Below are 349,558 nucleotides of genomic sequence, written 5' to 3'. Positions count from 1 at the left end.
CCGACTTTGCGCGGTGCTACGCTGCCGGTTTCCTCATCGAGCTTCACCCACTCGATCGCAGCGCTGTAGCTGACCCCGAAACGCTTCGCAGCTGCGCGCCGCGACATTCCCTCTGTCTTCACCGCCGCCACGACGCGCTCTCGCAGATCCATGATAGTGCCATCCATGCTGGCCTCCTTCCCAGCATGAATGGTGAATCATAAACCCGCTGATTTGGGAATCCTCAACGACTCCCAACAATTTCAGCCCGCTCTAGGCGCCGGTGACATCGCTTGAAAAGCAAGGCTTTGCGTTAAGTCTCGCGCAACCAATGCGGCCTACAATCGAGCATCGGATGTCGAGGGGGATGACATGACGCGCAAGCCGACACTGCTCTTTGCCTTCCCGGCTCTCATGCTGTTCCTGCTGGCGGCGGAACGGACGGCGACGTTTCTGCTCGGAAGCTATTCGGCCAGCCCGACCATGTGGCGCATCTGGCTCGAGCTGCGCCCCTTCTCGACGATGTTCTGGCAGCAGGTGGACTTCTATCTCGGCGGCTCGATGGCCATCGATGCCGCCATCATCGTCGTTGCGTCAGGCGTCTGCTGGATGGCTTGCCATGCCAAGAGATCCGCCGGCTTTTTCCTCGCCAACCATGCCGCGCTGATGTTCGCCGGTCTGATGATAGCGGCCGGCAGCCGTTCGGAAACGGCGAGCACGATCGCCAACTTCACGGCGCCGCGCGGCTTTCAATTCTCGCTGGCGATCGACTTCAGCTTGAAAAACTGCATGGTGCTGTGCCTTGGCCTTGCGGCCTGCGCCTATTGCCACGTCGCCTTCCTGCGCGAGGCGAGGCTGCGCGCCGAAGCCCGCGCCGTCCGCATCCTGGCGCTGCAGCGTGATCTGTAGACCGTGCTGATCGGAATCTCTTCCGCTATCGCCCGATGCCGGGTCAGTTGATCTTCTTGTAGTAGACCTTACCGTCGGCCTGCTGGATGCGCTGATAGGACGGATTGGGTCCGGGCGGCGCGGCCTTGCCCTTGAATGCCGGCGCGCCGACGGAGGGGTTTTCACCTGCCGAGGTCTCGGCCACGGTTGTGTTGGCGAAACTGGGCTCTGGCGCCCGCGGCGTTTCGGCATCGGCGGCGACGGGCTGGCCCTGCTCCAGCCGGGCAATATTGCCGTTGATCTGGCCGAAGCTCGCCTGCAGCTGCCGGTCCAGCGTCTCGAACCGGCTCTGGAAGCCGTTGTTGACGGTATCGATGCGGGCGCCGATCCGCTGCTCGAACTGGCCGAGCTGGTCCAGCCGCGCCTCCAATGCCCGAAGGTCGTTGACGCCGCGATAGAGATAGAAGGCGGCGGTGACGTTGATGGCGGTGACGAGGACCGCGCCGGCCGCGACCACGCCGATGGTTCTCGCCCGGCTCGGCCTGCCCGGCGCCTTTTCTTGTTCGCTGAGTTCGATTGCCGGAATATCCGGCTCGCTGATCATCGTCATTCAACCATCACCTTTGCGCCCACCGCGACGCGCTTGAAGAGATCTATCACATCCGTGTTCGTCAGCCGAAAACATCCGGACGTGCCGTCGAAGCCGACACCCTTGGGATCGTTGGTGCCATGGATGCGATAGAGCGTGTCGCGCCCGTCGCGCGACAGATAGAGCGCCCTGGCGCCAAGCGGATTGTAGGGACCGGCGGGCACCATCGCCGGCAGATCCGGCTGGCGGACGCGCATTTCTTTGGGCGGGCGCCATTCCGGCCATTCGGTCTTGGCGGCGACCTTGACGGTCCCGGTCCAGCCGAAGCCGTCGCGGCCGACGCTGATCTGGTAGCGCAGCGCCTGGCGCTTGTTCGTCACCAGATAGAGCGCCTTCTCGTTTTTGCGGATGATGATCGTTCCCGGCTGCTCGCCGGTCTGGAAGGCGACCGTCTTGCGAAGGCTTGGGCCCATGGCGGGAAGCGGGGGCAGCCCCGATCCGGCTTCCGCGAGATCGCAAGGCACCGCCAGCGCGATGCCGATCAGGCAGGCGCCGGCAAGGTGTGTCGCTATCCGCCGCATTCGCTTTGTCGCAAATCCTGATGGAAAACCGCTGCGCGGATCTCCTGGAGTCGCTCTAGCGCTGGGCATTGTCCAGCCGCTCCTTGAACATGCGCTTCAGGTCCTTGTTGAAGCGGGCCCGCCCGTCCACCTCGGAGGGTAGGATGGCGCGGTTCAGCGCATCGGCCAGCAACGCGTTGTCGAGCACCAGCGACTTGATGTGCGGCGCCTTGAAGATCTTCTCCAGCTCGCTGCGCGAGAAGTGGTTGCCGAACCATTTGCGCTTGTGCTTGTTGGCGACGAGCGTGATCGAGACGCCGTTGCCGCGCAATTCGCGGATCTTCTTGTAGAGCCGCTTGCCCTGCCTGAGCGAGGCGACGTTGAGCTCGAAGACGATGAAGATCTCGTCGCTGGTGCGCAGCACCGACTCGTGCCACGGCGTCTCGATGTTGGGCAAGTCGATGACGATGTCGTCGAAGCGATATGCGACGAGGTCGAGCAGCCGGAAGACGAAATCCGCGCCGCGCGGCTCGAACGGCAGTTGCGGCCGCTCGAAGGAATAGAGCGTGAGGCCGGACGGCCGCGACAGCTTGATGACGTCCATCAGCTCGACATCGAGCCGCTCCGGCTGGCCGATGATGCCGGCAAGGTCGAACTGGTTGAACTGGTTGAGATAGGCGCCGCAATTGGCGCTCTGGAAGTCGAGGTCGACAAGGCAGGTCGAGGCCGCCCGCTCGGCCGATTTCGAGGCGAGATGCTCGGCCGCCGAAATCGCCAGCGTGGTCGCGCCGGCGCCGCCGCTGGCGGCGATGAAGGTGACGATCCGGCTCTTCGTGCCCTGGTTGCCGGTGTCGTGGAAGGTGACGGCGTTGAGCAGTTCCTTGGGGTCGAGCGGCTTGTGCAGCCAGTCCGACGCATTCATGCGCACCAGCACCCGCGTCTGCTCGGACGTCAGCTCGCCCGAGACCGCGATCAGCGGCACCGAAGCCCATGCCGAACGCGCCTCGACAAGCGCAATGTTGCCGAGCAGCTCGCCATCGCCGAGATCGAGGATGATGATGCCCGGCCGCGCATCGACCGGCGGCCCTTTCAGGAACTCGACCGCCTCGGAAACTCTGACGTCATAGATCGCCAGCGCGTCGAGCCGCGTGGTCACGTCGTGCCTGAAATTCGCATCCGACGAAAACAGCGCGACCTGCTTGCGTTTCGTCGGCAGCACTCTGGTGTCGATGGCGTTCATGGCGATGTACTCTTTAAATCTTCACCCGTTACTGTACTGAGCATGGAAGGCACATTGATGTTTGAGAACCCGAGCAGCCCGCCCAGGAAGAAGAACTGGAAATTGATGTTCTGCAGGCTGACGGTGATCGTCGGCACTGGGCCACCCAGCCGTGTCTGGTAGCCAAGGCCGGTAGCCATGTAAGTGACGACGACGTTCTTGCGCAGCAAGCCCGGGAAGAAATGGCACATGCCGGGCCGCTGCCCGTTCGCCGGGTTAGGACAGGCATCGTCATTGGTATTTGCGGTGTCGCCGCGGAAGATGCGGCTGAAAGCAGGGGCACTGAAAGCGCCGCTGTTGCTACAGGACCCGTTGCCGGCATTGTCATAGGTGCACACGAACGGCCCGTAGGCGCCGGCGACCACTGGCGCGCCTGGATTCGAGATCGGCGCGGCGTTTGTCAGAGCGCCGGCAACCGGGTCGGAGACGGATGCAAGCCTGGCGCCAAACTGCACTGCCTTGGTCGCTGCATTCCACTGATAGAATGCAAAACCGAAATCGACGAAGCCGAGCGTCAACGTCAAAAGCAGCGCCATGGCGATGGCCATCTCGACCATCGTTGCCCCGTCCTCCGATCGTATGAAGCGCTGAATCATCATCAGAACCGGATCAACCGCTCCTGATGGCTCGCCCCAAGCGTTACCGTCGTCATGTTGAACAGCGACAGCAGTCCGACGCTGTCGAGGCTGCTGTAGGCATAGGTGCCGGTCGCCGTGACGATACAGACTTTGGACGTCGTCGAGAGGTAGAGCACAGTGCCGGTGCTGGGATCGATCGCGTCTTTGCACGTGGCGGAATCTGCAATGTTGATCGTCACATTGGACTTCGTCCAGCCGACGATACGCGCAGCCCCTGTTCCCGCTACATTACCGAACACGGCAATGTTCTTGGCCAGATCGGCGCAGTCGATCGCGGCAAGCCCGGCATCGGTGTAGAGCTGGCTGTTGCAGCGCGCGGCAAACCTCGCTCCGTCCGACAGGCCGGCCTCCATCAGTAGCTTGTCATGGATGAGATTGCCGAATTCGAAAACGCCCGCCGATAGAAACAATGTCAGGGGCACGACAAGCGCCATTTCGACCAGTGCAGTGCCGCGCTGGTCTGAACGGAAACGTCCAAGGGTGCGGGACAGCAGCTTTGCCATGGCTGTCACCGATAGAGCTGCGCTTCATCGCGCAGGAACTTGTCAAGCGTGCCTTGGCCCTCGCGACCCGTGACGTCGACCAACTCGACCCGAATCGTCTGGTCCGGACCGCTTTCGACGGTCTGAGTAATGAAGAAACTGCCGAAAGCCTCCACCGGTAAAGGCGGCGAGGAACTGCCGCCGCCCATCAAACCTGCCGCTGCCAGCGCCTGGCAATTCAGGATGGCACCATAGATGATCCGTCGATCGGGATTGGAAACGCTGTTCGACGAGCAGGCCGGCGTGCCCACCTCGCCGCCGTTCGAGGGATGGCCGACGATGCCCTGCGCGATCTCATAGCGATAGACGCTGTATCGCGTCGGCTGGTTCGAGTTGCTGGCCGGTGTCGCGCCGTCCGCCCCGAGAGGTTTCGGCACCGTTACCGGGTTTGCCGTGGTGGCGAAGTTGGTGTTCCAGTATGTGTTGAAGTCCCACCAGCCGTTACCGATGCGATTGTCGTCGGTGCAGCCGCCGAGGGAGCAATCATCATTGGGGAAGGCCTCGAATTGGCTCGGGTCGGGCGGGCTGGCGAGATCGGCGTTGCATGCGCTGCCGCCGCCTTTGCCTGATGTCTGATAACCCTTCCGGACGTTGACACCGGGCGCATAGTCGGGGTCGTTCTTGTTGCCGTTCATCGCTCCATTGTAGACGTCGAACCGGACGTTCAGCGCATCCCGCACCGTCGCGAGGAAGCCTGGCCTTAGCGATACCCCGCGCGAATTGTAGCAGGCTGCGGATTTGGTCTTGGCGATCATGTCCCTGATCACGTTCGCGCCGGAGGAGCCGTCGGGCGGCTGCAGGAACCCGTAGTTCCCCGGCGAGTTCTGCGCGGTGTTGCCGCCCTGCTGGCGCAGCTCGATCAGGCGGCGGCGCTTCACCGGATTGGCCGCGACCGAATAGATGGTGTCGGCAGTTCCCTCATAGGGATTGCAGATATAGACCGGGGTGAAGTCGCAAACGCCGCGTGTGAAGCCGGCAACCGAGATGGCGCTTATGCTCATGGAATCGTTCGTGGTGTTCCCGGTGTTGTACGACACCGGAAACATCGTGAAGAAGCCGACCGGCTTGACGGTGACCTCGACAAATCGCGCCTCAAGAGCGCCTGTCAGCTCATCGGTGATGACGTTTGCCGCTGTGATTGGCATGTTATCGGATGCCGGGATCGACCGCAGGTAGCGCCTCGTCACGCCGGCGGCCTGCAGCGTCTGCTGGGCGCCGTTCATGCCGGCGAAGAAATAATTGTTCGCGACCAGGTTGGCCAATGCGCGGTCCGCCCTGGTGATTGAGTCGGCTCTGCCGTCGAGCTCAGCGGCAGCGGCCAGCGCCATCGCATCTGCGCCCTTCTGCAGATCATTGTGCAGGTTGTTCATCCGGCTCATGTCGATCGCGAGGACCGACAGGCCGATGATAGCCGGCAACATGATGCTGACAAGGATCAACGCTATTCCCCGTTGATCGTGCCAGAACGCACGAATGGTCCGCAGCATGGCCCCTACTCTCTACCCCCTTGTGCCAGGCTCCTCGAACACCGGCCGCACCGCATCTTCCGATCAGTTCGTTGCACCGCTCCCGCTTGAGCCATTGGTCGTCATGGTCGTAGCCGTAGATATTGGCGGGAGCTTGTACTTCTGCACCGCCGCCACGGATCGCGCACCGTCGCCTTCGATCTTCGTGTTGTTCGAAGCCGGGTTGTACGGATCGACCGTCTGCAGCAACTGGTTGGCCTTCTGCGAGTCGCCAGATGCCAATGTCATCGTATCGTAGTTGTTCAGATAGTCGGCGGCGCAGCCCACAAGCAGGCTGGAGCTGAGAAGAACGAGCAGGAGCTTATTTCTTGACATAGACCAGCTTGTCCTTCGATTTGACATCCAGCATGTGGCCGTAGGGCCCGGTGACGCCGTCGCCATGCTCATATTTGCGGATCATATCCTTGCTGACTTCGAGCTGGCCAAGCAGGAAAAGTTCCGGATCGTTGGAGGGCTTCGTCTTGTCGAATGGCGTTGTCAGCTGCTCGCCGGGCTTCACCGGCCGCACGAGATGCGGCGTGACGATGACGACCAGCTCGGTCTCTTCCTTCTGCGTGCTCGAATTCTTGAACAGCGCCCCAACAATCGGCACTTGCCCGAGCCACGGCACCTGGTTCTGCAACCTGGTGTTCTTGCTGGACAACAAGCCGCCCACCGCGAAACTCTGGCCGTCGCGCAGCTCGACAACCGTCTCCAGCTTGCGGTTGGTAAAGATCGGGTCGCCGGCTGCGGTGAAGCCGGTCAGGTCGCTGACTTCCGGCGCCAGCTTGATATGGATCTTGCCGTCGTCGAGCACGACCGGCGTGAACAGGAGATTGACGCCGAATTGCTTGAATTCGATTCTAACCGCATCATTGAGGACGCTGCGGATCGGCACCTCGCCACCGGCATTGAAGCTGGCGGTCTCGCCGGAAAGCGTGGTCAGGTTGGGCTCCGCCAGCGTACGCACCACGCCCTTGGCCTCGAGCGCCTCAATGATCAAGTCGACCTTGATGTTGTTGTCGATGATACGGGTAATCAATGCAGCGAACGGATTGGTATTGGACAGAAGCCCGGTCAAGATATCCCCGGTCCCAGCCACCACGTCGTCTTTGTCGACCGCTGCGATGCCGGTGCCGGTTCGCGTCGTGCCGCTCCCGTTCGTGCTCCTGAAAGATACACCGAGATCACGTCCGGCGTTGCGCTTGGCCTCCAGGATGCGCACCTCGAGATTGACCTGTTGGCTATCATCGACAGTCACGGAATTGATAACGGCGTCAGGACCATATTGCTGAACGACTTCCACGATGGATGCCAGCGTCGCGGCGTCCTTGACGTGGCCGGAAAGCCTGATCTTGCCGTTGATCGAACCGATCTCGATGCGGGCTTTCGGCGCCACCTGGCGGATCGCGGCCGCCATGTCGCTGACATCCTGACCAACTTCGATCTGAATGGCGCCCAGCGAGCGCTTGTCCTCGGAGAAAAGATTGACGGTTGTCGTGCCGATGCCCTTACCGATGACATAAAGCGTCTTGTCGGTCATAGGCTGGGCGTCGGCGATCTTCTCGTCGCCGACGACAATGTCGCCCAGCGTCGAATTCACCTGGATCGTGACGGACTGCGAGACGGGTACGAACACACGGTGAATGGACGGGTTCGAGACGTCGATAAAACGGTCAGCTGCATGGGCCGGACTGTCAGAAAACACTGACAACGCCAGGAGGAATAGCGCGGCCGCCGCTACCCTCGTGCACAACACCTGCATCCCCGTCTCCCCGATTGCTGCGACTGCAGTCTTCCTCTCTACTTCTGCCGCGGCACGTCGTAGGTCTCAAGCTTCACGCCACGGAACACGCCGATTGTTGCACGCGCCGGCGGTTCCGGCTGCACAAATTTAACGACTTCCTTTACAACTTCCTGCGCTTGTGGTCCGGGAGCAACAGCCGGCTCCGGCTTCACCTTGCTGAGCTCATCGATTTGGCTTCCTACTCGTTCCACAGCTTGAGCGAGCCCATCGATCTTAGCGTCTGCCCGCTTGCGCTCTTCGGCGGCCGCAGCCTCGGCAGCCTTCTGTCTGTCGAGTTCCGCTTGCCGTTTGGCGACATCTTCCGGTGTGTCGCCCGTGAGATCTGAAAGCGTAACCCGTTCGGTCGTCTCGCCGCTGTTGGCCGCAGCCTGGCGAAGCGCCAGCGACAGTTGCCCCGCGCCGGCGGCAAGCGTCAGCTTCTGAGCATCCTTGGTGTTGACCTCGACCGTGACCGCCTTGACGACTGTCGGGCTGTCTTTGCTCTCGTCCGCTACTTGGTCGACGGCGAGAACCTTGACGCTTTGCAGCAATACATCGACAAAACTCTTCTGCGCGCCAGCGTCCTGTGTCGTGCGGGTCAGCAGGATGTCGACCCGGTCGCCGGGAAAGACAAAGCCGGCAACGCCCAGCACGTCATTGACTCTGATGGAAACGGCCTTCATGCCTTCGCCGAGCACCGCCGAAAGTGTTGCGCGTTGGCCCGGGCCGGTGATCTTGCCGGCGAGAACAGGCTCATTGACACCAATCGTTTGCAGGGCTTGCTTGCTGCCTTGGCCGGCCAGCAGATCCTTGGTCGTCTTGAAAGCGCCGGCGGGAACAGCACCTGCGGGCCAGGCAATTTCCTGAAGCTTGTCGGCAGTCAGCGTGTCACCGAACTTCAGCGCCACCGCTGCCACCACCACCGTATCGCGTTTGACATTGTCGGTCTGGGCCATCGCGTTTCGTTGGTTGGCGAGCCAGATGTTGGCGAGCACAACCGCGAGGACGCCAAATACACAGGCGAGGACGATCATAATGACAGTATTAGCGCGCATGAGCCCAACCCCAAAGAAGGCCTGTTGCAATCGGCCGCGTTAGCCCATCGCGGCTCCGTACCAGGCCCGGGCCTGAGGACCCGGGCCTGGGGAATAACGTCAGGTGCCGACGCCAGTACCCTTGACGCAGGTACCGAAAGTACCGGCGGTGCCAGTTGAGCCCTTGCCGTCGAGAATGTCGCACAAGCCACCAAAGCGCCCGCTGACCCAGAGACCGATGGCGACGATCGCCAGGATCGCCGCGCCGGCGATGATGCCGACCAGGATCGAATATTCGACCATAGCAGCGCCGTTTTGGTCATCGCGGAACCGCTTGGCTATACTGATAAGCTTTTCCATTGAATTCTCCTTGGTCAGTCAGGCCCGGACCTGAGGGCCCGGGCCCGAATTGACCATCAGGTGCCGACGCCAGTGCCCTTGACGCAGGTGCCGAAAGTACCAGCGGTGCCAGTGGAGCCCTTGCCGTTCAGAATGTCGCAGAGGCCACCGAAGCGTCCGCTGACCCAGAGGCCGATGGCGACGATCGCCAGGATCGCCGCGCCGGCGATGATGCCGACCAGGATAGAATATTCGACCATGGCAGCGCCGTTTTCGTCGTCGCGGAACTGCCGGGCCATCGTCATGAGCTTCTTCATGCCAATTTCTCCCTTTGGAGGTTTGAACCCGACGAGACGAGCCTAAGGATGAACCCCATACCCAAGCATCCCCCGTCGAATTCAATCCTAGGTCCCGCAAAAAAGCCGAGTCAAACGGATTAACAGTCTCTTAACCCTCCAATACTCGATTTAAGACTTTCTCAATTTTCACAACAGCTTGATTCGCTTCGATTTTCAAGCGATCTTAACCATTCGTTCACAATTCGGCCACGCCCGTGCCTCCGCAGCAACACATTAGAGGTATGTCATATATATTTATATGCGATGGGTTAGATCGCGCTCGACCGCATATGTGGCGACAAAGGTCTTAGGACTTTGGTCGATGGCGTCGAGCGGGGCAAAATAAAACGATTTCTAGAATCTCAATTTCTTAACTATGTCGCAAGTATTGTGTCCTTCAGGCGCTTGTGCCGCTCGTGGTTAACGCTTAGTTTCGACCTCGGGGTAACTAGCAGGGTTCGGTGACATGTTGGGGCGCTTCATCAAAGGACCGGGTGAGCAGCGCGGACCGCAATCGGCGTCCGCGCCTGTGACAGCCAATGGCGCGGCAGTCATACAGCCGATCCAGGCGGAGCCAGCTTCCGACGATTTCCTGTCGCTCAAGGTCGATCTGCATAGGCATCTCATAGACAGGTTCAATCTGACTGCCCTTGAAAATGCATCCAAGGACGAAATCCTGAACGAGATACGGCCTATCGTGCGCGAATTCGTACGCGGTCGAAATGTTCCGCTCAACGCGCGCGAACTGGATCAGTTGACCAGCGACACGGCTGACGAGATGCTGGGGCTCGGACCGATCGAGCCCCTGCTCAAGGACGATTCGATCGCCGACATCCTGATCAATACCCACAACCATGTCTTCATCGAACGCCGCGGCGTGCTCGAGGAGACTTCGATCCGCTTCCGCGACGAGGCGCATCTATTGCGTGTCGTCAACAAGATCGTCTCCAACATCGGCCGCCGTGTCGATGAATCGGCTCCGATGGTGGATGCGCGCCTCGATGACGGGTCACGCGTCAATATTGCTGTGCGGCCGATCTCGGTGGACGGCCCGCTGGTTTCGATCCGCAAATTCTCCAGGAATCCCTACTCGCTTGAACGTCTGATGGCCTTCAATTCCATTCGTCAGCCAATGATCGACTTGCTGCGCATCGCTGTGCAGTCGCGCAAGTCGATCCTGGTTTCGGGTGGCACGGGCAGCGGCAAGACGACTTTGCTCAACGCGCTGTCGAGCTACATCCCGGCCAAAGAGCGTCTGATCACCATCGAAGATGCGGCGGAACTGCAATTGCAGCAGCCGCATGTCGGCCGACTTGAGACCCGCCCGCCCAATGTCGAGGGCAAGGGTGAGGTGCGCCAGCGTGAGCTGGTCAAGAATGCGCTGCGAATGCGGCCCGATCGCATCATCGTCGGCGAGGTGCGCGGCGAGGAAGCTTTCGACATGCTTCAGGCTATGAACACCGGCCACGAAGGCTCCATGACCACCATCCACGCCAACACCCCGCGCGACGCGCTATCCCGTCTCGAACAGATGGTCGGCATGGCCGGCATGCCGATGACACACGAATCTATTCGGGCTCAGATCGCTTCGGCCATCGACATTATCGTGCAGACGCAGCGCTTGTCCGACGGCGGCCGACGGGTGATCTCTATATCGGAACTGACCGGCATGGAGGGGAATGTCGTTCAGTTGCAGGAACTTTATCATTTCGTTCGCCGCGACGTTGCAGCGGACGGCCAGATCATCGGAGAGTTTCGCGCCACCGGCATCCGTCCGCGCTTCGCCCAGGAGGCCGCGACCCTTGGCCTTCATTTCGGCAAGGATGCATTCAATCCGCAGGTTCCGCTCTGATGCTCACCGGACAGACCCTACTCTACTTTGTCTATGTGTTGGCAGCGGCTTCTGTAATCCTCGCCGCCGAAGCGCTATTTGTTTCCTATGCCAGAGGCCGCACGCGAGCCGGGACCATCAATCGGCGGCTGAAACGCCTGGCCGATGAAGCGCCTGCCGAGCAGACCTTGAAAAGTCTGCTGCGCGAACGTGGGCTGACAGACTCCGGTGATTACATCTTTGGCGCCGTTGCACTGAATAGGCTCTACACACAGTCGGGCGTCACTGGAAATCCATTGACATTTGCCGCCATCTTTATCTTGGCAGGACTGGTTGTGGCGTTGCTTCTGAAACTGCTGGCGGGGTTTTCGGCAATCCCAGCTTTGATCGCTTTCATTGTTGTGGGCTTCATTCTGCCACTGCTCTTCCTTCGCCGGGCCCGCAACAAGCGGATCATGAAATTCGCCAAGCAATTGCCCAACGCGCTCGATATGATCGTGCGTTCGCTGCGTGCCGGCCATCCGGTCTCGGTAGCCGTCGGGCTCGTGGCACGCGAAATGCCGGATCCGCTCGGAACCGAGTTTGGCATCGTCTCGGACGAGATCACATTTGGGCTGAGCATCGAGCAAGCGGCTCGCAAACTGTCCGAACGGGTCGGCTTCGAAGGCCTTCATTTGCTTTCGGTATCGCTATCCATTCAGTCCAAGACTGGTGGCAACCTCACCGAAATTCTTGCAAATCTGTCGGCCGTGCTGCGCGAACGGCAAAAGCTCCGAATGAAGATCAGGGCGCTCTCCGCCGAGGGCCGTTTCTCGGCTTGGTTCATCTCGCTCTTCCCGCTGGTCATGTTCGCTATTCTTTGGCTCTCTGCCCCGAGCTACTATGGAGCGGTTTGGGGTAATCCGCTCATCTTCCCGGTTTTCACCATCTTCGGCGTATGGGCCCTGCTTGGTGACTTCATCATGTATCGCATGATTAACTTCGATTTCTGATGGGAGCCGGTCATTAACGTCCTTTCGAACATCCTGAGCTCCGGGCTTCTCATTTCGCTTACCGTTTTTCTTGCCGCGACCGCGCTGTTTCTGTTCGGCGCGCTTGTCTTCCGGCCCGCCTTTCAGACCCGCAAGCTCGTCGGTGAGAGCCTGCTGTCGGAAGGAGGACTGAATCGGCGTTCGCTGGACGCGCAACATCAACTCGTCAGGATTGCGGCCCAGCGACCAGTGGACGCTTATTTCCGCGCGCTTGCGAAAGAACGCGGCGAGCCAAATGCGCTCGAAGCCCGGCTTTTTAGAGCGGGATTTTATCATTCCAGCGCACCAGTCTTCTACACCTTGTCGCGAATCGCCGCAGTCGCCATCGGTTTTCTCGGGTGCTACGCCGGATTGGTGGCTGCTGTTCCGCCGGAAATCCCTGGCTTCATAACGTTCGGTGGCGCCGCCCTGTTCGGCCTCGCTTGTCTAGTCATTCCTAGCATTGCTCTTGATCGTTTCGAGAACGCACAGAGGCAGACCTATCGTCGCGGCTTTCCCGACTTCATGGATATGATGATCACCTGCGCCGATGCCGGCATGAGCCTGGAAGCGGCGGTCGAGCGCGTGAGCCAAGAAATGGCTGGGACGCACAAATGGTTGGGTATTCAGCTTTCGATCATGACTCTGCAACTGCGTGCCGGCAAGACGCTGCGCGAGGCGTTGCGCGAGCTCGCCGACCGCATCGGCCTCGAGGAGGCGCGCTCGCTTGCCGTGCTGTTTCGGCAATCGGAAGAACTTGGCACCAGCCTCACTGAGGCTCTTCGCGTATACAGTGACGAAATGCGAACACAGAGAATCCTTTATGCGGAAGAACGTGCTAATGCACTGCCGGTCAAGATGATGATTCCGCTGGGCATCTGCATCTTTCCGGTGGTGCTCATGATCGTGCTTCTGCCAGTGATCATTCGCATGAGAGGCATTTTCTTCTGAGCAATCGTATGCTTTGGTTCTAAATGGAGTCGGGGGACCCCTGGGGGACAGAATGACAGGGAAAATACGCCTCGCCGCTGCTGCTGGTGTGCTGATCATGTTGCTGGCCGGTTGCCAAACCGATCCCAGCGATGGTGTGGTTCGCACCAATGAGCCCGCCAAAGGTGATTACACCGCCTTTGGCGATACGTTCGATGGGCTCAAGACGATCAGCGACGTCGACTATTATTCTTCGGACCAGGCCGTCACCGAGGCCAAGACCCAATTCCGCTCCGAAAACTACGGCAACGCCGGCGCCCTATTCTACAAGGCGACGCGGCTGGCGCCCAATGATGGTGTCGCCTGGCTGGGCCTCGCCGCCTCTTGCGACCGCATCCGGCGCTTTGATCTCGCCGATATGGCCTATGCCAGGGCCTACCGGCTGCTTGGCGCGACGCCGGAATATTACAACAACCTCGGCTACTCCTATCTTCTGCGCGGCAAGCTGCAGGAGGCGCGTCGCAATTTCCTCAAAGCCTATGAGCTGGCCCCCAAGGATCCGACTGTGGCCAACAATTTGAAGCTCCTGTCGTCCAGCGTTGAGAACATCGAACGGTAGCCGAAATGTTGCTGGCCGCATCGCTTTTGTTCAAGGCATTGGCTATCCTCCTGCTGGCAAGGATCGCCTGGACCGATTTCAGTACGCAGAAGATATCGAATCGTGATGTGCTACTGTTGCTCTGCCTGGGTCTCGCAACATTGCATTTCCATTCGCTGCAGACCGGCTCGTGGCTGGACATGGGTATCAGTGCAATTGGTGGCCTCATCCTTTTCGTCGCGCTCTTTCCATTCTGGCTTTTGCGCAAGGTTGGCGCCGGCGACGTCAAGCTGATGAGCGTAGTGCCATTTCTCATCGGTGGAAGCGACCTGGTTGTATTTTCATTGCTGCTGCTGGTTTTCGCCATTGCTACTGCAATGGTGGTCAAGAATCCCTTCCTGCTGCCGGCAGGCATGTTCCGCCATTATGTGCAGCACTTGGACCGCAAAGGCGTCGTGCCATTCGGCGTGCCGATTTCTGCAGCTTCCATCTGTGCAATAGCATTGCAGATGTATTACTCGCTGATGGTCGCAACCAGCTCCGGAATTTTGCAGCAGCTTAACTAGCCAGCCTTTCAAAACCCCGACGTCGACTTCTCCACCAGCTTCAGTCTACCCTTTTCCACCTTGAAGAACGGCATCGATCTTTGGCTCGAGCCGTCGGCGCGGAAGCGGAACAGGCCGGTCGAGCCGCGGAAGCCGCTGGTGTTTTCCAGCACCTGCTTGGAGAAACCGTTCGGGCCGACCGAGCTTGCTATGCCGGCCGACAGCGCCACCATGTCGTATGCGTAGGCGACGTTGACGTCGGGCTGGTAGTTGTAGGTCGCTTTGAAACGGTCGGCGATCGGTCCGGTCTCGCTCTGGTCGAGCGTCGCGATATAGGCGCCCTCATAGAGCGGATCGATCGGGCGCTCGAGCCAGCGCTCGGTGCCGATCAGGTTCACGGCCTTGCCCGGTATACCCTTCGCCTTAAGCGCCGCCAGCACGGCGACAGGGCTGCCGTCGCCGCTGGCGACGACGACGGCGTCGGGCGCCTCGACCAGCGAGCCCATGTCCGACACCACCTTGGCGGCGTCCGACGCCGAATACGGAAGCGTCACGGCAAGCGTCGCGCCATAGATGCTGAGCGCGTTGGCGACCCGCGCCTCGACAGCGCCGGCGTTCGCGCCCGCCGGCACCAGGAGCACGAATTTCTTGGCGCCCTTGCTGGCGACCGCTGCCGCGCCCGCCGCCGCGCTGTCGGCTTCGCTCAGCCGCACCGCATAGACGCCGGGGCCGCCGGCGAAATTGTCGGCCAGCGCCAGCACCGGCGGCCGCTGCGTGCCGGAGAGCTTGGCAAGGTGCTGTGCCGCTGCAAGCTCGGCCGGCCCGATGACGATTTTCACGCCGCCCGAAGTGATCGCCTTCACCGCCAGGTCCTTGGCATAGCCGCTGTCGCCGCGCGTGTCCTCGATGGTCAGCGTCACCAGCTTGTCGCCGAGATCGGCCATTGCCAGGCGTGCGGCATCATACATCTTCCTGCCGTTCTCGCCCGCGCTGCCGGGGGCGGAGAGCGGCAAAAGCATGGCGATCTTGGTCGAGCCCGTGCCGAGCGTCAGATTGCCCTTGGAAGCGGTCGCTGCGGAACTGGCGGTCAGCTGCGCGGGCGCGGCGGTGTTGGCACCGGCCTGGCTTGCCGGAGCGGCGATCGCCGCGGGATCCAGCACCTCCGATGCGCCGTTCTTCGACTGGCAGCCGGAGATCGCCGCGACAACGGCAAGGGCAAGCGCCGGGGCCATTCCAGGAAAAGTGCGCAGCGGTTTCCCGTCCGCGATTGCGCAAAAACGCATAGCCGGAGCAGTTCCGCGTTTCCCCGAACGGATGAACCGCTCCAACGCTCGCGAAAACCCGCGTCGGAAAAGCCGCGGCACGCCGGCATGCGTGGCAACCCACGCCGGCACGCAAGCGTCGGCCTCGGCGCAGGCTCTCTTGGCCATCATCGCAGCTGGTCGGCGCGCCCGTCAGCTCAGTGCATGTACTCGACCATGCGGTCGTGGAAGCATTCGCACTTGTTGAGGTAGTCCTCGTCCTTGTAGTTGGTCTTGAGATAGCCATAGGCCTTGCCGCAGGCGACCTTGGCTTCCGAGGCCCAGACGAAGGCGGGGCGCGACGAGTTGATCCATTCCGGGCTGTTGGCGACGGCGACCGATTCGTCCATCAGCTTCACCACATGGTCCTTGAGCTCGACCATGTTGTCGGTCAGCACCAGGTCCGAGGTGCCGACGGTGCGGCAATAATTCACCGCCGGCTCGCCGATGATATCTGCGGCAAAGCCGGTCGATCCGGCGAGCAGCACCGCCACGGCCGAGGCCAGCAGTCTTACGGAATGTTTCATGTAAGCCCCTCTCCAAATTGCGAATTCACGGTTCGCTAACGCATAGCATAGCAGCACCGCCGCGCATAAGCACTAAATCGTGGCCGTGTGCTGTTGATGGTTCGAGTCATCATAGAGGATGTTGATCGTTCCGGCCGCAGGCGCGTTCTGAAGAACGGCGACATCGACGAAGTTGGCGCCGCCGGTCGTGCCGTTGGTGTCCACGCTCAGCGTCTTTGTGCCGGCGTCGTAGTGCACGTAGTCGGCGAGATTGCCTCCCACCGGCGTGTCGAACAGCGCTGTCAGGTCGATCTTGTCGCCCTCGCCACCAGGACCCGCACCATGGTAGTCGGTGATGAGATCCTTGATGTCGAGATGCTCGAGCTTGAACGTGTCGGCGCCCGTGCCGCCGGTCAGCGTGTCCTGGCCGGAACCGCCGACCAGCAGGTCGTTGCCGGCGCCGCCGACGAGCGTGTCGTTGCCGGATCCGCCGTAGAGAATGTCATTTCCGTCCATGCCGGTCAGCGTGTCGTTGCCTTGCCCACCAGCCAGGATCGTGTCGTGCCCGTTGATGCCGGTCAGCGTATCGTTGCCGTCCTGCCCCATGACTGTGGTCTTGGTGGCCGTCGCGGCCAGCGAGTCGATGCCGCTTGTGCCTTCGAGCGAGGAGCTCGTCGGATAGAGATGCGCGGTCAGGCTGCCGGAAGCCGTGTCGCCGTCACCATCGGTCCCAGTCACCGGGATCTTGATGTCGAAAGGGGTCTCGGCGTTGGCCGTCGTGAACAGCGGCGACGTGAGCTTGAACGTGTTCGTGCCCGGGAGGCCCGAAATCTCCATTGCGCTGAAAGCGTCGCTGCTCGCGGTCACCGTAAAGGTGTCGCCATTTCCCAGGTTCGTCAGCGTGACGGTGCCGTCGCCGTTGTAGTGTACGACTGGTGCCGTACCTCCGGAGTTGTTCGCAACGGTGACCGTCAGGAACTGGGCGGTGCCTTCGTCTCCGTCGCCGACATATACGTGGTCAATGTCCGCGTTTACGCCCCGTATCATGAGGGTGGCGGCGCCACCGCCACCGGTGTCGACAGTGCTCGTGAAGCTGCTGACCTCATAGTGGTTCGTGAAGTTGCTTCCGGCGACGGTACCATCTGTGGTTGCATTCTGAACGAAATCGAACCGGATGGTCTCTCCACTGCCGATGCTGTTGCCGCCGTCGACACCGAATTCGGAATTGTTTGTATTCACGGTATTGCCGCTATTAGCGGTGACCAAAAGGTCGTTCTGGGTGGCATCGGGTCCATTCAGCACGATCGCCGGGCTGTTGCTACCGCCTGGGTTTGAGAAGCCACCGCTGTTGAACTGATTGCCAGCGAACAGCGACCCGTTTTGCGTGTAGGTCCAGGTATCCGTTACCGGGTCGAGCGTCGCAGTGAACGCTAGGTCACTGCCGTTTGCGACGGAGGTCCGAGCTTCAATCGTATGCGAGTCAACCAGATGGAAGAAGACCTGTTCGCCATTGAGGAAGACGTTCAAACCGTTCGTAGCGGTAACGGCGCCGCCCTCGGTGACGTTGAACACGACATTGCCGACGCCGTCCGCGCCGGCCCCCGACGCGAAGTTCAGATGCTCCGTCAATGTCGAGTGCAACGAGTCCGGCAGATTGATGCCGTCGCCGACGAACGGCATTGGGGCATCGTCCAGGACGGTCAGGTTGACCGCGCCGGAGACATGATCGCCGCTCGTGTCGGTTGCCACCACCTGCAGGCCGTTGACGGTGATGTTGCCGGAGCCGGCCGCATGCTGCAGCTGGTCGGTCAGCGTCGCGGTGACCACCGGGGTCAACGTGCTGTTCGGGCCGGCGCTGGTGTTCGACAGCGCCAGATAGATGGATGGCCCAAGATTGGTGACGCCATGCATGAGCGTGCCGACCAGTTGGCCGCCGACGAGAGCCCAGCTGATCGAATACCCAGCCGCCATGCCGGAAACCGTCGGAGCCACCCAGTTCGGATCTCCTGTCGGGTTGGCGAATGCGACGCTGATCGCTTCGCCCGTGGCGTTGAACGTAATGCCGCTGCTGGCCTGTGCGGTCTCGCCGCGGCTGCTCGGGTTGGTGCCGGTCACGACGCCCGGCTGCAGGTCGGCCGGAGCCGTGGCATCTAGCGTGGTGTCAAGCGCCGCTTCGTTGACGGTCAGCGACACGGTGCCGCCGCCCGTCGGAACGGTGTTGGTGTTGACGTTCACCGTGACTGTCGCCGTAGAGGTGTCGCCGTCTCCGTCCTTGATGGTGTAGGTGAAGGTATCGGATCCTACATAAACGCCGGTCGGCGTGTAGGTGAAGGTTCCGTCGTTGTTGTAGACGACGGTTCCGTGAGCCCCATTGGTGGTCATTATCACGCCGGGCGTTGTTGTCGCCACGCCATCGGCACCAAAAACGTCGTTGCTCAACAGGCCGGTGAGGGCCGTGGGCCCGGTGATGGGCGAACCCCAGGTATCGGCATGCGCCGTCGGCACGTCGTCGACGATGTTGATGACCAGGTTGCCGGCCGGCGCGCTGTCGCCGTCGGCGTCCGTCACCCCGACCGCGAAGCTGACGCTGGTATTGTCGCCCGAGGTGTTGGTGGCGAGCGTGTAGGAGTAGCTGATGGTGCCGGCGCCGGTGGCCGCGTCATAGACATAGCTTGCCGTCAGCGAGCCGGTGGCGTCGGTGAAGGTCTGCGGCACGCCGCTCAGCACGTGGCCGCCGAGCGAGACGGTCTGGATGCCGTCGGGCGAGGTGAAGCCGATGCTGCCGGACGTGGTCTCGGAGGTGTTGGAGTTGTTGTTGGGATTGCCGTCGGCGATCTCGCCGGAGCCGGCCGGCAGTCCGCCATGCGGCGGCAGGCCCGCTTCATAGACGGTGGTCGAGGCAAGGCCCGGCGCCGGGATGCTGTCGCTCGGCGTGGAGTCGCCGATCGTAATCGTCAGCGTGGTGTGCGACAGGTCGCCGTCGCCGTCCTTGATGGTGTAGGTGAAGACGTCGTTGACGCCGCCGGGCGTGCCGGCATTGCGGACGTAGCTGTAGTCGCCATTGGCGCCGAGCGTCAGGTCGCCATAGGTGCCGTGGATGACCGTGCCGACGGTCGCGGCATTGTCGAGGTTGGCATTGGTGTTGCCGGCGGCAACGCCGGCCACGCTGGCGCCGTCGGCGCCGAGCACGTCGACGCCGGCGACCGGCGAGGTGGTGCCGACCGCCGTCAGCACGTTGCCGCCCTCGGCGCTGAACTGGTTGGCGGCGACGCTGTCGGTATCGGCATGCGCCGTCGGCACGTCGTCGACGATGTTGATGACCAGGTTGCCGGCCGGCGCGCTGTCGCCGTCGGCGTCCGTCACCCCGACCGCGAAGCTGACGCTGGTATTGTCGCCCGAGGTGTTGGTGGCGAGCGTGTAGGAGTAGCTGATGGTGCCGGCGCCGGTGGCCGCGTCATAGACATAGCTTGCCGTCAGCGAGCCGGTGGCGTCGGTGAAGGTCTGCGGCACGCCGCTCAGCACGTGGCCGCCGAGCGAGACGGTCTGGATGCCGTCGGGCGAGGTGAAGCCGATGCTGCCGGACGTGGTCTCGGAGGTGTTGGAGTTGTTGTTGGGATTGCCGTCGGCGATCTCGCCGGAGCCGGCCGGCAGTCCGCCATGCGGCGGCAGGCCCGCTTCATAGACGGTGGTCGAGGCAAGGCCCGGCGCCGGGATGCTGTCGCTCGGCGTGGAGTCGCCGATCGTAATCGTCAGCGTGGTGTGCGACAGGTCGCCGTCGCCGTCCTTGATGGTGTAGGTGAAGACGTCGTTGACGCCGCCGGGCGTGCCGGCATTGCGGACGTAGCTGTAGTCGCCATTGGCGCCGAGCGTCAGGTCGCCATAGGTGCCGTGGATGACCGTGCCGACGGTCGTCGTGTTGTCCAGTGATGCGCCGGTGTTGCCGACCGCGACACCAACCACAGTCACATCGTCAGCACCCTTGACGTCGGCACCTGCCGGGTTGCCGTCGCTTCCCGCGCCGGTGATGACGTTGCCGTCGATCTCGGTATGCGAGCCCGACGGCACCACGTCCGTATCGGCCACCGCCGTTGGGACATCATCTATGATGTCAATGGTGAGTGTGCCGGGAGGTGCGGCATCGCCGTCGGAGTCGACGACGCCAACCCCAAAGCTGACGCTGGTGTTGTCGCCCGAGGTGTTGTCGAGCAGGGTGTAGGAATAGCTGATGGCGCCGGTGCCCGTGCCCGCGTCGAAGGAATAGCTTGCCGTTAGCGAGCCGGTGGCGTCGGTGAAGGTCTGCGCCGCGGTGGTCAGCACATGGCCGCCCAGCGTGACCTGCGATACGCCGTCCGGCGACGTGAAGCCGATGGCACCCGAAGTGGTTTCGGAGTTGGAGGCGGAATCCGAGCCAGCCGGTTCACCGTTGCGCGCCGGCAGGCCGGCTTCGTTGACGCTCGCTTCGCCAATGGTCCCGATCGACGGCGTGGAGTCCGGCTTAAGCAGGGACGGGAACAGGTCACGGTTCTCCGGCTGTCCGAACGCCAATGCCGTTGGCGGCAAAAGTGCCGACAGACCGAAGCCGTCGCCGATCCCGCCAGGCGGCACCGAGAAGTCTCCGCCGGCGCTGCTTGGCGAGCCATTTCCGCCGGCCGAGATCGAGCCGTCGGCGCCGAAGGCGACATCGACATGGCTGGCTTCGAGCGCGGCGATCAGGGCAACGCGCGGCACCTCGACATCGCCGATGATGAAGGTCGGTACGTTGAGCGCGCCGTCCTTGATGACGATCTCGGCGCCGTCCGGCTGCACCAGCACCAGATTGTGCCCGTCGACCTTGATGTCGTCGATCGAGACATTGGCCGGAAGCTTCACGACATTGCCGGCCTCGACGTGATATTCATGCGCAACGTTCGAGGCTGCCGTGTTCGGTGCTGGCGCGTTTCCGGCAGGGGCGTTGGCGGCAGGAGCGTTGCCGTCCGCCGCCGGCCTGGCTGTGCTTTGTGCGTTCTGGGCGTTGCCGTCGCCCTTTGCCGGCGCGCCGCTTCCCGCATCGACCGGCACAGGTTCGCCTGCCGCTGGTGCCGTCTGGCCGCCGGAGGCCTGGGCGACTTGGACGCCCGAAATGACACCCGAAATCGGCTGTTCGCCGACAGTCGCGTGCTCGTCCGAGAAATTTGAAACGGCGTCGAATTCGATACTGGTCGTCATAGCTCAAGCCCCCTTCGGCATTTCCCGGCAAGAGACATGCGGGGCTCGAACTTTGCAACACACCTCCAATCTTTTTGATATACTTGAATATGTAGGGATTTGCATTTTTTACACTTGGTAAATCGCAACGATATATCCAATTATATATCTTCAGGGGCGCCGCCGAACCGGCTGGGGAGCGCGGCGGCAGTTCGACAAATTCAAGTATAAATTTGAATAAAATTTGAGACAAAGCAGAATAGATTGATTCGCGGAAACTTACCCACCTTCCTTTCCGATAATTTGAGACAAGATCGCTAGCGTCCACAGTCAAAGGTGGGCGTCATGAAAATACAAAAAGCTGCCTCGTCGGCGTCGAGGGTCAAGGTTCTGCTGCTGGCAATCGGCCTGGCCGGTCTGCCGAATGCGTCGTCGGCCAGCGCGATCTCCGTCGCAAGTCCCGCCTCTCAAACGCTACCTGCGCCGGCCGATCTCGGCGGCGTTTCGCTGGCCAGATTGCAGCCATGGCAGCCTGTTGCCGCCTACCGGGTCGGCGGTGCCGCCAGTGCCTATGCGCCTCTCGAAGTCCGCCCGGCGTCAGGTTCTGCGAGTGGAGAGGCTACCCTCGGCGTCGATCCGATCCGGATCGACCCGATCCAGGTTGACCCGATCCAGACTGGGGCGATTATTCCCGGCGTGTTCGGGTCGATCGCCTTGTCCATGCGCAACTTCCCGGTCGCCGCGCGCTGGGCCCCCGTCTACAAGGCGATCATCGACTGCACGGCCGGAAGTGCCTGCGATCGTGAGAACGCTGCGTTTGGCGAGATCGTCGGCATTGCAGCCAACAAGACTTTTCGCGACAAGCTGGACTTCGTCAACAGCAGCATCAACCGGCTGATCGCCTATCGCAAGGACAGCGTCGTCTACGGCAAGCTCGACTACTGGGCGAAGCCGTCGGAGATCCTCGAGCATCGCGCCGGCGATTGCGAGGATTTCGCGATCCTGAAGATGGCGGCGCTGTTGCGCGCCGGGATCCCGGCGCAGAGCATGTCGCTCGTCGTGCTGCAGGATCGCCGCCGGAAATTTTTCCACGCGGTGCTGTCGGTGAGCACCGGAAGCGGCACCTTCATCCTGGACAGCCTCAGCAACGTTGTGGCGATGGACCGCGATCTTCCCGATTATGTCCCGCTCTATTCATTCAGCACCGACCGAGCCTGGATCCACGGCACGAAAGCCGGCGCACAGATCGCCGACATCGCCGGTGGTTTCGCGACAGTGGCGCCCGGCGAAGGCGCTTCGCCCGATGTGACGGTCACGTCGGCAGGCTCCGGTTTCGGAGCGAAGTAGGCGGCTTGCCTCTTCAACCGTTGAAGACGAACGCCATCAACAGCTCCGGCTCTGTGACCGGCGCGCGCACCGCGCTGAGCTGGCCCCTGTAGCGGCGCTCGCCGGCGCCGATGACGAAGCCGGTGGTGACGGGTGTCTCGCCATTGGCGTCGAGCCGGGCAAAAACGTCGACGACGTTGAGGTCCAGCGCCAGCTTGAGGTCCTGCCTGCCATCGTCGCCCGGCGCGTTCGGCAGCTGGCGCCTGACCAATTGCTGGAACGGGGCATTGAAGGTCAGGATCTTCTTCGACGAAGACAGCGCGAAGGCGGGCGAGGGGCAGGCGACCAGGATCGCGTTGATGGTCCGGATCGAGGCGAGCTTGCGCAGTTCCATGCTTTCCTCGGCAAGGCCGCGCATGCATGCGACCCGGATCGCCGATGTGAGATTGCCCTGGTCGGGATGATTTTCGGCGATCTCCTCGACCAGCATGCCGATCGTGCATTTGCGGTTTTCGGCCATCTGCTTCAGCGACACCCAGAAGGCTCGCTCCAGCCGGATGCCGCGGCGCACGCCGCCACGCGCCACGACGCGGAACTCCGGGCCGAAATCCTCGGCTGCGAGCGGCGGCAGCAGCCGGTCGCGCGGAGTGTCGGGGCGTGCGGCGCTATCGTTCACTCATCGCCTCCTGGCGCGCCTTGTTGATGGGCTTCAAAAGATAGTTGAGGATCGTCTTGCGCCCGGTCTTGATATCGACCGAGCAGATCATGCCGGGGATAATCGAATAAGTCTTGCCGTTCCTTTGCAGCGTGGATTTCTCGGTCGCGACGCGCACTTGATAGTAGGGCTCGCCCGTCTTCTGGTCGACCAGGCTGTCGGCGGTGATGTTGGAGACCTTGCCTTCGATGCCGCCGAAGATCGAGAAGTCGTAGGCCGTGACCTTGATCAGCGCGTCCTGGTCCGGCTGGATGAAGGCGACGTCGCGCGGCGAGACCCGCGCCTCGACCAGCAGCGTCTCCGAGGTCGGCACGATGCCGGCCACGACCGCGCCCGGCTGGACGAAAGCGCCGAGCGTGTTGACATCGAGCGTGTTGACGATGCCGTCGACAGGCGAACGGATATCGGTCCGCGCCACCTTGTCGGTGGCGCCGCGAATGGTTTCGTCCACCACAGAGAGGTCCGCCAGCGCCTGCGTCAAGTCGCTCAATGCTTCCTGCTGCAATTGCAGGCCGAGCTCGTCGACTTGAAGCTGCGCCTCGGTGATGGCCGCCTTGCTCTTCTTGATGGTCTCTCCGGCAAGGTTGAGCTGACCGCGGAGATCGGTCTGCTCCCGCTCGACGCGTATCTGTTCGGTCCTGGCCATCAGGCCTTTCTTGACCATCGATTCGACCAGCGCCGTTTCCTGGTCGCTGACGGCGAGGCTCTTGGAAAGGCGGTCTGAATTGGCGGTTGCCTCGTCCAGTTCCTTCTCGCGCTGATCGAGACGCGACTTCAGCACGGAAAGCTTGACTTGGAAGTTGTCCCGGCGCGCAACGAGCAGCTTCTGCTCGTTGTCGCAGATCTCCGGGGCAGTCTTCTGGATGTCGGACGGACAGGGGAACGCGCCCTCGAGATTGCCGCTCTGCTCGAATTTGAGCCTGGCAATGCGCGCCTGCAACGCCCGCGCCTTGGCCTGCTCTTCACCCAGGCTCGAGGTGTTGCCTGTGTTGTCGAGGCGGATGATCAGATCGTTCTTCCTGACGGTCTGGCCGATCTTGACAGCGATTTCCTGGACGACGCCGGCTTCGCTCGCCTGGATGATCTGCGTCTTGGAAGCGGGAATGACCTTGCCGTCGCCGCGCGCGATCTCATCGACCTCGGCAAAGGATGCCCAGGCGGTGAAGGCCACGAACAGTGCCCCTATGATGTATACGGACGCCGAAGCGAAAAGCGGCGGCCGGTCGTCTTTTGCTAACATTCCCCAACGTCCCGGTCAGGCATTCGCCTTTTGCAATGCCTGGATGACTTGTTCCTTTGCTCCGTCCGCGACCACGCGCCCCTGCTCGATGACTATGAGGCGGTCGACCAACTCCAGCATGCTGTAGCGATGGGTCGATACGATCAGCGTCGTGTTGCGGTCGAACGCCACCTTGAGCTGCCTGATCAACTGCCGTTCCGAGGCCAGGTCCATCGAACCCGACGGCTCGTCCAGGAACACGATTTTCGGCTTGGTCAGCAGCAGCCGCGCGATCGCCACGGCCTGCCTCTGGCCTCCCGACAGATTGGTGCCACGCTCGCCGACATTCATGTCGTAGCCGCGCGGATGGCGAGAGACGAAGTCGTCGACGCCCGCGGCCTTCGCCGCATCGATGATCTCCTCGTCGGTCGCGTCCGGCGCGGCCATCAGAAGGTTTTCCTTGATCGTGCCCGAAAACAGGTCGCCGGCCTGCGCGACGATACCGACCGCGGCACGAACTTCGGACGGGTGGTATTGGCGGATGTCGATGCCGTCGAGCAGCAGTTCTCCGGACGTCGGCAGGAACAGCCGGCCGATCAGGCGGCCCATCGTGGTCTTGCCGGAGCCGATGCGGCCGATGATGCCTATGCGCTCGCCGGGGCGGATTGCAATGTTGAGCCCGTTCAGAACCTCGTTTTCGGTGCCTGGATAGGCGAAGCCGACATTCTTGAACAGCATCGCGCCGCTGCGGATCGGCCGGTTGACGAAGCCGACCGTGTCGGGCCGGTCCTCCGGCTGCGACATGATCGTATTGACGATCCTGAGCGACAGCACGGCTTGCCGGAAGCGGGAGAGCGTGATGGCGATCTGGCCGAGCGGCGCGACCGCGCGGCCCGCCAGCATGACCGTGCCGATAATCGCGCCCGTCGAGACCTGGCCTTCCGAGAAGGCATAGGCGCCGGCAACCACCAGGGCGACGGTGACGAATTGCTGGATGGCGCCGGTGATGTTGCCGGCAGCGGCGGAAAGCTCCTTGATCTTCTCCGAGGTGTTGGCGGCGTTCTTCGAGTGCTCGCCCCATTTGCGCAGCAGATAGGCCTCGGCGCGCAGCGACTTGATCGTCTCCAGCGTGGAAATGGACTCGACCAGGAGCGCCTGGCGCTGGGCAGATTCGTTCATCGAGGCGGCGACCCGCCTGCCGATGCGCCTCTGTGTCACCAGACCGACAATGACGGCGATGACGAAGGCGAGCGCCGGTATGCTCACCAGCCAGCCGCCAATAGCGTAGATGACCAGCAGGAAGACGAAGACGAAAACCGTGTCGATGAAGACGCTTATGGTATTCGAGGTGAAGAACTCGCGCACGAACTCATATTGTGTGACACGATTCGCGTATTCGCCGGTCGATCCCGGCCGCGCCGAAAGCGACGAGTTGAGCACTTTCTCGAACAGCAGATAGGAAATCCTGAGATCCGCCTTGCGCCCGGCATAGTCGATAAGCGAGGCACGGGCCGTCTTCAGCAACAGGTCGAACAGGATGGCCGCGCCGATCCCGAGCGCCAGCACCCAGAGCGTCGAGATCGCCTTGTTCGGCAGGATGCGGTCGTAGACGTTCATGGTGAAGATCGGCGAGGCGATCGCCAAGAGGTTGATGAAGACCGCCGACAGCACGACCTTCGAGTAGGTGCGCCAGAACGTCCCCATCGTTCCGGTCAGCCAATGACGTCTTTCGATCCTCGGCGCCGTGCCGACCGTCATCTCCTCGGCGGTGTTGGCATAGGTGATCGAGAATGAGGCGCCACCGCTGATGTAGCTCTCGGCAAGCTCCGATTTGCCGATCGTGGTGCGGCCGTTTTCCTGCGGCGCCGTTAGAAATTGCCCGGTTTCCGTTTCGGCGAGCAACGCAACCGGGAGTTGGCTGGCGCGAAAGACGATGGCCGGAAGATCGATCCGGCCGCGCACGAAATCGCGATGGTTGAAGGCCTGGACCTCGAGACCGATCCGTTCGGCCAGATGCCTGATGTCGTCCGGCTCGATGCGCGTGTCCGAAATCGGCACCCCGGCAAACAGCACGGTCTCGGCGCTCGGTCGGCCGAGATAGGCTGCAATCGCCGAGAAGCAGGCTTTGAAAGCCTCCTTGGGCGAGATGATATTAGGTTGCTGGTTCACGATCCGCCCGAAGGACCAGAGATCGATGCTTACATCGGCTACTTCTTCCTGACCGGCGCGAGGATGTCGAACGGCAGATCGTTCTTCTGCTCCGATGGTGTGCGCGCATAGGTTTCGGTATCGGCTGTCGCCGGCGTGCCGAATTCGCTACGCGCGTAGGCGGCTGCCTGCTTGGCCGGCTGGATGTTCAGTGTCTTCAGCAACTCCCCGGTCGCGGCCAGCAGCCGGTATTGGGCAAACAGCGACGCGTAGGACGAGGTGTCGGCCAGCGTCGCGGTGTTGAAGCGCGTGTTCTGCGCATCCAGCACGTCGAGCAGCGAGCGCTGTCCGACCTTGAACTGCTCGCGGTAGGAGGCAACCAGCCTTTCGTTGGTTGCTGCCTGCAGCCGCAGCGTCTGCGCAAGTTCCGCCTGGCGGAAGCGGCGGTCCCAAGATGTGCGGACGGCTTCCTCGATCTCGCGCAGCACCTGATGCAGCGCGAGGCGCTGCTCGCTGGTGCGGCGGATCTGCTCCTGCTCGTTGGCTTTGTCGATGCCGCCGCGATAGAGATTCCAGCGCAGCACCACCCGAGCCTGCAGGTCGCTGGTGTCGCCGTCGTCGCCGTCGATGTCATAGCCGCCCCGTGCGACACCCTCGGCGGTAATGGTGGGGCCGTATTTCGCCCGCGCGGCGTCGACGAGCGACGCGGCCGCATCGATGTCGCTGTTGGCCATGTGGACGCGCGGATTGTTCTGTCTGGCAAGCCCGATCGCGTCATCGAGCGAGCGCGGCAGCGCGCCGGCCACATCGGCCGGCCGCGACGGATTGGTCAGCGGCTTGCCGACATTCTTGAAGAAGCGGATCTTGGCCGCTTCCAGTTCCTCGGTCGCCTCCTGCATCCGCGCCTTGGCGGCGTAAAGCCGCTCCTCGGCTTGCTGCCGGTCGGCATCGTTGAGCGCGCCGCCCGCGATGCCTTGCTTGATGTCGCCGAGTATAGACTGATGGAAGCCGAGGTTCTTCTTCGCTTCGGCGACGATCGACGCCTGCAGCATGTATTCGAGATAGTCCTGGACGACGGCAAGCCCGATGAATTCGGACCGTTCCAGCACCCTGAAGGAAGCTCCGTCGACGCGCGAGGCCTGGCGGTTCAATTCGGCCCGTCTCGCGCCACTGTCATAGAGCGTCTGTGAGACGGTGAGGTCCGCTTCGTTTGGATAAAGCGCGTCATGGTCCTCGTCGAGCGCTCGCCGGGAGTCGTTATCCAGACGGCGGACGCCGGTCGACGCTTCGAGATCGACGCTGGGAAGATAGAGCCCTTTCGCCTGGCGCAGCTCGAATTCGATGGCTTCGCGGTTTTCGATCGCCTGCCCAATCTCCGGATTGGATTCGACCGCGACTGCTACAGCTTCCTTGAGCGTGAGTGCGCTGGCGCTTCCGCAAGCCAGCATCGACACCGTCATGGCAAGCGCAAGGCGCCAGCCGACGGTCACTTTACCCGTCCTGGTCATTTCTACCCCGTGACTATCCCCGCGCCTTTTTGTTTTTGTCAGCGCTTATTTCGCCCAAGCCTGCCACCGGAGCTTGCAACGAGTATCTAGCAGATTTTTCGCGGATGGGAGGACTTATTGATTTAGAGCGCTCCAAAAGCACGGATTCCAGCCATTAGTCCCGGCGGATGTAGCAAAAATGGCACAGAAAACGATCCTCGCCGAGGGCGCCGTTCAGTTGAAACCGACCGCGAACACTATTTTCCCTAAATAGACAGTAAGTCCGCACAAAGGAATCGACCGAGGCGTCGCTCACCGTGCCAACTTTGGCGGTCAGATCGGCACTTGGCATGAACCGCGGCATCTGCCCTTCCTCCGGACATGGCCAAGGCTTTGAAACACCTGAAGGTTGCGGATTGCTGCGGGAAATCTGCGCCGGTCCTGCAAGACGTGCGCACGAAATTGCCATGGGTGGCTGGTTTTGTTGGCAAACGGGGATCGTTCCCTGTATTGCGGGCTGAAGCAAAGCATGGACGTTCTTGTATGACAAATGTCGCCCTGACCGGGCTTGCCCGCGATCTCGCCCGGCGCGCCGCCGACGGCCGCCCCGTGCGCATCGGCGTCATCGGTTCCGGCGAGATGGGCACCGATCTGGTGACGCAGGGCATGCTGATGCCGGGCATTTCTATTGCGGCCATTTCCACGCGCCGCCCGCACACGGCTCGCGACGCGATCCGCATCGCCTATGGCGACGATGCAATGGCTGCAGAAGCCGAGACCGCCTCCAAGATAAGCCGGGCGATAGAAAGCGGCAGGATCGCCATCACCTCGAACGAGATGCTGGTCACCAATCCGCTGATCGACGTCGTCATTGATGCCACTGGCAAACCCGGCGTCGCCGCCGATTTCGACCTGATGGCGATGCAGCATGGCAAGCATCTGGTGATGATGAATGTCGAGGCCGACGTGACCATCGGCTGCTACCTCAAGCAGCAGGCGGATCGGCTCGGCGTCGTCTATTCGGTCGGCGCCGGCGATGAGCCGTCGAGCTGCATGGAGCTGATCGAGTTCGCCTCGGCGCTCGGTTATACCATCGTCTCGGCCGGCAAGGGCAAGAACAACCCGCTCAACCACGACGCCGTTCCCGACGATTATCGGGATGAAGCGCTGCGCCGGAACATGAACCCGCGCATGTTGGTCGAGTTCGTCGACGGCTCCAAGACCATGGTCGAGATGTGCGCCATCGCCAACGCCACCGGCCTGGTGCCCGATGTTCCGGGCATGCACGGCCCGAAAGCCGACCGTGATCAGCTGGCCAAGGTGCTGATCCCGCGCGAGGACGGCGGCATCCTGTCGAAGAAGGGTATCGTCGACTACACGATCGGCAAAGGCGTGGCGCCTGGCGTCTTCGTCATCGTCGAGGCGACGCATCCCCGCGTCGTCGAGCGCATGGATGATCTCCATGTCGGCCACGGCCCCTATTACAGCTTCTTCAGGCCGTACCACCTGACCTCGCTGGAGGTGCCGCTGACCGCAGCCCGCATCATGCTCTACGGCAAGCCCGACATGGTGCCGCTGCCTACACCGGTGGCCGAGGTCTGCGCGGTCGCCAAGCGCGACCTCGCCGCAGGCGAGATCTTCGACGCCATCGGCGAGACCTGCTACCGCTCCTGGACCATGACGGTCGCCGAGGCGCGCGCCAGCCGTGCCGTGCCGGTCGGACTGCTCGAAGGCGGCAAGGTGCTGAAGCCGGTCAGGAAGGGCGAACTCCTGACCGCCGACAACGCCGCGCCCGACCAGACGACCGAGCTATTTGCCCTGCGTCAACTGCAGGACGAGATGCTGTATGGCGTGAGGTCTACTTCCCCAGCTCTATCGATCTGAGCCGCGCCGCTTCCACCGCGTCGGTCAAAAGCTTCGTCAGCCGGTCTTCGCCCATCAGCACGGCAAGCGCGGCGGCGGTCGTGCCGTTGGGGCTGGTGACCTGCTGGCGCAGCACGCCCGGCTCCTCATCGCTTTCGGCGGCAAGCGAGGCCGCACCATAGACGGTCTGCAGGGCGAGCAGCTTGGCTGTCTCGGCCGGCAGGCCAGCCTTCCCGGCGGCGACCGTCAGCGCCTCGATGAAATGGAAAATATAGGCCGGGCCGGAACCGGAGACCGCGGTCACGGCGTCCATCAGGCTCTCGTCGTCGATCGTCGTCACGACACCGCTCGCCGAGAGCAGCTCAGCGACGAACCGCCTGACGTTGTCGGGAACGAGCGGGTTGGAAAACACCACCATCATGCCCTTGCCGATCGCCGCCGGCGTGTTCGGCATGCAGCGCACGATCGGCGCGAGCCGGCCCAGGATCTCCTCGAACGTCGCGACCGGCGTGCCCGCGGCGATGCTGACGAAGGTGGTCCTGCCGTCGCCGAAGCGCTTGTAGCTTGCCGTCACATCGCGGATGACCTGCGGCTTCACGGCGATGACGACAAGATCGGGCATGGCCTCGGCGGGAATGGCGGACGCGTCGGCCGCGGCGCCGCAACCAAGATGCTCGGCTCGCCTGCGCAACTCGGCATTTGGCTCGACCACGAACACCGCCGACGGCTCGAGCTTGCCGGATTTCAGCCAGCCCGAGAGCATCGCGTAGCCCATATTGCCGCAACCGGCGAGAACAAGCCTGATGGTCATCGAAACCTCCGCAAAGAGGGCTCTCCTTAGCCGCTCGCGCGGTTGCGGAAAAGTCCAGTCTCCAAGGTCGGTGCATGGCTTGGAGACGCCGTCCGCTCAAAGCCGTACCTATTTCATAGTTCGGACCACCCGCAGCGTCCGGAACTACCCGACGACACATACGCTCCGTCGGCGCCTTCCCATTCGCAATCGCCGACAGCCGAGGCGCGCCAGTCGCCAGACGATCGGCAGGACCAGGTCGACGAGATCAGGGCCCGCCTGCGAGAATTCCGCGAGGCGGTGCGCGTTCTGACCGAAAGCCGCTCGCGCCGTCGCTATTTCTAAAACACCCCGTCTTCGCTAAAAGCGGCCTTCGATAAAAGCAGCCGGTTTCGGGTTTACGGCATCCGACGACGTTTTGACGGGATTGCCCGGTCGAATTTTCGTGAAAATGCCGCGCGGCATTTGACCGCTTGCGCGCCGCGTTCGCGTGCCGACTGCTGGATTGAGGATCAGGGCTGCGTGCGAGGCGTGGCCGCGCAACAGTGTTGAAGGTGAATGATGGCCGAAGTGATCGACGGGAAGAGTGTCGCCGCAGACGTGGTATCGAAGGTCAAGGCGCTGACCGCCGAGCTTTCGGCCAAGGGCGCGACCAGGCCCGGTCTGGCGGTGGTGATCGTGGGCGAGGATCCGGCAAGCCAGGTCTACGTCGCCTCGAAGTCGCGCACGGCCAAGGAGTGCGGCTTCCATTCGCTCCAGCACACGCTGCCGGCTGAGACGACCGAAGAGCAGCTGTTGAAGACCATCGGCGATCTCAACGCCGACCCGTCGATCCACGGCATCCTCGTGCAACTGCCGCTGCCCGGCCATATCGATGCCGGCAAGGTCATCCAGACGATCGCGCCGGAAAAGGATGTCGACGGCTTCCACTTCATCAATGTCGGCAAGCTCGGTACCGGCGAGCTCGAGACGGCGTTCGTGCCCTGCACGCCCGCCGGCTCGATGCTGTTGATCCAGCGCGTGCGCGGCAAGGACCTTTCCGGCCTCAATGCCGTCGTCGTCGGCCGCTCCAACATCGTCGGAAAGCCGATGGCCAATCTGCTGCTCGCCGCCAACTGTACCGTCACCATTGCCCATAGCCGTACCAAGGACCTGCCGGCGCTGGCGCGCACCGCCGATATCCTGGTCGCCGCCGTCGGCCGTCCCGAAATGATCAAGGGTGATTGGGTGAAGCCCGGCGCCACCGTTATCGATGTCGGCATCAACCGCATCCCGGCGCCAGAGAAGGGCGAAGGCAAGTCGCGGCTGGTCGGCGACGTCGTCTATGCCGAAGCGGCCGCGGTCGCCGGCGCCATCACGCCGGTCCCCGGCGGCGTCGGACCGATGACCATTGCCATGCTGATGGCCAACACTGTAGCTTCCGCCTACCTCGCGGCCGGATTGAAGCGGCCGTCCTTCTGATCGGGAAGCAGCATCCTTGCCGAATCTTACTGCTCCTGTTGAACGGCCGGTCATGGGCGATCCCGTTCAGGGCGGTCGGCAGTTCGGCTTCCTGCTGGTCGACAAGTTTTCGATGTTCTCGCTGGCGGCGGCGATCGATTGCTTCCGCTCGGCCAACCGTCTGCTCGGCCGCGATTATTACGGCTGGACGACGATATCGGCAGATGGCGACGCGGTCATGGCTTCCAACGGCCTTCCGCTCAAGATCGACTATTCAGTCGCCGACATGCCGCCGGTCGATATCCTGTTCGTCTCGGTCGGGCTCACCACCGAGTTCCCCGGCAAGAGCAAGGTGCTGGCGGCGCTGCGCAGCTGGGGCCGCCGCGGCAACGCGCTCGGCGCGCTCTCGGTCGGCTCCTATCTGCTCGCCGAGGCCGGCCAGCTCGACGGCTACCGCTGCACTATCCACTGGGAAAACCGCGCCGGCTTCATGGAGCGTTTTCCGGACATCAACTGCACCGGCAACGTTTTCGAGATCGATCGCAAGCGCTACACCTGCGCCGGCGGCACCACCTCGATCGATCTGATGCTGGAGATCGTGCGCGGCGATTTCGGCTCCAATCTCGCCAATGGCGTCGCCAACCAGTTCCAGCACGAGCGCATCCGCTCGGCCGGTGACCGCCAGCGCGTCGGACCTGAGCGCGACCTCACCGGCAAGTCGGAGAAGCTGAGACGTATCGTCGAGCTGATGGCCGACCATCTCGATGAGCCTTTGTCGGCGGTGCAGCTTGCCAAGTCGGCGGGCCTGTCGGTGCGCCAGGTCGAGCGCCTGTTCCTGCGCCATCTCAACGTGACGCCGGGCCGCTACTACATGCGGCTCAGGCTCGAGCGGGCGCGCGAATTGCTGCGCCAGACCAACATGCCGATCCTCGACGTCGCGATCGCCACCGGCTTCACCTCCCACTCCTATTTCGCGCAAAGCTACCGGCTGCAGTTCGGCCGTCCGCCGTCGGAAGAGCGCCGAACCACCTATTGAGCGACTTGCCGGCCATCGGACTTGTCTGCAAAGCCCGGCTCAAATAGCTTTCCCGGCGCGGACGGGGGTTCACTCAGGAGATTTTCATGGCGGGACTGGCACGGAGCGTCGCTGCGGCGATCCTCCTTTTGTCGATGACCACCTTTGGCTTTGCCGCCAACAAGGTCATCATCATTCTCGATGCATCCGGCTCCATGTGGGCCCAGATAGACGGCAAGCCGAAGCTCGAGATCGCGCGCGAATCGCTGCGCACGGTGCTGCAGTCGATGCCGGGCGACGACGAGATCGGCTTCATGGCCTACGGGCATCGCCAGAAAGGCAGCTGCGCGGACATCGAGCTGATCGTGCCGCCGCAGGCGGGTTCGGCGAGCGCGATCTCGGCGGCCGCCGACAGCATGAAATTCCTTGGCAAGACGCCGCTGACGGCGGCCGTCAAGCAGGCCGCCGAAGCGCTGAAATACACCGAGGACAAGGCCACGGTCGTTCTCATCACCGACGGTCTTGAGACCTGCGGTGGCGATCCGTGCGCGCTCGGCAAGGAGCTGAAGGAGACCGGCGTCGACTTCACCGCCGACGTGGTCGGCTTCGGCCTGACCGCCGACGAAGGCAGGCAGATCGCCTGCCTCGCCGAGAACACCGGCGGAAAATACATCCAGGCCTCCGACGAGAAGGCATTGCAGCAAGCGCTGGTCGAGACCGTCGCGGCGCCGCCCGCGCCAGAGCCTGCTCCGGCCCCGGCGCCGGCGCCTGCACCCGAACCCGCCAAACCTGAATTCAACTTCACGCCGAGCGTCGTCATGGCTGAAGGCGGCGATCCCATCACCGACGGCAATGCCTGGGAGATCTACAAGGCCAAGTCCGACGGCTCGCGCGGCGATCAGGTCATGACCGAGTATGGCGAGCTCAAGACCAAACTCGAGCCGGGCGATTACATTGTCGTCGGTCGCGCCGACGAGGCAAGGAGCGAGCAGAAGATCAAGATCGAAGCCGGCCAGACCTACAGCCCGTTGTTCACGCTGAACGCCGGAACCTTGGTTATCCACCCGCATGCGAGCCAGGGCTCGGAGATCAGCGGCGAGGCGCGTGTCGACTTCGCCTATCCGGGCGGCAGCACGACCCACTATGGCGACACCAAGGCCACCGTGCCCGTCGGCGAGCAGAAGGTGACGGTGCAGATCGGCGCCGGCACGGTGACCGAAACCATCCAGCTTGCCGCCGGACAGACGGTCGAGAAGGATATCGTGATCGGCGTCGGCCATGCCGTGCTCAACGCCTACTACACGGCCGGCGGCGAAAAGGCCGACAATTCCGGCATCGGCTTCGAGATCGTCAAGGCGAAGAAGAAGATCGACGGTTCGCGTGAAAGCGTGGAGCACTCCTACGGTCCGGACAGCAAATTCTGGCTGCCGCCGGACGACTATGTCGCGCTAACCACGCTCGATCTCGCCGTTGTCGAACAGCCCTTCAGCATCAAGGCCGGCGACAACCAGGATGTGAAGGTGGCTCTCGGCGCCGGCGTGCTGGCAATGTCGGCGCCCGGCGCCTATTCGATCGAGGTGTTCTCGTCAAAGAAGGATATTGAGGGTAAACGCAAATCGCTCGGCCTGACCTATGGCGACAGCTGGCAACAGACGATCCCCGCCGGCGACTATGTCGTCGTGCGGCACATGTCCGATCAGGGCCAGGACAAGGAAATGCCGGTGACGATCAAGGCCGGTGAGCGGAGCGAGATCACCGTTCAGTAGGCATCGCCGTCCGCAAACGAACGAAAAAGGGTAACCGCTGTTTTGCCCCCAACGTTGTCCGCTGACGCCTGATCTGCGATCAAGGTTCCATGGATGAGCGAGAAGCAGTTTCTCCATGGAAACGACATTGGAGGTTCTCACGACACGGCGGGGCCGACGTGAGGCGCATCGCCAATGGCCGGATGAGGTCAAGGCACAGATCGTTTCGGAGGGCTTGCGTCCGGGCGTGACGGTGAACGAAGTAGCGGAGCGCCACGGGCTGGAGGCCAACCATCTGTCGTCCTGGCGAACGCTGGCCCGGCAGGGCAAGCTAGTTTTGCCTGCGCCAGAGGAGATCTGCGAACTCAATGCTGTTGATCCGCAGGTCTACTTGACCACCACGCTTGCCGCCGTCGTCAACGGCCACAAGCGGAGGCGGATCGATGAGCTGCTGCCTTGGAACGATCCGCTTGAGTAACGCGTGCACAAAAAATAGCAGTCTGGCCGAAGCGGACAAACCCTCGTTAGAGCATCATAGCTTGACCAGTTGCTTGCCGAAGTTCTCTCCCTTCAACATCCGAACGAAAGCGTGGGGCACGGTCTCGATCCCTTCCGCAACATCTTCCCGTGTCTGAAGCAGTCCCTGTTTGTACCATGACAGCAGATCGGCAATCGCGGTCTCGTATTCTCCTTCGTGGTCGTCGAGCAAGAACCCTTCTATCCGCGCACGGGTGATTAGTGTCCTTCTGAGATGCCTGAGACCGACATCAGGCTGGTCAAACCGGTCGGCCAAGGCAATAGTGCCGACAACCACCACTCTGCCAAAGATGTTGAGATTTAGCATGGCTGCATCGTGAATCGGCCCGGCGGTGTTGTCGATAAAGACATCGACGCCGCTAGGGCATGCGGTCGCGACATCTGCCACGAGATCAGCGGAGCGTCGATGATTGACGCCAGTCCGATATCCAAGCTCCCTGCACCATTCCAGCTTCTCATCCGAGCCCGCAACAGCGACTGGGTCGAACCCTTTGATCCGCGCGATCTGTCCCGCAATCTGCCCCACAGCTCCTGAAGCGGCAGAGATCAACACCGTTTCCCCCACCTTCGGAGTTGCGGTTTTGAGGAGGGCAAAGTAGGCGGTGAGACCGGGCATGCCGAGATAGCTCAGTACGGCCTGAATCGGAGCGTCGGTTGTCGTCACTGGCTTGGCTGACGCGGCCGGGATCACGCTGAACGGCTGCCAACCAAAATGATCGCTCATCACGAGGTCGCCTGGCTTGAAGTCCGGAGACTCAGACGTAATTACCTCGCCAATTCCGCCGCCACACATCAGGTCGCCAATTCTAAAACCAGCAGCATAATTCTTCGCGGGGCTGATCCGACCGCGCATATAGGGATCGACGGAGAGCCACAGAGTTTTCACCAGCAGCTCACCATCCGCGGCATCGGGAATTGAACGCTCCTCCAGGCTCCAGTTCTCGACGGAGGGCATTGCGGAAGGGTAGCTGCGAAGTATCCAGCTAGGATTTTTGGACATGTCCATCTCCTCAATTTGAGCGTTCGCCCCATTGATGCATGATTTCGGCTTCCGTGTTAAAGAGCGCACGGTGAGAGACATTATTTTGAATTTCGGAAGAATGGCGGATGGATATGATCGAGGCCATGAAGGTGGCCGTGGCAGTCGCCAGGCATAACAGCTTCTCTTCTGCGAGCCGGGATTTGCGCCTTTCCGCTGCCTCGGTAAGCCGCATTGTGGCGGACTTGGAGACCGATCTCGGCGTACGTCTCTTTAACCGCACCACCAGGCAGATCAATCTGACGGATGCCGGGATGGAGTTCGTGCAAAAGAGCACCGGCCTCCTGGAGGAGCTTGATCAGATGCGGAGCGCAGTACGCGAACGCCACGAAACTCCTCGCGGCCAACTCCACGTCTCCTGCGTAACGGCCTTTGGTAATGAGTGCCTGGCACCAGTGGTTCCTGAGTTCGTGCGACGGTTCCCGCAGCTCGATGTCTCAATCGACCTTGGCAATCGTTTGGTTGATCTCATTGGCGAGCACTTCGATGTCGCCATCCGGATAGGACCGTTGAACGATTCATCCCTGATTGCGCAGAGGATTTTCACGCAGAGGATCGTGTTCGTCGCGACACCCCAGTTTTGCCAGCAATATGGGACACCCAGGACCTTGGACGAGATCAGGGCTCGCCCATCCGTTACTCAGGTCAGCGGGGAATGGGGGCGCGTTCATAAGTTTTCGCATCAAGGAAAGGTCATTGACTTCGAAGTGCCGCAGCAACTGACAATGAACTCAGCGCGAGCGGTGAGAAACGCCTGCCTAGCGGGAGGGGGGTACTCCCTCTTGGGCGATTTCATGGTCGCCCAGGATATAGCGGAGAACCGCCTCGTGCGGCTGCTGCCGGATCATGAACCCATGGAGCAACCGATCTTCGCCTTCTACGCTCAGCGACGTCACACCCCACGTAAAGTCAGGGTGTTTATTGACTATTTGGCGGAGGTCTTCAGTGGCAAGAATACCTCGTGAGACCTCTTGTCTAGGTGCCGATGGCACACCGCTTACGACAAAGGGCGGCTCCGAGCGGCGGCTCCGAGCCGCTCTTTTTTAGCAGATTGACGTTAGGCATTTGCGAAGGCGGCGGCGCCGTGGTCGGCGCGGCCAACCAGTTGGCGAAAGCCGGCGAACAGCTCGCGGCCGAAGCCGAACTCGTTGCCGATCAGGTCGGCATCCGCCGTGCGGCGCAGCGCGAACTCCGTTCCCGGCACCAGCACCTCCAGCGTGCCGGCATCGGCGTCGAGGCGAATGATGTCGCCGTCATGGATCCTGGCGATCGGCCCGTCCTCGACCGCTTCCGGCGTCACATGGATCGCCGCCGGCACCTTGCCGGAAGCACCCGACATGCGCCCGTCGGTCACCAGCGCGACGCGCTGGCCGCGATCCTGCAGCACGCCGAGCACGGTGGTCAGCTTGTGCAGTTCCGGCATGCCGTTGGCCTTCGGCCCCTGGAAGCGGATCACGGCGACGAAGTCGCCGGTCAGCGTGCCCGACTTGAAAGCTTCGTTCAGCCCCTGCTGGCTGTCGAACACCTTGGCCGGCGCCTCGATGACGCGCCGTTCGGGCTTGACCGCAGAGGTCTTGATCACGGCATGGCCGAGGTTGCCGGCAAGCACCTTCAGTCCGCCGGTCGGCTGGAACGCCTTCTTGAACGGGGCCAGCACCTTCTCGTCGCCGCTCTCGAGCGGCGCCGCTTCACGCACGACGCTGCCGTCGGCGCCGAGCTTTGCCTCGACAGCATAGGGCCGCAGGCCTTCGCCCCAGACCGTCTGCACGTCCTCGTGCAGCAAGCCTTCGTCGAGCAACTCGCGGATCAGGAAGCCGAGCCCGCCGGCGGCGTGGAAATGGTTCACGTCGGCGAGTCCGTTCGGGTAGACGCGGGCGAGCAGCGGCACGGCCTCCGACAGGTCGGAGATGTCCTGCCAGGTAAGCGAAATTCCGGCTGCCGCGGCCATGGCGATGAGGTGGATGGTGTGGTTGGTCGAGCCGCCGGTCGCGTGCAGGCCGACCACGCCGTTGACGATCGAGCGCTCGTCGATCATGCGCCCGACCGGCGTATAGGCATTGCCGAGCGTGGTGATCGCCAGCGCGCGCTTCGCCGCCTCCCTGGTCAGCGCGTTGCGCAGCGGCGTACCCGGGTTGACGAAGGAGGCGCCGGGCGTGTGCAGGCCCATGATCTCCATCAGCATCTGGTTGGAATTGGCGGTGCCGTAGAAGGTGCAGGTGCCCGGCCCGTGATAGGATTTGGACTCCGCCTCGAGCAGCTCGGCGCGGCCCGCCTTGCCCTCGGCATAGAGCTGCCGGACCTTGGCCTTCTCGTCGTTCGGCAGGCCCGACGTCATCGGCCCGGCGGGGATGAAGACAGCCGGCAGGTGCCCGAAGGTGAGCGCCGCGATCACCAGCCCTGGCACGATCTTGTCGCAGACGCCGAGGAAGACGGCGGCGTCGAACATGTTGTGCGAAAGGCCGATCGCCGCTGCCATGGCGATCACGTCGCGCGAGAACAGCGACAGTTCCATGCCTGGCTGGCCTTGCGTCACGCCGTCGCACATCGCCGGCACGCCGCCGGCGACCTGGGCGATGCCGCCCGCCTCGCGTGCCGCGTCCTTGATAAGCGCCGGAAAGGTCTCGAACGGCTGATGCGCCGACAGCATGTCGTTGTAGGAGGTGATGATGCCGAGGTTGGGCACGCGATCGCCGCCGAGTGCCACCTTCTCCGATGGGCTGCAGACGGCAAAGCCGTGGGCGAGGTTGCCGCAGGAGAGCACCGCGCGGTTGGCGGCGCGTCCCGACGCCTCCGCGATGCGGCCGAGATAGGCTTCGCGGTCGGCTTTCGAACGTTGGCGGATGCGTTCCGTGATGGCTTCGATGTCGCGTCTGGCTGTCATGGCTGGTCCTTTCGGGCCCCGGAAACGTCCTCCCACAGCCTCCGGGGCTGTTCCTTTGGTGAAATCAGGGTGCCCAGAACACCTCTACCGGTATCGGCGCCGCCTCGAGCACGTTGCGGATGGGCTTTTTCATGCCCGCTCCCATCGCGCCGTCGAAGGCGATGCGCTTATCCTCTCCCTCGATGTGGAGCGCGATGAAACCGGCGGCAACGATCCGCGCCATCGATAGTGTCAGCCGCGGCTCGCCGGCGCTTTGCGCATGCACGGGCAGCACGATGCGCGGTGAGGACGGGTCGATGAGCTCGGCGAGATTGCCGGCATCGGGAAAGAAGGAGGCCGTGTGCCCGTCGGCACCCATGCCAAGCACCACCACATCCAGCGGCCAGGGCAATGATTGCAGGGCCTCGCTGTCCGACGTCGCTGCGTCCTCGATGGTCGCCGCCTCATGGTAGAGCGGCACGAAGCGCGCTGCCGCTGCCTTGTTCTGGAGCAGGTTGGCCGCCACCAGCCCGGCATTCGAGCGCGGCGAGGAGGGCGGCACGAAACGTTCGTCGACCAGCGTCACGGTGACCTTGTCCCAGGCGATCGGGATTAAAGAGAGCGCGGCGAAGGATTTTGCCGGCGTCGTGCCGCCGGATACGGCGAGCAGCGCCGTGCCGCGGTCGGTGATCGCCTTGGTCAGGCGGGCGGCGACGTGGCCGGCAAGGGCCGCCGCCAGCTGCTGGCGGTCGGCAAAGCCGTTCCAGGCGTAAGCGGCCCCGCTCAATTGCTCTCGTGCCATGTCCGTCCGTCACGTTCGATGAGCGCGATGGAGGCCGACGGACCCCAGGTGCCGGCCGTATAGCCCTGCGCTTCCTGCCTGGCGCTTTCCCAGGCGTTCTGGATCGGATCGATCCACTTCCAGGCCGCCTCGACCTCGTCGCGACGCATGAACAGCGTCTGGTTGCCGCGCACCACATCCATGATCAGCCGCTCATAAGCGTCCGGCGCGCGGCTGTGGAAGGATTGCGCGAAGCTCATGTCGAGCGAGATCTGGCGCAGCCGCATCCCGCCCGGCCCCGGATCCTTGATCATGATGTACTGCTTGACGCCTTCGTCCGGCTGCAGCCTGATCACCAGCTGGTTGGCGAAGATCGGCCCGGCGCTGTCGCCGAAGATGGAATAGGGGATCGGCTTGAATTCGATGACGATTTCCGAAACGCGGGTCGCCAGCCGCTTGCCGGTCCTGAGATAGAAAGGAACGCCGGCCCAGCGCCAGTTGCCGATCTCGGCTTTGAGGGCGACGAAGGTCTCGGTGTTGCTGTCCTTGCCGAGTTCCTCCACATAACCCTTGACCGGCCCGCCGGCGGAGGCGCCGGCGCGATACTGGCCGCGCACCGTGTGTTTCGGCGCCTCGTTGCCGTTGATGCGCTTCAGCGCCCGCAGCACCTTCAGCTTCTCGTCGCGCACGGCGTCCGCGTCCATCGAGGACGGTGTTTCCATGGCAACCAGGCAAAGCAGCTGCAGGATGTGGTTCTGCACCATGTCTCGCAGCGCGCCGGCTTTGTCGTAGTAGGTGACGCGGTCCTCGAGACCCACGGTCTCGGCCACGGTGATCTGCACATGATCGATATGGGCGGAGTTCCACAGCGGCTCATAAAGCGCGTTGGCAAAGCGCAGCGCCATCAGGTTCTGCACCGTTTCCTTGCCGAGATAGTGATCGATGCGGAAGATCTGGCTTTCGTGGAAATCGTCACCCACGGCGTCGTTGAGCGTCCGCGCCGAGGCGAGGTCACGGCCGATCGGCTTCTCCAGCACGATGCGCGAATTCGGGGTGATCAGCTTGTGTTCCTTGAGCTGATGCGAGATGTCGCCGAACAGCGCCGGCGCCACCGCGAGGTAGAAGGCGCGGATGCGGTCGCTGTCGCCGATCGCCTTCTTGAGCTTGTCGAAGCCGACGCCCGAAGTGGCGTCCGCCGAGACATAGGAAAGCCGAGCAAGAAATGTGTCCAGTTCCTTCGGCTCGATGTCGGCCGGATTCACATGGTCCGATATCGCTTTCTTGGCGAAGCTCTGGAACTCGGCATCGCTCATCTTCGCGCGTGACGTGCCGATGATGCGCGTCGGCTCCGAAAATTGGTGGCCGCGCTGGCGGTGGTAGAGCGAGGGCAGAAGCTTGCGCTCCGACAGGTCGCCGGTCCCGCCGAAAATGATGAAGTCGAAAGGTTCGACAGGGATGATCTGGCTGGTCATGGTCAGTCCGGTTTGATGCCGCTAGCCGGTAGCGGGGCTGATATATTCTAATCGATTTAAATCGTCCAGTGTCATGGTGTCACATCCAGGACCAATCGCTGGACAATCGATTGGGCCCATATGTGGCCTTGACACTGGCGCCACCGGGAGGCTTGTCGGCAAGCAACAGCTTTCCGGAAGCGTTCGCGCCTGCAACATAGAACCTGAATGTGACGAAAGCTAAGGGAGAATGGCGACCGCCGGCCCTTCAATGATGGGGAAAACCATGCGTCTGCAAAACAAGGTTGCCATCATCACCGGCGCGGCGTCGGGCTTCGGCGAGGGCATGGCGAAGCGCTTCGCCGAGGAAGGCGCGCGCGTCGTGGTTGCCGACCTCAATGCCAAGGGCGCAGCGCGCGTGGCGAAGGAAATCGGCGACAACGCGATCTGGACCCAGACCGACGTCTCGCAACGCTCCGAATTCGACGAGATGGTTTATGCCGCCAAAAGCGCCTTCGGCCGCGTCGACATCATGGTCAATAATGCCGGCTACACCCATCGCAACGGCGACATGCTCGGCGTCGACGAGCAAACCTTCGACCTGATCACCGCTGTCAACATGAAGGCGATCTATCATGCCGCGCTTGCCGTGGTGCCGATCATGGACCGGCAGGGCGGCGGCGTCATACTGACCACGGCTTCGACAGCCGGCATCAGGCCGCGGCCAGGCCTCACCTGGTACAACGCCTCCAAGGGATGGGCGATCACCGCCACCAAGTCGATGGCGGTCGAACTCGCCCCGAAGAACATCCGCGTCAATTGCCTCTGCCCGGTCGCCGGCGAGACCGGCATGTTGGAGAAGTTCATGGGCGCCGACACGCCGGAGATCCGTGAAAAATTCCGCGCCTCTATCCCGCTCGGCCGGCTGTCGACGCCGCTCGACATCGCCAACGCGGCCCTCTGGCTGGCTTCGGACGAGGCGGCCTTGATCACCGGCGTGGCGCTGGAGGTCGACGGCGGGCGCTGCATCTGAACCGACGTCGCGGCGGCGTCAGGCCGCCAAGAGGGTCCAGATCAGGCGCCGGTCTTGACGAAGCTCTTGTAGATCCAGCCGCGTTTGCCGTTATAGACGATCTCGCACCATTTTTTGCAGCTCATCACCTGCACGGCTGACTTGGCAGGCACAGTGACGATCGCGGCGGCGCCGTTCTTCGGGCCGGAACGCATGGTAACAGCCCTCAGGACGCGTCCATTGGTGCCAGTGCCGGCGTTTTCGGGCTTCGGCTCGTCCTGGGCCGCATCGTCGGGTGCCGTCGGCTGAGCCTCGGCAACCAGGGGCTTCGCGTCCGGGATGGCGGCGGTCTGGGCCGCATCCATTTTGTCGTCAGGCTTTTTTGCGTCTGCCGCTTGGGCAGCCGCCGGCGCAGGCGCCGCGACCTCAGCCAGAGCGGCCGAAGCATCGTTTCCGGACGCGGATTCGGCGAAGGCGGCAACGGCCGGTTTGTCGTTCTGCGTCGCCGGCTTCTCTGCGGCCTGAGCGGATGAGGCCGGCGGAGCATCCGCCGCGGGCGCAGGCTCACCAACCGTGCCGTTCCAGCGGGGATTGTTGGAAGCCAGTGCCGGGATGGCGGCTTCCCGGGATCCAGTCATGGGCGAAACCGCATCGGCCTTGCGCGCGGCTTGCGGCGCGGCGGCGACACTGACAGCGCTCGATACGGCCGGAGCGATTTTCTTCGTCTTGACCGCGATCGCGGGGACGGTCTGCTCCGTTTTCGCGATCGCCTGCCGCTCATTGGCCGGCAAGGCCAGCCAAAGCGCCACCGCCGCCACGCCAAGCAGCGCCGCGGTGCCGACGGCCGCGATCACCAGATGCGCGTTCGACTGCAGGCCCTGCCAGAACGAGGGCCGCATGTCATAGCCGAACCGCACGGCAAAGTGCCGTCGTTCCGGCGCACCGAAACTGAAGGGCTCGTTCACCTAAACCACCTCCAACAACCGGGCCGACGTTCTTTCGATCTTGCCGCAAACCGTTCGCGGCTGATCGGCATCGGTCCCGAAATTTCCAGCGGGCAGGCCCGCGCAAATCCCCGTCTTATCGCCCAGAACCGGCATCTTTTACCGCCGATTATGGCATCACTGCGCCTTTTTGCGAAATTCTGCGCGTTTGTTAAGGATTTCGCAACGTGCCGTTGGGGAAGCGGACTTGTCGAATTAACAGCTTCTGCACATGTTCCGGCTTCAGATCCTGTCGCGCAGTGCGAACCAGTGGAGCGCCAGAAACAGCAGCGGTGCGCGTAAACAACAGCTGTCCGGGAAGGCGGGAATCTTCAGATACTCGATCAGCTTCAGACGGTCGCGATTGCCCGCGACCGTCTCGGCATAGAGCTTGCCGAAGAAGTTGGACAGCATGATGCCGTGGCCGGAATACCCGCCCGTCGAGGCATGCGGAAACGCAGGTGAATGGTGAATGGTGAATAGTGAATGCTTTGCTAGAGCGCTCTGGCTGCGTTCACTCATCCAATATGAAACTACTCACCATTGATTATTCACTCGTTCACTCGAAGTGGCCGCTCACACATTCAGCAACAGATACTCCCGCTCCCAAGGGCTGATCACTTCCATGAATGTCTCGAACTCGGCTCGCTTGATGGCCGCATACGTGGCTGCGAAGGATTTGCCGACGATGGCGCCAAGCTCCTCGTCGGCTTCGAAGAGGTCCACGGCCTCGAGCAAGCTGCGCGGCAGGTCGATCTCGTCCTCGTTGGCGGTCGTCAGCACCGGCGGCTCGGCCTGGACCTTGTTGTTCATGCCGATCAACCCGCAGGCAAGCGAGGCGGCAAGCGCCAGATAGGGATTGGCGTCCGAGGACGGAATCCGGTTTTCGACGCGCCGCGCCGCGGGATCGGAACGCGGCACGCGGAAAGCCGTCGTGCGGTTGTCGTAGCCCCACTTGTTGTTGACCGGCGCCGACGCTGCCTGCGTGAGCCGCCGATAGGAATTGACGTAAGGCGCAAGCATCACCAGCGCGTTCGGCACGTGTTTCTGCATGCCGCCGATGAAATGGAAGAACGCATCCGTCTCGGCGCCGTCTTCGGCCGAGAAGATGTTTTTTCCGGTCTTCTTGTCGACCACCGACTGGTGGATATGCATGGCCGAGCCAGGTTGCCCCTGGATCGGCTTGGCCATGAAGGTGGCGTAGATTTCGTGCTTCAGCGCCGCCTCGCGGATCGTGCGCTTGAACATGAAGACCTGGTCGGCAAGCTCGATCGGATTGCCGTGACGCAGGTTGATCTCAAGCTGACCGGCGCCCTCCTCGTGGATCAGCGTATCGATCTCCAGGCCTTGCCGCTCCGAGAAATGGTAGATGTCGTCTATCAGTTCGTCGAACTCGTTGACGCCCGCGATCGAATAGCCGGCGCCGCCGCCGATCGGCCGCCCTGAGCGCCCGACGGGCGGCGTCAGCGGGTAGTCCGGATCGGGGTTCTTGCGTACCAGATAGAATTCGATCTCGGGCGCCACCACCGGCTTCAGCCCACGGTCGTCATAGGCGGCCAGCACGCGCTTCAGAACGTTGCGCGGCGTGAATTCGACGGAGCGGCCATCCTGGTGGACGAGGTCGCAGATCACCGCGGCGGTCGGATCTTCCTCCCAGGGCACGACGGTCAGTGTCGAGAGATCGGGCAAGAGCTTCAGGTCGCCGTCGTCCTCCGGATAGTGGAAGCCATTGCCGTCTTCCGGATAGCCGCCGGATATCGTCGTCATGAAGACGGCCGAAGGTAAGGCCAGCGATGTGTTGGAGGTGAATTTCTTCGACGGCATCATCTTGCCGCGGGCGACGCCGGCCTGGTCCGGCGTGATGCACTCGATGTCCTCGATACCGCGCCATTCCAGCCAGGCGCTGGCTTCCTTCCAGTTCTTCACACCGCGTTCGTTTTTCAAGAAGGCAGGCGTGCGGGCGCGTCCCCCCCGGCTCGACGGACGGACTTCCTTTTTTTCAGGCGGCATCATTCACCAGATTGTGTTGCGGATTTCAAAGTATAGACGGGCGCCGTGGCGGAAGGAAAGGGGAGGCGCCCGCGTCGCCACAGGCAAGCCGAGCCGCAGCCCAAAGGAACCGGCGTGCCTGTCTTCTTGCTGGCGGCGCAGCGCCACAGGGTCTAGATGAGCCTGTAAGCAAAGGGTCGCACATGTCCGCTCCACGTTTGACCACCATCGGCTTCGATGCCGACGACACGCTGTGGCAGAACGAGCAGTTCTTCCGCCTGACCGAGAAGCGTTTTGCCGCCTTGCTGGCCGAGCACGGCGATCATGAGCACATCGCGGCACGGCTGCTCGAAGCGGAAAGGCGCAACCTCGCCCTCTATGGCTTCGGCATTAAGGGCTTTACGCTGTCGATGATCGAGACGGCCGTCGCAATCACAAACGGCGAGGTGCCCGGTTCGGTCATCGGCGAAATCCTGGCTGCCGGCCGCGAGATGCTCAGCCATCCGATCGAGCCGCTGCCGCATGCCCGCGAGACGGTCGAAAAGCTGGCGGGCTCCTACCATCTGGTGCTGATCACCAAGGGCGACCTCTTCGATCAAGAGCGCAAGCTCGCGCAGTCGGGAATGGGTGATCTCTTCGATGCCGTCGAGATCGTCAGCGACAAGAGCGCAGCCACCTATGCCAGCATCTTCAGCCGCCATGGCGACGGTCCGCAGAACAGCATGATGGTTGGCAACTCGCTCAAGTCCGACGTTGTTCCCGCCATCGAGGCCGGGGGCTGGGGCATCCATGTGCCGCACGAATTGACCTGGGCGATCGAACACGCCGAGGCGCCTGTCGCGGCGCCGCGTTTTCGCGAGATCGCAGACCTCGGCGAGTTGCCGGCACTGGTCGAGGCGCTAGCGAAGCCCGGCTGAGCGTCGCCTCTGCTCAGCCGCGGCCGACCAGGCGATCGATTACTGGTTGCAGCCTTTCGGGCGTGATCGGCTTGGCGACCACAGCGTCGACCACGCTCGACAGGCCGAGGCTGTCCGGCGTGCCATTCCTGGTTGAAAGCAGGATCACGGCGGGCCGCGTCTTGCCGGAAGCGCGCCGCAGCGCGTCGATGCCGGACAGCAACCTGTCGCAATCCCTGTCGTCGGGTCCGCCGTCGAGTATGATTGCGCCGGGAACCAGGCCGGCCAAAGCTTTCTCGGCCGCCTCCGGTGGCTCCGAAATCGGCTTCAGCCCGGACTTTTCCACGATTTTCGATACGACGACCCGGTTGATCGACGATTTGCCGACCACCAGCACCTTGGAGAAATCCGCCGGCAGCCGGGCCGCCGCGCCACGGTCCGCCGGTTTCATTGGTTTTTCAGAGTCGTCACGATTGGCGGGACACATGTCTGGCGGAGCTCTGGCTCAATGCAGGGTTGAAACCTTAAGCGCGCAATTGGCGCGAGATCGCCAGCGGTGTCAAGCAAAAATAGTGGAAAATGATAATATAGCAAGAATTGCTAAAATCCGGCGCAAGTTCTCCCCGGCGCTCCGGCCGCAATCTGAAAAAACGAAAGTCTCCCGGCACGTATAGCGCACGGGAGACACTCGCGAGTGACTGTTGACGCTACGTCAGCCCTGGTTCTGATGGGTGACGATCACTGGAATCAAAAGATCACCCCAGTTGCCGTCTCCGCCATGGTGCCTGGCCGAGCGCACCAGCTCGACGGACACACCTGCTTCGACCGCCTTCATCACAGACTGGTTGAGCCTGTGCAGGTCGTTGGCAAGCATGCGGATCGTCGCCTGCTGATCGACGCTCATCGCGCTCGACTGTTCTTCGGCCCGTTCCTTGACCCGGCTTATCGATGCCATTGCTGTTCTCCTCGACGTAAGTGCCCTTCGGGCGTTTCCTCTGGTGTTGTCATTACTCGGCTGCCGGCCTGAACTGGGCGTGCTCGGTCGACTCATGCATGGCGGTGGTCGAAGACTGGCCGCCGGAGATCGCCATCGAAACGGCATCGAAATAGCCGGTGCCGACTTCGCGCTGATGCTTGGTCGCGGTATAGCCATGGACCTCCGCCGCGAATTCCGCCTCCTGCAGTTCCGAATAGGCCGCCATCTGGCGCTCCTTGTAGCCGCGGGCCAGTTCGAACATGCCGAAGTTCAGCTGGTGGAACCCGGCCAGTGTGATGAACTGGAATTTGTAGCCCATTGCGCCGAGTTCCTTCTGGAACTTCGCGATGGTCGCGTCGTCCAGGTTCTTCTTCCAATTGAACGACGGCGAGCAATTATAGGCGAGCAGCTTGCCCGGGTGGTGCTTGTGCACCCCTTCAGCGAACTTCCTTGCCTGCTGAAGATCCGGCTTCGAGGTTTCGCACCAGATCAGGTCCGCATGCGGCGCGTAGGCGACGGCGCGCGCGATGCAGGGCTCGATGCCGTTCCTGACGTGATAGAAGCCCTCGACCGTGCGGCCGGCGTCATAGTCGACGAAAGGCCGGTCGCGCTCGTCGATGTCGGAGGTGAGCAGCTTGGCGGCTTCCGCGTCGGTGCGCGCCACCACCAGCGTCGGCGTGCCCATCACGTCCGCTGCAAGCCGGGCCGCATTGAGGTTGCGGATATGCGCTGCGGTCGGGATCAGCACCTTGCCGCCGAGATGGCCGCACTTCTTCTCCGACGCCAACTGGTCCTCATAGTGGACGCCAGCGGCACCGGCCTCGATGAAAGCCTTCATGATCTCGAACGCGTTGAGCGGCCCGCCAAAGCCGGCTTCGGCGTCCGCGACGATGGGCGCGAACCAGGTCTCGACCGAAAGACCCTTGCCTTCGGATGTCTCGATCTGGTCGGCGCGCTGCAGCGTGCGGTTGATGCGCTTGACCAGCTCCGGCGCCGCATTGGCCGGATAAAGCGACTGGTCCGGATACATGGCCGACGCGGTATTGGCGTCGGCCGCGACCTGCCAGCCCGACAAATAGATCGCCTTCAACCCCGCCCTGACCTGCTGCATGGCCTGGTTGCCCGACATGGCGCCGAGCGCATTGACGAAATCTTCCTCGTGGATCAGCTTCCACAGCCTGCTCGCGCCCATCTCGGCAAGCGTATGGCGAATCTGGACCGAGCCGCGCAGCCGCTTCACGTCCTCCGGCGAGTAGGGCCGTTCGATGCCGTCGAAACGGCCTTCCGGCGCGGACGGGACGAGGTTGTAAAAATCAGTCATCGATTGCTCCAGGACAGTCTTGCTTGTTTAGATGGCCCGTTTGAGGGACGTATCTGTGCGCCGTTCACGTGTTACATTGTTTACATTGCGCCGCAAAATTCGCCAGAAAAACCGGAGCTTGCCCGCTAAAATACGAGAAAACTGGTGTTGCGTTTGACAGGTCGGGGCTGTAAATCTGTCATGACTGTAAAAAGTTGGATGAGCCCGCGACGGCGCGCCGTTATGTAAAACTCTTGTCAAGGTAGCCGATTGGCCGAGCAGAAGATTTTCGCCGGGCCGCGCATCCGCCGGCTTCGCAACGCCAAGGGCCTGACCCAGACGGCGATGGCCGAAGGCCTGGGCATCTCGCCGTCCTACCTCAATCTAATCGAGCGCAACCAGCGGCCGCTGACGGTGCAGCTGATCCTCAAGCTGGCGTCAGTCTACAAGATCGACCCGCACGAATTGCAGGGCGAGACCAAAGGATCGATCGCGGCGCTGAAGGAAGTGTTCGGCGATCCGCTGCTGGCCGGCGAACTGCCGGGCGACCAGGAACTGATCGACCTCGCCGAGATCGCGCCGAACGCTTCCGCCGCGATGGTGAAATTGTTTCGCGCCTATCGCGAGCAGGCCGATCGGCTGTCGGATCTCAATGAACTCCTGGCGCGGGAGGGCAGGGCGACCGCATTGTCCGGCAAGCGCCTGCCTGTCGACGAAGTGCACGAGACTTTCGAGCGCAGGCCGAACCATTTCGCCGCGCTGGAGGAGGAAGCCGAGGCCTTCATTTCGCTGCTCGATCCGGGCGACGACCTGTTCGGCACGCTGAAGGCGTGGCTCAGGCGCGAGCACGGCATCGTGGTCAAGGTGCTGCCGGTGGCCACCATGCCGAACTGGCGCAGGCGCTACGATCGCCATTCGCAACGCCTGTTCCTGTCAGAGCGGCTCTCCCCCTTCGATCAGCTGCGCGAGGTCGCCATGGAGGCGAGCCTGATGCGCATGACGGTGGCGGTGGCGAGCGAGATCCAGACGTTGAAGCTCGGCACGGACGAAGCGCGTCGCTTAGCCCGTTTCGAGCTCGGCCGCTATGCGGCGCACGCGCTGATGATGCCCTATCACGCCTTTTATGCAGCGGCCGTCCGCGCCCGCTACGACATCGACGTCTTGCGTTCGCGCTTCGGCGTCTCCTTCGAGCAGGCGGCAAACCGCCTGACCATGCTGCAGCGGCCAAGCGCCTCAGGCGTACCGTTCTTCATGCTGGAGGTCGACAATGCCGGCAACCGCTTCCGCAAGGCGGGCAGCCTTGGCTATCCGCAAAGCCGCTTCGGCGGCGCCTGTCCGAAGCTTCCTGTCCATGCGGCCTTTTCGCAGCCGGGCCGGATCCTGGTCGAGGCTGTGGAAATGCCGGACGGCGCGGAGTTCCTCTGCATCGCCCGCACGCTCGAAGGGCCGCAAGGCGCCTTCTCCGAGCGGCCGCGGCGCACGGCGCTTCTGCTGGGCTGCGACATTGGCTTTCGCGACGAGATCGTCTACAGCGCGGCGCTGCCCGGACCGTCCGCCGCCAAGGTCGCGCAGAGCACGGCATATGCAACGCCGGTCGGCCCGGCCTGCAGGCTCTGCGAGCGCGTCGGCTGCCTGGCGCGCGCCGAGCCGCCGGTGACCCGGCCGCTTGGCCTCGACGAGATGGTGACGGGTCTCAGCGCCTTCGATTTCCAGGGGTAGCACCCCCGCCAGCCGCAGCGGTTCGGCGGCCCGCAAGCCGGCTTTGTCCTACATTTCAGCGGATGCTGGATCACGCCTGGCTCCAGCATTTGCGCTACGCGAATGGGATATGGTGTGGTCGTCCGTGGTGGATCGTGCCGCCGGCAATTAGCTGACAGTCTCGCCTATGACCGATACCGCCTCGTCTCGCGTTGCCTTGGCTGCCGTCTCGCCGCGCGAGGAGCGGATCGGCATGCTGCTGGTCTTCCTGTCGGCGCTGATGTGGAGCTTTGGCGGCACCATAGCTCGCTTCATCCATGTCGGCGACAGCTGGACCGTGGTGTTCTGGCGCTCGATCTGGGCGGTGGGCTTCCTCGTCGCCTTCATGCTCTGGCGCGACGGCTGGCGCGGCACCTGGAGATTGTTCCGCGACATGGGCCTGCCTGGGCTGGGCGTCGCCCTCTGCTTCGCCACCGCCTCCACGAGCTTCATCGTCGCGCTCGCCTACACGACGGTCGCCAACATCTTGTTGATGCAGGCCGGTGTCCCGCTTCTGGCGGCCATGCTCGCCTGGGTGCTGCTTCGCGAACGCGTGACCCCAGTAACCTGGATCGCCATTGCTGCCGTCATCACCGGCGTGGCCATCATGGTCTCGGAATCGCTTGACGGCGCCGCCTCGCCGATCGGCGACGGCCTGGCATTGCTGATCGCGGTGATGTTGTCGTTCGCGACCGTGATCACCCGGCGCTTTGCCCATGTGCGCATGGTGCCGGCCACATGCCTCGGCGCATTGCTCGCCGGTGCTTTTGCTGCCTCGCAAGCCACGGAATTCACCGTCTCCGGGCGCGACATGGGCTTTCTCTTCGCCTTCGGCGTCATCAATCTCGGCGTCGGTCTTGCTTTTTTCGCCATGGGCGCCCGCCTGGTGCCCGCGGCCGTCGCGGCGCTGCTCGGCACTTTCGAGCCGATCCTCGGTCCGATCTGGGTGTGGCTCGTCCATTCCGAGGTGCCGTCGGGGCGCACCATCATCGGCGGCGCGGTCGTCATCGCCGCGCTGCTTGTTCATATTGCGTCTGAGTTCAAGCGGCAGACCCGGCCCGAGCGGCCGGGCATCACCGGGCTGCCGTCTCCCAATTGATGCTTGCGTGTCTTCCCCATTGACAACTCCGCTGCGGGGCGGGCAGGCTGCAATTACGGCAACAACAAGACAGGCGTATCTTGCCAAGTGACTCCGCCGGCCTCATCGAGGCCGGACCGCATCGGTACATCTCTGCTTACGCCGCGGCCAACGCCGCTGAGGCCGTCCGAACAGCTTCCTGGAAAGGAGGCAAGGGCGGCACCCGTCACTCAACGATCCGGCGCACTGCCAGGCGCGCGCGCTTGTCGCTCCCCGGAAAGCTCCATAGTCTGAAACAAACGCCAACAAACGCCGTCCCGCGCCATCATCGCGACGAGCCGGCACGGGAACACTCACCAAAGGAGAATATCATGATCCGCAAAGCGCTTTTCCTTTCGGCGACCTCGGCCTTTCTGACGCTCTTCGCCGCGAGCGGCCATGCCGACGACCGCGTCGTCAACGTCTATAACTGGTCGGACTATATCGACAGCTCGATCATCGAGGACTTCACCAAGAAGACCGGCATCAAGGTCGTCTACGACACCTTCGACTCCAACGAGATCCTGGAGACGAAGCTGCTGGCCGGGGGCAGCGGCTATGATGTGGTGGTGCCCAGCGCCAATTTCCTGGCGCGCCAGATCCAGGCCGGCGTCTTCCAGAAGCTCGACAAGTCGAAGCTGCCGAACATCTCCAACATGTGGGATGTCATTTCGGAGCGCACCGCCAAGTATGATCCGAACAATGAGTATTCGGTCAACTACATGTGGGGCACCGTCGGCCTCGGCTACAACGTCAAGAAGGTGCAGGCGGCACTCGGCACCGACAAGATCGACAGCTGGGATGTGTTCTTCAATCCGGAGAGCCTCGCCAAGCTCAAGGATTGCGGCGTCTATGTGCTGGATTCCCCCTCCGACATCATTCCGGCCACGTTGAAATATCTCGGCCTCGATCCAAACAGCACCTCGCCCGAGGATATCGCCAAGGCCGAGGCAGCCCTGCTCAAGGTCCGGCCGTATATTCGCAAGTTCCATTCCTCGGAATACATCAACGCGCTGGCAAACGGCGACATCTGCCTGGCGATCGGCTGGTCGGGAGATGTGTTCCAGGCGCGCAACCGCGCCGAGGAGGCCAAGCAGGGCGTCGAGATCGGCTATTCGGTGCCCAAGGAAGGCGCCCAGATGTGGTTCGATCAGATGGCGATCCCCGCCGACGCGCCGCATGTCGCGGAAGCGCATGAGTTCATCAACTACATGATGACGCCGGAAGTCATCGCCAAATCCTCGAATTATGTGCTCTACGCCAACGGCAACAAGGCCTCGCAGCAGTTCGTCGACAAGGCCCTCCTGGAGGACACCTCGGTCTATCCGGACGAGGAGACGACCAAGAAGCTTTACACCGTGCAGCCCTACGATCCCAAGACACAGCGCATCATCACGCGCACCTGGACCAAGATCGTCACCGGCCAATAAGCATCGAGACGCGACCCCGGCAGAAACTGCCGGGGTCGCTTTCTTTAGAAGCAATTCCAGCAACAGTGTGGGACGGTTTTCCGCCCGGAATTGCGTCAAAAACAAAAAGCTGGAGCGGTTCGGCGTTTTCTCGAAACCATGAACCGTTCCAGCGGAACGAAACAGACCCGGAGTGGGACATGAAATCGCTTGGCAGCATTCGCAGGGATTTCGCGCCATGGAATGATCCGAGCGCCAAGCCGTATATCCAGTTCGACAAGGTGACCAAGAAGTTTGGCGACTTCACCGCTGTCAGCAATCTGTCGCTGACCATCTTCGAACGTGAGTTCTTCGCCCTGCTCGGCGCCTCGGGCTGCGGCAAGTCGACCCTGCTCAGGATGCTCGCCGGCTTCGAGGAGCCGACCGCGGGGCGCATTCTGCTCGACGGCCAGGACCTGCGCGGCATTCCGCCCTATAAGCGGCCGGTGAACATGATGTTCCAGTCCTACGCGCTGTTTCCGCATATGACGGTGGAAAAGAACATCGCTTTCGGCCTCAAGCAGGAAGGCATGCCCGCTCCCGATATCGAAAAGCGTGTCGCCGAGATGCTGAGGCTGGTCAAGCTCGAGCAGTTCGCCAAGCGCAAGCCGCACCAGCTTTCCGGCGGTCAGCGCCAGCGTGTGGCGCTTGCCCGCTCGGTCGCCAAGCGGCCGAAGGTGCTTTTGCTGGACGAGCCGCTCGGCGCGCTCGACAAGAAGCTGCGCGAGGAGACGCAGTTCGAACTGATGGACCTGCAGCAGGAGCTTGGCCTTACCTTTGTCGTCGTGACCCACGACCAGGAGGAAGCCATGACCATGGCCGACCGCATCGCCATCATGGACAGGGGCGAGGTGATGCAGGTGGCGACGCCGGCGGAAATCTACGAGGCCCCGACATCGCGCTTCGTCGCGCACTTCGTCGGCAATGTGAACATGTTCGAGGGTAAGGTTGCCGAGCGGGCAGCGAATACGACGCGCATCACCGGCGCGACCGGTGCGCAGATCGTCGTCGAGAACGCCGCCGACACCACCAAGGGCGCCGACATCGTCTTCGCGATCCGGCCGGAGAAGATCAAGGTGTCGTCGAGGAAGCCGGCCGATGCCGTCAATGCGCTGGAAGGCGAAGTCTATGACGTTGCGTATCTTGGCGACATGACCGTCTACCACATCAAGCTCGACGACGGACAGATGGTGCGAGCAAGCGCGTTGAACGCTGCCCGCGTCAGCGAGGACCCGCTGACCTGGAACGATCGCGCCTGGGTCTCCTTCCGGCCAGACGCCGGCGTCGTGCTGACAAGGTAATAGGGCGGCCATGACCAATATCGCCGCCGCCCCTTCCTCGGCCGAAACCGCCGCTCAGTTGCCGACCAAGCTGGCGAAGGGCTTCGTCGACCGTCTCGTTATCATCATTCCCTATCTCTGGCTGCTGTTCTTCTTCCTTGTCCCGTTCATCATCGTCTTCAAGATCTCGCTGTCGCAGACGGCGATCTCGATGCCGCCTTACACCCCGGTGCTCGATTTCGGCGACGGTATTTCCGGATTCTTCGCCGGCTTTCGCGAGCTCAACTTCGACAATTACACGTGGCTGACCCAGGACGCGCTTTACTTCAACGCCTATGTGACCAGCCTGATCATCGCGGGCATCTCGACGGTGCTGACGCTGATCGTCGGCTATCCGATCGCCTATGGCATGGCGCGCGCGCCGGCGACGATCCGGCCGACCTTGCTGATGCTCGTGATCCTGCCGTTCTGGACCTCGTTCCTGATCCGCGTCTATGCCTGGATCGGCATCCTGAAACCCGAAGGGCTGCTCAACCAGGTGCTGCTCGCCACTGGCCTGATCAGCCAGCCGCTGGTCATCCTCAACACCTACACCGCGATCTTCATCGGCATCGTCTATTCCTATCTGCCCTTCATGGTGCTGCCGCTCTACTCGTCGCTGGAGAAGATGGACTATTCGCTGATCGAGGCGGCGCAGGATCTCGGCTGCCCGCCGATCGGCGCCTTTTGGAAGATCACCTTCCCGCTGTCGCTGCCGGGCGTGATTGCCGGCTGCCTGCTGGTCTTCATCCCGGCGGTCGGCGAGTTCGTCATACCGGACCTTCTCGGCGGCTCGCAGACGCTGATGATCGGCAAGACGCTGTGGAACGAATTCTTCGCCAACCGCGATTGGCCGGTCTCGTCGGCGGTGGCGGTCATTCTACTCTTGGTGCTGACCGTCCCGATCATGTTCTTCCAGCAGGCTCAAGCGAAAGCCCAGGAGCAAGGCAAATGAACGCCACCTGGAGCCGCTTCAACATCACCTCGATCGTGCTCGGCTTTGCCTTTCTCTATTTGCCGATCGTGCTTCTCATCGTCTTTTCCTTCAACGAATCGAAGCTCGTCACCGTCTGGGGCGGCTTCTCGACCAAATGGTACGTGTCGCTGTTCCACAACCAGGGCCTGATGGACGCCACCTGGGTGACGGCCCGCGTCGGCGTCATCTCGGCGACCGTTGCGACCGTGCTCGGCACGCTGGCGGCGATCACCTTGACCCGCTACACACGCTTCAAGGGGCGGGTGCTGTTTTCCGGCATGGTCTTTGCGCCGCTGGTGATGCCGGAAGTCATCACCGGCCTGTCGTTGCTCTTGCTCTTCGTGGCCGTCGGACTTGACCGAGGCTTCTTCACCGTCACGCTCGCCCACATCACCTTCACCATGTGCTTCGTGGCCGTCGTTGTGCAGTCGCGCCTCGTCTCCTTCGACCGCTCGCTGGAAGAAGCCGCGATGGACCTCGGCGCGCCGCCGGTGAAGACCTTTTTCCAGATCACCTTGCCCGTCATCTTGCCGGCGATCGTCTCCGGCTGGATGCTGGCCTTCACGCTCTCGCTCGACGATCTGGTCATCGCCTCCTTCACCTCGGGCCCCGGCGCCACGACGCTGCCGATGAAGATCTACAGCCAGGTGCGCCTCGGCGTGACGCCGGAGATCAATGCCGCCTGCACCATCCTGATCGCCGTCGTCGCGATCGGCGTCATCATTGCCTCGATCGCCAACAAGCGCCGCGAGGTCCAGCGCCAGCGCGATGAGCAGGCGGCGCAACGCGGATAGGGAACAAAGACGGGCGCGACCTGCGCCTTGTTCTATTGGCCTGAAACGCCGCGGCTGATCGGCGAGATGAACGGAGTGCTCCAGTTGCCGCCGACGAAGAACAACGATTGCTTTGGGGGCTGCGGCGCCTGCACCGCTGTCTGACCGGCGGTAGCCGGTTGTTGGGCCGGCTGTTGCTGCGCAGGTTGTCCGTTCGGGATGATGCCGCCCGAGAGCGCCAGCCCGCGCCCGGTATAGGATGCGATGCCCGAAAGCCAGACCTTGTACTTCTGTGCATTGACCTCGGCCTTGTCCAGCCGCGCCACACCTTTCGAGATGCTCGCCTTGATCTCGGCACCGTCGATGGGCAGCGAGCCGTCGGCGACGTCGTCGAGGGCGAAGAATCCGCCCTGTTCGTTGCGCTTGAGAAAGGCAGGCAGATTGAGGCCGTTGAGCGAGCCCGGCCCGAACGTCGCCGAGAAAGACCCGTCGGCGTTCTCGAAGATCGAGTCCCAGGCCTTGCCCGGCCCCTTCAGAATGACCGAGACGGTTCCGGTTCCGGCCGGCACCAGCCGCGTCATCCCCGCCGCGGTGGCGAAGGCGCCGGTGTCGACGTCCGATGCCAAAAGCCGCAATTCGACCTGCGTGCCGTCCGGCTTGCGGTCGAAGCGCAGGCTGCTCTGGATGTTGCCGTTGAAGGCCGACGCGTCGGAGATGTCGAAGACGGCAAGCCCGTTCTTGACCTGCGCGGTCGCGGCGACATCGGCAAGCTGTATCGGGCCGGCGGTGGCGTGCGCTGCCGACAGCCTGAGATCGAGGTTCATCTTGTCGGCGAAGCCGGTGTCGAACTCGCCGGGGGCTGCCTGGCCGGCCGGAGCGATCGGCGTGAAAGCGGAAAGCACCGATCGAAGATCGAGCGTATCGAACGCAAGCGTGCCGGAAATGACGGGCAGGGGCTCGCTGAACGAAAAGTCCAGCGCTCCCATGCCGGGGTTGTTGTCCAGCGCCACCGTCGTGTTCTCGAACTTCGCGCGTCCCGCCGAGGCCGCCACCTTGCTCGCGACCGAGACGGAGCCGATCGCAGCACCAGGCGCCATGCCGGCCTGCGACCATTCAAGCAGGCGTCGCAGCGAAGGGGCGGTGAATTTCGCCTGGCCGTCCAGATAGCCGTTCTCCGACATCGAGGCGACGCCGTCGAAAGAAAGCGTGGCGGGCGCCGCCTTGAAGGCGAGCGTGACGGGGGCGACCCCTCCGGCAAACAGCACCAGCGGCTTCGCCGAGGAAAAATCGATCTGGACGCTTTCGCCGCGCCATATGCCGGTCGCCGTGAGCGCGGCGTCGCTGTTCATCGCCGCCCAGTTCACCTGGCCGCTGAGGCTGCTCAGGATCTCGGTATCCTTGCCGCCAACCGAGGTCACGACGCGGCCGTCGCGGAACTCGACGATGCCGAACGGATCGGAAGGGAGTCTGCCGAGGTCGGGCTTCTGCGGGTTCGCGGTGACCACGCCGCGCGCAGTGTCGATCGAGCGCGTGATGCGGCCGCCGGTCGGCAGCGGCGGCAGATAGAGGCCGCTCGCCTTGCGCTCCACCCTGATCGTCGGCCGCACCAGCCGTGCCGTCGAGAATTGGACCTCGCCCTGCACGGCGGCCATGGCCGAGAGATCGACTTCGACGCGCTCGGCTTCGATCACCGGCGGCGCGTCGGTCTCCGTCCATTGCGACAGCGTCACATCGCTGAGGATGGCTCGGAACTTAGGCCACACCTCGATGCGCGGCGAGCCGTCGATCGTCACGCGAAAACCGCTCCAGGCGCTCAATTCCCAAGCGATGCGGTCGCGTACGATGCGCGTCGAGGCAATCAGCGGCAAGGCGGCGACGGCGAGCGCGATGACCAGCACCGCAACGCCGATTACCCATACCCCGCGCCGGATCAAAGATGATCTCATCTCGCCCCGTGAGTTTCCATTGCCGACAAATCGCCCGACGGGTGTAGCCGAGCGCCGACGCTTTTCAAGTCTTTATGGCCCTCCGATGGCGTTTGCGCCGTGTCCTTGCCGGCCATTTCAACAAAATCTTGCTCTGCTGCGCTGCGGTATGCATAAGCGATAAGCCCGTCCGGTCCGCCAACGCCACGCCGGTTTTGGGACAACGACGCAGGCGACATCAGGCTTAATTGCCGCAATCGCGACGCGCTTTGGGAGGAACGATATGGCTGCCGACACCCCCTTGTGGACGCCGACGCAGGACCGGATCGCCTCCGCGCCCATGACCGCCTTCATGAAAGCTGCGGTTGCGAAGTCTGGCCAGGCTTTCTCCAGCTATGCCGAGCTCCACCGCTGGTCGATCGACGACCGCGAGGCGTTCTGGGACCTCGTCTGGGACTTTTGCGGACTTGTCGGCGACAAGGGCGAGCGGGCTCTGGTCGATGGCGAGAAGATGCCTGGTGCCGCCTTCTTTCCCGATGCGAAACTCAATTTCGCCGAGAACCTTCTGAAAAAAAACGGCGGCAGCCTCGCTATCGTCTTCCGCGGCGAGGACAAGGTCGAGCGCCGGCTGTCCTGGAACGAGCTCCATGCGCTCACTTCGCGCCTGCAGCAGCTCTTCCTGTCGATCGGCGTCAGAGAGGGCGATCGCATCGCCGCCATGATGCCGAACATGCCGGAGACGGTCGCTGCCATGCTGGCTGCCGCCTCGATCGGCGCGGTCTGGTCTTCCTGCTCACCGGATTTCGGCGAACAGGGCGTGCTCGACCGTTTCGGCCAGATCGAGCCGGTCGTCTTCATCGCGCCTGACGGCTATTGGTACAACGGCAAAGCCATTGAGGTCGCCGACAAGATCCGCGCGGTGGCCGAGAAACTCGCGACCGTGCGCAAGGTGCTGATCGTCGACTATCTCGGCACGTCGGCCGATGTCGCCGCCACTATCGGCAAGGCCGAGGCGCTGGAAGGAGCGCTCTCGCCCTTTGCCGCCAGGCCGCTCGCCTTCGAGCGGCTGCCTTTTTCGCACCCGCTCTACATTCTGTTCTCCTCCGGCACGACCGGAATCCCGAAATGCATCGTGCACTCGGTCGGCGGCACGCTGATCCAGCATGTCAAGGAACAGCGGCTGCATGCCGGCCTGCTCGACGGCGATCGCTTTTTCTACTTCACCACCTGCGGCTGGATGATGTGGAACTGGCTGGTCTCAGGCCTCGCCTCGGGGGCGACGTTGCTGCTCTATGACGGTTCGCCCTTCTACCCCGACGGCAATGCGCTGTTCGATTTCGCCGATGCCGAGAAGATGACCTATTTCGGTACTTCGGCGAAATTCATCGATTCCGTACGCAAGGCAGGGCTGAAGCCGATCGACAGCCACGACCTTGCAAGCGTGCGGACCATCTCATCCACCGGCTCGCCGCTGTCGCCGGAGGATTTCCGCTTCGTCTATGACGGCATCAAGAAGGACGTGCATCTCGCCTCGATATCCGGCGGCACCGACATCGTTTCCTGCTTCGTGCTGGGTGTCCCGACCGAGCCGGTCTGGACCGGCGAGATCCAGGGGCCGGGCCTCGGACTGGCGGTGGACGTGTGGGACGACGACGGCAAGCCGGTCCGGCAGGAGAAGGGCGAACTCGTCTGCACCAAGGCATTCCCGTCGATGCCGATCGGCTTCTGGAACGATCCGGATGGCAAGAAGTACCACGCGGCCTATTTCGAGCGCTTCGACAACATCTGGTGCCATGGCGACTTCGCCGAATGGACCGCGCATGGCGGCATGATCATCCATGGCCGCTCCGACGCCACGCTCAATCCCGGTGGGGTCAGGATAGGCACGGCTGAGATCTACAACCAGGTCGAGCAGATGCCGGAAATCCTGGAGGCGCTCTGCATCGGCCAGGATTTCGACAACGACGTGCGCGTCGTGCTGTTCGTGCGGCTGGCCGCCGGCGTGAGCCTAGATGAGGATCTGGAAAAGCGCATCCGCGCCAGAATCCGCTCGGGCGCCAGCCCCCGCCATGTGCCGGCGAAGATCGTTGCCGTCACCGAGATCCCGCGCACCAAGTCGGGCAAGATCACCGAGCTTGCCGTGCGCGACGTGGTGCATGGTCGCGCCATCAAGAACAAGGAAGCGCTCGCCAATCCCGAGGCGCTGGAGCTGTTCAGGAACCTGCCGCAGCTTGCTGATTAGGCCTCCCCGGCATGGTTAAGAAATAGTGTCGGTCCAATTTACCTAGATTTCACGAGTGGTACACATTCGTAAATTTTTTTGGCTCCCGGTAAGGACTTGTTAAGGGACGGCGCCGATAGTCGCGTGTAACTTGAGGGAGAAATCCCGTTCCTCGTCCCCTGAGGTTCAGCTCAAGCCCCGTTGTGACAGCATCCCATTTTCCAAGGCGTCCTCCAGGGCGCCTTTTTCTTTGGCCGAAGCTCGGTCTTGCGGATCGTTATTCGGCCAGCACGCGCGTCGATGGGAAGACGACCTCGACCAGCGTGCCTTCGCCAGGTGTCGATGTGATAGTGAAGCGGGCTCGGTTGGCCTCCACCATCGCCTTGGTCAGAGGCAGCCCGAGGCCGGTGCCGTCGCCGCGGCCGCGTTTGAGCGCATTGATCTGCTTGAAGGGCTTCAATGCCTGCTCGATCTCGGCCGGCGTCATGCCGATGCCGGTATCGCGCACGCGCATGACGACGTCGCCGGAGGTCTCGTAGGCGGTGGACACGATAACCTGGCCGCCGGCCTGGGTATAGCGGATGGCGTTCGACAGTATGTTTAACGCAATCTGGCGCACACTCCTCAAATCCGCCACCACTTCCGGCAGCCGCGAGGCGAAGCTCGAGCGGATGATGACGCGCTCGCGGTTGGCCTGCGGCTGCATCATCGCTACCGTTTCGGCCAGCGTGTCGTTGAGCGACACCGCCTCATAGGCCATCTCCTGCTGGCCGGCCTCGATCTTGGAGATGTCGAGCAGGTCGTTGACGAGGTCGAGCACATGGTTGCCCGAACGGTTTATGTCGCGCAGATAGTCTCGGTAGCGGTCGTTGGCCACCGGTCCGAACTTCTCGTCCACCATCAGTTCGGAAAAGCCGATGATGGCGTTGAGCGGCGTGCGGATCTCATGGCTGATGCGGGCCAGGAAATCCGTCTTCTGCGAGGAGGCGCGCTCGGCCACGGCGCGCGCCTGGGTGAGGTCTTCCTCGGCCCGCTTCCACTGCGTGATATCGCGTACGACGGCGCAGAAGCCGCTGTCGTTGGGCAGTCTGCCGATGGTCATGAACAGCGGGATGAAGCGCCCTTGCGCCTCGCGGCCGATCACCTCGCGCCCGTCGTTCAGCAAGCTCGCCACGCCAGGTTCGGAGAGGCCGACGAGATAGTCGCGCGCCGCGCGCTGGCTCTCGATGGCGAACAGCGAGGCAAAGGGCTTGCCGGCGATCTCGTCGCTGTCGAAGCCGAACAGGGCTTCAGCCGGGCGGCTGATCGAGCGGATGTTGCCGTCGCGGCCGATCAGCACCACGCCGTCGGTGGCGGTGTCGATGATGGTGCGCATTTCGGCGATGCGCGACTTCAGTTCGGACACGTCCGGCTGCTGGTTCGGCTCGTCATTGGCCGCGCTGAGATGCGAGGAGGGCGCCTCGTCCTCGCCCGAGCGACGCACCACCAGCATCAGCGCCTTGCCGCCGCGCCACGGCACCGAGCGCAGGAGCGCATTGATCGGGAATTCCTGGCCCTGGCGGGTTGTGAGCTTCAGCGAACGGTCACTTTCGTCGGTCTCGCCATCATCGGCGTAATGGTCGGCGAACAGCGCGCCGAGCCCGCCGGCATCGGCAAGGTCTTCCAGCGCGTCGTAGCCGGTGAGTTCGAGGAACGCCTCATTGGCATAGTGCAGCACGTCGCCGGAATGGATGAGCAGCGGCACAGGCAGCCTGGCGAGGATGGACGTATCAGGAGCCCTGCCTCCTTCCCCGGTTGAGAAAGCCGAGGGCACGAAGCCCTCGAGCTTGAGCGGCGGCACCCTGAGGCGCGGCCTTTCCGGCCGCGCTTTCGCTTCGCCAGGCTGTTCAGGCGCGGGCAGGGCGCCGTCCCGGTTGGAACCGGCCCAGTCCTCGCTGTCTTCCGCGTCGCGAAAATCGTCGGCGGTCATACCGTCGTCGTCGCCAGCGCCTGCCTCTGGGGCAGGGGCTTCGGCTGCCGGCCGCTCGGCCGTCGGTTCGGCTGCCCTGTCCGCCGCTGCGGTTTGGCGGGTGTCGGAACCCGCCGCTTCCTGCGCTTCGTCGGCAGCGTTCTCGCGCCCGGCATAGTTGAGCAACGAGCCGGAGACAGCGGGCGTTTCGTCTTTTCCAGCGGGAGCCTCGGGAACATCGAGGCCGTCGAGCCGAGCCAGATCCTTCTGATCTTCCGCCTCGGTCTCCGCTTCGGCCGTATCAATGGCCTCGTTGCCTTCCGGCATGGCCGGCTCAGGCGAGGTCGCGTCAGTCGCGTTCAGATCGGAGTGGTCGGTCTTCCTCTCACCGGTCGGCTGTTCGGCCGTGGGAGCATTGTCGGCGGTTGCAGCCGCATCTGGTTGCTTTTGAGCACCCGCGGTTACGCCGCTTGGCGGCTCGGCCGGGCCGGAACTGTCCTTCCGCAGCCGCTCGCCGATTTCGCGAAAGGCGCTGCGCTCGAGGATCGACAGCCCTTTCTCACTCGCCGGCCTGTCATTTCCCGGCTGCTTGTCGTTGGCCGGCTGCCGGTGCTCGGCCAGCCGGATCACCTTGTCGGCATAGCGGCGCTCCGGCTTGGGCACGATGGTCAGCGCCGGCACTTCGCCCAGGAACGGGTCGGCAGGTTTCGCCGGCTCGGCCGCGGGTTGCCCGGCGGCAGGTTCGGGTTCGGTCGGAGCGGCGCCATTGGGCACCAGCGCCATGCCGAGCGCTTCCGGGTCGACAACGGCGTCGGCGCTGCGCGCGACGCCGAAGCCGCGGAAACCTTCGAAGGCGCGGCTGCGGCCATAGACCGGCAGCGCCGCAAGATCGACGGGGATCTTCAGGTCCGTGCCCGCCACCGGCCACAGCACCGAGCGTCCCGACCAGGTATCGCGCCGCTCGAGCAGAGTGGCGATCTCGCCCGATGCGTCGAGGCCGAACGTCGTGGCGACATCCCTGAAGCGGCGACCGATCACATCGGCGGCGGGTTTGCCGACGATGTCGGCGAATTCCGGCGACAGTGCGCTGAACTTGCCTTCGGCGTCGGTCCGCCAGACGAAACGCAGCGGCGGCGCCGAACGGTCGATGTTGCGCGCCGCGCTCGGCTCGGCCGCCGCCGTTCCGGCGGTGTGCTGCCGGCTTGCGGCCGCGACCTCCGCCGGTCCGATCTGTGGCGGCCTCTCCGGCCCCTTCACGTCGTCGCCGCCGGCATTGAAATACCAATGGTCATGCTGCGCCGGGCCGGCACCGCCTGCCAGCGCAGCATCCGGCGCGTGGTCGGCCGTGGCCGCGGTCCCTTGCGTTGGCTGGGCGTCATCGGTGGCCGCTGCCGGGACCGCGTCTGCCTTTTCGCCCGTTGCCGCGGCCGGAGACTGGGTATTGTTCTCTCGGCTCGGCTCGGCGCTGACTGTGGTGTTTTTGTCTTCGGAGACGGCGGGCGCGCTTTCCGGCACTGCCGACTTACCGGCGTCGGGCTGGTCGTTCCGCTCGCCGTCGAGCTGGTCTTCGTCGATCACCACCAGGAGATGGCGCGTGTCGGTCAAGCGCGCAAAGCCGGCCGGGTAGGAGGTGCTTGCGCCGGGAACAAGCCGCTTGACGATGCGGTCTCCAACGCTTGCCACGTCCGCGACCAGGGCAGCGAGCGTCTCCGGCCTGATGCCGAGCGCGGCAAATCCCTCCGAAGCCGCCTCGACATGGCCTTGGGCATCGACGAAGGCGATGAAATGTCCGGCCTCGGTGAAGCCGCCAATGGCGCGGCTGGCTATTTCGGCGGCGCCGCGCGAGCCGGTCTGCGCCGCGGGCATCGCCAGCATGATCGCCTTTTCGCCGTCCGGCATCGTTACCGCGCTGGCGAGCAAGCCGACGGCGCGGCTGACCATGCCGGTCGCCAGCCGCACGGTGACGGCGCGGTCGCTGCCGATATCCGGAAAGCCGCTGGTCGCCATGATCTGCCGCCTGGCAATTAGCGGCAGCCGCGCGGAAGCGCCGATGATTGCTTCGATTTCCGGATAGCCGAATACCGCGGCACCTGGCCCGTTGGCCCAGATCACCTGCTCGAGATCGGCCGACAGTATGACAAGCGCGTCGCCGGCGGCGAAGCGCTGGCGCACCGCGTCGAGCACGGCGACGTCGAGGAAGGAGTAGTTTTCAGGCGGCATGCGCTGGCAGACCTTCCAGGCGGGCTTTTTGAGTTAACGCTTTGTTAATAAAAGCGTACGGGACCAAGGTCCACAAGCCATGCCGTGTATCGGCCGAAATCTCTGGGCTCTTGGTTAATGGCGGGGCGATTTTTTTATGGTGCAGTGCAACAAAGATATTGCAATGCACAAAATTTGCTTTTATATTGCCATCATACATGAACGAGACGGCTTTCCGTCAAAGCCGCTGCCCTTGAAAGGTTGGAAAATGTCCAAGACTGCCAAGACCGAGACCATCGAGAACGTTGAATTCCCGAGCTTTGACGCTTCCAAGGCCACCGACCAGATCCGCGCCTTCGCCGAGAAGGGCGTCGAGCAGTCGAAAGAGGCCTACACCAAACTGAAGAACGGCGCCGAGGAGACCCAGAAGGTTCTGGAGTCGACCTACGAGACCGCCAAGACCGTTTCCGGCGATGTCTCGCTCAAGACCATCGCCATCCTTCGCGCCAATGCCGAGGCCAGCTTCTCGCACCTTGAAGCCCTGGTCGGCGCCAAGACGCTGTCGGAAGTCGTCGAGCTGCAGACTGCCTTCCTGCGCAAGCGCGCCGAGATGGCCGTCGAGCAGGCCAAGGACTTTCAGGCCGTCGCCTCCAAAGCTGTCGAGGACGTCTCGAAGCCGGTGAAGACCGCTTTCGAGAAGGCGTTCAAGGACATCAAGGCGGCCTGATTTCAGGCGCAACTCAACGATGCATCAAAACGTCGCATTTCGTCAGACAAATAGATGTGCGATGAATTGATGAGATGAATACCCGGAGTGTGAAACCTCCTCCCTTTGCTCTCCGGGGTGACCAGCCAGCTCCTCCTCCCGCTGGCTCGTAACAGGAAAAGGCCGGCACCTCCTCCCGCCGGCCTTTTCTTTTGCCCAATCAGGACTGTGCGGGTTCGTTCATCGGATCTTTGCCTCATCAAAGGCCTTGAATTAGACTCCGATAATCCGTATTGGACGCATCGCCGACGACGGAGCGGACGCGGGGAATGATTTCTCCTCGGATTGCGCTCAGGCGGATGTGCCGTTGTAGCTCAGTTGGTTAGAGCACCAGATTGTGGATCTGGGGGTCGCTGGTTCGAGCCCAGCCAACGGTACCATCGATTTCCTGGCGGTCACGTTGCTTTTCCGGCCGCCGCGTCCATTCCTCAACTGGGTGACGAGCATCGCCGGGCGACGAAGGGCACGAAGCTCAGGCTGAGCAGCCCGCGCACCTGTCGTAGAACGCCACGCGCAGCTCATAGCCTGGCCGACGGCTCGTTCTGCCCCATCGTGAAAAGACCGCGCAGGACGCTGACGACCAGCAGTGTCAGGGCCGTGGTCTACAGCGCCTGCTCGGCAGCCGTCCCGCCGCCCGCAACCATCACGCCCTGCGCCTGGTCTACGGCGCGCCGCAGCAAATGTGGAATGAGAAGCTGCAGCGTCGCGGCAACGAACGGCGAGACGATGGTGATCGCCACCTCCCAAGGATGGCGCAGCGTCATGCGCAGATGCGCAGCAGGGGTGCCGAAACGCTTTCCCCAGGAGGCTTCCGCCACCTGCCTGACGCGGCGGAAAGAAGCAGGCACGACGATCAGAGTCGACATTGTATGGGGATATCACTATATAGCGGCGGCTTTCGGTTTCTCGCCCCTTGGCTGCGCCTGCGAGATCGCCGTAAATGCGTGGTGTTGTGACGGAAATCGGTCTGAAAAACCGGAAGAAAACAAGCAAAAACAACAGAGCGGATCTTTGACGATCCTGGCCAAAGCATCATCCTCAACAATCTGAACGTGTCCCTCGAACCTTTCCAGTCCTTCGGCTCCGCGGACCCTGAGCAAGACATCTTGTCCCATGGGCAAGGCATCTTGTCCCATTGGCAAGAAGTCTTGCCGGCAGAGGCCGACTCGGCTCGAATGGGCCTGCGTCCCGTGGCGGGACGCGAGCGTTCATGACTACCAACCGGCATTGCCGCTAGGGAAAAGCAGTATGAGTGAACATGCGATCGAGTTCTTGCGCGGATGGATTGGCGAAAAGGTCCAATGCCAGCATTCGCCGGTGAAGATCGACGAGCAGGCCGAAACTCTCGCCAAGGAGTGCTGCGCCAAGGCCGCCGAGGAAGGCATTCTCCTTGAGGATATCCAGGAAGAGGTCGGCGACATCCAGGAACTGATCGCTTCGCGCCTCGAGGAAGTCGCCGAAGAGAGCGAGCAACAGACGACGTCGGACAAGCCGTCCTATTAAGATACCGTGCGCGCGGTTTGTCTGACCTCAGCCGAGCGTCCGGCTTAGCCGAAATTGTCCTTCAGCCACGCCTTTGGCAGCGCCGGCACGAAATTGCCGTCGCGCCCGGTCATGTCCTCATTGGCGACGAGCGCGTTGAGGATCGCCTCCTCCACCCCTTGCACCACAGCATCGAAGAACGGATCGATATCGACATCGGGAATGAACTCCGCGCGGCCGACGCGGCCTGAAGCCGCCAGCGCGACCTCGGGATTGGCGGTCGAGAAGGCAAGAAAGATATCGCCCGAGCTGTGGTAGCCGTAGCCGCCGGTCAGGGCGATGCCGAGCGGCACGCGCCTGGCGAGGCGCTTCATCTGGTGCGGTAGGAATGGCGCATCGGTGGCGACGACGGCGATGATCGAGCCCTTTTCGGCGCGCGGCGTGCCTTCGCGGATCGCCGGCTCGGCGAGTTCCGGCCCGACATGCCGGCCGCGAATGGTGAAGTTGCGCCGCTTGCCGAAATTCGCCTGCACGAACACGCCGAGCGTGTAGCTTCTGTCCTGCCATTCGACGATGCGCGAGGCGGTGCCTGACCCGGCCTTGAAGCCGAACGAGATCATGCCGGTGCCGCCGCCGACGCTGCCTTCCTCAATCGCGCCGTCCTTCGCGCCGTCGAGCGCCGAGGCGACATGCTCGAAGCTCACATGATGGCCGTTGATGTCGTTGAGGAAGCCGTCATAGGTCTCCGCCGCCACCGGCAGGCCCCAGGCGCTGTCGAGCGCCGCCGGCAGCACCCGGCTCATCCAGCGCAGCGTTCCGTCGCGGGTAAGGCCGCAGGAATGGGTGTTGGTGATGGTGACCGGCAGGTTGAAGGCGCCGGTCTCCTCGATGATATGCGTGCCGGTCAGTTCGCCATTGCCGTTCTGGCTGAACACACCGGCAAACACCGGCGTCGCCAGTTCGCCGACAGGTCTCGGCAGGATCGCAGTCACGCCGGTGCGCACCGGTCCTATCCCGACTTGCAGCGGGCCCCCGCCGGCAATCAGCGTCGTATAGCCGACCGCGACGCCCGGCACGTCGGTGATGGCGTTGAAGCGGCCGGGCGTGCCGTCGAGTGCGATGTTGAACGAGCGCAGGCGCGGCTTGCCCGACGGCGTGCGCAGATGCGGGTCGCTCCTGCTCATCTCAGAACAACGAACCCTGGTTGCCCGGCTCCTTGGCCTTGCCCGAAGGCTTGGCGGCCAGCTTCGGTCGCGCGCCGCCGCTGGTGGCGATGGCCTCGGCACTGCCGTCGGCGAACTCCAGCTGCAGCGCCGCACCCGGCGCCAGCTCCGCGACGCGCTTGACGACGGTCCCATCGGCGTCCTTGACCAGCGCGAAGCCGCGCGCCAGCACGGCCTTGTGCGACAGCGTGGTGAGCAGCCGGTCGGCCTGGGTAAGAGCGGCACGCAGGCGGTCCAGCCGCCGCGCCATCGCCTGCTCCTGGCGGCGGGTCAGTCCGGCCAGCGTGTCGGCCTGCAGCTTCTGGCGCCTGACGATCGGCGCCGGCGACAGCCTTGCCGAGTTGCGCTGAAAGCGCGCCCGGCCTTGCCGCACGATTGCGAAGAACGCGGCCCGGGCGCGGGCGATGTCCCTGCCTGTCAGCCTGCGCGTCTCATTGAGGCGGCGCGACAAGGTGGCCGGCGTCAGCCGCTGCCGCTCCAGCCTTGCGCGCTTGCGTTCGATGCTCACCGTCAGCCCGCGGCCGAGCCGGCTCGTTGCCTCGTCGAAGCGCCTGCGCGGCAACGCCAGCAGCTGGTCGGGTGAGGGGAGCGCCCGCGCCGCGGCGCGCACCGCCTGGCGCTTGCGATCCAGGTGCCGCGAGGTGCAGGCACTAAGCCGCGCGCCGAGATTTGCCAGTGTCGCTTCGAGCTCCGCCTTGACCGGCACTGCCATCTCGGCGGCGCCCGTCGGCGTCGGCGCCCGCATGTCGGCGACGAAATCTACCAACGTCCAATCGGTCTCGTGTCCGACGGCCGAGATGATCGGAATGCGTGAGGCGGCGACGGCGCGCGCCAGCCCTTCGTCGTTGAAACCCCAAAGGTCCTCGAGGCTGCCGCCGCCGCGCGCCGCGATCAGGAGATCGGGCTGGCGGATTGCGCCGTCCCAGGTCAGTGCGTTGAAGCCGTTGACGGCTGCGGTCACTTCCTTTGCGGTCGTGTCGCCCTGGACCCGGACCGGCCACACCAGCACAGTGAGCGGAAAACGGTCCTTGATGCGATGGATGATGTCGCGGATCACCGAGCCCGTGGGCGAGGTGATGACGCCGATGACGCGCGGCATGAATGGCAGCCGCCGCTTGCGGCCGGCATCGAACAGGCCTTCGGCCTGCAGCCGCCGCTTGCGCTCTTCCAGCAGGGCCATCAGCGCGCCGGCGCCGGCCGGCTCCAGATTGTCGATGACGATCTGGTAGTTGGATTTTCCGGGATAGGTCGTCAGCCTGCCGCTGGCGATCACTTCCATCCCTTCCTCGGGGCGGAATTTCAGCCGCGCCATCGTGGTCTTCCAGACCACGGCCTCGATCCGCGCACGGTCGTCCTTCAGCGCGAAATAGGCGTGCCCGGAGGAATGCGGGCCGCGGTAGCCGGAAATCTCGCCGCGCACCCGCACATTGCCGAAAGCATCCTCGACCGTGCGCTTCAACGCGCCGGAAATCTCGCTCACCGTATATTCGGTGGCATTGCTGCGTGATTCGGTTGCTGCTTCGCTCATGCTCTGATTGGGGAACGCTTATCGGGCGGCGTCAAGGCAGAGCTGAAATCTCGCTAATATTATAACGCGATCTTAAGCCCGATTTGCTTTGACTGGCGGTAGCAAGAGCCAGCCGGAAACACATGAGCGCAACCGCCAACACCAGACCTTTGACGCATCAGGTGACACTGACCGTCCTGACGTTGGCGGTCTTCGCGCTGGCCATGGTCGTCGGCTTCGGCTTCTACGCGGCAGCCCAGGCTGACAACGCCTCGCTCGAACGGCAGAAAATATTCATCGACGAGGGTTTGAAGGACCAGATTGCGTCTGTTCAGCGTGAACAGGAAAGCGTTACGGTCTGGGATGACGCGGTCGCCAATGTCAGGGCCGGCAATTGGACCTGGATCGAGGAGAACCTCAGCGTCTGGATGTATACCTATTACGGTCACAACCGGGTCTACATTCTCGATGCCGCCAATCGTCCGGTCCATGCCATGCAGGAAGGTAAGGTGGTCGATGCGTCCGCCTATGGCGATGACGAGCCTGCCTTGCAGCCATCCATCGAGAAGCTGCGCCGCATGCTGGCTGAGCCACAGAAGGCGGACGCTTCCGGCCAGCCGGCCAAGATGGTCGCGGAGGACCTTGTGTCGCTCCAGGGAAAACCGGCGATCCTGAGCGTCATGGCGCTGGTGCCGAGTACGGACCGGGTCACGCAGGCGCCCGGCACCGAATATCTGCATGTTTCGGTGGAGTTCATCAACGACGCGGTCATCGGCAAGATCGCCAAAAAATATCTGCTCGACGGCGCGCGTCTCGTGCCGCTGTCGCAATCGGTCGGAGCCGCTGCGGTGCCTCTGGTCGATTCCCGCGGTATCATCCTCGGTTATGTCGGCTGGGACCAGGAACGGCCAGGTCTCACGCTGGTGCGCAAGATGGTCCCGGCGCTGGCCTTGGCGCTGCTTGTCGCGGCCGGCGTTCTGGCGTTTCTGCTGCGCAGGCTCCGCCGCGCCTCGTCCGCGCTGCAGACAAGCCAGGACGAGGCGCAATATCTCGCTTTCCACGACACGCTCACCGGCCTGCCCAACCGGGCTTTGTTCGAGGACCGCTTGCGTCGGGCCCTGCTCAGGGCCAGCCAGGATATGGCGGTTCACGAGATGGGAAGGGTGGCGTTGCTTTATCTCGATCTCGACCGCTTCAAGCACATCAATGACACGCTCGGCCATCCGGCGGGCGATGAGCTTGTGCGTCAGACAGCGGCCAGGCTCCAGCACACCGTTCGCGAGGTGGACACCGTGGCGCGGCTGGGCGGCGACGAGTTCGCGCTGATCCTCGTCGACATCCGCGATATCCGTGCCGCCGAGGATATCGCCGAGCGGCTGCTGCAGAAGTTGCAGGAACCGTTCAAGCTCATGGAAGATCAGGTCTTCGTCAGCGCCTCGATCGGCATCGCGCTATCGGACGGCGGCGAAACGGATGCCGACGATCTGCTGCGCAAGGCCGACATCGCGCTTTACGAAGCCAAGAAGAACGGCCGGGGCCGGCACCAGGTCTTCGCCGGCGACATGGACGACCTGCTCTTGCGCAAGCGCACAGTCGAGACCGAGCTTCGCAAGGCTCTCGACGGCGGCTCCGGCATCGGGCTCGCCTACCAGCCGGTGTTCGCGGCGAACGGCAAGACGATCCTCGGCGCGGAGGCGCTGATCCGCTGGGGGCATGACGTGCATGGCGCATTGCCGGCGGCGCAATTCATCGCCATCGCCGAAGAGCGCGGCATGATCGGCCAACTCGGCGCGTGGGTGCTGCAGGAGGCCTGCCGTTTCGCCGTGCGAACCGACCTGCCGTGGCTCGCCGTCAACGTATCACCGCTGCAGTTGCGCGACGCCGGCTTTCCCGAACAGGTCGCGTCGATCCTTGCCGACACCGGGCTGGCGCCGCAGCGCCTGCAGTTCGAGATCACCGAAAGCGTGCTTCTGGACAACAGCGATGCTTCGAGGGCGGCTCTGACCACCTTGCGGCAGTTGGGCGTCGGCATCGTTCTGGACGATTTCGGGACCGGCTATTCATCGCTCAGCTACTTGCGTCGCCACGCCATCGATAAGCTCAAGATAGACCGCTCCTTCGTGCGGCTTCTCGATGGCGACGGCAACTCGGCCGCGATCGTCAAGGCCCTGATCGATCTTGCCATGGCGCTCGGGGTCGACGTCACCGCCGAGGGCGTGGAGACCGAGGCGCAGAAGATGCTGCTGGTCGCAATGGGCTGCCGGCAACTCCAGGGCTATTTCTTGTCGCCGCCGCTTGAGCCGGTCCAACTGCTCGGCCTTTCTGGTCTAGCTTCGCCGGACGAGATTCAGCCCGCCGCCGCTCGCGCCTGAACCCCTACCATCCAGGCAGGATCTGGTTTGCCTTGGTCCGCTTCATCTTGGCGAAGGCGAGTGCCGCGAAGTCGAAGCTTCCCGTCTCTTCGCTGACCGGCACGGAAATATTGTCCAGGCTTTCCGCGATATGGCGGGCCAGAGCATCGACGATCTCCGGCTGCGAGGTCTGGCCGCGCATGATGCCGATGCGGCAATCCGGCAGCGCGTCGAACCCGTCGGCCTCGCCGAGCACGCGCATGCCGGGCCTGAGCGCGCATTCCGGCAAAACCGAGATGGCGAGGCCGGAAAGCACGGCGGCGGTGATCACGGTCGCCGAGAAGCTGGAGAAGAGCACGCGGTATTCGCGGTTCTGCCGGTCGAGCACGTCGACCGCCGCGCGCCGCCAGATGCAGTTCGGACGGCCGAACGCCATCGGCAGGATTTCCTGCTCATGCGTGGCATGATTGGCCGAGGTGACCCACAGAAGCGGCTCGCGCCGCACCACCTCCGACTGTCCGCGCGTGTCGTTGTGCGTCACCAGCGCGAGATCGAGATTGCCGCGCTTGATGTGCTCGACCAGGCCCGGCGTCGGCTCGCAGATGACGGTGAGCTCCACGCGCGGGTTGGAGCGCGAGAAGCGCGCCATGATCTCGGGCAGGAAGCGGTCCGCATAGTCATCCGGCGTGCCGATCCGTATCGTGCCTTCGAGCCGCTGGTCGTCGAAGGCCGCCAAAGTCTCGCGGTTGAGGTAGATCAGCCGCCTTGCATAGGAAAGCAGCCTGTCGCCTTCCTCGGTCAGCTTGTTGGTGCGGCCATCCTTTTCGAACAGCGGCTTGCCGATCCGCTCCTCCAGCCGGCGCATCTGCATCGACACCGCAGACTGTGTCCGGTGCACCTCCTCGGCAGCCCGCGTGAAGCTGCCGGTGTCGGCAATCGAGATGAAGGTCTGCAACTGATCGAGATCGAGCGGCGCTTTCATCGGTCCAATCCATCATTCGTGTTGATGCTAAAGATTAGAAACATTCGTTGGATTAATCAATCGCGGCGTGGCAAATTGCCATTGTTCACATGAAGGCACTGCATGTCGCCGAAAAGTGGCCCCCGGTTTTGGGGCAACGACATGCGTCATTTTAAGTGTATCGAGACCGCAACGGCGCTCCTCCCAGGCGCCGATTGTATGGTTTCGTCCGCTCGACTCCGAAGGAGAGACTGACATGACCACGATCGAATTCGCCTCCGAGACCCCGCGCATCACCACGCGTCCGGCCGTTGCGACCCGCGTGCTCAATGCGGTCGCCGATGCCTTCCGCGCCTGGAAAAACCGCCGCGCCTTTTATCGCCTTGGCGAGATGTCCGATGCCGAGCTTGCCGATATCGGCTTGACCCGCGCCGACCTCCAAGTCGCCGTCAGCGTGCCTTTCGGCCGCGATCCGACGGTGAAGCTGCGCGCAATCGCAGAAGAGCGCGCCGATATGATCGAGGATCTTGCCCGCAAGGTCGCCTGAGCGGCTTCGCCGGCTGCGGTTGCGCTCGCGCTGAACCTTTCGAGGGCTCGGCGCGACCAAGTTTCATGCAGGCTCCCACACTCCCTGCCGGTTCCCCGCCGGCCTGCCTGCACATTGCCCGGTTCCCCTCCAGGACCGGGCATTTTTCTTTTGAGTTGAGCGCCCTACCGTCGGTCCATCCCGCGCTTGAACTGGTCGAAGATCGTCTCCATGCCCTTCTGATATTCCTCGCGCTGCTGCGCGCCGGTCTCGAACATCCTGCCGAAGATGTCGTCGAATGGATTTCTCGGCCGGCCGCTCGGATTGGTTTGCGACTGCGGCTGGGACTGCTGCGGCGCCTGCTGTCCTTCTGGCGTGCCGAAACCGCCGCCTTGCCGCAGCATTTCCTCGAACATCTTGCCCAGCGGATTGTCGCCGTAAGGGTTCGGCGCCTGCTGCGGTTGGCTTTGCGGCTGTTGGGCGCCGCCGCCGAACATGTCTTGCAGCACCTTGCCGAGCGGATTGTCGCCATAGGGATTTGGCGCCGGCTGCGGGGCCTGTGCGCCGCCTCCCGCCTGCCGCATCATCTCCTCGATGATCTCGCCGAAAGGATTGCCGCCGCCACCGAAGCCGCCGGCGGCCTGCATCTGGCTGTTGGTCTGCTTGAACAATCCGCCCATCATCATCGACGCCATCGCCGGCAGCATCTGCTGCAGCACCTGCTGGCTCAGGCCGGTCGCCTGAGCGGCCTGGGCTGCAACAGCGCGTGACAGGTCCTTCGAGCCGAACAGATGGCCGAGAATGCCGTTGCCTTCATCGATGCCTTGCGGCGTGAAGGCCCGGGTTGCGTCCTCGAAATACTTGGCGTGCTGGCCGCTCGCCATCGCCGTCATGAAAGCACCCATTCCATAGGGATCGGCGGTGTTGCGCTGAAGCCCCTGTGAGAAGGCCGGCAGCAGCGCCTGCACCGCGGCCTGCGCCTGCTGCATCGAAAGGCCAAACTGCTGGGCCAGCGCCTGCATACCGGCGCCGTTCTGGGCTTGCAAAAAAATATCGAACAGGGAAGGCATGAGATCTCCTCCGCAATATCCTCACGGGGGAGCCTAGTTCGTTTCCATCACCGAATGAAGCAGCTTTTGCCGAGCCACGGCTCAGGTGGCCGGCGAACGGTCAGTAGGCATATTCCATGAACACCGGCTCGATCGAGCCGCCCCAGCGCGTGTGATATGCCGAAAGCATCTCCTCGGCGCTGGTGGTGCCGCGCGCCACGACCTCGTCGAGCGTGTTGAGGAACGAGGTCTCGTCATAGCCGTCGCGGTTCTTCTTGGCGCGGTTCTTCAGACCCGTGCGGGCGATGGCCAGCACGTCGCGGGCAATCTCGCGCAAGGTGGCGTTGCGGAACGGCGCCGAGATGCCGTGCTCCGGCACGGCGTTGCGCATCGCCAGCGCTTCTTCGTAAGTCCAGCTCGAGGTCAGCGTCTCTGCGGCGTCCAGCGCCTGTTCGTCATAGAGCAGGCCGACCCAGAAAGCCGGCAGCGCGCAGATGCGCCGCCACGGTCCGCCGTCGGCGCCGCGCATCTCGAGGAAGCGCTTCAGCCGCACATCGGGGAAGAGGGTGGAGAGGTGGTTCGCCCAGTCGCCCATCGTCGGCAGGCCATCGGGCACTTGCGAACGCGCGGTGCCCGCCATGAACTGGCGGAAGGTGTAGCGCGTCATGTCGTGATACTGTCCGTCGCGGATGACGAAATACATCGGCACGTCGAGCGCCCATTCGACATAGTCGGCAAAGCCGAAATCCGGCGCGAAGCAGAATTCGAGCATGCCGGAGCGCTGGTTGTCGGTGTCGCGCCAGATGTCGCCGCGCCAGCTCTGCAGCCCGTTCGGCCGGCTCTCGGTGAAGGGCGAATTGGCGAACAGCGCCGTCGACAGCGGCTGCAGCTTCAGCGACACCTGCATCTTGCGGCGCATGTCGACCTCGCTTTCGAAGTCGAGATTCACCTGGATCGTGCAGGTGCGATACATCATGTCGAGGCCCTTGGAGCCGACCTTCGGCATGTAGCGAGTCATGATCTCGTAGCGCGACTTCGGCATTTTCGGCGTTTCGGCAAGCGACCATTTTGGGCTGCCGCCGAGGCCGAGGAAGCGGATGCCGAGCGGCTCGGCGATCTCGCGCACCTGCGCCAGATGCGCGTTGCCCTCCCGGCAGGTCTGGTGGATCGTCTCCAGCGGCGCGCCGGAGAGCTCGAACTGCCCGCCCGGCTCCAGGGAGATCGCGCCCTGGCCGGTCGGCTCGACCAGGCCGATGATGCGGCCGGCATCCATGATCGGATCCCAGCCGAGCTTTTCCTGCATGCCTTCCAGGATGGCGCGGATGCCGCGCTCGCCGCCATAGGGCACCGGCGCGTTGCCATCGACATAGAAGGGGAACTTCTCGTGCTCGGTGCCGATCCGCCATTTGTCGCGCGGCTTGTTGCCAGCCGCCAGATAGCCGACGAGTTCTTCGATGCCTTCGATGGGCCGGATATCGGTTGTGTCGCGCGCCATAAGAAAGCCCTCCGCAGCCGTCAGCTAGCCGCCGGGCGCTAGATGGACGAAATGCCAGTAGCCGATCAAGCGAAAAATCCTGAGCCACGCCTCAACTGGATTTGATCACCAATCGCCGATCGTCGCCTGGATCACCGCGAGCGCCGCGACCGCCGCGGTGTCGGCGCGCAGGATGCGCGGCCCGAGCGGAATGGCGCTGACGAAGGGCAGCGCCCGCAGCATCCTGCGCTCGTCATCGGAAAAGCCGCCCTCCGGCCCCACCAGCAGCGCGAGTTTCTTCTCGCTTACCTTCTGCAAGGCTGGCAGTGGATTGTTGGTCGAGGCATCCTCGTCGCAGAAGATCAGCCGCCGTTCCTTGTCCCAGCCGCCGAGCAGCCGCTCCAGCTTCTCTGCTTCGCACACCTTTGGCACCGCCAGGATGCCGCATTGCTCGGCCGCTTCGACGACATTGGCGCGCAGCCGATCAATGCCAGGCTTGGCCACTTGTGTGTGCTGAGTGATGACCGGTTGCAGGGTGCCGGCGCCCATTTCGACCGCTTTCTGCACCAGATAGTCGAGCCGGCCCTGCTTCAGCGGGGCGAAGCAATAGACAAGATCGGGCAGCGGCGGCTGCGGCCGCTGCAGGGTAAGCACCTTGAGCCGCACGGCTTTCTTGGTCTTGGCGGCGATCGAAGCCGACCACTCGCCGTCGCGGCCGTTGAAGAGCAGGACCTCCGCGCCTTCGCCGAGCCGCATCACATGCGCGAGATAGTGGCTCTGCTGCTGTCCAGCATCGAATTCGAAGCCCGGTCCGAGATCGTCCGGCACGAACAGCCGCTGCATTTTGTAGTTGGCGCGCATGGCCGAGCAATGGGCGAGGCGCGGGTTGTCGTCAAGTATCGGCGGACGGATGCCAGCCCGGCGCGTAACCATGTCTCAGCACCGAAACACTTGTGGCAGGCGTGAGCAGTCGCAGCGATCGCCCGGCGAGGCGATTGAACGGAAGAGGCGCGGCATAGCCTGCGAAGGACCATTCGAGCGCCTTGCCGGCGCGGAGCGCATAGGCGGTCTCCCCCTCGGCCACGACTGCTCCATCCGGCAAACCGGCGAGTTCGTCCGATGAGACGGCCGGCGGACGCCCGCCGGAGGCCAGCCGCTCCTTGTGCAGCCGCTTGTCGACCATCGGCGCGCGCGGTTCGGCAATGCCGAAGACCTTTCCGAAGCGCCGCACGAAATCTCTCGCTTGGTCGCGCCGGCAGTAGAAGCAGGGCCGGTGACCGGCCGCGAGCGCCGTCACCTCGTCGAGAAAGAACAGCTCGGTCCAGCCGGCCTTTCCTCCAGGCCGATTGCGGCCCATCGGCTCGCGTCGCACGCCGCGGAATTGGCAGACGCAGATGATCCAGGCCGGCAGCGCCCAACGCTTCCTCAGAAGCGTTTTAGTCTCGGGGTCATGGATGATACCGCGATTACCGGTGAAGAGGCCGCGCTCGGGCACGGCATGGATGACGCCGAACGGATCGACCCGGTTCTGCAGTGGCATAGCTTTCTCTCCGGCGCGCGGCTTGGCTGAAACCGAGGCGGCATGATATCGCTCCCACCGTCATTTTCATGTCAGCAGGGATTCGCGGATGCGGGTGCTGGTGGTCCAGAACTACGACAATACCGGCCTCGGCCAAGTCGGCGCCGCTCTCGCGGAGGCTGGCGCCGAGCTTGACTTGCGCCGCCCCTACCAAGGCGATCCGCTGCCCCGGGACGCGAACGGTCACGATGCCATGGTGGTTCTGGGCGGGGGGCAGAATGCGCTGGCCGACGACGACTATCCCTATTTTCCCGCCTTGCTCGAATTGACGCGCGATTTCGCCGGCAAGGACCGATCGGTGCTTGGCATCTGCCTCGGCGGCCAGCTCGTCGCCCGCGCCTTTGGCGCCGACAACCACATCGGCGGTGCGGTTGAATTCGGCTGGTGCGGGGTGTCGCTGACGGCCGAAGCCAAGCACGACCATGTTCTCGGCGCCTTGCCGGAAAAGTTCCCGACTTTCCAATGGCACGACGATACGTTCGACCTGCCCGAGAAGGCCGTGCGGCTTGCGGGCAATGATGTCGCGGCGAACCAGGCTTTTCGTATTGGCCGCGCCGTCTATGGCTTCCAGTTCCATTTCGAGGCGGATCGCCCGCTGGTGCGCGACTGGAGCACCTCCTTCGCGGCGCTGATCGCCGAGCGCCATCCCGACTGGACCGGCAGGCTCGACTACGAGATGGCTAGCAACGGACCGCACGCCGACGCCGCAGGGCTCGCGATCGCGCGTGCCTGGGTGGCGACGATCTGACCGTCGCACCGCCGCGGAGCGTGACATAATTGGCACGCGGCGGCAGTTCCGCCTGGGGAAAACGCACTTCATTCTTGGTTTGTGTCCGGCCGCCCGCCTAAGAGGGCGCCCTCTGTATCGTCCGTGCAACCGCGATGAACCTGTTGTGTGATCCAAGCGACACACCGGAGATACAGAATCTGCTTAGAAGCGCGAAATCGTCGAAACATTGAGACGCATTTTATCGTTTCAACGCATTGGTAACCGCCTCGTGCACAGATGCAGAAAGCTCAACCAGAGATGACGTCCGTGAAAGCAGCGCTTTTGTCCTTTGTAATGCTGTCTGCCATCGTCGTGTGCGGCCTCGGCATTTATTCTGCCGACGCTGCAAACAATCACCAGGCCGTCGACGGCTACGGCGTCACCGCCGCGCTTCGCTAGAGCCTGATCCTTCCCGACAAACGGAAAGCTGATCCCACATTTGGGGTCATGGCCAGAACGCCATTCCCTCGACCGTCAGAATGCGCTTTTCAGCGCCGTCGACGGCAAGTGCGCTGAGCGTTCCCGCCTGCCAGGCGAGCGTGTCGAGATTGACGCGGTTGGCCATCACCTCGACGTCCGGCACCGGCGTATGCCCGTGCACGATCACTTTGGGATACAGCCCCGGGTAATCGTGGAAGACGTCGCGGATCCAGATCAGGTCCTGCTCGTTCTGGCTTTCGAGCGGCACCCCCGGCCGGATGCCGGCATGGCAGAAGAAGAAGTCGCCGAAGGACGCTGAAAAAGACAGCGAGCGCAGGAAGTCGACATGGGCTTGCGGCACTGCTTCGACCAGGGCCGCGTGTCCGTGCGCCAGCGCCTCGTCCGACCTGCCGAACCAGCTGCTGCCGGTCGAGAGCTTCACCCCGTATGACGCCGCGGTCTGGACGCCGCCATAGCGCATGAACAGACCCTCCGGATCGGGTTTGGCAAGGAATTCGAGCATGCCGATGTCATGGTTGCCGGCAAGCATGATGTTGCGGGGATCACGGCTCCGCGCCTCGATTAGGAATTCGATGACGTTCCTCGAGTCCGGTCCGCGGTCGACATAATCGCCGAGATGGATGATGCGCCAATCGGACTTTGGTCCGTACCCCAGATCGCTTGCTATCCGGCTGTGCATGGCGGCGAGCAGGTCGTGACGGCCATGCACGTCGCCGATGGCATAGATGCGTATGCCTTTCGGCCCGCGCGCGTCGAGATAGTGGATGCCGGCTTCAGTCAAGGCGACGTCTTCCCGTGTCTGTCATCACGGGAAACTAGGGCGGATCGGTGAATAAGCCCCTAGCGCCGCAGCTGGTCCTTGCCCATGTCGGTTACCAGACGCTTACCGCACAGCGCCAGCGTGATGTCCATCTCCTTGCGGATGATCTCCAGCGCCTTGGTGACGCCCGCCTTGCCCATCGCGCCGAGTCCGTAAAGGAACGGCCGGCCGATATAGGTGCCCTTGGCGCCGAGACAGAGCGCCTTGAGCACGTCCTGACCCGAGCGAATGCCGCCATCCATATGCACCTCGATCCGATCGCCGACAGCGTCGGCGATCTCTTCCAGCACCGAGATCGAGGAGGCGGCGCCGTCGAGCTGCCGCCCGCCATGATTGGACACGATGATCGCGTCGGCTCCCGTCTCGGCCGCCATCAACGCATCCTCCTTGTCGAGGATGCCCTTCAGGATCAGCTTGCCGCCCCAGCGCTCCTTGATCCAGGCGACATCCTTCCAGGACAGCTGCGGGTCGAACTGCTCCGTCGTCCAGGACGACAGCGAAGAAACGTCGCCGACACCCTTGGCGTGGCCGACGATGTTGCGGAAGGTGCGGCGCGGCGTGCCGGCGATCCCCAGGCACCAGCGCGGCTTGAGGGCGAGATCGATAATGTTGGCGAGCGTCATCTTGGGCGGTGCCGACAGCCCGTTGCGCACGTCCTTGTGACGCTGACCGAGGATCTGCAGGTCAAGCGTCAGCACCAGCGCCGAGCATTTCGCCGCCTTAGCGCGGTCGATGAGATTGACGACGAAATCCTTGTCGCGCAGCACGTAGAGTTGGAACCAGAACGGCTTCTTGGTCACCGAGGCGACATCCTCGATCGAACAGATGCTCATGGTCGAGAGCGTGAACGGCACGCCGAATTCCTCAGCCGCCTGCGCCGCGAGCATCTCGCCGTCGGCATGCTGCATGCCGGTCAGCCCGGTCGGTGCCAACGCCACCGGCATCGCCACCTTCTCACCGATCATGGTCGATTCCAGCGAGCGGTTGCTCATGTCGACCAGCACGCGCTGGCGGAATTTTATCTTGCCGAAGTCCTCTTCGTTGGCCCGATAGGTGCTCTCCGTCCAGGCGCCGGAATCGGCGTAGTCGAAGAACATCTTCGGCACCTTGCGGCGCGCCATGTCCTTGAGGTCGGCGATGGTGAGGATGTCGCTCATGGTAGTCCCCGCGTGATCAGTGCTTAGGAGCGTTTGCGTGTCGGTTCGATGTTGCCGGCTTCCGAGCGCTGCCTGAGCCTCAGCCGTGACACGCGCTGCCAGTCGCCGCTGCGCTCGGCCTCAGCCATGGAGCGCTCGACATAGGTAATGTGGTCCATCGCCGCCTTGCGGGCGGCGGCAGGATCCGCCGCCTTGATCGCGGCGTGGATCGCCCGGTGCTGCTCAAGCAACGCCTCGCGCGCGCCGGGCACGGTGAAGACCAGCAACCGGTTCTGGAACACGCCTTCGGAGAGCAGCCGGTAGCAGGAGCGCAGCGTGTGCAGGAGGATGATGTTGTGCGCGCATTCGCAGACCGCGTGGTGGAATTCGACGTCGATTTCCGCCTCGTCGTCGAAGTCGCCGGTACGGTGCGCCTCGTCCATGCGCGCCATGATGCGGTCGAGCAGCGCCAGATCCTCGGGCGTCGCTCGCCGCGCCGCGTATTCGGCCGCGATTGCCTCGACCTCGCGCCGGTATTCCAGATAGTCGGTCACCGCCTTGCGGCGCATCGAGATCAGATCCGTCACCGGCTTGGTGAAAAGCTGGCCGATGACGTCGGCGACATGCGTGCCGCCGCCCGGTCTGGTGGTCAGCAGCCCGCGTCCTTCCAGCGCCTTCAGCGCGTCGCGCAGGATCGGCCGCGACACGTCGAACTGACGCGCCAGCTCGCGCTCGCCCGGCAGCCGGTCGCCGGTGCGCAGCACGCCCTCGAGGATCAGGCTCTCGATCTGCTGCACCACCTCGTCGGCGGTTCGCGAATGCTCGATCCTGGAGAAGATATCGCTCAATGGAACCGCGCCTGGGAACGGAATGGATGTCGCGCAGATCTAAGCCTCAGTCGCCAACTGGTCAAATTATTTATCCAATTCGCCGGATCGGGTCGACTCCGCGGCGGCTCTGTGCAATCGGCTGCAGGCTGAAATTTGCTGTTTACGGCCCCTGTCGATTGCCGCAAGACAACGCGATTGCACGAAGGGTCGAAACCAGGGGGACCAGCCGTGTCGGACGCCAATCTCGAATTCCAGCCGCGCGCCCAGGGCAGCGTCATGGGCTTTCCGGCCCATGAGGGTCGCCCCGGCGCGCTGGGCGAGGTCCATGCTCGTCCGCATCCGCTGGTCGAGAAGCCGCGCGTGCTCCTCCAGCTCTCCTTCATGACCGAGGGCGGCTCGGCCGTCGACCTTGCCGTGCTGTCGGACCTGTCGCGGCGCTTGGGCATCGCAGCGCCCGAACGCCATGCCCGCCACCATGCCATGAAATGGGGCAAGGGCACCTTGCGCTGGGAACGGCATACGGAGTTCTCGACCTATCTCTGGGAAGGGCCGCTGGCCGAAAGCAGCCGGGGCCAGGAGGATTCGCCCTTCGGCAACGGCTTCTCGCCGCCGGGAACGGTGATTTCCGGCATCCGGCTCGAAATCCGCAAATGGACGCAGGCGAGCGAGAAGCTGATCGCCGGCTTCGATCCGACCAGCCTCTGCTATTCGCTGGTCGAGCGCGGTGCGGCGGCCATCGTCACGGACTTTCGCCAGGATGGCGACGGGCTGACCCGCATGCTGGTGCTCGACCGCGGCCTGACGCCGGCGAGCACCGGCGCCTTGTCGCAACGGCTGATCGACATTGAGACCTACCGGACGCTTGCCATGCTTGGCCTGCCGCTGGCGCTGACGCTGTCTGGCCGCGCCCGCCGCATCGAGGACCGGCTGGCGCAGACGACGCTTGAAATGAAGGCGGCCGAGACCCGCGACAGCCAGACCTTGCTCGCCGACCTCACCGAACTTGCCGCCGAATTGGAGGCCGATGCGGCATCCAGCCTCTACCGTTTCGGCGCCAGCCGCGCCTATGACGGCATCGTCAGCGAGCGGTTGGAGGCGCTGGATGAGGAGTCGGTACAGGGCTACGACACCTGGGCAGGCTTCCTGCAGCGGCGCATGGCGCCGGCGATGCGAACCTGCCGCTCGGTGGAGGAGCGCCAGGCGAACCTCTCGCGAAAACTCACCCGCGCCACCACGTTGCTGCGCACCTGGGTCGATGTCGACGTCGAGAAGCAGAACCGCGACCTGCTGGCCTCGATGAACAATCGCGCCAGGCTGCAGTTGCGCCTGCAGCAGACGGTCGAAGGTCTCTCCGTCGCTGCCGTCTCTTATTATGTCGTCGGCCTCATCGGCTATGTCGCCAAAGGCGCATCGAGCTTCGGCCATGCCTTCCCGCCGGAAGTCGTCACCGCGGCTTCGGTGCCGGTCGCCATCCTGCTCGTCTGGTGGGGCGTGCGCCGCGTGCGCAAGATGCACTCCGAGCCGGCCAAGCATCCGGGCGAGTAAACCTCCCCTCGACCGGGAGATTTCCCGAAGACAACAGAGGGCCGCGGCGCGAGAAGCTCCAGGATCTTCCTCGGCGCCGGACGAGCCGGCGGTTACGTGAGGCGAACCCCTGACCGCTTCGCGGCCATCTCCCCTCGAGGGTCCCTCAAGCGGGCAGAAGCCAGCGGCAGATTGCCGCTGCGAAAGCTCGGCCGTCGTTCGCCATCCGATTTCGACCAAAGCAGCGTTTGCAAGGAATGCTCCCGGCTGGTAAAAGATTTTGACCAGTCGAGTGGAGGAGGCTTCGATGTCCGGCCTTGCCATGCCCAAGCCAGATGCCGGGACGCTGCGCAAGCGCGCCGAGATCGTCGCCGACATGCGCATCATCGTGCCGGGCGAGGGCGTTGTCGATACGGCCACCGAGATGCGCGCCTTCGAGAGCGACGGCCTGACCGCCTACCGCCAACTGCCGCTCGTCGTCGTGCTGCCCGAGACGGTGGCGCAGGTCTCCGGCGTGCTGAAATATTGCAACGAGCGCAACATCCGCGTCGTGCCGCGCGGTTCCGGCACGTCGCTGTCGGGCGGCGCGCTGCCGCTCGAAGATGCCGTGCTTCTGGTGATGAGCCGCTTCAACCGCATCCTCGCGATCGACTATCCGAACCGTGTCGTCGTCGCCCAGCCGGGCGTCACCAATCTCGGCATCACCACCGCCGTCGAGCACGAGGGCTTTTACTACGCCCCCGATCCATCCTCCCAGATCGCCTGCTCGATCGGCGGCAATGTCGCGGAGAATTCCGGCGGCGTGCATTGCCTGAAATACGGGCTTACCGCCAACAATGTGCTGGGCATCCAGATGGTGCTGATGAATGGCGAGGTGGTGCGGCTCGGCGGCAGCCATCTCGATCAGGAAGGCTATGACCTGCTCGGCGTCATGACCGGTTCGGAAGGCCTGCTCGGCGTCGTCACCGAGGTGACGGTGCGCATCCTGAAGAAGCCGGATACGGCACGCGCGCTGTTGATCGGCTTTCCGACCAGCGAGCAGGGCGGCCAGTGCGTCGCCGACATCATCGGCGCCGGCATCATCCCGGGCGGCATGGAGATGATGGATCGCCCGGCGATCCACGCGGCCGAGGATTTCGTCCATGCCGGCTATCCGCTCGATGTCGAGGCGCTGCTGATCGTCGAGCTCGACGGGCCGAGCGTCGAGGTCGATCACCTGATCGGTCTCGTAGAGGCGATCGCCTACCGCAACGGCTCGACCACCTGCCGCATCTCGCAGTCGGAGCAGGAGCGGCTGAGCTTCTGGGCCGGACGCAAGGCGGCCTTCCCGGCCGTCGGCCGCATCTCGCCCGACTATTACTGCATGGACGGCACCATCCCGCGCAAGGAGCTGCCGCGCGTGCTCGCCGGCATGCGCGATCTCTCCGAAAAATACGGGTTGGGCGTCGCCAATGTCTTCCATGCCGGCGACGGCAACCTGCACCCGCTGATCCTCTATGACGCCAACGTGCCGGGGGAGCTCGACAAGGCCGAGAGTTTCGGCGCCGACATATTGCGGCTGTGTGTCGAGGTCGGCGGCGTGCTCACCGGCGAGCATGGCGTCGGCGTCGAGAAGCGCGATCTGATGCCCGACATGTTCAACCAGACCGATCTCGACCAGCAAATGCGCGTCAAATGCGCCTTCGATCCCAGCCATCTGCTCAACCCCGGCAAGGTCTTCCCGCAGCTCCGCCGCTGCGCCGAGCTCGGCCGCATGCACGTGCATCGGGGCCAGGTGGCGTTTCCGGACATTCCGAGGTTTTGATGGGAACGTCTCAGAACTTGGGTTCCTCGCCCCCGCTTCGCGGGGGGAGGAACCGGAGATTGCAATGACCACCTTCACCCCATCCAGCCCCGCCGAAGTCCTCTCCGCAATCCAATGGGCCGCCGCGGAGGAAAACCCGCTCGAAATCCTCGGCCATGTCTCCAAGCGCGGCATTGGCCGGCCGCTGCAGACCGAGCATACGCTCGACCTGTCGACGCTCACCGGCGTCACGCTCTACGAGCCGGCCGAGCTGGTGCTTTCGGCACGCGCCGGCACGCCACTCGCCGAAGTCGAAAAACTGCTTGCCGAGAACGGCCAGCAATTCGCCTTCGAGCCGATGGATTACGGGCCGCTGCTCGGCGGCGAGCCGGGCAAGGGAACGCTGGGCGGCGTGCTGGCTTCGAACCTATCCGGTCCGCGCCGGCTCAAGGCGGGTGCGGCACGCGACCACATTCTCGGCATATCGGCGGTTTCCGGCCGCGGCGAAGCCTTCAAGTCGGGCGGCCGCGTCGTCAAGAACGTCACCGGCTACGACCTTTCCAAGCTGATGGCGGGGAGCTGGGGCACGCTCGCCGTGCTGACCGACGTCACCTTCAAGGTTCTGCCGGCGGCGGAAACCGAGGTGACTCTGGCCATCCGCGGCCTGCTCGACGATGCCGCCGCTGCGGCCATGGCGCTGGCGCTGGGCTCCAGCGCCGAGGTCTCGAGCGCCGCGCACCTGCCCGAGCGGATCGCCGCGCGCGTCGCCGCCGGCCATCTCGGCAGCGATGCCGCGACGCTGCTGCGCGTCGAAGGCTTTGGCCCCTCGGTCGTCTACCGTACCGAGGCATTGCGAAACCTGCTCAGCAAGGCCGGCCCGCTGCAGGAAATTGCCGGCGAAGCGTCGAAGGCGATCTGGCGCGACATCCGCGACTGTGTGCCCTTCGCCGATGGCGGCGCAGGGCCGGTCTGGCGCGTCTCGATGCCGCCGTCTGAGGCCCATCACATGGTGATGGCGCTGCGCATGCAGGCGGCGGCCGACGCCTTCTACGACTGGCAGGGCGGGCTGGTGTGGCTTTCGATGCGCGAGGACGACCCGGAGGCGGAACTGCTGCGCGGTCTTATTCGCAAATATGGCGGCGGCCACGCCACGCTGGCGCGCGCGTCTGCCTCGCATCGCGCGGCGCTCCCCGTTTTCGAACCGCAACCGCCGCATCTGGCGGCGCTTTCCGCGCGGGTCAAGGCCGAGTTTGACCCGAAGCACATTCTCAACCCCGGCCGCATGGCGCCTACTTCCAGCTCTGCTACTCTTCCTCAGTCAACGGAGGGAGCAGCACCATGAGCAATGCCAATCCAGGCCCGGGCAGCAGCGCGCGCCAGACCGATCGCTGGCTTGAGCCGGGCCAGACCAACGCGCTGGTCATCTACATTCTCTATCTCGCCAGCCTTGTCGTCGGCGTCACCGGCATTATCGGAATCGTCCTCGCCTACATCAATCGCGGCAAGGCGGGCGGCTATGTCGAAAGCCACTACACATTCCTGATCAGGACGTTCTGGATCGGCCTTCTCTACGCGCTGATCTCGGTGGTCCTGATGATGCTCGCGATCGGCTTCCTGCTGATGTTTGCGGTTGCCGTCTGGTTCATCGTCCGCTGCATTCTCGGCCTGCAGGCGCTGCAGCGTGGCGAGCCGATCAGGGACCCGCAAAGCTGGCTTCTCGGTCAATGAGAGCATGATCCAGCAAAGTGGAAACCGGTTTGCGGAAAAGATCATGCTTAGACGATAAGGACATTTTTCGTGCAGACCAATTTTTCAGCCGCGCAGCTCGCTGACCCGCATGTCGCGGAATCGGAGAAGATCCTGCGCAAATGCGTGCATTGCGGCTTCTGCACCGCGACTTGCCCGACCTATGTAACGCTCGGCAACGAGTTGGATTCGCCGCGCGGCCGCATCTATCTCATCAAGGATATGCTGGAGAACGGCCGGCCGGCGGACAAGGAGATCGTCACCCATATCGACCGCTGCCTCTCCTGCCTTGCCTGCATGACGACATGTCCGTCAGGCGTGAATTACATGCATCTGGTCGATCATGCCCGCGCCCACATCGAGCAGACCTACAGACGGCCGCTGCTCGACCGGCTGACCCGCGCCATGCTGGCTTTCGTGCTGCCCTATCCGGGCCGCTTCCGCGCCGCGCTGAAGCTCGCCGGACTCGGCCGGCCATTGATCGGCCTGTTGGAAAAGCTGCCGACCCTGAAGCCGGTCGCCGCCATGCTGAAGCTTGCGCCGTCGTCGATCCCGCCGGCATCGCCGATCGCCTCGCCCGCCGTGCATGGCGGGCAGGGCACGAAACGCGGCCGCGTCGCCATCCTCACCGGCTGCGCCCAGTCGGTGCTCGATCCCGCCATCAACGAGGCGGCCGTCTCTTTGCTGACGCGGCTCGGCGTCGAGGTCGTGGTGCCGGAAGGCGAGGGCTGCTGCGGCGCGCTGGTGCATCACATGGGCCGCGAGGATCAGGCATTGGCTTCGGCCAGGCAAAATGTCGACGCCTGGATGCGCGCAATCGACCAGGGCGGGCTCGACGCCATCATCATCACCGCATCGGGCTGTGGCACTACGATCAAGGATTACGGCTTCATGCTGCGTCTCGATCCGGCCTATGCGGAAAAGGCGGCTCGTGTCTCGGCGCTGGCTAAGGACATCACCGAATATCTCGCTGCCCTCGACCTGCCCGAGCCGGTGCGCAAGCCGGGCACGATCGTCGCCTATCATTCCGCCTGCTCGATGCAGCACGGCCAGAAGATCACCCGTCAGCCGAAGGAGCTTTTGGCCAAGGCGGGCTTCATGGTGCGCGAGCCGCGCGAGGGGCATCTCTGCTGCGGCTCGGCCGGCACCTACAACATCCTGCAGCCCGACATTTCGGCCAAGCTGCGCAACCGCAAGGTGAAAAATATCGAGGCGACCGGCGCCGAAATCGTTGCCACCGGCAATATAGGCTGCATCACACAGATCGCGTCCGCGGCGAAGCTGCCGGTGGTGCACACGATAAAATTGCTCGACTGGGCCTATGGTGGTCCGAAGCCGGAAGGCGTTTCCGAGAAAAGCCTGGTCGCCCCCGAATAGCTACTCAGCCGCCAGCTGGTCCGCCACACCGTAGGTCGCGCGGTAGAGCGCGCGCTGACGGTTGAGCGCCACCATGGTGTTGCGCAGCAGGATCGCCACCGTCAGCGGGCCGACGCCGCCCGGCACCGGCGTGATCCAGGAAGCGACCTCCTTGACGCTCTCGGTGTCGACATCGCCGACGATGCGGCTCTCGCCGTCCGGGCCGATCTCGGAATTGATGCCGATGTCGATGACGCAGGCGCCGGGCTTCACCATCTCGGCCTTGATCAGTCGCGGCCTGCCGGCGGCGACGAGCAGCGCATCCGCGCGCCGCGCATGCGCCGCCACCGAGCGCGTCATGTGATGGCACACCGTCACCGTCGCACCCTCGCTCATCAGCAGGAAGGCGATCGGCTTGCCGACGATCTCGGAATGGCCGACCACCACCACCTCGAGGCCTTTCAGGTCGAGGCCGGTTTCCTTGAGAAGCTCGACCGATGCGGCCGCCGTGCAGGGCGCGAGATCGAGCTGATTGTAGACGATGTTGCCGATCGAGGCCGGATGCATGCCCTCGACGTCCTTCAGCGGGTGCACCGCCGACTGCAGCGTCTTGATTGGGATATGCGCCGGCACCGGCCGCTGGATGATGATACCGGTGACCCGCGGATCGGCGTTGAGGCCGTGAATGGCGGCTTCCAGCTCGCCCGCGGTGATGTCGGCGGCAAAGCGCCGTTCCTCGAAGCCGATGCCGGCAAGCCCGGCCTTGGCGCGCTGGTTGCGCACATAGACGTCGACCGCGTCGGTGTCGCCGACGGTGATCGAGACCAGCTTCGGCGGGAAGCCTTCCGCTGTGGCGATGGCCGCTTCCTCGCGTACCGAAGCGATGATGCGCTGGGCGACCGGACCGCCCCTGAGATTGCGGCTGTCGTCGGACCGGGTCATAGGTGGAACCTCTGCCTTCTGGAGCAACTCCAGAAGGGCGGTTTTCCGTCCGGAATTGCGTAAAACCAAGATTGTGCGCTGCAATAGCAGAGGTGCGCCGGGAAATCAGCCCCGAATGCGAAACATGCTGCTTCCGGGGCGACCCGTTGACGTGCTTGAAACGAAAAGGGCAGCGCGGTCTCCCGTGCTGCCCTTTCGTGACTGACCGTATCCCCACACGGCCCGTCCCCCGTTAACTCGATGCCAGTCTAAGCATGTCTCGCCAAACCGCGCTATGGCTTGAGGGCAACAGCAAGCGCCAAAACTGCTCAGCGCCGCCTAACCGGCTGATTCGCAGTTACTATATCACCTCGACGGTTGTTCCGACATTGACGCGCTCGTAAAGGTCGACCACATCCTCGTTGCGCATGCGGATGCAGCCGGAGGACACCGCGCCCCCGATCGTCCAGGGCTGGTTGGTGCCGTGGATACGGTATTCCGTGGTGCCGAGATAGAGTGCGCGCGCGCCGAGCGGGTTCTCGATGCCGCCGGCCAGATAGGTCGGCAGGTAGCGGCCCTTGGCCGCCTCGCGGGCGATCATTGTCGCCGGCGGGCGCCAGTCCGGCCACACTTTTTTGTCGGTGATCTTGTGCGTGCCCGACCATTCGAAACCGGGCTTGCCGGTACCGACGCCGTAACGGCGCGCCTTGCCGTCCTTCTCGACCAGATAAAGGAAGTTCTGGTGGGTATCGATGACGATCGTGCCCGGCTTCTGCGGCCCGTCATAGGCGACTTCCTGAGGCAGGTAGATCGGGTTGATCTGTGGCCGCATCACCATGCGCTTGGCAGGCTGCCGCACGGCTGCGGTGCGCCGCTGGTCGGGCTGCGCCTGGAAAAGCCGCCGCAGCGGCTGCTGGGTCGCCTGGCGGCTCGGGCGCACGATCCCTGGCGCATGGCCGAGCTGCAGCACCCAAGGCGCTGAAAGGTCGGGACTCACCATCACGGGCGGCCTGTCGGCATAACGGTCATTGGCGAAAGAGGTCGTCGCGCCGGCGGCAAGCACCGCGGCTGCGCCGAGCACGAAAGTGAACGCTGTCTTCATCGGAACGCACCTTGATCGTCGAACTCGTCCGAGGGCAGGGAAGAGGCCTCGGCGTGGCGATCCTTGGCGCTGAGCGGCAAGCAAAACATGAATCGAAATGCGTAAAATGCCGACTTGTCAGTAAACTTTGCGGTGTGGTTACCGGCCGGTTCAGGAATCTGGTAAAGCCACGGTAAAACCGACGCTTTGGCGCATTAACGGACGGATTTCCGACAATGGAACAAGAACATGCCGGCCTGCTCGACGGCCCCGACGGTATCATGCGCTGCTTCTGGCACGGCAATCTGCCGGACTATCTGCACTATCACGACCATGAATGGGGCCGGCCCGTAGCGGACGATCGCCGGCTCTTCGAAAAGATCTGCCTCGAAGGCTTCCAGTCCGGTCTCTCCTGGCTGACCATCCTGCGCAAGCGCGAGAATTTCCGCGAGGCTTTCGCCAATTTCGACTTCGACAGGGTGGCGGCGTTCACCGACAAGGATGTCGAGCGTCTGCTCGGCAATGTCGGCATCATCCGCCATCGCGGCAAGATCGTCTCGACCATCAACAACGCCGGGCGCGCCCGTGAAATGGCAGATGAATTCGGCTCGCTGGCCGCCTGGTTCTGGAAGTTCGAGCCGGGGCCTGACGAGCGGCCGACGGTTGTCGACCTTGCGCATCTGCGCGCCAATCCGACGACGGCGGTCTCGGTCCGGATCTCGAAGGAACTGAAGAAGCGCGGCTGGAGCTTCGTCGGCCCGACGACCGTCTACGCCTTTATGCAAGCGATGGGCTTGGTCAACGACCATCTCGAAGGCTGTGTCTGCCGGGCAGAGGTGGAGGCCGAGCGGCAGAGGTTCAGGAGACCGAAATAGCGTCACCTCTACCCGCCCCTTATGGCCCCTTGTGGGCAGGTCGCGCCGAAGGCGCGGGTCGGGTCGCAAAACCGAGCTCATCGCCTCCGACGCTACGCGTCCGCACATTGTGAGGTGGGGGAAGATCAGAGGCTGCCGGCGCTTGTCAGAAACAGCCCGGCGATGATGGCCGCCACGGCCGCAAAGGCCGGGTAGATCACCAGCAGTCCGGTCACCAGCGCGTCGCGCACCGTCGGCTTGTGGGCTTCCGCCACGACCTCGAACGGCCCTGCAGGCTGCTGCGCCGGCTTGGGGGTGGCGCTGCCGGCCGGCCGGAGCTTGGCAACCGGCTTGCTCTCGATGATGTCTTCCGTGGTCGTCATGGCCCGAACCCTTTGTTTCGGCGCGCTTATATGGTCCTCGATTGTGTCGGCAGCATGCCGCGCCGGTGACGCGATTGTTTCGTTCTTGGCGCCGTTTTGTTTCGAAGGCGCGGCCTTTCCTTGTCGGCACAAGGAGAAGGGAAAGGCGCCAACCCTTGCCGCCCAAGGCGGTATCGTCTAGGACACGCCCGCTCGAAATAAGTCAGCGTTCAGACAGCGAAAAGACCCATCCATGGCCGACAAATCGGAAAAGACGAAAGCGCGCCTGCCGCGCGGTTTTGCCGACCGCAGCGCCGAAGACATCCGCGCCGTCGAGAAGATGATGGCGACCATACGCTCGGTCTATGAGCTTTACGGTTTCGAGCCGGTCGACCAGCCGATGATCGAATACACCGACGCGCTGGGCAAATTCCTGCCCGACCAGGACCGGCCGAACGAAGGCGTCTTCTCGTTCCAAGACGATGACGACCAGTGGCTGTCGCTGCGCTACGACCTGACGGCGCCGACGGCGCGCTTCGTCGCCGAGAATTACGACCGCCTGCCGAAACCCTATCGCAGCTACCGGTCCGGCTGGGTGTTCCGCAACGAGAAGCCGGGCCCCGGCCGCTTCCGCCAGTTCATGCAGTTCGACGCCGATACGATCGGCACGCCGGGCGTCGCCGCCGACGCCGAGATGGCGATGATGATGGCCGACGTGATGGAGGCGCTTGGCATCAAGCGCGGCGACTACGTCATTCGCGTCAACAACCGCAAGGTGCTGGACGGGGTGCTGGAGGCGATTGGGCTTGGCGGTGAGGAGAATGCCGGGCGCAGGCTGACGGTGCTGCGCGCCATCGACAAGCTGGACAAGCTCGGGCCGGAAGGCGTGAGGCTGCTGCTTGGCCCGGGACGATGGGATGGCGGCAAGGAAGGCGAAGGCGATTTCGCAAAGGGCGCGGGGCTGAGTGACGCGCAGGCCGAAGCGGTTCTTCTCGCAACGGCAAGGAACGGACAGGCTGGCCAGGATTCCACCGTCGGTGCCAACGCCGTGTATCAGGAAGGCGTCGGCGAACTTGCAACGATTGAAGCTCTGGTCAGGGCTGCAGGATATGGGGAGGACCGCGTTGCGATGGACCGCTCCGTCGTGCGCGGCCTCGAATATTACACCGGCCCGGTCTTCGAGGCCGAGCTGCTGGCCGAGATCCCCAACGACGAAGGTCAGATCGTGCGCTTCGGCTCGGTCGGCGGCGGCGGCCGCTATGACGGGCTGGTCTCGCGTTTCCGCGGCGAGCCGGTACCGGCGACCGGCTTCTCGATCGGCGTCTCGCGGCTGATGACGGCGCTGAAGAACCTCGGCAAGCTCGACACTTCCGACGTCATTGCTCCGGTCGTCGTTCTGGTCATGGACAAGGATACGGAAAGCCTCGTCCGCTACCAGAAGATGGTCGCCGATCTGCGCGCCGCCGGCATTCGCTCGGAGATGTATCTCGGCGGCGCCGGCATGAAGGCGCAGCTGAAATATGCCGACCGCCGCGGCAGCCCGATCGCCGTCATCCAGGGCGGCGACGAGCGCGTCAAGGGAGAGGTGCAGATCAAGGACCTCATCGAAGGCGCGCGCCTGTCGGCCGAGATCACCGATAACGCCGAATGGCGCGCCGCGCGCCCGGCGCAGGTGACGGTGGCGGAGAGCGAGCTGGTCGCCGAGGTGAAGAAGATCCTGGCAGCGCAGGCCGAGGAGCGGGCACGTGGCAAGTAGGGCGCCAACCTCTCCTTCTCCCCTTGTGGGAGAAGGTGGCCGAGCGAAGCTCGGTCGGATGAGGGGTGTTCCAGGGAGCGCCAGCGTCTCATTCCGCCCAGCACCCCTCATCCGTCTCGGCGCTGCGCGCCAATCCACCTTCTCCCACAAGGGGAGAAGGGGAGGTGGCGCTTTATGACTTCCCGCTATCCCGCCATCGCCGCCGACGTCGCAAAACTCTTCGCCGCGCGCGACACCCACGCGGTCGAGGTGGCGGTGCTGCAGCCGGCCGATCCGTTCCTCGATATGGCGGGCGAGGATCTGCGCCGCCGCATCTTTCTGACCGAGAGCGAGACCGGCAAGACGCTGTGCCTCAGGCCCGAATTCACCATCCCGGTCTGCCTCGACCACATCGCCAGCCAGGCGGGCACGCCGCGGCGCTATTCCTATCTCGGCGAAGTGTTCCGACAGCGCCGCGAGGGCGGCAACGAGTTCTTCCAGGCCGGTATCGAGGATCTCGGCGATCGTGATACCGCCGCCGCTGACGCGCGCTCGCTGGCCGACGCGCACGCGCTGCTCTCGCTGGTGCTGCCCAGCGTGCCGCTCGCCATCACGCTCGGCGACCAGACCTTGTTCGAGGCGGTGCTGGCCGCGCTCGGCCTGCCGCGTGGCTGGCGCATGCGCCTCGCCCGCGCCTTCGGCTCGGCGTCGATGCTGGAAGCGGCCCTTGCCGACCTCGCCAATCCGCCGCGCAACAGCCAGCTGTCGGGTCCGGTGGCCTTGCTGGTGCTCGACAGCGATACCGACGGCCTCGCCGCTTATATCGCCGCCGGCATGGAAGAGGCCGGGCTGTCGGCCTCCTCGGGCCGCGCCCCGGCCGACATCGCGCGGCGGTTGATCGAGAAGGCGCAACTGCGCAGCGTGCGGCTGTCCGACGAGGCGTTCTCGGCGTTGAAAGGATTTCTCGAGATCGACGTCGCGCTGGGCGGAGCAACTGAGGCGCTGGAAAAATTCGCCGCCGCTGCGGGCCTGTCCCTTGGCGCGGCGCTCGAAAATTTCGCCGCCCGCGCCGAGGCGATCGCGGCACATGGCCTGCCGGTCGAAAAGATCCGCTATGACGCCGCCTTCGGCCGTCCGCTCGATTACTATACCGGTCTCGTCTTCGAGATTGCTGCCCAGGGTGGCGACCGTCCGCTGGTGGGCGGCGGTCGTTACGACCGGCTGCTGACGCTGCTCGGCGCGAAGAAGCCTATCCCCGGCGTCGGCTTCTCGGTGTGGCTCGACCGCATCGAAGCACTACGGGAGCCCACGCGATGATCACGCTGGCGATCCCATCCAAGGGCCGTCTCAAGGAGCAGTCGCTTGAAGTCCTGGCCAAGGCCGGACTGGCGGTCACTCTGCCCGAGGACGACCGCAAATACCGTGCCCGGATCGAGGGCCTCGACAATGTCGAAGTGGCCTTCCTCTCGGCGTCCGAGATCGCCGGCGAGATCGGCCAGGGCGCGGTCGATCTCGGCATCACCGGCGAGGATCTGCTGCGCGAAAACCTCGCCGACTGGGAAGCGCGCGCCGAGATCGTCGCCCGTCTCGGCTTCGGTCATGCCGATGTCGTGGTGGCGGTGCCGGATATCTGGCTCGACGTCGATACCATGGCCGATCTCGATGATGTCGCCGCCGATTTCCGCCAGCGTCATGGCCGGCGGCTCAGGATTGCCACCAAATACTGGCGGCTGACCCAGCAGTTCTTTTCGCTGAAGCACGGCATCCAGGTCTACCGCATCGTCGAAAGCCTCGGCGCCACTGAAGGCGCACCGGCGGCCGGCCTTGCCGACGTCATCGTCGACATCACCACCACCGGCTCGACGCTGCGCGCCAACCATCTCAAGGTGCTGGGCGATGGAATAATCCTGAAGTCGCAAGCCTGTCTCGTTGCTTCCAGGAAGGTCCGCGACGCGGCCGATGAGGCACAGTTGCGTGGCATCGCAGCGAAGATGGCTGCGCTGGTCGCTTAACCGGTACCTTCGGCGGGTTTCCACCGTCCCGGCAGGCTGATAGGCTGGCTCATCCCGGGAGGAGACGGCGATGGCGATCAAACTCGACGAGCTCATGAACGCCACCAATCTGCGCGGGCGCGGAACGCATGGCACCTTCATTGCTCCGATGGACGGCAGGGCGCATGTCTCGGGCGACCGTTCGGCGCCGTTGCTCGACAAAACCATTCCGGAACTCTTTTCCGATACGGTGAGCAGATACGCCACACTCGATGCCGCCGTCTTCGTCGGCCAAGACAAGCGCTTCACCTGGAGCGAGCTGTCGGATGCGGTCGACGCGCTGGCCGCCGGCTTCCTGGCGCTCGGCCTGGAGAAGGGCGATCGCGTCGGCATCTGGTCGCCCAACCGCTGGGAATGGCTGGTGACGCAGTTCGCCACCGCGCGCATCGGCCTGATCCTGGTCAACATCAACCCGGCCTACCGGCTCAGCGAGCTGGAATATGCGCTCAACACGGTCGGCTGCAAGGCGCTGGTCACGGCGGCCAGCTTCAAGACCTCCGACTATCTCGGCATAATCGAGACGCTGGCGCCGGAGATCGCCAAGGCCGAGCCCGGCAAGCTCGAGGCAAAGAAGCTGCCATCGCTGAAGATCGTCATCCGCATGGGCGAGGACAACTCGCCCGGCATGTTCAATTTCGGCGATGTGCTGGCAATGGCCGGCGCGACGAGCATGACAGCCTCGATCGCATCTCCGAAAGCCTGAAGCCCGGCGACGCCATCAACATTCAGTTCACCAGCGGAACGACGGGCGCGCCGAAGGGCGCGACACTCACCCATTCGAACATCGTCAACAACGGCAGCTTCGTCACCTCGGCGATCAAGCTCACCGTCGACGACCGGCTCTGCATCCCTGTGCCGCTCTATCATTGTTTCGGCATGTCGATGGGCACGATGGGCTGCGTCACCAAAGGCGCCACGATGGTCTTCCCTGGCGAAGGTTTTGATGCGGGCGCGACGCTCAGGGCCGTCGCGCAGGAACGTTGCACCGGCCTTTATGGCGTGCCGACCATGTTCGTCGCCATGCTCGATCATGCCGATTTCCCTAGCTTCGACCTCTCCAGCCTGCGCACCGGCATCATGGCCGGCTCGCCATGCCCGATAGAGGTGATGAAGAAGGTGGTGTCGCTGATGCATATGGCGCAAGTGACCATTGCCTATGGCATGACCGAGACCAGTCCGGTTTCTTTCCAGAGCAGCGTCGACGACCCGCTGGAAAAACGCGTCTCCACGGTCGGCCGCATCCATCCGCATGTCGAGGTCAAGGCGATCGGCGCCGATGGCGCCACCGTCCCGGTCGGCGAGCCGGGCGAGCTCTGCACACGCGGCTATTCGGTGATGAAGGGCTATTGGGACGACGCGGAAAAGACCCGCGAGGCGATCGACGCGGACGGCTGGATGCACACCGGCGACCTCGCGACGATCGACGCGGAGGGCTATTGCAACATTGTCGGCCGGGTGAAGGACATGGTCATCCGCGGCGGCGAGAACGTCTATCCGCGCGAGGTCGAGGAATTCCTCTACCGCCACCCCAAGATCAAGGAAGTGCAGGTCTTCGGCATTCCCGATGACAAATATGGCGAGGAGATCTGCGCCTGGATCGTGCTGAAGCCCGGCCAGATCGCCACCGCTGAGGAGATCAAGGCCTTCTGCAGCGGCCAGATCGCGCATTACAAGGTGCCGCGCTTCATCCGCTTCCGCACCGAGCTGCCGATGACGGTGACCGGCAAGCCGCAGAAATTCCTGATGCGCGAGGCAATGGTCGAGGAACTGGGGCTGGTGGCGCAGAAGACGGCGTGAGGCAGGATTGATCCGGAGATATTCAGCCCTCGCAAAACGCGCTCGAAGCGCGAACTGCCGACCACGCGTTTGGATGGGATTATGGACAACGAGTTCCCAAATTTTGCGGCGCTGAAGGCCGCCAAAATCGAAAACGTGGACTATCGCATCGTCGTGCGGCGTGGCGCTCGAACCGGCAATGCGATCGTCCTCGCCCCGCACGGTGGGAAGATCGAGCCCCGCACCTCCCTGATTGCCGAGACGGTGGCAGGGAGCGATCTGGATCTGTATTGCTTTGAAGGACTGATGCCGCACAACAATCGCGAGTTGCACATAACGTCAAATAACTTTGACGAGGAATCCGCGCTCGACTTGGTGCGGGCGAAGTCGATTGTCGTTGCTATCCATGGTCGCCAAGATCGGGACGATCCCTCGACAATCTATATGGGCGGCAAGGATGCCGCGCTGATTACAGAGATAGTTCGGCGCCTCCAGGAAGCCGGCTTCAACACCAAAAGGGACAACCATATTTTCCCAGGCATCGGCGATTTGAACATCGTCAATCGTGGATTGACCGGCAAAGGAGCGCAGCTGGAGATACCCTTCTCCCTGCGCCAGCGGCTGGGGAACGAACCGGAACTTTTGCGAAAATTCTGCACGGCGGTTCGCAAGGCGATTTGACACCGTCGATGCCAGAAGCCGTTCGATCGTTTCCTAAAGCCGCCTCACCCTAGACCGGCAAGGGGGAGCACGTCACGCACGCGTAAAGTCCTGGCGCGGATGCTTTGAGGTTGGTCATTGCCGGGGCGGGAAACGGCGTAGACCACGGCATCTCGAGGTTTCGGTGCGCTGGAACAGCCGGCGCCGCAACTCCTCGAGCATCCTCGGCAGCAGCGGATCGGCTTCCCGGAAGAAGTCGAACGCCGGGCGATCGGTCCGTCCACTTCGCAATGATGTCGGCTGGGGTGCTTCCCACAGGCTTTTCCGCTAAATTCGCGGAAACGCAGGGGCTTCAATGACTGGTTTCGCGCGGTCGGTGACTTCCTACACGATGCCATTGGCCGCCCTGGTGATGGCTGTCGCGGTCAGAGCCAGCGGCCTTTCGGTGGACGAAGGTTCGCTGAACATCAGGATTGTCGTTGGAGCGTTTTCGAGTGCGATCATGTTCATCACCATTTTCGTGGTGCTCGACCACGCCGAGGCAGTGGCCCGGCGCGTGGGGGAGCCGTACGGGACGTTGGTGCTGACCTTTGCCGTGACGGCAATCGAAGTGTCGATCATCGTTTCCATGATGCTGCATGGAGAGAACAACCCGACATTGGCGCGCGAGTCCGTTTTCTCGACGGTGATGATTATCTCTACCGGCGTCGTCGGTACGTGTCTCACGCTTGGCGGCTGGCGACATCGCAAGCAGGCAATCGTTCGGCAAGGGACCAGCGCGTATCTCGCGGTTCTGATCGCGCTGACTGTCATGACGCTTGTCCTGCCGACCTACACCCAGACGACGGATCCTGGCACGTTTTCGGCAGGCCAGCTTGGTTTTGTGAGCGTCCTTTCAGTGCTGCTCTATGCAAGCTTCGTGTTCGCCCAGACCGTTCGGCACCGGGACGACTTCGTCCAGGAACAGGCGCACGAGGTTTCGATGCGAACTGCCCTTCACGAAAGCCTTTCTGTCGGCGTTCTGCTGCTGGTGAGCGGGCTGATCGGCATCGTCATGCTGGCCGAGCAGGTCGCCGCCGGTGTCGAGGATACGCTCGTTGCCTACCAGGTGACCCAGGCCGACAGTATCGTGGGAGCGATGATCGCCGGGCTGGTTTTGATGCCGGAGGCCATTTCGGCGGTTCGCGCCTCGCTCAACAATGAGCTGCAGCGCGGCCTCAACGTTGCGATGGGTTCGGCCTGCGCCACCATCGGTCTGACGATACCGGCGGTCGCGGCCGCCAGCCTGCTGACAGGCCGAGGGTTAACCCTTGGGCTTCCGGCGGCTGATGCGGTACTTTTGGCCCTGGCTCTTTTCATTTGCAGCGTAAGCTTTAGCACCGAAAGAACGACATTCCTGACCGGAATGGTTCATATTGTGGTGTTCTTTACCTACGTATTTCTCATATTTGTGCCGTAAAGGCTGGCAATCGAACGCAGGGTAGAGAACACGAGGTTGGGAACCGCACTATCGGATTTTCGAAGCGGGCAGCGTTAGCTCCGGTAAGCAGCAGAAGCTTCCGATACGGGGCGTTGGCTGAGAACTGGGATTGGGGCAAAGCTCAGAATCCAGGGTCAGCTCGCCAGCACCGCCTGATCCAATCCCCGTATGATCTTTGCCAGTTCCACGCATTCGTCCTGGCGCACCTTGTTGCGCCGCCATGCGAGGCAGATCATGCGCTGCGGCATCGGCTCCTGGAACGGCACGATCTTGAGGTCCGGCATGACGCCGGCGGCGTTTGCCGCCATTTCCGGAACCAGCGTCACGCCCAGCCCATGCGCCACCATCTGCAAGAGCGTGGTGAGACTGGTGGCGCCATAGCTTGACATCGCCACCGGCCGAACATTGCCGCAGACGGCCAGAGCCTGTTCGCGCAGGCAATGGCCTTCCTCGAGCAGCATCAGCCGTTCCAGCGCCGGGCTTTCCGGCGGCACGGGCGGCGAGGCGAAGGCCGGATCGCCGGCGGGCACCGCAAGGAAGAAGCGGTCCGGGAAGAGCTCTTCCGTGACGAGCCCCGGATGGTCGAGCGGCAGCGCGGCGATGAAAGCGTCGAGCTTGCCCGAGACATTGTCCTCGACCAACGATGCCGTCAGCGCCTCGCGCAGTTCGAGCTGCAGGCCCGGGAAATGCTTCTTCAATTCCGGCAGGACCCGCGGCAGGAGATAGGGCGCTACGGTCGGGATGATGCCCAGCCGGAAGCGGCCTTCCATCGCGGGGCGGCCGCGCCGGGCGGTCGTCTCGACGTCACGTATATCGGCAAGAATGCGCTCGATGCGCGGCTGCAGCACAAGCGCTTCGTCCGTCATCCGCACCGTCTTGCCGCCGCGCTCGAACAAAAGACAGTTCAGCCGCTCTTCCATTTCGGCGATCTGGCCGGAGAGCGCCGGCTGGCTGACGCCGGCAAGCTTCGCGGCGCGGCCGAAATGCAGCGTCTGCGCCAGCGCGTCGAAATAAAGCATCTGTCGCACGGTGAGGCCGATCATAAGGAAAGCTTATCAAAACGAACGGGAAAGGCAATTTGTCTTTATCGCCAAGCCGGCCTAGGCTGGAATCATTCCAGATTGGCGCGGCCGCTGGTCGGCCCCGAAATCTGCGCAGAATCAATCTCGGAAAAATCAAAACCTGGAGAGTAAGATGGACGCGAAAACCGACGACAACAGCGCTGGCAAATGTCCCGTGGCGCATGGATCCGCCGGCAGGACCAATCGGGATTGGTGGCCGAATCTACTCGACCTCGGCGTTCTTCATCAGCAGTCGAGCCTCTCGGACCCGATGGGCGAGGATTTCGACTATGCCACGGAATTCCGGAGCCTCGATCTCGATGCCGTGATCAAGGACCTGCACCATGTGATGACCGACTCGCAGGACTGGTGGCCGGCCGACTTCGGCCATTACGGACCGCTCTTCATCCGCATGGCCTGGCACAGTGCCGGCACCTATCGCATCGGCGACGGGCGTGGCGGCGCCGGTGCCGGCCAGCAGCGGTTCGCGCCGCTGAACAGCTGGCCGGACAATGCCAATCTCGACAAGGCACGCCGGCTGCTGTGGCCGGTCAAACAGAAATACGGCCGCAAGATCTCCTGGGCCGACCTGATGATCCTTGCCGGCAACGTCGCGCTGGAATCGATGGGCTTCAAGACCTTCGGCTTCGCCGGCGGCCGCGCCGACGTGTGGGAGCCGGAGCAGGACGTGGATTGGGGCTCCGAAACGAAGTGGCTGGACGACCAGCGCTATTCCGGCGACCGTGAACTGCAGGGCCATCTCGGCGCCGTTCAGATGGGCCTGATCTACGTGAACCCGGAAGGCCCGAACGGCAAGCCGGATCCGGTCGCCGCGGCCCGCGACATCCGCGAGACCTTCCGCCGTATGGCCATGAACGACGAAGAGACCGTGGCGCTGATCGCCGGCGGCCACACCTTCGGCAAGACCCATGGCGCCGGCGATGCCTCGCTGGTGGGCGTGGAGCCGGAAGGTGCCGGCATCGAAGCGCAGGGCCTCGGCTGGTCGAGCAAACATGCCACCGGCATTGCCGGCGACGCCATCACCTCGGGCCTGGAAGTCACCTGGACCACGACGCCGACCAGATGGAGCAACAATTTCTTCGACAACCTGTTCAACTTCGAATGGGAGCTGACGAAGAGCCCGGCCGGTGCCAATCAGTGGACGCCCAAGGGCGGCGCCGGCGCCGGCACGGTTCCGGACGCGCACAATCCCTCCAGGCGTCATGCTCCGGCCATGCTCACCACCGATCTCGCGCTGCGCTTCGATCCGGCCTATGAGAAGATCTCGCGTCGCTTCCACCAGAACCCGGACCAGTTCGCCGACGCTTTCGCCCGCGCCTGGTTCAAGCTCACCCATCGCGACATGGGCCCGGTGGTTCGTTATCTCGGCCCGCTCGTGCCGAAGGAAGAACTGATCTGGCAGGACCCGATCCCGGCGATCGACCACGAGCTGGTCAGCGAAGAGGATATCGCCGCGCTGAAGGCGAAGATCCTGGCCTCCGGCCTTGCGGTTCCTGAACTGGTCTCAACCGCCTGGGCCTCGGCCTCGACCTTCCGCGGCTCGGACAAGCGCGGCGGCGCCAATGGCGGCCGCATCCGTCTCAGCCCGCAGAAGGACTGGGAAGTCAACCAGCCGGCCCAGCTTTCGAAGGTGCTGGTGAAGCTCGAAGCCATCCAGCAGGAGTTCAACTCGGTGCAGGCTGGCGAGAAGAAGATATCGCTCGCCGACCTGATCGTGCTCGGCGGCGCCGCCGCGATCGAGAAGGCCGCGAAGGACGGCGGCAATGAGGTGAACGTGCCCTTCACGCCAGGCCGCATGGACGCTTCGCAGGAGCAGACCGATGTCGAATCCTTCGCGGCACTCGAGCCGAGGGCCGACGGCTTCCGCAACTATGTCCGCAGCAGGCTGCCCATGTCGGTCGAAGCGATGCTGGTCGACCGTGCGCAGCTCCTCACGCTGACGGCGCCGGAAATGACGGTGCTGGTCGGCGGCCTGCGCGTGCTCGGCGCCAATCATGGCCGCTCAAAGCACGGCGTGTTCACCGACAGGCCGGGCACGCTGACCAATGACTTCTTCATCAACCTGCTCAGCATGGCGACCATCTGGGATCCGGCGGCCGGCTCTGAGCCAGACTCGGATGAGGTCTATGAGGCGCGCGACCGCAAGACCAAGCAAGTCAAGTGGACCGGCACCCGCGCCGACCTGATCTTCGGCTCGCACTCGCAATTGCGTGCGCTGGCCGAGGTCTACGGCTCGGCGGATGCCAAGCAGAAGTTCGTCAAGGACTTCGTGAAGGCGTGGACGAAGGTGATGAATCTCGACCGGTTCGAACTGGTCGCGAAGTAAAGCAGGTCTCCCGAGAGTGGGAACCGGTTTCGGGACAAAGACATGCGCAAATAAAAAAACTAAAGCGCACGGAGCGAAACTGAAAGATCGCGATACGCTTTAGGTCTCATCCTCCCAAAAAAAGGCGCGGGTTCATGCCCGCGCCTTTTGCATTGGGTAAAGTAGCTATCAGTCTTTTTCGAAGATGCCCGCCTTGGCGACGATGCCGGCGATCGCCCCGCCGATCAGTGGCGCGACGATGAACAGCCAGAGCTGGCCGAGCGCCGCCCCGCCCGAAAACAGCGCCGGGCCGATCGAGCGCGCCGGATTGACCGAAGTGCCCGTCACCGGGATCATGGCAAAGTGGAGCCCTGCCAGCGTCAGGCCTATCACCAGGCCGGCAAAGGCCGTCATGTGCTTGGCGTTGGTGACGCCGAGAATGACGGTGACGAAGGTGAAGGTGCCGATCAGCTCCCACAGGAAGGCCGAGCTCATGCCCCATTTCGCCTCGTCCCAGCCATTGGCGCCGAAGCCCCCGGTGTGGCCGCCGGCCTGACCGGTGACGATGATCCACAGCGCCAGCGAAGCGATGATGGCGCCGATGATCTGCGCGATCCAGTAAGGCACGACTTCCCTCGCCGGCATCCGCCCCGCAAGGAACACGCCGAGCGTCACCGCCGGATTGAGATGCGCGCCCGAGATCGGGCCGATCGCATAGGCCGCGGCGATCAAGCCGATGCCGAACGCCAGGCCGATACCTTCCTGTCCGAGCGGCAGCGCGCCGCCGAAGCCGCCCGTGACCACGGAGGCCGTGCCGATGAACACCAACAGAAACGTGCCTAGAACTTCTGCCAGATAAGTCTTCATTGCCCTCTCCTCATAGGGATCCGCCAGACCGCGTTTTCCGCGTCGCGAATCACAGACGAAAGAGTATTCCTGCCGGCAAAACTTGGAAAGCTGAGTGTTAAGCCAGCGGTCTTGCTTTGCATCCGTCAGTCAAGACATTAGAGAAGTTTGATGTGCGAGGCGTTTTTCTTGTTATCCGCTGACCGCCGACTGCCGCGAAAGAACCTTCCGCCTGTTGCATGGACGATGGCATGGGACAGGTCGTTTTGGCTTCACCGCAAGAGAAGTGTTTCAATCGGAGCCGGAAAGGCTCTAAGAGCAGGGCTGGAAGCAACGATAGACGGAAGCAGGAATGAGACTGGGCGGAAGGCTGGCGGCGGCCATCGAAGTGCTTGAAGACATCGGCCGGCGGCATCGGCCAGTGGCCGACGCCTTGCGCGACTGGGGCTTGTCGCACCGCTTTGCCGGTGGCGGCGACCGCGCGGCTATCGGCAACATCGTCTACGACGCGCTGCGCCGCAAGCGCTCGGCCGGCTGGCTCTTCGGCGAGGAGACGCCGCGCGCCATCGGCTTCGGCGCGTTGCTGCTGGAATGGGGCCAGACGGCGCGGTCGCTGAATGACGCTCTCGACGGCGACAAATTCGCGCCGCCGCTGCTCAGCGCCGCCGAACTGAAAGCGGCAGCCTCCGGCAGGCTCGCCGATGCGCCGGCTGCCGTGCGGGCCGATGTTCCGGACTGGTGCGCGCCGCTTCTCGAGCACGCCTATGGCGATGCCTGGGTCGAAGAGGGCGCGGCTCTCGCGATGCGCCCGCCGCTGGACCTCAGGGTCAATGCGCTGCAGGCAGACCGCGGCAAGGTGCTGGCGGAACTCCGGGGCACCGGTGCAGCAGCTGCCGCAATCGCGCCGCACGGCATTCGCATCCCGCCGATCAATGGCGACGGCAGGCATCCGAACGTCCAGGCCGAGCCCGCCTTCCAGAAAGGCTGGTTCGAGGTGCAGGACGAGGGCTCGCAGCTTGCAGCAGCGCTCGCCGGCGCCGAGCCAGGCATGCAGGTGCTCGACTATTGCGCGGGCGCCGGGGGCAAGACCCTGGCGCTTTCGGCAGAGATGGACAATCGCGGCCAGGTCTTCGCCCATGATGCGGAAAAGGTGCGGCTGGCGCCGATCTTCGAGCGCATCCGCCGCGCGCACAGCCGCAACATCCAGGTCGTCAGCAAGCCCGCGGAACTCGCGCCGCTCACCGGTCATATGGACCTCGTGCTGATCGATGCGCCCTGCACCGGCAGCGGCACCTGGCGGCGGCGCCCGGACGCCAAGTGGCGGCTGACGGACAGACAGCTCGATGCCCGCAAAGGTGAGCAGCAGGCGATCCTCGACATGGCGCAGGCTTTCGTGAAGCCCGGCGGGCTGCTCGTCTACATCACCTGCTCGGTGTTCGATGCCGAAAACGGCGAGCAGGTCGCCGCCTTCCGCGAGCGCCACGGCGATTTTGCGCCGGTCGACCACCGCCAACTCTGGGACGGCCGTTTCCCCGGCCACGAGGGCGCTGCGCGTATTGGCGAAGCCGGTGGCATCTCGCTGTCGCCGGCGCTCAGTGGCACTGACGGGTTCTATTTCCACGCCCTGCGCAGGGCCGCATGAGGGCAGCCGGCATTTGCTGCGCTGCAACATAAGCGATTGCCTGTCCTGCCTGCCTCTGCAATAAGCTTCGCCAGCAAAAATGAGGCGAAGGCCATGGCAGCCAAAATCGTACCCGCTCCCGATTATGAGGATCGCGTCAGGACTTCCTTTGCCCGCCAGAAGGCCATGGCCACCATCGGTGCGGAGCTGACGCTGGTCACGCCCGGCATCATCGAGATCGAGATGCCCTATGCCCCTTCGCTCACCCAGCAGCACGGCTTCCTGCATGCCGGCGTCATCTCGACCGCGCTGGACTCGGCCTGCGGCTATGCCGCCTTCTCGTTGATGCCGCAGAATTCCAGCGTGCTGACCATCGAATTCAAGGTCAACCTCTTGGCACCGGGGAAGGGCGAGCGCTTCCTGTTCCGCGGCTCGGTGACCAAGCCGGGCCGCACCATCATTGTTGCCGACGGCCAGGCCTATGCTTTCGCCGCTGATGGCGAGGCCAAGCTGATCGCCACCATGACCGGCACAATGATGACGGTGGTCGGCCGCGACGGCATCGAGGGGTGATCCATGGCGAGCGTTGCGCGGATAGGGGAAAAATCCGTCCTCTTCGTCATGGCGGCCGAGGCCGAATACGGTCCGCATCTCAAAAAGCTGTTCACGCCGCTGATGACCGGCGTCGGCCCGGTCGAGGCCGGTGTGCGCCTCGGCGCCGAGCTCGCCACGTTGAAGGCCGAGGATGCGCTGCCGGATCTCGTCGTATCGCTGGGCTCCGCGGGAAGCCGAACGCTCGAACAGACCGAAATCTACCAGGCCGTGTCGGTGAGCTACCGCGACATCGACGCTTCGCCGCTCGGCTTCGCGAAGGGCGCGACGCCGTTCCTCGACCTGCCGGTGACGGTGCCGCTGCCCTTCGTCATTCCCGGCATCAGGACCGCGACGCTGTCGACCGGAGGCGCCATCGTCACCGGGACCGCCTATGACGCGATCGACGCCGACATGGTCGACATGGAGACCTTCGCCTGCCTGCGCGCCTGCCAGCTGTTCGGCGTGCCGCTGATCGGCCTGCGCGGTATTTCCGACGGCGCGGCCGATCTCAGGCATGTCGGCGACTGGACCGAGTATCTGCACGTCATCGACGAGAAGCTGGCGGAGGCGATAGGTCTGCTAGAGCAGGCGATTGCGTCCGGCGCGATCGGCCTTACTTAATGCATGTCGCCCAAAAGTGCGCAGCGGTTTTGGGAGAACGACATGCATCAGATGAAACTTGAAGCTCGTCGCCTGGGCCCGTTCGACGCGACGCGCTTTAGGCGTTTTGGCAAGACCGAACGTCGCAACGCGCACCATTGCGCCGAATCGGTTCTTTCTTTAAAGGCTCGCCATGACGACACATCCCGACACCGTTCTCATCATCGACTTCGGCAGCCAGGTCACGCAGCTGATCGCGCGGCGCGTGCGCGAGGCCGGGGTCTACTGCGAGATCGTTCCGTTCCAGTCAGCCGCGGAGGGCTTCCGCCGCATCCGGCCGAAGGCCGTCATCCTATCGGGCAGTCCGCACTCGACCGTCGACATCGGCTCGCCCCGCGCGCCCGACGAGGTCTTTTCGTCCGGCATTCCGGTGCTCGGCATCTGCTATGGCGAGCAGACGATGTGCGCTCAGCTCGGCGGCAAGGTCGAAGCCGGCCATCACCGTGAGTTCGGCCGGGCCTTCCTGGAGATCGAGGATGACTGCGCGCTGTTCGACGGTGTCTGGGCCAGGGGCACGCGTCATCAGGTCTGGATGAGCCACGGCGACCGCGTCACCGCCATTCCGGAAGGATTCAAGATCGTCGGCACCTCCACCGGCGCGCCCTTCGCAGCGATTGCCGACGAGGCACGGAAGTTTTACGCGGTGCAGTTCCATCCCGAGGTCGTCCATACCCCGGACGGCGCCAAGCTGCTGAGCAACTTCGTCCACCATATCGCCGGCCTCAGCACGGGCTGGACCATGGCTGCCTATCGCGAGCAGGCGGTCGAGGCGATCCGCAAGCAGGTCGGCAAGGGCAAGGTGATCTGCGCGCTGTCGGGCGGCGTCGATTCCTCGGTCGCTGCGCTCCTGATCCACGACGCGGTCGGCGATCAGTTGACCTGCATCCTCGTCGACCACGGCCTGATGCGGAAGGACGAGGCGAAAAGCGTGGTGGAGATGTTCCGCCAGCATTACAACCTGCCGCTGATCCTGGTCGACGCTTCCGACCGCTTCATTTCGGCGCTGGAAGGCGAGAGCGATCCGGAAAAGAAGCGCAAGACCATCGGCCGCCTGTTCATCGAGGTGTTCGAGGAAGAGGCGAAGAAACTCGGCGGCGCCGACTTCCTGGCGCAGGGCACGCTCTATCCCGACGTCATCGAAAGCGTCTCCTTCTCCGGCGGCCCGTCGGTGACGATCAAGTCGCATCACAATGTCGGCGGCCTGCCCGAGCGCATGAACATGAAGCTGGTCGAGCCGCTGCGCGAGTTGTTCAAGGACGAGGTGAGGGCGCTTGGCCGAGAGCTCGGCCTGCCCGAAAGCTTCATCGGCCGTCATCCGTTCCCGGGTCCTGGCCTTGCCATACGCTGCCCGGGCGGCATCACCCGCGAGAAGCTGGAGATCCTGCGCGAGGCCGACGCCATCTACCTCGACGAGATCCGCAAGGCCGGCCTTTACGATGCCATCTGGCAGGCCTTCGCCGTGCTCTTGCCGGTGCAGACCGTCGGCGTAATGGGCGACGGCCGCACTTACGAATTCGTCTGCGCGCTGCGCGCTGTGACCTCGGTCGACGGCATGACGGCCGATTTCTACCACTACGACATGAACTTCCTGGGCGCCGCCGCCACCCGCATCATCAACGAGGTGAAAGGCATCAATCGCGTCGTTTACGACGTTACGTCGAAGCCCCCGGGCACCATCGAGTGGGAATGATTCAGGCCCATCCGAAGCCACGGGGCCAGAAAAACAAGGCGTGCGATCCGCAGACTGACGCGAACTGCTAGGCGGCCGCGAAGGAAAGTCGATTGCACAGCCGCCGGAGTTGCCCGGGGCGAGTCAGCGACACTCGTCTTTGCAGTCCGAGTCCCTGCGATTCTCCCCGACGTTCCTCGGCTCCGATAGCGTCGGATCCTTGGCGGCGGATGGGCCCAGTGCCGGGACGTTGTTCTGGACCGTCATGACCAATGTTCGGCGGCCGGCGCGCGCATGTCGGTGGGCGGGCCACTGAACGCAGCAAGGGCGAAGCAGTCGTGGCGCTCGAGGAGAAATTCACGCTCTATCGCCAACACGCTGACGGCTGGTCTGCGCTGCCGAAGCGAAGGGCATGTGAAATCGGGCAGGGCGATGTTGGAACCATTGCCATTTGCCACAGAAGCCGGGCTAGGCCGCGCGTGAGCCTTCGGAGGTAGTGGGGTGCAGAAAACGCGTCAGGGGGGCCTATTTCGTTCACCTATCGCGCGCCTGTCGAGCGGCGGCACTCGACAAAAGCCGCCGGTGAACAACTCCTGGGACCTTCGCCCCTTGTCGAAGTTCGGTCGCTGGGCGGCGCTGTTGCGTCGGGATGGCATATCGGCCCCATTGGAAAGGGCTGACTGATCAGAGGAGACCCGACAAAAGAGCCCGTCCCTTACCGTTGAAACGATGTCGGGGACGGATGCAGTATTGCCTACGCGAGGACCGCCTCAGCTAAAGAAGCCGCTGAATGGGTGACCGGCCGCCACGTACAGGACCGGCGAGTCGAGACCCAATGGGTTCGCGTCACCGACGACACCAATCGAGCGGTCTACAAATTTGCTCCAGATAGGAAAAGCCCGCCGCCGAGAGGGACCAGGCCCCTCACTTCTTAGCCGTCCGCGGCGCAAAGATTTCAATTCCCAACATCTCTCGCCGTGCGACTACGGGGGCCGGCAGAAGGCAAACGGCGATGTAAAAACACGCAATAGAAAATTGCGATGAAAATAGAGGCAGAAGCCCAAAATTTGACAACGCCTTGAAGCGGAAGCGGCCGTTGAAAACTTGAGTTGAAATTATAACCAACTGTAACTGATCGATTTTTTGCCCGGCACTTTGGACTGTCAGGTTTGGCACGTCGCTTGCACCGCAATGTTGCAATGCAAAACAACCAGCTTGGGAGTGTGCAATATGAGGGGCAATTTCTCGACAATAACAAAAATGTTTTCGGCCGGCGTGATCGCTGCCGGCCTGTCGATATCGGCTCCCGCCAGAGCGGCCGACGACACGATCAAGGTCGGCATCCTCCATTCGCTCTCGGGGACCATGGCGATTTCGGAGACGACGCTGAAGGACGTCATGCTGATGCTGATCGAGGAGCAGAACGCCAAGCGCGGCCTGCTCGGCAAGAAGCTCGAGGCCGTGGTGGTCGATCCGGCGTCCAACTGGCCGCTGTTTGCCGAAAAGGCGCGCGAGCTGATCTCCAAGGACAAGGTCGCGGCGGTGTTCGGCTGCTGGACTTCGGTCTCGCGCAAATCGGTGCTGCCGGTGTTCTCGGAGCTCGACAACATCCTGTTCTACCCCGTCCAGTATGAGGGCGAGGAAAGCGAGCGCAACGTCTTTTACACGGGTGCTGCCCCCAACCAGCAGGCCATTCCGGCCGTCGACTACCTGATGAGCGCCGATGGCGGCTCGGTGAAGCGCTGGGTGCTCGAAGGCACCGACTATGTCTACCCGCGCACCACCAACAAGATCCTCGAAGCCTATCTGAAGTCGAAGGGCGTGCCGGCCGAGGACATCATGGTCAACTACACGCCGTTCGGCTTCTCCGACTGGCAGACCGAAGTCTCGGCGATCAAGAAGTTCGGCTCGGCCGGCAAGAAGACGGCCGTGATCTCGACTGTCAACGGCGACGCCAACGTGCCGTTCTACAAGGAACTGGGCAACCAGGGCATCAAGGCCGAGGACATTCCAGTCATGGCCTTCTCAGTCGGCGAGGAAGAACTGGCCGGTCTCGACACCGGACCGCTGGTCGGCCACCTCGCCGCCTGGAACTATTTCGAGAGCGTCGACACGCCCGAGAACAAGAAGTTCATCGACGACTGGCACAAGTTCATAAAGAACGACAAGCGCACGACCAACGACCCGATGGAAGCCCACTATATCGGCTTCAACATGTGGGTGAAGGCAGTCGAGAAGGCCGGCACTACCGATCCGGACAAGGTCATCGACGCCATGGTCGGCGTCTCGGTGCCGAACCTGACCGGCGGCTATTCGACGATGATGCCGAACCATCATATCACGAAGCCGGTGCTCATCGGCGAGATCCAGGCCGACGGCCAGTTCGAGACCGTCTCGCAAACGCCCGGCCTTGTGATGGGCGACGAATGGTCCGACTACCTGCCCGATTCCAAGAACCTGATCTCCGATTGGCGCGCGCCGCTCAGTTGCGGCAACTTCAACGTCGCCACCGGCAAGTGCGGCGGCAAGGGCACCAACTGATCCTCCCAGGTCTGTCGGGTCGCCGCGTGGCCCCGCGATCCGAGACCGCGGCCCGGGCGGGCCTTCGCGTCCCGCCCGGGCAGAAACCTCAAACGTTCGAGATCCGCTGAAGCTGATGATCCTGTTGCGCGCGATTGGCTTGACGCTGCTGCTGACGATGGCAAGCCTGCTGCCGTCGAAGGCAGGCGAGGCCGATCTTCGCGCGGCAATAGCCAAGTTCGCTACAGCGACTAATTTCTCGGCCACGGAAGCCATCGTGCGCGAGCTCGCGACCAGCGGCGATCCGGCCGTCGAAAGGCCGCTGTCGGCGCTCGCCGACGGCAACCTCTATATTCGCAAAGCCGATTCGCAGGTCTTCATCGGCAAGGACGCGGCGAGCGGTGTCGAACTGCTCGATCCTTTCAGCGGCGACAAGTCCGCCGATGCCGCCAAGGCCGATCTCACCAAGATCAAGGTCAACAACGGTCTTCGCCGCGCTATACGCGACGCGCTGGGGACGCTGACGCTGCGCGCCAAGGACGCGAGCGTGCGCCTTGCCGCCGCCGCGACCATGTTCAAGACGCCCGACGCGGCGAATATCGAACCGCTCGATGCCGCGATCGCTGCTGAGACCGACCCAGCCGTCAAGACGATGTTCGTGCAGGCGCGCGCGGCGTCGGTTCTGGTTTCCGACAAGCCGGAAGCCGACAAGCTCGCCGCCATCTCGGCCATCGCGGCGCGCGGCGACCGCGATGCGCTTTCCCTGCTGACCTCCGTTGAGGCTGGCGCGCAGGGAGCGGTCAAGAACTTGGCAACCGCCGCGATCGGCCATATCAATTCGACGCTGGCGTTGTGGGATGCCGGCCAGAACATCTGGTACGGCATATCACTCGGATCGGTGCTGCTGCTCGGCGCTATCGGTCTCGCCATCACCTTTGGTGTCATGGGCGTCATCAACATGGCGCATGGCGAGATGGTGATGCTCGGCGCCTACACCACCTTCGTCGTCCAGCAGGTGATCCGCACGTCGTTTCCGAGCCTCTTCGACTGGTCGCTGGTCATCGCGCTGCCGCTCGCCTTCCTGGTCTCGGCGCTGGTCGGCCTCGTCATCGAGCGCGGCGTCATCCGCTTCCTCTACGGCCGGCCGCTGGAGACGCTTCTTGCCACATGGGGCGTCTCGCTGATCCTGCAGCAGGCGGTGCGCACCGTCTTCGGCCCGACGAACCAGGAGGTCGGCAATCCGTCCTGGATGTCGGGATCGTTCGACATCGGTCAATTGGCCATCACCTGGAACCGGCTGTGGATACTGGTGTTCGCGCTGCTGGTGTTCGGTGTGCTGCTCTACGTCATGAAGCGAACGCCCTGGGGCCTGCAGATGCGTGCCGTCACCGCCAATCGGCGCATGGCCGCATCCATGGGCATCAGGACGCCTTGGGTCGACGCGCTGACTTTCGCGCTCGGCTCCGGTATCGCCGGGATCGCCGGCGTGGCGCTCAGCCAGATCGACAACGTCTCGCCCAATCTCGGCCGCGGCTACATTATCGACAGTTTCATGGTCGTGGTCTTCGGTGGCGTCGGCAATCTCTGGGGCACGATGGTCGGCGCCTTCTCGCTCGGCATCGTCAACAAGTTCCTCGAGCCGTACGCCGGCGCGGTGCTTGGCAAGATCGTCGTGCTGGTACTGATCATCCTGTTCATCCAGAAGCGGCCGCGCGGCCTGTTCGCGCTGAAGGGCAGGGCGGTGGAAGCATGATCACGCAGCGCTTCTTCGGCACCGACCGGCGCATCGCGATCGCCATCCTCGTCCTGCTGGCGGCGGCCGTCATCGTGCCGCTGCTAAACCTCGCGGTGTCGCCTCAAAGCGCCTTCTACATTCCGCCTTACATCGTCACTTTGGTCGGGAAATATCTCTGCTACGCGCTGCTGGCGCTCGCGCTCGATCTGGTCTGGGGCTATTGCGGCATCCTTTCGCTCGGCCACGGCGCCTTCTTCGGGCTCGGCGGCTATGCGATGGGCATGTATCTGATGCGTCAGATCGGCTCGCGCGGCGTCTATGGCAATCCCATCCTGCCGGACTTCATGGTGTTCCTGAACTACAAGGAACTGCCCTGGTTCTGGCACGGCTTCGACCATTTCTGGTTCGCCGTGCTGATGGTGCTGGCCGTGCCGGGCCTACTTGCCTTCGTATTCGGCTGGTTCGCCTTCCGCAGCCGCGTCACCGGCGTTTATCTCTCGATCATCACCCAGGCGATGACCTATGCGCTGCTGCTTGCCTTCTTCCGCAACGACATGGGTTTCGGAGGCAATAACGGCCTGACCGATTTCAAGGACATCCTCGGCTTCAACATCCAGGCCGACGCGACGCGCGCGGCGCTGTTTTCAGCAAGCGCCGTGACGCTGGCGTTCGCCGTCTTTGTCACCGCGGCGATCGTGCGCTCCAAATACGGCAAGCTGCTGATGGCGGTGCGCGACGCCGAAAGCCGCACCCGCTTCCTCGGCTGGCGGGCCGAGAATGTAAAACTCTTCGCCTTCAGCGTCTCGGCCGTCATGGCCGGCATCGCCGGCGCGCTCTACGTGCCGCAGGTCGGCATCATTAATCCCGGCGAGTTCGAGCCCGCCAATTCGATCGAAGTGGTGATCTGGACCGCCGTCGGCGGGCGCGGCACCATCGTCGGCCCGATTATCGGCGCGCTCCTGGTCAATGCCGGCAAATCCTGGTTCACCGGCGTGCTGCCTGAATTCTGGCTATTCGCGCTTGGCGGGTTGTTCGTCGCCGTAACGCTGTTCCTGCCCAAGGGCGTGGTCGGCATGTGGGATAGCTGGCGCGGCAAGGCCAGGGCGCTGCGCGCGGCCTCGCTCGCCGCGAAAGCCGGCATCGACCCGCCGGAAGCGCAGCCGAAGATCGAGCGCTCGGCGGCGAGAACGCCGGGCGCGTGGTCGGCCAACGGCCCCGAACCGCAGCCGGCGGAGTAAGCGACCATGAGCAAGTCGAACACCATCCTCTATCTGGACGGCGTCTCGGTCTCCTTCGACGGCTTTCGCGCCATCAACAACCTGTCGCTGGTGCTCGACAAGGGCGAGATGCGCGCCATCATCGGACCCAACGGCGCCGGCAAGACGACGATGATGGATATTGTCACCGGCAAGACGCGGCCGGACGAGGGCGAGGTATTCTTCGACGGTCAGGTCGATCTCACCCGGCATGACGAAGCCGAGATCGCCATGATGGGCATCGGCCGCAAGTTCCAGAAGCCGACCGTCTTCGAGAGCCACAGCGTCGAGGACAATCTGATGCTGGCGCTGAAGGGGCCGCGCTCGATCTTCCCGGCGTTGTTCCATCGCCGCTCGGCGGCCGAGACGTGGCGCATCGACGACATACTCGGCATCATCCGCCTCGGCGACAAGCGCGACGAGATCGCCGCCAATTTGAGCCACGGCCAGAAGCAGTGGCTGGAGATCGGCATGCTGCTGGCACAAGACCCGAAGCTGCTCCTCGTCGACGAGCCGGTCGCCGGCATGACCGACGCGGAGACCGAGGAGACGGCGCGCCTGCTCAAGGACATCGCCCGCGACCATTCGGTGGTCGTCGTCGAGCACGACATGCATTTCGTGCGCGAGCTCGGCGTCAAGGTCACCTGCCTGCACGAGGGCTCGGTGCTGTCGGAAGGCACGCTCGATTTCGTTTCGGCCGACGAACGCGTCGTCGAAGTTTATCTGGGGCGCTGAGCATGATCTGGCGGGTCTCGTTGCATCGTTTCGACCTTTCCTTCCTCAGGTACTGGAGAAGGGGCTGACCATGCTCGAAGTCTCCAACGCCACCCTCCATTACGGTGCCGCCCAGGCGCTGCGCGGCGTTTCGCTGAAAGCGGGCGCGGGCAAGATCACCTGCGTACTCGGCCGCAACGGCGTCGGCAAGACCAGTCTGATGAGATCCATCGTCGGCCATCATAGGCTGACGAGCGGAAGTGTTGCCTTCGAGGGGAAAGCGCTCGAGCGGAGCGCGGCGTATGACCGCGCCCGGTCGGGCATCGCATTCGTGCCGCAGGGCAGGGAAATCTTTCCCCTGCTCACGGTGCGCGAAAATCTGGAATCGGGGTTCGCACCGCTGAAGCGCGCCGACCGCAACGTTCCAGCTCATGTCTTCCAGCTGTTTCCAGGGTTGAAGCAGACGCTCGGCCGCCGCGCCGGCGACTTGTCCGGCGGCCAGCAGCAGCAGCTCGCCATAGGCCGCGCGCTGGTGATGCGGCCGAAGCTGCTCGTGCTCGACGAGCCGACCGAAGGCATCCAGCCATCAATCATCAAAGACATCGGCCGCGCCATCCGCTATCTGCGCGACCAGGCGGGGATCGCGGTGCTTCTGGTCGAGCAGTATCTGGATTTCTGCCGCGAGCTTGCCGACGAGGTCAACATCATGGACCGCGGCCGGATCGTGCATACCGGCCCCGCCGAGGATCTGGACGGGCCCGATGTACGCAAGCTCCTTACTGTCTAGGTTCAGTCGTCATCCTTTGGCCGAAGCGCCGCAAAACAATGTCGTTTCGATGGAAAGTCCGTAGAAGCGCGCCATGTTCTGCGCGGCATGCTGCGTTCGACATTAAGCCGATAGGGCTGAGCAAAGCATGAAATAAGAATCGCCGATCGGGGAATGCTCGTACAACGACACTTATAAATCGCTTGTCGCGCAGCGCCCACGCGCTCCAATCCGCGGCCGCCGTTTGCTGGGGGCGAACTTCAGTCTGAGCCATCCGAAAGCGACCTTCTGCTCACCCAACACGCCGTCATTCGAACAGATGGAAGCTCCCTTCTTGCGCGTCAAAGGACGCCTGGCGTCCAGGTGATCGACTCGCCTCGTCAGGCTCCGTGATTGAAGCGATCTATCTTAAAATCGTCGAGGGGCGTTTCGCAGTCACCAGTCGTGATAAGCTCGGCCATGGCGTCGCCGACACCCGGACCGAGCTGGAAGCCGTGCCCGCTGAAGCCGAAGGCGTGGAACAGGCCCGGCGTTGTCGCCGAGCGTCCCATGACCGGCAGCATGTCGCGGACATAGCCTTCGCAGCCGGACCAGGTGCGGATGACCGCGACCTGGGCGATCGCCGGCAACAGCCGCGCGACGGCCCGCAATTGCGTCGGCAGGCGCATGGGGTCGGCGGTCGCATGGCCCGGATCGAGGTCGACCGGCACCCTTTCGGCGGCGCCGCCGAAGACGATGTTGCCGCGCTCGACCTGACGCAGATAGGCGCCATAGTCCTTGTCGCGCGTCCAGATGCCGACCACCGGCAGGATCCGGTGCGGCAGTGGCTCGGTCACGCCCATTTGCGGGCCGCGGGCATCGAGCGGGACCTCTTCGCCGAACAGCGCAGCGACGCGCGCGCCCCAGGCGCCGGCGGTGTTGAGCAGGCATTCTGCGGCGAAAGCGCCTTTTGAACTGGCGACAAGGAAACCGGAGTCGGTCCGCTCGATCTTTTCGACCCGAGCTTCGTCGATGATTTTCGCGCTCAGCTTGCGGGCGGCCTCGACGAAGGCCGGCGCGATCAGCCGCGGATTGCCGCTGCCGTCATGCGGAGAGAACGACGCCGCGATCGCGTCCGGACCGAGGCCGGGAAAACGCGCGCGGATCTCGCGCGGGCTGAGCTCCTCCAGCTCGAGTCCCCAGGGACGCGCCGCCTCGGCATAGCTGCGCATGTCGGCGAGACCGCCTTCGTCGAAGATCAGCCGCACGTGACCGGTGGCGCGGAATTCCACATCGCGCCCCAGCATTTTTTCGGCCTCGCCCCACAGCCGGAGCGAGCGGTGGGCCAGCGGAAGCTGCGGCAGATGACGCCCCGTGCGCCGGATGTTGCCGAAGGAGGCGACGGTTGCTCCACCGCCGATCCGGTTGCGCTCGACCAGCGTCACGCGGGCGCCGCGCCTGGCCAGGAAATAGGCGCAAGCCGTCCCCATCAGGCCGCCGCCCAGCACGATCACATCCATTGTCGTTCCTTAGCGCAGAGGGCTGATCCTGGATCCATCTTGTCGGCGCCGCGGCAATGCGTCAAAGATGGCTTTGGATAAAACCCATAAGTTTGACCTATGGAGTAGGAATGCGGGCCCGGCAGCTCGAAGTGTTCATCGCCGTCATGCGCGCGGGCACCGTGACCGCCGCGGCGCGAATGCTGAACATCTCCCAGCCCGCGCTCAGCCAAATACTGCTCCACACTGAGGACGAGCTCGGCTTCACGCTGTTCGAGCGGGTCAAGGGCAGGCTGCGGCCGACCCCTGAGGCGCTCGAGATCTTTCCCGATGCCGAGAGGCTGTCGGCGGGGCTCGACGGCCTGCGCCGCAAGACCACCGATCTGCGTCTCGGTCGGACCGGACTGGTGCGGGTCGCCGCCTCGCCGCCGCCGGCCATGGCGATATTGCCGCGCGCCTTCACCGCATTTCGGGCCCAGCATCCCGACATGCTGCTGCGTTCCCATAGCGCGCCGATCGCCGCGATTGTAGACATGCTGCGCGCCGGCGATGCCAGCCTCGGCGTGGCCATGGATGACCGCCTGCCTCCCGATATCGAGGCCGAGGTGATCGGCAGCGTCGGCTTCGCCTGCCTGCTGCCGCGCGGACACGCGCTGCAGAAGAAGCCCGAGCTGACGCTCGCTGATCTCGTGGGGCAGGAACTGATATCCTATCGCGGCAACACGCGTCCCGCCGACGAGCTGGCCCACGCGGCCCGCGCGCAAGGCGTGGCGCTTTCGCCGTCGCTGGAGATCGACATTTCGATCTCTGCGGTCGGCTTCGTCCAGGCCGGCCTGGGCGTCGCTCTCGTCGACGCGCTGCTGCCGTGGCGCCAGTTTTCCGGCCTCGCTGTCAGGCCGCTGGCGGGCGGCCCGGAATTCCCGATTGCGCTGCTCGCGTCGCGCGCACGAGCCCTTTCGAGGGCCGACGAAACGATGCGCGATGACATCCGTGCGGCCTGCTCCGCCGTTCTCGGCGAGCATAGCGTCAAGGTATAAGTAGGACTTATATTCTTGCCCATCATCCATCTTGGACCGTGATTGTCCGCTCGTGCGAGTTTCCGAGCAGAGAGAAAGGGACGCATCATGGATGGAGCCATTGCGGCGGATGAGGCACGCAAGGAGGCCGACTGGAAGGTCGGCGTCGATATCGGCGGGACATTCATCGATTTCTGCGCGCTCGAAGCAAAATCCGGACGCGTCGCTTCGCTGAAGGTGCTGACGACGCCGGAAGATCCGGGCGCCGAGCTGATGACGGGGCTCACCTTGCTGGCCGAACGCGAGGGCTTCGACCCGACCCATATGACGCGCTTCGTGCATGGCACGACCGTCGGTATCAACACGATCATCCAGCGCAAGGGCGCGCCGCTGGCGCTGTTCACCAATGCCGGCTTCGAGGACGTGATCGAGCTCGCGCGGCTTCGCATGCCGGACATGTATTCGCTGTTCTGCGCGCGGCCGGATCCGCTGATCTCGCGCGACATGGTGTTCGGCATTCCGGCCCGCATGCGCGCCGATGGCAATGAATCCCAGGCGCCCGACACGGCGGCTGTGGAGAGCGCGGTCGCGGCCGCGAAAGCGAACGGGGCGCAGGGGATCGTCGTGTCTTTCCTGCATTCCTGGCGCAACGCCGCGCAGGAAACCTCGGTAAAGGCGGCGATCGCGCGCCTGGCGCCCGACCTTTTCGTCTTCACCTCCGCCGAGGTGTGGCCGGTCATCCGCGAATACGAGCGCAGCTCGACCGCCATTCTCAACGGCTATGTCCATCCGCGCGTCTCCGGCTATCTGACCGCGCTGGAAGAGCGGCTGAAGCATCGCGGCGTGCCGGCCCGGCCGATGCTGACGAAGTCGAACGGCGGGCTGATGAACGCCGCCGAAGGCAAGCGCGCCTGCGTGAACATGCTGCTGTCGGGAACGGCCTCGGGCGTCATCGGCGCCTCGTGGCTGGCGCGTCAGGCCGGCGAGGATAAGGTTCTCACCCTCGACATCGGCGGAACCTCGGCCGATTTCGCGCTCATCATAAACGGCGAGCCGCAGTTCGGCACCGGCGAGCTGATCGGCGAATTTCCGCTCCATATCCCTTCCGTGTCGGTGAGCTCCATCGGTGTCGGCGGCGGCTCGATCGCCAGCGTCGACGCGCAAGGAGTGCTGCGGGTCGGGCCGGAATCGGCCGGTTCGACGCCGGGACCTGCATGCTACGGCCGTGGCGGCGAGCGGGCGACGGTGACCGACGCCATGGTGGTGTGCGGATGGCTCGGCCATAGCGAGATGGCCTATGGCCAGCTCAGGATCGAGACCCAACTGGCGCATCGCGCGGTCGGCGAACTTGCGATGCGGCTCGGCCGCCCGGTTGAGCAGACCGCGCAGGCGATCCTCGACATCGCGGTGTCGGAAATGTTCGTCGAGGTTGAGAAGCTCGCCTCGCGCGCCGGCGTCGATCTGCGCGATTTCACCCTGATGCCATTCGGCGGCGGCGGCCCGATGCTCGGCGCCTTCCTGGCCCGCGAGCTCGGCATCAAGCGCGTCATGGCGCCCCGCCGCCCCGGCGTGGTATCGGCGCTGGGTGGGCTGGTGGCTGATCTGCGCGGGGACTTCATCCGCACCATCTTCAGCCCGCTATCCGGCGCGTCGCTTCCCGGAATCCGCGAGGCCTTTGAGGCGCTGGCGCAGGAGGGCCGCGACTGGCTTGCGGCGCAGGGGCACGATGCGGCCGCGCAACTCACACTCTCCTGCGACATGCGCTACTTCGGGCAGAGCTATGAGATCGAGGTTGTCCTTTCGCCCCAATGGCTGGCGGACGGCGACGCGGCCGCGATCGAGCAGGCATTCCACCGCACCCATGAGCAGCTCTACGACTTCCACGATCCGGACGGCGCGATCGAGCTTGTGAATGTACGGCTGTCCGCGATAGGCGCAGGTCCGGCGCTCTCCTTCCCCGAGACCGAGGAGATCGACGTCCCGACCCATCCGGCGCGCCGGGTGCCGATCTATACCGGTCTGACCGTCGAGACCGTCGACCTCCATGACCGCCAGACCCTGGTGCCGGGCAGCGCGTTTCACGGGCCTGCGGTGGTAGTGCAGGAAGATACCACCTTCGCCCTCCCCGCCGGAACGCAGGCGCGGGTCGATCGCCACCTCAATCTCGTACTGACTTTCGCGGAGTGACGCCTTGTTCGACCGCACAAATCTTCAGGTTCTGGCGAACCATGCCCGCGCGGCGGCCGAGAACATGGCCCACACGCTGCACCGCACCGCGCACTCCGCCTTCGTCAAGGAGACGCAGGATTTTACGGTGATGCTGATGGATCGCTCGGGAGCGACCTTCGCCGTCCCGATGGAACTCGGCGCCACATGGTATCCGGGGCTTTCTTATCACCGTGCGATCGCCATGGTGAACGACTACCGGCCGGGAGACGTCGCCTTCACCAACGATCCCTATTCCGGCCACGTCGCCACGCACGCGCCCGATACGCATTTGTGGAAGCCGGTCTTCGTCGACGGCGAGATCGTCGCCTGGACGGGAGGGCACATCCACAACACCGACATGGGCGGGGCTGTGCCGGCTTCGCTCAGCCGTGCGCTCACCGAAATCCATCAGGAAGGCATCCGCTTTCCGCCGATGAAGCTGGTGAGGGAAGGCGTCTTCGACGACACGATCCTCAGGATCATGAGCACCAATGTGCGCAAGCCGGACCTCAACATCGGCGACATCAAGGCGCTGGTCGGCGCACTCAACACCGGCGAGCGCAAGATCCAGGCGATGGTGAAGAAGTTCGGCAAGGCCGGCTTCGTCGAAGGCGTTGCCGCTCTTCTCGACCATGCCGAGGCGCAGGCGCGGGACGTGCTGCGCACCATGCCCGACGGCACCTGGCAATTCGCCGACTATGCCGATGAGGATTCGGTCGAGGCCAATCCCTGCCGGCTGAAGCTGACGCTGACGATCAAAGGCGATGAGGCCGTGCTCGACTTCACCGGCTCCGATCCGCAGCTCGGCTCCTCGCTCAACGTGCCTTCGGGCGGCGACCCGCGCCACACGATGCTGCTCGTCGGCGTCTATTACGTGCTCTACACGCTCAACCCGAAAATCCTGCTCAACGCGGGCCTCACCCGGGCGTTCACCTGCATCACGCCGCAAGGTTCGGTGCTGAACCCCGTCCATCCCGCCGCCGTCGGCATGCGCTCGCTCACCTGCGCCCGGCTGCGCTCGGTCATCTTCGGGGCCTTCTCACAGGTGCTGCCGGAGCGCTTGCCGGCGGCGCCGGCCGGCAACAACTGCATCGTCAACGTCATGACTATCGATGAGCGCGCCAGCCGGAGCGTCATCGCGGCGGTGAACCCGGTGGTGGGCGGCGGCGGCGCGATGCCGCATCGCGATGGCACCAATGGATCGGGCGCCGATGCTGCCTATCTCAAGAACACGCCGATCGAGATCACCGAGACCGAGACGCCGGTCGAGTTCGTGAAATATGGGCTCGCCCAGGACAGCGGCGGTGCGGGCCGTTGGCGCGGCGGGCTGGCGACCGAGATGGCTTTTCGTGTCTTTGCCCCAGACTCCCGGATTACGGCGCGCAATCGCGACCGCAGCTTCTTCCGCCCGTGGGGCGTGCTGGGCGGCAAGGCGGCCGGCTTGTCGGACATGGTCGTCAATCCGGGCACCGACCGCGAGCGGCGGCTTGGCAACATCGACACGGCGGTGCTGCAGCCGGGCGACGTGCTCGAGATCCGCTCCGCCGGCGGCGGCGGGCGCGGCGATCCGTTTCAGCGCGAGTCCTGGCGGGTCGCTGAGGATGTGCGGCGCGGCTATCTCTCGCCGGCCGCAGCCGAAAGCGACTACGGGGTCGTTATCCGCGACGGCGAAGTCGACGAGCACGCGACGGAGCGGCTGCGCGCGAGGCACACGCCGTCCGTCGGCCATTTCCATTTCGGGCCGGAGCGCGACAGCTACGAAGCGCAGTGGACGCCGGCCGCCTATGACCGGCTCCACGCTCTGCTGGACGCCTTGCCGATCCACTGGCGGTTCTTCGCCAAGACGGAGATTTTTCGCCGCATGAAAGGTCGCTCCGGGCCGGAAGGCGTCCAAGCGGCCTTGGAGGCGGTCTGCGAACGCTTCCCCGAACTGCCTCGTCCGGGGCCGGTACGAGAGGCCGCGGAATGATGACGGCCGGCCGCATCGTCCGGCTGGCTGAGCGCGATCGCGATGAGGTGCAATTCCTTCTCGACGGTGAGACGCGCAACGCGCTGGACGGCGACACCGTGCTGACCGCAATGCTGGCTACAGCACATGCGCTCCGGAGTTCTGAGTTCGGTCCCGAGCCGCGCGCGGGGTTCTGTCTGATGGGAGCCTGCCAGGACTGCTGGGTGTGGCAAGAAGAGGGACCGCGCCTGCGTGCGTGCACAACTCTTGTCGTCGAAGGCATGCGGCTGCGAACGACACCGCCGGAGAACTGGCCGTGAGCGAGCCGTCATCGCCGCGCATCGTGATCGTAGGTGCGGGCCCCGCCGGCATAAGGGCCGCGGCGACACTGGTCGAGGCCGGCCTCCATCCGGTGGTGATCGATGAAGGGCACCGCGCGGGTGGGCAGATCTATCGCCGCCCGCCTGCCGGGTTCGTCCGAACTCCGGAGCAGCTGTACGGCTCTGAGGCGGACAAGGCTCGCGCGTTGCATTTGCTCTTCGACCGGATGGCCGATGAAGGGCGGCTCACTTATTGCGCGCGCAGCTCCGTCATCGCCGTGCATGAGGGGCGGCTGCATGTGCTGGGGGAGGGCGGCGCGGAGGTCGTCTTCTACGACCGCCTGATCCTCGCCACCGGCGCATCCGACCGCGTCGCCCCGATCCCTGGCTGGCAGAACGCCGGCGTCTTCAGCCTTGGCGCGGCGCAGATCGCGCTCAAGGCGCAGGGCGTCGCGCTCGGACGGCGCATCGTGCTGATCGGGTCGGGCCCTTTGCTGACGCTGGTCGGCACGCAACTCCTCAAGGCCGGAGCGGATGTGGCGGCGGTGCTCGACACCTCCTCCTGGCGCCAGCAGATGCGCGGGTTCTGGGGACTTGCCGCCCGACCAATCGTGGCGTTGCCTGGGCTAACCCTGCGGGCGCGGCTTGGTCGCCGCTACCACGCTGGCGTGACGCCTGAGCGAATCGATGCCGACGGACAGGGTGTCACCGGGATGCGCTGGCGCGACGCCGGCGGCCGGGAGCGCGTCACCCCATGCGACATGATCGGGATCGGCTGGCACCTGCGGGCGGAGACGCATCTGACTGACCTTGCGGGCTGCGCCTTCACCTATGACGAGCTGTGGCGGCAATGGCTGCCGAAGGCCGACGAGATGGGGCGAGCCCGCAATGGCATCTACCTGGCCGGTGATGGGGCCCGTCTCCTAGGGGCCGACGGCGCGGAGATCGCCGGGCGCGTTGCCGCGGCGGCGTGCCTTGCCGATCTTGGACGCCCGGTCCCCTCCGTCGGCGCCGACCTGCGCAGGCTCGCACGGCTCGAGCGCTTTGCCCGCGGTCTGGCCCAGGCCTTTCCTTGGCCAGGCGCGATGGTGAGGGCGCTTCCCGACGATACGATCGTCTGCCGCTGCGAGAACGTCACTGCCGGGGCCGTGCGCGAGGGCACGACTCTCGGCGGCGGCGAGGCCAACAGGGTGAAATCGCTCTCGCGCGTCGGCATGGGGCGCTGCCAGGGGCGTTATTGCCAGTTGGCAGCCGCCGAACTCATCGCAGCCCACGCCGGCTTTAGGCCCGAGGATGTCGGCCGGTTTCGCGGGCAGGCCCCCATCCGGCCTGCCCCCATCGGCGCCTTTCTTCGGGAGAGCTGATGCAATCCGGAGGGTTCACCTGCCAAGCGATGTCGGAATGTCGAGTTTGAAACTAGAAGTCGGCGACCTTGCCCCACGCCGAGGCATCGAAGCGCCGCGGATCGTAGGATTTCGGATCGACGATCGGCTCCAACCCGGTGACAAGATCAGCGACGAGGTGCCCGGCACCGGGTCCGATGCCGAAGCCGTGACCCGAAAATCCGGCAGCCAGGAAAAAGCCTGGAACGGCGTGGATCTCGCCGATGGCGGGCACGCCGTCCGGCGTGCTGTCGATGTAGCCCGCCCAGGCCGCGCTGATCTTCGTCTGCCGCAGCGCAGGCAGCAGCTCGAGCGCGCGGGCGTGGGTCAGGCGGATGGTCGCCTGATCCGGCACCGGATCGAGGATGCGCATCCGCTCCATCGGCGTCGGTCGGTCGAGCCGCCAGCGTTGAAGCGTTTCGTGGCGTGAGCGCACCCCCTGCAACCCGCCGGGCGCGAGGCTGCGCCAGCGCTTCAGGAACATGGGGACGAACTGCGAAGCGAAGCGCAGCTGCTGCGGCGTCACGTCGACGCGTCCGCGGCCGCTTATGGCGAGCGTGTAGCCGCCGTCACCGCGCCGCGTCGCCGAGATCTTTGCCGTGTGCAGCGCATCCGGCAAGCCCTCCGTCCCGGGCGAGACCGACAGGATGGAGGAGCGGATCGAGGCCTGCGGGAAGCGGAAGCCGAACTGACGGCAAAAGGAGGACGCCCAGGCGCCACCGGCCAAAACCGCCGCTTTCGTGCGGATCGTACCGTTTTCCGTGACGACGCCGCACAGGCGACCGCCCTCGGTCTCGATACCGCGCGCGGCGCAATTCTGATGCACCGTGCCGCCAAGCTGGAGGATGGCGCGGGCGACCGCTGGCGCGGCTTGCGACGGATCGGCGGTGCCGTCGGTCGGCGAGAAGACGCCGCCTTTCCAGGTCCGGCCGGTGGCGCGGCCCCGCTCGCTGGCCTCGGCGCTGTCGAGCATGTGCGTGGTGACGCCCGCCGTTCTGGCGAAGTCACGCCAGCGCGTCCAGCCGGCCAGTTCCGCCTCGTCATTGCTGAGATAGAGCAGGCCGCAGCGGCGAAAGCCGGTGTCCTGGCCGCTTTCGGCCGCAAAGCGCTCCCAGAGATCGAGGCTGCGCGTCGCCATCGGCAGCTCGCGGGCGTCGCGGTTCTGCTGGCGGCACCATCCCCAGTTCCTGCTGGATTGCTCGGCGCCGATGCGTCCTTTTTCGACAAGCGCGACCTTCAAGCCGCGCCTAGCCAGGTAGTAGGCCGCGAAGACGCCGACAATGCCGCCGCCGATCACCACCGCATCCGCGGATTGCGGCAGTTCACCGGATGTCTCGATCTGTTGCAGCGGCGCGCGCATGGTCCTCTCTCTGCTTCGAGGCTCGAATCTAGCGCGTTGCGCAGGCAGCCGCTGCCGCAGTTATGCTTCAGGCAGAATTTTATTCCGTAGCGCGCAATGAAATCGAGAGTCCCTGCGTGGCAGAGCAGGCCCATCGGATGGACAGGCCTTCGGGCTGTGGTAGTGTCACGGCTAGAGAAGTGGCGGCATTTTGTGCTGTGGCTCGTTCTTCGGAGATGGACGTGAAACTGGATCGGATCGACATCAAGATTCTGCATGAATTGCAGAAGAACGGCCGCATCACCAATGTGGAATTGGCCGAACTGGTGCACCTGTCGCCGAGCCCGTGCCTGATGCGGGTCAAGAAGCTCCAGTCGGAAGGTTATATCGAAGGCTATTCCGCGCAGGTCAACATCGGCAAGCTCGGCCAGACACTGACCGTGTTCACCGAAATCACCCTGAAGAACCACCGCCAGGTGGACTTCGCCCGCTTTCTCGCCGTCGTCGAGAAGATCGATCAGGTCATCGAATGCCACCTCGTGTCGGGCGGTTACGACTATCTGATGAAATTCGTGACCGCCGGGATTGGCGAGTACCAGACGATCATGGAGCGGCTGACCGATATGGATATCGGCATCGACAAGTATTTCAGCTTCGTGGTGCTGAAGTCGCCGATCGTCAAATCGCACATGCCGCTGCCCAGCCTGTTTCCGATGTAGTCAGCGGGTAGGCTGTGCCGGGCGCTGCAGTCTGTCTGCTGCGGTCCGGGCTACAGGACGCCGGGCTGCAATAGTGGGTGCAACGCTTTCAACTCGGCTTGCATCTCGGCGATCATCCAGGCGCGGATATCGCAGACGATCGGCCGCACCGGCCGTGAGCGAGGTGCAATCAATTCATGGATCCGTCCGGTGTTGATCTGCCTGTCCGAGGCCGGAACGAGCGTTGCCTGAAGCAGTGCCCTTGAGACATTGCTGAGCCAGCCGAGCGCCACGCCTTCTCCGTTCATCGCGGCCTGAAGCACGACCGCGTAATCCGAGAATTCGAGCCACTTTGCCCTGCTGGTCTTGCGGCGGGCTACGCGGCCCCAGGCATCCAGCCACTGCTCCTTGGCGTCGGTGAGATGAAGCAGGATATGACCTTCGCCGTCCGAGTCATGGTTCAAGCGGCCGTGGTGCGACAGATAGGATGGGCTGCACACCGGAACGATGATTTCCGGCGAGAAGGCCCAGCGGTGATAGTGGGTGTCGTCGTCGGCCAGGATTCTGGTGGCAAGGTCGACATTCTCGGCGGGTCCTCGCAGAACGCCGGCGATGAGTTCGAACCTCAGGTCCACGTCGGGAAATCGCGTGTTGAACGCCGTTAACCTCGGAACGAACCAGTGCGTAGCGAGAGAGCTCGAGAGCGAAAGGGTAACCACCGGCTTTGCGGCACTGTTCCGCTTGATCGTGCCGATCGCCTCCTCGATGCCGTCAAATCCTTGCCGTACAGCCGAATAGAGGGCGCGCCCCTCCGAGGTCGGGGACAATCCTGTTGGACCGCGCGTGAACAGAGCCACGCCGAGATCGGCCTCCAACTGAGCGATGCCGCGGCTGATCGACGGTTGCGTGACGTTGAACTCGCGCGCCGCGGCGGTGAAACTTCCTGAACGGAGAGCGGCCTCGAAAACGAGGAGTCCGCGTGCGGACGGGACGAGTTTAGCGAAACCGGCCATACGCCAAGCGTATAGCCGCCCCAACAATTTTCAAGCTTTCTGCAGTCCTGCAAATCACGAACTATAACCCTCATGAATGGTTCGGAGCAGCATGTGCCGGCAGCGGCATTCCAAGCGGGGAGCACATCCGGCGATCCACTGCTTCAGCCGTTTCGGCTCAAGGGTCTGACGCTGCGCAATCGCGTCGTCAGCACCAGCCATGCCTCGATGCTGGACGAGGGCGGCCTGCCGCTCGAGCGCTATCAGCGCTATCATGAAGAGAAAGCGCGCGGCGGCCTGGCGATGACCATGGTCGGCGGCTCGGCGATGACGTCGCCCGATTCGAGCTGGGGCGGCGGTCAGCTGGATCTTTCCAGCGATCGCATCATCCCTCATCTCCAATCGCTGTCGCAGCGAATTCATCGCCACGGCGCGACGGTCATGTGTCAGGCCTCGCATCTCGGCCGGCGCGCTACTGCCTATGCCGGTCACTGGCTGCCGCCAGTTGCGCCGTCACGCGTCCGCGAGACGCGAAACCGGAATTTCCCCAAGGAAATGGACGCCGCGGATATCGACAGGATCGTCAAGGACTACGCCAGTGCCGCCAGGCGCTGCGTTGACGGCGGTCTGGACGGCGTCGAGACCGTCACCGGCGGCCATCTGATTGGCCAATTCCTGTCGCGCAGAACCAACAGGCGCACGGACGCTTTCGGCGGCTCGCTGGAAAACCGCGCGCGCTTCGGGCTGATGGTTCACGAAGCGATCCGCCGCGCGGTGGGCGACGACTTCGCCGTCGGCATCCGCTTCGTGATCGACGAGGCGGTCGACGACGGATCGGATTTCGAGGAATGCCTTGCCTTCGCCCGGCTGTTCGAGCGCGAAGGCCATGTCGATTTCTTCAACTGCATCTTCGGCCGCATGGACACCGACTTGTCGCTGGCCGAGCAGAATATGCCCGGCATGTTTATCAGGAGCGCGCCGTTTCTGCCGTTGGTTGGGCAGTTCAAACGGGAAACCAGGCTGCCGGTCATCCATGCCGCCGCCATCAGGGACGTAGCCACGGCGCGGCACGCGATCCGCGCAAATCTTGTCGATCTGGTCGGCATGACGCGAGCGCATATTGCCGACCCGCATATCGTCAACAAGGTGATGCGGGGCGAAGAAGACCGCATCCGCCCGTGCGTCGGCGCGTCCTACTGCCTGTACAAGAAGGTCCATTGCATTCACAACCCCGCCAGCGGCCATGAAACGACCGTCAGCCACATCATTGACCGGACCGAAACGCCGAAACGAGTGGTCGTCGTCGGCGGTGGTCCGGGGGGGATGGAGGCGGCCCGGGTCGCTTCCGAGCGCGGGCACAGCGTGACCTTGCTGGAAGCCGGGGCCCGGCTCGGCGGGCAGGTGCTCGTTGCGGCCTCGGCGTCCGACCGCAAGGATCTGATCAGTATCGTCGACTGGCGCATCGACGAACTCGCGCGCCTTGGCGTGGATGTCCGTTTCAACACCTATGCGGACGCAGATGGAGTGCTTGCCGAGAAACCGGATGCCGTTATCGTCGCCACAGGCGGCATCCCCGACATAGAGTGGCTGTCCGAACATTGCGACAGCGTCTGGGATATCTTGACCGGGGTCGTGCCCGCGAAGGCCGATGTGCTCATCTACGATGAGACCGGGCGTCAGGCCGCCATATCCTGTGCCCTGCATCTTGCCCGCCTGGGACATGCGGTCAGCCTGGCCATGGCGGACGACACCCTGGCGATCGAGACACCCTATCCGGACCGGGTCAGTTTCCGCAAACTCGCGTCCGAACTCGGCATCCGGGTCGTCGGCGATCTGCGGCTCATCAAGGCAGCGCGCCACGGCAACGGCATCGCCGCCCGGTTCCGGCATGAGCTCACCGGTGCAGAAACGGAAATGACCGCGGCCCAACTCATTGTCGAGCGCGGCACGGCACCTGTGGAAGATACCTACCAGGAATTGCGTGCCCGCTCCGCCAATAAGGGCGTCACCGACATCGCGCTCATGACGGGAGTGGCGACAAAGGGGGTGCAAGGGCTCCAAGCTCCAGGATCCTTCGTCCTGCACCGCATTGGAGACGCGGTCGCCAGCAGGGACATCTACTCGTCAATCTATGAGGCCTACCGGCTCTGCTCGCAACTGTAGTCCGGCGAATCCCCTCCGGTCAGTTTGGTCAGCGGTGGCCGTACTGGCTGACCAGCTCGGGGTCGCGGACGAGGCCGTCGAGCCAGGTCGGATCGAGCTTCGGCACCGAAGAGAACAGTAGCTTGGAATAGGGGTGCGTGGGCGACTTGACCTTGTCGGGCGTGATCTGCTCCACCCGCTCACCATTATACATGACCATGATCTCGTCGCAGATGGCCTCGACGACGGAGAGGTCGTGGCTGATGAAGATATAGGAGAGCCCCAGCTCGCGCTGCAGCTCCTTGAGCAGCTCGATCACGGCGGACGCTACAACCGTGTCGAGCGCTGAGGTGATTTCGTCGCAGATGATGAGCTTCGGACCGGCCGCCAGCGCGCGCGCGAAGTTCACGCGCTGCTTCTGGCCGCCCGAGAGCTCCGAGGGATGACGGTAGCGCAGCGACCTCGGCAGGCGCACCATGTCGAGCAACTCGTCGACACGCTTCGAGCGCGCCTGCCTGTCGAGCCCGTGATAGAAGGCCAGCGGTCGCGAGATGATGTCCTCAATGGGCTTGGCGGGATTGAGCGCGGTATCGGCATACTGGAACACGATCTGCATCTCGCGCAGTTGGTCGCGAGTGCGTTTCCGGGCGGCGCGCTCCAGTGCCTTGCCGTCGAAGACGATATCGCCGGTCGCCGCCGGATGAATGCCTGCGATGGCGCGCGCCAGCGTCGATTTTCCGCAACCGGACTCGCCGATGACACCGAGATTGCGGCCCTTCTCCACGATCAGGCTGACGGAATCGACCGCGCGGATAACCGGCTGCCCGTCACGTTTCACCGGGCCGTATCCGGCTATCAGATTGTCGATGCGAAGCAGCGGTTTTGGTCCGGAATCTTCATCGGCCCGTATCTGCCTCGACTTCGGCTCGAAAGCGGCCAGCAATTCCCGTGTATAGGGATGCTGGGCAGCCGAAAGGATTCCGGCCGTCGTACCGGTCTCCTGCACCTCGCCGCCCTTCAGCACCACGATGCGATCTGCGATCTGGGCGACGACCGCGAGGTCGTGGGAAACGTAGACACCCGCTATGCCGCCCGCCTTCATCACCGACTTGAATGCTTTGAGCACGTCGATCTGGGTCGTCACGTCGAGTGCGGTCGTCGGTTCGTCGAAAATGACCAGTTTGGGATCGCCGATCAGCGCCATGGCGGCCGCCAGTCGCTGCAATTGCCCGCCTGAAACCTGGTGCGGATAACGGGCGCCGATCCCGTCCGGATCAGGCAGCGACAAGGCCCGGAACAGCTCGACCGCGCGCTTTCGCGCCTGCTCGGGTGGCATCAGGCCGTGGATGCGCGTGACTTCGATCACCTGCTCCATAATGGTCGACGCGGGGTTGAAGGCGGCGGCGGCACTTTGCGGAACATAGGCGATGTCGGTGCCGCGCAACCTGGCGCGTCCCCGCTCGGTAAGCGCTGCCATGTTCTTGCCGTTGACATTGATCTCGCCGCCGGTAATCCGGCAGCCGGGCCGCGCATAGCCCATGAGCGAGAGCGCCACCGTCGTCTTGCCGGAGCCGCTCTCGCCGATCAGGGCGACGATCTCGCCATCGGCGATGTCGAGGCTGACGCCCTTGATGATTTCGACCAGACGTCCGGCGTCGGTCTTTGCCTCGATCCTAAGGTTTCTGACCTCGACGAGATTGGTCATGCGTCCCGGTCCCTGATCTTCTGCGGCAGGTTGTCGATTAAGAGGTTGACGCTAATGGTCAGGCTGGCGATCGCCAGCGACGGCACGATGACGGCCGGGGCCGCGAAGGGCAGGCCGCCGATGTTCTCGCGCACCAGCGCGCCCCAGTCGGCTAAAGGCGGCTGCAGACCGAGCCCGAGGAAGGACAGGCCGGAGAGCAACAGCACGATGAAGACGAAGCGCAGGCCGAAATCGGCAAGCACCGGCCGGATGATGTTCGGCAGGATCTCGGAGCCGATGAGATAAATAGTGCTCTCGCCGCGGACGCGGGCGACGGTCATGAAATCCATGGTGTTGATGTTGACGGCAAGCGCCCGCGCGAAGCGGTAGGCGCCCGGGATATAGATGACGGCGAGCGTCAGGATCAGCACCGGGATCGATGAGCCGACCGCGGCGACGACAACAAGGCCGAACAGCTTGCTGGGGATGGAGTTCATGGCGTCGAGGAAGCGGCTGAGGCAGGTATCGAACCAGCCGCCGGTGACGGCCGCGATCATCCCCAGAACGACCCCCGAAAAGCAGGCGATCGAGACGGCGGCAAGCGATATGCCGACGGTGTAGCGTGCGCCCATGAGAACCCTGGAGAGCATGTCACGCCCCAGATAGTCCGAGCCGAGCCACAGCCCCTGGCGCATCGGGCCGAAATAATCGTCGTCGACGATGTCGCCGATCGGATGGGGAATGATGTAGGGCGCGAAGATCGCGACCAGCGTCCATGCCAGAATGACCAGCGAGGCCACGACGCCCACGAGGTTGTAGCTGTGGCCCAGGAAGGACCGTCGGGAGGATGCCGCGCGCGCCACTGTCATCTGAGCCTCGGGTTGGACATGATGGCGACGATGTCGGCGGCCGTGATGAGCAGGAGATAGCCAAGGCAGAAGATCATCGCGCAGCTCTGGATCAGCGGCAGGTCGCGGGTCGCGACCGCATCGACCATCAGCTTGGCGATGCCGGGATAGTTGAAGATCGTCTCGACGATGATGACGCCGCCGACCAGATAGGACAACGAGAGCGCGACCGCGTTGACGATCGGCCCAAGCGCGTTCGGAAGGGCGTGCTTGAGCACCATGCGGCTGCGAGAGGCGCCTTTGAGAAGCGCCATCTCGACATAAGGCGTTGAGAGCGTTTCGATCACCGCGGCGCGCGTCATGCGGATCATTTGGGCCGAGATGACGAAGGTGAGGGTGATCACCGGCATCGAATAGATGCGCACGAGGTCGGCAAGCGAGTGCGCCTCGTTGACCGAAGACAACGCCGGCAGCCATTTCAAATAAACGGCAAAGAGCAAGACGGCGAGGGTCGCGACCATGAATTCCGGCACGGAGATCACGCCGATCGAAAGCACGGTGACGGTGCGGTCGTAGACGGAGCCGCGCAACATGGCGGCGGTGATGCCGAGCGTCAGCGCCAGCGGCACCGAGATCAGCGTGGTGATGCCGGCGAGCTTCATGGTGTTGACGAAGCGCCCGCCGATCAGGGCCGCGACCGGCATTTCGTTGGCGTAGGAGGTACCGAGATCGCCGTGGAGCAGACCGACAAGCCAACGCAGGAAGCGCAGGATCGCCGGATCGTTGAGATGCATGGCCTCGCGCAGGCCGGCGACCGCCTCGGGCGTCGCCGCCTGGCCAAGCAGGATCGACGCCGTGTCGCCCGGCAGCATGCTGGTGGCGAAGAACACGGCGAACAGGACGATCAGAAGGGTGACGATCGCGATCGCCAGCCGCTTCAGCACGAGGTTTAGAACCCCAGACTTCATGGAAGCTCCCTGCGGTTGCGTTCGGCCAAACAATCTTGCGCAATGCAGTGCAGGGGACCGGCTGACCGGTCCCCTGCAGGCGCCTCTTAGGCTTCGAGCCAGAGGTATTCCGCCATTGCGTACCCCATCATGCCACCAAGCGGGTTCGCCTCCAAACCCTTCACCTTGCTGGAGAGGGCATCGACGTTGGAGATGTAGGCCGGGATGATGGTGCCTGCTTCCTCGGAGATCATGGTCTGCATCTGCCCGTAGATCTCCTTGCGCTTGGCCTGGTCGAGCAGGCCGCGCGCCTCGACGAGCAGCTTGTCGAACTTCTCGGACCTGTACTGGCTTTCGTTCCAGGGCGCGTTGGAGGCGTAAAGCAGCGAGAACAGGATGTCCGGCGTCGGGCGCGGATTGATGTTGCCGAAATGGACAGGCGCCTTGAGCCAGTAATTGTCCCAGTAGCCGTCGGATGGGACCCGCTGAACGTCGAGCTTCATGCCGATTTCCGCGCCGGCGGCCTGGATGATGACCGCCATGTCGATCGACGAGGTCGCGGCGTCCGAGGCGACCACCGGAATGGACTGGCCGAGCAGGCCGGCCTTCTTGAAGTGGAACTTCGCCTTGTCCGGGTCGAAAGCCTTCGGCTTGAGGTCCGCATTGTGGAAGATATTCGCCGGCGAGACGGGCTGGTCGTTGCCGATTTCGCCGAGGCCGCGCAAGGCCGATTTCACGATCTGCTCGCGGTTGACGAGGTATTTCATGCCGGTCACGAAATCGGCCTTGCTGCCCGGATCCATGTCGAGCCGGATGTTGAGGTCCGTATAGTTCCCCGAGGTCGTCTTCGACAGTTCGAAACCCTGCTGGCTCTGCAGCAGCTTCATTGCGCGCGGATTGATCGCGGCAGCAAAATTGATATCGCCGGAAAGCAGGGCGTTGACCCGGGCGCTGTCGTCGCTGATGGCGATGAATTCGAAGGAGTCGAGATAGGGCTTGCCCGACTTCCAGTAGTTCTTGTTCTTGGTGACGACCGAACGGACGCCCGGTTCGAACGTCTGCAGCACGAAGGCGCCTGTGCCGTTGCCCTTGGAGAAGTCGGTGGTGCCGTCGGCCACGATCATGAAGTGGTGCAGCGCCAGGATGGTCGGAAGGTCGGCATTCGGATCGGCCAGGGTGATTTCGACCGTCGATTTGTCGACCGCCTTGAAGCCGGTCATCTGTGCGGCGATCTTGGCGACCTTGGAGCCGACCGACTTGTCGAGATGGCGCTTGAGCGAAAAGACGACGTCGTCAGCCGTCAGGTCCTTGCCGTCGTGGAAGGTGACGCCCTTGCGCAGCTTCACCGTCCAGGTCTTTGCGTCCTTGCTGTCGATGCTTTCGGCCAGTTCCATCTGCGTCTTGCCATCCTTGTCGAGGAAGGTCAGACGGTTATAGAGCGAGCAACACCGGACATAGTCGGTGGAGAGCGATGCCTTTGCCGGATCGAGCGTGTCGGCCGTCGATGACGACCAGCCGGCCGCCTTGAAGTTTCCGCCGGAGACCGGCGTGGCGGCGACGGCCTGCGTGGCACGGCCAAGCACAACGCCGCCCGCGGCAACCGCGGCGCCGCCCGCCAGCAGCATCTTGAGGAGTTCGCGGCGGCTCGCGCCTCGCCGGATGGCGTTTTCGACCATCGCATCGTCTGCTCCGGTCCAGTTGGTGATCTTGTCGGTCATGTCATTCCCCTTTCGTTGGTTGGTCAGGACGCGCGTCTTGCTGCGGCTTTTCCGGGCTCGGGTTCAGGTTCGTTCTTTCATGCTCTCCCGCACGGCCGCCGCAAACGCGGCCATCGAGGTGAAGTGGTAGTCCGGCACGGTGAAGCGCTCGGGCTCGATCGTGCCGCCATAGCCCTTCTGGGCATGACGGCGCTCGATCCAGCAGTTGGTCATGCCGAGCGCCCGGGATATGCCGATGTCGTGATGCTGGCTTTGCGCGACGTGCAGGATGTCGTCCTTGCTGTCGCCGCGCGACGCCACGAAATCGAAGACCTTCTGGAAAAAGGCGGGATCCGGTTTTTCCGTGCCGGTATCGTCGGCAGTGAAGGTGGCAAAAAAGGGCGATCCGAGCTGCTTCTCGAAATGGTCGAGAGCCCAGCGCCGGGCATTGGTCATGGCAATCAGCTTATGAGACGTCGCAAGGTCGGCCAGCGCCGCCCTGCTGTCGGAGAAGCCCTGCCAGACGCTGGCCGAATCCCGCAGGCGGGCGCCGTATTTCTCCTCGGCCGGCAGGCCGAGCCGCGGTGCGATGACCGTGTAGACACGCGCGAGATCGTCGGGGAACAGATTCGCATCGGGCATGTAGCGGGCCTGCCGGTAAAGGGCCAGCGCTTCTTCGCCGTCGATTGAGACACCGGCCTCCGCAGCGATCCCGGCCAGGCAGGTCGTTATGCCGCCTTCGAAGTCGATCAGCGTGCCGACCACATCGAAGGTCATGTATTTGAATTCGCTAAAGCCCCTGGGCAAGACTGGCTCTCCTCTGCGCGCGGCCGAATTACTGATGCTGAACAGAACAAAATTCCGTGCTGTCCGGGGCGTCGGCCTTTTTTAAAAGCCCGGAAATCCGGGCTTTCTGGCCTTGTCTTAAAAAGCAGTCTGGCACTTCCCCCGCGCTGGATTCGCCGAAAAGGCGCGAGGTAGCGGCACAAAATTGCGAAATCGTCTGCCGCGGCGATATTTCGAGATGCGAAAAATGCGTCGCCCTTCATTCAAGCGCCCGGCGGACATCGGCGTCGTCCAGCGTCTGGTCCAGCGTCCGGCGCGTGCGCTCGATGATCGCATCGATGTCGCCGTCGGTGCAGCAGAGCGGCGGAGCATAGCCGAGAACCCCATGCGCGAAGGCGCGGATGATCAGGCCATTGTCCCACGCCCTGTCGAAGACGCGCCGCGCCGGCATGGCCGAGGCTGGAAGCGGCGTTTTCTTCTTTTTGTCGACCACCAACTCGATGGCGGCGAGCATGCCGCGACCCCGCACATCGCCGACCAGTGGGTGATCGCTCAAGGCAGACAAGCCCGCCATCAAGCGCGCGCCGGCCCTGGCGCCGTTCTCCAGAAGGCCTTCCTCATAGAGCTTCAGCACCTCGAGCGCGACGGCGGCGCTGACCGGATGGGCGGAATAGGTGTAGCCGTGGCCGACCGCCGAGGCGCCTGCGCCATCGGCGATGACGTTATAGACATGATCGGCCATGAAGACGGCGCCCATTGGCACATAGCCCGAGGTCAGGCCCTTCGCGGTGGTCATGAAGTCGGGAACGATATCCTCCTCCGTGCAGGCAAACAGGGGGCCGGTGCGGCCGAAACCGGTGATCACCTCGTCGGCGATGAACAGGATGCCGTATTCACGGCAAAGTTCGCGCATCGCCTTGATCCAGCCTTTCGGCGGGACGATAACGCCACCCGAGCCCTGGATCGGCTCGGCGTAGAAGGCGGCGACCCGCTCCGGCCCGATCTCCTCGATCTTCGCCTTCAGCGCGGCGAGCGATGCGGCGATGATCGCGTTCGGGTCATCGCCAACCGGATTGCGATAGGGATAGGGCGAGGGGATCTTGTGCTGCCATTCGAACGGAATGCCGAAACCGGCATGAAAGGCGGGCAGGGCGGTCAGGCCCGCGCCGACCACCGACGATCCGTGATAACCCTGCTCAATGGAAATGAACTGGTCGCGTTCAGGCTCGCCTCTGGCATTCCAGTAGTAGCGGACGAACCGGATCGTGCTGTCGACCGCGTCCGATCCCCCCAGCGTGAAATAGACGTGATTGAGATCCCCCGGCGCCCGGTCGGCCAGCTCCGAGGCGAGCCGGATGGCGGGCTCCGAGCCGAGATCGAAATAGGCGGTGGCGTAGGGCAACTCGCGCATCTGCCGGGCCGCCGCCTCAACGATGCTGTCGTGACCGTAGCCGGCATTAACGCACCACAGTCCGGCGAAACCGTCGAGAAGTTGCCGGCCGGACGCATCGGTCACGGTAGCGCCCTTCGCCGATTTCAGCACCCGCACGCCGAGCGCCTCATGGCCGCGATATGAGGCGACCGGATGGATGAGATGGGCGCGGTCGAGTTCGATCAGGGAATTGGCGAGCATTGTTGTCCTCCGGACTATCCGAGCGCCTGGTTGGCGAGGGCGTAAACTTTTGGCCTGGCCTGTTCGGCCCCATTCTTGGCCGGACGGTCCATTGCGACGCCGCCACCGACATGGGCTAGGCCGATTTCTCCGAGCCAGCCGGCGATGCCGTTTCTGCTTTCGGTATCAACGCGCAGGAAGGCGCCAGGGCGAGACGCGGCGAAGAAGCTGATCAGGGCCTTGGCGTCGTCGGCATTTTCCGCGATGACGGGGCCGATCACCTCGCCGCGTCCGAACGGGCGAATTGCGGCATAGGCCGCGATGACGCCACTGCGGCGGATGACTGCGAATTCACCCCGCTCGGCCAGCGCATCGATCAAAGCTTCACGGTCGGCGCCGTAGGCGTCACGATCCAGGGCCTTGATTTCCGGCAGATCGTGCGCGCCCGCGGATTCCACAGCGCCGGGAGCCTCAAGCGCTGCCACCTGGCCCTGATGCTGAAGAATCGTGCCCGAGGGCACGAAGCCAAGCTTCTCATAAAGAGGCATGCCGTCGGTCGTGGCGACGAGCCGCAGCGGACGATCGCCGGCAAGGGCGAAGGCCTGTTCCATGAGCCGGCGCCCGAGCCCTTTGCCTCGCGCGTTCCTGTCGACGATCACCATGTTGATCATGGCGCAATCGGCGCCGTAAGGCGTTACCAGGATTGTCCCAGCGACCCGGCCCTGGTCGTCGAGCGCAACCGCGCCGCTCGAAAGCTGCAGCGCCATCTGCCAATCCTGCGGGCGATGCGGCCAATTCTCCTGCCGAGATAGCGCGACTGCACCCTCGATATGATCCGGCCCGAAGTCCTGGAGTTCGATCTCGCCTTGCTGCATGACGCACCTTTCAGTCTGACCCCAAGTCTCGATCATCGGTGCGCCGCAGATCGTCTGAAGGTCTCGACTTCGGCGGTATCATGCGCCGTTGCTGAGGGGGTGCGCCGCATCTTGTGCTGGCCCCTATGGAACTGGATGCGTTTTAGCGCCTCGACCAGCGGCATCCTTCGACGCTCAAGATGCTACAGCGTGCCAAACGGAACCGCGGATACGGAACTTTCTGCTTTCGGCAGCCGCTTTTCGGTCAGGTGGGTCGCTTCCTGCCGGCTTATGATGAAAGACGTCCCAACACGGATGTGCTTCCACCGGAGATCGACGGATATGGCTTCTTTCAGGCCCAAATACATCACCTTCGACTGCTACGGCACGTTGACCAATTTCCAGATGGCGGAGGCGGCGCGTGACCTCTATGGCAGCCGACTCGACGAGCCGCGCATGCAGGCGTTCATCAAGAACTTCGCGGCTTACCGGCTCGACGAGATCCTGGGCGACTGGAAGCCCTATGCCGACGTCGTCCACAACGCGCTCGAGCGCGCCTGCAAGCGCAACGGCGTCTCCTTCAGCCCGGACGACGCGACGATGGTCTATGAGCGTGTCCCGACCTGGGGGCCACACGCGGACGTTCCAGCCGGGCTGGCGAAGGTTGCCAAGGAGATTCCGCTGGTCATCCTCTCCAACGCCATGAACGCGCAGATCATGTCCAATGTCGAGAAGCTCGGCGCGCCATTCCATGCCGTCTACACGGCCGAACAGGCGCAGGCCTACAAGCCACGCTTCAAGGCTTTCGAATATATGTTCGATAGGCTGGGCTGTGGCCCGGAGGATGTTCTTCACTGCTCGTCCTCGTTCCGCTACGACCTGATGTCGGCGCATGATCTCGGGATCAAGAACAAGGTCTGGGTCAATCGCGGCCACGAGCCGGCCAACCCCTATTACGGCTATGTCGAGATCGCCGACATTTCCGGTCTTCCGGGCGTGGTCGGGCTTTGAAACTGACGGATTGCAAATGAAGCTGGTCTCCTACTGGCACGACACCGCTCCAGTTTTTTCCGGCGGGGCGCACGGCCCGGTCGAGGGACACTACGACGCCGCCATCATCGGCGGCGGCTTCACCGGCCTCGCCGCCGCCCGCCAACTGGCGAAGGCCGGCGCCAAGGTGGCGGTGCTGGAGGCGGAGCGGGTCGGCTGGGGCGCGTCCGGACGCAATGGCGGGCACCTGAACAACGGCCTCGCCCACAGCTACCTTTCGGCCAAGGCGGAACTCGGCAAGGAGCGCGCGATCGCGCTCTACCGGGCGCTGGACGATTCCGTCGACACCATCGAGGCGCTGGTCGCCGAGGAGGGCATCGACTGCAACTTCCGCCGCGCCGGCAAGCTGAAGCTCGCCTCCAAGCCGCAGCATTTCGAAGCGATCGCCCGTAACTTCGAGGCCGTCCATGCCGAGGTGGATCCGGATACGGCGCTGCTGTCGCCGAACGATCTCAAATCCGAGATCGGCTCGCCCTTCCATGGCGCGATGCTGTCGAAGAAGAGCGCCATGATGCATATGGGCCGCTACGTGGCCGGGCTGGCGACGGCCGCGGTTCGCCATGGCACCGTCATCCACGAGAATGCGGCGGTGACGGATCATAGGCAGTCGGGCACGCGCCATCAGCTGACCACCTCCCGCGGCCGCATCAGCGCCGACAATGTGCTGGTGGCGACCGGCGCCTACACCACGCCGAATTTCGGCTATTTTCGCCGCAGGATCATTTCCGTCGGCAGCTTCATCATCGCCACGCGACCGCTGAGCGACGCCGAGATCGCCGCGACCATGCCCGGCAACCGGACATGCGTGACCTCGATGAACATCGGCAACTACTTCCGGCTTGCGCCGGACAAGCGCCTGATCTTCGGCGGCCGCGCACGCTTTTCGGCGACATCGGACCAGCGCTCCGATGCCAAGAGCGGACAGATATTGCGGGCGAGCCTCGCGGCGATCTTCCCGCAGCTCGCCAGGGTCGAGATCGATTATTGTTGGGGCGGGCTGGTCGACATGACCAAGGACCGCTTCCCGCGGGCCGGCTACCATGACGGGGTCTGGTACGCGATGGGCTATTCCGGCCACGGCGCGCAGCTTTCCACCCATCTCGGCATGATCATGGCCGATGCCATGCTTGGTCGTGCGGACCGCAATCCGATGAAGGGGCTCGAGTGGCCTGCCATTCCCGGCTATTCCGGCAAGCCCTGGTTCCTGCCGATGGTCGGTCTCTACTACAAGGCGCTCGACCGGATCCAGTGATCGGGGCTGGGGTTTAACCCAGCCCGCCCATGTGGAAGCTCTTCAGTTCCAGATATTCCTCGATGCCGGCCTGCGCGCCCTCGCGCCCGAGGCCGGACTGCTTGACGCCGCCAAAGGGGGCTATCTCCATCGAAACCGAGCCGGTGTTCAGACCCACCATGCCGAACTCCAGCGCCTCGCCGACGCGCCAGGCGCGCTTCAGGTTCTCGGTGTAAAAGTAGGAGGCAAGCCCGTAAGGTGTGCCGTTGGCAAGCGCGACCGCTTCCTCTTCCGTCTCGAAACGGAAAAGCGGTGCGACCGGACCGAAAGTCTCCTCGCTGGCGAGTTCCATTTCGTTTGTCGCACCGGCCAGCACCAGCGGCGCGACATATTGAGGACCCTCCGGCAGCACCGGCTTCTCGGTGACGATCGTCGCGCCTTTGGCAAGTGCATCCTCGACGTGCCGATTGATTTTCTCGACCGCCGCCATGTTGATCATCGGCCCGATGGCGACGCCGGGCTGCGTGCCCGGTCCCACCGTCAACGCATTGACGCGGGCGCTGAGCTTGGCGGAGAAGGCGTCATAAACTCCGGCCTGGACGAGAATGCGGTTGGCGCACACGCAGGTCTGGCCGCCATTGCGGAACTTCGACGCCAGCGCCCCCTCGACCGCGAGATCGAGGTCGGCGTCGTCGAAGACGATGAAGGGCGCGTTGCCGCCGAGCTCGAGGCTGAGCCTTTTCACGCTGTCGGCCGCTCCGCGCATCAGCAGCGAGCCGACCCTGGTCGAACCGGTGAAGGAGATCTTGCGCACGGTCTCATTCGCCATGATCTCGTTGCCGATCTCGGCCGGCATGCCGGTGACGATGTTGATGACGCCGGCGGGAATACCCGCGCGTTCGGCGAGCACGCCGAGCGCCAACGCCGAATAGGGCGTGAACTCGGAGGGCTTGATCACCACCGTGCAGCCGGCGGCCAGCGCCGGCGCGACCTTGCGGGTGATCATCGCATTGGGAAAGTTCCAAGGCGTGATGATGCCGCACACGCCGACGGGTTCCTTCAGGACGATGATGCGGCGGTCTGATGTAGGCGAGGGGATGGTGTGGCCATTGATCCGGCGCGCCTCCTCGGCGAACCATTTGACGAAGGATGCGCCGTAGCGGATCTCGCCTTTGGCCTCGTCCAGCGGCTTGCCCTGTTCCGTGGTCAGGATCAGTGCGAGATCGTCCAGATGCTTAAGCATCAGACCATGCCAGGCCTCCAGCAGGGCGGCGCGTTCGGCATGGGTCTTCTTTTTCCAATCCCGATAGGCGGAAGCCGCGGCCTCTATGGCCGCGCGGGCCTCCGGGCCGGCCATGTCGGGCACCGTGCCGATCGATATCTGTGTTGCCGGATCGATCACATCGACCGTTCTGCCGGAACCTGCCGCGACCCATCTGCCGCCGATCAGGCCGGCCTCGCGGAAGAGAGTTTTGTCTTTCAGGCTTTTCATCGAAAACGACCTCGCAAATCAGGTGAGCGCCGCGACAACGGCGGATGTGATGGCGTCCGTGCGATCTTTGCCGGCCGTGGTTCCCACCCCTCGCGCCGTTGTCGCTTCGATCGCGTTCATGACGCGGCCGGCTGCGTCCTTTTCGCCCAGATGATCGAGCATCATTGCGCCCGACCATATGGCGGCGATCGGGTTGGCGATGCCGAGGTGGGCGATGTCGGGCGCGGAGCCGTGCACCGGCTCGAACATGGACGGCGCCGAGCGGTCGGGGTTGATGTTGGCGGAAGCCGCGTAGCCGAGCCCGCCCTGGATCGCCGCGCCGATATCCGTCAGTATGTCGCCGAAGAGATTGGAAGCGACGACCACGTCGAGGCTCTGCGGATCCATGATCACGCGCGCAGCGAGCGCGTCGACGTGATAGCTGGTCACGTCGACGTCCGGATAGTCGGCGGCCAGCTTGCGCGTGATCTCGTCCCAGAACACCATTGAATATTTCTGCGCGTTGGACTTGGTGACGGAAGCCAGCCTGCCACGCCGCGCCCGTGCCTGCTCGAAGCCGAAGCGCAGGATGCGCTCGACCCCGGCCCGGGTGAAGATCGAGGTTTCCACCGCGACCTCGTCCAGCGTGCCTTGATGCACACGCCCGCCGGCGCCGGAATATTCGCCTTCGGTGTTTTCGCGGATGCACAGAATATCGAAGCTCTCGGCCCGCAGCGGCCCCCTCACACCCGGCAGCAGCCGGTGCGGCCGGATATTGGCGTATTGCACGAATGCCTTGCGGATCGGCAGCAGCAGCCCGTGGAGAGAAACGGAATCAGGCACCTGCGTCGGCCAGCCGACGGCCCCGAGCAGGATGGCGTCGAAGCGGCGCAATGTCTCGATGCCGTCCTCGGGCATCATGCGGCCGGTTTCCTTGAAGAAACGACAGGACCATGGAAACTCGGTCCCAGTCAGGGCAAAGCCGGAGTGCTTGGCCACGGTTTCCAGCACCGTCCAGGCGGCGGCGGTCACATCGCGACCGATGCCATCACCGGGGATCAGGGCGATCGAGTGGGTTTTCATTGGCATCTCTTCACAGGCTGATCAGGACGCTCTTGGTCCTGCGGTTGGCGAGATAGGCCTCGCGGCCAAGGTCCTTGCCGATGCCGGAGCGCTTGTAGCCACCGGTCGGCAGGATGTGGTCGCGCGAGCGGCTGTAGCGGTTGACCCACACGGTGCCCGCTTCCAGCTTGCGCGCGAGACGGATTGTGCGAGACAGATCGGCGGTGAACAGGCCGGAAGCCAGTCCGTAGGTCGGATGGCTGGACAGCGCCAGCGCCTCGTCTTCGGTCTCGAAGGTCTGGACCGTCAGGACCGGGCCGAAGATTTCCTCGACGATCGCCGGATTGACCTGGTCGACATTGGCGATCAGCGTCGGTTCGTAGAAATAGCCGGGGCTGTCCATAAAAGAGCCACCCGTCAGGCATTCGCCGCCGGCCTCGAGCGCGGCCCGCACGATGGCGTCGACACGTCCCCGCTGCCGTTCCGAGATGATCGGCGAATACTGCGTGGTCTCGTCCCAGGTCGGGCCGGGCCTCACCGCCTTCATCTTTTCCAGGATCGAGGCCGTCAGCCTGCCGGCCACACTCTTCTCGACGATCAGGCGCGTGCCGGCCACGCAGGCCTGGCCGGCATTGAAGGTGACGCTGCCGGCGATTGCTGCCGCCGCCTTGTCGAGATCGGCATCGGCAAAGACGAGCTGCGGGCTCTTGCCTCCGAGCTCCAGCGTCATCGGCTTGACGCCGGTGCGGGCGACGTTCTCCATGATCGCCGAGCCGGCGCGGGTTGAACCGGTGAAGCTGACCTTGGCGATCTCGGGATGGCCGGTCAACGCCGTGCCGGTCGTGGGGCCGTCGCCGAGCACCACGTTGATAAGTCCTGCCGGCAGGCCGGCTCTGACGGCGAGCTGCGCCAAATAGACGGTCGAGAACGGCGTCATTTCGGACGGCTTCAGCACGACTGCATTGCCCGCGGCCAACGCCGGACCGAGCTTCCAGCCGGCCATCGAGATCGGAAAATTCCAGGGCGTGATCGCGGCCACGACGCCATAGGGTTCGCTCATGATCATGCCGAAACTGGCGTCGTCGGTCGGCGCCAGTTCGCTGCCTTCCTTATCGGCGAACTCGGCAAAGAAGCGGATCTGCTCGGCGGTCACGGCGATGTCGCCGGCGGCGAGCTGGCCCACGGGCCGGGTCGAGGACAGCGCCTCGATCCTGGCGAGCGTTTCGGCTTCCGCTTCCATCAGATCGGCCCAGGCGTGGAGCGCCCTGGTGCGCTCGCGCGGCCGGACGCCGCCCCAGTTGCTGGCTTTCAGCGCCGCTTTGGCACTTTCCACCGCCCGGTCCACCAAGTCCGCACCGGCCACGGGGCAGGCGGCATAGGACTTGCCGTCGGACGGACGGCGCATCTCGATCGCACCCTCGGCCGAAATCAGCTCCCCATCGATGAAGTGGCCGACGGGAAGCGAGATTGTATCGGGATCGAAGCTCAGGCTCATGGGCAACCACTCGGCAGCATCGGCCTCAGCCTAGCCCGTGCCGACACGCAGCATGCGCTGTTCGGCGATCCGCCACCGACGAATGTTGCGTGCTGGGGACAAGAGACGGCAAAATCTTCCGCGGCGGTCAGGGCCTGCGCGGGCGCTCGCTAGCCCACTGTGACGTAGATCTTGCGCACGGTCTCGATGGTCTTCCAAACACCCGTGAAGCCCGGCTTCATGACGAAGCTGTCGCCGGCCCGGTAGGTCACCGTTTCGCCGGCGTCGGGCCTGATTTCGACCACGCCGGCGAGGATATGGCAGAACTCGAAGGTTTCCCCCTTGATCGAGCGCGTTTCGCCGGGCGTGGCCTCCCAGACGCCGGTATGGACAAGGTCGTCCTTGGCCACGTCCTGCGCCCAGGTTTTGAAGGCGGGATTGCCGGCAATGAGCCGCTCCGGCAGCGCGGTCGATTCGCGGGGCGAAAAGCTCGGGTTGATATCGATGGACTTGAGCAGGGACAAAGGATGGCCTTTCCAGTTGAGTTTCAATAACCGCGCGACCGGTCGACGAGCCCGATGGGATCGAGCCCGGCGCGGTGGCGCTTGATGTTGTCGATGACGGCCTGGGCGGCGGTCGCGGGTTGGGTCACGCTGGCTATGTGCGGAGTGAGGATGATCTTCGGATGCGACCAGAACGGATGTCCCGCGGGCAGCGGTTCGGGATCGGTCACGTCGATCATCGCCGACGACAAATGGCCGCTGTCGAGCGCGGCGACAAGCGCTTCGTGATCGAGCTGCGGGCCTCGACCCGTATGAACGAGAGCCGCCCCGTCAGGCAGTTTCGCGAACAGGCCGGCGTTCAGAAATCCGCGCGTCTCCTCGGTCAGTGGCAGCAGGCAGATCAGTATGTCACTGGCCGCCAGCATCTGCTCCAGCCCAAGCTCGCCATGATAACAGGTCACCCCTTCGAGCCGCCGCGGGGAGCGGCTCCATCCGGAGAGCTGGAAGCCGAAAGGTTTCAGCCGGTCGAGGACGGCTTGGCCAAGCTGTCCGAGGCCGAGCACGCCGATCCGGCGCGACGCGGCCTGAGGCTGAGGGATGTCGCACCATTCTCCGGCGCGCTGCTGCGCCAGATAGGCCGGCAGGTTGCGGTGGAGCGCGAGCACGGCGAGCGTCACATACTCCTGCATCATGCGCACGATGCCTTCCTCGACCATGCGCACGATCTTCACCGGCGCGGGCACCGCGTCGAAGCGGAACTGATCGACGCCGGCGCCGATGGAGAACAGGATTTCGAGGTTGGTGTAGCGGTCGAGGTTCTCCGGCACCGTCCAGGTGATCAGGTAGCGCACTGCGTCGGGATTGACAGTAGCGGCATCGATCGTGAAGGGGAGGTCCGGCAACTCCTTCGCGAAGGCCTCGGCGAAGATCGCGCCACGCCGCGCGTCGGAATTGAAGAGGAATGTCATTCCGGCTGCTCCTTCAGGCCGCGCATCGCGCGCCAAGCGCCTCGATCATCTGCTGGCAGGCGGCGAGCTCGCTGGCGAGAATATATTCGTCCGGCTTGTGGGCGCGACCGATATCGCCGGGGCCGCAGATGATCGCATCGAGCCCGGAGCCTTGGTAAAGGCCGGCCTCCGTCCCGTAGCTGACGGCGGCTAAAGGTGCTTCGCCGGTCAATTCGCGCAGCAGCCCCGCCAGAGCCGAGTCTTGCGGCAGCGACAGCGCCGGATAGGCGCTGATCGGCTTCCATTCAACAACATAGCCTCGAGCGGCAAGGGCTTCAGCCCGCGTCTTGACCGGCGTGAGCAAGCCGGCCGGGTCGATGTCCGGTATTGCGCGCGCCTCCAAGTCGAGCGTGCAGCTGTCGGGGATGATGTTGACCGACTGGCCGCCTGCGATCACACCGGCCTGCAGCGAGGAATAGGCCGGCTCGAAGGTTGGGTCGGACGGGCCATGCATCAGCCGCTCCGCTTCACTCACGGCGGCGCTCAGCACACCGGACATCGCATGGATGGCGTTAAGCCCAAGATCCGGTCGCGAGGAGTGGCCGGAGCGGCCGCTGATGATCACGCGGGCGGCCGCCTTGCCCTTGTGGCCGCGCACGGCGCGCATGCCGCTCGGCTCGCCGACGATGACGCCGAGCGGCTTGGCGCAAAGCTCGGGCAGCCCGGCGATCAAATGCGGCACGCCCCGGCACCCGATCTCCTCGTCATAGGAGAAGGCGAGGTGGATCGGTCTGGCGAGGCGCAGCCGCACAAGCGCAGGCACAGCGGCGAGCGCGGCGGCGAGAAACCCCTTCATGTCGGTGGTGCCGCGTCCGTAGAGCCGTTCGCTCTCGCGGCGCAGCGAAAAAGGGGCCGAACTCCATTGCGGCTCGCCGGCGGGGACGACGTCCATATGACCGGATAGGATGTAGCCCGGAACCTCGGCGGGGCCGATGGTGGCGAAAAGATTGAAACGGTCGCCCTCTGGCCCTGGGAGCAGGCTGACCTTCGCGCCTTGTTCGGTGAGATGAGCCTCGATCCAGCCGGCAATGTCGCCGTTCGGCTTGCCGGCGACCGACGGAAAGGCGACGAGACGGTCGAGGATGTCGAAGACGGCCATTCCAGCCCTCAAGGCGTTAGGGTTCGCCGGCATCGATGCCGCATGCTGGCGAATTTCCGCAGAGGATGGGTGCGTTCCCACGCGATTGCATGCCGAAAGCGGAAGTGTTTCAGTTGAATCTTGCGTTGGTGCACGGCTTTCGAGCAAATCCTGTGGGGTTTGCTTGTCTAGCGTTGGCGGGCACGGGGCAGCGCTGCTCGCCCGTTGATTTTTGAGGGTTCTTTATTTTTGAGGGTTCTTTCAGGGCCATGGAAGTGAAGCCGTCCGAGAGCTTGAAAATCGATGCCTTCTCCATGCGTATCGGCGACGTCCAAGATGTCGACCTGGAGAGGTTGCACGCGCTCTCCCTGTCGGTGGGATGGCCGCATCGCGCCGAGGATTGGCAATTCCTGCGTGAATCGGGCCAAGGCTTCGTGGCGCTCGATGAGATCGGCCGGGTTCTCGGTTCGGCCATGTGGTTCCCGCACGGCGCCAATTTCGCCACCTTGGGGATGGTCATCACCTCGCCGCGGCTTCAGACGCAGGGGGCGGCGCAATGGCTGATGAAGCGGATCTTCGACAGGATCCCCGGGCGCGATCTGCGCCTCAATGCAACCCGTGCTGCGCGGCGGCTTTATCTCTCCCTCGATTTCCAGCCGGAGAAGACCGTCTATCAATGCCAGGGCATCGCCCGCGTGCCGACAGCGGGCCGGCCGACGGAGGCGCACGGTAGCGTCCGGACGTTGGACGCGGGCGATATTGCGGCAGCGATCGAGCTGGACGCGGCGGGATTTGGCGTGAGGCGCACAGCGCTCGTTGAAAAGCTCTTCGGGCAATCGGCCGGCTATGGGCTTTTCGACGGGAACAAGCTGACCGCTTTTGCCCTCTGCCGACCGTTCGGACGGGGCCATGTCATAGGGCCGGTGGTGGCGGGAAGCGACCCCGACGCCCTGGTGGTCGTCAGGCCGCACGTGGCCGACCATTCGGGATATTTCCTCAGGATCGACACGCACATGGACAATGGCGAGTTCGCCGCCTTCCTGTCGCACAGCGGAATGCCGGTCTTCGACACGGTGCTGACCATGTCGAAGGGCAAATGCCTCGCCGATTTTTCCGACGGCGGCTCGGCTAGGCCGAAGACCTATGCCTTAGCAAGTCAGACCCTCGGATAGTTGTCTTCGGATTGCTTCCTTCCCCCGGACGGATGGCTGCCGAGCCGTCAGCCTAAACGGTTTCTACATGGGCGTTGGCTCGTTCCATGATCCACCCTCTGACGGTCCTCACCACGCTGCCTTTCGAAAGCTGGCTCTCCGAAAGATAATAGGTCCATGGACTGGCGGCTCGCACGGGGAAAGGCTCCACCAGAAGCCCGCGGCTGATATAGGTTCTCGCCAGCGAATATTGCGTGGCGACGCAGCCCGCGCCCATTGCCGCCAGTTCCAGCGCAATGTTCGAGGCGTTCGTGGTGATGCCTTTCTCATAATCCGAAATGTCGATCTGCAGCGCGTCGCCCATGCATTGCCAATATTCTTGGCGGCCATGGACGAAGATCCAGTCGACGTTGAGGATATCGCGCGGCGAGCGCAGCCCTTTCGGGCCGGACAGCAGGCCGGGTGCGCAGAGGATGGCGAGCTGGTCGTTCCACAGCGGAACGCCACTCGGCGGGCGGTCGTCGAAGCGGCGGGTCGAGATGGTGATGTCGGCGATCTGCTCGCTGAGGTCTTCCCAGATCGTGCCGTGCAGAACGACCTCGATCTCCGGATGGATTTGCCGGAACGCCGCCATGCAGCCGGCCAGCCAGTTTTCGGCCAGGCTCATCGGGCAGGAGATGACGACCGTCCTGTTGCGCGAGGAGGCGACGATCGCCTCCGTGGCGTGATCGATCTGGTCGAGCGCCTGCCGCAGCGTAGGCAGGAAGGCCTCGCCCATTTCGGTCAGCTTCAGGCTGCGCGGATAGCGCACGAAGAGCTGCCGGCCAAGATAATGTTCCAGCCCCCGCACATGATTGCTGACCGCCGCCTGGGTGTAGCCGAGCTCGCTGGCAGCGAGGGTGAAGCTGAGATGCCGCGCCGAACACTCGAACGAGCGGATATAGTTCAGTGGGGGTGGCGGCTTCATGCGATCGCTCCTTGGCGAAGCGAAAACTAGACCGGCTTCGTTGGCCTCCGCAATCGCCTTGACCCCGATTTTTTTGTGCGATGGCGCCAAACTAATTACGTGCCTGGCCCATGAGACCAAATTATTCGTAGTTATCTTGGAGCGATCGGGACGCGAAAGGTGGCGCCATGGACCAGCGGACGGCGGAAGGTGAGTCTGCTTCCACCGCATTTGCCCGTGTTGCCGACTTCGTGCTGCGCAGGTTGGCCGGCGCGTTCCCGCGCGACGTTCTGAAATCGGCAGCCCTCCAGTTCCTCGACACGATGGGCATTGCCATCGCCGCCGGCCCGATGCAGGCGGGGCAAATCGCGCGCGACGCCGCGGTTATGCTCTACGGTTCCGGCGCCGACCGGCACGCAGCGAGGATGATCTTCGACGGCAGGCGCGCCAGCATGGCCGGCGCCGCCTTCGCGGCAGCGACCCAGACCGACAATCTCGACGGCCATGATGGTTACCCGCCGACCAAGGGGCACATCGGCGTGGCGGTTATCCCGGCGCTGCTTGCGCTCGCAGAAGAAAAGCCGGAGTTGACCGGCCCCGAGGCGCTTGCCGCGATCGTCGTCGGCTATGAGATCGCGGGGCGGGCCGGCATTGCGCTGCACGCAACCGTCTCCGATTATCACACCTCCGGCGCGTGGAATTCTCTTGGCGTGGCGGCGGTCGCGGCCCGCCTGCTTTCGCTTGACGACGATCAACTGCGCCATGCTTTCGGCATCGCCGAGTATCACGGGCCGCGCAGCCAGATGATGCGCGAGATCGCAACGCCGACCATGCTTCACGACGGCTCAGGCATGGGGGCGCTGGTCGGGCTGTCGGCCGCCGTGCTTGCCGAAGCGGGTTTCGCCGGCGCGCCGGCCATCACGGTCGAGGCGCCGGAGGTCGCGGCACATTGGGATGACCTCGGCCTGTTCTGGCAGATGACCCGTCAATACATAAAACCCTATCCGGTCTGCCGCTGGGCCCATGCCGCGATCGACGCGACGCGCGCGCTTTGCCTGCAGCATGGGCTTCGGCCGGAAGACATACGCAAAGTCCATGTCAACAGCTTCCACTATGCGGCGACGCTGTTTGCCGGCATGCCGGACACGACATCAAAGGCGCAGTACAGCCTGCCCTTCGCCGTGGCCACGATGATCCTCCATGGTCGGATCGGCGTGGAGCACATTTCGGGCTCGGGTCTGCGCGATGCCGCCGTCGCGGACATGCTGAAGCGCATCGAGGTGAACGAGGCGGCGAAGCACAGCGATCGTTTCCCCGCCGGGCGCTGGGCCGACGTGCAGATCGAGACGGTTGACGGCCGGCGGCTGGAGTCCGGAGATGTCCACGCACGCGGCGGCCCCGAAGCCCCGTTCAGCGAAGCCGATATCGTCGCCAAGTACATGGAGTTTGCCTCGCCCGTTCTCGGCTCGACCAGGGCCGCCGCGATCCGGGACGGTATTCTCGGCCTGACCGAAGCCGACAGCCGGTTTTCCGAGCTGACCGCTCTCGTCTACGATCCTCCTGGCGGCCAGGGCAGCCATGCCGCTTAGGCTGCTCAAATACGGGCTTAGCCGCGACTATCCGGTGACGGGCGACATTCCCGCGACGCCTGAGCTGAAGCCGTCCTATGACGTGGTCATCGTCGGTGGCGGCGGGCATGGTTTGGCCTGCGCGCATTATCTGTCGAAATACCATGGTATCGCCAGCATCGCGGTGCTCGAAAAAGGCTATCTGGCGGGAGGCAATACGGCACGCAACACCACGACGATCCGCTCCAATTACATCACCCAGGAAGGCGTCGCCTTCTACAAGGAAGGCGTTTCGCTCTTCGAAGCGCTGTCGCAGGAACTCGACTTCAACGTCATGTTCTCGCAGCGCGGCCAGCTGACGCTCGCACACACGGAAGCGACGCTGCGCGCCTTCCATCTGCGCGCCGAGATGGGCAAGCATATGGGCACGCGCACCGAGGTGATCGACGCAAAAGAGATCGAGAAGCTGGTGCCCGAACTCAACATGGATCGCGGCGGTGCGCTCGAGATCCTCGGCGGCCTCTGGCATGCCGACGGCGGCACGGCCCGCCACGATGCGGTTGCCTGGGGCTTCGCCGCGCAGGCCTCGCGCCGCGGCGCCGAAATCCACCAGCGCACCGAAGTTCAAGGTTTTGAGGTCGAGAACGGTCAGGTGCGCGCTGTGGTGACGAACCGCGGACGGGTCGCCTGCGGCTCCGTGCTCATCGCCGCCGGCGGCATGAACTACGATGTTGCCATGATGGCCGGCGTGGAACTGCCGATCCGCTGCTACCCCTTGCAGGCAATGGTGACGCAGCCGCTGAAGCCCTGGCTCCACACGCTGGTCTCGTCCGTGTCGCTGCACACCTATCTGGTGCAGTCTTCGCGCGGCGAGATCGTCATCGGTGGCGGCTCGGATCCGTACCAGCTCTATTCGACCCGCTCGACGCTGGACATGAAGGAGCATCTGGCGGAAGGCGCCGTGCATCTCTTTCCCTTCCTGCAAGGCGTTCGGCTGCTGCGGCAATGGGCCGGCATCACCGACATGACGCCGGACTACAGCCCGATCATGGGCGCCAGCCCGCTCGCCAATCTGTGGCTCGATTGCGGCTGGGGCACCTGGGGCTTCAAGGCGACTGCGGTCGCCGGCAAGCGCCTGGCGGAAACCATCGCCAGGGGCCGGGTTCCCGACCTGCTGAAGCCGTTTGCGCTGGAGCGCTTCGAGAAGTTCCGACTGCTCAACGAAATGGGCGCCACGGCGGCGAGCCACTGACCATGAAGCTGCTTGACTGCCCCATGAACGGCCCGCGCAACATCGACGAATTCCAGTCCTTCGGTCCGCTGCGGCAGGCGCCCGATGCGGACGCTGCCGCCGACGCAGAGTGGGCAAGGCATCTCTTCCGCGCGGACAATCGAAAAGGTGTGGTGGTCGAGTGGTGGCGGCACGTGCCGAGCAACTTCTTCTTCCTCGCCGAGCGCGACGTCGTCACCAACGAGATCATCCGCACCTACGCCCCTGGGAGCCGGCCATGACGCGGCTTGGCACGCCATACGGCTCGCGCCTCGACCGGACGCGGCCTGTCCGCTTCACCTTCGAAGGCAAGGCTTATCATGGCTTTGCCGGCGACTGCATCGCCAGCGCGCTGGCGGCCTCGGACCAGTGGGTCCTGTCGCGCTCGTTCAAATACCACCGGCCGCGCGGCATCATGACCATGGCCGGCGCGGAAGCGAACACGCTGGTGCAATTGCCGTCGGAGCCGAATGTTCCCGCCGACCTGACGCCGCTCCAGGACGGCATGATGGTGATGGCGCAGAACGTCAACGGCTCGCTGGAAAACGACCGCGATGCGGTGATCGACCGCTTTGGACGTTTCCTGCCGGTCGGCTTCTACTACCGCACCTTCATGGGTCCGAGACAGGACAGCTGGCTCCGCTTCTGGGAGCCGATGATCCGTCGCAAGGCGGGGCTCGGGATCGTCGACGTCAAGGCGCCGCATCTGAGTTTCGACAAGGCGCATCTTCACTGCGACCTGCTGGTCGTCGGCGCGGGGCCGGCGGGTCTATCGGCTGCGATCTCGGCCGCACAAGCCGGCGCCGACGTGCTGTTGTGCGACGACAATCCCGAAATTGGCGGTTCGCTGACCTATCGCCGCTGCGATCCGGGCATATTGTTCAGTCTGGCAGCCAAGGCAGCCAAGCTCCCCAATCTGCGCATCATGACCGGCACCATCTGCAACGGCTGGTATGAGGACAATTGGCTGCCGCTGATCCAGGGCAACCGGCTCTACCGAACCCGCGCCCGCGGGGTTGTCCTGGCGACAGGCGCCATCGAGCAGCCGGCGGTGTTCCGCAACAACGATCTGCCTGGCATCATGGCCGGCGGCGCCGTGCAACGATTGCTCCGCCATTACGCGGTGCAGCCTGGCCGGCGGGCAGTCGTGCTGGCCGCCAATGACGATGGCTACGACTGCGCGCTGGATCTGGTCGAGGCTGGCGTCGAACTGGCCGCGATCGTCGATCCTCGGCCAAATGCCGGCGACCGCGCCGGTGAGCTTCGGGCCAGAGGGATAGGGATCCTCGCAGGCGCCCCGATCGAGGAAGCTTCCGGGACGCGCGGCAACAAGCACGTCGCGCGAGTCCGCATTGGCAGCCGCTGGATCGACTGCGATCTCGTGGCGGTCTCCGTCGGCTCGGTGCCTGCCTGGCAGTTGCCCTGCCATGCGGGAGCGAGGGTCGGCTATGACGATGCGACGGCGCGAATGACGCTCAGTCTGCCGGAGGGCGCGGCCGTCCGGCTGGCAGGCGCCGTTGCCGGCAAATCGCGGTTGCAGTCTGCGATGGCCGACGGCCGCCGCGCCGCGCGCGAGGCTCTGGAGCGGCTCGGCCACTGCGATCCTCCTGACGTGCAGAACGAATACGAGCCCGAGCCAGCTGCCTGGGCACAACCGCTCGCCGGCAACGCAAAAGGTCGCGACTTCGTCGATTTCGATGAGGATCTGCAGGTCAAGGACCTGCGGAATGCGGTCAAGGAAGGCTATCGCGAACTCGAACTGGTGAAGCGCTTTTCCACCGTCGGCATGGGGCCTAGCCAGGGCCGCCATTCGGCGCTCGCCACGGCGCGGATCGTCGCCGAAGCGACGGAGCGTGGGGTTGGCGAGGTGGGCGTCACCACGGCGCGGCCGCCGACCGGACCGGAGAAGCTCGGCGTGCTCGCCGGCCATCACGAGCCGTTGGAGCGGCGCACCGCGCTGCATGTGCGCCATCTCGCACTCAACGCTCGCATGAAGCCGATCGGTGCCTGGTGGCGGCCGTATTTTTACGGGCCGGAAGACCGGATAGACCGTCTGGTCCGCGAAGAGATCGCCGCGGTCCGCAACGGCGTCGGCATGCTCGACGTGTCGACTTTGGGCAAGCTGGAGATCCGCGGTCCTGACGCCGGCGCCTTCCTCGATCGGATGTACACGATGGCGCATGCCAACCAGCGCGTCGGCCGCGTCCGCTACTGCCTGATGCTCAACGAGATGGGCACGGTTATCGATGACGGCGTCGCCTATCGTCTCGCCGATGACCTGTTCTACGTCACCGCGACGACCGGCGCCGTCGCCCGCGTGCAGGCCGACATGCTGTTCTGGAATGCGCAGTGGCGGCTGAAGGTCGACGTGCTCAACGTCACGGCAGCATTTTCCGGCATGAACGTCACCGGCCCGAAGGCGCGTGAGGTCTTGCAGGCGCTAGATGGCGACATCGATTTCTCGCGCGACGCTTTCCCCTATCTCCACGGGCGCGAAGGCATGCTGGCCGGCCTGCCGGTGCGTGTGATGCGGATCGGCTTCACGGGCGAGGTGAGCTACGAGCTCCACTGTCCTTCCAGCTACGCGGTCGCGCTGTGGGACGCTTTGTCTGAGGCCGGCAAGCCGCATGGCTTGCGCCCCTATGGACTCGAGGCCTCGCGCATGCTGCGGCTTGAAAAGGGGCATATCCTGATCGGCCAGGATACCGACGCGCTGACCACGCCCGACGAGCTCGGTTTCGGCTGGGCGGTTTCGAAGAAGAAGCCCTTCTTCGTCGGCAAGCGGTCGATCGAGATGCGGACGAGGCTTGGCGAAACGCGCCGGCTCGTCGGCCTCTCTTTCGAGGGTGCAAACAATATCCCCGGCGAGTCCTGCCTGGTGCTGCGCGGCGGCAACCCGGTTGGGCAGATCACTTCGATTGGCTTCTCGCCAACGCTTGGCCACACAATCGCGCTGGCCTATGTCCATATTGACGACGCTGCCCCCGGCAGCAAGGTCACGGTGAAGTGTCGCAGCGGCGAATTGGTGCAGGTGCCGGTGGTCGGTCACGCCTTCTTCGATCCGCACAACGTCCGGCAGGAGATGTAACGATGGCCCGTCTTGCCATGCGGACATTTCCCCTGTCGCCGAACGGCTCGGCCGCCGAGGCAGTTCTGCCAAACGGGCAGCTGATAGTGACCGATCTGACGGCCCGATCGCGCTTCGGCGTCAAAGGCCCCGGCAGTTCAGCCTGGCTCGAAGCGCAAGGTCTCGCCTTGCCGCCCATCAATCGCATCGCCAGGCAGGGCGGCGTCAGGCTGCTGCGTCTAGGCGGCGAAGATTTCCTGGCGATTGACGATATCGCCGGTGGCGCCGTCGCAAAGCTCGTCGCTGCCTGGCAGGCCGAGAAGGGCCCGCGCGGCTATTGGTCCTGGCGCGAGGAAGGCTGGAGCTGGATGCGGCTCTCCGGCCGGCCGGCAGAAGCGGTGATGGCGAGGCTTTGCGCACTGGACCTCAGGCCTGGCCGTTTTGCCGATGACGCGATCGCGCAGACGCGCGTCGCGAATCTCGAAGCCGTGCTGGTGCGCAGCGAGGGAGGCTTCGACGTCTTCTTCGACATCGCCTCGACAGCATTATTCATCAAAATAGTCAGTACGGCGGCGCAGCTCGCCGACGGCGACACGACGACCCGGGAGAACCATCGATGAACAGCGTGCAAGGCGTCATTGCGCCCATCCTGACGCCCTTCGACAAAGACGGCAGCGTCGCCCGCGATCTGTGGGTCAACCATGCGAAATGGGTGCTTGCCCAGGGCGCGCATTACCTTTCGCCCTTTGGCACGACCGGCGAGGCGCTCTCGCTGTCGCCGCGTGAACGCATGCAAGCCCTGGAGTGGCTGGCCGAGGCCGGCATCCCGGCCGATAAGATGATGCCGGGCACAGGCGTTACCGCGCTGCCCGAGACGCTCGAACTCAGCCGGCATGCCCTGGAAATCGGCTGCGCCGGCGTCATGGTGCTGCCCTCGTTCTTCTACACGGCGGCGGGCGATAACGGGCAGGCACGCTATTATTCGGAACTGGTCGAGAAAGTCGCCAGCCCGAAGCTCAAGCTGATCCTCTATCACATCCCGCAGAATTCCGGGGTGCCGGTGTCGCCGGCGCTGACGGCGCGGCTCAACGCGGCATTTCCCGAAACCGTTGTCGCCTACAAGGACAGTGCCGGGAACTGGGACAACACCGCGGCCGTGATCGCCGCGGCGCCCAACGTCTCCGTCTTCCCGAGTTCCGAAGGCCAGCTCACCCAAGGCCTGGCCGCCGGCGCGGCGGGTTGCATTTCCGCTTCCGTCAACCTCAACGCCAAGGCTATCCGCGCCGTCTATGACGGCGCGCGCGCCGGCCGCGACGTCTCGGCCGCCGATGCCGCCATAAAGGAATTTCGAAAGGCGGTTCAGACCGCGGGGCTGATCGGCGGCATGAAAGCGGCACTTGCCGTGCGCTCCGGCGACCAGCGCTGGCTCAACCTGCGCGCGCCGCATGAGAACACCAGCCCGCAGGCAGGCAAGGCTTTGCTCGAGGCACTGGGTCCTCTTGCCGATCACATTCCTGGTCCGAGGCGGGGCTGAAATGTCCGCGCGGCCAACAATCATCGTCAGCAGCGACGCGCCGGACGGGCCGATTGCGGCGCTGGCGGAAACCCATCCCGATCTCAGGGTGCTCGGCTGCGACAGCTACGAGGTGCTTCCCGACCTGATTGCGGACACCGGCGCCGAGGTGGTGTTCACCATCAAATTCGACCGGGGATCGCGCTATCCGCGCGCGGCGCTGGTCGAGAGCCCGACCGTGCGCTGGGTTTCGGTCGGCGGCTCCGGCACGGATCACCTGCGCCCCTGGAATCCGACCAAGGTGACGATAACCAACTCAGCCGGCGTCGCCGCCGACATGATGGCCGAATATGTCTTCGGCGCGATGCTTTCCTTCTCGCTTGGCCTGCGCGCCTTCGCGCGCGAGCAGGCTGGCCGGAGTTGGACGGCCGGCAAGGTCGAGCCGATCCAGGGCAAGACGCTGCTGATCCTTGGGCTCGGCAAGACGGGGCAGGCGGTCGCCGCCCGGGCCCGGGCCTTCGGCATGACGACCCTGGGTGTGCGCGCCAGGCCGAAACCGACCGACCACATCGATGAGGTGCACGGCATGGCAGACCTGCCCGGGCTGTGGGGCCGTGCTGATTTCATCTTGTGCGCCGTGCCGCTGCTCGAAAGCACACGTGGCATTGTGGGCAGCGAAGCCTTCTCGGCGATGAAGCCTTCGGCGGTGCTGATCGACGTTTCCCGCGGCGGCGTCGTCGACGAGGCGGCGCTCCTTGCGGCGCTCGACGGTGGCCGGATCAAGGGCGCGGCGCTCGACGTCTTCGCCGTCGAGCCGCTGCCGCCGGCGCATCCGCTGTGGGACTACGAGAACGTGATCGTCACGCCGCATTGCTCGTCCGTCTACGACGGCTGGGACGTGAAGTCGGCACGCATGTTTGCCGAGAATCTCACCCGCTACCGGCGCGGCGAGCCTTTGGCGAATGTCGTCGATCCGGGACGCGGCTATTAAGGAGGACAAGCCGATGACAGCGCATGACAGGCGAAGCGGCGGACGGCGCACCAGAGCGGCCGGGCGCAGTGGCGGCGGCATTGCGCAACTGCCCTGGCAGCGCGTCACAAACCCTTACGCGCCGATGCAGATCCTCGACGAGGAGCAGATGGACAAGCTCCACCGCACCTCGATGCGCATCCTGTCCGAACTCGGCATCCGCGTCATGGGCGAGAAGGTGCTGGGCATCTTCGAGGCCGCGGGCGCCATCGTTGATCGGGCCGAGAACACGGTGCGGATCGACGAGAGTATCGTCAGAGAAGCGCTTAGGAACGCGCCATCGTCCTTCTCGCTAAGCTCGCGCAATCCGGACAAGCAGATCCGCATCGGCGGCAATTCGCTGGTGTTCGGGCTGGTCGCCGGGCCGCCCAATGTGCATGACCGCATCAACGGCCGCCGACAGGGCAATCTGGCTGACTATGAGAACTTCATCCGCCTCGCGCATCATTTCAACGCCATCCATATCATCGGCAACCAGGTGGTGGCGCCTATGGAGCTGCCGGCGAATTCGCGCCATCTCGACACCTATCGCGCCAATCTCACGCTGTCGGATCTGAGCTTCCATTGCTCGGCGATCGGCCGCGGCCGCGCCATGGATAGCATCGCCATGACGGCGATCGCACGCGGCACGACCATCGAGGCACTGCGCAATTCGCCGGGGGTCACGACGATTATTTCCGTCAACTCGCCGCGCCTGTTCGACGAGGCGATGGCCGAAGGCCTGATCGCCATGGCCGAGCACGGCCAGCCGGTGACGATTACGCCCTTCACCCTGATGGGCGCCATGACCCCCGTGACGCTGGCCGCGGCTCTTGCGCAGCAGAATGCCGAGGCCCTGTTCGGCGTGACGCTGACGCAGCTGGTCAATCCCGGCACGCCGGTGATGTATGGCGCCTTCACGTCCAATGTCGACATGCGCTCCGGCGCGCCCGCCTTCGGCACGCCGGAGAACGCCAAGGCCAACATCGTCGCCGGACAGCTGGCGCGGCGCTACAACCTTCCTTACCGCACCTCCAACGCCAATGCCTCCAATGTGGTCGACCTGCAGGCGGCCTATGAGACCGAGATGGCGACCTGGGGCGCGGTGCTCGGCGGCGCGAACCTGATCTATCACGCCGCCGGATGGCTGGAGGGCGGACTGACAGCCTCCTACGAGAAGCTGGTCCTCGACGTCGAGATCCTGCAGAACATGATGGAGTTCCTGCGGCCGATGCCGTTCGAGGAGGACGACCTCGGCTTCGAGGCGATCAAGGCCGTGCCGACCGGCGGACATTTCTTCGGGTCGGAGCACACCATGGCGCGCTACGAGACCGCCTTCTACCGGCCGATGCTGTCCAATTGGCAAAATTACGGCAGCTGGCAGGAAGCGGGCGGCCACGATGCGCTGGAGCGGGCGACGCAGCTCTGGCAGCAGGCACTCAGCGACTACGAGGAACCGGTTATGGATCCAGCCATCCGCGAGGAGCTGGACGCCTATGTGGCGCGCCGCAAGGAGGAGATCGGCGCCGACGAGCCCTAAGCGCCTGGAGTTCAACGAAAGAAAGGGGAAGCGCATGACAAGACAGCATTTGCTGGGCACAGTGTTAGCCCTCGCTCTTACCGCATCGGCACACGCCGCGAACGTCAAGGTGATCAATGACGACGCTTGGTTCGCCGAGGGCCCGATCTGGTACCAGGACAAGCTCTTCTACGTCGAATACGGCCGCGGCACTGTGGACGTTTGGGACGGCAAGAAGAACGCGATTTTCTGGAAGATGGATGGCTGCGGCCCTTCGGCCGTGCTGCCGACCGCGACGGGCGAATTCGTCGTCACCTGCTACGACAACAACACGATCGGCCGCATCTCGGCCGACGGCAAGACGCTGCCGGCCTACGACAAGGACACCGACGGCAAGCCGTTCAGCGGCCCCAATGATTTCGCGCCGGACAAGGAGGGCGGCATCTACTTCACCGGCTCCGGCAAGGGCGGTCCGCTGATCGACGCGTCGGCCTACTACATCGGCAAGGACGGCAGCGTGAAGAAGGTGGCTGGCGACCTGCACAATGCCAATGGGCTGGTCATGTCGAACGACGGCAAGATGCTCTACCTGGTCGAAACCGAGGACAACCGCATCATCGAGTTCGACGTCGGGGCCGATCACAGCTTGAGCAACCGTCGCGTCTTCCTTCGGCTCGACGATCTGTTCCCGAACCAGCCGCATATCTGGCCGGACGGCATCAAGATGGACAAGGCTGGCGAGATGTATATCGGCCAGAGCCCTCGCTCGCTCGACGCTCCGGGCAAGATCATAGTGGTGGACAAGGACGCCAAGCTCTTGCGCACGCTTTCGGTGCCGTCGCCGTCCATGCCGAACTTCGCCTTCGGGCCCGATGAAAAGGAGCTTTACGTGATGGCCCTCGACCAGATCGATGCAGCACCTTGGCACGGCAAGGTCTACGAAGTGCCGAATAAGTAGCTGCGATCGTCGTGATCGTCGGATAGGAAGGAGGCCGGCCGCTTTGCAGCCGGCCTTTGCTTTCGCGGGATGACCGCTCAGCCGGCCATCCAGCCGCCGTCCACCATCAGGTTGATCCCGGTGACGTATGTCGCAAGGTCGCTGGCCAGGAAAAGCGCCGCGCCGGCGACATCGTTCGGCTCGCCAAGCCGCGGCCATGGCGTGCGGCGGCGCGAATAGTCGAGCGCATCGGGGTCGTTGGCGATGCCAGGCTTGCCGGTGATGATCTTGCCGGGAGCTATCGCATTGCAGACGATCAGGTCGTCGGCCTGATCGACCGCGATCTGGCGCGTCATCTGCACGATCGCGCCCTTGCTGACCGGATAGGGGAAATCGCCCGGGCAGGCGACCATACCGTGCTGCGAGGCGATATTGATGATGCGCCCGCGTACGCCGTTGACCGGCTCCTGCTTGAGCATTTGCAGCACCGCCTGTTGCGAGCAGTAGAAGAAGCCGGTGACGTTGACGTTGATCACCTTCGCCCATTGCTCCGGCGTGGTCTCGAGCAGATTGGTCGAGGTGTAGATCGCGGCGTTGTTGACCAGGATATCCAGCCGCCCGAACCGGTCCACCGCCTGCCGCATCATGGTTATGACGGCCTCCTGATCGGCGATGTCCGTGGAGATGAAGATCGCCTCACCGCCAGCCGCTTCGATCAGCCGGACCGTTGTTTCGCCGCCTTCGATAGCTTCCTCGCGCGTATCGGCGACCACCACCTTCGCGCCGTCCTGCGCGTAGCGTTGCGCGATGGCGCGGCCGATGCCGGAGCTCGCGCCGGTGACAATGGCAACCTTGCCGTCCAGAAGACCCATCTTGCCTGCCTCAGCTTCCCACCGCACCACTTGGCCTTGTCCCGGGTTGACCAGCGCGCCGTCACGCGTGATTTCCTCGCCGCGCAGGAACACCTGCCGCAAGGTGGCTGAAACGCTCCAGCCGTCGAAGGGCGTGTAGCCGGCCTTTGATTTCTGGTCGGCATCGCGGATGGCAAAGGTTCGCGTCGGGTCGATGATGAGGATGTCGGCATCGTGGCCGACGGCCAGCCTGCCCTTGCGCCGGCCAAGCCCGAACCGGTCGGCCGGATTGGCCGCGCACAGGCGCGCGATGTCGCGCAGCCCAATCAGGCCTTCGTCGACGAGCTTGAGCATGACGGAGAGCAGCGTCTGCAGTCCGGGCATACCGCCCGGGATGTGCGCGAAAGCCGGATAGTCGGCGGCCTTCTCGGCAGGGCTGTGTGGCGCGTGATCGGTGGCGATGATGTCGATCAGCCCGGCCGCTACAGCCTCGCGAAGCCGCTGCACATCTTGCCTCGGCCGGAACGGCGGTGATCCCTTCAGTCGCGCGCCTTGCTTTTCGTAGTCGTCCGCGCAGAAGAACAGGTTCTGGGGTGTCGTCTCGACGCTGGCATCGGCGAGATCGCGCAGGCGCCGCCAGGTCTCGACGCCGAGCGCCGAGTTGATCTGGCGGACATGAACGCGCGCGTCGGTCTCGGCCGCCGCCAGCAGCGCCCGCGCGATGCCGTTGGCCTCGGCCAGTGGTGGCCGGCTTTCGCGGAACGCTGCGATGTCGCCAGAATGAAGCCGCGCGGCGCTGCCCATGAGCAGCGATTGATCGCCGGGCGAGATGCCGACGATCGTCTTGAGCGAGCTCATCCGCTTCAGCGCGTGAAGAACGGTGTCCGCCGTCGGAAAAAGAAACGGCTCTGGGACATCCGCCGTGAAAAGCTCGAACGACATCGGGGCAAGCGCCGCGAGCCTTTCGAGACTGTCCAGCCTCTCGCTGACAACAGCCTGGAAGCCGACATCGACGTTGAGCTTGCCTTCGGCCATCGACATCTTCTCGGCGAGCTGGTCCGCCGTCGCCGTCCAGGGCTCGTCGGTCGGCATGTCGAGCACCGTCGTCACGCCGCCGAGCGCAGCCGCATGCGTGCCCGACAAGAAGTCTTCCTTGTGGGTCAGTCCCGGTTCGCGCAGATGCGCGTGCGCATCGACGAGACCGGGCAGCAGCAGACAGCCGCTGGCGTCGATCACCTTCCGCGCTTCGGCCGCGTCTCCTGGCTGGATCAGGGCCGCGATCCTGCCGGCGTTGATGGCAATGTCGCGGCGGGCTTCGCCCTCCGCGTTGACGATCGTCGCGCCGGTGATGAGGGCTTCGAACATTCCGCTGTTCAGCCGGCACGCTTGCCGGCAAACGTCCGGTGATTGTCCAGCCAGTACCGCGCGATGTCGGCGCGCCGCATGAAGATCGCCCCCGGCGTCTTTTGCACGTGCTCGATCACCTCGCGCAGGCCGGACGCCCGGTTCGGCTGGCCCATCCAGCGCGCGTGCACGCAGATGTTGAGCATCCGTCCGCCCGTCTCTTCCGCCTCCCAAAGCATGTAATCGATGGCCGAGCGGCAATCCTCGGCAAAGTCGCGTGGATTGCTGTAACCCGGCGCGATGAGGAAGCGGCTGTCGTTGAGCGTCTTGGAATAGGGCACGACCAGGATTTTCTCCGCGCCATGGTCGACGAAATAGGGCAGCTCGTCGTTGCAGGGATCGGAGTGGTAGAGAAAGCCGCCCTCGCGCACCAGCAGATCGCGGGTGTTGACGCTTGGAAACGAGCGGCAGTTCCAGCCGAGCGGGCGCCGGCCAAGCACCTTCTCGTAAAGCGCGATCGCTTCGTGCAACTGCCGCTCCTCTTCCTCGCGCGGCATGCCGGGATAATCGGTCCAGCGCAGCCCGTGACCGAGCAGGTCGTGGCCGCGCGCATTCATCCATTCGGCGACGGCGGGATTCTTTTCCAGCGCCACCGCGCAAGCGGAGACCGTGATCGGCACATCGTAGCGGTCGAACAGCCGAGCCAGCCGCCAGACGCCGGCGCGGCTGCCATATTCGAAATGCGTTTCGGTGCCGAGGTCGCGATGCGGTGAAAGGCCGGGGTTGTTGTACTCGCCCCAATTGTCGTTGCGGCCGTCATCCAGCCAGTTGTACTCCGACCCTTCCTCGTAGTTCAGCACGAGATTGATCGCGACTTTCGCGCCGTCCGGCCAGGTGACATAGGGCGGGTTCGGTCCATAGCCGACGAAGTCGCGCGGCTGGACCGGTTGTGAGGCAGCGCTTGTCATGGCAATCCCTCTCACTTCGTCTCGTTGGCCGAAATCCAGTCCATATAGGCGTGAAACGCCTGCTTGCCCGGGCGCGGCCGCCATGCCGTATCACGCATGATCCTCGCGATGTCGTAGGCGCCCCACATGCCGCCTTTCAGCGACACGTCCTGTACGATATTGGCGTCTTCTCCGGGCGTCACCTCAACCTTCAGCGCCGGAACGCGCTCCTTTGCCCAGGCGATGATCTCGCCGATGGTCTGGCTGGAGCCGGAGCCGATATTGTAGTGGCGGTAATTGAGGCGCGGCGCATCGAGCAGCGCGAGGATCGCGGCAGCGACATCGGTCGAGGCAAGATAGTCGCCCACCGGCTCCAGACTGTTCGGCCGGATCGTTTCGCCGGCCAGGGCCATGTGCGCAACACGGTTGGGGACATGGCGGAAGTTGCGGCTCTCGGTCGCGCGATCCATCGGGCCGTAGACGGAAGCAAGCCGGACCGAAACCGCCGACAGGCCGAACAGGTCGGCATAGCGGTTGGTCACCATCTCGGAGGCGAATTTGGAGATGCCGTAAAGCGTCAACGGCGCGACGTAGCCGTCCTCCGGCAGCGGCTCGCCGCTCCAGTCGGGGCCATTGTGTCGATAGATGGCTCCCGAGCTGACATAGATGAAGCGCTTCACGTTGGCCCGAGCGCGTGCCCATTCGAGCATGCGCACTGTGCCCATGAGATTGACATCGACGATGCGAGCCGGGTCCTCGGCCTCCGGCTGGCGCTTGGCCTCCGAGGCGCTGCCGCGCGAAATCGGTGTGATCGTCGCGCCATGTACGATCGCAGTGATGTGCTCGTTGTCGAGTGCGGCGGACCACCCCGCCGGGTCGAGGATATCCGCGCTGATCACTTTGAGCCGGTCGCGCACCGGAGCGAAATGCCTTTCGGCCGCGGCGTCGAGGCCGGCGCGATCCAGGATGACGGCGCGCGCGGCAGGGTCGCGGTCCAGCCAAGCACGCGCCACCACACTCATGACGAAGCCGGTGCCGCCTGTGACGAGAAGGGTCATGTCTTGAAGCCTCCTATGCTGGAAATGGATTCAACGCACCGCATAGCCGCCATCCACCAGGAGGTCGGTGCCGGTGACGAAGGAAGCGTCGGACGAAAGCAGAAAGGCGCAGGCGGCTGCGATCTCTTCGGGCTCGGCAATTCGTCCGAGCAGATGCGCAGGCCGTAGACCCTTGTTGGCCGCCTCCAGACTGGGCCAGCGCTGCAGCAGGCGCGCGGTCGCGACCGCTCCCGGTGACAGGCTGTTCACCCGGATGTTCTGATCCGCATGGTCGACGGCCATGGCCTTCGCCAGATGCACAAGCCCCGCCTTCGCCGCGCAATAGGCCACCGCCTTGCCGACGGCGACGCGCGCGAATTGCGAGCCGATGAAGACGATCGACCCGCCGCCGCTCGATGCCATCAGCGGCACGGCGAATTTGGAGATCAGGAACGCGCCGGTCAGGCTGACGTCGAGTTCCAGCCGCCACTTGTCCACTCCAAGGTCGGCGACGGTGCCGTCGGTCGAGGGAGCCGCGGCGTTGTGGACCAGACCGTCCAGCCGGCCGAATGCTTGAGCTGTCGCGTCGACAGCATCTTGGACCGAGTCCGGATCGGTGACATCACAGTCGACAGCCAGAGCATTCGGCCCAAGGCTGGCGGCAAGCGCCTTCGTCGATGCCGTGTCCCGATCCGAGCAGGCGACACGGGCTCCCTCGTCGGCGCAGCGGCGCGCGATCGCCGCGCCGATGCCGCTCGCGGCGCCCGTGATCAGAACGAACTTGCCATCCAGACGGTGGGGAAGGGCGCTGTTCACGGCTCGCCTCCGCACGGCTGCGCAACCGCTACACTGGCCGGGCGCCGCCGCAGATTGATGCAAGCCGCAACCGCCACCAGAATGCCGCCTGTGCCGAGCACGAACAGCATGGCCTGCGGCGCGGTACGCTCCATCAGTCCGGCGGCGAGACCCGGCGTCAGGATGTTGCCGACCGAATAGAGCAGAAGCAGCGTCCCCGAAGCGGCCACCATGTGCCGGCTGTGCATGCGCGAATTGGCGAAGGCTATGGCCACAGGATAGACCGTGAGCGCGGTTGCTCCATAGAGGAAGAACAGCAGGAAGAGCAGCGGCAGCGGCCCGCTGCCCAGCCAGGCGATAGAGGCGCATAGCGACACGGAAAGCAGTCCCTGGACAAGCAGCATGATGCGCCTGTCGAACCGGTCGGACAGCCATCCGATAGGCGTCTGCGCCAGCATGCCGGCAATGCTGACGGTCGTCACCAGGCCGACAGTGGCGGCGGCGGACAGTCCGATCTTGGCGCCGTAGATTGGCGTCAGCACGAAGATGTTCATGTTGGTGATGCCTGCCTGGAAGATGCTGACCACCGTTACCGGAGCGAGACGCAGCAACTGGATGACGCCGTAGCGTTCGTCATGCGCCGGGATATCGGCCAGGGACGGCTCGGTTTGCTCGGCGGGCAGGGCAGGCCAAGGCCTGGAGACAAACCGTGCAAGCGCCGACAAGAGCACCGTCGCCGCGCTGACGGCGAACAAATGCGGGGAATGCGCGCCGACGATCTCCAGCAGCAGCTGTCCGAACAGCACCGCGACCGCCGTCGTCAGCATGTAGATGGAAAACAGCCTGCCGCGATTGTGCTGGTCGGCATAGAGGTTGATCCAGCTTTCGCAGACAACGAACATCGCCGCCATGGCAAGGCCGCCGAGCAGTCGGAAGCAGAGCCATGCCGGCATGAAATCGGTGAGCGCGAACCCCGCGGCGGCGAGGCTTGCAAGCACGGTTATGGCGAAGAAGGCGCGCTCATGGCCGACGCGCGACACCAGCGGACGCGCGACGAGGCAGCCGATGAGAAATCCGACCGGGTAAGCGGTCAGCACCAATTGCGCTTCGGAGGGGTCGATTCCCGGCGCGCTCAATGCCAGCGAGACCGCGGTGGTCAGCATGGCGCTGCCGGTGCCGGCCAGGCAGATGCGCGCCATGATCGACAGGATGGCGCGCGACCGTTCGGCCTGACGCCAGAGGCGGCCCAGTGAAGCTGGCCTCGTCATGAACGGTCGCTCGCCTCGTCCGGATGCCTGGGACTCTCCAGCGCTTCCGCCGGAATGTGGCAGGCGATCTCGTGCGTGGCGGACATCCTGCGGATCGGTGGCGGTTCCCTGTCGCAGATCGAACCCAGCTTGCGATGGCAGCGGCTGGCAAAGCGGCAGCCGCGCGGGACATCGACGGGGCTCGGCGTGTCGCCGGTCAGCGTGATGCGGTTGCGCTCTGCCCCTTCCGGTTTGGTGCTGCGGATCGCCGAGATCAGCGCCTCGGTGTACGGATGGGTCGCGCCGCCGAAGATCTCCTCGACGGTGCCTTTTTCCATCACCTTGCCGAGATACATCACCACGACCTTGTCGGCGACGTGGCGCACCAGCGCCAGGTCATGGCTGATGAACAGCATCGTCGCATGCCGGGTCTTCTGGATGTCGAGCAGCAGCGTCACCACGGCCGCCTGCACGGAGACATCCAGCGCCGACACAGGCTCGTCGGCGACGATCAGCGACGGATCGGAGGCGAAGGCGCGGGCGATGGCGATGCGCTGCTTCTGCCCGCCGGACAACTGGCTCGGCCGGCGGGCGGCGAAGTCCGGCGAAAGCCGGACCATCTCCAGCAGCTCGCGCATGCGCTGGTCGATGGCCGCCTTGCCCTTGCGGATGCCGAACTTCTTCAGCGAGCGACGGATCGAGAAGCCGGCGCTGTGCGACGGATTGAGCGTCGAATCCGGATTCTGGAACACCATCTGGATCGATTGCAGCAGGGGCTTCGGCCGCGCGCTCGCTTCGATCGCGGCGATGTTTTCGCCAGCCATGCGGATTTCGCCCGAAGTGGCGCGGTCGAGGCCGGTGACGATACGCGCCAGGGTCGACTTGCCGCAGCCGGATTCGCCGACCAGCGCGACGATCTCGGCCTTGCCGGCCTCGAAGGATACGGCCTCATTGGCCTTCAGCGTCTTGTGGTAACCGAGGTGATAGAACTTGGTGATGTCGGAGAAAGTGATCTCGGCTGCCGGTGCCGCACTCTCGCCGGATAGCGGCGGAAGCTCGCGATGAGCCACCTCGAGTTCGGGCCAGCGCACGCAGCGCACAACGTGCCGCTCGCCGACTGGTTCCAGCGTCATGCCGGGCCGGTCGCACAGGCCGGCGCGGAAACCGGCGCAGCGCGGACCAAACAGGCAGCCGCGCGGCCGCTCCGACGGCAGCGGGATATGGCCCGGAATGGCGGCAAGCGTGCGGCTGTGCTTGCCGTCCCCGATATCGGGAATGCATTCGATCAGCCCTTGCGTGTAGGGATGGCGTGGCCGGCCGAACAGCTCGCGCGTCGGCGCCTCCTCTACCAGCTCGCCGGAATACATGATGCCGACCCGGTCGCAGCTTTCGGCGATCAGACCGAGATTGTGCGAGATGAACAGCAGGCTGGTTCCGTAGCGACGGCGCAGCTCGCCGATCAGATCGATCACCGCCGACTCCACCGTCACGTCGAGACCGGTGGTCGGCTCGTCGAGCAGGAGCAGCGACGGCCGCCCGAGCAGCGCCATGGCGATGACGACGCGCTGCTGCTGGCCGCCCGAAAGCTGGTGTGGATAGCGCTTCAGCATGTCGCCGGCATCGGGCAGGCGCACGTCTTTCAGCATGGCAGCTGCCATGTCGAGCGCGTCGACGCGACTTGCGCCGAGATGGAGCATCGGCACCTCGGCAAGCTGCGCGCCGATCGTCTTGACCGGATTGAGCGCGCTCATCGGGTCCTGGTAGACCATGGCGATGCGCCGTCCGCGTATGGCGCGCAACTTATGCGCCGGTGCGTTGACCAGTTCCTCGCCTTCAAAGCGGATACTGCCGCCGGCGACGACGCCTGTCGCACCGAGATAGCCCATGATCGCCATCGCCGTGGTGCTCTTGCCGCAGCCGGATTCGCCGACCAGCCCGAAGCTTTCGCCGGGCTTCACCTCGAAAGACAGCTTCGGCACCGCAACGATCGTCTCGGCCTTCCCGCGAAACTCGATGCGCAGATCTCGGACAGCGAGGAGCGGCGTCTCGGACGCACGCTCGCCTTGCGTCGAAATCGGCTCGGCGACCATCGTCATGGCTTCCAGGCCTCCCGCAGGCCGTCGGCCAACAGGTTGAAACCCAGAACCAGGCTGACGATGGCGATTGAGGGCAGCACCGACATCAACGGCCAGACGTTGAGCACCGTCGTGCTTTCCTTGACCATGCCGCCCCAGTCCGGGTTGGGCGGCGGCAGGCCAAGGCCAAGGAAGCCGAGAATGCCGATGGTGATGATGGTGTAGCCGATGCGCAGACAGGCATCGACGATCAGCATGCCGCGGCAGTTGGGCAACAGCTCGACAAGCATGATGTATAAAGTACTTTCGGCGCGCAGCCTTGCGGCGGCGATGTATTCCTGCTCCTTCAGGCCGAGTACCAGCCCGCGCGTTATTCGCCCGATTCCTGGCGCCGAGGCGATCGTCGTGGCGATGACGATGTTGATTATCGATGGCCCGATATTGGCGATCAGGATGACGTAGAGGACCAGCACCGGGAAGGCGAGGATGATGTCGGAAAGGCGGCTGATCACGGCATCGATCCAGCCGCCGTAATAGCCGGCGATCATGCCGAGCGTGATGCCGACGATCATGGCGACCGCGACCGAAAGCGGCGCGACGACCAGCACGGTGCGGGCGCCGAAGATCAGGCGAGACAGCTCATCGCGGCCGAGAATGTCGACGCCGAGCCAATGCGCCGCCGATGGCGTCGGGTCGGCTAGCGCCATCACATCCTGCTCGGTCGGAGAATAGAGCGGCAGCACCGGTGCGAGGATCGCCGCAAGCACCCAGAAGCCGACCAGGAACAGCCCGACCAGTGCGGTAGGCGAGCGCAGGATGCGCGCCCATTTGAGGCGTGCCCTGCCCGTTGCCTTGACGGCTGTCGCCTCCATCGCTCTCTGCTCGACCAGTGCGCTCATCGCAATCTTATGCGTGGATCGAGCAGCATGTAACCGAGATCGCCGACGAATTGCGTCGTGACCGCGATGGCGACGGTGATCAGCGTGGCCGCCTCGATGGTCGCGATGTCGCCGAATAGGCTGGCATCGAGCAGCAGCCGACCGAAGCCGGGATAGGCGAAGACGAGTTCGGTCACCACCACGCCGCTGATCAGGAAGTTGATCTGCAGGAGCAGCACCGTGAACGGGGCGATCATCGCGTTTCGCAGGGCATGGCCGATGACGACCTGGCGTGTGCTCATTCCCTTCAGCACCGCGGTGCGGATGAAGGGCTTTTCCATCACCCCGATCATGGACACGCGGATCATGCGCGCGACATAGCCGAAATCATAGATGACGAGCACCGCCACCGGCAGTACGAGCTGCGAGGGAACGGACCAGCCGCCCTCTGTATCGAGCGGGCTGGTGCCCGGCAGCACCGGCCAGAGAATGACGAATAGGGTGACCAGAAACACGCCCGACGCGAATTCCGGGATCGAGGTGAAGGTGATGCAGATCACCGACAGGAGCCGGTCGAGCACGCCGCCTTCCTTCAGGCCGGACAGGATGCCGAAGACGATCGACAGCGGCACGATCAGCAGGAAGGCCAGCCCGGCCAGGATCGCCGTATTGCCGAGCCGGTTCCAGATGACGTCGTTGACGGGCAGCTTGTTCAGTGTCGAATAGCCGAAATTGCCGAAATACTGCGCGCCGCGCGGGTCCTTGAAATTGAGCCCGGTGCTCGGGTCCTGGAGCGGATCCGGAATGATGCCGAGCAGCACGCCCGCCCAGCGCCCGTAGCGCACCAGCAGCGGATCGTCGGCCCTCAGCTTCTTGGTCAGGAAATCGACCTGCTCTTGCGTCGCGAACGGCCCGAGCGATTTGCGCGCGACGCTGCCCGGGGTGAACTCGCAGACGGCGAATACCAGAAACGACGCCGCGACCATGGTGAGCAGCATCATCGCCAGCCGTTTCGCCACGAATATTGCCATCAGCCGGACGTTTCCGTTCTGGGTGCGAGTGGAAAGGAACGCCCGGCCGTCTCGTCGCCGGCCGGGCGCAGCGTGGTCAGGCGGAGGCGACCGCATAATCCTTGGCGAAGATGTACTGTGATGGATGCAGTTCGAAGCCCTGCACCTTCTTGTCCATGACGGTCGAGAAGATGCGCCAGAACGGCTGCACGATCGGGCCCTCGTCCTGCATGATCAGCTCGATCTTCTCCATCACCTTGCTGCGCTCCTTCGGGTCGAGGATGCCCTCGGCTTGGGTCAGCAGCTTGTCGAATTCGGCGTTCGAGAAATGCGATTCATTCCAGGCGGCATTGGAGCGGTAGGCGAGGCCGAGCGTCATGATGGCGAGCGGGCGGTGGCCCCAGGCGGTCAGGCTGAAGGGCGCGCTGGTCCACACTTCCCAGTACTGCGCGCTCGGCAGCGACTTGATGTTGGCCTTGATGCCGATGTCCTTCAGCTGTTCGGCCATCGCCTGTGTCGTGTTGAGCTCCCAGATCGGGTCGGGTCGTGTCACCAAATCCAATTCGAAACCGTCGGCATGGCCGGCGTCGGCCATCAGCTTCTTCGCCTTCTCGACGTCGCGCGGCCATTTGGGCAGCGCGGCATATTCGGGGTGCGACGGCGCCACATGGTGGTCCTCGGCCGGAGTGCCGGCGCCGAGCAGGACGGTCTGGATGATCTTGTCGCGGTCGAGCGCATGGCGCATGGCCTGGCGCACGCGCTTGTCCTTGAACTGCTCGACATCGGGATGCATGCGCATGACGATGGTTTGCGTCGTCTCGACCTTGTGGACCGAGACATGCGGGAAGGCCTTCATCGAATTGATCTGCACCGCGTCGGCTTCCGACAGGCCATCGACCTGCTTGGACGCCATCGCCGCGATGCCGGCGCCGGGATTGTCGCCGAGGTCGACGAATTCGAACGTGTCGAGATGCGCAGCACCGCCCCAATAATCGGCCCGCGCCTTGTACTTCGCGCCCTTGCCGACCGTGTATTCGACCATCTCGAACGGACCGGTGCCGTTGGCGCTCGGGCCGAAGGCGCCGTTGTCCTTCGGATCGAGGATGAACATCGGATAGTGGAAGAGATGTTCGGCGACCGCGATCTGCGGCGAGAACAGGTTCAGCCGCACCGTGCTGTCGTCGACCTTCTCGATCGCCTTGTCGGACCAGAGCCGGCTCGACTTCTTCGGATTGCCCTTGTCGTCCTTCTCGCCGGTATCGTACTCCTCGACGAGATAGCCGGTGAACAGGCCGAGCACCGAGGAGCCGACTTTGGGATCGCTGACACGTTTCAGGTTCCAGACCACGTCGTCGGCATTAAGCGCCCTGCCGTCACGCCATTTCACATCCTTGCGGATGTGCAGCGTCCAGGTCTTCAGGTCATCGCTGACGTCCCACTTCTCCAAGAGATAGGGGTGGGTGATGTTGTTGCGGTCGGTAAAGGTCAAATATTCGCAGACCTGGCGGATGACGTTGGATTTTTCGGCGAAGTCGGCCAGGTGCGGATCCTTGATCTCCATGCAGCGCATGCCGATGCGCAAATTGCCGCCTTTCGGCAGGTCGCCGGCACGCGCTTGCGTCGCCGGGTCGATGATGCCGGCCATGGCATAGGCCGCGCCGGCCGAAAGCCCGAGCAGCGTCGACTTGCGCAAGAAGTCCCTGCGGCTGATCTCGCCCTCGTTAAGCTGATCGAGCAGTGTCGGAATATAGGGATGCGATGTCTTGTCCAAGGTCTTAACCTCCGAGTTGTCGCGATGCGCGTGCCGGACAGGGCGCTTCGGCGCTGTCTTTTCGACTGGTGCGGAAGCGGTTTTGAAGGCCGCGGCGCGACCGCGCCGCCGGACCGTCAAGACGCATGGACGACGAGAGGCATGCCGGTCTGACCGGTCTGTCTCCGCGCTCGGAATGCAGGTCCATGGCGGGTGGCTCCCATTGGTGGCGCCGCTGGTCGCGGCTGCTCAATTCCCCGCCAAAAGCTACACCCGGCCTCTATGCCTACAAACGAAGATTGATGTGGCTATGACCTCGTTTTTTTTGCTCTTAACTGCCCCAAAAAGCAGCAGCCAGCCCCAATAGCAGGCTTTACAGTCGTTTCCCGAGCTTTCTACATTGCCGGCGTTCGAAAAAGTGGGGTCATGTTGTCGGCACAAGAGCCAGCACGAACCCCTGTTGTTATCCGGCCCGTCGCCCGGCCGTCCGGCTCCGGCACACAGCCACAAGGAACACGTAAATGCGGACCCATGCCCAGGCTGTTGTGATCGGCGGCGGCCTGATCGGATGCTCGATCCTCTATCATCTGACCAAGCACGGCTGGAGCGATGTCGTGCTGTTCGAGCGCGACGAGCTCACCTCGGGCTCGACCTGGCATGCTGCGGCCAACATTCACGGCTTGCACGACTCGACCAATATCAGCCGCCTGCAGCATTACACCATGGCGCTCTACAAGGAGCTCGAGAAGGAGACTGGTCAGGGCTGCGGCATCTTCCAGCCGGGATCGCTTTATCTCGCCCAGACCGAGGCGCGTGAACATCAGCTCCGGCTGCAGGAAGCCAAAGCGCACCGCTACAAGATGAACTTCTACGAGGTCGACCGGGCGGAGGCCGAGCGGCTGCACCCGCTCGTCGACTTCGACGGCATACGCTGCATCATGTACGAACCCGAAGGCGGCAATGTCGATCCTTCGGGCGTGACGGCCGCCTACGCGGCCGGCGCGCGCCAGCGCGGCGCCGAGATCCACCGCTTCACCGCGGTGACCGGAACGGAGCAGCAGCCGGACGGCAGCTGGATCGTGCGCACCACCAAGGGCGACGTCCGCACGCAATGGGTGGTGAACGCCGCCGGTCTGTGGGCGCGTGAGGTCGGCGCCATGGCCGGGTTGGCCCTGCCCCTCATCCCGACCGAGCACCAGTATTTCGTCACCGAGACCATCCCAGAGATCGCCTCGATGGGCCGGCGCCTGCCTTCGGTCGCCGACCGTGATGGCGAATATTACCTGCGCCAGGAGGGCCTCGGCCTGTTGATCGGCGCCTATGAGCGGGCGATGAAATTCTGGGCCGAGGACGGCACGCCCCAGGATTTCGGCCACGAGCTGTTCCCGGACGATCTGGAACGCATCGAGGAGAACATGATGCGCGCCATCGCCCGCGTGCCGGCGGTCGGCGCTGCCGGCGTCAAGAGGGTGATCAACGGACCGATGATCTGGTCGCCGGACAGCGCCGCACTGTTCGGCCCGGTGCCGGAGCTGCGCAACTATTTCTGCTGCGCCGGCATCATTCCGGGCTTTTCGCAATCCGGCGGCCTCGGGCGCCTGGCGGCCGAGTGGATGATCGAGGGCGAGCCGACGCTCGACATGTTCGGCTGGGATCTCGCCCGCTTCGGCCACTGGGCGGGCAAGGCATTCGTCAAGGCGCGCGTGCAGGACCAGTACAGCCATCGCTTCAAGATCCATTTCCCGAACGAGGAGCGCGCTGCGGGCCGGCCTGTGCGCACACGGCCGGCCTATTCCATGCAGAAGGAAAACGGCGCGGTGTTCGGCCTGAACTTCGGCTGGGAGCATCCGCTGTGGTTCTCGATCGACGGTGAGCCGCGCGAGGAGACGATCGGCTTCACCAGGCAGAACTGGTGGCACCCTGTCGGCCGCGAGGCGCGCATGCTGCGCGACCATGTCGGCATCATCGACATCTCCAACTTCGCCAAATACGAGGTGAAGGGGCCGGGCGCCGAGGCCTGGCTGAACGCGCTTTTCGCCAACAAGATTCCCTCGCGCGTCGGACGATCCTGCCTGACGCCGCTGATCGGCAAGCGCGGCGGCATCGCCGGCGACTTCACCGTCACCAAGCTGGCGGAGGACGAGTATCGCGTCTTCGGCTCCGGCATGGCCGAGCGCTATCATCAGCGTTTCTTCAAGATGCTGCCCTTGCCGGAGGGCACGACGTTCCGTTCGCTCACCGAGAACATGTGCGGCTTCAACGTCGCCGGGCCGAAGTCGCGCGCGGTGCTGCAGCGCTTGACCAATGACGATTTGACGACGGCGTCGTTCCCCTTCATGGCCTCGCGCCGCATCACCGCTGCCGGCCTCGATGTCATTGCGCTGCGCGTCTCCTTCACCGGCGATCTCGGCTGGGAGCTCTATTGCGAGGAGAAGGACCAGACCGCTCTTTACAACGCCCTGCTCGACGCGGCGCGTCAGGAAGGCGGCGGGCCGGTCGGCTCGCGCGCGCTGATGTCGCTCAGGGTGGAGAAGGGCTATGGCAGCTGGGGCCGCGAATACTCGCCCGAATACTGGCCGCAGGAAGTGAAGTTCGACCGCCTGATCAAGATGGATAAGGGCGACTTCCTCAACCGCGACGCCTACGCCGCGCTGGCATCGAAGCCGGCCCGCGACGAGCTGATCATGATCTCGATCGAGGCGAAGGATGCCGACGCCACGGGCGGCGAGCCGATCTTCCTTCCCGATGGCACGCCGGTCGGCCAGGTCACGTCTGGCGCCTACGGCTATCATGTCGGGATGTCGCTGGCGCTCGGCTATGTGAAGGCCGGCTCGGTGAAATCGGGCGATGCCGTCACCGTCGCGATCCTCGGCCGGCCGCACAATGCCGTGTTGCTCGAGAGGCCGCCCTTCGATCCCGATGGCAAGCGGCTGAGGGCCTGACCGGTGCTTGCCTGCCCGGTGACCCGCAACAGCACAGCGGCGTGAGCGGCACGAATGGCGCGGCGCTCGCATCAGCTGGTCGTAAAAGGCGGTAGGGTCGCTTTGGATGACGGTTGGCGGGATTGCGACGTCGGCATCGATGACGGCCGCATTGCGGCGATCGATTCAGGCCTGCAAGGTGGGCAAACCATTGACGCCGCGGGCCTGTGGGTGATGCCTGGCGGCATCGATGCCCACTGCCATCTCGACCAGCCTGTTTGGGGCGGGGCCGGCAACGCCGACGATTTTGAATCGGGCTCCATCTCGGCCGCATTCGGCGGTACGACCTGCATCGTGCCCTTCGGCATGCCGGGTCCGAATATGACCACGGTGGATGCGCTCGAACGGGCGATGGGCTGCGCGGCCGGCCGTTCCATCATCGACTACGGCCTCCATGCGGTGGTGACGATGGGGACCGGCGCCAACGTCGAGGCACAACTTAGCCAATTGGCCGGGCAAGGCATTGCTTCGGTCAAGCTTTTCATGACCTACCAGGGCTTCGCGGTCGACGACGACCTGTTCTTCACCGTGCTCGATACGGCGAGGAAGCTCGGCTGGATCGTCATGGTTCATGCCGAGAACGATGCCGCCATTCGGCGCACGCGGCAGCGGTTGATCGAGCTTGGCCGCACCGAGATGCGCTATCACACCGTGGCGCACAGCGAGATCATCGAGCGTGAGGCGACCCATCGGGCTCTGGCGCTGGCGGAGATGACCGGCGCCCGTATGACCATCGTCCATGTGTCGTCGCGGCAGTCCGCCGAGGAGGTCGCGCGGGCGCGTCAGCGCGGCGTCGACGTCGCGGCCGAAACCTGCCCGCAATACCTCTTCCTCGGTGCCGCGGACCTCGACCGCCCAGGCAGGGACGCTGCCCGCTTCGTCTTTTCGCCGCCGCCGCGCACGCCGCATAGCCGCGAGCATCTCTGGCGGCTGCTGGCGGACGGCGGCATCGACCTCTGGTCGTCCGATCATTCGCCCTATTATTTCGCCGACAAGATCGGCAAGGCGCCGGAGCCAGGTTTCACCACGACATTGAGCGGTATTCCGGGCCTGGAAACCAGGCTGCCGCTGCTGTTTTCCGAAGGGCTGCTGACGGGGCGCCTTTCGCTGCAGCGATATCTGGATCTGACCTCGCGCAATGCCGCCGCGATCTACGGTCTCGACCACCGCAAGGGTCGCATCGCCCCCGGCCTGGACGCTGATCTCGCGCTCTGGGACCCGGCACGCAAGTGGACCATCGGCCACGAAATGCTGCACTCGCGCGTCGACTTTTCGCCTTACGAAGGCAAGGCGGTGACGGGCAAGCCGATCACCGTGCTGCTGCGTGGTGAGCCGCTGATCGCGGGCGAAAAGCTGCAGGCGCAAGCTGGTTTCGGCGGCTTCGTCGCGCGCCGTCCCTCCGATCCGGCAAAGGCCGGCACGGCTGTGGAGGACACCACGCCATGGCTCGACCCCTGATTAGGCGACTTGGAATATCGGGCCTGGCAGAACGTCGGACTTACAGCGTGGGTCGCAAGGTTCGAAATGTGACCGAGTAGCGGTGTTCTGCGAGCGGCGGAATGCTGTGCTCCCATTCGTTGCGCGCCGGACCGGCCATGAGATAGGCGGATCTCGGCTCGACCTCGATCGTCTGCCGGTCCCATGTCGCGCCGTTCCTGCGGCGCAGCCGGAAACTGCAGGATGCCAGCAGGGAGACGCCTGCGACGAGCTCGAAATGGGGCTTGTCGCGATGCCAGCCGATGCCCGCGCCAGGCCGGTATTCGTTGATCAGCACCTGCGAGAATTCCGACGCGGGCCGACCGGCGAAGACGGCGACCTTGTCGCGAAGCGGCAGCAGGAAGTCGGGTATGGCCGGTGCTTCCACGACCTCGCGGCGATCGTAGTCGTAACGCAGCCCGAAGCCGACAACCTGCCTGTTGGCAAGATGGCCGTGGAAATCGAAGGGCTTGAACGGCAGGCCTTCGATGCAGCGGACCAACGCGCTTTCTTCGTTACGCGTGATCAGCTCCGGCCGGTAGCGGAATCCTTCCGGCAGGCTGTTCGGGATACCGAAAAGATCTCCTTGGCGGACTTGCGCCGTGGCGCTCGATTTCGTTGACGGCATGAACCTCAGATAGGCAATTCGGCGGGTCTCGCAAGGCCCTGATCCGTCGGCAGCCGGTGCGACGGAACCCATTGACAGCTACGGGAATTACGCATTGGCCAACGGGGCGCTCGTCATGCCTTCCACCGCCATCCGGAACATCTATTACGACCCGGCGACGAAGATCCTTTCGGTATGGTTCGTCCCGAGCGGCGACCGCTATGACTATGAGCAGGTTGAGGCCGAGACCTACGCGGCATTCAAGGCTGCTCGGTCCAAGGGCCGGTTCTTCAACGAGTTCCTGCGCGACCGATACAGCTTCCATCTGGTCGCGCACGGACCGCGGCATTGAACCAAAGCCCGCTCCCATGCCCTGCTCGAAACCACCCCTCCTGTCGTTGGGCAGGGCCTGTTAGCCTTATTGCTGAGCTACGGTTCGAACTGGAGAATTGGTATCTACCGGTGTGACTTTCGATCGGTTGGTGCGAGCTTGCGCAGCGCCGGTGCGCACCGCCGAGTGGCAGTCAACCTCACTTGCGCGGAACGTTCCTCTGCTGTCCCGGCGTGCTCTGCCTCCGACTTCGGTTCGATGCTGTCACAGTCTCGTGAGCTTCCGGGCCTTCGCCTGCAAAATTCGGAACAATGCCCCCGTTGAGAGGTTAGCGCCCCATAGCCAGCCCCGATGACAGCCAGCCTGGGAGCGAGCCATGTCCCGAATTTCCGCGCCAAGCACGACCGGCCTCAGCCGGCGAAGCTTCATGACAGCTACTGTCTCAGCCGCCGCGGCGGCGCCCTTGCTCAGCTCCCCAACGAGAGCGGAAAAACCGGCCGCGACCCGTTCCGGCTTGAGGGAAACGGTCGCGGTATCGTTGCGCATCAACAAGCAGCCTTACGAGCTTTCGCTGGATGCCAGGACCAGCCTGCTTGACGCCCTGCGGGACCATGTCGGCCTTACCGGCACGAAAAAAGGTTGCGACCACGGGCAGTGCGGCGCCTGCACCGTTCTGGTGGACGGAAAGCGCGTGCTCTCCTGCTTGAGCTTCGCCGTGATGAACGACGGCAAGGAGGTGACGACCGTCGAAGGGCTTGCCTCGAGCGACGGCAAGCTGCATCCGATGCAGCAGGCCTTCATCGACCACGACGCGTTCCAGTGCGGCTACTGCACGCCGGGTCAGATCATGTCGGCCATCGGCTGCGTCAACGAAGGCCACGCCAACTCCGAGGACGACATCCGCGAATATATGAGCGGCAATATCTGCCGCTGTGCGGCCTATCCGAACATCGTCGCCGCGCTCGTCCAGGCGCGCGATCAGGCGAGAGGAACCTGACGATGCGCCCCTTCATCTATGAACGTCCGACGGACGTCTCCGCCGCGGTCGCCATCGCGTCCCGCTTTACGGCCGAGGACGACCAGCCGACGCGGGCGAACGCGCAGTTCATCGCCGGCGGCACCAATCTTGCCGACTATATGAAACTTGGGGTGGCGGCGCCCAACCGGTTGCTGGACCTCAACCGGCTCGAAGAGCCAGGGCTGAGGCAGATCAGGGTTACCGACGACGGCGTGCGCTTCGGCGCCCTGGTGCGGATGGGCGAGGCTGCCGACCATGGCGAAGTCAAACGCCGCTATCCCGTCATTGCCGATAGTTTGCGGCTGGCGGCAAGCGGCCAGATCCGCAACATGGCGAGCCTGGCCGGCAACGTGCTGCAGCGAACGCGCTGCGAATATTTCCGCGAGCCCTCCTGGGCCTGCAACAAGCGGGTGCCGGGTTCGGGCTGCGCGGCGATGGAAGGCTTCAACCGCCAGCACGCGGTGCTGGGCGCCAGCGATGCCTGCATTGCCACCTATCACGGCGACTTTGCCCAGGCTCTGATTGCGCTCGATGCCGTTATTCGAGCCGAGGGGTCTCGCGGGGCGCGCGAAATTCCCTTTGCCAGGCTGCATCGGCTGCCCCGCGACACGCCGCATATCGAGACGGATCTGGCGGCGGACGAGATCATCACCGCCATCGAGGTGCCTGCATTACCGTGGGCCCGGCGCTCGCGCTACCTGAAGATCCGCGACCGCGAGTCTTATGCCTTTGCGCTGGCCTCGGCGGCCGTTGCGCTCGACCTCGACGGCGACAGCGTCCGCGAGGCAAGGATTGCGCTCGGCGGGCTGGCGACGGTGCCGTGGCGCGCCGGCGAGGCCGAAGCGGCCCTGCAGGGCAAGAAGCTCGACGAGGCATCGGCAGGTGCGGCGGCGGACGCTGCCTTTGCCGGTGCCGAACCGCGCCAGCACAATGCGTTCAAGGTCGAGCTCGGCAAGCGGACGCTGGTGCGCGCGCTGCTCGAAACGCGAGACATGAAGGTGTGACCATGGACCCAGCCGCTCCGAAGCCCAAGGAGAACATGGGCGAGCCGCTGCCTCGCGTCGATGCGCGGCTGAAAGTCACCGGGCAAGCCCACTATCCGGCAGACTTGCCGACTGCAAACCTGGCCTATGGCGCGCTGGCCACCAGCAGCATCGCCAAGGGCAGGGTGACGAAGCTTCACCTGGACGATGCCCGTGCCGTGCCGGGCCTTCTCGACATCGTCACTTATGGCGACATGGACAAGGTCGAGAAGCCGAAATTCGGCAACGCCGGCGCGACCTCGATCGGACCGCTGCATGACAGGACGATTTTCCACGACGGCCAGATCATCGCCTTGGCCGTTGCCGAGACATTCGAGGCGGCGGAGGAGGCGGCCCAGTTGATCCGCGCCGATTACGAGGAAGAGAAGCCGACCGCGAGTTTCGATAGTCCCGGCACCAAAACCATTCCCGCCGCCGGCAAGAGTCCGCTGTTCAAGGAGGATGTGAAAGCAGGCGATTTCGACGCCGCCTACGCAGCCGCCGCGGTCAGGATCGACGCCCGTTATTCAACGCCCACCCAGCACCACAACCCGATCGAGCTGTTCTCCACGACGGCATTTTGGCAGGGCGATCAGCTCATCGTCCACGAGCCGTCTCAGAACGTCACCGGCTGGAAGGCCGAACTTGCGAGAGAATTGAAAATCGATCCGGCCAATGTGCGCATCGTCAGTCCCTTCATCGGCGGCGCCTTCGGCTCCAAAGGACCGATGACGCCGCGCACCGCCATCGTCGCAGTAGCCGCAAAACGTCTCGGGCGTCCCGTGCGCTGCGTGACGAGCCGCATGCAGGCGTTCGGCACACAGACTTACCGGGCCGAAACCCGCCACCGCATCCGGATCGGCGCCGGCAAGGACGGCCGCATCACCGCTTTCGCGCATGAAGGATGGGAGGTGACATCGCGCCCTGATCCCTATGTTGTCGGCGGCACCTCGGCGACCGGCCGCATGTATGACTACGGCTCGGTGCTGACGCATGTGTCGCTGGTCCAGGCAGATCGCAGCACGCCGGGCTACATGCGTTCGCCGCCCGAGACACCTTACGTCTACGCGCTGGAAAACGCGATGGACGAGATGGCGGTGGCGCTTGGCATGGACCCGGTCGAGTTCCGCCGCATCAATGAGCCGAAGGCGGAACCGATCGGCAAGAAGCCCTTCTCCAGCCGCTCGCTGATCCAATGCTATGAACAGGCGGCCAATGCCTTCGGCTGGGCGAAGCGAGACCCCAAGGTCGGCGCGATGCGCGACGGCGACTGGCTGATCGGCATGGGCTGCGCCACCGCCATCTACCCCACCGCGGTGGCACCATGCGCGGCGCGCGTGCGCCTGACGTCGGATGGCGATGTGCGGGTGCAATGCGGCTCGCATGAGATCGGCACCGGCGTCCGGACAGTGGCCGCCCAGATGGCCTCGGAACGTCTTGGCGTTCCGATCGACAAGGTGACCGTCGAAATGGGCGACAGCAGCCTGCCTCCGGCCCCGGTCTCAGGTGGTTCGATTTCCACCGCAAGCGTCTGCTCGGCGGTTCTGAAGGCTTGCGATGCCATCCGGGCGAAGCTCTCCGCCGGAGCCACGGCCGAAGGCGGCCCGCTTGCCGGCTCACATAACGAGGAACTGGACCTTGACGGCGGCAAGCTTGCGGCCAGGGGCGGAGCGTCCGCGAAGATCGAGGACGTCTTCAAGGCGATGCAAATTGGCGCGATCGAGGAATATGCCGAGTTTGCCCCGAAAGGTGCGACGCCTGAGGCAGTGAAGAAACTCTATGCCGGTCAGTCGGAATTCCATGGCGGCGATCAGGACGAGGACTCGGTGAAATACGCCTTCGGCGCGGAGTTCGTCGAAGTTCGCATCAACAGCTATACTCGGGAAATCCGTGTGCCGCGCATCGTCGGCGCTTTCGCGGCCGGCCGCATCATGAACACGCGCACCGCGCGCAGCCAGCTGATGGGCGGCATGATCTGGGGCATCGGCCAGGCGCTGCATGAAGCGACCGAGGTCGACAGGCGCTATGCCCGCTACGTCAACCGCGACCTGCAGGATTACCTCGTGCCGGTCAACGCCGACATCAGGGACCTGCAGGTGATCTTGGTCCCGGAGGTAGACCACGCCGTCAATCCGGCCGGCGTCAAAGGCTTGGGCGAACTCGGCAATGTCGGCACCGCCGCCGCCGTTGCCAGCGCGGTCTACCACGCGACGGGCAAGCGCATCCGCGATCTGCCGATCAGGATCGACCAGCTTATCGCTTGACGATGCGGCGAGCGGCAGCGCGCCGCGATCTGCTCATCAATCCGCTGATTGCCGAGCCGCCGGTGCAATGCGAGCACCCCCACCCGCATTGCACCGGCGGATAGCTTCCGTTCACAACCCGTCGAATTTTCCCTGCCCGCTTGCCAGCGAGCGCCCCGCTTCGGTTTCGGCGAAGCAAAGGACAGAAAAAGACTTCTTTTTGCGATCCGGCCGGATGTTCTCTTGCCGACCTAGAACACGCGAAGGCTCGCCTGGGAGGCGACGCATAACAAGAGCGGCTCGAAATGTCCGCCCTTCCGCCGTTCGATCGCGCATCTGCGCCGTTTTGGCGAGGTGCAAGGTTGCGGGCGCCGGGTCCGGCAGCTATGTCGGGCCGGACATTCCCGGCGAGAAGGCAGAACCGATGAACGTCCTTTCCACGTCCAAATCGCACGGCGGCATCCAGGGCGTCTATTCGCACGCGTCTGAAGTCTGTGCTTGCGACATGACCTTTGCCGTCTTCGTGCCGCCCCAGGCGAAGGACGGGCCTTTGCCGGTTTTGTGGTTTCTATCGGGGCTCACCTGCACCCATGCCAACGTCATGGACAAGGGCGAATACCGGCGCCTGGCGGCCGAGCTTGGACTCGTCGTCGTCTGCCCCGACACCAGCCCGCGCGGTCCGGACGTTCCCGATGAGAAGGACAATTGGCAGTTCGGTTGCGGCGCCGGCTTCTATGTCGATGCCACGCAAGCGCCCTACGCGAAGAACTATCGCATGTACTCCTACGTCACCGAGGAGTTGCCGGCGCTTATTGAGGCCAAATTCCCGGTCGACATTTCGCGCCAGTCGATCTTCGGCCATTCGATGGGCGGGCACGGCGCGCTGACCATCGCACTGAAGAACCCGGGGCGCTTCCGCAGCTGCTCGGCCTTCGCGCCGATCGTGCAGCCGACGACGGCGGGCTGGTCGCGGCCGGCACTGGAAAAATATCTGGGATCAGACGAAAAGAGCTGGCGCGCCCATGACGCCACGCTGCTCATCGGGGACGGCCATCGTTACGGCGAACTGCTCGTCGACCAGGGCAGCGCCGACGGCTTCCTCCAGGATGGTCTTCGTCCCTGGCTGCTCGAAGAGGCGTGCAAAAAGGCCGGCATCGCGCTGAAGTTGCGCATGCAGGAGGGCTACGATCATTCCTACAATTTCATCTCGACCTTCATGGACGATCATTTGAAGTGGCACGCCGCGCGGATGGCATAGGCAGCGCAAACGCCCGGCAGCCCTGAACCTGAAGTTGGATAGCCGCGACGCAATCCGACGATCCAACGCGTCTTCTCATTGCGGTGAATAGGTCTCTGGAGTAATTTAGTACTTGGTTGGATGAGACGCATGCCCGCTGTCGTTATGCATGCGGTCTGCTCTGGTCCCGGCAGATTGTGAACTCTTTAACAGACCTCGGCGCCGCAAGCTGCGTTCCTGTGGCCGACAGGTCATAGCAGTTAAGGATTTGCCATGCTGCGATGCTGCGCGTTCCTTGCAGCCCTGGTTCTCGTGAGCTTCACGGCCTTCGAAGCTCATGCGGAGCGCAGGGTCGCCTTTGTGATCGGCAATTCCGAATACCGCGACATCCCGGCTCTCAAGAACCCGGACAAGGATGCCGAGGATGTGTCGAACACATTCCGCCTGGCCGGCTTCGACGTGTTCGTCGCCAAGGATCTCACCAAGCTTCGGTTCGAGGAGCAGTTCCGCAACTATCTCGCCGCGGCGGACGGTGCCGATCTCGCCGTCGTCTACTATTCGGGCCACGGTTTTCAGATCGGCGGCGAGAATTTCCTCATCCCGGTCGATGCCTCGCTCAAGGCCGCGGCCGACATCGAGGTCCAGGCGATCAAGCTCGACGACGTGCTGGAGCAGCTGCGGGCGAAATCGAAAATCCAGGTGATCATCCTCGATGCCTGCCGCAACAATCCGTTCCCGCGCAAGGACTATTGGTTGCGCGACCAGCTGATTGCCGCGGGCGGCACCGGACTTGCGCAGGTGAAGAGCTCGCTGAACACGCTGATTGCCTTCGCCACCGAGCCGGGAGCCGTCGCCTATGACGGAGCGGATGATCTCAGCCCGTTCTCGTCCGCCTTCTCGCGCCGGGCGCTGGCGCCCAACCAGGAAATCCGCACGGTGATGGCGGCGGTTCGCCGCGACGTGGTCAAAGCCACCGATGGCAAGCAGGTTCCTTGGGAGAATTCGTCGCTGATCGACGAGGTGGTGCTGATGCGCCGCGCCAGTCGACCGGCACTGCCGCCGGTGCTGGAAAAGGTCGTGCCGTCGGGCGTCGGACCGGTGGCGCTTGACCTGCCGGAGCCGGTCGATGTCGACGGCGGCGCGGTCACCGTCAGCATCGAAAGGCCGCCGGCGCTTGGACGCCTGACGCTGGACGGCAAGCCTGTCGCTGTCGGCCAGCCGATTGCGGGCAAGGATCTGCCGCGTCTTAAGATGGACGTGCCGAAAGGATCCGGCGCGCAGGAAGAGGTCGACATGCTGGCCTATGCCACGCATGACAATTGGGGCGGTCAATCCCAGGGTATCCTGGTGTTTCGGGTCAAGAACGGGAACGCCGCCGAAGGGCAGCAGCTCATGGCTTCGCTCGAGGCCGAGCAGGAGCAGCAGGTGCTGGAGCGCGGCATTCACATCACCGGCGCCGCCGAGGCGATCGAGAACCGTGACGTAAGCGTCCCGGTCGGTGTCGGCCCTGTGCCGCTGAAGCTCGTTTTCCCGACAAAGGATCCCACCGTCAGCGTGAAGCTTGCAAGCTATCCGGCAACGGGAACGCTGTCGCTGCCGGACCGGACCTTGTCTCCGGATTCAAGCCTGATGGCCGATGAAGTCGACCACTTGCGCTACGAACCCCAGATCGGCGCCGTCAAGCCGCTGAGCGTCGGCTTCGAAATAAGAGCCGACAACACGCCGTCGAAGCCGGCGACGATGAAGCTGTCGCCAAGCGTCGACGCCTGTGACAGGGAGGCCGGCGAGCCTCTCGACCTGCAGGGCGTCGTCCCCGGCCTGCTGCCGAACGAAATCAGCAGCAACGCCGTGGATGTCTGCCGGGCGGCGGTGAAAGCCTATCCCGACGTCGCCCGCTTCCGCTACCAGCTCGGGCGTGCGCTGCTTGTTGTCGGCAAGGTCGAGGAGGCCAAGAAGGCCATCCAGGAAGCTGCCGACAGGGGGCATGTCCGGGCGGTGTTCGAGCTCGGCTATATGTATTTTACAGGGACTGGTTCGCCTGTCGACCGCATACAGGCCAACACCTTCTACAAAGCCGCGTCCGAAAAGGGCGATCCCTACGGGATGACGGCGTGGGGCCGTATCTTGTTTACTGGCAACGGCGTTAGGCGCGATACCGGCAAGGGTCTGGACCTAATGCTAAAGGCGGCGGCGATGGGCCACACCTACGCCATGAATGCGCTTGCAGTGATCTTCACGGAGGGCAGTAATGGCATACCCGCCGATCCGGACCGCGCTGTTGCATTTATGAAGGCGGGCGTTGAGCGGCAGGACATGTATTCGATGAATCTACTCGGCCGGAATTACCTTAACGGGCAGGGTGTGGAGAAAGACCTGAAGCAGGCACAGGCACTTTTCCAGAAGGCTATGGATCTCGGCCAGCCCTACGCTCCGAGTAACCTCGCACGAATGTACCGGGACGGCATTGGCGTGAATCGAGACCTCATCGAAGCTCAAAGGCTGTTCGAACTGGCGACCGCGCGGGGCGACCAGTCCGGTGCCTATGATCGCGCCGCTCTGGAGATGCAGAAGGGCGACAAGGCCGATCAGGCCGTTGCTGTGCGCTTTCTCGCATTCGCGGCCGCGTTGGATTTTCGTAAGGAACTGCCGGACGTCCAAAAGACAATCGCAAAATTTGGCGCAAAGGCAAAAACGACGGCTTTGAGAGAGCTTCGTCAGCAGCTCAAGTCGAAGGTCCCCGCGACCGGTTCTGTTGACACGCAACTGGTCGACGTCGCCAGAGCGGTCTGGGAACAGGCCAATCCACGTCGGGATGTTTTTTGAGGAACGAGGAGGAAATGGTGGGAAGGACATTGAAGCAAGCAATTATCGCGACAGTTCTATCCGGCTTCTGGGTGGCGGTCACGGGCTGCACGTCCATGATGCCTAACGTCGAACCGACACCGGTGGCGACGAAGCCTCAGCCCACGGTCGTGCGAGCGGCGACCGCGCCAAAGATCGTCAAACAGAAAAAGGTGGCTAGTAAGAAAGTCATCTTGCCGGTTGAGGAAGAACCTGAAGCACCGCCCCCTGTCATCCCCGCCGCAGGTGGTGGTGGTGGTGCCGGAGGCAGCGGCGGTGGAAGCACCGGAGGCGGCGGAGGCAACTGGGGAGGAGGCTGAAACGATAGAGCCGGTGAGGTTTCGCTCCACACGTACACCATTGCGGCTCAATCGTGGCGCTATGGCAGACTTACTCCAGTTTGCCCTTGCCGCCGTGGCTTGACCCGCTTGCGAAGCAAGGATGAGTCTCGGTCTCCTGCCGGTATCAATAGGTTTTTCCTTGCGCGAGGCATTCCGTGGTCGGAGACGTTGCGTCTGGCAATCCTCATGGTCGCCACGCTCAGCTCCAGCCGTAGCGGTTCATCGTTTCCCGGAAACGTGAAGTCGGTCTTTCTGTTGCTTTGACACAATTCCCGATGACCGCTGCGTACCCTCCTGACATGCTTTAAAAAGCATCGGCCGATTGCTGCTGCGCCTCCATCTCCGCCATCTCGATGCCCATCTCGACGAAGGCTGAAAGCACGGTAAACCGGTCCGCGAGCGATACCCGCGCAAGGCCTGCCAGTATCCCCGCGCCGACGGCATGGGCGGTCGGAAATTCGGCTGTCGCCTGATCGATGCCCGAGTCGCCGTCGCGCCAGCCTGCTGCCAAAGCGATCCAGGAAACCGGCGTCGCGGGCGGCACCTCAACGGCCTGGGCCACCGCCTCGCGATGGTCGGGATTGCCGGGTTCGCCGACCCAGTCGCCGACGAGCGCAAGCAATTCGAGGTCCGTGTCGCCGAGGAGCTCGGCAAGGTTGCTTAGGCACTCATGCGCCCACCAGATCGCGGGCCGCTCGGGCAGCAGATAGGCGCAGAAGGTGATTGCTTCCTCCGGCACGCGCCCGGCGAGCAGCGCCCGGCAAAACTCGATCGAGGGCTGGTCTGTCGGGACCGCTTTCATGTCCCGGGCAATGGCCGGGCAAGCGTTGAAGAGATCCCGCGCCGTCCTGAACCGGAGCCCCCTCGCCATGGCTGCCACGCCCTTATTAGGAATAGAGATACTGAAGCCCCGGCGGAGGCGCTGGTCAAGCATTAGCTTAGCAAATGACGAGCGCTCGCAGCGTGTGTTTGTTCACAGACAACCGGCGCGAGATTTGCTATCGTCCGCCGCAGCGAGATCCGCTCAAACAGGGAGTAACGATCATGCGGTGGGCCAGTTCAGCCTTTGCATTGGCGGCCGTGCTTTTTTCGACGCACGTTTCCGCTGATCCGCTTCAGAAATCCGAAGACATCGTGAAGTTCTTCACCGGCGCGAGCAATCTCGGCGCGACGCGCGGGATTTGCGTCGGCACTGAAGAAGAGTGCAAGAGCAAGAACGAACAGACCGCGGCCCCGACCAAAACCGGGCTCGACATGATGATCAATTTCGCGCTGGATTCGGCCCAGCTCGACCAGACCGCGCGCACCGAGCTCGACGAGTTCGCCAAGGCGCTGAAAGACAACCGGTTGAGTTCGTTCAGCTTCGTTGTCGAAGGCCACACCGATGCTTCGGGTTCGGATCGCTACAATCAGGAGCTGTCGCAGCGCAGGGCGAAATCGGTTGCCGCATTCCTGACCGCGAACGGCGTACAGGCCACCCGGCTCGAAGCTATTGGTCTCGGCAAGTCGCACCCGCGCGTCGCCAATCCCTACGATCCGGTGAACCGCCGGGTCGAGATGCGGATCAGGACGGAATAAGCCGCACGAATCACTCGCGCTGCGAACAGCGATCGACGGTAGCGCGACAGAGCCTCAGAGGGTCGCCTGGATCGAGCTTATCAGGGCCGTGACGGCCTGCTTGTATTTCTCGAACTCCGGCGATGTCTGTCGGACCTGGGTTCTGGTCGTCTGCTGGTTCTGATCGGACGACGCCAAGCGGGTCACCTTCTGACCCATTTTCCGCTCGGCCCAGTCGACGACGTAGCTGGTGGTCTTGCCGGTAAGGAAAGGGTTGGCCTGGATCACGGCGGAGCCGAGCACTGCGCTCAATTGCGCCGAGCCGGGCGCCGCCAGCACCTGGGCAGCACCCTCCATGCCCAGGAAATGGCAGAGATAGAGCCGCCCGGCGGTGATCTGGTGGCCGCGGGCGCGAAGATAAGCTTCGCCCTCGCGCGCCAGATTGCGCACCATCTCGCGCGACAGCGTGGCATCGTAGCGGAGCGCGAGCAGGTCGGCGGTCGACAGCGAGCGGGCGAGATCGGGCCGATAGGTGTTCATCATCCGGATCCAGGTCTTGGTGATGAACTGACCGGCACCGGTCGCCGAGGAGAGCGGGTTCTTGGCTCGCGCTTTGCCGCCGCTTTCGACATGGACGATGCGGTCGGTCAGCGTCTCGACGGCAGCATCGCCGTAGCCGCCGCCGGCGCCGCCGGACGCATAGGTGGCGACCGTGGTGACCGTACCCAGCGGATCGATCGCCTGGCCGCCCTGGTAGAGCTCGAAATGCAGGTGCGGGCCGGTCGAAAGTCCGGTGGTGCCGATATAGCCGATGACGTCGCCGGCCTTCACCTTGGTGCCGACGCCGCTCGCGATGGCGAATTTCTGCATATGCGCGTAGCGCGTCTCGCGCCCGTTGGCATGCGTAATCTTCACCAGATTGCCATAGCTGCCGCCATCGCCCTGGAAGGTGATTTCGCCGTCGAAGGCGGCCATGATCGGCGTGCCGACCGGAGCGGCCCAGTCGACGCCTTTGTGAATGCGAACGGTGCCCAGGATCGGGTGCTTGCGCGGGCCGAACGTCGAGGTCATCACCCCGCTCACCGGCGTGACCATGCCGTTGGTGACGTTGAGCGAGCGAACCTCGTCATTGCCCGTCACGCACGCATACTGGCCATCGCTCTGCTGGAAGACGAAACAGTCGAGCGTCTTCTCCGTGCCCTGAACGCCGACATAGAGGACCCGTCCTGAGATTTCGCCCTGGCCGCGCGGCGTCTGCGAGTAGATCAGCACCAGCCGCTGGTCCTCGCTGGCGAAGGCGTCGAGATCCTGTCCTCGCGACAGATACATGATGGCCTCTCCGATCACGCTGGTCGGAACCTTGTTGCGCGCGGCCGTCGAATATATCGCATCGAGCAGGCGATATTGGCGCTTGGGCCCGCCTTCGTCGGATGCGCCTGAATAGTTGAAAAGGTCCTCCCGCACCCACGGGTCGACGCCCGACACGAACGCGCCCGCTCCATTGCGCGTCAGCGTGCCGACATAGACATTCCTGGCGTAGATCGAGACCTGCATAAGCGACATGGTGGTGGTCTCGCGGTTCGGCCTGAATCCGCGCATCGCCACGACAAAGCCCGCCCCCAGCCCGTCACGGTTGAACAGCGTCTTCAGCGCTTCGCCCGCCAGCTTCGCGTCGTCGGCGGAGAAATGCGCATCGGCAACGACGCTGTCCAGGCTGCGGTCGTTGAGGATTTTTACGAATGTGTCCTCGGTCGCCTCGAAGCGCTGGTATTCGCTGCTGACGGTCGCAACGGTCGTGTTGTTCTCGATCTGGGTCTTCTTGAAAGCGGGAAGGGCGGCCTCGCCCTGGTCGACGGTCTCGCCCCAGCCCGCTTCCGGATCATCGGCATCCGCCTTGGGCGCTGAACTGGCAGGAGCTTCGCTCTCGTCGGGTGCGGCCTGAAGGTCGTTCTCAAGATCGCCTTGCTGGTCGTCGGCTGCGCCCGGAGCGAGGGGGGCCGCTTGCCGATCCTGCGGCGCCGTTGCAGGAGATTTCGGCGCGGTCTGCCGCTGCGCCTGGAAGAAGGCGAAATCCTCCTGCGTCGAGGGGATCGTCGTCATGAATTTTTCGCTGGCGCTCAACATTGCATCGGACAGGATTTCGATCTGCGGCGAGGCGCCGGAACTGTCGAGCTCGGCCGGGCTCGCGACGGTCTTGCCCTTGGCCGTGTCGGCATCGGGCGCGAGCGTGATCCACATCGGATCGCCGGCGAGGTCGATGATGGCCGGCACATAAACCGAAGCGTCGGGCGGCACGTCATCCATCCCCTCGACCGGATGCAGTTCCTCGTCCTCGTCGCCGAAGGACCAGTAATCGCGTGTGAGGTAGAAACCCGTGGCTACCGAGACGAGGACGAGTGCCGCAACGCCGGAAAGAATCCAGCGCCACAGCTTGCGCCGCCGCTCGGCAAGGCGCGCCTGCTTCTTCAGTTTGAAGCTCGTGTCGATGCTGTGCGTCACGGGCCGTTCCCGCTCAGGAAATAGGTCCAGCGCACCTGCTCCTGCGTGTCGACCTCGACAAAGCGCGCCGCGATATGGCCGCGCTGCCAGCATTCGTCGATGCCGCGGATCGAGAAGCGGCGCCGGTCGATGCACATCTCGATCGATCCGGTGAGGATCGCATGGCCGAAGACGTCCGTGGCGTAGATGTAGATGTAGCGGTTGGTCAGCTCCTCGCGAATGACATTGACGCACTGGTTGGCGCCGATCGTCCACCAACCGTCGGTCTGGTCGGCATCGTCGACCTTCTGTCCGACGGCGAGGTTGACGACGTCGAGCGTCTGGTTGCAGACGGTGAATTCGGCATGTGCCTTGTTGACGGATAGCACGGAGAGCAAAGCCGTGCCGGCAAGCGCAGCAAGCTTCATGCGGCCGATGCGATCAGCAACAGGCCGGATCGGTCCGCGCTCCTTGCGTGACTGGGACAGGGTGGAAGAGAGCAGGCGGCAGAGAACCATCGGCGTCCGCGCTATCCGCCAAGCCGGAAATACTTGGCGGTGGCCGAAAATCCGGAATCGTCCGCCTGGATCTCCCTAAGGATCCGGGGCAGCACTTCCGAGGCGGGGGTCGGGCCCGCGAACATCGCGGCCTGGACGTCCCGTGGCCCGGTGATCACCAGGATGACCTGAGGCAAAGCCTTGCCGGCCGCCTTGTCGTCAGCGGCGAGATCGATGGCGATCTTGAAGGTCGCCCTGTCCGGCTGCGCGACCATGCGGCTGTCGAGGTTGAAGGCGGTGCCATTGTGGTTGATCAGCAAGACGCTGGAGATGAGCCCCCCGCGCGTCACCAGCGTGCCGCTGATCGGTGATCCGTCGGGCACCGATGTCCGGTCGAGCATGAGCTGCGGTCGTTCAGCCTCGCTTCGGTCGAGAAGGTGCAGGAAGGTGGGTACGCCGCATTGTGATGGGGTAATCAGGCGCACGCTGATGTCCGGCTCGACGTTGAACCTGGACTGGAACGCGCCGAGCAGTTGCTCGAAAGGCTGCACGGCCGTTCCGAATCCCTCGATCGCCGCGGATGTGCCCGTTGCCGATGTCAGGGTCGCGTAGAAGCAATTGCCGCCGCTGAAGTCACGCACCCAAGAGGCGCGCTGAGCCAACGCGTCGGTTTTGTTTGCCGGCGGCGGAACCTGGGGCTTTGGCAGATTGATTGCGACGTCGGTATTTTGAGATGGCTTGTTGGCCGGCGGTGGCTGCGGCAGTGGTGCCGGTTGTGTGGTCGAGACTTTCGGCCTTGCCGGCTGAGTAGCCGCTTCGGGCGCTGCCGGCTGGCGCGCAGTCGAAGCCGGCGCCTGATTTTGGTTTTCCGTAACTTGCGGCGCCGGCGTCTTCGATTTCGACAATTTGGACAGAGCGTCGACGAGGTCAGATGCGCTGGGTTTCGTCGCAGGCGGTTTTGCTTCGGGCGCCGGAGTGGCTTCCGCTGTCGGGCTCGACGGCTTTTGGTTTTCCGCTGCCTTTGGCAGGGGTGCCGGCAGGTTCTCGACCGACGGCTGTGCCGGTTCGGCCTCCGCCGGCTGCGAGGCTTTCGCCTGGTTGTTTTTGGCCAGGCTCTCTGAAGGGGCAGGCGGTGTCGGCTCGGATTTCTGTCCGGTCTCTACTTGCGCCTGTTTCTGGGCGGTCTTGTCCTGCGGTTGCGGCGCAGCCGATAGGGCAGGCTGTGTCGGCTTCTGCTCAGTCTCGGCCTGCTTCTGGACGGGTTGTGTCGTGTCTTGCGGTTGCGGCAGAGCCGGAGCGGCAGGTTTTGCCGGCTCAACGGTGGCTGAGCTGTCCGCCTTCCGTGTTTCCGGCTGCGGTTCGGCCGGCGCTTGCGGCCGAGGTTGCGGTGCCTCTGGCTGAGGCGTCGATGCCTCCGATACCGGCTTGGGTGCTTCCGCGACGGGTTTTGCCGCCGGCTTCGGCGTTAGGGGCCCAGGCTTTTCGACGGCGGGCGGAGTGACCAACGCGCCGCTGAAATAGACGCCGGCCGCCGCCAGGACTGCCAGAACCGCGACGCCGCCCGCTATAGCCGGGATCCGCGAGGGCTTTCGCTCCGCAGGTCGGCTTGAGGCACTGGCCGGAGCCGCCGCCGGCGCCGGCCTCGGTTGCGACAGGTGCGCAGGCCGGACATGCGGAACGAAACGCGGTTCGTCGGAGGCAGCAGAAGCCGGGGGACTGGAGTTTGGCAACGCCGTCCAGCCGGCGCGTGGCAAGCCGGATCGTTCGCGCGGAGCAAACGATCCGGGCGGCGGCAAGGTCGCGTCGAGGTCGTCGTCGCGCGTTGCCCTGGCGATCTCGGCCATGCTGGCGGGCCGGTCTTGAGGATCCGGCTGCAACATCGCTTCGATGAGCTCGCGGAAATCGGGATCGATGTCCGACAAGTCCGGCACGGTGCGGCGCTTCTCGATGACCTCATATTGCGAGCCGCTCATGTCGAGCGGCTTCCCGCGCAGCGCGGCGGCCAGCACCAGGCCGAGGCTGTAGATATCGGATTGCTCGCTGACCTCCCCGCCATAAAGGCCGAGCTGTTCGGGAGAGACGTAATTGTATTTGCCGGCGAATTTCCCGCCGATCAGCGTCTCGCCGCCGACATTCGCCGAGCGCGCGATGCCGAAGTCGATGATCTTGGCGCGCTCGACCCGGCCGCCCGGCAGGATGATGTTGTCGGGCGAAAGGTCGCGGTGGACCGCGCCGGCCTGATGGACGGCGCTCAGGCCCGAGGCGAGGCGATGGCAAAGCCGACGCACGTCCGGCGGTGCCATCGGGCCGCGCCGCATGACATCGAACAGCGACTGGCCGTCGACGAATTCCATAGCCAGGTAGGGGCGGCCGATCCCCGGATCGATGGTGAAGACGTGGTATCGCACCACCGCGTCATGCGACAAATGGTTGAGGATCGAGGCTTCCTTGCGGAACAGCGATAGGATGGTTTGGTCGCGCGCGAACTCGGGCAGCACGATCTTGATCGCGACATGGTCGCCGGTCTGGATATTGTGGCCGCGATAGACTTCGCCCATGCCGCCGGATGCGATGCGCTCGTCAAGCTCGTAAATGCCGCTGAGCTGCGTGCCGACGCCGGTATTTGCGAGGTTCGGCGAAATCCGCGTCCTGTCGTCGTCGCTCATCTGTCAGCCCCTGGACCGATCCGCATCGAGCGGTCCGTTGCGTCCGTCGCCGATCCTGACCAGCACGATGGTGACATTGTCCGTTCCGCCGCGCGCCAGCACCGTCTCCAGCAGCTTCTCGCACGCGGCTTGCGGCGGCGCGGACTTCACCGCCGCTTCGATCTCCGCGTCGCTGACATGCGCGGTGAGCCCGTCGGTGCTCAATACGAAGATATCCCCCGGCATCAGCTCGCCTTGCTGAAAATCGATCTCGAGTTCGTCGCTGACCCCGACGGCGTGGGTGATCACATTGCGGCGCGGCCAGGTGAGCGCTTCCTCCGCGCTGATCATGCCCCGGTCTAGCAGCTCCTGGACTTCGGTATGATCTCTGGAAATCTGCGAGATAGCGCCGCCGCGTACCAGATAGATGCGGCTGTCGCCGGCCCACAGGCCCGCGAACCGCCCCTCCATGGCGAGCAGGGCGGCGAAGGTGGAGCCGATGGTGATGCCGCGCGAACGCGATATGTTGCGGATCTCGGCATTGGCGCGGCTCAGCCGGTCCTCGAAACGGGCGCGAAGGTCCGGCGCCGAGCTCGCAATGCCGATCGTCGCCAGGTGGTCGACGATGCTGGCCGAAGCGACCTCGCCGGCCTCATGGCCGCCCATTCCGTCGGCCACCACCCAAAGGCCGGCTTGTTGCTCGACCAGATAGTTGTCTTCGTTGTGGTCGCGCACACAGCCTTTGTGGCTGACGCCGAAACTCTCAATGGAAAGGGCGACAGTGCTCAATTTGCCACCAAGCGCTTCGCGAGCGTCCTCTGTGACGAACGATGGGCCGCGTGCCCAGGCCAGTTTGCCACAAGCGCATACTTTAGAGTATCGAAATGAAGGCGAGAGACGGTGGTGCTCGGGAACGATCCGATCGACCATGACGGCGCCATCTCAGAATGCCTTCGGACAGCTGAACCCGGACAGCGCCGGGAGCAGGAAGGGATTGGGGCCAGAGCCGCTCTCCATCTTGTAGGCGACGTCGCGTCCGCCGATCACGAAGCGCGCCTCGGCGCCGGCGCCGTTGCTGCTGACGCTCGCCTTGTCCAGCAGGCGCTTCAGAGCCCATGGCCCTTCGAATTTGAGAGCGGACTCGCGGCCGGGCATCTCCGGCGTCAGGCTGAGGCTCGCGGATCCGGAAGCGCCGCCGCCCGGCCATTTCACCGTGCTCGGCGCATTGCCGGCCTGCGTGCTTTGCACCGTCTGCCCATCTACGTTGAGCACCGCGCTATCGACCTCGCTGTTCAGAGAGGAGGGCGTGAAGGTGATCGAGACCGACGGCGCCGAACCGCCGGAGGGGAAGAAGACGCTGCGGATTTCCGCCGCCGCCTGGAACGCCTTCAAGGTCGATTTGGCGAGGTCGCGGCTGGAGCGGGCCTCCTGCTTCCAGGTCCAGTCCTGGCCTGTCATGTCGATCAGCGGCGCCAGGTTCTGCGCAAAGAACCGGTCCATCAGGCCGCCCGGTGCGAACAGCTTGGCGAAATCGGCAAGAGAGATTTCCTCGCTGCCGTCGCCGGCAAAGGGATAGTGGCCGTTGACGGCTTCCTCGCAGGGGCGCGTGACCGTCTCGTCGAGCATCTGGTTGAGGTTGGCTACCGAAGTCTCGGCGACATTGCCTTCGAACTCGTCCGCCGCCGCGTCGACCATGCGCGCGAGCTGCTTGGGCAGGCGCGAGGCATTGGCGCGCATCGTCGAAATCTGCAGCTTCAGGTTCGCGTTGACGCGCTCCGTCTGCGCGGGGACATCCGCTGCCAGCTTCACGCTCTGGTAGATGTCGTGGAAGTTTTGCGTCAGCGCATCGAGCGGGCGGCGACCGCTGGAGCCGCTCACCAGCGCTTGGAACGGCCTGAACTGCGCCTCGACGGTGGCGCCGGCATTCTGCGTGGCGGACGAGCTTGCCCCGGCGCGGCTCTGCGACTTGCCGCCGGCGATCTGCAGACCGATGCGGGCGAGACCCTTGGCCATAACGACCGGGTCCTGCTGCGCCGTTCCGGTGTCGCCTGCGAAGGCGGCGCCGTCTTTTGTCAGGGCGGTTTCATCGGCAATGGCCGTGAACAGCCGGTCCAGCGGCGAGCCCGGCGAGGCGGCGGCCGAGAGCGTGATATATTGCGGCTTGTCCTTCAGCATCGCCTTGAATTTCAATTGGTCGAGCGCGCCGTTCCAGGCGGAGGCGAACTCCTTGCCGTAGCGATCGATGAGTTCGGGGCCGAGCCTGGGCAGGTCCTGATCGATGCCGCCCTGCTCGCCGCCGCCGCCGAGAACCCACTGGTCATCGACCAGCATTTGCGCGATGCGCGAGAGCTGCGGCAGGTAGAAACCGTTGAACCCCGCCTTGGTGTAGAGGCCGGGAACGCCAAGGTCGGCGAGCTCTGCGCCGTCCATGCGTTCGAACAGCAGCTGCGCCTCCGGACCGGCTTTGGCGGCAACGGAAAAATCCTGGAGCCTTGCCGCATAGACCGCCGATCTGATCAGCGCCGACGCGCGGTCGGCAAGGCTCATGCGTCCGAGCGAGCGTTGCGCGGCCTCGACCAGCGGCTGGTTGAGCTCGAACACCGGGTCGTAGGCATCGTCGAGCGCCAGCATGGCGCGCAGATGCTTTTCGAGCTGCGCGCGGCCTTCGCGGTTGTTCTCGCCGGGGTAGCGGTTTTCCTCCCAATCCTGCTTCATCCAGGAGACGATCAACTCGTCGTCGACCTTGGGCGCCTTGCCGCCCAGCATCAGATAGATCTTCAACGGTTCGTAGAGCGCGATCGGGTCGGCCATCTTGGCCTGGATCGTGCGCTCCGCCTGAACCAGCAGACGCGAGCGGAAGCTACGCTCCAGCGCCTGCCGATAGGCGGATTTGGACGCCGACAGAAGCCTCTCCCGCTGGCTGAGCCCGAAACTCTCCTCGATCGGCTTCGTTTGGCCGGCGGTCTCATATCCCGCCGGCAGGTTGCGCAGTTGATCGAGCGGGCCGATGACGTTCTCGAGATCGACATCGGTGACGGTCGTGCTCCTGAGCAGCGAATCCGCGCTGTCGCGATACTGAGCCATCGCCTGTCTCGTGGAGCCGATCAGCGACTTGTTGGCAAAGTAGCTGAGGCCCAGCACACCGAGCGCCGCAAAAGCCGCCAATGCGATTGCGGCGAGGCTGCCAAACCTGGCGAGCCTGGCGCGCCGCTCTGCTGTCCTGTCGAACGAGACCCAGCCGGCCTCGGGGAAGATCACCTTCGCCAGAAGATCATGCAGGAAAAAGCTCTTGCCGGTACCGGAAAGATGCGCCTGCGAAGCGCTGCCGAAATTGCGGCCGATCGCGCCCAGCACCTGGTCGATCGGTGTTCCTTCCTGCGTGCCCGATGAGAAATAGAGGCCACGCAGGCTGACATTGACCTGCGCTCTCGAGGCATCGAACAGGCTGGTGACGAACCGCACGACGCGGGTTCGCAGCGCGGCGAACTGGGCCGGGAAGCCGAAGATCGCGATGCGCGCCACCGGATCGGCCTCGTCCTGCAGGCGGTCGGCGATCTCGTCCGCAAGCTGCTTGGCCAGCGCGTCGAACTCGGCCGAGGTTTCGCCGACCATGTTCCTGTTGCGGTCGGTGGTCTGGAACGTCGCGCCCCAGACCTTGCGTCGGCGGACTTCATCGAAATCGCCGAAATAGTCCATGAAGCCGGCAACGAGGTCCGCCTTGGTGAAGAGCAGGTAGACCGGGAACTGGATCTTCAGCGTCTCGTGCAGCTCCCGCAGCCGGCTTCGTATCTCGGTGACATGCGCATCGAGCTGCTGGTCGTCGAAGCCGATCAGATCGGCGACGCTGATGGCGAGGATCACGCCGTTGATCGGCTGCCGGGTGCGGTACTTCTTGAGCAGTCCAAGGAAGCCGAGCCAGCTCGCCTTGTCGCGCTCGGCATCCGAATCCTGCGTCGTGTAGCGGCCGGCCGTATCGATCAGCACGGCATCCTCGGTGAACCACCAGTCGCAGGACCGCGTGCCGCCGACTCCGGCCAGCGGCTGGGCATTGCCGGAGCCGGCAAGCGGAAATTTCAGCCCCGAATTGACCAGCGCCGTCGTTTTGCCGGCGCCCGGCGGGCCGATGATGATGTACCAGGGGATCTCATAGAGGAAGTTGCGCCTGCCGCTCGACTGCTTCAGGGTCGCGATGGCCTCGCTCATACGCGCTTCGAGCACCCCTGAATCGTCGTTGCGGTCGCCGCTGCGAACGATGCCCGTCTCAATCGCCTTCTGCGCCTTGCGCGCTTGCCAGAAGCGGATGCCGTAGAAGAGCGCGAGCAGCGCGACGGCCACGCCGATGATCGTTGTCCGGAGCCAGACCGGTCCGAGCGGACGTGTATCGGCATACCGGATCAGCGGCCCGGCATACCAGACCGCAGCCGAGAAGCCGGCAAGCGCGAGCAGGCTGAACAGCCGCAGCACCCAGCGCATCAGTGCCGCTCCACGCCGCGCGCGCTCACAACGTCTCCTCCTTCGGGATCATCACGTCGATGCGGCGGTTTCTGGCGCGGCCATCAGCCGTCGCATTGTCGGCGATCGGTTCGTCCTCGCCCTTGCCGTCGACCGCGACCCGCGACGGGTCCTTGAGCTCGTTCGCCACCATCGCCTGGACGGCTTTGGCGCGCGCGACGGAAAGATCGAAGTTCGATTTGAACTGGCTCGACTTTTTCGGCTTCACATTGTCGGTGTGGCCGACGATCCATATCGGTCCGGGCTCGGCATTGAGAGCCGTGGCGATGTCCGCGGCGATGGGCTGGAACTCCGGCTTCAGCTCGGCTTGCCCGGGCGTGAACAAGAGCTGGTTGCTGATTTCGACCACGATGAAGTTGCCCTTCGTGCCGACCGTCAGCCCGCCGCCGGCGATTTCGCTGGCGAGCGCGGCGCGTATGCGGTCGATCTGGGTGACGGTGGGAACGGCAGGAGGCGGCGGGGTGGCTTCCGGCGGAGCGGCTACAGCCGGCTCGGCAACCGGAGCGACGCTCGCGCGCTCGATGGTGACCGGCGTCGAGGGATTGAGCGCCAGCAATTCGCCGGCTGTTGCGTCGCCCTCGTCGGTGATCAGGATCCGTAGCCCGAAGAAGGCCGCCGTGACCAGGGTCGCGGCGGCGGCCGCGACCGCCCATAGCGGCAACCGCGCCCGGGGCTTTGACAGCGCCGCCGCCATGCCTTGCCAATGGGGCGAGATGTCGTCCTCGGCGCGCGGTTGAAAATAGCGGATCGTGTCGTAGACGTCGCGCCGGACGCGTTCGAGCGCGTCCCGTTCGCCGACCCTCCCACGATACTGGCCCTCGAACCCGAGCGACAGGCACGCATGCATCAGTTCGAGCAGGTCGTGATGACCCTCCGGCCGGCCCAGGATATTGTTCAGCGCCTCGTAGAAACCGGCTCCCCCGGTGGGCTTTGTGTGGAAGAACCGCGCCACCAGGCTGTGCCCGATCCAGCCGTCGTCCTTCGGCCAGGGCAGGTTGCCGACCAGATCGTCGGCGGTCTCGCATAGAGCAAATTTAGCAATCCGCGAGTCTTCCTCGGCGATGCCGGCTTTCGCCATCTCCCGCTCGAATGTCTCGATCGCTTCGGCGACGTGCTCTGCCAAAGGGGCCGCCTGCCGCTCGACCGGCATCAGCCGCAACTGGCCGAAGAGCACCAGCAGGGGCGCCGCGGCCGCGAGGATTGGATTTGCCGCGGCGTATTTCACGCCATCCGCGGCGTTGAGCAGGATTTCCTGTTGCAACGCGGGCGCCGCCGCTGCAGCGGCAGCCCCTGGAACCGCGTTTTGAACGACCACGGTTCCGGAGGACCAGCCTGTCGGCATCCGCCGGCCGACGCCGGGGTCGAAAACCGTCGATTCCCTGGCGGGTGTCGCAGCGGGCTCAGCGCCAGTCGACGAGGAACTCGCGGGAGCCGCGGGCGAGCGTTGTCTAGGCCGTGGCGCTCGGATGACGGTCTTGTCCGCCGGCCGGGAGGGATCGTCCTTCGAACTCATCGGCGATCCACCGTCGCGGCGCGGCGAAGATTTCCTTGCCGGGAAATGAGGTCGGCTTCCGGCTTTTCATGCCGAGCTTTGGGGGCGGGCCGGATGGAAAGGCTCATCTCGCCGAAACATGACATTGCTGCACACGCCCCAAGCCACGCCGCCTTGCCCGCCAGGCAAGCTTCCGTACGTTATCCTAACCGTACATGCAGCTGATTGAAATCGGAAAGCAGGATGCTCGAAGCAGCGCTTTCTTCTGTGAGACCCGTCACATAGCCCCCGGGTCCACTACTTCTGCTTGCTGGCCTTGGCATAGGCTTCGCTGAAATAGGCCAGGAAGATGTCGAGCATGCCGTTTTCATGCTTCTCCTCCATCGTCCGCCAGGTGGCGACGAGGGCATCCCACGCCTGGCTCTTCTTGGATGAGAAGGAGGCCGGCGGCAGCTTCCTGGCGATGGCCTCCGGCGACAGGTCGTCAAGCAGCCTGGAAAGCGCTGCCTGCATGGCGGCGTAAGTTGCCAATTCATGCGTCTTGAGGTCCCGGAAGGCGTCCTCGACGCTGTGCGCGGCGTCGAGATAGCCGGTCCGGCGTTTGGCGAACATGATCTCCAGTATGTCGTCGGTGCCGGGAACGAATTTCAGCGGGTTGTTGTTTTCGGCGCCGATCATCGTGCGGTTGGCGCTCTTGGCCAGCACCTTGGCCGCCGCGCGCGCCTTGAGCAGCAGCGACAGTTGCTCGACCGTGATTCTGAGCACGCTGCCGATCTCGGCGGCCACCTCATGCGGATCGCGCGATTGAAGCAGGTCGGGCGAAATGCCGGCCGCCTTCGCGATATCCTGCAGCAGCATATCGGTTCCCGCGGGCTGGCTACCCGGCTTCGCCGGCGCGGGGGGCGGCCGCAGCGCCGAAGATGTCGATGCCGCTCCCGTCCCGGGCCGCTGTTCCGTCCGACTGAAGAAGGGCTCTTTGCCGAGCTCCAGCGGTCTGCCCGTCGATGGCGGCAGCTCGCGTTGCGTCGACGCTGGCCGGGTTCGCGGGTGGCCAGCGGCGGCGCCTTCCTCGTCAATTGATACCGCAACGACATAGCGGCCGATCAGCATCCGATCGCCATGCGCCAGCCGGTGCGGACCGGCCATGCGCTGGCTGGAGCCGTTGACGAAAGTGCCGTTGCGCGAGATGTCGTAGAGCCAGAAGCCGCCCGCCTGGAAGCGGACTTCGCAATGCCGGCCCGAGATGATCTTGTCCGGATCGGAAAGCGTCCAGTCGCAATTCTCGCGCCCGATCTCGAAACTGCGGTCGCGGGCGGCGTAGCTCGCGGCGGCGCCGGATGGCAGCCTGTCGACATTGCTGATCTGGAGCGAGATGAACATCCGGAAGCGTCGCCGAACTTGGTCAACAAATGCTTATTCTTCACGCAACTCCGAACGGAAAATCGCTATGCGGTGTTCCGGGAATTGCCCTGGCATTCTAGCAGCTTGCGAGCGCGGCGGGAGAGGAGCGTTTCACACCGGCGCTTGGCGGGTTTAGCCACAGCTGTTGTTTGGCCGCCACCAAACATGTGCTAGGCTGAAAAAGGTCCAGTGCGGTGGGTGCGAAAAGTTCCCGAACGTGATGCGGTTAACATAGCGGGGGCTTCAATCCATCATACTGGCGGCCGCGTCCAGGAGGGGCACGACCCATGCCGAACGAACGCGCCACGGTTGTGCAGACACCCGTCGGCGGCGATGTGCTGACCTTCACCCATCTCGTCGGGCGCGACGAGATCAGCCGTTGTTTCGCCTATACGGTCGGTTTCGTCTCCAAGAGCCAGGACGTCGATCCGCTGAAGATGCTGGGCGGCGTCGTTTCGGTCGAGGGCGAATCCGATCCGAAACGCTGGTTCAGCGGCCTTGTGTCGGAATTCAAGCTCATCCGCATCGAGGACAGGCTCGCCTTTTACGAGGCGATGGTCAGGCCATGGCTCTGGTTCCTCGGCAACACCACCGATTGCCGCATCTTTCAGAATATGACGGCGGTCGAGATCGTCGAGAAAATCTTCTCGAAATACGGCATCGCGAAATTCGAGAAGCGGCTGCAAGGGTCTTATCCGCAGCGCGAATATTGCGTCCAGTATGACGAGAGCGATCTGGATTTCGTGCAGCGGCTGCTCGAGCACGAGGGCATCTTCTATTTCTTCGAGCATGACGAGGGCAAGCATACCCTGGTGCTCTGCGACGCGATGAGCAAGCTGAAGCCGGCACCCGGCTACGAGAAGGTGCTCTACAATTTCGAGGGCCAGGGCTCGCGGCGCGACGTCGAGTACATTACCGAATGGATTCCAGGCAGCGCGGTGCGGCCGGGGGCCTATGCCCACACCGACTTTGATTTCGAGAAGCCCGGCGCGGATTTGATGGCGAAGTCCGCCCAGCCGTTCAGCCACAAGGAGGCCGCGGGCGAGAACTATCGCCAGCCCGGCGCGCATCTCGATGTCGGGCGAGGCGACACGATTGCGGGAATTCGCCGCGAGGAGCTTCAGGCCGTGCACCAGCGCAGCACGGCGGTGGGCACCGTGCGCGGCCTCTTCTCTGGCTGCAAGTTCAAGCTGGAAAGCTTTCCGCGCGACGACCAGAACCAGGACTATCTGGTGATCAGCGCCGAGTACCGGCTGTTCGATCCGGGCTACCGGACCCAGAACGAGGCCCATAGCGAGAATTTCAAGGTGGTGCTCGGCGTTGCGCCCACCAAGTTGCCCTACCGGCCGCCGCGCATCACCCCGCGGCCGATCATGCGCGGCCCACAGACAGCGACGGTGGTGGGCCCCTCGGGCGAGGAAATCTTCACCGACAAATATGCGCGCGTGAAGGTGCAGTTCCACTGGGACCGCCTCGGCAAGAAGGACCAGAACTCTTCCTGCTTCGTGCGGGTGTCGCAAACCTGGGCCGGCAGCGGCTGGGGTTTTATTCAGATCCCGCGCATCGGCCAGGAGGTGATCGTCGACTTCATCGAAGGCGACCCGGACCTGCCGATCATCACCGGCCGGGTCTACAACGCGTCGCAGATGCCGCCCTACGGGTTGCCGGGCAATGCGACGCAATCGGGCTGGAAGTCCAATTCCTCAAAGGGCGGCGGCGGTTACAACGAGCTGATGTTCGAGGACAAGGCGGGCTCCGAACTGGTCAATTTCCAGGCGCAGAAAGACCACCACCTGCTGATCAAGCACGACCGCAACAAGCTGGTGCAGCACGACCAGTCCGACCGCATCGACCACGACGCCAAGCACTCCGTCGGCCACAACCTCGACGAGGACGTCGGCAACAACAAGACGGTCAAGATCGGCGTCGACCAGACGACGAATATCGGGTCGAACGACACCGAAACGGTGGGGGCGAACCGCTCGCTGACGGTCCATGCGAATGAGACCATCCACATTGTTGCGAATTCGACGGAGAATATCGACGCCAACCACTCGCAGACGGTGGGGCTGGTGCAGACGGTGACGGTGGGAGCCGCGCGTGTGGATACAGTTGGGGCGGCTGAGGCGAGGACGGTAGGCGCGGCGCAAATGAACACGATCGGGGCGACACGCTCGGTCAGCGTCGGCATTAGCCAGAGCCACAGCATCGGCGCTAGCGACTCCTGGACCATCGGCGCGGGACAAGACATTAGCATCGGTGCCGGACAGACAGTTGCCATCGCGGCGTCCCAGGTGACCGACGTAGGCGCCTCACGCGCTGCCAACATCAAGTCGAACGACAGCACCGACGTCGGCGGCGGTTACATCCTGAAGGTAGCGAAGGGCAGCCTTACCGACGTGAAGGAGAATACCGGCATCAAGGTCGGTAAAAGCCTGTCAGTGGAAGCAGCCGACGACATTACCCTCAAGTGCGGCAGCTCCAAGATCGTGATGAAGAAGGACGGTACCATCATCATCGACGGCAAGGACATCACGGTGAAGGGTTCAGGGAAAATCAACGTCAAGGCATCGAGCGATGTCATCATCAAAGGCTCGAAGATCAACGAGAATTGAGGGACGTGATGGGCAGAGTCAAGAGCACGATCGATGGCGTTGTGATCGGAGTCTTCATGGGGTTCGGCGAAGAAGGCGTACCTCTCGTGGTCTTTGCCGGCAATCCTGAGGAAACGGCGCAGCCTGCGCGTAGCCTCAGTGAATTGTCTTCCGATATGGTCGGCAAGGCAGTGGCTTTGCTTTTCCAGGAGGGCGATCCGCGCAAGCCGCTGATCGTCGGCCGCATCGTCGAGCCAGTGCGCAGGCCTGGCGTCGAGGTTATCAGCGACGGCAAGCGTGTACGCATCCGAGCCAATGACCGGCTCGAACTGCGTTGCGGCAAGGCATCTATCGTGATGGATAGTGATGGGCAGATCGTCATCCGCGGTTCATACTTGGTCAGCCACTCCAGCGGGCCGAATCATATCCGTGGCGGCTCGATCAATCTGAACTGATGTCGCCGGTCGAAAGCTTCCATCGCCCCCGCATCGCTGGCCTTGTGGTCAGACAGCACGCGGAACAGGTAGCCTTTCTTTGGGTGCAGCGCGAGAGCCTTCTTGCGCAAGAGCCGCCCGTGGCGGTGGCAGCTAAGGATATCGGCGACCGTATCGAAGCCAACATGGACGGACTGCGTATCGCAGGCCAGGCCGCGTGGCCGAGCCTGCACCAGCAACTGCAAGACTATCCTGACAGTGGGGAACTGTTTGCCTTTGCTTGGACCGCGATCGAGTTCAACGATCCATTCAGGCTTTCAGAAGCGGTGGGGCATGCCCGCGAGCTGACACCGAGCCCGTCCGGGTTCATCGGCGCGCTGCGGTGGCATGCGGCCGACCGAATCGGACCGCATGTGAGGGACTGGATCACCGATGCCGACGCCTTCAAGCGCTTTCTCGGCGTTTCTGCATGTCTGGCGCATTCGGTCGATCCAAAGAACCTGCTGCCGCGGTTAGCCCGCGATCCCGATCCCCGCGTTCGTGCGGCGGGCTTACGGCTGGTGGGCGTCCTCAAACGAGCCGATCTCGCCGGCGCGGCGAACGCTGCGCTCAACGATTCCGACGAAGGTGCGCGATTCTGGTCGGCATGGTCGCTGGTTGAACTGGGTCATGCCCGGTTGGCGCAAAACGCATTGAGGGCAGCGGTTGAAACGCCGGGAAAGGACAGGCTGATAGCGCTCCGCGCCGCGATCAAGGGCGGGCCTGAAACGGAAGTTCGGGCATGGCTCGGCGGATTAATGCAGTCGCCGCAGACCGCCTCAATCGCGGTTCGCAGCATCGGCATGTTGGGCGATCGCGGCCGGCTTGCCTGGCTTGTCGAGAGGATGCGCGAGCCGCCGGTATCGATCGCAGCGGGCGCATCATTTGCGGAGTTATTTCCAGAAGCTCCTTGGGATGAGCTGTCCTCCGCCGACATGGAAGAGGTTGGCCCGGACTTCATCGACTACTTCAGCGACAGCATCGTACGGGTGCCGCTCGCCGATAAGGTTGCTGAATGGGGCAGAGCGGCCGGCGCCCTACGGAACTGAAACGACGTTACAGCTCTCAATTTCCAGTCGGATCAGGCGCCGATGGGATGGCCAAAAAAATACCTTTGTCCCGGGACAAATCTTCTGACGTCATCGCTATCGAGGAATGTCTCCAGTATTGCCGTCGCCTGAAGCGAATTGAGTTTGACCGGGCTGTCAAAGAAGGCGGCACAGTTCACGCCGGTGGCGGCCTCGAAGATGAGACGGTGCCGATGAACGCGGCCTATTTCCGGCGCCGCGCCGCCCACCCGTTCAAGCAGCTGCCTTGCGAGCTTGACCACGTCGAAAATCTTGCCACCGAGGACGGGGGTATTGGGACCCGGAAGCTGGCCCCGCATCAGCGACAACGCGTCCCCTACCTTGGGAAAGTACTTCTGCCGATTGACGATGTGAACGGTATCTTCATCCTCGGATTCGATGGACTCGTCGGCGCCCCTGCTTATGGGTCCGTTGGTGTCCTCGAGCAGATACGACAATTCTCTCTCGATCTGATAGCGGGTTTCTTCGTCCGCTGCGTCATTGTGCAGGGTCAGCAGCAGCCCGATCGCGTCAGGGTCTAGCGTCAGGCCCAACGCCGTTGCCATGAAGTACTCCGATCCGGAGCCATCCTTCTCGAACGGCTTGAAGACGTTCTTCACAAAGCCAAGGGTGCTGGCCAAGCCAGCCAAATTGGTGACCGCTCGCCAGACGAGATAGGCATCGCTGCCCTTCATGATTGCGGGAATGCGGCGCAACGCGGAAGAATCGCCCAACTCACAGGCCAGAAAGAGGCCTGCTATCTGTTCCCAGGTTTCATCGCTTCCAAGCAACCGGAATGGATCATAAGAACGCAAATCGACTCCAGGAACATGGAATCCTATCGAAAGGGTCTTGAGAGTGGATTCTGGAACTTGAATGTATTTCGACATTGTAAAGCCTATGGAATGCAATCGTTTACGTTCTCAAGAATAGTCTGTGCGTCCTCAATCTCCTGGCATTCACCCGTATCCATCACATCCTGTGGACATACGTTTGATGGCTCGTTGCATCCGCCGGCCATGTGAGGTGTTAAGTGGTTCAAGGAATGGTAGGACTTCTTCCCGGCGACAGCATTCGGCCCTCTTCTAATGGGTGAGCCTTTCCCCGTTTCCCAGGCAAGAATGCAGCCATCCTTCACTCCGGTCGCTTCAAAGGCAATCTTGGCTTCCTGCGCCGGTGTATTGACCCCCCCAGAGGTTCTCGCGCCCTTCGGAATGTCGAAATACATGGCGCAGCCCTGATTGTCATTGTTGTGGACATTCGGACAAGCCGGTTTGCCGGCTTTCCGCAGCCGGCGATGCTTTGCTTTAAGTTGCAACATCCTCTTTAGCGAGGCTTCGTAGAGAGCCTTATTAGCAATCTGCGCGGCGTTCCCAGTCCTCATCTTCTTGATCTTGTTCGTCCAGAACGTCTTTTCCTTAACCACGGGATAGGCCTTGCCGGTGGAAGGGTCCTTCTGCCATTCGTGCAGCGGGCCACCGCAGCACGGGCAGTTCCCGGCCTTCGCGGCCGCCTTGGCATCCTTTGCATTGAGGGACTCGAGCGGCGGCGCCGGCGGCGTCGCGCCAACATAGGACGCATGGTTGCTCGTCGTGATGTCAAAATGGCGGCAGACGTTCTTGCCTTCGAACTTCACCGACATGCACCAAGCCTGAAAGTAGGTTTTGCCGGTGATCTGGTGGGTCACGACCGAAGATCCGAACGTGCGGGTTGCGGCCTCGTTTCCGAGCATCGGCTCCTTGTAGTAGGATTTCTGCGCCAGCGCGGCGGGCTTACCGCCGATCAGCACGGTCTCGGAGCCTTCCTTCAGATTGTTAGAGAACGACGTGTCCGGGTAGGGAATTGGGATGGGCCCAGCCGGTGGGGATGGCGGCGACAGGCAGACATCCGGAAACCGCGCGATCGACTTGTTCATGCCGTTCTTTCCGGCAATCTCCCATTTTTCCGCGAAGACGTTCTTGGTCATCTCTCTCAACCCTATGCGGTAACGATCGCCGCTGCGCGGCTACCAAACGTCGAACTGCCGTAGAGCACCGCGGAAGGCCCGGGTGCATAGCCGCGCCGGAAGGCTTGCTCGGCCCATGCGAACTGGATGGAACCCGCAGCCGCTCCGCAGTCGCCGATGCAACTCGCCGCCAGCCAGACCAGTTGTTGCGGCCTGACTGTGCGCATCACCCGCATTTGCGCCACCACCAATTCCTCGAAAGCGTAGGATTCTCCGGCGACGTCGGACAGGCGGAAGGCAACATCGTGAATCTCCACCCTGGCTTCCGCCAGGGCCGTCCGCAGCGCAGAGGCTAGGCCGTCCGCGCGTAACGGCTCCTCGTTGACCACTGTCGCGGTCTCGCGCGCCAAGCCGAGGCCATGCACCGTCACATGTGATTCGAGCAGCGGACGAGCGCTGACGACGGAGATGCTCGCCGCCTCGCCAGGAATGAGGCCATCCGTGACGATGCTCGTTTTGAGACGGCCCGCCTTGTCGAGCCAGCCGAGGGTGCGCGAATCGATGAGCGTATCCACGGCCAGGATGATACAGGCGGGAACTTTGCGTTCGGCGAGCAGCTTGCGCGCGTGCCAGACGCCGACAAAGGTGGACACGGCCCCTTCCGTCACATGCACGGAATGCGGTCCGACAAGAGATGCGCCATTGGGCAGCGCCAGCCCGCCCGCAATACCGTTGAGGCGCGGGCCTGGAACCTGCGGTTCACGCGTGCACAAGATGATCGGCATCTCGCCCCAAGGCAGCCGGTCCGCCTGTTTTGGGTCGACCTGATCGACGGCCAGACGCGTCAGGGCAGCAACGCGATCGCGGCCGCGCATCGTCGCCGGCAGGGCATCCACTGACGCGCCACGTATTGGCTCGCCGTCGGCATCGCGATAGGAAAGTTCGGCGAACGCTGCTATGTTTGCCCGCATAGCGGCCGCCGTACTCCCCGCCGAATAGCCGACCGGCGACACGAGGCTAAGGCAGGAAATGACCGTCATTTTAGGCGCCTTATCTCCTTCAGAGCGGCAACTGCGACTCCCAGCCCCGCATAGTGCGGTTTCTCGCCCTCGCGGGGGATGAGGTCGTTGCCGACTTGAACCTCCTCAAGTCTCACGAACTTGCGCGGCAGCTTCGTGCCTAACCGGCCCACCAGTACGATTCTGCTTTCGTGCGGAACGATGATGAGCGTATCAGGCACCATCGTCTTCCGTTCCAAATGGTCGTCGAACACGAAGCGCACCGGCACTGACAGTCTCGGCAGTTTTACCCCGAACCGACCTCTCTCGTTCATCCCGATGCAGCCGAAGACCATTCCCTCGCCCAATCTGTCGAGCCACTGGTCTTCCGGCGCCGCCTGAAAATAGCGGTCATCGAAATCCTGCGGCAGGAATGGCAGCACGTTCTCCATCCAGTTTTTGTCGTAGGTGCCGGCATAGCGAGCGCGTTCCTTCGCAAAGCGCGGTACAGGGCCGAACCCGACGGGATGCGGCCGATCGTTCCAGATGCGCATCCGCGATTGCGGGTGCTCGACACATGGCAGCGGGGTGCCGTCGATATTGCCCTGACCGGCAAGGTAGCCGCTGCCGATCGGGTTGACGGCGTCGCTGCGATGCTTCGCTGGGTCGGAATCCGTGCGATCGGTGCCGCCGAAGGCAAGGTGCCATGCCAACGGCATTGAGGTGAAAGGGGTCGGCCGCGAAGCCTGGATACCCAGCCCGCCTCTGAACCAGCGCCGTTGGCCGGTAACCACCGCGCGCTTGTCTAATCCGGGGCCGACCAGGCGTACTTCGACCGATTCGGCCTGCCGCCCCTGTGGGGCCATCGCCACCGCGTCGAGTAGGACCTCGCATTTGGGTTTGACGGGAGCGAAATCGGTTTCGACGCGGATCGAGGTGAATTCCGGATCGCCGTAATGGGTATCAGCGTAGACGAAGGGCGACTGCTGCTTGCTCGGTGTGCAGTTGCCTTGCTCGTCGACGTCGTATGTCGCTCGCACGACGAGAACGCAGAACTTCGCGCAATGCTTGTCCTGATAGGGAAAAGTCTCCGCGAGAAACGGCGTCGTGTTTTGACTGACGAACATCAGACTTGTCCCTGCATCAGCTGGTCTCCCAGCTAGCGGCGAAGATCCTCTCCACCGTCTTTTGCGGCGCCTTCGGATCGACGTCGAAGATATCCGTGCGCGCGGTCCACATGACGAGGTCGTCAATGACATCGCCATCCTCATCGACCGCCGGGGCAGGCAGGGCGCCCAGCGCGGCATCCAGTTCGTCGGGCGTCAGATCGCCCCGTTGCGCGGCGAAGGCCGCTTCCTCGATGCGGTCGAACCAGGCATCCGAATAGGCCAGCTTGAGCGGCGCCTCAGCAAGCCGTGCGACGACGCTGAGCGGGAACTGTCGGCCGACCTTGTCGGCGCTCTGCACGATGACGCCGGCCGAGGCGCCGAACGAGGCGGGGCCGGCGAGGAAGCGCAAGGCAGTGTCCGTCTGCCAGGCATCGTGGCCAAACAGCGGGACGATCTGCTGCGCCAGCCAGCGATCCCAGCCGCGCACGAAATCTCCCGGCAGCCGCCGCGTCACGAAATCGCCGGTGGCGGGTATCTTGCCGTAGAAGCCGGTGCTCATATCTGCGGCGGACATGTGAACTTCTTGAACATCTCGAGTGTGTAGGGGTTCTCGACGCTGGCCGCCTTGAGCTCGAAATCGGCATACATGCCTTTCGTGCCGAGGCGCAGGCTATAGACGTCGGATAGGTTGGTTCCGGCGAACTTGCCGCCGCGCAGCATCCTCAGCCACGCCCAGCTGCCGGTCTCGTTGAGCATCACCTCGGGCGAGCCGTCGACCGGTTGGAACGCAAGCGAGATCACGCCGGTGCCGTCCTTGCCGGGCCACGTCATCGGCTGCGGCCGGGTCGCGTTGTTGTAGTAGACGAGGTTCTGGCCATCGAGGTTGAGCGTCACCCGCGCCACGTTGGGCGACAGGTCCTTTGGCTCCAGCGTGAAGTTCATCACCGGGCCGGTGCCGCCGGGAAACAGGTCGTCGCGGATGTGCCGCGCCTGCTCGAACGCCGCCAGCGCGGCCGCGTCGAGGCCGAAATCGGCGCGCCATTTCCACGGCTGGCTGGCGGTGTCGACATAGTTGATCAGATGGTCGTTGATGAAGGCGTCGATCAGGCCGGCGGGGCCGAAGAGGCGCTGGAAGTCGCGCACATTGACGTCGACCGCGCTCTCAGGGCTGAACGGATAGCGGTTGTTGAGCGCCGCCTGGCAGAAGGGCAGGATATCGGCGCGCCAGATGGCATTGAGCTCGTTGGTGACCGCCTTCTGCGACAGGCCGCTGGTGTCGCCGGCAATCCCGGCCAGCCAGTCGTTGATCGGCGAAGGCAGGATCTGCGCCTGTCTTGCGACCGCCCCCGTCAGCTCGGCCAGGCCGCCCTGCTTCTTGATGGCGTCTTGCGGGTCGGGGTTGGCCGACACCGTCTGCAGCACATTGGACAGCGCCGTCAGCGCCACCACAGCTGCGTCGAGCGCTGGCGGCTGGCCGTCCACCTCGGCGATCGTGCCCTTGAGCGGCTTGAAATGTTCGGCCACCAGGCTGCCGGTCATGTCGACCTGCTCGGCCGAGCCCGCGCGTGGCAGTAATTTCGCTCCCGTCTTCACGACCTTGCCGAGTTTGCCGAGCTTGGAGAGCAGCTTCGAGCCGCTCTTGGCGGCGGCGCCGTTCTTGTCATCAGCCGGCGCCTCGTCGGAACGGGTGAGATCGAGTTCCTGCACGACCGCGGTGAGGAGGCGTTTCAACGCGGAATCGGCGCTCGAAAGGTCCTTGAGATTTTCGCTGGCGACGTTGAGGTCGGTCAGCGGCGCCAGCCGCATGTCGCGCAGGAAGCTGTCCCACTGCGAAATGTAGTCGTCGTAGTAGAGCTTCAGAATGTCTTCGGACAGCGCCGACACCGAGGTCTCGGCATTCTCCGAGCAGCCGCCGGCAAATACCGCGCGATCGAGCGCCGCCTGCGCCGCCACATCCTCGACGCGATCGAGAACGGCGTCGTGGAAGCCGGCATATGTGTAGGCGCCGGGAACGCCGACGCGCAGCGTCTTGGCGGAGCGGCGCGCGAACACTTTGGCGCCGTTCGGGCCGGCGAAATTGGCCGGCACCCATTCCTTGACGGCTGCTACTTCCGGATCCGCAAGCAACTGCTTGTAGGCGCGCTCCGGCAGCGAGATGGTACACACCGTCTTCAGCGCCTCGGCCACCAGCTCCTTGTCCGGGGCGATGTAGCTGTCGTCAACCGCCATGCGGCGGATCGCGGCGAGCTGGTGCTGTTCGGCGTCGGCGGTCGGGAAGGGCGGCGCGGGCGCGAATTCCGGCAGACTGTTCACCCACCAGTTCTGCACGAAGTCGGTGTCCATCTGCGACAGGCCGGTCATCATGCGATAGGTCTTCAGCGCGCCGAGCATGAAATCCGGATCGCGGATCTGCCGCCACATCGTGGCTTCGAGCAGCGCCACCATATGCGGCTCGAGCACGTTGCGCAGCGCGTGGTCGTAAGTGTCGGTCTGGGCGCGCACGAGCTCGGCCGAAGCGGTCGGGCCGAGCAAATTGTGGACAGCATCCGGCGGTGCGGTGCGCGCCGTCGCCACCGCGTCCATCGCGGCCAGCGCCCCGTCCATCGTCGGCTGCTCCACCGAAGCCGGCGTGGCGGAGACGTCGGTCAGCGGCGCCTGCAGCGCCTCGAACTGGCCGGCCTGCTCGGTGATCGCATTGCGGTTGTCGAGATAGGACCAGGTGAACAGCCCGCCCGCCAGCAGGGCGGCAAGCGCGCAAGCCGCGGCCGCGCCGCGCCAAATCCAGGCGCGGCGGCGCTGCGCCAGCGGATCGAACGTGCCGAGACCCGCTTCCTTGAAGATGACCTCGGTCAGGAGATTGCGCAGGAAGAAGCTGCGCTTCTCGACGCGCGGCGTCAGCATCGCGCGACGCGGCGGCAGCCCGAAGGAGGAGGACAGCGCCGCCGTCAGCCGGTCGATCGGCGCGCCTTCCTGTGTCGCCGAGGTCAGATAGAGGCCGCGCAGCCAGGCGGCTTCCTCGTAGCGGCTTTCGCCGAACATCGCCTCGATCAGCACCTGGATCGGCTCGGAGAGGCTGGCGAGCTGGGCCGGGAAACGGAAGATTTCCGCGCGCGATCCGAACTTGTCCTCGTCCTCCAGACGCGGCACCAGCCGCCGCTCCAGCTCCGTGGCAAGCGCGGCAAGCTCTCTTTCGACGGTCTTGGCGTCGATGCGGGCATCGAGCGGAAAGGTCGTCCCCCATACCTGCTCGCGGGCGGCGGTCGAGAGACCGCCGAAGAAGGCCTCGAAGCCCTTGATCAGGTCGGCCTTGGTCAGCATCAGATAGACGGGAAGGCGGATTTCGAGGCGGTCGTTCAGCTCCGCCAGCCGGCGGCGGATCTTGCGGCCATGCGCCTTGATGGCTTCGTCGCCTTCCGAAAGCGCATCGATCGACAGCGCGACGATGACGCCGTTGAGTGCGCGGCGGCCGCGATGCTTCTTGAGAAGATCGAGGAAACCCAGCCATTCCGTCGCGTCGACATCCGGCTGGCTTTCCTGCTGGACGTAACGGCCGGCGGTGTCGATCAGCACCGCGTTCTCCGAGAAGAACCAGTCGCAATTGCGCGTGCCGCCGACGCCCTGCAGATCGTCGGTGAGATCGATCGGGAAGTTGAGGCCTGACTGTCGCAGCGCCGTGGTCTTGCCCGTGGCCGGCGGTCCGACGATGACATACCAAGGCATCTCGCGCAGGAATTTGCGGCCGCCGAGCTTGCGTCGCTTGAGCTCCGCCATCACCTCGCCGAATTTGGCGCCGACCGCGGCAACGCTTTCCTCGCCAGGAGTGAGCTGCTTTTCCGCCACGGGCGCGGCGATCTCGGCGACGAACATGCGGTTGGCGCGGATCGCGCGGCGCTGCGCGATGATCAGCCAGATCAGCCACAGGATGATAAGCCCGGCGATGATGGCGATGCGCACATTGTCGGAATCGAACGGCGCATACGGGCCGACCTGGACGATCGGGCCGAACACCCAGATCAGCAGGGAAAGCAGCGCGATGCCGATCAGCGTCCAAAGGAAGCGCGAAGTGAGAACCGCCCAGAGGAAGCGCAGGATGAACATCAGAGCCTCTTCTCGACCAGGACCTCAACGCGGCGGTTGAGCGCGCGGCCCTCGCGCGTCGAGTTGTCGGCCACCGGATCGGTCTCGGCGCGGCCTTCCGAATGAATGCGCTCCTGCGGCACGCCGGCCTGCACCAGAAGGTTGGCTATGGTCTCGGCGCGCGCTTCCGACAGCCGCTGGTTCGACGAAAGCGGGTTGGATTTCTGCAGGCGCACATTGTCGGTGTGGCCGACAACCGTGACGTTCCCGATCAGTTCCTGATTGGCGAGGATCACCTTGGCGATCGATTCGATCAGCGGCTCATAGCCCCGTGTGAGTGTCGGCCGCGCCGACTGGAACAGTTCGGGATTGGAAGACTGGATGACGAGCTTGGCCAGCGACACGCTCTCGGTCCCGCTCAGCGCCGGCTTGAGACCATCCGGTGCCTCGGCCTTGAATTCAGGCAGCAGCGCAAAATCGACCGGTTCCGGTTGCGGCGCCTCGGGTTCGGGCGCGTCGACCTTGGGCGCGGCGCGGGTGACCTCGCCCCGCGAGGGCGGCGGCAAAGCACGGACCAGGGCGGAGAGCTCGACCGCCTGGCTGCTCAGCCCCATCGACAGGCCGACATAAGCGGCGGCGGCGATGACCACGGCCGCCAGCGCCATGACCCAGATCGGCACGATGAAGCGCTGCGGCTCGTCCGAGGCGATCACGCCCTTCCAGTTCGGCGACAGCGGCGCATCTTCGGCATCGGCATTGCGCAGGAAGCGCGCCGCCGCCACGCGAACGGCATTGAGCGAGCGGTCGCCGGCGCGGCCAGGCACGCGATATTTGCCGCGGAAGCCGAGCGCCAGGCAATAATATTGCAGCTCCAGCATTTCGCGGTCGCGGTTCGGATGCCGCTCCAGTTCGTCGAGCCGCGAGAAGAACTGCGTGCCGGCATCGACGTCGCCGCGCAGCATCACTACCAGCGGCTGGCGTGGCCAGGCGCTGGCGCCGCCCCAGGGCGTGTTGAGCGCGAGGTCGTCGAGCAGGGCCGCCACCGCCCAGGCGGCCTGATCGGCCCGCTCCAGCGACGAGCCCGCGGCCATCGCGGCATCGCGTGCGCGCACGAGCTCCTCGAGCAGGCGCGTGCGCAGCACTTCCGGGTTCTCCGGCGCCAGCGCGCTTTCCAGCTCCGGCGCGAATTCGAGCAGCGGCGCGAAGCTATTGATCAGCACATTGGGATGGGCGCGCGCGCGCTTCACCGGCGCGCCCGGCGCCAGCGGCGCCATCGGCCGGGGCGAAGCGCCCGTCAGCCTGATGCGCGTGCGTTCGCGATCCTCCGACAGTCCGAAAGGATCATCCCGGCTCATGGCCTCACCTGTTCACCGAATAGCAGTCGACCTGCGGCTCGCTTGGCAGCACACCGGAAACGCCGATGACGAAACCGGGGGCGTCGAGCAGCGAGGCCCAATGCTCGCTCTTCTGGTCCAACTCCAGGCACAGCCGGTCGCCGTCATAAGGGATCTCGCGCGGCTGCGAATGCAGCGGCTTCAGCGGAATGCCGGGCAGGCGCGACTTCCACAGCCCCTCGAACTGGTCGGCGGACCCGACGGTCGCCTGGTTGACGAAGATCTTGCGCAGCGCGTCTTCCGACAGTTCGGAGCCGACGCGGATGACGATGCGGCTGGCCACCAGAAGCTTCGGGTTGTCGATGCGCACCTTCCAGACATTGGTGGCATGCCGCATGACCGGCAGCGCGCGCGATTTCGGCTCGATATACCGCAGGCTGAGGATCAGCGAGCGCAAGGCGTCCGCCAGGGCCATATAGGCAGGGCCGGGCGCCATGTGGTCATAGGCCGGCAGCTCGCCGAGCCGGCGCGAGCTGGAGCCATAAGTCGCCATTTCGCCGGCGAGGCCGGCGAGCTCGAGATAGAGCTCGGCCGGATGGAAGACATCTTGCGCCAGCATGTGGGCGAGCCGCGGCTTGGCCGCATTGGCAAGGTGGAGCATCAGCAGGTCCTCGACGCTGCGGCCGGGCCCGCCCATCACCATCTTGCCATGCGCTTCGGCGATCTGGTCGAGACCGGTGACGACCTCCTGCAGCAATTGCCGGTACCAGGCGACCGCGCCCGTGATCAGCGTCGGCGGCAGGAAGCTCTCGTCGAGCGAGACGCCCCCGTCGGCCCGCACGCCCTTGATGTCGGCGACCGGCAGCGCGGTGTAGCCGCCGACCGATTTGCCGGGCGCAAGCAGCATCGCCTGCGGGCGGGCGATCTCGATCTCTTCCGGGTCGGCGCCGCCCTGCACGGAATCGCGCACCGACACGATCCTGCCGTGATAGCGCGCTCCGGTCGACGCGGCATGCGCCGGGTCGAAACCGACGCCGCCGGGCGGCTCGAGCGGCAGCGCGACCAGCACCGGCCCGGCGCCGGTATCGGCCGTGACCGGCAGCGGTTTCGGCGCGTCCATCATTTCCGGGATGGAGAAGGGCGTGCCGTCGGGGAAAATACCCCGGGCGGACACGATAGAAACCTGGCCTGCATCGAGCAGCGATTGATCGAGCGTCAGCTGCTGGAAGCCGAACGTATGGAGCTGACCGGCCTGCAGCGCGCCCCGCACCATCGCCTCGAAGAACCGGTCCTGCTGCTGGAAATGCTGGGTTCTCAGGAAGAGCCCCTCGGACCATAGCACCCTGTTTGCGTCGCTCATGCCGCTGCTCTCTGCACTGCCAACTTCTGTCTCGCCGTCAGGCGGAAATACCGCCGCCGCCTAGCGTGACGTTGATGGTGAATTTCGATCCCGCCGACACCGACTTGGTCGTGCGCCAGTTGCGTCCGCCGGGTTCGCGGATCAGCGCGACGAAGCCGAGCGCCGTCGCGTTCGGTTCGACCGTGATGGTCTTGGCCGCCGTCTTGCCCGGTGCGACGGAGATCGAATCGGATCCGATAAGGTCGGCTCCAAGTGCGGACCCCGCATCGCCCTGCAGCGCAAAATAATCGGCCGAATTGAACTTGCCGGTGCTGGCAAGCCGCATCACCAGCACAGTCACCGGTCGATCGCCGCCGCCGGGCCCCGGATTCATGCCGGCGCCACCGGTCACGTTGACCGAGATAACCGATGGTTTCGGCGGGCCGCTCTGGCAAGCCGCAAGCAGCCCCGTCGCGCCGAGGGCAACGATGAATTCGCGTCGATCGATCATGTCCTACTCCTCTTCGTATGCATCCCTGAAGTCTGCGCCGATCTCGCCCAGGAAACTCGATTCCGCGCTTTGGGCGATGTCGCGATGGCGTTTCTGGTAAAGCTCCCACAGCTTGGCGTTGCGGCCGCCCGCAAGCAGGTTGCCGATCGCGGAATTGGATTTCAGCTCTTCCTCGATCGTCGCCGGATCGAACCGGTCGATCATGCGCCGCAGCGCTGCCTGAACGCCGCGCCAAGCGCGCACGTGGTGCTGCGCGAGATCCTTCACCGCATCGCCGATCGCCGCCTCGCCGGAGAGGAAGCCGGGGCTGCGCTCCGAGATTATGGTGACGATGACATCCTCGACCGTCGGCAGGAATTTGAGCGGGTTGACCTCGGAGGCGCCGACCACCGTCTGGGCAACGCGCGCGCTGCCCTTTTCCTCGGCGCGCTTGCGCAGAAGCTGCATCAGGCCGTCCAGCATCAGCCGGTACTCGCGCCCGAATTTTTCCATCTCGGCGATCGCGTCGCGCCCGAGAAAATCGGCCTCCTCGACCCCCATGCCGCGCAGGAAGGCGGCGCGCAGCGCCATATCGCCGGGCACAGGCTGAGCTGCACGGGACAGCCTGGGCGCGGGAGCCGGGCGCGGCGGAGGAGGCGGCTCGGGCGTGCGCGCCGGCAAGTCCCGCGGAGGAGCGACCTGCGGCTTTTCGGCCGGCTGCTCGCTGCGACGGGCCGTATGCGCGCCGTTGGCGGAGGCAGGCGTCGCGGCTGGGCCGAAGCCGAAGTCGTCGAAGCCGGTCGGTTTCGGCGCCGGCTGCGCCGTATCGCCGCGCGCGGGCATGTCGCCGAAGCCGAACGGATCGGACCGGCCAGTTGCCGAGTCGTCGTCCGAGGCCGGTGTCGCCACCGGGTCGAGGCTGAATGGGTCGTCGAAGGCGGGCGAACTGCGCTGGTTCGAGGCGCGGTCATACGCGCCGGGCACAGGCTGCTCGAACGGGTCCGGCAGATCGGCCGGCCGCGGCCGCCGCGGCTCCTCCTCGACCTTGGCCGAAAAGAAATCGTCGCCGCCGATGCTGGGCGAAGATCGCGGCTGAGGCGCCGACCAGGCGGCGGCGGAATGGTTGGCGACCTCACCGACCGAAGTCTGGCTCGCGCTTGGCTGGACCTCGACATAGAGCACGTAGTCGCCCAGTCTCAAACGCATGCCGCTTTGCAGCCGTGCCGACCTGCCGGTGCCGAGCGGGCTGTCGGAATCGTCGATGAACAGCCCGCTGCTCGACGTGTCGGTGACGAAGTAGCCGTCGCGGCCGCCGCTGATCTTGCAATGGGCGCGCGACACGAACATGTCCGGATCATCGATCTGCCAGCCGGCATCGGCGCTGCGCCCGATCACCAGTTCGCCTTCGTCCAGCCGGGTCTGCCTGACCACCTGGGAGCGCGGGCCTTGTTCCAGCGTCAGCAGCAGGCTCATGCGGCCGCCTCCGCCATTTCCGGCCGCCAGCCGACGATCGTGCGCAGCTTGAGATCGTCGGCGTCTCCCTTCTCGGCGGGGCGCGCAAGCCAGGAGGTTCGGCCGAGCTGGACGGTTCCGATCTTCGGCGGCGGCACGGCGTCGCGCGCAAGCACGATGCGCAAATCGATGTCCAGCGCTTCGCCGATCATGTCGCGCACCGCTTTCTTGAAGAGGGCGAGGCGCCGCTCTCCGGGCAGGAACGACTTGAAGGCGTCGAGATCGAGCGGGCCGACGCGCAACTCGATCCGGCTCTGGCGGCTGAAGACGCGCGGGCCGATCGTCGCCCCGCGCCCGAGCGCCGCATAGGCCTTGCCGACGCGGCTCTGCAGTGCCGCCGGTATGGTGATCCAGGAAGCGACGAATTCCTTGATCTCGACCGGCACCTTGAAGGCCGTGGCAAGAAACAAGGTCAGCCGTTCCGGACCGTCGACCTGGCGGGCCAGCGAGCCGGCCTGGCGCAGCCGCACCGCGTCGAGTTCGGCATCCTGGGTGCCGGGAAGGCCGATCCCCGACATTGCTTCCAGCATGGCGCGGACGCGCCCGCCGACCGAGCGCTCGACCTGCACCGCCGGATGAGCGTCGGCCCAGGCGCGGTAGTAAAGCGCGATCATCCGATGCTGCAGGATGTTGACGAAGTCGACGAAGGTTGTGTCGCTGGTCTGCTCCGCTTGCGTGCCGGTGAACCAGCGCTGCGACAGCCGGTCCAGCACCCAGCGCGTCAGATGCAGCGGCATCGGCCCTTCGGGCCCGAGCAGTCCCAGATTGGCGACGGTCACCCGCGCCGGAGCCTTTTCGCCCGCCTCCTGGAATTTCATCACGTCCCTGGCCGAGAAGCTCAGGCGCACATGCTGGCCGAGCCGCGCCGGCTCGCGATTGGCCTGGCCGGAATAGCCGAACAGCCCGCCCCTCTGCTCCAGCCGGCGCAGCAGCTCGAAGAAGTCGAAGCTTTCCGACAACGCCCCGATTCCGTCTGGGGCGGCTTGGCTCGGGGCGGGTCGTGCTAGATCAGGTAGCGATTGCCGGGCGTCATCGGCCATGGCACATCCTCCTGCTTCTGCAGCAGCCGCGTGCGTGTCCGCACGAACCCGTTTATCCCGGCATGGCGGGCAAACAGCCGCGCCAGCAGGGCCGAAAGCAAAAGCGTGCTTTGCCCCGCCAGCACCGACTGGTCGACATGCAGCGTCACTTCCGTGCCCCGCCCGAAGCACATCGGCCCGTCGATCTTGAGCCGCTCTATCACTGGGCGCGAGTCGATGCGGGTGATCGAATGCACGTTGCGGGCGAGGCTCGGGTCGCCGCGGTCGGCATAGAGATCGAGCAGCGCGTGCAGCGGATCGACGCCGCGGCCTTCCTTGGCGAGACTCAAGAAGTTGAGCGAGAGCTGCGCCACCAGCCGCCAGGCGAGATTGTCGGCGCGGGATTCGCCTTCGGCGCCCGCCGGCAGCGACGCCGGGATCGAAGGCTGGGGCGGCCGCAGCGCGCCGAGCAGCCTGACGGCCTCCACGGGGTCCGCCGTCTCCAGCGTCAGTGTCGGTGTGTCGTCGAGGATCGGCAGGTCGCGATTGGTGCAAAGCGCAATGACGTCGAGGCGCTTGAGCGGCCGGTTGGCCGGGCTGCCGGCCGGGCGCGACACCGAGAGGAAAACATCGTCTCCCGTGTAGGAGGTGCGGGTCAGGCCGTCGCGACGCTCATCTTCGGTGGCCCTGCGAGGGCGCCGCTCGGTCGAATACACCCAGCCGCTGCCGCGGTTCTGCCCCAGGCTGAAAAGCTCGGGAATCTCGGCCTCGCTGCCCTCCGCGTCGGCATCCTCCACTCGGGTGACGCGGAAGATCTCGAAATCGCGCGCTCTAGTTCGATCGGCATGCAGCACTTGCCGTGTCCTGCGCGGATCGATCTCGATGACGTTGCATTCGCGCTCGAAGAGATTGATCAGCGGCGTCACGAAGAGCTCGAAATCGGCCGGCGCAACGTCGGCGAGCTCGGGCACCGGGCGGCGGAACAGGAAGATGACCTCTATACCCGCCTCGCATTTGCGCACCACCGGCTGCAGGCCGGCGACCCGCACATAGTGGAAGCGTTCGGGGATCATGAAATATTCGCGCAGCAGCCGGTAGCCCTCGAAGGTCGGGCGGGTGCGCGGCATCAGCGCCTCGTCGTCGCGGATGCCGACCATTTCGGGCTCGGGCAGCGCCGATAGCGGATTGGTCTTTCCTTCCGCCCGCGCGCCGACGGCCGAGCAGGCCCCGAAGATCGCGTCGAACAGGAGCGGCGCCTTGGTGCGCCCGGCGAAATAGAGATCGAGACGGTCGAGCGACAGCTCGCTGAGCTTGCCCTTTCCGGTGCGCGCAAGCGCGACGCGCAGCGCTGCCTCGCCGCGCGCGCCGCCGACTGGGCCGATGCCGGCGGCAGCCAGCGCGCTGCGATCCTGGAAATAGCTGACAGAGGTGATCGCGATCGGCCATAGCGTGATCTCTTGCGCGGTGCTGAAGGTTGACCGCGTCGACAGTCCCGGATGCAGGCTGGAGACCAGTCGTGTGCCGCGCGCGACTGTATGGCCGGCGATCATCGACTGCACCTGCTGGCCGGGTTTCAGCACCGCCATCGCCGTTGCCGGCGCCGGCGTGACCAGGTCCGGGTAAAGCACGTCGAGCACGGCGCGAGAGAAGCGCGAGCGCTCGGCGTCGACCTTCAGCCGCGTGCGCGCGGCAAGGAAGGCCACGCCGTCGAGCAGCCGTTCGACATAGGGGTCCGGGCAGGGGACGGTGTCGAGGGAAAGATTGCGGGCGACTGCCGGATGCATATCGGCGAACTCGGCCGCGAGCGCCCGGATATGGGTCAGTTCTTCTTCGTAATATTCGACGAAGACCCGATCCATCTCAGGTCTCCCGGAATTCGGTTCGCGCCAGGCCGTTGTCGAGATTGATCGTGGTGCGCAGCCGCATGCGCTCCGGCGTCGGCGTCATGATCAGCACGGCGTCGATCTCGATCTTCAGGCCGACGCTCTTGTCGCCGAGGGTGACATTGACCGTCGTGGCGCTTTCCTTGAGCCGCGGCTCGAAGGTGGCGAGCACCGCGCGGATCTCGCGCGCCAGGGTATCGCGGTCGAAGTCCCGCGAGGAGCGGCCGGAGAAGGACGGCACGCCGTAGTTCACGACGCTGCGGCGCACCTCCGGAAAGTCGGCAAGCGACGGCAGCTCGTCCAGGGGCTGTTCGTGCTCGGCATCGGAAAGCATCGGAACGGACTCGAAGCGCTCGGTGTTGAACAAGGCTTCGATGTCGCGCCGGACGGCTTCCCTGAGCACCCGCGCCGACACCACCACGCCGCGGCTTTCGATCTCGGCGCGATGTTCGGCCTGGAACACCAGACGGTGCAGGCGCCGCTTTTGGTCGGGGGTGAGTTCCGCATCGGCATCGATGGTGCGTGCGCTGCCGGCAAGAAGAGCCTCGACGCGCTCGGCGCCGAGTTCTTCTTCCAGCAGGCGACGCAGCCCCTCGATCTCCGACGTCAGCCCGGGCAGGTCGTTGATGAGGCGGTCCCAGAGGGAGGGCTGGACCGCCTCGCGCTTTGCTCGCGAACTGCCGGCGAGCTGCGCCCTTGCGCCGGGCTTTTTGGCCTCACTTGCCGACATAGACATCCATTTCGATCTCGTCGTCCTTGTCGTAGACGAATTTGATCTTCTTGTAGGCGAAGCTCACTTCTTCCTCGATCAGGTCGGCCTCGTCATCGGCCTGCTTCATGTCGTATTCCATGATCGAAGCGTCGGTGAGCGTCACCACCAGATAATCGCTGGTCTCGCCGTCGATGGTGCGGCGCGCCGAAAACACCACTTCGTCGAGCGCCTTGTTGTCGAACAGCGCCTTCTTCAGGTAAGGCGACGCCTTGTCGTAATGCTTGGTGAACTTGATCATCCCCAAGGATACGCGCCCGCGGCGCGAGAGCGAATTGGGATCGTAAGGCGCGATCATCTTGTAGTCGACGCCATGGACTTCGATCTCATCTTCGTGGCCGTCGCGCACGCTGGGACCCTTGATGTCCGGAACTTTCAGAAAACCATCGATCTTCATTGAAGGCATTGTCTTTCTCCACCGCTCTCAAACCAAACAAGATGACTATGCTTGCGATTTCACCCCTTCACTGACGGCAGTTCGGACACCAGCCGGAGCGAGGCATTGATGCCTTCCAGCTGGTAGTGCGGACGCAGATAGAAACGGGCGTTGTAGTAACCGGGCCGGCCTTCGACACTGTCGACCTGGACCTCGGCCGCGGCGAGCGGGCGCTTGGCGCGCGCCTTGTCGTCGGCAAAGGCTGGATTGGCCAGCACGTACCGGTTGATCCATTCGGTCAACCAGATCTGCATGTCGGTGCGTTCCTTGAACGAGCCGATCTTGTCGCGCGCGATCGCCTTGAGGTAGTGGGCGAAGCGCGAGACCGGGAACAGGTAGGGCAGGTTGGCGCTGAGCCGCTCGTTGGCCTGCGCGTCGGGATCGACCAGACGCCCGGCTCGGGTCTCGTCGTCCTGCAGCGAATGGGCGCCGATGAAGGCCGCAAGGTCGGTGTTCTTCCGGTGCAGGATCGGCATCAGGCCGAGTTTGGCGAGCTCCGCTTCGCGCCGGTCGTCGATAGCGACTTCCGTCGGGCATTTCATCGCGATCGATCCGTCGTCGGTCGGAAACGCGTGCACCGGCAGGTTGAGCACCGTGCCGCCGTTTTCGACGCCGCGGATCTGTGTGCCCCAGCCAAAAAGCTTGTGGCTGCGGTTGATGTTGACGCCCATCGGGAAGGCGGCGTTCATCCAGACATATTTGTTGTGGTCGCCTCCCACCTCTTCCTCGAAGGTGAAACCCTTCACCGGAACGGTTTCCGAGCCGTAAGGCAGGCGCGCCAGCACCCGCGGCATGGTGAGGCCGATATAGCGGGCGTCCTCGCTCTCGCGCAGCGACTGCCACGAGGCATAGGCCGGGTTGTTGACGATCATCTGCAGGTCCTGCGGGTTGGGCAGTTCCTGCCAGCTGTCCATGCGGAACAGGCGCGGCGAGGCGGCGGCGATGAAGGGCGTGTGCGCCGAGGCGCAGACGCCGGAGATGTTGCGCAGCAGGCCGACGTCGCGCGGATGGTTCGAGAATTCGTAGGCGCCGAGAATGCAGCCGATCGGCTCGCCGCCCAGCATCGAATACTCGTCCGTATAGACCTTCTTGAAGATCGGGCTCTGGTCCCACATCTGGCCTTCATAGTCTTCCAGCGTGTCGGCCAGCTGTTCCTTGGAGATGTTCATCACCCGGATTTTGAGCTTTGTATCCGTCTCGGTGTTGTTGACGAGATACCAGAGGCCGCGCCAGGTGCCTTCCATCTCGCGCACTTCCGGCGCGTGCAGGATCTCGTTGACCTGCGTCGTCAGCATCTTGTCGATGCCGGCGATCAGCGACTTGATCGACTTGATCGCATTGGACGAGATGGTGGTGGTTTCGGAGCGCGACTGCGCCGCCAGCGCCAGGTTGCGCACCAGCTGCTGCAACTTCTCGCTGTCGTCCTTCTTGACCTTGAAATCCTTTTCCAGGAGGCCGCTGAATTCGCCGAGGTCAATCGCTTCCGCCTCGGCGGTGGCGGCTGCGGTTTTTTGCTGTTCAGCCATGACTTACTCCTCGCCCTTGCCCTCAGAAATCGCCTGGCCGGCGATCTTGCTCAGCAGCGGTTCGTTGTTCAGAAGCTGCGCGATGCGCTTTTCGGCGTCGACGCGGCCATCCATGAAGCCGAGCAACTCTTCGAGCTGCCGGCGCATCTTGAGAATCTCGGCCAACTGCGGGACCTGCTCGGCGATCTTGTCGGGCGCGAAATCGCCCATCTTGGAGAAGGTGAGATCGATCGCGAGCTCTTCGTCCCGCTCGGCGCCCTCGGCTTGCGGGAGTGTGTTCTTTACCCGCGCCTTCACCCGCGGCCCCATGGCCTCCATGAACTTCGGGAAGCGGTTGGCGTCGGTTTCGACGAAGTTGCGGTCGAGCACCGACTTCACCGCTTCCTTGGTCTGTGAAGCGCCGGAAAGATCGGCCATCACGGCCATGACGAACGGCAGTTCGATCGTTGTCGGGCTGCCGTAGGTCTCGACGTCATAGGCGATCTGCACGCGCGGGGCGCGGTTTCTTTCGATGACCTTCGCTTTGCTCTCTGCTGGCATGCTTGTTACCTTTCATCCTTCTGGGCCGGCTTCTTCGGATCGGGGACACCGGCAAGCAGCCGGAACTCCTTCAGCCCCGACGGGGCAAGATCTTCCATCAGTTCCACGAAATCCATGTGCACCATGCGGCGCACGCGGCGGGCGAGATGCGGGATCGGGCTCGACGGCTCGGTGCGGTCATAAAAGGCGACGACGAGATCCAGGCATTTGACGACGTCGTCGCGCGAGGTGATCCGGTCGGGCAGCCCGGCGCCCGGTTCCGCATAGCTTGCGACACTTGCCATCGATTCGGCTCCCCTCGCTTCGGCGCCCATCCTTTCGCCACCATGGCCGTTTGGGCCGGGCGCTGCCGGTTCCGCCGGCTGCGGGATTGGCTTTGCGGCGCCGTTCGCCCCGGCACCGGCGGCGGAATTCCGCTCCAGCGTCGTCAGCAAACGCTGCAGGAAGCGTCTCAATTCCGGAATGGCGGGGCCACTGCCGTCGATGCGCTTGTTGAGGGCGGCGTCGACCTCGTCGAGAGCGGCGATCACCGCGCGGGCGTCGGCGAGCAGCGAGGTCATCGCCTCGCCGGCCTGATCGACGTGCGCCTTGCACCCGGTGCGCACCCGGTTCACCAGCTGGTTGTGGCCGCTTACCAGCGCCGCCTTTTCCGCCGCGCCCAGTCCCGAAGCAGCCTCCTGCAGCATGACGTGTTCGTCGAGGCTGCCCTTCTCCAGGTCCTCTCCCTTGATCGGGCCGACCGTGCGCGGCGCAAAGAAGACCATGCCGCGCAGATCCTTGAGCAGCCCGTCCTGGCTGTTTTGCAGGTCGATCAGCGCATTGATGCGCCGCAAGGCAGCCTCGCGCGCCGTGGCGCCAGAGCGCAGTGCCGGATGCATCGTTTCCCAATGCCTGTCGAAGGTTTGGGCGATCAGTGTCAGGCCTTCGGCGAGCCCGCCCAGCTGTTCTTCGTTGGCAAGGGCACGCACAACCAGGACGAGAAGGCGCAGGTCCCGCCCGTGCGACCGCAACTCCTCCGCCTTGGTGAGTACGACGGACCAGTCGACCGGAACATCGACTTCCGATTTGTTGTTTCCTTCGTATTCGACCTTTTTCTGCTGTTCGGTCAGGCGCTCCAGCTCATGAAAGGCCGGGTCGTTACGCAAGTCCTCTCCCGACGGATTTTCACCGTTCAGAGGATTCAGCCAGAGTGCGAGATCAATCACACTAACCCCCAGCCAGCGGCCCTGAGACCCTATGTGACGCAACGTTACCACCGGCCTCGCGTCACGACAATTGAGCAGCTGCTCAAAAACTAACGGATGCTAAACGCGACCGTTTCTTTCAGCAAAACCCATTGCGCGATTACCGGGCCGGGTATGTGAAATGGCTCGCATAGCCCGGACCGCAATTCGGTGTTTCTTGCACGACATTGCAGAGCTTGTGTAACCGGGCAGTGCCGCCCGGATAGATCCAAACGCCTTATCCGTCACGCGGCTTTGTCAAGCCGCCGCTTATATGGCAGGGTACGGTTGGCAGATTGCGGGAGCAAGTTCGAATGGAACAGCGCCGGTCATCGCAGAGCTTCAAGCGTAAGGAACTGGTCGCCAAGCTCAACGCCACGGGGGTGCGCGCCTTCAAGGCCGCGGCCGATACGGCCAAGCTGCGCGGCAATCCTTATGTGGAGCTCGTCCACTTCATCCAGCAACTGGTGCTGTCCGAGCGCTCGGACGTGCAGATGATCATCGCCGATGCCGGGTTGGACGTCAGCCGGCTGACGGCTGACATGACCCGAGCCATCGACAAGCTGCCTTACGGCGCGACCTCCGTCGAGGAATTCTCCGATCACATCTTCCACGCCATCCAGGAAGGCTGGAACCTGGCGACGCTGGAGTTCGGCGTGGAGGAGGTGCGCAGCGCCCATATCCTGCTGGCCTGCCTGAGGACGCCGGTGCTGGAAGGCCTGGTCTCGAAAATCAGCGCCGAATTCGACAAGATCGATGCCGACGGCGTCGTTTCCCGTTTCGCCGACGTGACCGAAGGCTCGCTCGAAGCCGGCACACCTCCCGCCTCTGCCGCCGCCGAACAGCCGATGAAGCGCGGTCCGGGCGGAGATTCGGCGCTGGCCAAATACGCGACCGACCTCACGCTGCGCGCCCGCGACGGCAAGATCGATCCGGTCGTCGGCCGCGACCCGGAAATCCGGCAGATCGTCGACATCCTCATGCGTCGCCGCCAAAACAACCCGATCCTGACCGGCGAGGCCGGCGTCGGCAAGACGGCGGTGGTCGAAGGATTTGCGCTCCGCATCGCCCAGGGCGACGTGCCGCCGACGCTTGAGAATGTCAGCGTGCGCATGCTCGATGTCGGGCTGATGCAGGCGGGCGCCAGCGTCAAGGGCGAGTTCGAGAAGCGGCTGAAGGCGGTCATCGACGAGGTTCAGGCCTCCGAGGTGCCGATTATCCTGTTCATCGACGAGGCGCATACGCTGATCGGCGCCGGCGGTGCCGCAGGCACCGGCGATGCCGCCAATCTTTTGAAGCCGGCGCTGGCGCGCGGCGAGCTGCGCACCATAGCCGCCACGACCTGGGCCGAATACAAGCAGCATATCGAGAAGGACCCGGCGCTGACGCGCCGCTTCCAGGTGGTCAAGATCGAGGAGCCGTCGGAAGCTGTGGCCGTGCTGATGCTGCGCGGCGTCGCCGGCGTCCTGGAGCAGCACCACAAGGTCCAGATACTGGACGAGGCGATCGAGGCGGCGGTCGCGCTCTCGCACCGCTACATTCCGGCCAGGCAACTGCCGGACAAGGCCGTCAGCCTGCTCGACACGGCTTGCGCGCGCGTTGCGGTCTCGCAGCATGCGACGCCGGCCGAGGTCGAGGACATTCTGCGCCGCCGCCAGGCGCTGGAGGTCGAGAGCGGCATCATCGGCCGCGAGGCGGCGATCGGCATCGAGGTCGCCGACCGTCAGGCTCGCGTCGATGCCGGGCTGGCGGAAACCGAGACCACCTTAGCCGCCGCCCAGGCGCGCTGGGATCGCGAGAAAGCACTGGTCGCCGAGATTCTTGACCTGCGCGCTAAACTGCGCGGTGAAGGCGTGCCGCTCGATGCGGCGGGGGGGGAGGCCGGGGAGGAAACCGTAGCGGCTGAGCCGGCTGCGTCCGAAACTCCCGAAGCAAAGGCGCCCGAGAGCAAGGCGGCTGAAACCAAGCCCGCGAAATCCAAGGGCTCGAAAGCCAAGGCGGCGAAGGGCGAGGCGGTCGAACCCGAGGCGGTCGTCGGAGAGACGATCGCCGAGGGATCGGCCGGTTCGTCTGCCGATCTCGCGCGGCTGCGCGAGCTGATGGCGGAGCTTGCCGCGGCGCAGGGCGAGACGCCGCTGATCCTGCCTTCGGTCGATCGCAATGCGGTCGCCGCCGTGGTGCAGGATTGGACCGGCATCCCGACCGGACGGATGCTGTCCAGCCAGACCGAGAAAGCGCTCAGGCTGGCCGCGACCCTTTCGGAACGCGTGGTCGGCCAGGATCACGCGATGGAGATGATCGCCAAACGTGTCCAGACCAGCCGCGCCGGCCTCGGCGCGCCGGAAAAGCCGGTCGGCGTATTCCTGCTCTGCGGCCCCTCCGGCGTCGGCAAGACCGAGACCGCGCTGGCGCTTGCCGAGACGCTTTATGGCGGCGAGCAGAACCTGATCTCGATCAACATGTCCGAGTTCCAGGAAGCGCATACCGTCTCGACGCTCAAGGGCGCGCCGCCCGGCTATGTCGGTTACGGCAAGGGCGGCATCCTGACCGAGGCGGTGCGGCGCAAACCCTATTCGGTGATCCTGCTCGACGAGGTCGAGAAGGCGCATCCGGACGTCCACGAAATCTTCTTCCAGGTCTTCGACAAGGGCATGATGGACGACAGCGAGGGCCGGCGCATCGATTTCAAGAACACGCTGATCCTGCTCACCTCGAATGTCGGCTCCGACGTCATCATGGACCGCACCAAGAACGGCACCGTGCGGACCGGCATTGACGATCTCGACGCGGCCCTGCGCACTCCGCTGCTGAAAGTTTTCCCGGCCGCCTTCCTCGGTCGGGTGGTCACCATACCCTATTATCCACTGTCGGATTCGATGATCGAGGCGATCGCCCGCCATCAGTTCGGCAAGATCGCGCGGCGGCTTAAAGCAACCAACGATGCCGAACTGGTCATCGGCGACGGCGTCATGGATCTGGTCAAGGCGCGCTGCACCGAGATCGAGTCCGGCGGCCGCATGATCGACGCCATCCTCACCAACACGCTGCTGCCGGAGCTCAGCCGCGGCGTGCTCAACCGCTCGCTGGAGGGCGCGAAGATGACGAAGGTCACCGTCGGCGCGTCCAAGGAAGGTTTTACCTACTCCTTCGAGTAGCCGCAGCAACTCCGGGGAAGGAGTGTAGCGCCCAATCGGGCCAAGCTATTTTGAAGATAGAGACTGGGAACTTTTGCTCCGCTGGCGATTTTGGATATGCTGCTGACCCGAAATGGCCGGAAAGGTGCCGCCGATGACGAAAAACCTTGCGATCTCCGCTCTCGTTCTGGCCACGGCCATTGGCGTGTCCGGCGCGGCGTTCGCCGGCGACCGGCATCTTAAGCGCCCGGTCGAGCAGGAGCGCTACGTTCCGACCGAAGGCGACCTCATCGACATCCTGTTCGGCGGGCCGCGCTACTATGACGCCATGCTGGTCACCACGGCGGCGGGCGCGTGTTCATACCACCGGACGGGGCCGGACGCGAATGCGCTGAACAAAATCAACGACCATCATTGCGGAAAATAAGGTCTGCCCCGCGCCATTCGTACGGGCCGGCCGTCGGTAAGCCGCGACCGCCTCCATTTTATCATGCCGCGCACTGATCGTTCGCCGAGGTGGCTGGCCGTTCGGGCAGCCAGTCCTCAGCCTGCGCCGCGGTTGGGCCGCTCTGCCGTCGCACACATTCAGCCCAAACATTGTATACAATAACAAAGAAATCTGTTGACAATCTCTCGCAGGCGGCTTCCCATAGGCTATCCGCGCAGCCGATGAGCAAAAACAAAAGCGCGATAACCAGAAGGGAACCGATATGATCAACCGACGCTCGACTTTGAAATCGCTGGTGCTTGGCGCCGCCTCGACCCTGGCCATGGCCGCCATAGGCATCCCGTCCGCGCAGGCTGAAAACAAGGAACTGAAGATCGGCTTTGTTGGTGTCACCAGCGGTCCCGCCGCCGCCTGGGGCACGTCCAATGTGCGCTCGATGCAGACGCGCGCCGCCTGGCTCAACGAAAAAGGCGGCGTCAAGATCGGCGACGACACCTACAACATCAACATCGTCACCTTCGACGACCAGAAAGATCCCAAGCGCGCCATCGCCGGCATGGAGAAGATGGCGCAGGAGGGCATCCACTATGTCGTCGGACCCAATGTCGATGACGGCGCTGCTGCGGTGCGCCCTGTAGCCGAGGCCAACGGCATCATCTATTTCCCCTACGCCTTCCCGAAGGCGCTCTACCAGAAGCCGGCCTCGAACGCCGTGCTCGGCATGATCGCCAACTACCAGTCGGGCCCGGCGATCTATAAATACCTCAAGGAAAACAAGGGCGTGAAGACGATCGCCTTTGTCGCCGCGAACGAATCCGACCCGCTCAGCCAGCGTGACAGCGGCGTCGAGGCGGCCAAGGCGCTCGGGCTCGACGTCGTCGCGCAGAACGACACGTACCAGAACGACACCCGCGACTTCACGCCGGTGCTGACCCCGATCGTCGCGCTGAAGCCCGATCTGCTGGTGCTGTCCGGCGTGGCGCCGGCCAACGCGCCGCTGCTCATCCGCGCCGCCCGCGAGCTCGGCTTCGAGGGCTTGATCTCGACCGAGACGGCGCAGGACGCCAAGGTTCTGGAGGAGGGCGCCGGCGAATACGCCAACGGCTTCATCTCCGTCGGCGGTGCCTCGACGCCGGAAATCGCGTCCGACGAGATGAAGGAGTTCGTCGCCCGCTATACCAAGATGTTCGGCGAGTATAACGACGAGTCCAATACCAAGGTCTACGCGTTGGAGTACATCATCGAGACGATGAAGGCCAATCCGGCCGCCATCAACAATGTCGACGAATTCAAGAAGACCATGGACACCTTCTCGGCGCCCAACCCTTTCCTCAAGGGCGACGCCAAGCTGAGCTATGTCGGCGCGACCTCCTTCGGCCAGAAGCGTCAGCTAGCCGTGCCGATGGTGGTCAACGAATACAAGGACGGCGCTTTCCAGACCCTGTTCGTCGGCTCCGTCGACTAGGTTTGGGTTCCTAAGGTTACTTCCTCCCGAATGCCGGGGGTCCGGGCGATGCTCGGACCCCGCGGAAGATCGAAGGATCCATGGAACAGGTCATCGCCAACGGATTGTATCTCGGCGCCCAGTACGCGCTGATCGCGCTCGGGCTAACCCTGATCTTCGCCCTGATGAACGTGCTGAATTTCGCCCACGGGCAGATGTACGTTCTGGGCGGGTTCATCACCTATACCGTCTACGGCCAACTCGGCCTCCCTTTCGTGGTGGCGCTGCTGGCCTCCGGCGTGACGCTCGCCGTCATCGGCGCGCTGATGGAGAGATTCCTCTTTCGAACGGTTATCCGCCGCAGTCACCGCGAGGAGAGCACCATGCTGCTCGCCGCCGCGACGGCCTTCTTCTTCGACGCCGTCATCCTGCTCATGTTCGGTGAGAAGCAGCGCGGCGTTCCCAAGATCGTCAAAGGCGTCTTCAACGAGGCCGGCATCATCATGCCCTATGACCGCCTGGTTGTCGGCGCTCTGGCCATCGTCTTCATCGCCGCCTTTGTCCTTTACATGCAGTACAGCCGGGTCGGCCGCGCCATGCGCGCGCTCGCTCAGGACCGTGTCGCGGCCCAGCTGATGGGTGTCAGGGTCGACCGCTATTCCATGATCGGCTTCGCGCTCGGTGCCATGCTGGCGGGCGTTGTCGGCGGCCTGCTGGTCACCATCACCGGCGTCAATTCCGGCATTGGCGGCCCGATCTCGATCAAGGCCTTCCTGATGGTGATGATCGGCGGCGCCGGCGTCGTCGGCGGCGCGATCGCCGGCGGCTTCATCCTCGGCATGATGGAATCGGTCGGCCTGACCGCGCTGCGCGAATATGGCGACGTCACCTACCTCGTCATCTTCGCCGCCCTGATGGTGTTTCTGTCGATCCGCCCCAACGGGCTGATGGGCAAGCCGTGGGGTTGATCGCGCCATGACCCGCAATCGCAACATGAAGATCGCTTCGGTCGCAGCCTTCCTGGCGATCGTCTTCATCGCCGTGCCGGCCGCGATCTCGGCCAGCGGCCGCATCGACCTCTACTACACGCTGACTTCGGTGGCGCTGCTCAGCATCGCCAGCGCCGGCGTGTGGCTCACCTTCTACATCGGCCGCATCAATATCGGCCAGGGCGCCTATGCGCTGATGGGCGGCTATGTCTCGGCCATACTGGTTATGAACCACGGCTGGTCGTTCTGGCTGACGCTGCCTGTCGCCGGTCTCTTCTGCGCCGCCGCGAGCGTGCTGATCGGTCTGCCGATCCTGCGGTTGCGCGGCGTCTATTTCGCCATGGTGACGCTGGTTCTGACCGAGGTCGTGCGGCTCTTGGCGCTGGCGCTGCCGATCACCAACGGCGCCAAGGGCATCGTCAGCATCCCGCTGCCCGGTGCGCTCTCGGTCTTCGGGCTGACCATCATCCCCGACTTCGCCACGCTGCAGAATTCGCGGCTCGCTTTTTACCTGCTGGCGGTCACGCTGATGGTGGGCTGCTTCGCGGTGATGTATCGGCTGGTCAACTCGCGTATCGGCAAGCTCTGCCAGTCGCTGCAGCAGAACGAGGAACTCGCCTCCTCGATCGGCGTCAACATCGCCTATCTACGCGTCATCGCCTATGCGGTGTCCTCCTTCTTCGGCGGTCTCGCCGGCGCCATCTTCGCCGCCATCTCGCAGTCGATCTATCCGTCGAGCTTCACGGTCACCGATTCCGTCAACTTCATGCTGAACTGCTTCCTCGGCGGCCTCGGCTACGTGTTCGGTCCGATGCTCGGCACGCTGGTGCTCTATTTCGGCTGGGACCTCTTGTTCCAGACCGGCCAATTCCAGCTCCTGATCTATTCCGGCCTGATGATCGTTTTGATGCTGGTGCTGCCAAACGGCCTGCTCAGCCTCACGGTTCCGACCCGGAAGAAGGCTTGAGCCATGGCCGAAATGCTCGAAGTTTCCGGCATCACCAAGCGCTTCGGCGGTCTCGTCGCGGTCAACAACGTCTCCTTCTCGGTGCGCGAAAAGGAGATTCTCTCGGTTATCGGTCCGAACGGCGCCGGCAAGTCGACGCTGTTCAAGCTGATCTCGTCGTTTCTCAGGCCAACGTCCGGCGAGGTCCGCCTGAAGGGTGAACGCATCTCCGGCATGGCGCCGCATATTGCCGCGCGCAAGGGCGTCGTGCGCACCTTCCAGGAAACGACGATCTTCAAGAGCATGAGCGTGCGCGACAACGTCATCATCGCGCATCATCTGCGCTCGAAGGCGAGCCTCGTCGGTTTCTTTCTCGGCACCGGCACGGCCAAGGCAGACGAAGCGGCTTTCGGCCAGTCCGCCGACGAGATCCTGGCGCTGCTCGGCCTGGCTTCGCTTGCCAGTGAGATCGCCCGCAACCTGCCACATGGCCATTTGCGGGCGCTGGGCATCGCCATCGGCCTTGCCACCGATCCCTCGATCCTGCTGCTCGACGAGCCCTTTGCCGGCATGAATCACGAGGAGACGATGCGCATGGTGGCGATGGTGCGGCGCCTGCGCGATCTCGGCCTTACCATCCTGCTCGTCGAGCACGACATGCCGGCCGTGATGAAGATCTCGGACCGCATCGTGGTGCTCAATTTCGGGCAGAAGATCGCCGAGGGAACACCGTCGGAAATCCAGGCCAACGAGAAGGTCATCGAAGCCTATCTCGGCAGCGAAGACGAGGCGATCGGGCTATGAACCAGATCCTGAACTTCGCCGGCGTCGAACTCTATTACGATCACGTCTATGCGCTGAAGGGCGTCTCGCTCGAGGTCAATGAGGGTGAGACCGTCGCGCTGATCGGCGCCAACGGCGCCGGCAAGTCGTCGATCCTGCGCGCCATCACCGGGCTCAACCGGATAAGGTCCGGCGAGATTCACTACAGCGGCAAGCGCATCGACGGTGCCGCTCCGGATGAGATCGTCAAGATGGGCATCGCCATGGTGCCGGAAGGGCGCCGCGTCTTTCCCTATATGACGGTCAGGGACAACCTTTTGATGGGTGCCTTCACGCGCTCGAGCAAGGCCGAGATCGCGGCGACGTTGGAGATGGTGCTGGGGCGCTTTCCCCGGCTGAAGGAGCGCTTCTCCCAAGCCGCCGGCACGATGAGCGGCGGCGAACAGCAAATGCTGGTCATCGGCCGCGCGCTGATGGCCAAGCCGAAGCTTTTGCTGCTCGACGAGCCGTCGCTCGGAGTCGCGCCAAAACTTGTCCAGGACATCGCCCGCTCGATCGTCGCCATCAACCGCGACGAGAAGGTCAGCGTTCTGTTGGTCGAGCAGAATTCCCGCATGGCGCTTCGCATTTCGCAGCGCGCCTATGCGCTGACCACCGGCAGCGTCGCCCTGAGCGGCAACTCCGCCGAATTGCTGAGCGACGACCGGGTCAAACGTCTTTATCTCGGCGGCGAGATCTGAGGCTGATTTTAATGCGCATACTCGTCATCAACCCCAACACGACCGCGTCGATGACCGGCAAGATCGGCAAGGCGGCGACAAGCGTCGCGTCCTCAGGAACCGAAATCGTCGCTGTCAATCCGGCCGATGGTCCGCCGAGCATCGAGGGCTATTTCGACGAGGTGTTTGCCGTACCGGGCATCATCGCCGAGATGAGCAAGGCACCGGTGGCGGACGCCTATGTGATCGCCTGCTTCGACGATACCGGGCTCGACGCCGCGCGCTGCGCGACCGAAGCGCCGGTCATCGGCATCGGCGAGGCGGCCTTCCATCTCGCCAGCCTTGTCGCCGGCAAGTTCAGCGTCGTCACCACGCTCGCCCGCTCAGTCCCCGCCATCGAGCACAACCTTGCGAAATACGGTCTTTCCTCGCGCTGCGCCAAAGTGCGCTCGTCGGAAGTCGCCGTGCTCGAGCTTGAACGGCCAGGCTCGAACGCCAGGCATCGGATCTCGGACGAGATCGCGCGCGCCATTCGCGAGGATCACGCCGAGGCGATCGTGCTGGGCTGCGCCGGCATGGCCGACCTTGCGCACAGCCTGTCGGAAGAGCATGGCGTTCCGGTGCTTGACGGCGTCGTCTGCGCCGTCACCCTGGCCGAGAGCCTGTTCAAGGTCGGCTTGAAGACATCGAAGATCGGCGGCTATGCCGCCCCGCGCGGCAAGCGTTTCGCGGGCATCTTCGCTTCGGCGTCTCCCCCGGGCGCCGGTTCGCCTGGGTAAACGCGGCCCCGGGAGATCGGTCCCGCGGGATTGACCGGGGCGCGAGCGCCATTAGATTGGACCGGCCGCTGGCGATTTGGGGGCAGAGCGGGCCGTGTCGGGCCTGCGCATTGAAAGCATGTTGACGGTACTCAGAGAAGACGATCGCGACGACAAGCCGGCAGCGCGCTGGTCGCCGATCTACTATGGGCTGAGAGACGCCATCGTCAGCCATCGTCTCGCCCCGGGGACCAAGCTGCCGGAGGACGAACTGGCGTCGATCTATTCGGTGAGTCGCACCGTCGTCCGCGCCGCCTTGCAGGCCCTTGCGCATGACCGGCTGGCGCGGCTGGAGCCCAATCGCGGAGCCTTCGTCGCGCAGCCCTCGAAGATCGAGGCGCGCGAAGTGTTCGAGGCAAGGGCGCTGATCGAGCCCAAGGTGGCGGCGCTCGCCGCCAAGGCGGCGGTGCCCTCCGACATCGCGCAATTGCGAATGCACCTGGAGAAGGAGCATGAGGCGCTGCATGCCGGTCGCGACAGCGACGCCATCATGCTGTCGGCGCGCTTCCATGTCGGCATCGCCGAGATCGCGGCGCATTCGGTATTCACCAACTTCGTGCGCGACCTCGTCTCGCATTCCTCGCTGATCATCGCGCTCTACTGGAAACGCCGCGACGCGACCTGCGAGAAACATGCCCATCACGCACTGGTCGACGCCATTGAAGCCGGCGACAGCGCCGACGCCGCGGCGCTGATGAACAGCCATCTGGTCGATCTGCTCTCCGGGCTCGATCTCACCGACAAGGTCGAGAAGTCCGACAGCCTCGCTGATCTGCTCCGCGCCTGAAGGAGGCGTGTGCCCCGAGGCCGAGATAGGCTGACATGCCCTTGGCGCGGGTCAGCGCCACCAGCGGCGAGATCAGGCCTTGCTTCACCGTGTCATGCACCTGCGGAAGCGGCACTACCGATACTTTGACGCCGGCCTGCGCTATCGCCACCCCATCCAGTCGTGGATCGCTGCCCGATCGGCCTGATGCGCTAGACCTGGGCCTGCCGTTCCCTCGGCCGTTTTCGGGAGGTCTCGGCGCCGCCTCGATACCTGATGTGATCGATGAACGCGCGCAGCTTGGGCAGGACCTGATGTTTTTCCGGATAGTAGAGGAAGACACCCGGCGATGTCGCAGCGAAGGCCGAAAGCAGCGTTTCGAGGCGCCCGTCCGCGAGCGCCGCGGCGGCAATCGGGCTTGGCACCTGGGCAAGCCCGGCGCCCCGGATCGCAGCGCCAAGCAGCGTGGGATAGTCGTGTGCAATGAACGGCCCGGAAACGATTGCCTCGACCGCCTTGTTGCCTTTGGCGAAGCGCCACGGCGCGACCGAACCGTTCGATCGGCGCAGGCGCAGGCAGGCATGGTGGCGCAGATCCTCGATGCGCTCCGGCGTTGTTCGCTGGCGTAGATAGTCGGGACTGCCGACGACCACCATCGGGAAGGACGGCGTCAGTCGAACCGCGACCATGTCGGCCGCGATGAGGTCGCCGAGCCGGATACCGGCGTCGAATCCCTCGGCTGCGAGGTCCGCCAGCTCGCCGCTAGCGACGATCTCCAGCTCGATCTCGGGATAGGCCTGGCAGAAGGACGCGATCATCGGCTCCAGCAGCGTCGGCACCACCGCAGGCGGTACCGACAGGCGCAAAAGCCCAGCCGGCCGCTGGCCGACTTCGCGCGCGACCTCGCTTGCTGCTACCAATTCCTCGAAGGCTGGCCGGGCACGCGAGAAAAAACGCTCGCCGGCTTCGGTCAGGCCGACGCTGCGTGTCGTGCGGACGAACAGCGCGGCGCCGATGCGCGCTTCCAATGTCCGCACCGCCTGGCTGATCGCCGATGGCGTGACGCCGAGCTCCGCCGCCGCCTTGCGGAAATTGCGATGCCTGGCGACGCTCAGGAACGCCTCGACGCCGTCGAGGGCGCCATGCCGGACTGTGAAGTTTTGCTTCATGACCCATTGAGATTATCGCGGATAGTTCCCGGCACAAAGCGGTCGTATCTGTGTTGTCGATTGGAAGGCTGGAGGGAAGTGGCAATGACGGACGATTTGGATCGCGTGCGGTTGCGGGCGTCGGGGCCGCCGCCTTCGCTAAATCTCTGTTGGAAGGCCGTCTCGGTATCCTGAAGGCGGTATTCGAAGCCGTTCCAGCCAATCTCTAACGGGAGGCAAGTATGACGCCGGCGACGATCTTCAACATCCATCTCGTCCTGGGCTACGTCCCGTGGCTGCTCTGCTTCGGCGCCTATATCTGGCCGAGGCTCAGGCTCATGGACTGCGTCGAGGCGCAGCGCGCTATCGCGACGCTGCACAGCTTCCGCTTCTTCGGGCTGGTCTTCCTGGTTCCGGGCGTGGTTGGCCCGAACCTCCCGGCGGACTTCGCGGTCTTTGCCGCCTATGGCGATTTCGCGACCGGGCTGCTGGCCATGCTGGCGCTGCTTGGCGTGAAGCGGTCCTCGATCTTCTGGCCGTCCGTCGCGGCCTTCAATCTGGTGGGAATAGTCGACCTCGTCGGCGACTACTATCACGGCACCGTGCTTCATCTGCCCGAGCAGGCCGGGCAGCTGGGCGCCGCATACGCGATCCCGATCATCTATGTGCCCCTGCTGATGATTACGCACGTGGCCGCCCTTTATCTTCTGGCGCGACCTCAGCCCAAGACCGAGCCGGGCGCGGACAATAGGAAGGCGGGCGGTCTCAGTTCCCTTCGCTCTCCTTCATCCGTTCGATGATCGATCGGGCCGTCTTTTCGCCGAGCTTCGTTTGCTCGTTCTGCACCATCGCCAGCGCCGTTCCCGGCTCGCCCTCCCACAGGATCAGGCTTGCCGCGCCGACCAGCCCGGCGCGGTCGCCGAGTTCGGCCGGCACGATCGGCACGTCGCGATAGGCTTGCATGGCGCGTTCCTCGACCGTCGCCCTGATGCCCGGCGCCAGCAGATCGAACCCGTTTGCGAGGCCGCCCCCCATGACGATCAGGTCCGGCGAATAGAGATGCAGGAGATTGGTGAAGCCGATGCCCAGCCATTTCGCCTCGGTCTCGACCAGTTCGCGGGCGGCCGCGTCGCCGGCGCGCGCGGCATCCACGACATGCCGGGCCGAGACGTCGCCGTCGTCGGAAAGACGTCTGAGCACCGAGCCGTCGCCTGGCTTGGTGAGGCGGGTCGCCCGGCGCCCGAGCGCGGTGCCGGAAGCAACGGCCTCGAAGCAGCCGACGTTGCCGCAGAAACAGCGGTCGCCTTCGCCGGTGATGGTCATGTGGCCGATCTCGGCCGCGAGCCCGCGCCTTCCATGGTAGATGTGGCCATCAGCGACCACGCCGCCGCCGATGCCGGTCGAGACGGTGACGAAGACCAGCGAGCCCGCGCCGCGGCCGGCGCCGAAACGCCACTCGCCGAGCGCCGCGGCATTGGCGTCGTTCTCCAGCCGTACCGGCAAGCCGAACTGGCGGCTGAGGATGTCGATCAGCGGCACGTTGTGCCAGCCGGCGAGCGTCGGCGGCCCGATGACGATGCCTGCCTTGGGGTCGAGCGGCCCCGGCGCGCACATTCCGATGCCGCTGACCTTTGCCTGCGGGTGTTCTTTAAGCAGCCTGTCCGCCAGCGCGATGATCTGGCCGATGACCGCTTCCGATCCGGCGCCGGCGAGCGTCGGCGCCGAGACGCGCTTGACAACCTCGCCACTGCGCTCGACCAGCGCGCCGCGCAGCTCCGTGCCGCCGAGATCGAAGGCAAGGGCGATCGTGCTCATCAGGCGGCGGCCTTCAGTCCATGCAGCCAGGCCATGCGCTGGGCGAGATCGGGATCGCCGAAAGCGAGCGAGCCCAGCACCACCGTGTCGGCGCCGGCGGCGCGCAGCAGCGGCACCGTCTCATGGCGGATGCCGCCATCGGCGGCGAGCCGGATGTCGGCCTCGCGGCCGGCCTTCCTCATCAGCGCGCGAGCCTCGATCAGCCTTGGGCAGGCCTCCTCGGACAGGCTCTGTCCCTTGACCCCGATCGAGGTGCCGAGCAGCGTCACGAAGGCCACGCGTGGCAGGAACGGCTCGATCGCTTCAACCGGCGTCTCCAGCCGCAGCACCACGCCGGCCTCTGCGCCGAGCTCGCGCGCCAGCTTCACGGCGCGCAAGCCTGCCGCGCCGTTCTCGGCATGGATGGTGACGAGATCGGCACCAGCCTCGATGAACTGGCGCGTCTGAGCCTCGACGATCTCGGCCTCGACCATCAGATGAACGTGGATCGGCTTCGCCGTCAGCCTGGCGATGCGCGCCACCATGTCGGGGAAGAACAAGAAGCCGGGGGTGAAGCGGGCGTCCGCCACGTCGATGTGGTGCAGATCGGCATGGGGTTCGATGCGATTCAGGTCGCGCTCCATATTGGCGAGATCCGCCGACCACAGCGAGAATTCGCCGATAAGCCGGTTGCGCGGCAGTGCGGCTATTGCCGCGGGTCCGGAGACGGGTTTGGCGGTCATGACGGAATGAGGCTCCGGGCATTCGAGTTGGACTGGAGGAAGGAACTGATCTGCTCGTGCAGTTCGATGAAATGTCTGGCGCTGTTGCGCGCCTTCGGCGTGATTTCGGCGAAGACCGCGTGCGGCATCGCGGCGGCAAGCGTGTAGGCGCTCGACAGCGGATGCACCGCGTCCATCGCGTTGCCGACGACCAGCCCAGGAATTTCGAGCGCCGCGACGTCGCGGTCGCAAACGCCTGGACCGTCGCTGGCGATGTCGGCGAGCACTTGCGCGAACTCCTTGGCGTCGGGCCGGTCGAAATAGCCGAGCAGCGAGGACAGATTGTCGGGCGCCTCGCGGTAGAGCCGCGTGGCCGTGTCCGATCGTGCGAAGATCGTCCGTCCTTTGTCGGTCCCGTGTTCCAGGATGAGCTCGGCGGCCTCGGTGATCGGCCGCATGTTCTGCGGTGCCGGCGAAAACGTCCATGCCGGCCGCACCAGGACCAGGGCGGCGACGCGCCGCGGATGACGGCAGGCGAGGCGAAGCGCGATCGCGGCGCCCATCGAGACGCCGCCGGCAACGAAGCGGTCGAGGCCGGCACGATCGGCGGCGGCAAGCACATCGTCAGCGAAGATTTCGAACGAGAACGGCCGCCGCTTGCCGAGCCCAGAGCCGCCATGCCCGCGGCATTCCAGCGTGACGCGCCGGAAGCCTGCGGGGAAAGTCTGCGCGACCTGCGCCTCGCCGCCGCCGAGCCCATGCTGAAAGACGACCGCCAGGCCTTCGCCGGTGTCGGTCATATGCAGCGTGGCGCCGTCGCGCAGCAGCGTGCCCATCACATGAGCCCCTTGAGGAAGCGGGCGACGCGCGGCGCTTCCTCGGCCGAAAGCCCATGCGTCACCAGCGGCCCGTCGAAGCCTGTGGCCCTCAGGCGAGCGACGAAGTCGTCGAAGTCGACCACGCCTTGTCCGGCCGTGGCGAAGCGCCCGTCGGCGAAGCGGTCCTTGGCGTGCGCCAAAGAGACATGACCCGCCGTGCGCTCGACCGCTTCGGCAACGATGCCGCGTGCCTCGTCGGCATTCGCTCGCTCGAACAGATTGGCAGGGTCGAGCACGATGCGCAGCCGGTTCGAACCCATCTCGGAAATCAGCTGCACGGCGTCATCGGCGGAGGTCACGATGTTGGCTTGCTCCGGCTCGATGCCGAGATCGACGCCGTGGCGCTCGGCGAGCTGAAGCGCCTTCTCCATTTCCCGCGCTATGTCGGCCCAAGCCGAGGGATCGGCATTGTCGGGGTGGTGCGCCCATTGGTCCTCGGCGTTGCGCGTTCCGGTGCACAGTGTCACCAGCGGGATCGAAAGCCTGGCGGCTGCCTCAATGACCACCCCGAGCCGCCGCAGCCCGTCATCACGCACCCGGCTGTCCGGATGCGCCATGTTGTAGGTTCCCGACAGCGCGACGAGACCGACGCCGCTAGCCTTAGCGGCGGCATCGATCGTACGGATCGCTTCGTCGGGAACATCGTCCGGCATCGACGGCAGGCCGGCGCAGGCAAGGTTGAACTGGGTGACTGCGAAGCCCGCTTCGCGAACGGCGGCGAGCACGCCGGCCGGCTCGCCGCCTGGAAAAGTCTTGGCGAACACCCCGACCTGCATCAGATCGCTCCGGTGACGCCGGCGAGCTCAACGCGCTGGCCGCTTTCGACCGAGCGGGCGATCGCCACCATGGCGCGGATCGAAGCGAGCCCGTCCTCCACGGTAGCGCCGCGCTGCGGCGCGCCGTTGAGCACCGTGTCGGCGAGGCCTTCCAGTTGGCGGCGGAAGAAGTGGCCGTCGGCGCCGAGCGGCTTGCGCGACGTCGCGTCCTTCTCATGAAAAATGTCGACCTCGCTGGCGCGCAAATACCAGGGATTGAAGGTCTTCGCGATCACCGAGCCGTTCTCGCCATAGAGTTGAAAGCCCTCGTGCCAGTCCATGCGCACCGCAACGGTCAGGTCGAGATGGCCGAGCGCGCCATTGGCGAACTCCGTCTCGACGAACCAGCAATAAGCGCCGAAGCGTTCGTTGAGCCGCGCGCGCACGGCGGTGATTTCGCCGCACAGGAAGCGCGCCGTGTCGACCAGATGCGAGCCATGCGCCAGCATGAAATACTGTCTCAGGTCCGCCTTCGGATTGCCGGCCGGCTTCCTCGCCAGCTTGCTGGTGACGGGCAGCGGCTGCACGGCGTCGGTATTGGTGTAGCGATGGGTGGAATCGCAATACCAGGCCTTCAGCGCCAAGATCTCGCCCATCTCGTCGCGCACGAAATCGCGCGCCGCCTCCAGCGCCGGGTCGAAGCGCTTCATATGCCCGACCTGAAGCACCTTGCCGGAGCGCTTGGCCGCTTCCGCCAGCCTCTCGCCTTCTTCGACGGAAATGCCGATCGGCTTTTCGCAAAGCACGTGCTTGCCTGCTTCGAGCGCCTTGATCGACATCGGCACGTGGTAGGCGTCGGACGTCGCGACGATCACCGCCTCCAACTTGGGGTCGGCGAGCATCTCGTCATAGTCGCCATACATTTTTTGCGGCTCGTAGGTGGCGCTCATGCGCGCAAGCAGGTCGGGCGCCGCGTCGCAGATCGCGTAGAGATCGGCATTGGCTGCCTTCACGCAGGATTCCAGATGCGCGAACTGCGCGATCGGCCCGCAGCCGAGCACACCGACACGAAGACGACGGTCTTGTTTGCGGATCATCGCCTCAAGCCCCGTAGCCGCGCATGGTCTGGCGATTGGTCTTCACCGCGCCCGCCGGATCGGCGGCGGCTGCTTCGGATTCCTCCTCCAGCACCAGCCAGCCGTTGAAGTTGGGCGCGGCGCTGGCGATCTCGATCACCTTAGCCGTGTCGCAGACACCCTCGCCGAGCATCGCCCAACTGCCGTTGGCATCGACGTCTTTCAGATGCACATAGCGAATGCGGTCGCGATAGGTGGTGAGCGTATCGGCCATGTCCTGACGGCCGCGCAAGATGTGTCCGGTGTCCGGCACCCAGCCGACCAGCGATGGGTCAATCAGGGAGAAGATGCGGTCATAATCGGCGCGGTCGAAGAGCAGCGTGTTGTGATGCGTGCTCGGATGCACAGCCACCTGCACGCCGGCCTTGCGCCCAAGTTCGCCGGCCTTGTTGTAGACCTCGGCGGCGATGGCGAATTTGTGGTCGCGCGGGCCGTCGGAGACGACGGTTGCCGAGCCCATCGACACCAGCGCTCCCGGAAAGGCGGCGGCGAAGTCGATCCAGCGACCGGCGGTTTCGAGGTCCTCGCCGATTTTCTCCTTGAGCGTGAAGCCGCTCTTCGAGCCGAAGGCGAACGAGACCAGCATGAGGCCGGATGCCTTCAACGCGGCGGCGAACTCCGCAGGCTTGCCGGCATAGCGACCGATCATCGTGTCGGTGATCTCGATGCCGGCATAGCCGCCGTCGGAAATCGCCTTGATGAGATCGTCCGGGCCGCCGCCAAAACGGTCGCCGAGCATCTCCCAGGTAAAAGTCTGGCAGCCGACTTTGAGGTCTTTCACGTTCATTCTTTCATTCCTTGATACTGCCCATTCCTTGGTGTCGCTCTGCGTCTTCATGGGAGGGACGTCCTACTTGACCGAGCCCGCGGTCATGCCTGCGAGGAAGAATCTCTGGGCAACGAGGTAGATGAGCAAAAGCGGTAACGAGCCGAGCACGCTCATCGCCATCATCTGGTTCCATTCGAAGGCGTGCTGCCCCATCAACAGCTGGATGCCGATCGGCACGGTGCGCATGGACGTCGACTTGGTCAGCGTCAGCGCAAAGAGAAATTCGTTCCAGCATAACAGGAAGGTGTAGACAGACGTCGCCACGATACCAGGCAGCGAGATCGGGACGATCACCCGCCAAAGCGCTGTCCAACTGGTGCCGCCGTCGACAGCCACCGCTTCATCGAGATCGCGGGGCAAGGTGTTGAGATATCCCGTCATCAGCAGGATCGCGTAGGGCAGCGTAAACACCAGGTAAGTCAGGATCAGCGCGATATAGGTGTCAAAGATGCCATATGAGACGACAAGCCCGAAGAAGGGGATGAGAAGCGTGATCGGCGGAATCGTCTGCGTGCTGATGATGAGTGTGTTCAGGCTGCCCTTGCCGCGAAAGTTGAAGCGGCTGAACCCGTAGGCCGCCAGCAAGGCGATCAGCACCGTCAGCACGGTCACCGCTGCCGCCACGAAGTAGCTGTTGAAGAAGAAGCGCAGCTTTACCGGGTCGCCAACGATGGCTGCGTACGCTTCCAGCGTGAAGGCCTTCGGCAGGATGGTTGGTGGCAGGGCAAAGATTTCAGTATTCGATTTGAACGAGCTGCTGAGCATCCAGTAGATCGGGAAGGCCGCGAAAAAGAGCCCCGCGACAAGCGCTACATGGAGCGCGACGGTGATCAGCCTGTCTTTCGGCGTGTGCCTTTTCCTCATGGTGACTACCGAGCCTTTTGATAACGGATGTAGAACAGCGTCAGGCCAAGCGAGATCAGCAGGATGACCACAGCGCTCGCCGACGCCTGAGACAGGTTGTAGCTCGAAAACGCCAGCTTATAGGTGTAGGTGCTGAGGACCTCGGTCGAGTAGATCGGACCGCCGCCCGTCGTTATCCAGATCAATGGGAAGACCTGCATGGTCCAGATGAAGTCGAGCAGCGAGATGCTGATGATGATCGGCATCAACTGCGGGATGGTGATGAAGATCAGCTTCTGGTAGGCCTTGGCGCCGTCGATATCGGCGGCCTCGTAGAAATCCTTGGGAATGCCCTGCAGGCCCGCGAGCAGGCTGACCATGAAAAGCGGGTACCCCGCCCAGATATTGGCGAAGGTGACGGCGTGCAGCGCGGTCTCGGGCGAGGAAAACCACTCGACCTTGGAGCCGATGATGCCCATCTGCATGAGAATGCTGTTCACGACCCCGTTCGGCTCAAGCAGGAGGCGCCAGATCACCGCGATGATCACCGCGGTGAACAGCCAAGGCAGTATGTAGAGCACGCGCAGGATGTTGCGCAGCATCGGATTGATGCGGTCGCTGTTCAGCATCAGCGCGAAGATCATGCCGATGGTCATGTGGAAAACCACGCTCATGCAGGTGAAGTAGAGCGTGTGTCCCAGCGAAGCCCAGAACACGGGATCTGCGAAGATCGCCTGGTAATGTTTCAGTCCGGCAAAGGATGGGTCGCGACGCAGCACCGCGCTGTTCTGGAACGAATAGGCAATCACCGTCACCATCGGCAGCAGCATCAGAAGACCGACTATGAGGAGCGAGGGCGACAGATAGAGATAGGGTGCGACCGCTCGTTTCAGTCTGTGATGGGAGCGCTTCTGCGGGGTCATGTGCCAACCTTAAAATACGCCTTCAAGAGAAGGTGAGCTTCGGAACACGGGTCCACCGATCCGTTGTGGCCGGGTGGCCTGCCCGAAGTCAGGCCACCCGGTCGAGAAGTGAACGGGGAACAGGCCGATCAGAATTTCGCCATCCAGCCCTTTTGAGCGTTGGCTGCGGCTTGTTCCGGAGACTGCTCGCCGGCAAGCATCTTCTGGGCTTCCACGTCGAACTGGGTCATCAGGTCTTCCGCCACCGGCAGACCCGTGAACTCGTTGGCGAGATAACCGGTCTTGAAGATTTCGAAAGCCTTTGCGAATGCCTTGTCGGACGTCACGAAATCGGGCTTGGCGTTGACGTTGCCCGGGAAGGCGTTTGCAAGCGACACGAGCTTGGCGTTCACCTTTTCACTCATCAGATATTGGACGAGCTTCCAGGCCTCCTCCTGGTGCTTCGAGCCGGCAGAGATACCGATGCCCCAGGAGGCATAGGGAAGGCCGCGCTTGCCGTTGTAGTTCTCCACGACCGGGACCGGGATGAGGTCGAAGTTCAGCTTGGGATTGCGTTTGCGGATGAGGTTCACATGCGCGAGCGAGTCGATCATCATCCCGACCCGGTCGTTGACGAATTCCTCGACCTTCTCCTGTTCCGTCTTGGTGGCGATGCCGGGCGAGATGGTGCCGGCGTCGTTGAGCGATTTCACGAAGCTGAGCATATCCACCACCGGTTTGCCCTCGAGGTCGGGCTTGCCATTCGCCATCATCGACTGGCCCGAAGCCCAAACCCACGACATCATGTCGTTCTGAACGCCGGACGGTGTTTGCAGCGACAGGGGCAGCACCCAGCCATACTGGTTCTTGTCGGCATGGGTCATCTTCTTGGCGGCTTCGAGAAACTCCGCGCGGGTCGACGGGAGCTTGCTCACACCTGCCTTGGCGGCGAGGTCCATATTGACGAAGACCGGATAGACGAACGAAGCCACGGGAAACATCACCGCCTTGCCGTCCACCTTGATGATATCGGCGACCTGGCTCTTATCGAAGCCGCTCGCATCCATCATCGGGTTCATGTCGGCCAGCGCATTTTGTGCGTTCAGATTGTTCACCCAAGCGCCATCGAGACCGACGACGTCGCTAAGCGTTCCGGTCGCAGCACCGACCGAGATCTGGTCTCGCGTGGTCGCATAGGGGCCGCTGACCAGCGTGACCTTGATCCCGGGGTTTGCAGCCTCGAACTCGTCCATGATTTTGCGCAAGGAGCCTGCGGGCAGCTCTGGCTCCCACCACTGCGTGAATTCCAGCGTCGTGTCCGCCATGGCGCCGGTTGCGCCGAGCAGCCATGCGGCCGCGGCCATTTTCAGCATCGCGGGTCGTATCCGAAACGTCATTTTCTCCTCCTTCTTAAGATCGACCGCACAATGCGGACGATCGTCTGCTTCATTCAGAAGTCTTCTTACGAGTACTTTCGCAGGCGCATCGCTCCCGCCTGCGGGCTCTGCAACAAATCTTCAGATCGCCATATGCGTCTCGGGATCGAAGAAATGGAGCTTGGCGTCGTCCACGGCCAAGCGGATCTCCGAACCGGGGCGGACTGTGCTGACCGGTTCGAATTTCGCCACCGCGTTCGAGGTCATGCCGAAATCCTGCACCGCGTCCGGATCTCCGGAGTCCACCCGCACCGCGTCGATGCTGAGATGAACGATGTGTTCGGACCCGAGTTCTTCGATCGAGGTCACCTTTGCAGGGATCGTCTGATACTTGCGGCCGGATTCGAGACTGCTGTCATAGAGATCCTCCGGTCGGATCCCGAACACGACTTTGCGCCCAGCATACGACCTCAAGGTCGGCCTGCGCGCGAAAGCTGCGTCCTGCAGCCGGATGGCGAAGGTGCCGGACATCAGTTCGTCGCCCGTCAGCGTCGCCTCGAACAGGTTCATCGAAGGAGAGCCGATGAAGCCGGCAACGAAGGCGTTCACGGGCGACTCGTAGAGCCGCTTCGGTGTGTCGACCTGCTGCAGCACGCCGCCCTTCAACACCGCGACCCTGTCCCCCATCGTCATCGCCTCGGTTTGGTCGTGGGTCACGTATATGGTCGTGACGCCGAGCTGCTTTTGCAGGCTGGTGATTTCGGCGCGCATTTGAACACGCAGCTTCGCGTCCAGATTGGAAAGGGGTTCGTCCATGAGGAAGGCGGCCGGCTCGCGCACCATGGCGCGGCCCATGGCAACCCGTTGACGCTGTCCGCCTGAAAGGTTCGCGGGTTTGCTGTCGAGCAGAGATGTCAGCTGAAGGGTTTTGGCAATCTCGTCCACCCGCTTCTTGCGCTCGGCCTTCGGCTTGCCTGCCAGCCGCATCGAAAAGGCGATGTTTTCGAACACCGTCATATGCGGGTAGAGCGCGTAGCTCTGGAAGACCATCGCGATGTCGCGGTCCTTGGGCGGCATGTCGACGACGTCGACTCCGCCGATCCGAAGGCTGCCGCTTGTCACGTCCTCCAGCCCCGCGATCATCCGCAGCGCGGTGGATTTGCCGCAGCCGGACGGCCCGACGAGAATCAAGAATTCGCCATCCTCGACCGACAGGTTCAATTGGTCGATTGCGTGAAAGTTGTTCCCATAGGTCTTGCAGATATTCTCAAGAATGACTTCTGCCATCTTCCTCCCTCCACAAGGCTAAGCCGCTCGTTATTATGATTATTATCGGCCTATGTTCGCCTGCGAATGTTCCTCGGATAGTTTCAACTATGTTCCGGTATCGAGCTGCGATTTCAGTTCGACTGCCGACGGGGCGTTCGTCGATGCCAAGAGTTCCGTGACCTGGCCCTCGGTCGGCAGCGCCTCGCGCCCGCCACGCCCCGTTATCGACAGGGCCGCGGCCGCGGCCGCGAATGCGACCCGGCCTGCGGTCTCGGCTCCGCGCGTCAATGCATGGGCATAGGCACCGTGAAAGCAGTCACCGGCGCCAGTCGAGTCAACGACGGCAACCCGGTGCGGAGGCAGGTGCCAGAGCCCTGCCTCGTCGCGTCCGCGATAATAGACGCCCCTGCCGCCGTCAGTCAGAACCACGGCGGACCGCGACGGCATCCACAATGCGTCGAGCATCTCGGCGGGCGATCGGCCGCCCGTGGCAGTCCGCGCGAAGCCGAGGGGAAGAATAAGATGGTCGCAGAGCCCGATCAGCCTCTCGGTGGCTGGGCCGCTGCTCCATTCGATATCGCCGAGGATTGCAAGGCCGAGATCGCGAGCCCGAGCCACGACATCCATCGACCGGATCGCGTAACTATCGACGATCAGGACGGCCGCGCGGCTGAGGACCTCGTCCGGAAAGTCTGGCGCGGTGCCCAGCATCGCTTCGTCGTCATACGCGATGAACCTCTCCCCATCCGAGCCGACGGTGATCCGCGAGCGCACCGGGCGTGCGTGCGGGTGGCGCGGCGCGAATGCGGTTTCAACTCCGCTCGCAACGAGATCGCACAGCACGGCGTCGTCAGCGGCACTGGCCAGCCATCCGACGAACCCGGCGGTTCCGCCGAGCCGCGCGACGGCGGCAAGGGCCGTCGCGACATTTCCGCCGAAAGTTCGGGCAGTTTGCAGAACCTTCCCCTTGCCCGTCGACAACGGCTGATCGACATAGACGATGTCGTCGATCGCAATAGCGCCGAAGCCGAGGATTGAAGGGACGGTGGGCATCGTTCAGGCACCCGCCTTCGCCAGGGCGTCTTCTGCCGAAAGGCCGTCATGGATGACGCTCCGAAAGGCAAGTGCCGCCTTCTGCGGATCGCCGTGCCCCCAGAGATTGCGACCGACCACGGCACCGCGCGCGCCGGCACGTATGGCGTCCGCCGTCTGCTGAAGGGCGCCGAGCAGCGTCTCGGTTTTCGGACCACCCGCGATCACAACCGGCACCGGGCAGGTCCGGACGGTCTCTCGGAACGACTCGAAATCGCCCGTGTAGCCTATCTTGATCACGTCGACGCCGGACTCGTAGCCGATGCGCGCCGCATAGGCGATCTCGTCGGGGGTGAAGACGATTTTTGCTCCGTCGGTGAAATCGCGCGGGTAGATATGCGCCACCACCGGCATGCCGTAGCGTGCCGCCGCATTCACCGAGTCGGTCAGCCAGCGTATGTACTTACCCTCGGTCGCGCCGCGCACCGGAATGGCCACGGCCAACGCATCGGCCCCGGCGCGCACCGCATCCTCCGGCGTTGCAATCAGCTCGCTGATGCGATCGTCTGGGGTGAAGCAGCCCGCCTGGATCACCAGAGACGCTTTGCCCGCATATTGCGGCCACAGATGGCGCGCGGTGCCGGGCTGGATGCTGACGTAGTCGGGTTTGCCCATCATGACGCGCGCGAGCGCACCGGGCAGATCGGCAAGCCCGCCTTTGCGCACGTCGCCATAGCCGACAAAGTGGTCGACCGCGCCGCCAAAAAGCTTCCCGGACGGATGCGAGAAGAGGCGCGCAAGGCGCACCTTGGTTCCTAGGCTCATGAGTGCAAAATTCCTCGATCGTTTTGAGCTGGCGGCCTCCGATGTCGAGCCAGCATTTTCACATGCTCTATAAAAATTTTACGCGCGTCAAGATTTAAAATGCGCTATAGCGAGTCACGAACATGGTCCGCCGCCGTTGCAGCGGGTTGTCTGCGGCGGTGCCGCACCGGGAGGTCGGAAGGAAAATGCAAGCAAAGTCAGGAGCGAAGCTCGGTATCGGCGTTATCGGTTGCGGCAACATATCGATGACCTATTTGCGCAACGCAGCACTTTTCGCCGGCGTGGAACTGCGCGCCTGCGCCGATATTTCCGCCGACATGGCCGCGCTACGGGCCAGGGAATACGGTATCCGCGCGCTGCCGGTCGATGCGCTGCTGGCCGATCCCGAGGTCGATCTCGTCCTCAACCTCACCGTTCCGTCGGCGCATTTCGACATCACCCATTCGGCGCTTTCCGCGGGCAAGCACGTCTTCACGGAAAAGCCTCTGGCGACCTCGGCCGGCGAGGGCCGCCGGCTGGTCGCGGAGGCGGCGAAGCGCGATCTGCTGCTGGGCTCGGCTCCAGACACCTTCCTCGGCGCAGCCGGGCGGCGTGCCCGCCGCCTAATGGACGAGGGCGCGATCGGCCGCGCCGTGACCGGCACCGCCTTCATGATGGGGCGCGGCATGGAGCATTGGCATCCCAATCCGCAATTCTACTATCAGCCGGGCGGCGGTCCGGTGTTCGACATGGGGCCATACTACCTGACGATGCTGGTCAACCTGCTCGGCCCGGTCGCCCGCGTCATGGCGATGACGACGCGCGGTCAGGACGAGCGCCTGATCACCGCCGAAGGCCCTTACAAAAACACCAGCTTCAGGGTCGGCACGCCGACCAACATCCTGTCGCTGCTCGAATTCCACTACGGCGCCACCGTCACCTTCGGCGCCTCTTGGGACGTCTTCAAGCATTCCAACCATCCGATCGAGCTACACGGGACGGAAGGCTCGCTCAGGCTACCCGATCCCGACACGTTTGGCGGCACGGTCTCATTGTCGGCGCACGGCGCCGACTGGAGGGATTTCGAGAGCGAAGGCGAGCTCTACGGCGCGCGCAACTGGCCCTATGCCGGACCGGACCGCGCCAACTATCGCATGCTCGGCGTCGCCGACCTGGCGAGGTCGCTGTCGGAAGGGCGCAGACCCCGCGCGTCCGGCGAACTGGCGCTGCACGTGCTCGAGGTCATGGAAGCGATCCTCGCCTCCGGCGAAAGCCGGAACTCCGTCGCCGTCGTCGGCTCGGTCGACCAGCCGCCGCTGCTCGGCGAAGACGAGGCGGCGAGCCTGCTTGCCTGAGGCGCCGTGATCGCCTTCGGTATCCCTAGGCCGACTGGCGCATCACCAGCGTCGCGTCGAGACTGACCTTCGGCGCGACGGGCGCGCCGTCCTCGTCGAGCAGGGTAAGCAGCGTCTCGACGCTGCTTCCGGCCATCGCCGCGAAATCCTGCGCCATGGTGGTGAGCGCCGGGCAGGTGTAGCGGCTGAGCGGATGATCGTCATGCGCAGCCACCCGCAGGTCGCAATCCGCCTTGCGGCCCACCTTCAGCCCTTTCGAGAAGGCGGCCGCCATCACGCCGAAGGCGAGACGATCGTTGGCGCACAATATGGTCTTGCCCGGCAGGCCGCCATTGCCGAGCAGCTTTTCCGTCTGTTCGTAGCCGATGCGTTCGAACTCCCATGTGTAGTCGCCGGTATTGCCGAAGACGAGCGGCTCCTGCCCGAGGCGCTTCATGGCATCGATGTAACTCTCCACCCTCTCGCGCGAATTATGATTGACGTGCGGAATATCGAAATAGACCGGGGCGTCGCCCGAGCGGCAGAGATAGTCGACGATGGTCGACATGCTCTGCACATTGTTGTTGCCGACGAAAGGCGTGCCGCCTTCGAGATAGGTGTCGAAATAGACAATCGGGATCGCCTGCGTCAGCTTCTCGATCGCCCGCTGGTCCGAACGCCGGCCGAGCGGTGCTATCAGCGCGCCGGAGACCTTCAACGACAGGATCGTCCGCGTCGCCTCGGCTTCCAGTTCGCTCGATCCATGCGAGGAAATGACGATCGGCCAGTAGCCTTCGTCGCGCAGCCTGAGTTCGATGCGGCTGACCATCTCGGAATAGAACGGGTCGGTCACCGTCGGCACGACGATGCCGATGCTGCGGGTGCGCTTGCGGTTGAGGTTTCGCGCGAACAGATTGGGCTGATAGTCGGACGAGCGCAGCGCATCCTCGATGCGTTTTCGCGTCGCCGGCTTGACGCTGGTCGGATCGTCGAAGAATTTCGACAAGGTCGGCCTGGAGACGCCGCAGGAACGGGCGAACTCCTCCATCGTCTTGTGAGTCATCGGCATCCAAACCCTCGCGGCATGGGAACCTCGCTCCCATGGGCTGCTCCGGCGCTCATACGGCGCATCGGCGTGCGCCTGCAAGTTGAAACTTTACAGGAAGCTCCGCAAGTTTCAACGCGTCCGGAGAAATTATTTCATGCGTAAATTTATTAATTGACGTGAAAAAGAGGGGGCCGTATTCCAAGCCCTAAAGCCATGCATGGCGAATGCTGGGAGGACGTGATGAAGAAGCTGGTCTCAGCCGGCGAGATCCTCGTCGAGATCATGGCGGAATCAATCGGCCAGAGCTTCCTCGAGCCCGGTCCGCTCGCCGGCCCCTTTCCGTCCGGCGCCCCGGCGATCTTCATTGGCCAAGCGGCGGCGCTCGGCCAGCCTGCGGGTCTCATCGGCGCCGTCGGCGGGGACGATTTCGGCCAGTTGAACATCGACCGGCTCAGCGCGCTCGGCGCCGACGTTTCGGCAATCGCCGTCCGTGAAGGCCATGCAACCGGCACCGCCTTCGTCGCCTACCAAACCGATGCATCCAGGCATTTTGTTTTCAATATCCGGAACAGCGCCGCCGGCCTTTTGGAAATGGACGATGCCGCGAAGCGGCTCTTGGCCGGAGCCGATCATGTCCATGTCATGGGCTCTTCGCTTTTTTCCGATCGCGCCACCGACGTCGCACTCGCCGCGATCGCGGCCGTGAAGGCCAAGAGCGGCACGGTGTCCTTCGATCCGAACATCCGTCGCGAGATCATGCAGGCGTCCGGCACGCGTCAGGCGCTCGATCATGTGCTCGCGCAGACAGATGTCTTCCTGCCGAGCGGCAACGAACTGTTCCTTTTCTCGTCCGCCAGCGACGAACAGGCCGCGGTCCGCGAATTGCTGGGGCGAGGCATCTCCTGCATCGTGCTGAAGAAAGGCGCCGATGGCGCCACTTATCACGACCGCAAGGGCACGCTCGCCATGCCCGGCTTTGTGGTCGAGGAAGTCGATCCGACCGGCGCCGGCGATTGCTTCGGCGCCGCCTTCGTTTCCTTCTGGCTGCGCGGTGCCTCGCCCGCCGATGCACTGCGCATCGCCAATGCCTGCGGCGCGCTCGCCGTTACCCGCAAGGGGCCGATGGAAGGCATTCACCGGCTCGCCGACGTCGAGGCCTTCATCGCAAAAGCGACCGCACGCGCATGACCGGCGCCACGACAAGATTCGCTGGCATCGCCGCTCGCCGCGCGGCAGGCGCGAAGGGCGGCATCGCCTCGATCTGTTCGGCGCACCCGCTGGTGATCGAAGCGACGCTCCGCCACGGCGCGAGGAATGGCGCCGATGTGCTGATCGAGGCGACCTGCAACCAGGTCAATCACGAGGGCGGCTATACCGGCATGACCCCGGCCGCCTTTCGAGCCTTCGTCGAGACGCAAGCAGGCAGGACCGGCTTTCCGTTCGACCGGCTGATCCTCGGCGGTGATCACCTCGGCCCGAATCCGTGGAAGCATCGGCCCGCGGCGGAAGCGATGAACAAGGCGGCGGCGATGATCGACGCCTATGCCTCCGCCGGCTTCACCAAGCTGCATCTCGACACCAGCATGGCTTGTGCCGACGATTCCGTGGCACTCGCCGACGAGACGATTGCCGCGCGCGCGGCGGAGCTTGCGGCGGTTGCCGAGGCGGCGGTCGCCCGCTCGGGCGGTGAAAAACCCGTCTACATCATCGGCACCGAAGTGCCGGTTCCGGGCGGCGCGCTGGAAGCGCTCGACCATATGCATGTGACCGAGCCGGCCGATGCGCTCCGCACGGTCGAGCTCCATCGCCAGGCCTTCTCCCGTCTCGGCCTCGATGCCGCTTTTGTCCGGGCCGTCGGTGTCGTCGTTCAGCCCGGCGTCGAATTCGGCAATGCCGACATCATCGCCTATGCGCCCGAGAGGGCGACGAAGCTGGTCGCTGCCCTGGAAAGCCAGCCGCAATTCGTCTTCGAGGCGCATTCGACCGACTATCAGCCCGCGGAAGCTTTGGCCGCGCTCGTGCGCGACGGCTTCGCCATCCTCAAGGTCGGCCCCTGGCTCACCTTCGCATTGCGCGAGGCGCTCTATGGCCTGAGCCACATCGCCGACGCGCTCGCGCCCGATCCCTCGCGCGAAAGCCTGCCGGCCGCGATGGAACGCATCATGCTGGCCTCGCCCGGCAATTGGCAGAAATATTGTCCGGGAACGCCTGACGAGCAGCGCCTGCAGCGGCATTTCTCCTTCAGCGACCGCATCCGCTACTACTGGCCATTGCCCGACGCACAGCATGCGACCGAAGCGCTGCTGGCGGCACTCGGCAAGCGTGAAATTCCACGCCCCCTGATTAGCCAGTATCTCGGCCATCTCGATGCCGAGGTCGGCGCCGGTCGGATCACGCCGACCGCGCATGAGCTTCTGATTGCCAGCGTCACGCGCGTCCTCGATATCTATCGCAGCGCCACGACCCCCTAAGCCGGTGGATTAGTAGACAGGCGTCGCCATATGTTTGGGTGCCGGCCATTCGGCCGTGATCTCTGGCTGGACCGGCCGTTCGAGATAGGTTGAAAGCACCACATAGCTGCGCGTCGAGACCACGCCCGGCGTCTCGTAGATACGCGACAGCAGGCCTTCCAGCGCCCTTGTATCCTCGGTGCGTACCTTGAGCAGCATGCAGGTGTCGCCGGCGACCGAATGGATCTCTTCCACTTCCGGGCATTCCGAGATCGCCATCAATTCCGGCGTCTTGCCCCAGCCCCTGGTATCGATGTGCACGAAGGCGAGCAGCGGCTTCTTCACCGCCTTCGGATCGATGATCGCCGAGGTGGCGCGGATGGCGCCGCTGCGCCTGAGCCGCTTCACCCGCTCATGCGCCGCCGGTGGCGACAGGCCGACGCGATCGCCGAGCTCGGCATAACTGATGGTCGCATCATCGACCAGAACGCCTAATATTTTTCGGTCGATCGGGTCGACCTCACGGGCTGGCTGCTTGTTCCGCTGAACGTCATCTGTTTCTGAGTCCATTTGGAAATTCTCCATTGATGCTGAATTCAATTCGGCCATTATGGAGATATGTCGAACAGTGATCAATCAGCGATTCTGGCTGCGGCGTCCCGTGCACCGATCCCGGCCGCAGCCTACCTGCTCACCGGCTGCATCGCCGTCATCGGCTCCAACTCACTGGTTCTCGGGCCGATAGCGCCCGCCGTCGCGGCATCCTTCGCGGCAAGCGTGCCGGCGGTGATGACGGCCGCCGCTGCCTTCGGCCTCGGCACCTCGGCCAGCGCGCTTTTTCTTGCCCGCTATATCGACCGGATCGGCGCCCGCCGCATGCTGCAGGGCGCATTGCTGTTGCTTGCGCTGGCGCTGGTGGGCAGCGCGCTCGCGCCGACGGTGGCGGCGCTGGTCGCGGCCCAGCTCGTTGCCGGCATCGCTGCTGGCGTCGCCATGCCGGCGATCTACGCCAGCTCCGCAGCGATCGCGCCGCCCGGCCGCGAGAGCGGAACGATCGGCGTCGTGCTGACCGGCTGGACGCTGTCCATGGTCGCCGGAGTGTCGCTGTCGGCGGTGCTTGCCGATCTGATCCATTGGCGGGCCGTCTTCGCCGCTGTCGCGCTTCTCGCCGGAGCCGCCGCCGCCGGCCTGTCGGTCAGCTCGCTGCGCGACACCAGGAAAAGCGGTCCGGCACCGTCGCCGCTCGGCGCGCTGGCTGTGCCCGGAATCCTGCCGCTGCTGATCGCCTGCGGCGCCTTCATGACCGCCTTCTATGGCGTCTACGGCTATCTCGGCGATCATCTCCATGAAGGTCTCGGCGAGCCGGTCAGCGCCAACGGGCTGGCGGCGATCGCTTACGGGCTCGGCTTCGGCGCGGCGGCGCTGCTTGACGGCGTCATCGACCGTCTCGGCGCCCGCCGTGTCATGCCCTTCGCCTATCTGCTGGTCGCCGCCGTCTATGTGGCGATCGCCTCGGCCAGCGGCACCTTCGGCCTGCTGATGGCGACGATCGCCGTCTGGGGCCTTGCCAACCATTTCGGGCTGAACGTTCTGGTGATGCGGCTCACCGCGCTCGACGCCGCGCGGCGCGGCACGATCATGGGCCTGAACAGCGCAGTCACCTATTTCGCCGTAACCGTCGGCACCGCCGGTTTCGGCCCGCTCTACACCGCCCTCGGCTTCGCCAACTGCGCCCTGGTCGCCGCCTTGCTGATGCTGGTGGCGGCATCGGCCGCAGCGTGGCGCTCTGCCCGGCAATAGGCTTGCGTGTCGCTTCGCTCCTTGGCTAAGGCTGGCTTCCGAACCGCACCGGAGCCACCGTGAAGATGACGCTCGAGATCACCGCCGAGCCCTTGCCGCAGGATCTCGCCCGTGTCGGCGAGGGCTTGACCGCCTTCAACGACAGCGATGTCGGTGCCTCGGGCCGGAAGACGCTCGCCGTCTTCGTTCGCGACGACGCCGGCGCGATCGTCGCCGGCATCTCCGGTTACACCGCCTGGGGCTGGCTCTATGTGCAATGGCTCTGGGTCGACGAAACCTGGCGTGGCCGGCACATCGCCGCGAGCATGCTGGACGCAGCCGAACGGGAAGCGCTGGCGCGCGGCTGCCAGGCCGCGTGGATCGACACTTTCAATCCGACCGCAGCCAAGGTCTATCAGCGCCAGGGCTACCAGCCGTTCGGCACGCTCGCCGATTTTCCGGTCGGCCGCAGCCGCATCTTCCTGCAAAAGAAGTTGTCTTAACCCGCGAGCTTTCCGCCGCGCATCGGCCGCGGTACCCCGGTGGTGCTCGGAAAGCTGATCGGCAGGCGGCGCAGCACGCGCACCGCGAGGAACGCGAAGCATTCCGCTTCGACCGCGTCGCCCTTCCAGCCGAGCGTCTCGGCTTGCACAACTTCGACGCCGGCGCGCTGGCCGAGCATCGCCATCATGGTCGGATTGCGGCGGCCGCCGCCGCTGACCGCCAATCGTCTTGGCCGGCGCGGCAACAGATCGAGCGCCTTGCCGACCGCCGAGACGGTGAAAGCCGTCAGCGTCGCTGCGCCGTCCTCCGCGCCGAGCCCGTCGGCCATGGCCCCGGTGAAGTCGAAGCGGTCAAGCGATTTTGGGTAAGGCTTCGTCAGATACGGATGCTGCAGCAGCCGCTCTAGCCTTGCCTCGTCGACCTTACCGGCGGCAGCCAGTCTGCCGTCGCGATCCATCTCGCCGAGGCCCTTCGCCTTGATGAAATCGTTGACCGGCGCATTGGCCGGCCCGGTGTCGAAGGCGACGATGTTGTCTTTGCCGTCCCACCAGGTGATGTTGCCGACGCCGCCCAGATTGAGCACCGCGGTGTCGCCGCTGGCGTCGGCCTCTTTGAGCAGCGCCGCATGGTACGCGGCAGCGAGCGGCGCGCCTTGTCCGCCGGCCGCCACATCGGCCGTGCGGAAGTCATAGGCGACTTTGGTGCCAAGCAGGGCGGCCATCAGCTCGCCGTCGCCGAGCTGGCGCGTGCGGCCGATTCGTCGCGGCTGCGGGGCGCGATGCAGCACCGTCTGGCCGTGGAAGCCGACGACGCCGATATCGGCCATCGTCATGCCCTGGCTTTCGACCAAATCCCTGACCGCCGCCGACTGCGCGCGCGTCAGCGCCTCCTCCGCCTCGCGAAAAATCGTCGGCTCCGGCCCCTCGAAATTCCAGACGCGTGCTTGGCGCAGGGTCTCTTCGAGCAGGGTGCGGATCGATTGCGGGTAGGGGGCCAGTGTGTATGTGCCGGTGTCGGCGATGCGCTCGCCGTCGGTTTTAATCAGCGCCACGTCGATATTGCCGTCAAGCACCGTACCGGTCATCAGGCCGACGGCCCAGATTGGTTCCATGGTCGTTCCTCGAATCGCCGCTGGACCACGTGTCGGACGGATCGGCGCGACAGGCAAGTCTTTCGGATGCGCCGGGACCTCTCACCGTGCACCGCCTTTGTGTCGCACTGCCAAAACGGAGCAACCTAGTCCTTGCCTCTTGCCGCCGAAGGAGCGAGCTTGTGCGACTATCGACCTCAACTGAACAACGCGTACTCGCAGGAGGAACGACATGGCCGCCAATGTCGCAGTGATCGCCGGCGCTGGAGCTGGCCTCAGCGCTTCGCTGGCGCGGCTCCTCGGCAAGCAAGGTTTTCGCGTCGTGCTGGCCGCCCGCAATGTCGACAAACTCTCCGCGCTGGTTCAGGAGACGGGTGCGCAGGCGGTGGAGACGGACGTGTCGGATGCCGCCTCCGTCGCGCGGCTGTTCGAGGCGGCCGACAAGGCCGGCTCCCTCGAAATTGCCGTCTTCAACGCCAGCGGCCGCACGCGCGGCCCGATCGCCGAGCTCGATCCGGAGGCGGTCAAGCAGGCCCTGCTCGTCGGCGCCTATGGCGGATTCCTCGTCGGCCAGCAGGCGGCGCGCCGGCTTGTTGCGCGCGGCTCCGGCTCGATCCTGTTCACCGGCGCCACTGCGAGTCTCAAGGGCTTCTCCGGCTCGGCCGGCTTCGCCATGCCGAAATTCGGGCTGCGCGGGCTGGCGCAGTCGATGGCGCGCGAGCTAGGTCCGAAGAACATCCATGTCGCGCATTTCATCATCGACGGCCAGATCGAGCCGCCCGGGCAGGCGGCCGAGCCAGACCGGCCGGATCGCCGCCTCTCGCCGGACGCGATCGCCGAGACCTATCTCGCAGTCCACCGCCAGCATCGCAGCGCCTGGAGCTTCGAGGTCGAGCTGAGGCCCTGGGTCGAGACGTTCTGACGATCCATTCCACGAACCGTGCAATAACGCGCCCCGACGCGAGACCGGCGTCATGGTTGCGGCGGTGGTGGTGCTGATCGTGCTGGTCTGCGGCATCCAGTGGTGTGACCGGCTGGTCGCGTGGCTGGATCATCGCGGATAGGCGAAACGCGAGAAGCGGAAGTCGAATGAACGCAATTTGCCGCGAAAACCCGGGAATTGAGCGGCGGCTTGCTCCATTTGCAACGAGATTGGTTGGCGCGTTTCTTCACCTGCAATGACGCGCATGTCATCGTGCGGCGGGGTTGCTCGAGCAATTCCAGGAAAAGTGCGCATCGGTTTTCCGTCCGGACTTGCGAAAAACAGAGAGTTGCCGCCAAGAGGAAGCTGTCCATGGCCAGAATAATCCCGGTGCTCGATCTCGACCGACTGGAGCAGGGCGAGTCGGAACTGCGGACCTTCTTGTTTGATCTGCGCACCGCCGCTCGCGATGTCGGCTTCTTCTATCTCAGCGGCCACCGCATAACGCAGCCGGACATCGACGCGGTGCTCGATGCCGCGCGGCGCTTCTTTGCCTTGTCGGAGGCCGACAAGCTCGCCATCGAGATGGTGAAGTCGCCGCAATTTCGCGGCTACACGCGTGCCGGCGGCGAGCTGACCAGGGGCAAGGCCGACTGGCGCGAGCAGCTCGACATCGGCGTCGAGCGCGCGACCATTTCGCAAGGGCCGAGCGTGCCGGCCTGGACCCGGCTGCAAGGTCCGAACCAGTGGCCGGCTGCGTTGCCCGAACTGAAGCCGGCGCTGCTTGCCTGGCAGACCAAGGCGACGGAGGTAGCAATCCGGCTGCTCAAGGCCTTCGCGCTGTCACTCGATCAGCCGGAGGACGCCTTCGACCCGATCTATGGCAGCGAGCCCAACCACCGCATGAAGATCGTGCGCTACCCAGGCCGCGACGCCACCGGTGACGACCAGGGCGTCGGCGCGCATAAGGATGGCGGTTTCCTCACCCTTCTGCTGCAGGACGAGAACAAGGGGCTGGAGGTCGAATATGATGGCAGCTGGGTGAATGTGGATCCGATTCCGCAAACGCTCGTGGTCAACATCGGCGAACTGCTCGAACTCGCTTCGAACGGGTATCTGAGAGCAACCGTGCACCGCGTCGTCACACCGCCGCCAGGCGTCGAGCGGATTTCGGTGCCGTTCTTCTTCAGCGCCCGGCTCGACGCGACCATCCCGCTGCTCGACCTTCCGCAGGAACTGGCGGCTGAGGCGCGCGGGCCGGCCAGCGATCCCGATAACCCGCTCTTCCGCAACGTCGGAACCAATGTGCTGAAGAGCCGTCTGAGGTCGCATCCCGACGTGGCCCGGCAGTACTATGCCGATCTTCTGGAAAAGGCAGCGGCGGCCGGCTGAGCTTTGCCGCTGCCCGCGCGATATTTTTTCGCCTTTCGGCCAGTTTTTGGAATTCAGTTCGTGGAAAATATACCGCAACCGCCCCAAATAGAGGCCATCGCTCGGTGTTTTCCTCCCATTGCGCCGGGCGATGTTCCCCTCTGAAGGTTATGACCTTCATTTCTTGGCCGGGCCGCTTTCGCGCCCGGCCTTTTTCTTTGGGGGAGCGCGCAGCTTGCAAATTCGCGCGGCCGGTCAGGCGAAAGCGATGCGGATCGCACCAAGGGGCCCGAAAATCCGAGACGATCCGATCGCCATGCCGGCATTCGACCGGCCGGATGAAGGAGCCCGACAGCACCACCTGTCCGGCCTCGATTTGCATGCCGTACTGATGCAGCCGGTCGGCGAGCCACACAATGCCCTTGGCCGGATGATCGAGCACGCCGGCACCGAGCCCCGTCTCCTCCACCTCGCCGTTGCGACACGATGGCGCCGATCCAGCGCAGGTCTGCCTCGCGCGGGCTGGCGTGGCCGCGCTCCTCCAGCGCGCGCGGATAGATCGCGTCGCTGGTCTCGTCGCTCACCTGCAGGCCGAGCGTGTCGACATAGAACGCGCGCGATGACCCCCGTTGAAGATCGCCTCGCCGGTCCGCTTCTTCTCCTCCGCGCTGCGGCCCCTGCCGATGCGGAAGTTCATGTCGATGAAGCCGTTCTCGGGGAGCCGGTCCGCGATCGCATAGGCATCTGCAACGGAAGGCGCGCACCCGCGCGGCGCCGGGCTCGAACAGGCCGCGTCTCGAGGATGATGCATGAAACGAGCGCGCAAAGCTCGCTCATCTCGACCTTCGCGTCGAGATTCGCCGAATATTCGATCCCCATGTGGGGCAAGGGCTTGGCGACCGAATGTCAAGTGCTTGGTCTCCATGTCGACGGGGTCGTCGGGGACGGGATTGCCGCTCTCGGAGAAATCGCGGATATAGCTGCGATCCGAGCGTTAATTTCTGTTGCGAGTCGTACTGGACTGGAACTTTTCGGAGAGTTGACTCTGCTGCCGCCCAGCACCCGCCGTTCCCTGCCCATGGCTCTGCTTCGCGCTCGCGAAGTGATCATGGCGCATTTTCGTCCGATGCTTGCTCGCCACGACATCACCGAGCAGCAATGGCGCGTGCTGCGCGTGCTTGCCGAGACCGGTCCGCTGGAAGCGACCGAGCTCGCCAACCGCGCCTCGATCCTGCCGCCCAGCCTCACCCGCATCATCAAAGCACTGGACGAGCGCGAATTCATCACCCGCAACAAGGTCAAGGATGACGGCCGCCGCGCACTGCTCGCCATCAGCCCGGCCGGCGTGGCGCTGATCGAGGAGCTGGCGCCCGAGCGCACCGCCATCTACGACGCCATCGAGAAGCGTTACGGCGCCGAGCAGCACGAACGCCTGCTGGACATGCTGGAAAGCCTGATCGAGTCGGAGTCAGCGCCGGACTGACCCGACTAGCCACCGAAACTCCCCAGCGCGCTGGGCTGCATGTAGTTGCGCCCGACATAGAGCAGCGCCGCCTCGTCGCTGCCATGGCGGACGTCGACGACGCGGCCGAACATCACATTGTGCATGCCGGTGCTCGGCGTCATGCGCTTCGAAAGCGAGGAAGAGGCGGTGCGCCTTGCCAACGCCACCGTCTATGGTCTTGCTTCTGCCGTGTGGACCTCGAAGCTCTCGACCGCGCACCGCATGGTGCGCGCCATCAATGCCGGCGCGGTCCACGTCAACACCTATGGCGGCGCCGACATCACGGTACCGCTCGGCGGCTTCAAGCAGTCCGGCTTCGGCAGAGACAAGTCGCTGCACGCGATCGACAAGTACACCGACCTCAGGACGGCGTGGATAGCGCTCGGATAACGCTCCCCTCGAGGGGAGGGTGGCTGGACCTTGTGGAGATGCTCGCCCAAGCCGGGATGGCCGGAGTCGGCACCTGGTTGCGCCAAGGCATACCCGATGCGACTGTGCTGGGTCGCCGTTATCGACGCTTTACGTGAGGCCAATCTGATGCTCCTGGCTGTCCATCATGTCGCAATCATCTGCAGTGACTATGAGACCTCCAAGCAGTTCTACACGAACAAGCTAGGTTTCGTCGTTCTGGCCGAAAACTGGCGCCCCGAAAGGCAGTCTTGGAAGTGCGATTTGCGTTACGGCCCCATCCAGATCGAGCTGTTCAGTTTCCCAGATCCGCCAAGCCGGCCCAGCAGGCCCGAGGCTTGCGGATTAAGACATATTGCATTCGCGGTCGCCTCGGTCGAGGCAACAGCCGACCTGCTTCGGTCGCGAGACATCGAGGTGGAGCCCCTCCGAACAGATCCCTACACGGGACGATTGTTTACCTTCATCGCCGATCCCGATGGACTCCCGATCGAATTTTACCAGGATGGTGTTTGACGGTGAGGAATTAGACCGCGAAATCCGCCGGTTGCGGAACGCGAAGCAACCGGTTGAGTAGGCAGATGATGACATCAGGCTTGGAGAGGCTGGGGCACGACGCCACCTGCCATCGGGACGGCGTCGGCAGCACCTAACCATCTTCGCCGCAACGGAGGAGATGAGTTATGCCTCGCCGGTCAGCCGCGCCGAGATGAGCCGCGCCGCCCTGATCGCCGCCTCGCCCGGGGGCCGCCACCGCATCGTCTACGCGCGAGACAGGGGGAGGCGATCGACAGCGTGCCGATCGGCTGGCCGTCAGCGCCGAGGATCGCCGCGCCTATGCTGTGCACGCCGTCCTGGTGGGTTCCCGCGCCTGACGATGAACAGGGCAACGCAACGTTAGACAAGGCACCAACTTTTCAGCGGCTGGAGCTACACCAGCGCGCCGCAAACAGGTATCTATCGTCGCGACATCATGCTTCGGGGGTCATGAGGGAGCGGCTTGCAGCTGGATTTGAAAACAATCGAGGCGCTCGCGCCCGACCAGTCCTCGCTCGGCGCCGCCGCCAAGCTGACCAAGCGGTCGAACTGGCCCCGCCTCGAGACAAACGAACAGCTGGGCCTCATCTGGGGCGAATGCCAGGGCTCGGGAGCGAATCCCTATCGCGTCGCATTCGATGCCCGCGACCACGGCTACAAATGCACCTGTCCATCGCGAAAATTTCCGTGCAAGCACATACTGGGGCTGATGTGGATCGGCGCCACCGCGCCCGCCAGCTTCGATCGGGTCGACCAGACGCCGGAATGGGTCAATGACTGGCTCGGCCGGCGCCGCAAGCCGGGCCAGCCGCCGACGCCGGCGCCGGCAAGCGCGGAAAGCAAAAGCATCGACGAGGCGTTGCGGCCCGAGCAAAGCGCTGCCGTAGAAGACGCCGCGGCCGCCGAACGCCGCGAGGCGGCGCAGCGCAAGCGCGCCGAGGACACGCGAAGTGCTGTGTCCGCAGCGCTCGACGAATTGGATCAGTGGGTTGCCGACCAGCTTCGGCTCGGCCTTGCCGGTTTTGTCGACGCCAGCAGCGAGCGCTGCCGCCGCATCGCGGCGCGGCTTGTAGACCTCAAGGCGACCGCTTTGGCCGGGCGCATCGACGAGCTGCCCGCGAAACTGATGGCGCTGTGCAGCGAAGAGCGGCCGGACGCCGCTATCCGCGAGCTGGGTAAGCTGGTGCTGCTCGCCAAGGCCTGGCGTGCCGCGCCCGACGATGCCGAGCTGAAGCGCCTGGTCTCGACATCCGAAACACGTGACCAGATGCTTGCCAATCCGGATGCCCTCCAGGTCGAGAGCGACTGGGAGGTGCTGGGTGAGAAGATCGAGACCCGTCGCGACGGCCTGGTCAGCCACGCGACCTGGCTGCTCGATCTGAAAAGCCCAATCCCACGATTTGCCGTCCTCCTGGACTTCTTCCCGGCCTCGGCCGGGCGCCGCTCCGGCGCCTTCGCGCCGGGGGATCGCTTCAAGGCGAGGCTGGTGTTCTATCCATCCCGAATTCCGCTTCGCGCACTGGTCGCAGAACGCCTGGGCGATGCGTCGCCCGGCAATTGGCCCGATTTTGCTCCGAACGCTGCCGGCGATCCGCTGGCCGCCTATGCAGCTTTCCAGGACGGCGCGCCGTGGCTGTCCGACTGTCCGATCCTCCTGCCGGCGGGCGCGATCGCGCTGGACGAGAAGGATGGCGCCTGGTGGCAGGCGGCGAACGATTCGCATGGCATCGCCCTGCCTGTCGCCGGCTCCGTCAAGCAGACCTTGCTTGGCCTCGATCTGACAGTCACGGCAGCGCTGTGGAACGGCGCCAGGCTCGAGCTTCTGGCCTCACAAAGCAGCGTCGGGAGGCTCAATCTCTCATGAACGAGCTCGAGCAGGCAGGGCTGGCGAGGCTTCGCGACAACTGGATTTCGGGCGGCGCCGCTTTCGAACTGGCGCCCGCCGAATGGAAGGAGTTCGCGGCTGCCTCCAGCTCGGACGAGCAGGAACGTCGGCTGTTGGCGATCGCCGCGCAGGCGCTGGATGTCGCGCTTCGGCCGGCGGCGCCCAAAACCTTGAAACGCCGTCCGCCGCTGCCGATGCTCGCGCTGCCGATGCTTCCTGACTGGCTGCGACCGTTGCTGCGTGCCGCATTGAAATACGCCGCTGATGCGAGGCTCAAGACCCGCGTGGCCACACTCGTCGCCAGCCGAGGCTTCGTGCTGCATCCGATGGATTGGATGCCTGCTGCGTCGGATCAGGAAAGCCCAGATATCTATGCTCCCTGGGTCGACTGGCAAGCAGGCGCCGATGGCGACAGGCAGTCTCGACGAGGACAACTCACCGCTGAAACCTGGGATGATTTTTATCCTGCCGCGCGCCGTACAGCTTTGGTCGAATTACGGCGCACCATGCCTGTCTTGGCGCGGACGTTGATTGAGACCAAGGGAGCGAGCGAGCCGGCGGAGGTCAGGCTTGCGCTCGTGGAGCTGATGCGCTTCGGCTTGAGTGCCGATGACATTCCATTTCTAAAGAGCCTGTCCGCCGATCGCTCAGGCAAGGTGCGCGAAACGGCCGGCCGGCTCCTGGCAAGGTTGGGTGAACGTAGCGATCCAGCGGATGGCGCGTCGAAAGATCCGATAGCCGAGCTCGCCGCTTTCATTGAGGAAGGCAAATCCGGCTTCATCCGCCGCCGCACCACCTACACGCCGATAAAACCCAAGTCGCCTGCGCAACAGTCGCGTCGCGCCGACCTGTTCGCGTCCTGTTACTTCGGCGATCTCGTCGCCCAATTCGGCAAGACTGAGCCTGATTTCATTGGCGCATGGCAGTTCGGCGTCGATGAGGGTGCCGATCTCTTTCTCGTTCGAATGATCGCGGTGTCCGGCAGCGACGCGGCGGTCGCCTGTTTGGCGGATTTGCTTGTCGCCGCCGGCGGCAGGCTGGCGCTTCTCGTCCTCCAGCTCATGTCGCGTTTGGACAACGACAGGAAGCGTGTCCTGATCGGGCAGATCCTGGATGATGGGCAAAATCTGGCCGCGCTCAACCTGGTCGAAGGCGCGGAAGCAGGCTGGCTGGAATGGAGCGACCTCGCAAGGAGCAAGACGATTCCAGCGCTGCGTTCCGCCGTCTCGGGTGACAACGACGTCATGAAACGAAGCGCCGAGCAGTATCTCGAGACCCTAGGCTTTCTGGCCAATCCGGAGGCGGCGGAAAAATTGATCGACGAGGTGATCGCCGCCGGCCTGTCGCCCGCTTCCCCATCCCTCGGCCTGCTGCGGCTCAATGCGGCGCTGGCCGGAAACCCTTCGCAATCCGACAGATGATCAACCCGGAGAAGATCGCATGAACGCAGCCATCCGCCTTCCGGCCGAGCAGGTCTATGCCTCCGAACTGCAGGCGCTCGCGCGCGACGACGACCGCCAGAAGCCTGCCGGCTGGCGCCTGTCGCCCAAGGCTGTCCTCACTTACCTGATGGGCGGCAAGGCGGGCGACGGCACGCTTATCACCCCGAAATATGTCGGACGTCGGCAATTGATGGAAACCGCGGTGGCGACGCTCGCGACCGACCGGGCGCTGCTCCTGCTCGGCGTGCCGGGAACGGCAAAATCCTGGGTCTCGGAACATCTCGCCGGCGCCATCATGGGAAACTCGACGCTGATCGTGCAATGCACGGCCGGCACCGACGAGAATCAGATCCGCTACGGCTGGAACTATGCGCAGCTCTTGGCGAAGGGGCCGAGCCAGGAGGCGCTGGTGCCGACGCCGCTCTACCGCGCCATGCAGGAAGGCAAGCTCTGCCGCTTGGAAGAGCTGACGCGCATGGGCTCCGACGTGCAGGACACGCTGATCACCGTGCTGTCCGAAAAAATGATGCCGGTGCCGGAGCTGAACACCTCGATCTACGCGCAGCGCGGCTTCAACATCATCGCCACCGCGAATAATCGCGACAAGGGCGTCAACGAACTCTCCTCGGCGCTGAAGCGCCGTTTCAATGTCGTGGTGCTGCCGCTGCCGGAGGACATGGCGGAAGAGGTCTCGATCGTGTCTCGGCGCGTCGGCGAGATGGCCGGCGGACTGGACCTGCCGGTGCCGAAAAATGTCGGCGAGGAGATCGCGCGCGTGCTGACCATCTTCCGCGAGCTGCGCTCCGGCGCGACCTCGGACGGCAAGGTGACGCTGAAGACGCCGTCGGGCTCGCTCTCCACCGCCGAGGCGATCGCCACGATGATCAGCGGCCTCAGCCAGGCGGCCTGGTTCGACGGCGGCAAGCTCCACGCCGAAGGCCTGGCGCCAAGCCTGGTCGGCGCCATCGTCAAGGATCCGGTCCAGGACAAGGTCGTGCTGGAGGAATATCTGGAGACGGTGCTGAAGAAGCGGCCGGACTACGCCGGTTATTACGCGGCGCTCAACGCGGCCATCTGAGCCATGACGCAAGGCGGCATCAGCTATTTCGGCATTCGCCATCATGGGCCGGGCTCCGCCGCGAGCCTGCTTAGAGCGTTGCAGGAATTGCAGCCGGCCGCCGTGCTGATCGAGGGGCCGGTGGATGCCTCGCCCTTGCTGCCCCTGCTTGCCAGCCCGGACATGAAGCCGCCGGTGGCACTGCTTTGCTACCCCGAGGACGATCCCGCCGCGACGCGCTTCTGGCCCTTCGCCGAATTCTCTCCCGAATATCAGGCGGCGCTGTGGGCTGTCGCCAACAAGGCGGCGCTGCGTTTCATCGACCTGCCGTCCGCCGCGCGGCTTGCCGAGCAAGGGCCCGAGGGTTCGACCGACGCCGACGCGGACGAACCGGAGGCCACCGAAGAGCAGAGCGAAGCAAGCTCGCGGATCCTTGATCCGATTGGCACCTTGGCGCGCGCCGCCGGCTATGAGGACGGCGAAAGCTGGTGGTCCGATATCATCGAGCAGAATCCCGCACCCGGGCCGATCTTCGCGGCCATCGCCGACGCGATGACGACGCTGCGCGACGGCGAGACGTCCATTGGCAAATTCGAGGCCATGCGCGAGGCGCATATGCGGCTGGAGATCGGCGCTGCGCGCAAAGAAATCGACGGACCGCTGGCCGTCGTCTGCGGCGCGTGGCATGTGCCCGCCCTGCAAGCTGCGCATCCGCAAAAGAGCGACCAGGCACTGCTCAAGGGCATCGGCCGGCGCAAGACCACGATGACCTTCGCGCCATGGACCGGACCGCGCCTGGCGCTGGGCTATGGCTACGGCGCCGGTGTCGTCGCGCCGGGCTGGAGCAAGCACCTGTGGCAGACGCGCGGGCAGGATGACGCTTCGGTGCTGTGGCTCGCGCGGATCGCTTCGGTTCTCAGGGCCAAGGGCCATATGATTTCGACCGCCTCGCTGATCGAGGCGGAGCGTCTGGCGCGGGCGCTTGCCGCCATACGCGAGCGCCCGAAACCGGGTTTCGAGGAACTGCGTGAGGCCTCGATCGCGGCGCTCTTCGACGGCGAGGCCTTGCTGTGGAAAATGGTCGAGGCCGAGCTGCTGCTCGGCGCCGATGTCGGCGAGATTCCAGCCGACACGCCGCTCGCGCCGCTGATCGATGACTTGCAGCGCAACCAAAAGGCCGCGCGGCTCAAGCCTGAAGCACTGGAGCGCGAGCTCTCCATCGACCTGCGCAGCGAGAGCGGTCTCTTTCGGTCGACGCTTCTGCACCGGCTGAACGTGCTCGGCGTGAACTGGGGCAGGCTGACGGATGTCGGCCGCAGCCGCGGCACGTTCCGCGAGCGCTGGCTGCTAGCCTGGCAGCCGGAATACGCCGTGCGCCTGGTCGAAAACCTGATTTACGGACCGACCATCGAGAAGGCCGCCAACGGCCGGCTTGTCCAGATGATCGGCGCCGCTTCGACGCTCGATGCTCTGGCCACGCTGGTGCAAAGCGCGATCACCGCCGCCTTGAGCGAGGCGTCCGCGGCCGGCCTCGCCGCGCTCGAGGAGAAGGCGGCGCATAGCAGCGAATGCCTGGAGCTCCTTGCGTCGGTGCCCCCACTTGCCGACATCATCCGCTATGGCGAAGCGCGCAAAACCGAGACGCAGCGCCTTGCCGGCCTCTTGGAGCGGTTGGTCATCGAAGGCGCGATCGCGCTGCCTTACGCCGCGCGCGATCTCGACGCGCAGGCCGCCGCAGCGCTGATGGCGGCGCTGCGCAAGGCCGACGAGGCGATCAGGCTGGTCGAGGCGGACGAGCATGTCCTGGATGCCTGGCGGAACGGCCTTGCGGCCGTGCTCGATTCATCGCGCTCGACGGCGCTCGTTGCTGGCTGCGCCGCACATCTGCTCTACGAGGCCGGGCACCTCTCGGCCGAGGCCACGGCCGGCCTTTTGGCAAAGCGGCTGTCGCCCGGAACGCCGGTCATCGATGCCGCCGCCTTTTTCGAAGGCTTCTTCAGCGGCGCCGGCCAGAGGCTGATCTATGACGAGGGGCTGCGCGGCGCTGTCAATTCCTGGCTGGCATCGCTCGACGAGGACGCCTTCGTTGCGCATCTGCCTTTGCTGCGCCGCGTATTTTCCAATCTCGACAGCATGGAACGCCGCCGCCTGATCGAGGCCGTGCTCGGCCGCAGGGCGAGCCTGCCCGCCGGACTGACGCCGGCACCCGATGGCGGCGACGCCTGGCGCCGGCATTTTGGTCTCCTCGGCAAGCTGCTTACGGGGGAGCCCAACCATGGATGATGAAACGGTCGGACCCGATCTTCATCCGATCGAAGGGACGCGGGAGCGCCGTTGGCGCCTGGCGATCGGCGCCGACGATGAGTCCTCCTCGGCGCTGTCGCAGGAGGACCGGCGGCTTTCGGCAGCCCTCGATGCGCTCTACGGCGACGGCAGCGGCGACGCCGGCGATCCGCGCAAGCGGCGCGGCGGGCTTGGCCGTTCGGCGCCGCGCGTCGCGCAATGGATGGGCGATATCCGCTCTTTCTTCCCCGAGCAGGTGGTCCAGGTCGTGCAGAAGGACGCCTTCGAGCGCCTGAACCTGAAGCAGATGCTGATGGAGCCGGAATTCCTCAAGGCGATCGAGGCCGACGTCAATCTCGTTGCCGACCTGGTCTCGTTGCGCTCGGCGATGCCGGAAAAAATCAAGGATATTGCCCGCTCGATCATTTCCGACATCGTCGCCAAGCTGATGCAGCGTCTCGAGCAGAAGACCGCCGAGGCGATCCGCGGCGCGCTCGACCGTTCAAGGCGCACCAACCGGCCGCGGCAGCGCGACATCGACTGGCCGCGCACGATCGCGGCGAACCTTCGCCATTACCAGCCAGAGCACAAGACCGTGGTGCCGGAAAAGCTCGTCGGCTTCATGCGCCGCCAGCGTCGGCTGGTCGACCTCGACGAAGTGACGCTCTGCGTCGATCAGTCCGGCTCGATGGCAAGTTCGGTCATCTACGCCTCGATCTTCGCTGCCGTGATGGCCTCCTTGCCGGTCGTGCGCACCAAGCTGGTCTGCTTTGATACTGCGATCGTCGATCTGACCGAAGAGCTCAGCGATCCGGTCGAGGTGCTGTTCGGCGTCCAGCTTGGCGGCGGAACCGACATCAACCAGGCGGTCGCTTATTGCGCCGAGCGCATCGAGCGGCCGACCAAGGCGCATTTTGTTCTCATCACCGACCTCTACGAAGGCGGCAACGGTGAGGAACTGCTTCGTCGGCTGGCTGCGCTGGTGCGGTCGGGCGTCAATGTCGTTGTGCTCCTGGCGCTCACCGACCAGGGCCGTCCCGGCTACGACTCCTCCATGGCCGGCTCGGTCGCGGCGTTGGGCGTCCCGGTCTTCGCCTGCACGCCGGACCATTTTCCCGACATGATGGCGGCGGCGCTGCGCCGGGAGGACATCGGCGCCTGGGCGGCGGGAGCGGACATCAAGCTTATTCGCCCGGACTCGGAAACGCCAAGCGCGGCCGAATAGGTTCGCCACCCTTCTGACGCTGATCAGGGCGCTTTCTCGCTGATCAATTCAAACCGCTCGATCTCGCAGTGTTGGCCGACCAGCGCCAGCACCTCAGTTGACGGCTCGACTGCATCTGGCTGCCGCCATTTGACTTGGAAGGAAAACACGAAGCGGTCGCGGTCGGCGTCGTGCTCCATGCCAACGAAGCGGGCATCGTACCCGAGCGGCCGTACGATCTCCTGGAGGTCGGGCGGGGCTGTCTTCGGCCATGCGACCGCAAGGATCGCCTTATGGTCGCGCGGGATCTTGAGGTCGACCCATTTCAGGGCCTGCAGCGTCACCAGGGTCAATACTGTAGCAATCGCGCCGAGGCCGAACTGGCCGCCGCCGAAGGCCAGCCCGATCATCGTCATGATCCACATGGTGGCGGCGGTGGTCACCCCGGTGACGAGATCGCCGCGTCTGAGGATGGCGCCGCCGCCGATGAAGCCGACGCCGGTGAGCACGCCGAGCGCAAAGCGCAGCACATCCATGCGCACGAATGAGTCCGGTCCCTTGCCGGCAACGTCGAGCAGCATGTTGGCTTGGACCATGGCGACGCAAGCCGCGAGGCCGACCAGGATGGTCGTCCGCAGGCCGGCGGAATGGCCGCGTGCCTCGCGATTCAAGCCGATGAGGAAGCCCGCGACCAGTGTCAGCAACAGCCGCGCAACGAGATCCGGCCAGGTTGGATGAAGCGGCATGTCGCAGCAGAGCGGCTCGAGCATTTCCCGTCGGCGACGCCGGTCGGCGCACCCTCCATTGCGTCAGGACAGTTCAACTAAGCTCGGCCATGGATGGTTCCTTGGCCAATGCCGATGACGTGAGGTTCCGCGGAATTGTTGCTGTGGGGAGGGCGGGCGTGCTCCCGCGACCGGCTGGAACCCGGTCGCGGGAGGAGGTGGCTCAGCCGAACTTCGGGTCGAGGCTGCCGGACTTGTAACGCTTGGCCATTTCCGACAACGGGATCGGCTTGATCTTCGGCGCGTTGCCGGCTGTGCCGAACTGCTCGAAACGTTCCTTGCAGAGCTTCTTCATCGCCGCCATGGCCGGCGTCAGATATTTGCGCGGATCGAACTCGGACGGGTTCTCGGTCAGCACTTTGCGGATCGCGCCGGTCAGCGCCATGCGGTTGTCGGTGTCGATGTTGATCTTGCGCACGCCGTGCTTGATGCCGCGCTGGATCTCTTCCACCGGCACGCCCCAGGTCGGCTTCATCTGGCCGCCATATTTGTTGATGATTTCCTGCAGTTCCTCCGGCACCGATGACGAGCCATGCATGACCAGATGCATGTTGGGCAGGCGGCGATGGATCTCCTCGATCACGTTCATCGCCAGCACTGCGCCATCCGGCTTGCGCGAGAATTTGTAGGCGCCGTGGCTGGTGCCCATGGCCACCGCCAGCGCATCGACATGGGTGTCGCGCACGAACTGCTCGGCCTGCACCGGGTCTGTAAGCAACTGATCGTGGCTGATGGCGCCTTCGACGCCGTGGCCATCCTCCTGCTCGCCGCCGCCGCTCTCCAGCGAGCCGAGCACGCCGATCTCGCCTTCCACCGAGACACCGCCCCAATGCGCCATATCGACGACGCGGCGCGTGATGCCTGAATTATAGGCGTAGTCGGCCGGCGACTTGCCGTCTTCCTTCAGCGAGCCGTCCATCATCACCGAGGTGAAGCCGTACTGGATCGCGGTGACGCAGGTCGCTTCGTTGTTGCCGTGGTCGAGATGCATGCAGACCGGAATGTCGGGGTGGATCTCGACCAGCGCGTCGATCAGCTTGGCCAGCACCACATCATTGGCGTAGGCGCGCGCCCCGCGGCTCGCCTGGAGGATGACCGGCGACTTGGTCTCCTCGGCCGCCTCCATGATGGCGAGGCCCTGTTCCATGTTGTTCATGTTGAAGGCAGGCACGCCATAGCCTTGTTCGGCGGCATGGTCGAGCAATTGTCTCAGTGTGATGCGAGCCAACGAATAGTCTCCCGTATCTGGTTCGAGCCCGTGTTTGAAAAGGCCGCCCGGGCGGCCGGCCCCGTTGCTTCTGGCCGGATTTCTGACCTACCGCAACCTTTTGAAGCCCTTTCGGCCGCAATTCTTGTTGCAGGGCTGAAATCCGGCCCGAGTCGAGCCTAAGCGGCGATCCGCTCGCGCGCGGCAAGGATTCGACGCAGGCCTTCGCCGCTTCCTTGCCCTTCACCAAAAAATGCTCGTGGAAGAAGCGGCGGCGCTCGGCGCTCTCATGATAGTTGTGCGGCGTGAGCACGGCCGAGAGCACCGGGCGAAGATTAGCTGCGCTCGGGAAACATTGCCTTCAGCGCCTCGCGTGAAGCCTTCGCCACGCCGCGCTCGGTGATCAGCCCTGTCACCAGCCGAGCCGGCGTCACGTCGAAGGCGGGGTTTGCCGCCGGCGTCGCGTCGGGCGAGACGCGCACCTGCGCGACCTTGCCGTCGGCCGTCCTACCCCACACCAGCGAAACCTCGTCACTCGCGCGCTCCTCGATCGGGATTTCCGCAAGCCCGTCGGCGACCGTCCAGTCGATGGTGGGCGAGGGGAGCGCGACATAGAAAGGGACGTCGTTGTCGGCGGCGGCTAAAGCCTTGAGATAGGTGCCGATCTTGTTGCAGACGTCGCCATTGGCCGTCGTGCGGTCGGTGCCGACGATCACCATGTCGATGTCGCCATGCTGCATCAGATGCCCGCCGGCGTTATCGACGATCAGCGTGTGCGGCACGCCGTGGCCGGCCATTTCCCAGGCGGTCAGCTGGGCGCCCTGGTTGCGCGGCCTGGTCTCGTCGACATAGACGTGGACCGGAATGCCGGCTTCCGTCGCCAGATAGATTGGCGCCGTGGCGGTGCCGTAGTCGACCGTCGCCAGCCAACCGGCATTGCAATGGGTGAGAATGTTGACCGCCTCGCCAGGCTTCTTTTTCGCCGCGATCTCCTTGATGATGGCAAGCCCGTTCTCGCCGATGGCGCGATTGAGCCCGACATCCTCGTCTGCGATCTCGGCGGCGCGCCGGTAGGCGGCCTCAACGCGCTCTCCCGGCGCCAGCGGCTTGAGAAAACGCCGCATCTCGTCCAGCGCCCAGCGCAGGTTGATCGCCGTCGGTCGCGTTTTGTGCAGCGTCTCCCACGCCGCGTCGAGCGCTTCGTCCGAGGGATCGTCGGTCATCTGGATGGCGACGCCGTAGGCAGCGGTGACGCCGATCAGCGGCGCGCCGCGCACCCACATGTCGCGGATCGCGGTAGCGATGCCGGCAACGGTTCCGATCGTCTCGACGCGAAACTCATGCGGCAGCCAGCGCTGGTCGATGATCTCGACCGAGCGTTTGTCGTTGCTGAGCCAAATTGTACGATAGTGGCGTTCGCCGACTTTCAAAGGCTCTTCTCCTGTTCGACCAGCGCGGCCAATGCGTTGACCTCGTCGATGCTGTGGATCTCACGCCGGTTCACGGCGATGTGGCGGCCGAAGCGCAGCGCCTTTGCTTCACATTTGGCGCGAAGGTCTGCGTCGGCAATGGTCTCGAAATCGGCATTGTGGGCGAGACCGAGGATACGCCGGTGCACCTCGATGCCGGCGAAGCCGAGCAGGTCGGTCCAGATGCCGGAGAGCATGTGGTCGAGCGCCTGTTCGGAACCGAGCAGGTCGCCCTGATCCTCGAACAGGCTCTTCTGGTAGAGGATGCCGGTGCGCTCGGTTCGCCACAAATGCGAAAACTCGGCGCGGAACACCGCCCAGCTCTCGGCCGTGACCTTAAGCAGGTAGGCGCGCATCGAATCCCGGCTACCTTTCTGCTCATGGCCCCGCTGCGAGAAGAAGGCCATCCAGAAATTGGCGAGCAGCATGCCGACGTCGAAGGCGATCGGGCCGTAGAAGGCGAATTCCGGATCGATCATCCGGGTCTCGGTATCGGTCACCATGATCGAACCGGAATGCAGGTCGCCATGCAGCAGTGTTTCGGCATTGGCGGCGAAGAGGTGCTTCAGCCGCTGCGCCTCGACCTTGAGGTCGCGGTCGGCGCGCAATTCGGCCACCAGGCGGTCGAGCTGCGGGCTGGTGTGCCGGTTCATCTCGGCGTCGAAATAGGGATCGGAGAACACCAGGTTCTCGGTGATGTCGCAGAGCTCGACATTGTCGGCGAACAGCGCGAGATCGGCCTTGCGCTCTTTTGTCGGCATTGAGAGGTCCGAGCTGCGGAACAGCGTGCGGGCCATGAACAGGCCGATGTCGCGCGCAATGTTCGGCAGCTCGCGGCCGTCGATCAGCGCGCGACGCAGGATGATGTAGGGCGGCGCCAGATACTCCATGACAATTAGCGCCTGGTCCTCGTCGAAATAATAGATCGCGGGCACCGAGCCTTGCGCTCGGCGCTGTTGCCTCGTCAGCGCGTGATACTCGAAGAAAGAGCGCTTCAAAGGCAGCGGCCAGCTGTCGCCGACCAGGCGCACATAGGGCAGCGCCTGCTTGACCACCGCCGCGCCCTGGTCGCCCTCGACGATGAAAACGAGGTTCAGATTGCCGTCGCCGACCTCGCGTACTTTCCAGTGGCCGGCGTCCTTGCCAATGCGCTCGGTAAGCGCTGTGGTCTCGCCGAGGCGCTTCGGCAGCGTCTCCACCGACAATGCTTCGAACTTCCCGGTCATCCTCTCCCTCCTGCGCGTGGTGTCCCACGATAACGGAGCCACGGCGGCCGGGCCAAGCTAGGGAGCGCTCTGGCAATTGTCAATCGTGTTGACAATTGCCGAGTGAGCCCATAGCGTCATGGATCAGGGGAGGAACGAATGGGCGCAGATGCCGTGTTCCGTGTGGACGGCCTGAGGAAATCCTTCGGCCAGAACGAGGTGCTTGGCGGCATCGCGCTGGATCTCTATGCGGGCGAGGTCACCGTGCTGATGGGCGCCAACGGCGCCGGCAAATCCACCCTGGTCAAGATCGTCAGCGGCGTCTACGCGCGCGGCGGCGGCACGATGCGGCTCGCCGGCCAGGCCTTCGATCCCGGCTCGCCGGCAGAAGCGATCCGCGCCGGTGTCGTCACCGTTCATCAGAACATCAATGACGGCGTTGTCGCAGATCTCGACGTCGCCACCAACCTGACGCTCGACCGGCTGAGCGGCAAGGGCGCATCGCTGCTGTTCAAGCCCGCCAATGTCCGCGTCGAAGCCAGGGCCGTCGCCGACCGCATGGGGCTTACGCTCGATCTTAAGGCACGCGTCGCGGACCTCTCACTCGCCGATCGTCAGATGGTCGCGATTGCCCGCGCCATGGCGCACCAGCCGAAAGTGCTGATCCTCGACGAGCCGACCTCCTCGCTGTCGAGCGCCGAGGCCGACCGGCTGTTTGCGCTGATCGACAGGCTGCGCGGGCAGGGTGTCGCGATCCTCTATATCTCGCATCGCATGTCCGACATCAGGCGCTTGGCAGACCGCATCGTCTCGATGCGTGACGGCGTCGTCTCCGGCGTGTTCGACCGGAAGCCGCTCGACTATGAGGGCGCGGTCAATGCCATGCTCGGCCGCAAGATCCTGCTCGACCGGGTCATTGCCAGAAGCTCGGCGCGCGCGGTCTTCACCGCCCAAGGCCTGCAGCTGGCGCCCGGCGCCAGACCGATCTCGATGACGCTCGGCGCTGGGGAGGTGGTGGCGATCACCGGCCTGGTCGGCGTCGGCAAGACGGCGCTCGCCGAAACTTTGTTCGGCGTGCGCAGGCCGCTCGCCGGCACCATGCATATGGACGGTAAGCCCTACGCACCGGGATCCGCGTGCGAGGCGATCGCTGCCGGCGTCTTCCTCGTGGCCAAGGACCGCGCGATGAGCGGCATCGTCGACGGCTTCAACATCGAACGCAACATCAGCCTGCCGTTTCTCAAGCGCATGTCCGGCTTCGGTGTCATGAAGAAGCGGGCAGAGCGGGCTGCCGCACGCCGCCAGATCGACGAGCTCGGCATCGTCTGCCGCTCCGAGAAGGACGAGCTTTCCGCGCTTTCGGGCGGCAACCAGCAGAAGGTGATGGTGGCGCGCTGGATGTCGCAGGCCTCGCGCCTGTTCATCCTCGACGAGCCGTTCCAGGGCGTCGATATCTCGGCTCGGCGCGACATCGCAACCAAGCTCAGGGCGAGCGCCGATGGCCGCGCCACACTGCTCTTCGTCACCGAGATCGACGAGGCCCTGGAGACCGCCGACCGCATCCTGGTGATGTCGGAGCACGCGATCGTCGGCGAGCACAGGAACGATGACATCGATCTCGATCGGCTGCTGGCTGAGGTGGCCGGCGGGCCGCTCACCAGCGCGGCGTGAGATCGTATGGATGACGAGACTTGGAGTGCAGGCATGAGTTCCAGTTTGGCGGAGAGGGCAGCAGCGCGGGGGCGTTCGATAACATTGCGCGACTATGCGATCCGCTATGGTTTCATCATCCTGCTGGTCGGGCTGATCGCCTATTTCGCGATCGCCGCCGACGGCTTCGCCTCGCCGCAAAGCGCCGTCTTCATCTTCCAGTCGGTCGCCATCACCGGCGTGCTGGCACTCGGCGTCACCGCGACACTTGTCGTCGGCGGCTTCGATCTGTCGATCGGCTCGGTCGCCACCAGCGCCATGATGGCGGCTTCCTATGCCATGGTTGTGCTGGAGCAGAACGCCGTCGTCGCCGTCATCGCCTGCCTCGTGATCGGCGCGGTCGTCGGCCTCATCAATGGCTGGCTCATCGTCTACATGCGCGTGCCGGATCTGCTCGCGACGCTCGGCATGATGTTCCTGCTGCTCGGCCTGCAACGCATTCCGACCGAAGGCCGCTCGATCGCCACCGGCATGACGATGCCCGACGGCTCGGTCGCCAACGGCAAGTTCTCGGAAGCCTTCCTGGCGCTCGGCCGCCACCGCATCGACTTCTTCATTCCGAACCTGATCCCGGTCTCGGTGGTGGTGCTGGTCGTGCTCGCCGCGCTCATCTGGTTCTTCCTCGAATACACCCGCTTCGGCCGCATGATGTATGCCGTCGGCAGCAACGAACGCGCCGCCGAACTGGCCGGCGCGCCTGTCAAGGCATACAAGATCTGGGCCTATGTCATTTCGGGAGTTTTTGCCTCGATCGGCGGGATTTTGCTCGCTGCCCGGCTTGGACGCGGCGATATCGCCTCGGGTAATAATCTGCTGCTCGACGCAGTAGCGGCGGCGCTTATCGGCTACGCGGTGCTCGGCGCCGCCAAGCCCAACGCTTTCGGCACGGCCGTCGGCGCGGTGTTCGTCGGCGTCCTGCTGCAGGGCCTGACGATGATGAACGCCCCTTACTACACGCAGGATTTCGTCAAGGGCGCGGTTCTCGTCGTCGCCCTTGTCTTCACCTTCGCCCTTTCCGGCAGGGGCAAGAGATAGTTTCGACCGGGGCATTGAGAACAAAACGGAGGAAGACGAAGTGAGCATCACAAGAAGACTTTTGGGGAAGGCCGCACTCGGCCTCGCGGGCGCGGCGCTGCTCATGCAGGGCACAGCATTGGCGGCGGACCGTCCGGCGCCATTCGACAAGCCGGGCGTCAAGATCGCGCTGGTGCGCTATCTCTCCACCGGTGACTTCTTCCAGGCCTATCTCTCCGGCGTAGAGGCGCAGGCCAAGGCGCTCGGCGTCGATCTACGCGTGCTGGACAGCCGCCAGGACGCAGCGCTCCAGGCCGACATGGTCGACCAGGCGATCGCGCTCGGCGTGCAGGGCATCATCATCCAGCACGGCCTGACGGAATCGATGAAGGACGCCGCCCAGCGCGCCGTCGACGCCGGCATCAAGGTCGTCGCCTTCGACGTCAATGTCGAGAACCCGAAGATCCCGCAGATCGAGCAGTCCGACCGCGATCTCGCGCGCCTCGCGCTCGAACAGGCGGTCAAGGACAATGGCGACGCCTGGAAGGCCGGCTATGTCTATGTCGCCGGCATCGCCCCGCTCGACCGCCGCAACGAAACCTGGGTCGACGTGAAGAAGAAACATTCCGGCATCAGCGAGGTCGCCATGTTCGGCACGCTCGACAATCCGATCGCCAATTCCGTCGCCAACCAGGCGCGCTCGGTGCTGCAGGCGCATCCCGATATCAAGGTGATGTTCGCGCCTTACGACGAGTTCGCCAAGGGCGTGAAGATCGCCGTCGACGAGGCCGGCCTCAACAAGGGCATCAAGATCTACTCGGCCGACATCTCGACGTCCGACATCGCCGCGATGCGCGAGCCGGACAGCGCCTGGGCCGCCACCGCCGCCACCAACCCGGCAGTCGTCGGCCAGGTCTCGGTGCGCGCGCTGGCGCAGCTGCTCGCCGGCGAGGATCCCGGCCACAACGTCATCGTGCCGCCGACGCTGATCACCCAGAAGGAACTTATCGACAAGGACATCAAGAACATGGAAGACCTGTCGGCCAAGCTGCCGCAGTTCGCCCATGCCGATGTCGCCATGCCGGCCTGGATGCCGAACCCCAACGCGAAGTAGGCCACGCGCCTGAAGGCAAAAGAGCGGCTCCCGGGCCGCTCTTTTTATTCCCGGAGTCGCTCAGGCAGATCGAGCGGCACACGCCAGCCCATGCGCCACCAGCCGGTCGATGAGTTCCGGGTAGCTGATGCCGCTTGCCGCCATCGCCTTGGCGTACATGCTGATGTCGGTGAAGCCCGGAATGGTGTTGAGCTCGTTGATCAGGAACGTCATGTCCGGTCTCACGAAGAAGTCGACGCGCGCCATCGCGTCGCAACCCAGCGCGCGAAACGCCTTCGCCGCCGTCTCGCGGATATCGCCTTCGATCGTCTCGGGCAATTCGGCGGGCACCTTAAGTGCTGCTCCATCCTTATCGATATATTTGGCGTCATAGCTGTAGAAGCCGTGGCTTTCGGCCGGCACGATCTCGCCGGGACGGGAGACGAAGAGGCCACCTTCCGTGTCCTCAAGCACGCTGCATTCGATCTCGCGGCCGCGGATGAATTCCTCCGCCAGCAGCTTGCCGTCGTGCCTGAAGCCTTCGGCGAGCGCCGCCTGATAGTCCGTTTCGTCGGAGACCTTGCTGACGCCGACGGAAGAGCCCTGGCGGGCCGGCTTGATGAAGACCGGGAGTCCGAGCGCCTGCTCGATCTCCGGGAAGCCAGGCGCGGCCGCGGGCAGGATGGTGATGGACCGTGCCGTGGGCAGGCCGGCCGCCTTCAGCAACCGCTTGGCGATATCCTTGTCGAGCGCCGTGGCCGAACCGAGAATACCGCAGCCGGCAAGCGGCACGCGCGCCACCTCCGCCAGTCCTTGCGCGGCGCCGTCCTCGCCATGGAGACCGTGCAGGACGGGAAACAGAATGTCGATCGCGGGCAACTCGTAAGGCGGCCCTTCGGCCGGAACGGCCAGCATTCGGCCATGCCCGCCGGGCACCAGACAGACCTCCGCTCCGTTCGACGGTGTCGCCAGCGCGCCGTCCTCGAATCGGCTGAGCAGCCATTGCCCTTCGCGGGTGACGAAGATCGGAACGGCATCATACTTCCCCGGCTCCAGCGCGCCCATGACATTGTTCGCCGAAAGCACCGACACGTCGTGCTCGGCGGACCGCCCGCCAAAGAGCACACCAATACGCAGTCTTTTTTCGGCCATCGACATCTCCACAATGCTCAAGGATCAGAAACCGACGGCGATGCCGCGCCGGGCGAAAAAGCGGTCGAAACTGGCGAGCGGCAGCGTGACGTCCGCCTGGCTCTGCCTGTCGTGTCCGGAAGGGTTGTGGAAGCGGATTTCGCCTGGCGAGGCTGCAGTCACCAGTACCAGATGCCCGCCCTTGGACGGCGGCTCGCGCTCGGGCCAGCGGATGCCTGGATGAACCGAGGCGATGAAGTAGCGCCACTTGCAAAGAAGACCGGGCATCGTGGCCGCATCGACATTCGTCACCGTCTCGGCGAACAGGCCGAAACGTTCGCGCACGAACCGGACGAAGGGCTTGTAGATCAGCCCCTTGATCGTACCGTCGCCTTCATTGACGACATAGCCGCCATAGGCCGTGCAGGCGCGGGCGAGCTCAAGCGTCGGATGAATTTCGCCGCGCGCGGCAAGGATCATCTTCAGGCAGGCCATGCCGCAGACATTCACGGCCCAGCGCGCATAATCCTCAATCGTCTCCGCGCCGGAATTGCGCCACAGCGGGTCGCGGTGCAGAGCCGATGGTCCCTCCGCCAACAGCGGCAAAGTCATGCCGGGCGATTCCCACTGGCTGAAATAAGGCACTTCCCTGGATTGCATACCGGCTCCAGCCTTGTGTCCCGCAAGCGAGGCGCAAGGCACCCCCTTAAAGCTGTTCGAGCAATAAGCAAAAGATTTGCGCGGATTTTGACCGGTTGGAGCAGTTTCCCAGCAGACGTGAAATGGGCTTCAGTCCTGACCTGGGTCGCGACACGGAGAGAGCGGCCCGTCGTTCTGGGAAAGCGACGGGCCGCTCAGAGAGATCTCCTGTTTCTTCAGCGCAGCGCCGCGGCGATATTGCCGCCGTCCACCGTCGTTACGTCGGCGGTGGTGCGTTCGGCCAGCGCCTGATGCAGGAAGGCCTGCGCCACGTCGTCGGCCGTCACTTCCTGGCCGAGCAGATTGCCGGACATGTATTCCTTTTCCGAGACACCGCGCGCGCCCGAGCGGTTGGCAATCATGGCATCGGTCAAAAGCCCGGACCGGATGCGGTCGGCGTTGACCGCGTTCGAGCGGATGCCGTAGGCGCCGTAGTCCAGGGCATACTGACGCGACAGGAATAGCGTCGCCGCCTTGGGAAGGCCGTAGGCGCCGAATTTCGGCCCGGGATTGACGGCCTGCTTGGAGGTGTTGAACAGAAGCACGCCGCCCGTGCCCTGTTCGAGCATGATGCGCACCGCGTTCTGCGCCGCCGACTGGTGGGCGAAGAAGTTGAGCTCGAAGCTCTTGCGCAGCAGCGCGTCGTCGATTTCGCCGATCCGACCTTCCCAGGCCGCGCCTGCATTCGAGACCAGGATGTCGACGCCGCCATAGACCGCGACCGCCTTGTCGAAGGCGGCGCGCACCTCGGCCGGGCTGGTGATGTCGGCGCCGACCCCGATCGAATTGTTACCCGCCGCCTTTGCCGCTTCCGCGGCCTTGGCCGGATCGAGATCGACGATGACCGCATGCGCACCGTTTGCGGCGAACAGCTTCGCCGTCGCGGCGCCGATCGCCCCGGCGCCGCCGGTGATCAACGCCACCTGGCCGGTCAGCGGCTTTGGCTTGTTCGAGGCGAGCTTGGCCTGCTCCAATGACCAGTATTCGAGCGGGAAGAGGTCGGCCTTGGAGAGCGGCTGGAAATTGCCGATGGCTTCCGCGCCGCGCACCGCCTCGATCCACATCTCGCCGATATCGGAGGCGATTTTCGCGTCCTTCAGCGTGCGGCCGTGGCCGAACATGCCGAGACCCGGCACCAGCGTCAGCCGCGGCATCGGGTCGAGCATGGTGCGCTTGACGTCATCCAGCGCGTCGTTGGTCTCGAAATAGGCGCGGTAGTCCTTGGCGAAAGCCTCGACATGACCACGCACGGCGACCTTGTAGTCGCCGAGCTTGTCGGCGTCGGGAGCCGGGACCGCCATCGGCCCGGTCTTGATGCGGATCGACAGATCGGGCGTCGACACGCCGCGTCCGGCCAGCTCGGCGATCCTGGCCGAATTGATGAAATCGACGATCGCATCCGAGGTGCGGAAATCGCTGATCATTCGGTCGAAGCGGCCTTCGCCGCGCGCCACTGCGACAGCGCCGCGCAGAGTCGGCACGATGTCGCTCGCCTTGGCAAGCTTTGCCGGCAGCGCCGCCTTGGTCGCCTGCGGCTTGCCGTTCTTGGCGATATAGTCCTCGGCGATGGTCACATAGTGGATCATGCGGTCATAGGCCTGCCTGGCATCGTCGCCGAAGGTGAAGATGCCGTGCTTGTCGAGGATCAGGCCTTCGACGCTGGGGTCGGTGTCAAAAACGTCTGCCGCGACCTTGGCGAGCTCGAAGCCCGGCTTGATGTAGGGCACGTAGCCGATTTTGTCGCCGAACACCGTCTTCACCAGCGCCTTGCTGTTCTCCTGGTCGACGATGGCAAGGATCGCGGTCGAATGCGTATGGTCGACGAATTTAAGCGGCAGAAAGGCGTGCAGGAGTGTCTCGACCGATGGATTCGGCGAGGCGGGGTCGATGAGATTGGAACGCTGCAGCGCCACCATGTCCTCGTCGGAGAGCGTGTCCAGGGCGCGCGCCTTGAGCAGCGCGCCCATCTTCACCGCCGGCAAGCCTTGCGGCTCGATGACGGCCATGTCCCAGCCGCTGCCCTTGACGCAGAGGACGTCCCATTCGTCACCGACCAGATCGGTGGCCTTAGTCTTGCAGGAGGTATTGCCGCCGCCATGCAGCACCAGCCGCGGCTCGCCGCCGAGCAGGCGGGTCGTATAGACGCGCAGCGCAAGGTCGCGGCGGAAGCCCTTCCTCGCGTAGTCGGCAACCATCTTTTCCGCGTCGGCGTCGTTCCAAAGGTTCTTCATGTCGTTCCGTCCGATTCCGTATTTTGTCTGCTCATGAACAGGAAGCCGCGACGTCTTGATGACAGAAGCGGCGAGGGTGGTTCCTACGAGGCCTTTTTGCTGACCGCGCCGGCGTGATCGAGAAGGCGCCCCGCCATATGCGCGCCGACCACCAGATGGGTGCAGAGTCCGCCGCCGATTGCGGCCAGCAGCGGCTCGAACTTGCTGTCCTCCTGCACCACCATCAGCCGCTTCCCGATGGCGCGCAGCGAGGCGAGCTCGGCGGAAATGACCCGCCGGTTGTAGCTGCAGTCGAGCGCCTCGCCGCTTGCATCGATGATCTGTCCGGCGATGACGCCGGCCGCGCCTTCCTTGCGGAGCGCGGCCATTTCGGCCGGCGTCAGCGCGCCGCATTTGACCAGATGGCTGTCGGCGTCCACGGCGCCGACGGAATAGAGCGCGAGATCGCAGTCGCTGATGCCGGCAAGCTGGTCGCGGATCACCGGCTCGGCGCGCAGGCCCTCTGCCAATTCTTCCGTGGACAGCACCAGCGGCGCGTAAAAGTTCAGACCCTTGGCGTTCAGCCGCCGCGCGATCTCCATCGTGCACTGATCGGGTCGGTAGGAATAGGGCGCGCCGAGATTGCCGCAGAGCTGCACCACGGTGACGTCCTGCAGATCGGCATAGGACATGATGTCGGCGATGGTGTAGACCGTGCGGCCCCAGGCGACGCCGATGCGGTCGCCCTTACTCACCAGTTCCAGGAAGACGCTCGCCGCCAGGACGGCGATGTCGGTCGACGGGTCGGCGACATAGGCGTTTTCCGGCGCGATCCAGACGGCGTCGAGCTTGAAGGCGTCCTCCAGCCTGCGTGCCATGACATCGTCGGTGAAAAGCTGCGTCGAGGTCGAGATGTTGACGATGCCGGTCTCCCGCGCCTTGCGAAGATACATGGCGACCGATGCGCGCGAAATCTTGAGCTGGTTCGCCACCTCGTCCTGGCGAAGGCCATGCGCATAGTAAAGCCAGGCGGCCTTGTGGATGAGCTGTTCTGCCGGTCGGATCGCCATGCCGCCTCCTCGGCTGACATTAGTCACGGCTGTCGACAAAAGTCAAATCCAGCCGGCTGGGTTATTCGTCCTCCGGCGCCGGCATGATCGGGGCAGCCATTCTACCGAGCGCTCATGTCATAGCATTTCCCAGTCGTTCAGGGGGATGGCATGATCGCGGGCCTGCGGTTAGAAAGCTCGAAAAGACTTTTGGGGAGGATGGGATGGCCAATCCCTACGAACAGGATCTCGACCGGAACGCCGCCAACCACCAGCCGCTGACGCCGCTCACCTACCTTGAGCGGGCGGCCAAGACCTATCCCGACCATGTCGCCATCATCCACGGCAGCCAGCGCATCTCTTATCGAGATTTCTGGCGGCGGTCGCTGAAGCTCGCCTCGGCGCTGTCGAAGCACGGCATCGGCAAGGGGGATACGGTCACGGTGATGCTGTCGAACACGCCGCCGATGCTGGAGGCGCATTTCGGCGTGCCGATGGTGAAGGCGGTGCTGCATTCGCTGAACACCCGCCTCGATGCCGCGGTCATCACCTTTCAGCTCGACCATGCCGACACCAAGGTGCTGATCGTCGACCGCGAGTTCTCGGGCGTGGTCAGGGAGGCGCTGGCATCGGCCAAGGCCAAGCCATTGGTCATCGACTATGACGACCCCGACTACGCCGCCGATGCGCCCTATCCGAAGGGCGAGCGGATCGGCACGCTCGACTATGAGGATTTCGTCGCCGGCGGCGACGAGGCTTTTGCATGGTCGATGCCCGACGACGAATGGGACGCCATCTCGCTGAACTACACCTCCGGCACGACCGGCAATCCAAAGGGCGTCGTCTACCATCATCGCGGCGCCGCGCTGATGGCCTACACCAACACCATCCATGCGGGCATGGCCAAGCACGCCGTCTATCTCTGGACGCTGCCGATGTTCCACTGCAACGGCTGGTGCTTTCCCTGGACACTCGCCGTGCAGGCCGGCACCCATGTCTGCCTGCGCTGGGTACGGGCAAAGCCGATCTATGATGCCATCGCCGACCATCGCGTTACCCATCTTTGCGGGGCGCCGATCGTTATGTCGGTGCTGATCAACGCGAAAGACGAGGACAAGCGCCAGTTTGCCCAGACCGTCACCTTCAACACGGCCGCCGCGCCGCCGCCCGAGGCAGTGCTTTCCGGCATGGCCGATGCCGGCTTCGCCGTCACCCATCTCTACGGCCTGACCGAGACCTATGGGCCGGCCGTCGTCAACGAATGGCACAATGAGTGGGACGAGCTGGAGAAGGGCCCGAGGACGGCGAAGAAGGCGCGCCAGGGCGTGCGCTATGCCGCGCTGGAAGGGTTGACCGTGATGAACCCCGAGACGATGGTCGAGACGCCGGCCGACGGCCAGACCATCGGCGAGGTCATGTTCCGCGGCAACATCGTCATGAAGGGCTACCTGAAGAACCGCAAGGCCACCGACGAGGCTTTTGCCGGCGGCTGGTTCCACTCCGGCGATCTCGGTGTCATGCACCCGGACGGCTACATCCAGCTCAAGGACCGCTCGAAGGACATCATCATCTCGGGCGGCGAGAACATCTCGTCCATCGAGGTCGAGGACGCGCTCTACAAGCATCCGTCCGTCGCCTCTTGCGGAGTGGTTGCCCGCGCAGACGAGAAATGGGGCGAGGTGCCTGTCGCCTATGTCGAGCTGAAGCCCGGCATGGTTGCGAGCGAGGCCGAGATCATCGAGCATTGCCGTGGGTTGCTCGCCCGCTTCAAAGTGCCGAAGGCGGTGGTGTTCGCCGAGATTCCGAAGACATCCACGGGGAAGATCCAGAAGTTCAGGTTGAGGGAAATGGCGAAGGGCCTCTGAGTTCGTCATCCTAGGGTGGAGCAGTCGCGAAGCGACGTCGCGGAAACCCTAGGATCCATTCCGTGACCATGCGGCCATGTCCCAGCGGTTGAGAATAGCTGGCAGGTGGACGTCAGATGCATATTGGCGTAACATATTGATACCGTTGTATTCTTTGACATAGGTCACGGAATGGATCCTCGGGTCTGCGCGCGGCGCTTCGCTCCTTGCTCCGCCCGTGGATGACGACGTCACAGGCGTCAATGGCTAGTCGTCAGCGTGACCCACGCCCACCCCTCGCAACTGTCACCATCTGTCACCATTTTGTACGCGTATATCGATTCCGCGTTGACTCCTCGCTGCTTTCGATTTACGAGTGACGAAAATTGAAATTCGTCACTCGTAAATCGAAAGCATCATGTCAGAAGCCGCCAACATTGTGGCCGACCCCGCCAGACAGGAGAATGTGACGCGCATTCTCGACTGTGCCGAGCGCCTGTTCCGGCATTACGGCTACGGCAAGACCAACGTTGCCGACATTGCCCGCGAGCTCGGCATGTCGCCGGCCAACATCTACCGCTTCTTCGCCTCCAAGGTCGAAATCCACCAGGCCGTCTGCGGCCGCATGCTCGGCGCCAGCTACGCGATGGCCTACGAGATTTCGCGCCTGCCGATCAGCGCGGAGGAGCGGCTGCGCCGTTACGTTCACGCCCAGTACAAGATGACGCTGGAAGTCATGCTCGACGACCAGAAGGTGCATGAGATGGTGATCGTCGCGCTCGAGCGCGACTGGGGCGTCATCGACAAGCATGTCGACCGCATCCACGACCTGCTCGCCGACGTCATCCGCGACGGCATAGAGGCCGGCGAGTTCAGGAAGCAGGACCCGGTGATCGCCTCTCGCTGTTTCGGCGCCTCCACCGTCATCCTGTGCCATCCGCAGATGGTCGCTCAGTGCCTTGCCAAGACCAACCGGGCAATGCCGGACGACCTCATCGACTACGCAATCAGAGCCTTGAAATAGCCGCTGCCCCGCCGGGTGCCGGTCGACGTTTATCTCCAGTTCGGGAGTGCTAAGGTGTCTTTGTCCAGTTCCATCCTCCGCAGGCTGCCGGCCGCAGGCCTCCCAGTCGTCGGCGTCGTTGTCGCGGCGCTCGGGCTTGCCGGCTGCAGCCAAGAGAAGAAAGCGGAAGCCCAGGAAGTCATCCGGCCGGTGAAGGTCGTCGAGATCGGCGAGGCCGAGACCACGCGCCAGCTCGACTATTCCGGTTCGGTGCGCGCCCGCACCGAGATGAATCTCGGCTTCCGCATCGCCGGCAAGGTCACCGAGCGTCTCGTCGACATCGGCCAGCATGTGAACGAGGGCGACGTGCTTGCCCGCGTCGACCCCTCCGACTACGAGCTGTCGGTGAAGAGCGCCGAGGCGAGCCTCGACGCCGCCGAGCGGCAGGTCGAGACCGTCGATCTCGCCAGGAAGCGCGCCGAGCAGCTCTATGCCAAGAACTTCGCGCCTAAGTCGCAGCTCGATCAGGCCGTTCTGAGCTATGATCAGGCCGTGGCGACGCGCGATGCCGCCCGTTCGACCCTGGCCCAGGCGCAGAACCAGGTCCATTACACCGATCTCAAGGCCGGCAAGGCCGGCATCGTCACCGCCATCTCGGCCGATATCGGTCAGGTGGTCGGCGCCGGCACGCCGGTCATGACGGTTGCCGTCGACGGCGAGAAGGAAGTGCTGATCGCGGTGCCGGAAATGGACATCGCCGGCTTCCGGCCGGGCAAGGAGGTCAAGGCGAGCTTCTGGTCGGACGAGGCGCTGACCCTTGACGGCAAGGTCCGCGAGGTGGCCGGCAGCGCCGATCCGCAGTCGCGCACCTTCGCGGTCCGGGTGTCGCTGCCCAACGATGCGCGGGTGCTGCTCGGCATGACCGCCAATGTCGCGGCGACCGTCGGCAGCAAGGCGCAGCTGGTGTCTATCCCGCTGACCGCGATGGCTGAGAAGGACGGCAAGCACATCGTCTGGACGGTCGACCGCGCGTCCGACACGGTGCATCCGCGCCCGATCAAGGTGGCGAACTTCACCGCCGACGGCGTTGCCGTTGCCGAAGGTTTAAAGCAGGGCGACGTGGTGGTGGCCGCCGGCACACAGTTCATGACCGACAATCTGAAAGTGAAGCCTTCCGGCGATGCCGCCCAGCAGTCCGCCTCGGCGGAGGATGACGTCGCCGCCACCAGCAGCCTGCGCTAACCAGGCGAAAGAACGCCTTTCCCGACCTCGCTGCCGTGAGCCGCGAGCCGGGCAGGGCATGGGTTCCGGGCGGCGAAATCGCCCGATCGACGAGACGCGGCATTGGTATCCCCCGCACCACGGCCGCGTCGAGCGCGATTGCGAGTCTCTCTCCGCTTGAGGTGCTCGCCGCCCGGAAGCCCACCGAGAACTCATGAGCCGCAAGGCATGCTGCCTTGCCGCCAATTGGACTGGACCTGCGCCATGACCACGGACAGCAGCACTGAAAAGCGTCCCTTCAACCTCTCGCGCTGGGCGATCGGGCATCCGAGCATCGCGCGCTTCCTGTTCGGCCTCATCATCCTGGCCGGCGCGCTCGGCCTGATGCGCATGGGCCAGAAGGAAGACCCGGACTTCACCTTCCGCGTCATGGTCGTGCAGGCAGTCTGGCCGGGCGCCTCGATCCAGGACATGGAAGACCAGGTCGTCAACAAGATCGAGCGCAAGCTGCAGGAGACGCCGCATCTCGACTTTGTCCGCTCCTACACCCGCGCCGGCAGCGCCATCATCACGCTCCAGGTAAAGGGCGACACCAACGCCGAGGAGGTGAAGGATGCCTTCTACCAGGTGCGCAAGAAGGTCGGCGATATCGCCAACGAACTGCCGCAGGGCCTGCTCGGCCCCTATTTCAACGACGAGTTCGGCGACACCTTCATCACGCTGCATTCGATCAGCGGCGACGGCTTCACCTATCCCGAGCTGAAGAAATTCGCCGTTCAGGCGCGCGACATGCTGCTGGCGACGCCGGGCGTCGAAAAGGCCGTCATCATTGGCGACCAGCCCGAGAAGATCTATATCGATGTGTCCTCCAAGGCGCTCGCCGAGCGCGGCCTGACGGTGCTTGACCTGCAGAATGCCGTGAAAGGGCAGAACGCCGTCGATCCGGCGGGCTCGGTCGATACCGGCCTGCGCTCGGTTCGCATCTCGGTCGAGGGCGACGTCACCAAGGCCGCCGATATCCGCGAGCTGAGGCTGCGCGCCGGCAATCAGGTGACACGTCTTGGCGACATCGCCACGGTCTCTTCCGGCCTCGAGGACCCTTATGAGCGCAAGTACCGCTTCAACGGCCACGAAAGCGTCCAGGTCGGCGTCGTCATGGCCAAGGGCTTCAATGTCAGGGACGTCGGTAAGGATGTCGAGGCGACCTACAAGCGCTTCGAGGAGGGGCTGCCTTATGGCGTTGCTGTCGATCAGATCTCCGACCAGCCGGAGGTGGTCAAGGATGCCGTCAACGAATTCATGGAGGCGCTCGGCGAAGCGTTGCTGATCGTTCTCGTCGTCTCGTTCCTGTCGATCGGCTGGCGCTCCGGCCTGGTGATCGCCATCGCCATCCCGCTGGTTTTAGCCGCCACCTTCGCCATCATGTACGAGATCGGCATCGACCTGCAGCGCATCTCGCTCGGCGCGCTGATCATCGCGCTCGGTCTGCTGGTCGACGACGCCATGATCGTCGTCGAGATGATGGAGCGCAAGCTGGAGGAGGGGCTGGTCAAGATCGAGGCGGCGAGCTTCGCCTATTCCTCGACCGCCTTCCCGATGCTGACCGGCACGCTGATCACCACCGCGGGCTTCATCCCGGTCGGCTTCGCGGCCTCCACCGCGGGCGAATATGTGCGCACGCTGTTCTATGTCGTCGGCATCGCACTGGTCGTGTCGTGGTTCGTCGCGGTCTATTTCACGCCCTGGCTGGGCTACATGATCCTGAAGCAGCGCAAGCACGCCGGCACCCACCACGACGTCTTCGATACCGGCTTCTACCGGCGGCTGCGTGCGACGGTCACCTGGGCCGTGCGCCACCGCATCATCGTGCTGGCGATGACGCTGGTCACTTTCGGCACCAGCCTCTGGGCCTTCCAGTTCATCCCGCAGAACTTCTTCCCGCAGTCGTCACGTCCGGAAATCCTGGTCGATCTCTGGCTGCCGGAAGGTACCTCGATCAAGGAGGTCGAGAACCAAGCCAAGGCGCTCGAAGCGAAGATGATGGACGACCAGGACAAGCGCTTCATCGCCACCTATATCGGCGAGGGCGCCCCGCGCTTCTTCCTGCCGCTCGACCAGCAGCTTCGCAATCCGAACTTCGCCCAGCTTCTGGTGATGGCCAAGGATGAGCCGGCGCGCGAGCGGCTGATCGTCAAGATGCGAGGCATTCTCGCCAAGGACTTCCCGTCGATCCGCGCCAAGGTCGATCGTTTGTTCCTCGGACCGCCGACCGGCTGGCCGGTGCAAATGCGCATCATGGGGCCGGATCGCCAGGAGGTGCGCCGCATCGCCGACGAGGTGAAGGCAAGGTTCGAAGCAAACCCGCTGCTCGGCGCCGTCCATGACGACTGGCTGGAGCCGGTGCCGGCGATGAAGCTGGTGATCGACCAGGACCGAGCCCGGGCACTAGGCGTCACATCGCAGCGCATTCGCCAGATGCTGCAGGCAACGATGTCCGGTGCGCCGCTCGACGATTTCCGCGACGGCGAAGAGACGGTCTCGATCGTCGCCCGCGAGCCGGAGGCGACCCGTCATCTGCTCTCCTCGGTCGACTCCGTCTATATCCCGACCGACTTCGGTGGCTCCGTGCCGCTGTCCCAGGTGGCGAAGGTGGTGCCGGTGATGGAGCAGGGCATAGAGTGGCGGCGCGACCGTCTGCCGACCATCAGCGTGCGCGCCACGTTGCCGGATGGCGTGCAGTCGAACGACGTCGTCACCAAGATGTACAACGACATGAAGGACCTCCGCGCCGGCCTTGCGCCCGGCTACAAGATCGAGGTCCAGGGCGGCGCGGAGGACTCGGCCGAAAGCCAGGCCTCGATCGCCGCCAAGGCACCGATCATGCTGGCCGTCATCGTCATCTTGCTGATGGTCCAGCTGCAGCATTTCGGCAAGTCGATGCTGGTGCTGGCCACCGGCCCGCTGGGCATCATCGGCGCCGCGGCAGCCCTTCTGATCAGCGGCGCGCCGTTCGGCTTTGTCGCCATCCTCGGCGTCATCGCGCTGCTTGGCATCATCATGCGAAACTCGATCATTCTGGTCGACCAGATCGACCAGGACATCACCGCCGGCATGGATCGATCGGAAGCGATCGTCGGCGCTGCGGTGCGCCGCTTCCGCCCGATCATGCTGACGGCGCTGACCGCGGTGCTTGCGCTGATCCCGATCTCGCGCGCCGTCTTCTGGGGGCCTCTGGCCTACGCCATGATGGGCGGCATCCTCGTCGCCACCGTGCTCACCATCCTGGTGCTGCCGGCGGGCTATGCCCTGTTCTTCGGCCGCGAGCCCAAGACGGCCAAGACAGGCGAGCAGGCGCAGGAGCCGGAACAGGTCGAAGGCATCGAAAGACCGCAGCTGGCGCTGGCTGCGGAATAAGAAGGTGGCAACCTCGAATCATCCGCCATCGGCGAAAGCCCGTGGCGGATGATGCGCATCGAAAGAACGCCTCTCGCCGCCGCGGCGCGCTCGGCGAGGCGCCTACGCCAATTCCTCGGAATGCGCGATCGTCACGCCATACTCCGCGGCCGAGTCGAGCATCGTGTGCCACAGGCTTTCGGCGAAGGTTGCGAATACCAAGAGGTTGAACACGGCCTGGCCGTCTTGTCGGTTCTTCCCGCGCCAGAGCGTCACGCTGGTATGGTCGATCGAGGTGGCGGCTGCTGTGCCGACCGGGAACATTTCGGGGTGCAGGTCGATCGACGACACCTTGGCCAGCATCGTGCGCGCCTTGTCGCCGGAAACGCTGATCAACGCGCGCGCATGTGATTGATCGGAAAGCGAGGCCAAACCGGCAAACACGCGGGCAAGGGTCTCCATCCTTTGCCCGCCGCCTCTCGACAGCACCAGGAACTGGTCCGGTCCCGACCAGATCAGCGTCGCGTCGGCCGTGTCGACCGCCTCGGGTGTTTCCGGCGCGCCGACGCCGAAGCGAGCCTTCGCGGCATTGACCGTCTCGGCCGCCTTGCCGCGCCGCGCCATCACCTGAACGAGGTCGAAATTGCGGATCTCGGTCAGCGACACGCCGGCTTCGCCCGGCGCGCCATAACGGCCGGCGACCAGGGCGCGCTCGAGCGGGCTGCGGATGTTCCAGGAAAAATCAGCCACGCTGGCGCCCTCCATCCGGATCGTAGAAAACGGAATTGCAGAGCTCGACATCGTACTCCTCGCCACGCAGCGGATCATGCGCGCGCACGATCTCGCCGATGCGCTCGCGGCCGCGCTCGAAGAGGCCGAGCCCGATCCACTGGTCGAGCACCGGCGAGAAGCAGACCGAGGTGATATAGCCCTGGTCGTTGTCTGGGCCGGGGGTCTGGCCCTTGGGAATGATGTGTGCGCCGGAGCGCAGGCGGCGCGCCTTGTCGATCGGCTTGATGCCGACGACCACCTGCCGGTTCGGCGCGACGAATGCTTCGCGGCCGGCCATGACGCGGCCGATGAAATCCTTCTTGGTCGACATCATCTTGCCGAGACCGAGATCGGCAGCGGTTGTGGTGCCGTTGAGCTCCGGTCCGGCGACATGGCCCTTTTCGATGCGCATCACGCCGAGCGCCTCGGTGCCGTAAGGCGTCACGCCGAACGGCTTTCCCGCGATCATCAGGTTGCGCGCCAGAGCCTCGCCGTAGCGCGCCGGCACCGAAATCTCGAACGCCATCTCGCCGGAGAAGGAGATCCGGAACAGCCTCGCCTTGAGGCCGCCGCGCAGCTTGACTTCGCGCGCGCCCATGAACGGAAAGCCTTCGTTCGACAGGTCTTCGGCCGGATCGACGATCTCCTTCAGCAGATCGCGGGTCTTCGGACCGGCGATGGAGAATTGCGCCCACTGGTCGGAGACCGAGGTCAGCTGCACGTCGAGTTCGGGGAACAGGACCTGGCGGCAGAATTCGAGATGCTGCATCACCAGCCCAGCCTTGGCGGTCGTGGTTGTGAGGAAATAATGGTCTTCGGCCAGGCGCGAGGTGGTGCCGTCGTCATAGACGACACCGTCCTCGCGCAGCATCAGTCCATAACGCGCCTTGCCGACTGCGAGGCTGGAGAACGCGTTGATATAGACGCGGTCCAGGAAGGCGCCGGCATCCGGGCCGTGCACGTCGATCTTGCCCAGCGTCGAGACATCGCAGAAGCCGACGCTGCTTCGCACCGCCTTGACCTCGCGGGTGACCGATTCCAGCCAGTCCTTTTCGCCGGGCAACGGATACCATTGCGCGCGTTTCCACAGGCCGGTGTCGACGAACACCGCGCCCTGTTCGGCGGCCCAGTGATGCGACGGCGTCAGCCGCGTCGCATGGAAATTCTCGTCGCGATGGTGACCGGCGAAGGCGCCGATGGCGACCGGCACATAAGGCGGCCGGTAGATCGTCGTGCCCGTCTCGGGAATGGATTTACCCGATACCGCCGCCATGATGGCGAGGCCGGCGACATTCGAGGTCTTGCCCTGGTCGGTCGCCATGCCGAGCGTCGTGTAGCGCTTCAGATGCTCGACCGACTCGAAACCCTCGCGCTGCGCCAGCTCGACATCGGAAGCCGTCACGTCATGCTGCTGGTCTACGAAGGCCTTGCCCTTGCCCGCGACATGCCAGAGCGGCGTCAGCGAAAAGGCCTCGTCGTCGGCGATCGCCGCCGATCCGGGACTGCCGCTCCGTCCCGCATCGCGCGCCGCTGCAACACCTGCCTCGAAACCTTCCCGCAGGCAGGCGCCAAGGCCGAAGGCGCCGTTCGCCGCGCCTGCCGCCACCATGCCGGGCGGCGCGCCGTCCGGCACGAAGGCGGCGATATCGTCGCGCCATTTCGGCCGGCCGCGATGATGGGAGGTGAGGCCGACCACAGGGTTCCAGCCGCCGGAGACGGCAAGCCCGTCGGCCTCGACTTCGGCGCGCGCGCCGCCGGTCAGCGACACGGAAATCTTGCGCACACCGCTCTTGCCGCCGTCGACGCCGCTGACTGAGCCGTTAAGCACCGGGAAGCCGCCCTTGCCGGCCAGCGAGCGACGGGCCGGCGAAACGTCTGGCCGCCCATCGATCACCGCAGCGACCTGCAGTCCGGCTGCGATCGCAGCCTCCGCCGTGCGCCAGCCATCCTCATTGTTGGTGAACAGCGCAATGCGTCGCGCCGGTGCAGCGGCGTAGCGGTTGATGTAGCTGCGCATGGCGGAGGCCATCATCACGCCAGGCGTATCGTTGCCGGCGAAGACGATGGGACGTTCGATCGCGCCCGCCGCGACGACGCAGCGCTTGGCGACGATACGCCAAAGCCGCTGCCGCACCTGATGCTCCGGCGGTGCCGATAGATGGTCGTTGACGCGCTCGATCGCGCCATAGGTACCGCCGTCATACACGCCGAACAGCGTCGTGCGCGTCATGATGCGGACGTCCGGCATCGCCGCGAGTTCGTCCAGGGTACGGGCAATCCACTCGGCCGCCGGCAGCCCGTCGATCGTACCGCCATCGGCAAGCAAGCGCCCGCCGAGCACAAAATCCTCCTCGCACAGGATGACGCGCGCGCCGCAGCGCGCGGCGGCAAGGGCGGCGGCGAGGCCGGCCGGACCGGAGCCGGCGATCGCCACGTCGCAATGCGCCCACGCTTTGTCATAGCGATCGGGATCGGGAATGCCCGCCGCGCGGCCGAGGCCGGCGGCGCGGCGAATCGCCGGTTCGTAGATCGTTTCCCAGAACTTCGCCGGCCACATGAAGGTCTTGTAGTAGAAGCCGGCGACGAAAATCGGCGCGAAGAGCTGGTTGACCGCCATGACGTCGAAATTGAGCGACGGCCAGCGGTTCTGGCTGGCGGCCTCGAGCCCTTCATAGAGCTCGGCGGTCGTTGCCTTGGTGTTCGGCTCGCGCCTTGCGCCACTGCGCAGCTCGACCAGCGCGTTGGGCTCTTCCGAACCCGCCGTCAGGATGCCGCGCGGGCGGTGATATTTGAACGAGCGGCCGACCAGCTTGACGCCGTTGGCGACGAGCGCCGAGGCAAGCGTATCGCCCTGGAAGCCGGAGAGTGTCTTGCCGTCGAAGCGGAAGCTCAGCGGCGTCGAGCGGTCGATAAGGCCGCCGGCGGCCAGACGGTTTGCCTGGTTGCCGCGCATCAAGCACCAACCTTGGCGGAGCCGGCGCCCGCCGCCGGCTCGACAGCCGAAATCTCATGCGTCAGCGTGTTGCGCTTGACCTTCAGCCAAGCCCGGCAGCCGCCGCCGTGATACCAATGCTCGCTCATCACACCGGCGATGTTGTCGCGCAGGTAGACGTAGTCGTAGACGGCGTCCGCGCGGGCATCGGCAGGCGGGCGCTGCGGCTTGGCGTCGCCGAGATAGGTGAACTCGCCGAGTTCGCGTTCGCCGCAGAAGGGACAGACTATGCGCATGGTCAGATCTTCAATGGAGGTTCGGTTGGGCGCCCTGGCCCTTCTCGTCGATCATGGCGCCGTGCTGGAACCGGTCGAGGCGGAAGCGGGCGGCTTCCTTGTGCGATTGATCGCGGGCGATGAGATGAGCAAAGACGAAGCCGGAGCCAGGCGTCGCCTTGAAGCCGCCATAGCACCAGCCGGCATTGAGATAGAGGCCGTCGACCGGGCTCTTGTCGATGATCGGCGAGCCGTCCATCGACATGTCCATGATGCCGCCCCACTGGCGCAGGAGCCGCACGCGGCCGATCATCGGGATCAGCGCCATGCCGCCTTCGCAGACATCCTCCACGACAGGCAGATTGCCGCGCTGGGCATAGGAGTTGTAGCCGTCGATGTCGCCGCCGAACACCAGCCCGCCCTTGTCCGACTGGCTGACATAGAAATGCCCGGCGCCGAAGGTCATGACGTTGGGCAGGAGCGGCTTGATCGCTTCGGAGACGAAGGCCTGCAGTACATGGCTCTCGATCGGCAGGCGCAGTCCGGCCATCGCCGCGACGCGTGAGGAACTGCCCGCGACCGCCATGCCGACCTTGCCGGCGCCGATCCGGCCGCGCGAGGTCTCGACCCCGGAGACCTTGCCGTTGGTGTCGCGCATGAAGCCGGTGACTTCGCAGTTCTGGATGATGTCGACGCCGAGCTCGCTCGCCGCGTGCGCGTAGCCCCAGACCACGGCATCGTGACGTGCCGTGCCGCCGCGTCGCTGCAACAGCCCGCCCTGCACCGGGAAGCGCGCATTGTCGAAGTTCAGGAACGGCATCATCTTCCTGAGCGCCGCCTGGTCGAGCAGCTCGGCATCAATCCCGTTGATGCGCATGGTGTTGCCGCGTCGGGCAAAGGCGTCGCGCTGCGCGTCGGAATGGTAGAGGTTGATGACGCCGCGCTGGCTGACCATCGCGTTGTAGTTCAAATCCTGCTCCATCCGCTCCCACAGCTTCATCGACAATTCGTAAAAGCCGGTGTTGCCGGGCAGGCCGTAATTGGAGCGGATGATGGTGGTGTTGCGGCCGGCATTGCCGGAGCCGATCCAGCCCTTCTCCAGCACCGCAACGTTGCGGATGCCGAACTCGCTGGCGAGGAACCAGGCCGTCGCCAGCCCGTGCCCGCCGCCGCCGATGATCACCACGTCGTAGCGATCCTTCGGCGCCGCGTCCCGCCAGGTCGGCTTCCAGGTCTTGTGGCCGGAGAGGGCGGCACGGGCGAGCGAGAAGATCGAGTATTTCATGAAATCATTCCGAGGCCGCTCGCCCCACACCGACTCTTCTCTATCGCATCGGATTGCACGGCCGACGGGCTTTAGATGTCCAGCGTGTGGTCGCGCTCCCACTGCGTGAAGTGCGAAGCATAGGAATTCCATTCCTGCTGCTTCAGCTTTAGATATGCCGACGAAAATTCCTCACCCAGCGCCGCCTTCAGCGATTTGTCCTTGTCGAACTCACGCAGCGCATCGAGCAGGTTGAGCGGCAGTTTCGGCGCATCCGTCACGGTATGACCGAACTGGTACATGTCGATGTCGTAGCGCTTGCCGGGATCGGCCTTCGAGCGGATGCCGTCGAGGCCGGCAGCGATGATCACTGCCTGCAGCAAATAGGGATTGGCGGCGCCGTCCGGCAGACGCAGCTCGAAGCGGCCCGGTCCCGGCACGCGCACCATGTGGGTACGGTTGTTACCGGTCCAGGTCACGGTGTTCGGCGCCCAGGTCGCGCCCGAAATGGTGCGCGGCGCATTGATGCGCTTGTAGGAATTGACCGTCGGGTTGGTGATCGCGGCAAGTGCCGAAGCATGCTTCATGATGCCGCCGAGGAAGTTCCTGCCCTTGGCGGACAGGCCGAGCTCCTCCGAATTGTCGGCGAAGACATTGGTCTTGCCGGTCTCGTCCCACACCGAGATGTGCGCATGGCAGCCATTGCCGGTCAGGCCCTGAAAGGGCTTGGGCATGAAAGTCGCGCGCAGCCCATGCTTTTCCGCAACTGACTTGACCATGAACTTGAAGAAGGAATGCTTGTCGGCGGTCGCCAGCGCGTGATCGAAGGTCCAGTTCATCTCGAACTGGCCGTTGGCGTCCTCATGGTCGTTCTGGTACGGACCCCAGCCCAGCGCCAGCATATGGTCGCAGATCTCGGCGATCACGTCGTAGCGGCGCATCACCGCTTGCTGGTCGTAGCAGGGTTTCGACGCTGTGTCGTACTGGTCGGAGATAGCGCTGCCGTCCGGCGAGATCAGGAAGAACTCGGCCTCGATGCCGGTCTTGACATGCATGCCGTCGCGGGCGGCCTCTTCGATCAGGCGCTTCAGCGTGTTGCGCGGCGCCTGGTCGACGAGCTTGTCGTCCATCACGCAGGTGGCCGCCACCCAGGCGACCTCCGGCTTCCACGGCAGCTGGATCACCGAATCCGGATCCGGCACCGCCAGCATGTCGGGATGCGCCGGCGTGAGATCGAGCCACGTGGCGAAGCCGGCAAATCCGGCGCCGTCCTTCTGCATGTCGGCGATCGCCTGCGCCGGCACCAGCTTGGCACGCTGCCCGCCGAACAGGTCGGTGTAGGAGATCATGAAGTATTTGACGCCGTTCTCCTTGGCGAATGCGGCGAGATCGTTCCCCATTATAGTTCCTCGCTTATGTGATCCTGGATGGTGTGTCCTAGAAGCCGTTCTTCCCCGGTATCCAGTTGGTGCCGGCAAGCGGCACGCCGGCCATGGCGGCTGCTTCGATGCTGAGCGCGACCAGGTCCTCGGGCTCGAGATTGTGCAGGCTGTTCTTGCCGCAGGCGCGGGCAATGGTTTGAGCCTCGAGCGTCATCACCTTCAAGTAGTTGGCGAGCCGCCGACCGGCGGCGATCGGATCGACGCGCTTCATCAACTCGGGATCCTGCGTGGTGATGCCGGCCGGGTCCTTGCCTTCGTGCCAGTCGTCATAGGCGCCGGCCGTGGTGCCGAGCGCGTTGTAATCCGTCTCCCAGCGCGGGTCGTTGTCGCCAAGCGCCACGAGTGCGGCGGTGCCGATCGACACCGCGTCGACGCCGAGCGCCAGCGCCTTGGCGACATCGGCGCCGTTGCGGATGCCGCCGGAGACGATCAGCTGCACCTTGCGGTGCATGCCGAGGTCCTGCAGCGCCTGCACCGCCGGCCTGATGCAGGCGAGCGTCGGCTGACCGACGTTCTCGATGAATACTTCCTGGGTCGCGGCGGTGCCGCCCTGCATGCCGTCGACCACGACGACGTCGGCGCCGGCCTTCACCGCAAGCGCGGTGTCGTAATAAGGACGGGCGCCCCCGACCTTGACGTAGATCGGCTTCTCCCAGTCGGTGATCTCGCGCAGCTCCAGGATCTTGATCTCGAGATCGTCCGGGCCGGTCCAGTCGGGATGGCGCGAGGCCGAGCGCTGGTCGATGCCCTTGGGCAGCGTGCGCATCTCGGCGACGCGGTCGGAGATCTTCTGTCCCAGTAGCATGCCGCCGCCGCCGGGCTTGGCGCCCTGTCCGACGACAACTTCGATCGCGTCGGCACGGCGCAGGTCACGCGGGTTCATGCCGTAGCGCGACGGCAGGTATTGGTAGACCAGCGTCTTCGAATGGCCGCGCTCTTCCTCGGTCATGCCGCCGTCGCCGGTAGTGGTCGAGGTGCCGGAAAGCGTCGCGCCTCGGCCGAGCGCTTCCTTGGCCGGACCGGAGAGCGAGCCGAAGCTCATGCCGGCAATGGTGATCGGGATCTTCAGCTCGATCGGCTTTTTGGCATGGCGCGAGCCCAGCACCACCGAAGTGTCGCAGCGCTCGCGATAGCCTTCGAGCGGATAGCGCGAGATCGAGGCGCCGAGGAACAGGAGATCGTCGAAATGCGGCAGCTTGCGCTTGGCGCCGGCGCCGCGGATATCGTAGATGCCGGTCGCGGCCGCGCGGCGGATTTCGGAAAGCGTGTAGTCGTCGAAGGTCGCGGACTTGCGTGGCGTCGTCGGCGGGTTGCGGTAGGTCATCTTGCCTCAATACGCGTCGGCGTTGTCGATATTGAAATTGTAGAGCTTCCGGGCCGAGCCGTAGCGCTTGAACTCCGAAGCCTTGACGTCGGTGACGCCGGCCTTGTCGAGCAGGCCCTGCAGCAGTTCGATGTGCTCGGGCCGCATCTCCTTGGCGATGCAGTCGGCACCCAGGCTTTCGACCTTGCCGCGCACGAAGAGCCGCGCCTCATAGATGGAATCGCCCAGCGCGTCGCCGGCATCGCCCAGCACCACCAGATTGCCGGACTGCGCCATGAAGGCCGACATGTGGCCGATATTGCCGTGCACGACGATATCGATGCCCTTCATCGAGATGCCGCAGCGCGAGGAAGCATTGCCCTCGATGACCAAGAGGCCGCCGCGGCCGGTGGCGCCGGCATACTGGCTGGCATCGCCTTTGACCACGATCGAGCCGGACATCATGTTTTCGCCGACACCGGGGCCGGCCGAGCCATGCACGGTGATCGTGGCGCCGTCATTCATGCCGGCGCAGTAATAGCCGACGCTGCCCCGCACATCGATGCTGATCGGCTGGTCGACCCCGACGGCGACCGAATGGCTGCCTTTCGGGTTGAGCACTTCCCAGGCGGTCTCGTTCGAGCCGGGGGTCATCTGATGAAGCGCCTGGTTCAGCTCGCGCAGCGACTGTTCTGCGAGGTCGAACACCCTCGCATGACCTTGCTCGCGCTGCGCCTTCGGCATGGGTGTTGCAGGCATGAACTCAATGCTCCCAGAAATAGACCGTTGCGGGCTCCGGCTCCCAGACCCTCGCATTGTCTATGCCGGGCAATTTGGTGAGCGCGCGATATTCCGAGCCAAACGCGACATACTGGTCGGTCTCGGCCATCACGGCCGGCTTGCAGGCGATCGGATCGCGCACAACGCCGAAGCCGTTCTTGGTCCCGACGACGAAGGTGAAAAAGCCGTCAAGGTCGGAGAGCGTGCCTTCGAGCGCCTCGCCGAGATTCTTGCCATGCGCCATCCTGTTGGAGAGATAGGCGGCCGCCACTTCCGTATCATTCTCCGTCTCGAAGGTCATGCCTTCGCGCACCAGCTCGCGGCGGACATTGTTGTGGTTGGAGAGCGAACCGTTGTGCACCAGGCACTGGTCGGCGCCGGTCGAGAAGGGATGCGCGCCCATCGTAGTGACCGCCGATTCCGTCGCCATGCGGGTGTGGCCGATACCATGTGTGCCGGTCATCGAGCGCACGTCGAAGCGATCGACGACGGCCTCCGGCAGGCCGACTTCCTTGTAGATCTCGACCGCTTCGCCGGCGCCCATGATGCGGATATCGGGCCGAAGCGACTGCAGCGCCTCACGCGCGGCGTCGACCTTGTCGGGCGTGGTGCGGATAACCGCATGCGTCGACTTCACCGCGACGCTCACCGGCGCGCTGACCGCCTTGGCGAGCTCGACGTCGAGGCCGCGGAAATCGCGCTCGGGTTTCGGCGACTGCACGGTGATCTTGGCCTCGTTGCCGGTCGCCGCGCCATAGATGGCGATGCCGGCGCTGTCCGGACCCCGGTCGCTGAGCGAGATCAGCATCTCCGACAGCATCGCGCCGAGCTTCGGCTCCAGCGTCCTGTCCTTGAGGAAAAGTCCGACGATTCCGCACATGTCAGCCTCCGACGTTTGTGGCTTCCAGATGGTGTACCGAATGAAATCCGCGAATTCAATGGTATGAAAGAAATTTTCCTCTGATTATATATCCGCTTTCGCGCCGCTTGTAGCGTTATCGCCGTCCGGATGGCCGTGGGTCCATATCGCGTGGCGGACCCGCGCTATCCTGTAGGCATCGAGGATCGACAGCGCATAGATCAGGAACCCGCCGGCATGGCGACCGATGAAGCTGGCATCCGCCGGCGCCACCTTGGTTGTGACCCAGCCGAGGATCACCATGAAGAACAGGAACTGCAGGCCCCGCGCCGGCAAGCCGAGCATGACATGTCCGCTGCCGGGCAGGGCGATCGAGGAGGCCAGCACAAAATAAGGGTTCGAAGGCCGGGTGGCGGGTTCGGTGGCGTTGCTCATGCGGCCTGCCTTTCGCACTGGTTGATCGCGTCGCGAACCGAGGATGCGGCTTCGAGCAGTTTTTCGATCAATGCCGGATCGAGCCTCGCGTCGCCGAAAGCGGCTTGCCGGAACACACCGTAGCGCACCCGATCGGCCTGGGCCAGCAGCCACACGATGCGCACGCCCTTCGGCGTGATCAGCAATTCCTTGGCGCGGCTTTCGCCGAATATCCCGGCATGCGCGGCGATCACCTCCTGCGGGAAGACGACGCCTTTGCGGTCTGTCCGCAGCACCGCCTCGTCGGGGAACGCCGCCGTCTTCGGCAGCGTGTGTTCGAGATGGTCGAAATTGGAGAAGGTCGTCGGCGATCCCGGCCGCATCATCATGTCGAAAACGCCCGGCACCGCGACAGGCTCGGTGATCGACACGCTGAGCCAGCGCGTGGGAAGCTTCCTGGTTGCGAGCGTGTCGACGATGGTGCGCACCTGCGCGCGCTCGCCGTTATGCGAACCCGCCCAGGTAGCGACGCCGGCCGTGCCGTCGGAGACGTCAATCGCGTCGCGAATGACGGCGCGAACGGCGGCCTCGTCGTCGGCGAGCGCCGCCCTGGCCCTGTTGCGGCTGGAGCGCGCAAGCCAGGCAAGGTGGAGGACGACCGCAAATACGATCGCCCCGGCAAACAAGACTGACGTCAACTCAGACATCTCGACCCGCCAAGACCCGCCGCCAGGCGGCGGGTCTTTTTCCGTTCAATAGCCCTGCGGCTTCGGCCACGGCATGGTGAACTGGTCGCCGCGGCGCACGAACTTGTAGCGGTAGAAGTGGAACCACAGCGAGATCAGGAAGTAGAAGGCGATCATCGCGATCAGCTGCGAGCCGAAGCCGAGGAAGATGGCGAAGAAGGTCACCACGCACAGGCAGAACAGCACGATCGCCGGCAGCGGATGGAAGGGATGCGTGTAGCCGCGGCGGATCGAGCCGAGCGGCCACTTCTTGCGGAACATCATGATGTTGATGCTCATGAAGGTGTATTGCAGCACGCCCGACAGGATCGAGAAGGTGATCGCCTGGTTGAGATCGGCGATGAAGGCGAAGGCCAGCGCGATCGGCAGCAGGAACAGGATCGACCGATAGGGCGTGCGATACTTCGGATGCACCGCCGAGAACCAGCTCGGCAGGTAGCGGTCGCGGCCGAGCGAGAACCAGGCGCGGGCGGCGTCATTGATGCAGCCATTGGCCGAGGCAAGGGCTGCAAGCAGCGTCGCGATGAAGAGCAGGTTCTCGAGCAGCGGGCTGCCGGTCAGCTTGCCGGCGTCCCAGAGCGGATAATAGGTGATGCCGAGATATTCCCACGGCATCAGCGAGGCGCAGACATACCAGGTCATGGCGGCGGCGATCAGAAGCGTGATCATGCCGGCCATCGTGCCATAGGGCAGGGAGCGCGCCGGCGAGCGCACTTCCTCGGCCGCTTGCGTGGTGCCCTCGATGCCGAGATAATACCAGATGCCGAACTGGAAGGCGGCGATCACGCCGATCCAGCCATAGGGCAGCGCGTTGCCGGGAGTGACCAGTTCGTTGAGCTTCAGCACCGCCCCTTGCGTCCATGGACTGACCGAAAAGAACAGGATGACGATCGAGATATAGGCGATCGCCGTGATGACGAAGTTGACGTTGAGCGTCATCAGCACGCCGCGATAGTTGAGCCATGCCAGCACGACGATGGTGGCGGCGATGAAGGAATTGTGGGTCAATCCCTCGACACCTGCTTTGGCAACGATGGTGTCGCCGAGCAGGATCGCATCCGAGACTTCGAGCATCGTGTAGGCAAAGACCAGGAACAGCGCGACGTTGAAAGCCATCAGTGGCCCGACGATGTGCTTGGCCTGCGCGTACTGGCCGCCGGCGGCGGCGACCGTCGACGTCACTTCCGAATCGATCATCGCGACCGAGGTGTAGAGCAGTCCGACGACCCAGCAGACGATCAGCGCGGCGAGCGCGCCGCCCTTGTCGGCGGCAAAATTCCAGCCGGTGAACTCGCCGACCAGCACGATGCCGACGCCGAGCGCCCAGACATGGGCGGGGCCGAGCACGCGTAGCAGCGAGACCCGGTCGCCGTGGACCACCGTTTCTCTCGTTTCAACCGCGACTGTCATTGGTGAGGCTCCACTCAGATCCGGTGCTTTTCGGAGACGGCTTCAAGCTCGCCTTCGCGCGAGGAGGTCAGCGTCTCCTCGGAATAGGTCGTGTCGACCTTGAACCAGTCGTAGAGCATCCACAGCGCGAGCAGGATCGAGATGCCCCAACATGCGTAAGAGACTGTCATCCACATGATCGTGTTCCCAGGTTACTTGCCGTCGAACTTCTCGTTGATCACCTCGCGATATTCGCGATCGGAGGCGCGGAACAGGAAGACGAAATAGGCGATCAGCACCACCGCCATGATGATCAGCGTCGGCCAGTCGATGATGTAGTGGAAGCGGTTCTGGATGATGTCGTGGGCGGTCTCCGGCGTGTAGCCGAGCTTTTCCCAGATCGAGGCCATGGTCGCGTTCTGGCCGAGCGCTTCCCAGGTCTTGGCGTCGAGCGCGTCGATCGATTTCGCAGCACCCGCGAGGCCGAGTTTCAGCGGCAGCCACAGCGCCACGAAGATGGCGACCACGACGACGGCGATGTCGAAGACCTGACCGGCCTTGCTCTGCTCCGGCGGAATGTAGCGGGACATGCTTTCTCCCTTCAGGACTGGCGGTTACGGAACGCGTCGGCGTTCTTGATGTCGAGGCCGTAGATGAAATCCTTGTCTTCCTTGTAGTGGTTGAGCATCGCCAGAATGGCGGCGGTGTTGAAGATCAGCACCGCCGCCGCGGCGATCACCACCACGAGCTTGATCCCGCTGTCGGGGATGTAGGCCCAGGTCATCAGGAGGACGAAGAGGATCGTCGCCCAAAGGCAGACGATCAGGAGCACCGATCCGCGCACATCGGAACGGTACAGCGCTTCGATGCGCTGCTTGAGGTCGGACATCGGTTTTTCCCCTTTTCTCGACGTCCGGCCCCGTAATCGACCGGGCGTCCACTCTTTCAACAGAGTGAAATTTTTTTCATAAGTTCTGCCCGAACCGCGAAGTTGTCAAGCCGGTTTTACGTTCGGTAAACGGTTTGGGGGTCCGCCGCAGGATTGCCTGTGGATAAAACTATTTGCCTGCAGGAAAACTACCGCGGACGGCACAGCGCCGGCACGAGCTGGTGGAAATGCCATGGAAATGCTTCGCGAGGTCGGACCTTCGACGAATGCGTCACCGAACGATGTCCGGGTTCGGGTTGGTCAGGGCGTGCTGTTCTGCGGATAGCAGATGATGGAGAGATAGCGCATCGGCAGCTGTGTCAGTTCTTCCGGCCCATGCGGCGCATCGGCGTCGAAGAACAGGCTGTCGCCTGGCTTCATCGGATAGAGATTGCTGCCGTGCCGGTATACGACCTCGCCCTCGAGCATATAGAGGAACTCCATCCCTGCATGCTGGAAAGTCGGGAACACGTCGGAGTCCTCGGTCAGCGTGATCAGATAGGGCTCGACGACCACGCCGCTGGTGTTGGCGCCGATATGGCCAAGCAGATTGTACTGGTGGCCGGCGCGTGTGCCGCGCCGCTCGACGTCGACGCCTTCGCCGGCCCTGACGAAGACGGCGGCGCGCTCTTCCTCGAAGCGGCGGAAGAAGGCGGTGACCGGCACGCCGAGCGCCCGCGACAACGCCTGAAGCGTGGTCAGCGACGGCGAGGTGATGCCGTTCTCGATCTTCGACAGCATGCCGAGCGAAATGTCGGTGGCGGCCGCGAGATCGGCGACGGTGATGCCGAGCTTCTTGCGGAATGCGCGCACCTCATGGCCGATCGCTACCTCCAGCACTTTCTCGCGCGTGTCGCGGACGGCGTGCGGATTCTGCGTCAGTGGCGCGCGGATGGTTCGCACGGTCCGTCCGTCGGCCGAGACGCTCTTCGGCAACGGCTTGGCTTGGGCGCTCACTCCGGAAGGCTTGGTGTCGGTCGTCTTTTTCGCCATGGCGCCCCTCAACTTTCCGCCGATTTATTTCACTCGAGGTGAACATATTCGGTGGCGATACAGGAGCGCAATCACGGCGGCAAGCCGTCTTATGTCGCAGAACCTGCGCTGAAATCGGCTGTCGCGACCCGGCTGCCTGGGTCGCAGTGAGGCTGGCGCCGCGGTCACTCACCGCATCGCAGGCCTTCTCACGACATGATCAGGCCGCCGTCGACATTGATGGTCTGTCCGGTGATGTAGGCCGCGTCATCGCTGGCGAGAAAGCTGACGAGGCCCGAGACGTCTTCGCCGCTGCCGGCGCGACCCATCGGGATGTTCTTCACCCATTCCGCCATCAGCTCGCCCGGCTTGTAGTCGCCGAGCAGCTTGCCCCATGCGGTGTCGTTATAGGCCCACATGTCGGTGTCGATGATGCCGGGGCAGATGGCGTTGACGGTGATCTTTTCCTTGGCCACTTCCTTGGCCAGGCTCTGCGTGATGCCGACAACGCCGAATTTCGAGGCGGCGTAATGCGGCGTGTAGATGAAACCCTGCCGCGCCTGGCCGGACGCGGTATTGATCAGCCGGCCGCCTTGGCCGTGCTTGCGCATGCGCGCGATCGCTTCCTGGCAGCACAGGAACACGCCTTTCGTGTTCACCGCCATCACCTTGTCCCACTCGGATTCCGTCATCGCCTCGATTTTGGCGATGGTGATGACGCCGGCGTTCTGCACCGAAATGTCGACCCGACCGAATTCATTCTCCGCGAGATCGTAAAGCGCTTCGACCTCGTCCTTCTTCGTCACGTCCATGCGCATCGAGGCGACCTTCGCGCCCGCAGCCTTCAGGCCGGCGGCGACCTCGTCGACGCGCGGATCAATGGCGCCGATCACGACCGCAGCACCTTCCGCCGCGAAACGCTTCGCCATGGCCGCACCGATGCCGCCGCTGGCGCCTGTGACGATTGCCGTCTTTCCTTCGAAACGCTTCTGCACTTTTTCTTTCTCCTACCAGCAGACGAAGCCGCCATCGACGATGAGGTCGATGCCGGTGACGAAACTCGCGGCCCGGCTCGCCAGGAACACGGTCGGCCCGACCATTTCCTCAGGCGTCGCCATGCGGCCCATCGGCGTGTCGCGCTCGAAGATTTTGACCTGCTCGGCGACCTCCGGCCGCTTGTTCATCGGCGTCAGCGTGTAGCCGGGGCTCACCACATTGACGCGCAGGCCGCGATCGGCCCACTCCATGGCGAGGCTCTTCGACATGTGGATCACCGCCGCCTTGGACGAATTATAGTGCGCCTGCGTCAGGCCGCGGTTGACGATCGAGCCGGACATCGAGGCGATGTTGATGATCGAGCCTTTGCGCCGGGGCAGCATGACGCGCGCCTCGGCCTGGCAGGACAGGAACACGCCGCTGACATTGACGTCGTAGAGCTTCTGCCACTTCTCCATCGGCAGCGTCTCGGCGGGTTCGGCACCGGCGACGCCGGCATTGTTGACCGCGATCGTCAGCGCGCCGAGTTCCTTTTCGATGCGTTCGACCGCTGCCGCGAGATCGCTCTGCGATGTGACAGTTCCGGTCAGCACCAGCGCCTTGCGGCCGAGCGCCCTGATCTTGTCTGCCGTGTCTTCCAGACCGCCCTTCGAGCTGTGGCCGAAGCAGGCGACATCGGCGCCGGCTTCCGCCAGACCGATGGCGATCGCTTGACCGATGCCGCTGCCGGCGCCCGTCACCAGCGCCACGTCGCCATCAATATCGAACAGTTTCATCTTTCTCCCTCTCCCTGAAAGAAGGGGCGCCAGCCCTGCTGGCGCCCCGCGCGGTCCGGTGCTTGGGAGGCTATCACCTGCTGCGCTTTATTCCCATCTGCCGTGCCCTCAGCTCGTGGCGAGTTCCATCACGGCGACATTGCTTGCTTCGTCGCGATCGAGGATGCCGCGCTGGCGGCCGCGGCTCAGCACCAGAACCCGGTGCGAAAGCCCCAGCACCTCCTCGAGGTCCGAGCTCACCACCACCACGGCCATGCCCGAGCGGGCGAGGTCGGCGATGACATCGTAGATCGCCGCGCGGGCGCCAACGTCGATGCCGCGCGTCGGCTCATCGAGGATGAACACCTTGGGCGGCCGCGACACCCATTTGGCGATGATCACCTTCTGCTGGTTGCCGCCGGAAAGTTTTGAGACTGCCTGGTTCGGCCGACCCTTGACGCCGAGCCTCGAAATGCCGGCCTCGGCGAACCTCTGAACCGCTTTGGGAAACACCCAGCCCTTCGGTGCGACATGATCGAAATTGCCGATGGCGAGGTTCTCGCCGATCGTCTGCTCCAATACGACGCCCTGTTCCTTACGGTCCTCCGGCACCAGCACGACGCCGGCCCTGATCGCCGCCGCGGGGCCGCTGAGATGAACAGGCCGGCCCGCGACCCGCGCCGCGCCGGACGAGATCGGATCGGCGCCAGCGATCGCCCTGACCAGCTCGGTGCGGCCGGCGCCGATCAGCCCGGCGATGCCCAGGATTTCGCCCGATTTCACCGCGAACGAAACATTGTTGAAGCTGCGCTCCGGCGAGGACAGGTTCTCGACTTCGAGCACTGTCTCGGTACCCGGCGCCGACAGCTTCGGGAACATGCGTTCGACGCTGCGTCCGACCATCTGCTCGACGACCGTACGCACCGGGATGTCGGCGCGCTCGTGCCGGGCGACGATGCGGCCGTCGCGCATTACCACCACACGGTCGGCGATCTGAGCGATCTCGTCCAGCCGGTGGCTGATATAGATGAAGGACATGCCTTCGGCCTTGAGCTTGCGAATTTGCTTGAACAGCAGCTCCGTCTCCTCGCCGCCGAGCGCGGCGGTCGGTTCGTCGAGGATCAGAAGCTCGGCATTCAGCGTCAGCGCCTTGGCGATCTCCACCTGCTGCTGTGCCGCGACGCGCAGCGTGCGCACCTTGCGCTCCGGCGAGACGTCGAGGCCGAGGCGCTTCAATTGCGCCGAGGCCTTCGCGTTCATGGTTGCCCGGTCGATGCGGCCGCCCCGCATCGGCAGCCGCCCGACATAGACATTCTCCGCCACCGATAGGTCCGGCAGCAGCTTCAATTCCTGATGGATCATGCCGACGCCGGCCTCGATGGCCGCGGCGGGATTGGCGGGGGAATAGGGCTTCCCCCGCCAGATGATGGTGCCGGCATCAGGCTTGGTCGAACCGGCGATGATGTTGGACACCGTCGACTTCCCGGCACCGTTCTCGCCGAGCAGCGCCACGACCTCCCCCGGCCGCACCTCGAAGCTCGCATCGGCCAGGACCTGCACCGGTCCGTAGCTCTTGCAGAGGCCGTTGACGAAGAGCCCGTTATGCGGGCCTTCGCTATGGCGAGGTTCAGTGGACATCGTGGCGCTCTCTCAACGGTTGCCGCCTTACGGATGCTTCTCGATGAATTGCGCGACATTGTCCTTGGTGGTCAGGGTCGCGTCCTGCAGTTGCTCGGCCGGCAGCTTCTCGCCCGCCACGATCTTGATGGCCGAATCGACGGCTAGCCGGCCCATGCCCTGCGTCTGCTGGGTCGCGGTGACGTCAAACACGCCGTCCTTCAGCGCCTTGAGCGCCGCAACGTCGCCGTCGAAGCCGGCGATCCAGACCTTGTGGTCGGGGTTGGCGACCTTGACCGCCTGCGCGGCGCCCAGAGCCAGCGCGTCGGCCTGGCCGAAGATGATCGAGACATTCGGATGGGCCTGCAGCAGGTCCTGCGCCAGCTTGAAGCCTTCGTCCTGGTGCCACTGATCGCTCCAGAGCTCGCCGACCACCTTGATATCCGGATAGGCCTTGAGCGCCTCGCCGCAGCCCTTGGAGCGGTCGACTTCCGGCGTCGTGCCCTTCTGGCCATGGATGATCACCATCTCGCCCTTGCCGCCGGCCTGCTTGGCGATGTAGTCGCACACGCTCTTGGCCGAGTTGACGCTGTCGGTGGCGATGAAGGTGTCGCCGGGCGCGCCGTCGGCGTTGCGGTCGACATTGACCACCGGGATGCCGGCGGCCTTCGCGGTCTTGGTCGGCACCGTCGCGGCGGTGGCGCCGGCCGGGATATAGATCAGCGCGTCGATGTTCTGGGTGACGAGGTCCTGCACCTGGCTGACCTGCGTGGCCGAATCGCCCTTGGCGTCGACGGTGATGACCTCGATGCCCTTCTCCTTGGCATAGGCTTCGACCGACTGCTTGATCTGGTTGAAGAAGTCCGCCTGCAGATTGGCGACGGCGAGGCCGAGCTTCTTGGCGTCCTTGGCCGAGGCGGCATCGGACAGGCCGAGCAGCGGGACAATGGCCGCGGCCGCAAGCAGCAGTGAACGTTTGGTCAGCATGTTTTTCCTCCGTTGGTGTTCAATTTGTCCGCCTGCGCATCGCGGCGCCCTCGGCCGGACAGTCCCAGTCTCGGATCGACCGATCCGTTCCGCCCGGACATCCGGGCGAATTCCTATTGGCGGCGCCGCCGCCAGGTATCGGTGGCAACCGCCAGCGCGATCACCACGCCGATCACCACCTGCTGGATGAAGGGTGACACGCCGAGCAGGTTGAGGCCGTTGCGCAGCACGCCGATGATGAGAACGCCGATCGCCGTGCCGCCGATCGAGCCGATGCCGCCGGAAAGGCTGGCACCGCCGATCACCACCGCGGCGATCGTGTCAAGCTCGTAGCCGACGCCCGAACTCGGCTGCACGGAATCGAGCCGGGCCGCGAGCACGATGCCGGCCAGTCCCGCCAGCAGTGCGCAGATTGCGTAGACCCAGTTGGTCAGCGACTTCACCGGAATGCCGGAGAGGCGGGCAACCTCGGCGCTGCCGCCGATCGCGTAGAGGCTGCGGCCGGTGGCGCGGTAATTGAGGAAGATCGCGAAGACGATCGCCAGCACGATCATCAGCCCGACGGTGACCGACAGGAAGCCGAAGTGGCGCACGATGGAGAGGTTGGTGAACCAGTCGGGAAAGCCGACGATCTGCGAGCCGTCGGTGATCATGTTGGCGAGGCCGCGCGCCACCGACATCATGGCAAGCGTCGCGATGAAGGGCGGCAGTTTCGTCACCGTCACCAGCAGGCCCGACACCAGGCCGCAGAGGGCGGCGACGACGAGCGCCGCGGCGATGCCCGCCGGGACGCCGAGATTGAGATAGTCGGGATAGGCGACATAGCCCATCACCATCGAGGCCAGCGCCAGCACCGAGCCGACGGAAAGGTCGATGCCGCCGATCAGGATGACCAGCGTCATGCCGATCGCCATGATGCCGAGGACGGTCACCTGGTCGAGCACGTTGAGGATATTGCGTACCGTCAGGAAGGTGTCGGTGGTCAGCGCCAGCGCCAGGCACAGCAGCACCAGCCCGATCAGTGGTCCCATCGTTCCGGCAAACAGCGCCGAAAGCTTCGCACCGGAAGCGGCCTGCGCGGCGCCGGTGCCAGCCTTCAACTCGCTCGTCTCGTTGCTCACGGCCACTTCGTCTCCTCCGTCAGCGGGCAGGGTGCCTTGCCTTCCGCTCTTGTTCACCAGGCATCCTCCCTTGTGAACAATTTATCTTTGATCTGCAATTTTGTTCAGCTAAAACGTTCATCAGAAAATTGTCAAGTGCCGCGCAGCCATTCGGCGGCAGTTTGCGTGAACCGACAGTTTGCCATAGGGAAGTCGAGCGCATACGGAGGCATAAAGCATGGCGGTGATCGAGAACGACAAGGTCTCGCGTTTTCCGGATGCCGAGCTCAAGGCCCGAGCCGCCTGGCACTATTATGTCGAAGGGCTGACGCAGGAGCGGATCTCGGAGATCCTCGGCGTCGGCCGTATCAAGGTGCACCGGATTCTGTCGGCCGCGCGCGAGGAGGGCGTGGTCCAGTTCCGCATTCGCGACAGCGTCGTCGAATGCGTGCAGTTGGAGGAAAGCCTGAAGCAGCGCTTCGGCCTCAGCCAGGCGGTGGTTGTGCCGTCGGCCGCCGACCGGAGCAACGCGCCACTGATGATCGGCCATGCCGCCGCCGCCTATCTCGCCGACAACGTCAATCCGGGCGACGTTATCGCACTGGGTTGGGGCAGGACGCTGAAATTCGCCATCAACGAATTGCCCAGGCGGCCGATCGCCAGGACCACCGTGGTCTCGATGCTTGGCGGCCTCACCCATGCGCAGCCGCTCAATCCGACCGAGAGCGCCTGGGAATTCGCCGAGAAGATCGGCGCCGAATGCTATCTGCTGCCCGTGCCCGTCTATGCCGACAGGCCGGAGCAGCGCGATGCCTTCATGAGCCAGCGCAGCGTCCAGGATGTGGTCTTTAGGGCGCGGCGCGCCAACATCGCCGTGCTCAGCGTCGGCTCCTTTTCCAACGACAGCCCGATCGCCAATTACGGTTTCATCAAGCCGAGCGAATTGGAGGAATTGCAGGCGGCGGGCGCGGTCGGCGATATCCTCTGCCACTTCATCGATGCCGAGGGTCGCATCGTTGACCATGAGGTCAACCGCCGCGTCTGCGCCTACCCGCTGCAGGATCTCTCCGACATTCCGACCACCATCCTGGTGTCGGGCGGGCGGGAGAAGATCGCCGTCATGCGCGCCGCACTTGCGAATACGAAGGTCTCGGTGCTGATCACCGACGAAGACGCGGCCAAGGGGCTGCTTAGCCGGTAGTTCCGGTAATCGCGCCGAGCCGCGTGTGGATGTCGCGTGTCGCATGATAAAGGTCACGGTAGACTTCTTTGCGCGCGCGGTAGATCGGAACCAGCGCTTCGACAGGATCGACCTGACGTGTCGGCTGTGCCGCCATCGCCTTTGCCGCTTCTTCCGGTGACGCGAACCAGCCGATTGCCGAGGCCGCGAGCATGGCGGCTCCCAGCGCCGCTGCTTCGTTGACCGGCGAGACGAAGAGCGGGCGCTCGAGCACGCTCGCCATGATTTCCATCAGCAGTGCGCAATTGGTGCCGCCGCCGGCCGCGATCATCGCGTCGGCCTTGCCGGTCTGTTCCTCCATCGCCTCGGTGGCGATCGCCTGCTCCAGCGCTATGCCCTCCAGCACCGCGCGGAAGAGATGCTTTGGCTCGTGATCGAGCGACAGGCCGACGATAGCGCCGCGCGCCGAGCCGTCCCAGTAAGGGCTCATGACGCCGGCCCAATAGGGCATGACGAGCAATCCGTCGCTGCCTGGCGCGACTTCCTTCGCAGCTCTCTCCAGCACCACGGCCGAAGGCGCGCCGGTGGTGCGCACGATCCAGTCGACCAACTGCATGCCGGAACGCAGCACCGTCTCCAGCATGAAGCCGGAGCCGGTCGGCGAAACCAGCGTGCGGAATGCATCCGACGTTGTCACCGTACCCGAATAATTTCCGCTGACGACGCCTGAGCCCAACGACAGATAGCTTTTGCCGGGCCCGTAGACTCCCATGCCGAGGCCCATCGCCTGGCCGTCTCCGGCGCCCGCAATAACCGGCGTGCCGGCCTTCAGGCCGATCGCCGCCGCGACGCTTTCCGACAACGTGCCGCAGACCGCGCCAGGGGCTGCGAGCTCCGGCAGTTGCTCCGGCCGCAGTCCCGCCGCCTCGACCAGCCTCGGGTGCCAAACGCCATGCGCGATGTTCAGTAGGCCGAGCGGATCGGCGCTCGCCGTGCTGGTGACGAGTCGCCCGGTGAGCCGGTGGACGAAGAAGGCGTGCACGTCGACCAGCGCGGCCGCTTCCGCCAGCGCCTGCGGCCGGTGCTCCATCAGCCAGGCCAAAGCGTAGAGCGCCGGCGTCGGGTCCGGCGGCTTGCCGCTCCAGTCGCGGATCGCCTCGCGGCCGAGTTCTTCCGAAAGCCGCGCCACCTGGCGGCGGGCGCGTTCGTCGAGCCACAATATGGCGGGGATGAGCGGCTTGCCGGCGTTGTCGATCAGCGTGAAGCTCTCGCGCTGGTGCGCGATTGAGATGGCTTTCACGCGTGAGGCATCGATCGCCTTGGCGACTTGTTGCAGCGCCGACAGCAGCGCTGCCCACCAATGCTCGGCGTCCTGCTCGAAATGGCCGGGCGCCGGATTGGACAGCGGATAGGTCTCGCGTGCCTGGAAAAGCTCCGAGCCGTCGCGCGCGAAAGCGATCGCCTTCACGGCGGTCGTCGAGGCGTCGATCCCGATTACCACATCGTCCATCAGGCTGGGATCCGGAGGGTTAGAGCATGTCGCGCAAAAGTGTGCAGCGGTTTTGCGAAAACGACATGCATAAAAACAAGGACCTAAAGCGCGTCGCCTGGATCCGTTTCCCGCGCGACGCGCTTTAGGCCGCGTTGGTTACGAACCGCCCGTCCGACTGGTCGAGACGACGGCGGATCTGGGTTATCACCATCGAATCGTCGGGTACACAGTTTTCATAGGTCAGGAAGTCGCCGGCCTTGACCGGCTTCACCACCTTGGCGCGTTCGGCAAGCCCGAGCGGCAGCGCGCCCTTGGCGCGCGCATCTTCCCAGGTCATGGCGAAGCCGCGGTAGTCGTTCTCGCCGATCATGCCGAGCGACTGGCCGGTGCCGAGACTGGTCTTGGCCACCGCCACCGCCTCGGCCACGGGATGGTCGAGCGGTTCCATGTCGGCGCGCTTGTAGACCACGGCGCGCGCCGCCGAGAGCGGCACTTCCAGGCTGGTGAGGTGATAGGGCCGGAAGATCGTGAAATAGGGGCCCCTGCCGACCTTGAGGTCGATCATTCGCTCCAGCACGCGCGGATGCTTGGTTTCGATGATGCAGAACACGCCGGGCGCGACGCCCTTGCCGATCGAATAGTCGACAACGCCCTTGCGATGAAGCACGCCGCCATCCTCGCGCGGGCAGAGCACGCTGGCTAGTTCTTCTAGCGTCGCGGTAGGGCCGTGCATGCCCGGCACGTCGGGCACCAGTCCCGTCGCGTTGGCGATCGCCACCATCTCGATTGCCGTCTTCGAGCCGTCGACGAACTCGACCAGCATGCGCGCATTCATGTTGCGCTCGGCCGCCTCCTTCTCGTAGTCGGCCGGCACGGCGTCGAACTTCAGCGGATTGTTCTTGCCCTTGCCGGCGGCAACGATATTGAAGCCGAGGCTTTTGGCGAAGCCGATGATCTCCAGCGTGCAGGCAGGCTCGTCGCCGGCCGCACCTGTGTAGACGACGCCGGCCTTGCGCGCCTCTTCCTTCAGGAACCGGCCGATGGTGATGTCGGCCTCGACATTGAGCATGACGATATGCTTGCCGTTCTTCATCACCTCGAGCGCGAACAGCGTGCCGATGTTGGGATTTCCGGTTGCGTCGATGATCACGTCGATGCGGCCGGCGGCGGCGAGCGCATGCAGGTCCTCGGTGACCGCGATCTTTCCGGCCTCGATGGCGCGATCGATGGCCGGGGCATTGGGCGCCTCTACGATATCGGAACGGTCATGGCCGGCAAGCAGCGCCGCATCGATCGCCGCCTGCGGCCTGACCTCCGAAATGGCGCCGATGCGCATGCCCGGCATAAGTGCGACCTGAACGACGATATCCGTTCCCATCTGTCCGGCGCCGGCGAGACCGATGGTGATCGGTCCTTGTTTCTCAGCGCGCTGCAGGAGTTCCGCTGCGAATTGCGGATGGGACATGTCGCTTCCTCCGGTCCTTGGCGCGCCGCCCGCGCCGCAATCACTCTTTGAACATTCCTATGACCGTTTGAAAAATATTTCAACCGACATTTCGGCGGTGTCTTAGGATTGAGCTCAAACGAGACTGACGATGCGGGGAGAGGGAATGTCCGGCAGGATAGAGGGAAGGCGCGAGGGAGCCCTATGCGGCGTTCGAAACGAGGTTCCGCCCGGCCGGACGTTGTGGACGTCCCTAACGGGGCAGCGCGATGGTGTCAGCGCGCTTGCCGCCCTGCGCCAGCCATCGGCGCAGCGAATCCAGCAGGCGCGGCCGCTTTCTGGCGGCGACTATGCCGGCTCCACGGCCCTCGGCTTCTGCAGCCTTGCCAACTCCGCGAAAGGAATATGGCAGCGGATTGTGTGCCCGGGCTCGGCCTCGCTTAGTTCCGGCTCCTGCGTCTCGCAGATCGCGCCGATCTTGCGCGGACATCTCGTGTGGAAGACGCAACCCGTGGGCGGGTTGGCCGCGCTCGGGATTTCGCCGTCGAGGCGGATGCGCGAGCTTTCCGTCCGGTCGAGTTTCGGAACGGCCGACAACAGAGCTTCCGTGTAAGGGTGATGCGGGCCGGAAAACACCGCTTCCGACGGTCCGAACTCCATGATGCGGCCGAGATAGAGCACCGCGATCTTGTCGGACAGATAGCGCACCACGCCGAGGTCGTGCGAGATGAAAATGTAGCTGACGTCCTGCTTCGATTGCAGGTCGGCCAAGAGGTTGAGGATCGCCGCCTGCACCGACACGTCGAGCGCCGAGGTAGGCTCATCGCAGACGACGATGCGCGGATCGCCGGCGAAGGCGCGGGCGATCGCCACGCGCTGCTTCAGACCGCCCGAAAGCTGCCGCGGCTTGACGGCCAGATGCCGGTCGGTGAGCCGCACCGAGCGGACGAGCTCTTCGAGGCGCGTTTCCAGCGACTTGCCGGTGAGCCCGCCCAGCCGCTTCAAAGCGCGGCTGAGGATATGCCGGATCGAATGCGAACGGTTGAGCGCCGAATCCGGATTCTGGAAGACGATCTGCACCGCCTTGACCTGCTCCTCCGAGCGGCTGGCAAGCCGCGGCGCCAACTGCTTGCCCTCCAGTTCGATGCTGCCGCCCTCGTCCGGCGGCACGAGGCCGAGCAGCAGCCTGGCGAAGGTGGTCTTGCCGCTGCCGGACTCCCCGACCAACCCGAGCGTTTCGCCGGGCCGGAGGCTGACTGAAACGTCCTTCACCGCCCTCAATGCACGGCCATGGCTGGCATAGGTCTTGTTCAGTCCCTCGACCTGCAGCACGGGCGGCGCCTGCTTCGGCGCGACGGCGGCAATTTCGGCGGGTGTCGCGCGCGGCAGCGACTGCGCCTTGTCGTGATAGTGGCAGCGCGACAGCCGGCCGCCTCCAAGCTCATAGAGCGGCGGCGGCTCGCTGCGGCAGCGCTCCGTCGCCAGCGCGCAGCGGTCGGCGAAGGCGCAGCCGACGATCGTAGCGCCGATGCCGGGCAGGAAGCCGGGGATCGTGTCGAGCCGGCCCTGGTCCTTGCGCTGGCCGCCGCGCGGCAGGCAGCGCAGCAAGGCGACCGTGTAGGGATGGCGCGGATCGTTGAAGACGTCCTTGGTCGAGCCTTCCTCGACCAGCATGCCGGCATAGAGCACGCCGACCCGGTCGCACATGTTGGAGACCACGGCGAGGTTGTGGCTGATGAACAGGATTGAGGCCGAAAGCTCGCGGCGCAGTTGCGCGATGAGGTCGAGCACTTCGGCTTCGACCGTGGCATCGAGACCCGTCGTCGGCTCGTCGAGGATCAGCATCGAGGGGTCGTTGGCCAAGGCCATCGCGATCGCCACGCGCTGCTGCATGCCGCCGGAAAGCTGGTGCGGGTAGCGCTGCATGACACTGGCCGGATCCGAGATGCGCACAAGATTGAGCATCGCGATCGCCTTGTCGCTCGCCGCCTGTCCCGACATGCCGGCAAGCTCGAAGATCTCGGTGAGCTGGCGGCCGATGCGCAATGATGGATTCAGCGCCTTGCCGGGATCCTGATAGACCATGGAGACACTTTCCGCGCGGGCGCGTCTGAGCGCCTCGGCATCGAGCTTCATCACATCCTGGCCGTCGAGCGCGATCGAGCCGCCGGTGATCGAGCCGTTGCGCGGCAGGTATCGGACCACGGACAGCGCCGCGGTGGACTTTCCGCAGCCGGATTCGCCGACCAGCCCATAGGCCTCGCCGCGGCCGATCTTGAAGCTGACATTGCGCAGCACCGCCCGGTTGCGGCGCCCGACGCGATAGGCGACCGAGAGATCGTTGAGCTCGAGCGCGTTCCTGTCAGTCATTGAACGCTCCATGGACCCCGTCGGCCACCAGGTTGACCCCGATGACCAGCGAGGCGATCGCCAGCGCGTCGAACAGCACCGTCCACCAGAAGCCGCCGCCGATCATGCCGTAATTGCTGGAGATCGAGAGTCCCCAGTCGGGCGAGGGCGGCTGGATGCCGAAGCCCATGAAGGAGAGCGTGGCGACGGCGAAGATCGCATAGCCGAGACGCACTGTCGTCTCGACCAGGATCGGCGGGATCACGTTGGGCAGGATCTCGACGAACATCGTGTGCAGCGCGCCTTCGTGGCGAAGCTTTGCCGCCGCGACATAATCGAGCTCGCGTTCGGCCAGCACCGCCGAGCGCACCGTGCGGGCGATGATCGGTGCGAAGCTCAAGCCGATGACAACGATGACGGTGATCTTGGAGGTGCCGAGCGCAACGATGGCGAGCAGTGCGATGATCACCACCGGGATTGCCATGAACGCTTCGAGGATACGGCTGACGATATCGTCGACGATGCCGCGGAAATAGCCGATGACGAGCCCGAGCGCGGTGCCGGCAATGGTCGCCAGAATCGTGGCCAAAGGTGCCACCGTCAGGATATCGCGCGAGCCGACGATGACCCGCGAGAAGACATCTCGGCCGATCTGGTCGGTGCCGAACCAGTGCTCGGCCGACGGTGGCGCCAGCGCGTTGATGATGTCGTCGGCAAGCGGATCGTAAGGGACGAAATGCTCGCCGAACAGCGCGCAGACGATCCAGAACAGGACGATGCCTAGCCCGGTCAGGAAGGTCCCCGATCGCAACAACGAATGCAGCACCTCGCCCCAGGGGCTGCGCTGTGTCGCGGCGTCCGGTGGTGGCAGGTTCGCGGGTGTGTCTGTCGCGCTCATTGCTCCGCTCCCAGCCGGATGCGCGGATTGAGCACCGAATAGAGGAAATCGGCGATCAATGTGGCCACAGCATAGACGATGCCGATAGTGAGGATGCCGGCCTCGAGCATCGGAAAATCCTTGCCGCGGGCGGCGGTGAAGATCAGCGAGCCGATGCCCTGGTAGCGGAACAGCGTCTCGATCACGACAAGGCCGCCGATGAGGTAGCCGGTCTGGGTTGCGATGACGGTGATGGTCGGCAATAGCGCGTTGCGCAGCACATGCCGCCAGATCACCGTGCGCCACGGCAGACCTTTAAGCACCGCGGTGCGCGTATAGTCGGAATCGAGCGCCTCGATCATCCCCGACCGCGCCATGCGAGCGATATAGCCGAACAGCACCAGAAACAGCGGCAGCGACGGTAGGATGAGATAATAGAGCTGGGTGAAGACGCCGGCACCCTTCGGCCAGGCCGCCGCGATCGGCAGCCAGCGCAGCCAGACGCCGAAGATCAGGATCAGGATGATGCCGGTGACGAACTCGGGCAGCACCGTCACCGACAATCCGCCGAGGCTGATGATGCGGTCGAGCGGCCGGTTGAGGTTGAGCGCGGCGATGACACCGCCGAGGATGCCGATCGGCACCACCAGCACGAAGGCGACGAGCGCCAGCTTCATCGAATTGCCCAAAGCGTCGATGACGAAGGGCGCCACCGGCGCGCGGAAAATGTAGGACGTGCCCATGTCGCCATGAAGGAAGTTCCAGATCCAGCTTCCGTACTGGACGAGCAGCGGCCGGTCGACGCCGAGCGAGTGATTGAGCGCGTCGACGGCGCGCTGGTCGGCAAACGGCCCCAATATCGCGCGCCCGACATTGCCGGGCAGCACCTGGCCGCCCAGGAACACCATGACGCTGAGCAGGAACAGCGTCACGAGCGACAGAGCCAGGCGCCGGGTGAGGAAGCCGAGGATGGCGAATACTCCTATTGGAGCCGGCTCTCCGTCGAGAGCCGGCTGTCAGGGATAAGCTTGCTCCCTCGCGTCAGGCTTTCGAAGCCTTTTCGAGGAACAGCTGCGACATGGCGGTGGGCTGCACGCCCGCCACGCCTTTCGCCGTCGCAGTCAGGTAGTCGTAGAAATAGCCGAAGATCACCGGCGTTTCCTCGAGCAGCAGCTTCTGGATCTTGCCGGCTGCAGCCTTCTGCGCCTCGAGGTCGAGGGCCGCGATATAGCTGGTCGCCAGCTGGTCATAGTCCTTGTTCTTGAAATGCGCGGCATTCCAGGTGCCTTCGCTCTTCAATGGCGCCGCGAGATAGACGTTCGGCACGCCGCGGTGGCCGTAGTCGGTGATGCCCATCACCGAATCCAGCCAGTTCGATTTGCCGAACACCGCATCGCCGTAATAGGCGCTCTGGTCGAGGATGTTGAGCTCGAGCTCGATACCGATCTCCTTGACCCAGTTCTGGATCAGCTGCGCGTATTCGGGGATTTCCAGATAGCGCTCGGTGGTCAGCGTTATTTTGAACCCCTTGCCGGCGCCGGCCGCTTCCATCAGCTGCTTGGCCTGCGCGATGTCCTGCTCGCGCTGCGGCACGCTGGTGTCCGTCGACGGATAGACCCCGGCGAACGGGCTGTCATTGCCTTCCTGGGCGCGGCCTTTCATCAGGCCGGCGACCAACTTCTTGCGATCGATGCTGAGCGCGATGGCGCGGCGTACCCGCGGGTCCTTCATCGGACCGTCGTCGCAGCGTAGATGCAGTTGCTGATGCGCCGACGATTTCAGGCTGATGACGTTCACGTTCGGGTCGTTGAGGACGGCGACGCCCGCCAGCACCGGCATCTGATTGATGATGTCGATCTGGCCGCCCTGTAGCGCCAGGATCTGCGGCTGGATGTCGGTGAAGAAGGTGAATTCGGTGCGCTCCGGCAGGGCCTTTTCGCCCCAGTAGTTCTCATTGCGAACGAAGGAGGCGCCGACTTTGGGCGTGTACTTCTCCAGCTTGAACGGTCCGGTGCCGTCGAAGCTCTTTTCGTAATCGCCCTTGTAGCTCGCCGGGATGATGACGGCGTTGTAGTTGTCGGACGACAGCATATAGGGGAAGTTGCCGTTCGGCGCGTCGAGATGGAATTCCACCGTGTAGTCGTCGACCTTCTTGCTGGCGCCCTTCGAGAGGATGCCGCTGAACACCGACAGCGCGTTGGAGGAGTTGGCGGGATCGGCAAGCCGGTCGATGCTGGCCACAACGTCCTCGGCCTTCATCTCGCCGCCTGAGTGGAACTTGACGCCCTTGCGCAGCGTGAAGGTCCACACCGAGCCATCGGCATTCGGCTTCCAGCTTTCGGCCAGTGCCGGCTTGAGCACCAGGTCGGGGCCGTCGACGCAGAGGAATTCGGCGACCTGCTGCATGACGAGCAGGCCGCCGGCGTCGGCGATGGTGACCGGGTCGATCGCGGCGGCCGGCACGCTGCTGCCGACGCGGATGGTGGCGCCCGGCGCGCCCTGGGCGCGGGCAAGCGAGGGCGCGGCGCCGAAGCCGGCGGCCATGCCGATGCGGCCGAGAAGCGGCAGCGACAGGCCGAGCAGGCTGCCGTGGCGCACGAAATCGCGGCGGCTGACGCGGCCGTCGATGAGGCCGTCGATGAGGTGATTTTCGAGCGGCGTGCGGTTGCGCCGGATGAGATCGAGGACGCGGTAGTTCTTGCTCATGGGTCTAAACCCTTCCCCAGTTCTTGTGGTTGGCGAGTGCATTCCGGTTGACGACGTTCCGTGGAGTTCTCCGGTCCCGGCCATCGTCAAGAATTCAGTCGAACGAACTGTAACATGCAGTTTGGTCCGGTCCATCCGCTCCTTGAAGCGGAAAAGTCAGATTTTCTTGATGCATGCCTAGCTCGGGCGTGCAGCCCCGATCGAAATCGTGGCCGCCTCGATTCGATATTTGCCGGTCTCCTTTCCTTTTGGCGATCTCCCAGTTCAGGTCAGCGAAAAGCCTGCTAGCCGGATAGGCGTTGCCGCGCTGCTTCCGATCTTCATCTCAGCCGATCTCGAAGAACGGCTTGCCGAGCAGGTCCGGCACCACGTCGATGCCGAGCCCGGGGCCGTCGGGAATGCCCATGCGGCTGCCCGCGACCGGCGGCTTGTTGGAGGCGGTGCGCACCGTCACCCATTCGTGGAAGGCGATCGCATGCAGACGGCGCTCTTCCGGCGTCGACAGCGACAGATGCGCCATCGCGGCGGTGTCGATCTCCGCGCCGCCGGTGTCTTCGACGGTGATCATGAAACCGAGATCGACGGCGACGTCGCGGATCAGCCGCGTCTGCGTCACGCCGCCGAGGCGCGAGATCTTCAGCGTCAGCCCATCGGCTGCGCCTAGGCGTTGGATTTCCAGCATCTCACCCAGCGAGGTGACGGACTCGTCGAGCACCATCGGCTTGTCGAGCATGCGGCGCACCGACATATTCTCCGCGATCGTCGTGCAGGGCTGCTCGAATGTGTAGTCGATGCCGCGCGTGGCGTCGGCGAACTGGCGCGCCTGGTAGGGCGTCCAGCCGGCATTGGCGTCGCAGAAGATCACCGTGCCCTTCGGCACGGCTGATGCGACGGCGCTCACGCGCTCGATGTCGTCGCGGACATTGCCGCCGACCTTGACCTGCAGCCGATGGTAGCCTTCGGCAACGATGCGCTTGGCAAGTGCCGCCATCTGGTCGACCGTGCCGTGGGTCACGACCCGGTAAAGTTGCGCCGTCTCGCTCTCGCGGCCGCCGAGCATCGCTACCAACGGCACGTCGGCCGCACGGGCAGCGAGATCCCAGCAAGCCATGTCAAGCGCGGCTTTGACGTAGGGATGGCCCTTGAACACCGTGTCCATCAACCTGCCGATGCCGGCCAGCCCGCGCGGGTCATGGCCGATGAGATGCGGCGCGATCTCCGGCACGCCCGCGCGCGTTCCCGCCGGAAACGCGGCAGAATAGAAATTGCCGAGCGGCGCCATCTCGCCCCAGCCGGTCACCCCTGTGTCGGAAGTGATGGCGACGATCACCGCATCGAAACAGTCGGCGACCCGGCCCTTGGACATGCGGTAGGGCCCGTCCACGAAGGGCTGCACGACATGGTAGGCTTTTATGCTCTTGATCTTCACGTTTGTATCCGTTTGTCCGCGGGTTTGTCAGGCGCCCTTCGATGCGCGCTTTTCGAGGCTGCGCGCATAGGCAAGAAGCGCTTCGAAATCGTTGTCGATATGCTCGCGGGCATGGCGCTGGGCGGCGCGCATGTCCGTGCCCTTGAGCAACGCCACATAGGTTTCGTGCAGGTCCTCGGCCGGCACCGGCTCGTTGCGCGCACGCTGGTGCAGCGCGAAATACATTTGCAGTCGGCTGGTCAGCCGCTGCCAGGTTTCGAGCAGCACCGAATTGTCGGCCCACTCATAGACCAGCCCGTGCAGCTGCAGGGCCGTCTCGATCTGGCGCGTGGTGTCGAGCGCCCGTGTCGCCTGCTTCACCGCTTCGTGGCGGCGGTCGAGCTCGTCGAAGAAGCGCTGGTCGCGCTGCGGCCAGGCGAGCTCGATGGCAAAGTCGTCGAGCACCTTGTTGAGGGAATAGGCGTCGACGATGTCCTTGGCGGCGACGTCGACGACGAAGGTGCCGGCATAGGGAATGCTGGTCAGGATACCTTCCTGCACCAGCTCGCGCATCGCCTCGCGCAGCGGCGCGCGGCTTACCCGCATCTGCTCGGAAATTCTGAGTTCGTTGAGCTTCTGCCCAGGCTCCAGCTGGCCGGCCAGAATGGCGCGCCTGAGCAGCGCGACGATCTCGGCCCTGCGCGTCGTATCCGCGATCGGACTGAAATCCAGCTTTGACATGTGGGCCACTCCGGATGAACCGACTGCAAGACAAGCAGATTGTCGACAATCCAACAAGAGGGTGGCTATCGTTTTTTCGCGGATGGCAGGCGCGCAAACAAAACGGCGCCCTCGATGTGGGTGTCGAGGGCGCCGTCGGACCGGGACTGATGGGGGATTATCAGCTGGCCGGTTTCGTTTCCGGCAAGGGAGAAACCGGCATTCCGGGTCCGATCTTCTGCAAATTGCCGGTGATCACCTGGTCGCTCTCGGAGATGCCTGAGGTGACGGAAATCAGATCGCCGTCGGTCGGGCCGAGCGACACCAGCTTCTGGTCTACGGTGTTGTCTTTGCCGAGGACGTACAGATATTTGCCGAGCTGGCTGGAACCCAGCGCCACTTGGGGCACCATCAGCGTATTGGGCTGCTCCTTCACATGCAGCCGCACGCGCACATACTGCCCGGGCAGCAGCGCGAACTTGGCGTTGCCGATCGTCGCCCGCGCGGTGATCGTGCCGGTCGAATGATCGATCGTGTTGTCGATGAAGGTGAGCTGGCCCTTCTGGCTGGGCTCGGTCTCACCGGGCAACAGCACGTCGACCGCAATCGGACCGTTGGCCTTCGCCTGCTCGATCTGGACGAGGTCGGTCTCGCTCGGATTGAAGGTGACGTAGATCGGGTCGAGCTGCACCAGCGTGTTGAGAACCGTGCCGGCGACGCTCACCAGGGTGCCGACCGAGGCTTGGTTGCGGCCGATCCGTCCGGAGAACGGTGCCTTGATCTCGGCATAGCCGAGATTGAGCTCGGCCGTCCGCACCGCCGCCTGGTCGACCGCAAGGGCGGCTTCGGCCGTGCGCAAGTTGCTGGTGCGCTGGTCGAAGCTGTCCTTGGCGAGGTACCCGGCCTTGGCAAGGTCGGTGCCGCGGCCGAGATTGGACCGCGCGTAATCGAGCGCTGCCGCGTCGCGCTGCACCTGCGCCTTCGCCTGGTCGAGCGCTGCCTGGTAGTCCTCGGGCGCGATCCGGTAAAGCAGGTCGCCCTGCTTGACGTCGCTGCCGTCCTGCGCCGTCTGCTCCTGCAGATAGCCCGGCACGCGCGCCTGCAGGGTGATGTTGCGGATCGGCTCGACGCGCGCGGCGTAGTCGAGATAGATCGGCAGCGTCTTCTTGACCACGTTCACCACCGGCACCGGCATGACGAAGGCCTTGGGCGCAGGTGCCGCGCCCGCCGTGCTGGCGCTGAGGCTGAGATTGCCCATGTCGAGCAGGTGCACGCTTGCCACCGAGATTGCGCCCAGCGCGACCGCCGTTCCCAAAGCGATTTTCCATTTACGCATGTTGGTCTCCAATCCTATTCGGCCGCCTGGGCGAGCCGGACGGGCTCGGCGGTCGGTTCAATGTCTTGTTGGTGCGGGGCATGGTGAGGCCCCGCGTCAGATTCCTTCTCGCCGCCGCGCTCGCGCAGCTTCTCGATCACCGCGTAGAAGACCGGCACGAAGACCAGCGACAGGATCGTCGCCGCCACCATGCCGCCGAAGACGGTGGTGCCGATCGACTGCCGGCTGGCGGCGCCCGCGCCGGTCGCGAACATCAGCGGCAGCACGCCGAGGATGAAGGCGAAGGCGGTCATCAGGATCGGCCGCAGCCTCAGCCGCGCGGCTTCCATCGCCGCCTCGACGATGGTCAGGCCTTCCTGGCGGCGCCGTCGGGCGAACTCGACGATCAGGATCGCGTTCTTCGCCGCCAGGCCGATCAGCATGACGAAACCGATCTGCGAGTAGACGTCGATCTGCATGCCGCGCAGCAAGAGCACGACGAAGGCGCCGAACAAAGCGAGCGGCACGGCAAGCAGCACCATGAAAGGCATCGCCCAGCTTTCATACTGCGCCGCCAGGATCAGGAAGACGAACACGATCGCCAGGCCGAACACGATCGAGGCGATCGATCCGGCCTGGAGCTCCTGATAGGTGATGCCGGTCCATTCATAGCCGAAATCCCGCGGCAGCACGTTTGCGGCCGCCCGCTCCATGGCTGCGACTGCTTGTCCGGACGAGAAGCCCGGCGCCGCGCCGCCGTTGATGAGGGCGGATGCATTGTTGTTGTAATGCGGCACCGTCTCGGGACCGACGATCGGCACCAGCTTGCCCAGTGTGCTCAGCGGCACCATCCCGCCGGACGCATTGCGCACGTAGAGGCGCGAGATGTCGTTCGCGTTTCCGCGCGCGTCCTTGTCGGCCTGGATCGTCACCCGGAAGGCGCGGCCGAAAAGGTTGAAGTCGTTGACGTAGAGGGAGCCGAGATAGATCTGCAGCGTGTTGAACACGTCGGGCAGGTTGAGGCCGAGCAGCTTCGCCTTGCTGCGGTCGAGGTCGTAGTTGAACTGCGGCGTCGAGGTCGAGAAGGACGAGAACAGCTGCTGCGGATTGAGCTCCGGCTGCTTGCGTGCTTCCGCGATCAGCGCCTGCGTGACCTCGTTGAGCGCGGCGCTGCCGCGGCCCGAAAGGTCTTCCACCTGGAATTCGAAGCCGCCGGTCGTGCCGAGGCCCGGGATCGAGGGTGGATCGAAGGAGAGCGCAAACGCCTCCGGTATCTGCAGCAACTTGTTGCGCACCTCGGCGACCAGCTTCGATGCGTTCTGGTCTGGCCCGCGTTCGTCCCACGGCTTCAGGATGGCGAACTCCACCGCCGAGTTCGACTGCGCGGCGCTGGTAAGGAAGTTCAGGCCGCTGATCGAGCCGACGATGTCGACGCCGGGCGTGTTCTGCAGGATGTCGCGCGCCTTCTGCGCCACCGCGTCGGTGCGCTCCAGCGAAGCGCCGTCCGGCAGCTGGATGACGACGAAGAAATAACCCTGATCCTCCACCGGAAGGAAGGTCGAGGGCAGCTTCTGCCAGACGAAATAGGTGGCGACCAGGCCCGCCGCGAACAGGCCGAGCATGGCCCAGCGCAGCCGGATCAGAATGCGCACGCCATGCGCGTAGGCATGCGACAGCCAATCGAAGCCGGCATTGAACCAGCGGAACAGCACGAACTGCGTTTCGCCGCGATGGCGCAGGAACGCGGCGCTCAGCGCCGGGCTCAGCGTCAGCGAGTTGAAGGCGGAGATGCCGACCGAGATCGCAACAGTAAGCGCGAACTGGTTGTAGAGCCGTCCCGAAACGCCGGGAATGAAGGCGACCGGGATGAACACCGCCATTAGCACCGCGGTGGTGGCGATGATTGGGCCCGTCACTTCGGCCATCGCCGCGCGCGTCGCGGCGAGCGGCTTGAGGCCGGCCTCCAGCTGTCGCTCGACGTTCTCGACCACGACGATGGCGTCGTCGACGACAAGGCCGATCGCCAGCACCATGCCGAGCAGCGAGAGCATATTGAGCGAGAAGCCCAGCATGTACATCACCGCCAGCGTCGCGATCAACGACACCGGGATGGCGATGGTCGGGATGATGGTGGTGCGCCAGCTCTGCAGGAAGATAAAGACGACAGCCACCACCAGCACCAGCGCTTCGCCGAGCGTGATCAGCACGTCATGCATCGAGGCCGAGACGAAGCGCGTCGTATCGTAGTGCATGGCGTAGTGAACGCCCTTCGGGAAGCGCGCCGACAATTCTTGCATCTTGTCCTTGACCCGCTGCTGCAGGTCGAGCGCGTTGGAGCCGGGCATCTGGTAGACGGCGAGCACCACGGTCGGGTCCTTGCCGAAGAAGGCCGATGACGAATATTGCAGCGCGCCGAGCTCGATGCGGGCGACATCGCGCAGACGCACGAGCGAGCCGTTCTGCGAGTTGGCGCGCACGACGATGTCGCCGAATTCCTTCGGGTCGCTCAAACGGCCGACCGCATTGACCTGCATCTCGAAGGCGGTGCCGGCCGGCGCCGGCGATTGGCCGATCTTGCCCGCCGCCACCTGCACGTTCTGCTCGGAAATGGCGTTCTGCACATCGACGGCGGTGATGCCGAGATTGGCCAGTTTGTCCGGATCGAGCCAGACGCGCATCGAATAGCGCCGTTCGCCGAAAATCTGCACGTCGCCGACGCCGGGCAGCCGCTTCAGCGGATCGACGACCTGGAGATAGGCGAGGTTGCTCAGCGCCACCGGATCGACCGAGCCGTCGGGCGAGGTGAGGTCGACGATCAGAACGAAGTTCGGGTTCTGCTTCTTGATCGTGACGCCGCCCTGGTTGACGATGGCCGGCAGGGAGGATGCGGCCTGCGAGACGCGGTTCTGGACGTCGACGGCCGCCGTGCTCAGCGGATAGCCGACGTCGAATGTGATGGTGATGGTCGAGGAGCCGTCATTCGAGCTCGTCGACGACATATAGGTCATGCCTTGCACGCCGTTGATCTGCTGCTCCAGCGGCGTGGTGACCGTATCGGCCACCACCTGCGCGCTGGCGCCTGGATAATGGGCGCTGACCACGACCTGCGGGGGCGTGATGTCAGGAAACTGCGAGACCGGCAGCAGGAAATAGGCGATCGCACCGGCGAGCACCATGATGATGGCGATCGCCGACGCGAAGATCGGGCGGTGGATGAAGAAGTTCACCATGACGCGGATGCCTCGCCGAACGCTTTTGCAAAATGGCGCAGGCGCCGGGCCCGGACGGAACCGGAATCCTCCAGGAAGGATGGCAGGACATCGTCCGGCGCCTGTTCCGCGGCGCGCGAGCGCAGCATCCGTTCGAAGGCGTTGGGATCGACCCCATCAGCCTTCATCACCAGCCGGATCATCGGATCCCGGATGGCTTCGTCGATCGTCAGGTCTTTGCGCTTTTGCATAGGAGCGGCTCCTTGCTGCGGCCCGCATCGGATGATCACGGACCGCTTTTTTCTCGTTTTCACCGGCCGAAGCCGCATGACAGGCAGGTTTTCTGTCCTATCTCACTCTGGCAGGGCTCTATCGGTGGGCCTTGTCGTTTGACGGGGAGCGATATAGGTGTTACCAGTAAGTAACATTTGAAAGTTACAGACCGGTAACACCCTAGTCAAGAGGTGACCTCGGTTTTTTTGGGAAACGGACGAAAGGAGAGCATGATGACTGACGGCGTTGCGGAGCGTTCCCGCCCCCGGGATCGGATCCTGGAAACGGCGCAGGACATGTTCCACAAGCACGGCATCAAGGGTGTGGGCGTCGACGCCATCACGGAGGCTGCCGGCACCAACAAGATGACGCTCTATCGTCACTTCGAATCCAAGGACGATCTGATCATCGAATGCCTGCGCGCCACGGCGGCAAAGGCTTCAAGGATATGGGACGAGTTCGAGGCCGAGCATCCCGGCGACAAGCTCGCGCAGTTGCATGCCTGGGTCCGCAAAGCTTCGGAACTGCTCAGCGCCGACAGTCGCGGCTGCGACATGGCCAATGCCGCCGTCGAGCTCACCGAGACCGATCACCCGGCACGGCGCGTCATCAAGGAACTGAAGGAAGCCCAGCGCGAAAAGCTGGTTGCGCTCTGCCGCGATGCCGGCATCGGCCAGGCCGAGCTGCTCGCCGATACGCTATCGCTGCTGCTCGAAGGCGCGCGCGTCTCGATGCAGAGCGTTGGCGCCGAGGGCCCGAGCGCGCAGTTCGTGCGCATGGCCGAAAGCCTGATCGCCTCGTTCCGGGCACGCTGACCACATCCCTCATCCGCCCCTTCGGGCCACCTTTCTCCCCGAGGGGAGCAGAGGTTTGGGGCGGCACCAACGATCTCCTCTTCCCTCGGGGAGAAGTCGAATTCCCCGAATTGCAAGGCAATATCCGGGTGAGGGGCGCTCGGCTTAAGTATAGGCAAAGAAAAAGCCCGCTGCCGGGAGGAGGAGGCAGCGGGCTTCGATTTCGAATACGGCGCGGGAGGAGGAGCACCGCATTCAGCGCCGGTGTCTGGGAGGAGGAAGACATCCGACGCCGCAATAATTACGATTTGCCCAACCATTCGGCAACTGCGAAACGTGCATAGCTGGTGTGCAGATTTGCCGGATCAATCGTCTGACAAATCAGTGAGGCGACGGCATGGTGCCATTCGCGCCTACTGCACCGGCACGTTTTCCTTCATGATCAGCCGGGGCTCGATGAATTTTTTGGTCAGGTACGGCGCCGACGAGGCGATCGAGCCGAGCAGGCGGATCACTGCTTGCTCGGCAATCAGTCGCGCGTTCTGGTCGATGACCACGTCGGCGAGATCGTCGACCAGATAGCGGCGTGTTTCCCTGGTCAGGTCATGGCAGATGAAGACGGGCTTTCTGCGCGGCTTGGCCTCGAGCAACGCCTTGGCCACGCCGGAGCGTCCGGCGCCGACGCAGTAGATGCCGAGCAGTTCCGGTTCGTTGTGCAAGGCCTTCATGGTCGCGCTGTAGCTGGCGTCGGGCTCGTCGTTGATCTCGACGGCGCTGGAGACGGTGAGATTGGGGAACTCTTCTGCGAGCACCGAGCGGAAACCCATCTCGCGCTCCTCGTGGCCGCGATAGGAGCGCGAGCCGACGACCATCGCGAGGTGCCCGATCCGGCCGCCAAGGAAGCGGCCCATCAGCAGCGCCGCCGTGCGTCCGGCAACCCGGTTGTCGATGCCGACATACGCCGAGCGAGGGGCCGCCGGCACATCGGAAACCAGCGTCACCAGCCGGATGCCGGCCTCGACCAGCTCGCGCAAAATGTTGCGCGTGCGCGGATGGTCGACGGCGATGACGCCGACGCCATTGGCCTTGAGCGAGAGGTTCTCGATCGCGCCCTGCAGCGCGCCCGGCGAGATGCCGGCGAGATTGTGGATGCGGCAGGAGGCGACCAGCGGCAGGCGCCCTGCATAGTCCTCGATATGATGGGCAAGGTCGGCCATGAAGGCGTTGCTGCCGATCGGCAGGAAGAATTCGAGATGCGCCGGCTTCGACGGCAGCACGACTTGATCGAGCGTAGGCAGATAGCCGAGCTGCTTTGCCGCCTCCAAGACGCGCTGCCGGTTGGCCGCGCTTGCGCCCGGCCTGTTGTTGAGCACTCGGTCGACCGTCGCGGTCGACAGGCCGCAGCTTCTGGCGATGTCGGCTACGGTCGCTTTCATGGGTCCGGTCATAGGGTGGGATGCAAGCCCCTGTCAGCCAAATCGAAGTCAGGCCAAATTAGCCATGCGGCTGCGGGCCGTCGGAAATCGCATCGCGGATCTCCTTGTCCGACATGCCGGTGATGACGCGTTCGACGTCCGCCACGGTGGTCTTCTTCGGATCGATATCATCGGCCACCACCTTGCCGCGGCGCATCACCACGATGCGGTCGACGACCTGGAAGACATGGTGGATGTTGTGTGCGATGAAGATGGAGGAGTGGCCGGAATCGCGGGCGCCGCGCACGAAGCTCAACACCCCTTGCGTCTCGGCGACGCCGAGATTGTTGGTCGGCTCGTCGAGGATGATGAGGTCGCTGTCGAAATGCATGGCGCGCGCGATCGCCACTGCTTGCCGCTCGCCGCCTGACAGCGAGCCGATCGGCGTCGTCGGCGGGATGTTTTTGGAGATGCCGACCTGCTTGAGCAGGTCGCGCGCCACCGTGTTCATCGCCTCCTGGTCCATGCGGTTGAGGAAACGCGGCGGTTTGATCGGCTCGCGCCCCAGGAACAGGTTGCGGGCGATCGACAGCTGCGTGACGAGCGCGGAGTCCTGATAGATCGTCTCGATGCCCTCAGCGATCGCGTCGCTGGTGCTGCGGAAATTCACCTTCTTGCCGCGCACGAAAATGTCGCCGCTGGTGAGCGGCACCGCGCCCGACAGCACCTTGATCAGTGTAGACTTGCCGGCGCCGTTGTCGCCGAGCAGGCCGACGATCTCCTTTTCGTTGACGTGGAAGTTGGCGTCCACCAGCGCCTGTACGCGCCCGTAGGACTTGCGGATGTTCGTCATGCGGATCAGAGGCTCGGCCATCGTCTTCAAGTCCCTGCCTGGTGCCGGCGTTCGAGCCATGAGTGCAGCGCCATCATCCCGAGGATGATCGCGCCAATGAAGATGTTGTAGGCAAGTCCCGGAACGCCGATCAGCACGATGCCGTTGCGCATGACGCGCAGGATCAGGATGCCGAGCACCGTGCCGATAATGGTGCCGCGGCCGCCGGTCAGCGCCGTGCCGCCGATGACTACCATGGCGATGACCTCGAGCTCGTAGCCGGTGCCGCTGTTCGGATTGGCGGCCGAGGTGCGCAGCGACGAGATCACGCCGGCGAGCGAGGCCATCACCGCCGACAGGATGAACAGGCCGATCTTGACCCGGCTGACATTGACGCCGCGGGCGCGCGCCGCGTTGGGATTGCCGCCGGCCGCCTGGATCCAGTTGCCGGTGCGGCTTTGCGTCAGCACATAACCGAGCGCGATCGCGGCGCCGATGAACCAGAACAGCGAGGCATAGATGCGGAACGGGCCGACGTAGAAGTCGCCGACCAGGATGTCCGCAAGCCAGCTGCCTTCGGCGCTCCAGGTGCGCTGCGGAAAGCCGTCGGTGACGAAAAGCGCGGTGCCGCGCACGACGAGCAGCATCCCGAGCGTGACCAGGAAGGACGGGATCTTGAGCTGCGTGACGAACCAGCCATTGACAAGCCCGATCAAGGCCGCGACCACCAGCGCGATGGCTAAGCCCATCTCCAGCGAGGTGACCCCGCCATTGAACAGCGTCCACATCAGCACCGGCGAGAAGCCGAACAGCGAGCCGACCGAGAGGTCGAATTCGCCCGACGTCATCAGCAAGGTCATCGCCAACGCGATCAGCCCAAGCTCGACGGTGAAGGCGAGGATGTTCGAGATGTTCTGCGGCGACAGGAAATCCGGATTGATGCCCCAGAAGATGACGAGTTCGACGATCAGCAGCACCAGCGGCCCGAATTCCGGCCGCGCGATGAAACTTTGGATGAAGGAACGGTTTTCCATTGGGCCTGCGATGTGAATGATTGGCGAGCCCGCTGCGATCAGTCAGGACTCGATGGTCCAGGAAGCGATCGCGGCCCGAAAGCCGCGACCGTTAATGTCAGGTCTTACTTGCCGGACAGGATCTTGTCATAAACGCCGGCGGTATCCTTTTCATAGAGCGCGCCGGTGATGACGTTGAAGCCCGGAGGAATGCCGGCAGACGCCATCGCCGCCATCGAAAGCGCGATGTAGCTGGTCGCCTGCGGGTCCTGCCACTGCGCGGCGTTGACATAGCCGTTCAGCACTTCCTGGGTGGTGTCGAGCGAGTTGCCCCAGCCGACAACCGGGATTTCGCCCGGCTTGACGCCGACCTGGTCGAAGACGCGCTTGACCGAGCCTGTGACCAGGTCGCCGAGGCCGATGATCGCCTTCACCTTGCCCTTGTGGGCGGTAAGATAGTCGACCATGCGGTTGATCACTTCGGCCTGGTCGAGCGTCGCCTCGGTCACCTCATAGGTGATGCCGAGCGGCTCGAACACGCTCTTGATGCCTTCCTCTTCCTGCACGCCATAGGTGGCGCCGGGCACCTCGACCGGCATCCAAACGAAGTCGCCCTTCTTCACCAGGCCCTTATCGACCAGATACTGCGCCCAGTGCTTGCCGAAGGTGACGTTGTCGCCGCCGACATAGGCGTTGAAGTTGGCCTTCGGGTCGGGCGTGTTGAAGTTGATGATCGGAATGTTGGCCGCACGGGCCTCCTTGACGATCTCGACGAGGCTGCCCGGATCGGGGCTGGTGGTGACGATGCCGTCGGCCTTGGCCGAGATGGCGGCGCGAACAGCCTCCTGCTGCGAGGCAACGTCGCCATTGTGGAACGAGGTGTTCACCTTGTTGCCGGTGTCGGTCGCCCATTGCTTCGCCCCGGCGAGGAAGTAGGTCCAGACCGGATCGGCCGGGCCGCCATGCGAAATCCAGTAGAAGGTCTTGGCCTCGGCCATCGCCGGAATGGCGATTGCCGCGATCAAGCCAAGCACGAACAGTCTCAGCCTCGAAAGCATCGATTTCCTCCCATGTTGAAAACCACCTCCACATCAGGCGCGATACGATCCTCGAGGAGCGCATCTCCTGCCCGCGCCGACCGGGTGCCTCTAGAGCATTCCCTTTTTCGGCCGCTGGCAAGCCTCCATCGTCAATGGATGTCGGCTCAGGCGCGCACGCCATCAGCAATCCCATCAGATTGCATCAGCTGCGATGATTTTCGCGGGCAAGCCATGCGATCGGCCCATTCGCTGCGCGGATTGGCCTCCCGGCAGCGGCCCTCGCTCTTAACAGCCGATCACGGATCTGCTACCGATCCCCTGGCGGGCGATGCGAGGACAGTCATGACAATGCCTGGAATCTAGCGCGTCTCGTATCAGCTAAGTGGGAAGTGAAATGCACGCCAGGCGACGCTTGCTGCCATTCCAGGTAATTTCGGCGATCATTGGCATATTATTGTTTGCTTTGTTTGAGACTCTTTTCGGTTATTTTTTGGCTATTGTACTTATAGCAATGTACCTTTTTACGGTGTGCTATCTATACATCAGAATAAGATAGAATTTATGCCGCGCTAGAACAGGCCCGCCTTGGCCAGGTCGCGCATCAGGTGGCTGGCGCCGTAGGTCCAGTGCGGGCAGTCGGGCGACAGCCGCACGCGGTTGACAAGTGCGCCAAGTTTTTCCGACGAGATGGTGACGATGTCGCCGATCTTGTGCGTAAAACCCTTGCCCTTCTCGCCGCGATCCTTCGAAGGCACGAACATGGTGCCAAGGTAGAGCGCCAGCCCGTCCGGGTACTGGTGATGCGGTCCCATCGCGGCTTTGACCAGCTCTTCCGGCGAGCGGCTGATCTCCGCCATCGAGCTTGCGCCCTCCAGCGAAAAACCGTCCTCGCCCTCGACGCTTAGCCGCACCGTGGCGCGCTTCACGTCGGCGATGGAAAAGGTCTCGTCGAAGAGCCGGATGAAAGGTCCAAGCGAGGCGGAAGCATTGTTGTCCTTGGCCTTGCCGAGCAGCAGCGCCGAGCGTCCTTCGACATCGCGCAGATTGACATCGTTGCCGAGCGTGGCGCCGACGATGCGGCCTAAGCTGTCGGCGATCATCGCGATCTCCGGCTCCGGATTGTTCCAGGTGGAGACCGGATGCAGCCCGACATCGGCGCCGAAGCCGACGGAGGCCATCGGCTGGCATTTGGTGAAGATCTCGGCATCGGGGCCGATGCCAACTTCCAGATATTGCGACCAGACGCCGCGCGAAATCAGCTTGGCCTTGATCTCCATCGCTTCCGGCGAGCCTGGCTTGAGCTTGGAGAGATCATGGCCGATCAGCCCGGCGATGTCGGCGCGGATGGCGTCGGCCTTTTCCGCGGAGCCGCGCGCCTGCTCCTCGATGACGCGCTCGAGCAGGCTGACGACGAAGGTGACGCCGGAAGCCTTCACCGCCTGCAGGTCGACGGGGGAGAGCAGGATCGGCTTCTTGGCGTCGCGCTGAGCTTCGAAGCTGTTGGTTGCGATGTCTTCCAGCGCGCCGATTGCCTCGCCGCGGGCCGAGCGCACGTAGGCGGCCGGGTCCTTCAGCTCGCAGAGGTCGCGCACGGTAGGCGCCGCGCTCGACGTGATGTCGATGACCTCGCCTGCGCGCACGGTGACCACCAGCGGATGGGAGGCTTCGCTGGTCCTGGCGCGGCCGACGAAAAGGCCGTCGCCAGGGAGGCGGGTTAAATCGGTCATGGTCTTCTGTCCTCTCGATTGTCGCGCGGCACTTTCCCCGCATTTAATGCAAACGTCTATCCCATCGATGGCGAGGTTATGAGCCAATGGCATGCTGTCACATAGCCAAGCGCGGACTGGCCCATCGGGTCCTCTTTCAAATTCATGAAATCAGCAATAGGACTTTCACGAGCCTCCAGCGCCTCAGGTGACCAATTGCCCACCTTTTCCGATCCGATCTGGCAAAAGCCGCGAACAGCTCCGGCGTTCCAGTCAGAGCTGTCGAGCGACGGCACGCTCGATGCGGTGATCGTCGGCGGCGGCATCATGGGTCTGTCGACCGCCTTGCACGCGGCAAGCGCCGGTCTTTCCGTCCAGGTGCTGGATGCCGGCGCGATCGGGCAGGGCGCGTCGGGCTTGAACGGCGGCCAGGTCATTCCCGGCCTCAAATATGATCCCGAATGGCTGCTCGAGCACTTTGGCAAGGAGCGCGGCGAGGCCCTGGTCGACTTCGCTGCTTCGACGGCCGACGCGGTGTTCGATGTGATCCGTGACGAGAAGCTTGCGGTGCCGTTCACGCGCAATGGCTGGATCCAGGCCGCGCATACCGAAACGGCCTTGAAGGCCGTAGCCAGCCGCGACCGGCAATGGCGGGCGCGCGGCGCCGACGTCAAGCTGCTCGACCGGGCCGAGATCGCCGCGATGACCGGCGCCAAGGGCTATCTTGGCGGCTGGCTCGACCGCCGCGCCGGCGTCATCGATCCGCTGTCCTACACGCTCGAGCTTGCCCGCGTCGCCTCTGCCGTCGGCGCCGGGATCGCCGAGCAGCAGCGGGTGGTGAGGCTCACCAAGGAAGCCGGCGTCTGGCGGGTCTCCACGCAAGGCGGCGCCGAACTGCGCGCGACGAGGGTCGTACTCGCCACCAACGCCTATACGGATGGCCTGCTGCCCGGCCTCGCGCAAACAATCGTGCCGCTGCATTCCTTCCAGATCGCCACGGCACCGCTGCCGGCGGAGCTTGCGGCAAGCATCCTGCCCGGCGGGCAAGCCGTTTCCGATTCCCGCCGCATCTTGGTCTATTACCGCAAGGGCCCTGATGGCCGGATGGTGTTGGGTGGACGCGGCCGCATGGCCCTGCCTTCAAGCGCGGCCGATTGGGCGCATTGCGAACGCGCGCTGCTGCGCCTCTATCCGGCGCTTGCCGGCATCGCCGTCGAAAAGCGCTGGTTCGGCCGGGTGGCGATGACGCCGGATCATCTTCCGCACCTGCATGAGCCGGAAAAGGGCCTGCTTGCCGTGGTCGGTTGCCAGGGCAGGGGCGTCGGACTGATGAGCGCGCTGGGCAAGCGCATGGCGGGTTACCTCGCGACCGGCGATGTCAGCCAATTGCCTTTCCCGCCGTCGCCGATCCGGCCGATCCCGTTCCACGCCTTCCGCCAGGTCGGCGTTGCCGCCACCATCGCCTGGTATCGGATGCTGGATGCCCTCGAGCGCTGAGGGACGCGTGCAGCGCATCACCGATTCAGCTTGACAGTTTCAGGAAGATGAAAAATCATTAGCTGATTTCAAAAAACCGATGGGCAGCTAGCAGATGTCCACCATCGTTGCAGCGCGGCCATCGCTGGAAACCCGCATCTCGCCGGTCTTCCGCTTTGCCATGCTGTTGCCCGGCGGGCTGGTCACCTTCTTCCTCATCCTCTTTGCCCTCGGCCTGGTGCTCTTCCTTGCCTTCAGGAGCAATGACGGCTCGCTGCTCGGCGCCGGCCTGACGGTGGCAAACTTCGTAACTGTGGCCACCGATCCGCTCTACTGGACGGTGACGCTGCGCTCGCTGGTCATCGCCGGCCTGGTGACGCTCGCCACCGTCGCTACTGCATATCCGGTCGCCTACTACCTCGCCTTCCATGCCGGCCGCCGGCGCAACCTGCTGCTCTTCCTGGTCACGCTGCCGTTCTGGACCAGCTACCTTTTGCGCGTCTTTGCCTGGAAGATCGTGCTTGCCTATAACGGCGTCCTGAACTCGGCTTTCATCGAAAGCGGCCTCTGGTCGGAGCCGACGCTTGCCTTCCTCAACACGCCGGCCGCGGTGGTGGTGACGCTTGCGCACGCCTACGCGCCTTTCGCCATCCTGCCCATCTACGTGGCGCTGGATACCATCCCGAAATCGCTGCTCGAAGCCGCCTCCGATCTCGGCGCGCGCCCGTTCACGTCGTTCCGCCGCGTCGTGCTGCCCAATTCGATGCCGGGCGTGCTGGCGGCGGCTCTCGTCGTCTTCGTGCCGACCGTCGGCGACTATGTCACGCCGGCTATGGTCGGCGGCCCGGCCAGCACCATGATCGGCACGCTGATCCAGTCGCAATTCGGCAAGGCCAATGACTGGCCGTTCGGCGCGGCCCTGTCGGTCTGCGTCATGCTGGTCATCCTGTGCGTGGTCCTGGTCGCGCGCGGCGCCGACCGCCGGTTTGGCAGCCGCACATGAGCGCGGCGCGCAAAGAGGCAAATGCGGGCGGTCGCTGGCTCGGCTTCTATGTGCTTGCCTATCTCGTCTTCCTCTATCTGCCTATCCTTTTGATCCCGCTGTTTTCCTTCAACGATTCCATCCAGGCGGCGTTTCCGCTGCAGGGCTTCACGCTCGGTTGGTACGAGACCCTCTACGGCAATCCGGTGCTGTCCGGCGCTTTGGCCAACAGTCTCGTCATAGGTGTCGTTGCTGCCTCGGGGGCAACGCTTTGCGGCATCACCGTTTCCTATATGGACCTTTACGGCCGCTCGCCGCTCGCGGCTACGATCAGTGCCATAGCCCGGCTGCCGATCCTAATCCCCGGCGTCATCGTCGGCATCTCGCTCTTGATCCTGGTCAATCTCATTGGCCTCGGCCCGTCGCGCGTTGCAATCGTGCTCGGCCATATCCTGGTGGCGCTGCCGACGACGGTGGTGGTGATGCGCAGTCGATTCGCCGCGATCCCAAAGACCATTCGCGAGGCGGCGCTCGACCTTGGGGCGTCGGACTGGACAACGTTCCGGCGCGTCATGCTTCCGCTCAGCCTGCCGGCGGTGCTGTCGGCCTTCATGCTCGCCTTCCTGACCTCCTTCGACGAGTTCATCGTCGTCTTCTTCCTCGCCGGCACCGAGCCGACGCTGCCGCTCTACATTTGGAGCCAACTGCGCTTCCCGCGTTCGCTGCCCACGGTGATGGCGCTCGGAACGGTGATCCTGGCCGTGTCCTGCGTCATCGCCACCCTCGCCGAGATCTTGCGCCATCGCGGCCTCGGCGCCGCGCGCCGCAATCCAGCCTGAACCACAACAAAGAAGAGGAGAACGAAAATGACAGTCCACCTGAAATCGATCACGGGATACAAAGCCCGCGCGGGCCTAGCCGCACTCGCCCTGGCGCTGTCGTCGACCGTCGCTTTGGCTGCCGACAAGCTGCAATATTTCACCTGGTCGGGCTACGAGCTGCCCGACTTCAACAAGAGCTTCCTCACCGCGCATCCGGACGGCGTCGAGGCGACGATCTTCGGCGATGACGACGATGCCTTCACCAAGGTCAAGGCCGGCTTCCGGCCCGACATCGCCCATCCCTGCTACGACAAGGTGGCGCGCTGGAACAAGGAAGGCCTGCTGCAGCCGATCGACACCAAGCGCATCAAGAACTGGGATTCGATCTTTCCGGTGTTCAAGAACCTGCCCGACCTGCAGGCCGGCGACGGCAAGGTCTGGATGGTGCCGTGGGACTGGGGCAACACCTCGATCCTCTACCGCACCGATCTGGTCAAGAACCCCGAGGCGAGCTGGAACCTTCTGTGGGACAAGCAATATGCCGGCCGCATGGCGACCATCGACGCCGTGCATGACACGCCGATCGTCGCGGCACTTCTGGCAGGCGTGAACCCCTTCGACATGACGCCGGAGCAGATGGAAAAAGTCGCGGCGAAACTGCGCGAGCAGCGGCCGCTGCTGTCGAGCTACACCACCGACATGACCTCGGTCGAGCAGGCGCTGGCCAGCGGCCAGTTGGTCGCCGCCATGACCTGGAACGCGTCGGCCACATCGCTGAAGAAGCAGGGCGTGCCGGTCGAGTTCATGAAGCCGAAGGAAGGCATGCTCACCTGGGCCTGCGGCTTCGTCATGCTGAAGGACGCCAAGAACGTCGATCTCGCCTATGACTTCATCAACAGCCGGCTCGACGCCGATTCGGGCAAGTACCTCATCCAGTCCTACGGCTATGGCAGCTCGCTTTCGACCGCCTTCGCCGGCGTGTCGAAAGACGAGCTGGACAAGCTGCAGCTGCCGGCGGATCCCGACGTGATGCTGAAGAGCACGATCTTCACCGGACCGATGAAGCAGAACGACGACGTCGCCAAGATGTTCGAGAAGGTGAAAGCCGGCGGCTGAGCGCACTTGCCTTCTCCCCTTGTGAGAGAAGGTGGATCGGCGCGCAGCGCCGAGACGGATGAGGGGTGATCCAGGGAACGCCGACGTCTTACTTCGCTGGAACACCCCTCATCCGTCGCGTTCGGCGACACCTTCTCCCACAAGGGGAGAAGGGGGAGCTTGGCGGCGCTGCGCCGCACCGGTGGAAAGACAACAAGGACTATTTGATGGACATTGTTGACGAGGCAAAACCGAAGGACGATGCCGACGTCCGTGTCGGCCGGCGCGTGCGGGCGCTAAGGCTCGAGCGCAAGCTGTCGCTGGCCGAGCTCGCAGCCAAGGCCGGCATATCGATCGGCGCGCTCAGCCAGATCGAGCGCGGCATGTCCTCGCTGCGCGTCAAGGTGATCTGGCCGCTGGCCGCCGCCCTCGACATCGAGCCCTCGGCCCTGATCGCCGACGGCGATGAAGCGGTCAACGACCTCTACTGCGTGCGCGCCGACAAGCGGCGCGCAATCCCGGTCAAGTCCGAGGGCATCGCCAAGGCGCTGCTGTCGCCGCCCGCCGCCACACTCACCGGAATGCTGGTGACGGTCGAGGCCGGCGGCGGCACCGCCGAGGCTTATGCCCATGCCGGCCACGAATTCGGCTTCGTGATGACGGGCGAGGTCGAGCTGGTGGTTGACGCCACGGCCTATGTGCTGAAGGCCGGCGACAGCTTTGGCTTCAAGAGCACGCTGCTGCATGCCTTCCGCAATCCGGGCGCCGAGCGCTGCCAGATCCTGTGGGTCAACACGACAAAACCCTCCGAGGTGCGCGATGGCGCCTGACGCGCTCGTTCGTCTAGAGAACGTCTCGAAGGTCTTCCCGGGCGGCGTGGTCGGGCTCGATGCGGTCGATCTCGACATTGCGGCGGGCGAGTTCCTGACCCTGCTCGGCCCCTCAGGCTGCGGCAAGACGACGAGCCTGCGCGTCATCGCCGGCTTCGAGAGCCCGACCAGCGGCAAAGTGCTGCTCGAAGGCGGTGACATCACCGGTCTGAGGCCCTTCGACCGTCCGGTCAACACCGTCTTTCAGGACTATGCGCTGTTCCCGCATATGGACGTCGCGGCGAACGTCGGCTTCGGCCTCTCGCTGCGCAAACTGTCCGGTACCGAGCAGGCCAAGCGCGTCGGTCAGGCGCTTGACATGGTCGGCCTAGCCGACAAGCTGCGCGCCCGCATCTCCGAACTGTCGGGCGGTCAGCGCCAGCGCGTCGCGCTTGCCCGCGCCATCGTCTGCGAGCCGCGTGTGCTCTTGCTCGACGAGCCGCTGTCGGCCCTCGACGCGCATCTGCGCGAGCAGATGCAGGTCGAGCTCAAGCGGCTTCAGTCCCGGCTCGGCACCACCTTCGTCATGGTCACGCACGACCAGACCGAGGCGCTGTCGATTTCCGACCGCATCGTCGTCATGAACAAGGGCCGCATCGAGCAGATCGCGCCGCCCGCGACGCTTTACGACCGTCCGGCGACGCGGTTCGTCGCCTCGTTCATCGGCACCATGAATCTCCTGCAGTCACGCTTTGTCGGGCGCGACGGCGAGCGGCTGCGCTTTACCGCCGGCGAGCTGCCGCTGGAGGCCATACCGGAAACCGGCGAGACACCGGCTGTCGGCGACGCACGAACCATCGGCGTTCGTCCGGAGGATCTTGTGGCGGCCACCGAGGCCGCCGAAGGCACCGCGCCGGCGCGGGTGAGTGGCATCGTCTTCCACGGTCGCACGCTGCGCCTTCACGTCGAACTGGGGCAGGGGACTGCAATCGTCATCGATGCCCCACGCCGCGCCGACGGTTTTCGATTCAGCATCGGCGACGTAGCGCACATCAGCCTGCGGCGTGGCGCCAACTGCCCTGTGCTCTCGAACTGATCGCCGGCCTCACGAAGCCTTGGCGAAAAAGCCCTGATAATCGGACTTGGCCTGCAGCAGGCGCAGGATGTTCTCGCGCGAGCCGCGCACATGCGCGCGAGCGCGCTCGCCGGCCAAAGCGACATCACCGGCGCAGATCGCGTCGACGATGCCCGTATGCTCCTCGCGGGTGAGCTTCCACTCGTCCAGCCACAGAAGCTCGGTCCACACATATTGCTGGCATTTGTCGAGGATGCCGCAAAGCATGCCGTGCAGCATCTCGTTGCCGCTGATCTCGGCGATCACCCGGTGCAGATCGATGCCGACCTGCAGCTCCTCAAATTTCTCTCGTGTGCTGCGGTCGGGGATTGCCGCCAGCCGTTCGCATTCGGCGAGCATGTCGCGCAGCCGCGCCTTGTCGGCGGCGGTCGCGTTCGCCGCTGCCAGCTCGGTCGCGCGCCCGTCGAGCAGCTCGCGAATGTCGAAGGCCTCGCGGAACATGGTCAGGTTGAACTCGGCAACAATATAGCCCTGGCGCGGACGTCCGATCACCAGGCCGTCGCGCTCGAGACGGTTGAAGGCTTCGCGCACCGGCGTGCGGCTCACCTTCAGGCGCTCGGCAATCTCGTTCTCGGTCACGCGGCCGCCTGGCGGGATCTGGCCGGTGATGATCAACGCCTTCAGCTTCTCGAACACCGAATCGCGAAGCGTGTTCTTTCTCTCCTTGCTCAAGCGTCCCGCCTCCAACGGTCAGTCACGGATTCGCAGTCTAGTGCCTTTTGGCTCCTGCTTGAAACAGGGCCGTATCAAACGCTCCCGACCAGAAGCCTCAACTCATCGCCGCCCAAAAAACGCTCGGCACATGTTGACATCGGCTTCCGGAGAATTACACTCAAAATTGTATACAAATTCGCATACCAAATCAACTATAATGGGAACACCGGTTGGAGAAGCGAAAATGACGAAGAGACTTTGCATTCACGGTCTGGCCGTAGCCGGCCTGCTGGCCTCGGCCGCCGTTCCGGCCTCGGCCGCCGACACCATCACCGTCGCCTCATGGGGCGGCACCTATCAGGAGGCACAGACCAAGGCCTTCTTCGATCCGACGGCCAAGGAGCTCGGCATCACCATCAAGCAGGACACTACCAACGGCCTCGACGACGTGCGCCTGCAGGTCACCGGCAATGCGGTGAAATGGGACATCACCGAGCTTGGCGCCGACGAATGCGCGCGCGGTTCCAAGGAGGGCCTGTTCGAAAAGCTCGACTACAAGGTCATCGACAAGAGCGGCATCAACCCGAAGCTCGTCCATGACGACTGGGTTGGCATCTCTTACACGTCCGTCGTGTTGATCTACCGAACCGATGTTTTCGGCGACAAGGGACCGAAGACCTGGGCCGATTTCTGGGACGTGGAAAAGTTTCCGGGCCGGCGGGCGCTCTCCGGTAGCCAGGCGACGGAGACACTGAGCGTCGCGGCGCTCGCCAAAGGCACTCCGATCGACAAGGTCTATCCGGTCGACATCGACGGCGCGCTGCAATCCGTCGACAAGGTCAAGGGTCACATCGACGCTTGGTGGACCTCGGGCGCGCAGGCCATGCAACTCGTCAAGGACGGCGAGGTCGATATGGCGAGCATCTGGAACGGCCGCGCCGGCACCCTGAGGAAGGAAGGCGCACCTGTCAGCTTCTCCTTCGACCAGGGTGTGCTCACCGCCGACTGCATGGTCATCCCGAAGGGCTCGAAGAACAAGGACCTTGCGATGAAAGCGCTGGCCAAGTTCGTCAGCCCCGACCTCCAGGCCAATCTGCCGCTCTATGTCGACAACGGCCCGGCCAATGAGAAGGCCTTCGAGACCGGCAAGATCCCGCAGGAGCGCATCAAGGACATCAACTCCGCGCCCGATAACGTCAAGAAGCAGGTGCTTCAGGATCCCGAGTTCTGGCGCGACAACCTCGTCGAGGCGACCGAGAAGTTCAACAACCTGATCCAGCAATGACGACTGCGGGGCGGAGCGGCGCGCCGAGGCGCTGCTCCCCCGCTATCAATGATCCGGAGTTGAAGGAGATGCTCTTGTCTCTTGCGCCGTCCGCGCTTCCCATCGGCATCCACGGTATCGAGAAGCGCTTCGGCGCGCTCTCCATCCTGAGCGATCTCAGCCTCGATGTCGCGGCCGGTGAATTCCTGACGCTGCTCGGTCCGTCGGGGTCCGGAAAGACCACGCTGCTGATGATCCTGGCCGGCTTTGTGCGAGCCAATGCCGGCTCGATCAAGGTCGGCGGCGAGGAGATCATCACCATGCCGCCACACAAGCGCAACATCGGCATGGTGTTCCAGAACTATGCGCTATTTCCCCACATGAACGTCTTCCACAACATCGCCTTTCCGCTGAAGCAGCGGCGCGTATCGGCGGCGGAAACGGCCGAGCGTGTCGAGCGGGCGCTGGACCTGGTGCAGCTGAAAGGTCTCGGCGAGCGCCGCGTCGACCAGCTTTCCGGCGGCCAGCGCCAGCGCGTGGCTTTGGCCCGTGCCATCGTCTTCGAGCCGCGCATCGTGCTGATGGACGAGCCGCTGTCGGCGCTCGACAAAGGCTTACGCGAGCACATGCAGATCGAACTGCGCAACCTGCATCGGCGGCTCGGCATGACGACGGTCTACGTCACGCATGACCAGCGCGAGGCGATCACCATGTCCGATCGCATTGCGGTCATGAATGCCGGACGCATCGAGCAGATCGACCAGCCCGAGGTGCTCTACGCCCGGCCTAAGACGAAGTTCGTCGCCGGCTTCATCGGCGAATCCAATTTCATCCCGGTCGAATGCCGCAACGGCAGCGTCTGGTATGAGGATCGGAAGCTGCGCATGAATGACCCGGCGCCGCCCGCCGGTCGGCACTTGATGGTGGTGCGGCCGGAGAAATTGCGGCTGCTCGCCGACGCGGATCAGGCACGTCCCGTCAACGCGCTGCCGGCAACGGTCGGCGATGTCATCTATCAGGGCGACAGCTTCATCTGCTACGCGACGCTTCGCGACGGCCGCCAGGTGACGCTGCGCGACTATTGTCGCAGGGACGTGCTGGCGAAGCTGCCGGCGCCGGGCGAGCCGATCACGCTCGGCATCGATGCCCAGGACGTCGTGCTGGTGACGGATCAATGAGCATCGGGTCCGCCAGTCTTGGTCACGCCGTCCGGCAGGACGGGGAACTCAACGCCAGGGCGTTGCGCTCGGATGCCAGGCGCCAGGCGCTGGGACTGCTGGCACTGCTGTCGCCCGGGCTGTTCTTAGTCTTTGCCGTCATTATTGTGCCGATCGGCTGGCTGTTCTGGTTGTCGTTGTTCGACGAGAGCGGCCAGCTCAGCCTCGCCAATTACGCGCGCTTCTTCGAGCAGGCGTCCTACATCAAGACCTTCGCGACCACCTTCAAGGTTGCCTTTGTTGTCACCGGCGCCTGCGTGCTGTTCGGCTACCCGCTGGCCTATATGCTGTCGCAACTGCCGCGCCGCGCCGCCTCGATCTGCCTGATCTTCGTCATCCTGCCGTTCTGGACCTCGGTGCTGGTGCGCACCTATGCCTGGCTGGTCATCCTGCAGCGCAAGGGGCTGATCAACAATTGGCTGATCGATCTCGGCGTGATCGCCCAGCCGCTGCCGCTCGCCAACAATTTCGCCGGCGTCGTCATCGGCATGACCCACATCATGCTGCCCTTCCTGGTGCTGCCGCTCTATGCTTCGATGAAGACCATCGATGTCGACTGCCTGCGCGCCGGCATGAATCTCGGCGCCAGCCCCGCCGCCACGTTCCGGCAGATCTTTTTCCCGCTGTCGCTGCCGGGCCTCGCCTCTGGCGTTGTCATCGTCTTCGTGCTTTGCCTCGGCTTTTTCGTCACGCCGGCGCTGATGGGCGGCGGCAAGGTCATCATGTGGGCGATGCGCATGGAGCAGGCGACCAGCCTCTACTCGAACTGGGGCGCGGGAGCTGCGCTCGGCGTCGTGCTGCTTGCCGTCACGCTAGCCCTGCTCGGCTTGTTCCAGTGGCTGCTCGGCGCGCGCGCCACCGGCGTTTGGAGCCAGCGATGAGCGCCGAAAGCAGCCTGCCTATAACGCATTGGCAACGCCTCTGGCTCTATCTGCTGGGCGGCCTCGTCATGCTGTTTTTGATCGCGCCCTCGGTGATTATCGTCATCATGTCCTTCTCCGGCTCGACGCTGCTGCAGTTCCCGCCCGAGCAATGGTCGCTGCGCTGGTATGAGAGCTATTTCGGTTCCGTCGAATGGCGCGACGCCACCATTGTCTCGGTGAAGGTGGCGGTGATGACCGCGATCGTGGCGACGCCGCTCGGCGCCGCAGCTGCCTATGCCATCAACGCCGGCACGCTCAGGCTGACCGGCGCCATCAATGCGCTGCTCACGGCGTCGCTGATCATTCCGGTCATCCTGATCGGCATCGGCACTTTCTTCCTCTATGCCCGCATCGGCCTCAACAACACGCTGACCGGCCTCGTCATCGCCCACACCGTCCAGGCGCTGCCGCTGGTCGTGCTCACGGTCCTGTCGGGGCTGCGCTCTTACGACATGAACCAGGAGATGGTGGCGCGCAGCCTTGGCGCCGGCCGCTTCGCGGCCTTTCTCCAGGTGACCATGCCGCAGTTGCGCTTCTCGATCGTCTCGGGCGCGCTCTTTGCCTTCATCACCTCCTTCGACGAGGTGGTGGTGTCGCTCTTCATCTCGGGCGGTGAGACCACGACGCTGACGCGCCGCATGTTCAATGCATTGCGCGACCAGATTGATCCAACGATTGCCGCCATTTCGACTTGCCTGATCGTGCTATCGATCGTCTTGTTGTCCGCCGCCCAGCTTTTCGGCCGCGGACGTTGAGAATACAGGGATACCTCGAACAGAATGCGTGATTTCCAGTTTCCAGGCCGCTCGCCGGTCCGCGCCACCGAAGCCATGGCCGCGACCTCGCATCCGCTCGCCACACTTGCCGCCATCGACATGCTGCGGTCCGGCGGCAACGCCATGGATGCGGCTGTCTGCGCCGCGGCCGTGCAGGCGGTTGTCGAGCCGCAATCGACCGGTATCGGCGGCGACTGCTTCGTGCTCTACTGCCCGAAGGGAGAAGGCAATGTGATCGCCTTCAACGGCTCAGGCCCCGCGCCCCAGGCTGCTACGGTCGACTGGTATCTGGAGAGAGGCTTCAGCGAGCTGCCGAAGCAGGGCGCGCACGCGGTCACCATTCCCGGCGCCGTCGACGCCTGGTGCCGGCTGCTGGACGATCACGGCCGAAAGGGCATAGCCGAAGCGCTCGCACCCGCCATCCGCTATGCCGAAGAAGGCTACGTCGTGCACGACCGCGTCGCCTTTGACTGGGAGGATCCGGAAACCGACCTGTCGGCCGACGAAGTGGCGGCGCGCATTTTCCTGCCGGGCGGCAAGCCGCCAAAGCCCGGCGATGTGCATCGCCAGCCGGAACTGGCGCAAACGCTGCGCATCATCGCGAAACGCGGCCGCGCCGGTTTCTACGAAGGCGCCGTTGCGGAAGACATCGTGGGCCGGCTTCGCCAACTCGGCGGCCTTCATACGCTGGACGATTTCGCCGCGACGAAGGGCGACTACAAGACGCCGGTCAGCACCTCCTATCGCGGTCATGACATCCACCAGATGCCGCCGAACAATCAGGGCCTGACCGCGCTATTGATGCTGAACGTGCTCGCCGGGTTCGATCTCGGCGCGCTTGACCCGAATGGCGCAGAGCGCCTGCATCTGGAGATCGAGGCCGGCCGGCTGGCCTATCGCGACCGCGACAACCTGCTCGCGGATCAGGATCACGTTGCGGTGCCGGTGAAGGAACTCCTCTCCATCGCCTATGCCGACCGGCTGCGCGCCGAGATCGAGCGGGAACGCGCCATGACGCATTTGCCGCGCGTCGTTTTGCCGGGCAGCGACACGGTCTACATCACCGTCGTCGACCGCGACCGGAACGCGGTGAGCTTCATCAACTCGACCTATTATTCCTTCGGCAGCGGCGTCGTCGGTCCGAAGACCGGCGTCGTGCTGCAGAACCGCGGCACTTCGTTCCGGCTCGATCCGAAGCATCCGAACGCAATAGCGCCGGGCAAGCGGCCGATGCACACGATCATGCCGGGCATGATGTTGAGGGACGGCCGTGCCGTGATGCCCTTCGGCGTCATGGGCGGCGGCTATCAGCCCTTCGGCCATGTCCATCTTTTGACCAACATGATCGACTTCGGCATGGATCCGCAGCAGGCCTTGGATGCGCCGCGCGTCTTTTACAATCACGACGTCGTGGAAGCCGAGCGAAGCGTGCGTCCCGATACGATCGAAGGCCTGCGCCGCCGCGGCCATCGTGTTGTCGAGCCAGACCATCCGCTCGGCGGCGGGCAGGCGGTGCTCATCGATTGGGAAAAAGGCACGCTGACCGGCGCCTCCGATCCGCGCAAGGACGGCTTGGCGCTCGGATATTGAGCAGCCCTTTGCTGGACATAGGCCGATCGTTCGAAACATAGTCTGGAACCATGACAACAAGCGAAAATCCCTTTGATCTTGCTCATCGCCTCGCGCCCGGCGCCGAAGACGCGCCAGCCATCGCCGCGCCCGACCGGACAGTCCTCTCGCATGGGGGGCTGCGCCGTCTGATCCAAGAGACCGTGACCCGGCTCAACACGCTCGGCATCGGCCGTGGCGACCGCGTTGCCATCGTGCTGCCGAACGGCCCGGAGATGGCAACGGCCTTCATCGCGGTCGCCGCCGCCGCGTCCACCGCGCCGCTCAATCCAGCCTACCGGGCCGACGAGCTCGATTTCTATCTCAGCGACATCGGCGTCAAGGCGATCCTTGTCGGCAAGGACGAGCAAGGACCCTCGGTCGAAGTTGCCGAACGCCTCGGCATTGCGGTGCTGCGGCTGGCGGTGCCTGAAGGCGCGCCGGCCGGCATCTTCACCATCGAGGGCGGCCCGGTCGGGCCGCCGGTTGCCTCCGGCTTGGCCGAAGACAGCGACACCGCTCTCCTTCTGCATACCTCCGGCACTACATCGCGGCCGAAGCTGGTGCCGCTCAGCCACGCCAACCTCGCCGCCTCGGCCGCGCATATCGGCGCCACGCTGGGCCTGGGCTCGGCTGACCGCTGCCTCAACATCATGCCGCTGTTTCACATCCACGGGCTGATCGCGGCGGTGCTGTCCTCGCTCGCCGCCGGCGCCAGCGTCTTCTGCACGCCGGGCTTCAACGCGCTGCGCTTTTTCCAATGGCTCTCCGAAGCGAAGCCAACCTGGTATACGGCGGTGCCGACGATGCACCAGGCGATCCTGCCGCGCGCCGCGCGCAATCCCGAGCAACTGGCCGAAGCGAAGCTGCGTTTCATCCGCTCGTCGTCGGCCTCACTCCCGGCGCAGGTCATGGCAGAGCTGGAGGCGACTTTCGGCTGTCCGGTGATCGAGGCCTACGGCATGACCGAGGCTGCGCACCAGATGGCGTCCAACCGGCTGCCACCCGGACTGCGCAAGCCGGGCAGCGTCGGCGCCTCGGCCGGACCGGAAGTGGCCGTCATGGCGCCGGATGGAAGGCTGCTCGAGCCCGGCGAGATCGGCGAGATCGTCATTCGCGGCCCGAACGTCACCGCCGGCTACGAGAAGAATCCGGACGCCAACGCCAGCGCCTTCGCGCATGGCTGGTTCCACACCGGCGACCAGGGCGTGCTGGACGAGGACAATTATCTGCGCGTTACCGGCCGGCTGAAGGAGATCATCAATCGCGGCGGCGAAAAGATCTCTCCGCTCGAGGTCGATGGCGTCCTGATGGATCATCCGGCGGTGGCGCAGGTCGTCACCTTCGCCATGCCGCATGACAAGCTCGGCGAGGAAGTGGCTGCCGCTGTCGTGCTGCGGGAAGGCCAGAGCGCCAGCGAGGCCGACATTCGCAGCTTTGCCGCGACTCGGCTCGCCGATTTCAAGGTGCCGCGCAAGGTGGTGATCCTGGACGAGATCCCGAAGGGCGCGACCGGCAAATTGCAGCGCATCGGCCTCGCGGCAAAGCTCGGTTTGGGCTGATGCGCATTACAGTCTTCGGCGCCGGCGCCATCGGGGGCTATCTCGCCGCCAAGCTGGCGATTGCCGGCCGCGTAGATCTGTCGATCGTCGCGCGCGGCGCGCATCTCGAAGCGATCGAGGCCGATGGCCTACGCCTGATCGAGGACGGCAAGGAGACGATCGCGCGGGTGAGGGCAGCGGCCACGGCCGAAGAGCTCGGCATTCAGGATTACGTGGTGCTGGCGCTGAAAGCGCATTCTCTGGCGCCGGCGCTGGGCGAGATTGCACCGCTGCTGGGCGAGGGGACAGCCGTCGTCACCATGCAGAACGGCGTGCCTTGGTGGTACTTCTACAAGGCCGGCGGCGCGCTCGAAGGCACGCGGCTTGATGCGGTCGATTCCGGCGGAAAGATCTGGGAGACCATCGGGCCCGAGCGCGTCATCGGTTCCGTCGTCTATCCGGCCGTCGAGGTCGATGCGCCCGGGCGGATCCGCCATGTCGAGGGCACGCGCTTTTCGCTCGGCGAGCCTTCGGGCGAAAAGAGCGAGCGGGTGGGTGTGCTGGCGCGCGAGATGGTCAAGGCCGGGCTGCAGGCGCCGGTTCGCGAGGACATACGTTCGGAAATCTGGGTGAAGCTTTGGGGCAATCTTTCGTTCAACCCGATCTCGGCGCTGACCGGCAGCACGCTCGCGGCGATCGTCGCCGATGAAGGCACGCGGGCCGTCGCCCGCGCCATGATGCTGGAGGCGCAGGCGATTGGCGAGCGCCTCGGCGTGCGCTTCCTGATCCCCGTCGACCGGCGCATCAAGGGCGCCGGCGATGTCGGCGAGCACAAGACCTCGATGTTGCAGGACCTCGAACGCGGCCGCCCGATGGAGGTCGACGCGCTGGTCACGGCAGTGCAGGAGCTTGGCCGCCTCACCGGCCAGCCGACGCCGGCCATCGACACCGTGCTGGCGCTGATGCGCCGGCTGGCGATCGAGCGCGGGTGTTATTAGAAGACCGGCATTCGATCCTGACACGATTTGTCAGCTACCGACGCTTCGGCGATGGCAGGTCACGAGGGAGCTCCCTATCTGGGGTCTGTCCAAACCGGGAGGAAATCATGACCACTGCCGAAGTCGCCAAGCATTTCACCGAACTCCTCAAGCAGGGCGACAACCGCGGCGCTGCCGCGAAATACAATGCCGACAACATCGTCAGCTACGAGGCGATGGAAGGGCCCATGGCCGTTTGCAGCGGCAGGGACGCCGTAAAGCAGAAGGGCGAATGGTGGGAAGCGAACCATGAGGTTCACGGCGGCTCGATCGAGGGCCCCTACGTCAATGGCGACCAGTTCGCCTTGCGCTTCACCTTTGACGTGACGCCCAAATCTACCGGCGAACGCGTCAAAATGGATGAGGTTGGCCTCTATACGGTCAAGAACGGCAAGATCAGCGAAGAGCGCTTCTACTATTGAAGCCGATCGGCGTCTGGCATTCCGAATCTTCGTTGCAGGATCTGAAAATCAGACATGGCGGCCAAGATGATATTCCGGCCGCCATGGAGAGCGCCAAATCGTCTTCACGTAGTCACGCTGGCAAAGCGGGCAAGGCAAGCCTAGGATTCGGCCAGATTCGCAATCCATCGGCCCGAGGTCCGAATTGACGATCACCATGTACGGCATCACCACCTGCGACACGATCAAGAAGGCGCGCGTCTGGCTGGAGAGCCGCGACCTTCCCTACCGCTTCCATGACTATCGCGCCGAAGGGATCGAGGCGGAAAGGCTGAATGGCTGGGTCGATAAGGTCGGCTGGGAGAGACTGCTCAACAAGGGCAGCACGACTTTTCGCGAACTGCCGGAGAAGGACAAGGAAGCGCTCGACGAGAAGAAGGCCAAGGCGCTGATGCTGGCCAAGCCGACCATGATCAAGCGCCCCGTGCTGGAGGTGGGTGGCCGCATCCTGGTTGGCTTCAGGCCGGATGTTTATGAAGAGGCGGTGAAGTAGGATTCGGCAGGCGCGGCACACTATCCCCTCGTCATCAACTCTGAGGAATCAGGGCATCCCGGAGCCTGGCATTTAGGGTGACGATGATCTTTCGCATGACTGCGGCGATGGCCACCATTGGCTTTTTGCCGTTGGCGCGAAGGCGCTTATAGAAGGCGGCAAACTCCCCCTTTCCGGCGGCGGCGCGCAGAGCCGGCATGAACAGCGTGCTTCTGACTTCGGGGCGGCCGCCGCGGATCTTGCGGTAGCCCTTCTTGAGACCGCTGTCGTTGGGATGGGGCGCGACGCCGGCAAGCGCCGCCGCCTGGCGGCGGGTCATGGAGCCGAGTTCGGGCAGGCCGGCCAGCAGCTTGGCGGCCACGATCGGACCGAGGCTGTCCATGGCCGTGCATATGGCGGCCCGCTGCTTGAGGGTATTGCTGTTGGCGATCAGCTCGCGGATCTCGGCATTGATAACTTGGATCTGCCGCTCGACGACTTTGATCACGGCCTTGAAGGAGGCGGCGAGATCGCGGCTGCCAGGCGCCTTGGCGCGGTTCTTCTCGGCGACCTTGGTGGCAATGAGCTCCTGGCGGCGTCTGACCAGGGCGCGCAAGCGCACCTCGTCGACGTCCGGAGCCTGCCAAAGGGGCAGTTTTACCCAGCGCTCACGGCCATAGGCGCAAAGCATGCCGGCATCGATGGCATCGCTCTTGCCCTGTGTGCCGAAGGAGCGGATGAAGCTCTTGACCCTGAGCGTGTCGGCGCGATGGCAGGCGATGCCGGCGCGCAGGCACTCTTCGAGTAGCAGCCCTTCATGACCGCCTGTCGGCTCGCAGACGACAAGGTCTATCTGTTTGTAGCTCTTCAGCAAGGCGCGGATCGCCCTGCGCTGATTGGCGATGGTGCGGGTGGTGGCGCCGTCGCAGACAGTGATGGTGTGCTTGGCGATATCAAAGCCGAGACACAGCTGCGGTTGGTGGTGCAAGAAGGCCATGCTGGTGGTATCCTTATAGGGCTTCGGATTGTTTGCGGGCGTGGCGCGAGCCAGCGGCCAATCAACTCTCCAAGCGATGGCGGACAAGACGGCAGGGACCATGATGACGTCGGGCGTTACCCGATCCTAGGGACGGTCGCCTGCCGCCGGGACTGCTGGCTGTGATGGGCCGCAGTCCCGGCCGCCAAACTACCCGATCCTTCTCAAACAATCCTAGGG

The 349,558-nt window shown here is 64.3% G+C and carries 290 protein-coding genes, 1 tRNA gene and 11 pseudogenes; 133 read left to right on the top strand and 169 right to left on the bottom strand.

Features of this window, described 5'->3' with window-relative positions; genetic code table 11:
• A partial coding sequence (locus A9K71_RS32300; RefSeq protein ID WP_348626970.1) for a helix-turn-helix domain-containing protein occupies nucleotides 1-167 on the bottom strand: 167 nt, incomplete at its 3' end.
• 184 nt (nucleotides 168-351) lie between these two features.
• On the opposite strand from A9K71_RS32300, the gene A9K71_RS01455 reads away from it, so the two are divergent.
• On the top strand, nucleotides 352-888 hold the full coding sequence (locus A9K71_RS01455; RefSeq protein ID WP_066989371.1) for a hypothetical protein: 537 nt from the start codon (nucleotides 352-354) through the stop codon (nucleotides 886-888).
• Between the two features lie 43 nt (nucleotides 889-931).
• On the opposite strand, the gene A9K71_RS01450 is transcribed toward A9K71_RS01455, so the two are convergent.
• The 11 genes from A9K71_RS01450 to A9K71_RS01400 form a co-directional block, all read right to left on the bottom strand.
• A complete protein-coding gene (locus tag A9K71_RS01450; RefSeq protein ID WP_066989369.1) occupies nucleotides 932-1,477 on the bottom strand; it encodes a hypothetical protein in 546 nt (181 codons plus the stop codon).
• Entirely contained in the window at nucleotides 1,474-2,037 is a 564-nt protein-coding gene (locus A9K71_RS01445; RefSeq protein WP_066989367.1) for a L,D-transpeptidase, read from the bottom strand. The genes A9K71_RS01450 and A9K71_RS01445 overlap by 4 nt, the downstream gene beginning before the upstream one ends.
• Before the next feature lie 55 nt (nucleotides 2,038-2,092).
• Nucleotides 2,093-3,256 carry an AAA family ATPase gene (locus A9K71_RS01440; protein ID WP_066989365.1) on the bottom strand — a complete coding sequence of 388 codons (1,164 nt, stop codon included), beginning with the start codon at nucleotides 3,254-3,256 and terminating at the stop codon, nucleotides 2,093-2,095.
• Nucleotides 3,253-3,852, bottom strand: coding sequence for a TadE/TadG family type IV pilus assembly protein (locus A9K71_RS01435; RefSeq protein WP_245299500.1), 600 nt, complete (start codon nucleotides 3,850-3,852; stop codon nucleotides 3,253-3,255). The genes A9K71_RS01440 and A9K71_RS01435 overlap by 4 nt, the downstream gene beginning before the upstream one ends.
• Before the next feature lie 41 nt (nucleotides 3,853-3,893).
• Entirely contained in the window at nucleotides 3,894-4,436 is a 543-nt protein-coding gene (locus A9K71_RS01430; RefSeq protein ID WP_156752562.1) for a TadE/TadG family type IV pilus assembly protein, read from the bottom strand.
• Nucleotides 4,437-4,441: 5 nt separating this feature from the next.
• Nucleotides 4,442-5,914: a pilus assembly protein TadG-related protein gene (locus tag A9K71_RS01425; protein WP_245299499.1), complete on the bottom strand. Its 1,473-nt coding sequence runs from the start codon at nucleotides 5,912-5,914 to the stop codon at nucleotides 4,442-4,444.
• Nucleotides 5,915-6,025: 111 nt separating this feature from the next.
• On the bottom strand, nucleotides 6,026-6,316 hold the full coding sequence (locus A9K71_RS01420; RefSeq protein ID WP_066989358.1) for a hypothetical protein: 291 nt from the start codon (nucleotides 6,314-6,316) through the stop codon (nucleotides 6,026-6,028).
• Complete coding sequence (locus tag A9K71_RS01415) at nucleotides 6,303-7,745, bottom strand: type II and III secretion system protein family protein (RefSeq protein WP_066989357.1); 1,443 nt, start codon at nucleotides 7,743-7,745, stop codon at nucleotides 6,303-6,305. The genes A9K71_RS01420 and A9K71_RS01415 overlap by 14 nt, the downstream gene beginning before the upstream one ends.
• Nucleotides 7,746-7,783: 38 nt before the next feature.
• On the bottom strand, nucleotides 7,784-8,821 hold the full coding sequence (gene cpaB / locus A9K71_RS01410) for a Flp pilus assembly protein CpaB (RefSeq protein ID WP_066989355.1): 1,038 nt from the start codon (nucleotides 8,819-8,821) through the stop codon (nucleotides 7,784-7,786).
• 99 nt (nucleotides 8,822-8,920) lie between these two features.
• Nucleotides 8,921-9,160: a Flp family type IVb pilin gene (locus A9K71_RS01405; RefSeq protein ID WP_066989353.1), complete on the bottom strand. Its 240-nt coding sequence runs from the start codon at nucleotides 9,158-9,160 to the stop codon at nucleotides 8,921-8,923.
• Nucleotides 9,161-9,216: 56 nt separating this feature from the next.
• Nucleotides 9,217-9,456 (bottom strand): Flp family type IVb pilin, encoded by a 240-nt coding sequence (locus A9K71_RS01400; RefSeq protein ID WP_066989351.1) that lies wholly within the window; start codon nucleotides 9,454-9,456, stop codon nucleotides 9,217-9,219.
• Between the two features lie 487 nt (nucleotides 9,457-9,943).
• Here A9K71_RS01400 and A9K71_RS01395 point away from each other — a divergent pair, with 487 nt between their 5' ends.
• The 5 genes from A9K71_RS01395 to A9K71_RS01375 all read left to right on the top strand — a co-directional run bounded on the left by A9K71_RS01395 (nucleotide 9,944) and on the right by A9K71_RS01375 (nucleotide 14,412).
• On the top strand, nucleotides 9,944-11,329 hold the full coding sequence (locus A9K71_RS01395) for a CpaF family protein (protein WP_066989349.1): 1,386 nt from the start codon (nucleotides 9,944-9,946) through the stop codon (nucleotides 11,327-11,329).
• Nucleotides 11,329-12,300: a type II secretion system F family protein gene (locus A9K71_RS01390; RefSeq protein ID WP_066989348.1), complete on the top strand. Its 972-nt coding sequence runs from the start codon at nucleotides 11,329-11,331 to the stop codon at nucleotides 12,298-12,300. Before A9K71_RS01395 ends, A9K71_RS01390 begins: the two co-directional genes overlap by 1 nt.
• Before the next feature lie 228 nt (nucleotides 12,301-12,528).
• Complete coding sequence (locus A9K71_RS01385; protein WP_245299496.1) at nucleotides 12,529-13,269, top strand: type II secretion system F family protein; 741 nt, start codon at nucleotides 12,529-12,531, stop codon at nucleotides 13,267-13,269.
• A gap of 52 nt (nucleotides 13,270-13,321) precedes the next feature.
• On the top strand, nucleotides 13,322-13,867 hold the full coding sequence (locus A9K71_RS01380; RefSeq protein WP_066989344.1) for a tetratricopeptide repeat protein: 546 nt from the start codon (nucleotides 13,322-13,324) through the stop codon (nucleotides 13,865-13,867).
• Between the two features lie 5 nt (nucleotides 13,868-13,872).
• Nucleotides 13,873-14,412 carry a prepilin peptidase gene (locus A9K71_RS01375; RefSeq protein ID WP_066989342.1) on the top strand — a complete coding sequence of 180 codons (540 nt, stop codon included), beginning with the start codon at nucleotides 13,873-13,875 and terminating at the stop codon, nucleotides 14,410-14,412.
• An 8-nt stretch (nucleotides 14,413-14,420) separates the two neighbouring features.
• Here the strand turns inward: A9K71_RS01375 and A9K71_RS01370 are convergent, their stop codons facing one another.
• From A9K71_RS01370 to A9K71_RS31865, 3 genes are all read right to left on the bottom strand, one after another.
• A complete protein-coding gene (locus A9K71_RS01370; protein ID WP_066989340.1) occupies nucleotides 14,421-15,674 on the bottom strand; it encodes an ABC transporter substrate-binding protein in 1,254 nt (417 codons plus the stop codon).
• A 176-nt stretch (nucleotides 15,675-15,850) separates the two neighbouring features.
• Entirely contained in the window at nucleotides 15,851-16,219 is a 369-nt protein-coding gene (locus A9K71_RS01365) for a hypothetical protein (protein ID WP_066989339.1), read from the bottom strand.
• Nucleotides 16,220-16,291: 72 nt separating this feature from the next.
• Nucleotides 16,292-21,403, bottom strand: coding sequence for an Ig-like domain-containing protein (locus tag A9K71_RS31865; RefSeq protein WP_066989337.1), 5,112 nt, complete (start codon nucleotides 21,401-21,403; stop codon nucleotides 16,292-16,294).
• 324 nt (nucleotides 21,404-21,727) lie between these two features.
• Here A9K71_RS31865 and A9K71_RS01355 point away from each other — a divergent pair, with 324 nt between their 5' ends.
• The gene (locus A9K71_RS01355; RefSeq protein ID WP_066989335.1) at nucleotides 21,728-22,729 is read left to right on the top strand and encodes a transglutaminase-like cysteine peptidase; all 1,002 of its coding nucleotides are present in this window, start codon (nucleotides 21,728-21,730) and stop codon (nucleotides 22,727-22,729) included.
• Between the two features lie 13 nt (nucleotides 22,730-22,742).
• On the opposite strand, the gene A9K71_RS01350 is transcribed toward A9K71_RS01355, so the two are convergent.
• The 4 genes from A9K71_RS01350 to A9K71_RS01335 are packed head-to-tail and all read right to left on the bottom strand — an operon-like array spanning nucleotide 22,743 to nucleotide 28,298.
• The gene (locus tag A9K71_RS01350) at nucleotides 22,743-23,384 is read right to left on the bottom strand and encodes a ribbon-helix-helix domain-containing protein (protein ID WP_066989333.1); all 642 of its coding nucleotides are present in this window, start codon (nucleotides 23,382-23,384) and stop codon (nucleotides 22,743-22,745) included.
• Nucleotides 23,374-24,663 carry an HlyD family type I secretion periplasmic adaptor subunit gene (locus A9K71_RS01345; RefSeq protein ID WP_066989331.1) on the bottom strand — a complete coding sequence of 430 codons (1,290 nt, stop codon included), beginning with the start codon at nucleotides 24,661-24,663 and terminating at the stop codon, nucleotides 23,374-23,376. The genes A9K71_RS01350 and A9K71_RS01345 overlap by 11 nt, the downstream gene beginning before the upstream one ends.
• A 15-nt stretch (nucleotides 24,664-24,678) precedes the next feature.
• The gene (locus A9K71_RS01340) at nucleotides 24,679-26,811 is read right to left on the bottom strand and encodes a type I secretion system permease/ATPase (protein ID WP_082980288.1); all 2,133 of its coding nucleotides are present in this window, start codon (nucleotides 26,809-26,811) and stop codon (nucleotides 24,679-24,681) included.
• 38 nt (nucleotides 26,812-26,849) lie between these two features.
• Nucleotides 26,850-28,298 carry a TolC family protein gene (locus A9K71_RS01335; RefSeq protein WP_082953989.1) on the bottom strand — a complete coding sequence of 483 codons (1,449 nt, stop codon included), beginning with the start codon at nucleotides 28,296-28,298 and terminating at the stop codon, nucleotides 26,850-26,852.
• Between the two features lie 522 nt (nucleotides 28,299-28,820).
• Here A9K71_RS01335 and A9K71_RS01330 point away from each other — a divergent pair.
• Entirely contained in the window at nucleotides 28,821-30,161 is a 1,341-nt protein-coding gene (locus A9K71_RS01330) for an NAD(P)H-dependent oxidoreductase (RefSeq protein WP_066989327.1), read from the top strand.
• On the opposite strand, the gene proC is transcribed toward A9K71_RS01330, so the two are convergent.
• Entirely contained in the window at nucleotides 30,136-30,951 is an 816-nt protein-coding gene (gene proC / locus A9K71_RS01325) for a pyrroline-5-carboxylate reductase (RefSeq protein ID WP_066989325.1), read from the bottom strand. The genes A9K71_RS01330 and proC overlap by 26 nt on opposite strands.
• 540 nt (nucleotides 30,952-31,491) lie before the next feature.
• Between proC and folD the strand changes: the two genes are divergently transcribed.
• From folD to A9K71_RS32290, 5 genes and pseudogenes are all read left to right on the top strand, one after another.
• Nucleotides 31,492-32,391: a bifunctional methylenetetrahydrofolate dehydrogenase/methenyltetrahydrofolate cyclohydrolase FolD gene (gene folD / locus A9K71_RS01320; protein ID WP_066989437.1), complete on the top strand. Its 900-nt coding sequence runs from the start codon at nucleotides 31,492-31,494 to the stop codon at nucleotides 32,389-32,391.
• Nucleotides 32,392-32,443: 52 nt separating this feature from the next.
• Nucleotides 32,444-33,406: a GlxA family transcriptional regulator gene (locus tag A9K71_RS01315; RefSeq protein ID WP_082953990.1), complete on the top strand. Its 963-nt coding sequence runs from the start codon at nucleotides 32,444-32,446 to the stop codon at nucleotides 33,404-33,406.
• A gap of 86 nt (nucleotides 33,407-33,492) precedes the next feature.
• Entirely contained in the window at nucleotides 33,493-35,151 is a 1,659-nt protein-coding gene (locus A9K71_RS01310) for a VWA domain-containing protein (protein ID WP_066989321.1), read from the top strand.
• A 115-nt stretch (nucleotides 35,152-35,266) separates the two neighbouring features.
• A pseudogene (locus A9K71_RS32295) lies at nucleotides 35,267-35,479 on the top strand (transposase); the annotation flags it as partial.
• A gap of 3 nt (nucleotides 35,480-35,482) precedes the next feature.
• Nucleotides 35,483-35,608 (top strand): annotated as a pseudogene (locus tag A9K71_RS32290) (transposase domain-containing protein); the annotation flags it as partial.
• Nucleotides 35,609-35,662: 54 nt separating this feature from the next.
• Here the strand turns inward: A9K71_RS32290 and A9K71_RS01300 are convergent.
• Nucleotides 35,663-36,667: an NADP-dependent oxidoreductase gene (locus tag A9K71_RS01300; RefSeq protein WP_066989435.1), complete on the bottom strand. Its 1,005-nt coding sequence runs from the start codon at nucleotides 36,665-36,667 to the stop codon at nucleotides 35,663-35,665.
• Nucleotides 36,668-36,774: 107 nt separating this feature from the next.
• Between A9K71_RS01300 and A9K71_RS01295 the strand changes: the two genes are divergently transcribed.
• Nucleotides 36,775-37,671, top strand: a complete 897-nt coding sequence (locus tag A9K71_RS01295; RefSeq protein ID WP_066989319.1) for a LysR family transcriptional regulator — start codon at nucleotides 36,775-36,777, stop codon at nucleotides 37,669-37,671.
• A 92-nt stretch (nucleotides 37,672-37,763) separates the two neighbouring features.
• Here the strand turns inward: A9K71_RS01295 and edd are convergent, their stop codons facing one another.
• The 3 genes from edd to zwf form a co-directional block, all read right to left on the bottom strand.
• Nucleotides 37,764-39,587: a phosphogluconate dehydratase gene (edd, locus tag A9K71_RS01290; protein WP_066989317.1), complete on the bottom strand. Its 1,824-nt coding sequence runs from the start codon at nucleotides 39,585-39,587 to the stop codon at nucleotides 37,764-37,766.
• 64 nt (nucleotides 39,588-39,651) lie between these two features.
• The gene (pgl, locus tag A9K71_RS01285) at nucleotides 39,652-40,368 is read right to left on the bottom strand and encodes a 6-phosphogluconolactonase (RefSeq protein ID WP_066989315.1); all 717 of its coding nucleotides are present in this window, start codon (nucleotides 40,366-40,368) and stop codon (nucleotides 39,652-39,654) included.
• Nucleotides 40,350-41,819, bottom strand: a complete 1,470-nt coding sequence (gene zwf / locus A9K71_RS01280) for a glucose-6-phosphate dehydrogenase (protein ID WP_066989313.1) — start codon at nucleotides 41,817-41,819, stop codon at nucleotides 40,350-40,352. The genes pgl and zwf overlap by 19 nt, the downstream gene beginning before the upstream one ends.
• A gap of 265 nt (nucleotides 41,820-42,084) precedes the next feature.
• On the opposite strand from zwf, the gene A9K71_RS01275 reads away from it, so the two are divergent.
• A complete protein-coding gene (locus A9K71_RS01275) occupies nucleotides 42,085-42,831 on the top strand; it encodes an SDR family oxidoreductase (protein ID WP_066989311.1) in 747 nt (248 codons plus the stop codon).
• A gap of 41 nt (nucleotides 42,832-42,872) precedes the next feature.
• On the opposite strand, the gene A9K71_RS01270 is transcribed toward A9K71_RS01275, so the two are convergent.
• The 3 genes and pseudogenes from A9K71_RS01270 to A9K71_RS01265 form a co-directional block, all read right to left on the bottom strand.
• Nucleotides 42,873-43,775 carry an SH3 domain-containing protein gene (locus tag A9K71_RS01270; RefSeq protein WP_066989308.1) on the bottom strand — a complete coding sequence of 301 codons (903 nt, stop codon included), beginning with the start codon at nucleotides 43,773-43,775 and terminating at the stop codon, nucleotides 42,873-42,875.
• 261 nt (nucleotides 43,776-44,036) lie between these two features.
• Nucleotides 44,037-44,246 (bottom strand): annotated as a pseudogene (locus tag A9K71_RS29725) (FAD-dependent oxidoreductase); the annotation flags it as partial.
• A gap of 123 nt (nucleotides 44,247-44,369) precedes the next feature.
• Entirely contained in the window at nucleotides 44,370-45,803 is a 1,434-nt protein-coding gene (locus tag A9K71_RS01265) for a glutamine synthetase family protein (RefSeq protein ID WP_066989433.1), read from the bottom strand.
• A 182-nt stretch (nucleotides 45,804-45,985) separates the two neighbouring features.
• On the opposite strand from A9K71_RS01265, the gene A9K71_RS01260 reads away from it, so the two are divergent.
• Complete coding sequence (locus tag A9K71_RS01260; protein WP_066989306.1) at nucleotides 45,986-46,699, top strand: HAD family hydrolase; 714 nt, start codon at nucleotides 45,986-45,988, stop codon at nucleotides 46,697-46,699.
• A 13-nt stretch (nucleotides 46,700-46,712) separates the two neighbouring features.
• Here the strand turns inward: A9K71_RS01260 and A9K71_RS01255 are convergent, their stop codons facing one another.
• The 3 genes from A9K71_RS01255 to aceA all read right to left on the bottom strand — a co-directional run bounded on the left by A9K71_RS01255 (nucleotide 46,713) and on the right by aceA (nucleotide 48,975).
• The gene (locus tag A9K71_RS01255; RefSeq protein WP_066989304.1) at nucleotides 46,713-47,129 is read right to left on the bottom strand and encodes a response regulator; all 417 of its coding nucleotides are present in this window, start codon (nucleotides 47,127-47,129) and stop codon (nucleotides 46,713-46,715) included.
• Nucleotides 47,130-47,390: 261 nt separating this feature from the next.
• A complete protein-coding gene (locus tag A9K71_RS01250; protein WP_066989302.1) occupies nucleotides 47,391-47,633 on the bottom strand; it encodes a hypothetical protein in 243 nt (80 codons plus the stop codon).
• Nucleotides 47,634-47,685: 52 nt separating this feature from the next.
• Nucleotides 47,686-48,975, bottom strand: a complete 1,290-nt coding sequence (aceA, locus tag A9K71_RS01245; RefSeq protein ID WP_066989300.1) for an isocitrate lyase — start codon at nucleotides 48,973-48,975, stop codon at nucleotides 47,686-47,688.
• 249 nt (nucleotides 48,976-49,224) lie between these two features.
• Between aceA and A9K71_RS01240 the strand changes: the two genes are divergently transcribed.
• The 6 genes from A9K71_RS01240 to A9K71_RS01215 all read left to right on the top strand — a co-directional run bounded on the left by A9K71_RS01240 (nucleotide 49,225) and on the right by A9K71_RS01215 (nucleotide 56,345).
• Nucleotides 49,225-50,673, top strand: a complete 1,449-nt coding sequence (locus A9K71_RS01240) for an XRE family transcriptional regulator (protein WP_066989297.1) — start codon at nucleotides 49,225-49,227, stop codon at nucleotides 50,671-50,673.
• Nucleotides 50,674-50,839: 166 nt separating this feature from the next.
• Entirely contained in the window at nucleotides 50,840-51,790 is a 951-nt protein-coding gene (locus tag A9K71_RS01235; protein WP_066989295.1) for a DMT family transporter, read from the top strand.
• Nucleotides 51,791-52,140: 350 nt separating this feature from the next.
• Nucleotides 52,141-53,238: a polyamine ABC transporter substrate-binding protein gene (locus A9K71_RS01230; RefSeq protein WP_066989293.1), complete on the top strand. Its 1,098-nt coding sequence runs from the start codon at nucleotides 52,141-52,143 to the stop codon at nucleotides 53,236-53,238.
• A gap of 179 nt (nucleotides 53,239-53,417) precedes the next feature.
• Complete coding sequence (locus A9K71_RS01225) at nucleotides 53,418-54,557, top strand: ABC transporter ATP-binding protein (protein ID WP_066989291.1); 1,140 nt, start codon at nucleotides 53,418-53,420, stop codon at nucleotides 54,555-54,557.
• A gap of 10 nt (nucleotides 54,558-54,567) precedes the next feature.
• Nucleotides 54,568-55,530, top strand: a complete 963-nt coding sequence (locus A9K71_RS01220) for an ABC transporter permease subunit (RefSeq protein WP_066989289.1) — start codon at nucleotides 54,568-54,570, stop codon at nucleotides 55,528-55,530.
• Nucleotides 55,527-56,345 carry an ABC transporter permease subunit gene (locus tag A9K71_RS01215; protein WP_066989287.1) on the top strand — a complete coding sequence of 273 codons (819 nt, stop codon included), beginning with the start codon at nucleotides 55,527-55,529 and terminating at the stop codon, nucleotides 56,343-56,345. The genes A9K71_RS01220 and A9K71_RS01215 overlap by 4 nt, the downstream gene beginning before the upstream one ends.
• Nucleotides 56,346-56,377: 32 nt before the next feature.
• Here the strand turns inward: A9K71_RS01215 and A9K71_RS01210 are convergent, their stop codons facing one another.
• Nucleotides 56,378-58,270 (bottom strand): AsmA family protein, encoded by a 1,893-nt coding sequence (locus tag A9K71_RS01210; RefSeq protein ID WP_066989285.1) that lies wholly within the window; start codon nucleotides 58,268-58,270, stop codon nucleotides 56,378-56,380.
• A gap of 262 nt (nucleotides 58,271-58,532) precedes the next feature.
• Here A9K71_RS01210 and A9K71_RS01205 point away from each other — a divergent pair, with 262 nt between their 5' ends.
• Nucleotides 58,533-60,491: an acetoacetate--CoA ligase gene (locus A9K71_RS01205; RefSeq protein ID WP_066989283.1), complete on the top strand. Its 1,959-nt coding sequence runs from the start codon at nucleotides 58,533-58,535 to the stop codon at nucleotides 60,489-60,491.
• 256 nt (nucleotides 60,492-60,747) lie between these two features.
• Here A9K71_RS01205 and A9K71_RS01200 read toward each other — a convergent pair whose 3' ends face one another.
• Complete coding sequence (locus A9K71_RS01200) at nucleotides 60,748-64,638, bottom strand: PAS domain S-box protein (protein ID WP_066989281.1); 3,891 nt, start codon at nucleotides 64,636-64,638, stop codon at nucleotides 60,748-60,750.
• Complete coding sequence (locus A9K71_RS31080) at nucleotides 64,628-64,837, bottom strand: hypothetical protein (RefSeq protein WP_156752561.1); 210 nt, start codon at nucleotides 64,835-64,837, stop codon at nucleotides 64,628-64,630. Before A9K71_RS31080 ends, A9K71_RS01200 begins: the two co-directional genes overlap by 11 nt.
• A gap of 48 nt (nucleotides 64,838-64,885) precedes the next feature.
• Between A9K71_RS31080 and A9K71_RS01195 the strand changes: the two genes are divergently transcribed.
• Together A9K71_RS01195 and A9K71_RS01190 are read left to right on the top strand one after the other, a co-directional pair.
• Nucleotides 64,886-65,344 (top strand): phasin, encoded by a 459-nt coding sequence (locus A9K71_RS01195; RefSeq protein ID WP_066989279.1) that lies wholly within the window; start codon nucleotides 64,886-64,888, stop codon nucleotides 65,342-65,344.
• 342 nt (nucleotides 65,345-65,686) lie between these two features.
• Nucleotides 65,687-65,763, top strand: a tRNA-His gene (locus tag A9K71_RS01190).
• A 159-nt stretch (nucleotides 65,764-65,922) separates the two neighbouring features.
• Here A9K71_RS01190 and A9K71_RS32285 read toward each other — a convergent pair.
• Nucleotides 65,923-66,147: pseudogene (locus tag A9K71_RS32285) on the bottom strand (ABC transporter ATP-binding protein); the annotation flags it as partial.
• Nucleotides 66,148-66,631: 484 nt separating this feature from the next.
• On the opposite strand from A9K71_RS32285, the gene A9K71_RS01180 reads away from it, so the two are divergent.
• Entirely contained in the window at nucleotides 66,632-66,886 is a 255-nt protein-coding gene (locus tag A9K71_RS01180) for a DUF768 domain-containing protein (RefSeq protein WP_066989275.1), read from the top strand.
• A gap of 44 nt (nucleotides 66,887-66,930) precedes the next feature.
• On the opposite strand, the gene A9K71_RS01175 is transcribed toward A9K71_RS01180, so the two are convergent.
• Together A9K71_RS01175 and xseA are read right to left on the bottom strand one after the other, a co-directional pair.
• Complete coding sequence (locus A9K71_RS01175) at nucleotides 66,931-68,049, bottom strand: P1 family peptidase (RefSeq protein ID WP_066989273.1); 1,119 nt, start codon at nucleotides 68,047-68,049, stop codon at nucleotides 66,931-66,933.
• A gap of 1 nt (nucleotide 68,050) precedes the next feature.
• On the bottom strand, nucleotides 68,051-69,616 hold the full coding sequence (gene xseA, locus A9K71_RS01170; RefSeq protein WP_066989271.1) for an exodeoxyribonuclease VII large subunit: 1,566 nt from the start codon (nucleotides 69,614-69,616) through the stop codon (nucleotides 68,051-68,053).
• Nucleotides 69,617-69,738: 122 nt separating this feature from the next.
• On the opposite strand from xseA, the gene A9K71_RS01165 reads away from it, so the two are divergent.
• Complete coding sequence (locus tag A9K71_RS01165) at nucleotides 69,739-71,967, top strand: EAL domain-containing protein (RefSeq protein ID WP_066989269.1); 2,229 nt, start codon at nucleotides 69,739-69,741, stop codon at nucleotides 71,965-71,967.
• A 4-nt stretch (nucleotides 71,968-71,971) separates the two neighbouring features.
• Here A9K71_RS01165 and A9K71_RS01160 read toward each other — a convergent pair whose 3' ends face one another.
• A complete protein-coding gene (locus A9K71_RS01160) occupies nucleotides 71,972-72,928 on the bottom strand; it encodes a LysR substrate-binding domain-containing protein (protein ID WP_066989268.1) in 957 nt (318 codons plus the stop codon).
• Between the two features lie 235 nt (nucleotides 72,929-73,163).
• Between A9K71_RS01160 and A9K71_RS01155 the strand changes: the two genes are divergently transcribed.
• On the top strand, nucleotides 73,164-73,454 hold the full coding sequence (locus A9K71_RS01155; protein ID WP_066989266.1) for a DUF1127 domain-containing protein: 291 nt from the start codon (nucleotides 73,164-73,166) through the stop codon (nucleotides 73,452-73,454).
• Between the two features lie 164 nt (nucleotides 73,455-73,618).
• On the opposite strand, the gene A9K71_RS01150 is transcribed toward A9K71_RS01155, so the two are convergent.
• The 4 genes from A9K71_RS01150 to A9K71_RS01135 all read right to left on the bottom strand — a co-directional run bounded on the left by A9K71_RS01150 (nucleotide 73,619) and on the right by A9K71_RS01135 (nucleotide 77,496).
• A complete protein-coding gene (locus A9K71_RS01150) occupies nucleotides 73,619-74,503 on the bottom strand; it encodes a DUF937 domain-containing protein (protein ID WP_066989264.1) in 885 nt (294 codons plus the stop codon).
• 100 nt (nucleotides 74,504-74,603) lie between these two features.
• Nucleotides 74,604-75,977: a glutamate--cysteine ligase gene (locus tag A9K71_RS01145; RefSeq protein ID WP_066989262.1), complete on the bottom strand. Its 1,374-nt coding sequence runs from the start codon at nucleotides 75,975-75,977 to the stop codon at nucleotides 74,604-74,606.
• A 105-nt stretch (nucleotides 75,978-76,082) separates the two neighbouring features.
• A complete protein-coding gene (locus A9K71_RS01140; RefSeq protein WP_066989260.1) occupies nucleotides 76,083-76,817 on the bottom strand; it encodes a 16S rRNA (uracil(1498)-N(3))-methyltransferase in 735 nt (244 codons plus the stop codon).
• Between the two features lie 31 nt (nucleotides 76,818-76,848).
• Complete coding sequence (locus tag A9K71_RS01135) at nucleotides 76,849-77,496, bottom strand: hypothetical protein (RefSeq protein WP_066989258.1); 648 nt, start codon at nucleotides 77,494-77,496, stop codon at nucleotides 76,849-76,851.
• A gap of 88 nt (nucleotides 77,497-77,584) precedes the next feature.
• Between A9K71_RS01135 and A9K71_RS01130 the strand changes: the two genes are divergently transcribed.
• Both A9K71_RS01130 and A9K71_RS32815 read left to right on the top strand, forming a co-directional pair.
• On the top strand, nucleotides 77,585-78,283 hold the full coding sequence (locus A9K71_RS01130; protein WP_066989256.1) for a type 1 glutamine amidotransferase: 699 nt from the start codon (nucleotides 77,585-77,587) through the stop codon (nucleotides 78,281-78,283).
• Between the two features lie 288 nt (nucleotides 78,284-78,571).
• Nucleotides 78,572-78,703, top strand: a complete 132-nt coding sequence (locus A9K71_RS32815) for a hypothetical protein (protein WP_275955501.1) — start codon at nucleotides 78,572-78,574, stop codon at nucleotides 78,701-78,703.
• Between the two features lie 46 nt (nucleotides 78,704-78,749).
• Here the strand turns inward: A9K71_RS32815 and A9K71_RS01125 are convergent, their stop codons facing one another.
• From A9K71_RS01125 to A9K71_RS01115, 3 genes are read right to left on the bottom strand one after another with little or no spacing between them, the layout of a single operon-like run.
• On the bottom strand, nucleotides 78,750-79,526 hold the full coding sequence (locus tag A9K71_RS01125; protein ID WP_066989254.1) for a metallophosphoesterase family protein: 777 nt from the start codon (nucleotides 79,524-79,526) through the stop codon (nucleotides 78,750-78,752).
• A gap of 59 nt (nucleotides 79,527-79,585) precedes the next feature.
• A complete protein-coding gene (locus A9K71_RS01120; RefSeq protein WP_066989253.1) occupies nucleotides 79,586-80,722 on the bottom strand; it encodes an alpha-hydroxy acid oxidase in 1,137 nt (378 codons plus the stop codon).
• Between the two features lie 23 nt (nucleotides 80,723-80,745).
• On the bottom strand, nucleotides 80,746-81,549 hold the full coding sequence (locus A9K71_RS01115) for an FCD domain-containing protein (RefSeq protein ID WP_066989251.1): 804 nt from the start codon (nucleotides 81,547-81,549) through the stop codon (nucleotides 80,746-80,748).
• A 210-nt stretch (nucleotides 81,550-81,759) separates the two neighbouring features.
• On the opposite strand from A9K71_RS01115, the gene A9K71_RS01110 reads away from it, so the two are divergent.
• From A9K71_RS01110 to glcF, 5 genes are all read left to right on the top strand, one after another.
• On the top strand, nucleotides 81,760-83,076 hold the full coding sequence (locus tag A9K71_RS01110; RefSeq protein ID WP_066989249.1) for a DUF3422 family protein: 1,317 nt from the start codon (nucleotides 81,760-81,762) through the stop codon (nucleotides 83,074-83,076).
• A 286-nt stretch (nucleotides 83,077-83,362) separates the two neighbouring features.
• A complete protein-coding gene (locus A9K71_RS01105) occupies nucleotides 83,363-84,859 on the top strand; it encodes an FAD-linked oxidase C-terminal domain-containing protein (protein WP_066989247.1) in 1,497 nt (498 codons plus the stop codon).
• 64 nt (nucleotides 84,860-84,923) lie between these two features.
• Nucleotides 84,924-86,180: an FAD-binding protein gene (locus A9K71_RS01100; RefSeq protein WP_066989245.1), complete on the top strand. Its 1,257-nt coding sequence runs from the start codon at nucleotides 84,924-84,926 to the stop codon at nucleotides 86,178-86,180.
• A complete protein-coding gene (locus A9K71_RS01095) occupies nucleotides 86,177-86,566 on the top strand; it encodes a DUF4870 domain-containing protein (RefSeq protein WP_066989243.1) in 390 nt (129 codons plus the stop codon). The genes A9K71_RS01100 and A9K71_RS01095 overlap by 4 nt, the downstream gene beginning before the upstream one ends.
• 69 nt (nucleotides 86,567-86,635) lie before the next feature.
• Nucleotides 86,636-87,961 (top strand): glycolate oxidase subunit GlcF, encoded by a 1,326-nt coding sequence (gene glcF, locus A9K71_RS01090; protein WP_066989241.1) that lies wholly within the window; start codon nucleotides 86,636-86,638, stop codon nucleotides 87,959-87,961.
• On the opposite strand, the gene A9K71_RS01085 is transcribed toward glcF, so the two are convergent.
• Together A9K71_RS01085 and A9K71_RS01080 are read right to left on the bottom strand one after the other, a co-directional pair.
• Complete coding sequence (locus tag A9K71_RS01085; protein ID WP_066989239.1) at nucleotides 87,962-88,882, bottom strand: bifunctional 5,10-methylenetetrahydrofolate dehydrogenase/5,10-methenyltetrahydrofolate cyclohydrolase; 921 nt, start codon at nucleotides 88,880-88,882, stop codon at nucleotides 87,962-87,964.
• 340 nt (nucleotides 88,883-89,222) lie between these two features.
• Nucleotides 89,223-89,963: a L,D-transpeptidase gene (locus A9K71_RS01080; RefSeq protein WP_066989237.1), complete on the bottom strand. Its 741-nt coding sequence runs from the start codon at nucleotides 89,961-89,963 to the stop codon at nucleotides 89,223-89,225.
• A 215-nt stretch (nucleotides 89,964-90,178) separates the two neighbouring features.
• Here A9K71_RS01080 and A9K71_RS01075 point away from each other — a divergent pair, with 215 nt between their 5' ends.
• On the top strand, nucleotides 90,179-90,817 hold the full coding sequence (locus A9K71_RS01075; protein ID WP_066989236.1) for a DNA-3-methyladenine glycosylase I: 639 nt from the start codon (nucleotides 90,179-90,181) through the stop codon (nucleotides 90,815-90,817).
• 125 nt (nucleotides 90,818-90,942) lie between these two features.
• Here the strand turns inward: A9K71_RS01075 and A9K71_RS01070 are convergent, their stop codons facing one another.
• Nucleotides 90,943-91,179: a hypothetical protein gene (locus tag A9K71_RS01070; protein WP_066989234.1), complete on the bottom strand. Its 237-nt coding sequence runs from the start codon at nucleotides 91,177-91,179 to the stop codon at nucleotides 90,943-90,945.
• 232 nt (nucleotides 91,180-91,411) lie between these two features.
• Here A9K71_RS01070 and hisS point away from each other — a divergent pair, with 232 nt between their 5' ends.
• From hisS to A9K71_RS01040, 6 genes and pseudogenes are all read left to right on the top strand, one after another.
• The gene (gene hisS, locus A9K71_RS01065) at nucleotides 91,412-92,914 is read left to right on the top strand and encodes a histidine--tRNA ligase (protein WP_066989232.1); all 1,503 of its coding nucleotides are present in this window, start codon (nucleotides 91,412-91,414) and stop codon (nucleotides 92,912-92,914) included.
• Nucleotides 92,915-93,088: 174 nt separating this feature from the next.
• Entirely contained in the window at nucleotides 93,089-94,210 is a 1,122-nt protein-coding gene (locus A9K71_RS01060; protein WP_066989230.1) for an ATP phosphoribosyltransferase regulatory subunit, read from the top strand.
• Nucleotides 94,207-94,905, top strand: a complete 699-nt coding sequence (hisG, locus tag A9K71_RS01055) for an ATP phosphoribosyltransferase (RefSeq protein ID WP_066989228.1) — start codon at nucleotides 94,207-94,209, stop codon at nucleotides 94,903-94,905. Before A9K71_RS01060 ends, hisG begins: the two co-directional genes overlap by 4 nt.
• Before the next feature lie 70 nt (nucleotides 94,906-94,975).
• Nucleotides 94,976-96,741 (top strand): annotated as a pseudogene (locus A9K71_RS01050) (AMP-binding protein).
• An 81-nt stretch (nucleotides 96,742-96,822) separates the two neighbouring features.
• On the top strand, nucleotides 96,823-97,401 hold the full coding sequence (locus A9K71_RS01045) for a poly-gamma-glutamate hydrolase family protein (RefSeq protein ID WP_066989226.1): 579 nt from the start codon (nucleotides 96,823-96,825) through the stop codon (nucleotides 97,399-97,401).
• A 334-nt stretch (nucleotides 97,402-97,735) separates the two neighbouring features.
• Entirely contained in the window at nucleotides 97,736-98,839 is a 1,104-nt protein-coding gene (locus tag A9K71_RS01040) for a calcium:proton antiporter (protein ID WP_066989224.1), read from the top strand.
• Between the two features lie 155 nt (nucleotides 98,840-98,994).
• On the opposite strand, the gene A9K71_RS01035 is transcribed toward A9K71_RS01040, so the two are convergent.
• Nucleotides 98,995-99,903 (bottom strand): hydrogen peroxide-inducible genes activator, encoded by a 909-nt coding sequence (locus A9K71_RS01035; RefSeq protein WP_066989222.1) that lies wholly within the window; start codon nucleotides 99,901-99,903, stop codon nucleotides 98,995-98,997.
• A gap of 151 nt (nucleotides 99,904-100,054) precedes the next feature.
• On the opposite strand from A9K71_RS01035, the gene katG reads away from it, so the two are divergent.
• Nucleotides 100,055-102,268 carry a catalase/peroxidase HPI gene (gene katG / locus A9K71_RS01030; RefSeq protein WP_066989220.1) on the top strand — a complete coding sequence of 738 codons (2,214 nt, stop codon included), beginning with the start codon at nucleotides 100,055-100,057 and terminating at the stop codon, nucleotides 102,266-102,268.
• A gap of 168 nt (nucleotides 102,269-102,436) precedes the next feature.
• Here katG and A9K71_RS01025 read toward each other — a convergent pair whose 3' ends face one another.
• Nucleotides 102,437-103,114 carry an MIP family channel protein gene (locus A9K71_RS01025; RefSeq protein WP_066989218.1) on the bottom strand — a complete coding sequence of 226 codons (678 nt, stop codon included), beginning with the start codon at nucleotides 103,112-103,114 and terminating at the stop codon, nucleotides 102,437-102,439.
• A gap of 331 nt (nucleotides 103,115-103,445) precedes the next feature.
• Here A9K71_RS01025 and A9K71_RS01020 point away from each other — a divergent pair, with 331 nt between their 5' ends.
• The 9 genes from A9K71_RS01020 (at nucleotide 103,446) to urtE (ending at nucleotide 114,649) form a co-directional block, all read left to right on the top strand.
• Entirely contained in the window at nucleotides 103,446-104,735 is a 1,290-nt protein-coding gene (locus A9K71_RS01020; RefSeq protein ID WP_066989215.1) for an RsmB/NOP family class I SAM-dependent RNA methyltransferase, read from the top strand.
• A 93-nt stretch (nucleotides 104,736-104,828) separates the two neighbouring features.
• Nucleotides 104,829-105,287, top strand: a complete 459-nt coding sequence (locus tag A9K71_RS01015) for a PaaI family thioesterase (protein ID WP_066989431.1) — start codon at nucleotides 104,829-104,831, stop codon at nucleotides 105,285-105,287.
• Nucleotides 105,288-105,290: 3 nt separating this feature from the next.
• On the top strand, nucleotides 105,291-105,929 hold the full coding sequence (locus tag A9K71_RS01010; protein ID WP_066989213.1) for a 5'-methylthioadenosine/S-adenosylhomocysteine nucleosidase: 639 nt from the start codon (nucleotides 105,291-105,293) through the stop codon (nucleotides 105,927-105,929).
• Nucleotides 105,930-106,101: 172 nt separating this feature from the next.
• A complete protein-coding gene (guaA, locus tag A9K71_RS01005; protein ID WP_066989211.1) occupies nucleotides 106,102-107,658 on the top strand; it encodes a glutamine-hydrolyzing GMP synthase in 1,557 nt (518 codons plus the stop codon).
• 1,209 nt (nucleotides 107,659-108,867) lie between these two features.
• Nucleotides 108,868-110,178 carry an urea ABC transporter substrate-binding protein gene (gene urtA / locus A9K71_RS01000; RefSeq protein ID WP_066989209.1) on the top strand — a complete coding sequence of 437 codons (1,311 nt, stop codon included), beginning with the start codon at nucleotides 108,868-108,870 and terminating at the stop codon, nucleotides 110,176-110,178.
• A 115-nt stretch (nucleotides 110,179-110,293) separates the two neighbouring features.
• A complete protein-coding gene (gene urtB / locus A9K71_RS00995; RefSeq protein ID WP_066989207.1) occupies nucleotides 110,294-111,910 on the top strand; it encodes an urea ABC transporter permease subunit UrtB in 1,617 nt (538 codons plus the stop codon).
• A complete protein-coding gene (urtC, locus tag A9K71_RS00990; RefSeq protein ID WP_066989205.1) occupies nucleotides 111,907-113,130 on the top strand; it encodes an urea ABC transporter permease subunit UrtC in 1,224 nt (407 codons plus the stop codon). Before urtB ends, urtC begins: the two co-directional genes overlap by 4 nt.
• Nucleotides 113,131-113,136: 6 nt before the next feature.
• The gene (gene urtD / locus A9K71_RS00985; RefSeq protein ID WP_066989203.1) at nucleotides 113,137-113,883 is read left to right on the top strand and encodes an urea ABC transporter ATP-binding protein UrtD; all 747 of its coding nucleotides are present in this window, start codon (nucleotides 113,137-113,139) and stop codon (nucleotides 113,881-113,883) included.
• 70 nt (nucleotides 113,884-113,953) lie between these two features.
• Nucleotides 113,954-114,649, top strand: coding sequence for an urea ABC transporter ATP-binding subunit UrtE (gene urtE / locus A9K71_RS00980; RefSeq protein WP_066989201.1), 696 nt, complete (start codon nucleotides 113,954-113,956; stop codon nucleotides 114,647-114,649).
• 359 nt (nucleotides 114,650-115,008) lie between these two features.
• Here the strand turns inward: urtE and A9K71_RS00975 are convergent, their stop codons facing one another.
• Nucleotides 115,009-116,127 carry an FAD-binding oxidoreductase gene (locus A9K71_RS00975; RefSeq protein ID WP_066989199.1) on the bottom strand — a complete coding sequence of 373 codons (1,119 nt, stop codon included), beginning with the start codon at nucleotides 116,125-116,127 and terminating at the stop codon, nucleotides 115,009-115,011.
• Between the two features lie 110 nt (nucleotides 116,128-116,237).
• On the opposite strand from A9K71_RS00975, the gene A9K71_RS00970 reads away from it, so the two are divergent.
• The 5 genes from A9K71_RS00970 to A9K71_RS00950 all read left to right on the top strand — a co-directional run bounded on the left by A9K71_RS00970 (nucleotide 116,238) and on the right by A9K71_RS00950 (nucleotide 122,962).
• Complete coding sequence (locus tag A9K71_RS00970) at nucleotides 116,238-117,143, top strand: LysR family transcriptional regulator (RefSeq protein ID WP_066989197.1); 906 nt, start codon at nucleotides 116,238-116,240, stop codon at nucleotides 117,141-117,143.
• Nucleotides 117,144-117,230: 87 nt separating this feature from the next.
• Nucleotides 117,231-119,309 carry a hydantoinase/oxoprolinase family protein gene (locus A9K71_RS00965; RefSeq protein WP_066989195.1) on the top strand — a complete coding sequence of 693 codons (2,079 nt, stop codon included), beginning with the start codon at nucleotides 117,231-117,233 and terminating at the stop codon, nucleotides 119,307-119,309.
• Nucleotides 119,310-119,313: 4 nt separating this feature from the next.
• Nucleotides 119,314-121,299, top strand: a complete 1,986-nt coding sequence (locus tag A9K71_RS00960) for a hydantoinase B/oxoprolinase family protein (RefSeq protein WP_066989193.1) — start codon at nucleotides 119,314-119,316, stop codon at nucleotides 121,297-121,299.
• Entirely contained in the window at nucleotides 121,296-121,598 is a 303-nt protein-coding gene (locus A9K71_RS00955; protein ID WP_066989191.1) for a (2Fe-2S)-binding protein, read from the top strand. The genes A9K71_RS00960 and A9K71_RS00955 overlap by 4 nt, the downstream gene beginning before the upstream one ends.
• Nucleotides 121,595-122,962 (top strand): FAD/NAD(P)-binding oxidoreductase, encoded by a 1,368-nt coding sequence (locus A9K71_RS00950; protein ID WP_066989189.1) that lies wholly within the window; start codon nucleotides 121,595-121,597, stop codon nucleotides 122,960-122,962. Before A9K71_RS00955 ends, A9K71_RS00950 begins: the two co-directional genes overlap by 4 nt.
• A 52-nt stretch (nucleotides 122,963-123,014) precedes the next feature.
• Here A9K71_RS00950 and A9K71_RS00945 read toward each other — a convergent pair whose 3' ends face one another.
• Nucleotides 123,015-124,340: an FAD-binding oxidoreductase gene (locus A9K71_RS00945; protein ID WP_066989187.1), complete on the bottom strand. Its 1,326-nt coding sequence runs from the start codon at nucleotides 124,338-124,340 to the stop codon at nucleotides 123,015-123,017.
• Nucleotides 124,341-124,561: 221 nt separating this feature from the next.
• Between A9K71_RS00945 and A9K71_RS00940 the strand changes: the two genes are divergently transcribed.
• On the top strand, nucleotides 124,562-125,038 hold the full coding sequence (locus A9K71_RS00940; protein ID WP_066989429.1) for an Lrp/AsnC family transcriptional regulator: 477 nt from the start codon (nucleotides 124,562-124,564) through the stop codon (nucleotides 125,036-125,038).
• Nucleotides 125,039-125,088: 50 nt separating this feature from the next.
• Here the strand turns inward: A9K71_RS00940 and A9K71_RS00935 are convergent, their stop codons facing one another.
• Nucleotides 125,089-126,030: a LysR family transcriptional regulator gene (locus A9K71_RS00935; RefSeq protein WP_066989185.1), complete on the bottom strand. Its 942-nt coding sequence runs from the start codon at nucleotides 126,028-126,030 to the stop codon at nucleotides 125,089-125,091.
• Nucleotides 126,031-126,102: 72 nt separating this feature from the next.
• Here A9K71_RS00935 and A9K71_RS00930 point away from each other — a divergent pair, with 72 nt between their 5' ends.
• Nucleotides 126,103-128,172 (top strand): NADH:flavin oxidoreductase, encoded by a 2,070-nt coding sequence (locus A9K71_RS00930; RefSeq protein ID WP_066989183.1) that lies wholly within the window; start codon nucleotides 126,103-126,105, stop codon nucleotides 128,170-128,172.
• Between the two features lie 28 nt (nucleotides 128,173-128,200).
• Here A9K71_RS00930 and A9K71_RS00925 read toward each other — a convergent pair whose 3' ends face one another.
• The 7 genes from A9K71_RS00925 to A9K71_RS00895 form a co-directional block, all read right to left on the bottom strand.
• Nucleotides 128,201-129,856, bottom strand: a complete 1,656-nt coding sequence (locus A9K71_RS00925) for an ABC transporter ATP-binding protein (protein ID WP_066989181.1) — start codon at nucleotides 129,854-129,856, stop codon at nucleotides 128,201-128,203.
• Complete coding sequence (locus A9K71_RS00920) at nucleotides 129,853-130,704, bottom strand: ABC transporter permease (RefSeq protein ID WP_066989179.1); 852 nt, start codon at nucleotides 130,702-130,704, stop codon at nucleotides 129,853-129,855. Before A9K71_RS00920 ends, A9K71_RS00925 begins: the two co-directional genes overlap by 4 nt.
• Nucleotides 130,701-131,651, bottom strand: coding sequence for an ABC transporter permease (locus tag A9K71_RS00915; protein WP_066989177.1), 951 nt, complete (start codon nucleotides 131,649-131,651; stop codon nucleotides 130,701-130,703). The genes A9K71_RS00920 and A9K71_RS00915 overlap by 4 nt, the downstream gene beginning before the upstream one ends.
• Nucleotides 131,652-131,737: 86 nt before the next feature.
• Nucleotides 131,738-133,348 carry an ABC transporter substrate-binding protein gene (locus tag A9K71_RS00910; RefSeq protein ID WP_066989176.1) on the bottom strand — a complete coding sequence of 537 codons (1,611 nt, stop codon included), beginning with the start codon at nucleotides 133,346-133,348 and terminating at the stop codon, nucleotides 131,738-131,740.
• A gap of 63 nt (nucleotides 133,349-133,411) precedes the next feature.
• Entirely contained in the window at nucleotides 133,412-134,134 is a 723-nt protein-coding gene (locus A9K71_RS00905) for an HAD-IA family hydrolase (protein WP_066989174.1), read from the bottom strand.
• A gap of 238 nt (nucleotides 134,135-134,372) precedes the next feature.
• Nucleotides 134,373-135,746 carry an aspartate aminotransferase family protein gene (locus A9K71_RS00900; RefSeq protein ID WP_066989171.1) on the bottom strand — a complete coding sequence of 458 codons (1,374 nt, stop codon included), beginning with the start codon at nucleotides 135,744-135,746 and terminating at the stop codon, nucleotides 134,373-134,375.
• Nucleotides 135,747-135,760: 14 nt separating this feature from the next.
• On the bottom strand, nucleotides 135,761-136,600 hold the full coding sequence (locus tag A9K71_RS00895; RefSeq protein ID WP_066989169.1) for a GNAT family N-acetyltransferase: 840 nt from the start codon (nucleotides 136,598-136,600) through the stop codon (nucleotides 135,761-135,763).
• Between the two features lie 321 nt (nucleotides 136,601-136,921).
• Here A9K71_RS00895 and A9K71_RS00890 point away from each other — a divergent pair, with 321 nt between their 5' ends.
• Nucleotides 136,922-137,590 (top strand): haloacid dehalogenase type II, encoded by a 669-nt coding sequence (locus tag A9K71_RS00890; protein WP_066989167.1) that lies wholly within the window; start codon nucleotides 136,922-136,924, stop codon nucleotides 137,588-137,590.
• A 16-nt stretch (nucleotides 137,591-137,606) separates the two neighbouring features.
• Nucleotides 137,607-138,881 carry an FAD-binding oxidoreductase gene (locus A9K71_RS00885; protein ID WP_066989165.1) on the top strand — a complete coding sequence of 425 codons (1,275 nt, stop codon included), beginning with the start codon at nucleotides 137,607-137,609 and terminating at the stop codon, nucleotides 138,879-138,881.
• 13 nt (nucleotides 138,882-138,894) lie between these two features.
• Here the strand turns inward: A9K71_RS00885 and A9K71_RS00880 are convergent, their stop codons facing one another.
• The 6 genes from A9K71_RS00880 to argE all read right to left on the bottom strand — a co-directional run bounded on the left by A9K71_RS00880 (nucleotide 138,895) and on the right by argE (nucleotide 145,476).
• Nucleotides 138,895-140,352, bottom strand: coding sequence for an NAD-dependent succinate-semialdehyde dehydrogenase (locus A9K71_RS00880; protein ID WP_066989163.1), 1,458 nt, complete (start codon nucleotides 140,350-140,352; stop codon nucleotides 138,895-138,897).
• An 18-nt stretch (nucleotides 140,353-140,370) separates the two neighbouring features.
• Complete coding sequence (locus A9K71_RS00875) at nucleotides 140,371-141,414, bottom strand: tartrate dehydrogenase (RefSeq protein ID WP_066989162.1); 1,044 nt, start codon at nucleotides 141,412-141,414, stop codon at nucleotides 140,371-140,373.
• Between the two features lie 10 nt (nucleotides 141,415-141,424).
• A complete protein-coding gene (locus tag A9K71_RS00870) occupies nucleotides 141,425-142,888 on the bottom strand; it encodes an aldehyde dehydrogenase family protein (protein ID WP_066989160.1) in 1,464 nt (487 codons plus the stop codon).
• 149 nt (nucleotides 142,889-143,037) lie between these two features.
• Complete coding sequence (locus A9K71_RS00865) at nucleotides 143,038-143,391, bottom strand: cupin domain-containing protein (protein WP_066989427.1); 354 nt, start codon at nucleotides 143,389-143,391, stop codon at nucleotides 143,038-143,040.
• 23 nt (nucleotides 143,392-143,414) lie between these two features.
• Nucleotides 143,415-144,338: a glyoxylate/hydroxypyruvate reductase A gene (locus A9K71_RS00860; protein WP_066989158.1), complete on the bottom strand. Its 924-nt coding sequence runs from the start codon at nucleotides 144,336-144,338 to the stop codon at nucleotides 143,415-143,417.
• A 13-nt stretch (nucleotides 144,339-144,351) separates the two neighbouring features.
• The gene (gene argE / locus A9K71_RS00855; RefSeq protein WP_066989156.1) at nucleotides 144,352-145,476 is read right to left on the bottom strand and encodes an acetylornithine deacetylase; all 1,125 of its coding nucleotides are present in this window, start codon (nucleotides 145,474-145,476) and stop codon (nucleotides 144,352-144,354) included.
• A gap of 248 nt (nucleotides 145,477-145,724) precedes the next feature.
• Between argE and A9K71_RS00850 the strand changes: the two genes are divergently transcribed.
• Nucleotides 145,725-146,627, top strand: a complete 903-nt coding sequence (locus tag A9K71_RS00850) for a GNAT family N-acetyltransferase (protein ID WP_066989154.1) — start codon at nucleotides 145,725-145,727, stop codon at nucleotides 146,625-146,627.
• A 52-nt stretch (nucleotides 146,628-146,679) separates the two neighbouring features.
• On the opposite strand, the gene A9K71_RS00845 is transcribed toward A9K71_RS00850, so the two are convergent.
• Complete coding sequence (locus A9K71_RS00845) at nucleotides 146,680-147,573, bottom strand: LysR substrate-binding domain-containing protein (protein WP_066989425.1); 894 nt, start codon at nucleotides 147,571-147,573, stop codon at nucleotides 146,680-146,682.
• Between the two features lie 167 nt (nucleotides 147,574-147,740).
• Between A9K71_RS00845 and A9K71_RS00840 the strand changes: the two genes are divergently transcribed.
• Genes A9K71_RS00840 through A9K71_RS00800 form a run of 9 tightly spaced genes read left to right on the top strand, consistent with a single transcriptional unit; the run spans nucleotide 147,741 to nucleotide 158,456 of the window.
• The gene (locus A9K71_RS00840) at nucleotides 147,741-149,141 is read left to right on the top strand and encodes an MmgE/PrpD family protein (protein ID WP_066989152.1); all 1,401 of its coding nucleotides are present in this window, start codon (nucleotides 147,741-147,743) and stop codon (nucleotides 149,139-149,141) included.
• Entirely contained in the window at nucleotides 149,131-150,372 is a 1,242-nt protein-coding gene (locus tag A9K71_RS00835) for an FAD-dependent oxidoreductase (RefSeq protein ID WP_066989151.1), read from the top strand. Before A9K71_RS00840 ends, A9K71_RS00835 begins: the two co-directional genes overlap by 11 nt.
• Nucleotides 150,373-150,374: 2 nt before the next feature.
• Nucleotides 150,375-150,632, top strand: coding sequence for a sarcosine oxidase subunit delta (locus A9K71_RS00830; RefSeq protein WP_066989149.1), 258 nt, complete (start codon nucleotides 150,375-150,377; stop codon nucleotides 150,630-150,632).
• Nucleotides 150,629-153,478 (top strand): 2Fe-2S iron-sulfur cluster-binding protein, encoded by a 2,850-nt coding sequence (locus A9K71_RS00825; protein ID WP_066989146.1) that lies wholly within the window; start codon nucleotides 150,629-150,631, stop codon nucleotides 153,476-153,478. The genes A9K71_RS00830 and A9K71_RS00825 overlap by 4 nt, the downstream gene beginning before the upstream one ends.
• 2 nt (nucleotides 153,479-153,480) lie before the next feature.
• Complete coding sequence (locus A9K71_RS00820; RefSeq protein ID WP_066989144.1) at nucleotides 153,481-154,077, top strand: hypothetical protein; 597 nt, start codon at nucleotides 153,481-153,483, stop codon at nucleotides 154,075-154,077.
• A complete protein-coding gene (locus tag A9K71_RS00815; RefSeq protein ID WP_066989142.1) occupies nucleotides 154,074-154,991 on the top strand; it encodes a dihydrodipicolinate synthase family protein in 918 nt (305 codons plus the stop codon). The genes A9K71_RS00820 and A9K71_RS00815 overlap by 4 nt, the downstream gene beginning before the upstream one ends.
• 1 nt (nucleotide 154,992) lies before the next feature.
• The gene (locus A9K71_RS00810; RefSeq protein ID WP_066989140.1) at nucleotides 154,993-155,961 is read left to right on the top strand and encodes a D-2-hydroxyacid dehydrogenase; all 969 of its coding nucleotides are present in this window, start codon (nucleotides 154,993-154,995) and stop codon (nucleotides 155,959-155,961) included.
• Nucleotides 155,962-155,974: 13 nt separating this feature from the next.
• On the top strand, nucleotides 155,975-157,519 hold the full coding sequence (locus A9K71_RS00805; protein ID WP_066989424.1) for a trimethylamine methyltransferase family protein: 1,545 nt from the start codon (nucleotides 155,975-155,977) through the stop codon (nucleotides 157,517-157,519).
• Between the two features lie 34 nt (nucleotides 157,520-157,553).
• Nucleotides 157,554-158,456, top strand: a complete 903-nt coding sequence (locus A9K71_RS00800; protein ID WP_164763720.1) for an SMP-30/gluconolactonase/LRE family protein — start codon at nucleotides 157,554-157,556, stop codon at nucleotides 158,454-158,456.
• Between the two features lie 77 nt (nucleotides 158,457-158,533).
• Here A9K71_RS00800 and pyrC read toward each other — a convergent pair whose 3' ends face one another.
• From pyrC to A9K71_RS00755, 9 genes are all read right to left on the bottom strand, one after another.
• Nucleotides 158,534-160,651, bottom strand: a complete 2,118-nt coding sequence (pyrC, locus tag A9K71_RS32275; RefSeq protein WP_245299495.1) for a dihydroorotase — start codon at nucleotides 160,649-160,651, stop codon at nucleotides 158,534-158,536.
• A gap of 8 nt (nucleotides 160,652-160,659) precedes the next feature.
• Nucleotides 160,660-161,598, bottom strand: a complete 939-nt coding sequence (locus A9K71_RS00790) for a polysaccharide deacetylase family protein (RefSeq protein ID WP_066989136.1) — start codon at nucleotides 161,596-161,598, stop codon at nucleotides 160,660-160,662.
• A gap of 11 nt (nucleotides 161,599-161,609) precedes the next feature.
• Nucleotides 161,610-162,635 carry an NAD(P)-dependent oxidoreductase gene (locus A9K71_RS00785; protein ID WP_066989134.1) on the bottom strand — a complete coding sequence of 342 codons (1,026 nt, stop codon included), beginning with the start codon at nucleotides 162,633-162,635 and terminating at the stop codon, nucleotides 161,610-161,612.
• A 30-nt stretch (nucleotides 162,636-162,665) separates the two neighbouring features.
• The gene (locus A9K71_RS00780; RefSeq protein WP_066989419.1) at nucleotides 162,666-163,430 is read right to left on the bottom strand and encodes an SDR family oxidoreductase; all 765 of its coding nucleotides are present in this window, start codon (nucleotides 163,428-163,430) and stop codon (nucleotides 162,666-162,668) included.
• Nucleotides 163,427-164,677, bottom strand: a complete 1,251-nt coding sequence (locus A9K71_RS00775) for an MFS transporter (protein ID WP_066989132.1) — start codon at nucleotides 164,675-164,677, stop codon at nucleotides 163,427-163,429. Before A9K71_RS00775 ends, A9K71_RS00780 begins: the two co-directional genes overlap by 4 nt.
• Nucleotides 164,674-166,752 carry an ABC transporter ATP-binding protein gene (locus A9K71_RS00770; RefSeq protein WP_066989130.1) on the bottom strand — a complete coding sequence of 693 codons (2,079 nt, stop codon included), beginning with the start codon at nucleotides 166,750-166,752 and terminating at the stop codon, nucleotides 164,674-164,676. Before A9K71_RS00770 ends, A9K71_RS00775 begins: the two co-directional genes overlap by 4 nt.
• Nucleotides 166,749-167,630 (bottom strand): ABC transporter permease, encoded by an 882-nt coding sequence (locus A9K71_RS00765; protein WP_245299494.1) that lies wholly within the window; start codon nucleotides 167,628-167,630, stop codon nucleotides 166,749-166,751. Before A9K71_RS00765 ends, A9K71_RS00770 begins: the two co-directional genes overlap by 4 nt.
• A complete protein-coding gene (locus A9K71_RS00760; RefSeq protein WP_066989127.1) occupies nucleotides 167,627-168,640 on the bottom strand; it encodes an ABC transporter permease in 1,014 nt (337 codons plus the stop codon). The genes A9K71_RS00765 and A9K71_RS00760 overlap by 4 nt, the downstream gene beginning before the upstream one ends.
• Nucleotides 168,641-168,716: 76 nt before the next feature.
• Nucleotides 168,717-170,390: an ABC transporter substrate-binding protein gene (locus A9K71_RS00755; RefSeq protein ID WP_066989416.1), complete on the bottom strand. Its 1,674-nt coding sequence runs from the start codon at nucleotides 170,388-170,390 to the stop codon at nucleotides 168,717-168,719.
• Nucleotides 170,391-170,890: 500 nt separating this feature from the next.
• Between A9K71_RS00755 and A9K71_RS00750 the strand changes: the two genes are divergently transcribed.
• Nucleotides 170,891-173,311, top strand: coding sequence for an FAD-dependent oxidoreductase (locus A9K71_RS00750; RefSeq protein ID WP_066989125.1), 2,421 nt, complete (start codon nucleotides 170,891-170,893; stop codon nucleotides 173,309-173,311).
• A 54-nt stretch (nucleotides 173,312-173,365) separates the two neighbouring features.
• Nucleotides 173,366-174,808, top strand: a complete 1,443-nt coding sequence (gene hydA / locus A9K71_RS00745; RefSeq protein WP_066989123.1) for a dihydropyrimidinase — start codon at nucleotides 173,366-173,368, stop codon at nucleotides 174,806-174,808.
• A gap of 40 nt (nucleotides 174,809-174,848) precedes the next feature.
• Here hydA and A9K71_RS00740 read toward each other — a convergent pair whose 3' ends face one another.
• Entirely contained in the window at nucleotides 174,849-175,454 is a 606-nt protein-coding gene (locus tag A9K71_RS00740; RefSeq protein ID WP_066989121.1) for an alpha-ketoglutarate-dependent dioxygenase AlkB, read from the bottom strand.
• A 115-nt stretch (nucleotides 175,455-175,569) separates the two neighbouring features.
• Here A9K71_RS00740 and A9K71_RS00735 point away from each other — a divergent pair, with 115 nt between their 5' ends.
• The 6 genes from A9K71_RS00735 to A9K71_RS00710 all read left to right on the top strand — a co-directional run bounded on the left by A9K71_RS00735 (nucleotide 175,570) and on the right by A9K71_RS00710 (nucleotide 184,107).
• Entirely contained in the window at nucleotides 175,570-175,785 is a 216-nt protein-coding gene (locus tag A9K71_RS00735) for a KTSC domain-containing protein (protein WP_066989414.1), read from the top strand.
• Nucleotides 175,786-176,140: 355 nt separating this feature from the next.
• On the top strand, nucleotides 176,141-176,761 hold the full coding sequence (locus A9K71_RS00730) for a (2Fe-2S)-binding protein (RefSeq protein WP_066989119.1): 621 nt from the start codon (nucleotides 176,141-176,143) through the stop codon (nucleotides 176,759-176,761).
• 2 nt (nucleotides 176,762-176,763) lie between these two features.
• On the top strand, nucleotides 176,764-177,786 hold the full coding sequence (locus tag A9K71_RS00725; protein ID WP_066989118.1) for a xanthine dehydrogenase family protein subunit M: 1,023 nt from the start codon (nucleotides 176,764-176,766) through the stop codon (nucleotides 177,784-177,786).
• Nucleotides 177,787-177,788: 2 nt separating this feature from the next.
• A complete protein-coding gene (locus tag A9K71_RS00720) occupies nucleotides 177,789-180,068 on the top strand; it encodes a xanthine dehydrogenase family protein molybdopterin-binding subunit (RefSeq protein ID WP_066989117.1) in 2,280 nt (759 codons plus the stop codon).
• 403 nt (nucleotides 180,069-180,471) lie between these two features.
• Nucleotides 180,472-181,305 (top strand): S-formylglutathione hydrolase, encoded by an 834-nt coding sequence (gene fghA / locus A9K71_RS00715; RefSeq protein ID WP_066989412.1) that lies wholly within the window; start codon nucleotides 180,472-180,474, stop codon nucleotides 181,303-181,305.
• A gap of 252 nt (nucleotides 181,306-181,557) precedes the next feature.
• A complete protein-coding gene (locus tag A9K71_RS00710) occupies nucleotides 181,558-184,107 on the top strand; it encodes a caspase family protein (RefSeq protein WP_066989115.1) in 2,550 nt (849 codons plus the stop codon).
• Between the two features lie 663 nt (nucleotides 184,108-184,770).
• On the opposite strand, the gene A9K71_RS00700 is transcribed toward A9K71_RS00710, so the two are convergent.
• Nucleotides 184,771-185,337 (bottom strand): hypothetical protein, encoded by a 567-nt coding sequence (locus A9K71_RS00700; protein ID WP_082980283.1) that lies wholly within the window; start codon nucleotides 185,335-185,337, stop codon nucleotides 184,771-184,773.
• Nucleotides 185,338-185,510: 173 nt separating this feature from the next.
• Here A9K71_RS00700 and A9K71_RS00695 point away from each other — a divergent pair, with 173 nt between their 5' ends.
• Nucleotides 185,511-186,044, top strand: a complete 534-nt coding sequence (locus A9K71_RS00695; RefSeq protein ID WP_066989109.1) for an OmpA family protein — start codon at nucleotides 185,511-185,513, stop codon at nucleotides 186,042-186,044.
• Between the two features lie 54 nt (nucleotides 186,045-186,098).
• Here the strand turns inward: A9K71_RS00695 and A9K71_RS00690 are convergent, their stop codons facing one another.
• The 7 genes from A9K71_RS00690 to tagH (A9K71_RS00660) all read right to left on the bottom strand — a co-directional run bounded on the left by A9K71_RS00690 (nucleotide 186,099) and on the right by tagH (A9K71_RS00660) (nucleotide 199,027).
• Entirely contained in the window at nucleotides 186,099-188,522 is a 2,424-nt protein-coding gene (locus tag A9K71_RS00690; protein WP_066989107.1) for a M23 family metallopeptidase, read from the bottom strand.
• Nucleotides 188,519-188,929, bottom strand: coding sequence for a DUF1036 domain-containing protein (locus A9K71_RS00685; RefSeq protein WP_066989410.1), 411 nt, complete (start codon nucleotides 188,927-188,929; stop codon nucleotides 188,519-188,521). The genes A9K71_RS00690 and A9K71_RS00685 overlap by 4 nt, the downstream gene beginning before the upstream one ends.
• A gap of 101 nt (nucleotides 188,930-189,030) precedes the next feature.
• On the bottom strand, nucleotides 189,031-191,664 hold the full coding sequence (locus tag A9K71_RS00680) for a serine/threonine-protein kinase (RefSeq protein ID WP_066989104.1): 2,634 nt from the start codon (nucleotides 191,662-191,664) through the stop codon (nucleotides 189,031-189,033).
• A gap of 3 nt (nucleotides 191,665-191,667) precedes the next feature.
• Nucleotides 191,668-192,432: a protein phosphatase 2C domain-containing protein gene (locus A9K71_RS00675; RefSeq protein WP_066989102.1), complete on the bottom strand. Its 765-nt coding sequence runs from the start codon at nucleotides 192,430-192,432 to the stop codon at nucleotides 191,668-191,670.
• Between the two features lie 153 nt (nucleotides 192,433-192,585).
• Nucleotides 192,586-196,116, bottom strand: coding sequence for a type VI secretion system membrane subunit TssM (tssM, locus tag A9K71_RS00670; RefSeq protein ID WP_197504173.1), 3,531 nt, complete (start codon nucleotides 196,114-196,116; stop codon nucleotides 192,586-192,588).
• A 25-nt stretch (nucleotides 196,117-196,141) separates the two neighbouring features.
• Nucleotides 196,142-197,416, bottom strand: a complete 1,275-nt coding sequence (gene tssL / locus A9K71_RS00665) for a type VI secretion system protein TssL, long form (RefSeq protein ID WP_348626969.1) — start codon at nucleotides 197,414-197,416, stop codon at nucleotides 196,142-196,144.
• A 528-nt stretch (nucleotides 197,417-197,944) separates the two neighbouring features.
• On the bottom strand, nucleotides 197,945-199,027 hold the full coding sequence (gene tagH, locus A9K71_RS00660; protein WP_066989095.1) for a type VI secretion system-associated FHA domain protein TagH: 1,083 nt from the start codon (nucleotides 199,025-199,027) through the stop codon (nucleotides 197,945-197,947).
• A 308-nt stretch (nucleotides 199,028-199,335) separates the two neighbouring features.
• Between tagH (A9K71_RS00660) and tssI the strand changes: the two genes are divergently transcribed.
• The 3 genes from tssI to A9K71_RS00645 are packed head-to-tail and all read left to right on the top strand — an operon-like array spanning nucleotide 199,336 to nucleotide 203,164.
• Nucleotides 199,336-201,663, top strand: coding sequence for a type VI secretion system tip protein TssI/VgrG (gene tssI / locus A9K71_RS00655; RefSeq protein ID WP_066989093.1), 2,328 nt, complete (start codon nucleotides 199,336-199,338; stop codon nucleotides 201,661-201,663).
• 8 nt (nucleotides 201,664-201,671) lie between these two features.
• Nucleotides 201,672-202,097, top strand: coding sequence for a DUF6484 domain-containing protein (locus tag A9K71_RS00650; protein ID WP_066989091.1), 426 nt, complete (start codon nucleotides 201,672-201,674; stop codon nucleotides 202,095-202,097).
• Complete coding sequence (locus A9K71_RS00645; protein ID WP_066989089.1) at nucleotides 202,097-203,164, top strand: HEAT repeat domain-containing protein; 1,068 nt, start codon at nucleotides 202,097-202,099, stop codon at nucleotides 203,162-203,164. Before A9K71_RS00650 ends, A9K71_RS00645 begins: the two co-directional genes overlap by 1 nt.
• 32 nt (nucleotides 203,165-203,196) lie before the next feature.
• Here A9K71_RS00645 and A9K71_RS00640 read toward each other — a convergent pair whose 3' ends face one another.
• The 17 genes from A9K71_RS00640 to tssA are packed head-to-tail and all read right to left on the bottom strand — an operon-like array spanning nucleotide 203,197 to nucleotide 223,364.
• Nucleotides 203,197-204,072, bottom strand: coding sequence for a hypothetical protein (locus A9K71_RS00640; RefSeq protein ID WP_156752560.1), 876 nt, complete (start codon nucleotides 204,070-204,072; stop codon nucleotides 203,197-203,199).
• 8 nt (nucleotides 204,073-204,080) lie between these two features.
• Nucleotides 204,081-205,148: a PAAR-like domain-containing protein gene (locus A9K71_RS00635; protein WP_066989084.1), complete on the bottom strand. Its 1,068-nt coding sequence runs from the start codon at nucleotides 205,146-205,148 to the stop codon at nucleotides 204,081-204,083.
• 11 nt (nucleotides 205,149-205,159) lie between these two features.
• The gene (locus A9K71_RS00630) at nucleotides 205,160-206,167 is read right to left on the bottom strand and encodes a hypothetical protein (protein ID WP_143749599.1); all 1,008 of its coding nucleotides are present in this window, start codon (nucleotides 206,165-206,167) and stop codon (nucleotides 205,160-205,162) included.
• The gene (locus A9K71_RS00625; protein WP_066989080.1) at nucleotides 206,164-207,252 is read right to left on the bottom strand and encodes a DUF2169 domain-containing protein; all 1,089 of its coding nucleotides are present in this window, start codon (nucleotides 207,250-207,252) and stop codon (nucleotides 206,164-206,166) included. Before A9K71_RS00625 ends, A9K71_RS00630 begins: the two co-directional genes overlap by 4 nt.
• 16 nt (nucleotides 207,253-207,268) lie before the next feature.
• The gene (gene tagF, locus A9K71_RS00620; RefSeq protein ID WP_066989078.1) at nucleotides 207,269-207,808 is read right to left on the bottom strand and encodes a type VI secretion system-associated protein TagF; all 540 of its coding nucleotides are present in this window, start codon (nucleotides 207,806-207,808) and stop codon (nucleotides 207,269-207,271) included.
• The gene (tssM, locus tag A9K71_RS00615; protein ID WP_066989076.1) at nucleotides 207,790-211,332 is read right to left on the bottom strand and encodes a type VI secretion system membrane subunit TssM; all 3,543 of its coding nucleotides are present in this window, start codon (nucleotides 211,330-211,332) and stop codon (nucleotides 207,790-207,792) included. Before tssM (A9K71_RS00615) ends, tagF begins: the two co-directional genes overlap by 19 nt.
• Nucleotides 211,332-212,666 (bottom strand): type VI secretion system protein TssL, long form, encoded by a 1,335-nt coding sequence (gene tssL, locus A9K71_RS00610; protein ID WP_066989075.1) that lies wholly within the window; start codon nucleotides 212,664-212,666, stop codon nucleotides 211,332-211,334. The genes tssM (A9K71_RS00615) and tssL (A9K71_RS00610) overlap by 1 nt, the downstream gene beginning before the upstream one ends.
• Before the next feature lie 4 nt (nucleotides 212,667-212,670).
• The gene (gene tssK / locus A9K71_RS00605; protein ID WP_066989073.1) at nucleotides 212,671-214,005 is read right to left on the bottom strand and encodes a type VI secretion system baseplate subunit TssK; all 1,335 of its coding nucleotides are present in this window, start codon (nucleotides 214,003-214,005) and stop codon (nucleotides 212,671-212,673) included.
• Between the two features lie 37 nt (nucleotides 214,006-214,042).
• Nucleotides 214,043-214,495 (bottom strand): type VI secretion system lipoprotein TssJ, encoded by a 453-nt coding sequence (tssJ, locus tag A9K71_RS00600; RefSeq protein ID WP_066989071.1) that lies wholly within the window; start codon nucleotides 214,493-214,495, stop codon nucleotides 214,043-214,045.
• Between the two features lie 3 nt (nucleotides 214,496-214,498).
• Nucleotides 214,499-215,947 (bottom strand): type VI secretion system-associated FHA domain protein TagH, encoded by a 1,449-nt coding sequence (gene tagH, locus A9K71_RS00595; RefSeq protein ID WP_066989069.1) that lies wholly within the window; start codon nucleotides 215,945-215,947, stop codon nucleotides 214,499-214,501.
• Complete coding sequence (gene tssG, locus A9K71_RS00590) at nucleotides 215,944-217,026, bottom strand: type VI secretion system baseplate subunit TssG (protein WP_066989067.1); 1,083 nt, start codon at nucleotides 217,024-217,026, stop codon at nucleotides 215,944-215,946. The genes tagH (A9K71_RS00595) and tssG overlap by 4 nt, the downstream gene beginning before the upstream one ends.
• Nucleotides 216,990-218,864, bottom strand: a complete 1,875-nt coding sequence (gene tssF / locus A9K71_RS00585) for a type VI secretion system baseplate subunit TssF (RefSeq protein ID WP_066989065.1) — start codon at nucleotides 218,862-218,864, stop codon at nucleotides 216,990-216,992. Before tssF ends, tssG begins: the two co-directional genes overlap by 37 nt.
• 1 nt (nucleotide 218,865) lies before the next feature.
• Nucleotides 218,866-219,618, bottom strand: a complete 753-nt coding sequence (tssE, locus tag A9K71_RS00580; RefSeq protein WP_066989063.1) for a type VI secretion system baseplate subunit TssE — start codon at nucleotides 219,616-219,618, stop codon at nucleotides 218,866-218,868.
• Nucleotides 219,605-220,054: an Hcp family type VI secretion system effector gene (locus A9K71_RS00575; protein WP_170950255.1), complete on the bottom strand. Its 450-nt coding sequence runs from the start codon at nucleotides 220,052-220,054 to the stop codon at nucleotides 219,605-219,607. The genes tssE and A9K71_RS00575 overlap by 14 nt, the downstream gene beginning before the upstream one ends.
• Nucleotides 220,055-220,113: 59 nt before the next feature.
• Entirely contained in the window at nucleotides 220,114-221,619 is a 1,506-nt protein-coding gene (gene tssC / locus A9K71_RS00570; RefSeq protein ID WP_066989059.1) for a type VI secretion system contractile sheath large subunit, read from the bottom strand.
• A 3-nt stretch (nucleotides 221,620-221,622) separates the two neighbouring features.
• On the bottom strand, nucleotides 221,623-222,159 hold the full coding sequence (tssB, locus tag A9K71_RS00565) for a type VI secretion system contractile sheath small subunit (RefSeq protein ID WP_066989057.1): 537 nt from the start codon (nucleotides 222,157-222,159) through the stop codon (nucleotides 221,623-221,625).
• A 5-nt stretch (nucleotides 222,160-222,164) separates the two neighbouring features.
• Complete coding sequence (gene tssA / locus A9K71_RS00560; protein WP_066989055.1) at nucleotides 222,165-223,364, bottom strand: type VI secretion system protein TssA; 1,200 nt, start codon at nucleotides 223,362-223,364, stop codon at nucleotides 222,165-222,167.
• 332 nt (nucleotides 223,365-223,696) lie between these two features.
• Here tssA and tssH point away from each other — a divergent pair, with 332 nt between their 5' ends.
• The 9 genes from tssH (at nucleotide 223,697) to A9K71_RS00515 (ending at nucleotide 233,450) form a co-directional block, all read left to right on the top strand.
• The gene (tssH, locus tag A9K71_RS00555; RefSeq protein ID WP_066989053.1) at nucleotides 223,697-226,537 is read left to right on the top strand and encodes a type VI secretion system ATPase TssH; all 2,841 of its coding nucleotides are present in this window, start codon (nucleotides 223,697-223,699) and stop codon (nucleotides 226,535-226,537) included.
• Between the two features lie 133 nt (nucleotides 226,538-226,670).
• On the top strand, nucleotides 226,671-226,943 hold the full coding sequence (locus A9K71_RS00550) for a hypothetical protein (RefSeq protein ID WP_066989408.1): 273 nt from the start codon (nucleotides 226,671-226,673) through the stop codon (nucleotides 226,941-226,943).
• A gap of 283 nt (nucleotides 226,944-227,226) precedes the next feature.
• Nucleotides 227,227-228,429 carry an ABC transporter substrate-binding protein gene (locus A9K71_RS00545; protein ID WP_066989051.1) on the top strand — a complete coding sequence of 401 codons (1,203 nt, stop codon included), beginning with the start codon at nucleotides 227,227-227,229 and terminating at the stop codon, nucleotides 228,427-228,429.
• 80 nt (nucleotides 228,430-228,509) lie between these two features.
• Nucleotides 228,510-229,376, top strand: coding sequence for a branched-chain amino acid ABC transporter permease (locus A9K71_RS00540; protein ID WP_066989049.1), 867 nt, complete (start codon nucleotides 228,510-228,512; stop codon nucleotides 229,374-229,376).
• Nucleotides 229,377-229,383: 7 nt separating this feature from the next.
• A complete protein-coding gene (locus tag A9K71_RS00535; protein WP_066989047.1) occupies nucleotides 229,384-230,364 on the top strand; it encodes a branched-chain amino acid ABC transporter permease in 981 nt (326 codons plus the stop codon).
• A gap of 3 nt (nucleotides 230,365-230,367) precedes the next feature.
• The gene (locus A9K71_RS00530) at nucleotides 230,368-231,147 is read left to right on the top strand and encodes an ABC transporter ATP-binding protein (RefSeq protein ID WP_066989046.1); all 780 of its coding nucleotides are present in this window, start codon (nucleotides 230,368-230,370) and stop codon (nucleotides 231,145-231,147) included.
• Nucleotides 231,144-231,866 carry an ABC transporter ATP-binding protein gene (locus A9K71_RS00525; RefSeq protein ID WP_066989044.1) on the top strand — a complete coding sequence of 241 codons (723 nt, stop codon included), beginning with the start codon at nucleotides 231,144-231,146 and terminating at the stop codon, nucleotides 231,864-231,866. Before A9K71_RS00530 ends, A9K71_RS00525 begins: the two co-directional genes overlap by 4 nt.
• An 11-nt stretch (nucleotides 231,867-231,877) precedes the next feature.
• A complete protein-coding gene (locus tag A9K71_RS00520) occupies nucleotides 231,878-232,624 on the top strand; it encodes an aspartate/glutamate racemase family protein (protein ID WP_066989041.1) in 747 nt (248 codons plus the stop codon).
• Nucleotides 232,625-232,742: 118 nt separating this feature from the next.
• Complete coding sequence (locus A9K71_RS00515) at nucleotides 232,743-233,450, top strand: GntR family transcriptional regulator (RefSeq protein ID WP_066989406.1); 708 nt, start codon at nucleotides 232,743-232,745, stop codon at nucleotides 233,448-233,450.
• 7 nt (nucleotides 233,451-233,457) lie between these two features.
• Here the strand turns inward: A9K71_RS00515 and A9K71_RS32270 are convergent.
• Nucleotides 233,458-233,592, bottom strand: a pseudogene (locus A9K71_RS32270) (NAD-dependent dehydratase); the annotation flags it as partial.
• Nucleotides 233,593-233,641: 49 nt separating this feature from the next.
• Nucleotides 233,642-234,598 carry a LysR family transcriptional regulator gene (locus tag A9K71_RS00510; RefSeq protein WP_066989039.1) on the bottom strand — a complete coding sequence of 319 codons (957 nt, stop codon included), beginning with the start codon at nucleotides 234,596-234,598 and terminating at the stop codon, nucleotides 233,642-233,644.
• 221 nt (nucleotides 234,599-234,819) lie between these two features.
• Here A9K71_RS00510 and A9K71_RS00505 point away from each other — a divergent pair, with 221 nt between their 5' ends.
• The gene (locus A9K71_RS00505) at nucleotides 234,820-235,377 is read left to right on the top strand and encodes a hypothetical protein (RefSeq protein ID WP_245299493.1); all 558 of its coding nucleotides are present in this window, start codon (nucleotides 234,820-234,822) and stop codon (nucleotides 235,375-235,377) included.
• On the opposite strand, the gene A9K71_RS00500 is transcribed toward A9K71_RS00505, so the two are convergent.
• The 12 genes from A9K71_RS00500 to A9K71_RS00445 form a co-directional block, all read right to left on the bottom strand.
• Entirely contained in the window at nucleotides 235,343-236,392 is a 1,050-nt protein-coding gene (locus tag A9K71_RS00500) for an ROK family protein (protein ID WP_066989037.1), read from the bottom strand. The genes A9K71_RS00505 and A9K71_RS00500 overlap by 35 nt on opposite strands.
• Complete coding sequence (locus A9K71_RS00495; RefSeq protein ID WP_066989035.1) at nucleotides 236,392-237,114, bottom strand: ribulose-phosphate 3-epimerase; 723 nt, start codon at nucleotides 237,112-237,114, stop codon at nucleotides 236,392-236,394. The genes A9K71_RS00500 and A9K71_RS00495 overlap by 1 nt, the downstream gene beginning before the upstream one ends.
• A complete protein-coding gene (locus A9K71_RS00490; RefSeq protein WP_066989033.1) occupies nucleotides 237,111-237,929 on the bottom strand; it encodes an alpha/beta hydrolase in 819 nt (272 codons plus the stop codon). The genes A9K71_RS00495 and A9K71_RS00490 overlap by 4 nt, the downstream gene beginning before the upstream one ends.
• Nucleotides 237,929-238,747, bottom strand: a complete 819-nt coding sequence (locus A9K71_RS00485; protein ID WP_066989031.1) for a sugar phosphate isomerase/epimerase family protein — start codon at nucleotides 238,745-238,747, stop codon at nucleotides 237,929-237,931. Before A9K71_RS00485 ends, A9K71_RS00490 begins: the two co-directional genes overlap by 1 nt.
• Nucleotides 238,747-239,823: a Gfo/Idh/MocA family oxidoreductase gene (locus A9K71_RS00480; protein ID WP_066989029.1), complete on the bottom strand. Its 1,077-nt coding sequence runs from the start codon at nucleotides 239,821-239,823 to the stop codon at nucleotides 238,747-238,749. Before A9K71_RS00480 ends, A9K71_RS00485 begins: the two co-directional genes overlap by 1 nt.
• Nucleotides 239,824-239,827: 4 nt before the next feature.
• Nucleotides 239,828-240,649: a sugar phosphate isomerase/epimerase gene (locus tag A9K71_RS00475; protein WP_066989027.1), complete on the bottom strand. Its 822-nt coding sequence runs from the start codon at nucleotides 240,647-240,649 to the stop codon at nucleotides 239,828-239,830.
• Nucleotides 240,650-240,712: 63 nt separating this feature from the next.
• A complete protein-coding gene (locus A9K71_RS00470; protein ID WP_066989025.1) occupies nucleotides 240,713-241,555 on the bottom strand; it encodes a carbohydrate ABC transporter permease in 843 nt (280 codons plus the stop codon).
• A 5-nt stretch (nucleotides 241,556-241,560) separates the two neighbouring features.
• Nucleotides 241,561-242,457 carry a sugar ABC transporter permease gene (locus tag A9K71_RS00465; protein ID WP_066989022.1) on the bottom strand — a complete coding sequence of 299 codons (897 nt, stop codon included), beginning with the start codon at nucleotides 242,455-242,457 and terminating at the stop codon, nucleotides 241,561-241,563.
• Nucleotides 242,458-242,585: 128 nt separating this feature from the next.
• On the bottom strand, nucleotides 242,586-243,833 hold the full coding sequence (locus A9K71_RS00460; protein WP_066989019.1) for a sugar ABC transporter substrate-binding protein: 1,248 nt from the start codon (nucleotides 243,831-243,833) through the stop codon (nucleotides 242,586-242,588).
• Nucleotides 243,834-243,953: 120 nt separating this feature from the next.
• The gene (locus tag A9K71_RS00455; protein WP_066989017.1) at nucleotides 243,954-245,099 is read right to left on the bottom strand and encodes an ABC transporter ATP-binding protein; all 1,146 of its coding nucleotides are present in this window, start codon (nucleotides 245,097-245,099) and stop codon (nucleotides 243,954-243,956) included.
• Between the two features lie 87 nt (nucleotides 245,100-245,186).
• Entirely contained in the window at nucleotides 245,187-246,134 is a 948-nt protein-coding gene (locus tag A9K71_RS00450) for a PfkB family carbohydrate kinase (protein WP_066989015.1), read from the bottom strand.
• Between the two features lie 3 nt (nucleotides 246,135-246,137).
• The gene (locus A9K71_RS00445) at nucleotides 246,138-246,938 is read right to left on the bottom strand and encodes a class I fructose-bisphosphate aldolase (protein ID WP_066989013.1); all 801 of its coding nucleotides are present in this window, start codon (nucleotides 246,936-246,938) and stop codon (nucleotides 246,138-246,140) included.
• A 185-nt stretch (nucleotides 246,939-247,123) separates the two neighbouring features.
• On the opposite strand from A9K71_RS00445, the gene A9K71_RS00440 reads away from it, so the two are divergent.
• Nucleotides 247,124-248,272: a Gfo/Idh/MocA family oxidoreductase gene (locus tag A9K71_RS00440; protein WP_066989011.1), complete on the top strand. Its 1,149-nt coding sequence runs from the start codon at nucleotides 247,124-247,126 to the stop codon at nucleotides 248,270-248,272.
• Between the two features lie 25 nt (nucleotides 248,273-248,297).
• Here A9K71_RS00440 and A9K71_RS00435 read toward each other — a convergent pair whose 3' ends face one another.
• Complete coding sequence (locus A9K71_RS00435) at nucleotides 248,298-249,320, bottom strand: LacI family DNA-binding transcriptional regulator (RefSeq protein ID WP_066989008.1); 1,023 nt, start codon at nucleotides 249,318-249,320, stop codon at nucleotides 248,298-248,300.
• Nucleotides 249,321-249,539: 219 nt separating this feature from the next.
• On the opposite strand from A9K71_RS00435, the gene A9K71_RS00430 reads away from it, so the two are divergent.
• On the top strand, nucleotides 249,540-250,487 hold the full coding sequence (locus A9K71_RS00430) for a sugar kinase (RefSeq protein ID WP_066989404.1): 948 nt from the start codon (nucleotides 249,540-249,542) through the stop codon (nucleotides 250,485-250,487).
• On the top strand, nucleotides 250,484-251,770 hold the full coding sequence (locus tag A9K71_RS00425) for a D-tagatose-bisphosphate aldolase, class II, non-catalytic subunit (RefSeq protein ID WP_066989007.1): 1,287 nt from the start codon (nucleotides 250,484-250,486) through the stop codon (nucleotides 251,768-251,770). The genes A9K71_RS00430 and A9K71_RS00425 overlap by 4 nt, the downstream gene beginning before the upstream one ends.
• A 9-nt stretch (nucleotides 251,771-251,779) precedes the next feature.
• Here the strand turns inward: A9K71_RS00425 and A9K71_RS00420 are convergent, their stop codons facing one another.
• Nucleotides 251,780-252,319, bottom strand: a complete 540-nt coding sequence (locus A9K71_RS00420; protein WP_066989402.1) for an Lrp/AsnC family transcriptional regulator — start codon at nucleotides 252,317-252,319, stop codon at nucleotides 251,780-251,782.
• A 48-nt stretch (nucleotides 252,320-252,367) separates the two neighbouring features.
• Here A9K71_RS00420 and A9K71_RS00415 point away from each other — a divergent pair, with 48 nt between their 5' ends.
• Together A9K71_RS00415 and A9K71_RS00410 are read left to right on the top strand one after the other, a co-directional pair.
• Complete coding sequence (locus A9K71_RS00415) at nucleotides 252,368-253,549, top strand: MFS transporter (protein WP_066989005.1); 1,182 nt, start codon at nucleotides 252,368-252,370, stop codon at nucleotides 253,547-253,549.
• Nucleotides 253,550-253,608: 59 nt separating this feature from the next.
• The gene (locus tag A9K71_RS00410; protein WP_066989003.1) at nucleotides 253,609-254,031 is read left to right on the top strand and encodes a GNAT family N-acetyltransferase; all 423 of its coding nucleotides are present in this window, start codon (nucleotides 253,609-253,611) and stop codon (nucleotides 254,029-254,031) included.
• Here A9K71_RS00410 and A9K71_RS00405 read toward each other — a convergent pair.
• On the bottom strand, nucleotides 254,028-255,143 hold the full coding sequence (locus A9K71_RS00405; RefSeq protein WP_066989001.1) for an anhydro-N-acetylmuramic acid kinase: 1,116 nt from the start codon (nucleotides 255,141-255,143) through the stop codon (nucleotides 254,028-254,030). The genes A9K71_RS00410 and A9K71_RS00405 overlap by 4 nt on opposite strands.
• 211 nt (nucleotides 255,144-255,354) lie before the next feature.
• Here A9K71_RS00405 and A9K71_RS00400 point away from each other — a divergent pair, with 211 nt between their 5' ends.
• Both A9K71_RS00400 and A9K71_RS31070 read left to right on the top strand, forming a co-directional pair.
• Nucleotides 255,355-256,044: an SDR family NAD(P)-dependent oxidoreductase gene (locus tag A9K71_RS00400; protein WP_066988999.1), complete on the top strand. Its 690-nt coding sequence runs from the start codon at nucleotides 255,355-255,357 to the stop codon at nucleotides 256,042-256,044.
• A gap of 34 nt (nucleotides 256,045-256,078) precedes the next feature.
• Nucleotides 256,079-256,186, top strand: a pseudogene (locus tag A9K71_RS31070) (ABC transporter permease); the annotation flags it as partial.
• Here A9K71_RS31070 and A9K71_RS31065 read toward each other — a convergent pair.
• Nucleotides 256,174-256,359: a hypothetical protein gene (locus A9K71_RS31065; RefSeq protein ID WP_141245810.1), complete on the bottom strand. Its 186-nt coding sequence runs from the start codon at nucleotides 256,357-256,359 to the stop codon at nucleotides 256,174-256,176. The pseudogene A9K71_RS31070 and the gene A9K71_RS31065 sit on opposite strands and share 13 nt — an antisense overlap.
• A 57-nt stretch (nucleotides 256,360-256,416) precedes the next feature.
• Between A9K71_RS31065 and A9K71_RS00395 the strand changes: the two genes are divergently transcribed.
• The gene (locus A9K71_RS00395) at nucleotides 256,417-257,436 is read left to right on the top strand and encodes an isopenicillin N synthase family oxygenase (protein WP_066989400.1); all 1,020 of its coding nucleotides are present in this window, start codon (nucleotides 256,417-256,419) and stop codon (nucleotides 257,434-257,436) included.
• 234 nt (nucleotides 257,437-257,670) lie between these two features.
• Here the strand turns inward: A9K71_RS00395 and A9K71_RS29705 are convergent.
• Nucleotides 257,671-257,930, bottom strand: a pseudogene (locus A9K71_RS29705) (2-oxo-hepta-3-ene-1,7-dioic acid hydratase); the annotation flags it as partial.
• Between the two features lie 119 nt (nucleotides 257,931-258,049).
• Nucleotides 258,050-258,303: pseudogene (locus tag A9K71_RS00390) on the bottom strand (5-carboxymethyl-2-hydroxymuconate isomerase); the annotation flags it as partial.
• Between the two features lie 190 nt (nucleotides 258,304-258,493).
• Between A9K71_RS00390 and hpaR the strand changes: the two are divergent.
• Entirely contained in the window at nucleotides 258,494-258,898 is a 405-nt protein-coding gene (gene hpaR / locus A9K71_RS00385) for a homoprotocatechuate degradation operon regulator HpaR (RefSeq protein ID WP_245299492.1), read from the top strand.
• A gap of 5 nt (nucleotides 258,899-258,903) precedes the next feature.
• Here hpaR and A9K71_RS29700 read toward each other — a convergent pair whose 3' ends face one another.
• Nucleotides 258,904-259,041, bottom strand: coding sequence for a hypothetical protein (locus A9K71_RS29700; RefSeq protein ID WP_245299502.1), 138 nt, complete (start codon nucleotides 259,039-259,041; stop codon nucleotides 258,904-258,906).
• On the opposite strand from A9K71_RS29700, the pseudogene A9K71_RS00380 reads away from it, so the two are divergent.
• The 7 genes and pseudogenes from A9K71_RS00380 to A9K71_RS00350 form a co-directional block, all read left to right on the top strand.
• A pseudogene (locus tag A9K71_RS00380) lies at nucleotides 259,025-259,309 on the top strand (aldehyde dehydrogenase family protein); the annotation flags it as partial. The gene A9K71_RS29700 and the pseudogene A9K71_RS00380 sit on opposite strands and share 17 nt — an antisense overlap.
• Before the next feature lie 147 nt (nucleotides 259,310-259,456).
• Nucleotides 259,457-259,843 carry a VOC family protein gene (locus tag A9K71_RS00375; protein WP_066989396.1) on the top strand — a complete coding sequence of 129 codons (387 nt, stop codon included), beginning with the start codon at nucleotides 259,457-259,459 and terminating at the stop codon, nucleotides 259,841-259,843.
• Nucleotides 259,844-260,339: 496 nt separating this feature from the next.
• Nucleotides 260,340-261,728 (top strand): SWIM zinc finger family protein, encoded by a 1,389-nt coding sequence (locus A9K71_RS00370; protein WP_245299491.1) that lies wholly within the window; start codon nucleotides 260,340-260,342, stop codon nucleotides 261,726-261,728.
• Complete coding sequence (locus tag A9K71_RS00365) at nucleotides 261,725-263,170, top strand: DUF5691 domain-containing protein (protein WP_066988993.1); 1,446 nt, start codon at nucleotides 261,725-261,727, stop codon at nucleotides 263,168-263,170. The genes A9K71_RS00370 and A9K71_RS00365 overlap by 4 nt, the downstream gene beginning before the upstream one ends.
• A 19-nt stretch (nucleotides 263,171-263,189) precedes the next feature.
• On the top strand, nucleotides 263,190-264,269 hold the full coding sequence (locus A9K71_RS00360) for an AAA family ATPase (RefSeq protein ID WP_066988991.1): 1,080 nt from the start codon (nucleotides 263,190-263,192) through the stop codon (nucleotides 264,267-264,269).
• Between the two features lie 3 nt (nucleotides 264,270-264,272).
• Nucleotides 264,273-266,531 (top strand): DUF5682 family protein, encoded by a 2,259-nt coding sequence (locus tag A9K71_RS00355; protein ID WP_066988989.1) that lies wholly within the window; start codon nucleotides 264,273-264,275, stop codon nucleotides 266,529-266,531.
• Nucleotides 266,524-267,756, top strand: coding sequence for a VWA domain-containing protein (locus tag A9K71_RS00350; RefSeq protein WP_066988987.1), 1,233 nt, complete (start codon nucleotides 266,524-266,526; stop codon nucleotides 267,754-267,756). The genes A9K71_RS00355 and A9K71_RS00350 overlap by 8 nt, the downstream gene beginning before the upstream one ends.
• A gap of 23 nt (nucleotides 267,757-267,779) precedes the next feature.
• Here the strand turns inward: A9K71_RS00350 and A9K71_RS00345 are convergent, their stop codons facing one another.
• The 5 genes and pseudogenes from A9K71_RS00345 to mtnK all read right to left on the bottom strand — a co-directional run bounded on the left by A9K71_RS00345 (nucleotide 267,780) and on the right by mtnK (nucleotide 272,422).
• Nucleotides 267,780-268,505 carry an MgtC/SapB family protein gene (locus tag A9K71_RS00345; RefSeq protein WP_066988985.1) on the bottom strand — a complete coding sequence of 242 codons (726 nt, stop codon included), beginning with the start codon at nucleotides 268,503-268,505 and terminating at the stop codon, nucleotides 267,780-267,782.
• Nucleotides 268,506-268,683: 178 nt separating this feature from the next.
• Nucleotides 268,684-269,748 carry a class II fructose-bisphosphate aldolase gene (fba, locus tag A9K71_RS00340; RefSeq protein WP_066988983.1) on the bottom strand — a complete coding sequence of 355 codons (1,065 nt, stop codon included), beginning with the start codon at nucleotides 269,746-269,748 and terminating at the stop codon, nucleotides 268,684-268,686.
• 184 nt (nucleotides 269,749-269,932) lie between these two features.
• Nucleotides 269,933-270,055: pseudogene (locus A9K71_RS32265) on the bottom strand (6,7-dimethyl-8-ribityllumazine synthase); the annotation flags it as partial.
• A 7-nt stretch (nucleotides 270,056-270,062) separates the two neighbouring features.
• Nucleotides 270,063-271,157 (bottom strand): S-methyl-5-thioribose-1-phosphate isomerase, encoded by a 1,095-nt coding sequence (mtnA, locus tag A9K71_RS00335; protein ID WP_066988980.1) that lies wholly within the window; start codon nucleotides 271,155-271,157, stop codon nucleotides 270,063-270,065.
• Nucleotides 271,154-272,422: an S-methyl-5-thioribose kinase gene (gene mtnK / locus A9K71_RS00330; RefSeq protein WP_066988978.1), complete on the bottom strand. Its 1,269-nt coding sequence runs from the start codon at nucleotides 272,420-272,422 to the stop codon at nucleotides 271,154-271,156. Before mtnK ends, mtnA begins: the two co-directional genes overlap by 4 nt.
• A 138-nt stretch (nucleotides 272,423-272,560) precedes the next feature.
• Between mtnK and A9K71_RS00325 the strand changes: the two genes are divergently transcribed.
• The 3 genes from A9K71_RS00325 (at nucleotide 272,561) to A9K71_RS00315 (ending at nucleotide 276,239) form a co-directional block, all read left to right on the top strand.
• A complete protein-coding gene (locus tag A9K71_RS00325) occupies nucleotides 272,561-274,072 on the top strand; it encodes a sugar ABC transporter ATP-binding protein (protein WP_066988976.1) in 1,512 nt (503 codons plus the stop codon).
• A 78-nt stretch (nucleotides 274,073-274,150) separates the two neighbouring features.
• Complete coding sequence (locus A9K71_RS00320; RefSeq protein WP_066989394.1) at nucleotides 274,151-275,146, top strand: ABC transporter permease; 996 nt, start codon at nucleotides 274,151-274,153, stop codon at nucleotides 275,144-275,146.
• 40 nt (nucleotides 275,147-275,186) lie between these two features.
• Nucleotides 275,187-276,239 (top strand): substrate-binding domain-containing protein, encoded by a 1,053-nt coding sequence (locus A9K71_RS00315; RefSeq protein ID WP_066988974.1) that lies wholly within the window; start codon nucleotides 275,187-275,189, stop codon nucleotides 276,237-276,239.
• Between the two features lie 60 nt (nucleotides 276,240-276,299).
• Here the strand turns inward: A9K71_RS00315 and A9K71_RS00310 are convergent, their stop codons facing one another.
• The 4 genes from A9K71_RS00310 to A9K71_RS00295 all read right to left on the bottom strand — a co-directional run bounded on the left by A9K71_RS00310 (nucleotide 276,300) and on the right by A9K71_RS00295 (nucleotide 281,328).
• Nucleotides 276,300-277,376: a D-alanine--D-alanine ligase family protein gene (locus A9K71_RS00310; RefSeq protein WP_066988972.1), complete on the bottom strand. Its 1,077-nt coding sequence runs from the start codon at nucleotides 277,374-277,376 to the stop codon at nucleotides 276,300-276,302.
• An 18-nt stretch (nucleotides 277,377-277,394) separates the two neighbouring features.
• Nucleotides 277,395-278,009, bottom strand: a complete 615-nt coding sequence (locus A9K71_RS00305) for a hypothetical protein (RefSeq protein WP_066988970.1) — start codon at nucleotides 278,007-278,009, stop codon at nucleotides 277,395-277,397.
• 215 nt (nucleotides 278,010-278,224) lie between these two features.
• Nucleotides 278,225-280,279, bottom strand: a complete 2,055-nt coding sequence (locus tag A9K71_RS00300; RefSeq protein ID WP_066988968.1) for a bifunctional aldolase/short-chain dehydrogenase — start codon at nucleotides 280,277-280,279, stop codon at nucleotides 278,225-278,227.
• Between the two features lie 83 nt (nucleotides 280,280-280,362).
• Complete coding sequence (locus A9K71_RS00295; protein ID WP_066988966.1) at nucleotides 280,363-281,328, bottom strand: sugar-binding transcriptional regulator; 966 nt, start codon at nucleotides 281,326-281,328, stop codon at nucleotides 280,363-280,365.
• Nucleotides 281,329-281,531: 203 nt separating this feature from the next.
• On the opposite strand from A9K71_RS00295, the gene A9K71_RS00290 reads away from it, so the two are divergent.
• The 4 genes from A9K71_RS00290 to A9K71_RS00275 all read left to right on the top strand — a co-directional run bounded on the left by A9K71_RS00290 (nucleotide 281,532) and on the right by A9K71_RS00275 (nucleotide 288,789).
• Complete coding sequence (locus A9K71_RS00290; protein ID WP_066988964.1) at nucleotides 281,532-283,172, top strand: acyl-CoA synthetase; 1,641 nt, start codon at nucleotides 281,532-281,534, stop codon at nucleotides 283,170-283,172.
• Between the two features lie 397 nt (nucleotides 283,173-283,569).
• The gene (locus A9K71_RS00285) at nucleotides 283,570-284,175 is read left to right on the top strand and encodes a TetR family transcriptional regulator (RefSeq protein ID WP_066988962.1); all 606 of its coding nucleotides are present in this window, start codon (nucleotides 283,570-283,572) and stop codon (nucleotides 284,173-284,175) included.
• A gap of 54 nt (nucleotides 284,176-284,229) precedes the next feature.
• A complete protein-coding gene (locus A9K71_RS00280; RefSeq protein WP_066988960.1) occupies nucleotides 284,230-285,396 on the top strand; it encodes an efflux RND transporter periplasmic adaptor subunit in 1,167 nt (388 codons plus the stop codon).
• Between the two features lie 243 nt (nucleotides 285,397-285,639).
• Nucleotides 285,640-288,789, top strand: coding sequence for an efflux RND transporter permease subunit (locus A9K71_RS00275; protein WP_066988958.1), 3,150 nt, complete (start codon nucleotides 285,640-285,642; stop codon nucleotides 288,787-288,789).
• Nucleotides 288,790-288,891: 102 nt separating this feature from the next.
• Here A9K71_RS00275 and A9K71_RS00270 read toward each other — a convergent pair whose 3' ends face one another.
• From A9K71_RS00270 to A9K71_RS00180, 20 genes are all read right to left on the bottom strand, one after another.
• Nucleotides 288,892-289,518 carry a sarcosine oxidase subunit gamma family protein gene (locus A9K71_RS00270; protein WP_066989392.1) on the bottom strand — a complete coding sequence of 209 codons (627 nt, stop codon included), beginning with the start codon at nucleotides 289,516-289,518 and terminating at the stop codon, nucleotides 288,892-288,894.
• The gene (locus A9K71_RS00265) at nucleotides 289,511-292,492 is read right to left on the bottom strand and encodes a sarcosine oxidase subunit alpha (RefSeq protein ID WP_066988955.1); all 2,982 of its coding nucleotides are present in this window, start codon (nucleotides 292,490-292,492) and stop codon (nucleotides 289,511-289,513) included. The genes A9K71_RS00270 and A9K71_RS00265 overlap by 8 nt, the downstream gene beginning before the upstream one ends.
• The gene (locus tag A9K71_RS00260; RefSeq protein ID WP_066988953.1) at nucleotides 292,492-292,767 is read right to left on the bottom strand and encodes a sarcosine oxidase subunit delta; all 276 of its coding nucleotides are present in this window, start codon (nucleotides 292,765-292,767) and stop codon (nucleotides 292,492-292,494) included. Before A9K71_RS00260 ends, A9K71_RS00265 begins: the two co-directional genes overlap by 1 nt.
• 10 nt (nucleotides 292,768-292,777) lie before the next feature.
• The gene (locus A9K71_RS00255; protein ID WP_066988951.1) at nucleotides 292,778-294,031 is read right to left on the bottom strand and encodes a sarcosine oxidase subunit beta family protein; all 1,254 of its coding nucleotides are present in this window, start codon (nucleotides 294,029-294,031) and stop codon (nucleotides 292,778-292,780) included.
• 71 nt (nucleotides 294,032-294,102) lie between these two features.
• Nucleotides 294,103-295,410, bottom strand: coding sequence for a type III glutamate--ammonia ligase (gene glnT, locus A9K71_RS00250; RefSeq protein WP_066988949.1), 1,308 nt, complete (start codon nucleotides 295,408-295,410; stop codon nucleotides 294,103-294,105).
• 37 nt (nucleotides 295,411-295,447) lie between these two features.
• Nucleotides 295,448-296,776, bottom strand: coding sequence for an FMN-binding glutamate synthase family protein (locus tag A9K71_RS00245; protein ID WP_066988947.1), 1,329 nt, complete (start codon nucleotides 296,774-296,776; stop codon nucleotides 295,448-295,450).
• Between the two features lie 6 nt (nucleotides 296,777-296,782).
• Entirely contained in the window at nucleotides 296,783-297,514 is a 732-nt protein-coding gene (locus tag A9K71_RS00240; RefSeq protein ID WP_066988945.1) for a GXGXG domain-containing protein, read from the bottom strand.
• A 4-nt stretch (nucleotides 297,515-297,518) separates the two neighbouring features.
• The gene (locus A9K71_RS00235) at nucleotides 297,519-298,415 is read right to left on the bottom strand and encodes a glutamine amidotransferase family protein (protein ID WP_066988943.1); all 897 of its coding nucleotides are present in this window, start codon (nucleotides 298,413-298,415) and stop codon (nucleotides 297,519-297,521) included.
• An 84-nt stretch (nucleotides 298,416-298,499) separates the two neighbouring features.
• A complete protein-coding gene (locus A9K71_RS00230) occupies nucleotides 298,500-298,829 on the bottom strand; it encodes a hypothetical protein (RefSeq protein ID WP_066988941.1) in 330 nt (109 codons plus the stop codon).
• Nucleotides 298,826-299,515 carry a hypothetical protein gene (locus tag A9K71_RS00225; protein ID WP_066988939.1) on the bottom strand — a complete coding sequence of 230 codons (690 nt, stop codon included), beginning with the start codon at nucleotides 299,513-299,515 and terminating at the stop codon, nucleotides 298,826-298,828. Before A9K71_RS00225 ends, A9K71_RS00230 begins: the two co-directional genes overlap by 4 nt.
• 45 nt (nucleotides 299,516-299,560) lie before the next feature.
• Complete coding sequence (locus A9K71_RS00220) at nucleotides 299,561-300,964, bottom strand: amino acid permease (RefSeq protein ID WP_066988937.1); 1,404 nt, start codon at nucleotides 300,962-300,964, stop codon at nucleotides 299,561-299,563.
• A 14-nt stretch (nucleotides 300,965-300,978) separates the two neighbouring features.
• Complete coding sequence (locus tag A9K71_RS29690; protein WP_082953998.1) at nucleotides 300,979-301,140, bottom strand: hypothetical protein; 162 nt, start codon at nucleotides 301,138-301,140, stop codon at nucleotides 300,979-300,981.
• A 15-nt stretch (nucleotides 301,141-301,155) separates the two neighbouring features.
• Nucleotides 301,156-301,533 carry a hypothetical protein gene (locus A9K71_RS00215; RefSeq protein ID WP_066988935.1) on the bottom strand — a complete coding sequence of 126 codons (378 nt, stop codon included), beginning with the start codon at nucleotides 301,531-301,533 and terminating at the stop codon, nucleotides 301,156-301,158.
• A gap of 11 nt (nucleotides 301,534-301,544) precedes the next feature.
• A complete protein-coding gene (locus A9K71_RS00210; RefSeq protein ID WP_066988933.1) occupies nucleotides 301,545-301,832 on the bottom strand; it encodes a hypothetical protein in 288 nt (95 codons plus the stop codon).
• A gap of 300 nt (nucleotides 301,833-302,132) precedes the next feature.
• On the bottom strand, nucleotides 302,133-302,864 hold the full coding sequence (locus A9K71_RS00205) for a helix-turn-helix domain-containing protein (RefSeq protein WP_066988931.1): 732 nt from the start codon (nucleotides 302,862-302,864) through the stop codon (nucleotides 302,133-302,135).
• Between the two features lie 188 nt (nucleotides 302,865-303,052).
• On the bottom strand, nucleotides 303,053-303,838 hold the full coding sequence (locus tag A9K71_RS00200) for a glucose 1-dehydrogenase (protein ID WP_066988930.1): 786 nt from the start codon (nucleotides 303,836-303,838) through the stop codon (nucleotides 303,053-303,055).
• Between the two features lie 12 nt (nucleotides 303,839-303,850).
• Nucleotides 303,851-304,615, bottom strand: a complete 765-nt coding sequence (locus A9K71_RS00195) for an SDR family oxidoreductase (protein WP_066988928.1) — start codon at nucleotides 304,613-304,615, stop codon at nucleotides 303,851-303,853.
• Nucleotides 304,616-304,723: 108 nt separating this feature from the next.
• Nucleotides 304,724-306,232, bottom strand: coding sequence for a sugar ABC transporter ATP-binding protein (locus A9K71_RS00190; RefSeq protein WP_066988925.1), 1,509 nt, complete (start codon nucleotides 306,230-306,232; stop codon nucleotides 304,724-304,726).
• 27 nt (nucleotides 306,233-306,259) lie between these two features.
• Nucleotides 306,260-307,198, bottom strand: coding sequence for a sugar ABC transporter substrate-binding protein (locus A9K71_RS00185; RefSeq protein WP_066988923.1), 939 nt, complete (start codon nucleotides 307,196-307,198; stop codon nucleotides 306,260-306,262).
• A gap of 113 nt (nucleotides 307,199-307,311) precedes the next feature.
• Entirely contained in the window at nucleotides 307,312-308,298 is a 987-nt protein-coding gene (locus tag A9K71_RS00180) for an ABC transporter permease (protein WP_066989390.1), read from the bottom strand.
• A gap of 238 nt (nucleotides 308,299-308,536) precedes the next feature.
• On the opposite strand from A9K71_RS00180, the gene A9K71_RS00175 reads away from it, so the two are divergent.
• Entirely contained in the window at nucleotides 308,537-309,499 is a 963-nt protein-coding gene (locus A9K71_RS00175; RefSeq protein WP_066988921.1) for a sugar-binding transcriptional regulator, read from the top strand.
• On the opposite strand, the gene A9K71_RS00170 is transcribed toward A9K71_RS00175, so the two are convergent.
• The 11 genes from A9K71_RS00170 to A9K71_RS00120 all read right to left on the bottom strand — a co-directional run bounded on the left by A9K71_RS00170 (nucleotide 309,489) and on the right by A9K71_RS00120 (nucleotide 325,327).
• Nucleotides 309,489-310,988 carry an FGGY family carbohydrate kinase gene (locus tag A9K71_RS00170; RefSeq protein ID WP_066988919.1) on the bottom strand — a complete coding sequence of 500 codons (1,500 nt, stop codon included), beginning with the start codon at nucleotides 310,986-310,988 and terminating at the stop codon, nucleotides 309,489-309,491. The genes A9K71_RS00175 and A9K71_RS00170 overlap by 11 nt on opposite strands.
• Before the next feature lie 124 nt (nucleotides 310,989-311,112).
• Nucleotides 311,113-312,435, bottom strand: coding sequence for a homoserine dehydrogenase (locus tag A9K71_RS00165; protein ID WP_066988916.1), 1,323 nt, complete (start codon nucleotides 312,433-312,435; stop codon nucleotides 311,113-311,115).
• 327 nt (nucleotides 312,436-312,762) lie between these two features.
• A complete protein-coding gene (locus A9K71_RS00160; protein WP_245299490.1) occupies nucleotides 312,763-314,784 on the bottom strand; it encodes an ABC transporter ATP-binding protein in 2,022 nt (673 codons plus the stop codon).
• A complete protein-coding gene (locus A9K71_RS00155) occupies nucleotides 314,777-315,661 on the bottom strand; it encodes an ABC transporter permease (RefSeq protein WP_066989388.1) in 885 nt (294 codons plus the stop codon). The genes A9K71_RS00160 and A9K71_RS00155 overlap by 8 nt, the downstream gene beginning before the upstream one ends.
• A complete protein-coding gene (locus A9K71_RS00150; RefSeq protein ID WP_082980280.1) occupies nucleotides 315,658-316,611 on the bottom strand; it encodes an ABC transporter permease in 954 nt (317 codons plus the stop codon). Before A9K71_RS00150 ends, A9K71_RS00155 begins: the two co-directional genes overlap by 4 nt.
• A 70-nt stretch (nucleotides 316,612-316,681) precedes the next feature.
• On the bottom strand, nucleotides 316,682-318,346 hold the full coding sequence (locus A9K71_RS00145; protein WP_066988912.1) for an ABC transporter substrate-binding protein: 1,665 nt from the start codon (nucleotides 318,344-318,346) through the stop codon (nucleotides 316,682-316,684).
• 325 nt (nucleotides 318,347-318,671) lie between these two features.
• Entirely contained in the window at nucleotides 318,672-319,775 is a 1,104-nt protein-coding gene (locus A9K71_RS00140) for a mandelate racemase/muconate lactonizing enzyme family protein (RefSeq protein ID WP_066988910.1), read from the bottom strand.
• Nucleotides 319,776-319,802: 27 nt separating this feature from the next.
• Nucleotides 319,803-320,495 (bottom strand): GntR family transcriptional regulator, encoded by a 693-nt coding sequence (locus tag A9K71_RS00135; protein ID WP_066988908.1) that lies wholly within the window; start codon nucleotides 320,493-320,495, stop codon nucleotides 319,803-319,805.
• Between the two features lie 160 nt (nucleotides 320,496-320,655).
• Nucleotides 320,656-321,810 (bottom strand): efflux RND transporter periplasmic adaptor subunit, encoded by a 1,155-nt coding sequence (locus A9K71_RS00130; RefSeq protein ID WP_066989384.1) that lies wholly within the window; start codon nucleotides 321,808-321,810, stop codon nucleotides 320,656-320,658.
• A 14-nt stretch (nucleotides 321,811-321,824) separates the two neighbouring features.
• On the bottom strand, nucleotides 321,825-325,019 hold the full coding sequence (locus tag A9K71_RS00125) for a multidrug efflux RND transporter permease subunit (protein WP_066988906.1): 3,195 nt from the start codon (nucleotides 325,017-325,019) through the stop codon (nucleotides 321,825-321,827).
• The gene (locus A9K71_RS00120) at nucleotides 325,013-325,327 is read right to left on the bottom strand and encodes a hypothetical protein (RefSeq protein WP_245299489.1); all 315 of its coding nucleotides are present in this window, start codon (nucleotides 325,325-325,327) and stop codon (nucleotides 325,013-325,015) included. The genes A9K71_RS00125 and A9K71_RS00120 overlap by 7 nt, the downstream gene beginning before the upstream one ends.
• Before the next feature lie 177 nt (nucleotides 325,328-325,504).
• On the opposite strand from A9K71_RS00120, the gene A9K71_RS00115 reads away from it, so the two are divergent.
• Nucleotides 325,505-326,086, top strand: a complete 582-nt coding sequence (locus A9K71_RS00115) for a TetR/AcrR family transcriptional regulator (RefSeq protein ID WP_066989382.1) — start codon at nucleotides 325,505-325,507, stop codon at nucleotides 326,084-326,086.
• A 392-nt stretch (nucleotides 326,087-326,478) separates the two neighbouring features.
• On the opposite strand, the gene A9K71_RS00110 is transcribed toward A9K71_RS00115, so the two are convergent.
• The 5 genes from A9K71_RS00110 to A9K71_RS00090 all read right to left on the bottom strand — a co-directional run bounded on the left by A9K71_RS00110 (nucleotide 326,479) and on the right by A9K71_RS00090 (nucleotide 332,092).
• The gene (locus tag A9K71_RS00110; RefSeq protein WP_066989379.1) at nucleotides 326,479-327,501 is read right to left on the bottom strand and encodes a LacI family DNA-binding transcriptional regulator; all 1,023 of its coding nucleotides are present in this window, start codon (nucleotides 327,499-327,501) and stop codon (nucleotides 326,479-326,481) included.
• A 58-nt stretch (nucleotides 327,502-327,559) separates the two neighbouring features.
• Complete coding sequence (locus A9K71_RS00105) at nucleotides 327,560-328,354, bottom strand: ATP-binding cassette domain-containing protein (RefSeq protein WP_066989377.1); 795 nt, start codon at nucleotides 328,352-328,354, stop codon at nucleotides 327,560-327,562.
• Between the two features lie 5 nt (nucleotides 328,355-328,359).
• Nucleotides 328,360-329,346, bottom strand: coding sequence for an ABC transporter permease (locus tag A9K71_RS00100; RefSeq protein WP_066988902.1), 987 nt, complete (start codon nucleotides 329,344-329,346; stop codon nucleotides 328,360-328,362).
• Between the two features lie 104 nt (nucleotides 329,347-329,450).
• Nucleotides 329,451-330,383, bottom strand: coding sequence for a substrate-binding domain-containing protein (locus tag A9K71_RS00095; RefSeq protein ID WP_066988900.1), 933 nt, complete (start codon nucleotides 330,381-330,383; stop codon nucleotides 329,451-329,453).
• Between the two features lie 551 nt (nucleotides 330,384-330,934).
• The gene (locus tag A9K71_RS00090) at nucleotides 330,935-332,092 is read right to left on the bottom strand and encodes a fumarylacetoacetate hydrolase family protein (protein ID WP_066988898.1); all 1,158 of its coding nucleotides are present in this window, start codon (nucleotides 332,090-332,092) and stop codon (nucleotides 330,935-330,937) included.
• Nucleotides 332,093-332,287: 195 nt separating this feature from the next.
• Between A9K71_RS00090 and A9K71_RS00085 the strand changes: the two genes are divergently transcribed.
• The 6 genes from A9K71_RS00085 to A9K71_RS00060 all read left to right on the top strand — a co-directional run bounded on the left by A9K71_RS00085 (nucleotide 332,288) and on the right by A9K71_RS00060 (nucleotide 338,350).
• Nucleotides 332,288-333,568, top strand: a complete 1,281-nt coding sequence (locus A9K71_RS00085; protein WP_066988896.1) for an FAD-dependent oxidoreductase — start codon at nucleotides 332,288-332,290, stop codon at nucleotides 333,566-333,568.
• A gap of 94 nt (nucleotides 333,569-333,662) precedes the next feature.
• Complete coding sequence (locus A9K71_RS00080) at nucleotides 333,663-334,550, top strand: ABC transporter permease (RefSeq protein WP_066988895.1); 888 nt, start codon at nucleotides 333,663-333,665, stop codon at nucleotides 334,548-334,550.
• Complete coding sequence (locus A9K71_RS00075) at nucleotides 334,547-335,368, top strand: ABC transporter permease (RefSeq protein WP_066988893.1); 822 nt, start codon at nucleotides 334,547-334,549, stop codon at nucleotides 335,366-335,368. The genes A9K71_RS00080 and A9K71_RS00075 overlap by 4 nt, the downstream gene beginning before the upstream one ends.
• 27 nt (nucleotides 335,369-335,395) lie before the next feature.
• Nucleotides 335,396-336,466 (top strand): ABC transporter substrate-binding protein, encoded by a 1,071-nt coding sequence (locus tag A9K71_RS00070; RefSeq protein ID WP_066988891.1) that lies wholly within the window; start codon nucleotides 335,396-335,398, stop codon nucleotides 336,464-336,466.
• Nucleotides 336,467-336,672: 206 nt separating this feature from the next.
• Complete coding sequence (locus tag A9K71_RS00065; RefSeq protein WP_066988889.1) at nucleotides 336,673-337,275, top strand: cupin domain-containing protein; 603 nt, start codon at nucleotides 336,673-336,675, stop codon at nucleotides 337,273-337,275.
• Nucleotides 337,265-338,350, top strand: coding sequence for an ABC transporter ATP-binding protein (locus A9K71_RS00060; protein ID WP_066988887.1), 1,086 nt, complete (start codon nucleotides 337,265-337,267; stop codon nucleotides 338,348-338,350). The genes A9K71_RS00065 and A9K71_RS00060 overlap by 11 nt, the downstream gene beginning before the upstream one ends.
• 9 nt (nucleotides 338,351-338,359) lie before the next feature.
• Here the strand turns inward: A9K71_RS00060 and A9K71_RS00055 are convergent, their stop codons facing one another.
• Complete coding sequence (locus A9K71_RS00055) at nucleotides 338,360-339,061, bottom strand: GntR family transcriptional regulator (RefSeq protein WP_066988885.1); 702 nt, start codon at nucleotides 339,059-339,061, stop codon at nucleotides 338,360-338,362.
• Nucleotides 339,062-339,287: 226 nt separating this feature from the next.
• Here A9K71_RS00055 and A9K71_RS00050 point away from each other — a divergent pair, with 226 nt between their 5' ends.
• The 9 genes from A9K71_RS00050 to A9K71_RS00010 all read left to right on the top strand — a co-directional run bounded on the left by A9K71_RS00050 (nucleotide 339,288) and on the right by A9K71_RS00010 (nucleotide 348,363).
• Entirely contained in the window at nucleotides 339,288-340,328 is a 1,041-nt protein-coding gene (locus tag A9K71_RS00050; RefSeq protein ID WP_066988883.1) for an ABC transporter substrate-binding protein, read from the top strand.
• 74 nt (nucleotides 340,329-340,402) lie between these two features.
• On the top strand, nucleotides 340,403-341,485 hold the full coding sequence (locus A9K71_RS00045) for an ABC transporter ATP-binding protein (protein WP_066989375.1): 1,083 nt from the start codon (nucleotides 340,403-340,405) through the stop codon (nucleotides 341,483-341,485).
• Nucleotides 341,482-342,405 carry an ABC transporter permease gene (locus A9K71_RS00040; RefSeq protein WP_066988881.1) on the top strand — a complete coding sequence of 308 codons (924 nt, stop codon included), beginning with the start codon at nucleotides 341,482-341,484 and terminating at the stop codon, nucleotides 342,403-342,405. The genes A9K71_RS00045 and A9K71_RS00040 overlap by 4 nt, the downstream gene beginning before the upstream one ends.
• Nucleotides 342,402-343,202 carry an ABC transporter permease gene (locus A9K71_RS00035; RefSeq protein WP_066988879.1) on the top strand — a complete coding sequence of 267 codons (801 nt, stop codon included), beginning with the start codon at nucleotides 342,402-342,404 and terminating at the stop codon, nucleotides 343,200-343,202. The genes A9K71_RS00040 and A9K71_RS00035 overlap by 4 nt, the downstream gene beginning before the upstream one ends.
• Before the next feature lie 24 nt (nucleotides 343,203-343,226).
• A complete protein-coding gene (ggt, locus tag A9K71_RS00030) occupies nucleotides 343,227-344,813 on the top strand; it encodes a gamma-glutamyltransferase (RefSeq protein WP_066988877.1) in 1,587 nt (528 codons plus the stop codon).
• A 50-nt stretch (nucleotides 344,814-344,863) separates the two neighbouring features.
• Nucleotides 344,864-346,393: an acyl--CoA ligase gene (locus A9K71_RS00025; RefSeq protein WP_066988875.1), complete on the top strand. Its 1,530-nt coding sequence runs from the start codon at nucleotides 344,864-344,866 to the stop codon at nucleotides 346,391-346,393.
• Nucleotides 346,393-347,370 (top strand): 2-dehydropantoate 2-reductase, encoded by a 978-nt coding sequence (locus A9K71_RS00020; protein WP_066988873.1) that lies wholly within the window; start codon nucleotides 346,393-346,395, stop codon nucleotides 347,368-347,370. The genes A9K71_RS00025 and A9K71_RS00020 overlap by 1 nt, the downstream gene beginning before the upstream one ends.
• A gap of 107 nt (nucleotides 347,371-347,477) precedes the next feature.
• The gene (locus A9K71_RS00015) at nucleotides 347,478-347,831 is read left to right on the top strand and encodes a nuclear transport factor 2 family protein (protein ID WP_066988871.1); all 354 of its coding nucleotides are present in this window, start codon (nucleotides 347,478-347,480) and stop codon (nucleotides 347,829-347,831) included.
• A 184-nt stretch (nucleotides 347,832-348,015) separates the two neighbouring features.
• Nucleotides 348,016-348,363 carry an ArsC family reductase gene (locus A9K71_RS00010; RefSeq protein ID WP_082980278.1) on the top strand — a complete coding sequence of 116 codons (348 nt, stop codon included), beginning with the start codon at nucleotides 348,016-348,018 and terminating at the stop codon, nucleotides 348,361-348,363.
• 34 nt (nucleotides 348,364-348,397) lie between these two features.
• Here the strand turns inward: A9K71_RS00010 and A9K71_RS00005 are convergent, their stop codons facing one another.
• A complete protein-coding gene (locus tag A9K71_RS00005; protein WP_066989373.1) occupies nucleotides 348,398-349,339 on the bottom strand; it encodes an IS110 family transposase in 942 nt (313 codons plus the stop codon).
• Nucleotides 349,340-349,558: the final 219 nt, after the last annotated feature.

The organism is Mesorhizobium sp. WSM3873 (assembly GCF_001672445.1).
Classification (GTDB): Bacteria; Pseudomonadota; Alphaproteobacteria; order Rhizobiales; family Rhizobiaceae; genus Mesorhizobium.
This window is presented reverse-complemented; position numbering and strand designations above follow the sequence as displayed.

Excerpts from the sequence above, each read along its gene's own strand:
- A9K71_RS00765 (WP_245299494.1), bottom strand. The coding sequence starts at position 167,630 with ATGAGCGCACTGGTCGAGCAGAGAGCGATGGAGGCGACAGCCGTCAAG.
- A9K71_RS00495 (WP_066989035.1), bottom strand. The coding sequence starts at position 237,114 with ATGACCGCCAAACCCGTCTCCGGACCCGCGGCAATAGCCGCACTGCCG.
- hpaR (WP_245299492.1), top strand. The coding sequence starts at position 258,494 with ATGGCTCTGCTTCGCGCTCGCGAAGTGATCATGGCGCATTTTCGTCCG.
- A9K71_RS01260 (WP_066989306.1), top strand. The coding sequence starts at position 45,986 with ATGTCCGCTCCACGTTTGACCACCATCGGCTTCGATGCCGACGACACG.
- A9K71_RS00165 (WP_066988916.1), bottom strand. The coding sequence starts at position 312,435 with ATGTCCCATCCGCAATTCGCAGCGGAACTCCTGCAGCGCGCTGAGAAA.
- A9K71_RS00240 (WP_066988945.1), bottom strand. The coding sequence starts at position 297,514 with ATGCCTGCAACACCCATGCCGAAGGCGCAGCGCGAGCAAGGTCATGCG.
- A9K71_RS00925 (WP_066989181.1), bottom strand. The coding sequence starts at position 129,856 with ATGACCAATCTCGTCGAGGTCAGAAACCTTAGGATCGAGGCAAAGACC.
- A9K71_RS01450 (WP_066989369.1), bottom strand. The coding sequence starts at position 1,477 with ATGACGATGATCAGCGAGCCGGATATTCCGGCAATCGAACTCAGCGAA.
- tagH (WP_066989095.1), bottom strand. The coding sequence starts at position 199,027 with ATGTTCATCTCGCTCCAGATCAGCAATGTCGACAGGCTGCCATCCGGC.
- A9K71_RS00225 (WP_066988939.1), bottom strand. The coding sequence starts at position 299,515 with ATGTCTGAGTTGACGTCAGTCTTGTTTGCCGGGGCGATCGTATTTGCG.
- folD (WP_066989437.1), top strand. The coding sequence starts at position 31,492 with ATGGCCGAAGTGATCGACGGGAAGAGTGTCGCCGCAGACGTGGTATCG.
- A9K71_RS01085 (WP_066989239.1), bottom strand. The coding sequence starts at position 88,882 with ATGACCCGGTCCGACGACAGCCGCAATCTCAGGGGCGGTCCGGTCGCC.
- pgl (WP_066989315.1), bottom strand. The coding sequence starts at position 40,368 with ATGGCACGAGAGCAATTGAGCGGGGCCGCTTACGCCTGGAACGGCTTT.
- A9K71_RS00435 (WP_066989008.1), bottom strand. The coding sequence starts at position 249,320 with ATGCCGATGACTCACAAGACGATGGAGGAGTTCGCCCGTTCCTGCGGC.
- A9K71_RS00405 (WP_066989001.1), bottom strand. The coding sequence starts at position 255,143 with ATGGAACCAATCTGGGCCGTCGGCCTGATGACCGGTACGGTGCTTGAC.
- A9K71_RS01100 (WP_066989245.1), top strand. The coding sequence starts at position 84,924 with ATGACCACCTTCACCCCATCCAGCCCCGCCGAAGTCCTCTCCGCAATC.
- A9K71_RS01145 (WP_066989262.1), bottom strand. The coding sequence starts at position 75,977 with ATGGCGCGCGACACAACCGATATCCGGCCCATCGAAGGCATCGAAGAA.
- A9K71_RS00875 (WP_066989162.1), bottom strand. The coding sequence starts at position 141,414 with ATGAAAACCCACTCGATCGCCCTGATCCCCGGTGATGGCATCGGTCGC.
- A9K71_RS00970 (WP_066989197.1), top strand. The coding sequence starts at position 116,238 with ATGCGGGCCCGGCAGCTCGAAGTGTTCATCGCCGTCATGCGCGCGGGC.
- A9K71_RS00050 (WP_066988883.1), top strand. The coding sequence starts at position 339,288 with ATGACGAAGAGACTTTGCATTCACGGTCTGGCCGTAGCCGGCCTGCTG.
- A9K71_RS01095 (WP_066989243.1), top strand. The coding sequence starts at position 86,177 with ATGAGCAATGCCAATCCAGGCCCGGGCAGCAGCGCGCGCCAGACCGAT.
- A9K71_RS00540 (WP_066989049.1), top strand. The coding sequence starts at position 228,510 with ATGGAACAGGTCATCGCCAACGGATTGTATCTCGGCGCCCAGTACGCG.
- A9K71_RS00275 (WP_066988958.1), top strand. The coding sequence starts at position 285,640 with ATGACCACGGACAGCAGCACTGAAAAGCGTCCCTTCAACCTCTCGCGC.
- A9K71_RS00210 (WP_066988933.1), bottom strand. The coding sequence starts at position 301,832 with ATGTCCGACCTCAAGCAGCGCATCGAAGCGCTGTACCGTTCCGATGTG.
- A9K71_RS01140 (WP_066989260.1), bottom strand. The coding sequence starts at position 76,817 with ATGCGCGCCAACTACAAAATGCAGCGGCTGTTCGTGCCGGACGATCTC.
- A9K71_RS00625 (WP_066989080.1), bottom strand. The coding sequence starts at position 207,252 with ATGTTCGTCAGTCAAAACACGACGCCGTTTCTCGCGGAGACTTTTCCC.
- glnT (WP_066988949.1), bottom strand. The coding sequence starts at position 295,410 with ATGGGGAACGATCTCGCCGCATTCGCCAAGGAGAACGGCGTCAAATAC.
- A9K71_RS00880 (WP_066989163.1), bottom strand. The coding sequence starts at position 140,352 with ATGAAAAGCCTGAAAGACAAAACTCTCTTCCGCGAGGCCGGCCTGATC.
- A9K71_RS01435 (WP_245299500.1), bottom strand. The coding sequence starts at position 3,852 with ATGGTCGAGATGGCCATCGCCATGGCGCTGCTTTTGACGTTGACGCTC.
- A9K71_RS00965 (WP_066989195.1), top strand. The coding sequence starts at position 117,231 with ATGGATGGAGCCATTGCGGCGGATGAGGCACGCAAGGAGGCCGACTGG.
- A9K71_RS00955 (WP_066989191.1), top strand. The coding sequence starts at position 121,296 with ATGATGACGGCCGGCCGCATCGTCCGGCTGGCTGAGCGCGATCGCGAT.
- hydA (WP_066989123.1), top strand. The coding sequence starts at position 173,366 with ATGGCGCGGCGCTCGCATCAGCTGGTCGTAAAAGGCGGTAGGGTCGCT.
- fghA (WP_066989412.1), top strand. The coding sequence starts at position 180,472 with ATGAACGTCCTTTCCACGTCCAAATCGCACGGCGGCATCCAGGGCGTC.
- A9K71_RS00260 (WP_066988953.1), bottom strand. The coding sequence starts at position 292,767 with ATGCGCATAGTCTGTCCCTTCTGCGGCGAACGCGAACTCGGCGAGTTC.
- A9K71_RS00840 (WP_066989152.1), top strand. The coding sequence starts at position 147,741 with ATGGACCAGCGGACGGCGGAAGGTGAGTCTGCTTCCACCGCATTTGCC.
- A9K71_RS00700 (WP_082980283.1), bottom strand. The coding sequence starts at position 185,337 with ATGGCGAGGGGGCTCCGGTTCAGGACGGCGCGGGATCTCTTCAACGCT.
- A9K71_RS00310 (WP_066988972.1), bottom strand. The coding sequence starts at position 277,376 with ATGTCGATGGCCGAAAAAAGACTGCGTATTGGTGTGCTCTTTGGCGGG.
- A9K71_RS01330 (WP_066989327.1), top strand. The coding sequence starts at position 28,821 with ATGACAAATGTCGCCCTGACCGGGCTTGCCCGCGATCTCGCCCGGCGC.
- A9K71_RS01160 (WP_066989268.1), bottom strand. The coding sequence starts at position 72,928 with ATGAAAGCGCCGCTCGATCTCGATCAGTTGCAGACCTTCATCTCGATT.
- A9K71_RS31080 (WP_156752561.1), bottom strand. The coding sequence starts at position 64,837 with ATGTATGATGGCAATATAAAAGCAAATTTTGTGCATTGCAATATCTTT.
- A9K71_RS01420 (WP_066989358.1), bottom strand. The coding sequence starts at position 6,316 with ATGTCAAGAAATAAGCTCCTGCTCGTTCTTCTCAGCTCCAGCCTGCTT.
- A9K71_RS01070 (WP_066989234.1), bottom strand. The coding sequence starts at position 91,179 with ATGACGACCACGGAAGACATCATCGAGAGCAAGCCGGTTGCCAAGCTC.
- A9K71_RS00845 (WP_066989425.1), bottom strand. The coding sequence starts at position 147,573 with ATGAAGCCGCCACCCCCACTGAACTATATCCGCTCGTTCGAGTGTTCG.
- tagF (WP_066989078.1), bottom strand. The coding sequence starts at position 207,808 with ATGTCCGCCGCAGATATGAGCACCGGCTTCTACGGCAAGATACCCGCC.
- A9K71_RS00300 (WP_066988968.1), bottom strand. The coding sequence starts at position 280,279 with ATGAAGAACCTTTGGAACGACGCCGACGCGGAAAAGATGGTTGCCGAC.
- A9K71_RS01180 (WP_066989275.1), top strand. The coding sequence starts at position 66,632 with ATGAGTGAACATGCGATCGAGTTCTTGCGCGGATGGATTGGCGAAAAG.
- A9K71_RS01060 (WP_066989230.1), top strand. The coding sequence starts at position 93,089 with ATGACTTCCCGCTATCCCGCCATCGCCGCCGACGTCGCAAAACTCTTC.
- A9K71_RS01375 (WP_066989342.1), top strand. The coding sequence starts at position 13,873 with ATGTTGCTGGCCGCATCGCTTTTGTTCAAGGCATTGGCTATCCTCCTG.
- A9K71_RS00350 (WP_066988987.1), top strand. The coding sequence starts at position 266,524 with ATGGATGATGAAACGGTCGGACCCGATCTTCATCCGATCGAAGGGACG.
- urtC (WP_066989205.1), top strand. The coding sequence starts at position 111,907 with ATGATCACGCAGCGCTTCTTCGGCACCGACCGGCGCATCGCGATCGCC.
- A9K71_RS00415 (WP_066989005.1), top strand. The coding sequence starts at position 252,368 with ATGTCGAACAGTGATCAATCAGCGATTCTGGCTGCGGCGTCCCGTGCA.
- A9K71_RS01040 (WP_066989224.1), top strand. The coding sequence starts at position 97,736 with ATGACTGGTTTCGCGCGGTCGGTGACTTCCTACACGATGCCATTGGCC.
- A9K71_RS00285 (WP_066988962.1), top strand. The coding sequence starts at position 283,570 with ATGTCAGAAGCCGCCAACATTGTGGCCGACCCCGCCAGACAGGAGAAT.
- mtnK (WP_066988978.1), bottom strand. The coding sequence starts at position 272,422 with ATGACCGGGAAGTTCGAAGCATTGTCGGTGGAGACGCTGCCGAAGCGC.
- A9K71_RS00400 (WP_066988999.1), top strand. The coding sequence starts at position 255,355 with ATGGCCGCCAATGTCGCAGTGATCGCCGGCGCTGGAGCTGGCCTCAGC.
- A9K71_RS00035 (WP_066988879.1), top strand. The coding sequence starts at position 342,402 with ATGAGCGCCGAAAGCAGCCTGCCTATAACGCATTGGCAACGCCTCTGG.
- A9K71_RS00195 (WP_066988928.1), bottom strand. The coding sequence starts at position 304,615 with ATGAAACTGTTCGATATTGATGGCGACGTGGCGCTGGTGACGGGCGCC.
- A9K71_RS01015 (WP_066989431.1), top strand. The coding sequence starts at position 104,829 with ATGGCAGCCAAAATCGTACCCGCTCCCGATTATGAGGATCGCGTCAGG.
- A9K71_RS00070 (WP_066988891.1), top strand. The coding sequence starts at position 335,396 with ATGACAGTCCACCTGAAATCGATCACGGGATACAAAGCCCGCGCGGGC.
- A9K71_RS00515 (WP_066989406.1), top strand. The coding sequence starts at position 232,743 with ATGTTGACGGTACTCAGAGAAGACGATCGCGACGACAAGCCGGCAGCG.
- tssJ (WP_066989071.1), bottom strand. The coding sequence starts at position 214,495 with ATGATCGATCGACGCGAATTCATCGTTGCCCTCGGCGCGACGGGGCTG.
- A9K71_RS00230 (WP_066988941.1), bottom strand. The coding sequence starts at position 298,829 with ATGAGCAACGCCACCGAACCCGCCACCCGGCCTTCGAACCCTTATTTT.
- A9K71_RS01395 (WP_066989349.1), top strand. The coding sequence starts at position 9,944 with ATGTTGGGGCGCTTCATCAAAGGACCGGGTGAGCAGCGCGGACCGCAA.
- tssL (WP_066989075.1), bottom strand. The coding sequence starts at position 212,666 with ATGAGCCGGGATGATCCTTTCGGACTGTCGGAGGATCGCGAACGCACG.
- A9K71_RS00020 (WP_066988873.1), top strand. The coding sequence starts at position 346,393 with ATGCGCATTACAGTCTTCGGCGCCGGCGCCATCGGGGGCTATCTCGCC.
- A9K71_RS01430 (WP_156752562.1), bottom strand. The coding sequence starts at position 4,436 with ATGGCAAAGCTGCTGTCCCGCACCCTTGGACGTTTCCGTTCAGACCAG.
- A9K71_RS00685 (WP_066989410.1), bottom strand. The coding sequence starts at position 188,929 with ATGAAGCTTGCTGCGCTTGCCGGCACGGCTTTGCTCTCCGTGCTATCC.
- A9K71_RS29690 (WP_082953998.1), bottom strand. The coding sequence starts at position 301,140 with ATGTGGATGACAGTCTCTTACGCATGTTGGGGCATCTCGATCCTGCTC.
- A9K71_RS00305 (WP_066988970.1), bottom strand. The coding sequence starts at position 278,009 with ATGCAATCCAGGGAAGTGCCTTATTTCAGCCAGTGGGAATCGCCCGGC.
- A9K71_RS00550 (WP_066989408.1), top strand. The coding sequence starts at position 226,671 with ATGACGAAAAACCTTGCGATCTCCGCTCTCGTTCTGGCCACGGCCATT.
- A9K71_RS00040 (WP_066988881.1), top strand. The coding sequence starts at position 341,482 with ATGAGCATCGGGTCCGCCAGTCTTGGTCACGCCGTCCGGCAGGACGGG.
- A9K71_RS00695 (WP_066989109.1), top strand. The coding sequence starts at position 185,511 with ATGCGGTGGGCCAGTTCAGCCTTTGCATTGGCGGCCGTGCTTTTTTCG.
- A9K71_RS00885 (WP_066989165.1), top strand. The coding sequence starts at position 137,607 with ATGAAGCTGGTCTCCTACTGGCACGACACCGCTCCAGTTTTTTCCGGC.
- A9K71_RS01445 (WP_066989367.1), bottom strand. The coding sequence starts at position 2,037 with ATGCGGCGGATAGCGACACACCTTGCCGGCGCCTGCCTGATCGGCATC.
- A9K71_RS00895 (WP_066989169.1), bottom strand. The coding sequence starts at position 136,600 with ATGCAGCAAGGCGAGATCGAACTCCAGGACTTCGGGCCGGATCATATC.
- A9K71_RS00395 (WP_066989400.1), top strand. The coding sequence starts at position 256,417 with ATGGCCAGAATAATCCCGGTGCTCGATCTCGACCGACTGGAGCAGGGC.
- A9K71_RS00430 (WP_066989404.1), top strand. The coding sequence starts at position 249,540 with ATGAAGAAGCTGGTCTCAGCCGGCGAGATCCTCGTCGAGATCATGGCG.
- A9K71_RS00640 (WP_156752560.1), bottom strand. The coding sequence starts at position 204,072 with ATGTCGAAATACATTCAAGTTCCAGAATCCACTCTCAAGACCCTTTCG.
- A9K71_RS00800 (WP_164763720.1), top strand. The coding sequence starts at position 157,554 with ATGACAAGACAGCATTTGCTGGGCACAGTGTTAGCCCTCGCTCTTACC.
- tssK (WP_066989073.1), bottom strand. The coding sequence starts at position 214,005 with ATGAGCGACGCAAACAGGGTGCTATGGTCCGAGGGGCTCTTCCTGAGA.
- argE (WP_066989156.1), bottom strand. The coding sequence starts at position 145,476 with ATGGCCGTCTTCGACATCCTCGACCGTCTCGTCGCCTTTCCGTCGGTC.
- A9K71_RS00975 (WP_066989199.1), bottom strand. The coding sequence starts at position 116,127 with ATGGATGTGATCGTGCTGGGCGGCGGCCTGATGGGGACGGCTTGCGCC.
- A9K71_RS00065 (WP_066988889.1), top strand. The coding sequence starts at position 336,673 with ATGGACATTGTTGACGAGGCAAAACCGAAGGACGATGCCGACGTCCGT.
- A9K71_RS00815 (WP_066989142.1), top strand. The coding sequence starts at position 154,074 with ATGAACAGCGTGCAAGGCGTCATTGCGCCCATCCTGACGCCCTTCGAC.
- A9K71_RS00145 (WP_066988912.1), bottom strand. The coding sequence starts at position 318,346 with ATGAGCAAGAACTACCGCGTCCTCGATCTCATCCGGCGCAACCGCACG.
- A9K71_RS00900 (WP_066989171.1), bottom strand. The coding sequence starts at position 135,746 with ATGCTCGCCAATTCCCTGATCGAACTCGACCGCGCCCATCTCATCCAT.
- A9K71_RS00470 (WP_066989025.1), bottom strand. The coding sequence starts at position 241,555 with ATGAGGAAAAGGCACACGCCGAAAGACAGGCTGATCACCGTCGCGCTC.
- zwf (WP_066989313.1), bottom strand. The coding sequence starts at position 41,819 with ATGACCAGCCAGATCATCCCTGTCGAACCTTTCGACTTCATCATTTTC.
- A9K71_RS01315 (WP_082953990.1), top strand. The coding sequence starts at position 32,444 with ATGGGCGATCCCGTTCAGGGCGGTCGGCAGTTCGGCTTCCTGCTGGTC.
- A9K71_RS00185 (WP_066988923.1), bottom strand. The coding sequence starts at position 307,198 with ATGCTGACCAAACGTTCACTGCTGCTTGCGGCCGCGGCCATTGTCCCG.
- A9K71_RS00645 (WP_066989089.1), top strand. The coding sequence starts at position 202,097 with ATGTCGCCGGTCGAAAGCTTCCATCGCCCCCGCATCGCTGGCCTTGTG.
- A9K71_RS00720 (WP_066989117.1), top strand. The coding sequence starts at position 177,789 with ATGGACCCAGCCGCTCCGAAGCCCAAGGAGAACATGGGCGAGCCGCTG.
- A9K71_RS00190 (WP_066988925.1), bottom strand. The coding sequence starts at position 306,232 with ATGTCCACTGAACCTCGCCATAGCGAAGGCCCGCATAACGGGCTCTTC.
- A9K71_RS00635 (WP_066989084.1), bottom strand. The coding sequence starts at position 205,148 with ATGACCAAGAACGTCTTCGCGGAAAAATGGGAGATTGCCGGAAAGAAC.
- pyrC (WP_245299495.1), bottom strand. The coding sequence starts at position 160,651 with ATGTTCGAAGCCCTCATCACCGGCGCGACGATCGTCAACGCGGAGGGC.
- A9K71_RS00525 (WP_066989044.1), top strand. The coding sequence starts at position 231,144 with ATGAACCAGATCCTGAACTTCGCCGGCGTCGAACTCTATTACGATCAC.
- A9K71_RS01205 (WP_066989283.1), top strand. The coding sequence starts at position 58,533 with ATGGCTGCCGACACCCCCTTGTGGACGCCGACGCAGGACCGGATCGCC.
- A9K71_RS00375 (WP_066989396.1), top strand. The coding sequence starts at position 259,457 with ATGCTCCTGGCTGTCCATCATGTCGCAATCATCTGCAGTGACTATGAG.
- A9K71_RS00450 (WP_066989015.1), bottom strand. The coding sequence starts at position 246,134 with ATGCCCACCGTCCCTTCAATCCTCGGCTTCGGCGCTATTGCGATCGAC.
- A9K71_RS01175 (WP_066989273.1), bottom strand. The coding sequence starts at position 68,049 with ATGAGCAGGAGCGACCCGCATCTGCGCACGCCGTCGGGCAAGCCGCGC.
- tssM (WP_197504173.1), bottom strand. The coding sequence starts at position 196,116 with ATGCGCTGGGTGCTGCGGCTGTTCAGCCTGCTCGCGCTTGCCGGCTTC.
- A9K71_RS00420 (WP_066989402.1), bottom strand. The coding sequence starts at position 252,319 with ATGGACTCAGAAACAGATGACGTTCAGCGGAACAAGCAGCCAGCCCGT.
- A9K71_RS00345 (WP_066988985.1), bottom strand. The coding sequence starts at position 268,505 with ATGCTCGAGCCGCTCTGCTGCGACATGCCGCTTCATCCAACCTGGCCG.
- aceA (WP_066989300.1), bottom strand. The coding sequence starts at position 48,975 with ATGACTGATTTTTACAACCTCGTCCCGTCCGCGCCGGAAGGCCGTTTC.
- A9K71_RS00825 (WP_066989146.1), top strand. The coding sequence starts at position 150,629 with ATGACGCGGCTTGGCACGCCATACGGCTCGCGCCTCGACCGGACGCGG.
- A9K71_RS00325 (WP_066988976.1), top strand. The coding sequence starts at position 272,561 with ATGGGCGCAGATGCCGTGTTCCGTGTGGACGGCCTGAGGAAATCCTTC.
- A9K71_RS00425 (WP_066989007.1), top strand. The coding sequence starts at position 250,484 with ATGACCGGCGCCACGACAAGATTCGCTGGCATCGCCGCTCGCCGCGCG.
- A9K71_RS00015 (WP_066988871.1), top strand. The coding sequence starts at position 347,478 with ATGACCACTGCCGAAGTCGCCAAGCATTTCACCGAACTCCTCAAGCAG.
- A9K71_RS00255 (WP_066988951.1), bottom strand. The coding sequence starts at position 294,031 with ATGAAATACTCGATCTTCTCGCTCGCCCGTGCCGCCCTCTCCGGCCAC.
- A9K71_RS00920 (WP_066989179.1), bottom strand. The coding sequence starts at position 130,704 with ATGACAGTGGCGCGCGCGGCATCCTCCCGACGGTCCTTCCTGGGCCAC.
- A9K71_RS01300 (WP_066989435.1), bottom strand. The coding sequence starts at position 36,667 with ATGTCCAAAAATCCTAGCTGGATACTTCGCAGCTACCCTTCCGCAATG.
- A9K71_RS00440 (WP_066989011.1), top strand. The coding sequence starts at position 247,124 with ATGCAAGCAAAGTCAGGAGCGAAGCTCGGTATCGGCGTTATCGGTTGC.
- A9K71_RS00095 (WP_066988900.1), bottom strand. The coding sequence starts at position 330,383 with ATGCTTTCGAGGCTGAGACTGTTCGTGCTTGGCTTGATCGCGGCAATC.
- A9K71_RS00935 (WP_066989185.1), bottom strand. The coding sequence starts at position 126,030 with ATGGCCGGTTTCGCTAAACTCGTCCCGTCCGCACGCGGACTCCTCGTT.
- A9K71_RS00360 (WP_066988991.1), top strand. The coding sequence starts at position 263,190 with ATGAACGCAGCCATCCGCCTTCCGGCCGAGCAGGTCTATGCCTCCGAA.
- A9K71_RS00575 (WP_170950255.1), bottom strand. The coding sequence starts at position 220,054 with ATGAAGATCGATGGTTTTCTGAAAGTTCCGGACATCAAGGGTCCCAGC.
- urtE (WP_066989201.1), top strand. The coding sequence starts at position 113,954 with ATGCTCGAAGTCTCCAACGCCACCCTCCATTACGGTGCCGCCCAGGCG.
- A9K71_RS01150 (WP_066989264.1), bottom strand. The coding sequence starts at position 74,503 with ATGCCTTCCCTGTTCGATATTTTTTTGCAAGCCCAGAACGGCGCCGGT.
- A9K71_RS00475 (WP_066989027.1), bottom strand. The coding sequence starts at position 240,649 with ATGAACGTGAAAGACCTCAAAGTCGGCTGCCAGACTTTTACCTGGGAG.
- A9K71_RS00850 (WP_066989154.1), top strand. The coding sequence starts at position 145,725 with ATGGAAGTGAAGCCGTCCGAGAGCTTGAAAATCGATGCCTTCTCCATG.
- urtD (WP_066989203.1), top strand. The coding sequence starts at position 113,137 with ATGAGCAAGTCGAACACCATCCTCTATCTGGACGGCGTCTCGGTCTCC.
- A9K71_RS00090 (WP_066988898.1), bottom strand. The coding sequence starts at position 332,092 with ATGACCGATTTAACCCGCCTCCCTGGCGACGGCCTTTTCGTCGGCCGC.
- urtA (WP_066989209.1), top strand. The coding sequence starts at position 108,868 with ATGAGGGGCAATTTCTCGACAATAACAAAAATGTTTTCGGCCGGCGTG.
- A9K71_RS00220 (WP_066988937.1), bottom strand. The coding sequence starts at position 300,964 with ATGACAGTCGCGGTTGAAACGAGAGAAACGGTGGTCCACGGCGACCGG.
- A9K71_RS00485 (WP_066989031.1), bottom strand. The coding sequence starts at position 238,747 with ATGCAGGTCGGGGTGTTCGCCAAGACTTTTCCAGGCGGCGAGCCGGCC.
- A9K71_RS01210 (WP_066989285.1), bottom strand. The coding sequence starts at position 58,270 with ATGAGATCATCTTTGATCCGGCGCGGGGTATGGGTAATCGGCGTTGCG.
- A9K71_RS00365 (WP_066988993.1), top strand. The coding sequence starts at position 261,725 with ATGAACGAGCTCGAGCAGGCAGGGCTGGCGAGGCTTCGCGACAACTGG.
- proC (WP_066989325.1), bottom strand. The coding sequence starts at position 30,951 with ATGACCATCAGGCTTGTTCTCGCCGGTTGCGGCAATATGGGCTACGCG.
- A9K71_RS00265 (WP_066988955.1), bottom strand. The coding sequence starts at position 292,492 with ATGCGCGGCAACCAGGCAAACCGTCTGGCCGCCGGCGGCCTTATCGAC.
- A9K71_RS00630 (WP_143749599.1), bottom strand. The coding sequence starts at position 206,167 with ATGACGGTCATTTCCTGCCTTAGCCTCGTGTCGCCGGTCGGCTATTCG.
- A9K71_RS00025 (WP_066988875.1), top strand. The coding sequence starts at position 344,864 with ATGACAACAAGCGAAAATCCCTTTGATCTTGCTCATCGCCTCGCGCCC.
- katG (WP_066989220.1), top strand. The coding sequence starts at position 100,055 with ATGGACGCGAAAACCGACGACAACAGCGCTGGCAAATGTCCCGTGGCG.
- A9K71_RS00455 (WP_066989017.1), bottom strand. The coding sequence starts at position 245,099 with ATGGCAGAAGTCATTCTTGAGAATATCTGCAAGACCTATGGGAACAAC.
- A9K71_RS01345 (WP_066989331.1), bottom strand. The coding sequence starts at position 24,663 with ATGTTAGCAAAAGACGACCGGCCGCCGCTTTTCGCTTCGGCGTCCGTA.
- A9K71_RS29700 (WP_245299502.1), bottom strand. The coding sequence starts at position 259,041 with ATGACGCCGAGCACCGGCATGCACAATGTGATGTTCGGCCGCGTCGTC.
- tssF (WP_066989065.1), bottom strand. The coding sequence starts at position 218,864 with ATGGATCGGGTCTTCGTCGAATATTACGAAGAAGAACTGACCCATATC.
- edd (WP_066989317.1), bottom strand. The coding sequence starts at position 39,587 with ATGACAGCCAGACGCGACATCGAAGCCATCACGGAACGCATCCGCCAA.
- A9K71_RS00930 (WP_066989183.1), top strand. The coding sequence starts at position 126,103 with ATGAATGGTTCGGAGCAGCATGTGCCGGCAGCGGCATTCCAAGCGGGG.
- A9K71_RS01370 (WP_066989340.1), bottom strand. The coding sequence starts at position 15,674 with ATGCGTTTTTGCGCAATCGCGGACGGGAAACCGCTGCGCACTTTTCCT.
- A9K71_RS00760 (WP_066989127.1), bottom strand. The coding sequence starts at position 168,640 with ATGGCAATATTCGTGGCGAAACGGCTGGCGATGATGCTGCTCACCATG.
- A9K71_RS00910 (WP_066989176.1), bottom strand. The coding sequence starts at position 133,348 with ATGACCGACAAGATCACCAACTGGACCGGAGCAGACGATGCGATGGTC.
- A9K71_RS00810 (WP_066989140.1), top strand. The coding sequence starts at position 154,993 with ATGTCCGCGCGGCCAACAATCATCGTCAGCAGCGACGCGCCGGACGGG.
- A9K71_RS01025 (WP_066989218.1), bottom strand. The coding sequence starts at position 103,114 with ATGAAGACTTATCTGGCAGAAGTTCTAGGCACGTTTCTGTTGGTGTTC.
- A9K71_RS00075 (WP_066988893.1), top strand. The coding sequence starts at position 334,547 with ATGAGCGCGGCGCGCAAAGAGGCAAATGCGGGCGGTCGCTGGCTCGGC.
- A9K71_RS01135 (WP_066989258.1), bottom strand. The coding sequence starts at position 77,496 with ATGCCACTGCAGAACCGGGTCGATCCGTTCGGCGTCATCCATGCCGTG.
- tssG (WP_066989067.1), bottom strand. The coding sequence starts at position 217,026 with ATGGCCGATGACGCCCGGCAATCGCTACCTGATCTAGCACGACCCGCC.
- A9K71_RS00170 (WP_066988919.1), bottom strand. The coding sequence starts at position 310,988 with ATGGACGATGTGGTAATCGGGATCGACGCCTCGACGACCGCCGTGAAG.
- guaA (WP_066989211.1), top strand. The coding sequence starts at position 106,102 with ATGACGACACATCCCGACACCGTTCTCATCATCGACTTCGGCAGCCAG.
- A9K71_RS00835 (WP_066989151.1), top strand. The coding sequence starts at position 149,131 with ATGCCGCTTAGGCTGCTCAAATACGGGCTTAGCCGCGACTATCCGGTG.
- A9K71_RS00520 (WP_066989041.1), top strand. The coding sequence starts at position 231,878 with ATGCGCATACTCGTCATCAACCCCAACACGACCGCGTCGATGACCGGC.
- A9K71_RS01155 (WP_066989266.1), top strand. The coding sequence starts at position 73,164 with ATGACCACGATCGAATTCGCCTCCGAGACCCCGCGCATCACCACGCGT.
- A9K71_RS01455 (WP_066989371.1), top strand. The coding sequence starts at position 352 with ATGACGCGCAAGCCGACACTGCTCTTTGCCTTCCCGGCTCTCATGCTG.
- A9K71_RS00060 (WP_066988887.1), top strand. The coding sequence starts at position 337,265 with ATGGCGCCTGACGCGCTCGTTCGTCTAGAGAACGTCTCGAAGGTCTTC.
- A9K71_RS00235 (WP_066988943.1), bottom strand. The coding sequence starts at position 298,415 with ATGTGCGGAATCGTCGGACTTTTCCTCAAGGACAGGACGCTGGAGCCG.
- A9K71_RS00535 (WP_066989047.1), top strand. The coding sequence starts at position 229,384 with ATGACCCGCAATCGCAACATGAAGATCGCTTCGGTCGCAGCCTTCCTG.
- A9K71_RS01310 (WP_066989321.1), top strand. The coding sequence starts at position 33,493 with ATGGCGGGACTGGCACGGAGCGTCGCTGCGGCGATCCTCCTTTTGTCG.
- A9K71_RS00650 (WP_066989091.1), top strand. The coding sequence starts at position 201,672 with ATGGGCAGAGTCAAGAGCACGATCGATGGCGTTGTGATCGGAGTCTTC.
- A9K71_RS00545 (WP_066989051.1), top strand. The coding sequence starts at position 227,227 with ATGATCAACCGACGCTCGACTTTGAAATCGCTGGTGCTTGGCGCCGCC.
- hisG (WP_066989228.1), top strand. The coding sequence starts at position 94,207 with ATGATCACGCTGGCGATCCCATCCAAGGGCCGTCTCAAGGAGCAGTCG.
- A9K71_RS00295 (WP_066988966.1), bottom strand. The coding sequence starts at position 281,328 with ATGGCGATCCGACCGGCAGAACAGCTCATCCACAAGGCCGCCTGGCTT.
- A9K71_RS00355 (WP_066988989.1), top strand. The coding sequence starts at position 264,273 with ATGACGCAAGGCGGCATCAGCTATTTCGGCATTCGCCATCATGGGCCG.
- A9K71_RS00725 (WP_066989118.1), top strand. The coding sequence starts at position 176,764 with ATGCGCCCCTTCATCTATGAACGTCCGACGGACGTCTCCGCCGCGGTC.
- A9K71_RS01365 (WP_066989339.1), bottom strand. The coding sequence starts at position 16,219 with ATGAAACATTCCGTAAGACTGCTGGCCTCGGCCGTGGCGGTGCTGCTC.
- A9K71_RS00120 (WP_245299489.1), bottom strand. The coding sequence starts at position 325,327 with ATGCGGCTTCGGCCGGTGAAAACGAGAAAAAAGCGGTCCGTGATCATC.
- A9K71_RS00890 (WP_066989167.1), top strand. The coding sequence starts at position 136,922 with ATGGCTTCTTTCAGGCCCAAATACATCACCTTCGACTGCTACGGCACG.
- A9K71_RS01390 (WP_066989348.1), top strand. The coding sequence starts at position 11,329 with ATGCTCACCGGACAGACCCTACTCTACTTTGTCTATGTGTTGGCAGCG.
- A9K71_RS01255 (WP_066989304.1), bottom strand. The coding sequence starts at position 47,129 with ATGAAACCGGCGGACCGTGGCGCGGCGGCCCGGCTGCCGGCGGATTTC.
- A9K71_RS01225 (WP_066989291.1), top strand. The coding sequence starts at position 53,418 with ATGAAATCGCTTGGCAGCATTCGCAGGGATTTCGCGCCATGGAATGAT.
- A9K71_RS00750 (WP_066989125.1), top strand. The coding sequence starts at position 170,891 with ATGCGGACCCATGCCCAGGCTGTTGTGATCGGCGGCGGCCTGATCGGA.
- A9K71_RS00915 (WP_066989177.1), bottom strand. The coding sequence starts at position 131,651 with ATGAAGTCTGGGGTTCTAAACCTCGTGCTGAAGCGGCTGGCGATCGCG.
- A9K71_RS01080 (WP_066989237.1), bottom strand. The coding sequence starts at position 89,963 with ATGAAGACAGCGTTCACTTTCGTGCTCGGCGCAGCCGCGGTGCTTGCC.
- A9K71_RS00860 (WP_066989158.1), bottom strand. The coding sequence starts at position 144,338 with ATGACATTCCTCTTCAATTCCGACGCGCGGCGTGGCGCGATCTTCGCC.
- A9K71_RS00080 (WP_066988895.1), top strand. The coding sequence starts at position 333,663 with ATGTCCACCATCGTTGCAGCGCGGCCATCGCTGGAAACCCGCATCTCG.
- A9K71_RS00500 (WP_066989037.1), bottom strand. The coding sequence starts at position 236,392 with ATGAGCACGATCGCCCTTGCCTTCGATCTCGGCGGCACGGAGCTGCGC.
- A9K71_RS00155 (WP_066989388.1), bottom strand. The coding sequence starts at position 315,661 with ATGAGCGCGACAGACACACCCGCGAACCTGCCACCACCGGACGCCGCG.
- A9K71_RS00770 (WP_066989130.1), bottom strand. The coding sequence starts at position 166,752 with ATGACGATGGTCGCCGAGCCGATTTCGACGCAAGGCGAGCGTGCGTCC.
- A9K71_RS00945 (WP_066989187.1), bottom strand. The coding sequence starts at position 124,340 with ATGCGCGCGCCGCTGCAACAGATCGAGACATCCGGTGAACTGCCGCAA.
- A9K71_RS01010 (WP_066989213.1), top strand. The coding sequence starts at position 105,291 with ATGGCGAGCGTTGCGCGGATAGGGGAAAAATCCGTCCTCTTCGTCATG.
- A9K71_RS01400 (WP_066989351.1), bottom strand. The coding sequence starts at position 9,456 with ATGAAGAAGCTCATGACGATGGCCCGGCAGTTCCGCGACGACGAAAAC.
- hisS (WP_066989232.1), top strand. The coding sequence starts at position 91,412 with ATGGCCGACAAATCGGAAAAGACGAAAGCGCGCCTGCCGCGCGGTTTT.
- A9K71_RS00505 (WP_245299493.1), top strand. The coding sequence starts at position 234,820 with ATGACGCCGGCGACGATCTTCAACATCCATCTCGTCCTGGGCTACGTC.
- A9K71_RS01250 (WP_066989302.1), bottom strand. The coding sequence starts at position 47,633 with ATGGCATCGATAAGCCGGGTCAAGGAACGGGCCGAAGAACAGTCGAGC.
- tssE (WP_066989063.1), bottom strand. The coding sequence starts at position 219,618 with ATGTCGGCAAGTGAGGCCAAAAAGCCCGGCGCAAGGGCGCAGCTCGCC.
- A9K71_RS01275 (WP_066989311.1), top strand. The coding sequence starts at position 42,085 with ATGCGTCTGCAAAACAAGGTTGCCATCATCACCGGCGCGGCGTCGGGC.
- A9K71_RS01075 (WP_066989236.1), top strand. The coding sequence starts at position 90,179 with ATGGAACAAGAACATGCCGGCCTGCTCGACGGCCCCGACGGTATCATG.
- tssB (WP_066989057.1), bottom strand. The coding sequence starts at position 222,159 with ATGCCAGCAGAGAGCAAAGCGAAGGTCATCGAAAGAAACCGCGCCCCG.
- A9K71_RS00490 (WP_066989033.1), bottom strand. The coding sequence starts at position 237,929 with ATGGGCACGCTGCTGCGCGACGGCGCCACGCTGCATATGACCGACACC.
- A9K71_RS01265 (WP_066989433.1), bottom strand. The coding sequence starts at position 45,803 with ATGCCGCCTGAAAAAAAGGAAGTCCGTCCGTCGAGCCGGGGGGGACGC.
- A9K71_RS00110 (WP_066989379.1), bottom strand. The coding sequence starts at position 327,501 with ATGAAAGCGACCGTAGCCGACATCGCCAGAAGCTGCGGCCTGTCGACC.
- cpaB (WP_066989355.1), bottom strand. The coding sequence starts at position 8,821 with ATGCGCGCTAATACTGTCATTATGATCGTCCTCGCCTGTGTATTTGGC.
- tssC (WP_066989059.1), bottom strand. The coding sequence starts at position 221,619 with ATGGCTGAACAGCAAAAAACCGCAGCCGCCACCGCCGAGGCGGAAGCG.
- urtB (WP_066989207.1), top strand. The coding sequence starts at position 110,294 with ATGATCCTGTTGCGCGCGATTGGCTTGACGCTGCTGCTGACGATGGCA.
- A9K71_RS31865 (WP_066989337.1), bottom strand. The coding sequence starts at position 21,403 with ATGACGACCAGTATCGAATTCGACGCCGTTTCAAATTTCTCGGACGAG.
- A9K71_RS00460 (WP_066989019.1), bottom strand. The coding sequence starts at position 243,833 with ATGACGTTTCGGATACGACCCGCGATGCTGAAAATGGCCGCGGCCGCA.
- A9K71_RS01105 (WP_066989247.1), top strand. The coding sequence starts at position 83,363 with ATGTCCGGCCTTGCCATGCCCAAGCCAGATGCCGGGACGCTGCGCAAG.
- A9K71_RS00005 (WP_066989373.1), bottom strand. The coding sequence starts at position 349,339 with ATGGCCTTCTTGCACCACCAACCGCAGCTGTGTCTCGGCTTTGATATC.
- A9K71_RS00160 (WP_245299490.1), bottom strand. The coding sequence starts at position 314,784 with ATGACTGACAGGAACGCGCTCGAGCTCAACGATCTCTCGGTCGCCTAT.
- A9K71_RS01200 (WP_066989281.1), bottom strand. The coding sequence starts at position 64,638 with ATGCCGCCTGAAAACTACTCCTTCCTCGACGTCGCCGTGCTCGACGCG.
- tagH (WP_066989069.1), bottom strand. The coding sequence starts at position 215,947 with ATGAGCCTGCTGCTGACGCTGGAACAAGGCCCGCGCTCCCAGGTGGTC.
- A9K71_RS00100 (WP_066988902.1), bottom strand. The coding sequence starts at position 329,346 with ATGGAAAACCGTTCCTTCATCCAAAGTTTCATCGCGCGGCCGGAATTC.
- A9K71_RS00445 (WP_066989013.1), bottom strand. The coding sequence starts at position 246,938 with ATGAGCCTAGGAACCAAGGTGCGCCTTGCGCGCCTCTTCTCGCATCCG.
- A9K71_RS00290 (WP_066988964.1), top strand. The coding sequence starts at position 281,532 with ATGGCCAATCCCTACGAACAGGATCTCGACCGGAACGCCGCCAACCAC.
- A9K71_RS00785 (WP_066989134.1), bottom strand. The coding sequence starts at position 162,635 with ATGACCCTTCTCGTCACAGGCGGCACCGGCTTCGTCATGAGTGTGGTG.
- A9K71_RS00245 (WP_066988947.1), bottom strand. The coding sequence starts at position 296,776 with ATGACCTACCGCAACCCGCCGACGACGCCACGCAAGTCCGCGACCTTC.
- A9K71_RS01195 (WP_066989279.1), top strand. The coding sequence starts at position 64,886 with ATGTCCAAGACTGCCAAGACCGAGACCATCGAGAACGTTGAATTCCCG.
- A9K71_RS01415 (WP_066989357.1), bottom strand. The coding sequence starts at position 7,745 with ATGCAGGTGTTGTGCACGAGGGTAGCGGCGGCCGCGCTATTCCTCCTG.
- A9K71_RS01230 (WP_066989293.1), top strand. The coding sequence starts at position 52,141 with ATGATCCGCAAAGCGCTTTTCCTTTCGGCGACCTCGGCCTTTCTGACG.
- A9K71_RS00775 (WP_066989132.1), bottom strand. The coding sequence starts at position 164,677 with ATGACGAGGCCAGCTTCACTGGGCCGCCTCTGGCGTCAGGCCGAACGG.
- A9K71_RS01355 (WP_066989335.1), top strand. The coding sequence starts at position 21,728 with ATGAAAATACAAAAAGCTGCCTCGTCGGCGTCGAGGGTCAAGGTTCTG.
- A9K71_RS01235 (WP_066989295.1), top strand. The coding sequence starts at position 50,840 with ATGACCGATACCGCCTCGTCTCGCGTTGCCTTGGCTGCCGTCTCGCCG.
- A9K71_RS00215 (WP_066988935.1), bottom strand. The coding sequence starts at position 301,533 with ATGTCCCGCTACATTCCGCCGGAGCAGAGCAAGGCCGGTCAGGTCTTC.
- A9K71_RS00820 (WP_066989144.1), top strand. The coding sequence starts at position 153,481 with ATGGCCCGTCTTGCCATGCGGACATTTCCCCTGTCGCCGAACGGCTCG.
- A9K71_RS00105 (WP_066989377.1), bottom strand. The coding sequence starts at position 328,354 with ATGGCCGAGCCTCTGATCCGCATGACGAACATCCGCAAGTCCTACGGG.
- A9K71_RS00115 (WP_066989382.1), top strand. The coding sequence starts at position 325,505 with ATGACTGACGGCGTTGCGGAGCGTTCCCGCCCCCGGGATCGGATCCTG.
- A9K71_RS01215 (WP_066989287.1), top strand. The coding sequence starts at position 55,527 with ATGAACGCCACCTGGAGCCGCTTCAACATCACCTCGATCGTGCTCGGC.
- A9K71_RS00510 (WP_066989039.1), bottom strand. The coding sequence starts at position 234,598 with ATGAAGCAAAACTTCACAGTCCGGCATGGCGCCCTCGACGGCGTCGAG.
- A9K71_RS00125 (WP_066988906.1), bottom strand. The coding sequence starts at position 325,019 with ATGGTGAACTTCTTCATCCACCGCCCGATCTTCGCGTCGGCGATCGCC.
- A9K71_RS01440 (WP_066989365.1), bottom strand. The coding sequence starts at position 3,256 with ATGAACGCCATCGACACCAGAGTGCTGCCGACGAAACGCAAGCAGGTC.
- A9K71_RS00870 (WP_066989160.1), bottom strand. The coding sequence starts at position 142,888 with ATGAGCCTGAGCTTCGATCCCGATACAATCTCGCTTCCCGTCGGCCAC.
- A9K71_RS01220 (WP_066989289.1), top strand. The coding sequence starts at position 54,568 with ATGACCAATATCGCCGCCGCCCCTTCCTCGGCCGAAACCGCCGCTCAG.
- A9K71_RS01295 (WP_066989319.1), top strand. The coding sequence starts at position 36,775 with ATGGATATGATCGAGGCCATGAAGGTGGCCGTGGCAGTCGCCAGGCAT.
- A9K71_RS01130 (WP_066989256.1), top strand. The coding sequence starts at position 77,585 with ATGCGGGTGCTGGTGGTCCAGAACTACGACAATACCGGCCTCGGCCAA.
- A9K71_RS00680 (WP_066989104.1), bottom strand. The coding sequence starts at position 191,664 with ATGAGCGACGACGACAGGACGCGGATTTCGCCGAACCTCGCAAATACC.
- tssH (WP_066989053.1), top strand. The coding sequence starts at position 223,697 with ATGGAACAGCGCCGGTCATCGCAGAGCTTCAAGCGTAAGGAACTGGTC.
- A9K71_RS01165 (WP_066989269.1), top strand. The coding sequence starts at position 69,739 with ATGAGCGCAACCGCCAACACCAGACCTTTGACGCATCAGGTGACACTG.
- A9K71_RS31065 (WP_141245810.1), bottom strand. The coding sequence starts at position 256,359 with ATGCGCACTTTTCCTGGAATTGCTCGAGCAACCCCGCCGCACGATGAC.
- A9K71_RS01335 (WP_082953989.1), bottom strand. The coding sequence starts at position 28,298 with ATGACCAGGACGGGTAAAGTGACCGTCGGCTGGCGCCTTGCGCTTGCC.
- A9K71_RS00730 (WP_066989119.1), top strand. The coding sequence starts at position 176,141 with ATGTCCCGAATTTCCGCGCCAAGCACGACCGGCCTCAGCCGGCGAAGC.
- A9K71_RS00735 (WP_066989414.1), top strand. The coding sequence starts at position 175,570 with ATGCCTTCCACCGCCATCCGGAACATCTATTACGACCCGGCGACGAAG.
- A9K71_RS00205 (WP_066988931.1), bottom strand. The coding sequence starts at position 302,864 with ATGGCGAAAAAGACGACCGACACCAAGCCTTCCGGAGTGAGCGCCCAA.
- A9K71_RS01405 (WP_066989353.1), bottom strand. The coding sequence starts at position 9,160 with ATGGAAAAGCTTATCAGTATAGCCAAGCGGTTCCGCGATGACCAAAAC.
- A9K71_RS01035 (WP_066989222.1), bottom strand. The coding sequence starts at position 99,903 with ATGATCGGCCTCACCGTGCGACAGATGCTTTATTTCGACGCGCTGGCG.
- A9K71_RS00805 (WP_066989424.1), top strand. The coding sequence starts at position 155,975 with ATGACAGCGCATGACAGGCGAAGCGGCGGACGGCGCACCAGAGCGGCC.
- A9K71_RS00790 (WP_066989136.1), bottom strand. The coding sequence starts at position 161,598 with ATGACAAGCGCTGCCTCACAACCGGTCCAGCCGCGCGACTTCGTCGGC.
- A9K71_RS00710 (WP_066989115.1), top strand. The coding sequence starts at position 181,558 with ATGCTGCGATGCTGCGCGTTCCTTGCAGCCCTGGTTCTCGTGAGCTTC.
- A9K71_RS00480 (WP_066989029.1), bottom strand. The coding sequence starts at position 239,823 with ATGATCCGCAAACAAGACCGTCGTCTTCGTGTCGGTGTGCTCGGCTGC.
- A9K71_RS01380 (WP_066989344.1), top strand. The coding sequence starts at position 13,322 with ATGACAGGGAAAATACGCCTCGCCGCTGCTGCTGGTGTGCTGATCATG.
- xseA (WP_066989271.1), bottom strand. The coding sequence starts at position 69,616 with ATGAGCGAAGCAGCAACCGAATCACGCAGCAATGCCACCGAATATACG.
- A9K71_RS00465 (WP_066989022.1), bottom strand. The coding sequence starts at position 242,457 with ATGACCCCGCAGAAGCGCTCCCATCACAGACTGAAACGAGCGGTCGCA.
- ggt (WP_066988877.1), top strand. The coding sequence starts at position 343,227 with ATGCGTGATTTCCAGTTTCCAGGCCGCTCGCCGGTCCGCGCCACCGAA.
- A9K71_RS00135 (WP_066988908.1), bottom strand. The coding sequence starts at position 320,495 with ATGTCAAAGCTGGATTTCAGTCCGATCGCGGATACGACGCGCAGGGCC.
- A9K71_RS01045 (WP_066989226.1), top strand. The coding sequence starts at position 96,823 with ATGGACAACGAGTTCCCAAATTTTGCGGCGCTGAAGGCCGCCAAAATC.
- A9K71_RS00175 (WP_066988921.1), top strand. The coding sequence starts at position 308,537 with ATGGCGGTGATCGAGAACGACAAGGTCTCGCGTTTTCCGGATGCCGAG.
- A9K71_RS00830 (WP_066989149.1), top strand. The coding sequence starts at position 150,375 with ATGAAGCTGCTTGACTGCCCCATGAACGGCCCGCGCAACATCGACGAA.
- A9K71_RS01020 (WP_066989215.1), top strand. The coding sequence starts at position 103,446 with ATGAGACTGGGCGGAAGGCTGGCGGCGGCCATCGAAGTGCTTGAAGAC.
- tssI (WP_066989093.1), top strand. The coding sequence starts at position 199,336 with ATGCCGAACGAACGCGCCACGGTTGTGCAGACACCCGTCGGCGGCGAT.
- A9K71_RS00130 (WP_066989384.1), bottom strand. The coding sequence starts at position 321,810 with ATGCGTAAATGGAAAATCGCTTTGGGAACGGCGGTCGCGCTGGGCGCA.
- A9K71_RS00740 (WP_066989121.1), bottom strand. The coding sequence starts at position 175,454 with ATGCCGTCAACGAAATCGAGCGCCACGGCGCAAGTCCGCCAAGGAGAT.
- tssM (WP_066989076.1), bottom strand. The coding sequence starts at position 211,332 with ATGTTCATCCTGCGCTTCCTCTGGGCGGTTCTCACTTCGCGCTTCCTT.
- A9K71_RS00530 (WP_066989046.1), top strand. The coding sequence starts at position 230,368 with ATGGCCGAAATGCTCGAAGTTTCCGGCATCACCAAGCGCTTCGGCGGT.
- A9K71_RS01120 (WP_066989253.1), bottom strand. The coding sequence starts at position 80,722 with ATGAGCGACATCCTCACCATCGCCGACCTCAAGGACATGGCGCGCCGC.